At 56.4% G+C, this 461,373-nt stretch carries 383 protein-coding genes, 6 tRNA genes and 1 pseudogene (2 of these 390 only partly in view); 222 read left to right on the top strand and 168 right to left on the bottom strand.

What is annotated here, in order from left to right:
* Positions 1-1,086 carry the final stretch of an aminotransferase class I/II-fold pyridoxal phosphate-dependent enzyme gene (locus tag ABD890_RS03570; RefSeq protein WP_345085949.1) on the top strand. 2,220 nt of this gene lie to the left of the window's left edge, so only the last 1,086 of its 3,306 coding nucleotides appear in the window; its start codon lies off the left edge, out of view; it ends in the stop codon at positions 1,084-1,086.
* 206 nt (positions 1,087-1,292) lie between these two features.
* Here ABD890_RS03570 and ABD890_RS03575 read toward each other — a convergent pair whose 3' ends face one another.
* On the bottom strand, positions 1,293-2,129 hold the full coding sequence (locus tag ABD890_RS03575; RefSeq protein WP_345085951.1) for a hypothetical protein: 837 nt from the start codon (positions 2,127-2,129) through the stop codon (positions 1,293-1,295).
* Between the two features lie 292 nt (positions 2,130-2,421).
* On the opposite strand from ABD890_RS03575, the gene ABD890_RS03580 reads away from it, so the two are divergent.
* Together ABD890_RS03580 and ABD890_RS03585 are read left to right on the top strand one after the other, a co-directional pair.
* Positions 2,422-3,309 (top strand): hypothetical protein, encoded by an 888-nt coding sequence (locus ABD890_RS03580; protein ID WP_345085953.1) that lies wholly within the window; start codon positions 2,422-2,424, stop codon positions 3,307-3,309.
* Between the two features lie 262 nt (positions 3,310-3,571).
* Positions 3,572-4,381 carry a sugar phosphate isomerase/epimerase family protein gene (locus tag ABD890_RS03585; protein ID WP_345085955.1) on the top strand — a complete coding sequence of 270 codons (810 nt, stop codon included), beginning with the start codon at positions 3,572-3,574 and terminating at the stop codon, positions 4,379-4,381.
* Here the strand turns inward: ABD890_RS03585 and ABD890_RS03590 are convergent.
* Positions 4,374-5,621 carry a PQQ-binding-like beta-propeller repeat protein gene (locus ABD890_RS03590; RefSeq protein WP_345085956.1) on the bottom strand — a complete coding sequence of 416 codons (1,248 nt, stop codon included), beginning with the start codon at positions 5,619-5,621 and terminating at the stop codon, positions 4,374-4,376. The genes ABD890_RS03585 and ABD890_RS03590 overlap by 8 nt on opposite strands.
* Before the next feature lie 218 nt (positions 5,622-5,839).
* On the opposite strand from ABD890_RS03590, the gene arfB reads away from it, so the two are divergent.
* The 5 genes from arfB to ABD890_RS03615 all read left to right on the top strand — a co-directional run bounded on the left by arfB (position 5,840) and on the right by ABD890_RS03615 (position 11,546).
* On the top strand, positions 5,840-6,280 hold the full coding sequence (gene arfB, locus ABD890_RS03595) for an alternative ribosome rescue aminoacyl-tRNA hydrolase ArfB (protein ID WP_345085957.1): 441 nt from the start codon (positions 5,840-5,842) through the stop codon (positions 6,278-6,280).
* A gap of 122 nt (positions 6,281-6,402) precedes the next feature.
* On the top strand, positions 6,403-7,149 hold the full coding sequence (locus ABD890_RS03600; RefSeq protein ID WP_345085959.1) for a UvrB/UvrC motif-containing protein: 747 nt from the start codon (positions 6,403-6,405) through the stop codon (positions 7,147-7,149).
* Positions 7,150-7,354: 205 nt separating this feature from the next.
* Positions 7,355-8,656, top strand: coding sequence for a Gfo/Idh/MocA family protein (locus tag ABD890_RS03605; protein WP_345085961.1), 1,302 nt, complete (start codon positions 7,355-7,357; stop codon positions 8,654-8,656).
* A 161-nt stretch (positions 8,657-8,817) separates the two neighbouring features.
* Positions 8,818-10,350 (top strand): ABC transporter permease, encoded by a 1,533-nt coding sequence (locus ABD890_RS03610; RefSeq protein ID WP_345085963.1) that lies wholly within the window; start codon positions 8,818-8,820, stop codon positions 10,348-10,350.
* A 65-nt stretch (positions 10,351-10,415) separates the two neighbouring features.
* Positions 10,416-11,546 carry a DUF1570 domain-containing protein gene (locus ABD890_RS03615; RefSeq protein WP_345085965.1) on the top strand — a complete coding sequence of 377 codons (1,131 nt, stop codon included), beginning with the start codon at positions 10,416-10,418 and terminating at the stop codon, positions 11,544-11,546.
* A 1-nt stretch (position 11,547) separates the two neighbouring features.
* On the opposite strand, the gene ABD890_RS03620 is transcribed toward ABD890_RS03615, so the two are convergent.
* Positions 11,548-12,876: an outer membrane protein assembly factor BamB family protein gene (locus ABD890_RS03620; RefSeq protein ID WP_345085967.1), complete on the bottom strand. Its 1,329-nt coding sequence runs from the start codon at positions 12,874-12,876 to the stop codon at positions 11,548-11,550.
* A 60-nt stretch (positions 12,877-12,936) separates the two neighbouring features.
* Positions 12,937-13,167, bottom strand: coding sequence for an FmdB family zinc ribbon protein (locus ABD890_RS03625; protein ID WP_345085969.1), 231 nt, complete (start codon positions 13,165-13,167; stop codon positions 12,937-12,939).
* A 78-nt stretch (positions 13,168-13,245) separates the two neighbouring features.
* Between ABD890_RS03625 and ABD890_RS03630 the strand changes: the two genes are divergently transcribed.
* Positions 13,246-13,920, top strand: a complete 675-nt coding sequence (locus ABD890_RS03630; RefSeq protein WP_345085971.1) for an NAD(P)H-hydrate epimerase — start codon at positions 13,246-13,248, stop codon at positions 13,918-13,920.
* Here ABD890_RS03630 and ABD890_RS03635 read toward each other — a convergent pair.
* From ABD890_RS03635 to ABD890_RS03650, 4 genes are all read right to left on the bottom strand, one after another.
* A complete protein-coding gene (locus ABD890_RS03635; protein ID WP_345085973.1) occupies positions 13,917-14,414 on the bottom strand; it encodes a GNAT family N-acetyltransferase in 498 nt (165 codons plus the stop codon). The genes ABD890_RS03630 and ABD890_RS03635 overlap by 4 nt on opposite strands.
* A gap of 35 nt (positions 14,415-14,449) precedes the next feature.
* A complete protein-coding gene (locus ABD890_RS03640) occupies positions 14,450-15,388 on the bottom strand; it encodes a DNA integrity scanning protein DisA nucleotide-binding domain protein (protein WP_345085975.1) in 939 nt (312 codons plus the stop codon).
* A 143-nt stretch (positions 15,389-15,531) separates the two neighbouring features.
* Positions 15,532-17,097: a hypothetical protein gene (locus ABD890_RS03645; protein WP_345085977.1), complete on the bottom strand. Its 1,566-nt coding sequence runs from the start codon at positions 17,095-17,097 to the stop codon at positions 15,532-15,534.
* A gap of 376 nt (positions 17,098-17,473) precedes the next feature.
* The gene (locus tag ABD890_RS03650) at positions 17,474-18,175 is read right to left on the bottom strand and encodes a HEAT repeat domain-containing protein (protein WP_345085979.1); all 702 of its coding nucleotides are present in this window, start codon (positions 18,173-18,175) and stop codon (positions 17,474-17,476) included.
* A 375-nt stretch (positions 18,176-18,550) separates the two neighbouring features.
* Between ABD890_RS03650 and ABD890_RS03655 the strand changes: the two genes are divergently transcribed.
* From ABD890_RS03655 to ABD890_RS03670, 4 genes are all read left to right on the top strand, one after another.
* The gene (locus ABD890_RS03655) at positions 18,551-19,078 is read left to right on the top strand and encodes a hypothetical protein (protein ID WP_345085981.1); all 528 of its coding nucleotides are present in this window, start codon (positions 18,551-18,553) and stop codon (positions 19,076-19,078) included.
* A 71-nt stretch (positions 19,079-19,149) separates the two neighbouring features.
* Positions 19,150-20,565 carry an SPFH domain-containing protein gene (locus ABD890_RS03660; protein ID WP_345085983.1) on the top strand — a complete coding sequence of 472 codons (1,416 nt, stop codon included), beginning with the start codon at positions 19,150-19,152 and terminating at the stop codon, positions 20,563-20,565.
* Between the two features lie 172 nt (positions 20,566-20,737).
* On the top strand, positions 20,738-21,709 hold the full coding sequence (locus ABD890_RS03665) for an MOSC domain-containing protein (RefSeq protein ID WP_345085985.1): 972 nt from the start codon (positions 20,738-20,740) through the stop codon (positions 21,707-21,709).
* A 469-nt stretch (positions 21,710-22,178) separates the two neighbouring features.
* Complete coding sequence (locus ABD890_RS03670; RefSeq protein ID WP_345085987.1) at positions 22,179-22,631, top strand: hypothetical protein; 453 nt, start codon at positions 22,179-22,181, stop codon at positions 22,629-22,631.
* Between the two features lie 7 nt (positions 22,632-22,638).
* Here the strand turns inward: ABD890_RS03670 and ABD890_RS03675 are convergent, their stop codons facing one another.
* Positions 22,639-23,769: an endonuclease/exonuclease/phosphatase family protein gene (locus tag ABD890_RS03675; protein WP_345085989.1), complete on the bottom strand. Its 1,131-nt coding sequence runs from the start codon at positions 23,767-23,769 to the stop codon at positions 22,639-22,641.
* 267 nt (positions 23,770-24,036) lie between these two features.
* On the opposite strand from ABD890_RS03675, the gene ABD890_RS03680 reads away from it, so the two are divergent.
* Together ABD890_RS03680 and ABD890_RS03685 are read left to right on the top strand one after the other, a co-directional pair.
* Entirely contained in the window at positions 24,037-25,122 is a 1,086-nt protein-coding gene (locus ABD890_RS03680) for an alpha/beta hydrolase family protein (protein WP_345085991.1), read from the top strand.
* Between the two features lie 91 nt (positions 25,123-25,213).
* Entirely contained in the window at positions 25,214-26,059 is an 846-nt protein-coding gene (locus tag ABD890_RS03685; RefSeq protein WP_345085993.1) for an alpha/beta hydrolase, read from the top strand.
* On the opposite strand, the gene ABD890_RS03690 is transcribed toward ABD890_RS03685, so the two are convergent.
* The 3 genes from ABD890_RS03690 to ABD890_RS03700 form a co-directional block, all read right to left on the bottom strand.
* Positions 26,060-27,325, bottom strand: a complete 1,266-nt coding sequence (locus ABD890_RS03690) for a glycoside hydrolase family 99 protein (protein ID WP_345085995.1) — start codon at positions 27,323-27,325, stop codon at positions 26,060-26,062.
* A gap of 45 nt (positions 27,326-27,370) precedes the next feature.
* Positions 27,371-28,885: a di-heme oxidoredictase family protein gene (locus tag ABD890_RS03695; RefSeq protein ID WP_345085997.1), complete on the bottom strand. Its 1,515-nt coding sequence runs from the start codon at positions 28,883-28,885 to the stop codon at positions 27,371-27,373.
* 151 nt (positions 28,886-29,036) lie between these two features.
* Positions 29,037-30,518 (bottom strand): di-heme oxidoredictase family protein, encoded by a 1,482-nt coding sequence (locus tag ABD890_RS03700; protein ID WP_345085999.1) that lies wholly within the window; start codon positions 30,516-30,518, stop codon positions 29,037-29,039.
* Between the two features lie 218 nt (positions 30,519-30,736).
* Between ABD890_RS03700 and ABD890_RS03705 the strand changes: the two genes are divergently transcribed.
* From ABD890_RS03705 to ABD890_RS03715, 3 genes are all read left to right on the top strand, one after another.
* Positions 30,737-31,153, top strand: coding sequence for a methionine-R-sulfoxide reductase (locus ABD890_RS03705; RefSeq protein WP_345086001.1), 417 nt, complete (start codon positions 30,737-30,739; stop codon positions 31,151-31,153).
* Positions 31,154-31,173: 20 nt separating this feature from the next.
* Positions 31,174-31,800 (top strand): SGNH/GDSL hydrolase family protein, encoded by a 627-nt coding sequence (locus ABD890_RS03710; protein ID WP_345086003.1) that lies wholly within the window; start codon positions 31,174-31,176, stop codon positions 31,798-31,800.
* A gap of 120 nt (positions 31,801-31,920) precedes the next feature.
* Complete coding sequence (locus ABD890_RS03715) at positions 31,921-32,814, top strand: LysR family transcriptional regulator (RefSeq protein WP_345086005.1); 894 nt, start codon at positions 31,921-31,923, stop codon at positions 32,812-32,814.
* Here ABD890_RS03715 and ABD890_RS03720 read toward each other — a convergent pair.
* A complete protein-coding gene (locus tag ABD890_RS03720) occupies positions 32,811-33,308 on the bottom strand; it encodes an MgtC/SapB family protein (RefSeq protein WP_345086007.1) in 498 nt (165 codons plus the stop codon). The genes ABD890_RS03715 and ABD890_RS03720 overlap by 4 nt on opposite strands.
* Positions 33,309-33,476: 168 nt before the next feature.
* Positions 33,477-34,571, bottom strand: coding sequence for a PDZ domain-containing protein (locus ABD890_RS03725; protein WP_345086008.1), 1,095 nt, complete (start codon positions 34,569-34,571; stop codon positions 33,477-33,479).
* A 164-nt stretch (positions 34,572-34,735) separates the two neighbouring features.
* On the opposite strand from ABD890_RS03725, the gene ABD890_RS03730 reads away from it, so the two are divergent.
* Both ABD890_RS03730 and ABD890_RS03735 read left to right on the top strand, forming a co-directional pair.
* A complete protein-coding gene (locus ABD890_RS03730) occupies positions 34,736-35,680 on the top strand; it encodes a GNAT family N-acetyltransferase (RefSeq protein WP_345086010.1) in 945 nt (314 codons plus the stop codon).
* Positions 35,681-36,126: 446 nt separating this feature from the next.
* Positions 36,127-37,539 carry a DnaA/Hda family protein gene (locus tag ABD890_RS03735; protein WP_345086012.1) on the top strand — a complete coding sequence of 471 codons (1,413 nt, stop codon included), beginning with the start codon at positions 36,127-36,129 and terminating at the stop codon, positions 37,537-37,539.
* A gap of 256 nt (positions 37,540-37,795) precedes the next feature.
* On the opposite strand, the gene ABD890_RS03740 is transcribed toward ABD890_RS03735, so the two are convergent.
* Positions 37,796-38,560, bottom strand: a complete 765-nt coding sequence (locus ABD890_RS03740) for a DUF6690 family protein (protein ID WP_345086014.1) — start codon at positions 38,558-38,560, stop codon at positions 37,796-37,798.
* A 123-nt stretch (positions 38,561-38,683) separates the two neighbouring features.
* On the opposite strand from ABD890_RS03740, the gene ABD890_RS03745 reads away from it, so the two are divergent.
* Positions 38,684-39,886 carry a class I SAM-dependent methyltransferase gene (locus ABD890_RS03745; protein ID WP_345086016.1) on the top strand — a complete coding sequence of 401 codons (1,203 nt, stop codon included), beginning with the start codon at positions 38,684-38,686 and terminating at the stop codon, positions 39,884-39,886.
* 58 nt (positions 39,887-39,944) lie between these two features.
* Here the strand turns inward: ABD890_RS03745 and ABD890_RS03750 are convergent, their stop codons facing one another.
* From ABD890_RS03750 to xseA, 6 genes are all read right to left on the bottom strand, one after another.
* The gene (locus ABD890_RS03750) at positions 39,945-40,967 is read right to left on the bottom strand and encodes a hypothetical protein (protein ID WP_345086018.1); all 1,023 of its coding nucleotides are present in this window, start codon (positions 40,965-40,967) and stop codon (positions 39,945-39,947) included.
* A 72-nt stretch (positions 40,968-41,039) separates the two neighbouring features.
* Positions 41,040-41,924: an NAD(+)/NADH kinase gene (locus tag ABD890_RS03755; RefSeq protein ID WP_345086020.1), complete on the bottom strand. Its 885-nt coding sequence runs from the start codon at positions 41,922-41,924 to the stop codon at positions 41,040-41,042.
* Between the two features lie 142 nt (positions 41,925-42,066).
* Positions 42,067-43,971: a 1-deoxy-D-xylulose-5-phosphate synthase gene (gene dxs / locus ABD890_RS03760; protein WP_345086022.1), complete on the bottom strand. Its 1,905-nt coding sequence runs from the start codon at positions 43,969-43,971 to the stop codon at positions 42,067-42,069.
* Between the two features lie 5 nt (positions 43,972-43,976).
* The gene (locus ABD890_RS03765; RefSeq protein WP_345086024.1) at positions 43,977-44,873 is read right to left on the bottom strand and encodes a polyprenyl synthetase family protein; all 897 of its coding nucleotides are present in this window, start codon (positions 44,871-44,873) and stop codon (positions 43,977-43,979) included.
* Between the two features lie 87 nt (positions 44,874-44,960).
* The gene (gene xseB, locus ABD890_RS03770) at positions 44,961-45,323 is read right to left on the bottom strand and encodes an exodeoxyribonuclease VII small subunit (RefSeq protein ID WP_345086026.1); all 363 of its coding nucleotides are present in this window, start codon (positions 45,321-45,323) and stop codon (positions 44,961-44,963) included.
* 73 nt (positions 45,324-45,396) lie between these two features.
* Positions 45,397-46,623, bottom strand: a complete 1,227-nt coding sequence (gene xseA / locus ABD890_RS03775; RefSeq protein ID WP_345086028.1) for an exodeoxyribonuclease VII large subunit — start codon at positions 46,621-46,623, stop codon at positions 45,397-45,399.
* 187 nt (positions 46,624-46,810) lie between these two features.
* Here xseA and ABD890_RS03780 point away from each other — a divergent pair, with 187 nt between their 5' ends.
* Positions 46,811-48,610, top strand: coding sequence for an NPCBM/NEW2 domain-containing protein (locus ABD890_RS03780; protein WP_345086030.1), 1,800 nt, complete (start codon positions 46,811-46,813; stop codon positions 48,608-48,610).
* A gap of 9 nt (positions 48,611-48,619) precedes the next feature.
* Here ABD890_RS03780 and ABD890_RS03785 read toward each other — a convergent pair whose 3' ends face one another.
* Together ABD890_RS03785 and dapF are read right to left on the bottom strand one after the other, a co-directional pair.
* The gene (locus tag ABD890_RS03785; protein ID WP_345086032.1) at positions 48,620-49,480 is read right to left on the bottom strand and encodes a lysophospholipid acyltransferase family protein; all 861 of its coding nucleotides are present in this window, start codon (positions 49,478-49,480) and stop codon (positions 48,620-48,622) included.
* A 34-nt stretch (positions 49,481-49,514) separates the two neighbouring features.
* The gene (dapF, locus tag ABD890_RS03790) at positions 49,515-50,393 is read right to left on the bottom strand and encodes a diaminopimelate epimerase (RefSeq protein WP_345086034.1); all 879 of its coding nucleotides are present in this window, start codon (positions 50,391-50,393) and stop codon (positions 49,515-49,517) included.
* Positions 50,394-50,678: 285 nt separating this feature from the next.
* On the opposite strand from dapF, the gene ABD890_RS03795 reads away from it, so the two are divergent.
* Together ABD890_RS03795 and ABD890_RS03800 are read left to right on the top strand one after the other, a co-directional pair.
* Positions 50,679-51,644, top strand: coding sequence for a DUF1559 family PulG-like putative transporter (locus tag ABD890_RS03795; protein WP_345086036.1), 966 nt, complete (start codon positions 50,679-50,681; stop codon positions 51,642-51,644).
* Between the two features lie 65 nt (positions 51,645-51,709).
* Positions 51,710-52,126 carry a hypothetical protein gene (locus ABD890_RS03800; protein WP_345086038.1) on the top strand — a complete coding sequence of 139 codons (417 nt, stop codon included), beginning with the start codon at positions 51,710-51,712 and terminating at the stop codon, positions 52,124-52,126.
* Between the two features lie 16 nt (positions 52,127-52,142).
* On the opposite strand, the gene ABD890_RS03805 is transcribed toward ABD890_RS03800, so the two are convergent.
* The 3 genes from ABD890_RS03805 to ABD890_RS03815 all read right to left on the bottom strand — a co-directional run bounded on the left by ABD890_RS03805 (position 52,143) and on the right by ABD890_RS03815 (position 57,362).
* Positions 52,143-52,490 carry a hypothetical protein gene (locus tag ABD890_RS03805; protein WP_345086040.1) on the bottom strand — a complete coding sequence of 116 codons (348 nt, stop codon included), beginning with the start codon at positions 52,488-52,490 and terminating at the stop codon, positions 52,143-52,145.
* Positions 52,491-52,717: 227 nt separating this feature from the next.
* Complete coding sequence (locus ABD890_RS03810) at positions 52,718-55,903, bottom strand: AsmA-like C-terminal region-containing protein (protein WP_345086042.1); 3,186 nt, start codon at positions 55,901-55,903, stop codon at positions 52,718-52,720.
* A 151-nt stretch (positions 55,904-56,054) separates the two neighbouring features.
* Positions 56,055-57,362, bottom strand: coding sequence for an ArnT family glycosyltransferase (locus tag ABD890_RS03815; protein WP_345086044.1), 1,308 nt, complete (start codon positions 57,360-57,362; stop codon positions 56,055-56,057).
* A gap of 330 nt (positions 57,363-57,692) precedes the next feature.
* Here ABD890_RS03815 and ABD890_RS03820 point away from each other — a divergent pair, with 330 nt between their 5' ends.
* On the top strand, positions 57,693-59,294 hold the full coding sequence (locus ABD890_RS03820) for an MFS transporter (protein WP_345086046.1): 1,602 nt from the start codon (positions 57,693-57,695) through the stop codon (positions 59,292-59,294).
* Positions 59,295-59,395: 101 nt separating this feature from the next.
* Positions 59,396-59,953 (top strand): hypothetical protein, encoded by a 558-nt coding sequence (locus tag ABD890_RS03825; RefSeq protein WP_345086049.1) that lies wholly within the window; start codon positions 59,396-59,398, stop codon positions 59,951-59,953.
* 5 nt (positions 59,954-59,958) lie between these two features.
* Here ABD890_RS03825 and ABD890_RS03830 read toward each other — a convergent pair whose 3' ends face one another.
* Together ABD890_RS03830 and tilS are read right to left on the bottom strand one after the other, a co-directional pair.
* Positions 59,959-61,086 (bottom strand): glycoside hydrolase family 16 protein, encoded by a 1,128-nt coding sequence (locus ABD890_RS03830; protein ID WP_345086051.1) that lies wholly within the window; start codon positions 61,084-61,086, stop codon positions 59,959-59,961.
* A gap of 17 nt (positions 61,087-61,103) precedes the next feature.
* Positions 61,104-62,105, bottom strand: a complete 1,002-nt coding sequence (gene tilS, locus ABD890_RS03835) for a tRNA lysidine(34) synthetase TilS (RefSeq protein WP_345086053.1) — start codon at positions 62,103-62,105, stop codon at positions 61,104-61,106.
* A 729-nt stretch (positions 62,106-62,834) separates the two neighbouring features.
* On the opposite strand from tilS, the gene rny reads away from it, so the two are divergent.
* The 3 genes from rny to ABD890_RS03850 are packed head-to-tail and all read left to right on the top strand — an operon-like array spanning position 62,835 to position 66,092.
* Complete coding sequence (gene rny / locus ABD890_RS03840) at positions 62,835-64,382, top strand: ribonuclease Y (protein WP_345086055.1); 1,548 nt, start codon at positions 62,835-62,837, stop codon at positions 64,380-64,382.
* Positions 64,383-64,409: 27 nt separating this feature from the next.
* Positions 64,410-65,222 carry a TIGR00282 family metallophosphoesterase gene (locus ABD890_RS03845; RefSeq protein WP_345086057.1) on the top strand — a complete coding sequence of 271 codons (813 nt, stop codon included), beginning with the start codon at positions 64,410-64,412 and terminating at the stop codon, positions 65,220-65,222.
* Positions 65,223-65,234: 12 nt separating this feature from the next.
* The gene (locus ABD890_RS03850; RefSeq protein ID WP_345086059.1) at positions 65,235-66,092 is read left to right on the top strand and encodes a bestrophin family protein; all 858 of its coding nucleotides are present in this window, start codon (positions 65,235-65,237) and stop codon (positions 66,090-66,092) included.
* Positions 66,093-66,106: 14 nt separating this feature from the next.
* Here the strand turns inward: ABD890_RS03850 and ABD890_RS03855 are convergent, their stop codons facing one another.
* Positions 66,107-66,988: a hypothetical protein gene (locus tag ABD890_RS03855; RefSeq protein WP_345086061.1), complete on the bottom strand. Its 882-nt coding sequence runs from the start codon at positions 66,986-66,988 to the stop codon at positions 66,107-66,109.
* Positions 66,989-67,134: 146 nt separating this feature from the next.
* Between ABD890_RS03855 and ABD890_RS03860 the strand changes: the two genes are divergently transcribed.
* The 4 genes from ABD890_RS03860 (at position 67,135) to ABD890_RS03875 (ending at position 72,622) form a co-directional block, all read left to right on the top strand.
* On the top strand, positions 67,135-70,194 hold the full coding sequence (locus tag ABD890_RS03860; protein WP_345086063.1) for a PVC-type heme-binding CxxCH protein: 3,060 nt from the start codon (positions 67,135-67,137) through the stop codon (positions 70,192-70,194).
* 189 nt (positions 70,195-70,383) lie between these two features.
* Positions 70,384-70,827, top strand: coding sequence for a DUF2752 domain-containing protein (locus ABD890_RS03865; protein WP_345086065.1), 444 nt, complete (start codon positions 70,384-70,386; stop codon positions 70,825-70,827).
* A 56-nt stretch (positions 70,828-70,883) separates the two neighbouring features.
* On the top strand, positions 70,884-71,552 hold the full coding sequence (locus ABD890_RS03870; protein ID WP_345086067.1) for a hypothetical protein: 669 nt from the start codon (positions 70,884-70,886) through the stop codon (positions 71,550-71,552).
* Between the two features lie 134 nt (positions 71,553-71,686).
* Positions 71,687-72,622, top strand: a complete 936-nt coding sequence (locus tag ABD890_RS03875; protein ID WP_345086069.1) for an alpha/beta hydrolase — start codon at positions 71,687-71,689, stop codon at positions 72,620-72,622.
* A gap of 166 nt (positions 72,623-72,788) precedes the next feature.
* On the opposite strand, the gene ABD890_RS03880 is transcribed toward ABD890_RS03875, so the two are convergent.
* The 7 genes from ABD890_RS03880 to ABD890_RS03910 all read right to left on the bottom strand — a co-directional run bounded on the left by ABD890_RS03880 (position 72,789) and on the right by ABD890_RS03910 (position 83,158).
* On the bottom strand, positions 72,789-73,649 hold the full coding sequence (locus tag ABD890_RS03880) for a LysM peptidoglycan-binding domain-containing protein (RefSeq protein WP_345086071.1): 861 nt from the start codon (positions 73,647-73,649) through the stop codon (positions 72,789-72,791).
* A 581-nt stretch (positions 73,650-74,230) separates the two neighbouring features.
* Positions 74,231-78,133, bottom strand: a complete 3,903-nt coding sequence (gene secD / locus ABD890_RS03885; protein ID WP_345086073.1) for a protein translocase subunit SecD — start codon at positions 78,131-78,133, stop codon at positions 74,231-74,233.
* 110 nt (positions 78,134-78,243) lie between these two features.
* Positions 78,244-78,597, bottom strand: coding sequence for a preprotein translocase subunit YajC (gene yajC / locus ABD890_RS03890; RefSeq protein WP_345086075.1), 354 nt, complete (start codon positions 78,595-78,597; stop codon positions 78,244-78,246).
* Between the two features lie 307 nt (positions 78,598-78,904).
* A complete protein-coding gene (locus ABD890_RS03895) occupies positions 78,905-80,242 on the bottom strand; it encodes a PQQ-binding-like beta-propeller repeat protein (protein WP_345086077.1) in 1,338 nt (445 codons plus the stop codon).
* Positions 80,243-80,353: 111 nt separating this feature from the next.
* Positions 80,354-81,520, bottom strand: a complete 1,167-nt coding sequence (gene tgt / locus ABD890_RS03900) for a tRNA guanosine(34) transglycosylase Tgt (protein ID WP_345086079.1) — start codon at positions 81,518-81,520, stop codon at positions 80,354-80,356.
* Positions 81,521-81,587: 67 nt separating this feature from the next.
* On the bottom strand, positions 81,588-82,919 hold the full coding sequence (locus ABD890_RS03905; RefSeq protein WP_345086081.1) for a DNA-directed RNA polymerase subunit alpha C-terminal domain-containing protein: 1,332 nt from the start codon (positions 82,917-82,919) through the stop codon (positions 81,588-81,590).
* A 165-nt stretch (positions 82,920-83,084) separates the two neighbouring features.
* Positions 83,085-83,158, bottom strand: a tRNA-Thr gene (locus ABD890_RS03910).
* Positions 83,159-83,920: 762 nt separating this feature from the next.
* Here ABD890_RS03910 and ABD890_RS03915 point away from each other — a divergent pair.
* The 3 genes from ABD890_RS03915 (at position 83,921) to ABD890_RS03925 (ending at position 87,808) form a co-directional block, all read left to right on the top strand.
* The gene (locus ABD890_RS03915) at positions 83,921-84,871 is read left to right on the top strand and encodes a diacylglycerol/lipid kinase family protein (RefSeq protein WP_345086083.1); all 951 of its coding nucleotides are present in this window, start codon (positions 83,921-83,923) and stop codon (positions 84,869-84,871) included.
* A 176-nt stretch (positions 84,872-85,047) separates the two neighbouring features.
* Positions 85,048-85,866: a 3-deoxy-8-phosphooctulonate synthase gene (gene kdsA / locus ABD890_RS03920; protein WP_345086085.1), complete on the top strand. Its 819-nt coding sequence runs from the start codon at positions 85,048-85,050 to the stop codon at positions 85,864-85,866.
* 10 nt (positions 85,867-85,876) lie between these two features.
* Positions 85,877-87,808: a hypothetical protein gene (locus ABD890_RS03925; RefSeq protein WP_345086087.1), complete on the top strand. Its 1,932-nt coding sequence runs from the start codon at positions 85,877-85,879 to the stop codon at positions 87,806-87,808.
* 12 nt (positions 87,809-87,820) lie between these two features.
* Here the strand turns inward: ABD890_RS03925 and ABD890_RS03930 are convergent, their stop codons facing one another.
* Positions 87,821-88,681: a phosphoribosylaminoimidazolesuccinocarboxamide synthase gene (locus tag ABD890_RS03930; protein ID WP_345086089.1), complete on the bottom strand. Its 861-nt coding sequence runs from the start codon at positions 88,679-88,681 to the stop codon at positions 87,821-87,823.
* 295 nt (positions 88,682-88,976) lie between these two features.
* On the opposite strand from ABD890_RS03930, the gene ABD890_RS03935 reads away from it, so the two are divergent.
* The 3 genes from ABD890_RS03935 to ABD890_RS03945 all read left to right on the top strand — a co-directional run bounded on the left by ABD890_RS03935 (position 88,977) and on the right by ABD890_RS03945 (position 92,684).
* A complete protein-coding gene (locus ABD890_RS03935) occupies positions 88,977-90,470 on the top strand; it encodes a hypothetical protein (protein ID WP_345086091.1) in 1,494 nt (497 codons plus the stop codon).
* Between the two features lie 108 nt (positions 90,471-90,578).
* The gene (locus ABD890_RS03940; protein ID WP_345086093.1) at positions 90,579-90,788 is read left to right on the top strand and encodes a hypothetical protein; all 210 of its coding nucleotides are present in this window, start codon (positions 90,579-90,581) and stop codon (positions 90,786-90,788) included.
* 261 nt (positions 90,789-91,049) lie between these two features.
* Positions 91,050-92,684: a 3-keto-disaccharide hydrolase gene (locus tag ABD890_RS03945; protein ID WP_345086095.1), complete on the top strand. Its 1,635-nt coding sequence runs from the start codon at positions 91,050-91,052 to the stop codon at positions 92,682-92,684.
* Positions 92,685-92,722: 38 nt separating this feature from the next.
* Here ABD890_RS03945 and ABD890_RS03950 read toward each other — a convergent pair whose 3' ends face one another.
* A complete protein-coding gene (locus ABD890_RS03950) occupies positions 92,723-94,411 on the bottom strand; it encodes a SpoIIE family protein phosphatase (RefSeq protein ID WP_345086097.1) in 1,689 nt (562 codons plus the stop codon).
* A gap of 222 nt (positions 94,412-94,633) precedes the next feature.
* On the opposite strand from ABD890_RS03950, the gene ABD890_RS03955 reads away from it, so the two are divergent.
* From ABD890_RS03955 to accC, 8 genes are all read left to right on the top strand, one after another.
* Positions 94,634-94,704, top strand: a tRNA-Gln gene (locus tag ABD890_RS03955).
* Between the two features lie 164 nt (positions 94,705-94,868).
* Positions 94,869-95,999 carry a S1C family serine protease gene (locus ABD890_RS03960; protein WP_345086099.1) on the top strand — a complete coding sequence of 377 codons (1,131 nt, stop codon included), beginning with the start codon at positions 94,869-94,871 and terminating at the stop codon, positions 95,997-95,999.
* A gap of 31 nt (positions 96,000-96,030) precedes the next feature.
* The gene (locus tag ABD890_RS03965; RefSeq protein WP_345086101.1) at positions 96,031-96,711 is read left to right on the top strand and encodes an HAD family hydrolase; all 681 of its coding nucleotides are present in this window, start codon (positions 96,031-96,033) and stop codon (positions 96,709-96,711) included.
* A 191-nt stretch (positions 96,712-96,902) separates the two neighbouring features.
* Positions 96,903-97,814, top strand: coding sequence for a DUF1559 family PulG-like putative transporter (locus ABD890_RS03970; RefSeq protein WP_345086103.1), 912 nt, complete (start codon positions 96,903-96,905; stop codon positions 97,812-97,814).
* A gap of 110 nt (positions 97,815-97,924) precedes the next feature.
* On the top strand, positions 97,925-98,338 hold the full coding sequence (locus tag ABD890_RS03975; protein ID WP_345086105.1) for a hypothetical protein: 414 nt from the start codon (positions 97,925-97,927) through the stop codon (positions 98,336-98,338).
* Positions 98,339-98,467: 129 nt separating this feature from the next.
* The gene (locus ABD890_RS03980) at positions 98,468-99,574 is read left to right on the top strand and encodes a M24 family metallopeptidase (RefSeq protein ID WP_345086107.1); all 1,107 of its coding nucleotides are present in this window, start codon (positions 98,468-98,470) and stop codon (positions 99,572-99,574) included.
* Between the two features lie 208 nt (positions 99,575-99,782).
* Complete coding sequence (gene accB, locus ABD890_RS03985; RefSeq protein WP_345086109.1) at positions 99,783-100,292, top strand: acetyl-CoA carboxylase biotin carboxyl carrier protein; 510 nt, start codon at positions 99,783-99,785, stop codon at positions 100,290-100,292.
* A 48-nt stretch (positions 100,293-100,340) separates the two neighbouring features.
* Complete coding sequence (gene accC, locus ABD890_RS03990; RefSeq protein ID WP_345086111.1) at positions 100,341-101,684, top strand: acetyl-CoA carboxylase biotin carboxylase subunit; 1,344 nt, start codon at positions 100,341-100,343, stop codon at positions 101,682-101,684.
* Between the two features lie 104 nt (positions 101,685-101,788).
* Here the strand turns inward: accC and ABD890_RS03995 are convergent, their stop codons facing one another.
* Positions 101,789-104,008 (bottom strand): cation:dicarboxylate symporter family transporter, encoded by a 2,220-nt coding sequence (locus ABD890_RS03995; RefSeq protein ID WP_345086113.1) that lies wholly within the window; start codon positions 104,006-104,008, stop codon positions 101,789-101,791.
* Positions 104,009-104,571: 563 nt separating this feature from the next.
* Between ABD890_RS03995 and ABD890_RS04000 the strand changes: the two genes are divergently transcribed.
* From ABD890_RS04000 to ABD890_RS04030, 7 genes are all read left to right on the top strand, one after another.
* Complete coding sequence (locus ABD890_RS04000; protein WP_345086115.1) at positions 104,572-105,183, top strand: hypothetical protein; 612 nt, start codon at positions 104,572-104,574, stop codon at positions 105,181-105,183.
* A gap of 142 nt (positions 105,184-105,325) precedes the next feature.
* Positions 105,326-107,083 (top strand): HDOD domain-containing protein, encoded by a 1,758-nt coding sequence (locus ABD890_RS04005; RefSeq protein WP_345086117.1) that lies wholly within the window; start codon positions 105,326-105,328, stop codon positions 107,081-107,083.
* Positions 107,084-107,377: 294 nt separating this feature from the next.
* Complete coding sequence (locus ABD890_RS04010) at positions 107,378-108,673, top strand: 6-phosphofructokinase (RefSeq protein ID WP_345086118.1); 1,296 nt, start codon at positions 107,378-107,380, stop codon at positions 108,671-108,673.
* 234 nt (positions 108,674-108,907) lie between these two features.
* Positions 108,908-109,996, top strand: coding sequence for a DUF1559 domain-containing protein (locus ABD890_RS04015; RefSeq protein WP_345086119.1), 1,089 nt, complete (start codon positions 108,908-108,910; stop codon positions 109,994-109,996).
* A gap of 66 nt (positions 109,997-110,062) precedes the next feature.
* Positions 110,063-110,578, top strand: coding sequence for a hypothetical protein (locus ABD890_RS04020; protein WP_345086122.1), 516 nt, complete (start codon positions 110,063-110,065; stop codon positions 110,576-110,578).
* Between the two features lie 309 nt (positions 110,579-110,887).
* A complete protein-coding gene (locus tag ABD890_RS04025) occupies positions 110,888-111,958 on the top strand; it encodes a DUF1559 family PulG-like putative transporter (protein WP_345086123.1) in 1,071 nt (356 codons plus the stop codon).
* 91 nt (positions 111,959-112,049) lie between these two features.
* A complete protein-coding gene (locus tag ABD890_RS04030) occupies positions 112,050-112,469 on the top strand; it encodes a hypothetical protein (RefSeq protein ID WP_345086124.1) in 420 nt (139 codons plus the stop codon).
* Here the strand turns inward: ABD890_RS04030 and sigJ are convergent.
* A complete protein-coding gene (sigJ, locus tag ABD890_RS04035) occupies positions 112,466-113,335 on the bottom strand; it encodes an RNA polymerase sigma factor SigJ (RefSeq protein ID WP_345086126.1) in 870 nt (289 codons plus the stop codon). The two genes, ABD890_RS04030 and sigJ, sit on opposite strands and share 4 nt — an antisense overlap.
* 1 nt (position 113,336) lies before the next feature.
* Entirely contained in the window at positions 113,337-113,849 is a 513-nt protein-coding gene (locus ABD890_RS04040; RefSeq protein ID WP_345086128.1) for a hypothetical protein, read from the bottom strand.
* A 149-nt stretch (positions 113,850-113,998) separates the two neighbouring features.
* Between ABD890_RS04040 and ABD890_RS04045 the strand changes: the two genes are divergently transcribed.
* On the top strand, positions 113,999-115,123 hold the full coding sequence (locus ABD890_RS04045; protein WP_345086130.1) for a sialidase family protein: 1,125 nt from the start codon (positions 113,999-114,001) through the stop codon (positions 115,121-115,123).
* 9 nt (positions 115,124-115,132) lie between these two features.
* Here the strand turns inward: ABD890_RS04045 and ABD890_RS04050 are convergent, their stop codons facing one another.
* From ABD890_RS04050 to ABD890_RS04090, 9 genes are all read right to left on the bottom strand, one after another.
* Positions 115,133-115,582: a hypothetical protein gene (locus ABD890_RS04050; RefSeq protein WP_345086132.1), complete on the bottom strand. Its 450-nt coding sequence runs from the start codon at positions 115,580-115,582 to the stop codon at positions 115,133-115,135.
* A gap of 95 nt (positions 115,583-115,677) precedes the next feature.
* Entirely contained in the window at positions 115,678-116,694 is a 1,017-nt protein-coding gene (locus ABD890_RS04055; RefSeq protein WP_345086134.1) for a DUF1559 family PulG-like putative transporter, read from the bottom strand.
* A 252-nt stretch (positions 116,695-116,946) separates the two neighbouring features.
* On the bottom strand, positions 116,947-117,255 hold the full coding sequence (locus ABD890_RS04060) for a hypothetical protein (protein ID WP_345086136.1): 309 nt from the start codon (positions 117,253-117,255) through the stop codon (positions 116,947-116,949).
* Between the two features lie 117 nt (positions 117,256-117,372).
* Positions 117,373-118,380, bottom strand: coding sequence for a DUF1559 domain-containing protein (locus ABD890_RS04065; RefSeq protein ID WP_345086138.1), 1,008 nt, complete (start codon positions 118,378-118,380; stop codon positions 117,373-117,375).
* 253 nt (positions 118,381-118,633) lie between these two features.
* Positions 118,634-119,836, bottom strand: a complete 1,203-nt coding sequence (locus tag ABD890_RS04070) for an FG-GAP repeat domain-containing protein (protein WP_345086140.1) — start codon at positions 119,834-119,836, stop codon at positions 118,634-118,636.
* A gap of 124 nt (positions 119,837-119,960) precedes the next feature.
* Positions 119,961-120,383: a hypothetical protein gene (locus tag ABD890_RS04075; protein ID WP_345086142.1), complete on the bottom strand. Its 423-nt coding sequence runs from the start codon at positions 120,381-120,383 to the stop codon at positions 119,961-119,963.
* A gap of 34 nt (positions 120,384-120,417) precedes the next feature.
* Positions 120,418-121,467 carry a M28 family peptidase gene (locus ABD890_RS04080; protein WP_345086144.1) on the bottom strand — a complete coding sequence of 350 codons (1,050 nt, stop codon included), beginning with the start codon at positions 121,465-121,467 and terminating at the stop codon, positions 120,418-120,420.
* Between the two features lie 15 nt (positions 121,468-121,482).
* The gene (locus ABD890_RS04085) at positions 121,483-122,526 is read right to left on the bottom strand and encodes a glycosyltransferase family 9 protein (RefSeq protein WP_345086146.1); all 1,044 of its coding nucleotides are present in this window, start codon (positions 122,524-122,526) and stop codon (positions 121,483-121,485) included.
* A gap of 114 nt (positions 122,527-122,640) precedes the next feature.
* The gene (locus ABD890_RS04090; RefSeq protein ID WP_345086148.1) at positions 122,641-123,867 is read right to left on the bottom strand and encodes a PDZ domain-containing protein; all 1,227 of its coding nucleotides are present in this window, start codon (positions 123,865-123,867) and stop codon (positions 122,641-122,643) included.
* Positions 123,868-123,988: 121 nt separating this feature from the next.
* Here ABD890_RS04090 and ABD890_RS04095 point away from each other — a divergent pair, with 121 nt between their 5' ends.
* Positions 123,989-124,858 carry a class I SAM-dependent methyltransferase gene (locus tag ABD890_RS04095; RefSeq protein WP_345086150.1) on the top strand — a complete coding sequence of 290 codons (870 nt, stop codon included), beginning with the start codon at positions 123,989-123,991 and terminating at the stop codon, positions 124,856-124,858.
* Between the two features lie 6 nt (positions 124,859-124,864).
* The gene (locus tag ABD890_RS04100; RefSeq protein ID WP_345086152.1) at positions 124,865-125,665 is read left to right on the top strand and encodes a TrmH family RNA methyltransferase; all 801 of its coding nucleotides are present in this window, start codon (positions 124,865-124,867) and stop codon (positions 125,663-125,665) included.
* A 4-nt stretch (positions 125,666-125,669) separates the two neighbouring features.
* On the opposite strand, the gene folD is transcribed toward ABD890_RS04100, so the two are convergent.
* Entirely contained in the window at positions 125,670-126,551 is an 882-nt protein-coding gene (gene folD, locus ABD890_RS04105) for a bifunctional methylenetetrahydrofolate dehydrogenase/methenyltetrahydrofolate cyclohydrolase FolD (RefSeq protein ID WP_345086154.1), read from the bottom strand.
* 352 nt (positions 126,552-126,903) lie between these two features.
* On the opposite strand from folD, the gene ABD890_RS04110 reads away from it, so the two are divergent.
* Positions 126,904-128,616 (top strand): NADPH-dependent assimilatory sulfite reductase hemoprotein subunit, encoded by a 1,713-nt coding sequence (locus ABD890_RS04110; protein ID WP_345086156.1) that lies wholly within the window; start codon positions 126,904-126,906, stop codon positions 128,614-128,616.
* A gap of 95 nt (positions 128,617-128,711) precedes the next feature.
* On the opposite strand, the gene ABD890_RS04115 is transcribed toward ABD890_RS04110, so the two are convergent.
* Positions 128,712-130,367: a formylmethanofuran dehydrogenase subunit A gene (locus ABD890_RS04115; protein ID WP_345086158.1), complete on the bottom strand. Its 1,656-nt coding sequence runs from the start codon at positions 130,365-130,367 to the stop codon at positions 128,712-128,714.
* Between the two features lie 117 nt (positions 130,368-130,484).
* Positions 130,485-131,648, bottom strand: a complete 1,164-nt coding sequence (tatC, locus tag ABD890_RS04120; RefSeq protein WP_345086160.1) for a twin-arginine translocase subunit TatC — start codon at positions 131,646-131,648, stop codon at positions 130,485-130,487.
* Between the two features lie 422 nt (positions 131,649-132,070).
* On the opposite strand from tatC, the gene ABD890_RS04125 reads away from it, so the two are divergent.
* Entirely contained in the window at positions 132,071-133,042 is a 972-nt protein-coding gene (locus ABD890_RS04125; RefSeq protein WP_345086161.1) for a type I phosphomannose isomerase catalytic subunit, read from the top strand.
* Positions 133,043-133,045: 3 nt separating this feature from the next.
* Here the strand turns inward: ABD890_RS04125 and ABD890_RS04130 are convergent, their stop codons facing one another.
* Together ABD890_RS04130 and ABD890_RS04135 are read right to left on the bottom strand one after the other, a co-directional pair.
* On the bottom strand, positions 133,046-134,170 hold the full coding sequence (locus ABD890_RS04130; protein ID WP_345086163.1) for an HlyD family secretion protein: 1,125 nt from the start codon (positions 134,168-134,170) through the stop codon (positions 133,046-133,048).
* 25 nt (positions 134,171-134,195) lie between these two features.
* Positions 134,196-134,522, bottom strand: a complete 327-nt coding sequence (locus ABD890_RS04135) for a DUF3302 domain-containing protein (RefSeq protein ID WP_345086165.1) — start codon at positions 134,520-134,522, stop codon at positions 134,196-134,198.
* A gap of 301 nt (positions 134,523-134,823) precedes the next feature.
* Here ABD890_RS04135 and ABD890_RS04140 point away from each other — a divergent pair, with 301 nt between their 5' ends.
* The 3 genes from ABD890_RS04140 (at position 134,824) to ABD890_RS04150 (ending at position 137,065) form a co-directional block, all read left to right on the top strand.
* Positions 134,824-135,117: a hypothetical protein gene (locus ABD890_RS04140; protein ID WP_345086167.1), complete on the top strand. Its 294-nt coding sequence runs from the start codon at positions 134,824-134,826 to the stop codon at positions 135,115-135,117.
* 94 nt (positions 135,118-135,211) lie between these two features.
* On the top strand, positions 135,212-136,189 hold the full coding sequence (locus ABD890_RS04145; RefSeq protein WP_345086169.1) for a pseudouridine synthase: 978 nt from the start codon (positions 135,212-135,214) through the stop codon (positions 136,187-136,189).
* Between the two features lie 24 nt (positions 136,190-136,213).
* Entirely contained in the window at positions 136,214-137,065 is an 852-nt protein-coding gene (locus ABD890_RS04150; RefSeq protein WP_345086171.1) for a dihydroorotate dehydrogenase electron transfer subunit, read from the top strand.
* A gap of 129 nt (positions 137,066-137,194) precedes the next feature.
* Here the strand turns inward: ABD890_RS04150 and rpsT are convergent, their stop codons facing one another.
* Positions 137,195-137,473, bottom strand: a complete 279-nt coding sequence (rpsT, locus tag ABD890_RS04155) for a 30S ribosomal protein S20 (RefSeq protein ID WP_345086173.1) — start codon at positions 137,471-137,473, stop codon at positions 137,195-137,197.
* 72 nt (positions 137,474-137,545) lie between these two features.
* Positions 137,546-138,988: a tetratricopeptide repeat protein gene (locus ABD890_RS04160; protein ID WP_345086175.1), complete on the bottom strand. Its 1,443-nt coding sequence runs from the start codon at positions 138,986-138,988 to the stop codon at positions 137,546-137,548.
* Positions 138,989-139,157: 169 nt separating this feature from the next.
* Here ABD890_RS04160 and cobA point away from each other — a divergent pair, with 169 nt between their 5' ends.
* On the top strand, positions 139,158-140,705 hold the full coding sequence (gene cobA / locus ABD890_RS04165; RefSeq protein ID WP_345086177.1) for a uroporphyrinogen-III C-methyltransferase: 1,548 nt from the start codon (positions 139,158-139,160) through the stop codon (positions 140,703-140,705).
* Here cobA and ABD890_RS04170 read toward each other — a convergent pair.
* Entirely contained in the window at positions 140,702-141,760 is a 1,059-nt protein-coding gene (locus ABD890_RS04170; protein WP_345086179.1) for a prenyltransferase/squalene oxidase repeat-containing protein, read from the bottom strand. The two genes, cobA and ABD890_RS04170, sit on opposite strands and share 4 nt — an antisense overlap.
* 153 nt (positions 141,761-141,913) lie before the next feature.
* Positions 141,914-142,096, bottom strand: coding sequence for a hypothetical protein (locus ABD890_RS04175; RefSeq protein WP_345086181.1), 183 nt, complete (start codon positions 142,094-142,096; stop codon positions 141,914-141,916).
* Positions 142,097-142,382: 286 nt separating this feature from the next.
* On the opposite strand from ABD890_RS04175, the gene ABD890_RS04180 reads away from it, so the two are divergent.
* The 3 genes from ABD890_RS04180 to coaD all read left to right on the top strand — a co-directional run bounded on the left by ABD890_RS04180 (position 142,383) and on the right by coaD (position 144,806).
* Positions 142,383-143,543: an aminotransferase class V-fold PLP-dependent enzyme gene (locus ABD890_RS04180; RefSeq protein ID WP_345086183.1), complete on the top strand. Its 1,161-nt coding sequence runs from the start codon at positions 142,383-142,385 to the stop codon at positions 143,541-143,543.
* 81 nt (positions 143,544-143,624) lie between these two features.
* Entirely contained in the window at positions 143,625-144,272 is a 648-nt protein-coding gene (locus ABD890_RS04185; protein ID WP_345086185.1) for a hypothetical protein, read from the top strand.
* A 36-nt stretch (positions 144,273-144,308) separates the two neighbouring features.
* Complete coding sequence (gene coaD, locus ABD890_RS04190) at positions 144,309-144,806, top strand: pantetheine-phosphate adenylyltransferase (RefSeq protein ID WP_345086187.1); 498 nt, start codon at positions 144,309-144,311, stop codon at positions 144,804-144,806.
* Between the two features lie 33 nt (positions 144,807-144,839).
* On the opposite strand, the gene ABD890_RS04195 is transcribed toward coaD, so the two are convergent.
* From ABD890_RS04195 to ABD890_RS04205, 3 genes are all read right to left on the bottom strand, one after another.
* Positions 144,840-147,140: a TIM44-like domain-containing protein gene (locus ABD890_RS04195; protein ID WP_345086189.1), complete on the bottom strand. Its 2,301-nt coding sequence runs from the start codon at positions 147,138-147,140 to the stop codon at positions 144,840-144,842.
* A gap of 113 nt (positions 147,141-147,253) precedes the next feature.
* A complete protein-coding gene (locus ABD890_RS04200; RefSeq protein ID WP_345090823.1) occupies positions 147,254-148,294 on the bottom strand; it encodes a protein arginine kinase in 1,041 nt (346 codons plus the stop codon).
* Positions 148,295-148,399: 105 nt separating this feature from the next.
* Positions 148,400-148,909, bottom strand: a complete 510-nt coding sequence (locus ABD890_RS04205; RefSeq protein ID WP_345086191.1) for a UvrB/UvrC motif-containing protein — start codon at positions 148,907-148,909, stop codon at positions 148,400-148,402.
* Between the two features lie 290 nt (positions 148,910-149,199).
* Between ABD890_RS04205 and trpE the strand changes: the two genes are divergently transcribed.
* The 7 genes from trpE (at position 149,200) to ABD890_RS04240 (ending at position 157,088) form a co-directional block, all read left to right on the top strand.
* Positions 149,200-150,711 carry an anthranilate synthase component I gene (trpE, locus tag ABD890_RS04210; protein ID WP_345086193.1) on the top strand — a complete coding sequence of 504 codons (1,512 nt, stop codon included), beginning with the start codon at positions 149,200-149,202 and terminating at the stop codon, positions 150,709-150,711.
* A 113-nt stretch (positions 150,712-150,824) separates the two neighbouring features.
* Positions 150,825-151,133 (top strand): putative quinol monooxygenase, encoded by a 309-nt coding sequence (locus tag ABD890_RS04215; RefSeq protein WP_345086195.1) that lies wholly within the window; start codon positions 150,825-150,827, stop codon positions 151,131-151,133.
* Positions 151,134-151,142: 9 nt separating this feature from the next.
* On the top strand, positions 151,143-152,192 hold the full coding sequence (locus tag ABD890_RS04220; protein WP_345086197.1) for an XdhC family protein: 1,050 nt from the start codon (positions 151,143-151,145) through the stop codon (positions 152,190-152,192).
* The gene (locus ABD890_RS04225; RefSeq protein ID WP_345086199.1) at positions 152,192-152,797 is read left to right on the top strand and encodes a nucleotidyltransferase family protein; all 606 of its coding nucleotides are present in this window, start codon (positions 152,192-152,194) and stop codon (positions 152,795-152,797) included. The genes ABD890_RS04220 and ABD890_RS04225 overlap by 1 nt, the downstream gene beginning before the upstream one ends.
* A 137-nt stretch (positions 152,798-152,934) precedes the next feature.
* Positions 152,935-155,583 carry a hypothetical protein gene (locus tag ABD890_RS04230; protein ID WP_345086200.1) on the top strand — a complete coding sequence of 883 codons (2,649 nt, stop codon included), beginning with the start codon at positions 152,935-152,937 and terminating at the stop codon, positions 155,581-155,583.
* Between the two features lie 46 nt (positions 155,584-155,629).
* Complete coding sequence (locus tag ABD890_RS04235; RefSeq protein ID WP_345086202.1) at positions 155,630-156,556, top strand: ABC transporter ATP-binding protein; 927 nt, start codon at positions 155,630-155,632, stop codon at positions 156,554-156,556.
* A gap of 31 nt (positions 156,557-156,587) precedes the next feature.
* Positions 156,588-157,088: an LURP-one-related/scramblase family protein gene (locus ABD890_RS04240; protein ID WP_345086204.1), complete on the top strand. Its 501-nt coding sequence runs from the start codon at positions 156,588-156,590 to the stop codon at positions 157,086-157,088.
* Positions 157,089-157,100: 12 nt separating this feature from the next.
* On the opposite strand, the gene ABD890_RS04245 is transcribed toward ABD890_RS04240, so the two are convergent.
* From ABD890_RS04245 to trpB, 3 genes are all read right to left on the bottom strand, one after another.
* Entirely contained in the window at positions 157,101-157,631 is a 531-nt protein-coding gene (locus ABD890_RS04245; protein ID WP_345086206.1) for a hypothetical protein, read from the bottom strand.
* A gap of 317 nt (positions 157,632-157,948) precedes the next feature.
* Positions 157,949-158,752 carry a tryptophan synthase subunit alpha gene (gene trpA / locus ABD890_RS04250; RefSeq protein WP_345086208.1) on the bottom strand — a complete coding sequence of 268 codons (804 nt, stop codon included), beginning with the start codon at positions 158,750-158,752 and terminating at the stop codon, positions 157,949-157,951.
* 57 nt (positions 158,753-158,809) lie between these two features.
* A complete protein-coding gene (trpB, locus tag ABD890_RS04255; RefSeq protein WP_345086210.1) occupies positions 158,810-160,024 on the bottom strand; it encodes a tryptophan synthase subunit beta in 1,215 nt (404 codons plus the stop codon).
* Between the two features lie 170 nt (positions 160,025-160,194).
* Here trpB and mutM point away from each other — a divergent pair, with 170 nt between their 5' ends.
* The 3 genes from mutM (at position 160,195) to ABD890_RS04270 (ending at position 163,570) form a co-directional block, all read left to right on the top strand.
* Complete coding sequence (gene mutM, locus ABD890_RS04260) at positions 160,195-161,034, top strand: bifunctional DNA-formamidopyrimidine glycosylase/DNA-(apurinic or apyrimidinic site) lyase (RefSeq protein WP_345086212.1); 840 nt, start codon at positions 160,195-160,197, stop codon at positions 161,032-161,034.
* Between the two features lie 97 nt (positions 161,035-161,131).
* The gene (locus ABD890_RS04265; protein WP_345086214.1) at positions 161,132-162,154 is read left to right on the top strand and encodes a DUF3500 domain-containing protein; all 1,023 of its coding nucleotides are present in this window, start codon (positions 161,132-161,134) and stop codon (positions 162,152-162,154) included.
* An 18-nt stretch (positions 162,155-162,172) separates the two neighbouring features.
* On the top strand, positions 162,173-163,570 hold the full coding sequence (locus tag ABD890_RS04270; RefSeq protein WP_345086216.1) for a DUF1570 domain-containing protein: 1,398 nt from the start codon (positions 162,173-162,175) through the stop codon (positions 163,568-163,570).
* Between the two features lie 12 nt (positions 163,571-163,582).
* On the opposite strand, the gene glnD is transcribed toward ABD890_RS04270, so the two are convergent.
* From glnD to ABD890_RS04285, 3 genes are all read right to left on the bottom strand, one after another.
* Positions 163,583-166,219, bottom strand: coding sequence for a [protein-PII] uridylyltransferase (gene glnD, locus ABD890_RS04275; protein ID WP_345086218.1), 2,637 nt, complete (start codon positions 166,217-166,219; stop codon positions 163,583-163,585).
* A gap of 94 nt (positions 166,220-166,313) precedes the next feature.
* A complete protein-coding gene (locus ABD890_RS04280; RefSeq protein WP_345086220.1) occupies positions 166,314-166,652 on the bottom strand; it encodes a P-II family nitrogen regulator in 339 nt (112 codons plus the stop codon).
* Positions 166,653-166,756: 104 nt separating this feature from the next.
* Positions 166,757-168,220, bottom strand: a complete 1,464-nt coding sequence (locus ABD890_RS04285) for an ammonium transporter (RefSeq protein WP_345086222.1) — start codon at positions 168,218-168,220, stop codon at positions 166,757-166,759.
* Between the two features lie 333 nt (positions 168,221-168,553).
* Between ABD890_RS04285 and ABD890_RS04290 the strand changes: the two genes are divergently transcribed.
* The gene (locus ABD890_RS04290) at positions 168,554-169,657 is read left to right on the top strand and encodes a biopolymer transporter Tol (RefSeq protein ID WP_345086224.1); all 1,104 of its coding nucleotides are present in this window, start codon (positions 168,554-168,556) and stop codon (positions 169,655-169,657) included.
* 10 nt (positions 169,658-169,667) lie between these two features.
* Positions 169,668-170,108, top strand: coding sequence for a bis(5'-nucleosyl)-tetraphosphatase (locus tag ABD890_RS04295; protein WP_345086226.1), 441 nt, complete (start codon positions 169,668-169,670; stop codon positions 170,106-170,108).
* Between the two features lie 3 nt (positions 170,109-170,111).
* On the opposite strand, the gene ABD890_RS04300 is transcribed toward ABD890_RS04295, so the two are convergent.
* Positions 170,112-171,485 (bottom strand): transglutaminase-like domain-containing protein, encoded by a 1,374-nt coding sequence (locus ABD890_RS04300; protein ID WP_345086228.1) that lies wholly within the window; start codon positions 171,483-171,485, stop codon positions 170,112-170,114.
* A gap of 719 nt (positions 171,486-172,204) precedes the next feature.
* Here ABD890_RS04300 and ABD890_RS04305 point away from each other — a divergent pair.
* Together ABD890_RS04305 and ABD890_RS04310 are read left to right on the top strand one after the other, a co-directional pair.
* Positions 172,205-172,840 carry a hypothetical protein gene (locus ABD890_RS04305; RefSeq protein ID WP_345086230.1) on the top strand — a complete coding sequence of 212 codons (636 nt, stop codon included), beginning with the start codon at positions 172,205-172,207 and terminating at the stop codon, positions 172,838-172,840.
* 184 nt (positions 172,841-173,024) lie between these two features.
* Positions 173,025-173,657: a hypothetical protein gene (locus ABD890_RS04310; RefSeq protein WP_345086232.1), complete on the top strand. Its 633-nt coding sequence runs from the start codon at positions 173,025-173,027 to the stop codon at positions 173,655-173,657.
* A gap of 50 nt (positions 173,658-173,707) precedes the next feature.
* Here the strand turns inward: ABD890_RS04310 and ABD890_RS04315 are convergent, their stop codons facing one another.
* The 5 genes from ABD890_RS04315 to ABD890_RS04335 form a co-directional block, all read right to left on the bottom strand.
* Positions 173,708-174,820: a pyridoxal phosphate-dependent aminotransferase gene (locus ABD890_RS04315; RefSeq protein WP_345086234.1), complete on the bottom strand. Its 1,113-nt coding sequence runs from the start codon at positions 174,818-174,820 to the stop codon at positions 173,708-173,710.
* Between the two features lie 96 nt (positions 174,821-174,916).
* A complete protein-coding gene (gene rnr, locus ABD890_RS04320; RefSeq protein ID WP_345086236.1) occupies positions 174,917-177,271 on the bottom strand; it encodes a ribonuclease R in 2,355 nt (784 codons plus the stop codon).
* A gap of 175 nt (positions 177,272-177,446) precedes the next feature.
* Entirely contained in the window at positions 177,447-178,535 is a 1,089-nt protein-coding gene (locus ABD890_RS04325) for a glycosyltransferase family protein (protein WP_345086238.1), read from the bottom strand.
* A gap of 182 nt (positions 178,536-178,717) precedes the next feature.
* On the bottom strand, positions 178,718-179,623 hold the full coding sequence (locus ABD890_RS04330) for a UDP-2,3-diacylglucosamine diphosphatase (RefSeq protein ID WP_345086240.1): 906 nt from the start codon (positions 179,621-179,623) through the stop codon (positions 178,718-178,720).
* Positions 179,624-180,061: 438 nt separating this feature from the next.
* Complete coding sequence (locus ABD890_RS04335) at positions 180,062-181,030, bottom strand: 3'-5' exoribonuclease YhaM family protein (protein WP_345086242.1); 969 nt, start codon at positions 181,028-181,030, stop codon at positions 180,062-180,064.
* Positions 181,031-181,267: 237 nt separating this feature from the next.
* On the opposite strand from ABD890_RS04335, the gene proS reads away from it, so the two are divergent.
* Entirely contained in the window at positions 181,268-182,794 is a 1,527-nt protein-coding gene (gene proS, locus ABD890_RS04340; RefSeq protein WP_345086244.1) for a proline--tRNA ligase, read from the top strand.
* An 88-nt stretch (positions 182,795-182,882) separates the two neighbouring features.
* Here the strand turns inward: proS and ABD890_RS04345 are convergent, their stop codons facing one another.
* Positions 182,883-183,905 carry a DUF1559 family PulG-like putative transporter gene (locus ABD890_RS04345; protein WP_345086246.1) on the bottom strand — a complete coding sequence of 341 codons (1,023 nt, stop codon included), beginning with the start codon at positions 183,903-183,905 and terminating at the stop codon, positions 182,883-182,885.
* 566 nt (positions 183,906-184,471) lie between these two features.
* Here ABD890_RS04345 and ABD890_RS04350 point away from each other — a divergent pair.
* The 8 genes from ABD890_RS04350 (at position 184,472) to ABD890_RS04385 (ending at position 197,060) form a co-directional block, all read left to right on the top strand.
* Entirely contained in the window at positions 184,472-185,821 is a 1,350-nt protein-coding gene (locus tag ABD890_RS04350; protein WP_345086248.1) for a porin, read from the top strand.
* A gap of 130 nt (positions 185,822-185,951) precedes the next feature.
* Positions 185,952-186,488, top strand: a complete 537-nt coding sequence (locus ABD890_RS04355) for a DUF4416 family protein (RefSeq protein ID WP_345086249.1) — start codon at positions 185,952-185,954, stop codon at positions 186,486-186,488.
* A 91-nt stretch (positions 186,489-186,579) separates the two neighbouring features.
* Positions 186,580-187,746, top strand: coding sequence for an MraY family glycosyltransferase (locus tag ABD890_RS04360; RefSeq protein ID WP_345086251.1), 1,167 nt, complete (start codon positions 186,580-186,582; stop codon positions 187,744-187,746).
* Entirely contained in the window at positions 187,747-190,005 is a 2,259-nt protein-coding gene (locus tag ABD890_RS04365; RefSeq protein WP_345086253.1) for an O-antigen ligase family protein, read from the top strand. It begins immediately after the preceding gene.
* Between the two features lie 53 nt (positions 190,006-190,058).
* Positions 190,059-191,237 (top strand): DUF1573 domain-containing protein, encoded by a 1,179-nt coding sequence (locus tag ABD890_RS04370; protein WP_345086255.1) that lies wholly within the window; start codon positions 190,059-190,061, stop codon positions 191,235-191,237.
* Positions 191,238-191,407: 170 nt separating this feature from the next.
* Positions 191,408-192,997, top strand: a complete 1,590-nt coding sequence (locus ABD890_RS04375; RefSeq protein WP_345086257.1) for a multiheme c-type cytochrome — start codon at positions 191,408-191,410, stop codon at positions 192,995-192,997.
* 418 nt (positions 192,998-193,415) lie between these two features.
* Positions 193,416-196,430, top strand: a complete 3,015-nt coding sequence (gene nirB / locus ABD890_RS04380) for a nitrite reductase large subunit NirB (protein ID WP_345086259.1) — start codon at positions 193,416-193,418, stop codon at positions 196,428-196,430.
* A gap of 300 nt (positions 196,431-196,730) precedes the next feature.
* Positions 196,731-197,060, top strand: coding sequence for a hypothetical protein (locus ABD890_RS04385; RefSeq protein WP_345086261.1), 330 nt, complete (start codon positions 196,731-196,733; stop codon positions 197,058-197,060).
* Between the two features lie 40 nt (positions 197,061-197,100).
* Here the strand turns inward: ABD890_RS04385 and ABD890_RS04390 are convergent, their stop codons facing one another.
* The 5 genes from ABD890_RS04390 to ABD890_RS04410 form a co-directional block, all read right to left on the bottom strand.
* The gene (locus ABD890_RS04390) at positions 197,101-197,829 is read right to left on the bottom strand and encodes a hypothetical protein (protein WP_345086263.1); all 729 of its coding nucleotides are present in this window, start codon (positions 197,827-197,829) and stop codon (positions 197,101-197,103) included.
* A 196-nt stretch (positions 197,830-198,025) separates the two neighbouring features.
* Positions 198,026-200,050 carry a cytochrome b N-terminal domain-containing protein gene (locus tag ABD890_RS04395; protein ID WP_345086265.1) on the bottom strand — a complete coding sequence of 675 codons (2,025 nt, stop codon included), beginning with the start codon at positions 200,048-200,050 and terminating at the stop codon, positions 198,026-198,028.
* Positions 200,047-200,622, bottom strand: coding sequence for a QcrA and Rieske domain-containing protein (locus tag ABD890_RS04400; protein ID WP_345086267.1), 576 nt, complete (start codon positions 200,620-200,622; stop codon positions 200,047-200,049). Before ABD890_RS04400 ends, ABD890_RS04395 begins: the two co-directional genes overlap by 4 nt.
* A 210-nt stretch (positions 200,623-200,832) precedes the next feature.
* Positions 200,833-201,822 carry a DHH family phosphoesterase gene (locus tag ABD890_RS04405; protein WP_345086269.1) on the bottom strand — a complete coding sequence of 330 codons (990 nt, stop codon included), beginning with the start codon at positions 201,820-201,822 and terminating at the stop codon, positions 200,833-200,835.
* Between the two features lie 29 nt (positions 201,823-201,851).
* The gene (locus tag ABD890_RS04410) at positions 201,852-202,802 is read right to left on the bottom strand and encodes a bifunctional riboflavin kinase/FAD synthetase (protein WP_345086271.1); all 951 of its coding nucleotides are present in this window, start codon (positions 202,800-202,802) and stop codon (positions 201,852-201,854) included.
* 331 nt (positions 202,803-203,133) lie between these two features.
* Here ABD890_RS04410 and ABD890_RS04415 point away from each other — a divergent pair, with 331 nt between their 5' ends.
* The gene (locus ABD890_RS04415) at positions 203,134-204,336 is read left to right on the top strand and encodes a zinc ribbon domain-containing protein (RefSeq protein ID WP_345086273.1); all 1,203 of its coding nucleotides are present in this window, start codon (positions 203,134-203,136) and stop codon (positions 204,334-204,336) included.
* A gap of 93 nt (positions 204,337-204,429) precedes the next feature.
* On the opposite strand, the gene ABD890_RS04420 is transcribed toward ABD890_RS04415, so the two are convergent.
* Complete coding sequence (locus ABD890_RS04420) at positions 204,430-205,740, bottom strand: Gfo/Idh/MocA family oxidoreductase (RefSeq protein WP_345086275.1); 1,311 nt, start codon at positions 205,738-205,740, stop codon at positions 204,430-204,432.
* Positions 205,741-205,927: 187 nt separating this feature from the next.
* On the opposite strand from ABD890_RS04420, the gene larB reads away from it, so the two are divergent.
* From larB to ABD890_RS04450, 6 genes are all read left to right on the top strand, one after another.
* A complete protein-coding gene (larB, locus tag ABD890_RS04425) occupies positions 205,928-206,704 on the top strand; it encodes a nickel pincer cofactor biosynthesis protein LarB (protein WP_345086277.1) in 777 nt (258 codons plus the stop codon).
* 16 nt (positions 206,705-206,720) lie between these two features.
* A complete protein-coding gene (locus ABD890_RS04430; RefSeq protein ID WP_345086279.1) occupies positions 206,721-207,593 on the top strand; it encodes an NAD(P)H-hydrate dehydratase in 873 nt (290 codons plus the stop codon).
* Between the two features lie 302 nt (positions 207,594-207,895).
* A complete protein-coding gene (locus ABD890_RS04435) occupies positions 207,896-208,129 on the top strand; it encodes a hypothetical protein (protein WP_345086281.1) in 234 nt (77 codons plus the stop codon).
* 160 nt (positions 208,130-208,289) lie between these two features.
* Positions 208,290-209,072: an MBL fold metallo-hydrolase gene (locus tag ABD890_RS04440; RefSeq protein WP_345086283.1), complete on the top strand. Its 783-nt coding sequence runs from the start codon at positions 208,290-208,292 to the stop codon at positions 209,070-209,072.
* A 528-nt stretch (positions 209,073-209,600) separates the two neighbouring features.
* On the top strand, positions 209,601-211,094 hold the full coding sequence (locus ABD890_RS04445) for an ammonium transporter (RefSeq protein ID WP_345086285.1): 1,494 nt from the start codon (positions 209,601-209,603) through the stop codon (positions 211,092-211,094).
* A 340-nt stretch (positions 211,095-211,434) separates the two neighbouring features.
* The gene (locus ABD890_RS04450; RefSeq protein ID WP_345086286.1) at positions 211,435-211,782 is read left to right on the top strand and encodes a P-II family nitrogen regulator; all 348 of its coding nucleotides are present in this window, start codon (positions 211,435-211,437) and stop codon (positions 211,780-211,782) included.
* A 27-nt stretch (positions 211,783-211,809) separates the two neighbouring features.
* Here the strand turns inward: ABD890_RS04450 and ABD890_RS04455 are convergent, their stop codons facing one another.
* Positions 211,810-212,427, bottom strand: a complete 618-nt coding sequence (locus ABD890_RS04455; RefSeq protein WP_345086288.1) for a TlpA family protein disulfide reductase — start codon at positions 212,425-212,427, stop codon at positions 211,810-211,812.
* A gap of 309 nt (positions 212,428-212,736) precedes the next feature.
* Between ABD890_RS04455 and cyaB the strand changes: the two genes are divergently transcribed.
* Both cyaB and ABD890_RS04465 read left to right on the top strand, forming a co-directional pair.
* Positions 212,737-213,288 carry a class IV adenylate cyclase gene (cyaB, locus tag ABD890_RS04460; protein WP_345086290.1) on the top strand — a complete coding sequence of 184 codons (552 nt, stop codon included), beginning with the start codon at positions 212,737-212,739 and terminating at the stop codon, positions 213,286-213,288.
* 276 nt (positions 213,289-213,564) lie between these two features.
* Positions 213,565-214,950, top strand: a complete 1,386-nt coding sequence (locus ABD890_RS04465; RefSeq protein ID WP_345086292.1) for an MFS transporter — start codon at positions 213,565-213,567, stop codon at positions 214,948-214,950.
* 74 nt (positions 214,951-215,024) lie between these two features.
* On the opposite strand, the gene ABD890_RS04470 is transcribed toward ABD890_RS04465, so the two are convergent.
* The 5 genes from ABD890_RS04470 to ABD890_RS04490 form a co-directional block, all read right to left on the bottom strand.
* Complete coding sequence (locus tag ABD890_RS04470; RefSeq protein ID WP_345086294.1) at positions 215,025-215,489, bottom strand: hypothetical protein; 465 nt, start codon at positions 215,487-215,489, stop codon at positions 215,025-215,027.
* 110 nt (positions 215,490-215,599) lie between these two features.
* A complete protein-coding gene (locus ABD890_RS04475; protein ID WP_345086296.1) occupies positions 215,600-216,628 on the bottom strand; it encodes a DUF1559 family PulG-like putative transporter in 1,029 nt (342 codons plus the stop codon).
* A gap of 346 nt (positions 216,629-216,974) precedes the next feature.
* Positions 216,975-217,832 (bottom strand): ABC transporter permease, encoded by an 858-nt coding sequence (locus tag ABD890_RS04480; protein ID WP_345086298.1) that lies wholly within the window; start codon positions 217,830-217,832, stop codon positions 216,975-216,977.
* Positions 217,833-217,836: 4 nt separating this feature from the next.
* Complete coding sequence (locus tag ABD890_RS04485; RefSeq protein WP_345086300.1) at positions 217,837-218,682, bottom strand: ABC transporter permease; 846 nt, start codon at positions 218,680-218,682, stop codon at positions 217,837-217,839.
* An 18-nt stretch (positions 218,683-218,700) separates the two neighbouring features.
* Positions 218,701-219,726 carry an ABC transporter ATP-binding protein gene (locus ABD890_RS04490; protein ID WP_345086302.1) on the bottom strand — a complete coding sequence of 342 codons (1,026 nt, stop codon included), beginning with the start codon at positions 219,724-219,726 and terminating at the stop codon, positions 218,701-218,703.
* A gap of 168 nt (positions 219,727-219,894) precedes the next feature.
* Here ABD890_RS04490 and ispF point away from each other — a divergent pair, with 168 nt between their 5' ends.
* The 6 genes from ispF to ABD890_RS04520 all read left to right on the top strand — a co-directional run bounded on the left by ispF (position 219,895) and on the right by ABD890_RS04520 (position 225,430).
* Complete coding sequence (gene ispF / locus ABD890_RS04495) at positions 219,895-220,371, top strand: 2-C-methyl-D-erythritol 2,4-cyclodiphosphate synthase (RefSeq protein ID WP_345086304.1); 477 nt, start codon at positions 219,895-219,897, stop codon at positions 220,369-220,371.
* Positions 220,372-220,425: 54 nt separating this feature from the next.
* Positions 220,426-221,967, top strand: coding sequence for a cysteine--tRNA ligase (cysS, locus tag ABD890_RS04500; RefSeq protein WP_345086306.1), 1,542 nt, complete (start codon positions 220,426-220,428; stop codon positions 221,965-221,967).
* A 108-nt stretch (positions 221,968-222,075) separates the two neighbouring features.
* Entirely contained in the window at positions 222,076-222,570 is a 495-nt protein-coding gene (ruvC, locus tag ABD890_RS04505) for a crossover junction endodeoxyribonuclease RuvC (RefSeq protein WP_345086308.1), read from the top strand.
* A gap of 31 nt (positions 222,571-222,601) precedes the next feature.
* Complete coding sequence (gene ruvA, locus ABD890_RS04510; RefSeq protein ID WP_345086310.1) at positions 222,602-223,231, top strand: Holliday junction branch migration protein RuvA; 630 nt, start codon at positions 222,602-222,604, stop codon at positions 223,229-223,231.
* Between the two features lie 39 nt (positions 223,232-223,270).
* Positions 223,271-224,404: a zinc ribbon domain-containing protein gene (locus ABD890_RS04515; RefSeq protein ID WP_345086312.1), complete on the top strand. Its 1,134-nt coding sequence runs from the start codon at positions 223,271-223,273 to the stop codon at positions 224,402-224,404.
* 33 nt (positions 224,405-224,437) lie between these two features.
* Positions 224,438-225,430, top strand: coding sequence for a hypothetical protein (locus ABD890_RS04520; RefSeq protein ID WP_345086314.1), 993 nt, complete (start codon positions 224,438-224,440; stop codon positions 225,428-225,430).
* A gap of 11 nt (positions 225,431-225,441) precedes the next feature.
* Here ABD890_RS04520 and ABD890_RS04525 read toward each other — a convergent pair whose 3' ends face one another.
* A complete protein-coding gene (locus ABD890_RS04525) occupies positions 225,442-225,567 on the bottom strand; it encodes a hypothetical protein (protein WP_345086316.1) in 126 nt (41 codons plus the stop codon).
* A gap of 158 nt (positions 225,568-225,725) precedes the next feature.
* Positions 225,726-226,226, bottom strand: a complete 501-nt coding sequence (locus ABD890_RS04530) for a TspO/MBR family protein (RefSeq protein ID WP_345086318.1) — start codon at positions 226,224-226,226, stop codon at positions 225,726-225,728.
* Between the two features lie 140 nt (positions 226,227-226,366).
* Here ABD890_RS04530 and ruvB point away from each other — a divergent pair, with 140 nt between their 5' ends.
* From ruvB to ABD890_RS04545, 3 genes are all read left to right on the top strand, one after another.
* Complete coding sequence (gene ruvB, locus ABD890_RS04535) at positions 226,367-227,383, top strand: Holliday junction branch migration DNA helicase RuvB (RefSeq protein WP_345086319.1); 1,017 nt, start codon at positions 226,367-226,369, stop codon at positions 227,381-227,383.
* Between the two features lie 323 nt (positions 227,384-227,706).
* Entirely contained in the window at positions 227,707-228,714 is a 1,008-nt protein-coding gene (locus ABD890_RS04540) for a DUF1559 family PulG-like putative transporter (protein ID WP_345086321.1), read from the top strand.
* A gap of 48 nt (positions 228,715-228,762) precedes the next feature.
* Positions 228,763-229,077: a hypothetical protein gene (locus ABD890_RS04545; RefSeq protein WP_345086323.1), complete on the top strand. Its 315-nt coding sequence runs from the start codon at positions 228,763-228,765 to the stop codon at positions 229,075-229,077.
* Positions 229,078-229,163: 86 nt separating this feature from the next.
* Here ABD890_RS04545 and ABD890_RS04550 read toward each other — a convergent pair whose 3' ends face one another.
* Positions 229,164-230,330, bottom strand: coding sequence for a baeRF7 domain-containing protein (locus tag ABD890_RS04550; RefSeq protein ID WP_345086325.1), 1,167 nt, complete (start codon positions 230,328-230,330; stop codon positions 229,164-229,166).
* Positions 230,331-230,547: 217 nt separating this feature from the next.
* Here ABD890_RS04550 and ABD890_RS04555 point away from each other — a divergent pair, with 217 nt between their 5' ends.
* From ABD890_RS04555 to ABD890_RS04570, 4 genes are all read left to right on the top strand, one after another.
* Positions 230,548-231,261 (top strand): ZIP family metal transporter, encoded by a 714-nt coding sequence (locus tag ABD890_RS04555; protein WP_345086327.1) that lies wholly within the window; start codon positions 230,548-230,550, stop codon positions 231,259-231,261.
* Between the two features lie 292 nt (positions 231,262-231,553).
* Positions 231,554-231,629 (top strand) — tRNA-Gln (locus ABD890_RS04560).
* Positions 231,630-231,931: 302 nt separating this feature from the next.
* Positions 231,932-233,584: a TROVE domain-containing protein gene (locus tag ABD890_RS04565; RefSeq protein ID WP_345086329.1), complete on the top strand. Its 1,653-nt coding sequence runs from the start codon at positions 231,932-231,934 to the stop codon at positions 233,582-233,584.
* Between the two features lie 184 nt (positions 233,585-233,768).
* Positions 233,769-235,712 (top strand): hypothetical protein, encoded by a 1,944-nt coding sequence (locus ABD890_RS04570; RefSeq protein ID WP_345086331.1) that lies wholly within the window; start codon positions 233,769-233,771, stop codon positions 235,710-235,712.
* Between the two features lie 63 nt (positions 235,713-235,775).
* Here ABD890_RS04570 and ABD890_RS04575 read toward each other — a convergent pair whose 3' ends face one another.
* Complete coding sequence (locus ABD890_RS04575; RefSeq protein WP_345086333.1) at positions 235,776-237,152, bottom strand: sulfatase family protein; 1,377 nt, start codon at positions 237,150-237,152, stop codon at positions 235,776-235,778.
* A 433-nt stretch (positions 237,153-237,585) separates the two neighbouring features.
* On the opposite strand from ABD890_RS04575, the gene ABD890_RS04580 reads away from it, so the two are divergent.
* Genes ABD890_RS04580 through ABD890_RS04590 form a run of 3 tightly spaced genes read left to right on the top strand, consistent with a single transcriptional unit; the run spans position 237,586 to position 242,032 of the window.
* The gene (locus ABD890_RS04580) at positions 237,586-238,782 is read left to right on the top strand and encodes a DUF58 domain-containing protein (protein WP_345086335.1); all 1,197 of its coding nucleotides are present in this window, start codon (positions 237,586-237,588) and stop codon (positions 238,780-238,782) included.
* Positions 238,775-241,054 (top strand): transglutaminase-like domain-containing protein, encoded by a 2,280-nt coding sequence (locus ABD890_RS04585; protein ID WP_345086337.1) that lies wholly within the window; start codon positions 238,775-238,777, stop codon positions 241,052-241,054. Before ABD890_RS04580 ends, ABD890_RS04585 begins: the two co-directional genes overlap by 8 nt.
* Before the next feature lie 12 nt (positions 241,055-241,066).
* Positions 241,067-242,032, top strand: a complete 966-nt coding sequence (locus ABD890_RS04590; RefSeq protein WP_345086339.1) for an AAA family ATPase — start codon at positions 241,067-241,069, stop codon at positions 242,030-242,032.
* A gap of 3 nt (positions 242,033-242,035) precedes the next feature.
* On the opposite strand, the gene ABD890_RS04595 is transcribed toward ABD890_RS04590, so the two are convergent.
* The gene (locus tag ABD890_RS04595) at positions 242,036-242,641 is read right to left on the bottom strand and encodes a hypothetical protein (RefSeq protein WP_345086341.1); all 606 of its coding nucleotides are present in this window, start codon (positions 242,639-242,641) and stop codon (positions 242,036-242,038) included.
* Positions 242,642-242,972: 331 nt separating this feature from the next.
* On the opposite strand from ABD890_RS04595, the gene ABD890_RS04600 reads away from it, so the two are divergent.
* From ABD890_RS04600 to ABD890_RS04615, 4 genes are all read left to right on the top strand, one after another.
* Positions 242,973-243,383: a hypothetical protein gene (locus ABD890_RS04600; RefSeq protein ID WP_345086343.1), complete on the top strand. Its 411-nt coding sequence runs from the start codon at positions 242,973-242,975 to the stop codon at positions 243,381-243,383.
* Between the two features lie 232 nt (positions 243,384-243,615).
* Positions 243,616-245,442, top strand: coding sequence for a sodium-dependent bicarbonate transport family permease (locus ABD890_RS04605; RefSeq protein ID WP_345086345.1), 1,827 nt, complete (start codon positions 243,616-243,618; stop codon positions 245,440-245,442).
* Between the two features lie 58 nt (positions 245,443-245,500).
* Positions 245,501-245,830: a P-II family nitrogen regulator gene (locus tag ABD890_RS04610; protein WP_345086347.1), complete on the top strand. Its 330-nt coding sequence runs from the start codon at positions 245,501-245,503 to the stop codon at positions 245,828-245,830.
* Between the two features lie 385 nt (positions 245,831-246,215).
* Positions 246,216-246,716: a hypothetical protein gene (locus tag ABD890_RS04615; RefSeq protein ID WP_345086348.1), complete on the top strand. Its 501-nt coding sequence runs from the start codon at positions 246,216-246,218 to the stop codon at positions 246,714-246,716.
* 97 nt (positions 246,717-246,813) lie between these two features.
* Here the strand turns inward: ABD890_RS04615 and ABD890_RS04620 are convergent, their stop codons facing one another.
* From ABD890_RS04620 to ABD890_RS04635, 4 genes are all read right to left on the bottom strand, one after another.
* Positions 246,814-247,401, bottom strand: coding sequence for an HdeD family acid-resistance protein (locus ABD890_RS04620; protein ID WP_345086350.1), 588 nt, complete (start codon positions 247,399-247,401; stop codon positions 246,814-246,816).
* A gap of 402 nt (positions 247,402-247,803) precedes the next feature.
* On the bottom strand, positions 247,804-249,960 hold the full coding sequence (locus tag ABD890_RS04625; protein WP_345086352.1) for a methyl-accepting chemotaxis protein: 2,157 nt from the start codon (positions 249,958-249,960) through the stop codon (positions 247,804-247,806).
* A 230-nt stretch (positions 249,961-250,190) separates the two neighbouring features.
* A complete protein-coding gene (locus ABD890_RS04630; RefSeq protein WP_345086353.1) occupies positions 250,191-250,709 on the bottom strand; it encodes a 3'-5' exonuclease in 519 nt (172 codons plus the stop codon).
* Positions 250,710-250,910: 201 nt separating this feature from the next.
* Positions 250,911-252,260, bottom strand: coding sequence for a PQQ-binding-like beta-propeller repeat protein (locus tag ABD890_RS04635; protein WP_345086355.1), 1,350 nt, complete (start codon positions 252,258-252,260; stop codon positions 250,911-250,913).
* A 648-nt stretch (positions 252,261-252,908) separates the two neighbouring features.
* Here ABD890_RS04635 and ABD890_RS04640 point away from each other — a divergent pair.
* Positions 252,909-253,355, top strand: coding sequence for a ferritin-like domain-containing protein (locus tag ABD890_RS04640; protein ID WP_345086357.1), 447 nt, complete (start codon positions 252,909-252,911; stop codon positions 253,353-253,355).
* A gap of 90 nt (positions 253,356-253,445) precedes the next feature.
* Here ABD890_RS04640 and ABD890_RS04645 read toward each other — a convergent pair whose 3' ends face one another.
* On the bottom strand, positions 253,446-253,802 hold the full coding sequence (locus ABD890_RS04645) for a hypothetical protein (protein WP_345086359.1): 357 nt from the start codon (positions 253,800-253,802) through the stop codon (positions 253,446-253,448).
* Between the two features lie 316 nt (positions 253,803-254,118).
* On the opposite strand from ABD890_RS04645, the gene rpmF reads away from it, so the two are divergent.
* The 22 genes from rpmF to ABD890_RS04755 all read left to right on the top strand — a co-directional run bounded on the left by rpmF (position 254,119) and on the right by ABD890_RS04755 (position 281,505).
* A complete protein-coding gene (gene rpmF / locus ABD890_RS04650; RefSeq protein WP_345086361.1) occupies positions 254,119-254,325 on the top strand; it encodes a 50S ribosomal protein L32 in 207 nt (68 codons plus the stop codon).
* Between the two features lie 132 nt (positions 254,326-254,457).
* Positions 254,458-255,366 carry an ACP S-malonyltransferase gene (fabD, locus tag ABD890_RS04655; RefSeq protein WP_345086363.1) on the top strand — a complete coding sequence of 303 codons (909 nt, stop codon included), beginning with the start codon at positions 254,458-254,460 and terminating at the stop codon, positions 255,364-255,366.
* A gap of 57 nt (positions 255,367-255,423) precedes the next feature.
* On the top strand, positions 255,424-256,194 hold the full coding sequence (gene fabG / locus ABD890_RS04660) for a 3-oxoacyl-[acyl-carrier-protein] reductase (RefSeq protein WP_345086365.1): 771 nt from the start codon (positions 255,424-255,426) through the stop codon (positions 256,192-256,194).
* A 194-nt stretch (positions 256,195-256,388) separates the two neighbouring features.
* The gene (gene acpP / locus ABD890_RS04665) at positions 256,389-256,649 is read left to right on the top strand and encodes an acyl carrier protein (RefSeq protein WP_345086367.1); all 261 of its coding nucleotides are present in this window, start codon (positions 256,389-256,391) and stop codon (positions 256,647-256,649) included.
* A 47-nt stretch (positions 256,650-256,696) separates the two neighbouring features.
* A complete protein-coding gene (gene fabF / locus ABD890_RS04670) occupies positions 256,697-257,938 on the top strand; it encodes a beta-ketoacyl-ACP synthase II (RefSeq protein WP_345086369.1) in 1,242 nt (413 codons plus the stop codon).
* 424 nt (positions 257,939-258,362) lie between these two features.
* Positions 258,363-259,427: a DUF1559 family PulG-like putative transporter gene (locus ABD890_RS04675; protein WP_345086370.1), complete on the top strand. Its 1,065-nt coding sequence runs from the start codon at positions 258,363-258,365 to the stop codon at positions 259,425-259,427.
* A 248-nt stretch (positions 259,428-259,675) separates the two neighbouring features.
* Positions 259,676-260,098, top strand: a complete 423-nt coding sequence (locus ABD890_RS04680; RefSeq protein ID WP_345086373.1) for a hypothetical protein — start codon at positions 259,676-259,678, stop codon at positions 260,096-260,098.
* Positions 260,099-260,265: 167 nt separating this feature from the next.
* Positions 260,266-261,858 carry a DUF6896 domain-containing protein gene (locus tag ABD890_RS04685; RefSeq protein ID WP_345086375.1) on the top strand — a complete coding sequence of 531 codons (1,593 nt, stop codon included), beginning with the start codon at positions 260,266-260,268 and terminating at the stop codon, positions 261,856-261,858.
* A gap of 188 nt (positions 261,859-262,046) precedes the next feature.
* Positions 262,047-263,573 (top strand): hypothetical protein, encoded by a 1,527-nt coding sequence (locus ABD890_RS04690; protein ID WP_345086377.1) that lies wholly within the window; start codon positions 262,047-262,049, stop codon positions 263,571-263,573.
* A 207-nt stretch (positions 263,574-263,780) separates the two neighbouring features.
* Positions 263,781-264,941 carry an Lpg1974 family pore-forming outer membrane protein gene (locus ABD890_RS04695; protein WP_345086379.1) on the top strand — a complete coding sequence of 387 codons (1,161 nt, stop codon included), beginning with the start codon at positions 263,781-263,783 and terminating at the stop codon, positions 264,939-264,941.
* Positions 264,942-264,947: 6 nt separating this feature from the next.
* Positions 264,948-265,886 carry an Lpg1974 family pore-forming outer membrane protein gene (locus ABD890_RS04700; protein ID WP_345086382.1) on the top strand — a complete coding sequence of 313 codons (939 nt, stop codon included), beginning with the start codon at positions 264,948-264,950 and terminating at the stop codon, positions 265,884-265,886.
* On the top strand, positions 265,862-266,806 hold the full coding sequence (locus ABD890_RS04705) for an Lpg1974 family pore-forming outer membrane protein (RefSeq protein WP_345086384.1): 945 nt from the start codon (positions 265,862-265,864) through the stop codon (positions 266,804-266,806). Before ABD890_RS04700 ends, ABD890_RS04705 begins: the two co-directional genes overlap by 25 nt.
* 201 nt (positions 266,807-267,007) lie before the next feature.
* Positions 267,008-267,853, top strand: a complete 846-nt coding sequence (locus ABD890_RS04710) for a hypothetical protein (protein ID WP_345086386.1) — start codon at positions 267,008-267,010, stop codon at positions 267,851-267,853.
* Between the two features lie 157 nt (positions 267,854-268,010).
* Positions 268,011-269,285 (top strand): hypothetical protein, encoded by a 1,275-nt coding sequence (locus ABD890_RS04715; RefSeq protein ID WP_345086388.1) that lies wholly within the window; start codon positions 268,011-268,013, stop codon positions 269,283-269,285.
* 304 nt (positions 269,286-269,589) lie between these two features.
* On the top strand, positions 269,590-270,900 hold the full coding sequence (locus ABD890_RS04720) for a beta-ketoacyl-[acyl-carrier-protein] synthase family protein (RefSeq protein WP_345086390.1): 1,311 nt from the start codon (positions 269,590-269,592) through the stop codon (positions 270,898-270,900).
* A gap of 182 nt (positions 270,901-271,082) precedes the next feature.
* Complete coding sequence (locus tag ABD890_RS04725; RefSeq protein ID WP_345086393.1) at positions 271,083-272,288, top strand: ABC transporter ATP-binding protein; 1,206 nt, start codon at positions 271,083-271,085, stop codon at positions 272,286-272,288.
* 127 nt (positions 272,289-272,415) lie between these two features.
* Positions 272,416-273,633, top strand: coding sequence for a transcription termination factor NusA (nusA, locus tag ABD890_RS04730; protein WP_345086395.1), 1,218 nt, complete (start codon positions 272,416-272,418; stop codon positions 273,631-273,633).
* Positions 273,634-273,893: 260 nt separating this feature from the next.
* A complete protein-coding gene (gene infB / locus ABD890_RS04735; RefSeq protein WP_345086397.1) occupies positions 273,894-276,803 on the top strand; it encodes a translation initiation factor IF-2 in 2,910 nt (969 codons plus the stop codon).
* 45 nt (positions 276,804-276,848) lie between these two features.
* On the top strand, positions 276,849-277,277 hold the full coding sequence (rbfA, locus tag ABD890_RS04740) for a 30S ribosome-binding factor RbfA (protein ID WP_345086399.1): 429 nt from the start codon (positions 276,849-276,851) through the stop codon (positions 277,275-277,277).
* A 65-nt stretch (positions 277,278-277,342) separates the two neighbouring features.
* The gene (locus tag ABD890_RS04745; protein WP_345086401.1) at positions 277,343-278,254 is read left to right on the top strand and encodes a hypothetical protein; all 912 of its coding nucleotides are present in this window, start codon (positions 277,343-277,345) and stop codon (positions 278,252-278,254) included.
* Between the two features lie 183 nt (positions 278,255-278,437).
* Complete coding sequence (locus ABD890_RS04750; RefSeq protein WP_345086402.1) at positions 278,438-280,648, top strand: tetratricopeptide repeat protein; 2,211 nt, start codon at positions 278,438-278,440, stop codon at positions 280,646-280,648.
* Between the two features lie 107 nt (positions 280,649-280,755).
* A complete protein-coding gene (locus ABD890_RS04755; RefSeq protein ID WP_345086405.1) occupies positions 280,756-281,505 on the top strand; it encodes a YebC/PmpR family DNA-binding transcriptional regulator in 750 nt (249 codons plus the stop codon).
* On the opposite strand, the gene ABD890_RS04760 is transcribed toward ABD890_RS04755, so the two are convergent.
* A complete protein-coding gene (locus ABD890_RS04760) occupies positions 281,502-281,822 on the bottom strand; it encodes a Rieske (2Fe-2S) protein (protein ID WP_345086407.1) in 321 nt (106 codons plus the stop codon). The genes ABD890_RS04755 and ABD890_RS04760 overlap by 4 nt on opposite strands.
* 130 nt (positions 281,823-281,952) lie before the next feature.
* Here ABD890_RS04760 and ABD890_RS04765 point away from each other — a divergent pair, with 130 nt between their 5' ends.
* The 14 genes from ABD890_RS04765 to ABD890_RS04830 all read left to right on the top strand — a co-directional run bounded on the left by ABD890_RS04765 (position 281,953) and on the right by ABD890_RS04830 (position 301,556).
* The gene (locus ABD890_RS04765; protein WP_345086409.1) at positions 281,953-284,769 is read left to right on the top strand and encodes a tetratricopeptide repeat protein; all 2,817 of its coding nucleotides are present in this window, start codon (positions 281,953-281,955) and stop codon (positions 284,767-284,769) included.
* Between the two features lie 12 nt (positions 284,770-284,781).
* Positions 284,782-285,138, top strand: coding sequence for a MazG nucleotide pyrophosphohydrolase domain-containing protein (locus ABD890_RS04770; protein ID WP_373356063.1), 357 nt, complete (start codon positions 284,782-284,784; stop codon positions 285,136-285,138).
* A gap of 245 nt (positions 285,139-285,383) precedes the next feature.
* Entirely contained in the window at positions 285,384-287,666 is a 2,283-nt protein-coding gene (locus ABD890_RS04775; RefSeq protein ID WP_345086411.1) for a hypothetical protein, read from the top strand.
* Positions 287,663-288,622, top strand: coding sequence for an ABC transporter ATP-binding protein (locus ABD890_RS04780; RefSeq protein WP_345086413.1), 960 nt, complete (start codon positions 287,663-287,665; stop codon positions 288,620-288,622). Before ABD890_RS04775 ends, ABD890_RS04780 begins: the two co-directional genes overlap by 4 nt.
* Before the next feature lie 267 nt (positions 288,623-288,889).
* The gene (locus ABD890_RS04785) at positions 288,890-290,113 is read left to right on the top strand and encodes a protein-L-isoaspartate(D-aspartate) O-methyltransferase (protein ID WP_345086414.1); all 1,224 of its coding nucleotides are present in this window, start codon (positions 288,890-288,892) and stop codon (positions 290,111-290,113) included.
* Between the two features lie 244 nt (positions 290,114-290,357).
* A complete protein-coding gene (locus tag ABD890_RS04790; RefSeq protein WP_345086416.1) occupies positions 290,358-291,485 on the top strand; it encodes a TIGR03000 domain-containing protein in 1,128 nt (375 codons plus the stop codon).
* Positions 291,486-291,635: 150 nt separating this feature from the next.
* Entirely contained in the window at positions 291,636-292,304 is a 669-nt protein-coding gene (locus tag ABD890_RS04795; RefSeq protein ID WP_345086418.1) for a hypothetical protein, read from the top strand.
* On the top strand, positions 292,301-293,272 hold the full coding sequence (locus ABD890_RS04800) for an HTTM domain-containing protein (protein ID WP_345086420.1): 972 nt from the start codon (positions 292,301-292,303) through the stop codon (positions 293,270-293,272). Before ABD890_RS04795 ends, ABD890_RS04800 begins: the two co-directional genes overlap by 4 nt.
* A gap of 272 nt (positions 293,273-293,544) precedes the next feature.
* Positions 293,545-294,558, top strand: coding sequence for an aspartate-semialdehyde dehydrogenase (locus ABD890_RS04805; protein ID WP_345086422.1), 1,014 nt, complete (start codon positions 293,545-293,547; stop codon positions 294,556-294,558).
* Between the two features lie 12 nt (positions 294,559-294,570).
* On the top strand, positions 294,571-295,368 hold the full coding sequence (truA, locus tag ABD890_RS04810) for a tRNA pseudouridine(38-40) synthase TruA (RefSeq protein ID WP_345086424.1): 798 nt from the start codon (positions 294,571-294,573) through the stop codon (positions 295,366-295,368).
* 80 nt (positions 295,369-295,448) lie between these two features.
* Positions 295,449-296,624: a glycosyltransferase family 4 protein gene (locus ABD890_RS04815; RefSeq protein WP_345086426.1), complete on the top strand. Its 1,176-nt coding sequence runs from the start codon at positions 295,449-295,451 to the stop codon at positions 296,622-296,624.
* A gap of 145 nt (positions 296,625-296,769) precedes the next feature.
* Positions 296,770-297,708, top strand: coding sequence for a serine/threonine protein kinase (locus ABD890_RS04820; RefSeq protein WP_345086428.1), 939 nt, complete (start codon positions 296,770-296,772; stop codon positions 297,706-297,708).
* Between the two features lie 53 nt (positions 297,709-297,761).
* Complete coding sequence (locus ABD890_RS04825; RefSeq protein ID WP_345086430.1) at positions 297,762-298,754, top strand: acetyl-CoA carboxylase carboxyltransferase subunit alpha; 993 nt, start codon at positions 297,762-297,764, stop codon at positions 298,752-298,754.
* Between the two features lie 405 nt (positions 298,755-299,159).
* Entirely contained in the window at positions 299,160-301,556 is a 2,397-nt protein-coding gene (locus tag ABD890_RS04830; protein WP_345086432.1) for a methyl-accepting chemotaxis protein, read from the top strand.
* A 507-nt stretch (positions 301,557-302,063) separates the two neighbouring features.
* Here ABD890_RS04830 and ABD890_RS04835 read toward each other — a convergent pair.
* Positions 302,064-302,990 (bottom strand): CvpA family protein, encoded by a 927-nt coding sequence (locus ABD890_RS04835; RefSeq protein WP_345086434.1) that lies wholly within the window; start codon positions 302,988-302,990, stop codon positions 302,064-302,066.
* Between the two features lie 253 nt (positions 302,991-303,243).
* On the opposite strand from ABD890_RS04835, the gene ABD890_RS04840 reads away from it, so the two are divergent.
* Complete coding sequence (locus ABD890_RS04840) at positions 303,244-304,068, top strand: metal-dependent hydrolase (RefSeq protein ID WP_345086435.1); 825 nt, start codon at positions 303,244-303,246, stop codon at positions 304,066-304,068.
* A gap of 97 nt (positions 304,069-304,165) precedes the next feature.
* On the opposite strand, the gene dtd is transcribed toward ABD890_RS04840, so the two are convergent.
* Positions 304,166-304,615, bottom strand: a complete 450-nt coding sequence (gene dtd / locus ABD890_RS04845; protein WP_345086436.1) for a D-aminoacyl-tRNA deacylase — start codon at positions 304,613-304,615, stop codon at positions 304,166-304,168.
* Positions 304,615-305,319, bottom strand: coding sequence for a hypothetical protein (locus tag ABD890_RS04850; RefSeq protein ID WP_345086437.1), 705 nt, complete (start codon positions 305,317-305,319; stop codon positions 304,615-304,617). Before ABD890_RS04850 ends, dtd begins: the two co-directional genes overlap by 1 nt.
* Positions 305,320-305,776: 457 nt before the next feature.
* Between ABD890_RS04850 and ABD890_RS04855 the strand changes: the two genes are divergently transcribed.
* The 3 genes from ABD890_RS04855 (at position 305,777) to ABD890_RS04865 (ending at position 309,487) form a co-directional block, all read left to right on the top strand.
* Complete coding sequence (locus tag ABD890_RS04855) at positions 305,777-306,976, top strand: hypothetical protein (protein ID WP_345086438.1); 1,200 nt, start codon at positions 305,777-305,779, stop codon at positions 306,974-306,976.
* A 190-nt stretch (positions 306,977-307,166) separates the two neighbouring features.
* Complete coding sequence (locus ABD890_RS04860; RefSeq protein ID WP_345086440.1) at positions 307,167-308,021, top strand: hypothetical protein; 855 nt, start codon at positions 307,167-307,169, stop codon at positions 308,019-308,021.
* Between the two features lie 20 nt (positions 308,022-308,041).
* Positions 308,042-309,487 carry a hypothetical protein gene (locus ABD890_RS04865; protein ID WP_345086442.1) on the top strand — a complete coding sequence of 482 codons (1,446 nt, stop codon included), beginning with the start codon at positions 308,042-308,044 and terminating at the stop codon, positions 309,485-309,487.
* A gap of 25 nt (positions 309,488-309,512) precedes the next feature.
* On the opposite strand, the gene ABD890_RS04870 is transcribed toward ABD890_RS04865, so the two are convergent.
* From ABD890_RS04870 to ABD890_RS04880, 3 genes are all read right to left on the bottom strand, one after another.
* The gene (locus ABD890_RS04870; protein WP_345086443.1) at positions 309,513-310,268 is read right to left on the bottom strand and encodes a hypothetical protein; all 756 of its coding nucleotides are present in this window, start codon (positions 310,266-310,268) and stop codon (positions 309,513-309,515) included.
* A gap of 314 nt (positions 310,269-310,582) precedes the next feature.
* Positions 310,583-312,853 (bottom strand): ABC transporter permease, encoded by a 2,271-nt coding sequence (locus ABD890_RS04875; protein ID WP_345086445.1) that lies wholly within the window; start codon positions 312,851-312,853, stop codon positions 310,583-310,585.
* A 34-nt stretch (positions 312,854-312,887) separates the two neighbouring features.
* Complete coding sequence (locus ABD890_RS04880; protein ID WP_345086447.1) at positions 312,888-313,841, bottom strand: ABC transporter ATP-binding protein; 954 nt, start codon at positions 313,839-313,841, stop codon at positions 312,888-312,890.
* A 294-nt stretch (positions 313,842-314,135) separates the two neighbouring features.
* Between ABD890_RS04880 and ABD890_RS04885 the strand changes: the two genes are divergently transcribed.
* On the top strand, positions 314,136-314,366 hold the full coding sequence (locus ABD890_RS04885; protein WP_345086449.1) for a hypothetical protein: 231 nt from the start codon (positions 314,136-314,138) through the stop codon (positions 314,364-314,366).
* A gap of 88 nt (positions 314,367-314,454) precedes the next feature.
* Here ABD890_RS04885 and ABD890_RS04890 read toward each other — a convergent pair whose 3' ends face one another.
* The 4 genes from ABD890_RS04890 to ABD890_RS04905 form a co-directional block, all read right to left on the bottom strand.
* Positions 314,455-315,303, bottom strand: coding sequence for a hypothetical protein (locus ABD890_RS04890; RefSeq protein ID WP_345086451.1), 849 nt, complete (start codon positions 315,301-315,303; stop codon positions 314,455-314,457).
* 113 nt (positions 315,304-315,416) lie between these two features.
* On the bottom strand, positions 315,417-318,092 hold the full coding sequence (locus ABD890_RS04895) for a patatin-like phospholipase family protein (protein ID WP_345086453.1): 2,676 nt from the start codon (positions 318,090-318,092) through the stop codon (positions 315,417-315,419).
* A 303-nt stretch (positions 318,093-318,395) separates the two neighbouring features.
* The gene (locus ABD890_RS04900; protein WP_373356055.1) at positions 318,396-319,628 is read right to left on the bottom strand and encodes a cytochrome-c peroxidase; all 1,233 of its coding nucleotides are present in this window, start codon (positions 319,626-319,628) and stop codon (positions 318,396-318,398) included.
* A gap of 393 nt (positions 319,629-320,021) precedes the next feature.
* A complete protein-coding gene (locus ABD890_RS04905) occupies positions 320,022-320,615 on the bottom strand; it encodes a peroxiredoxin (RefSeq protein WP_345086455.1) in 594 nt (197 codons plus the stop codon).
* Between the two features lie 234 nt (positions 320,616-320,849).
* On the opposite strand from ABD890_RS04905, the gene ABD890_RS04910 reads away from it, so the two are divergent.
* A complete protein-coding gene (locus ABD890_RS04910) occupies positions 320,850-321,320 on the top strand; it encodes a hypothetical protein (RefSeq protein ID WP_345086457.1) in 471 nt (156 codons plus the stop codon).
* A 9-nt stretch (positions 321,321-321,329) separates the two neighbouring features.
* On the opposite strand, the gene ABD890_RS04915 is transcribed toward ABD890_RS04910, so the two are convergent.
* The gene (locus ABD890_RS04915) at positions 321,330-322,448 is read right to left on the bottom strand and encodes an ADP-ribosylation factor-directed GTPase activating protein isoform b (protein WP_345086459.1); all 1,119 of its coding nucleotides are present in this window, start codon (positions 322,446-322,448) and stop codon (positions 321,330-321,332) included.
* 296 nt (positions 322,449-322,744) lie between these two features.
* Between ABD890_RS04915 and ABD890_RS04920 the strand changes: the two genes are divergently transcribed.
* The 5 genes from ABD890_RS04920 to ABD890_RS04940 all read left to right on the top strand — a co-directional run bounded on the left by ABD890_RS04920 (position 322,745) and on the right by ABD890_RS04940 (position 327,689).
* Positions 322,745-323,419, top strand: coding sequence for a zinc metallopeptidase (locus ABD890_RS04920; protein WP_345090831.1), 675 nt, complete (start codon positions 322,745-322,747; stop codon positions 323,417-323,419).
* Positions 323,420-323,629: 210 nt separating this feature from the next.
* Positions 323,630-324,736 carry a leucine-rich repeat domain-containing protein gene (locus tag ABD890_RS04925; protein WP_345086461.1) on the top strand — a complete coding sequence of 369 codons (1,107 nt, stop codon included), beginning with the start codon at positions 323,630-323,632 and terminating at the stop codon, positions 324,734-324,736.
* Positions 324,737-324,870: 134 nt separating this feature from the next.
* The gene (locus ABD890_RS04930) at positions 324,871-325,992 is read left to right on the top strand and encodes a leucine-rich repeat domain-containing protein (protein WP_345086463.1); all 1,122 of its coding nucleotides are present in this window, start codon (positions 324,871-324,873) and stop codon (positions 325,990-325,992) included.
* A 98-nt stretch (positions 325,993-326,090) separates the two neighbouring features.
* On the top strand, positions 326,091-327,191 hold the full coding sequence (locus ABD890_RS04935) for a leucine-rich repeat domain-containing protein (RefSeq protein WP_345086465.1): 1,101 nt from the start codon (positions 326,091-326,093) through the stop codon (positions 327,189-327,191).
* A 12-nt stretch (positions 327,192-327,203) separates the two neighbouring features.
* A complete protein-coding gene (locus tag ABD890_RS04940; RefSeq protein ID WP_345086467.1) occupies positions 327,204-327,689 on the top strand; it encodes an MEKHLA domain-containing protein in 486 nt (161 codons plus the stop codon).
* Positions 327,690-327,696: 7 nt separating this feature from the next.
* Here ABD890_RS04940 and ABD890_RS04945 read toward each other — a convergent pair whose 3' ends face one another.
* Both ABD890_RS04945 and ABD890_RS04950 read right to left on the bottom strand, forming a co-directional pair.
* Positions 327,697-329,019, bottom strand: a complete 1,323-nt coding sequence (locus ABD890_RS04945) for a bactofilin family protein (protein ID WP_345086469.1) — start codon at positions 329,017-329,019, stop codon at positions 327,697-327,699.
* A gap of 127 nt (positions 329,020-329,146) precedes the next feature.
* Positions 329,147-330,703, bottom strand: coding sequence for a UxaA family hydrolase (locus tag ABD890_RS04950; protein ID WP_345086471.1), 1,557 nt, complete (start codon positions 330,701-330,703; stop codon positions 329,147-329,149).
* A gap of 163 nt (positions 330,704-330,866) precedes the next feature.
* Here ABD890_RS04950 and ABD890_RS04955 point away from each other — a divergent pair, with 163 nt between their 5' ends.
* From ABD890_RS04955 to ABD890_RS04995, 9 genes are all read left to right on the top strand, one after another.
* On the top strand, positions 330,867-331,952 hold the full coding sequence (locus ABD890_RS04955; protein WP_345086472.1) for a leucine-rich repeat domain-containing protein: 1,086 nt from the start codon (positions 330,867-330,869) through the stop codon (positions 331,950-331,952).
* A gap of 218 nt (positions 331,953-332,170) precedes the next feature.
* On the top strand, positions 332,171-333,571 hold the full coding sequence (locus ABD890_RS04960) for a leucine-rich repeat domain-containing protein (RefSeq protein WP_345086474.1): 1,401 nt from the start codon (positions 332,171-332,173) through the stop codon (positions 333,569-333,571).
* A 204-nt stretch (positions 333,572-333,775) separates the two neighbouring features.
* Complete coding sequence (locus tag ABD890_RS04965) at positions 333,776-337,666, top strand: hypothetical protein (protein WP_345086476.1); 3,891 nt, start codon at positions 333,776-333,778, stop codon at positions 337,664-337,666.
* Positions 337,667-337,776: 110 nt separating this feature from the next.
* Positions 337,777-339,414, top strand: a complete 1,638-nt coding sequence (nadB, locus tag ABD890_RS04970; RefSeq protein WP_345086478.1) for an L-aspartate oxidase — start codon at positions 337,777-337,779, stop codon at positions 339,412-339,414.
* A 168-nt stretch (positions 339,415-339,582) separates the two neighbouring features.
* Positions 339,583-340,365 carry an ABC transporter ATP-binding protein gene (locus ABD890_RS04975; RefSeq protein ID WP_345086480.1) on the top strand — a complete coding sequence of 261 codons (783 nt, stop codon included), beginning with the start codon at positions 339,583-339,585 and terminating at the stop codon, positions 340,363-340,365.
* Positions 340,366-340,432: 67 nt separating this feature from the next.
* Complete coding sequence (locus tag ABD890_RS04980) at positions 340,433-343,384, top strand: Gldg family protein (protein WP_345086482.1); 2,952 nt, start codon at positions 340,433-340,435, stop codon at positions 343,382-343,384.
* A 60-nt stretch (positions 343,385-343,444) separates the two neighbouring features.
* Positions 343,445-345,193 carry a DUF4340 domain-containing protein gene (locus ABD890_RS04985; protein ID WP_345086484.1) on the top strand — a complete coding sequence of 583 codons (1,749 nt, stop codon included), beginning with the start codon at positions 343,445-343,447 and terminating at the stop codon, positions 345,191-345,193.
* A gap of 121 nt (positions 345,194-345,314) precedes the next feature.
* Complete coding sequence (gene ahr, locus ABD890_RS04990; RefSeq protein ID WP_345086486.1) at positions 345,315-346,322, top strand: NADPH-dependent aldehyde reductase Ahr; 1,008 nt, start codon at positions 345,315-345,317, stop codon at positions 346,320-346,322.
* Between the two features lie 256 nt (positions 346,323-346,578).
* Positions 346,579-346,652 (top strand) — tRNA-Arg (locus ABD890_RS04995).
* A 241-nt stretch (positions 346,653-346,893) separates the two neighbouring features.
* On the opposite strand, the pseudogene ABD890_RS25495 reads toward ABD890_RS04995, so the two are convergent.
* From ABD890_RS25495 to ABD890_RS05015, 6 genes and pseudogenes are all read right to left on the bottom strand, one after another.
* A pseudogene (locus tag ABD890_RS25495) lies at positions 346,894-347,967 on the bottom strand (tyrosine-type recombinase/integrase); the annotation flags it as partial.
* 3 nt (positions 347,968-347,970) lie between these two features.
* Positions 347,971-348,189: a helix-turn-helix domain-containing protein gene (locus ABD890_RS25500; protein WP_425548469.1), complete on the bottom strand. Its 219-nt coding sequence runs from the start codon at positions 348,187-348,189 to the stop codon at positions 347,971-347,973.
* 2 nt (positions 348,190-348,191) lie between these two features.
* Entirely contained in the window at positions 348,192-349,718 is a 1,527-nt protein-coding gene (locus ABD890_RS05000; RefSeq protein ID WP_345086488.1) for a hypothetical protein, read from the bottom strand.
* Positions 349,719-349,834: 116 nt separating this feature from the next.
* Positions 349,835-350,902, bottom strand: coding sequence for a hypothetical protein (locus ABD890_RS05005; protein ID WP_345086490.1), 1,068 nt, complete (start codon positions 350,900-350,902; stop codon positions 349,835-349,837).
* 134 nt (positions 350,903-351,036) lie between these two features.
* Positions 351,037-351,384, bottom strand: coding sequence for a hypothetical protein (locus ABD890_RS05010; RefSeq protein WP_345086492.1), 348 nt, complete (start codon positions 351,382-351,384; stop codon positions 351,037-351,039).
* Entirely contained in the window at positions 351,365-353,389 is a 2,025-nt protein-coding gene (locus ABD890_RS05015; protein ID WP_345086494.1) for a PHP domain-containing protein, read from the bottom strand. Before ABD890_RS05015 ends, ABD890_RS05010 begins: the two co-directional genes overlap by 20 nt.
* Before the next feature lie 338 nt (positions 353,390-353,727).
* On the opposite strand from ABD890_RS05015, the gene ABD890_RS05020 reads away from it, so the two are divergent.
* The 4 genes from ABD890_RS05020 (at position 353,728) to larE (ending at position 356,708) form a co-directional block, all read left to right on the top strand.
* A tRNA-Arg gene (locus ABD890_RS05020) sits at positions 353,728-353,796 on the top strand.
* 546 nt (positions 353,797-354,342) lie between these two features.
* Complete coding sequence (locus ABD890_RS05025; RefSeq protein ID WP_345086496.1) at positions 354,343-355,275, top strand: ADP-ribosylglycohydrolase family protein; 933 nt, start codon at positions 354,343-354,345, stop codon at positions 355,273-355,275.
* Between the two features lie 11 nt (positions 355,276-355,286).
* Positions 355,287-355,751, top strand: coding sequence for a hypothetical protein (locus ABD890_RS05030; protein ID WP_345086498.1), 465 nt, complete (start codon positions 355,287-355,289; stop codon positions 355,749-355,751).
* Positions 355,752-355,874: 123 nt separating this feature from the next.
* Positions 355,875-356,708, top strand: coding sequence for an ATP-dependent sacrificial sulfur transferase LarE (gene larE / locus ABD890_RS05035; RefSeq protein ID WP_345086500.1), 834 nt, complete (start codon positions 355,875-355,877; stop codon positions 356,706-356,708).
* A 95-nt stretch (positions 356,709-356,803) separates the two neighbouring features.
* Here larE and ABD890_RS05040 read toward each other — a convergent pair whose 3' ends face one another.
* Positions 356,804-357,550 carry a sugar phosphate isomerase/epimerase family protein gene (locus tag ABD890_RS05040; RefSeq protein ID WP_345086502.1) on the bottom strand — a complete coding sequence of 249 codons (747 nt, stop codon included), beginning with the start codon at positions 357,548-357,550 and terminating at the stop codon, positions 356,804-356,806.
* On the opposite strand from ABD890_RS05040, the gene ABD890_RS05045 reads away from it, so the two are divergent.
* On the top strand, positions 357,549-357,800 hold the full coding sequence (locus tag ABD890_RS05045) for a hypothetical protein (protein WP_345086504.1): 252 nt from the start codon (positions 357,549-357,551) through the stop codon (positions 357,798-357,800). The two genes, ABD890_RS05040 and ABD890_RS05045, sit on opposite strands and share 2 nt — an antisense overlap.
* A gap of 54 nt (positions 357,801-357,854) precedes the next feature.
* Here the strand turns inward: ABD890_RS05045 and ABD890_RS05050 are convergent, their stop codons facing one another.
* A complete protein-coding gene (locus tag ABD890_RS05050; protein ID WP_345086506.1) occupies positions 357,855-359,069 on the bottom strand; it encodes a DUF4912 domain-containing protein in 1,215 nt (404 codons plus the stop codon).
* A 798-nt stretch (positions 359,070-359,867) separates the two neighbouring features.
* Here ABD890_RS05050 and ABD890_RS05055 point away from each other — a divergent pair.
* The 13 genes from ABD890_RS05055 to ABD890_RS05115 all read left to right on the top strand — a co-directional run bounded on the left by ABD890_RS05055 (position 359,868) and on the right by ABD890_RS05115 (position 371,933).
* A complete protein-coding gene (locus ABD890_RS05055; protein ID WP_345086508.1) occupies positions 359,868-360,146 on the top strand; it encodes a hypothetical protein in 279 nt (92 codons plus the stop codon).
* Positions 360,100-360,633, top strand: a complete 534-nt coding sequence (locus ABD890_RS05060; RefSeq protein ID WP_345086510.1) for a hypothetical protein — start codon at positions 360,100-360,102, stop codon at positions 360,631-360,633. The genes ABD890_RS05055 and ABD890_RS05060 overlap by 47 nt, the downstream gene beginning before the upstream one ends.
* 3 nt (positions 360,634-360,636) lie before the next feature.
* Complete coding sequence (gene atpB, locus ABD890_RS05065; RefSeq protein WP_345086512.1) at positions 360,637-361,842, top strand: F0F1 ATP synthase subunit A; 1,206 nt, start codon at positions 360,637-360,639, stop codon at positions 361,840-361,842.
* Positions 361,843-362,012: 170 nt separating this feature from the next.
* On the top strand, positions 362,013-362,243 hold the full coding sequence (gene atpE / locus ABD890_RS05070; RefSeq protein WP_345090834.1) for an ATP synthase F0 subunit C: 231 nt from the start codon (positions 362,013-362,015) through the stop codon (positions 362,241-362,243).
* A gap of 72 nt (positions 362,244-362,315) precedes the next feature.
* A complete protein-coding gene (locus tag ABD890_RS05075; protein WP_345086514.1) occupies positions 362,316-363,107 on the top strand; it encodes a F0F1 ATP synthase subunit B family protein in 792 nt (263 codons plus the stop codon).
* 63 nt (positions 363,108-363,170) lie between these two features.
* Positions 363,171-363,803: an ATP synthase F1 subunit delta gene (atpH, locus tag ABD890_RS05080; protein WP_345086516.1), complete on the top strand. Its 633-nt coding sequence runs from the start codon at positions 363,171-363,173 to the stop codon at positions 363,801-363,803.
* 20 nt (positions 363,804-363,823) lie between these two features.
* Positions 363,824-365,335 carry a F0F1 ATP synthase subunit alpha gene (gene atpA, locus ABD890_RS05085; RefSeq protein ID WP_345086518.1) on the top strand — a complete coding sequence of 504 codons (1,512 nt, stop codon included), beginning with the start codon at positions 363,824-363,826 and terminating at the stop codon, positions 365,333-365,335.
* A 50-nt stretch (positions 365,336-365,385) separates the two neighbouring features.
* The gene (gene atpG / locus ABD890_RS05090) at positions 365,386-366,282 is read left to right on the top strand and encodes an ATP synthase F1 subunit gamma (RefSeq protein WP_345086520.1); all 897 of its coding nucleotides are present in this window, start codon (positions 365,386-365,388) and stop codon (positions 366,280-366,282) included.
* A gap of 62 nt (positions 366,283-366,344) precedes the next feature.
* On the top strand, positions 366,345-367,796 hold the full coding sequence (gene atpD, locus ABD890_RS05095; protein ID WP_345086521.1) for a F0F1 ATP synthase subunit beta: 1,452 nt from the start codon (positions 366,345-366,347) through the stop codon (positions 367,794-367,796).
* A gap of 3 nt (positions 367,797-367,799) precedes the next feature.
* Entirely contained in the window at positions 367,800-368,201 is a 402-nt protein-coding gene (gene atpC, locus ABD890_RS05100; protein ID WP_345086523.1) for an ATP synthase F1 subunit epsilon, read from the top strand.
* Between the two features lie 262 nt (positions 368,202-368,463).
* A complete protein-coding gene (locus tag ABD890_RS05105) occupies positions 368,464-368,997 on the top strand; it encodes an FHA domain-containing protein (protein ID WP_345086525.1) in 534 nt (177 codons plus the stop codon).
* 36 nt (positions 368,998-369,033) lie between these two features.
* Positions 369,034-369,231 carry a hypothetical protein gene (locus tag ABD890_RS05110; protein WP_345086527.1) on the top strand — a complete coding sequence of 66 codons (198 nt, stop codon included), beginning with the start codon at positions 369,034-369,036 and terminating at the stop codon, positions 369,229-369,231.
* A gap of 50 nt (positions 369,232-369,281) precedes the next feature.
* On the top strand, positions 369,282-371,933 hold the full coding sequence (locus tag ABD890_RS05115) for a hypothetical protein (protein WP_345086529.1): 2,652 nt from the start codon (positions 369,282-369,284) through the stop codon (positions 371,931-371,933).
* On the opposite strand, the gene ABD890_RS05120 is transcribed toward ABD890_RS05115, so the two are convergent.
* The 16 genes from ABD890_RS05120 to ABD890_RS05195 form a co-directional block, all read right to left on the bottom strand.
* Complete coding sequence (locus tag ABD890_RS05120; protein ID WP_345086531.1) at positions 371,930-372,904, bottom strand: serine O-acetyltransferase; 975 nt, start codon at positions 372,902-372,904, stop codon at positions 371,930-371,932. The two genes, ABD890_RS05115 and ABD890_RS05120, sit on opposite strands and share 4 nt — an antisense overlap.
* Positions 372,905-373,329: 425 nt before the next feature.
* Entirely contained in the window at positions 373,330-375,429 is a 2,100-nt protein-coding gene (locus ABD890_RS05125; protein WP_345086534.1) for an elongation factor G, read from the bottom strand.
* Positions 375,430-375,625: 196 nt separating this feature from the next.
* Positions 375,626-376,120 carry a hypothetical protein gene (locus ABD890_RS05130; protein ID WP_345086536.1) on the bottom strand — a complete coding sequence of 165 codons (495 nt, stop codon included), beginning with the start codon at positions 376,118-376,120 and terminating at the stop codon, positions 375,626-375,628.
* 231 nt (positions 376,121-376,351) lie between these two features.
* Positions 376,352-377,074 (bottom strand): 1-(5-phosphoribosyl)-5-[(5-phosphoribosylamino)methylideneamino]imidazole-4-carboxamide isomerase, encoded by a 723-nt coding sequence (hisA, locus tag ABD890_RS05135; protein WP_345086538.1) that lies wholly within the window; start codon positions 377,072-377,074, stop codon positions 376,352-376,354.
* Positions 377,075-377,190: 116 nt separating this feature from the next.
* On the bottom strand, positions 377,191-377,799 hold the full coding sequence (gene hisH / locus ABD890_RS05140) for an imidazole glycerol phosphate synthase subunit HisH (protein ID WP_345086540.1): 609 nt from the start codon (positions 377,797-377,799) through the stop codon (positions 377,191-377,193).
* Between the two features lie 161 nt (positions 377,800-377,960).
* A complete protein-coding gene (locus ABD890_RS05145; protein WP_345086541.1) occupies positions 377,961-378,761 on the bottom strand; it encodes an OmpA/MotB family protein in 801 nt (266 codons plus the stop codon).
* Between the two features lie 96 nt (positions 378,762-378,857).
* Positions 378,858-379,412: a hypothetical protein gene (locus ABD890_RS05150; RefSeq protein ID WP_345086543.1), complete on the bottom strand. Its 555-nt coding sequence runs from the start codon at positions 379,410-379,412 to the stop codon at positions 378,858-378,860.
* Positions 379,413-379,501: 89 nt separating this feature from the next.
* Complete coding sequence (locus tag ABD890_RS05155) at positions 379,502-380,803, bottom strand: prepilin peptidase (RefSeq protein ID WP_345086544.1); 1,302 nt, start codon at positions 380,801-380,803, stop codon at positions 379,502-379,504.
* A 1-nt stretch (position 380,804) separates the two neighbouring features.
* Complete coding sequence (locus tag ABD890_RS05160) at positions 380,805-381,347, bottom strand: shikimate kinase (RefSeq protein WP_345086546.1); 543 nt, start codon at positions 381,345-381,347, stop codon at positions 380,805-380,807.
* 5 nt (positions 381,348-381,352) lie between these two features.
* Positions 381,353-382,843, bottom strand: a complete 1,491-nt coding sequence (aroE, locus tag ABD890_RS05165) for a shikimate dehydrogenase (protein WP_345086548.1) — start codon at positions 382,841-382,843, stop codon at positions 381,353-381,355.
* A 93-nt stretch (positions 382,844-382,936) separates the two neighbouring features.
* Positions 382,937-384,874, bottom strand: a complete 1,938-nt coding sequence (mutL, locus tag ABD890_RS05170) for a DNA mismatch repair endonuclease MutL (protein WP_345086550.1) — start codon at positions 384,872-384,874, stop codon at positions 382,937-382,939.
* A 37-nt stretch (positions 384,875-384,911) separates the two neighbouring features.
* Complete coding sequence (locus ABD890_RS05175; protein ID WP_345086552.1) at positions 384,912-386,360, bottom strand: sigma-54-dependent transcriptional regulator; 1,449 nt, start codon at positions 386,358-386,360, stop codon at positions 384,912-384,914.
* 82 nt (positions 386,361-386,442) lie between these two features.
* Complete coding sequence (locus ABD890_RS05180; protein WP_345086554.1) at positions 386,443-387,234, bottom strand: two-component system sensor histidine kinase NtrB; 792 nt, start codon at positions 387,232-387,234, stop codon at positions 386,443-386,445.
* A gap of 85 nt (positions 387,235-387,319) precedes the next feature.
* Positions 387,320-389,572: a polyribonucleotide nucleotidyltransferase gene (locus tag ABD890_RS05185; protein WP_345086556.1), complete on the bottom strand. Its 2,253-nt coding sequence runs from the start codon at positions 389,570-389,572 to the stop codon at positions 387,320-387,322.
* Positions 389,573-389,905: 333 nt separating this feature from the next.
* Positions 389,906-390,175, bottom strand: a complete 270-nt coding sequence (gene rpsO / locus ABD890_RS05190) for a 30S ribosomal protein S15 (protein ID WP_345086558.1) — start codon at positions 390,173-390,175, stop codon at positions 389,906-389,908.
* Positions 390,176-390,415: 240 nt separating this feature from the next.
* On the bottom strand, positions 390,416-392,932 hold the full coding sequence (locus tag ABD890_RS05195; RefSeq protein ID WP_345086560.1) for a ComEC/Rec2 family competence protein: 2,517 nt from the start codon (positions 392,930-392,932) through the stop codon (positions 390,416-390,418).
* 165 nt (positions 392,933-393,097) lie between these two features.
* Between ABD890_RS05195 and ABD890_RS05200 the strand changes: the two genes are divergently transcribed.
* On the top strand, positions 393,098-394,459 hold the full coding sequence (locus ABD890_RS05200; protein WP_345086562.1) for a sulfatase family protein: 1,362 nt from the start codon (positions 393,098-393,100) through the stop codon (positions 394,457-394,459).
* A 15-nt stretch (positions 394,460-394,474) separates the two neighbouring features.
* Here the strand turns inward: ABD890_RS05200 and ABD890_RS05205 are convergent, their stop codons facing one another.
* A complete protein-coding gene (locus tag ABD890_RS05205) occupies positions 394,475-396,085 on the bottom strand; it encodes an FMN-binding glutamate synthase family protein (RefSeq protein WP_345086564.1) in 1,611 nt (536 codons plus the stop codon).
* A gap of 219 nt (positions 396,086-396,304) precedes the next feature.
* Here ABD890_RS05205 and ABD890_RS05210 point away from each other — a divergent pair, with 219 nt between their 5' ends.
* On the top strand, positions 396,305-396,859 hold the full coding sequence (locus tag ABD890_RS05210; protein ID WP_345086566.1) for a hypothetical protein: 555 nt from the start codon (positions 396,305-396,307) through the stop codon (positions 396,857-396,859).
* Here the strand turns inward: ABD890_RS05210 and pyk are convergent.
* Positions 396,856-398,316 (bottom strand): pyruvate kinase, encoded by a 1,461-nt coding sequence (gene pyk, locus ABD890_RS05215; RefSeq protein ID WP_345086568.1) that lies wholly within the window; start codon positions 398,314-398,316, stop codon positions 396,856-396,858. The two genes, ABD890_RS05210 and pyk, sit on opposite strands and share 4 nt — an antisense overlap.
* Positions 398,317-398,780: 464 nt before the next feature.
* Between pyk and ABD890_RS05220 the strand changes: the two genes are divergently transcribed.
* The 5 genes from ABD890_RS05220 (at position 398,781) to ABD890_RS05240 (ending at position 405,666) form a co-directional block, all read left to right on the top strand.
* Complete coding sequence (locus ABD890_RS05220; protein ID WP_345086570.1) at positions 398,781-400,193, top strand: Gfo/Idh/MocA family protein; 1,413 nt, start codon at positions 398,781-398,783, stop codon at positions 400,191-400,193.
* Between the two features lie 113 nt (positions 400,194-400,306).
* Complete coding sequence (locus ABD890_RS05225) at positions 400,307-401,116, top strand: SDR family NAD(P)-dependent oxidoreductase (RefSeq protein WP_345086572.1); 810 nt, start codon at positions 400,307-400,309, stop codon at positions 401,114-401,116.
* Between the two features lie 134 nt (positions 401,117-401,250).
* A complete protein-coding gene (locus tag ABD890_RS05230) occupies positions 401,251-402,663 on the top strand; it encodes a sulfatase family protein (RefSeq protein ID WP_345086574.1) in 1,413 nt (470 codons plus the stop codon).
* Between the two features lie 37 nt (positions 402,664-402,700).
* Positions 402,701-404,011 (top strand): xylose isomerase, encoded by a 1,311-nt coding sequence (xylA, locus tag ABD890_RS05235; RefSeq protein WP_345086576.1) that lies wholly within the window; start codon positions 402,701-402,703, stop codon positions 404,009-404,011.
* A gap of 128 nt (positions 404,012-404,139) precedes the next feature.
* Entirely contained in the window at positions 404,140-405,666 is a 1,527-nt protein-coding gene (locus ABD890_RS05240; RefSeq protein ID WP_345086578.1) for a PAS domain-containing sensor histidine kinase, read from the top strand.
* A gap of 12 nt (positions 405,667-405,678) precedes the next feature.
* On the opposite strand, the gene ABD890_RS05245 is transcribed toward ABD890_RS05240, so the two are convergent.
* The 4 genes from ABD890_RS05245 to ABD890_RS05260 form a co-directional block, all read right to left on the bottom strand.
* Positions 405,679-407,877, bottom strand: a complete 2,199-nt coding sequence (locus ABD890_RS05245; RefSeq protein WP_345086580.1) for a chemotaxis protein CheA — start codon at positions 407,875-407,877, stop codon at positions 405,679-405,681.
* A 32-nt stretch (positions 407,878-407,909) separates the two neighbouring features.
* Positions 407,910-408,380 carry a response regulator gene (locus ABD890_RS05250; RefSeq protein ID WP_345086582.1) on the bottom strand — a complete coding sequence of 157 codons (471 nt, stop codon included), beginning with the start codon at positions 408,378-408,380 and terminating at the stop codon, positions 407,910-407,912.
* Positions 408,381-408,520: 140 nt separating this feature from the next.
* A complete protein-coding gene (locus ABD890_RS05255) occupies positions 408,521-409,141 on the bottom strand; it encodes an HAD family hydrolase (protein WP_345086584.1) in 621 nt (206 codons plus the stop codon).
* A 12-nt stretch (positions 409,142-409,153) separates the two neighbouring features.
* On the bottom strand, positions 409,154-409,789 hold the full coding sequence (locus ABD890_RS05260; protein ID WP_345086586.1) for a 3-keto-disaccharide hydrolase: 636 nt from the start codon (positions 409,787-409,789) through the stop codon (positions 409,154-409,156).
* Between the two features lie 235 nt (positions 409,790-410,024).
* On the opposite strand from ABD890_RS05260, the gene ilvD reads away from it, so the two are divergent.
* Positions 410,025-411,704: a dihydroxy-acid dehydratase gene (ilvD, locus tag ABD890_RS05265; RefSeq protein WP_345086587.1), complete on the top strand. Its 1,680-nt coding sequence runs from the start codon at positions 410,025-410,027 to the stop codon at positions 411,702-411,704.
* 71 nt (positions 411,705-411,775) lie between these two features.
* On the opposite strand, the gene ABD890_RS05270 is transcribed toward ilvD, so the two are convergent.
* The 6 genes from ABD890_RS05270 to ABD890_RS05295 form a co-directional block, all read right to left on the bottom strand.
* A complete protein-coding gene (locus tag ABD890_RS05270; RefSeq protein ID WP_345086589.1) occupies positions 411,776-414,130 on the bottom strand; it encodes a carboxylesterase family protein in 2,355 nt (784 codons plus the stop codon).
* A 216-nt stretch (positions 414,131-414,346) separates the two neighbouring features.
* The gene (locus ABD890_RS05275; protein ID WP_345086591.1) at positions 414,347-414,976 is read right to left on the bottom strand and encodes an HAD-IA family hydrolase; all 630 of its coding nucleotides are present in this window, start codon (positions 414,974-414,976) and stop codon (positions 414,347-414,349) included.
* Positions 414,977-415,035: 59 nt separating this feature from the next.
* Positions 415,036-415,626, bottom strand: a complete 591-nt coding sequence (locus tag ABD890_RS05280) for a hypothetical protein (protein WP_345086593.1) — start codon at positions 415,624-415,626, stop codon at positions 415,036-415,038.
* Between the two features lie 377 nt (positions 415,627-416,003).
* The gene (locus ABD890_RS05285; protein WP_345086595.1) at positions 416,004-416,204 is read right to left on the bottom strand and encodes a YjfB family protein; all 201 of its coding nucleotides are present in this window, start codon (positions 416,202-416,204) and stop codon (positions 416,004-416,006) included.
* A gap of 341 nt (positions 416,205-416,545) precedes the next feature.
* Complete coding sequence (locus ABD890_RS05290; RefSeq protein ID WP_345086597.1) at positions 416,546-418,249, bottom strand: vWA domain-containing protein; 1,704 nt, start codon at positions 418,247-418,249, stop codon at positions 416,546-416,548.
* 12 nt (positions 418,250-418,261) lie between these two features.
* Positions 418,262-419,701 carry a magnesium chelatase ATPase subunit I gene (locus tag ABD890_RS05295; RefSeq protein WP_345086599.1) on the bottom strand — a complete coding sequence of 480 codons (1,440 nt, stop codon included), beginning with the start codon at positions 419,699-419,701 and terminating at the stop codon, positions 418,262-418,264.
* A 219-nt stretch (positions 419,702-419,920) separates the two neighbouring features.
* Between ABD890_RS05295 and ABD890_RS05300 the strand changes: the two genes are divergently transcribed.
* The gene (locus ABD890_RS05300) at positions 419,921-420,799 is read left to right on the top strand and encodes an alpha/beta hydrolase (RefSeq protein WP_345086601.1); all 879 of its coding nucleotides are present in this window, start codon (positions 419,921-419,923) and stop codon (positions 420,797-420,799) included.
* A gap of 77 nt (positions 420,800-420,876) precedes the next feature.
* Positions 420,877-421,635: a hypothetical protein gene (locus ABD890_RS05305; protein WP_345086603.1), complete on the top strand. Its 759-nt coding sequence runs from the start codon at positions 420,877-420,879 to the stop codon at positions 421,633-421,635.
* Positions 421,636-421,692: 57 nt separating this feature from the next.
* Here ABD890_RS05305 and ABD890_RS05310 read toward each other — a convergent pair whose 3' ends face one another.
* Entirely contained in the window at positions 421,693-423,627 is a 1,935-nt protein-coding gene (locus ABD890_RS05310; RefSeq protein ID WP_345086605.1) for a hypothetical protein, read from the bottom strand.
* 278 nt (positions 423,628-423,905) lie between these two features.
* Here ABD890_RS05310 and ABD890_RS05315 point away from each other — a divergent pair, with 278 nt between their 5' ends.
* Positions 423,906-425,309: an HD domain-containing protein gene (locus ABD890_RS05315; protein ID WP_345086607.1), complete on the top strand. Its 1,404-nt coding sequence runs from the start codon at positions 423,906-423,908 to the stop codon at positions 425,307-425,309.
* 25 nt (positions 425,310-425,334) lie between these two features.
* On the opposite strand, the gene ABD890_RS05320 is transcribed toward ABD890_RS05315, so the two are convergent.
* Together ABD890_RS05320 and ABD890_RS05325 are read right to left on the bottom strand one after the other, a co-directional pair.
* Positions 425,335-425,670, bottom strand: coding sequence for a hypothetical protein (locus tag ABD890_RS05320; RefSeq protein ID WP_345086609.1), 336 nt, complete (start codon positions 425,668-425,670; stop codon positions 425,335-425,337).
* A gap of 83 nt (positions 425,671-425,753) precedes the next feature.
* Positions 425,754-426,473, bottom strand: coding sequence for a hypothetical protein (locus tag ABD890_RS05325; RefSeq protein WP_345086611.1), 720 nt, complete (start codon positions 426,471-426,473; stop codon positions 425,754-425,756).
* A gap of 98 nt (positions 426,474-426,571) precedes the next feature.
* On the opposite strand from ABD890_RS05325, the gene purB reads away from it, so the two are divergent.
* Together purB and ABD890_RS05335 are read left to right on the top strand one after the other, a co-directional pair.
* Positions 426,572-427,999, top strand: a complete 1,428-nt coding sequence (gene purB / locus ABD890_RS05330; protein WP_345086613.1) for an adenylosuccinate lyase — start codon at positions 426,572-426,574, stop codon at positions 427,997-427,999.
* Between the two features lie 549 nt (positions 428,000-428,548).
* A complete protein-coding gene (locus tag ABD890_RS05335; RefSeq protein ID WP_345086615.1) occupies positions 428,549-429,487 on the top strand; it encodes a DUF1559 family PulG-like putative transporter in 939 nt (312 codons plus the stop codon).
* Positions 429,488-429,557: 70 nt separating this feature from the next.
* Here ABD890_RS05335 and ABD890_RS05340 read toward each other — a convergent pair whose 3' ends face one another.
* Positions 429,558-430,064 carry a Fur family transcriptional regulator gene (locus tag ABD890_RS05340; RefSeq protein WP_345086617.1) on the bottom strand — a complete coding sequence of 169 codons (507 nt, stop codon included), beginning with the start codon at positions 430,062-430,064 and terminating at the stop codon, positions 429,558-429,560.
* Positions 430,065-430,330: 266 nt separating this feature from the next.
* The gene (locus ABD890_RS05345; protein ID WP_345086619.1) at positions 430,331-430,609 is read right to left on the bottom strand and encodes a flagellar biosynthesis anti-sigma factor FlgM; all 279 of its coding nucleotides are present in this window, start codon (positions 430,607-430,609) and stop codon (positions 430,331-430,333) included.
* Between the two features lie 1,078 nt (positions 430,610-431,687).
* Between ABD890_RS05345 and ABD890_RS05350 the strand changes: the two genes are divergently transcribed.
* The 7 genes from ABD890_RS05350 (at position 431,688) to ABD890_RS05380 (ending at position 438,598) form a co-directional block, all read left to right on the top strand.
* Entirely contained in the window at positions 431,688-431,900 is a 213-nt protein-coding gene (locus tag ABD890_RS05350; RefSeq protein ID WP_345086621.1) for a hypothetical protein, read from the top strand.
* A 137-nt stretch (positions 431,901-432,037) separates the two neighbouring features.
* Positions 432,038-432,286, top strand: coding sequence for a ribosomal protein L7/L12 (locus ABD890_RS05355; RefSeq protein WP_345086623.1), 249 nt, complete (start codon positions 432,038-432,040; stop codon positions 432,284-432,286).
* Between the two features lie 347 nt (positions 432,287-432,633).
* Positions 432,634-433,149, top strand: coding sequence for a sigma-70 family RNA polymerase sigma factor (locus tag ABD890_RS05360; RefSeq protein WP_345086625.1), 516 nt, complete (start codon positions 432,634-432,636; stop codon positions 433,147-433,149).
* A complete protein-coding gene (locus tag ABD890_RS05365) occupies positions 433,149-434,585 on the top strand; it encodes a FecR domain-containing protein (protein ID WP_345086627.1) in 1,437 nt (478 codons plus the stop codon). Before ABD890_RS05360 ends, ABD890_RS05365 begins: the two co-directional genes overlap by 1 nt.
* Positions 434,586-434,649: 64 nt before the next feature.
* Entirely contained in the window at positions 434,650-435,648 is a 999-nt protein-coding gene (locus ABD890_RS05370; protein WP_345086629.1) for a DUF1559 family PulG-like putative transporter, read from the top strand.
* A 73-nt stretch (positions 435,649-435,721) separates the two neighbouring features.
* Positions 435,722-436,135, top strand: coding sequence for a carboxypeptidase-like regulatory domain-containing protein (locus ABD890_RS05375; RefSeq protein ID WP_345086631.1), 414 nt, complete (start codon positions 435,722-435,724; stop codon positions 436,133-436,135).
* Positions 436,136-436,303: 168 nt separating this feature from the next.
* A complete protein-coding gene (locus ABD890_RS05380) occupies positions 436,304-438,598 on the top strand; it encodes a hypothetical protein (RefSeq protein ID WP_345086633.1) in 2,295 nt (764 codons plus the stop codon).
* Positions 438,599-438,681: 83 nt separating this feature from the next.
* Here ABD890_RS05380 and ABD890_RS05385 read toward each other — a convergent pair whose 3' ends face one another.
* The 3 genes from ABD890_RS05385 to ABD890_RS05395 all read right to left on the bottom strand — a co-directional run bounded on the left by ABD890_RS05385 (position 438,682) and on the right by ABD890_RS05395 (position 441,048).
* Positions 438,682-439,119 (bottom strand): hypothetical protein, encoded by a 438-nt coding sequence (locus ABD890_RS05385; RefSeq protein ID WP_345086635.1) that lies wholly within the window; start codon positions 439,117-439,119, stop codon positions 438,682-438,684.
* A complete protein-coding gene (locus ABD890_RS05390) occupies positions 439,109-439,996 on the bottom strand; it encodes a DUF1559 family PulG-like putative transporter (protein WP_345086637.1) in 888 nt (295 codons plus the stop codon). The genes ABD890_RS05385 and ABD890_RS05390 overlap by 11 nt, the downstream gene beginning before the upstream one ends.
* A gap of 266 nt (positions 439,997-440,262) precedes the next feature.
* Positions 440,263-441,048 carry an enoyl-CoA hydratase/isomerase family protein gene (locus tag ABD890_RS05395; protein ID WP_345086639.1) on the bottom strand — a complete coding sequence of 262 codons (786 nt, stop codon included), beginning with the start codon at positions 441,046-441,048 and terminating at the stop codon, positions 440,263-440,265.
* Positions 441,049-441,515: 467 nt separating this feature from the next.
* On the opposite strand from ABD890_RS05395, the gene ABD890_RS05400 reads away from it, so the two are divergent.
* Positions 441,516-443,048 carry an RNA polymerase sigma factor RpoD/SigA gene (locus tag ABD890_RS05400; RefSeq protein WP_345086641.1) on the top strand — a complete coding sequence of 511 codons (1,533 nt, stop codon included), beginning with the start codon at positions 441,516-441,518 and terminating at the stop codon, positions 443,046-443,048.
* Between the two features lie 103 nt (positions 443,049-443,151).
* Here ABD890_RS05400 and ABD890_RS05405 read toward each other — a convergent pair whose 3' ends face one another.
* The 3 genes from ABD890_RS05405 to ABD890_RS05415 form a co-directional block, all read right to left on the bottom strand.
* On the bottom strand, positions 443,152-443,457 hold the full coding sequence (locus tag ABD890_RS05405; protein ID WP_345086643.1) for a barstar family protein: 306 nt from the start codon (positions 443,455-443,457) through the stop codon (positions 443,152-443,154).
* The gene (locus ABD890_RS05410) at positions 443,454-444,017 is read right to left on the bottom strand and encodes a ribonuclease domain-containing protein (protein ID WP_345086645.1); all 564 of its coding nucleotides are present in this window, start codon (positions 444,015-444,017) and stop codon (positions 443,454-443,456) included. Before ABD890_RS05410 ends, ABD890_RS05405 begins: the two co-directional genes overlap by 4 nt.
* A 111-nt stretch (positions 444,018-444,128) precedes the next feature.
* Entirely contained in the window at positions 444,129-444,308 is a 180-nt protein-coding gene (locus tag ABD890_RS05415; protein ID WP_345086647.1) for a hypothetical protein, read from the bottom strand.
* Positions 444,309-444,634: 326 nt separating this feature from the next.
* Between ABD890_RS05415 and ABD890_RS05420 the strand changes: the two genes are divergently transcribed.
* Positions 444,635-445,591, top strand: coding sequence for a bestrophin family protein (locus tag ABD890_RS05420; RefSeq protein WP_345086649.1), 957 nt, complete (start codon positions 444,635-444,637; stop codon positions 445,589-445,591).
* A gap of 114 nt (positions 445,592-445,705) precedes the next feature.
* On the top strand, positions 445,706-446,350 hold the full coding sequence (locus tag ABD890_RS05425) for a DUF1294 domain-containing protein (RefSeq protein ID WP_345086651.1): 645 nt from the start codon (positions 445,706-445,708) through the stop codon (positions 446,348-446,350).
* Between the two features lie 28 nt (positions 446,351-446,378).
* Here the strand turns inward: ABD890_RS05425 and ABD890_RS05430 are convergent, their stop codons facing one another.
* The gene (locus ABD890_RS05430) at positions 446,379-446,942 is read right to left on the bottom strand and encodes a barstar family protein (RefSeq protein ID WP_345086653.1); all 564 of its coding nucleotides are present in this window, start codon (positions 446,940-446,942) and stop codon (positions 446,379-446,381) included.
* Between the two features lie 288 nt (positions 446,943-447,230).
* Between ABD890_RS05430 and ABD890_RS05435 the strand changes: the two genes are divergently transcribed.
* The 4 genes from ABD890_RS05435 (at position 447,231) to ABD890_RS05450 (ending at position 449,350) form a co-directional block, all read left to right on the top strand.
* A complete protein-coding gene (locus ABD890_RS05435; protein WP_345086655.1) occupies positions 447,231-447,710 on the top strand; it encodes a thioredoxin family protein in 480 nt (159 codons plus the stop codon).
* 489 nt (positions 447,711-448,199) lie between these two features.
* Complete coding sequence (locus ABD890_RS05440; protein ID WP_345086657.1) at positions 448,200-448,424, top strand: AbrB/MazE/SpoVT family DNA-binding domain-containing protein; 225 nt, start codon at positions 448,200-448,202, stop codon at positions 448,422-448,424.
* Positions 448,424-448,816: a type II toxin-antitoxin system death-on-curing family toxin gene (locus ABD890_RS05445; protein WP_345090837.1), complete on the top strand. Its 393-nt coding sequence runs from the start codon at positions 448,424-448,426 to the stop codon at positions 448,814-448,816. The genes ABD890_RS05440 and ABD890_RS05445 overlap by 1 nt, the downstream gene beginning before the upstream one ends.
* Positions 448,817-448,870: 54 nt before the next feature.
* The gene (locus tag ABD890_RS05450) at positions 448,871-449,350 is read left to right on the top strand and encodes a hypothetical protein (RefSeq protein ID WP_345086659.1); all 480 of its coding nucleotides are present in this window, start codon (positions 448,871-448,873) and stop codon (positions 449,348-449,350) included.
* 627 nt (positions 449,351-449,977) lie between these two features.
* Here ABD890_RS05450 and ABD890_RS05455 read toward each other — a convergent pair.
* The 4 genes from ABD890_RS05455 to ABD890_RS05470 form a co-directional block, all read right to left on the bottom strand.
* Positions 449,978-451,360 (bottom strand): tyrosine-type recombinase/integrase, encoded by a 1,383-nt coding sequence (locus ABD890_RS05455; protein WP_345086660.1) that lies wholly within the window; start codon positions 451,358-451,360, stop codon positions 449,978-449,980.
* A gap of 247 nt (positions 451,361-451,607) precedes the next feature.
* Positions 451,608-451,691, bottom strand: a tRNA-Leu gene (locus tag ABD890_RS05460).
* A 289-nt stretch (positions 451,692-451,980) separates the two neighbouring features.
* Positions 451,981-452,874: a methylenetetrahydrofolate reductase [NAD(P)H] gene (metF, locus tag ABD890_RS05465; protein ID WP_345086661.1), complete on the bottom strand. Its 894-nt coding sequence runs from the start codon at positions 452,872-452,874 to the stop codon at positions 451,981-451,983.
* A 9-nt stretch (positions 452,875-452,883) separates the two neighbouring features.
* Positions 452,884-454,134, bottom strand: a complete 1,251-nt coding sequence (locus tag ABD890_RS05470) for a putative sugar nucleotidyl transferase (RefSeq protein ID WP_345086663.1) — start codon at positions 454,132-454,134, stop codon at positions 452,884-452,886.
* Positions 454,135-454,495: 361 nt separating this feature from the next.
* On the opposite strand from ABD890_RS05470, the gene ABD890_RS05475 reads away from it, so the two are divergent.
* Both ABD890_RS05475 and ABD890_RS05480 read left to right on the top strand, forming a co-directional pair.
* Positions 454,496-455,614: a GGDEF domain-containing protein gene (locus tag ABD890_RS05475; RefSeq protein ID WP_345086665.1), complete on the top strand. Its 1,119-nt coding sequence runs from the start codon at positions 454,496-454,498 to the stop codon at positions 455,612-455,614.
* A gap of 29 nt (positions 455,615-455,643) precedes the next feature.
* The gene (locus ABD890_RS05480) at positions 455,644-456,630 is read left to right on the top strand and encodes a succinylglutamate desuccinylase/aspartoacylase family protein (RefSeq protein ID WP_345086667.1); all 987 of its coding nucleotides are present in this window, start codon (positions 455,644-455,646) and stop codon (positions 456,628-456,630) included.
* A 78-nt stretch (positions 456,631-456,708) separates the two neighbouring features.
* Here the strand turns inward: ABD890_RS05480 and ABD890_RS05485 are convergent, their stop codons facing one another.
* The 5 genes from ABD890_RS05485 to flhA all read right to left on the bottom strand — a co-directional run.
* On the bottom strand, positions 456,709-457,497 hold the full coding sequence (locus ABD890_RS05485; RefSeq protein WP_345086669.1) for a FliA/WhiG family RNA polymerase sigma factor: 789 nt from the start codon (positions 457,495-457,497) through the stop codon (positions 456,709-456,711).
* A 193-nt stretch (positions 457,498-457,690) separates the two neighbouring features.
* Entirely contained in the window at positions 457,691-457,951 is a 261-nt protein-coding gene (locus ABD890_RS05490; protein WP_345086671.1) for a hypothetical protein, read from the bottom strand.
* A gap of 181 nt (positions 457,952-458,132) precedes the next feature.
* Entirely contained in the window at positions 458,133-459,002 is an 870-nt protein-coding gene (locus tag ABD890_RS05495; RefSeq protein ID WP_345086673.1) for a MinD/ParA family ATP-binding protein, read from the bottom strand.
* 42 nt (positions 459,003-459,044) lie between these two features.
* Positions 459,045-460,214 (bottom strand): flagellar biosynthesis GTPase FlhF, encoded by a 1,170-nt coding sequence (flhF, locus tag ABD890_RS05500; protein WP_345086675.1) that lies wholly within the window; start codon positions 460,212-460,214, stop codon positions 459,045-459,047.
* 13 nt (positions 460,215-460,227) lie between these two features.
* Positions 460,228-461,373: the 3' portion of a flagellar biosynthesis protein FlhA gene (gene flhA / locus ABD890_RS05505; RefSeq protein ID WP_345086677.1), read on the bottom strand. 966 nt of this gene lie beyond the right edge of the window; the window shows 1,146 of its 2,112 coding nt (coding positions 967-2,112); its start codon lies off the right edge, out of view; its stop codon occupies positions 460,228-460,230.

Genomic DNA, 461,373 nt, shown 5'->3' on the forward strand with positions numbered 1-461,373 from the left:
GAAGTCATCAACTTCGCCGGCTACAACTATCTGGGCCTGGCCGAACATGAAGAAGTCAAACAAGCCGCCATCAAGGCGATCGAAGAACTCGGCGTCTCGACCAGCGGTAGCCGTTTGATCTCTGGCGAACGAGCCATCCATCGCGAACTGGAAAGCGAACTGGCCCGCTTCCTGGGCGTTCAAAGTTCGATGCTGATGTCCGGGGGCCATGCGGCCAACGAAACGACCATCGGGCATCTGCTGCGAACGGGAGACCTGATTCTGCACGATTCGATGGCGCATAGCAGCATCATCACCGGTGCTAACCTCTCGGGTGCTCGTCGGCGACCTTACCCGCACAACGATTGGCGTGAACTGGACGAGATCCTGCACGACATTCGCAAAGACTACCGCCGCGTGTTGATCGTGGCGGAAGGGGTCTACGGCATGGAAGGGGACGTTTGTCCTCTGCCGCAACTGATCGAGATCCGCAATCGTCACAAGACCTGGTTGATGGTCAACGAAGCCCACTCACTGGGAACCCTTGGCAAATCAGGCCGCGGCGTTCGCGAGCACTTCAACATCGATGCCAGTGACGTCGACATCTGGATCGGAACGCTCAGCAAGGCGTTGGGCTCGGCCGGTGGTTATGTCGCCGGTAGCCACGACCTGATCGACTACCTGAAGCATACCGCTAGCGGGTTCGTTTACAGTGCAGGGCTTTCGCCACCGGCAACCGCTGCCGCGATGGCCAGCTTGAAGTTGCTGGAAGAAAACCCGGGTTGGATCAACAAGCTGCAGCAGAACGCCGAGTTGGTTCGAGATCTGGCGAAGAAGGCTGGCCTGAACATCGGCGCCAGCGAGTTGTCTCCAATCGTTCCGATCATCGTCGGCGATTCGATGATGACCATGATCCTGGCTCAGAAGCTGCTGGCTGATGGTGTTAACGCTCGTCCGTTGACCTATCCGGCGGTGGAAGAGTCGGCGGCACGGCTCCGGCTGTTCGTCAACGCCCACCACACGAAGGATCAGATTCGCCAGACCATCAACAAGCTGGCCGCATTGTGGTCGAAGCTACAGCGAGAGAATCACGCTGGCACGTCGTAAGTAACTTGGTCGCGATTCGATCCGCTACCGAACGTTGCCAGCGGCAAGATCTTCCGACACGCAGCGTTTCCACATCTTGCTTAGGAAACGCTGCCAACTGCATCGCCGATCACGCAGTACCAACACATTGGTAACCGCGCACGAAAAAAGCCTCGCGAACAACTCGCGAGGCTTTTTCATTGGGACTTTCGTGGAAGTCGGAGGGCTTATCGGTTCAGCGTGAAGCCGAAGGCGACACCCGTCATCGTCATATCTTCGTCGTTGTTGAAGAATGGGTCGCGACCAACACCGGTTCCGATGTACATCGTTTCCCAGGCAACGTCGATCGAGATCTCGCGAGTGATGTGGTAAGCAGCACCCAGGCTGAATTCACCACCAGCCACACCGGCCGAGTACGAGTCCTGGTCGCCACGGAAGATCCAGTTCTGGCCACCGAAGGCTCGAACGGTACCTTCCAGAGTCCACTGACCTCGGTGCGAGAAGATGCGACCGCCGAGCTGGCCCAGCAGCATATTGTTCTGCACGAAGTTGATCGTGCTGGTCTTATCGTTGAACTGAGCGTATCGCAGACCCATCAGAGGTTCGATGTAGAAACCCTGGTGGAACTGTGGCAGACGCCAGGTACGGTCCAGTTCGATGCTGTTGAAGTCACCACGGTTCACGCCGTTGTAGGCGGGACCGTCCAGACGCCAACCGCTGATCAACCAGCCGTGGTTGTCTTCAGTCATGTAACCGACGTCGATACGGTTACCATAGGTGGCGTCGCCATCGTACGGGCCTGGAGCCACGTCGCTTCGGCTGACGTTCATGAACAAACGGTGGTACTCGAAGAAGATCCCCGTGTTCGGATCAATCGTGTCCTGGCCGTACTGTTCGGTGATCGGGGGCGCGAACCATTGGAAATCGTAGTTTTCCAAATTGACATCGGTGAACGGCTGGTTCGCGGCGGGGAAAACGGTCTCATACTGTGCTTGCACACCGGAAGCGGCCGCCAAATTGGCCACAATCACCAGAGCCCACAGTGTTTTACGATAACTCAACATGGTCCACTTCTACCTTGTGACTTCCACGGTAATGGTATGGACGACGCCATCTGGCTGATGACGAAAGTTCCTGCGTTGCCGTTTGTATCGGTACGTCTGCGAGTACTAATTGAACCAGTTTGGCAAACTCTGCCGAAAATTCGGTCTAATCGGTAAATCTCACCAGGAATTGGCCTTGCAGCACCAAGTTTGCTAGCAATCGCGAATTCTTTTTCCCTTACCGAAACGATCCGCATATATTGCGAGTAGACTAATTTGGAATCGTTTCGCTAGCAAGCTGCAAGGAACCAAGATGTCACGCTCTTCTCTGTTCAACTCGCTTAAACCACTTGTTGACCGCCGGCTATGGACCCTCATTCTCTCGATCCTGCTAGCATCGGGAGCCCAGGCCGAGACCGCTCCTGAAACCGACGCTCCGGAGTTCGTCCGCGTTAAGAAGAACGCCGACGACCGCCCCGTCGCTCTGCAAACGGCGATCGCCCATTACACCGCCAAAGATGGCGATCTGAAGATCGACCTGGTTGGAGCGGTCCACATTGGGGAAGACGCCTATTACCAGGACCTCAACAAGCGATTCAAGGAATACGACGCCGTCATGTACGAGCTGGTCGCCCCGGAAGGTACCCGCGTCCCGAAAGGACATAAGGGAACCGGCAGTGCGGTCAGCGGCCTGCAGAACGGGATGAAGGACATTCTGGAGCTCGAATTCCAGCTCGAGAAGGTCGACTATTCGCCGGAGAACTTCGTTCACGCCGACATGTCGCCGGAAGAGTTCGCGAAAGACATGGCCGACCGAGGCGACGGCTTCCTGCAGATGTTTGCCCGAGCCATGGGGCAAGGCCTTGTTCAGCAGTCCAAAGGTGGTGCCAACGATGCCGCAATCATGATGGCGTTGTTCTCCAACAATCGTGCCATCAAACTGCGTCGATTGTTTGCCTCGCAGATCTCGGACATGGACAACCAGATGCGTGCCATCGAAGGCAAGAACGGTTCGACGATCATCTCGCAGCGGAACGCCAAGGCTTTCGAAGTGATGGGTAAGAGCATCAAAGATGGCAAGAAGAACATCGCTGTTTTCTACGGGGCAGGGCACTTGGACGACATGCACCAGCGACTTCTGAATGACTTTGGCATGGAACTGAAGTCGGTCGAATATCTCGACGCTTGGAAACTGGAATAACATCCATTTCCAACGCAACGTGGCGGGGGGCTCTGCCGGGCAGATTCTGGACCTGAAGCGACCAAGGTCGCCCCCCTGCGGATGGCACTGCTATCACTTCTATCTGGCTTTTCTGCCGGTCGGCGAACGAACCTTCAAAACTCTTCCGTCAAGCCGTTTACAAAAGAAGTTCGCTTCCTATACTTGGCTTCACTTCGCTGCCAACCCAGGCGGATCTTCGGGTGGCAAACGACAGATATCTTTTCTTACGAGTGTCGCACGGATGGCCAAGTTCTCGATGAATCAGATGACCACCCTTCGCTGGTCGTTTGAACAAGATTGCTTCCGATACCGCGAGGCAGGCCTCTCGGCAATTCACGTCTGGCGTGACAAGATTCACGACTACGGTGAAGCCAAAGGTGCGATCCTGCTGGAAGAGCTTGGCCTGGAAGTTTCCGCACTCAGCTGGGCCGGCGGATTCACCGGTAGTGATGGCCGCAACTTCAAAGACGCCTTGGAAGATGCCAAGCATGCCGTCGATCTCGCTCAGGAACTCAACGCTGGCTGCTTGATCGTTTACAGCGGTGCCCGCGGCGGTCACATCAGTAAGCATGCCCAGCGATTGTTCTCGGGCGCGTTAGCCGACCTGATCCCGTATGCCGAAGCCCATCATGTGAAGCTGGCCATCAAACCAATCCGGCACAAATACGGCAGCGACTGGACCTTGATCCGCCGCATGACCGATGCCTTGCAATTGATCGACCTGGTCGACTCGCCTTGCTTCAAACTGGTGCTCGACTTGTACGAGTTCGGCGACCAGCCCGAAGTGCTCGACAACTTGCACCTCTTGGTCCCTTATCTGGCATTGGTTCAAGTGGGCGATCGTAGTTGCGATCCGCTCGAGGAACCAAACCGCTGCCTGCTGGGGAGCGGGCAGCTTTCGCTCGATTCGACGATCACTCGCCTGCTGCAACTTGGCTACGACGGCCCTATCGATGTAGAACTGATGGGACGCGACGTGCAGCAGTTGAACTATGAAGAGATGCTCGCCCATAGCGTCGGCTATCTGCAGTCGATGAACTCGACTACTTAGCCATCGCTTCCAGGCAGACCAGCCGATCTTCGCCCCGGACAAACAAGCGTCCATCGGAAAGGATCGGTGCGGCCCAGGCTGGGGCCCGAAGCAGTGGCCGACCGTTGGCACTTCGCAGATAAGACTGCGAGACTAGTTCGTATTTCTCGGGGTTTACTTTCAGCAGTCGCAGCACGCCATCTTCGCTCAAGCAGATCAGGTGTCCATCGGCCAGCAGTAGCGAGCTTCGCGAAAGTCCTTCTTCCGCCCACATCACTTTGCCGGTCTTCCAATCGATGCACCGCAGTTCGGCCTGGTGCGAATGCCGACCGCTGCTGGCATACAAATAGCCATCTTGATAAACGGCCGTGTTCCAGTGCGTTTCCATCGCGTGATTGCGGCTTCGTTCTTCATCCTTCCAAACGACTTCGTAACCGCCTGGCTTCACCTTTAAAAGTGTGCTGCCAACCGCATAGCATTCGGAAATGAAGACTTCATCGCCAACCACGACCGGCACGCTGGCGTTGACGCTTTCCAGCTTCTTGGCTCGCCAGGGATAGTGGAAGTCGATCTTGCCGTCACGCGGATCGAATCCCAACAGTCCACCCCGCAGGAAAGCAAAGCACCATGGTCGGCCATCAATTTCAGCCAACGTCAGGCTGGCATAGCTGGCAAGCTCGTCCGAAAGTTGATAGATCGTTTTGCCGGTCTTGGTGTCGAGTGCCACGATCGCGCTGCCGTTGCCATCAACGCGACCGATATCGTAAGGCCCCAGGCCACGAAACTGCTCGGGGCTGCCACCCACCATCACCAGCAGCTTGTCTTCGTACACTACTGGCGTGCTGCCGACCCCAAAGAAATTTGGGACCACCATGAACTCTTCCGAGAGGTTCCGCTTCCACAGCAGCTTCTTCTCAGCGATGCTCAAGCAGTGCAGTTCTCCTTCGGCACCATAGATGTAAACCCGGTCGCCATCGATCACCGGGCTACAGCGGGGACCGTTGTTGTAGCCGAGGGCATCTTCGTACTGCGTTGGATATTGATAGTCCCACAGTTTCTCGCCCGTCTTCACATCCAGCACGTCGAGCCGATTTTCGTCGCCGTAGCGATCGAACTGAAAGAACTTTCCTTGGCTGATGCTGCCGATACCATAGCCAGTACCGATCTCGCGTTCCCACAAGACTTTTGGGCCACTTTCCGGCCAAGGTGTGAGCAAGCCTTTTTCCAGCGATGTGCTGTTATGACGCGGCCCAAGAAACATGGGCCAGTCTTCCGCTGACAGCAGAGCAGGGGAGGTGATGCAAAAGGAAACGAACCAGAGGAAGAAAGGCGAGCGAACCCGAATCGGCATGCGATGGTCTTTCTGCTGACGTGGGTAGTCTTGGGAAGGAAATCAACCTATCCTGGCAGTATAGCTAACCCCGTCGGTTCGATCCAAAACAGGTCTCCCTTACTTCGTCCGCTTCTTACGTGAATCCTATGTCGACGTTTGTCATTAGTCCCTCGATCGAGATTCCGTGGAGCGAGCTGCAATTCTCGTATTCGCGCAGCAGCGGTCCCGGCGGACAGCACGTCAACAAGACGAACACGAAGGCAACGCTAAAGTGGGACATTCATCAGACGGAAGCCCTTTCGCCGGCGATTAAAATCCGCTTCGAGAAAAACTGGGGGGCACGCATCAACAAAGAAGGTGTCCTGGTCATCACCAGCGAAGATAGTCGCGAGCAACGCAGCAACATGGAAGCCTGCCTGGCGAAGCTCAAGCAGATGATCATCCTTTCGGCCAAGCGTCCCAAGGTCCGTGTGCCGACGAAACCATCGCGAAGCTCTGTCCTGAAGAACCAGGAAAAGAAGCGGCAGCATAGCCAGCGAAAGAACGATCGCCGGCAATCGAAGAACATCTCTCGGCGTCACGACTAGCATTCACGGCCGATACCCCCTCTGTCATGGGTACGACTGCGGCTGAACGCATCCTTTTCCCTGACGGGTGATGACCTATAATCTGGGTGGAACTTGTTACGTGACTTTCCCCTACGGATCCTATGGACTCCTTCGATCATTCTGAAAATATCGATCACATCGTTAACTCGTGGTCTTTCGAACCTGGCAAACTAACGGCCCGGATCGCCACCGGATCGGACGGGCGTGATGTGCTGCAGATGCGGATCGAAATGGGATTGTTGCAAATGGAGATCGCTGGCCGGCCAGATGGCGAAAAGCCTTTCAATTTCGACTCTTATCTCGAATATCTCCAGGCTCAGTTCCTGACCGATCTGGATGCCATGCTGTCGGACGACGACTGCGTGGAAATCGATCGAGAGTTCGTGCAGCTCTATCATCGCCGAATTTGCTGGCTGGCTCTTCGTGAGTACGAGAAAGCGGTTCGCGACGCCGATCACACGCTGGCGTTAATGGACCTGTGCCAGGCGCATTCAACCGACGAAGAGTGGATCGACAGCCACGAGCACTTCCGCCCGTTTGTGATGTTCCACCGGATTCAGGCCAAAGCCTTGATCGAGCTGGAAAAGCACACCCCAGAGCACGCGATCGAAGAGCTCACCTCAGGGGTCGAGGAGCTCCGAGAGCTTTACGCCTCCAACGAGTCCGAAGAAGACTTCGAAAACGACGAACTTCACGTACGACTTGTCGAACTTCGCGAAACGCTTCGCGAGCAGTTTGAAGTTGGGCAGACGCTCAACGAGCAGTTGGCCGATGCCGTCGCCAACGAACGGTACGAACAAGCAGCCAAGCTGCGAGATCGTATCCACAAGCGGGAAGATCTCCGCTAGGCTGGGGGGACCGCATCCCAATCCAGTCATTCTAAAGGGCTGTCAATCCGCCCATAGAAGCGGCCCAGCTGGTCATACGATACCCACCCAATGGCTTCTTTTTGTTGCGTTCGCCTACCGCGCTGGCTACAATTTGGGTCCAGCCCCTCGTCTTGCACAAGAACATATCCCGCTATATCCCACCTTTGAGATCGAAGGAACCGAAATGACTGACCAGTCCGCTAAGCCGGCTTCGCCTAACCAAGTCGAACGCCGCACCTTTCTGAAAGGGACCGCCGCCCTGGGTACCGCTGCTGCGGTCGGCAGCCTGACTATGGCTCGCTCGGCGCACGCTGCCGGTAACGACGAACTGAAGGTGGCCCTGATCGGGTGTGGTGGCCGTGGCAATGGTGCCGCCGTCAACGCGACCAAAGGGGACGAGAACCTGAAGATCACCGTTCTGGCCGACATTTTCCCAGACAAGGTGGAAGCTTCGAAGCGAATTCTCGGCCGCCAGCTGGGCGATCGTTTCGCCGTGAGTGACGAAAACTGTTTCAGCGGTTTCGACGCTTACAAAGAAGTGATGGCAACCGACGTCGACGTCGTGCTGCTGTGCACCACGCCTCACTTCCGTCCTGCTCATCTGGAAGCCGCCATTGCCGCCGGCAAGCACGTCTTCTGCGAAAAGCCTGTTGCAATCGACGCTCCTGGCTGCCGTAAGGTGATGGAAACGGTTGAAAAGGCGAAGCAGAAGAACTTGAGCATCGTGAGCGGTCTGTGCTGGCGATACCATCCCGCCGTCATCGCCACCGTGGAAAAGATCAAAGAAGGTGCCATCGGCGATGTCATCTCGATGCAGGAAAACTATTTGGCTGGCACGCTCTGGCATCGTGGCAACAAAGAAGAGTGGTCGGAAATGGAATACCAAATCCGCAACTGGCTCTACTTCACCTGGCTGTCGGGCGATCACATCGCCGAACAAGCGATTCACAGCATCGACAAGGCGCAGTGGATCATGGACGACGTCCCACCGGTGAGCTGCTATGGCCTGGGTGGTCGCGAAGTTCGTACCGGGGAAGAATACGGTAACATCTTTGATCATCACGCCGTCATGTACGAATACGCTGGCGGTCAGAAGATGTTCCACTACACCCGCCAGATGGCTGGCTGCTTCAACGAAACCGAAGACTTCATCATGGGCACCAAGGGGAACGCCAAGATCCTCGCCAATGTGGTCGAAGGCCAGACCAACTGGAAGTACGACGGTCCTGGCGGCAACATGTACGACCTGGAACACAAGGCCCTCTACGAAGGCATGCGTTCGGGCAACATCATCAACAATGGTGATTACATGACCAAGAGCACCATGTGTGCGATCATGGGCCGCATGGCGACCTACACCGGCAAGAAGGTGACTTGGGATGAAGCCTGGAACAGCCAGGAAGACCTGACTCCGAAGAGCTACGAATGGGGCGCGGTCACCATCCCGACTCCAATCGCCGTTCCAGGTCAAACGAAGCTGGTCTAAGCGACCAATCGTTTCTGCATGCGAAACGGATTACACTGGAGGCCAGGACAATTCCTGGCCTCCTTTCTTTTGCGCCCGTGACATCTGAATCCTTCGCATCTCGTTCACCTGGCATCACCATCGGGTCGTTAGGTCTACTGACCCTGGCGGTTGCTTCTGCCATGATGCTGTGGGGCGATCCGCTTTCAACATCGCTCGCCGGCGCCACGCTGCTGTACGCGGCTCTCGTGACCGTGGTAACACTCCCACCAGCGATTGTCACGGCGCTGCTCGTTTTCCGGACGAACCTGCTGGGACGCATTGTTCTTCAGGTACTGTTGATCGTATGGCTGTTTCTGCCGGTCTATGTCCACATCGCCGGCTGGCGTGACCTTTTTGGGCCGCAAGGCTGGCTGGAAGTTCCCAATCCGTTTCAACCTTCGACGAATCTGATCGACGGCGTGACCGGTGTGATTTGGCTGCATGCGTTGGCCGCGTTTCCGTGGGTCGTATTTCTGACCGGGGTCGCTTTTGCTCGCGGCCCAGCAAGCCTGGAAGACGACGCCCGACTCGAAGCTTCTCCCTGGTCGGTCCTGGGCAACGTGACGCTGCGTCGCAGTTGGGACGCGGTTCTGGTCGCGGTGGTTTGGATTGTCATCACGATGTTTGGCGAGATGAGCATCGCCAGCGTTTGCAACGTGCGAACCTACAGCGAAGTCGTTTTCACTGGCATCCCACTCGGACTCACGACCACTGAAACGGGACTAACGCTCGGACCGGGAGCGATCTTGATGATCGGTCTGGTGGTGCTTGCCGCGTGGCTGGCCGAGACAGTGCGACCACGCGGGCAAGACGTCGAAACCAATCGACCAGCACCGTTACCATTGCAACGAGGCAGGACGGCGTGGTCGCTGTTGATCTGGGGAATGTTTCTATTCGCGTTGGCACCACCGCTGGTCGGTTTGATTTACAAAGTCGGCATCACCATCGATCAAGTCGACGGGCAGTTCGTACGAGGCTGGTCGCTGTGGAAGGCGTTTCAGTTGACGCTCAGCAGCGTGACCGTCTATCGCCGCGAGCTGACCTGGTCGCTCCTCTTGGCAGGCACCGTTTCGCAGGTAACCACACTGTTCGCCTTACTGCTGGCCGACATCGCTAGTCGCGGCAAATGGTTGGCACGCGGCGTCGCGTTATTTTGCGGAGTCCTTTTCGCCTTGCCAGGACCGATCGTCGGTTTGGCGATCGCGTGGGGTACCAATCGACCTTGGTTGGCATGGTTGGCTCCGCTTGTCGATCGGACGATCTTTGCTCCCACGCTGGCGATCGTGACGATCACGCTGCCGCTGGTCACTTTCTTTTACTGGCATGCGATGCCTTCGCAGCGGCAACTGCGTGAGCTGGCCAGTCTGGATGGGAGTAGCTGGCTACGAACCTGGTGGAAGGTTATTCTGCCGGCGAGTTGGCCAACGATTGTCGCTGGTCTGCTGATTGGTTTCGTGCTGGCAGCCAACGACGTGGCGGCATCGGTCTTGGTCCTTCCGGCGGGGATCGATACGATCTCTCGACGGATCTTTGGCCTGCTCCATTTCGGGGGCGAAGATAACGTGGCAGGCATTTTGCTATTGAATCTGGGCGTGGTGGCGGTGCTGGCGATCGCGATCCGCCTGCTGGCCACATGGCGCAGTCGTAGCGATTTTCGCGATTCGCTGCCTTGATTCGTAGCGACGTACTATACTGCCAATGTTCGCTCTGCTTCGACTTTTGACCCGAAAGGTCACTCATGCTTCGATCGATTTCCTTGTTTGTCCTGCTTCTGGCAACCGCGTGCCCGTTGCGCGCCGACGACGTCTCGTTTGAACGGGACGGCCAGCGAATCGACCTCAAGGGAGAAGTGATCGCCACGCATGAAGCAGGCATCGTCTTGCATACGCCAGATAACAAGCTGTGGCCGATCCAGCAGGAAGAAATCGTCAATCGCCAGAAATCGACCGGCGAGTTCCAACTGCAAACCAAAGAGCAGCTGATCGAGACCGTTCTTTCCGAGATGCCGCAAGGGTCGCAGGTCATCGAGACGACGCACTACATCGTCGCTTACAACACCTCGCGCGCGTATGCCCAGTGGGTTGCCGGAATGCTCGAACGACTGCATCGTGGGTTCACCAGCTATTGGTCGCAGCGTGGCATCGATTTAAAGAACCCAGAACAGCCGATGGTCGCACTGGTGTTCGACGATCGAACTAGCTTCGCGAACTATGGCAAAGCAGAACTGGGTGAAGCCGCCAACAGTGTGATCGGCTTCTACAGCATGCACACGAATTATGTGGTGATGTTCGACCTGACCGGCGGAGCAGGGGACTCGTCGCGACGCACGCTGGGAACGCGCGACATTCAGCGATTAATGTCGCGACCTGACTTTCAATGGAGCCTGGCAACGATCGTGCACGAAGCGACGCACCAACTGGCATTCAATGCTGGTCTGCAACAACGCTTTGCCGACGTACCGCTATGGTTTTCGGAAGGTCTGGCGATCTACTTCGAGACGCCAGACGTCTCCAGTAGTCGCGGCTGGAGAGGCATTGGCCAGATCAGCGCTCCGCGACTGCAGCAATTCCAGAAGGCAGCCGGCCAGAGCGGGCAAACGTTTCTGCCTGATCTGTTGACCAACGACGATTCGCTGCGGAAGGCGGCGACGGCGATGGATCGTTACGCCCAGGCCTGGGCCGTGACGTATTACCTACAGAAACGCATGCCTGAGAAGTACGACGCGTACTTGCGCGAGCTTTCGCAGATTGAACCGCTGAACGACCCGCCCCAAGCCGAGCGGGTTCGTATGTTTCAGCGGCACTTCGGAGCGGATCTCACGCAGCTAGAAAATGAGATCCGCCAGATGATGCAAGGCTTGCGGCCTTAGCTTACTTGCCATTCTGGATGCGGAAGAGATGATCCGAGGTACGGATCACCAGGTTACCATCCAGGAAGATCGGCGACGCCATAATGCGCTCGCCCAGATCGTTCTCGGCCAGCACATCGTATTCATCACCAGGCTTGATTACCGTCGTCAGGCCTGCTTCGTTGCAGAAGTAGATGCGACCATCGGCAACCGTGGGCGAAGCACTATAGTTGCCTCCCATGCGATTGGTCCACACATCTTTGCCGGTGATCGCATCGACACACGTCGCAACACCACGATCGCTGACCATGTAGATCTTGCCGTCGACATAAACTGGCGACGGGGTCGTGGGAACTTGACGACTGAAGGTCCAGTCGATGTGCGTCTGCGTGACGTCACCTTCTCCATCGGTACGAATCGCCACGAGTTGCGGTCGCATGAAACCAGAGCAAATGTAAACGATCCCATCGTTGTAGATCGGACGTGGCACGTTCGAGAAGCCACTGCCATGATCGCACCGCCACAGTTCTTTGCCCGTTTCTGGATCGTACGAACAAACCCACTGGGCACCTGGAATGATGACTTGGGTCTTGCCATTGGTTTCTACGACCAGCGGCGTGGCGTAAGCCTTCTTCTGGTCGCCATCTTCGGTGCGATACGGAGGACGCGAAGTCTTCCAGGCGGTCTCGCCGGTCTTCTTATCGAGCGCGGTGATGTACTGCTCGTTGACGCCATCGCAGGTCAAAATCAGCTTGTCGCCAACCAACACGGGCGAACTGCCAGGACCGACGTAATACTCCAACGCGTTTTCGTTGTTCTTCCAAACGACTTCGGCGGATTGGGTGTCGATGCAGCAGGTGCCGTAGGTACCGAAGTAACAGTACAACAAGTTGCCTTCCACCACCGGCGTCGGCGACGCGTACGAGTTCGTCAGGTGAACGGCCAAGGGACGTTCGACCTCGAACAGATCAAGCGTTCGCACGACTTCGCCCGTTTTGTAGTCGACTTCGATCGCCTGCAGCTTCACATCGGAAGCGATGTTGGACGAGTTCTTCATGAATGGCTTGGCATCTTTCAGACGTTCGGCCTTTTCTTCATCGGAAAGAAACTCGACCAGCGCGGTCGTCAACCAGATCTTATCGCCGACCAGCACGGGCGAAGACCAACCCTTGCCCGGGATTGGAGTTTTCCAGGCAACGTTCTCGGTGGCACTCCAGTGGAGCGGAACATTCTTGGCATCAGAGACACCATCGCCGTTTGGGCCACGGAACTGAGGCCAGCCGTCAGGAGCGGCGGCCGAGACTTGCGAGCCGATCGCTACGAGCAATGCCAATGCGCAGGCGCGGATCATGGTTGTTAACCTGTTTGCGAAGATGGTTGGAAGGGGAAGGGCATGTAGGAGGGATTTACCTTAGTGGCAGCCGCCACCGCCGCATTGAGGCAGACCACATCCACCTCCGCTCGGCATCGGACCGCAAATCGGCAAGTCGCTCGACTTGCCCCCGGTGTGAGCAGCCGGAACACTCCATGCCTTCTCGAGCTTGGCACTGCCGCACTGAGGGCACTTCGGCTTTTCACCACCACGAACGAGCAACTCGAACTGGCTGTGGCATGCGTCACACGTGTATTCAAACAATGGCATCGGTTCACCTGGCGCGAAAATCGGATACAGTCAAAAAAGGCATTCGTATTGTAAATAATTCCCCACGGAACTGCATCCATGACTTCTCGCACACCCCTAACCCGAGAGCAGTCACGAGCGGTCGACGTTCTGGCTGCTGAAAAATACCATATTCCGGGCGTCATTCTGATGGAAAACGCCGGACGGGGCTGTGCCGAGCTGCTTCGCTCGAAATCGCCAGGCAACGTGCTCATCTGCTGCGGACCTGGAAACAACGGGGGCGATGGCTATGTCATTGCCCGGCAACTCGATCTGCACCAGGTTCCGGTGAAGGTTGCCTTGTTCTGTTCCCGGGAACGTGTCCAGGGCGATGCCGCCATCAATTTTAAAATCTTGACGGCATCTGACATTGAGATTCTGGATGTTTCTGATGAGCCTCTTTGCGAATCGTTTCGCGCAGCCTTGGCAGAGGCCGACTGGGTCGTCGATGCAATGTTGGGGACCGGAGTCACTTCGCCCCCGCGCGAGCCCATCGCCTCCGCGATTCGCGCGATCAATGCTTCACCAGCGAAAGTCCTGGCCATCGACATTCCGAGCGGCCTCGACTGCGATACCGGCGAGCCTCACGATCCGACGATCGAAGCCGATTTGACCGCAACCTTCGTCACGCCGAAGATCGGCTACGAAACTGCGGCGGCGCAGAAGTGCCTGGGCGAATTGCACGTGATCGACATCGGAACTCCGCAGAAAATGCTGCGTGAAGTCCTGGGCTAACCTTCGCTCCGAATCGGCTTCTTCCAGAAGCTCATGGCGTCGGTCGCCGGATCACCGGGGAGGAAGCCGTGGCGCAGATAAAGATTCCGTGCTCGGTTATCGGCTCGCACTTCCAGCGTGACAAACGCACAGCCTTCCTGCTCGGCCAGCCAATCGACTGCGTCCAGCAGCGCCGTGCCGACACCACAGCCTCGGGCATCGGGCGAGACCGCCAAGTCATGAATGTTAAGCAGCGGTCGGGCCTTGAAGGTCGAGAAGCCAATGAAGCAGTTGGCCAGGCCAACATACTTTCCATCGATCTCGGCCAGCAATCCGCGATAGGTATCGACCTTCTTCAGCCGCGGAATCAGATGCAGATAGACACCCTCTGGCAGAGGCGCTCCGCTCCCCATTTCATCGCGAGAGTATTGATCGAGCAGATCGAGCAACGCCTGGGCGTGGTCTTTGCTTTCCAGATCGATCGCGTGGATCGTGCCGAGGAAGGATTGCGTCACATGCGTCTCGTGGGGATCGAAGGCGGACTAGCGAACTAGTCAGAACCGCCTTGTTGAGGATTGTCGAAATCGAGATCCTTCCACTTCATCGCTCGGCGCGAAGGCTCGATTCGCAGAACGACTTCTCCTCCCTGGAACAAGCGGACCGTGCCATTCGATTCGCTGACCGCGATCGAGATAGCCTTGGTCTTCTTGCTGATGGCTGCCGCAGCCCAGTGCCGGGCACCCAGCCCCTTGCTCAGCGTCACGCTGGCCGAGGTCACGTCGAGCATTCGCCCGGCGGCTTCGACGGTTCCGTCGGCGGCTACCACGAAGGCACCATCCAGCTGAGCGATTTCTTTCAGATTTTCGCGGACACTTCGGTCGCCGATGTGCCGGTCTTTCTTGGCGTAACCCTTCAGCGGATCAAAGCCGCTAGGGGCGCTGTTGCTAAGCACCTTGCGATGGTCGCCCACCACAAAGCAAGTTCCGACCGGCTTGCCTTCGCGGCCTTCGCGACCGATCTCGACAGCCAGGTCGACGACGATCTTGAGGGTCTCGAGCGGAACGCTGGTCTCCAGCTTGCGGAGATCCCGCGAGGTGAGGCGGCCCAGACGTTCGTCGAGGCGAATAAAGCTGATCGTGTCGATCCGCTCTTCATCGAAACCGCTGTACAAAGAGACGACCCGGGCACCGGTAGAAAGTTGGTCGTTGGCGACGGCCTCGACCAGGGCATGCATCAGCTTCTCGAGAATGGGGCTTTCTTCAAGCTCGACGACCACGCCATGCAGGCCGGTCTCTTCGATGCCGACCAGGAATTCATCACGGTCGGCAGCCACGATCACTTTGTGGCCTTCAGCAATTGCCTTGAGCTTGTCCCACTCAGGCATGCCATCCACAAAAATGAGTACCGCGTCCGCTTCCGCGACTTCGAGCATTCGAATCGCGAGCTTGAAAAACTCGGTGAACTGATTCGAGAGCTTTTGATATTTCATCCCCAGCGGAGTTCATTCCCAGGTGTGAAGCCAACCATTAATGCGCGAGTGCCCGCAATCGTAGGCCAGATAGGGCCAAATGACAAGCGATGCACCCGTTTTTCAGCACGTTGGGGCTCAATTTTTGCCGAATCCACGTGCCACTAATCGTGCGACGTTTGCAGGATTTCCTGAGTCCGACTACCTGGCTTGGTTCCGAACACCATTTGGTCATACAGGACCAACGCATGCAGGGCATGGCCGCGCGGGCCGATGCTCCAGTCGTGTCGCGGATTTTGCTCCAGGATGGTCGTCACATAGTTGACCGCACGGACAACTTCAGGCGAAGTCAATTTCTCTGGCGGCAACGAGTAGATCAGGAATTCCAGGATATGACCCGAGGTCTGCAGCCGACGATCGACGTCGCGATCCATGCCGCGGCCCTCGAACCAGTTGGTGCTGAAACTGCCATCAGTATTCTGGATCTGAAAGGAATGTTTATGGTAAGCATTGATGTACTCTTCCGCCTTTTGCCAGACACCGTCCATCGGCAGGCCGGCCTTCTTGCGGGCAGCCAGGGCGAACGAGATCCCCGTCAGACGGTGGGTACCACCGCAAGCGGCTCCGACAACCTTCTGCGTGATCTCTTCTTTCAGCAGACGCTCCAGGCTCCACTCTTGGCCGTCACGCGACTTCCAGGTGGCATCGGCTGGCAGATAGTACGACAGGGCCAGCAATTTGAAGGTCAATTCCGACTTCGGAACGCAGGTCGCCTTCTCGAATTCGATCAGGTCTTCAACCGTGAAGGTGTGACCATCGACCTGAATCTCGTAGGAAGGAGCGACATAGCTTTGGGCCAACATTGCCAGGAACTGGCCATGATGCCCTTGGACGCGAGGACCCTGCTTGGCCATCAGCTGACCATTCTGCACGGCAAACAAACGATTGCCGCGGCAGGGTTTGTTCCAGCAGACCCAACCAATGGCGTTCACCGGTTGACGATAATCAGGCGTACGAATGAGGGCATCGACACCCCACGGCAAAAATCCATGCATCGTTTCCCAGACGTCATGCTTCGAGGCATCGCCCGGCTGGGTACGGTAGTAGTAATCGAGTACCCGGTGAATGCGTGGCTGCAACGCTTGAACATAACCAGGCAGCGGCGGCACGACTTCAGGCTCTTCCATCGGAACCGGTTCGACTTCCACTTCCGCCATCGGAGCCGCTTCGCCGTCTTTGATCGGCTTGGCTTGCTGATCTTGCATTAGCGGGGCAGGCTGCTCGTCGGCTGGCTTCGCATCGGCTGGCTGCTCTGCTTCCACCTTGTCGCTTTTCTCTGGTTTCGCTGGCTGCTCTGGCTTATCTTCCTTTTCCACTTCCAGCGTTGCGGCTGGCAGTTCTTTGGAAGGAGTCAGCTCGGCAGCTGGTTTGTCGGCAGGCTTTTCCGCTGGCTGGGTTTCTTCAGAGGAAACGTCGCCGGTGGCTGGCTCCAAGACCGGAGCTTCTTCCGAGGTGGTCGGGGGCTGCGGTTTGAATTGGTCTTTCTTTTCCGCTGGAACCAGCGCGACTCGAATCATCGGACTTTCGGCCGAGCTACCCGCTTCCGAACCGTCTGCAGGATTTAACACCGGAGCAACGATCACTTCTTGTGCCGATGCCGTAGTGTTGTCCAGGGTTGTCGTGCTCCAGAACGCCAACGCGCCGAGGAGGATTGCAGTCCGTCTTTGCATGCGTCTAAATCTTCAATTCCTAGGCAGCCTGATGGATGGATAAATAGGCCGCAACAGAGTCAACGGTCAACGCGTTCAGAAACGTGGGGCGAAATGCACATAGTGGCATGATTCCTCGCACGGACGAGTGGGGTAGATTTGCGTCCGCGTTGAAGTTTCGAGGCTTAAGCATTTTCGTTTCTGACATCAGTTTACACACCACGCCACGCTTATAGCAAACGGCATCCCGGCTAGAGGAACTATAGAGAAATCGAAGCCATTGGGTGTTTTTGTCTAACCGGTTTGCGATGACAAACCGGCTTAAGGAGATCATCCGTCACACGGCCAATTTGGGGTAACTTTTAGCTAACCGAATCGACCTGCAGTACCAGCGTTTCTATCGCAAGAAGCTTGGCACTAGCTGTTCAGCAATCGACGTCGTGGGGGGCTCAGGGCTACCGCCATTGGCAAACTCGCGCCACTTGGCCGTATCACCCTTGTAATCGACATTGCTGTGCTTTCGCAGCGACTGGATCGCCGCGAATCGCATGGCGGGATCGCGGGCATCAAGAGCCGGCACCAAGGCCTGCTTGGCGGCTTCCGAAGAGAAACCACCCAGCGAATTGGCTGCCGTTAAACGAACATCGTAGTCGCGATCGCGAATCAACACGTCGCCCAGCAAGGCAACCGCTTCCGGATTCTTCGACTCACCCAACGCCAGGACCGCTTCTCGGCGAACGTCAGCATCTGGGTCGAATAGCGAAGATCGCATGCCCGGCATCGCTTCTGGAACCGTCATCTGCCCCAAGGCTCGCAGCATGTGCACGCGAATCACCGAGTTCTCTTCGGTCGGTAACGCCTCGGCGATCTTCGTGGCATGTTCGATCTGTTTCTCCGCCGGTAAGCGCGACGCGCCGCTGGCCAACTGATCGAGCTCTTCGATCCGCTGGGTTGGCGTCGGTCCATATTTGGCAAAGTCGGCTGGATCGTCGTTGTCCCACCAAATGATCGGATCGACGATCGCACCGTTCGAGGCACATCCTGACAGCGTCAGTACGACAACTACCAAGATTCCGCAAAGCGTGGACTTCTGGTCCATGAAATTTGTCCAACTGGCCTAGAGATAAAGACTTTTGCGATGTAAGCGGGCGAACGCTACCAAAATCGGCGGCCCGGTTCCAGGTGAATTCATACCCGTTTTTTGTGCCTACGAGCGCCCCGACAAAAAGTTCCGGGGAATGTTTTCCATCCGTCGGAAAAACTGATATCGTAAGGGCTTAGCACGATCGGACAGGCTTCATTCTGCCAGCATGTCGAGTCAAACTCGGCAAGATCGGACGCTATCGAACGAAATACTGCTGAAGTTTATCGCGACAACAGCCAGCGACTTTTCTGAAGGTAGCGTCTGGCAGTGCTGCATAAGACCTTATCGTTCGTTTCGACCTTCGCTCTTCACCCCCTCGGGAGGCTATCGGTGATCGACCCTCAACAACACGCCAAGAATCGCGGGCTCGTCGAGTCCATCTTGCAGTACATTCCTGGCTTTTCCGGCTATCTATCGCGTGAGTATCGGCGCGAGAGTGATAGCATGACGCGCGACTTTCTTGCGGACAAACTGCAAAAGTCGAAGAAGGGGCTCGACGAGTATGGCCATACACTGGTCGCTTTGGGTGCTTTAGATCAACTGCCGATGCTAGAGCGACTTCGGAGCCGACTCGACCTGGCGATCAATCGCCTGAAGGCCCAGATGCCGGGCTACAGTGGCTTCTTCGATTTCGTTCAAGTTGACGAGGAACTGCTGACCGACATTTACGAACACGACCTGGCCCTGGTCCAACAGGTCGATGCCGTGGCTACCGAAATCCAAGGCCTGGCCACCACCCAGCTGACACCGGCCCAAGTGGTGCCTCAGATCACTGCCAAGCTGGATGGTCTGCTGCTGAAGATTGACCACCGCGAGAACATGCTGAAAGGTGTCGCCGCCGGTCCCAACGACGGCTAGTCTTTGCCAACGCCCAATAACCCAATCATCTCGTCATCGCCTTACGGCAAGAAGAAAGAGGAATACCACTGATGAGCCTTCAACTGGAAGTCATTCAGTTCTTCGACAACTCGAATCGCTCCATCGTCCATCGCATGCCGCCCGAAGGTTCGGCCGCGATCAAGTATGGCGCCCAGCTCATCGTCCAGCAGAATCAGGAAGCGGTCTTCTTTCTCGATGGCAAGGCGATGGATTCGTTCGGGCCTGGCCGCTACACGCTGCAGACCCAGAACATCCCGCTGATCACCAGCATTCTGACCATTCCATGGGAGAAGTCGCCGTTTCAGGCTTCGGTCTACTACTTCGGCAAGCAGACCTTCCTCGATCAGAAGTGGGGCACGCGTCAGCCGATCACGGTCCGTGACCGCGATTTCGGCATGATCCGCCTGCGCAGCTTCGGTAAGTTTTCGTTCCGAGTGGTCGATGCCCCGCTGATGCTCAACACGATCGTTGGCACGCAAGGCAAATACACGACGGACGATGTTTCGTCTTACTTGAAAGACCTGATCGTCTCGCGTTTGACCGATCTGCTGGGAACCTCGCAGATCAGCATGCTCGACTTGCCCAGCAAGTTCGATGAAATCGCCGCTGGCACACGCATCAAAGTTGCCGACGACTTCACCAAGTACGGCCTCGAGCTGGTCGACTTCTTCATCAACGCGATTACTCCGCCGGAAGAAGTACAGAAGGCGATCGACGCGCGGAGCAGCATGGGCGCGATCGGCGATCTCCGAGCGTTCACCATGTATCAAGCGGCCAACAGCATGAGCAAGATGGCCGAGAACGGCGGCGATGGCTCTGGCCCAGGTGCCATGCAAATGGGTATGGGTGCCGGCTTCGGTATGATGATGCCGGGCATGATGAACGCCGCGATGCAGGGCTATCAGGCTCCGGGCATGGCCCCGCAAGGTGGACCGGCTCCTCAGCCGATGGGCAACCAACCCGGTCAAGCCCCAGGTGTTGTCCCGGCGGCACCGATGGGTGGCGGCATGAGCTTCGACGACCTGCAAGGTCCCGGTGGAACCGTTCCGGCACAAACCTTGAGTGCCCGCGACATCATCAAGCATGTTGCCCAGACAAGTGGTTGGCCTTTGACCGAATCGAACGAGAACCTTTGGACGGTCAACGTTCCGGTCAATGCACTTCGCAAGCAGAACGTGAACATCATGTTCGGCCAGAAAGACGACGACGGCAACGAGTTGGTCGTTTACAACAGCCTTTGCGGACCTGCCAACGAACGCAATGCGATGGCACTGCTGCGTTACAACACGAAGATGATTCATGGTGCGTTCGCCGTCGAAAAGCTCGACTCCGGCGAAGTCATCACCGTGCGAGCCAACCAACTGGCCGATGCGGTTGATCAACTGGAAATCACCAAGACGATTACCGCGATCGCGTGGCAGGCCGACAAAGTGGAAGAGAAACTGCTGGGGACGGACAACTACTAAAACGTAGCCTTTTCCAAGACAACCATCCGCGAGGCGATACCCCCAAGGTGTCGCCTTGCTTGTTTCTTGCCCTTATCAAGCGAGTTCCACGTAGCGAACCTGAAAGGGCGAAGCGGTGTCTCGGAAGTTGTCTGAGATCTTTCACGCCGCCAACTCGCCAGGCAGGGCCTCGATGACCGACGACGAATTCCTCCATGCGTTTCTCGACTGCACGCTCAAGGCAGAAGACTGGACGCATGAAGCGCACGTTCGGGCCGCCTTTCTGATCGCCTCTAGACATCCGTGGGCGGAAGCTATGCTCGCCATTCGAGCGGCGATTCAAGCATTTAATCGCGCGACAAAGACTCCCGAATCGCTCGATCGCGGCTATCATGAAACGATCACCCAGGCCTTCATGCGTTTGATTTTTATCGCGACTCGTCAGACAGGTCCGCACGCCACCGCCCAAGAGTTCCTTCGCCGCCATCCAGAGCTATCGAACAAAGAGGCACTGCGGCAATATTACTCGCGCGAAAGATTGCGGACCTGGTTGGCCAAACGCTGCTTCCTATTACCAGACCTTCAACCACTACCCAGACTGGAAGGGGAATCGATGCCGGAACATCTCTCGACGGAACAGCTCGACGCTGGCCTGCCGCAGATCGAACAATCACCATGCGAAGAAGGTAAACTCGAAGCGATCGTCATTCGTCCCATGACCGATCAGCGTGAAAGCCTCGCCTTCTGCGAGTTGAGCCTCGCTGGCGGCGTGCATGGCGATAACTGGGCACTGGGCTGTTGGATGTCGCTGCCAGATGGCTCGCCTCATCCCGATGTTCAGGTCGCCATCATGAATTCCCGCGCCATCGACCTGATTGCCGGCGATCGTTCGCGATGGGCGTTGGCAGGCGACAACTTGTTCGTCGACATGAACCTCTCGAAAGAAAATCTTCCGGTGGGACAACGTATCGCCATCGGCGAAGCCGAGCTCGAAATCACCGAAGTCGCCCACAACGGATGTGGCAAGTTCTCGGAACGCTTCGGCCCCGATGCCACGCGTTGGGTCAACTCAAAAGTCGGCAAGCAGCTTCACCTGCGCGGCATTTACGCACGCATCGTGAAGAATGGCCTAGTCCGCGTCGGCGATACGATCACCAAGATCTAGCCGCGGACCATCTCTCCGCCTAGCGGCCAATCTTGATATCGAGTTGTTTCTCGTCGTTCGGCAAAATCTCGGCCTGCTGACAATAGGCCGAGGCCAGGATCGATGTTTTCGCCACTGAAGGCATCGACCGTAACGACATTCCAACCTTCGATGGATCTTGCTCTTGGTTTTATTGCAATTTAGACCTGTGGCGTGACGTAGCACTTTAACGTTCTAGCAGGCCAATTTTTTCGTGAGGCGATTGCGGCCGTTTTGGCAGTTATCATTCTTGATTAGCTCCCCAGGCTCATGAGTCCTGCCAAACAGCAGCCTCGCTGCCATCCAAGATACCTGCCAGAGCGAACCTTCCCACGTCATTTTGCGGTTAGTGCATAGCGTTCGATGTTAGTGCAGTTGTAGCACTCGTTTCAGAAATTCATACTGCCGAGGTCGGCAGTTCCCCCCCAGAGAAGCTTGATGTTAGAAAAAGATGAACCGTGCCACCCCGCCGATCGCAAAATACCAAACATCTTTGAAGGCTCTATTGCTGATAACGACGGTCTTGGCAACTGTCTGTGCTTGGTATCGCCATGACCCTTTTGAGCGATCTGTTGAAGCGGTTCTGAGCCATGGGGGCGGGGTTTCTTACAACGATCAGACGATTTATGTGAGCTTTGGGCCTTGTATGCCGAGCGGGGCTGCCGAGTCGTGGATAAATCGAAATCCAGGTGATGTCGCTGTTGGGGATCTCCACGAGATTCATGACGAATTGAAAATACTCGCAACTTCCTGCAAGACGTTCAAAATAGAGTTTTCAGACGTGGCTCAGGCAAATGGAGTGAAGCAATACTTCGATTCCACCCTTACCCAAGAAAGAACAGTGAACCTGGTTGAGCGACAGCCGGGTTGGCTGATCTTGGTGGTGCGGAAAGACGAACCCTGAGGCCGTTTTATTTGTTCGGATCCGCATCGATGTTTCGCTCCTGGGCGTCTTGTTCCCCTTCCTTTACGATTTCTTGAGCTTCCACTTCATCGGACGAATCGGCAGTTTCAGGCATAGCTTTCCCGGCGACATGAAATTCTGCCAGCACAGCGAAATGATCGGAGCCGGGGAGTCTTATCCGTTGAAACTGACCGACCGTTGATCCTTGAGAGAGGAACACGTGATCGATAGGGTAACGAAACGGCGGGTAGTCGGCGTGAAAGGTGGTTAGAAGCGCGCGTCCCACACGGGGATCACCCAGTCCGCTTAAGCGTTTGAAGAGAAGAGTGGTGTGGGACCAGGCAACATCGTTGAAGTCTCCGGTGACCAACCAGGCCGTATCCGGATTGGCTTGGACTTCTTTCGCGACCAGTACCAGTTCGGCATCTCGCACGCGACTGTCGCGGCGTCCCCCTGGCGTCTCATCCTTCAGCCCTGGCGGGGTCGGGTGTACGCCGGCTACTTCTATGGTTTTGCCCTCAGGCAAGACAAGAGTCGCAAAGATAGATGGCCTCCGCTCCGAGACCAAGTACTTTACTTGTTCCCCTTGAATTGGCAATTTACTCCACAACGCCAAACCGAGTCCCTCGTCGCGGATGACTTCAACACGGTGTGGATATGCCTGACGAAGCGAATCGAGTTCGGTTTGCCACTCTTGATTGAGTTCGATCAAAAGCAGAAGGTCTGGATCGTGCTGCTCGATTACCTGCGACACGTCGTCGAATTGGGTGTTGCTGAATTTGACGTTCGCGACCATCAGCCGAAGATTTTCTTGCTCCGTTGCATCTGCCAACTCTTGCGGCCAAAGGGGTGTGAAGGGGAGCACATGCGCTGCCTGCCAACATGCCACGGCCAGAATGCCAGCACCAAGCACCCAGTGTTCCCGCCGCAAACCGCTAGTCCCCCAGGCATGAGCAATGGTTGCCAATGTGGGTACCAACAGCAAAACCAGCAGTTGAACACGAGGGAAATCACATAGCCGAACCACCCAGTAACCAGTGTTTACTAAAGGTGCCAGCGACACGAGAACCAAAACGGCAAGGCTCAACCTTGCCAGCCAGGACAGTGCCGAGCTGAAAGTAGTGGGTAAATTCGACACGCAACAAATTTTGCCTATGAAAATGCAGCCGGGATGAACCGGCGGGTGTGGCACTACCGCCCTCAGCAGTGTGACGTGAAATGACGGCCGATTCACTATTCTCCTTGCAAACCATATGCCGTTGCAAGCTGGCTGGTTCGCTCCCGCGGGATGGCAACGCAAGAACTCGAATCGGATTGCATCGGGGTCAGCGGACCTCTACATTTGATGTGCACGTGACATCATGCATAAAACCAGCCTGTCCACCTCCTGCTAGTCGACATCCCCATGACTTTCTTGCTTCGCTCTGCCGCCATCTTTGTCTTTTCGCTGCTGCTCACCTCGCTGGCCCTGGCAGCCGAAGTTTCGTGGCTGGAGGACGTGACGACGCCTCCGGCTGATGTCCTTCAGGAAGCATCGAACACGCCGCCCGGAATCGAATCGCTGGCCGACTGGCAGAAGGAACGTGAAGCGATTGCTCAGCGATGGAGCGAGTTTCTCGGGGCATATCACTTCGCCGACCTTCCGCTGGAGGTCGAAACGCTGAAAGAGGAACGCCTGGAACATTGCACGCGGCGACTGATTCGGTATCAGGCGGAACCAGGTCGACGGGTACGTGCCTATTTACTGCTGCCGCACGATAGTGGCGACGCGAAGTTGCCCGCGATCGTGGCCCTGCACGGCACGAGTCCGCAGACGTTCGACAAGTTGGTCGGCCTGGCGGCGGAACCAGAGCGGCACATGGGCCTGCGTCTGGCAGAGCAGGGCTTTGTGGTGATTTGCCCTGAGAACTACCTGTGGGAGCAGAAGTCGTACGTCGCCTCCACCACCGCCGCCCTGAAGCCTCATCCTGGCAGCAAAGGGATGGCCGTGATGATGGCCGATGCCAGGCGAGCCGTCGACCTGCTTGCCACGCTGCCCAACGTCGATGCCAACAGGATCGGCGCTTACGGGCACTCGCTCGGCGCGAAGGAAGCATTTTACCTGGCAGCGTTCGACGATCGCATCGTGGCTGCGGTTGCCAGTGAAGGTGGGATCGAAATTGGTTTCAGCAATTGGAATGCGATCTGGTACCTCGGCCCTGATGTGAAGCAAGCCGACTTCGCTCTCAGCCATCACCAGTTGGTCCAGCGGATCGCCGGTCGCCCGTTCCTGATTCTCGGGGGCGAAGCTGGCAAGGGGTGTGCCGACGGCAAACGAAGCTGGCCTGCGTTGATCTCAGGACAGAAGGTTGACCAGAAGTTCTATGGCGAACCAACGCGGATTGGCATGCTGAACCACGGGCAAGGGCATTCACTGTCGTGGGAATCGGGGCAACGCGTGATCGAATGGCTCGTCGCCTACGTGAAGGAACGCCCGCAGAAATCGCCGTAAACTTGCCGCTAGGCATTGTTGGCATCCCGCCGAAGGATGGGCTACGATAATTGGCGACAAACCCACCATCCCCTCCGTCGAGACCTGACTCATGCCACGCCTGTGCCTCGCATTTACGCTGCTGTTCCTTCTTTCTGCTTCGCCGCTGTTGTCGGCCACCAAACCGGTTGGCGAGCCTACCGTCTACAAGAAAGTTGATGGCAAGTCGTTAACGCTTTACGTTACCAAGCCTGCCGATTGGAAGAAATCGGACACACGTCCTGCCGTGGTGTTCTTTCATGGTGGCGGCTGGGTCGGCGGTGCCCCTGGGCAGTTCACCGAACATAGCAAGCATCTGGCGAAAGAAGGATTGGTCTGCGTTCAGGTCCAATATCGCCTGCTCGATCGCGACAACAACGATCCACCGACCATCTGCGTTGAAGATGCTTTGGACGCGATGCGTTGGGTTCGTTCGCACGCCGGCGAGCTAGGGATCGATCCCAATCGCATCGCCAGTGCCGGTGGTTCGGCAGGGGGTCATCTGGCGGCTTACCTGGGCACCGTCACGCAGAAAGAAGAGGGCGTTTCGACCAAGCCAAACGCGATGATCTTGTTCAACCCGGTCTACAACAACGGCAAGGGTGGCTGGGGTGCTGGCCGTGTCAAAGATCGCGTCGCGGAGTTCTCGCCGGCCCACAACATCAGCAAGGACGATCCACCCCATATCGTGTTTCTCGGTTCGCAAGACAAGTTGATCCCGGTCTCGATTGCGGAAGACTTTCAGAAGAAGTCGCAGTCGGCCGGCGTCACCAGCGAACTGCGAATCTATGAGGGGCAAGGGCACGGCTTCTTCAATCATGGCCGTGACAAGAATCGCTGGTACAACGAAACCGTCAGCGAGATGGACCAGTTCCTCACCTCGCTGGGCTGGATCGACTCGAGCAAGTCGACCAAGTAGCTAACGCTGCGGCGTGATCGTGATTTGCTCCGAGATCGGCACTTCGCCGCGGAGCATCCGGCCACCCTCGCCAGCTAAACGCAGGTACCAGTCGCTCGGCAAGCCGTCGTAGGTGGCGTAGCTTCCTTGGGTCGGCGGATCGTTGGTCACCTTAAAGATCGCGGTCGCTTCATCGACTTCGTCGAACATTGCCACGTAGACCATCCCTGTCTTCAACTTCGCAGCAGCAACCCACTGTTCCCAGAAGAAGTCTCCGCGGCGCCGCTCGATGGTGTCTCGTTGGGCCACGGGACCTTTCAAATTGGTCCAGGCAAACCCAGGATAGATCACCGGCAACAACCGGGCACCTGCTTCGGTAGCAGCGACTTGATCTTCCTTCCAGATGTTGGTGTTGGCGATCTTCTCACCGCCACGCATCTCGATATTGCCCACATTCCAAGGGCTGATCACATCGAGCTTCCGATAGGCGGCGGCCCACTGCGGATCACGATCGCGTCGCCACTGCGGCGGAACGCCTCCGATGACGGTCGCTCGATAGGGACCTTCTTCGTGGAAGAAGTCGATCAAGCGGTGGGCAAGCTTCGCATCGAAACGGTCGGAATAGAGTCCCCACAGAAAGACCACCGGCAAACCGTCGTGATCGAGGTAGCGTTCGTCGCGCGTCACCTTGCGTCGATCGCACATATCTCGCCAGTCTTCGGTCAGCCGGCTGTAGATTCGCTCGGTTGGATAGCCTGACAGGTCGTAGCAAATGCCAAAGGTTCGGCCTGAGTCCTTCGCTGCGACACGAACGTTTTCGAGCACCGTCTCAAACGAGGGATCACGCAGGTTCACGAGAAAACGCTGCACGAACGCGCCATCAATCCCATACTGCTGCATCCACTGGAAATGCCGCTGAATCGTTTCTTTATTGACGCTGCTATACAGATAAGCAGGCGTTCCCCCGACATGCGAGAAACCAGGGACGGCATATTTTTCGGTCGAGCTGAACTCGGAAAGGTCTGGCCACATCTCGAACGTCAGCGACTGCGGCGTGATCGTGGAACGACGACTCCAATGGAGCCAACCACGCTCGGTGCCGTCGCCAGGACAACGAAACCAACCCTGGTAACCAGTCATCACTTTGCCATCCAGCGTGGTGGCATCGGTAACCGGTTTTGGCTGGGCGGGAAGGGGCGATTCCAGAAGAAGGCTGACGCCTGCTGCCAGCAGCAGGGTCAGCCCGACAGTTCGACGATGGGGCAGGGAGGTTGCCCGAGATTGCATAACCAGTCCTCGGCAGATTCCAACGGGGCGTTTGGGCCCCGTCTTCTATCGCGAGGCCACCGAATCCATTGTACCCTCGATGGTCGAGGAAATCTTGTCGGCATCCACGTCGGTTACGGGGCGTTCAGCGACTCGATCAGGGACCATTTCGGCGGACTCTGGAGCTTTCAGCGATTCCAGGAAGCTGATCACGCTGAACTGCTCTTCTTCATTCAACCGCATGAAGGTCGCGGTCGCTCCGCGTGCTTCGCCGTTGTGCAATTCGATGGCGGCACGAATCGACTCGGCACGTCCGTCATGGAGATAAGGCCCCGAATCGGCCACGCCCCACAGCGGCGGCGTACGGTACTCGCGGTATTCCTTGCGATCTTCTTTGATTGCCACGCTGTACTTTTCGACGATGATCCGCGGCGGGATATAGTCCGAACCGTAGTACGACGGCATCTCGTAGCGGTCTTCAATGCTGACCACTTGCACCGGAATACGCTGGGCTGGAATCGGATCTTCAAACTCGGGACCCATGTCATGCAGCAGGAAGTCGGAGAAGACACCTTTCAAGGCGCCAACATCTTCGACATGGCACGAAGCGCAGCCGATCGATTCGAACAGCAGATGTCCCTGGGTCACGCGACTGCGGGCGTTCGGATCTTCCGGAAGAACTTGAGCCGGACGGGGAAGGGCTGCGACGTAGTCGATCAACTGCTTCGTCTGATCAGCCGTCAGATCGACGCCTTCCAGTTTTTCGTTCGGTTTAGTTGGATCGGGCGACTGATACATCTGATCGACCTGCAAACCGACTTCGGCCGCGCAGGCCCCTTTGACGAACGCGCTGAGATCGTCCAATTGACCTCGCCAGCCGAAGCGGCCGACCTTTCGCCCGGATATCCCCGTTTCGTTGCTCGTAAGAAGTTGCGCCCGCGCGATCGCTTCGATGTCGGAATCGAGGACCTTGTCTGCGATCTCGCCGGCACCAAACAACTGTGGTGGATTGCGTTCGGCCAGGGCGAACTGCAGGTCCTTGGTATAGGTCACCAGTTTCAGCGGAAGAAATCCGATGTCGCTGAGATTACGTTCTCGCAGCATCCGACGCATACGCGTACGCGAATTAAACGTTTCTTCAAGCGGCTGCGTCACGTTGGCGTGAATTGCAGCGTAATCAGGATTAGTGCTGTAGCGATGCAGCAGAACGCCGGTCGAAATGTTGCCATCGTTGTTGACGAACAGCGGATGCATCGTTCGCAGACGGTTACGAATGGAATCGATGTTACGCGAGGTGAACTTGCCCGGTTCGGGGACGAAGGCGAGCATTTGGGCGTTGCTCTCGTTCGCGCCACTTCCGCCGATGCCTCCTTGGGCGTGACAGGCGACGCAACTGTTCGCGTTGTAAACCGGTCCCAAGCCATCGCCATTGGGGCTGAGGGTATCGTTCGGTTTCCATTGATGCGTGAAGAGCTCACGACCACGCTCGATCGATTCCGGGTCGGAATCAAACTGAGCCCATACCGGGCTGGCCAGGCAACCGATACCTAGCAATACGAGAATAGATGGGAGACGAGACATTTCCATTCCCCTTGTTCCACGAAGCGACTTCCACCAGCAAATGCGGGTTCCTACCCACCTGTTTAAGGCAATGTCCCTTAGCTGGCAAACAATTTGCAAACATCAGGCCGCAAATTGCGCAATGCATCTTCGCCCAAAAATCCCTTACCACCTACCGTGACTGAACAGGCATCGTCGATGGACGATTGCTGACCTGAGTTTCGGTCTCTTGTGGAGGTGCTGGCTCTGCGGATGATGGAGCCCTCAATGTTTCGAGGAACTTCAGCAGCGCGAACTGCTGATTCTCTTTCAGAAGCGAGAAGCGACGATAGGAGGAGTAAGCTTCGCCGCCATGCCATTCGATGGCAGCCCGTAACGTTGTCGCGCGACCATCGTGTAGATAAGGAGCCGAGTCGGCCACGCCCCACAGCGGCGGCGTTTTGTATTCGCGATGTTGCTCTGGCTCGATCGCCAACTCGCGGACCAACTCGGTCGTGACTTTGCGGCGGACCATGCCATGGTACGAAGAAATCACATCCATGTTCTCTTGCAGGATGGTTTCCGTTTTGGGCTCGGCAGGGATCGGGTCTTCAAACTGCTGTCCCATATCGTGCAGCAGGAAATCGGAGTAAACCTCTTTCAGCGAACCAACGTCGGTCACATGGCACTCGGCACAACCGACTGCAGTAAAGAGATTCTGTCCTTCAATCGCCAACGCCTTGGCATCGTCGTCCGCCGGCATGACTCGCTCTGGACGGGGCAGCTCGCGTACGTAGTTGACTAGTAGCGAGATCTGCTTTTCGTTCAGATCGGCTCCCTTTAGTTCATACTCAGGACGAAGCGGGTCGGCTGTCTGATGAAACTCAGGGACCTGCAAACCAATTTCGATCGCGCACGCTCCTTTCACGAAGAGATCGAGGCTCCGCATCTGCCCACGCCACCCAAACTTGCCGGCCATTCGACCGGAGACACCAGTGCGGCTGAGCTTCTGTGTTTCGACCAATTGCTTCAAATCCGCGTCGCGAATCTGCTTGTCGATGTCGTCGATACCAAACAGTTGCGGTGGATTGCGCTCGGCGGTTGCGTACTGCAAACCTTGGTCAAAGATCACAAGATTTAACGGCAACGCATCGATCCCCCGGATGTCTCGCTTACGCAGCATACGGCGGATACGCAGTCGCGTATTGAAATCGTTGGGAACTTCCGCCGTCACACGCTCGTGAATCGGAGCATAATCGGGGTTCGTACTTTTTCGATGCAGCAGCACGCCGAGCGAGAACTGGTCGTCTTTATCGACGAAGTCGGGGTGCATACCTTTCAAGTTACCGAGAAAGACCTCTAGGCCATCGTCGGAGAAGTCGCCTGTCTCTGGCAGAAACGAGAGAAACTGGGCGTTGTGCGTGTTGTCGCCGGCGCCCCCAACGCCACCTTGCGAATGGCATTCGACGCAGCTTCGACCGTTGAACAGAGGACCCAGCCCGTCACCTTTCCCGCTGAGCTCGTCGTTCGGTTCCCATTGATGAAGAAACAGGTCACGCCCATCGAACTGATCTGGCGATTTCTTTTCCAACTCGGCAGAACTGCCGGACCTGCTCCAGCTACCGATTCCAATGCAAGTAATCGCGATCGTCAGAATCAGTTTGGTTCGAAACATGGCTGTATCCTCTGCTGGGTTCAAACCGCCTATCAGAACTCCTCAAGCTATCACCTGTTTAGGGGATCACAACAGCGATGGCAAACAGAATGTCAAATTGCCGATCCAAACGGGTCTTGCGGCAGGAAAGCAGGCCGGTGGATTGTTGCCCGGCGGCGAACGCCTAGAATGAAACTGCCTGATAAGTTCGTCCCTTTCCTCAGCCCGGAGCCGCGATTATGTCGACCGAGTACAACTCGCTGAACGATGCCGAAGCGCACGTGATTCTTCGCAAAGGAACCGAACGTCCCTTCACCGGGGAATACACCGATCTGGCTGCCCCTGGCACGTTCATTTGCCGGCGCTGCAATCTGCCGCTTTATCAGTCCGACGATAAATTCCATAGCCATTGTGGCTGGCCTAGTTTCGACGACGACCTTCCTGAAGCGGTGCTTCGCGTACCAGATGCCGATGGGCGAAGAACGGAGATTGTTTGCGCAAACTGTGATGGTCACCTGGGCCATGTCTTCGAGGGGGAAGGATTCACTCCCAAAGATACGCGCCACTGTGTAAACTCTATTTCCATGCGGTTCATCCCGGAAGGTGAACCATTGCCGGAGGTGATTCGCCCCAACGGATCATCTTCCTCCTCTTAGGAAGTGGAGCGTTTGCCATCATGCCAGGTCATGTTGCTCTGTTGGGCGATTCCATCTTTGATAACGCCGCATATGTGCCTGAAGGCAAATCGGTAATCGAGCTTCTCAAAGGCAAGCTACCGGCAGACTGCGATGCAACCTTGCGAGCTGTCGACGGAGCGCGGGCGTCGGATGTCTTTCATCAGTCCAACGCGATCCCAAAAACAACGACGCACTTGGTGATGAGTATCGGAGGGAACGATGCGTTGTGGGCATCGGGCGAATTGTTCACCGACGATCCTGCTCCGCTGGCGGAATCATTGCGACGCGTCGCGACCGCGGTCGATACGTTCGCTCAGGAATATCGCGAACTGATCCTGCATCTGCTGATGAAGGAATTACCGCTGGCCGTTTGCACAATCTACGATTCCATTCCAGGGATGGGCGTTGCCGAGCGTGCCGGCCTGGGTGTCTATAACGATGTGATCACACGAACGGCCTTCCGCAACAATCTTCCGCTCATCGACCTGCGACTGATCTGTGATGACCCCGGTGATTATTCTGCCATCTCGCCGATCGAACCATCGGCCCAAGGGAGCGAGAAAATTGCCCAGGTCATCGCCGATGCCCTAATGCAAACGGGCAATTCTCGTCGAGTCTTCATCTGAATTCGGCCCGACCAACGCGATTTCAGCGATTCCGAGGGGTGGCCTTCGTAATGCATGCCATGCATAATCTACGCTCTATCTATGCATGCACTGCATCAGGCAAAGATTCAGGATCGCGGAATGGAAATCGAACAGTTGCATCAATTCCTGAAAGTGGCCGAGTTCGGCAACTTCACCCGGGCTGCGGAAGTCCTGGCCATTTCGCAGCCAGCCCTCAGCCGATCGATCGCCCGCCTGGAAGATGAACTGGGACAACCTCTGTTCGAACGGCAAACCCGCAAGGTCACGCTGACCGATGCCGGGCAACTCCTGCTTTCCCGAGCCCATCGCATTGTCGCCCTGGTCGAAGATACCAAGGCCGAGATTTCGGACGATGGCGAGAGTGGTCGAATTCGGCTGGGAGCCATTCCAACGATCGCTCCTTTCTACTTGCCAGAAATGCTGAGCCCCTTCGCCGAATCGTTCCCGAAAGCCCAACTCACCGTTCAAGAAGACACCACCGACAACTTGCTGCGTCGCTGCCAACAAGGAGAAATCGATCTGGCGATCTTGGCGTTACCGATCTCGGCCAAGCACTTGGAAATCGAATCGCTATTCGAGGAAGAGTTGCTGCTGGTCTTGCCGGTCGATCATCCGCTGGTCGAGAAGAAGCAGATCAAGCTGACCGATGTCGAACCGTTTCCGTTCGTGCTGCTGGACGAAGCCCACTGTCTGTCGGACAACATCGTGACCTTCTGTCGTCATCGATCTTTCAACCCGATCTCGGTCGAACGGACCAGCCAACTGGCGACCGTCCAGGAACTGGTCTCGCTCAAACATGGCGTCTCGATGATCCCCGCGATGGCAAAGAAACTGGACGCCAGTAACCGCCGCGTTTACCGCTCGCTCCATGGCACCAAACCGACGCGGCAGATTGCCATGATCTGGAATCCGTATCGATTCCAATGCAAATTGCTCGATCGCTTCAAGCAGCACATCCGCGATTTCTCGAAGACGATGAACGCGAATCGCTAGTCCTGCCGGGCAGGCGGTGCTTCGCGATCTTGGAACGAATACCGTTCGACGAAGCCAATTGCGATCAACGTGACCAGTCCCAGGCCAATTGCCATGACTGCCACGCCGTAGAAGCCCATGCCGCAAGCCGAACCGGTTGCTGCTGAAACCCAGATGGTTGCGGCGGTCGTCAAACCATGCACGTTCCCGCGTGATTCGATGATGGAACCCGCTCCCAGAAAACCGACCCCACCGATGATGCCTGACAAGATCCGAAATGGATCGATCCTCAGCCAATCGGGCGAAGGCTCTTGCAGCGAGTTTTGATAGTCGAGCCCGATCACCATGAAGGTGGCGGCCCCTAAAGCGACGAGCATGTTGGTTCGCAGCCCGGCCGGCTTCGCCTTTCGCTCGCGATCCCATCCCAGGACGGCCCCGCACAACGCGGCGAGCGCCAACCGTAAAAACGAATCCCAGTTCAACGTTTGATTCGCCAGTAGTATCCAGTCGTCCATTTGGTTGTTGCTCCTTCTACGGTGGTTTTATCTTGGGGTAATGCAACAGCGAAAGGCATGTCGCGAGAAACGCTTGCCGGACGACGGTCCGCTTCGAAATACCAAGAGACGGAGCCTGTCTGGCTTCGTCTCTTGTGGATGTGAGCTATCGACGCGATGCGGATCGATTTACAGATCGCGTCCTGCTTTGAGGGACTGCATCTCTTGTCGCAGGGCTCGGATCTCTTGCTCCAGTTCTCGCACGCGTCGACTCAACGAATCGACTTGTTCTTGCGAAGCGAAGTTACCACCTTGCACGTTGCCCCCTTCGACATTTCCGAGAGCCTGCTGCAACATCCGCAGGGCAGGGCGGTCGTTGTCGGCCTGAGGTTCTGGCGACTGTGGCAACTGGCGAGGATCGCCATAGTAGACCTGCGTCGTTTCCATGCGATTGCCGAAGTAGTAGTTCACCGGAATCGCGCGGTTATCAGGAGAATTGCGAACCAACTGGATCAACTCGACGGCATCGTCCACGCGACGACCATCGTAAGCGACAATCACTGCACCGGCGGGGATATTCGCTCGATCGGCCACGCCATCGCGGCTGACACTTTCGACGTAAGCGCCACGTCGCACCGAGACGCCCGTCTGCTGACGGATTTGTTCCGTCAAAGGAACCACACGAACACCAAGTACGCGAGGTGCTTCGTTGGCAGGTGGAGGCAACGTGTCGACCGGTGGAGGCATGGTGCCTTCGACACCGAGTGGATCGTAACCACCAGGACGCGCAGGTCTCGCTGGCGGATCGCTCACTTCTACCTCTTGGCCGCCCAGCACCAGATCCAGCCCGACGGTCTTCCCATCGCGACCAACCTGCATGCGAACCTTGTCGCCTGGGTTCTTCGTTTGCATCCAGGTGCCAAGACTCTGCAGGTCGCTGTAAACAGCGCCGTCGATGGTCATGATCTGGTCACCTTGCTTCAGACCAGCTTTGTCGGCGGGCCCTCCAGCATTGACTTCGGTCACGACAATTCCATCTTTCCCATTCGGGAACGAACTGGACACCGCCGTGTCGAGCATCGCGCCGATGAACGGCTTCTCGACCGTGGCCGTGGCTGGCGTGGGCTGATCCGGAGGAAGCGGCGGTGGCAATGTGTTCGATTGAACGCGATCGATCAAGTTATTGAGTCGATCGAGTGCTCCTTGAGCCATTACCCATTGGGGCGCCACGATTAGAATTGCCGCTAAAGCAATAAACATTCTTATGGAATGCAGCAGTCGCATGATTTCCTCCCTCGCCTGATTCAACCCAGGCATGCTGTTCTTCGGCGAATTTACCTTGCCGCTCTTATTGTCCCGCATCCACTGCAAGAAGGAAAGTAAATCGCGGGCATGGGTGCCTAAAATTCCCTGAAGACAAGTTTCAGGCTCGGTGCTACGCTAGAGATATGGATGCTGAACACACCAACCATCTCGAAGTTGGCCTCGCCTTGCCCGAGCATTATGGCGCTGCCCTATGGATGGCAACCGGTGGTCGGACCAGGCTCGCCAGCCGAGGTCGTGTCACCGCGTTGCTTGCGGCAGAAAAGCAAGGCAAAATCCATTTCAACGGTCTCTATACTGCAAAACGTGGGAAACGGATCGTTGCTTCTTTGTGGTGCTTGAACCAGCCAGGAAGAATCGCCACGATTTGGGGCCCTGGGCGTCTTCCCAGCGAATCGGAATGCACCGTCGATACGTTACTGCGAGAAGCAATTGAGAAGGCCACCGAGCAAGGTTGCCATTTGATTCAAAGCCTGGTTGGGGCCGACAATCCAGGCGCCGGCGAATTACTGTCGCGAGGCGGATTCCGACCGATCACGATCCTCGACACGCTTCAAGCCTACAGCGACGAGTTCTATGCGGAAGCTCCTTCGCAAGAGCTTCAGTGGACGGTATGCGAGGACCGTCGCGATCCTTCGTACGTCGATCTGGTCGCGCAAACCTACGTCGATAGCCTCGATTGCCCCGAACTGGACGGCCTGCGGGAAATCGAAGACGTACTGGACGGTTACTTCGCAACCAGCGGTCAGTCGACCGAGTACTGGTTTCAGCTTCACCATCGGGGGGTTCCGGCTGGCGTATTGATCTTGGCTCACCACCAAGATGCCAATCAACTGGAATTGATCTACTTCGGCCTGGTCCCGGCGGTTCGCGGCCGTAAGTTGGGGGGTGAGGTATTACGATTAGTTATTGACATCGCTCGTCAATTGGATTGCCAAAGCGTCGTCACCGGAGCCGATCAGAGGAACCTACCCGCACTCTCTCTCTACCGCCGCTTCGGGTTTCATCAGGTCGATTCCAAGCAGCTCTATCTGCTGTCGCTACGCCGTGGCAACATGGCGGTCGCGTGAACCATTCGAGGGGATCGGTTTACGTTCTCTTTCGCCAATCTTCACGAAGCATGACCAAACGTGTCAAACGTCAAATTCGACGGGCCCAAGTTCGCAACTCGAATGATTTCAACACGATACAACCATCGATGGCCGATGACTTGAGCGAGATTTCGCAGGATTCGACAAATTATCCACGCTCATGTTCAGATCATGTTAGAAAATGGAAAGCCGCAGCTAGCGACAAATTTCCGGGAAATCAGGGGCATTCCGCGAGGGCGATTTTCCCCCTTGGCTTTTTTTCTTCCAGGCTGCTTCTCACAGGTTTGACAGGGGTGCTAGCTTGCATACAATCGTCCTCCACGCGGCTGTTGATGCCGCCTGTTTTTGCCTCGCTCCCGTCTGGGGTTGAGGATCGACATTCCAGAAGGAATCTCGCATCTTCGACTCGCTGAAAGAGTCAGCCTGTGGTCACGGAAGACATCGAAATTCTACCTGCGTTGCGTCTCGCAATGATCGAAAGGGTAGGACAAGATCGCTTCGATCTTTGGTTCGGAACGAACAACACGCACTTTCGCTTGGGCGAAGGCTGTTTGTTGATCGAATCGACCAGTCGAGTGAATCTCGATTTCCTCCGCAAGAACTTTCACGAAGCAGTTCGCCAGGCTCTTTCCGACGTTCAACTCACTGGCCATCAGGTCATTTACCGCGAAGGTTCTGCCCCCGCCAAGAAGGCACAGAGTACTTCCACTCCGACTCCGGAGAAGAAGATGCGTGCCCAGGCCCCAGCAGCGAAACCATCTCGCACTTCCTGCGACAGTGGTCAGTCGATCATTCAACGTCGCCGCTTTGCTTCGCTGAAAGATTTTGTTGTCAGCGATTGCAACTCAATGGCCAAGACGGCTGCCACCATGGTGCTGCAGCAGCCCGGCCAGATCTCGCCTCTCTATATCCACGGCCCCTCGGGTAGCGGCAAGACGCACCTGTTGGAAGGGATCTACGGACTTGCTCAGCAAAAGAAAGAGCTGGGTCGTGTCGTCTATCTGTCGGCCGAACAATTCACGACTTACTTCCTGGAAGCCTTGCAGTCCTCAGGCGTGGCCAGTTTCCGCCGCAAGTATCGCGACGTCGGTGTGCTGATTATCGACGACGTGCAGTTCTTTGCCGGCAAACGTGCGACGAAGACGGAACTGCTCCACACGCTCGATGCGATCACGCGTCGCGGTGGCCAGGTCATTCTGGCAGGTAACCAACGCCCAACCGAACTTTCGGCCCTGGGTACGGAACTGGTGGCACGTTTCTCGAGTGGTCTGATCTGCAAGGTCGAACCACTCGACGACATTTGCAAACAAACCATGATTACTCGTCTGGCTGAAAAGCGTGGCGTTGCCTTGAGCGAACCAGTCGCTCTTTGGCTCACCCGTCAACTGCCTGGCGAAGGTCGTTTGATCTCGGGCGCGATCAACCGCTTGTGGGCCTATTGTGCCGTGCAAGGCAACGAACTTTCGATCGCCGTGCTCGAAAACTTGTTGTCGGATCTGATTCCGCAGCAGAGTAGCATGATGCGATTGGACGATGTCGAAGCGGCCGTATGTCGCGTCTTCGGCGTCGATACGAAGTTGCTCCGTTCGCAATCGAAATCACGTCGTGCGAGCAATCCTCGCATGCTGGCGATGTGGCTGGCTCGCAAGCACACCGGTGCCGCGCTGTCAGACATCTGCCAACACTTCCAGCGTCGCAGCCACAGCACCGTGATCTCGGCCGAGAAGAAGGTCAATAAGTGGTTGGCGGATGAATCGGTCGTCCAAATCGCCGATCGTTCGCTGAAAGCGAAGGAAGCGATCGAACTGGCTGAAGCAGAGCTGCGAATCGGTCGATAATTTAATTAGCAACGTAATCAAATCAAAAGGTCGAGTAATACGCTCGACCGCTTTTTAGTCATACTGGGCCGTATGCTGTCCAGTTCGCACCGTGGGCCAATTCACTTCTTTGTGAATCGCTCACACGCGGCAAGATTGCGTGTCATACCCTCGGGTCCGTCGTTCATCACGAAGTCGCGGATATGGCACTCTCGAGCCGCTTCTTAAAGAAGGCTGGGACGTCGATTCTATTCCCAGTCAGGAAGCCAGATACCGCTTACTTGAAACCCCAGCGACCAGCGTTCTTGTCGCGGGTCACCAACTGAGCCATCTCGGGACTCAGGGTGTAGTAGCGGGAAGGACGATTGATTTCGAGATCGATCTTCAATCGTGAATGAGGCATGGCCTGGTTGATTACCGCGGTCGGTTCGACACGCAGCACACTGACCGGGTCGCCATTCCATTTGACCATGTACAACGTACCGGAGATCGAAGGTTCGAGTTCGAACTTGTAGTGCTGCGTCAGCATGGCAACCAGACGACGCTCGTCCCCCGTCGTGCCATGGAAGGTGATTCGCTGCAGCGTCTTCTCTTGATCGAAGTAATAGGTCAGCGAGCCTGCAATGTCGTCGATCCGCGATCCACTGACCAGCGGCACACGCATTCCTTCCAGATGCAAATCCCCGACCGTGGTACTAACGCGCGGCCAGGTTTCCATGACCCAGCGTGGATTGGCGTTGAAGTTGATCACATGATCAAGTTGCTCGAAGACCGGCGCGGTCGGAGCTGGCCCCATTGCCTTGCCACCGATCGATGGCGAACCAGTGGCGAAAGAATTCGGCACACTTACCAGATTCTGCCCGGAAGCTTGGTTTTCTCCACCAATCGAAGCAGCCGGAGCGGCTTCACCGGTTGGCAAGACCTGAGTCGCCTTGTTCCAATAGGTCTGCACCGTTTCGCGCACGGAGGGATTGTAATAGCTATACGGCACGCCAAAGCTGGCGGCGGCTGCAGTCCAGAACATAATTGTGCGACGAAACACCTTGGACCTCCTTCCGTGCGATTGTCCTTTCCTTTCATCGAACCACCGCCGGGTGTGTCGTGAATGGGATGCCAGCACATCGCAAGACCCGAGCCGCCGCCAAGTTTTCCGCAGATCGAAGAAATGGAATCACCCGAACAGCCGGCATTTTCCGCCACATCGTCCTGGCTGGTCTCGTCCGAAGCCCGGCCTTGGTTTGACTGGCTTTCGACTGTCGACCGTCAGTCGCTGGGTACCCTGACAAAACTGCGGAACGAGCTTTCCAACGATCAGGCCAGTCAGCTCCTGCAACAGCTCGACCTGCGCGAGCGAGCGACGCGCAAGTTCTCTCAGGCATGGCAAATGTTCTTCTCCGACATCGGGCTGCAGCAATCGACCGACGAGCAAATCGCCACCTATAAAGCGGCTCGCTTTCCTGCCGGGCAGAAGGTGGCCGACCTCTGCTGTGGCATCGGCGGCGACTTGATTGCGATCGCTCAGCGGTGCGAGGTGGTCGCGGTGGATGCCTCTGACGATCATCTTTGTTTTGCCGAAGCGAACGTTCATGCCTACGGCGCAAAGCTTGCCGATCGCCATTGCGGCCTCGCGGAAGAAACTTCGCTTGCTGACTTCGCCGCGTGGCATATCGACCCGGACCGAAGACCTGAGCAGACGCGCACCATTCGCCTCGATCAGTTTCGTCCCAGCCTCGAGCATCTCGAAGCGATGCTGCAGCAGAATCCCAACGCGGCTTTGAAGCTCGCTCCGGCCAATGCAATTCCAGCCGACTGGGAAGAGGCGGGCCAATGCGAATGGATTTCAAACCATCGCGAATGCAAACAGTTGATGGTCTGGCTGGGCAACCTCACCGATCGCCCCGGCACGCGACGCGCAACTCGCATAGATGGCAACGGTCAGGCCACCTGTTTTGAAGATTCGCTGGTTGAACTCAAGCAGTCCGCGGCCGTCGACACTTATCTGTTCGATCCAGATCCAGCCCTGGTCGCTTCGGGACTGGTCGATGCCTTGGCAGCGCGGCACGATCTGGTGCGGGTCTCGGCGCAGTCGCATTACCTAACCGGCGGACAGCCTCTCGATCATCCTCTGCTGCAACGGTTCGAGGTGATCACGCAGGAAAAGATCGACAACAAGCGACTGAAGAAGGCGGTCGCGACCGAGGACTGGGGCACGCTCGAGCTGAAACAACGCGGCCTCGAATTGAAGCTCGAGACCTGGCGCAAGCAACTCAAGCCACGCGGCAAAGGGCAGGGGACCATCATCTTCACGCCGACCGTCGAAGGCAATCGAGCGATTCTTTGCCGGCGACCTGCTACGACTGGCGCATAAAAAAAGCCGCCGAAGCTTGGGCCTCGGCGGCTGATTGTTTTCAACGGATCGAATCAGCTTAGTCCAAATCAGGACCTTCGGTCGCTTCTTCTTCCTTTTCAACCGGCTTGGTCGCTGGATCGGCCAAGGTTGGGACCCCATCCAACCTGCGAGGAGCGGTTGGCTTGCTGGCGATCTTGGCGGGTTCCTGTGGCTCGGCAACCTTGGCAGGCTCGGCGGCGGGTGTCGGAGCGGCTGGCATCGCAGCCACCTTGGCCGGAGGACCAGGCAGCAGTTCTTCGGTCATGCGACCGAGGTAGTTCATCACGCTCGTTTCGCCCTGGAAACCGATGATCGTTTCGTCGAGATCCAACTGCTGCGAAATCAGACGACCAGCAGCGATGTCGAACTTCACCTTGCCCCGGGTCAACTTCTGAATCAGTTCGACCTTCAGCATCGGATCGTCAATCGGCGTCAGAATCTGAGTTTCGGTCGAAATCGTGGCGACGTTGCCGGTGACGCTTTCCAGGCGGAAGACCTGGCGCGTCTTGATGTGCTTCTGCTTGCCATTGCCGGCCCGAACGGTCAGGTCGTCTGGCGAATACCAGGCACTCCCCACGGCGATTGGTTCTTCGGGCAGGATTGGCAAAATCTGCGTTTCACCGCTGGGGGTTCCGCCAAGTTGCTTACGCTGAACCAGTCGGCCCTGCGGATCGACGGTGATGCGAGCCAATGGAATGCCAACGCTCTGCGCGGCGACGGCGTAAATCGCGGGCGGTTCTTGATCGGTTTGGCTGTTGTAGCGTTGTTCTGGACGATCGGTCACCTTCTGCCACATGTCGATCGATTCGACCGAGTGAACGAACGTGGCCAGACCTTCTTTGTCGACTCCTTCGACCTTCCACTGCTTGGTCGAGATGCTGCGTGACTGGGCGGTTTGCGTCGAACCCTTGATCTTGGTTTCGACCGTCGACAAGTGAACGATCTTCGAGCGAATCAAATCGCCTTCGTCAAACTTGTACTTGAGCAGAACCTTGGCATCGTCGGCCATGGCGACCGTAGAAGTGGCCAACAGCAGCGCGAGAGTCGCGAGTGTTTTCATCGGTTGCATCCTTGCAGTTTGGGTCATCTATCGAGGGGGTCTTCGATTCGCGTCCGGGTTGCGAAGCTTATGTTAGCGGCCGTGGTCGATTTGGCCGCCCCAACCAAGCTTCTCGCGAAGCGTGCGGTAGTAATTATGGTCGTGCATGGCAACCAGTTTGAAGCGAGGCTTCGCCTGGTCGACGCAAACGCGATGTTCGGCTGTAATCGGACTGAGCACTCTTCCGTCGACAACCACCGACATAGTTCGGGTCGCACCTCGCAAGTGCATCTCGAAACAGCGGTCACCGGTATCGACCACACTTCGCATGGTGAGCGTGTGCGGATTGATCGGGCTAATGACGAATGCCCGCAGATCGGCCCGCACAATGGGACCGCCCGCCGACAGATTATGGGCCGTCGATCCGACCGGAGTGCTGATGATCAAGCCATCGCAGCTATATGATGTCGCTAACTGATCGTCGACGTAAAGATCAATCGAGCGGATTTGGAAGGGTGGACCGCCAAGAATCGCCATTTCGTTCAAACCGATTCGTTCGGCGATCACCTCTTCATCTTTCAGAATCCGGCATCGCAGCATCATGTGCTCGATGATCTGACACTCGCCCCGGCAAATGGTGGCCAACTGATCGACAACCTGCTCGGGGGTAAACGCTGCCAGAAAGCCGAGCTTACCCATATTCACGCCAACGATCGGAATCTGCTGATTCCCCATGCTACGCGCAGCTCCGAGAATCGAGCCATCGCCACCAAGAACAATCGCGAAGTCGGCTTCGACGTGCGAGAGATCAGTCTTCCATTGCAAGTCGGTATGGACAATTTCGGCAAACTGGGGAAGCAAGTGCTCCAGGCGCTCCGCTTCTTCCTCGACATGCGCGCGATTGCCAGCTCCGAGCAGCATGACGCGCGGCTTTTCTTTCCCGGTCCAACTCGGTTTCTTCGGAGAAGCTGGTTCCACGGTGGATCTTCGCGAGGATGAGGTAGGTTGTTGGTATGGTTCGGCTATTCGTCGAATCGCCGCGGCGAACGCGAAAACCGGGATCCCCCTCATGCCAACCCTCTTCCCAAAGCGGTCGAGGGCATCGGGCCGTGAACGGGGATTAGTGCGAGGAAGAAATCTGATCGTGGGCGGCTGCCAATTGGCGGCAGACCGAGGCAATACCCAGGGCATCGAGCTGAAGTTCCGCCAGGATCTCGGCCCGATCTCCATGTTGCACGAAGACGTCCGGAATTCCAAGTCGTTTCACGTGACTGGCGTTCATGCCGGCTTCGTTGGCAGCTTCCAACAAGGCACTACCGAAGCCCGTCATCAAGGCACCTTCTTCCACAGTGACGACGAATGGCGCTTCGCTGACGATCGAAAGCATCGTCTCGGTATCGAGCGGCTTCACAAACCGGGCATTCACCAGCGTGACGTCGATTCCATCTTTGGCGAGCAGTTCGACCGCCTTCTTCGCTTCGGCCAATTGTGGACCGTAGCAGATCACGGCGCCGTCGGAACCTCGTTTGAGGACCTCCGCTTTCCCCAGTTCAACCGGCTGACGATCGCGAGCGATGTTTTCAGCGTTGGTCTTGGGGTAACGGATCGCGGTCGGGTGATCGTGCTCGACGGCGAAGTTGATCATCTCGGTCAGTTCGTCGGCGTCGCCGGGAGCCATCACAACCATGTTGGGGAACATCCGCATGTAGCCGATGTCGTACATCCCATGATGCGTCGGACCATCGGCCGCGGTGATCCCCGCGCGGTCCATCGTGAAGACAACCGGCAGATCTTGCAGCGCGACTTCCTGGAAGACGTTGTCGAAACTTCGTTGCAGGAAGGTGCTGTAAATGTTGACGATTGGACGCAGCCCCGCTTTGGCCTGACCGGCAGCGAAAGCGACCGTGTGCGATTCGCAGATGCCGGTATCGAAGAACCGGTCGCCGAATTCGTCACGCAGCGGTTCCATCTTGGTCCCTTGGCACATGGCCGCGGTCAGGACGGTAACCTTCTCGTTCTTACGCATCACGTCCGCGATCGCATCGCGGGCATAGTTGGTATAGGCCTTCGATTCGCCGGGCTTCGGTGCGTTTTCTTCGTCTTCGTCGGTCTTACACATCGCCGGTGGCGTGTGATAGTAAACCGGATCTTCGGCGGCAGGATCGTAGCCATGCCCCTTTTCGGTCACCACGTGCAGCAGGGTCGGCCCCTTCTGCGTCTTGACCATTTCCAGGTATTTCCGCAGCAGCGGAATGTTGTGACCGTCGATCGGGCCGATGTAGTTCACACCGAGTTCTTCGAACAACATGCCGCCATGCAAGCCAGCTTTAACACCTTCCTTGAGCTGAGCCAGGAAGCGTTCGGTCGGGTCGCCAAACAGCGGAACCATGTTCAGCGCTTTGACGACTTCCGTCTTGAAGCCGGTATAGAACGGATTCATGCGCAGGCGGTCGAAGTAATCGGCCACGCCACCAACGCGTGGGCAGATCGACATCTTGTTGTCGTTCAAGATGATGATCAGGTTTCCCTTCTGCGCCTTGGCATTGTTCAAGGCCTCGAACACCATGCCGCTTGGGAACGCACCATCGCCGATCACCGCGACCGAGTGACGATCGTTTTCACCGCTCAGGTAGTCGCCGCTGGAAAGGCCCATCACGGTCGAAACGCTCGCTCCGGCGTGCCCCGTCATGAAGAGGTCGTATTCGCTCTCGTTCGGGTTGGGGTAGCCCATCAGGCCACCCTTGGTGCGCATCGTATTGAACTGGTCGTAGCGGCCGGTGATCAACTTGTGCGGATAGATCTGATGGCCGGTGTCCCAGATCAGTCGATCCTGCTTGAAGTCGAATGTGCGGTGCAAGGCAATACAAAGCTCGACGACGCCCAGATTCGAGGCGAAGTGAGCCGTACGCGTCGCCACCAAATTGCATAAGACCTCGCGGATTTCGGAGGCCAACTGTTCCAGTTGGGCCGTGGTGAAATCGTTCAGGTCTTCCGGCGATTTGATTTTGGGGAGTAGTTCCGCCATGGCGATCAGTGATTCCTTTCCAGCACGTATTGGGCCAAGGAAATAAGGGAGTCGCCTCCACTAGGAAGCTTGGCCGCAGCATTACCTGCCTGCTGGATTAATTGTTCCGCCTTACGACGGCTTTCTTCAATCCCCCAAACCCCGGGAAACGTCATTTTGCCTTTGTCTGCATCTTTACCAACCCGCTTGCCCATCGACTTCTCGTCGCCTTGAACATCGAGCAGGTCGTCAGTGATCTGAAACGCCAGTCCGAGGCAATCGCCGTACTGCGTCAACAGATTCAATTTCGCTTCGTCGGCGTGGGCCATGATGCCGCCCAGTCGCAATGAAATGGTAATCATCGCGCCGGTCTTCCGGCGGTGGATGGCCGCCAGATCGTCAGCGGTTCCCTCGAGCGTCTCGAACCGAAGGTCGTCGACCTGACCACCAACCAATTGGCTGGCACCAGCCGCATAAGTTAGTTCGCGAAGACAGCGACGAGATTGTTCGGCATCGGCGATTTCGCCCGCCAGGATCTCGAAGGCTCGGGTCAGCAGGGCATCGCCCGCCAAGATCGCCGTCGCTTCGTCGAACTGACGATGGCATGTCGGTCGGCCGCGACGCAGGTCGTCGTCGTCCATTGCCGGCAAGTCGTCGTGAATCAGCGAGTAAGCATGAATCATTTCGACGGCACATGCCGGGACGATCGCCGCACATGTTGTCGAACCGCACGCTTCCGCGGCAAGCAACGTCAGGACCGGTCGCAGGCGTTTGCCAGGCGCGAGCAAGCTGTAACGGATTGCCTCGCGCAGAACCTCGGGGCAATCTTGGTCAAACTCGGTAAGACGGGTCAGTGCAGCGTCGATTTCGGGACGTAAACGTTCGGCAACTTCCCGAAAGGTGTCAGTCGACACTTCGGCCATGCTCAATCCTGGGTGATCGGGGGTATCTGGCAGTAGCGGCATGTCACATGGCGGCCTCCGAGCCGCATTCCGCTGCAACGTCCGATTTTAGAACAACTTGCGTTCGTCGTCCACGATATCCGACGCCGATTTCGTCGCGGGCTTTTTTGTGGTCCCTCGGCGTTTGGCTCGCGATTGAGCTTTCTCGTCGAGCGACATTTCCTCGTCCTCAAAGGGCTGAGTAATGGGGTTTCCTTCCGCATCCACCCCAGAAAGCAGCTCGATTTTACGTTCCGTCGATTTCAAAACGGTATGGCACTGCTTGAGAACCTCGATCCCACGCTGGTATTTTTCGAGGGCCGCATCCAGCCCCAATTGTCCACCTTCCAGCTGTTGGACAATTTGTTGCAGCTCGGCCAGACCTTCCTCGAACTTCGGAGCTGGCTGATCTTCGTTCGTCTTCTTTGCCAAAATGATATTCCTTACAGGCTACTGGCGACAGCCAGATGGGTGGTATGAATTGAGGGTTTGCCGCCCTGAATAACTACGAGATCACGCGACTTTTGATCCGGCCGTCCGGCAGAATCGTCTCGATTTCGTCCCCAGGCTGAACCTGGTCGGCGGCCCGAACGACCTCTTGCTGATCGTTGAGGGTGACCGAGTATCCACGCGATAACACCGCCAGCGGCGACATCGCCTCGAGCTGGGCAGCTCGGCGGGCCAACATTTCGTGAGCCGATTGCAGTCTCCGCTGCATGGCTCGTGTCGCGGCGGCGTCTAACTCGTCGAGTGTTCGCTGATGGTCGTGGATCAACTCGAACGGATGCGTGAACGCACGATTACGCGCTAGGAGTTCCACCTTCGCGGCCGCACGATCATAAGTCGAACGCAGCCCGGTCGATAGCCGCTGCTGAAGTCCGGTTAGGCGTTCCTCGATTTCGATCATCGAGGGCACGGCCAACTCGGCGGCTTCGCTTGGCGTGAGGGCACGAACGTCGGCTGCGAAGTCGGACAACGTCACATCGATCTCGTGACCGACGGCTGAAATGGTGGGGATCTGCGAATTGGCGATCGCCCGGACCACCACTTCTTCGTTGAAGCACCACAGGTCTTCCATGCTGCCGCCACCACGACCCACCACCAGCACATCGGGGCGTGCGGCCAGACGATTGGCTTGCTCGATGCCGGCGGCGATTTCTTCGGCGGCACCATCCCCTTGAACGCGAGCCGGGATGATCAGCACTTCGACGTTCTTCCAACGCCGGCCCATCACTTCCAGAAAGTCGCGCACCGCAGCGCCGGTCGGACTGGTGACAAACGCAATGCGTTTCGGAAAGCGAGGAATCGCTCGCTTCCGTTCAGTCTCGAACAAACCTTCCGCCATCAGCTTCTGCTGCAGTTGGCGCAGCTTCAACTGCAGGGCACCGACACCACGAGGTTCGATCTCGCGGATCACCAACTGATAACTTCCGCGCGGCGGATAGACATCGAGCTGACCATGGCAGAGAACTTCCTGACCATCTTCCAGTTGGAAAGGAAGTTTGGCGGCCGTGTTGCGCCACAGGACAGCCCGGATCTGGGCTTCGTCATCCTTCAAGGTCAGGTAAATGTGACCAGAGCGAGGCTGCGACAAATTCGAAACCTCGCCAGAAACCCAGACGGCAGGAATCGCCATCTCTAAGGTTCCCTGAATCAAGGCGGTCAACTGCGACACCGACAACACCGGTGGCTGCTGCGATGACTCTTCCCAAGGCTCGGCTCCAGCATCCATGTCGACGATAAAATCCCCTAAAAATCAACTTTTAACAGCAAGCGAAACGTGCTCGATGATAGAACAGTTTTCCGCAATTCGGAAGGTACAGCACCCCAGAGGGAACGACATTGGCGGGCTCGCATACTAGCATATAAATGTGCGCAACCCACCAACCTTCCTTCCTCCCTCCCAGGACTTCCCGCCGATGCTACGGATTCTTCTGTCGCTGTCGCTTTTCGTTTCTTTCGCCGGCGCGGCATCTGCCGATGAAACCACACTAGCCAAAGCATTGCAGGCGCGAGTCCGTGCTTTCCACGAAGGGGCTCCGAACGAAGAGATGAAACTGCGGGTGATCTACTTCTATCCCGCTGATCGTCAACCGCTGCCAAGTTACGAAGAACGCATCAATCGCATCGTCTTCGATATTAAAGACTTCTACGATACCGAGTTCGCTCGGATCGGGCTCACCGACGCCGTGCTGCCTTTGGAAATGGATGGCAAGCGTTTGAAGATCAACATGGTTCAAGGAGACGAGAACCACGATGGCTACGGGTACGACTCTGGCCGCACGATCCTTCGCGAGATCGGCCAGAAGCTGCGAGGCAACGTCGATCCAGAACGCGAGTTCCTTTTGATCTTGTGTGCCTTGTGCGACAAGCAGGAAGACGGCAGCTTCAAGATTTATTCGCCTTATTACGGACTGGGTGGTGCCAATCAGGTGCGGGGAACCTGCTTCGCAGCGGACTGCGAAATGCTCGATACGCTGAACCTGACCAAGACCAACGAACCATTTCGCTACAACGAACACAACCGCGACCAACGCCGCAGCCTGGCCGACTTCAACACAGTCTTCATCGGCGGCATGGCCCACGAACTGGGTCACGGTCTAAGCCTGCCTCACAACCGCGAACTTCCTTCCGAACAAGGGAAGGGGACCGCACTGATGGGTTCCGGCAACTATACCTACCGAGCCGAACTAGTCGGCAAGAAGGGTAGCTTCATGACACTGGCCAGCGCGACCCGAATGATGTGTCATCCCCTGGTTACCCAGTCCAACAAGCAACGATTCGATCGGGCCCATGTTCGTGTTTCGGACGTTCAGTTCAGCGGCGATGGCAAGGCAGTCACGATCTCTGGCAAGGTGGAGTCGAACGTCGAACCTTTTGCTGTGATCGCCTACAGCGACGCCGATGGCGGCAACAACTACGACGCGTACCAGTGGACCGCCGAGGTCGACCCGAGTGGCAAGTTTGAAGTCACGCTCGATGTCCACAAGCCTGGCAAGAACGCCCTGCGACTGAGCTTCTGCCACGCCAACGGTGCAACCAGCGACGTCAGCTATGTTTTTCAAGCCAATCAGAATGGCGAACCAGACGTGCAAGCGCTGAGGGATGGCATGGCGATCGCCAGCCTCGAGAAATCATTTCTTTCGGGCGAAGCTGACGAAGCTCGCAAGTTCGCTCAGCAATATCTGGCGAACAATCCCCAGACCGCAATCGAACCAATTCTCAGCTATTCACAAACGGTCGATCCGACACGACCTCAAGTGGCACTGGCGAGCGTGAGTGGCGACTCGGCGTACCTGTCCGATGTCGAACCGACCGAAGCGAAGACTGGCTACGGCCGTCCCAGCTACAACGTCTATGCCATGCCGCGTCGTGGTGCGGAAGGAAGCTTCTTCCTGCAGCCTGGCGGCCAGTTTCATGCCAAGGGCTTTTATGCCCATGCTCCGTCAAAGTACGCCTTCAACCTGGAAGGGAAATGGAAGTCTTTCGAGGCGACGGCCGGCATGCAGGATGGCGTTCGCGAAACGGCTTCGGCGGTCTTTATCGTCGTTGGCGATGGCAAAGAGCTCTATCGCTCTGGCAAACTCCGTGGCGGCGAAACGGCTCAAGTCTCGCTTGATGTGACTGGCGTGCAGTCGCTGGAACTGATCACCGAAAGTGGCGAAGACAACAACCACGGCTGCTGGAGCGTGTGGGGCTCGCCACAGGTTCGTCGCTAAGCGATTCGCTTATGAGGCATTCCGAAACGGAAGAATCCTCGGGGCTGGTGCATCGTCGCGAGCCTCGACCGGCGGCTGCTTTGCCGGCGATGGGCGGAAATCTCGCGAGGCGGCATTCAACCAGAATCGCCGCTTCGACGACGCCTCGGCCTGCTTGGTAAGGGGCGTCGCGGTCGAAAAGAACGCCACTTCGTTCTCGCCTGGCAAATGCGATTCGGCCCACTTCTCGGCCGAGTCAGTCAATTGATTCAGCACCCGCTGCACTTCCATGCGATGCCACTCGACATCTTCTCGCGACAGCTTCTTGGGCACGTTGATCGCTTCTCCCATCACCATCCGTGCTCGACTGAAGGGACGGGGCAGGGCGAACTTATCCCAAGTCCCCAATCGGACCGGGCGATCCATTCCGAAGCCCATCGGAATAATCGGCATCTGCAGCTTCGACGCCAGGTAGATCGCTCCGGGCGCCATCTCGCGCCGTGGACCTTGGGGCCCGTCTGGCGTGATGGTCAAATGCGACCTTCGCGAAACCTTGATCAGCTCTTTCAGGGCAGCGATGCTACCCCAACTAGAAGATCCACGCACGGTGCCAAAGCCCATCATCGACGCCGCGTGAGCTAACCATTCCGCATCGCGATGCCGGCTGAGCAGCATCGAAAGATTGCAGTTGCCACGCAGGCAAAACGGAATGGTGATGTACTCGTGCCAGAAGACGTAGATGCCACGGCGGGGGCAGAACGGATTCGCAGGATCGTTTTCTGCCCGAAAGTACATCGCCCGCAGATCAAGCGTCCACGTCAATGCTTTCAGCGACGCAACCAGGCCTAAACCACCGGTGCGGGCAATCCAAGGATGATGAGTTTTTCGCATGGCTTCCGTGCCTCAACGATAATCTCGACGAACCCTACGCCAGGTCCGTTATCTTCGGCAAGTCCTGGGGAATGTTCCAGGCTCCGCTGAACACTTCCTCGGCCGGTCCCGTCATATAAACGTGGTTGTCGGCTTCGTTCCAGTGCAATTCCAGATCGCCTCCCAAGAGGTGATTAAGAATCTTCCGATCCAACTTGCCAGTCAGTACACCTGCCACGCACACAGCGCTGGCGCCGGTACCACAAGCAAGTGTCTCGCCGCTACCACGTTCCCAGGTACGCTGGCGAACTTCAGTACGGCTGATGATTTCAATGAACTCGACATTCACGCGAGCAGGGAACTGCGTTGCCTTCTCGATCTGCGGACCGATCTTCAGCACGAGATCGTCGTCTGCTTTGTCGACAAAGATCACGCAGTGAGGATTGCCCATCGAAACACAAGTCACCTCGAACTCTCGGTCGCCGATGGTCAACTTTTCGTTCACCACTGGGGTCGCTCCGAAGCTGGTCGGAATCTTGGCCGCGTCGAGGATCGGTTCGCCCATGTTCACGGTGACACGCTTGGCGACGTTGCCATCGGTCTCCAAAGCGACCGAAAGAACACCGGCCCCTGTTTCGAGGTCGAGCTTGTCCTTCTTGGCGATTCCATGGTCGTAAACGTACTTCGCCACGCAGCGCAGACCGTTGCCGCACATCTCGGCTTCGGAACCGTCGGCGTTGAACATCCGCATCCGGGCATCGGCCACTTCCGACGGCGTGATCAAGATCAGACCATCGCCACCAATTCCGAAATGACGATCGGAAACCAGGGGTGCCAGACGTTCCGGGGTTGCCGGCAAGGACTGCTCGAACAAGTTCACATACACGTAGTCGTTTCCGGCTCCGTGCATCTTCGTAAAACGCATCTGCGACATCAGGTTACCAGGGGCGATTCAAGGGAGTCTTAGGGACAGAGCTCTTATCGTACTCGGTAGGGGCCTAACGAGTTAAGACCGGTCGGTCAGTCTTGGGGCAACTTAGCTACCCGCTTCGTCACAAGCCCTCAGTTTAAATCTCCGACCGAGCGAGACAGAAATTTTCTCAATTAAGCATATTTCTATTGCATTTATTCCGTGGCCACACGATCTTAACAAGTGCAATTTCTCGCTGCTTTTCTCTAGACATCTTCGCCTTGTCCCTTCGATTCGGATCGCCCCGCCATGAATAGTTATCGAGCACAAGCCCGGTCAGGATTTACCCTGGTCGAACTTCTCGTCGTAATTGCCATCATTGGAGTACTGATTGCATTGCTGCTACCGGCAGTCCAGCAAGCTCGCGAGGCGGCTCGTCGCATGCAGTGCACTAATAATCAGAAGCAGTTGGGCCTGGCGATGCACAACTACCACGATACCTACGGCAACTTCCCACCAGGGGTGATCGGCCTGGTCAACTTCGACGGAACCGATCCGTTGAACTTCGAAAACACGCCGCCGACTTGGATGCAGTCGATCTTGCCATTCATCGAACAGGCCAACTTGTACGACCAGATGAAGCCTCACTTCGATCAAGGCCGCCGGGCTGCCACCGCGCCGGGTCGTTTTACCGTGATCGATGGGCTGACATGCCCGAGTGATGCCAACACGCCGAAGATTACCAATATCGAGCCAGCCGTCTGGTCGGGCAATTTCGGGTTTGGTGGCAACTATGTCGCCTGCAGCGGTTCGGGCTATTTCACCCCTAGCTCCGATCCTTACATGCAAAACGCCGACGGGATGTTCTATGCCAAATCGAAGACCGATTTCGCTTCCGTGGTCGATGGAACCAGCAATACCGTGATGCTGGGCGAAATCTTGGTGGTCCCCGATGTCGCTCCGCGTAACTCGGTGAATCAAGATCTGCGAGGGTCTTACTACTTTGGTCGCCGTGCCAGCGGCAACTTCAGCACACGGGAACCGCCGAACACGATCGTGGGTGATCGCCTGAGCAGTTGCCGCAACTTGCCACGCACGCCATGCAACGGCCAGGGGACCGACAACATGATCATCCATTCCCGCAGTTTGCACCCCGGCGGGGCGAACGTGACGCTGGGGGATGGCTCGGTGCGGTTCATCCCTGAAACCGTCAATCGCACGGTGTTTCAGGCCTACGGAACCCGCGCCGGTGGCGAGACCCCAGGCGAAATCTAATCCGGCTCGTCCCCTCGAACATCCTTGCCTCCTGACTCAACGACCCCACGCGTAGAGCCATCGTCATGCTTTGGAAACAGCTCTCTTTTACCTGGTACGCTCTGTCCGCTGCACCACTGATCGCCCTAGCAGGTTGCGGCGATCCTGGCCCGGCGCTACCACCCACCGTCCCTGTGACTGCCACGGTGACCCTCGACGGTCAGCCACTCTCGAAGGCGTTGATCGCCTTCAGCCCGGAAGAGCCTGGCCCGAGTTCCAACGGCCGCGTTGAAGCAGGCCAGGTCCTCGATTTATGGACTAACGGGCAGAAGCAAGGAGTCATCGTCGGCAAGCACCGCGTCACGATCTACGATGACGACATCGAATCCGGCTCGATCGACAACGTTCCGGACCGCTACGGAAAGATCGACGGCGGAATCGAAGTCACGGTCAACAAAGAAGGCCCCAACGAATTTACGTTTGAGCTGAAGAAGAAAAAGTAGAAACGCCCAGCTGAGCTTAGCCGCTCAGGTCGATCTCATGACCCTTGTCGTCGATTAGGTCTTTTTGCTGCGAGGCGTCGTAGGTGGCTTCGTCGTGAAGTTCTGGCTCTTCTTCCGATTCGTCTTCCGGATGGCCGACGCGCTCCCAGGCTCGGCGGCCGTCGGCATCGCGGTCGGAAACTTTCTCGCTTTCGTCCGGGTCACCGACACCGGCGGCTTTTTCCGCCTTCTCGGTTGAGTCGACTTTTCGTGAATGGTTGCTGGTGGCCTGCTGTGCGGCAGGGACGTCCGACGAATTGCGCTGAGCCAAATCGGTTCCGGCAATCGAACTGGCGAAAGAAGCCCCCATCGGTCCTACGCTCATGACCTTGCTCCTCGTCGTGCCCTGTTTGGGCTGCTTGAATCGGGTCGCAGAAATCCCACTGTAGGGATACTGATTCACTATGAACCTTGGGACAGGTTCACCTTCAAGTCAAACGGCTACGGACGCGTGCAGGTAAGTCGGGTTGCTTTCCGTGGGAAAAAACTAGTTCTATTCGCTATCATCGTCATGTTCGCCCCCTATCTTAAGGGGAAACGAATTGCGCAATGCTAGCGAGGTATCGAACTTCCGCGTCGTACACCGGCCGGCGTATCGGACGTTGGCGGTGCACCGATAGGAAGTCGTACGGCTCTCGCGGGAAAAAGTTGTTCCAGAGTCTGATTCACCATTGGGAAGATCTCTTGCTCGGTAGTCGGATTATCGATCGATCCTCCGACATGGATCACCATCAAGCTACGACTTGCTTCCCCCAACATCTGCCGGACCACCGGCACATTGAAGGTTTGATTGCCAAACTCGGTATAGAACCGCATGCTGATCAAACCATCGAGATTGGCCTCGCCGTTACCCTTTAGCGAGAGAGCGTCGCCCGAGAGCTTCATATCGTCCAGATAGATATAGTTGCCAGCGACGCGATAATTGACGTCGGCAGAGTTGAACGCATTGGTGTTGGGGAACCTGGCACTAAGCACCTTCAGCATCGCCACGGCAATCGGCAGTTGATAGAGGTTCGCATCGCGAAGCTGCATCGAGCCTTTGCCGTCGTATGTGTGAGGACCTTCCATCGTCCCCGTCAGACTGATGTTGCCGAACAATCGACCTGAAGTCTGGGCTCGGTTCTGCTGCCCCAGGTCAATCAGCATCTGCCCGACCGTGCCATTGGCCAACGTGGCATCCAACTGAAACGGCTGAGCACCAGCCAGCTGCATTCGGCTATCAAGCGATACAACACCACCAAACGAGTTGGCCGTGACATGACGCGGCGTCTGACCTTCGCTCGGTGGAACATGTCGTCCCATGAGAAACTGCGTTTCATCAATCCAAAACGGGCCACGCACATTCGAGACCGGCATGCCGCGATAGGTAATGCTGTCGAGTTGGTATTCGCCAAACGAGCGGGCCCCCGATTCGTCCGATTGCCCCTCGAAGCGAATCGCACCATAGACGTTATCGATTAACGCTCCACGTCGAAGATGCCCGCCAGCCATCCGGGCTGTCATATCCCAATTGATTTGAATGGGGCTTCCTGGATTGGGATTGGAAAGCACTACGGTGCCATCCGCGTGGAGCAGGGGACCAATCTGCAAACGCTGCAGCGATTGCTCCAGCTTCTCGGGCACGGCTAACAGCAAGTCGCGATCGATCGCCACATTTTCAATTCGCATTCCCTCGAAACGGATCTGCCAGCGACGATCTTCCGGAAAGTAGCACGAGCCGTTGGTCGAGACCCGGACATCGCCATGCCGAGCAGTCACTTGATGCAGCGAGATCTGCCCGTTGCGGAACTCGACGCCGCCAACGACTTCGTCCAGCACGTAAGGAAACCCAACCGGCTCGACCGAGATCGCACGCCCGGAAAGATTGCGGGTTCGTTCCCACTTCTGAGCATTCACCCACAAGTCGCAAGCCCCTTCGGCATTGGGCCAGTGCAACTGGACATCCATATGGTCGATCGAGCCACGCGGTCGAAGTTGGTCCCAACCTTCCTGGGCCGAGATCGGCAACGCCGACTTCAGTTCATCATCGAGCGGAACATCTTTGCAGGCGAACGTCAGGTTCAAATTGCCACGCTTGTCGCCTGGAACTTCCTGCCAGGTTCCCTGGCAAGTGATGTGCCCACTGTCGTTGTAGCCTTGCAGTTGCTCGATCGTGACGATCCCGTCTTTCCACTCGAGATGGCCGTTGATTTTCGAGATCGGATAGGCAAACTTGTCGAACCTCACCGAGGCGTCGATGATCTCCATGCGAAGCGTTTTATCCGGCTTCACTTCAGGAGCACTATGCGTAACCAGCGTGAAGTCGACCAGGGCTCCACCTTGAAGATTAAACGACTGCGCGACCCGGCAGACATCTTCCTGCGCGACCTTCAATGCGTTCTCGAAGGTTGGATCCCAGTAGACCGGATCGAGCGATCGCACCCGAATCGGCCCGCTGCTGTTGGGGCCAGGGTCGAGCACGCTACCGACGATCGTAATTCGAGACTTGCCGGCAAACGCCGTCAAATCGATATCGAGCAGACGATCTCGAAAGTCGATCTTTCCGCGGGCCTGCGACACCGGATAAGGGAAGCCTTCGAAGACGAAGTTCGTGCCACGGCAATTCGCGTGAATCTCAGGCGTCCACTTCGCTCCGTCGTAATCAAGCTTCACCGAAGCGTCGAGCGTGCCTGAGGGACTATAGCGTTCCCAGCTCTTCTTCATCGCGGCCGGCAGCAAACCTGCCAGACCTTGGTGCAGGTTGAAGTTCTTCAGCGTCGCCGACGCATGGATCGGGCTATTCGCCGCCCAGCCATTTCGCGTGAGCGAAGCACTGACCGAGCCGTTCTCGTAGTAAGCGACCAGTTTGTCGACACGAATCCCAGGAGGCGAAGCAGTCACGCGGGCCTGGATCCGTTCAACCGAACCAGGAATGCGAGGATCGCTCCACGTTCCGTCACGCACGTCGAGCACCGCCAGGTAGTTGGTCAGTCCGGTCGCGTTTCCCGAGATCTGAAACGAAGCATCCGCATTCGCGTTCAGATGCGTAATGTCTTGAATTCGCTGCTTCCAATCGGGTGGGAATTGTTCCCACAGGTGATCGTCGATTTGCAGATCGACGATACTTCCTTGGGCGGCGAAGGTCTTGGCTTCTTCGTCGATCAGCCCCGTCAACGTTGCCGATTCCCAGTTCTGGCAAGTGAGGGTTGCTTTGATTCGTTTCTGCATCCGAACCTGGCCAGCGTGAGCTCCCATGCCTGGTCCGTTTTCGGTCTTCACCTGGAAGTCGGCATCTTCCAGCAATCGCCGGACGTTGCCACCGCGGCGATCGGCCAGCAGTAGCGAGGCATCGATCACTTCAATCTCGGGATTGTCGTCACCCCATTTCGGCAAGGGGAACAGATGCCGCAAGTTGGTTTGTCCATCGGCTTCAATCGTAGCGGTCAGTCGTGGTCGCTTGACGACGATTCGTTCCACTTTAAAGTCGCCGGTGGCGAGCGTTCGTGGATCGGTCGTGCAATAAACCATGATCTCGTCGAGCGAAACCAACTCTTGCGTTTGGTAGGCACTTGATCGCTGCGACAACGTCAGCCCGCGAATCTCGATTCCTTTGCCTTCGATAAATCGGGCCGAGCGGACCGACACCAAAAGGTTGTCGTAATGCGAAGCGAACTTCTTCTCGACGTAGCTGCGAATCTCTTGATTCAGGTTCTGATAGAGATACATCCCGACTGCGCATGCCAGAACGACAACGACCAACGTCGTCCATTTCAGACACCGATAGGATGTAGACAGAAACCGATGCACCCGAGATGGAATCCTTTCCAAAAGGGAATTAAGCGGCTAAATCTTGGCAGAATCAGCGTTTCCGGTAAACGCCGGTTTGCCATTCTACGGCTGTTTTAGCAGTTCAGTTCACCGACGCTTCCGCCTCGGAAGCAGGGTCGTCGGACGATTTCTGACCGAGCCAACTTGCCAGCAGGCCAGCACTTAGGACGACGAGTGCTAGCATTGGGGGCTGTCGGTAGCGGATCGAGCTTACGAACACGAGATGCAGGCAGCAGAAATAAACGATCGGCAACGCCAGCAGCAGATAAACACAGCCACGACGGGCAAAGCAGATCGCCCCGGCGATCCCCGTCAGAACGAGTGGCAGGTATCCAATTGCCGTGATCAACTCCATTTTACCGCTAACTTCCTGGTTGTTTCCCAGCGGGGTCCAGTACCGCCACAGCTTTACGCCCGCCAGCGAGATCACTTGCCCAGGGTTCTGCCGAGCCCATTTTATGGCAGCCTGTTTCATGCGGTCATCGAGTCGCGACTCATACGTACCTGGCAAGGGGCCATCCTCAGCAGCATCAGCATCGGCCTGGGCTTGTCGAAACTCTGGGACGTATCGCATATCGCTGGCTCCAGTCGCCATCGGGCTGATGCCATCGTATAGACTCGCCCCGACCTGCAGCGTTGTCGGCACGAACTTGCCGGTCACGCGGTAGTTTCGCACCCACCAAGGAGACATCACGACCACGGCGACCAGCCCGGCAACCACGTAGCACTTAAGCTGTTGTCGCCGATTTTCGTAGAACAGAAGGCCAATCGGTGCGGCGAAGAAGGGGAACATCATCCAGCTTGGCCGAACCAAAATTGCCAGTCCAAACGCCGCGCCGGCCAGCGCCGCTAACTTCAACAAACTGCCTGGGCGATCGGATCGCAGGGCGGCAACCATCCAGCCAAGATTCAGCAGCATGAGCGGCACGAACGGGGCTTCGCTCAGCACGAAGACGCTCATGGCGATCGCTCCTGGGTAGAAGCAAACGAGTACCGCGGCGATCAATCCGGCGAGCGGGCCAAACAGCATCCGCGTCAGCCAGGCGGTTAAGCCAATCGCAGCAACACCGCAAAAGATGCCTACCAACCGCAAAGCGATCGTCGGCGGCTGGTCGCTGAACCAGTAGAACGGTGCCAACAGCAGCGGATAGCCAGGCGTCCGGGCAATGTAGGAGTCTCCGTAGACGAAGTCATCGCCGTGCGCGATCTGCCGGGCGAGAACCTCATAGCTGAGGCTATCCCCGAAAAAGAACCGATTCGGTTCAGCGATTCGAGATTCCCACCAGAAAGCGGCCCCAAGCCGTATCCCTAAGCCCAGCAACAAGATCAGCAGCAAAAGCCACCGAAAATATCCCGTTTGGGGAATCGCTGCTGGTTGAGGATCGGTCATGAAAGGCTCTGGTTTCCGATGGGAAGGTCGTAGCGGACTGCTAGCAGTTATTCAAAACTGGCAATCTAGGGGGGCTACACGCCTTTGTGTAATATTAGCGCCCTAGGGAAAATCTTGCCGGAAATCGCCCCAGGACAATAGTTTACTTCCAGTTTGCGTTCGGTATACTCGGACTGCCTCGCACTATGCGAGGAGCAAATCCGTTGATTTCTCGTCTTATCCAGTTGCACCCCCTTCGGCTGGATTACACCGATCTCGAGCACCCGCATCCAGGGTAGCCGTCCAATATCCCCCCATTATGCACAGCACTGTGTAGGAGATTTCCTTCCGATGTCGAACGCCTCTTCTGCCGCCACTCCGAAAGAATTTCATCGGATGGCGCTCCTGATTGCTAGTTTTATGACCCTGATCGCCGCTGGCGTCGGGTTCGGCGTCCGTGCCGGTATTTTGAACGACTGGGCGGTTCGATATGGTTTCACCAAGGTCGAACTCGGAACGATCACCGGGGGTGGTCTGGTCGGCTTCGGTGTGACGATTATCTTCTTCAGCTTCCTGGCCGACAACTTGCTGGGCTACAAGAAGCTGTTGGTTCTCGCGTTCGCGCTGCACGTTTTGTCGGTGATCATCACCTTGGCCGCGACGCCCGTTTATGGCTTTGCCGGTAAAGAAGGTACCTATTGGTGTCTTTACATCGGCGTGTTCATCTTCGCCCTTGCCAACGGCGTGTGCGAAGCGGTGATTAACCCGCTGGTGGCAACCCTTTTCCCGAAAGAGAAGACGCATTACCTCAACATTCTGCATGCAGGCTGGCCGGCCGGTTTGATCATCGGCGGTATCATCGGCTTCCTTTTCTGCGGTGAAGGTGCTTTTATCACGCATCTTCCTTGGGAAGTTCCGCTGGCGTTGTACATGGTTCCAACCATCATCTACGGCATCATGGTCGTCAAAGAAGCCTTCCCACCATCGGAAGCGGCCGCAGCCGGTGTGACCACCAAAGAGATGCTGCTACAGTTCCTTTCGCCACTGCTGCTGTTTTTGTTTGTCATCCACGCGATGGTTGGTTACGTCGAACTGGGTACCGACAGCTGGATCACGAACATCATGGAAAACGTGATCTCGAAGTACGCGTTCCTGCTGTTCATCTACACTTCGTCGATCATGTTCGTCCTGCGATTCTTCGCTGGGCCGATCGTTCACAAAATCAACCCACTTGGTCTGTTGTTTGTGTGTGCCATCTTCGGCTGCACCGGTTTGTACTGGCTGGGTGCTGCCCAGACAGGCTGGGCGATTGTCGCCGCCGCAACCGTCTACGGCTTGGGTAAGACCTTCTTCTGGCCAACCATGCTCGGCGTGGTAGGCGAACGCTTCCCACGTGGTGGTGCGATCACCATGGGCGTGATGGGTGGTATCGGTATGCTTTCCGCCGGTTTGCTCGGTGGTCCTGGCATTGGTTACAAGCAGGACTATTTCGCCACGCAGAAGATGGAACAGCTCGACGATGCCTTGTTCCAGCAATACCGCTCGGCTGACAAGAAGTCGTTCCTGTTCTTCCCAGCCGTCTATGCACTCAACGGTGCCAAGGTGGGTGTGTTGAAGGATGATGGTGCGGAACTCGCACGTCGTACCGAGATCGAAACCAAAGATGACACGCTATCGCCAGAAACCAAAGAGCTGAACGCCTGGTGGGCCGCCAACAAGCCTGCCAACGAAGAGCAGTACAAGCACGAAGTGGAAGTGGTCGAAGAAGCCAACATCTATGGTGGTCGTATGGCCCTGAAATGGACGGCGATCGTTCCCGCGACGATGGGTGTCTGCTACTTGCTGCTAGTGATCTACTTTCAGATGCAGGGCGGTTACAAACAAGTCGTCCTGCACGGCGAAGAATCGGAAACCGAGCAGTACACCGGTGGTGTCGAGGGCCCAGTCGAATAGTCGACGCCTGACATCTTCTGACGTTATGCTAAAGCGAGCCTTCCCTTTGAAGGCTCGCTTTTTTATTTGCTGCTGCCACCCAACCTCATTCGGAATATGCCATGTCTTGGAACACATTCTTTCTGATTCAGAAGGGCTCCCAAGGGAAGCAACCGGCGTCGTTCTTGGAATCGCTCGGACTACCAGGGGCTCAAGAGAAGGAATCGATCTCTTTCCACGAAGCGACTTCTTCAGGACTGGCGGGGCAAGCGATTGCGGAATCGAATGGCTGGACGATTCTGACTGATCCAGTCTTCTTCTTGGATCTCTTTCCAGACGATGCCATCAGCGGAGGAGGCGTGCTGTTGCCGCTGCCACTCGAGCAGCGTCTGCTGGCGGTGTCGAACGAACACCCCAGCTACGCACTGCTTCTCAACGGCGTGTCCGATACCTACGGCTTCGCCGCCTACGAGAACGGAGAATGCACCCGGGCTATCTTGCAGGCAGAGGACACCACGTACATCGACACCGGATCGACATCATTCACCAACGACCACTGGGCCGAAGATCGCGATCCAGAAGAGATGCTATTGGAACTGCTCGCCGAAATCACCGGGATCGAGTCATTCGACGAGCTGAAGTTCACCGTTTGCGAAGTGCCTCCGTTCGGCTCGACTTAGCAAGATTATTGAAAAGGGGTGCCGTCGATACCGAAGCTATCGGCGGTGCGACCTTTCATCACACCCATCACGTCCCCTTCGTCACCAAATTGCCAAACCTTTACGCTGGCAACTTTCATGGAAGCCGTCTTCCAATCGGCCGGCCCGGCCCAATCAGGCAGCCAAACGCCCATGGTCAATTGCGCCGACATCGCCGGGACCCACTTGTCGTTTTCGGCGACCTTTTTGCCGTCGATGTAGTGCGTAGCAATCTTGCCTTCGTACAAGGCATAGCGGTTCTCGCCCAGCTTCTTCAGCGGGTTGCCCAGGTAATCGGCGAATGGGATCGATTTGTCCTGAACCCAGTAGAAGCCATCCGACTCGATGACCTGCGAATCGCGAATGGCAGGCATTTCGCGGAGATGCGTCCGCCACTCAGTGGTGAACGTGTGGTATTCGCCATCAACGGCTTGCGCGACTGAGAAGAAGCGATTGTCGTGTCGGTTCTGCAGAAAGGTGTTGTACATCGCATCGTCGAAATTCCCCGCCTTGCCGAACTCCGGAAAATCGAGCTCCGACCAATAGGCGTTCGCTGCCATGCCATAAGCCGGGATATGCGGATTGTACATCGGCGTTTCCGGCTGAAACTCATCCTTGCGAGCCTTGTCACCCTCGACCCAACGATAGGCATACGTCCACAGGGCAGGGATGCAGCCCTTCGGGCGAGTCGGATCGGCAGGGCCTCCGTCGTGGGACTCCTTTTCGCCAATCTTCATCACCACCTCAAACCGGCCTGAAGCGAAGTGCTCTTGGCTGACGATCACGCCGCCGACGCGGGTCTTATTACCCCACCAGCCTTTGACCGGTCCGTCGTAACGATCACCGTGAGCGGTGCAGATCAAGACGTTTCGCTCGGTGCCATTAACTTCGTCTTTGCCGATCACCACGTTCTCTGGCACCACGCCATGATTGCCACCACCCCATTGCTTTCGGAAGACATACCAGCATTCGGGATCGATCTCGCCAGACAACCAGTTTTCTTCCAAAACTAGTTTTGCCTGTTTAGGCAATGCGGGCACATCTTCGGCCGAGAGCTGGGAAACCAGCGGCGACAAAACCATCGCCAACAGAAGCAACATTCGAGAAAGCATCATGGGGTATCTCATGGGGGTTAACGCTGAAGAATCAAAAAGTCGCCATCGCGGAGGGCTCGAATCGCCCCAGGCAACATGTCGGTCGTCGCTTGCTGGGACGACATCGCCAATTGGGCCAGCTTTTGCCAGGCGACCTGGCTCATATCTTGCCGCGACCAGTTGCGTTCGGTCCAGATCCGGACCATCAACTCTTGCACAAGGTAAGTTCGTTGCCGGCGAATCTTTCGCAAATCGACCCTCACCGAGCCGTCCCCTTCTGGCCAGACGGCGGTCTCGTACAGGTCGTTCACCAGGTCGTCGATCACTTCCTGGCATTGCCGGGCTTGTTCCGCCAAGCGAACGAGCGAGGTATCGACCTGGCTGCCAAAGTCCTCCCGCAGGCTCGGTAACGTCTGCTGACGAATCTTATTGCGGGTGAACTCGAGCGTCTGGTTCGAGGCGTCTTCCCGCCAGTCTTGATCGCAACTTTGAAGGTAATCGATGATTTCGGTCCGCGTAAAGGGAAGCATCGGCCGAACGAGCCCCACGCCCGGCAGCCATTGCCGGGCCGAGGCAATTCCGCGAAGTCCTGCGACTCCGGTCCCACGCAATATGCGATGCAGGACGGTTTCGACCTGATCGTCTTGATGGTGGGCGGTCACCAGATACCGGGCTTCGACCTCGTGGGCCGCTTCTTCAAAGACCGCATAACGGGCCTCGCGGGCGGCCGCTTCAATTCCGAGGCCGGCCGATTGCTGTTCCAGCTGGGCAGGGTACAAGCAGAACGACCGAAAGTTGACGCCGAGCGTGCCGCTTAGCTCACGAACAAACGCCAGATCGCCGTCCGAGGCCTCGCCGCGGAGCCGATGGTTCACATGAATGGCCCACATTCGGGAGCGAGAGTTGTCGTCGACCGCTTCGGCCATTAGTCGCAGCAAGGCGACACTATCGGCACCACCGGAAACACCGATCAGAATTACCCGGCCAGCCCAGGCCGCCAAAGGCCAGTTTTCCAGGAATCTGAGGGGTAAATCGGACATGCTCGACCAAGATGGAAAGGGTTTGCCCCTCAATTGTTAAGAAGGATTCCCGCAAGAAAAAAATGAATGCTTCCCTCTGAAGGGGATGTCTGTTAATATAGCGTGAACGGGTTTTGCGCACCACGATTGTGCGCGTTCCCGCCGATTGTGTTGACCTAAGCGTTTAACGAATGGCAGCGAAGCATTTCGCTTGACGTGCGTTTGGAGAAACCCAGTCGATGTGCCGGATTGGTAAATCCTCTAGCCCCATTGGCTTTTCGGAGGGCGGATAAGCGTGCAACTACTTCTTTTCCTGATACGGCTCCTGGTGGCGCTCTGTCCAAGGAAGGTAGAAATCCTCAGTCCGGTACGCGTACGCGCTCGGTCTGACAAGCGGCACGCCTCTTCTCAACGAGAGACCGCGATGGTTCACTTACCATTGCTTGGTTGGCTGGAAATTGACGCCCATCTTCTTCCCCATAACGCCTGCCAACGCGCCCGAGAAGGGTCCGCGAAACGAGCAGGCCCAACATCCGGAACCTCTTCCGGACGTCGCAGCGACTTCTGACCCATGAGTGGGTGCTGCTGCGCCCTGGGGTAAGGTCGTTCGGGGGAACGAACTTTTCAATTTGGCTATCGACCGTTTCTGACAAACTGGCCGGTCTACCACTTCTGGTACGACCGCCTTCTCGTCCGCGCCTGCTTCACCTCGTTAATCGCTATTCCATCCAGCTGCAGGAGTAGTGGAACGTGGGATTTTATATCGTGTTGGCAGCAGTCATGTCGGCAGTTGGTGCCGCGCTGCTTGTCAAGTTCATTGATCGGCTCCGAAAAAAGGACGTGGAGACCGAGGCCCAACAGATCCTGGATAAGGCCAAACAGGACTCTGATAACCTGAAGAAGGAAGCCTTGCTCGAAGCCAAGGAAGAAGCCCTTCGTCTGAAGACCGAAGCCGAAAAGGAACTCTCGAAACAACGCGACGAAACGCGGGAACGCGAAAAATCGCTTGACCGCCGCGAAGAATCGATCGACCAACAGGCCACACATCTCCGCAAACAGGAGAATATGGTCGAAAAGACCCAGCGCCGGCTCTCTGAGAAAATCGACGAGAACGAAAAGCGGGCCACCAGCTTGGAACGCATCATCCGCGATCAGCAGGAACGTCTGCACCGCATGAGCGGTCTCAACGCGGAAGAAGCCAAGGGAGAGTTGTTGAAGCTGCTCGATCAACAGCTTCAATCGGAAACGGGTGCCATCGTGCTGAAGCACCAGCGCCGTATGGAAGAAGAAGTTCGTCCGATCGTTCAAGACATGCTGCTGACCGCCATGCAGCGATTCGCCGCCGCACACACGGCCGAATCGACTACCAGCACCGTTGATATCCCCAGTGACGAAATGAAGGGACGAATCATCGGTCGCGAAGGTCGTAACATTCGTAGCTTCGAAAAAGAAACAGGCGTCGACGTCATCATCGACGACACGCCCGGCGTGGTGATCGTCAGTGGGTTCGATCCGGTCCGCCGCGAAATTGCCCGGCAGTCGCTCAACAAGCTGATCGCCGACGGCCGCATTCACCCATCGCGGATCGAGGAAGTGGTCAAAGAAACCCAGTCCGAGATCGAGGCGACCATCCGTAAAAAGGGTGAAGAAGCCGCCACCGAAATCAACGTGATGGGGCTTCAGCCACGGCTGATCGAAATGTTGGGCCGGTTGCATTTCCGCACCAGCTACAGCCAGAATGTCTTACGGCACAGCATCGAAGTCGGCTTCATCGCTGGCTTGCTGGCCGAGATGATCGGCCTCGACGCCCAGACGGCTCGTCGTGCCGGCTTGCTCCACGACATCGGTAAGGCAGCCGACCACGAACTGGAAGGTGGCCATCCGAAAATCGGTGCCGACCTGCTGAAGCGTCACGGCGAATCGCCGGAAGTGGTTCACGCTGCTTTCGGTCACCACGACGAGATCATCACCGAGTATCCCTATACCATGCTGGTAGCCACCGCCGACGCGTGCAGTGCTTCGCGTCCTGGGGCTCGCCGAGAAACCCTCGAGCGGTACATCAAACGCATGGAAGAACTCGAATCGATTGCCACCGGTTTTCATGGCGTCGAGCAGGCCTTCGCTATTCAGGCTGGCCGCGAGTTGCGTGTGATCGCATCCGCCAAGGAAGTGAATGACGAGATGGCCGCGAAGATTTGTCGCGACATCGCCAAAGCCTTCGAGGAACAATTGACGTACCCAGGCGAAATCAAAGTCACCATGGTCCGCGAATCCCGCTTCACGGAGTTCGCGCGGTAGTTCACTAGCTTGGAAAGGCTGGCTCCCTTGAGGATTCTGCACATCGGCGACATCGTCGGTAAAGTCGGACGCGACATCGTACGCGATGTCGTGCCGGCACTCCGCGAGAAGTACAACCTTTCTCTCGTGGTTGCCAATGCTGAAAACGCATGTGGCGGTTCGGGTCTGACCCCGGCCGCCCATCGCGAACTGATCGATGCTCGCGTCGACTGCATTACCATGGGCGATCATATCTATCGCCGCAAAGAGCTCAACAAAACGCTCGAGTCGCAGCCCAACATCGTCAAACCAGCCAATTATCCTTCGTCGGCACCAGGCAAAGACTTTGCCATTGTCCAGTCGAAAGAAGGCCTGCGTGTGGCGGTGATCAGCGTGATGGGACGCGTCTTCATGCGACCGGTCGATTGTCCTTGGACAGCGATCGATCGCGTGCTCTCGCAGATCCCATCCGACGTGAAGATTCGCTGCGTCGACTTCCACGCCGAAGCAACCAGCGACAAGCAGTTGATGGGGCGTCATCTCGACGGCCGCGCCAGCTATTGCCTGGGAACGCACACCCACGTAGCGACCGCGGACGAACAGATCTTCCCGAGGGGAACTGCCTTCATGTGCGACGTCGGCATGACCGGTCCGCACGAAAGCATCATCGGTCGGCGAATTGACCGAGTGCTCGAAACGACCATCACCTTCCGCCCAACTCTCTTCGATGTGGCGAAGGACGATGTTCGCTTGAACGGTGCAATCGTCGATGTCGATTCGCAAACGGGGAAAGCAACCGCGATCCAGCGCCTTCAGGTGAGGGAAAATGAGGTCAAGGAACTGAAGAAGGGCATGGAGTAGACTTCCGGTTTCTTGTTTTCAACCTTCGAACTACGACCACCCATGTACGTCCGTCTTCTGCTATGGCTGCTGGCCGTCACCGCATACAGCGTCATCGTGATCTCAGTCTTTGAAGAGTATCACGTTCCAGAATCGACGCTGGGGGACGCCATTACCACAGTCCTGGGTTTGGCGATTGGTGTGTTGCTGGTGTTTCGCAATCGTGCCTCGTACGATCGCTGGTGGGAAGCACGCACCCTGTGGGGCTGCCTGATTAACGAGTCACGCAACCTGGCGATCAAGACCGCGGCGTTCGCCGACATTGAACTCGCCGAACAGCATCACTTCGCCGATCTTCTGATCGCCTTCCCCCACGCACTGCGAATGCACCTCCGAGGCGAACGTGATCCACTTCCCGAGATCGAAGCTGTCTATCCCGAGATCAAGCAGATTCAACACCGCCCCGGCTTCGTCGTGTTGCAAATCTTCAAGTACCTCGATCGTTGGAATCGTGACGACACGCTGCACGCCTCGATTCGCATCATTGAACGCAACGCAAACACCTTGATGGAGATCTGCGGGGCCTGCGAACGGATCCGCAACACCCCGATGGTCCCCAGCTATCGCTACATGGCCTGGGGCAGCGTCATTCTTTACACGCTGGCAGGCCCGTGGGTTGTGGGTGTCGATCAAGGATGGTTTACGATCCCGATCGTATTGCTGGCGAGCTGCTTTATGATCGGCATGGAGATGGTCGCCGAGACGATCGAAGAGCCGTTCGGCAAAGAGAAAGACGACCTGCCGCTGGATCGCTATTGTGAGACGATCGAGCGTTTCATTCGCGAGACGTTGCCCGCCCCAACGGCCACCGCCGACGCAGTGGCCGGTTGATTCTCGCTGGAAGTTTACAGCTTCAGCTTTTTGGTCAGCATGTCGGCCTGTTCTTCAGTGAGCGGGTCGAACTGGATCTCGACATTTGGCATGGCAGCCTTCAGTTTCTCGACTTCTTCCGCTGAAATATCGACCTGATTAATCTTCAGTTTCTTCAGGTTTGGCAACTGCTTGAGCTGGGCGACGGAATCGTAGCTGAGGCGTGCTTCGGTCAGCTCGATCTCTTCCAGCGAAGGCATCAGAGCCAGGATCGCCAAGGTTTCGTTATCGAAGCTGGCGGGCGTCTCCTTGCCCCAGTTCGGCAAACGTTGGCCCAAGCGAATCGACTTCAGATTCTTCAGCTTTGGCAAATGCTTCAATCCTTCGCTCGTTTCGGTGTTGTGCCATTCGCGAAAGCTTTCTAGCTGTGAGATTTGCGCGACGGCTTCGTACGCTTCGTTACCAGCCGTCGCCCCGGCGAAGGTCAACGACTTGAGCGCCGGTAGTGTCTTCAAATGAGCCAGGCCAGAACCGTTGAACGCTTCGATCTTGCGAGAAGGATGGAACAGCGACAGTCGCGTCAGCTTTGGGAACGATGCGAAGTGGCGATAGCCATCGTCGGTCAGCACCGAGCCATTGATCATGAACGATTCGAGTTCTTTCAAACCGGTCAGCATTTCCAACTGCTGATCGTTCAGTTCTTTACCACTGATCGCGATCGACTTGAGCATCGTCAACTGACCGATCAGGCGATATTCGTCATCGGTGAAGCCATCGCAGTTGATGTTCAAGCTGTGGATTTCACCGTTGCGTTGCTGAATCTTCGCCCCGATCTTTTCCAGGGCAGCCAGATCAGGCTCGGCGGCAGAAAGGACCAACGGAAAGCAAAGCATGAGCAAGAGGACGAGCGATTTCATGGGGACTCCAGAGAGCGGTGGGGCGATACTCGAGGAACAGGACTGATTGCTCGAATTATCCCTTAAAAAAACTGGAATTGCGACGAGGTTCTCGCTAGAACTGAAAACTCATCCTGCCTACCGACCTCCCACCCACCGATCCTGCCATGAAACGTTTGCGTCTGGAACGTGCTCTGTTTGCTTGTGGAATCTCGTTGGCATGCGTTGCCGCGGCCTTCGCTCAACAAGACGAAACCCAACAGCGTTCGCTTGGTGCAGCCGAAAACGAAGCGGTCCGCGAACACATTCGCAACTTCGAGGGGCGCGGGCAAACGGCGGACTTCTCCATTCCAGCCCTCGCACCGGAAGCAGCCGAAAAACAGTTCGTCACGCCGGACGGAGTGCAAATGAAACTGGTCCTTGCCGAGCCGGTCGTGCGGCAACCAGTCTGTATCAACTTCGACGAACGGGGACGGATGTGGGTCGTGCAATATCTGCAATATCCCTTTCCCGCCGGGCTGAAGATCGTCAAATACGACGAACACCTGCGAGCAGTCTTCGATAAGGTTCCGCCGGCACCACCGCATCACGATCGCGGAGCCGACAAGATCACCATCCACGAAGACACCGACGGTGACGGCACCTTCGACAAGCACAAGACATTTGTCGATGGCCTGAACATCGTGACTAGTGCGCTGCCAGGCAAGGATGGTGTGTGGGTAATGAATCCTCCTTACTTGCTGTTCTATCCCGACAAAGATCAGAACGATGTGCCGGATGGCGATCCGGAAGTCCATTTAACCGGCTTCGGCCTGGAAGACACGCACGCGGTCGCCAATAGTCTAACCTGGGGCCTCGACGGCTGGCTGTACGGAGCCCAGGGCAGCACCTGCTGGGCTACGGTCAACGTGCCGAAAGATCCCCAACATCCGCCGGTTCATTTCAAAGGCCAGGCAGTCTGGCGCTATCATCCCGACTCGCATCAGTTTGAAGTCTTCGCCGAAGGGGGAGGCAACACGTTCGCCGTCGAATTCGATGCCAAGGGTCGCATCTACTCGGGCCACAACGGAGGCAACACGCGTGGCTTTCATTACGTGCCAGGGGGCTATTATCAGAAGAGCTGGGGAAAGCATGGTCCACTAACCAATCCCCATGCGTATGGCTACTTCCCAGCGATGAAGAACCCAGCGGTCGAACGCTTCAGTCACACGCTGGTAAAGTATGAAAGCAATGCTCTTCCGGCCGCATACCAGGGACACTTGATCGCGCCGGTTCCTTTGCACAACTATGTTGCCGTCTCGCGGATCTGGCCGAATGGTTCGACTTGGCAAACCGAAGATCAATGGAACGCGATCGAGACCGACGACGTCTGGTTCCGCCCCGTCGATATTAAGGTCGGCCCCGATGGCTGCGTTTATATCGCCGATTGGTGCGATACGCGGCTGACACATGTCGATCCCCGCGATACGTGGGACCGTGCTCGGGGTCGGATCTGGCGATTGCAGCCGGACGACTACCCTGATTACGAACCGCTCGATTTGTCGAAGCTTTCGACGGAAGAGCTAGTTGAACAACTCGCCAGCCCGAACAAACTCCGTCGGCAACTCGCGCAGAGAATGCTCCGCGAACATGGCGACCAAGCCGCCGCCGAAAAGTTGGTTGCCCGACTTCCGAATGAAACCGATCAACTGGCACTGGAACTTCTGTGGGCGATCGATGCCCTGGGTGGCTACGATCAGCGTGCGGCCGAAATCGCTTTGAATCACAGCGATCCGTACGTCCGCGTCTGGGGCGTGCGGCTACTTTCGTCCGAACTGGCCGACGCGATGTCCCAGACAGTCCTATCGCTCGCTCGCCAGGAGTCGCATGTCGAAGTTTGCAGTCAATTGGCTTCCACCGCCAAGCGTTTACCAGGACCGCTGGGTCTGGCGATCGCCCAGCAATTGGCGGCCCGGGACGAACTGGCCGACGATCCCCACATTCCGCTGCTCACCTGGTGGGCGATCGAATCGCACGCCGATGAATCTTCCCTCAGCATGAACGCCGCTGCCGAACTCGCGGCCACCAAAATCGGCGGCACGATCATTCTGCCCCGTCTGGCCCAGCGACTAGCTGCCGAAGAAGACGAAGCGAGCCTCACCCGATTGGCCGAACTCTTACGTTCGATTTCCGACAACGCCTTGCAGCAAAAGCTGCTGGTCGCGATCAACTCCGCGTTTCAAGGTCGCAAGATCGAACATTTCCCTGACGCCTTACGTGACGCCATCCTTGCATCGGCCCATGGCAAATCAGACGCTCAGTTGGCCTTATTGGTCCGGGCCGGGCAAAAGGAAGCCGAACAAACCGTCCTTCAAACAATTCAAAACCCGAAGACCGCTTCGGCTCAGCGATTGAAGTGGATTCAACTGCTCGGCCAGATCGGTTCGACCTCTGCCCGCGAACCTCTGCTAAAAGTCGCCCTGGGAACCGATACTAGCGAGAACCGGGTCGCGGCGATCGCTGGCCTCGGTTCTTTCGATTCTCCTGAGGACACGCAACAACTGCTGGCACGGTATCCCCCCGAAGGCAGTGACGTCCGCCGGGCGATCATCGATCTGGCAACCGCACGGCCAAGTAACGCGTCGCTACTTCTCGATGCCATTGAGTCAGGCCAGGTTCCTCGTTCAGACGTTGCCGTCGATCTGGTCGAGAACTTGAAGCTGCATGGCGATCCGAAATTGAACGAGCGAATCAGCAAGCTTTGGGGAGCCACCCGGGCAACGCCAGCCGAGTTGACGGCTCGACTTGACCAAACGACGACGATCCTTAAGACAGGAGAAGGGCACGCCGAGGCAGGCAAGGTGCTGTTCACCAAACGCTGCGGAACATGCCACAAGCTATTCGGAGAAGGAGCAGCGATTGGTCCAGAGTTAACCGGTTACGAACGCACCAATCTCGATTTCATGCTGCTATCGGTTGTCGATCCGAGCGCGGCGATTCGCGAAGAGTACACCAACTATCGCGTGCTGACCGAAGATGGCCGGGTGCTGTCTGGCTTTCTGGTGGACCAGGACGACAAAACGATCACGCTGAAGAACGCCGAAAACCCTGCGATGGTGATCCCTCGCGAACAGATCGAAGCGGGGCCATTGGCACTGGAAAAATCACTGATGCCCGATCGGTTGCTCGACGATCTCTCGGCCGCCGAAATTCGTGATCTGTTCGCGTATCTCCAGAGCCAGCCCTAGGGCCGAAGCTTTTCCTGCCGCCCCAATTCCTGAGCCACCTAAGGTCCCACGGATGGGGCGGCCCTTGAAGAGCCCCTCATTGCTACCGACCGGCCGCTAACTTTGATAGCATCGAAGTCGATGAATCCTGCCTTGTTCTGGTTGCGGGATTTCGGTATCGTTCGCGCCCGATTGAAGAGCAATTCTGCCATGACTGAACCTAAATCACCCTCTCCGCTTCGCTGGTATCAGCGGTTGATGATGGGCGTTGGCGGGGCGGTTTTGGCCGTTTTGTTGGCAACTGCCGCCTGGCTTAGTCCTAGCGCCCAAGGCCTGGGAACGCATCAGCAACTGGGGCTTCCCCCATGCACGCTGGTGCAACTAACCGGCACGCGATGCCCTTCGTGCGGGATGACCACCAGTTGGTCGCACCTGATGAAGGGGAATGTGTGGGGCTCGCTCAAAGCGAACTCGGCTGGCTGTTTGCTGGGATTGTTGTCCCTCTTCCTGGCCCCGTGGATGCTAAGTTCCGCCATCGTTGGTCGACTTACTGTCCCGGCTCCGAGCGATGCCGTGTTGATCACCATAACCGTGTTAGTGGTGGCCGTGACGCTAGGAGATTGGCTGGTACGAATCAACTATTTTCAATTGTGAAGACGACTCGGCAGGACGCCAGGTCGCACGACATATCACCAGGGATGGACCGAACCATGAGCCACGGACGGTTTCGACTTTCGCCACAATCGTTTTCCAGCATCCTGCCATTGGGGCTGATCTGCTTGTTGCTGGTTGGCAACGGCGGCTGCGTCGGCATGTTGGCGGCTTTGCTGCATACCGATACGGTTTCGGCTCGCTACACGGGACTGGAAGGCAAGAAGGTCGCCGTTTTGTGCGTCGCTGGCCCTTCGTTCTATTCCGAGAACTCCACCTCGCGCCGGATCGCCGAACAGGTCGAGTCGCTCATCATGTCCAAGTCGGACAAGGTAAAAATCATCTCGCAGCAGAAAATCGACGACTGGAAGGATCGTAGCGGTTGGGACAACATGGACTACCGCGAAGCTGGCAAGTCGCTCGGCGCTGACATGGTGATCGCCATCGACCTGGCTCGCTTCGAGATCCAACCCAACCCTGGGATCTTCAAGGGACATGCGGAATACGCTGTTTCGGTCTACGACATCAACGATGACGGCCGCCTGGTGTTCCAGGACACCCCCAGCGCGATCGAATTTCCAATCAACGAACTGGCATACGTCTCGAGCAGCGAACGAGAGTTCCGAAGTTCGTTCCTGCGGCTGATTTCGCACCGTATCGCCCGCAACTTCTACAAGTACGATTCGCGGGAAGATCTGATGCTCGACGAATCGTTTGTCGCCCACTAAGCCCCCAAAGGGCGGCACGGAAAAGTTGACCGGTACGAAAACAGCGTCTACCATTAAGTAAAGTCAAACAACGACTTACGTTGCGTTGTTCTGGCGTTCTTATCCCCTCGAACCTCTCAACCCATCCGGCCAAGATGCGTTTGCAAACCCTATCACTGTTCGTCGCCATGTGCGCTGTGCTGGTCCTGGACCTTTCGTTTGCTCATGGGCAGAAGCCCGGAGCCAAGAAAGAGATTCCGCCACCGGAAGCGTTTAACGTTACCACCAAAGACGGCGTGATCCTTCACGGTACCTACTTCGCCAGCACCGAAGGCAAGACCGCCATCCCAGTGATCATGATCCCAGGCTGGGAACGTAGCCAGAACGACCTGATCGGCTTGGCCGATGCCATGCAGAAGCAAGGCCTGGCGGTGGTGACGGTCGACCTGCGTGGTCATGGAGCCAGCAAGACGATCCAAGGTCCCGGCGGTCAGATCACCGAGATCGACCTGGGACGCGTTCGCTCGAGCGACTTCGACACGTTCGTCACGCAAGACCTGGAAGCGATCAAGGGCTTCCTGATGGAAGAGAACAACAAAGGCAAGCTGAATATCGAGATGCTGACCATCGTCGGCTGCGATTACAGCGCGATTGCCGCTATGAACTTTGCCCTGCAAGACTGGAGCTGGCCTATTCTGCCGGCGATCAAACAGGGCCAGGACGTGAAGGGCCTTATCTTGATCTCGCCGCCGAAGACCTTCAAGGGCTTCAACGCGAACATGGCGATTCAGTCGCCGGTGATCAAGAATCAGGTTTCGATTATGATTATTGCTGGCGATCAGGATCGCACGAGCTTCAGCGACGCCAAGCGCCTGTTCAGCTCGATCGACAAGATTCGCCAGAAGTCCTTCACGGAACCCAAAGACCGTACCGTCTTCTTCGCTGCCAAGCCTTCGCCACTGGAAGGGACTGCTTTGCTGGCCGACCCACGTGCGAACTGCATTAAAGACATTTTGTTCTTCACCAAGGTCCACCTGCAGGATTTGCAGGCCAATGATCCTTGGACCGATCGCTCGTCGCCGTTGAACTAGGCCACGAAGCAAATCGTCAATTGGGCGTCTTCGGCGATCTGTAGCCGAAACGCCTGGCGGATCGTCCGCCCTCTCTTGCATACCGCGTGTTTCTACGGCTGGTGTCTTTCTTCACGCTCGGATCAACCGATCACTGCTGCGCCAACCACCAGCCACTCCAAGCAGCTTAGCTGCCTGGAGGAGCCAGAGTGGTGAACGGCTGATCGCCGCCACGCCATCCACCTTCAGTCGATACCGGACGGAGCCTCGTCATAGGCTGCACCTGGCTTGGGGCCGCTTCCGGCGCCATGGCAGTGCGTGTGTCCGGAATGTTTAACGTGACACCGATCGGCAACAGCTCAGGCGAGTCGAGCTGAGCCCGGTTCGCCCGATAGATCGCTTCCGCCAGGAGCGGATCGCCGAGATACTTCTCGGCGATCGACTCGAGACTGTCTCCATCACGTACGCGGTGCTCCCGCGTTATTGCCGAACCGCGTTGGTTGTTCGCGCCATGGTTGGGGGGCGCGATGCGGGGCAGGGGAGTGAATTGCTGCTGCACCTGGGTCTCAGGCAACTGCGGCTTCATCACTTGCTGCGTCGTGATCACGGGAGACGTGGTCGTTGGAGGCAGCGGTCTTGCCGTACCGGGGATCTCGATCGGTACGACGGCTCGGCTGGCTGTATTGGTGGCACCTACCGCTTCAATACGCGATGCCAGCGTTACGTTGCCAACCTGACTGACAGGGATGTCAGATAGAATGGGCTGAGCAGAAATCGGTGTTCCCTGCTGCATACCCATCGACAAGGAAGGAATCTGGGCCGGGTTATCCAAGCCCATACTTTGATCGCCGCGCGGGGTAAGCGTCACGACGTCTGGACGAGAGACCTGTTGGTCCCAGTACTGCTGCGCATCGACACGAGGTTCGACCGGAGCGTGTTGAGCTGCCTGTGGGGCAGCGGTTACCTCAGGCGTTGCCTGAGGTGGAGTCGTCCATGCCGACCAATACGGCATGGCTGAACCAAGGCCAATCACTCCAAGTGCAGCCATGGTCAGAAATTTGGAATCGCCACTCATATTGCGTACCGTCATCTTGGGGAGTCACGTGTACGCAGTCCTTTGCTTCAATTATCGAAGACCATCCTGGATACTTCGCTTCATCGACGCGTGCTAGCGTCGGGCTCTTCATTTTTTCGAGTTCGCTCTCACGTTTTTCGCTCGAGCAGGGTGCGAAAATAAGCACCGCGAGAGTCAGGCAAACTTTACGCTGGAAGACTTTTCGGCCTGCGGAAAACGAGGCGAAGATGCCGGTTGGTCGTAGGTGCCACTGCCGCAAGTTTCGGGCAGCCCCATCCTCGGATCGACTTCACGACCCAACCCGAAGTTCGCCAGACGATGGCACCGCCTGGCGAGTGATCTGACGATGGTACGCGGCTGACGAAACCAGCACGCAGTGGCACCTATCCCAACCAAGGGGAACATCGCTCACGCTCTTCATTACGCGATGCTGGCGCGGCGCAGTTCGTGCGATCGAAGCTTGTTTCGGCGCAAAAAAAGAAGGCGGCATCAAGAGATGCCGCCTTCGTAAACTTTAACGATTAGCGAAGCCGAGGGCTTTGAATGACCTAGGCTTAGTCTTTGGCCGGAGCCTTTTCACGATTCATCAGCCACAACAACGTTGGGCAAGCGATGAAGACCGTGCTGTAGGTACCTGCGATCACACCGACCACCAGCGAGAACGAGAAGCTGTGAATGCCTTCGCCACCGATGAAGAACAGAATGATCACCACGATCAACGTCGTGAGCGAGGTGAGCAGCGTACGACCCAGAGTCTGGTTGATGCTGATGTTGATCATCTCGCTGGTTAGCTTCGGGCTCTTGCCACGAACTTCGCGGATACGGTCGAAGATCACGATCGTATCGTTGAGCGAGTAACCAATGATCGTCAGGAACGCCGCCACAACCGGCAGGCTGATCTTGAACTCAGTAATCTGTGCAAAGCCCAGGAACGGAGCCAACCAGTAACTGATGGCAATCGCCCCCAAGGTGACCAGCACGTCGTGCACCAACGCCACCACCGCGGCAATGCCGAAGGCAAAGCTCTGGAAACGGAACCAGATGTAACCAACGATACCGATCAGGCAGAAGAAGATGGCCGAAGCCGCCATGGTCTGCATGTCGCCGGCAACTTTACTACCAATCTTGCTGGAAGAAGGCCAAACCGGGGTCGAATCGAGACCCTTGCTAACCTGCTGCAGCAACTTGTCCGACTGAGCCGGATCGGTCGACAAGCGAACGGTCCACTCTTCCTGGCTCACGCGGCTGTCGACTGGCAGCGGACGGCTTTCGACGTCCAACAGCTGAATCTCTGGACGAGCGACCGTCAGGGCGTCCGCGGCGTCGAGAATCATCGTACGAACCGTTTCGGCACTGATGCCTTCGTCGAACGAAAGCTTGGTTTCAGTCTTGAAGCGAGGACCTTCCGCCACGCCACCAGCAATGTCCTGGAACATGCTGCCGGCACCGGTCGCAGGAACTTCACCCTCAGGGGCTTCTTCCGCAGCCGGAGCTTCCGCCATTGGCGTTTCGGTCATCGGAGCCGCTTCTTCGTCCGCAGGAGCTGCGGTCGTCTCAGCTGGCATCTCTTCCTTTGGAGCTTCTTCCATCGGCTTTTCGTCTGCAGGCTTTTCGTCTGCAGGCTTTTCGTCTGCAGGCTTTTCGTCTGCAGGCTTTTGCTCGGCTGGAGTTTCTTCGGCCGGTTTCTCGTCAGCCGCTTTCTCTTCCATTGGAGGCTCTTTGTCCCCTTCGCCTTCTTCCTGCAGCAAACCGGTCGCCCAACCGTTCCATGGCATCCAGGCCAGCATACGGGTCGAGGCTGGAATCAGCAGCGACTGCTTGTCTTCCGAAGGTTTTTCTTCGGCTGGCTTGTCGTCTGCCTTTTCTTCGGTGGTTGCTTCAGGTTCCGGAGCCGATTGCGATTCTTCGGTCGTGGCCGGAGCCGCTTCCGGAGTCGTTGTGGCGGCCGGGAAAACGACGCCGGTCACTTCGGCAGGTGGCGTGAAGTCCATGCTGTGCATGACCAACTTGCTTTCGCCGTTCGGACCAGTGAAGACCTGAGCGATCTTGTCTTGAACCACGTCCACGCCAGCCGGAATCTTGCCGGTGTTGTAACGCAGAGCATCGGTGCTGAAGTTCATTCGCAGGTTCGATGCGGTCTGCGTCTTGTCGTCGACGTTCTTGACCGACATCGTGCCGGAGTCGGCACCGGTTTCGTCCTGGAACTCGATCCCGTCACCATCGGTGTTTGGCAGCACGGCGACTTTTACGTCGGCGGCATCCAACGCCAGGATGATCTGGTTCAAGGTATCGATGCCCGTCAGGTCGACCTCAGCGGTCTTGCCGCTGCGATCGGTGATCGAGACCTTACCTAGCTCGCCATATTCAGCCAGCGAGGTATCGACCTTGTAGATACGATCCTCCGAACCTTCCAGCGTCACAGCACTCACCGAAAGGTCAGGCAGAACGCCGGTCAGCTTGCTACGAACTTCCGAGATCGGCATCGCTTCGGTGAGGTAAACCTGAACCGAAGAACCGCCATTGAAGTCGATGTCGAAGATGTCTTTGCCACGACCGAACACGCCGACCAGACCAATCGCAATGACGATCAGCGAACCGATCATCGCGCCACGGGCCTTTCCGATGAAGTCGTAGCCAATGCTCGATGCCGAAGGCATGAACGAGAGCGTCTTGATAACGCGTTTCTTTTCGAGGATATCGAAGATGCCACGCGAGACGTAAATGGCGGTGAACATGCTCATCAGAATACCGACGAACAAAGTCACGGCGAAACCACGAACCTGGTCGGTACCGATACGGAACAGAACCGCGGCGGTGATCAAGGTCGTGATATTGGCATCGACGATGGTCGACATCGCTTTGCTGAAACCGTTCGAGAGTGCGACTCGCAGCGAAGCACCACCAGCCAACTCTTCACGGATACGTTCATAAATCAGCACGTTCGCATCGACCGACATACCAACGGTCAACACCAGACCGGCGATACCGGGCAGCGTCAGGTCGGCACTCAGGGCGATCATGACGGCCAAGACCAACACCAGGTTGAACAGCAGTGCGAAGCAGGCCACCAAACCGGCCACCCGGTAATAGATTGCCATGAAGATCAGAACGGCGATCAACGAGATGGTGATGGCGATCTGACCCTTGCGAATCGTATCGTCACCCAGCGTGGCGCTGATCTTCTGTTCGCTGATTGGTTCTTTACGCAGCACAACCGGCAAGCGACCGCTACGCAGCACCTGGGTCAAGTCGTCGACTTCGTCCTGGGTGAAGCTACCGGTGATGATACCGCGATCGGTGATCACCTTCTGAATGTTCGGTGCCGAGATCAGGTAGTTGTCCATCACGATGCCGAGCTTACGCGGCATGTTGGGTTCGCTCAGGTTTTCGGCCGAGAGGTGACCCATGCGGCGAGCACCGTCGATGCCGAACTCGAAAGAAACGGCTGGCTTGCCATATTCGTCTCGGGTCACAGCGGCCGACGAAAGGTGCTTACCACCAAGCCGGTACTCCGGACGTTCGACTCGCATCAGAACTTCCAGTGGCAGACCAGGACCGCCACCGCGGACCATGTGACGCTGACCGTTGACGTAAGGTTTCAGCGATGGATCGGAGATGTTGCCACCACCGACGGTACCGCGAGCATCGTCATCCACGCGAACCCAGCGGCCGATACGTTCGCCTTTGCGATCGGTCACAAACGTGGCACCGATCTGCGATTCGTCTTCGGCACGGGTCATCAGGAAGTCGTGATCCTGCTTGTTGGCGACAATCAGGAAGTCGAGAACACCTGCCTTGGTGATCAAGCGTTTGATCGAAGCCAAGTCCGATGATTCGGCTTGCGGCACGATCACTTCGATCTGGTTTTCGCCGTAAGGACGAATGACGACTTCGGACGTACCGGATGGATTGATACGCTTCTGCAACTGGGTGATCAGCTGAGCGGTCCCTTGCTCCAGACGCTTTTCAGGCGTCAGGTTGAAGGCCGATTCGTTGGGGGTGGTGTCCGATTCCAGCAGGTCGAGGCTCGCCTTTTGGTCAACTTCGTAGACCAGAATCACGCCACCCTGGAGGTCGATCCCGAATTTGGGAGGCCACAGCAGGAAGCAGATACTGATACTGCAGACCAGCGAAGCAAGGATGACACCCAGCTTCTGTCCCATTTCTGGAAGTCGAATCGACGATGCGATCCAAACACCCAGGATGTAAGGAACGATCAGGGTGAGAACAATCACCCCCAAAACGTTCAGGGCCTGCGAGCCTCCGGAGCTCTGTTCGGGGACTGGGGTGACTTCAATCGTCGGGCCAAGGACTTCCTGCGAAGGCGCCTGCGCCATCGCGGTCGAGCCCAGCCACGAACTTCCGCCAGCATCGGTCCCGATGTCGACGCCGGTCACCAGGGTGGCCATCAGCGTCAGCACGAGCATGACAGCAAAAATCGTGCAACTCTTCTGCATTGCGTGTCTCCAAGCCTCGGCAGCATCAGTGTGCCGGGCAAGTCGTATGGTTGAATTGGAAAGGGGGAATTCGTCCGTGAATCGTCCACAAAAGTTGCGAACAGCGGTAATTAGGATCCGGCGTTATCACCTGTCTTTCCCTCTTTCGAGAGAACGACACCGATCGCTCGCATACGGACCCGCATTTCCGTGCCCAACTTATCGTCCAGGCGAAGGATGACCTCTTGCTGGTCTTTCTTCACACTAACCACAGTAGCGATGATGCCTCCGATCGTCTCTACGCGGTCGTTCTTCTTCAGCCCTTCGAGCATCCGCTTGGCTTCTGCCGCTTTTTGCTGCTCGGGCCGGAAGATCATGAAGTAGCCCAACACCAGAATGACCACGATGGGAAGCCAGGTGTAAAGCGAAGAAAGATCGGGCTGCTGTGCCAGAAGATGAACTGGCAATACCGACAAATCAAACATTTCCGCCGAGCTTCCTACCGCTTGTCTGACTCACTGGTGGCATCCAAATGCCTCCAGAAGCAACGCTGGCTACGCTATAGCCATTGCGAATTCTGAAAAAGGCCAGAATCACCGAGAGATATGGACCTGAATGCACCGTCTACAGTGTGACAGCACATGGAAACCGCTCATGATAAGAGTTTCGTTCTATACCGGCAATAGTGGCCAGAGGCCCCGAAAACGGCAGTAGGCGCCCCCTTCGAGACGCCTACTTTCCTCTGCACTGGAATTCAAATTTGCCGTAACTGCCTAAACTTCCCAGGCAAAACTACTCAGCACTCAGATCGACCGCGACCAACTCTTTGTCGTTGCGGAAGAACCCAGTGCGGCCGGCATAGGCTGGGTGGGTCCACACCACGCCACGCCCGAACGCCTCGCTGGTTGGCTCAAGCACATGAAAGCGGCCGAGCGACTCGAAGCCTTCACGCGTCATCTTGGCGACCAGCAGATCGCCCACTTCGCTGAAAATCAGGTAACGATCGCTTTCGCCAAGACGTGTCACGAAACAGGTACCGTGCTTGATGAAACGCGTCACCTCGGGCCGGGTCGCCTCGAAGGTGGTCCATAGCCGATCGCCTGTCTTGGCATCGACCGCGATCAAACTGCCGATGTTGCAATCGCTGCCATAAACAACGCCATCCACGAAAACAGGGCTGGAGGTTCCACTGTAAAGCGCATTCTTCGGCTGACCTCGCCAAAGTTCCTTGGCGGCAGGCTTATCGGTTGCCAGCTCCATCATCAGTGACTCATTCTGGATCCCGCTGGCGTACATCCGATTGCCATCCACCATCGGGCGAGCGACCGACATGTCGTAGGAAGGGGTCAGTTCGAGCTGCCAGTATTCTTCGCCGGTCTTAGGGTTCAGCGAGGCGACCCCTTCCGGATGATAGAAAATCAACTGCTCGGTTCCGCCGGCCTTGATGATCGCCGGCGGTGCGTACCCCATGCGGGCATCGAGCGACTTCCACTGCACTTCGCCGGTTCGCTTATCGAGGGCCACGATTCCTTGACCTTCGCCACCGACTGGAATGTAAAGCAGGTCCCCTGAAACAAGCGGATGCCCGGCGACGCCCCAGATTGGAATTTCTGCCCCAAAATCTTTCGACAAACTTCGTCGCCAGACCAACTCGCCCGTTTCGACCTGCAAACAGACGAGGTCCCCTTCAGCTCCGGTCCAGAAGAGCAGTTCCCCATCAATGGTTGGCGTACAACGTGGCCCCACGGCATAGCTAATCGAATAAGGTCGCTCGTAAGCATATTCCCACAACGATTCGCCCGTCTCGGCGTCGAAGGCCAGAACGCGTTCCTGACCGGTTCGATCCTGACGCGCGCCTGGGTTGTTGGAAATCTCTGGTGTGGTTGCCTTGTAGTCGGTCACGAAGACGCGGCCGCCAGCCACGGCTGGTCCGGCATAACCGCCGGCGATCGGCATCCGCCATTTCACCTTCAAGCCAGACTCGGGGATCGAATCAATAACACCGGTTTCGCGATAGACGTCGTCGCGTTGCGGGCCCATCCATTGAGGCCATTCGTCCGCCCAAGCGGCTGGGGCAACGACTAGCGAGCAGAGAGTCGCCAGAGAAAAAAGACGGAAAAACGTGGACATTGGAAATGTTCCTTCGTGCAAGGCGCGCAGCATCAGACAACCGTGATACCCAGTTAGAGTCCGCCGACTGGGTAAAGGATTCAGATTCTTTGCGAAGATTTGAAGAACGACCTAGCTGGCCGATCCCCAGCCTTCCATTTTGGCCTGATAGAAGGACTCGAAGCGATCTTCTTCGATCGCAGCCTGGGCTTCACGCATTAAACGCTGGTAGTAAGCGACATTGTGCAGGGTCAGCAGGATCGGTCCGAGCATCTCTTTGGCCATGAACAGATGCCGCAGATAGGCCCGACTGAGCCCCGCTACCTGGGGCACGCTCTTCGGATCGAGCGGGGTCGAATCTCGCTGATACTTGGCGTTCCGCAGCCGCACGGTTCCTTCGTCGGTGAAGGCCAACGCGTTGCGTCCATTGCGAGTCGGCATCACGCAGTCGAACAGATCGACCCCGCGACGAATGCCTTCCAGCAGATCCTCTGGCCGCCCGACTCCCATCAAATAGCGAGGCTTCTCGGCCGGCAGGGCAGGGCAGGTCGCGTCGAGAATCCGGTACATCTCGGGCGGTGGCTCGCCGACACTCAAGCCACCGATTGCGTAGCCAGGGAAGTTCAACTCACCTAGACGCTCGGCACATTCGACGCGGAGCTTCTCGTCGAGACCGCCTTGCACGATGGCGAACTGGGCCTGATCTTTTCGTGTGGCCGCATCCTGACAACGCTTGGCCCAGCGGATCGAGCGATCCATCGCCTCGCGAATCACCTTCGGCTCGTTTGGCAACGCCACCACGTGATCGAGCACCATCGCGATGTCGCTACCGAGGTTCTCTTGGATCTCGATACTTCGCTCAGGCGAAAGATGGATCTTCCGGCCATCGATATGCGAACGAAAGACCGCCTCTTGCTCGGTGATCTTCCGCATTTGGGCAAGACTGAAAATCTGGAAGCCGCCGCTGTCGGTCAGGATCGGGCCATCCCATCCCATGAACTTATGCAGCCCGCCCAGATCGGCCACGACATCGTCGCCAGGCCTGAGCGAGAGATGATAGGTGTTGCCGAGGATCATCTGCGCGCCAGTCTGCCGCACCATCCCGATCTCGAGCCCCTTGACGGTCCCCTGCGTTCCAACCGGCATGAAGGCAGGCGTCTGCACGACGCCATGTGGCGTGACGAATTGCCCACGGCGTGCCTTCGAGGTGCCATCTTGATGCTTGAGCTGGTACTGAAACCAGTCCTTCTCGGCCGGCTTGTCAGGCGTGGAAGCTTCCAAAGTGTCTCGTCGCTCCATGAAAAAAACCCACACGGCTTGCCGTATGGGTTTGTGTGGTCTGCCAAATGGCTTCGCGAACTAAGAACTAGTCGCCGCGAAGCTTCAGGTTGTACGAGGTCAGCTTCTCACGAACTTCGTTCAAGCTGGTCACACCGAAGTTCTTGCACTCCAGCAGTTCGTCACCAGTGCGGCGAACCAATTCGCCGATGGTCGAGATACCCAAGCGGACCATGCACTTGCGGGCACGAACCGACAGGCTGAGCTCGGCGATTGGACGATCGAGCAAAGCTTGTTCGTCAGGCGACAGCCCCGAGGTGTCGTACGAAACTTCTGGCGCGGCTGCCTTTTCGTTGGACATCTGCCCAAGTTCCAGACCCTTCGAGCGAAGCATGTCGCGAATTTCGATCAGCGAGGTCTCGCCGAAGTTCTTACTGGCCAGCAGTTCCTGTTCGCTGCAGCGGCACAGATCGCCGAGGGTCATGATGCCCATCTTCTGCAAGCAGTTGCGGCTACGAACCGACAATTCGAAGTCAGTAACCGGAATGCTGAGAACCTGCGACATGCGGTCGCGTTTCTTTTGTTCTTCTTCGTCGTAGTACATGTCGCCGGATGCCTGAGCATCCTTCATGAACATACGAGCCCGCTTTTCGGTCGGGTAGGAATCGAGCACTCGCTGGTAGCAATGAGTCGCACGATCGTATTCGCCACGGTCTTCGTGCAGGATGCCGAGGTTCAGCAAAGCACCAACGTGGGTTGGGAAGACGGCGGCAGCGTTCTGGTAGAGCTGCAGAGCCTGAACGTCGTTGCCACGACGATCGTTTTCCAGAGCCAGACCGAACAAAGCACCGGCGTGGCCTGGATCGGCTTCCACGGCACGTTCGTACAAGGCAACCACTTCGTCTGGGTTGCCACCCATCGAAGCGATCGTGGCACCACGCTGATACAAGTAGTTGGCGGTTGATTCGATAGGGCCGAACATGTTGTCCAGCATCTGCAAAGCCTTTTCGGCCTCGCCACGGCTACGCAGGGCTTCGATGATGCCAAGCTGACAATCATCTTTGTTGTAACCAGCAGTTTGAGCCGACTGGAAGGCTTCGATAGCCTTGTCGTAGTTCTGCATGCAGAAGTAACTGCGGCCCAGATAGAAGTGAGCCAGAGCACCACCATCGGCAGCCGACAGGGTCTGAACGGCTCCGTTGTAGTTACCCATAATGAATTGGCAGACGCCCAAACGAACGTTCGTCGCCGGCGAGCGTTCTTCCGACTGGCCTTCCAGTTCGGAGACACTGTCGCGAAGCGTCGAATAGGCGTTGTAGTCGCGTCCTACGGTTCGCAGGATCTGACGAATTTCCTCGGGTCCGAAAGAGGAATTCGTAAGAACAACGCTCTTCAGATCGAAATCGATTCCTTGAATCATCAACGGGGCTCCAAACGTTTTCTGTCGACGCCCAAGTGCGAGAGCTCGGGGGAGATAATTTGGGTAATCCGGGTCACACGAGTGCGGACAACCCGCCGGATGTTTTTACTTGGGAAAACACCCCGAAACAGGTCGATTACCTCATCGCAATCGGGAAACAAGAAGAGCCAGCGACGAGAGTCGAACTCGTAACCCCAGCATTACGAATGCTGTGCTCTGCCAATTGAAGCTACGCTGGCTTGCTCGCAGTCTGCGAATCAAAACGCTCCAAGATACAGAAGCTCTTGGATGGCGTCAACTTACCATAGCCCAGCATTTTAGAAAGTGGTCTAGGTTTTGCGGAAGGGGACAACCGTCAACAAAGTTTGCACCGCAGCCACTTGCGACTCTGCTTTTTGAATGAGAATCGGGCTTATCTAAAGAGAACCGGCGCGACCTAAAAGATTTTGGTCGCTCAAGAAAAAATCGAGGGACCGCTGTCGTACCAACCCGCGTTGGAGAAGCTGAATCGTCAGGGGCAAGGCAAACCATCCAGCTTGAGTTCGACAGCGGCCCCACGGGCCAGCTTACCGACTCCTCCGAGGAGCCGATGCCCACACTAGATGCAAACAGTGATCCAAACACCAACTATTTTTTAACTTTTGCCACAAGTCGCATGAAAACAGCGACTTACAAGATTGGCCCGAAAGAACGCATCCAAATTCGCTTGTAGGATTTCGCCTAACGTGACGCACGATGCCACAAAGAAATAATACACCCCCCTGATCGGGCCCCGTTTGGACTCATTTTTTCCTGCCATATCGTCTGATATCGAGACCCATTCCCGTAAGGCTTTTTACGGAAGTGATTTACGGCGTCACAAATTGCGCCCATTTTGAGACAATGGCATAACATCAGCCCCAAATGCCTGAAAAGCATCTCAATATGAAACAGGTTGCAAGCCGCACTTCGCTTTCACGGCCCGGCCCGATAGGATGTCTCTAGGATTTCATGGAAATACCGTGCCTAAAGAGAGTGACGCAGACGTGACGTTCACCGAAACCCGACAAGCCACTGCGACAGAAACGGCGTGGCTCTTCATCAACCGCATCGCTGGAAGCTTTGATAAATCACAAAGCCACATGCGACTGCGTGCATTGTTGGAAGAACTCGGGATGCTGCCGGTCGAGATCAATTCGCCCGACCAGCTGAAGGGCATGTGGAACGATCCGGCCCAGGTTCGGCCCGATGTGATCGTATCGGTGGGGGGGGACGGTACGGCCGCCATGATCGCTGGAGTGACCAGCGGCGAAGTCCCCATCGCCATCTATCCAGCCGGTACGGAGAACGTTCTGGCCAAGTATCTCCAGATTCCGACCGATTTTACCGCTTTCTCGAAGATGCTCTCGAAGCGGTTCGTGCGTCAGATCGACGCCGGAAAGTGTGGTGATCGGACCTTCATGCTGATGGCCTCGGTCGGTTTCGAGGCGGAAATCGTCCACCATGTCCACGCCCGCCGCAACGGCCACCTAACAAAGTTCCATTACGTCCGACCGACCTTCCAGATGCTGGCTCAGTACGAATATCCCCGGATCCAGCTCGATATCGAACTTGCCGACGGAACACGGACCCAGACCGAAGGCTATTGGGCGTTTGCCTTCAACGTGCCTCGCTATGCCCTCGGGTTCGAGGTCGCCCCGAAGGCGACGCCTGATGATGGGCTACTCGATATCTGTGTTTTCACCCGCAAAGGCTTCTGGTCGACCGGGGCCTATATCACTTCTCTTCTTTCTGGATCGATTAGCGAGCGAAGCGACGTGCAGATCTTCCAGGCACGCTCGGCCGAGATCACCAGTCTCGATGCTCCAATCCCGCTGCAAACCGACGGCGATCCAGCCGGCTTCACCGACGTTCGCCTGGCCGTGCTGCCCAACTACCTTCCACTGGTCGTGCCGAAGCGGAAAGCCCGTTAATACGAATCCCGCCCGGACGGGGGCGGACGTATGGTGGGAATTTTCCGTAAGTCCTGGCAAAATAAGGGAAGAGCGTTCCGCGGATCTGTCTTCAAGAAGAATTAACCCGACAGACCCTGGGAGAATCTCTAGCGGGAAAATAGGATGAACGCTTCCCATTTAGAACGAGATCGATCGTGAGCCCATCGCCAATTACCGAGTTCTCTCTGAATCAGGATGGGCACCTGCTGCTCATTGCCGGCCCATGCGTATTGGAAACGCGGGAGTTGGCCTTTCATATTGCGGAGCAGCTTTGCAACATTGCCAGTCGCCATCCGGTTCAGTTGGTGTTCAAAGCCTCCTTCGACAAGGCGAACCGAACAAGCATTCATTCGTACAGAGGACTAGGGCTGGAAGATGGCCTGAAACTCCTCGATGCCGTCCGTTCGGAATTTGGCGTTCCGGTCACCACCGACCTTCACGAATCGCACCAGGCCGCGGCCGTTGGCCAGGTCTGCGATATCCTGCAGATCCCAGCGTTTCTTGCCCGGCAGACCGATCTGCTGGTCGCAGCTGCCGAAACCGGCAAAGCGGTGAACGTGAAGAAGGGCCAGTTCATGGCGCCTTGGGACATGAAGCATGTGGTCGAGAAGCTGAAAGAAGCAGGCGCCAAGCAAACTTTTCTGACCGAGCGTGGCACGTTCTTCGGTTATGGTCGGCTGGTGAACGACATGCGTGCCTTGATTGAAATGCGATCCCTGGGCGTGCCCGTCGTGTACGATGCGACCCACAGCGTGCAGGAGCCGGGCGGACTTGGCAGTCAGACCGGTGGCAATCGAGCGATGGTTCCTCCACTGGCGATGGCGGCAGCTGCCGTCGGAATCGATGGATTGTTCCTGGAAACGCATCCTGATCCTGATAAATCCCCCAGCGACGGTCCCAACATGGTTCCGTTGTCCGAGTTGGAAACGCTTGTCCAACGTGTTTTGGCCGTTCGCGCGGCGGCCCAAGGTTAAACGAAACAACATGAGCTGCACTCTTCGCCTGACGATCGTTTCGCTTCTGATGCTCTCGCTGCTCGGCTGCGAAAACAAACGGGTCATCCGCCCGGCGAACATCGACAAAACCCAAACCGGCGCGAATACCGACGCCGGCAGCTCGAAACAGTTTGTCGATCAGGCGGTCAATTACCTGGACGGGCTGGATCGCTACGAACCGGTCCGCGTGAAGTCGGAAGTGCTCGAGCAGTTGAATCGCTGGCTCAATGTTCAGAAGTTCGACAAGACCTGGCAGCCTGATCCGATGATCGCCGATCTACCTTCGGAAGTGCAGGGATTGCCACGTCTGCAAAATCTCGAAACGCGTGACTTCCTGGAGCAGCCCAACGGCTATCCAAATTTCACAATGCGTGGCAGCGAATTTGATTTCTTCGTCGGGACCTATTGGGCCAAGACCATCTCGAATTGGATCCGCGAAACGAAGCTTCCGCCAGAATCGATGCAGAAGTTTCTCGACGCTCAGGAAAACAAAACGCTCGATGAAAGCCAGGTCGCTGACCTTGGCCTGGCGTACTTGCTGTTCGACTGGACCGTTCGCCACATTCAGCCGATCAAACCGACCAAGTACGAAGAAGGCAAGTTCGCCCCCGGCACCAGCCGCGACGTCTGGGAAGCTTTGCAATTGAATGAAGGGGACGCGTTGGAGCGTGCCCGCGTCTTCATTCAGCTTTGCCGACAGCAAGGGCTGGACGCGGTGGTCGTGAAGTTTGGCAAAGACAAAGACGCCGTCACCCAGGTCGTCGGCGTCGCGATCGGCAAGGAACTTTATCTGTTCGATACCGCCTATGGCCTGCCAATTTCCACAGCCGATGGCACCGGCATCAACACCCTCTCGCGCATCGTCGAGCATCCTGAAGACCTTCAGGCGATGGCGACCAAGAACTACAAATACCCGGTCTCGGCGGACGATTTGAAAGACGTCACGCTGCTGATCGATGCTCCTTCCACTTCGCTCACGCAAGCCGCTTACCTGCTGGAAGGCGTGTTGTCTGGCGACTCGACGATGAAGCTTTACGTCAGCCCATCGTCGCTCAAAGATCGCCTGGCCGACTTCCAAGGCGTGACCGACGTCCAGTTGTGGATGGTCCCGTTTTTGGCGGAAGAAGCGATGAGCAAGCGACTTTCCGATCCAGACCTTGCGCAACTGTTCAGCGTCGAACGTTGGCTCTACGACACGCCAACACCATTCTCGATGGCTCGAATGCTTCAGTTGATGTGCCGCTTCGAAGGCGAATCGCAGCAGCCAGGGGCACGTCGATTATTCCTCGAAGCTCGCATCCTGGAACGCAAGTTCCGCATTTCGACCCCGTCGGAGCAATTGGAAATCTTGAAGGCTTCCGGCATGGACCTTCCATCCGATCCGAAGTCTCAGCAGGTCTACCTCGACCGGATTCACAAGTCGATGGTCATGTGGCGTGAACTGGCAAGCTTCAACCTGGGTGTGATCTCGCTCGGGGCAGGGCAGAACGAATCGGCGATCTTCTTCTTCCAGGATGGCACGCTGAAAGAGTTCCCCAATACGCGGCTCAAGTCGGCAGCCTATTACGGAATCGGCCGAGCCTGCGAAGCCCTGGCGATCGAAGAAGATGATCCAGCCATGGCACAGAACGCCTACGACATCTACACCGATGACGACGACGTGCTTTCCCCTTATCGCCGCGGCAACACATTGCGAGCCGAACGTCTTCCCCTGATCGAAAAGCAGGAAGAGCCTGCCAAGGAAGACGACAAGGCGGATGCCAAGCCGATGGCAGAACCGGAAGGCGACAAGCCAGAAGCGGAAGCTAAGCCGGACGGCAAAGCGGAGGAAAAGAAAGCCGAAGCAGAATCATCTGACGAGACTGCTCCGGCTCCGATGGAAGAAAAGGACTCGCCCGAAAAGGATTCGGCCGAGAGCTAATCGCGTCGCGGTTTACCAGGCAAACTTCTGCTGCGTGATCCGCTCGTACGCTTCGATGTACTTGGCACGCGTCTTCGTGACGATCTCTTCTGGCAGCATCGGTGGCTCGCTGTTCTTATCCCAGCCACTTTGTTCGAGCCAATCACGGACGAACTGCTTGTCGAAGGATGGCGGGCTGATCCCTTCCGCGTATTCGTCCTGCGGCCAGAAGCGTGAACTGTCCGGCGTCATGACTTCGTCGATCAGGATCACTTCGCCATCGACGACGCCCCATTCAAACTTGGTGTCGGCGATGATGATCCCTTGCTCGATCGCTCGCTCCGCTCCGGCGTTGTAAACGGCCAGGCTCTTCTCGCGAAGCAAATTCGCCATGTCGGCCCCGACGATCGCAGACATCTGCTCGAATGAGATATTCTCGTCATGTCCCGACTCCGCCTTGGTCGCCGGAGTGAAGATCGGTTCGGGCAGCTTCGAAGCCTGATTGAGACCGGCCGGCAACTGAATGCCACAAACGGTCTGCGTTTTTTGATATTCCTTCCAACCTGAACCAACGAGGTATCCGCGTACGACACATTCGATCGGAACCACTTCCGTCTTACGGGCCAGGGTCGAACGGCCATCGAGTTCCGCCAAGTCGACGTCACCTTCGAGATTCATCTGGTTCACATCGGTCGAAACCAGGTGATTTGGGATGCCGAGTGACTCGAACCAAAAGCGGCTCATCTGCGTCAGAACGCGTCCCTTATCCGGAATAAGCGATGGCAAAATGTAGTCGAATGCACTAATCCGGTCCGAGGCTACCAGCAGAACCTGGTTGCCCAAATCATACACGTCGCGGACTTTGCCCTGTCGGAGGGGATAGTTTAGACCCATATTTTCGCAGATCTTAGAAGAAAGGAAGGCTTAGCTACGGGTGCGATCTCTACCGTTTGCCGGTAGAGTGCAAACCTACCTCGGCATTTTGCCATAGCCGGCAACAGGACAACAGGCCCGGCAATTCGGCTCATCGGCAGAGTTGCTATAGCCCACATACACCACGAGAACCAGATTTTCGTGGTTCATCCGGCTATGCTCGACGATTAGAATTGAGCATGCGTGCGATTGCGCGGGGACAGCTACATCGATTGGCCTCCACAGAACCGCCCCAAGTTTCAAGCGAGCCCCGGTTTTGCCCAAACTCACCTTTCATATTCCCGCTGAACTGACTATCTCGGACGATGACTGTCGGATCATCCATGTCGTCGGCTGCGATCGCCTGGTACGTTTCACCGGGGTGAAACGGTCGGAAGACCGGATGGTGCTGGAAGTGCTGGAAACGGATGGCGTGAAAGTCAAAGTTCCGTTTCGCGATGCCCAGCGGAACGCCCGCATGCTTTCAACGTGTGCGTTACGGGTCGAGAACAAAACACCGTACAACCTGCTGCTCGAGCTCGCCCGTGGGACTCTCTTCCGCTTCCGCAATCTGACGAACGCCTGCCTTGATGCGCATCTCGATCTGCTCGATATCACCAAGCAGTTGCTGAAAGATGCCACCGAAAATTTCGCTCAGGCCGCCATTGGCAAAGAGACACCCGACGAAGCCAATCCTCGAGCACTCCGCAGTCTGCAGCAATCTTTGCAGGGACTTTCGCAGCTTGAGCATGTCTATGCGATGGCATCGCATCACGCGATTTCCAAGCAGCCGAAAGAACGGGCATTCTTACGCGGAATTACGCTCAACGAACCACTCTCGGCCGAAGTTCAGCCGCTATTTACCAAAGCTCTGAACACGATTGTGATCGAACCGAACTGGAAAAAGTGCGAATCAGAAATCGGCCACTACGACTGGAAAGATGTCGACCTCACCCTGGATAAGATCCGCGAGAAAGGACACGCCACGGTCCTGGGACCGATGTTCACGCTCGATAAGTTCTCGACACCGGATTGGCTGTATCTGTGGGAAAACGATTTTGAAGAAGTGCTCAGCGCAGTTGAAAAGTACACGGCCGCCCTGGTGCAGCACTATCGGAATCGTGTCGACCTGTGGTACTGCGCGGCAGGCCTGAACGATCACACCGCACTACCGATGAAAGAAGAGCAGCGTCTTCAATTGATGCTGCACATCGTTCAGTCGATGCGTTCAAGCGGGCTTCGAGCGCCGCTGCTGGTCAGTTTCGCCAGACCTTGGGGCGAATACATGACGACGCGCGATCGCGAACTGGCCCCGATTCATTTCGCGGAAGAACTCGTCCGGGCCCGTGTTGGTATTACCGGGATCGGCCTGGAATTCAACTTTGGCGAGCTCTCGCCGGCGACTTACTATCGCGGGTTCTTCGACGTGGTCGACATTCTCGACTACTGGAGCCTTTTGGGTGTGCCGCTGTTCGTCACGATTTCGGCGCCAAGTTCCTGGCGCCCCGATCCGAACGCGATCTACGATCCCAATCGCCAGGAAGAGCCTTTGGAACGTATCAGCCGCCGAACCCAACGCGAAATCGTCAGCCATGTTTTGCCGGCCTTGCTGACCCATCCGCAAGTTCAGGGGGTCTTCTGGAGTCAAGTTTCCGATTCGCAGCCACATCGCTTCCCACATGCCGGGCTACTCGACCCACGGGGAAGGCCTAAATCCGCTGTGAACAAAATGACCGATCTGATCCGCACTTACTTCCCCGAAAATATTTAGAAAAGGTTAAGTGCACGTGTGTTGCGGCGCCTTTTCTGCCCCTACAATCGGGGAAGACAGTTACCTGCCTATCAACTTTTTGAATTACGATCCGAGGAGATTCGTTCCATGTCGTTTTTGAAGTGGACTGCCACTGTAATGCTGCTGTTCGGTGCGACCGTTGTAACCGTTGGATGTGGCAAGCCAGCCGAACCACCGGTCGAAACTCCTGACGCTCCGGAAGTCACCATGCCTGGCGACGAAAAGCCAGCCGACGAAGCCAAGCCGGAAGAAAAGCCAGCTGAAGAACCAGCTGCCGAAGAAAAGCCGGCTGAATAAGCGACTTGCCAGGATCTGTCTTCGGACAGCCATCCACGAGCACGCTCAGGCACCCGAGGGAAACCTTGGGTGCTTTTTTTGTGCGCCCATGACCTGCCAGAATAACTCTTCCCTAACTTGATTCCTTTTGCCTAACTGTTCAAACTAAAGCTGCTTACCTATTTAACCAATCGATAAGAGCCTAGCGGCTGAGCCCTTCCTCGATGCGTCTCGCCTCTTGTCCCGAGACCCCAAGCAGCCCACCGCCGGAGTTTAACCATCATGATGCTTTCTCGTGCTTTGTTCGCCTTCCTTGTGACGACCTCTCTGCTTATCGGCCCCGGCGCTCATTACGTCTCGGCAGCCGACGATTCCCCCAAAGATCAACCTACGGAAGCCAAGCAAGAAGAAAAGAAAGACGAGAAGTCGTCGTCGAAAGAGCACGACAAAAAGAAAGAACATCGCGACAAGCACGACCACGATAAGAAAGATGGCGACCACAAGAAGAAGCCATCCAAGGAACAAGACAAGCCGAAGAACAACCCGAAGCAAGACAAAGAGTCGAAGAAGGATGCCCCCAAGTCCGACGACTCCAAAAAGGACGACTCCAAAAAGGACGACTCCAAAAAGGACGACTCCAAAAAGGACGAACCTAAAAAGGACGAACCTAAAAAGGACGAACCTAAAAAGGACGAACCTAAAAAGGACGAACCTAAAAAGGAAATGAAACCGGAGGTCAAGGCCGAGCCGAAGAAGGACGCCGACAAGAAAGATGAAGGGAAGCCCGAGGGTGAACCGACGCCTGCGAAGACGCCGGAACCCAAAGCCGAGATGAAATCGGAAGCTGCTCCGGATAAGCCTGCGGACAAAAAGCCAGAAGAAAAGAAACCAGAGCCCAAACCGGAAGTTAATCCACTGCCAAAGCCGGCTCCGAAACCAGATCCTCGCAAAATGGCGATTACCGAACTGAGCAAGGTCGACGGAGACTTCGCTTTCCAGGGCGAATACTACGGCAAGATTCATCTACCCGGTGGCATCTCGGAGTCGGCCGGTCTGCAGATCATTGCCCGAGGCGATGGCAACTTCGTTGGACGCCAACTTCGTGGCGGTCTGCCAGGCAATGGCTGGTACAACGATCAGAAGATCGACCTGACCGGCAAAAGGGCAGGGGATGTGTTGATTCTAACCCAGGGAGATTACCAGGTTGTCGTGACCAACCAGAAGGCAACCATCGTGAACTCGGCCGGCGACACGCTCGGCGTGCTGACCAAGGTTCAGCGTCGCAGCGAATTGCTGGGCCTCAAGCCAAGTTCCAGCGCCGTCGTCTTGTTCGATGGCAACTCGGTCGAGCAGTTCGTCAACGCCAAGATCAACGACAAGGGCGAACTGCAGATCGGCACCGAAACGAAGAACCCGGTCCAGGACTTCCGTATGCACCTGGAATTCCGGTTGCCTTACATGCCGTTTGCCACCGGCCAGGGCCGAGCCAATAGCGGGCTGTACATTCAAGGACGTTACGAAGTGCAGATCCTTGACTCATTCGGCCTGCCAGGCGAGTTCAACGAATGTGGTTCGCTCTATCGCACCAAGAGCCCAGACATCAACATGTGCTTCCCACCGCTGTCGTGGCAGACGTACGACGTCTACTTCACGGCGGCTCGCTTCGATAGCGAAGGAAACAAGATCATTCCGGCCCGCATCACCGTGCAGCACAACGGAATCCTGGTTCAGGACAACTACTTGATTCCCAACAAGACTGGTGCCGGCAAACCAGAGGGCCCAGAACCGCAGACGATCAAGCTGCAAGACCATGGCAACCCGGTCGTGTTCCGCAACATCTGGATCGAGTATCTGGGTGGTCCCGTCGTCAGCTCGACGCCAGAAGCGGAAACGCTGCCGACACCCGCCAAGAAGTAAATTAGCGGGTAGCGAATCTTTCAAGAAGCGGCACGCATCTAGTCGTGCCGCTGAATGGCGACCATGCACATGTCGTCGTACTGCGGACTGCCGGCCATGAACTCGCGGCAGCCATCGATGATCGCGCGACTGCAGATCTCGACGTCATCGCAATTTTCTGAGATACAGCCGAGCATCCGTTCCATACCGAACTGATCTCCCTGCGAGTTCATCGCTTCGTTGATCCCGTCGGTATAGATGAACAGCATGTCGCCCGGCTCCAGCGTAAACTGGGCGATGTCGTATTCCATGTCTTCCATGATCCCCAGCGGCAAGCCGATCTCTTCTTCGGCCAGCATGGTGCATTTGCCGTCTGGCTTGCGGAGGATCGGTGGATTGTGTCCGGCATTGATCAGCGTGACCAGGTTCTTCTCAGGATGCAGGATCGCAATGGCCAACGTCACGAACTTGTCGGCCGGCGTTGCCGCCGTGAAGTTGTTGTTCAGGTGATAGGCGGCTTTCTGCGGATCGGCCATCGAAGCGAGGCAGTAGCGAGCCTCCGCGGAAAGCTTGGCCATCATCAGCGAAGCCGCGATACCATGCCCGACGACGTCGCCCACCAGGATCGCCGTTCCACCATCTGGCAGCGGAATGTAGTCGTAGTAATCCCCACCAACCGAGTTGGCCGCCAGGTAATAGTGATAGAACTGGTACCGGTCGAGCTTAGGCTCTTCCGACGGCAGGAAGCCGATCTGAACCTGATTGGCGGCGTGCAGATCTCGCTGGAAAGCAATCTGACGAATCGCCGCGTCGTGTAATTGGGCACGTTCAATTGCGGCGGCTGCCTGCATGCCAACACTAACGGCAACTTCCAGGTCTTCTTTCTGAAATCGCTTTCGCTGATCGAGCGTATCGATCTGAATGACACCGAGCACTTCGTCGTCGGCATTCACCAGCGGGGCACACATGATCGAGCGAATCTTGAAGTCGGTAATACTCTGGCTCATCTCGAAACGGGAATCTGCCGCAGCATCGGCCGACAAGATCGCCTCGCGGGTCTGCATCACATGCTTGACGATCGTTCGGCTGATCCGAATTTCTTCTTCATCCGCTTCCCGTCGAGCCTTCGTCCAGCGAGGGACCATATTGCCAGATTCATCTCGCAGGATGATGAAACCTCGGTCAGCCTGCAGAAAGATCCGGAACAAGCCATCCAGCACCTTCGGCAAGACCTCGTCCAGCGAGAGCGTTCCGGTCAGACCACGCGTGATTTCAAGTAACGCGTTCAGTTTCGCTTCCGGACTGGCGGTCAGGTGAATGGCCCCAGTTTGCGAACTGACCTCGAATTTCGACATGATGGTCGAGGTCGCCCCGTCATCGTCGATCATCACGGCCCCGAAGGCACCAGGCCCATCGGCGCGGATGCCGACCGTGTCTTTGGGGGTCGGCTTGTAGCCTTCTTGCTTGTACTCGAACGAGACATCGCAAACGCGTATCGTATCGCCGTGGGTCAAGCGATGAGGCTTGGAAAGCTGCTCGTCGTTGACGTAGGTTCCGTTACGGCTTCCCAGGTCTTCTACCTGATAGCCGTCGTTCCCCTTGATGATTTTGGCGTGATAACGACTGACCGCGCCGACCTCGACGACGATGTCGCAGTCGGGATGACGACCGAGCGTGAATTCCTCTCCGACGAGGAAAATTTTCTTGCCAGAATCTGGGCCATTCAGTGCCACCAAGTAGCTGGACATGCCTTGCGCTGATCTCCCGCCGAAGACGCTGAATCCAACCGAGTTGGATCACCATCCCGGAAAACGTCGAAGAAAACGGTCTTTACGGCCGAAAAGGTAGAAAACATCGATTCGAGTGCAGGGGGTAGTCTACCAATTTCAGCAAACGTCTACTATAGTTCGATGACTGAATCCCTTGACGGCAAGCGACTTAGGCCATACCTTTAATCGCTGCAAAATTATTGGGGAATAGTGTAACGGTAGCACGACAGATTCTGACTCTGTTAGTCTAGGTTCAAATCCTAGTTCCCCAGCTTTTTGGTGGCTCGCATGATTGCGAGCCTTTTTTTCGCGCGGAATTGATTTCCACCGATTCCTCCACCTCTCTCTTCGGCGTGCTTCGATGGAGCCAACATCTTCAAGAGGCCCCCATGAGGCCCCCGATTCGCATCGCAATCAGCCTCATCCGATCGCGTTCTTGCGGCTGTTTTTGTACTGCCTGGTCGTGGCGATCTTTGGTGCCTGGGTGATCAGCTATTGGACGACCAAGGTCACCCCACCTTCGCTGAATCCGGATGCCCAGCCCCGAACCGTCACCCCACGGGGCGACCTCGCGGAAGACGAAAAGTCAACAATTGACTTGTTCCAGAAGTCAGCCGATTCGGTCGTCTTTATTACCACCTCGCAGCAGGTTCGCCGGTATGGCAGTGCCAAGATCTCGGAAATGGCAACCGGGCAGGGGAGTGGTTTCGTCTGGGATCACGAAGGGCACATCATCACCAACTATCACGTGGTGAAGTCGATCGCTAATGGCTCCGGGCTTGCCCGGGTCACATTTGCCGACGCTTCGACTTACGTGGCATCGATCGTCGGGACCTCGCCGGAACATGATTTGGCCGTGCTGGAAGTCACCGATTTCCAGGGAGGAGCCTTTCAGCCAATCGAAGTCGGCCAATCGGCCGATCTGCAAGTTGGACAAAAGGTTTTCGCGATTGGCAATCCCTTCGGTTTCGACCATACCCTGACCACCGGCGTGATCAGCGGCCTCGGACGATCGATCGAAGGGGAAGATGGCCGGCAAATCGACGACCTGATCCAGACCGACGCCGCGATCAATCCCGGCAACAGCGGTGGTCCACTGCTCGATAGTGGCGGGCGCTTGATCGGTGTGAACTCGGCAATCTACAGCCCCAGCGGTGCCTACGCCGGCATCGGCTTTGCCATTCCAGTCGACACGGTGAATTCCGTCGTGACGGAACTCATTCGCCATGGCGAAATCAAACGTCCCTACCTGGGCGTGCAAATCGCTCCCCCGACGATCAATGCCCGGTTGAACATTAAAGGGGCTCTCGTGGCGGAAGTGATCCCGGGCAGTCCGGCCGAAGCGGCGGGCATTCAGCCCACCATCATCGCTCAGCAAAACCAGATTGTGCTGGGTGACTTGATCGTGCAAATCGACGAGTCGCCGATTCAAACGCACGGCGACATCGTCAAAGAGCTGTTCAAGCACCAAGTCGGTGACGTGTTGAGGGTGAAAGTGGTTCGCGGTCTCTATACCGAGAAGCAACGCGAAGTCGATCTGAACGTCGAACTCAAAGAATCGATCTAGTTTTCTCCCTCTATCCCGGCAAAGCGGCGTCATGAAAGTCTGCCTGTTCGACATCGATGGAACCTTGGTCACAACCGGGATGGCAGGCAAAGATGCGCTGATCGACGCGTTTCTACATGTGGCCGAACTGACGCAGATGGAAAACGTCCTGACAGTCAGTGGAAAGACCGATCGAGGCATCTTCGCCGAGTTGTTTCAGCTACACGGCAAAGCAATGACCGAAGAAGCGTGGCGAGCATTCATCGAGCGTTACCTCAACGGATTGGCGACCAACTTGCCGAGCCGTGAAGGAATGGTTCTCGAAGGGGTCACGGCCCTGCTGGCTCGACTTTCGCAGCGCGACGACGTGCTGCTTGGTCTGCTGACAGGGAATGTGGAACGTGGTGCGGCACTCAAACTAACTCACTACGGAATCCACGAATACTTTGCCTTCGGCGGGTTTGGCGATCACCATCCTGATCGCGACGACGTGGCTCGGGCCGCGCTCGCTGCCGCCGAGGAATACCATGGTTCGCCATTCGCTCCGAGCGATGTCTTTGTCATTGGCGATACCCCTAACGATGTGAAGTGTGCCAGGGCGATCGGAGCGCAGGCCGTGGCGGTCGCGACCGGCGTCTTTTCTATCGCCCAGTTAGAAGCTGCCAATCCCGATCTTCTGCTCGCCAATCTCGGCGATTTGGATGCTGTTGAAGCGTTCATGTTCGGCAGCTAAAACCCCCACCAAACAACTACGCAACACGGCTCATTCTTGCTGAGTGTTGCGGGACTGCGCACTTTGCATGGATCTTCCCCCTTTTCCATGCAACAAGGGTAGTCATTCCCACAAACTGCCGATAGAATTCACGTCACCGAAAGAAATCTTCCTTTTTCTTATTTTCTTTCTACTCGCAAGGCGATTTTTGGATGAAAAACACTCGAGGTTTCACGCTGGTGGAACTGCTGGTGGTCATTGCGATCATTGGCGTTCTGATTGCACTTCTGCTGCCCGCCGTACAACAGGCTCGTGAAGCAGCCCGTCGTATGCAGTGCACCAATAACGAAAAGCAGATCGGTCTCGCTCTGCACAACTATCACGACACCTTCAACAGCTTGCCTCCCGGCTGGCTTTATCGTGGTGGTGATGGTCGCGCCAACTATGGCTGGGCCACGAACCTGCTGCCATTCATCGAACAAAACTCGCTGTACGACATCCTCGATCCCGGCAGCACCCCGCTGTACAGCCGTTACACCAGCAGCGCGACCGCGACCGACAAGCAGTTGCTGCAGACCAAGATCGATGGTTATCGCTGCCCAAGCGATATCACGGGTGACTTAAACGACAAGATCAAGTTCGGTTCGACCCGTCACTTCGACATCGCCACGTCAAACTACGTCTGCAACGAAGGCACGCTGCCTTTGGTAAAAGCGGATGAAGGGGACGGCGTGTTCTATGGCAACAGCTTCAACGGCCTGCGGGACATTGTCGATGGAACCAGCAACACGATCATGATTGCTGAACGTGACGGTGGTAACTCGACCGTTGCTGGCAAGAACTACGGTGCAGCCGTCTGGGCTGGGGTGGGAGGCAACAACAGCATCGGCCAGGAACACGTTGCCCGAACCGGTTTCCGCGCTGGCTTTCAGGTCAACTTCGACTACGCCGCAGCCGGTGGCCCGGAAAACATGGGCAAGCAGATGTCGAGCCTGCATCCTGGCGGGCTGAACATTCTGATGTGTGACGGCTCGGTTCGCTTCCTTCCAGAAACGACCGACCGCAATGGCGTGATCATCCCGATGGCACGTCGTGCAGACGGGGTTGTCTTCTCGCTGCCATAAGCGAAGAGACCTACGTATTCAAACGGTGGAGGCATCGCCCATCCGATGCCTCGGCACCGTTTCTATTCTTGTTGGATTCCCGCCAGTTCTTCACTTCCATCGGTGGTTCTATGCGCTTCTCCCATCGTTTTTCGATTTGTCATGCTTCGCTCTTCTTACTGTTGGCTGCGGCTTTCGTTGGTTGCAGCGGTGGTCAGAGCGGTATCGTCACCGGCACGATCACGGTCGATGGCAAACCGATTGATGGCCTTCAGGTCGAGTTCGTTCCCAAAAAAGTAGGAACGGCAACCGCCATCGGTTTCACCAGTAACGGCGGTCAGTACGAACTGATGTATGGTCGCGGCAAAAAGATGATTCCGGCCGGCGAATACCGCGTGACGGTCGGCGTCTTCCGCGAGTCTGGCTCCGAGGTCGATCGCGGCCTGAAGCTCGGCAAAAACTACACTTCGCTCGAAGAAACCGAGTTGAAAGCGACCGTCACCGGCGGTACCAATCCGATCGACTTCGCCTTGAAAACCAAGTAAGTCAATCGATGTACTCTCGCCAGCCGCGGTATCACAGCGCTCGCGGCTGGTTGCGTCTGCATGCGAATTGCCGAGAATTGAACGCTTCGATGTCATTCACTTCGCACACGTTCTTTTGAAGCAGACGCCATGACCACTTCGCGACCTCGCTCGAACCCTCGCATCTCGAAGCTGCGTCGGAAACTAAAGCAATGCGGGGCCGACGCGCTACTGGTCACCAACTTTAAGAACGTGACTTACCTGAGCGGATTCACGGGCGACGACAGCTATCTGCTGGTCACCGCCAAGGAAGTGATCTTATTCAGCGATCCACGGTTCACCGTTCAGATCGAGACGGAATGTCCCAACCTGGAAATGGACATCCGCGAACCAGGCACCTCGATCTTATCGCGGGTTGGCAAAGCGGTCGCGCGAACCAAGATCGGGCGATTGGGCATCGAAAGCGGTTCAATGTCGGTGCAGCTTTATCAGCAAGTTCGCAAGAAGCTTGCGACGATCGAAGTGAAACCGCTCGACGGCCTGGTCGAGGAACTGCGCGAGATCAAAGACAAAACTGAGATCGCTCAGATTCGCGAAGCGGTCTCGTTGGCGGAAAAGGCATTCGCCGTGATCCGGGCCGGTCTGCGCGGCGACAAAGTCGAAAAAGAGCTCGAAGCCCAGCTTACCTACGAAATCCAACGCAACGGCGGCCGAGGCACCAGCTTTCCTCCGATTGTTGGCGTCGGCGAACGATCCGCGTTACCGCATGTGGCCCCCACCATGAAACGGATCGAAGAAGGTGCCTTCGTATTGATCGACTGGGGGGCGGACTATCAAATGTACAAAAGCGATCTGACACGGGTCCTGTTTTACGGCAAAGTCCCGGCCAAGATGCGCAAGATGTACGAGGTCTGCCTCCAAGCCCAACTCGCCGCGATCAAGGCGATCAAGCCAGGCGTCGCGATATCGGCGGTCGATCACGCGGCCCGCAGCATCATTGCCGAAGCAGGGTGGGGGAAGCAGTTCCGACACGGGCTGGGGCATGGCATCGGCCTCGATATCCACGAAGCACCCCGCCTGGCCGGCAGCGTCGATCGCCCGCTGGAACCGGGCATGATTGTGACCGTCGAACCAGGGATCTACTTCCCCGGCTTCGGCGGCGTGCGGATCGAAGATGACATCCTGGTCACCAACGACGGGCACGAAGTGCTAACCAGCGTCCCGAAGTCGTTTGACGAAGCCCATGTCAGCATTTAGATCGCGGAAAAAAATGGGGCCGAAAAGGGGCGATTTTTGGCAAAATTCAGCCTGGATTGGGGCCTATTCCAACATCCCGCAGCGTCCAGCGGCAGGCCGCCTTACCCATCTGGACGAAACCTACCTTTATCCCTTACGCTGTAAAGCTTTGCCCAAAAAACAATTCGACCATATTCCCCTAGCGGATGACCCCGTGGGAGAGAACTGAATGTCCGATTCCAAATCGACGCCTAGTAATGTTTTCAACGTCGAGACGGTTCGCGCGCTCGTCGAAATGATGAAGCAGCATGACCTGAGCGAACTCGATCTTCGCGAAGGGGATCAGAAGATCTCGCTGAAGCGGGGCGGCCAAGCCCCCATCTATGCCGCACCGGCACCGATGGCAGCTCCGATGCAAGCCGCACCAATGGCGGCCCCTGTTGCCGCTCCGGCAGCCGGTGGCGATGCCGCTCCAGCCGCTGCCGCCGACGCCAACCTGGTCCCGATCAAAAGCCCCATGGTTGGCACGTTCTATGCCAAGCCGAAGGCAGACGCCGATCCTTACGTTCGCGTAGGCGATCACGTCTCGGAAGACACCACCGTTTGTATCGTCGAAGCGATGAAGACCTTCAACGAACTGAAAGCGGAAGTCACTGGCAAGATCGTGAAGGTCCTGGTCAAGAACGAAGACCCGGTCGAATACGGCCAGCCGATGTTCCTGGTCGATCCTAAAGGTTAATTCTCTACCCATCCGGCCTCGCACCCTTGGGGCGAGGAACATGACCTCATGTACAACCGAATTCTGATCGCCAATCGCGGCGAGATCGCTCTTCGCATCATCCGCGCTTGCAAAGAACTGGGTATCGAAACGGTCTGCATCTACAGCGAAGCCGACCGCGACGCCGAATACTTGAAGCTGGCCGACGAAGCTTATTGCGTTGGCCCTGCCAAGAGTGCTCAAAGTTATCTCAAAATCGATCGCGTCATCAGCGCGGCCGAGATTGGTAATGTCGAAGCGATTCACCCAGGCTACGGCTTCCTCGCCGAAAACGCCGAGTTCAACGACATCTGCCGCAGTTGCAATATCGACTTCATTGGGCCAACGCCCGAAGCGATGGCCAAGCTGGGCGATAAGAACACCGCCCGCAGCATGGCTCGCGAAGCCAACGTGCCGGTTGTTCCTGGCTCGGACGGCCTGATCGAAAACGAAGACGAAGCACTGCGGATCGCGCACGAAATCGGCTTCCCGGTTCTGATCAAAGCAACCGCTGGTGGTGGTGGTCGCGGCATGCGTGTCGCCGCCAACGACCTTGTGTTGAAGAACGCTTTGAATCAGGCCCAGACCGAAGCGGCTGCCGCGTTCGGCAATGCTGGCGTTTACATCGAAAAGTACGTCGAGCATCCTCGTCACGTCGAAGTCCAAGTGATCGCCGACCATTACGGCAACGCGGTTCACTTGTTCGAGCGTGAATGCAGCACGCAGCGACGTCACCAGAAGCTGATCGAAGAAAGCCCGGCTCCGAATCTCTCGGAAGAAACCCGCCAGGCAATCTGCGCGGCCGCCGTGCGAATGATCAAGGCAGCCGACTACCAGAACGCCGGTACGGTCGAGTTCATCGTCGACAAGGACGAGAACTTCTACTTCATCGAAGTGAACGCCCGTATCCAGGTCGAACATTGCGTTACCGAAATGGTGACCGGAATCGACCTGATCCAGGCTCAGATCCGCGTCGCTTCCGGCGAAGAGCTCCCTTGGAAGCAGGAAGACATCAAGTTGCAGGGTGCCGCGATCGAATGCCGCATCAATGCTGAAGACGCTGATAAGAACTTCATGCCATGCCCCGGTAAGATCACCCAGTTGATCGTCCCGGGCGGTCCTGGTGTTCGCTTCGATTCGCATGCGTACACCGGCTATACGGTGCCCCCGCATTACGACTCGATGATCGGCAAGCTGTTGGTTCATCGTGCGACCCGCACCGATGCCATCCGCTGCATGCTGCGTGCATTGGACGAACTGCGAACCGATGGCGTCATCACGACGGCCAACTTCCACAAGAAGGTGCTGAACCACTCGGCCTTCGCGGAAGGTAAGATCGACACGACCTTCGTTGAACGAACCTGGTTCTCGTAGTCGTCCGCCGCGATCTCGCGACGTTGCCGCCAACAAATCAAAAGGCTGGCCCTGAAACTCAGGGCCAGCCTTTTTTCATGGCGGCTACCGATCCAAATGGGATGCTAAGAGGGAGGTTCGCCGGCCTCGTCGGCACCTTCCTTCGCCACCGTCGCAGGCGTGCTCTCTGGTTTTCCCCAGCCCAGCAAGTCGGTCATCACATTCCAGCGAGCCCTACGATTCTTCGTCGATTGCCCTTCGATCCAGTGCGTATATAACGAGTCGATCGTCCCGTCGTTCTTCTTCAGCTCGATCCATCGACTCACCACGTCTTGCAGCCGCTTCGCTTCCAGCGGCATCGGGTAGCCGACACTTACTTTCAGGTGAGCATCGTCCGGCACCACGACGCTATAGCTAGGATAAAGCAGCGTCCAGGCACTGCCTGCCTCAGCACTCATTACCAGCGCGTCGTAGTTATCTGGCTTGTCAAAGAACTCTTGCGGCGAATCGATCAACACCACCTCTGCCTCGGGCGCGGTATTCTGAATCCAGGCCCCGAAATAAGGCCGCTCGAGAACCGCGATTCGCAGCCGATCGATGCTTCGCAAGTTGGTGAACCTCGAGAACTGATGCTTCCGATGGTCCGGCACAATGAACGATAGATTGAGATCGAGATACGCTTCCGAGAACAGCATCTTCTCGACCCGCCGCGTGGTGGCAAACAACCCGCCGATCAACATATCGTAGCGACGCTCGCCGTTGAGACCTTCGGCCATCTGCCCTTTGTCGTACGGATGATATTCGACCGATACTCCCAGCTCGTCGGCCAGGGCCTGGGTCATTTCAACATCGAAGCCGACGAGCTGGTCTTCACGATTAAAAAAACTAAAAGGCATGCCGCCAGGATCGTAGCCGACATGCAAGACACCTCGCTCGCGGATCGACTGCAGCACGGACGTATCGGCCGGAATCTCGAGCGGTTCCGGGATGTCGCGGCTGACCTTGCCGTTCAGTTCCGTCTGGATCGACTGCATGCTGGCGATGACCTGATCTTTCGAGTACGCCTGATCGACGGTCGTTTGCAGAATGCTTCGCGTCGCCCCCACGCAGGCGATCAGAACGACCACCGTCACGCCAGCGAACATGGTCAATCGTTTCGGCCGGAATCGCAGCCAACCCGCATTGCCGGCGGCAGTCAGCAACGACACGCCTGCCAAGTGCATCACCGCCAACATCGTCGCCAAACGGCCAATGTAAACGAGCGTCACGACATGCAACTGAAACATATCGGTCGGGATTCGTAATTGTTGCAGCACAAACGGGAGACCAATCTCGACACTTCCAAAGAAGCTGAAGAAGCCCAGCAGGCACAGCTTCGGGTAGTCAGCCAGTTCGACCGGATTGCCAGTAAACCAACCAGCGAACGGAATGAACAGCAGCAACAGCACCACGCCCAAGTTTGGAAAAGTGAACGCAATGGGTAGGCAGACATCGACAACCGACTCCGCACGACCACGGCTCAGTTCTTCTTGTTCCTGAAACAGTTGTTTGCAGTTCTCGGCCAGCATCGCCAACACCACCAGCAGGTTGCCGGTGGTGAAGCCGGTGACCAGCGGATCACGCGTGGCACGTAGAACATCGCGATAACGAAACGGCGTGAGCGAAGCAACCAGCATGGGCACCAACCAAAAGGTCAGCAGGGCCGCTCCTACCGAGTAAGCGATCAAGTAAACCTGAAGCCGACTCAGGTCTTCCAGCGTCATCGTCCCGGCGGCACTCGCTGCCAACGCGAAGACACCAATCGGCGTCAATCGAACGACAAAGCCGGTGATCCGTCCCAAGGCATCCGCCAGGCTGTCGAGGATCGTCAGCAGTTGCTTCTTCTGCGGAACGCCGATCAAGGCGACACCCAAGGCAATCCCAAACACGACTACGCCCGGGATGACCGCATCCGAGAGGCTACGAAACGGATTGGCAGGGATGTAAAGCTCGACGAAGTCGACCGGTTGGTTCGGTGTGACCAGATTCGCACTGAAGAAATTGGCTGACTGAATCATGGGAAACGTCAGTGGCAACAGCAACACCAACACAATTCCCAACATCCACAGCAGAAACGAGAAGCCAGCCAGGCGAACTCCCAGCAGCTTCGCTTCCTCGAAACTGAGCCGACCGAAGCCAAGTGGCAGGCTCACGATGAAATAGGGGAGGACCGCCATCTGCAGAAGTCGGATGAAGCCAGTCCCTATTGGATTTAAGACCTCGGCTCGCTCGCCGATGAATATTCCGGTGAAGATCCCCAGGCCAAGGCCTATTAAGATCCACGCCGTCAGACTGAGTCGCATCATAGCTCAGTTTTCAACCTTTCCTGATGGGTGTTCATGTACAGACATCAGGCCGCCGCGCTTCCTAACACGCAAAGACCATCCCGTGGTTGCAAGCAAGCCATTCGCAACATCTATGCCGCCATGCCGGGTGAGGGGAGGGCGATGCGCGAAAGCGTATAGCTGAAGGCGACTTAGAAGGATCTCGCCTGGGTGGTCAAAGATTAACCGTCTCGAAATCAAGCACGCGACGCTAAGAAAGTGTGCGGGACGAAGACGAACTGACAGTTCTTCGATCGCTAATATGACCGTTAAAAAAAACGAGGCTCTACTGCGAGCTGAACACGGAATATCTGCGATCTCGGTCGCCTAAGCTTTGCCACCCCCCCAACACAACGCCCCGTCTTCACCAATATTTGTCTCCGCCAAAAGTAGTAGTTAATAAAACCCATTCGACCGGAATTCCCGACAATTCACGCCGCGATATTTGTGAAATCTGCTACGTGATTCATGCAAATTGCGCCGCTTCGGTGGAAAACCGTATCCCATATTGGAGAGTTGATTGGCCGTAAACTCGGAGTAGAAACATGGATTTCTATGAGCATTGGCGTCCCTTATTAGCGTCTGGTTTTCTCATCCTTTTCACAGTCGCAGCAGAGATTATCGAACCGGGCAATGCCTTTTTAGGAGGCTTTTATGTCTTTGCGATTCTCGTCGCTGGGCTAACTCGTTCGCAGCTTTGCATGCTTTCAGTAACAACCATCAGTATTCTGACGACGATCGCCATTGGCGTCGCGAGCGATCCCGCACTTTCATTCTGGGAGGAACGTCTCGTCAGCCTGGTCTGGATAGCCATGGCAGTCCCCTTCAGTCATGTTCTTTGCGAGGCTGGGGAACCAGGATCATCCGATCCGAGGCAACAGCAAGGGTCTCAGGCCATCGAGCGTGAAGCCCGGAAACTGGCGCACCGCTTCAGCAATATCTTCCAGATTACGCTTGGGAGTGCCTTCATGGTCCAGGAAGAGCTGGACGCCAACAGCCCCCTGAGACCAGACATTCAAGCCATCATAGATAGCGCCCGAGATGGTGCAAACCTGGCCGATCAGCTCCGCAAACTTGGTCGTACGAAAAGTGCGGTAATGGATACCTACTGCGAAGAGATGCCACTTCCCGTGACGATCGCCGAACCACCTCATTAGTTGAATGGACACCACAACCAACTGTCCACTTAGGAGATTATCGCCGCAAGACGCGGGCAAGAGGCGGGTGAACCTTTCACGCACCTTCTCTTTTAAAAGAAATATTCTGTGAAGATCTTCCATAGAACCGAAGGATTTGAAGATGATGACAGAAAAACGAACCGCGTTAGTCGTCGATGATGAATTACCTGTCCGTGCTTTACTCGTTCGTGCGCTGACTGACGTCGGATTTCAATGCATCGAATCAGCCGATGGAGAAGACGCTTGGGAGCAACACCAGCGAGCTCCATTTGATGTGGTCGTAACCGACCTGAAGATGCCCAAGATGAATGGGCATAAATTGTGTGTCGAACTGCTTGGAGCAAGCACGCGTCCAATAGTTACTGTGCTGACAGCCGTCCGTCACGAACGATTGAATCAAGATCTTCAGCAACGCGGCGTCGATCTGATCCGCCATAAACCAATCAATTTCCGGACTTTGGCCCGTGAGCTTCGCGGTTTGGTCGACGAGCAATCGTCCCGCCGCACCTCGTTGCCGGACGCGGACTCCGGCGATTCCAGCGGCAAGCCTCGCTCTTCTGCGTCAAAACCTCGACAGGCCAAACATAATGTCGGGCTGCTTCTACACCAGACGCAAATGGCCGAAGAACTGGCCGCTGATATCAGCGACGAATCGACCGCTTGTTTCGCCACTTCCAGCTCGGAACAACTCTGCCACGTTCTCGATCGCCAACGGATCGATCTGCTACTGATCGAAAACAACCTAGGCGGCTTCATGACCGGACTCGAGATTGTCGAACGATTGAATCAACAGTTGATTCGGCCAAAGGTAGTTTTATTAAGCGACCTGGACGACAAAACCGTCCAGCAAGCGGATGAAATCGGGGTGGAGATTGTTGCCCCGGTAAACACCGATCGAACAGAGTTGATCGCTGAAGTTCGCCGCATCCTTCGGGATACCACGGAGCAAGACGCTTTCATTCCTCCCTTGGCGCGACATCTGGTGAAAGACTTCGGGGCAATTCCACCATTGCCCCAACTGGTAGTCAAGTTGGCCGGTTACCTCGCAATGCCGATCAACGAAATCCCACTCAACGAGTTGGCAGACGACATTTCAACCGATTCGCAGGCCACGACTGATTTGCTGCATATAACCAATTGTGGCCGATCCATGTTCGAGCAAACCACCAGCATCCTGCAAGCAGTCAATTTGCAAGGGGCCCAAAATACGATATCGCAAGTGATGTCGATGGCCACGATGCGTGCTCAATCGAAGGTTCTGAATCAATGGAACGAAGCGCATCGGCAGTGGTATCAGAAGCGAAGTGTGATCGTGGCGGCCGCAGGGTCGGTATTTGCCGATAAGTTCGAGCACTGTTCCCCTGACACGGCCTACATCCTGGGGCTTGTCCAGGACGTGGGGTGCCTGGTCATGGCGAACAAGTTCGGTAGCCGGTACGACAGGATTGTTAAACGCGTTCAAGAGGTGGGCCGATGCCAATTGCATCAATTGGAATTGGAAAGCTTCTCGATCCATCACGCGCATGTTTCCGCGGCACTACTGCAAAAATGGAACCTTCCTCAGTCACTCGTGCGAACCGTGGTCGCCCATCACGATGTCGACGGCGAAGACCATCTACCCAAGTCGGATGCCAGCTACTTAAGGGTGATACGCATGGCCGAAGCGTTCGCCAACTCGATGGAAATGCCGCATCCTTACCGCAACTTCCAGTTATCGCAGTTCCTGAGCCGCTATACCGACTTCAGTCACGATGAACGGATGGCAATCTGCGGTGAAGCGCTACAACGGGCACGCCATTTGTGCGAAGTGTTCGAGTTTCCGGTCCCCGACGAATTGGAGTTGGAGGACATTCTGCAGCGGTCGACCGTCCCGACCTAAATGGGCGTCTTTCTCCATCGCCGATCTCTCCGCATCCAGATCGGCGATGGCCTTAAGCCCCCAGGCAGCGACACGCTTTCGGCTAGTTTTCCCAGGCAAGCCATTCCGGCATTTGTTCGGAATGAGCTAAGCAATCCTGCACTCCATTAGCAGCGAAGTATCGCCCAGGATCTTTCCGCAATATTTTCCAGGTGGTGTACGATTGTTGCCGTAGGTTGAAAACCACCCCATAACGCATAAAATCATCGGTTCTCGATAACTTACTGCTTTTTGCTTCCCCTTTGGATTTTGAACATGGCCAACAGCCTCTCCCGTCCTGAACAGCCTGAACACAATTTCAAGCGTGTTGCCATCCTGTTTTCCGGTGGTCCCGCCCCGGCCGCGAACGCGGTGATCTCGACTGCAGCCGTTTCGTTTTTGCGTGCCGGCATTGAAGTGCTGGGGATCATGAATGGCTATTCGAACCTGATGCAGTTCGGTTCCGATCGTCCGATGGAAGAAGATCGCGACTACATCGTTCTGGACCACAAGGCTCTCAGCCGTAGCCGTGCCAAGCAGGGAATCATGATCGGTACGGCCCGTGCCAACCCTGGCAAGGCGATCTCGCACCCCGATCACCTGAAGGACAAGGAACGCTGCAAGGCTTTCCAGACCACCTACGATGCCTTGAACTCGATGGGCGTTGACGCGTTGATCTCGATTGGTGGCGACGACACGCTGAAGACCGCCAACAAGTTCAAGATGTTCCAAGACACGCTGCCCGAAGGTAGCAAGAAGATGCCGGTCGTCCACCTGCCAAAGACGATCGACAACGATTACAACGGCATCGACTTCACGTTCGGCTTCTTCACCGCCGTCGATTTCCTGTCGACCGAAATCCGCACGCTGCTGTACGACGGCGAAGCCTCGAAGGCTTACTTCCTGTGCGAAGCGATGGGGCGTAGCGCTGGCTGGTTGGCTTACGGTGCGGCGATCGCAGGCGAAGCTTCGCTGGTGATCAGCGTCGAAGACATCACCGGCGATTACGTCGAGAAAGAATGGGAAGAAAACGGCAAGACGCTGAAGACGATGAACGTCCCGAAGGTGGTCGATCGGATCGTCAAGACGATGCTTGCTCGCGAAGCTGAAGGCAAGGAATTCGGCGTGATCGTCCTGGCGGAAGGCCTAGCCGAAATGCTGCCGACTTCGTACCTGGAAGGCGTTGCCCGTGACGACCACGGCCACATCGCGATCACCGACATTCAGCTCGGTCGCACGTTCAGCAAGTGGGTTGCCAAGGCTTACGAAGAAAAGACCGGCCGCAGCCGCAAGGTGACCGGCATCCAGCTCGGTTACGAAGCCCGCTGCACCAAGCCGCTGGCCTACGACGTGATCCTGGGCAGCCAGTTGGGCGTCGGTGCTTATCGTGCCCTGGTCGAAAAGAAGCTGAACGGCGTGATGGTTTCGGCCAGCGGTCAGTTCGAGCTGCACTACGTGAACTTCGAGGATCTGGTCAACCAGGAAAACCTGGTCACGGTCGTCCGTCACATCCCGCAGGGCTGCGACTTCCAGAAGCTCGCTCGCTTCCTGGAAACCTACGTGAACGACTAGTCACGCCCGGTTCGCCAATACCAAGTTAAGCCAAAAAGGTCACCATCCGGTGGCCTTTTTTCGTGCGCTAACTTCTTAAACCGATACCCCATATCTGGAATTCTGCTTGCAGCCAATCGTGGGACACGCCTAAACTAGATCGCGAGCGATATTCATCAAATCGCATTTATTTTTACTTGCATGATGTCGCGGGTAATTCCTTGCGGCATCGTGCGTTCATCGGAGCTCGAGTCTATGAAAGCCACGCGAAATGTATCCATTCGGGCCGGTTTCACGCTGGTCGAACTTCTGGTGGTCATCGCCATTATTGGGGTTTTGATCGCCTTACTGCTGCCGGCCGTTCAGCAAGCACGCGAAGCTGCCCGGCGGATGCATTGCTCGAACAACCTGAAACAGCTGGGACTGGCGATTCACAACCACCACGATACCTATCTTCGTTTTCCAGGCCTGCGAGTCAACAATGGCGGCACGCGATCGACCGATCCACAAGGGAACGAAGGGCGTAACAGTGGCATGATGCATATTCTGCCGTACCTCGAGCAGTCGGCGATCTACGACATCCTTTCCGCTCCTGGTAACTACGGCGGCGTCAATGTGCTGGAATTCGGCCCGATTCGCGAACGTGTCTATCCGCCGTATCAAGCAACCATTCCTGCGTTCGTCTGCCCCTCGAATCCTTCGCCAGCCGCTCAGATCTGGAGCCGCAGTTGGGGACCTCGCAGCTATGCGGTGAGCGTCGGCGACTCGATCAACGCCAGCCACAATCTCGAGAACCCTCGCGGACCGTTCGGGCGTGTCGATTACGGCAAGCAGCACCAGCTGACAATGGCCTCGGTCACCGACGGAACGAGCAACACGATCATGATGGCGGAGCGAGCGTTCGGCACCTCCGGCAACACCCGCGACATCCGCGGCTTCTTTGCGAATAACGTCAGCGGTTTGAACACCTCGCCGATCTCTTGCCTGACGACCGCCAGCCAGGGCAAGTACAACACGTCGCAGTCGGTGCAAGAGACGCGGGCGGTTGGCGTGCAGTGGTTCGATGGCTTCCCTGCGTTTACCGGCGTGACGACCGTATTGCCTCCGAACAGCCCTTCATGTGCCAACGATAACTGGGGAGACCAATGGGGTTTGTTCAGCGCCAGCAGTTTCCATCCCGGCGGCGCGATGGTGCTGATGATCGATGCTTCGGTGCATTTCATTCCCGAAACCATCGACACCGGCGACCTGACTCAAGCCGAAGTTACCAGCGGGCCTTCGCGCTACGGCGTGTGGGGTGCCCTCGGCAGTAAGTCGGGCGGTGAAACGACCTCCCTGCCATAAGGTTCGTTAATGATCGATTCCCTCTCTTTCATTCCAATCTCTCGTTTCCCCACAAGAGACATCGTCATGAAAACTAGTCGAAGCTGTCTTAGCTTCTTCGCCACGGCATTGGTCGTGGCGTTATTAAGCGGGTGTGGCAACTCCGATTTACCGAGCACCAGTTCGGTAAAGGGGCACGTCACCTACGAAGGAAAACCGCTGGCCGATGCGATGGTCATCTTCAGCCGTGGCTCGCGCCGGATGGCCGAAGGCGAGATTGCTTTGGGACGAACCGATGCCGATGGCAACTTTGAACTGACCACGCACGTCAGTGGTCAGGCCGATGTCAAAGGCGCGGTGCCATCGAACTATGAAGTGAGTATCTCGAAGAAGGTGCCACCCAAAGGAATCTCCGAAGCCGACTATCAGGCACGCGTCGATGCGGTGAACAAAGCCTCGGAAGAGGGTTCGTCCGTCGCACCCGGCAAAGAACCGCCGCCGCTGGTCGAGCTGCTGCCTCGAGACGTCTCGGTCCCTGGCTCATCGAAACTGACGGCCGAAGTAAAGTCCAACGAAACGAACGATTTCAAGTTTGATCTCTAAAACATCGGATCTCTCACCATCCTGCAGAACCAAACCCAAGCCCGGCATCCAGGTGCCGGGCTCGCTGGGGTATCTCCTTTACCCCACGTAGTGAAATACATGTCTATCAATCGAAATGCAAATCGGGTAATTCTGGCAAATTAAACGGATTGCATATTGGGCTATCAATCTCTTAAATGCCACCCATCCCGATATCATAAAAAGTCATCTGTTTTAGAAATAAACGTTGACTAGCTAAAAATAAGCCGATAAAACCATTTAAGAGCCGACTTTTCCACTTTTCATCTTATCTCTCATTGGAGTCTGGCAATGGGCACGCGCTATCGCAATTTGGGTATTCTTCGCGGTTTCACGTTAGTAGAACTACTGGTTGTAATTGCAATTATCGGAGTATTAATTGCGCTGCTTCTGCCAGCTGTTCAGCAAGCACGCGAGGCTGCTCGCCGTATGCAGTGCAGTAACAACATGAAGCAGATGGGCATTGCTGTTCACAACTTCCACGACACCTATCTTCGTCTGCCCCCTGGTGGCGCGGCCGACAAAATTCCGTTTGGGACCAGTGCGACCGAGGCCGCCTGGGGAAGTTCGTGGATGGTTTATTTGCTGCCGTACATTGAACAGAACGTTATGTACGATCAGTTCAATCTCGGTGGTGGTTCGGGTTGGGGAACGAACGCTGCGACTAACACCAATGCCGCCAAGAACGTCTTGATTAGTGGCTATCTTTGCCCATCCTCGCCGCTGGAAAAGTGGGCCCAGAACCCTCACTCCAACGGACCGATCATGGCCCCGAGCTACGCCGGGATCTCCGGTGCGGTTAATGGCTTGATCACGGGGTACACCGAATCACGCTATAACACGCCTGCTTCGATCACCGGCTGCTGCTCTGGGGGCATTGCTGGTGGCGGTGGTGCCATCATCCCCGGCGGTCAGATTGGCCTGGCCTCGCTCACCGACGGAACGTCCAACACGGCACTCGTAGGCGAAATTAGCGATGCGTTGATCACCGCCAACGGCTCCAAGCATGACTATCGCAATGGCGTACGTCACGGCTTCATTATCGGCTGGCGTAACAGTTCGACACCTCCGAACGCGGGTAATGGTGGTGACCTCCGTACCTTCAACATGGTCACCATCCGCTATCCGGTGAATCAGCAGCGACGTCCCGGCACTGGCTGGCCCGATGCCCCAGGCAACTGCGGATCGGATGGCATCTGCGACAACGCGAGCACCAACATGCCGTTGATTTCTGCCCATCCTGGCGGAGCGATGGTGTTGATGGGGGATGGCTCGGTTCGCTTCCTCGCCGAGACCGTTCCGCTCGACTTGGTCGCTCGAATGGTGACCCGCGACGACGGTCAGGTGCTTGAGCTTCCGTAAGCACCTCGAACATTCCTCGCGGGCACGCAAGCACGGACCGCTGTCCGCGACGCTTCTTTCTTCTATCGCTCTTATCGCCACGGAACCTTTTATGAACGCCCCTACGAAGATGGCGGCGAACGCCATTTGCTTGTCGTTGCTTTCTCTTCTATTGATCGGCTGCAATTCCAAACCGCCGATTCCCAAGTCGTATCCGGTCCAAGGCGAGGTTACCCTCGACGGCAAACCGATGGCCACCGGTGAGGTCGTCTTTGTTTCGGTGAAAGATGGGATCCGAGACACGGTGAAGGTCACCGACGGAAAGTTCTCCGGAGAAGTCCTCGCTGGCGATCGGAAGGTAGAAGTGCGATCGTACGTGCCAGTCGCGGCCAACACCAACATGTATGGCCCCAACGAAGAACAGTCGATGAAGAACATCATCCCAAAGAAGTTCAACGAAGAAACCACCCTCACCGCGACGGTCGAAGAGTCCGACAAGAACGACTTCCAGTTCGAGGTAACTTCGACCTAGGATGTCGCCAGCCGCGAGAAGATCGCCAGCTTGTCAGGGTTCCGAACGACGTACAACGACTGCACCTTGCCATCCACCACTTCTACCTGGTAGGCGGCAAACAGTTCGCCATCCATGTAGCCGAGGATGCCGGGGGCACCGTTGAAACGGACCGCGCGGAATTCGACAGCGTGGTTTCGCCGCGCGTTGCGAATGACGCGAATCATGAAGGTCGTCACCTCGTCAAAGCCTATCATCGGCCGCCGAGCCGCACTGACTTTGCCACCGCCATCGGAGGTCAGCACGACGTCCTCCGACAAGATCGAACGTAGGTTATCGAGATCGCCTTCGTTAACCGCTTCGAAGAACGCATCCGAAATTCGCTTCACCACTTTGGCATCGGCAGGGGCACGCGGTTTGTCCCCCTTTAAATGCGTCCGTGCACGCTTGGCCAACTGACGGCAATTGGCCGGTTCGAGTCCCAAGATCGATGCGACTTCGTTGAACTCGTAGCCGAACAAGTCGTGCAGGATAAACGCGGCGCGTTCGGCCGGCTTCAAGCGTTCGATCGTCAGCATCAACGCCATGGAAATCGATTCGTCCAGTTCGGCCCGATCGGCATGGTCTTCTAACAGCGGCTCTGGCAGCCAAGGGCCAACGTAGTTCTCGCGCTGGTACTGGGCCGACTTGATTCGATCGAGACACAACCGAGAGCAGACCCGGAAGAACCAACTGCGGGGCGAATCCAGCTTCGGCCGACCGGCTTGCTCCCAGTTCAGGTAAGCCTCTTGCACGATGTCTTCAGCGTCCGAAACGCTTCCCAACATGCGATACGAAAACCCGATCAGTTGCTGACGAAGCGATTCAAATTCGTTGGCTGCGACCATTTTAGAAATCCAGATTCAACACTTCGCAATACGCATCCATCCCCATCGCTCGCTTGAGAGTCGGATAAATGCGACTTCCCACGATCACCACGGCTAGTTCCGCGAATGCTTCAACGCCATAGTGCTGCCGAATACGTTCCATTCGATCGGCATCTTGATCGTCGTTACGAATTACGGCGACCACGTGATCGTGGACATCTTTCAGCGGCTGGGGCAGGGCAGCCGGGTTCTGCACGATATCTTTTAGGAACTGACGATCGAGACCTTTCTCGACACCCATCTTCAGACTGAGGTTGGCACAAGGGCCACAATCCTCGGTCTTCATCACGGTGATCTTCGCCACAAAGAACGCATCCAGCGGCAATGCCTGCGAATAGTTCGGCATCGCCTGGGCGGCGGCGAAGGTTTCGTAAGCGCCCGGCGAATCGTGCATCAACTGAATAATGTACCCGGTGTCGTAGTCGTAGTGGGCGCTGAATTGCTTCAGATTCGCTTCCGCTTGTTGCAGGTCCATTTGAAACTCCTTACTTTGGAATTCGGATTGAGTCGTTCGGCACCATAAGCCACTCTCTACTGACCAGACGATTCACCTCCACGAAATGTGACACCCCTCCCGCAAGAACTTCCCGCTCCCCCTGCCAACCCCTTTGTCAAAGCCCACTTATGAACATCTCTCGCACTGGCTGGCTCGTACTGCCTTTATTGCTTTTTGCCGTCTCGGCCTTGATCGCAGAACCTCCCAAGTCGCAGGTCACGCTGCCGACGGGCCCAGGCAACCCACGGAACAGCGAAGGGGATATGGTCCGCCTGAAGAACGGCGATCTGCTGTTGATCTATACCCATTTCTTCGGCGGCTCTGGCGACCATGCCCAGGCCCACCTTGCCAGCCGCATTTCGCACGACGGAGGGGCCACCTGGTCGACGGAAGACAAGCTCGTCGTTCCGAATGAAGGGGGACTGAACGTGATGTCGGTTTCGCTTCTACGACTCGCCGACGGACGATTGGCCCTCTTCTATTTGCGAAAGAACGCCCAGGACGATTGCCGTCCGCAGATGAGAATCAGCACCGACGAAGGCCACACGTGGGGCGAACCAACCCAAGTCATTCCAGATCGCGAAATCGGCTACTACATTTTGAATAACGATCGCGTAGTTCAACTAACCAGTGGTCGCCTGATCGCTCCGGTTGCTCAGCATGTCGGCCCTGGCATGCCGAAGCGCAATAACTCAGCAGCAACGCTGGTTTACTACTCCGACGATGCCGGTCAAACCTGGACACGAAGCACCGCTGCCGCACGGCCACCGAAACGCAACAACCGCGACGTCTTGGTCCAGGAACCTGGTGTCGTCGAACTGAAAGATGGCCGACTGATGATGTGGTGCCGTACCGATGCCGGCAGCCAATTTGTGACGTTCAGCGAAGACCAAGGCGCGACCTGGTCGCAGCTTCAACCTTCGAAGATGATCTCGCCCCTTTCGCCTGCCACGATCGAACGAATTCCTTCGACAGGCGACCTGCTGCTTCTCTGGAACGATCACTCCGACATCGCGCCGGAACTGAGAGGAAAGCGAACGCCGCTCCGTTCTGCGATCTCAAAAGACGAAGGCAAAACCTGGACGCACGTGAAGACGCTGGAAGATAGTCCGACCGGCTGGTTCTGCTACATCGCAGTCGACTTTGTCGACGACCAGGTCGTTATGGCATACTGCGCCGGAGATCGTCGCGAAACGAACGGACTGGCAATCACCAACACGCAGCGATTGCCCGTCTCGTGGTTCTATGAATAGAAGGCAGGCTTACTTCAAGTCGAACGCGAAGCTATTTCCGGCCGGGTCATTCTTGACGTCCGCATTCAAACCGGACGATTTGTAGTTACCAAACTTCTCGGGCAGGTGGTGCACCGTTTTGATTTCGGCTTGAGAGGTCGGATCGTCGAGGTCGGCCTCTTTGATCACTTCGATTTCATCCTTGGCGATCTTCACGCGATGTTTGCCGAGGACGGCGCCGTCGTGCAGATCGAACGTGGTGAGCTTCGCGAGACCTGCAGCGTCGGTCGTGCCGGTGGCACTTCGCTGCTGATCGACCGAACTGAACGAAACCCGAGCCCCTTCGACTGGCTTGCCTTTGTGAGTCACGGTTACCTGGGTGGCGAACACTTCGACGCCAGGATTGTGGCTGACCGGCTTTGCGCCGCAGCCGCTGCATGCCATCAACAGCATGCCGCCTAAGATCAATACGCTACGCATTTTCAACTCTCGCGGAATAGGGATTCGCTTGGCAGACGCAGAAACTCTGCCAAGGCGGATGCAGATGGGAAACAGGAACAAGTCACGCCGTCGATTTATTCGAGCGGACGCGACTCGCCACCGTTGATGCTGCCCAACGCTCCCCAAATTCCATAAGGGCTGGCTCCGGAGGCGACTTCAGGTTGAGTCAGGTCGCCGGTGTCGATCGTTTCTGGCAGGAAGCGAACCGACGCATCGCACAGCAAACCATTCACACCGCCAGGATGATAACTGGTAGGCGAGATAATCGAATCGTCGGTGTTCTCGTTGGTTCCGGTCCAGCAGGAAGGGCTGTTCGGCGGAAGCACGGTCGAGATTGCCGAGAACGCCGGCAAGCGATCGTTCCAACGCTGGGCCGCTCGATTGCTCGCGCCACCGGCGTATTCGTTGCGGTTGGTGGTCGAAACCGAATCGCGACAAACGGTCGGATCGGTCAAGAAGGCAATGCTCGTGGCTTGCCCCTGCATCACGAGCTTGGCGGTCGTACCGGTCGAACGCTCAGCCATCATCAACGTGTTGCTCGTTCCGTCGGTGATGCTGCTGAAGTCTTTCTCGACGCGATCGTCGAACAAACCACGATGCGGATTGTCTGGCGTGTAGACATCGCGGTACGAGTCGCCGATCGAGAAACGATAGTTGTTTGGCGCGTTGCCGTTGCTGATGATCGCGTCCGAGCTACCGGCGTCCGAAGGACAGATGAACGCTTCCAGTCGAACTTTGAACGGAGCGAAGTTGTCCCACGGGGTTGGTGGCGTAGCGAGACCATGATTCTTGATCTGCTCGGCCAAGGCATTTTGTTCGAGGTAAGGCAGCAGCACCACCATCCCGCCGACACGTTCGTAGTAAGGACCAGGCAGGCGACCTTTCTTCGGGAAGTGGCCGAAGGTGTCGTGATGGTTGTGAAGCGCCAAACCCAATTGCTTGAGCTTGTTCTGGCATTCCATCCGCCGAGCGGCTTCGCGGGCCTGCTGAACGGCTGGAAGCAATAAAGCAATCAACACACCAATGATGGCGATGACGACGAGAAGCTCGACGAGCGTGAAACCACGCCGCTGCAAAGATGGGGACGTCACGGATTTAATCCTCGAGAATCGATAATAGGAGCAGGGTTTAGGAGGGAAAATAAGGGGTTGGGAAGAAGAGGAGACCGTTCGCGTAATGCGAGAGATCGCGTCGCGTAACCGCGCGTAGACGACTCTCTTCGTGCATTATGCAGGTAACCAATGCAAGTATCGTGGCTACCCTCAAAAGAACAAGATGCAAGAATTATTATTTAAATTGAGTGTTTTTATCTCAGCACATCAACATGAGATAAGCCGGGCCGATTAGAGCTTCTCGGCCATCTTCTTGGCAATGCCGCGGGCTTGACCGCCTGAGGCTTTGTCGAGCTTGTCGTAGTCCTCTTGCAGCTTGGCACCCTTTTCCGGGTCCGATTCTTTGATCAGATCGATGTTCTTTTGAATCGACATCATTTCGCTACCAACCATGCCAGTTTCGATGATGTACTGCAGATCCTTCTTGATCATTTCGGAAGGGGGTGTCGTTTCAACAGGGACCGGCGTGCTGCCAGGACCACAGCCAACAACCGCGAACAACAAGGCAACCAGAATCAGCGAACGAGTGACAATCGACATCGTGAGGATCCAATAAGCTTGGCATGAATGGGGGCAGGAAGGCAGAGCGGTCTCAAGAATCCGATGGCCAACCAGCGTGCTGGCCATCGGAGGCGAGAAAGGATAGAAGCAGGCGGCCTAAGGCAGGTTGATCACCTTGCCGTCGTTACGACCACCGAAGTTCTGCCAGGTCGCGAGATCGATTGTTTCGGCAATGAACCGATTCGAGGCGTCGCCGGCGGTCACCAGAACACCGCCAGGGTGACGGCTACGTGGGGCATACACACCGTCGCGGTCCGAAGCGTAGCCACTGCTGCTGTTCTGGCAGTTCGGATACTTCCAGTTGGGCGGGGCGATCGTGTTGACGATCGTTTGCGATGGCAAGCCGACAATCCAGTGCTGACCATTGTTGCCATTGTGGGCCGTAACCCCAGCGCAGGCCGAGCCGAACGTATCAATTTCCGTCTGGCTCGGATATTGATTCCAAGTAACAGTCGAACCTTCGCGGGCTTCGGACGAGTTCCCGTTCATCAGGCCCGTATCGTTGTCATCGCCAGTCAGATGTTCCGACAGCATCAAGGTGTTGGTCGTACCGTCGGTAATGTCTCGCATCCGGGTTTCGACACCAGCCTTGGTATGGTCGGTCTGCGGTCCGCGGAACATACCGTTCTGCTGAGTTGGATTTGCGTAGCTCTTCGTGCAGCCAACGCTAACGCCGTAGTTGCAGCCTGGACCCGCACCCGGATATTCCTGGTCAGAAGGACAGAGGAACGCACTCAGCTTCACATTCCGCTGGCTGTTGTTCCAGCAACGATTGGTGAAGTTGTTCGAGCTGCTTTGCACCAGATCGTAAACAGCGGCTTGTTCAATGTAAGGCAGAATCTGCACGAACGCCCCGTACCCGTAGTAAGGGTAAGTAGTGTTTTCACCAGAGGTGTAATTGGACGCTGGGAAGGCATTGTGGGTGTCGTGATAGTTGTGGAAGGCGAGGCCAAGCTGACGAAGCTGATTCGAACAGCTCATGCGTCGAGCCGCTTCACGCGCCATCTGCACGGCCGGGAGCAACAGAGCGATCAAGATGCCAATGATGGCAATCACGACAAGAAGTTCGACAAGGGTAAAACCCCGTCGCTGGGACTGACTCATAACACTCCTAGGGGCTGAATAATTGAAAGATAATTTCCTGCAAAAGCGAACACCCACGCCATTGCGGATAATAACTCAACGCAATCGCCGCCTTAACGGCTGATTATACGACCAACTGCTTTACCTGTCAATTATACATAAAGACTGGCAATTACCCCTTAACATCAACCAAATGTGATTTAAGGGGAATGTGCCCCCGCGATGGCCATACGCTATCCACCCGCTATACAAGCTCAAGCGTGAACTGATCGAGCTACTTCGCCAAGAAGACGAACGTGCCTTTTTTGTTGCCGGCGACGATATCGGTCGCTCCATCTTGATTGACATCGGCCAACGTGATCTGCCGCCCGGTACCACTGTCGCTGTCGACGACTACCGGCTGGAAAGTCACCTGATCGCCAGAACGATCGGTAAGAAAGACGACCAGCAGCGCCGGATCTTTGGCACCTGGGTCATGTCCATTGTGGGCCCAATAACATTTGCCGGTGACGATATCTTTCACACCATCGCCGTTCATGTCGGCTAGTTCCACCGCATGCAATTGGCTGAAAATCAAGTCGCTGACCGACTTGTCAGGCGTCCCCATGATCTCGTGCTGGGTGAAGATGATTTCGCCGGCATCGTTCTTCGATTGCTCGTGCCAGACCAGACCATACGCGTGGCCTTGCAGGCTCGTGATCACATCGTTGTCGCCGTCGCCATCGAGGTCGTAGGCATGAATGCCGGCGCCGCCAGGGGCGAAGCGGTACGCGTGCTTTTTCCAGGGAGTCGTTCCGTCCCAGTTTTGTGGCTGTTGCCACCACCCTTCCGGCATCAGGAAATCGGCGCGGCCATCGCCATCGATATCCCCAACACCGAGCCCGTGCTGGTACCGCCCCCAGCCTTGCTTCTCAGAAATCGGCGTCCATTTCCAACGTTGAGTCGGATCTTTCTCGCTTGGCTGGGCATAGCCAAGCTGGCCTTCGAAGTGGCAAACCAACTCCGGCGTGCCATCGCCGGTGATATCGAGAAAACCGGGGGCTTCGTTATCGACGGCAGGGAAGGCGAAGTGCTTTTTCCACAGTTGATCCGAGCCGCTATTCTCGTACCAATGCGCTGGCGTGCCGGGTAAGCTAACGACCAGCACATCATCTAAACCGTCGCCATTGAAGTCGTCGACGTAGGAGAAGAAGTTATCCGAATAACCACGATCGTTCGGGAACGATTTACCGTCGTAGATCGCGTGCCGCTCGGTGAACTCCGGCCCTTCAAACCAGTTCGGTCCGCAGACAATGTCTGGTTTGCCGTCGCGATTGAAGTCGCCGACCGAGGCGCCCTCGGCGAAATACTCTTCGGTCAAACGGACCTTCTCGAAGGCTGGCTTCGTCAGGTCTTCTGCTTGGCCTGGACTGGCAACGGTTGCCAACAACAGGGCAGGGGAGTACAGCATCCACGTGGCAAGCGAGACACGACGCATGGCAGAGACTTTCGAGCGGGGGAATCGATGAGGATCGAGCAAGCGAGCCTATCTTCCCAAAACCGCCATGCGTTGTCACGCTTTTTCCCTGGCGCGGCTACGGAGAGCCGATCAAGCCGCAGGGCTACTCTTCGACCGACGAACTGGCCGAACGGTTCTCTTCGCGAAGGCGTTTGACCTCTTCTTCGAGGGCCCGACGACTGGCGATCCGCTCGTCACGGAGCGAAAGAATGTATGACTTCGTCGCGAAGCCATCGATGCCGGCGAGCACCACCATCCACAGCACCAACAGCAGCACGATCGCCCAGTACGCGATGAAGGCGGCGTTGTGGGGAATGGCCGGGCTGATCAGCACGGCGATGGCGATCAGCATGAGCGTGTACGTCACCTTCTTACGACGACGGACCTGGGCCAGCAGATACTCACGTTTTCGAGGATCCCACTCGGGATGCCGTTCCACCACCTTCACCGTCTGCTGGTGATGCGTGTGCATCATCCACGAGACGAGGGTCAAAACGAATGCGAGTAGCGAGGTAGCGAAAAGCATGGACGTGAAGCGTCCCTTTCAGGACGTAGCGTGATTATTCGACTTCCTGCAACCAGGTCAGAACGACTTTCCCCACCTTGGCCAACGAATCGGCCGAGCAGTTCTCAGGGACATCTTGTTGCGTATGCCAATATTTTGGCCCATATCCCGGATTTGGATAGTCGAAATCGATGATATCGATGATCGGAATCCCGCCAATATCGTGCAGGGGAACATGGTCGTCGTTCACGGTATGGCGAGGTCGGCGGACGAACTCAGGGATGTTCAACTTGTTCGCCACACGCCAGACATCCATGACCAGCGGCCGGGTATCCTTCCAGCCCACGCTGTTGCGCTCCTGGTAGATCTGCAGTTCTTTATCACCAACCATGTCGAGCAGAATTCCCCACTTGTACTGGAAGTTGATGTCGGCACTTTTGTACTTGTTGGCCAGATAGGTCGAGCCCAGGAAGAACGGATCTCGTTCGCGATCGAAGATGAACTCTTCCGCATCGAGAAACACCAGGTCGACCCCATACTTCGTATCGATCTCGCTGATATGCCGGCCCAGCTCCATCAACAGCGCCGCACCACTCGCCCCGTCGTTCGCTCCGACGAAGGGAGCCTTCGGGTTGACCGGGTCTTCGTCGGCGTAAGGCCGAGTATCGTAATGGCAACACAGCAAGATGCGTTCGGTGCGTTCCGGATGGAAGCGGCCGAACAGGTTGGTTAGCGTGACCGGCTGTCCCGATTCGGGGTGCCGAACTTCCCACGACTGCCGCTGAACGGTTGCCCCGTGCTTGGTCAGGTGGTCTTCGATCATCTGCTGCTGACGCTGCATCGCCTCGCTGCCGCTGATGCGTGGTCCGAGGGCACAGATCTCTTTCAGATGCTGATACGCCTTGTCGCCGTCGACCGGAAGGAAGCGGCTCAGGTCGTCTTGCTCGCCTGGCTGGCTTGGCGGTGGAGCGGGCTCGCCACCGGAGTTCAGCGTGACCATCACGATGATCGCGATCACGCCAATCAAGCCAGCGAGAAGGGTGCTCCAGCGTGGGATCGTTTGTTCTTGCGGGTCGGACGGCAAAGTCAGGCTCGGTGAAGACACGAAAAATAGTCCAGATTATGCAGCTTTAGAATGCCGCATGTTGAGCAGGATGTCTACCTGGGCCAGGACATCTTCGGTCTGAATCGCCTGCATTGCTTCGTTACCCGCCTTCCGGCGTTTACGGCACGAGAGCGGATCGTAGACATTTTGGACGGTCCGATGAATCCCTTGGCTGGGACTATAGTACTCCGCCTTCGTCACCCCGAACAAGGAAATCGTCGGGGTATCCAGGGCCACTCCGAAATGCAAAGGCCCCGTATCGCCGCTGATCAGCAGGCGAGCGTGGCGAATCGTTTCTTTCATCTCGGCGATCGACAGTTTGGGAAGCACCGACACCGAACCAGGGGCCACCGAGTTCGCTGCCTGAGCGGCCTGGTGTGCGTAGTCATGCTCGGTTTCGCTACCCCACAGCAAGACGCTGCGCAGTTCGTCCCGCATGAACAGATCGGCCGCGACTTCGCCGAAGCGTTCTGGAATCCAGGTTTTGGAATACCATCCGGCCCCTACGTTTAACACGGCATACCGTCCCGAGGCAATCGCCGGCACCCGCTGAGCGATCGCCTGATGGGCGACGGCGTCGTAGGGCATCTGGAATTCAAGCTGCGGATTCTCGATCCCTAGCGGCTTGAGCAGTTCCAGGTAGCGATGGGCGACGTAGGTCGACTTGGGGGTAATATGAATCCCGGCCAACGTGGGTGCCAGTTCACGTGCTTCGCCCCGCGCGAACGATATCTGATGCTTGCGTCCCGAAAGCCAGCCGGCGGCGGCGCTCTTCGTCAGGCCTTGCGCATCGAGAACGATCTCGAACTTGTGCCGTGACAAAGCGCGTCGCAGTCGGCGAATCTCGCCTGGCTTGGTGAGCCAGCCCTTTTCGACCGTGAACAGAAAGTTGAGATCGTTCCGATCGGCCAGCACCTTCGAGGCAGCCGGTTCGGCGACCCAGCCAATCTGGGCGGAAGGGTAAGCACGTCGCAGCGCGCATAGCAACGGCAACGTCAGTACGGTATCTCCCAGAGCACTGAGACGAGTGATGAGGATGCGAGGGGCAGGTGATAGCATAGGGCCGACAACTCCTTTTGTCGTGTGCCATTCTGGTGGCACCGAGGCGGGGCGTATCGTAGAAAGAAACGCCCCCGCAGGGCAAGACCAGCCACCGCCAGATTATGCCAGCTGCTAATATTCGGGCCGGAGTGGCCATTTACCAAGCGTAACGTCCAGCTTTTTCGTTTCCGAACCGCGGACGGCTATCATTTCAACTCGGTCGCCGACCTTCTTATCCTTGAGCAATTGAATCAGGTGCGTGAAGCTGTCGACCTTTTCGCCGTCGACTTCCACCATCGTGTCACCACCCCGAAGACCGGCTTTGTAAGCACCGCTATCTTGGTTGACGTTCTGGATCACGCAGGGACCATTGCCCCCGGAACTTGAACCATGCACACCGAGAAAACCACCGCTGCGGATTTTGAAATTGTCGACCTGACGCGTGATGTCAGGCACGACTCGCATGATCCGTTCCTGCTCGGCTTCGTTCAGGAAGAGTTCTTTCCCATCGACCACCATCCCGAACAGTTCAGCTCGCTGCAGGTTGATCATCTTCGAGAACAACGGAGCCAGCGAACCCTTGATGTCCAAGTAATACAGCCGGAAGCCGATCATGCGTGGCAGCAGTGGATCGAGCTCGCGCAGCATTTCCAAATCGACCGGGCCATCTTTGATGGTCATCAGCCGGACGTTAGGCATTTTGGCAATGTGAGCAAACCAATCGGCCGTGACTTTGTCGTTGGAAATCTGCACGTCGCCGATGAAGTTGAGATGCTGCAGGTAATAAAGATCGTCAACCGTTCCCTGGTAACTGTCGTCGATCACAATCCCTGGCTCTTGCAGGCTGGCCTGGAAGCCTTGCGGCTGGCTATAAGTCGAGAACTTCACGCCCAGCCCGCTTAAGATTCGGATGGCACGTTCTCGCTGAACCGGCTGAATCTTCTTCAACACATCGGTAGCATAGGCCGAAACACGGTCGTGCTGTGTGGCCGCGATCAACGCCAGCTTGGCGGTCGCGGCTCGTTCGGTCGCGATATCGTCGCCGATGGCGAAGGCCCGCAAGACATGGATACAACGAAAGGCTTTCTCGAGACTGCCCGTTCGGACCGCATCGGTCAGCGGCTCGATGGCGGTATCTTTCGCTTCGATGAGCTTCTGAGTGGCGTTTTCGCGAAGCAGGAACTTGTCGCTGTCGAGCTGGTCGATCCAAGCCTGAATTTCGGCCGCAGTCGGTGGTGTCGTCGGGGCGGCAGCGTCGGTCGCCGGTTGGTCTCCGTCGGCAGCTTGGACCGAGGGCACCAAGAGGAACAGCCCCCAAGCCAGGCAAACGAGAAGTGGAAGGATTCGGCGAACAGTCACGAGCGATCTCGAATTGGGGGTCGACGACAGAGGAGCCATGTTCTGTTATTGTGGGAAGATATTAGGAACTATTCCAGGGCAAAACCAAATTCTCTCCCTCGCCTCGTGGCTAACCACTCTTATGCACGACGCCGATCTGGCTCCCTTTCAATATAGCTTGCTCGACTTCGGAGCTGGTCGAAAGTTAGAGCAATTCGGCTCGGTCGTTCTCGATCGCTATTCCCCTTCGGCCGAAGGGTTTCGCGCAGCTTCTCCCCAAATCTGGTCCCAGGCAGCCGCTCGTTATGTGCGGCGGACCGAAACCCAGGGAGACTGGCACGACGCCGACCAGTTGCCGGAAGATTGGCAAGTGGCCGCTGGGCAGCTACGGTTTCGTCTCAAGACAACGCAGTTTGGTCACTTAGGGCTTTTCCCCGAGCAGTTCGCCAACTGGCAATGGCTGCGTAAAACCTGCAGCGAGAGCCCTCAGCCGCTCAAGATATTAAATCTGTTCGCCTACACCGGTGGCTCGTCGCTGGCATGTGCGTTGGGTGGGGCCGAAGTGGCCCACGTCGATGCCGCCGCCAACGTGGTAAAGTGGGCTCGCCGCAATGCCGAGCTTTCAGGCCTGGCCGAGGCCCCCATTCGCTGGATCGCGGAAGATGCCCGGAAGTTCGTCAAACGCGAAGTCAAACGGGGCAATACCTACGATGGCGTGATCCTCGACCCGCCCACCTATGGCCATGGCTCGAAGGGGGAAGTCTGGCGGATCGATAAGCACCTGCCACTGCTGATGGGTTATCTGAACGAACTTCTGGCCAACAGTCCGAAAATCGTTCTGCTAACTTGCCATTCGCCAGGCTACGAAGCGGACACGTTGCATCAGATGGTGGACGATGCGTTTCCGTCGGTGGCCCCGCGTCAAATTAAATCGGGACCGCTGACCATCACCGACCAGAAAGGCCGCAAGCTTCCCAGCGGCTATTTCGCCAGCTACCAACGTGGAGCCTAGGCGGTTATGGCCGAAATCATTCGCTCGCTACAAAACGCTCAGATCAAAGCCGCGGTCAAACTTCGTGACCGCCGCGGTCGCAGTCAGCAAGGTCGCACCATCGTCGACGGCCTGCGCGAGATTCGCCGAGCCTTGTTGATGGGCTTTCCGGTCGAAACGATCTACGTCCTTCCCGATGCCTTTTCCGGCCCGGAAGCGGAGTCGTTCGACGAAGTCCTGCAGCAGCACCCGGACCTCAACATCCAGCATGTCACGCGCGATGTGATGGCCAAGCTTGCCTTTGGCGAACGAGTTGAAGGGGCCGTGGCCATCGTGCCGATTCCGTCGAACTCGCTTCAGCAAGTCACCTTGCCGGAAGCACCGCTGATCGTGGTGATCGAGCAAGTCGAAAAGCCGGGCAACGTCGGCGCTATTTTGCGAACGATGGACGCCGTCGGTGCGGACTTGTTGATCTCGGCCGATGGTCGCACCGATCTGTTCAATCCCAACGCGATTCGAGCCAGCCTCGGGACGATCTTCTCGACCCCGATCGTCGATGCCACGTCAGAAGAAACCATTGCCTGGCTGAAGGACAACGCGATCGATACCTTCGCGGCCCGCGTCGACGGTTCGGTAGCCTATACCTCGGTCGATATGCGGAGAGCGACCGCCTTGGTCCTGGGGAGCGAAGCGCACGGCCTCAGTCAGAAATGGCACCAAGACCATGTGCAGAACATTCATCTGCCGATGAACGGGATCGCCGACAGCTTGAACGTTTCGACCACCGCCGCAGTACTGTTGTACGAAGCACTGCGGCAGCGGACTTAAGCGACTAGCTGGCCTGAATCTGGGCTGCCTTCAGGGTGTTTTCCAGCAGCATCGTGACCGTCAGTCGGCCAACGCCACCCGGGACCGGCGTGACAGCTCCGGCAACTTCCAACAGCGCGTCGTAATCGACGTCGCCGCAAAGACCATCGTCGGTTCGATTGATGCCGACGTCGACGACAATCGCCCCTGGTTTGACCATATCGGCGGTGACAAACTTCGGCACGCCGATGGCGGCGACCAAAATGTCGGCCTGTTGGGTCAACTCTTTCAGATTGGGCGTACGGCTGTGGGCCACGGTCACGGTCGCATTGGCGTAGTCGGCACCGCAGGTTTCACTCGAACGCTGCATCAGCATCAGGGCCAATGGCTTGCCAACGATATCGCTACGACCAAGAATAACCACGTTCTTTCCGGCCGTCGGCAGATCGAAGTGCTTCAGAATCTGCACGACTCCATGCGGAGTGCAGGGGAGGAAGTTCGGGCGTCCCTGGGAAAGCAGACCGACGTTGCTGGGATGGAAGCAGTCGACATCCTTTCGGGGATCGATGGCATCCAAGACTTCGGACGCGTCGAGATGCTTGGGCAAGGGAAGCTGAACCAGAATGCCACTGACCGTGTCGTCCTGATTGAGCTGAGCCACCAGCTCCAGTAGTTCGGCCTGGGTGATCTCGGCAGGCTTACGAAACAACTGGCTGGTCATTCCAACCTTTTGACAGGCCCGTTCCTTGTTGCGAACGTAGACCTGGCTGGCCGGATCCTCACCCACCAATACCGCTGCCAAACAAGGCGTTTTGCCCGTTTCCTGCTGGAAGCTGGCCACGCGCGAGGCAATATCGTCTTGCAGGGCGGCAGATACCGTTTTTCCATCCAGAATCGTCGCAGTCACAGGGCACTCCCCATTCGGGTGTCGTTGGGCATGAGAGGAATGTGGGCCATTTTATCGAGCGATCCGCTCTGGGAACCACCCACCATCAAATTCTTCCGTCCCCCAGATTCGCCTTTTACCTGCCAATCGACCGCCGACGACCCGCCTCGGAAAGAATTCCGTCTGGTAAAACCACACGAGATTGACGCATTACGAAGAATTGTCCGAATGTGTATATTAAGCGCCAGTATCCCCGTAAAACGGCCAGGATTGCCGGTTTCGGGGGCCAATTTGCGTGCAAATGAATAATTTCGCGCAGGTGTTATCGTCAGAACCTCCCCATTTTTCTATTTCCCCAAAATAGCTTTGCTCCATGGCATCCTCTGATAACAAGCTGAGCCCGGTTGAGGGCATCAAAGACGAAAGCAATTACCTGCGCGGCAACCTTGCCACTGAAATGGTCGATGGAACGGACCACTTCAGCAAGGAAAGCATCCAGCTGATTAAACATTTCGGCATGTATCAGCAGGACGACCGCGACGCTCGCGCTGCCAGCCGCGCTGCCGGCGGTTCGGGCAAAGAATACATCATGATGATCCGCACTCGCCTGCCGGCCGGTCTGTTGACCAGCAAGCAGCTGCTGGAAGAGCTGGATCTGTGCGACGACATCGGCAACGGCACGCTCCGCATCACCAGTCGTCAGGCCACGCAGTTCCACGGCGTTCAGAAGAGCGACGTCCGCCAGCTGATGCAGCGGATGAAGGACGTTGGCCTCACCACGCTGGGTGCCTGCGGCGACGTCAATCGTAACGTCATGTGCTGCCCGGCTCCTTTCAAGAACAACGCACTGCACGACGAAATCCAGAAGGTTTCGTTCCAGATCGCCGATCACTTCGCACCACGTACCGGTGCCTATCGCGAGATCTTCCTGCAAGATCCTGAAACGGGCGAGAAGGTCCAGGTCGACGAGAACGGCCAAGAGATCATCGAGCCAATCTACGGCAAGCATTACTTGCCCCGTAAGTTCAAGATGGGCATTTGCCTGCCGGAAGACAACTGCATCGACGTCTACACCCAGGACCTGGGCATGATCGCCATCCACGAGGAAGGCAAGATCATCGGCTACAACATCCTGGTCGGTGGCGGCATGGGTCGGACGCCAAGTGCTGACAAGACTTACCCAGCCTTGGGCTTGAAGCTGACCTTCGTTGCACCCGAAGACCTAATCGGCGTTTGCGAAGCAGTCGTCAAGGTTCAGCGCGACTACGGCAACCGTGAAGACCGTAAGGTGGCTCGTCTGAAGTACACCGTCCGCAACATGGGCCTGCCAGAGTTCAAGAAGAAGGTCGAAGAATACTTCGGTCGTGCTCTTCCGGAACCACACGCTGCCGACGTCACCGAGTTCGACGACCACAAAGGCTGGTCGGCTCAAGGCGATGGCAACTGGTTCTATGGTTTGAATGTCGAAAACGGTCGTATCGCCGACCTGGAAGGCTGGACCTTGAAGAGTGCCATCCGCGAGATCTGCGCGACGCTGGAACCAGGCATTCACTTCACCAGCCACCAGGACATCATCTTCAGCGGCATCGCCGAAGCCGATAAGCCCAAGCTGGAAGCGATTTTGAAGAAGCACGGCATCGCCCTGACTTCCGAAATCAGCAACACCCTTCGCTGGTCGATGGCGTGTGTCGCCTGGCCGACTTGCGGTCTGTCGATCACCGAAAGCGAACGTGCATTGCCAGGCATGGTCGACGATCTGGAAAAGGAAGTCGCCAAGCTCGGTCTGGAGGACGAAAAGTTCACCATGCGTATGACCGGCTGCCCGAACGGTTGTGCTCGTCCTTATAACAGCGACATCGGCCTGGTCGGTCGTGCCAAGGAAAAGTACACGATGTTCCTCGGTGGTCGCCGCCTCGGCAATCGCTTGAGCTACATCTACAAAGACATGGTCCCTGCCGACGAAGTCGTGCCGGAACTGGTCAAGGTGATGACGGTCTTCAAAGAACAGCGTCAGGAAGGGGAAACCCTCGGCGACTTCTGCGATCGCATCGGCCAAGAGAAACTGCTCGAAGCAACCGGCGGCTAATTCCCCACAGGAATTTGAGATCCAATCAAGACGGCACGCGGGTTCATCCCGCGTGCCGTTTTTTGTTCTTGCCAAGGCTTAGTGATGCCTGCCGGCTAACTCGTCGCGACCGTTTCGACTTCGCCCAGATGTTGCCGATCGATCGCGAAGTTGCGGAAGCGAATCGTGTGGGCGTCGTCGAACCACTTCTGAATCACCGGCAACTGTCCGTCGTCCAGGCTTGGATTGACCGTGAACAGTTTGCCGAAGACCTCGCCCCCTAGCTCACCATCTTCGACAATCACGCGGCCAGCCTGAACGACATACCGCGGCCGCTGGAACATCTCGGTCCGGTTCGGACTTGGCGTATAAATCGTGACGTCGGCATCGGCGCCGTTCCCCAGATGCCCTTTGTGCTTCAGTCCCAGCATCTTGGCGGGTGCTGCCCGGGTAATGATCGCGATCTCGTTCATCGAATACTCTCGGTCGAGATCGCCCAGAATGGTTCGGTCCCCGAGCGTCTTGTGCATCCGGGCAATCGCTTCGCGGCGGAAGGCACTGTCCATCAGCAAATGAATCACTTCCGGGTAACGGAAGATCGCGCCGCCGTTGGGATGATCGCTACTCATGGCGACCCGCCACGGATCTTCCATCAGCAAATACCACTCGAGTGCGGCCGCCCACTGGATGGCATGCACCAGCACTTTCTGCGGCTGGAACTCCATCGGAATCACGCCGCAGCTTGCTTCCAGTTCGCTGTCGGCGGCATACCAGCGATTGCCAGTGAGCTTCGAGAGAAAGTAGCCAAACGGAGCATCACCGGTAATGCCCAACGTCTTACCAGGATTCACGTGACCTACGTCGATCGTAATGTTCGAGTTCGCGTTGACATACTCTGCCAAGCGAGGCACCGCCGAACGGAAGCTGGCCGGGTCGTTTTCGTCGCCGGCATAACTGTGGAACTGCGTATGGGCAAAGTGGCCTCGATGTCCTTCGAGTGCCTGCATGGTGTGCAACGTTGTCTCGCTGTTGCCAGGCACACCGAGATTATTGCAATGAATGTGGACCGAGTGTGGCAACTTCAATCGATCGACCGAAGCCGCCAGGTTCCGCACGATCGATCGTGGAGAGACCCCAAAGCCAGGGACCGGTTCTTCCAACTGCTGTACCGTTTTGCGGCTGACCTGTTTCCAGTTTTCAACACCGCCGGGGTTCACCACCTTCACCCCGTAAGCACTCGTTGAACCAAGCGACCACGCCAGGTAGGCATCCAGACAGTCGTGACGTTCTTCTCGGATCCGATCCATCACGAACTGGTTGTTGCCGAACAGCAGGTAAAACCCTTTGTCCAGCAGCGGTGTGTCCAGCAGATCTTCGTGCGCGTGCCGAGCATGCAAACCAGGAATGGCGGCATCCATCGCGGTTGTATAGCCCAGCCCGGCAAACATGTAGCCAGTGCCGACACAACTGGGCAGCAGCCCGCCGGTAGCACTTCGGCGACCTTCAGCGCGGGGGATTCCTTCGTCGCGGCGATACTCCGGCGTCATCTGCCGGCCGATGTTGACCTTGGGTCCGGCAATGTGGCAGTGCATATCGACACCACCTGGCATGATTACATAGCCGCGGCAATCGATGCGTCTGGCGATGACCGGATTGTCTTCGGTAGGCGGCGGTACCACCTTGCCGTTCTCGATCCAAAGCGTGCGAACTTCGCCATCGATTCCATTTTGGGGATCGTGAACGGTTCCGTTTTCGAGGACGAGATATCCCAAGGTTCAATCCTTCGATGCAGAGCAACCCAAGCAAAACAGGCATCGTCGCGGAAGACGATGCCTGTCATTTTAGTCCAGTTTCCGACTCTGCCCCAGAAGGCAGGCCCGATTTGCCATTTAGGCTCGAGCGGCCGGGAACGGTGTCCGTGTCGAGGGGAACCACTTACAAAGGGCGATGCCCAGGAAGTAGAGCAGCGTCAGCGGAACCGCCAACAGCAACATACTGATCGGGTCGGATGGCGTGAGCAGCATCGACAGCACGAAGATCACCAGAATCGAAACACGCCAGTTCGAGGTGTAGGCTTCGATACTGAACAGCCCGATTCGGTTGAGCAGCAACATCACCAGCGGCAACTGGAAGCTGATCCCGAAGCCCAGCGGCAGCATGATCACAAAGCCCATCCATTCGCTAATACGAGGACGCGGATCGATGCCGGTTCGCAGGTTAAACCCGAACAGGAAGTCGAGCACCGGCTCGAATGCCAGGAAGTAGGCCACGGCCGCACCACCAAAGAACAGCGTCAAGCTGAACGGCATGAAGATCCAGACGTACTTCTTCTCGTGCGGATAAAGACCGGCGGCGACGAACTGCCAGAGATGCCAGAAGATTCCCGGGCTGGCCAGAATAAAGCCGAACACGATGCCCGCCTTCAGCCAGATCATGAACACTTCTTCGACCCGCAGGGCTTCCGTCGAAGGCTGAATCTGTTGCCAGGTTCGCATCCGGACCGGATCTTCGGTCGGCAAGACGCCGGCATTTTTGAGTTCAGTCAGCATCTTTTCGCGTTCTGTCTCAGCCTCGCCATCTTCGGCAGTGTCGGCTTCAGCGGCGTCTTCTTTTTCTGCGTCTTCTTTCGCGTCAGGTTCGTTCTCTTCGGCCGGTTTGGCTTCGTCCGCTTGCGGCTCTTCTGGCTTGGCTTCCGGCGCGCCTTCCACGCCAGCAAGGCGACGGATTTCGGCCGGTTCGATCCACATGTCGACCGCCACCCAGGCCTTGGTACGCATCAAACTGTCGACTTCGCGAATCTGGGCCTCGGTCAGCTTGATCCCCAGGTTCTCTTCCAACTGGATGATCGACTTGTCTTGGTAATAGCGAATCAGCGCACTTTGAATCGGCTTCTCGATGAATTTCACAACGTCGTTGCCGAAATAAAGGCCGACCGCAACGCCAACTGCCAGCCAGATCACCGCCCGGAACAAGCAGGTACGCAGTTCCTCGAGGTGATCGCCGAAGGACATCGAGCTGCCTTCGAAGAAGTCATCGTTGATCTTGCTGTTCATTCCCAGAACCTCGGTACAGGAAGCGCATCGTCAGGGGATTGCAGGAGCATGTAAGAGTCGCGGCAAGCTTATTCCTGAACGGATCTGGGTGACCGACGATCATCATCCGAGGATGCCGACCGCTTCACTCGCATCGAAGCGAATAGGTTGTCTTGCCATGTCAGTGGATTCTTGCCGGCACCCCGAAAGAGCACTTCGCGCGACAGCAGTGGGGCGTAGATAAAGGCCGGTCTGCCACCTGACATGCGATTTATACTACCAACGCCGACTCAAAAATTCAATGCGGAGGGGCTCGACAGGGTGGTTTTCGCCCGGAACGCGACCGATTGAATCGTCTAGATGGTTGCTTCTTCTGGCCAAAGGTTCAAAACTGGTAAGGTCCATTTGCATAATCGCTACGACCGGAAGCAAGGAAACGCACCGTGCCATTGAACTACCCGCTGATCTTCAAGCCGACCTTCCGCGACTATATCTGGGGCGGCCGCCGCCTGGGAACGGTGTTGGGGAAGCCAATCCCTGAAACAGGTGACTTCGCCGAGAGCTGGGAAGTGGTCGACCATGGCGAAGATCAAAGCGTGGTGGCCAACGGCCCCCTGGCCGGCAAGACGCTCGGCGAACTGGTCGCGGAATTCCCAACCGATCTCTTCGGCAACAAGTCGGCCGGAAAAACCTTTCCACTGCTGTTCAAGTTTCTGGACGCAAATCGCGACCTTTCGATCCAGGTTCATCCCGACGATGCCCAAGGGGCGAAGCTCGATCCGCCAGATCTCGGCAAGACCGAGGCCTGGTACATTCTCGACGCCGAGCCCGGCTCGAAGGTTTATGTCGGCTTGAAAGAAGGGGTCACCCGAGAACAGCTCGCCCAAGCGGTCGAGGCGAATACGGTCGTCGACACGATGCACGTGATCGAGCCGCAGGTCGGCGATTGCCTTTTCATTCCCGCGAAGACCACACATGCCCTTGGCAAAGGCTTGCTGGTTGCTGAGATCCAGCAGGCCAGCAACACCACCTTCCGCTTGTTCGACTGGAACCGCGCTGGGGCGGATGGCAAGCCGCGGGCACTCCACATCACCGAATCGCTCGAGACCATCGACTTCGACCGAGGCCCTGTCGAACCGCAAGAGCCGCAGCCGACGTCCGATGCCGACATCAACCGCCTGGTCACGTGCGACAAGTTCATCCTCGATCGCTGGCAGTTCGAGGGGCGCAAGTCGATCGGCGGCAACCAAGGCTTTCACATCGTCGCCGTGCTGGAAGGAAAGATTCGCACCTCGCACGCCCAGTTGGATCAAGCCCTGGGGAAGGGTTCGACGTTCTTGATCCCAGCCGCGTGCGGATCGGTACAACTGAACGCGATCGAACCCACGACCTTGCTCGACATGTACTTGCCGTAGTCGCTAGAACGGCAGCAGATAATAGACCCACGCCTTGATACGCATGGTCACCGTGCTGATGACCTGAAACGGACGGCCAGAGTCGGTGTAAATGGTCGCCATGCCACCCGTTCCCATTGGCAGATCGGCAATTAGCTGTGGATCGTCGAGTAAGATCTTCACCCCAAATTTGCCGCTGGAACGAATGCTGCTGGCACTCAGCAATTGCCCACTTGCCTGAAACTGACCTTCGCCAGTCGCGGCAATGACTGAGTCGACCGTGCCGGAGTAGACTTCGCCCGGATGGTTCATCAGGGCAACTTCCACTTTCTGACCAGGGGCAACATTCATCAGCACATTCTGGCTGAAAACCGCCGCGATGCTGACCTCGGAAGTATCGACAAATGTCCCAACCGAAGCCGAGGCCATGGGGGTCACCATCGAGCCTTCGCGTACCTGCCAGTTCGTCACAAAGCCATCCGCAGGGGCATAGACCACACACTGATCGAGGTCGAACTGGGCGCTCCGCAATTCGGCTTGATGCTGCAGAAGCTGCTGCCGGGCCACTTCCAACGATGCCGCGGCCTCTTCGCGAGCGGCCGTTGCTTTGTCGACGCCCGCCAATCCCGCCGCCAGACGCTGCTTGAGTTCGGCCAGTTCCAAGGCACTCACCGCACCGGGCGATCGCCTGTTGGCATCTTCTTTCGCATTCAGATCAGCCTCGGCAGCATCGCGGTTTGCGTTCGCCTCGGCGATGGTGGCGTCAGCGACTTTCATACTGGCTTCGATTTGCGTGATCGTTTTCTCCGTCACACCCACGATCGCGGTCTTTTGTTCGACGGCGTATTGGAAAGGTTCCTTCTGAATCTCGAACAGGATGTCCTTGCCTTTGGTTAGTGGGACGTTGGGCAGCGCATGAATCTTAACGACCGGTCCTTTGACCTGCGGCACGATTGGAATCGTAAATCGTGTGACGACCAATTGCCCCGAAGTCGGAGCGGAATGCTGCCAGCCGATGACGATTCCCATCACGGCGACCAGTCCGATCACGACGCATACCGCGAGGTTGATCGGGTTCGGCTTCACCTTCAAACGAACGTAAAACAACCAAATCCCGGCGACATACAGAACGACAAACAAAGCAATCATGACGTACCGATCCTTCGCAGGAAGATCAGGAAGAAGTGTGCGTAGTCGCTGATTTCATGGTGGCAAGCTCCGCTTCGAGTGTGGCAACTTGTTGGCGAAGTTGGTCGACTTCCGATCGCTCGGAAGTCGTTGTCGAAGAGAAGGGGAGGTAGGCCCAGATCAAGGCGAAGGGCCAAAGAATCCCGCCACATGCCAGCCCAATCCAGCTGGCCACGTTGATCGCCTCGGCATGCGGATGGCATCGAGCTTTCGCGACCAGCCCCGGCAGCGAGCCTAGCCCAACAATCGCCGCGACCACGACCAGAGACAGAAGCCCCATGACGAACCAGGCGAACAGCGTAGCAAAGTCCATTCAGGTAACCCTTTTCGCAGCAGTCACTCGTTCCGCGAGACCCCATTTCCGGTCAGTTTAGCAGAGCCCGAAGGCGATAAAAGCAGTTTTGCTGGAAAGCAGCACGATCGTTTCACCGGCTGATTTTCGGCCAGATCTCAGCGCGAAAGCTGAACCAAACTTGCTTCCGACCAGTACTGACCTTCGTGCCTCCCCCCAGCGGGCCACCGATTTTTGGTTCTCCATTGCGGCAAATGGGGTAAATCGCTATGGTTCGCAACGAAGAGCACGTCGTGTGGCTCTATTTTCTCGGAGAAATCGCGTGATTTTGAAATTCTCGCCAATTCGACTCGCTCCGGCAGCTCGCCTGCTGCTGGTGACCATGGCGCTGTCGCCTCTGGTGGGCTGTGCCAGCCTGGCGAGACCAAACTGGACGAATCCAGGCACTGTCGAGCAGCAGCGGCTCCGAGCTCTCCATAGCGACCCATATCCCGACACCGATGCAGGCCCTGAAATGGTTGGCGTTCGGCCTCGAGACTACAACAAGTCGCTGCCCGAAGCGGTCAAAAATCAGCCATACAGCTTCCTCGATCCCTACGGGAACCCCGCGTTTTAGGCAGGTTGGGGGCCGCTCCCCATGGGCGATAGCGGACTCGGGGCGTATCATAGAGCCATTCGCCTAAGTCCTTTTTTCGCAGTCAATTGGCCCTATGCCTGGTTCATCGTCATCGTCTCCCCTCGTCCGTTTGCACAAAGTCCTGGCGGAAGCCGGGATCGGTTCGCGCCGAAAGTGCGAAGAGATCATCCAGGAGGGACGCGTTGAAGTCGACGGCGAGTTCGTCACCGAGCTGGGTACCAGCGTCGATCCGAGCACCCAAAAGATCACCGTCGATGGCAACCGGATCCGCACCCGCCATAAGAAATACTTCGTGCTGAATAAGCCGGTCGGTGTTGTCAGCACCAACTTCGACCAGGAAGGGCGAACCCGCGTGGTCGACCTTCTGCCGCCCGACGAACGTTTGTTCACGATCGGTCGCCTCGATCGCCAGAGCGAAGGGCTGATCATCGTTACTAACGACGGCGAACTGGCCAACGTGCTGGCTCATCCACGCTATGGTGTGCCGAAGACCTATCACGTCGAAGTGGCCGGCGTTCCGTCGGTCGAAGAAATCAAGATGATGCGCAGCGGCGTCTATATCGCCGAGGGCATGGTTCGGGCCGAAGAATGCCGCTTGAAACGCAAGCTCAAAAAAAGCGCCATCCTGGAAGTGGTGCTGCGAGAAGGCAAGAATCGTGAAATCCGCCGCATGATGGCCAAGGTTGGCCACAAGGTGCTGCGTCTGAAACGCGTTGCCATCGGGCCTTTGAAGCTGGGCGAAGTTCCTGCCGGAGCATTCCGCGAACTGACGCCGTCCGAAGTCAAATCGCTGCGAGCGAGTGCCTCGCCGGACGCGGCCACTGCCAAGCCTCCGAAACGAAAATCCACTCCCCGCAGTTCAAGCAGCGGCGGCTCGTTTCAGGCCGGCGGCAAACGTGTGACCAAAAAGGCTGCCGTTGCTCGCGGCGGGAAGAAGAAAAAGAAGAAGGCCCCCACCAAGTCGGCTCAACCGACCGAATCGCGTCGTGGCCAAGGCCGAGCCGTCAAGCAAAAGAAAGCATCCCGCGATAAGCAGATGCGTCGGAAATAAGCCAGAGAGAAGGATTGGAAGCCGATGTCCCAGTTCCAATTTCAAGCGACCGCGATCGTTGAAAACGTCCAGATGGCGGCCCGCATCTATCGGGTTCGCTTTGAAGCCCCCGAGATCGCGGCCAAGATCCTGCCGGGGCAGTTTGTCATGGTTCGTATCGCCAACGCCTTCGATCCGCTGCTCGGCCGGGCCTTCGCCCTGTACGACGTGATTGCGGACGAAGAGGGAAATCCCAAGTACGTCGACGTCGTCTATCAAGTCCATGGCAAGCTGACGACTCGTCTCCAGCAGATGGAGCCAGGCCAACAACTGGAAGTTTGGGGCCCGCTTGGCAACGGCTTCACGATCCCTGAGACCGAACACCTGATTCTGGTGGCCGGCGGTATCGGCCAAACGCCATTCCTGGCGGTCGCCAAGCAAGTGCTGGGCAAGCAGTCGTACGGGGAAGGGGAGTTCACCCAGAAGCCGCCGCAAAAGGTTACCCTTTGCTATGGTGCTCGCTCGGCAGTTGATCTGGCCGGGCTAAAAGACTTCGAGGCCACTGGGCTGGAACTCAAGATCTGCACCGACGACGGTTCGACCGGGCATCATGGCCTGGTGACCGATCTTCTCGATCAAGCGATTGCCGAGCGAATTGGCTCGCCTCAGGTTCTGTGCTGCGGACCGGAGAAGATGATGGAGGCAGTCAGCAAGCTCACCGCCGAGCGCGATGTACCTTGCCAGGTTTCGTTGGAAACGCCAATGGCCTGCGGCATTGGCATCTGCTTTACTTGCGTTGCCCCAGTGCTGCAGGAAGATGGCAGCTGGGATTACAAGCGAACATGCGTCGAAGGACCGATCTTCGATGCCTGCCAAATTGCATGGGAACACGCTTAGAAACGTCCACCAACGCAAAACGTCCAGTCAAATTCAGGACTGGACGTACGTTGACTGGGGCGAACGATTGGCACCCCAGATCATTTTTAGACATAGCTATCTGGCAACGACCTGACGGCCGGAGATAACCTAGGCCGAAGCCTTCAGCTTGGCAGTCTTGATGTGGTGCGACAGACGCGACTTCAAACGCGAAGTGGTCTTCGGGTGCAGGACTCGCTTGGCACCAGCCTTGTCCAGCTTCTTCACCGTGGCGCGGAACAGTTCTTCAGCCTTTTCGAAGTCAGCAGCCGTAACGGCTTCTCGAACCTTACGGATCGAGGATCGAAGCGAGGACTTTACCGCACGGTTGTGAGTACGGCGAACCACATTTTGGCGAAGACGTTTTTGAGCGCTCTTGGTATTAGGCATGATTGAACCGGGTAGACGGAAACGAACAGTCCTTTGTCAGACTCTTACTGGAAGCTAATCATCATGCCGGATTTACCGGAGTTTGTCTAGCCGTCGAGAGACATCTTTGTAATCCGCGTCCATTTTCTGCAGGCGTTTTAAATACGCGGTCGCTGAAGTCCACTCTTTTAGCCCCTGGGCAAGCACCCCGGCCCGATAAAGCAGAAGCTTCAATCGCTCGGAACTCAAGGTATCAGCATAGTTTAGGGCTTCTTCATAGATCTCCATCGCGGTGACATACTTCTTCCGGGCCTGCAAACACTCTCCCTTGCCCAGGTAGCAAATTGCTAAAAGTTTTTCATCCGCTTCGCAGACTTCGTCGAATAATTTCTCCGCTTCCTCGAAATTCCCGACCCGTTTGAGCCGTAACGCCAGCTCGTATTTCAGGCTGACATCTCCTGGGTGACGCTCGGAACGCTTGTTGTAGACGTCGAGTTCGAGCCGGCTGAGGTCGTTCTTGGCGGTCTCGACAAGTTCCAGCACCTGCGGCGTGGCGTTCTCGGCGGCCTGCTGTTCGGCCATGCGGTAGCGATGGCGAGCCTTGCGGATCGAGACATCCTCACGCTTCTCGATCAATTCCATCGATTCGCCGAAGTGGGCGAAGGCTTCTTTGATCACCTTGTCGGCCTCGAAGAACTTCCCCTCGTCGCACCAGAGGTCGATCAGCTTCATGTAATTTTCCTGCGAATCGGGATCGGCCTCGATCTTCGCCTTCAGCTTCTGCTTCTCGTTCAGCTCGATCTTCATCGCCGGCCGCTCTTGGATTCCGTCCGACTCTTCACCTTCCTGGGCGGCTGGTCGGCGGCGAATCTTGGCGGCATCGGCAGGATCGATCCGGTTGGTCACCGTCGCGAGCCCTTGGGCCCGACGCTCGCGGTCGATGGTCAATTGCGAGATCATCTTGTTGGCTTCGTCGTCGCCACGCTTCTTTTCTTCGATGAAGTGCCAGAGCGAGATTGCCTGGTCAAACTGGCCAACACGTCCCAGATAACGGGCACAATGACGCATCACCTCCATATCGCCAGGCGATCCATCCATGGCGTTTTTCATGTAGCGGAGGCCCACTTCGTGGTATCGCATCGCCTCGCAGGCATCGACCATCCCCCGCAGCGTGACACTGTCGTAGGGATTCGACTTCAGCAGTTCGACCCCTTCGGCGAGGACTTCCTTCCACTTTTTGGCGGACAGGGCCTTCTTGAAGCCGCTTTTGCTGCCGAATCCTGAGAACAGCGAGCCCTTCTTCTTGCCTTTGAACTTTCGGTCGAGGTTCTCCAGCATTTTCTCGACGTAGAACAGATTCGCTGGGTCACCTTTGCAGCACTCGGCCAGCAAACTGTGGGCATAGTCGAAGTCGTACTTCGGCTTGCTCATCAACTGGCTTGCGTGATCAAAAAGCTGCTGCAGACGCTTTCTTAGCGCTGGCGAGACTTCGTAGTCGGCTTCTTCCGAGATCGAAAAACTTCCACCGTCAGACATAGGGCTGGCCAAATCGTTCGGACATGCATGAGGAATTTTTATTGTGTCTGCCACGCACAATAATCCGTTAGTCCTATTGTATCAACCGCTTCCGTTAAGGCGCCAATTGGTTTTAAATTCATAGAAACGCATCGCCGACTGACGGCACACCTTCCTTTGAGGGACGATCGTGGCACCCACCCCAGAAGAATCGCCGACTCCACGACCTGGAACTGTTTACCTGGTCGGTAGTGGCCCTGGTGACCCTGGACTGATTACGCAGCGCGGCTATTTCTGCCTGCAGCGTGCCGACGTAGTGCTGTACGACTATCTTTCCAACCCGGAAATTCTGCGTTTCGCTAACCTGGTCGCGGACGAAATGCATTGCCTCGGCAGCCACGCCGAACGGAAGATCTGGACCCAAGATCGGATCAACGCCGAGATGGTCCGCCATGCCCAAGCCGGTAAAACCGTGGTTCGTCTGAAGAGTGGCGACCCGACTGTTTTTGCCAGAGCCGGGGAAGAGATCGAAGCGCTCCGCGCCAACAACATTCCCTTTCAAGTCGTGCCTGGCATCACGACCGCGCTGGCCGCGAGTGCCTACGCCGGCATTCCGTTGACCCATTCCGATTACGCCTCGGCAGTTGCGTTCGTCACCGGTCACGAGAAGCCTGGCAAAGATGACTCGGCGATCGACTTCGGTGCGCTCGCCAGCTTCCCAGGCACGTTGGTCTTTTACATGGGCGTCACTACCGCTCCGCAGTGGTCGGCCGCTTTGATCGAGCATGGCAAGTCGCCGGACACTCCGTGTGCGATCGTTCGTCGCTGTAGCTGGCCCGATCAAGAAACGTTTCGCTGTACGCTAGGCGAGATCCCTAGCCTGCTGCATTCCGGTTCGAAGATCCGACCGCCGGTGATCACGGTTGTGGGTGAGGCCGCCGCCGATCGGGGCATGCCCAACTGGTTTGAAGAACGTCCGCTGTTTGGTCAATCGTTTCTGGTGACAAGGCCTTCGTCGCAAGCAATCGACTTGCACTATCCGCTGGCGGAAGCTGGCGCCGAGGTGCTGTTGCAACCAGCGATCGAAATCAACGATCCCCACGATCCGCAACCGCTTGAAGAAGCTTTGCAGCAGTTGAAATCTTTCGATTGGATTGTCTTCTCCAGCGTGAACGGGGTAGCCTATTTCCTGTCTCGGTTACGAGCGATCGGACTCGACTATCGAGCTCTCGGGCACGTGAAATTCGGGGTGATTGGCACCGGAACGGAAGCAGCGCTGCGGTCGTTTGGGTTTCGTGCCGACGTGGTTCCAGAAGAATTTCGAGCCGAGTCGCTGGTCGATACCTTGGCCAACGAGGTCTCTGGAAAACGTGTTCTATTGCCACGAGCATCTCGTGGTCGAGATGTCTTGCCGGAAGGGCTGAAGTCGCACGGGGCGGACGTGACCGAGGTGGTCACCTATCAAAGCGACGACGTCGTAGAACTTTCGTCGGAAGTCCAGAAACGTTTCGCAACGAAGGGGATCGATTGGGTGATTGTCACCAGCAGCGCGATCGCCAAGGCAACGGTGGCCTTGCTGGGAGAAGAGCTGAAGAAGAGCAAGCTCGTGAGCATCAGCCCGATTACTTCGAACACGCTACGTGAACTCGGCTTCGAACCCGTTGTCGAAGCCAAGATCTACACGATGGAAGGAATCGTCGACGCGATCCTCGAACATGTCGCGTCGACCGCGGACTAACGCTGGTAGATCGGTAAGTAGCCCAGATCCAACTGCATCATGATCAAGTTGCAGGCCGTGACATAGATTGGCCCGATGCTGGTTTCGTCCCAGTAGCCTTCGTTGTTTTGCTCGACGGTGATCCGGTCGTACAAACGATTGCGGAACGTATCCCACAGGCTCACATCGTTGGAACCTTCGCGGTAGACGACCTGCGAGTAGTACAGGTACGAATAATGCCAGTGGCTGAAGCTCTGGGCCTGCGATTGGATCTGGTAGAGGTTCTTCTTGCAGTAGTCGAGCATCTTCTGCACGACGTCTGACTTCGATTCGCCAGCGTTCTGAAGGCAGCAGATCGAAGCCGCCGTGATCGCTGGACGCGAAGTCCCTCGGTTCTTCGAGCTGTACGAGATCCCGCCGTCCGGATTCTGACAGTCGTAGATATACTTCTTGGCGTTCTCGATCACTTCCGAAGGTACCGGGATGCCGGCGTTGCGGCAGCCGCGAAGTCCCTGGACCTGGGTGATCGTCGTAGAGCCTTCGTCGAAGTCGTTTCCGTCCTTCGCACTGACGTAGCCCCAGCCGCCAGACTTGGTCTGGGCCGAGACGCTGAACTTGACCGCGTTGGTCAGAATTTTAATGAGATCTTCACGTCGGTCCGAGTCTTCTTCTTCTCCCAGGATCTGCGAGAGAAAGAGCATCGAGAAGCCGTGACCGTAGGTATAGCGGTTGTCGGTGACCGGGTCGCCAATCAAACCATTGGGACGGGCCTTCGAGACGAGGAACTCCACCGCTCGGCGGAGGTTCTCCGAGTACGGGCCCTGCATGGTGGTCGAGCCAGAGGCACATAAAGCGGTGCCAGCCAGGGCGGTCATCGCGGTGGGATAGTTCGCCGCGGTCCAGTGACCTAAGCGAGACTGGGTTCGTTGAACCCACGCCAGACCTTTCTCAACACAGGCTTCCCATGTGCGGCGTTGTGAATCGGAAGGAGGGGCCCCCAACAACGGAGGCGTCATGGCTGCGGCGGACAAGCCACCCAGCATTCCCAACATTCTTCGACGATTCAGGTTCACCATTCGCTAACTCCTTTGATTTGCTTAGGCTTCCTACTATTTTCACAGCCAAAACGAATCGCGTAAAGGAAAGTTTCTTAATAGCGATGGGGAAGAGGCGGGAACTCGCACGATTTTTCGGAACAGATCCCGCAATTTGGGGAACGCGTAGTGGGGCTACTTCTGTTCTCGGAACGTAGTGAACGCCAGGAAACCAAGAATTCCGGCGCACACGATGAACGAGACGTCCATCATCCAGCTGACGCCACCAAAGGGAACACCGGCCAACAGGTCGAGCGCAAATATCAAGAGTAGGAGAACGGCAACACCCATTCCCACAATCGTCAGCGCTTTCGGCATTGGCAACTCCTGGAGCAAATCAGCGATACGCTACGGTTTGAAAAGACAAATTTTGACCAATTTATCCAGTCCATCCAGTATACCTCCCAGAAAGGCAATGTCACCTAGAGCGCCCAGTCCACATAAAACAGGGTAGCTGATCGTCTTGCTTTCAGGTTCCAGATGGTGTCGGGCGATCGGAAAAGTCTTTAAATTGATACTGAACCGCCCTGGTGAAAGATGGTCTAATTTAAGTCGTAACTATATTTCCTACAAGTCTTTTGGTCGATCATAAAAGAAGATTTTAATGACGTTTTCCAATGATTCCCGGTGGCAATCTTTTCGCGAAGCGATGCCTGTTACCCGGAAGTGGGCCTATTTCGATCACGCCGCAGTCGCTCCACTGCCGGGTGTCACGGCTCAAGCAATTCAGTCTTGGTGCGACCAGGCAGCCCAAGAGGGGGATGTCGTTTGGCTCGACTGGGAACGTGCCATCGAGGCTACCCGCACCGCCGGAGCCCAACTGATTGGGGCCACGACCGACGAGATCGCCTTGGTCGCCAACACGACCCATGGCATCAATCTGGTGGCGGAAGGGCTCGATTGGAAATCTGGCGACAACATGGTGGTACTGGGGAACGAATTCCCCTCGAACCTTTACCCATGGCTCCACCAGGAATCGAAGGGGGTCGAGATCCGCGTGATCCCGGTCGACGGGGTCGAGCCCGACTTCAATCGCATTGCCGAGGCTCTCGATAGCCGCACCCGCCTGCTTTCGATGAGTTGGGTCAGCTACAAGACAGGTTGGCGGATCGATCCCAAGGCGGTAGCACGAATGGCGCACGATGCCGGCGCGTTGTTCTTTCTGGACGCGATTCAAGGGATGGGCGTCTTTCCGCTGGATGTGCGTGACGCCGACATCGACTTCCTGGCGGCGGACGGACACAAGTGGATGCTCGGCCCTGAAGGTGCCGGGCTGTTCTATGTCAAGAAGGAACTGCTGGACCAACTGCATCCGGTCGGCATCGGCTGGAACAGCGTCGCCGGTCGCACCAATTTCGATAAAACCGATCTCACGTTCCGCGAGAGTGCTGCCCGATATGAAGGGGGCTCGCAGAACATGCCCGGCATGATCGGCCTCGGGGCGAGCCTGCAGTTTCTCCTCAATCAGGGCGCCGGCCCGCAGCAATCGGCCGTAGGTGACCGGGTTCTCGAGGTAACCGACGCCATCTGCGAAGCGCTGACCAAGGCAGGGGCTCATATCATTTGCAGTCGGCAAGGGGACGAACGCTCCGGGATCGTTCCGTTTCAGGTCCCTGGCAAACTTCCCCAGGCCCTGCGCGCCGCCGGACAGAAGATCGGCGTGAATTTCAGCGTTCGTGGTGACTTTGCTCGAATCAGTGCCCATGCTTATAACAATCAGGCAGATCTCGACCGTTTGCTAGAAACGCTCGACGCTGTCGATTAAGCTTCAGGCACCAAGCCGTGTACGACTCGACGGGAAGCGTGCACCTACAAACGAGCCCAACCCGACGAAATGGAATCGCAGATGGTCGACTTCTCGGATCGTGAAGAAGTATTTGCCGAAGTTATCCCGAACAAACCGATGCGTCCTGCCAAGGTGACGGTGATCGCGGTGGTTGGCATCATCCTGGCAGCCATTTTCCTGTTGGGCTGCGTGGGCAGCATACCAGGCATTTTCATTCAGGCATTCGCACCCGATGCGTTTACCGTGGATCCGAGCAACGCCGACCCACAGCTCAAAGCCCAGCTTGAAATGCAAGAAAAGATGGGCGAAGTCACGCGGAAATACCTGCCAGTGATCATCGGGCTGAGCCTGTTCTCGTTTCTGATGGGTGTTTCGCTGATGTATGGCAGTATCCAATCGCTACGCAAGGACGAAGCGGGCACCTATCGTTTCCTGGCGAATGTCTGCTTAGCCGGGATCGTCTATACGCTGATTAATGCGGTGGTCACGACGATCCTGCAGATGGCCAACTGGCATGCCATGGAGCAAGCCTTGATGACGCTCCAGCAGAACGATGCCCAGTCGCAGATGTTTCGCACGATCATGTACTATTCAATCGTCGTGGGTCTCATCTTTGGCCTCGTTTATCAACTGGGGCAACTGATTTACTTCAGCTTGGGAAAATGGATCCTGAGCTATCATGCGTCGACCCTCGCATCACAAGATTAAGCCCACGTAAGTAGTTTCCAATTCTGAAAGACTTCCATGGCGGATGGCAATCGAATCGCCGTTTATGTTGGATCGTTCGATCCGATCACTCTGGGGCACCTGAATCTGATTCAGCGAAGCAGTAAGTTGGTCGACAAGCTGATTGTTGGCATCGGTATCAATGCTGAGAAGACCGGGCTGTTCAGTCCGACCGAGCGTATTGATCTGGTCCAGCGAGTTACGGCCGACATGCCGAATGTCGAGGCCCAAACGTTCGATGGCCTGGCGGTCGAATTTGTCCGCAACGTGGGCGCCCATGTGATGATTCGCGGGATCCGCCCCCTGACCGACATCGCCGGCGAGTTCACGATGATGATGGCCAACCGCAAGCTCGACAGTGGGATCGAAACGATCTTCCTGATGGCGGATGAAGAATATGGCCACGTTTCCAGCTCGCTGCTGAAACAGATCACGCCACTGGCCAACGACGAACAACTCGAGAAGTTCGTCCCGCCGTCGATCATCCCAGACTTGCGGGCAAAGCTCACGCGCTAAATCGTCCGGCCAGACAAGGGGAGGGGACCGGCGCTACCAGTCCCGTTCGACATGCAAAGAGTCGTCGGCGGAAGCCTGATTCTGGCGTAAGGCCTGCTGCGCTTGCTGATGCAGGATTGATCGGCGACGTCGGATCATCTGCTTCATATCGAAGCTGGTCATCCCGATCGAAGCCCCAACCTTGGTCAGCACGCGTTGTTCGTTCGCGCAGATGTTGCCGTCGGCCAGTGCCATGTCGATCATCCGGACCAGCCAATATTTGCCAATGCCGAAGTCCCCAGGCTTGGGTGCTTCCAGTTCGTTTCGCTTCGCAGCGAGGCACATTTCTTTTAGCTGTTGGTTGGTGATTTTGAATTCCGCCGCCAACGACTTGAGCTGATCGACTTCGCGTGGATCGAATTTGCCGTCCGAGGCTGCGACAACCACCACCCAGGCAAACATGTCGACCGAACGCATCCCTTCGGTCCATTCTTTCAACTGCAGAGTCCGAGCCCGCATGACGGCGTCGACATCGTACTGACTAAGCCCGATCGCCATGGCCGTCGCATTGAGTAGCTTTCGCTCCCACTCTTCCAAACGGCCATCGATCAGGCAAACATCGACCATCGCCGAAAGCCAACGCTTCACCAGCATCGGATTCAAATCTCGTAGATGAGCCCGATCGAGCGGCATGCGTGATTTCATTCCTTGGATCAGCACGTCGCGAGGAACCTCGCAGGCCCGAGCCACTTCCAGGATGAAGCCCTGGGCACTCTTTCGCGAGACGTTCAGTTCGGTCGAAATCACGCCAATCAAACGGCAAAGCGTGACGTCGTCTTCGCGAACGTGAATATCTGGCGTGGCACCATCGATCTGGATCCCTTCCATCTCGCTCTTGGTGAATGCCGGCATTGCCTGATCAACGACAATCACGCGTTTGAGCTGGGTGTCTTCATCGTATTCCGAAGTCATCACGGCCACCTTCGGCTCGATCCCCTCGTACGCCTTCTTGCGCAGTGCCAACGCCGCGGTCGATGTAAACGGAAGGATGTCGGCCAAGGTCCATTCCAAGGCACCATCGTTCAGCACGGTGTGGCAGAACTCGCAGGCGTGCGAAGCGTTATTCGATTCGGGAGCACCACACTTGGGGCAATGCGAACTGGTAATGGTTCGCTCGATTCGGGTCATCGTGCCATGTTGTCGCACCAGAACCATCATCGAGCTGAATTGCACCGGATCGCGTTCCAGTTGGAAGTCACCACGCCTGTCGACCGTCCCGCGAAGTGCGGTCCAGCGAACATGCATCAGTGCCTTATCGAGCGGTGCTTCTGCGATCACGCCGGAAACGTCGGCTGCCAGAATTTTCGGCTGCAGAAAGATCATCCGCGTGCCGTTGGCATCGGGCTGCAGTTTCTGGGCATACGCTTCGCAAAAGCGATCGGTGGCGACTTTACCCAGCGGGTCGATCGTTCCGATTCGGTCGGCCAGAAATTTGCGGAAGAAGATCACGCTCGCTCGATCTTCCAGATAATGCGAACTGAAGCCTTTATCTTGCTTGATCCAGTAACGGGTTACGCTGCTCATCTTGAAAGGCTTGGTCACCTTCCAGGAAGAACCATCCGAGATTTCGGATAGCACCCAGTCGTGCTCGCCGGAACGGACCATGCTGTCGCAGGCAGGGCATTTCTCCCATTGGTTCACCGAAACATCGGCACCGCAGTTGGGGCAATTGCCATGGATCGAACCGAAGTCGCCCGAGCGGGTCTTCGCTCCGCGGCGGCGTAAGAAGGTCCAGACTTCGCTGATCGGCTCAATCTCGTCCAAGGCAATCGAGGCCTCGGCATGCATCATCTGGTATTCGCGATGCGCCTTGCCGATGATCCGCAGCGAGATCACCTCGAAGGCGTTTTCGTTGTTCTTCGCGGAACTGATCTCGACGGGAACGATCTCGGTCAGTTCGAGCTTGTCGGTCTTGCGATATCGCCCGAGGCTTTCTTCTTCTTCCAAACGAAAGACGACACGCTGGTAAATTCCATCCGACATAAAAGCTCGGATGTCGTTCAGATCGCGGCTATCGACCGCTTTTTCCAGTTCGATGAAGGCCTTGCCAGCCGCGGCACAGAAGGTCTGGAGATCGAAGTTCGGGTCGGCCTCTTGGATCGCTTCGAGAGCTTGATCCATCTGGTCCATCCGGGCCCGTTTGTTGCCCAGCCGAATCAGCGAGAGCGTCCGAAATCCGCCGTGGAGATGCTCGGTGAGGATCCCTCCCACGATCATCACGATCACCACGACGAAACCGGCAATCTCTCCTCCAACAGCGAGCGGAATGGATTGGACCGGCAGCAGTTCGTACATGGGATCGATTTCGGGGCCAAGGACAAGGTTTGCCGGGGAAAGACTCACCCGGCAATTTCGACATCTTATTCGTCGAGTCTAGAAGAACCTTGGCGAAAAATCGACCAATTCCACTAATTTCGCTCGTCGCGGTGTTCTTTTCCGCGATCTTGCAGATATCGACGCAGGTACAAGGCCCGTTCGATGTTGCGACCTGCCGTGTCCAGCTCGTTGCCCCGCAGTTTCTGCAGATGGGCCGGCTGCGTTTCGACAAACAGCTTGTTGATGTCGGAAATGGCCAAGTCGTCGATCAGCCCCAAGTTGACGCCCATTCGCACGCTCGAAAGCAAGTGCATGGTCTCTTCGCTGCTGATCGTCTGAGCGGTGCACAAGATCCCGTATGCCCGGCTGATCTTGTCGTGCAGGTCTTCGCGGTTCTGAGTGATCAGGAAGTCGCGAGCTTTGCGTTCGTAGGCGATGATCATCGGCACGACGCCGCTGACCTGACCGATCAATTCTTCTTCGGACTTGCCCAACGTGATCTGATTGCTGATCTGATAGAAGTCGCCCATGGCCTGCGAGCCTTCGCCGTACAAGCCACGCACCGCCAGGTTGATCTTCTGCAAGCTGCGGAAGACCTTCTCGATCTGGTTGGTGATCACCAGGGCCGGCAAGTGCAGCATCACGCTGACTCGCATGCCGGTGCCGACGTTGGTCGGACAAGCGGTCAAATAGCCGAGTCGTTCGTGGAAGGCGTAGGTCAGCTTGCTTTCCAGTTGATCGTCGACTTCGTTGATCTGCTGCCAGGCACTGTGCAGATCGAGACCGCTTTTCATCACTTGAATGCGAAGATGATCTTCTTCGTTGATCATCACGCTCAAGCGTTCGTCGTTGTCGATCGCCACGCTGCGGGCACCTTCGGCCTCGGCATGTTCGCGGCTAATCAACTGGCGTTCGGTCAGAAACTGGCGATCGACATGGGCCAGTTCATCGACGCGAAGATAGTACAGTGCATTGAATCCAGGGATCGCGTGGAGGCGATCGTGGACCATCTTTTCGATCGATTTGCGATCTTGCGGCGAGCAGCGGCGAATGAACGGGAACTCGGCCAGGTTGCGAGCCAGACGAATACGACTGCTTATCACGATATCGGACTCCGGTCCGCTACCGCGCATCCATTCGCCAGATCGACATGCCAATTCATTTAGTTCCACGTAAGTCTAACCTTCACTCTCCAGTTACTTGCTTGCCAACGTGAACCGCAGGGAACGGCCCCAGGGCTACGACTGCCCATCCTCAATCTTACGGATTTCATCCCGTATTTGGGAAGCACGCTCGTAATCTTCCTTTTCAACCGCCGCTTTCATGTCGTTGTGCAGTTGAATGAGCCGTGTTTGCTCTTGCGAGGTTTGCTGGTGATGCTTGGGATGCTTCCCAGCATGCTGACTGTCGCCATGAATGTTGACGATCAGCGGCTCCAGTTCGCTGCCGAAGCAGGTGTAGTCGTGCGGGCAGCCAAGGCGGCCTTGATTACGGAACTCGTAAAAACTGATCCCACAGATCGGGCAGACCTGTTCGTCCAGCTTGGCGAGCTCTTTCGCGGTGTCGGCCACCTTCAATTGATGATGCAGCATACCAGCCAGCGACGGCTGAATGGGCGTACCACCCGAAGGATTATTCGTCAGGTACGACTGCGCGCACTGCTCGCACAAGTGAAGCTCGTGCGGCTTCTCACCGGTTAACTCGGTGATGTGAAACGTGGCGGGCTTTTCGCATTGTTGACACTTCATGACGAAAAATCGCCTCCTTCCACCCCAAATGAAACTGCTGGATTGCCTGCGGGTTGACCGACTTGCCCAAGTTGGCCGAAGACGATCAACGTAAATCCAATTCGCAATTAGAGATACTGCGACGGGATTATTCTGGATTCTATCGACGCCAAGGGGGGTGTCAAGATTAGACGTCATGCCGTTCAATGTTACCGGAGCCCGAAACGACTGCCGCGTGAACTTTTACGACGCCGCACGGGTCTCCTCCAACGGATTGGTCACGTATTACTCCTTGGCAGATGAATCGACTCATGCCGTACCTCCCTGAATTGCCCGAGTTTGAGAAGCTGGCGAATAAGTTCGAAATCATTCCCGTTTATCGGCGATTGATCAGTGATTCGATGACTCCGGTCTCGGCATTCCACAAACTGGACAGTGGCGAGCCCGCTTGTTTGTTTGAAAGCGTCGTCGGGGGAGAGAAGGTCGGGCGATACAGTTTTATTGGGATTCATCCCGAATATCACCTGAGCGCGACACGCGATCAGGTCACCATCCAAAGTGACGCCGGAACCGAGACCTTCACGTCGGCCAACCCGCTGGAAGAATTGCGCAAGCGACTCGAAACCGGCAAGGTCGCCCACATCGAAGGGCTCCCCCCGTTCAACGGTGGCGCGATTGGCTACGCTGGGTACGACGTGGTGCGTTACGTCGAAAACCTGCCCAATGCCCCGCACGACGATCGCAAACTGCCTGATCTTTCGTTTGGCTTCTACAACAACTTGGTAGTCTTCGACAACGTTAGCAAGACTGCTTATGTGATCGTGATGGTGAAATGTCCTGCCGATCAGCCGAACGATCTGCCTGCCATCTACGAAAAAGCCTGCCAGCGAGCCGAAGAGATCGTTGCCAAACTGACCAAGCACGATCCGACGCTGACCCCAACCGACATCGATCTGACCGGCATCCCCACGATTCCTTATCGTTCCAACTTCACGCCGGAAGACTTTGAAGCCGCCGTCCATAAGTGTGTCGAATACATCGAGGCGGGCGATATTTTCCAGGTCGTCTTCAGTCAGCGACTGGAAGTCGACATCCAGAGCGATCCGTTCGAGATCTATCGAACGCTGCGGATTGTGAACCCAAGTCCGTTTATGTTCTTTCTTCGCACACCTGAGACGACCCTCGTCGGCAGCTCGCCCGAGATCATGGTTCGGGTCATGGATGGTGTCGTCACCGTCCGTCCCTTGGCCGGAACTCGCCCGCGCGGTCTGACGGAAGCGGAAGATCAACGGCTGGCCGAGGAACTGCTGGCCGATCCGAAAGAACGTGCCGAACACATCATGTTGGTCGACTTGGGCCGCAACGACGTTGGCCGTGTCGCCAAGTATCGCAGTGTCCAGCTCAGCGATGTGATGGCCATCGAACGGTACAGCCATGTGATGCATATCACGTCGAACGTCACCGGCGAACTTCCAGAAGGGAAGGATGCGTTCGATGCTCTGGCGGCCTGTTTGCCAGCCGGAACGGTCTCAGGCGCTCCGAAAGTTCGCGCGATGGAAATCATCGACGAAGTCGAACCTCACCGTCGCGGCCCATACGCCGGTGCGGTTGGCTACATCGATTACGGCGGCAACATGGATACCTGTATCGCTCTGCGAACGATCGTAATCCAGGATGGCACTGCTTACGTCCAAGCTGGCGCTGGCATCGTGGCCGACAGCGATCCGAAGATGGAATACCAGGAAACGCTGAATAAGGCTCGCGGTATTCTCAAGGCGATTGAAATCACCGAACGTCGTTCGGCAGCCGCGAAGGGGAGCTAGTCCGCTTCACACTGCTTTTCTCAACCCGGTCGGCGTGCCAAAATGGAACGCTGGATGAACGCGTGTTCGTCCTCGATTCCTTGCCGAGAATAAAGGCCCCGCCGTTGAGAACCATGATTCACGTTATCGCCACGATCGAACTTGCCCCAGGTACCCGCACCACGTTCCTCGAACATTTCCATAACCTGGTGCCAGAAGTTTTGGAAGAGAAGGGCTGCATCAGCTACGGCCCTACCATCGACGTCGACGCCGAACTCGACGTTCAAATCGGTCCTCGCGACAACGTCGTGACTGTGGTCGAAGCCTGGGAATCGGTCGAAGCTCTGCACGCCCATCTCGCCGCTCCCCACATGGATGCCTACCGCGAAAAGGTCAAAGACATCGTGGTCGGAATGCAAATCCAAGTCCTGAGCCCTGCTTAGGACCTCCCCATGCGAGACGTCCTGTCGGCCTTGATTGCCAGTGTGCCTCATGGAAAGTCAGCGGCTTTTTGCCAGTTGATGGACACCCGAGGTTCGACTCCGCAAAAAGCAGGAGCGGCCATGCTGGTATTTCCCGACGGCCGACAGGTCGGGACGCTTGGCGGTGGCTGCGTCGAAGCGGAAGTCAAACGTCACGCGATCGAACTTCTTCGGATCGGTACCCGTAACGTGGTCGAATTTTTGCTCGACCACGATTATGGCTGGGACGACGGCTTGATCTGCGGTGGTCGCATGGAAGTGCTGATCGAGCCCCTTCCGGCTGGCAGCGAAGTTCGCTTCTTCCGATCAATCATGGAAGTGATTGAATCGAACCACGGCGGAACGTTGGCGGTGGCACGCGATCGCGACGACAGCCAGCCCCGACAGTTCGGTCTGACTTTGCTTTCTCCCTCAGGGGCGATCGTCGCGATGCTCGGTTCGGCTTCGCTCTGTCGTCAGGCGAAAGCGGTTGCGGAAGATGCCCTCCGGCCATTGGCGACTCGGCCCCTCTCTTACCGAGCCGAAGGAATCGCCTTCGTGCCGATTCTCCCGCGGTGTGAATTGTTGATCTTCGGTGGTGGCCATGTCGGTCAGGCGGTCGCTTCGCTGGCACAGCAAGTCGATTTCGATGTCACCGTGGTCGACGATCGTCCCGACGTCGTCACCGATCAGCGATTTCCGACCGCCATGCGACGAATCGCAGGCGATTTCCGCGAAGTCTTGCCGACGCTTCCTTTGCGAGACGGCAGCTTTGGTCTGGTTGTGACACGAGGTCATAACCACGACGAGATCGGACTTTATCACCTGCTGAAGCGACCGCTGGCGTACCTCGGGATGATCGGTAGCAAGCGAAAGATTCGTCTGATTTATGACGACTTGCTAGAGAAGGGCATCACGCCAGAGCAGTTGGCGAAGGTGCATGCCCCGGTCGGGCTCGACATTGGATCGCGCACGGTCGAGGAAATCGCGGTCAGCATCGTGGCTCAGTTGATTGCCCACCGCAATGGAGCCAGCTCTTGATGCGTCGTCCTCGTAGCTTTGCGATCATCCCGGCCTGCGGTCAAAGTCGCCGGATGGGAACCGATAAGCTGACACTACGATGGCGCGACTCCACCATTCTGCAAACAGTCGTCCGAACCTGGCTGGCCTCGGAAATCGATCACGTCTGTATCGTCTTTACGCGTGCTCGATACGACCTGCAAGAGATGCTGGCCGACGTGAATATCGACAAGGTCCTGGTCCCGATTGCTCCCGCCGACATGAAGGGAACCATCCAGGTCGGGCTCGACTTCCTGCAGGCGAACTACCGACCGACGCGGTCGGATCGCTGGCTGGTCGCCCCAGCCGACATGCCCACCTTGTCGGCAACCACCATCAACCAGGTTTTGCATGCAGCGGCCGAGTACCCCCAAAGCATTGTTTTGCCGGTCCGCCAGGGCAAGCATGGCCACCCAGTAGCGATTCCGTGGAAACTTGCGGCAGAGGTCGCCGGGATTCCGGAAGATGAGGGGCTGAATTTCCTGTGGCAGCATCATAAACCCCAGGAAATTTCGGTCGAAGAGCTAGGCCAAGATGCCAACACCCCAGACGAATTAATAAAACTCCGAAAATCTCATAACGCCTGACGCCAGGTGAAGTTGTCCTTCTGCTTGCTTCTCTGTCGTAACTCGCCTACGCTACGAAGTAACTCGAAAGCCTGACGCGGGCCTAATTTAGGCCGCTGTCAGCTACTCCTCACTCGGCGGATGAAGACCTCTCCAGAATGGCATCCACACTCGAATCAGCGCGAAACGAATTCACTCCGCTGTTGGCATCTCCGATGCAGCGCAACTGGCTGACCACTTTGATGCTGCTTAGCCTGCTGGCGACCACCGGTTGCTCTGGCTGCTTCAAGCCGGCAGAGACTTTGGAAGAACGCGAAAAGCGTCTGGCCAAGGAAGAAACCAAAGACGATTTCGAGCCTGCCAAGCTGAACGTTCTGCCGTCCGACGATCGCCGCACGCAGCTTAACCGCGTGAAGCCAGGGCATTGGACCAACGTCAGCACGTTGATGAAGGCCAACAACTACGACTTCCGCGGCGAGCTCTTCGCCTCGACGGTCGATTCGGACAGCAACCCGATTCCGATCACCGACACCGACTATTACTTCACGGCGACCCGGCCGATTGCTCTTCCGAAAGGGCAAGACCGCTGGTCCGACATGCTGTTCTATCCACCACTGCTGGATAAGAACATTGCGCAGTCGCGGCTGTTCGCGTGCGACCTTCGCCCTGTATCGGGTGGCCGTCCAGTCTTGATGGACCGCCTGGCAGTGACACGCATGCACGCCCAGGAATACTACATGGTGGTCCTCGCGAGTGCTTCGGATCAGTATCAGTTCCTGGAAGCAACCGACGTGATTCGTCCGCTGCATGGCCTGGTATCGGCCGACCAGAGTGCTCCGCATTATCGGCTGGTCCTGCCGAAAACGGTCGATCGTGTTTCAATCCCCGAGAACCCCATGGCATGGACCACCATCGCCTACGTGATCTGGGACGGCATCGACCCGGAACTTCTTTCGCTCGACCAACAGCAGGCAATGATTGACTGGCTGCACTTTGGCGGGCAGTTGATCATCAGTGGGCCAGACTCGCTCGATCGCTTGAAACTCAGCTTCCTGGCCGATTACTTGCCGGCAGAAGATGGTGGCAGCATCGAACTGCCCGAAGAGCGTTTTGCCGAATGGAACAAGCAGTTCGTCACTGAAGAACACATCTACGAAAACGAAGCCTGGCAAGACGTTCGCTACGAAGTCAAACTGCAAGCAGGCAACGTGCGTGGCTCGGATCTGCAGCTTCGCCCGGAAGCCGCCTACGTCCCGCATACCGGCGACCTGGTGGCAGAACGCCGTGTTGGACGTGGTCGAATCGCGGTGACGGCATTTCAGATCCGTTCTCCGGACATCTCGCGAAACTGGAAGAACTTCGACAACTTCTTCAACTCGGTCCTGCTACGGCGGGCACCTCGCGAATTTCGCACCACGGAAGACAACCTTCCATCCAGCGGCTGGAAGGACGCCAGCATCAATTTCAACGATCCACGCTGGGTAACGTCGTTACGCTTTATGTCGCGCGACCTGGCCGATATGACCAGTACGCATCGGAAGATCGATGCCGGCGAAATCGAAGTCGGTTCGAAGGAAGCCGCCAGAGCCGAGCACCAACCCAATGAAGAGTGGGAAACCTTTGTCGATGCCAACCAGATGATGCGAGAGCGGCCGAAGCAAGTCAATTTGAAGATTGACGAGTTCGCCGGCTTCACGGTCGATGCTCAGGCCGGGATCGGTGGCTGGAGCGACAAAAGCGGTATCGCGGTCGCGGCCCGAGATTGCTTGCGAGAGGCAGCCGGCATCACGATCCCCAGCGGCAACTTCGTTCTGCGTGTCACGGCTGGCTACCTGCTGGTACTCGTTCCGCTGAACTGGTTCGTTTTCTGGCTCATGGGCCGGGTCGAATGGGCCTGGATCGCGGCGCCGATCATCGCGGTTGCCGGAGCGATCTGTGTGATTAAGCTGGCCGAACTCGACATCGGCTTTGCCCGCAGCCGGACCGAGATCGCCTTCATGGAAGCCCATGCCGGCTATCACCGAGCCCACCTCACCCGGTACACGTCGCTCTACACATCGTTGAGCACCACCTACGATCTATCGTTCACCGAATCGTCGGCGGTCGCTTTGCCGTTTGGCCGCAGCCGTGATGCACGCAGCAACCAGTCGCGTCGATTCGGCGAAGCCTACAGCGAAGTGCACTATCACCAGGATGGTGGCGACGTTCACCTGAGCGGTTTGCAAGTCGCCTCGAACTCGTCGACGATGATCCACAGCGAGTACTTCACTTCCTCGTCGAGCAAGCCGATGTTCCAGTGGAAGGAAGACACCGCCGGCGGCGGAAGCCTGATTTACTCGGCACCCGAAACGCTCACCGATGTCGGTATCATTCGGCGAAACGAAAAGACCAAGTTGATCGAAGTCGCTTGGGTCGGTGACCTGACGACCGATTCGGAACAACCAATTCAATTCCAAGTCGCCAAGTCGAACTGGGAACTCTTCCCGCAGTGGGAAGCTTCAGAAGTTTTGGGAATGCCCCCAACGCCAGGCGAAGTCAGCCTGCGACACTTGCTGAATGCCGTGAAAGACGTGCAGCAGCTCAAGCCAGGCGATACCCGTTTGATTGGCTGGACCTCGGAAGATATGCCCGGCCTGACGATCAACCCGGCATCGACACAGCGAACGATTCGAACGGTGGTCGTCGGCCACTTGAAGCAAGCTCCGCTGGGTGTCCCTGAGCGGGATGCCAACACGCGGCGTTTCCTTGGCCAGGAACCGGCTCAGCTTCAAGCGATGGAACTGGATGCCATCGAACAACTCAATTAGTCCCAAGTAAATCGACCCATCAGCGGGCACCTCGGAATACGCACCCATGATTGAACTTGTCGACTTTGGCAAAGACTACGGCGACTTCACCGCGGTGAAGTGCTTGAACCTGAAGATCGAAGCAGGCGAAATGTTCGGCTTCATCGGTCCCAACGGTGCCGGCAAAAGCACGAGCATTCGCTTTCTAGCCACGTTGCTCAAGGCATCCCGCGGCGAAGGCTTCGTCAACGGTTTTAACGTCGCCCAGCAGCCGATGGATGTGCGTCACAGCGTTGGTTACATGCCGGACAACTTCGGCGTGTACGACGGCATGAAGGTGTGGGAGTTCCTCGACTTCTTTGCGGTTGCTTACAAGATTCCTCGCACTCGTCGTAAAGCGGTGATCACCGACGTGCTGGAACTCCTCGACCTGACCCACAAACGTAACGACTTCGTCAACGGTCTGTCGCGCGGGATGAAACAGCGTCTCTGCCTGGCAAAGACATTGGTGCACGATCCTCCCGTTTTGATTCTGGACGAACCTGCCAGCGGTCTCGATCCGCGTGCCCGTCTGGAAGTGAAAGCTCTGCTGAAAGAGCTCCGCAAGATGGGAAAGACGATTTTGATCTCCAGCCACATTCTGACCGAACTGGCCGACTGCTGCACCTCGATTGGCATCATTGAACGTGGCGAACTGCTGATGAGTGGAAGCATCGAGGAAGTTTATCGACGGATTCGTAAGAACCGCATCATCAACATCAAGTTCGTCGATGGAATGGATGCCGGGCTGTCGATCATCCGCAGCATGCCCGAGTGCGTTGACGTTGATGTCGACCGTGGCCAGGTAACCTGCGAACTGCAAACCGACGACCAAGGGGTCGCTTCGCTGCTGAAGAAGCTGGTCGACAACAAGGTAAATGTCCGCACATTTGCCGAAAAGGATCCGACCCTCGAAGACGTCTTCATGATGGTGACCAAAGGCCTGGTTACTTAATCGCGACGACGGCACTTGGGAGGAACCTACAGTGCGTTATTTACTAAAGAAGAAGTTCTGGTCGCTGGGCACGAAGTTTTTCGTCTACAACGAAGAGGGCGAACCAGTGTACGAGATCCGCGGGAAGTTTCTTTCCTGGTCGGATCAATTCTCGCTGCTCGATCTTGAAGGCAACGTTCTGGCCGAGATCCACAAGCGATCGTTCCAATGGAAGCCTCGCTTCGGGATCTATCGCGACGGAGAACTGTTTGCCGAGATGGTTCAGAATTTCACCTGGACCAACAAACGCTACACGATCGAGGCTCCCGACGCCAACTATGTCGTTGAAGGGAACTTCTGGGATTACCAGTATCAAGTCGAACGCGATGACGAATCGATCGCGGAGATCGCTTCCCCATTCTGGGTTTGGGAAAATGGCTACGGCATCGAAACGGTCGACGGAGCAGACAATATCTTGGTTCTGTGTGCCTGCCTGATCATCGACCGCGTGAAGACTCGCAAACGAGAAGCGATGCGTCGCAGCTCGGACTGATCATCTCTCTGCTTACATCAGGATGATCTGCCCACGTTCGTCACGACGTTCCCATTCACGACGGACTTCGCCCAAACCATACGCGCACAACTCGAACTCGTGGCTCAGTTTGCTCAGCAGTTCCGCTTCGTCATCCGAGTGTTCTTCGGCGGAAAGCTCGCTTGCCTTGGAATAGGCCTGCTTGCCCACCGACCAATAGTTGAGCAGGTGATCTTTCTTGTCCGCCTTCTGCATACGCTCGAGGCTTTCCGGATAAACGCCGCTCCAGAAGAGCAGAAAGTCGCCCACGTGTTGGTGGACAGCCCGTTTCGCCTGGCCTATGCGGGCCTCGGCCTCGATCATCATGTCGACCACTTCAGTCAAAGGCCGGCCGGTCAGGCTACGTACCTTGAAGACCATGTCGCTACGAATGAAACGAGTTAGAAGACCGGTCAGATAGTCGATCAGATCGGTATCGGGAACGCCTAGCTGACCCTGGAAAGTCTGCTCAGTGATCCCCGCAAAGAAGCGATGCATCGGTGTGCTATCATTCTCGGCATGCATAAATGGTTCTCCTCCCGTACTTCAAAGTTCGGTCAGCAAAACCCAGCAGGCAATTGGCGTAAAGCTACCAATCGATGCCGCGATCGGGGTATCGTTCTTGCCCGCTGGTCAAGTTGAGTCCACACGCATGTTGGGGCAAATTTGCGGACGGCCAGTGGTTGGCCAGCCATTCGCAAACGCTCTAAAGCTACATTAATTTCGGCTAATAGTCGGAGTCAAGTTCAGAAATTTGACTAATAGAATTGTAGACCATGAACCACAAAAGGGTAGTTCGAGGCTACAGAATTCCGCGTGATCAGCTTTTCCAGAAAACGGGTTTAGCCGTTCAAAGCGTCCAAAAGCGAGTCGGCATATTCGCCCACGCCCTGGATCACTTCTTCGGCTGGCTTGGTTTCCGCTTCGCTCAGGCGGCGTACGATGGCTGAACCAACGATCACCCCGTCACAGGCATCCTTCAGCATGTGGACATGCTCTGGCTTGTTGATGCCGAAGCCAATGCAGATCGGCAGATCGGACTGCGACTTGAGCCACTGCACGTTCTCGACGATGTTCGAGGGCAGTTCGGTTCGCTCGCCGGTGATTCCCGCGACCGAGACGTAGTACAGAAAGCCGGTCGAGGTCTCGAGGATCTTTTTGGCTCGTTCCTTCGACGTGGTCGGCGTGACCAGTTGAATCAAACTGAAATCCCGTTCGCGGCAGATGGCGGCGAACGCTTCCGATTCTTCCACCAGCAGGTCCGGAACGATCGCCCCCGAAATGCCGGCGGCCTGGGCCATGTCCAAGTACTTTTCCGGTCCATGACGATGGATGATCGCGTAGCTGATCATCGTTACGACCGGGCAGGGAAGGGCAGGGGTGACCGAGCCGATCGTATCGAGAATCGACGACAGCTTGATCTTCTTATCCAAGGCCCGCGTGTACGAAGCTTGAATGACCGGGCCATCGGCGATCGGATCGCTGTACGGAATCCCGACTTCGCAAACCGCGGCTCCACGCTTGCCCAGTTCTTTCAAGGCGGCTGCGGTAATCTCCAGCGAAGGATCCCCGGCGGTCACAAACGGAACGAGGGCCTTCTTGTTTTGCTGACGCAGGGTTTCAAATGCTCGATCAACTGCTGACATCGAGAAATCGCCTTGGTAGTTGGTTGCTGGTGGTCTGCCGAAGAGTTGAAAACCGGTTTAGTACTGAACGCCTTTGAGTCGTGCGATCTCGGCGGCGTCTTTATCGCCACGCCCTGACAGGCAGACGAGAACGACCTGATCTTTCGGCATCTTGGCGGCCAGATCCATCGCCTTGGCGATGGCATGCGACGATTCGAGTGCTGGCAAGATACCTTCCGTCGCAGCCAGGGCGTCGAAACCCTTCATCGCGGCGTTGTCTTCGCAGCAGGTGTATTCCACGCGTCCAGTTGCCTTCCAATAGCTGTGCTCGGGACCGACGCCAGGATAGTCGAGACCGGCCGACATCGAGTGGACATCGCAGGTCTGGCCATCTTCGTCCTGCATCACGAAGCTGTAGCTACCGTGCAGCACGCCCGGTTGGCCGTAGGTCAGTGGCGAAGCATGATCGCCAGCGTTCGGACCACGTCCGCCAGCTTCCACGCCGATCAGTTCGACTTCTTTGTCTTCGACAAACGGATAGAACATCCCGGCGGCGTTGCTTCCGCCACCGACGCACGCCACCACCTTGTTCGGCAAGCGGCCGAGGCGGTCGAGGCTTTGCTGGCGAGCTTCATCACCGATCACGGCTTGGAAGTCGCGGACGATACGTGGGAATGGATGCGGCCCAACGACGCTACCCAGAATGTAATGGGTGTCTTCCACCGACGACATCCAATCGCGCATTGCTTCGTTGATCGCATCGCGAAGGGTTCGCGAGCCGGTCGTCACCGGGCGAACTTCCGCACCGAGAAGCTTCATGCTGAAGACGTTGGGTGCCTGGCGACGAATGTCTTCTTCGCCCATGTACACCACGCAAGGAATGCCGAAGTGAGCACACGCGGTGGCGGTGGCGACACCATGCTGACCGGCACCCGTTTCGGCGATGACTCGCTTCTTGCCCATTCGCATGGTCAGCAAGGCCTGGCCGAGCGTGTTGTTGATTTTGTGGGCGCCGGTGTGATTGGTATCTTCACGCTTCAGCCAGATCTGAGCACCACCACACTGTTCGCTCAAGCGGCGAGCGAAATAGAACGGCGAAGGACGGCCGACGAAATCTCGCAGCAGGCTCTTCAGTTCTTCAAAGAAAGTGGGATCCTGAACCGCCTTTTCATACTCGGCGGTCAACTGGTCGAGAGCCTGGGTCAACGTCTCGGGAACATAACGCCCCCCGAACGGACCAAAGCGGCCAGCGAGATCAGGAACATTGCGACTGGCGGTACCTAGACTTTCCATCGGCGGGTCCATGTGTCACGATTTTGGGGAATTGAGTCGCCCTGGGGTAGTTCCCATTATGGGAGGCAGGTGCCTGGAAGATAAACCATTGAGTATCCGGGCAACTCTAAAGGGGGTCAAGTGGACGCTTGCAAGGCGATTGCGTCTGTTCTACCACGGAGATTGATTCATTGCCGGAACTTCCTGAAGTTGAAACGATGCGTCGCGGGGTCTTAGGACTGGTAGGCGGGCAGATCGAAACGTTCGAAAAACTTCCCTGCGAACGACGTCCTATCGGCATAACGCCCGCTGCCGCGCCACTTCGTAAGCGAATCGTCGGCCGCACGATCGAGCGGATCGATCGCCTTGGGAAGCGGGTTTTGCTGGTGCTCGACGATCAGTCGCGACTGATGTTCGAGCCCCGGATGACCGGGCTGGTACTGATCTCGGATCCCCCGACCGTCGAGCATCTGCGGGTACGGCTCGCCATTTCTGGAACTGCCCATCCCGAGCTTCTCTATTGGGACCGACGTGGTCTCGGTTCGGTTCGGTGGTTTTCCGAGAAACAATTCGAGGCAGAATTTCACGCCGGTCGCTTGGGTCCCGATGCCCTCGACATTGATCCCGCCGCGTTTCAAGCCACCTTTGCCAGCACTCGGCAACCGGTCAAAGTGGCGCTGCTCGACCAGAAAAAGGTCGCTGGCATCGGCAACTTGTACGCGTCCGAGATCTTGCACCTGGCCAAGGTCCATCCGGCTCAGCCATGCCATCAGTTGTCGACGCAGGCCTGGAAACGAATTCATGGCTGCATGGTGGAAGTGCTGCAGTTGGCGATTCAATACGAAGGCTCGACCCTCAACGATGGCACCTATCGTAACGCGCTCAACCAGTCAGGTGGCTACCAGAATCATCACCGCGTCTATGCGAAGGAGGGGGAAGTCTGCTCGTCGTGCGGCAAAGGAGTGATCGTACGGACCGTGCAAGCACAGCGAGCGACCTTCTTCTGTCCGAAATGCCAGAAGCAGAAGTAATTCGAGGAACGCACATTTCGATTGTTTTCTGGTCTTGGGTCCGGTTAAATAAATTCATTCCACTCCTCATTCCTCGCTCCTTCACGGAGGTCCTGCCATGGCTGGTCGCATTCCTTTCGCTTCCCCCACTCGTCGCCAATTTCTGCAAACGGCAGCCGCCACCACGGCTGGCCTGGCGGTTGGTGGCCGCTCGTTGATCGCCGCCGACGAGTCGGCGAAGCAAGATTCGCCCGAGTCGCTGGTGAAAGTTCTCTACGACTCCCTTTCCGAATCACAGAAGAAATCAGTTGCCTTCGATTGGGATCACGAAGACCCACTGCTGGGCACGCTTCGTAACCATGTCGAAAACAATTGGCACATCGTCGATCAAACCATCGATGGCAACTTCTACACAAGCGATCAAAAGCATCTGATTCGCCAGATCTTCGTCGGCATGATCAACCCTGAATGGGTCGAGCGTTTCGATCGCCAGTTGAAGGACGACGCCGGCGGTTTTGGCAAGCAGCAAAACATTGCCATCTTCGGTAAGCCGGGCGAAGGCAAGTTCGAGCTGGTCATCACCGGTCGTCACATGACGATGCGTTGCGATGGCAACTCAGCTGAGCACGTTGCGTTTGGTGGTCCAATTTTTTACGGCCACGCTGCTAAGGGCTTCAACGAGAAGTCGGGGCATCCGGGCAATGTCTTCTGGTCCCAAGCCCAAGCTGCGAACAAAGTGTTCGAGGTGCTCGACGGTAAACAGCAGCAGGTTGCCTTGGTGAAAGAAAGCCCGATCGAACAACGGGTCGACTTCCAGGGAACCGGCGGCAAGTTCAGCGGCATTCATGTCGGCAGCCTGGCGGACGACCAGAAATCAGCAGTTCAGGACGTGTTGAAAGTCTTGATCGAACCATACCGTCAAAGCGATCGCGACGAAGTCGTGGCCTGCTTGAACAAGCATGGCGGGCTCGATGCGTGTCACCTGGCCTTCTATGAAGACTCGGACGTCGGCAACGACAAGGTCTGGGACAACTGGCGTTTGGAAGGGCCTTCGTTTGTCTGGTACTTCCGCGGCAAGCCACACGTCCATTGCTGGGTCAACGTGGCTGATTCGCCTGAAGTCAAATTGAACTCGGCATAGACCAAGGAAACGTTGCCCGTGGCATTTTGGGTTCGACATGGATTGATCGCGGCGGCTTTGCTAAGCATGGCATGGCCGCTGCTGGCCGACGGGCCTGGTCTGCTGCAAGATATTCCGACCGATCAAATGACGATGCGTGACGGGAGTGTCCTGCGAGGAATGCTGCTGGACGAATCGCCACGCGGGTACGAGTTCATCGAGATCAATCGTCCGCCCGGCAAACCAACCTTCGCGGTAATTCACACGATTGGCACCAACCAGGTTTTGCGTCTGGAAAAAGTAGGCGGCGACGAGCGCCGGGCACTGGACGACGCCGTGAATCGCCTGCGAAATCACACGCAGATCCGTGCCGCCGCGAGAGAGTCGCTTAAACTCACGCGAGTGCAGTCCGACGTCCTCGAGACCGATCAGGCCTGGCGATACGAAGGAGATCGCTTTATCCTGCTCAGTCCGCTCGACGAAGAACTGACGCGAAGCCTGGCCGTTCGTGCGGATCAAATCTTTCAAGCGTTCGAGCATTGGATTCCGCCGAAGCAGCAGCCTCAGAATCCAATTCAAATCATCGTCTTCCGCTCGATCGGCAGTTACTCCGCCTATTTGAAAACGATCGGTCTCCAGATCGAGAACCCGGCGGTCTACGTTCCGCATACGAATCAGGTGCTGATCGGCTCGGACCTGGGACTCTTTCAACAGCGGCTGGATGTCGTGCAGCGGAATCACGACGCAGTCCTGCAGCAGCTCGATGCCGACAACAAGAAGATCTCAGGCGAACTGAAGCTACTTGCCAAACGCTTGAAGGATGCAGGTTGGTCGCCGAATGAGATCGCTCCAGAAGTCCAGGCGATGCGGGAGGCGTGGGAACGCGATTACAAGAAGCGACACAGTCAGATCCAGGTCACCAATCGCCGCAACGCGACCGTCAAGCAGGAACTACTCGACAGCACGACTGGTTTTCTGTGCCACGAATCGTTTCACGCTTATCTCGAAAACTGCGTCTATCCCCAAGACCGCTACGACGTTCCGGTTTGGCTGAACGAAGGTTTGGCCCAGTTATTCGAGCACGCGCAGTTCGACAATGGATCGTTTCGCATCGATTTGCCTCCGGCCAAACTGCTGGGGCAATTGCAGGATCGTATCGAGCAGGACCACGGCATGAGCCTTCAGCGAATGCTACAGACCGAGGGGGGCAGCTTCCTGCTGTTCGAGAACCTGCACGGCACACGTCTCGACTACGACGTCGCGTGGGGCCTGGCGTGGTACCTGGTGTTTCAGAAACAGCTCTTCGCGCCGAATGGTCTGCAGCGTTATGTGCATGCCCGCGACCAGCCCCAGCCGACGATTGAAGAAACATTCGGCGAGTCGGTGTCGCGTGTTCAAAGCGAATGGGTTGAATTCATGTCGCAGCTTCAGCAATAGCCGCGAGATGATTTACGAGTTTTGTTCAGCCAGCGATTCTCGCAGTGCCAACTTGATCCCGTCGAGTCGCTTGTCATCAAAGATCTTCTTGTCGTCCGCATCGGTGACATAGAAGACGTCGACGACCTGATCGAGATGGGTCGTGATGCGTGCCACGTGAACACTTAGCCCCATCTCAAAAAGCAGCCGACTAATCTGATACAGCAGTCCTTGACGGTCCTGGGTGAAGACTTCGACGATCGTATAGTTCTCGGCGGTCTCGTTGTCGATCTTGATATCGGTTGGAATCGAGATCGCTTCTTCCGCCATCCGCTGGTTCCGTGATGTCCACGTCGAAGTGAACGTTGGAGCTTGATCGGCCGGATCGGTCAGGTACTTCCGAATCCGCTGACAGATATCTTCCAGACGTTCGGCCGGCGGTTCTCCTTCGTGATCTTTGTCTTGCACGAAGTAACGGTCCAACACGAGGCCATCAGCCAGCGTGTTAATTTCGGCCGCCAGAATCGTCATGCGTTGGCTGGTTACCGCACCGGTCAGGCGATGAAATACTCCCTGCATCAATGCTTCCCGCGTGCCGATCGTAATTTCAAGGACCCCGCGGTCCTCGCGATACAAACAGGTCACCATTGGCGAATCGTCGCGCATCGCCTGGAGTTGTTCCAGGTCGTTAATGATCTGCGAGGCAGGGGTCTCGCGGAGGAAACCATCTGGCAGCGAATCGATCACCCGCTTAAACCAGTCTTCGTTTTGATGACCACGAACCAGCGACGCCAGGGCATCCAGTTTTTTACGCCGCTGCTGAACGGTATCGAGCGTATCGTCACCACCCAGGTGCAACATGGAACGTCGATAAAGATCGGTAAGAACGCGAACTTTCCAGTCGTTCAACGTGCCGGGACCGACGCCGGCAAAGTCGGCACAGGTCAGGACGTATAACATTTTCAAACGTTCGGCAGGACCGTTGTCCATGGCGAATCGCAAGACGAGTTGTTCGTCCGAAGTATCGCGGCGAAATGCCAGGTGCGACATCTGCAAGTGGTACAGCACCAAGTGCACCAGGGTCTCTTTATCTTGCGGCGATAGCCAGAAACGGTCGGCCACTTCTTCCGCAATCCGAGCACCAACAATGCTGTGATCTTCCGGAAAACCTTTTCCGAGATCGTGAATCAGCAGGGCAAGATGCAACAGCCACTTCTTCTTGATCGAACGATAAACGTCACCGAGCATGTCGTCCCGGTTCAAGAATCCGCACGCACATTCCACCGTTTTGATGCAGTGGGCATCAACCGTGTATTTGTGATACTGATTGAACTGCAGCAAGCAGCGAGCATGGGCCATATCGGGAACGATCTTCTCGAGCAGGCGTAACTCATGAAGCCGACGGAGAAGTTCGCCGAGGCGGCCTGGTTCGGCCAGCAACGACAGAAACAACTTGCGTGTCGTTTCGGTCAGCTCGACATCGACGTTGCCTTGGAATTTACGACGAATGACTTCCCAGGTCGGGTGATCGATATGCCGGCCAAAGCGATTCGCGGCGATCATCAGTTCGAGCACTTCATCCAGTTGCCCGGCCCGGCGCTGCTTCCAGCGTCGCGAGGTACTGATGCGGTAAGGACCGACGTGAAAATCGCGGTCGACACGTCGCGTCATCACCGGACCAAGCACCGACAGGAAGATCGATTGCGGTCGAATCGAGGCGATAAAATGCCGAGCGGCGTCACGAACACCGCTGGTATGTTCAAAGTAGGTTTGCATGAACTGCTCGACCGGCAGCAACCCTTCGGTTCCTTCGTAGCCGTACAGTTCAGCAATGCGAATCTGCTCGGCACGATCGAGAAGATCAGATGACTTGCCAGCGTGGAAGTGCAATTCATTTCGCAGCCGCAGCAGGTATTCGCGAGCATCTCGCAGACTCTTACGGTCTTTGTCGGAGATGGCACCAACGCGGTTCAATGCGTCGAGTTCGTTTTCACCATATCGGGCGAAGCCAAGCCAGCGCACCATTTGGATTCCACGCAAGGTTCCGCTCGAACGCTTGATGTTCGGTTCGAGCATGTGGACCACTTCGCCATACTGGGCCCGTTCTTCGTCACGCGACTTCATGATCGCTTTGTACAAGCGACGGAAGTTCAAGCGAGCCTTGCGACGGAATGGCTCGGCGAAGCGACGAAACAAACTGACGCTACCAGCCAGGTAACGATTCTCTGCCAGCGACGTAAAAATCGTGGCATCCGAGAGCGCGAATGAGGTGGCTTGTGATGGCGTCCGCAAGCTATGACCCAGGATCAGCCCGACGTCGAAGACATCTTGCTGCAGACGCTTGGTGAACCGGATCGCCGGTTCACGGAAAGTTGGCTCGTGCAGAATCATCAAGTCGATATCGGAGTAGGGGGCCGTATCGCGACGACCGTAGCCACCATGTGGCACGATCGCCAGGTTGGCCAGCACCTTCTCGGGAGTGAACCCTTCGACATCATTCGCCGCGGCGTTCACCAGGTCGAGAATGATCGAATCGAAGCAGTCGGTGATCTGCGCACAAAGCTGCACACCGGGCGTTCCCGCTTCATGTTGCCGCTTCAGTTTCTCGCGATCCGTCGCCAGCTTTTGTTTGGCCGCGATAACCGATTCGCGAAGTCGCAGTGCTGCCATGAAACTTTCTTCTCGCCTCGAACTGAAAAAAAACGGCGCCGATCAAATTAGGAGCGCCGTTGTCATAGTTTTTATTTTAGTTGCCAGAACTCATTCAAATGGCGTCTTGGCCCGTCTCTCCGGTTCGAATCCGGATGCTGTCTTCTAGATTGGTGACAAAGATCTTGCCATCCCCAATCTGGCCTGTCTGAGCGGTCCGCAGAATGGTGTCGATCACCTTTTGCAGGTTTTCGTCGCTGCAGACGATTTCGATTTTCTTCTTAGGAACGAAATCGACTGCGTATTCTGTACCGCGATAGGTCTCGGTATGCCCCTTCTGGCGACCATACCCGGCCACCTCGATGACGGTCATACCGAAGACACCTTGCTCGCTCAACGCGTTTTTGACGTCATCCAATTTGAAATGGCGAATAATCGCTTCAACTTTTTTCATCCGTATATCTCCTGGTGCGTCTTGGATCTGTCCTGAGGACCGAGCCGTGTCCGTCCGGCTCGGTCTGGTGGAGTGGGGTTATGCAAAGTTCAGAGCATGTGTCTTTAGCTGAAAATGTAGCCTTCTTCTCCATGTTCGGAGATATCGAGGCCACGAATTTCGCTTTCTTGAGTCACTCGCAAGCCAATCAGCACATCGATCAGCTTCAACAAAAACGCGGTTGCGAAGACCGAAAATGCAACCGTAACCAAAACGGCCACAACTTGTCCAATCAGCAGGGAGACTCCGCCACCCTCGTAAAGGCCGATTGGTTCACCACCCATCACGTTACGCGTAGCGAATACGCCGGTCAGTACCGCGCCGAGAGTTCCGCCTACGCCATGCACGCCAAATGCGTCCAGCGAGTCATCGTAACCCATCTGCTGCTTCAGCACCGTACAGGTGTAATAACAGACGATACCAGCTGCCGCTCCCATCGCCAGGGCAGGCATCGGCAACACGAAGCCAGCTGCAGGGGTAATACAAACCAGTCCCGCAACCGCCCCCGAGGCACACCCCAGGACGCTTGGCTTGCCGCGTTGGATCCATTCCATTAGCGCCCAAGCCACCGCACCAGCGGCAGCCGAGAAGTGGGTCACGGCAAAGGCGTTCGAGGCCAATGCGTCGGCGGCACCGGCACTACCGGCGTTGAAACCGAACCAGCCAACCCACAGCATCGCAGCGCCCAGGGTGGTGTAGGTCAGGTTATGAGGACGCATGTCGTCGTGACCATAGCCCAAACGCTTGCCCACGAAGATCGCACAAACCAGGGCTGAGATGCCCGAGCTGATATGCACGACCGTGCCGCCGGCAAAGTCGAGAGCCCCACCAGCCAGCGAGGAAGGTTCGCCATAAGCCAGAATGCCGCCGTCCCAAACCCAGTGACACAGTGGGCAATAAACGAGCGTTCCCCACAAGATCGAGAACACTGCCATCGCCGAGAACTTCATCCGTTCGGCAAAGGCACCGCAGATCAGGGCAGGGGTGATGATGAAGAACATGCCTTGGAACAGCATGAACGTGTATTCGGGAATCGTCCCGTGCATCGGCGTGACCGGCTCGCCCAGTTCGGCATCGTAGGCCGGCTGCACGTTTTCCATGAACAGGAATTCCATGTTGCCGATGTAGGGGTGGTCGCCACCAAACGAAAGGGTGTAGCCCCACAGGCTCCAGACCACCGTCATCAGCCCCATCAGGAACAAGCACTGCATCATCACGCCCAAGACGTTCTTCTTGCGGACCAGACCGCTGTAGAACATTGCCAGACCGGGGGCGGTCATGAACAAGACCAACGCGCTGGATGTCAGCATCCAGGCATTGTCGCCGGAATCGAGGCCGGGCGCCTCCTCTTCTGGAACTTCCACCTCGTTCGTATTCCCAGCCTCGACAGGAACGACTTCGCGAGGTTCCGAGACCTCGGGCGAAGCTTCCGTCGTAGTTTGAGCGACTACGGAAGTAACAAGAAACTGGGTAGCAATCAGGCCAACCAGCGCGCAGGCCAGCAGCCCGCGAAGGAAATACGTGCGCATGAATCTCCACCTCGAACAAAGAAAAAACAAATTGTGTGAGTAGGGACGCGCGCCGCCTGATGATTTGCCTGGATCATCGCGCTCGTAGTGACTTGCTTCCGCCGCCAGGGCCTTAGAGAAGTCCCAGCGTTTTGCCTGATGCGGAATTTGCAATTAGTCAGTACAAAAAATAGGTGGAGCCAGCCTTCGCGTAAAGTAGATAACTCCAGTTCCTTCCACTTTTTTCGGTAGGTATGTTGCCCTCGTGCCCCGACGGGCGGTTGCCTCCTGCCTATAATGAAGTCAGTGAACTCCCAACCAGCCTGCCAACGATCTCACCCAGGAGCCGCTTCGATGACCTTAATTCCTCGAGCATTTTCGCCACTGGTACCTCTTTCCCTGGCAGTCGCCGCCGCGTTGACGATGGTCGGCACCAGCTTCGCCCAAGAGGCCCAGTCGCCTCCTTCGATCGAGTCGAAGTACCTTTCCAATGTCCGCCAGGTAACCTCGGGGATGGTCAAAGCAGGCGAAGGCTACTTCTCGCCCGATGGCAAGCAGATCGTTTATCAGGCCGTGCCTCCTCAATATCCCTTCTACCAGATCTACACCCAGCCACTCGCCGGGGGAGAACCGAAGCTGATCAGCACCGGTCGTGGCCGTACGACGTGTGCCTACTTCAGCATCGACGGTAAGAAGATCTTGTTCGCCAGCAGTCATGCCGATCCGAACATGACCAAGACCGAGAACGAAGAAATCGCCCGTCAGGAAGAAGAACGCAAGTCAGGCCAGCGTCGTCGATACTCGTGGGACTTCGATCCGTACACGGAAATCTATGTGAAAGACCTGGCCAGCGGCGAACTCACCCAATTGACCGACGCCCAAGGCTACGACGCTGAAGGAGCGTTCTCGTACGATGGCAAGAAGATCGCCTTCTGCAGCGACCGCGATGGCGATCCGGACCTGTACATCATGGATGCCGACGGCAAGAACCTGAAGCAACTTACCAACGCCAAAGGCTACGACGGAGGCCCATTCATTTCGCCCAACGGCAAATGGATTGTGTTCCGCAGCGATCGCAAAGAAGAGGGATTCCTGCAGATCTACGTGATCTCGGTCGATGGCGAAAAAGAGTTTCCGCTGACCGATAACGTCGGCGTGAATTGGGCCCCCTATTGGCACCCAACGAAGCCTTATATTATCTGGGCTGGTGCTGATCACTCGCAGCCAGGTCGTCCGAACTACGACCTTTGGTTGATGAAGTACGAAGAAACCGAAGACGCCATCAAACCGGGGCCGATCACGCGAATCACCGACAGCGCGGCTGCCGATGTTCTGCCCGTGTTTTCACCCGATGGCACCAAGTTGATGTGGACCAGTACCCGGACCGACGATCACAGCAGCCAGTTGTTCATCGCCGACTTTACGTTTCCGGAAGACCAACCCAAGGAAGAGAAGTAAGTCTAATCACATGTCTGAATCCTCGATGCCGCAAACCAGGGCTTGTGGCTTTCTGATAGTCAAAGGCGACCCGATCGAATCGTTTCTGCTAATGAAGCACCCGTCGCGTTGGGACCTGCCCAAGGGTCACGTCGACGAAGGGGAAACGGACATGCAATGTGCCCTGCGCGAGCTGGAAGAAGAAACGGGAATCACCGCCGACGATATCACCGTCGACCCCAGCTTCCGTTACGAACTGCAGTACGTCGTCAGCTACAAAAAGAAGTTTGGCGGCGCGGATGCGTTGAAGACGGTTGTTTACTTTCTGGCTCGACTCGATCGTGACGTCGAATTGAAACTGACTGAGCATGGCGATGCCAAGTGGCTGCCGTGGAATCCTCCGCATGACATCCAAGAGAAGACAATCAATCCGCTTCTCGCGTCCGTCGCGGAGTATATCGCGTCGAAGTAAGGCTTACGGGGCGACTTCGACTTTCAGTTGCCCCACGACCTGCGAGACCGGCAGGAACGCTGCGAAGGCGTCCGAACCGCTGAGGTTTGTTTGCGTGACCTTGATATAGTCGACGCCGATTCCTCCCTTGCCACGTGTCGCATCGAGCGGCAGCCAGCGATCGCCGACCCAGGCCTCGGTCCACATGTGATAGGCGAAACCATGTTTCTCGCCGTAATCAACGTAGACGAGCCCCATCGCTCCCCGTGCAGGAATCCCCTGGGCACGCAGCAAGGCGATCAATAGCACCGAATGTTCCGTACAGTCGCCAACCTTGGCCTGGGCGACTTCTGCCGCCGACAGGAAGCCTTGCGAAAAGTTCTTCTCTTGAATCGTTTGATGCACGAATTTTTCTAGGACAATTGCTCGCTCGGACGGCGTCCCTTTCAGGGAAGCAACCTGATCGCTCAGCGCCTTCACCGCGGGATCGCTTACCTGTACGAGCGGGCTCGCCTCGCGATCGGCGGCCACGGGAGCCTGCATGGCCGGCAATCCGGCCGGCAGTTTTCCTTCGGCCGGCACCCGGTAAACCGCCAATTCCGCCGCGTGGTCATCGATTGCTTTGACGGCCTGATTCCCTTCATTAGCGAACACTTTCGCCGGATCGCCCGCGGTCAACGTCACGCGATAGCCAAGCTTATCGAGTTGGTCGCGATCTTCTTTTGGCATCCCTGGAGCTGGCACAATCGTATCGAGTGCCCAGTCGAAAGAGACTTCTTTATTGGGGCTTAAGGCGAACTCCTTCGAGCAGCGAAAGAGTTCAAACTGCTGAGCCGGAGCGAAGCTTTTCACCATTTGGCCTGTTTCGTCGAGCCAATAGAACGACTCCATCTGCACGTCTTTGGAGGGCTGTTCCATCACTTTGGCTTTCAGCAGCGACTGCTTCGAGCCATCCAAAAGCGTGACTTCTTCTTTGTCGATTGCCGTGACGGTTGTCTTGCCGGCTCGATTGAGGGCCGGCATCAGCACACTTGCCTCGACGGTATCGCCCGGCTTCAGCGGAGGGTCGGTAAACAGTTGATGGAAGCGAAACCGACCGCCAGCAGAGGGTTCCCAGACAATCTTATCGCGGTTGGCGACTTCACCACTTGGTTTGTAGGTAACAATCGTCAGCGATTTGCCATCCGCCGAGACATCGCCGCTGTATCGAACCGACGAGCCAGCCTGGCTCATCTTGGTCGTGAATTTCTGCAGTTCCCCCTGGGGAGATTCGAGATAGACGTTCTCGAGAACGATTTTCAGCGGCTGCCCCGACCGCATCAGGGTCATTTGTTCGACCGTCGTGGTGCGAACCAGAGAAGTTTCGCCGAAGGTGAGATGCTCGATCTGTTGCCGCATGTGGCCAATTTTTTCTCCCTTCAGAACAACGGCTCCCCAGGTTTCCTCGCGAGATTCCACCTTCTCAGTCGTCGGTGAAGTGGGACTGGGAGCCTGGGGATCGTCACAACCGGTAAGACCGCTCCAGACGAACCCGAGCAATAACATCCATGGAAGGCATCGACGGGGGGAGTTCATGTGGCAGGTGGGGTGAAAAGGATTCCGAAAAGCGACATGCGTCCTCATGGAAAAGTATACCAAACGCAACATGCGTTGCCCCAATGATTCACCCGAGAGGGTCGGCAGGTCAAATGCAACGTGGCTGGTGAAGTCTCTGCCGGTCGTAGCGATAGAGCAGGGGTACAGGCTGCGTGTTCCCCCCGAGTCGCTGCGGTTTTGAGCGCCAGAAATTAGTGGCAACAGAATTCCAAATTTGTACCGTAAGGTCAAAAGATGACCCATTTTACGATGCTATGTTCTCGTAAGAACCGCGTGAGGAAACTCATCACCGCCCTCCTTAGTGAGCTTCCGACCGAGTGCAGCGCCTTGCCGCAAACGGATGCACAAATATCGGCACCACGCGACGAAATCCAACCTAGGATTTCATGAGACAAAAGTGAACAACTTGGAAGGGAAACTGAGGCGTCCCAACCGAGCCTGGACAACCGGAGCAGAGGTCACTCATGGGCTTCTTAAAAAGATTTTTCAAAAGCGTCTTCCACGAGAACGAACTGGGCCGAATGGGCAACAGTTTCGAGCATCTGTCGGAAGAACAATTGGAAGCACACCTGGACGTAGGCAGCTATAACGGCTTCGAACTAACCGAAGCTGTCCGCCCTTCGTTCGACCTGAAGGTTGTTCCCACGCAGGGTTTTCGCCGCGAGGTCTATCGCGACGATCAAACCGGCAGCACGGTTCCTGTGCTGATGGGGAGCGCCACCCGATCGAACTTGTTCGAAACGTTCATGGATTTGCTGGATCCACTAGGTAACGAAGTGGACGTGGTCCTCGAATCGAGCCACTTCCGCGAATCGTCCGATGGTGGCGATATGTATCGAGAACATATCGACCTACCGGTGCTGAAGAGTATTTTGTGGGACTACGAAGAACTGCTGCTGAACGACGGCTGCACGGGCATCGCGGTCCTGAATCCACACAGTCCGCTGGAAGTTCAATTCGACGAACACAAGCTGTTGATCGTCTATGGCAACGAACTGAAACCGTTTGAAGCCGCCTTCATCGGTCGCGACGTCTACCCGAATGCCGAGATGAAGTTCATCACGGAAGCGGAACACGTCCATTCATCGTGCCAGCGATACCAGCAGCAGTTTGAAGAACTGCGCATGCGACTGGGCATGGACGAAAACTACGGGTAAGCGTTTCCCGCCCAAAAACCACCAGAAAACGCGAATCAGGCCGTGACGTTTGTTGCGGCCTTTTTCTATGCGCGAAGGCTTTGCTAGCACGGCTGGTTTTTGACCTTGCTGCCAAGCGTGCGATTCGTCAAACTCCGCCACCCCCAATGTTTTAAGGAAATGGAGTTCCGACTTGGCGCGGTGGATGCCACTAATCTGTTCGCTGCTGATTAGCAGTTTCGGGTGCAGCAGCTTTGTGCCGCTGATGCATCACGCTGGAAGTGCGCCCGCGGCTCCGGTCGAGAATCCTCACTTCGTTCAGATCCGTGATCACGATCTGATGTGGGATCAGGTCGTTGACGCCGTCGACAACCACTTCAAGATCCGCCGCGAGCAACGCGTTCGCATGGTCGCCGGTCAGCTTACTGAAGGCCGCTTGGAAACATACCCGCGAATCGGCAGCACTATATTCGAGCCATGGCACACCGATTCAACGCGTGGCTACGAGAAACTCGAAAGCACCCTGCAGGTGATCCGCCGACGTTGTATCGTTCGCGTGATGCCGGAAGGTGGCGGCTATTTCATCGGAGTGGAAGTCCACAAAGAGCTGGAAGATGTCAACGGACCATCGAATACCCAGTCGACACTGAACGATATTCGCTTCGACGGCACGCTCCGTAGCGGCAACAGCACCGAGGAAGAAGGGCCACAGACCGACGGCTGGATTCCTCTTTGCCGCGACGTTTTGCTGGAACAGCGCATCCTGCAAGACATTCTCGCCCGTCTCAACGGCATCGAATCCGAACAACCTTCGATGCCATTCCTGTCGCATCCCTAAGCCGGCCTGAGAATTGAGGCCGACTTCTTTCCGTTGAATGCCGCGTTTAACTAACCTTGCTTGGCAAGTTTGCGCAAAACTTCGATCCCGCGATCAATCGTTTCGTCCGATGCGGCATACGAAATCCGGAAGTGGGTGTTCTGTCCGCTGAAGATATTGCCAGGAATGATCAGCAGGTTGTTCTCGATCGCCTTGGCAACGAACTCGGAACCGGTTCCCCAGGGAGCCTTCGGGAAGACATAGAAGGCGCCTTCAGGCCGGGCAATCTCGTACAAATCGGACAATCCGTCAATCAGCTTGTCACGCTTCACGCGATAAGCGTCGACGTGAGCCGACATGTCGACTTCCATCGCCGCCGCACCTGCCCACTGCACTGGCTGCGGAGCACACACGAAGGTGTACTGCTGCAGTTTGATCATCGTGTCGATGATCGCTGCCGGTCCGTGGACGAAGCCCAAACGCCAACCGGTCATGCCGTAGCTCTTCGAGAAACCATCGATGACGATCGTGTTCTCGTTGTACGAAGCAGGCGAGCAGAAGCTGTCGTCGTAGGTGAAGACACGGTAGATTTCGTCGGAAATCACCGCGATGTTCTTCTCCGCCGCCAGCTTGGCCAGGGCTTCGACTTCTTCCTTCTTGGCGACAATGCCGGTCGGATTGGCCGGGCTGTTCAGCAAGATCAGCTTCGTTTTGGGGGTGATCGCATCGGCCACTTTCTGGACGTCGATTTTGAAGTCCGGGTAAGTGTTCAACACGACCGGAATCCCACCAACCAGCTTGACCAACGAGGCGTACATGACGAAGTAAGGATCGAAAATGATCACTTCGTCGCCTGGGTTGACCATCGCCAGCATCGTCAGCACGAGGCCGCCGCTGGTTCCCGACGAAACAAAAACCTTGCGATCCGAATGGCCATATTCGGCATCGACCTGGCTCTGCAGCTTATCCCGCAGGATCGGCATCCCCTGGGTCAATGCATAGCCATTACGACCACCTTCAATCGCATCGATCGCGGCCTGCTTGACCTCTTCAGGTACATCGAAATCAGGCTGTCCGATCGAAAGGTTGATCGGGTCGGTCATGTTGGCCGCCAGGTCGAAAACCTTGCGGATACCACTCGAGTCGAAAGAAGCCGTGCGTTCGGCGATCCAAGGGTGCGTCATGGATAGGGCGATTGTCTGGGGGATTTAAACGAAATACCGACTGGCAAGTATTACCGAGAAGCCGAAGAGCCACAAGAACCGCCACGCCGGGCCGTATTAACGGCCACGACGTTTCGAGCGTTTCTCTTTCTTCGGTCGCGAAGGGGGCGTCCCTTTCTGCGACTTGGTTTGACCTCGACTGCCCCCCTTTTTCGGGCGGCTCGATTGAGTCGAGAGCTTCACGCCAGAGCCTTGCACCTTCGGACGGAACTTGCCGCCCCCCGATTTCCCGCCCAGTGACTTGGCTGGCTGCTTGGTGCTTTGCTGACCAGTTTTCTCGATGAACTGGTAGTCGAGCTCACGTCGATCAAGGTCGACCCGGGCAATCCGCACCGTGATAACATCGCCCAAGCGGAACGAGTTCCCCTCGTGATGCCCCACCAGACTGTGGGTCGTTTGGTCGTAGCGATAGAAGTCGTCGCTCAACGAGTCGATCCGCACCAGGCCATCGGCCGGCACTTCCAGGGACTGGACAAACAGCCCGAACGACTCGACCCCAGTGATCACGGCGTCGACTTCTTCGCCGATTCGTGTGCTCATGTAGGTCAGCAGCTTGATCTTCACCAATTCTCGTTCGGCCTCGGCGGCTCGCTGTTCCCGCTCGCTGCAGTGCTCGCCTTCGATCTGCATCTGACCGAAGTCTTGTGGAGGACGAACCCCTTCTTCAATCAGGTCGAACATCCGGTGAATCGTCAGGTCAGGATACCGGCGAATCGGAGAGGTGAAGTGGCAATAGTTTTCACTTGCCAAGGCGTAGTGCCCGATCTCTTCGGGGCTGTAAATCGCCTTCTGCATGCTGCGCAACACGGCGTAGTTGACGGCGGCCTGTTCGGGCTTGCCCTTCACTTGTTCCAGCACGCGAATAATCTCGAACCGGCTTTCGAGGCTTTCGCACTCGATTCCCAGATCGCGAACGAACTCGGTCAGGTCGGCCAGTTTCTTCGGGTCTGGCGAAGCATGCACACGTCGCAGGAAGAACAGTTCGCGATCGGCCAGGGCCTCGGCGACTGCTTCATTCGCGGCGAGCATGAACTCTTCGATGATCTGATGGCTCTCGGTGTTTTCGACCGTATGGGCACCAGTGACTTGACCATCGCTATTGATGTCGAGCTTCACTTCCGGCATGCTCAATTCCATCGATCCCCGCGTGAATCGACGTTTGCGGAGCATCATGGCCAGTTCGTGCATCCGGCCGACCAGCGAGAAGACTTCCGGCGTGAGCTTTTCTTTCCAAGGCTCGCGATCGGCGAGATACTCGTCGACTTCTTCATACGCGAAGCGGCGTTTGCTGCGGATTGCTCCTTTACAAACGTCCGTCGCGACACGGGCCCCGTCGGGTGTGAACTCGATGATCGCCGTGCGGGTATAACGAACCTTATCCGGCTGCAAACTTGCCAGATTGTTGCTGATCGTTTCCGGCAACATCGGGATCACTTTGTCCGGTAGGTAGACGCTGGTTGCCCGGTTACGAGCTTCCGCATCCAAGGCACTTCCTTCGGGCACAAAGTGCGAGACGTCGGCAATGTGCACGCCGAGAATCCAATGGCCGTTCTCAAGCCGTTCAAGGCTGATCGCGTCGTCGAAGTCGCGGGCATCGATCGGGTCGATGGTGATCACGGTATCGGCCGTAAAGTCACGGCGCCCTTCCGGGATCGATTCGTCGAACAGATCGCCTTGCTGTCGTGCGACCTCCAAGGCATCTTCGGGGAATTCGCGAGGCAAGTCGTACTCGACGATGATCGACAACAGGTCGACGCCTGGCTCGCCGCGTTTGCCCAGCACTTCCACGATGACCGCTTCGCCATCATGGGCGTGGGACGGAAAGCGGACCATTTCGATCACAACTTTGTCTTCCGGCTGGGCGTTCTTTGCCCCGGGATCGCCTACCGAGATTGGCTCGGCGAAAACGCGACCGTCGACCTGAACCAGGGCGAGGCCATGCGTTTCGTAGTAGGTGCCGACGAAACGATGTGTTTCGCGTTCGACGACTTCGACGACTTCACCGCACAGGCGTTGATCGCCCCCAAGTCCGCGTCCCATGTAGGTCCGAATGGCCACCAGGTCACCGGTGGCGGCGTCTTTACCACGACGTGGCGGGATGAAGATGTCGTTATCTCGCCCCTTCGAGGCGGCCGTGAATTGCGGGCGAACGAATCCGAATCCCTTAGCGTTTCGCTGATAGCGTCCCAGGATTCGTTTCTCGCCATCTTCAGCCGATGGCTTTTTGACCAGATGATTGGATCCGTAACGAACCAACCCTTTGCGAATGAGCCGCTTCAGGGCTCGCTTGAATGGCTTTCGATCGTCTTCCGTGATCCCCAGCTTCTTGGCGATAACTTTTGGTTTTACCGGCTGGTAATTCGGTTGATTAACGTGCCCCAGTAACTTTGCTTCGATTTCTTCTATTTCCATATTCCAAATTTACAGCCCGCATCTGTGGCGAGCAATTAGCCGAAACGCCTTCGGGGCGATTTCGATAAAAGTAAAGGTCCCCTCTTTAAGCCCATTTAGGGGCTTTTCGGGTTTCGCCCCGACATCCCAGGCCATGCTTGGGCCCAGGGCGGTCGACGTCCGATGGGGGTGTCTGTTAGACCAACGAGTTCGTCGGCAGATGCTGCCGAATGGCCGCCAAAGCAGGCGGGTTCCCGTTAGTTCGGCCTCGATACTGGGCCAGGTTCTCGCGGAATTTCGAGAGTCCGTCGAGAAACGAAATCAGGTGGGATTTGGCGAACGATTCGATCGCCGTCCACGATCCCACTCCCATTTGCTTCAGGAAGTGAGAGTTGATCATTTGCTCGTGATGCGAAGATTCGGGCAGGGCCAACACCGGCTTGCCCAGATAGATCGCTTCGCCGAGCGATTGGTTGCCTGCGGCGCCGATCAACGCGTCGCAGTTTGTAAAGTCCTCAGTAAATCGTTGTTCGTCAATTTCATGGAAGGTCAAAGGACCATCCGCCGGGCGTTTGCCCAAACCATACACTTTCACCGGTCGATCGCACAGCTTCAGTAGCTCCAGCGTGTCGTCGGTGGTCGCCTTGCGAACGTAAGACAGGATGAAACCAGCTTCCGATGGCTGGGCCCGACAGACGTCAGGGCGGAGCAAGGGGCCAACTTGAACCACATCGTGGAAGCCTGGTCGAAGGTTCGGCGTGAAGAACGACGAGACGACCGTTTGCTGCTTGTCGACATGGTGGGCCCGAACGACCATTCCCATTGCCCAAGCATACCACTGCAAGCTTGGTGGAAGGGAGGTTAAATCGTAAGACACCAAAAAATCTTGATGGTTCAGGCTGACCACCGGAATCCCGCACTTGCGGGCCGCCTTCGGCAGAATCGGCTCGAAGTCCGAAACCACCAGGTCAGGCTGCTCACTCTTTAAGATGGCCGCTGTCTCGCGAACGTTACGCCCCATCCCGCCCAAAAAGTTCAAACCGCGGAAAATCGACTTCGTCAGATCGAGTCGACGCTGCGTGTAATAAAACTTGAGCCCTGGCAAACGACGTACTTCGACCCCCGTCATCTCCGGCGTGTTGTAGATCGGAGCCAGGAAGTCATACGCTTCGTTCGGCGCGAACAATACCAGCTCATGTTCGTGACGAAGATGCTCGGTCATCGTACGAACACGGGCTGCGTGCCCTCGACCTTCACCCGACATGCTGTAGAAAATTTTCGCCATGATTGTTGCGGGACGAATCCCCGTGCGCAAAGGTTTTTCGGCGTGCTCCTCACACCACGCGGCCCTGCGGTGATGGGCCCTGGCAGTGGCGGACCTTGCTAACGATTGGAAGGCTGTCCCTCGTTTTCAGAGACGATGCCTAGCAGGGTCTGCTTCAGTCATCCCGTGACGAAAGCAGACCGTTAATTGTTCTTTTGGCTTGCCAGAGGGACCGCCAATACTGGGGCATCGTCGATACCCCGCAGGTCAACTCCTAAAGCAGCCGCCATCAATTCTTGCCGGCGTCGTTCGACTTCGGCGGGATCTAACGGGATTACCTGGGCTACGTCCCGATTGGTTTCAGGCGGAGCTTCGATAATCTCGTATCGTCCATCTTCGTACTCGAGCAGAGCGGTCGCATTCTCGATCCAGTCGCCGGTGTTGTAGTAGGTCACACCATGCTTCTCGACGACGACCGGCGTGTGAATATGCCCGCAAATCACTCCTTGGCAACCGAGCGACTTGGCGTGCAGCATCAACGTGTCTTCAAAGTCGCTGACAAACTGCACCGCCGATTTCACTTTGCGTTTGATCGAAGCAGCCAGTGGCCAACGGCTCTGGTTGTAGTGCCGTCGCCACCGATTGACTTTCTCGTCGGCCCAGCAGATCGAGTCGTAGAGAAACGATCCGAGCACCGAGACCCACTTGGCTTTCTTTTCGACCTGATCGAACTTGTCGCCATGGGTCACCAGAATGCGGCGACCGCTGGGGCAGTGGTGGATGAACTGATCGGCGATCTCGACGAAATCGAACTTGAAGCGAAAGCTCCGCAGAAAGTCGTCGTGATTGCCAGGCGTGTAGAAGATCTTCGTGCCCGACTGCGACATCTCGAACAGTCGGCTCAGAACCGCGTTGTAAACGGGTTCCCAGTGCCAGCGCTTTCGCAAACGCCAGCCATCGATGAAGTCTCCCACAATGTAGATGTATTGTGGTTCGTGCTGATTCAGCATATCCAAAAAAGGTTCGACCCGAGCATAAGGACAGCCCAGATGCAGATCGCTGAAAAATAGTGTTCTAACCCGATCTCGATTGCGCGACATGGCACCCATGGTGTAACAGGCTCCATCCTGATCGAAGGTCTGATGACTCAGAAGGGCCAACTGTGGGGCCGCGAGACCTGAGGCGATCCTGCCGAAGTCTGCACGGAAGCTTAAGGCAACCTTCTGGAACGTTAGCTGTTATGACACGCACACGTTGAGATGGAGTGAATGAGCCATAAAGGTCTGATAAATCTGGCTCTGGTAATTGAGTGTAGTTCCCGCTTAACGACGCAGAGCAAAAGTTCCGCGGCGTTTCTCGCAAAGACTATGACTGCAAGCACTTAAAACTTGCCATATTTCAACTATGTATTCCGTTTGAGGCCGTCAGGAGGTCAAACCGGGCCTGACAGCCTAAGAAAATGGGCTCAACGAGCCGCCTGGAATCTGCAGAACATCTCAGGTGGAAAACATGTCGTCCGATGCAATCGTAGGCCGGATTGGCCTCGATTAGGCTTCGCCACCCTTGAACAACTTGCGCCCGAACAGCGGGCTGTACGAAGTCCAACGGCTGTCGCTGTTCACGTCGTCTGCCAGCAGGCGATCGAACCCATGCATGTGGGCATCGAGGCTGTCGATGTAGTGCAGGGCCAAGGCTTCGGCCGTCATCGGCACCTTGGGGCTGCCGTATTCCAGCTTGCCATGATGGCTGACCACCATGTGCTTGATACGCAGGGCCAGTTCGTTCGGGAAAGGTTCGCCGCTTAGTTTTTCCGAAGCGCGAACGAGCTGATCGACAATGCTCACACCACTGACCAGGTGACCAATCAGTTGCCCTTCGTCGCTGTAGGCCAGTCCCTTGTCGCTGCTCAATTCGTCGACCTTGCCGATGTCGTGCAGCAGCACGCCGATCACCAACAGGTCTTCGTCGACCTGAGGATAGAACGGCACGATTGCCTTGGCCACCTTGGTCAAGCTGACGACGTGTTCGAGCAGACCACCTTCGTAGGCGTGATGATTCTTGACCGCCGCGGGCGAGGTGCGGAATCGGGCGATTAGGGCTTCATCGATCAGGAAGCATTCCGCCAGATTTCGGAGGTGAATGTTCCGGATGGATCGCAACTGTTCCGACAGCTCTTGCAACAATTCGTCACGTCGCTGCGGGCCGATCTGCATGAAGTCCGACTCGTCGACATCCTTTGCTTCGATTTTTTCGATATGCGAAACGATGACCTGCATCGAGCCGTTGTAATACTGTGAGGTTCCCTGGATTCGGACGTAGTCGCCATCCTCGAACCGCTTATAGACCGAATCGTTGGCGTTCCACATCATCGCATTGACGATGCCGGTCTTGTCGGAGAGTTGCACCTGAAGATAGAGATTGCCTTGGCGGTTAGGCCGCAACTGCTTGCTGGAGGCGATGTAAACTTCGTTGATGCTTTCGTTTTCGCCGAGTTGCGTGACGCTTCGTCGTGCCATCCTCGTTCCTGTCTTCTCTAGTCTTCGCTCTGATTTCTGTTTCGATCACTCCCCCGGAGAGGGATGATGGAGGCGATTCTAGGTTCACCCTGCATTCCCAACAAGGTCCCGCCAAACAGGTTGCACGCAGCCACATCGGGACCTCGGCTGTCCCCACCTTCGAGAATTTTTTAGAATGCGTCTCCTCCTAACCGGAGGATGCGCGCCCTTTTAACGTTTCCGAATATAGGCAGACTCATGGCCAAAGCGCCCCAGAACGCAATCAGCCCGTCCCGAGAGGTCGATTATCCCGAATGGTATCAACAGGTCATCAAGGCCGCTGACCTGGCGGAAGTCTCGCCGGTTCGTGGCTGCATGGTGATTAAGCCGTGGGGCTGGGGTATCTGGGAAAATATGCAGAAAGTCCTCGATGGCATGTTCAAGGACACCGGCCACGAGAACGCCTATTTCCCGCTATTTATTCCTATGAGCTTCCTGGAAAAGGAAGCCGAGCATGTCGAAGGCTTTGCCAAGGAATGTGCCGTCGTCACGCATCACCGCCTGGAACCAGGCCCGGACGGCGGTCTGGTCCCGGCCGGCAAGTTGGACGAACCGCTGATCGTCCGACCTACCAGCGAAACGATCATTGGTGCCATGTACGCCAAATGGGTCCAGTCGTATCGCGATCTGCCGATCCTGATCAATCAGTGGGCGAACGTGGTCCGCTGGGAACTTCGTACGCGGATGTTTCTGCGAACGGCCGAGTTTCTCTGGCAGGAAGGGCACACCGCCCATGCCACCAAGGAAGAGGCCCTGGAAGAGACCCGCAAGATGCTCGAGGTCTACGCCGACTTCGCTGAAAACTACATGGCAATGCCGGTGATCAAGGGCGAAAAGCCGACCTGGGAACGTTTCCCAGGGGCGGACTTGACCGTCAGCATTGAAGCCATGATGCAGGACCGGAAAGCATTGCAGGCCGGCACTTCACATTTCCTGGGTCAGAACTTCTCGAAGGCTCAGGAAATCAAATTCCAATCGGCTGAAGGCACCGAAGAATTCGCCTGGACGACCTCGTGGGGCGTCTCGACTCGTTTGGTGGGCGGCTTGATCATGACCCACAGCGACGACGACGGGCTGGTCATTCCGCCGCGTCTGGCACCGAAGCATATCGTGATCCTGCCAATCTATCGCAACGACGAAGAGAAGGCCGCGGTCCTCGAATACTGTAAGACGCTGGAAGCCAACCTGAAGGCTCAGACGTACGACCAATCGCCGATTCGCGTCATGATCGACGACCGCGATCTGCGGGGTGGTGAGAAGACCTGGTACCACATCAAGCGTGGCGTTCCGGTCCGAGTCGAAGTTGGCCCGCGCGACGTTGCCTCAGGCAGCGTATTTGTCGGCCGCCGCGATCAGACTCCGAAGGAAAAGCAGGGCATCCCGGTCGACAAGTTCGTCGCCGAGATCGCTTCGATGCTGACCGAAATGCAAGACAACTTATTCGAGAAGGCCAAGAAGCTGCGCGAGGACAACACGCGCACGATCGACAGCGTCGACGAGTTGAAGAAGTGGTTCACGCCGAAGAGCAAGAACGCCGAGAAGCCAGAGATCCACGGCGGCTTTGCCATGGTGCACTGTGCCGATGTGCCGGAGGTGGAAGAAGAGCTGAAGAAGCTGAAGCTGACGGCTCGCTGCATCCCGGTCGATGCCCCGGAAGAGCCAGGCAAGTGCCTCTTCACCGGTCAGGACGTAACGCGTCGCATGGTGATCGCCAAAGCCTACTAAGGGCTTTGGTTCTCGACTGACAAGAAACAAAAACGGGTGCGATAAGTCGCACCCGTTTTTTTGTTGGTTATGTGTTGTTGATCGGCGACTAGAAGGCCGATTCGTCCAGGACGGTGCCGTCCGACATAGCGGAAAGCTGCATCCAGACGTTGTTGTCGATGGTCAGGGTCAGCGACTTCACCGAGCCGTCGCCCATAACAACCTGTTCGACGTTGTGAGGCGTGCAGGCACTACGTTCCAGGCTGTTGATTGGCTGGCCCGAGATGTAGGTCGGAGCAAACAGCTTGGAAGGAGGAATCGTGCCGCCAGGCTTGTAGCCGTCATCGTCTGTGGTAGTGGTCGTGGTGTAGCTGCTGGTTGGGTAGACGCCAATCAGAGCCGAACGAGCGTTGCCCGAAGTGATGAACGCAGGCTCACCCGAGTTGGTGTTCGTTAAATTACCACCAGTGAAACCAGCAGCGGTGACTTCACCAACCAAAACCGTGTTGGACAAACCGTCCTTCACCTTGGCCAGGTTTGTGGCGAAGTCTGGACGGAAGATGCCGCCCAGATCAACCTTCTGGTCGTGATAGTTTGGGCTGGAAGTGGTGTCGAAGAATGCAGGGCGAGCGGTGCCACCGGAAACCGACGTCGATACACCGCTGTTCCATTGCTGCTGGGCCAAACCCGACAGGTAACCTTCCGAACCGGCGTAGTTGGAAATCCCGATGTTGCCGGTTGCGGCAGCGTTGCCCGTTTCTGGATCGGATGGGCAAACCAGGATATCGAGCTGCGTGGTCAAAAACGTTTGGCCAGCGGCGGATGTCGTGAAGTCGAGATTCTCGTACAGGTTACCCTGTTCCAGCTCTGGGAGAATCTTCGAGACCCAGGTGAAATAGTTGGGATCGACAGCGACTGGCAAGGTTTGCTTCTGCGTCGAGAAGTTTGCCAGGGCGAGACCGATGTTCTTCAGGTTGTTCTGGCACTGGGCACGACGGGCAGCTTCACGAGCGGCCTGGACTGCTGGCAGGGTCAATCCGACCAAGATGCCAATGATGGCAATCACCACTAACAATTCAACAAGCGTAAAACCGCGACGCGCAACACGAGCGCGAGAAACATAACTGTTCATTTCGAATAGACCTTCCGGGCGAGTCGTGAGCCGGCACAAGACAAGGAGAGGCTAGAAAGCTGGCTGCATTCCATTTGTTATTGGATTGTTACCCAATCATTCCCAAAACTCAAGTGATTTGTCGACTTAGGATCCCCTCCGTTGACTTTTCGGCGAAATCGAACCTCCTTACCCCACCATTGACGTGGCATTTAGGCCCAAAAACGAGCCAGTAGCGTGCCAGATGGCAAACCAGTGAATCTAGGTTGACTTTTTGGATATCGCAAAGATGTCGGGGCAAATATAGCGAACTCAATTTCCGCGCCGGCTGTATCGATAAACCAACTAAACCTGGACTAGCTGCGAGACGCTACGCAAGCCGTTTCGTGCCTCTTGGCGGCGATAGATCCTTCGGTTTTGCCCTGACCGGCAAGCGACCGCTGGGATCAAAAAAGAGGAACGAAGGGGGAAGCGTAAGTTTTTTACCCGCCCCGAATGGACACGGGCGTTTAGGCAACCGAGCGGCGGGTTGGGTAATTCGCGTTTTGGACGCTCACGAATTCCTGGGAATTGGAGGGAGTTTTACGATGAAAATGGATTGGAAGGCCGCCATGTTGGCAGCCGCAATGATGGTCGGCGGTTCGACCGTCGCTTCGGCTCAGGAAGCTGGTTACTACGGTGCCAGCCAAGTGAGCTATAACGCAATCGCATCGGATTGCGGATGTGCAGCCGATTCCACCGTCTGCGGTGACGCTCTGACGTGTGGCTCGGATGTTGGTGGTTGCTACAGCGATTGCTGCTGTGGTGGCATGGACTGGTTCGGTTGCTGTGAACACGGCGATCCCTGGACTCTGTTCGGTGAAAACGATTGTGGCGTGACGATTGGTGGTTGGATTTCGGGTGGTTACTACGGTAACTTCCGCGGCGTCAACACCAACAACGGTAACGCTCCTGTCGCTTTCCGTCAGATCTCGAACGCTCCAACCGTCAATCAAGTTTGGTTGTACGCTGAAAAGACCGCTGACGCTGAAACCTACTGCTTCGACCTCGGTTACCGAGTCGACGCTGTTTGGGGTGCTGACGGTCCTGACACCCAGGCTTTCGGTTACGGCGATCGTTACCGCTGGGACAACCGTTGGAACACTGCTGAAACCGGTGCTGGCGAAGCCCTCTACGGTTCGGCTATTCCACAGGCTTACCTGACCGCTGCTTGGGGCGACTGGGAAGTTAAGGTCGGTCACTTCTACACCATCATTGGTTACGAAGTCGTTACCGCTCCGGACAACTTCTTCACCTCGTACGCCTACACGATGAACTACGGCGAACCGTTCACCCACGGCGGTGTGCTCGCTACCTACAGTGGTATCGAAAACACCACGGTCTGGGGCGGTTACGTTCAAGGCTGGGACACGGCATTCGACAACTGGGAAGGTCAAGCGACGTTCCTGGGTGGTATCAGCCGTGACATCTCGGACAGCACCACCATCACTTGGGCGGTCAACGCCGGTGACTGGGGCAAGACCAACGGTGGCAACATCTACATGAACAGCTTCGTGCTGACTCATGACATTGGTTGTGGCTACAGCTACGTCTTCCAGCACGACTTGGGTGTTCAGTCCAACTTGGGTGCTGCTGAAAACGCTTACTGGTACGGTGTCAATCAGTACCTGTTCAAGGAAATCAACGACTGCTGGTCGGCTGGTATCCGTGCTGAATGGTTCTGTGACGAAGACGGTACCCGTGTCGGTTACGGCCCAGGTAGCTACTACGCCACGACCGTTGGTTTGAACTGGAAGCCAACCGCAAACATCACCGTTCGTCCTGAAGTTCGCTTCGAGAAGTTCGACGGCATCTATGGCAACGCTCAGACGCCATACGCCGAAGGCACTCACGACGACTGTGTGTTCTACGGTTTCGACGCCATCTTCACCTTCTAAGAAGGTGTAGACCAGTCGAAAGACGCATAAGAGAGGCCGCGGGTGGCAACATCCGCGGCCTCTTTTTTTCTTGTACACTGATCCGAATCTCGCCCCTCAGATCGCGCCGCCCCCTCGGAAGGAAACTATTTTGGGAGACATCTCGGAGCCTCGCCTGGTCTTGCCGATCGTCGCCGCCTTCAGCCGCTATCCCGAAGCACTCGCTTGGGGTCGCCAGGAAGCCGAAGCGATGTGGGGCCCGATCGCCTTGGAAAGCGATCCCTTTCTGCTGACCGAGACCACCTACTACGACGAAGAAATGGGACCTGGCCAGCGGAAACAGTTCTGGGCCTTCGCCCCGATTCGCTCTCCGGAAGAATTGCCCGCCTGGAAACACCAGTCCAACGCGTGTGAAGCGCGTTACGCGGATCTGCAGCAGTGGCCAGAGGCAAGGCCGCTGAATCTCGATCCCGGTTACATTTCCGAAGCAAAGCTCGTGCTGGCCACGACCAAAGATCGTGATCACCGCATTTATCTTCGCGATGGCATCTACGCCGAGGTCACTTTGCATTACCGGCGAAAGGCCTGGACTTCGTGGCCATGGACTTATCCCGACTATCAGCGAGCCGAGTATCACGCCTTCCTTGACCGTTGCCGTCAGTACCTTCGAGAGCAACTGGCTCGATAGAACCGAATTGCGGGACTACGATTTGCCTTCCTTTGGAATAGAATGGACGTTTCCCTATTCCGTCAGCTTCTCGATTCCGTAGGAAACATTCGTGGTGTGGAGCCCCAGCGTTGCGTTGGCATTTGTGGTCGCGGCTATCTTGCCGGGACTCATTATTTCGCTGATCACCACCTCTCTCGTTCGCCGCTGGGCCCCGCGACTTGGCCTGGTCGATCTTCCGAATGAACGGAAAGTTCACATTACGCCCACACCTTTGGGTGGCGGCATTGGTATCTGGACCGGCCTCGTCGTTCCGTTCGCCATCGCTCAACTGATCGTCTGGTATGCGACTCAGCACCCTGATGTCACCTTCAGCACACCGATTCTGCAGAAGGCTTGGGACTTTGCTCAGCCTCATTTGGCCGGCTATCAAGCCAAAGCGATGTCGCTTTGGACGCTACTGACGCTGGCCACGGTGTTGGCAGTCGTTGGACTTTTGGACGATTTGACCGGACTTGGCTGGAAAATTCGCCTCGCGGTGCAGTTTGCTGTCGCTTCGATCGTGGTCTGGTTTCTCGATTGGAAGCTCAGCTTCTTTCTCGATATTCCTCTGCTGCCCGATATTGTCACGCTGTTTTGGATTGTCGCGTTGATCAATTCGTTCAACATGCTCGACAACATGGATGGCCTCTCGGCCGGGATCGCCGGCATCGGTTCGTTCATGCTTGCTTCGGTTTTGCTGCTCGCTCCAGATCCAGCTACCGCCGGTCCTCAACTTTTTGTGGGAGGATTTTTGCTGGTGCTGACCGGGTCGATTCTTGGCTTTCTCTATCACAACCGGCCACCAGCCAAGATTTTTATGGGGGACGCGGGCAGTTATTTGATCGGATTTTGCATGGCCGTCATGACAATCCTGGCGACCTTTGGCAGTTATGAGGACAACCGGCAACATGCCATCCTCGCGCCGCTTTGCATTCTGGCGGTTCCGCTCTACGACTTGATCACGGTCCTTTACATTCGCCTGCGAGAAGGTCGTAGTCCGTTCCAGGCCGACAAATGCCATTTCTCGCACCGTCTGGTCGAGATGGGCTTTTCCAAAACCAGCGCTGTTTTGGTGATCTATTTGTTGACGATGACCTGCGGCCTGGGTGCGATGCTGCTGCATCAAGTCGATCGTGTAGGTGCCGTGCTGGTGCTGATGTTAGTGTTTTGCGTGCTGTGCCTGATCGCGCTGATCGAGCGAGCCGCCCGCCGCAAAGATCGGAATCGAGCCGAGTAAATGGCCAGCAAGAACAAACGAGACCGACGTTCCCAACCGGAAGAGCAAAGTTCGACGCTGTTGCGTGACCTGGTCGGCGGCGGGATCGCGTTGTTGGCGGTCGTGACACCGCTGGTTTCCAGCGAAGGCTCTCCGGAACGAGGCGCCGAACTTTGGTTGGCGGTTGCCTGGTGCTTGTTGCTGCTGCTGTGGGGTGTGACCGCGCTGGCGAAACCGAAGCTGGAAATCCGTTGGGGTCTGCCGGAATGGTGCCTGGCCGGGTTTCTCACCTGGCTCGCTCTTTCGACCTGGTTCGTGGCCGGAGAAGGGAACCTGCGGGCAGCGTTCAACAACTTCTGGGATTACGCCCATCTGCTGATCGCGTACTTCTTGATCCGCCAATGGGTCGTTACCGATGCCCAGCGTCACGCGTTGCTGACCGTCATGATCTGCCTCGCTGCGTTTGTTTCGGCGTACGCCCTCTATCAGTATCAGGTCTTGCTGCCGGCCCAACAGGCCGCCTATCGCGCCAACCCCAAACAAATCTTGCTCGACAACGGCATCGATCCGACGCCAGGCAATCCGGTTCGACAGTTGTTTGAGAACCGCGTGCTCAACAGTTCCGAGCCAACCGCCACCTTCACGCTGACCAACTCGTTGGCCGGTTTTCTCGTGCCATGGCTGTTGCTTTCGATCGGTTGGCTGAAGAACGCCTTCGGCGACGGCCCCGACTGGAAACGGATTGGCGGACTGACGCTGGTCGTTGTGCTGGCAGGGATCTGCTTACTCCTCACGAAAAGTCGAACCGCCTGGCTGGCGACGATTTTCGGTCTGATGCTGATCGGGTTCTATGGATCGGGAATCGGCAAACGGGTTTCGTGGATGGTTCCTACGATTGGCCTGACCGCCTTCCTCGGACTGTTCATGGTTGGCTTCGTTACCGGCGTGCTGGATGTCGAAGTGCTGAGCGAAGCCCCGAAGTCAGTTCTGTATCGACTGCAATACTGGCAGGGTGCCGCCGCGATCATCGCTCACAATCCGATCTTTGGTTGTGGTCTGGGGAACTTCCAGGGCTACTATCCGCAGTTCATGCTGCCGATGGCCAGCGAGACGGTCGCCGATCCGCACAACTTCGTCTTTGAAATCTGGGCGATGGCCGGCACGCCTGCGATTGCGTTGCTGCTGGCTGCGATGGTTTGCTGGTCGATGCGGTTGGCGAAGAACGTCGAACCCACTGAAGCAGAACCAGCCAAGCCCGCCGAAGACACGCCTTCTGCGAAACCCATCTGGATCGGTGCCGCGATTGCACCATTCATCGCGCCGCTGTTGCAGATGATCATGCAAGAGATGACGCCTGATTTCACGATGGTGCTGGTCGGCATTGTTCCGGCAGCGATCGTCGGCCTGGCGCTGCAAGGCGCACCGATCATTCGCGATCAACGACTCTGGCTGACAATCGCTTTAGCGGCACTGCTAATCGATTTGTTGGCCGCCGGTGGAATCGGCTTCCCGAGCGTGGCGGGCTCGCTGTTTCTGTTGGCCGCGGTCGCCTCTCCTTCGCAACAAACGGTGGAAGTCGAAGACTGGCGTTTCAAATTGCTGCCAATGGGCTGCGGGCTCGTCGGCTTGATGATCGTTATCCTGTGGGGGATTCAACCATCGACCGGTCGCAAGACGCAGATTTCGCTGGCGAACATGGCTTCGCGCCGCGGCGACTGGCGCGAGATGGAACAACGGGCCAAGTTGGCATCGGCCGCTGACCTGTGGAGCAAAGAAGGCCCGGCCATGGAGGCCAATATTTACTTCGAGGGCTGGGCGAACAATGTCGATGCTCCGCTACCGGTTCGGCAGCCGCTACTCGATGCGTTTGAATTGTCGCTCGACGAAACGTTCCGAAGAGCAGGGCGCTACTTCCCGCTCCATTTCTCGGCCGGCAACTGGTATCTCGATATCTATCGCCAGTCAAACGATCCGAATCACCTGCTCAAAGGGATCGATCACTATCGGGAAGCAGTCCGGCTGTACCCCAACCGCGCGATTCATCATGCCCAACTCGCTTGGGCGTTGCATCTAGCTGGTTTGAGGGAGGAAAGTGTCGCCGAGGCGGAGGAAGCCCTTCGTCTGGATGATTTGAATCCCCATGCCGAACGAAGATTGGAAGATCGCCTGAAAATCCACGACCCAGGACCGTTTTCCGGCATCGAAAACCAGCCGGCGGCCCCTGATGCTGAAATTTACGCCAAACAAGTCATGGAAAATTTGCGTACAATGGGAGGGTAGCGATTCGCCTCTCATTTCCCCCCCTCGCTTCAATTCTTATCGACGAATACGCCATGAAACCAATTGCCGTCCTTCTGGTTTGTCTCCTGGTGGGCTCGATGGCAGGCTTTGCCGTCGCCTATCGCGATGCCAACATGCCCAATCACTTCGGACCGGTTACCGATCCGGAACTGGCCTGGAAATCGATTCCCATCACGCAAGATGCCCCAAAGGTTTCTGTCGAAGGTGGCACGATCCACAAGTTCGGTCGTATGGAACTGAACTCGGTCGGCGAGCACACCTTTGTGGTGAAGAACGAAGGCAATGCTCCTTTGGAACTGACCATGGAGGGCACGACCTGCAAGTGCACCATGGCCGATATGAAAGAAGGGGACACGCTGGTGGTGAAGCCCGGCGATACCACCGAGATCAAACTGGAATGGCGTCCGAAGGCGTACCAGGAAGACTTCGCCCAGACCGCCCGTATCGGCACGAACGATCCTCGCCAGTCGCTGTTAGAACTGCGGATCACCGGCGATGTGGTTCAGGCCATCGTCCTCGATCCTCAGGAAATTCGCTTCACCAATCTGTCGGCCGGCGAATCGCGAACCGCTTCGACCAAGGTCCTGAGCTTCAAAGAACCTAAGTTCGAGATGACCAACCTGCGAGTGACCGGCGACAAGTCGGAACTGCTCACCGTGACCAGCCGCCCACTCTCGAAAGAAGAGCTGCAAGAAACCGACGGCGCGATGGCTGGCTATATGATCGATGTCGAAGTGAAGCCAGGCCTGCCGCTGGGCAACAACCATCACACGATCATCGCCGACACCACCAGCGAGTTCGCCCCGGTGCTCGAGCTGAGCGTCAACACGTACATCGTTGGTGACATTTCGGTAATCGCCGTTAAGAAATACGACCGCGAGAAAGCGGTGCTCTACCTCAACAAGCTGAAGCAGCACGACGGCCTGAAGACCAAGCTGTTTCTGATTGTGAAAGGGTCGCATCGCAACGATGTGAAGATCGCCCTCAAAGAAACTTCTCCTTCCTACCTGAAGGTGGATGTGGGTGAGCCAGAATCGATCAACGACGGAAGTGTGCAGAAATTTCCGGTCTCGATCGAAGTCCCGGCCGACGCACCTCCCGGCAATTACCTGGGGCCAGATCGCGAGAATCTTGGAAAAATCGAGCTATCCGTGGAAGGTCATCCCGAGATCGAAGAGGTCAATATTGGTGTTTACTTCTCTGTCGAGTAGATTCACCGTTGCCTTGAGAGCACTCAATTGCTGACCTCCTGCAGACTGGGGGTTAGCTATCGTTTGACATTCCCCTCACCCCCAACGGTCGCATGCGTATCCATTCTCGCCGCTTCGCTTTCTGCCCGATGATTGCCACCCTCTCGCTAGCAGCCTGGGTGGGATGTGGAATGGAACCGGCGAAAACCACGCAGGCCCCGCCAGCGACTTCACCATCTGCGCAGTCGCCAGCGGTCGAGGTCGCCGACAGTAGCCCCGCGACCGTCAACTTCGCTGACGCAAAGCCGATTCCGTCCGATTCGACCGACAAGCCCGTCGGCCAAATCCAACAAGTCGCCATGCATGCCGAGTTGGAAGAGAAGGAGGAGGGAGGAGCCAACGTTCCTCGCCGAGAACTGTTCGAGGGCTGGCCCAAGCCAGAACTGGCACTCTTTCTGACCGGCCAGCAGCACGGTTACATCGAACCTTGTGGATGCACCGGCCTGACCAATCAAAAAGGGGGACTGATGCGTCGGCAGACGTTCCTCAATCAATTGCGGAAAGACAAAGGATGGGACGTTGTTGCTTTGGACGTCGGTAACCAGGTCCGCCGCTTCGGTCGCCAGGCAGAAATCAAATTCCAAACGACCGCCAACGGTTTGAACCAGATGGACTACGAAGCCATCAGCTTCGGTCCTGATGACTTACGTTTGTCGGTCGACGAAGTCTTCGCCGCCGTTGCCTCCGACGACCCAGACAACATCAAGTACGTTTCGAGCAACGCCAGCCTGCTCGGCTTCACGCCGAAGTATCGCATCGTCGAAGCTGGCGGCGTGAAGATCGGCATCACCGGGGTCTTGGGCTCCAAAGAACAGCAACGCGTCTCGAACGCCGAAGTTGAAATGGGTGACCCCATGGAAGAACTGAAGGCGAGCTGGGAAGCGTTGAAGGCGGAGAACTGCCAGCTTTACGTGCTATTGGCTGAAGCTTCGCTCGATGAAAGCCGCAAGTTTGCCCAGGCATTCCCAGGCTTCCAGATCGTCGTTACCGCCGGCGGAGCAGGGGAGCCTACTCTGCGTCCCGAAGTTGTCGCCGGAACCAATACCCAGATGATTCAAGTCGGCACCAAAGGCATGTATGTCGGTGTGGTCGGCTTCTTCAACGATCCCCAGAACCCGATCCGCTACGAACGCGTCGCCCTCGATTCGCGTTTTGCTGACTCGGACGAAATGCTTCGTTTGTTGGCCGCTTATCAAAAGCAGTTGGAAACCCTTGGCTTCGATGGCCTAGGCATCCGCGCTCAGCCCCATCCATCTGGTCACACCTATGTCGGCTCAGATACGTGCGCTGACTGCCATAGCGAAGCCTACGAAGTCTGGAAGAACTCGCGTCATAGCCACGCGACCGACTCGCTCGTTCATCCGCCCGAACGTTTCCAGGTTTCGCGTCACTTCGATCCCGAATGCCTGGCGTGTCACGTAGTTGGTTGGAACCAAGAGCTCTATCAGCCTTATCAGTCTGGCTACCTCAGCATCCAGGAAACTCCTTTGATGCAGAACGTCGGCTGCGAGAACTGCCACGGTCCAGGTTCGGCCCACGTTGCCTCACAGAATGGCGAAGGGGGCTTCACCGCCCAGCAAGCAGCCGAACTGGTCGAGCAAATGAAGCTGCCGCTGAGCAAGGCTCGTGATACCTGCTTGAAATGTCACGACCTCGACAACAGTCCCGACTTCCACGTAAACGGTGCGTTCGATAAGTACTGGGAAGAGATCAAGCACTAAGCTCCCCGATCTCGGTCCATACTGCATCGCATATCTATTCATTTCAGTCGATCGACCAGGGAATTGTCTTAGCCCTGGCTGGGGCAGGGCATACCAATCGCCAGGGATTAACCCTGGGCGAAATGTCGACATAGGCATGGGCTCAGAGCGCCCTCGAATCGCCTGGAAGCTGCGAACAGGCCTCGCATTTATCTGCCTGCCTGCGCAGCACACTCCGATTCTCCCACCGATCATTTCGTCGCCATTCGCGGTCTAATTCGGCTCACATTTCTGATAGGTTCGCGCAACTCGTTGTTCACTGCGAAGTTGCGCATACCCCAAAATTGACAAAAGATTCCCCTTCTTCTCTGGGCACGGTGCTTGCGAAGAGCTTGTTGGCGAACTGCGCAAGTCCACTCAACAGAGGAATCGGAAGCTCATGGTGACAGACGACCCACAAACCATCGTGGTAATTGGCAACGGCATGGTTGGGCATCGCTTTGTCGAGAAGCTGGTCGAGTTCGATCAGGCCCGGCAGTACAAGATTGTCACGTTTTGTGAAGAGCCTCGCGCTGCGTACGATCGCGTCGGACTGACATCCTTCTTCGCCCATCGCGACGCCGAGAAGCTGATGATCGCGCGGCTGGAGTGGTACCAAGAGCATGGCGTCGAGATTCACCTCGGCGATCGCGCCGGCAAGATCGACCGCGAGAACCAAATCGTCACGTCCGACAAAGGGGTGCAAATTCATTACGACTACGTCGTGATCGCGACCGGTTCGTACCCGTTCGTTCCGCCGGTTGAAGGGATCAATAAGCATGGTGTTTATGTCTATCGCACCATCGAAGACCTCGAGAAGATCATCAACCACGGCAAGACCGCCCAGAACTGCGCGGTGATCGGCGGCGGTCTGCTCGGTCTGGAAGCCGCCAAGGCTGCCTTCGACTTGGGGATGAAGACCCACGTAATCGAGTTCGCTCCCCGTTTGATGCCTCGCCAGGTCGACGATCGCGGCTCGAAGCTGTTGATTCAGAAGATTGAAGACCTGGGCGTCGACGTGCACTTGAACAAAGGAACCAAAGAAGTCCAAGGCGATGGCAAAGTCGAACGGATGGTCTTCACCGATGACTCGACCCTCGACGTCGACATGATCATCGTCTCGGCTGGTATTCGTCCGCGTGACGAAGTGGCCCGGGATGCTGGGATCGATGTCGGCCCGCGTGGCGGGATCTCGGTCGACGATCATCTTCGCACGTCCGATCCCAAGGTGTTCGCGATTGGCGAGGTCGCGCTGCACTCCGGCATGATCTACGGACTGGTGGCTCCTGGCTACGAGATGGCCGAGATCGTTGCCGCCAATCTCTGTGGAGAAGATCGCCAGTTCGCCGGAACCGATCTTTCGACCAAGCTGAAGCTGATGGGGGTCGATGTCGCCAGCTTCGGCAACTACGAAGCGAGCGACGACATCAGCACCTCGATGGTGATCGAAGACCCATTCCAGGGATCGTACAAAAAGCTGCTCTTCAGCAAGGATGGCAAGACTTTGCTCGGCGGCATTCTGGTGGGTGATGCGTCCGAGTACGGCACGCTTTCGATCTTCGCCAAAAGTGGTGATCCGTTGCCTTGCTCGCCGAGTGAATTGATGGGCACCAGCGGCGATGGCGGCGGAGCGGCAGCCCTGGGTGGGGCAGCTTCGATGCCGGATAGCGCCCAGATTTGCTCGTGCAATAATGTCACCAAGGGGCAAATCTGTGCGGCCATTCGCGACAACGACCTGATGACCCCAGCCGAAGTCAAGAAGTGTACTTCAGCCGGGGGCGGTTGTGGTGGCTGCATGCCGCTGGTGACCGACATCCTTTCGGCCGAACTGGCAGCCGCAGGCAAATCGCTCAGCAAAGACCTGTGCGAACACTTCGCCTATTCGCGTCAGGAATTGTTCGAGATCGTCAAAATCAAAGAGATCAAATCGTTCGAAGAATTGCTCGCTTCGCACGGTAAAGGGGATGGCTGCGAAACCTGCAAACCAGCGGTTGCTTCGATCCTGGCTTCGCTCTGGAACGACCATATCCTGGAGACATCCCACAAGACGCTGCAAGACACGAACGACCGCTTTCTGGCGAACATCCAGCGCGACGCCACCTACAGCGTCGTTCCGCGTGTTGCCGGTGGCGAGATCACTCCGGACAAGCTAATTGTCCTGGGCGAAGTCGCTAAGAAGTACAATTTGTACACGAAGATCACCGGCGGCCAGCGTGTCGACTTGTTCGGGGCCAAAGTGCAAGACTTGCCCGACATCTGGTCTGAACTGATCGACGCCGGGTTTGAAAGCGGCCATGCCTATGGCAAAGCGGTCCGTACCGTGAAGAGCTGCGTCGGCAGTACCTGGTGCCGCTACGGCGTGGGCGATTCGGTTGGCTTCGCCATTCGGATCGAAAACCGTTACCGCGGGATCCGGGCCCCGCACAAACTAAAATTCGCCGTCAGTGGCTGCGTCCGGGAATGTGCCGAGGCCCAAGGCAAAGACGTCGGTCTGATCGCGACCGAGAACGGATACAACTTGTATGTCTGCGGCAATGGCGGTGCCAATCCACGGCATGCCGACTTGCTGGTCGCCGATATCGACGAAGAAACGGCCGTCAAATACATGGACCGTTTTTTGATGTACTACATTATGACCGCCGACAAGCTGACGCGAACGAGCGTCTGGCTCGAGAAGATGGAAGGGGGCCTCCATCATATTCGCGACGTGGTGATCAACGACTCGCTCGGCATCTGCGACGAACTGGAATCGCGGATGCAGATGCTGGTCGATACCTACCAATGTGAATGGAAGTCGGTCGTTGAAGATCCGGAAAAGCGAGCCTTCTTCAAACAGTTCGTCAACACCGACGAATCGGAACCAGGTATCGAGATTATCACCGAACGTGACCAGCAGCGACCTGCCGATTGGCCGGAAGGGAATGTCTCGTTGGTCGAATTGAAGGGACTCGACGGTCAGGTCATCTCGCACGAACCAGCTCCCGAAGAGACGCTCAGTTGGGTTCCGATGGGGATGGAGACCGACTTCCCGGTCAATGGTGGCGCGGCAGTGAAATATGGCGACGTTCAGATTGCCATTTTCCGAGCGACCACGCACAGCGACTGGTATGCCTGCCAGAACATGTGCCCGCATAAGAACGCGTTTGTCTTGTCGCGCGGCATCATTGGCGACGCCGCAGGGGTGCCGAAGGTGGCCTGTCCGCTGCACAAGAAGTCGTTCTCGCTGGAAACGGGCGAGTGTCTGACCGGCGAAGAATTCAAGCTACAGGTCTTCCCAGTGAAGCTCGACAACGGGCAAGTCTTCGTGCAGTTGCCACCGCAAGAAACCTTGAACGCCACCCTGGCTACGAAGCTCCACTGCATTTCAGCGTGCGATGCACCAAAGAGCCGCCAGATGGCATTTGTCGCGAGTTGAGGGGAGCTTTAGCGACAATCGCAAGAGACAGATGGGAACATCGCAGCGATCGTGAGCGTTGCGACTCGATTCGTACCGTACCCCATCTGTCTCTTGCCTTTTCGCGTCGATCAAACGTGATCCCGGATCCACTACCGTCAAACGATTTTCATTGCGAGCCACCATCGCTGACGCTACGCTGGGGCAACCAGTTTGCTTTTTCTCGGTTCGCAAGGGAACGTGATGGCAACCTCTCCATGCCGCAACTGCGGAGCGCTCGTCAGGCGTTCGGATCACTTCTGCCAAGAGTGCGGAGTGACGATGCCTTATCGTCGCCGCACCAGAATGACTTTTGGCTACGAATACAAATCGAAGGCCACACTGTTCGGGCTGCCGCTGGTACACATTTCATTCAAGTACCGCGCGAACCGCACGCCGGTGGTCGCGAACGGTGTGATCGCGATCGGGCAGTTTGGCTTCGGAGTGATTACCATCGCCCAATTTGGCGTCGGCATTGTAACGATCGGGCAGGCCACACTGGCGACCTTTACCATCGCCCAAGCAACCCTCGCCGCGTATGCGATCTGCCAGTTCGGAATCGTGTTCCAAGGGTACGGGCAGAGACTTCTGAAGCTCGACACGTTTCTTTAGCCGTCCGTAATCTTGCGAGCGTGAAGCGTGAAGCTTCGTTCTAAGAGAGTCGTCGCGTTTCGTTCAGACGGCGACGCAGTTGGTTCAAACGCTCTTCCGACTGAACTAGTCGCTCGTTCGTGGCCGGGGCAGGGGAGCTCGGCAGTTCGGGAATCGAACCGAGCGAGTGCCGACTGTTGTTGGCGATCTCGCGAATGCCGCCTAACTGATTCTGCACGTCTGCCAGCCACTTCTGCGTTTCGGCCTGACGACCGGAAGCTTCCTGGAAGAACAAACATGCCGCCAAGGCCATGCAGCCCAGCGAAACCACGGCGATCGGGAAGCCAATATTAAAGAGTTCCGGGCGACGCGTGACGACGCTCCAGACAATCAGAAAACAGCCACAGACCAGCAGCATGACGCCGCCTGCCAGGCTGATCGATGCTAACCAGGGAAAGCCATTGTCCGGCTTCACTTCCGGCAACTCGTCTCGCAGGGCTGGTTCGGGTCGTGGACGTGACGCCGAACGCAGCTCTGGCAAATCATCGAAATGGGCTGGCTCTTCAAACCGCTGCACAAGACGGTCAATCCGTCCCAGCGTGGTTTGCATGCGATGCGTATCGAGGCGAAGTCCCGGTAATGGTTCCGCCGACGCTGCAGCAGGACGCTTGACGTGAGACGTCTCTGCCGAAGAATCGAGCCGCGTCTGGCACTTCGCGCAGACAAGCACCGAATGCTCGCGAGGCGAGGCAATTCCAGCGACCTGAGTCTGACAACGAGGGCACCACATCTGCTAGCTACTTTCGAACAAGATCGAGTTATGTTTCTTTCCTTATCGGCTGCGGGATGCCTTCGGATTGAACCGATCTGGCGAAATAGGGAAAATATCAGGGGGTGCCTCGCTCGTTCCGCGCACAAAGAGAGGCGAGCCCCAAGGAAGAAACTCGCCTCGTAAGTGCTGTATCAAACGCGTCTTAGAACGAATCTTACGAAGTCGGCGCCGCGACATCCGCCTCGGGCGATGGCTCTTCGTATTCGGCACCTGCCGGGGCCGGCTGCGGTTCGTACCAGTCGGTACGCAGCCAGTCGACGATGATCTCGAGGTCTCGTCTTGCGATGCGATTCGAGACTTCGTTGTGCGGATCTTCGTTGAATGCCGGCATCCGGTCGTTGTTGTCGCCGTAGAACCGTGCCGCCGACGGATTACTGATGAAGTCCATCAACCACTGCCGCGAACCAAATCCATTCAGATCGACCGCGTCGCCATAATCACTCTCGGCGTCGTAGTTGTGACACATCGCACAGTGGTCTTCGCTGGCCAGCAGTTCGTTACCTCGGGCAATCTTGTCGGGGCCAAGTTCCGCTTCCGATTCGATCCCGCTTTGAGCCGCCAATGCCGCGACGATCGCCGCCAGGTCTTCGTCCGACCATTCGTCCTTGTCCGACATCGTTTCGGTCACGTAGCCTGCCATCTCGCCTTCCAGGTGCGACGTTCCGCCGAAGAAGTGGAAGCTGTTGATCGGCACCACTTCGATTTCCTTCGGATCGTTCGACTGCTGCGGGCCAAGTTTGCCGGCTCGCTCTTCATCTTTGCGAACGATCTCGGCTTCCATGCGAACGGGGTTCGGCGTGAGGAATGCCTTCACCCACTTCGACGTGCCGAAGCCATACAGGTTGGGTCCTGAGACCGGAGCCGGCGGCACCAGCCCTTCGCCACGCAGTGAATCAAACGGCAACAACTCGGCCACTGGATTGTAGGCATGACAGCTATTGCAATTGGCGGCAAACAACACCGGGCCTTGCGTCTTCGGATCGTTTCGCATCAACGATACGGCTCCCGTTTCCGGAATGCCCGACGGAGCTTGGACCAACTGGATCGCGCGGATCGCGTTCCGTTCTGCTTCTTCGGTCGCGAGGTGATACGACTCGTTGGCTCGGTCTTCCTGGATCGCGACGAAGCTCAAGAAGCCAGCGCCGCCCAATAGGGCCACGATCAAGGCGATGTTGAAACCATGCCCGATCTTCCAGTTGCCAACGAGCGGCATCAGAAACAACGAGATCATGATGACGACCGGAATCACGATTGCGCCATAGATTTCCGCTTCGCCGGGGAAGTACTTCAGAAACTGAAACAGGAACAAGAAGTACCACTCGGGTCGAGCCGCCGAGAAGGGTGTCGACGGGTCGGCAGGGGCACCAAGCTCTGCGCCGAGGTGGGCTTCGATCGGCAAGCCAGAGTGATCTTCGCCGGCGAAGAAGTAGCCTCGTAACACGAAGAACATTACCACGACCATCACCGCCAGACACGCGACCGCGTCCTTCAAGACCTGGTCAGGCCAAAAGTAAGCAGCGGGACGTTTATCGGCACCAACGGCGGTCACACCATGCCGACGAAACAGCACCATATGCAGGAACAGAACGCCGATCAGGGCCGCTGGTAACACGCCGGCATGCAAGGCGAAGAACCTGGTTAGGGTGGCGTGACCATAGTCGGTTCCTCCGACCACGATCTTCTGCACATCGTCCCCGATCCAAGGTAGCAAGCCGGCTAGGTTTGTTGCGACACGGGTCGCCCAGAAACCTTTCTGGTCCCACGGCAACAAGTAACCGGTCAGCGAGAGCCCAAGCACAATCTGCATCAAGATCAGCCCGGTCCAGAAGTTGAATTCACGCGGCGCGCGATACGCTCCGTCGATCACCACTTGCAGAAAATGCAGAGCCAGCAGCACGATCATCATCTGGGCCATGAAGTGATGGATCCCGCGCAGCATCCAGCCTCCCTGCATCTCGTACTGAATGAAGTAGACGCTCTCCCACGCTCCCTTCGCATTCGGACTGTACGAAGCCCATAGGAAGATGCCGGTAATCAGCTGCACCATGAAGGCGAACACCAGCGTGCTGCCCCAAACATAGCGCCAGCGCGAACCGCCAGGGATGTTCTCGTAGAGTGCTTCGTTGACGGCGTGACGAATGCCAGTTCGGTTGTCGATCCAATCGATCAGCGTTTTCATTGAATCGGCTCTTTCTCTGGATGTCCCGCTTTGAAGTTCTTGAACTCAACCCACACTTCTCCCTTGGCCAGTTTCTGCTGGTCGACCTCGAGCGTGTCGAGGTTCCTGGGACTCGGGCAGGTCTCTGGTTCCAACCGTTCGCCATCCGGCTTAAAGTCGCTGCGGTGGCAAGGGCACTGGAACAAGCCTCCGTCGCCAGCTTCGCGATTGAAGTCGACAAAGCAACCGGCATGGGGACAAACGGCGTTGATCGCCTCGACGGTCGACTCGCCAGGCAGACGTCGCAGATAGATCGCGCCGATCGGCTGGTTGGGATAGACATTCCAGGCATCCCGCTGCGTAGCTATCACGGGATATCTTCTTGGAAAACCATCGTCGGGAATGGCATCGAGAGCCGCGATCTTGCGGAACTCTCCCTTGTCACCTTTCCGAAAGATCGGGTCGAGCAGCGTCGCCAGACCGGCACCAAAGGGGATTACACCGACCAGACCACCAATGACCACAGCGGCCGCTTTCGAGAAGAAGCCGCGTCGATCCTCTTGAGGTGGAATCGATTCCATATTCTTCGCCATAGATTGTGAAACTCCGTGAGCGATCTTCGCCCGCGTGGTGACTTAACAGAACGTTCTGTTCCGTAAGACAATCAGCAAGCCGGACCTATGCATGATGAGGTCCGGTCGTTGCCCAATATTATGAAGAGGCTAGAAGGAGGTCCCAAGCGATCACGCACCTGGCTCCGCCTCGGGTAGAAGGGATCAACCCGCGATCGTTCAACCTTCGATTTAGCCCATGGCCTTCTCGGTCGCTTCGAGCAACATCGAGACGACTTCGTCCAGAGGTTTCTTGATCAACGCCCCCGCTGCCGCCACGTGACCGCCACCACCAAATTGGTGAGCGAGCTTCGCGACATCGAGCGAAGAACGGCTACGGAAACTGGCCTTCACACCCTCGCCGCCAGGCAATTCGATGAAGAGAATCGCAGCCTCAACTCCGGAGACGGCCATAGTCTTATTGATCGCGTCTTCCGTGTCACTGGGGGTAGCCCCTGTTTCTTCGAAGTCTTGCTGAGTTGCCAAACTATAAGCGAGACGTCCTTCAAGAATTACCTTGGCGCTGGCCAGAATACGGCCCCGCAAGTTGACCCGCTGCAGACGTTCTTTCTCGAACAATTGCCCGTAAACGTCGCTCGGCACGGCGCCAGCATCGATCAGATCGCCGATCGCACGATAGGTATCGCCGCTGACCGATGGAAATCGAAACCACCCTGTGTCGGTCGCAATGGCGGTGAACATCGCGAAAGCCATTTCCTGGGTGATCGGAATGTCCCAAGCTTTGGCTGCTTCGTACACGAGTCGGCCGGTCGCTTCACACTTGGGATCCTTGAACATCTCGCCTCCCAGGTCGTCCTGACTGACGTGATGATCGAGTACCAGCTTCACGCCCTCGAACTGTTGCATCAGTTCGGCCATTGCCCCGAGTTGAACCCAGGCACTGGTATCGACCACCAGAACAGCGTCGAAACCGGAAAGCACCTCTTCAGGAGAGATGTCTTTCCCCAACTGCTTGATCTGATTGTCCGGGTCGATGAACTGCAGATGGTTTGGTGTTTCGGAGTCGTTGACGATGGCGACCTCTTTACCGAGCTGCCGTAGGATCGCCGCCATCGCCAATTCACTTCCCAGGGCATCGCAGTCGGGACGCACGTGGCTGGTGATCACGAATCGCTGTGGTTCTTCCAACGCCCCTCGCAGGGCTTTCCAGTCAATGCTCATCCGGTTATCCAAATTGCTGAGGACCTGCCTCACAGGTCGCGGGTTGCCTGGTATTCGTCAAAGGTTTTGATCGTGGTCTGGACGTCGATGTCTAACTGCTTCTTTAGTGCTTCCACATCCGAGAAACTGATCACGTCGCGAAGCCGATTCAGGAACGAGACCTCGAGTGGTTCGCCATAAATCGAGCCTTGAAAACCGATCATGTGGACTTCGATCTTACGGGCCTTCTCGCCGAAGGTTGGATTCGGTCCGATGTTGATCGCGGCGGCGAACATCTCTTCGCCGCGATAGCCGATGCCTGCGTAGACACCAATCGCCGGAACCAACGTATCGACCGCTTCCAGATTTGCGGTCGGGAACCCAAGCTGCGAACCGCGTGCGGCACCATGGGTGACCATACCACGGATTCGGTAGGGCTCGGTCAGCATCTCGCCGGCCAGCTTCACATCGCCGGCAGCGACCAGCTTCCGAATGCGGCTGCTGGAAACGAACTCGGTTTCGCCAGGCCGGGTGAAGGGCTGCAAGATATCGAGCTGCATGCCATGCTTCTGGCACAGCTCGGCTAAGGTATTCGTATCGCCGGCGCGGTCTTTGCCGAAGTTGAAGTTCGGGCCTTCAACCATCGCCTTGGCAGACATCTTCTGCACGACAATCTGTTCGAAGAACGCTTCCGGCGAAAGATTCAACAGATCACGCGTGGTCGGGTAAGCGATGACGGCATCGATGCCGAGATTGCCCAGTAGTTCGACCTTACGGCGTGTCCAGGTCAGCGGAGGTGGTTCGAGTTCCGGCCGAAGCAATCGAACCGGATGCGGATCGAAGGTGAAGACGACCGCGGGTCCCCCCACTTCGTCGGCACGTTGGCGAATTAACTGCGCAATCCGAGCGTGCCCCAGGTGGACGCCATCGAAGTTGCCGATCGTTAGCGCGCCGCCTCGAAAGTCTGCGGAAAGCGAATCCAGGTCACGATAAAGTTGCACAGCTCGCCTTTGCCCAAGGGCAATGCGGATGGCATATTTTGCCCAACCGCGCGGGTGAAAAAGACGTATTTTGATTCGTCATGCCAGGAATGACAACCAAACCTTCATCCGTTTTGTGGCCAAGTCGCTTCACGAAGTGGTTTCCAATCGAGACAATCGGTACAGATATGCCTGGCACCAGCGATCCCCCGATGGGAGAACAAATCGCAAATTGCCTCCAATTTAAGCCAGGAAATCGCCAACGACTTTAAAAAAATACTTTTCGGCCGCCACACGGTAGAATTTCCTTATCGACTGCCCATCCCTGTTAATTTGCTAGAAGGTCCGATCTGTGACTGAGCGCTCCTCGTCGTCCTCGAAAACGCATGATGTGACCTGTCCCGTATGTTCGACGCGGCTGACCGTACTGACCGCAGACACCGGTCGGAAGATGGAATGCCCCGACTGCGGTCATATCCTCACCATCACCAAGCCGGAAAAGAAATTGGAGTTGCCGAGCGAGGAAGAGGACATCGAGGACATTTACGGCCTGAAAGATGTCGACGACAGCCATGATGAAGCCCGGAAGAAGTTGGGGCAGAACCTCATGTCGCAGGCCGAGAAAGAAATCCGCGAACAAGCGGAACGGCCTGAGCTACATAAACGAACCCAAGGTGCCTTCGAAGAACGCCGCCGCGCCGAACCGCTCGACGACGATGTACCTTCCAAGCCGCGCGAACCACTCACACCAATCGATTACGATCCGAGAGCGAAGCTGGTCGAGTTTCCGATTCGCTTTTCTCCGCAAGAGCTATCGCGCGATGTCGGCTTGTTCACCGACGTTGGCCTGTTGATGCGATGGGTGTTTCTGTCGCTGTTCACGGCGATGGTGCTTTATCTGGCGATCAACGCGGTCTTTTACTCGAACGTGACACCGCCAACCTTCATGTCCTACATGGCGAGCCTGACTTGTACGTTTCTTTCGGTCTGCCTTGGTGCCGTCGCGGTCGTGTTTCTGGGGAGCTACTTTTTGTTCCTGACCATGTCGATCTCCAGTGGCATGGATGACTTCGATTGGCCGGAGCTCGGGATTTTCGATCGGGTGATGGAAGCACTGTTTTTCGTGGCGGGGCTCTTCTTCGCGCTGATTCCGTTTGCAATCGTTGCCACCATCGACCTGACGCTGGCGTTACCTTTGCTGGCACTGGGCTTCCTGGCATTCCCGGTCGCGTTTCTATCGCTGCTCGATCAAAACTCGATCATCACGCCATGGAGCAATACGATTGTGTTTTCGCTCTTCAAGCTGACCAGCAAATGGTTGATGTTCTACGTGGCCACCTTCTTCCTGGCGATCGCAGTCGGCGGGTTTGGCTACATGCTTTACTTCTTTGCCGGCATCGAACGACTCGCGTACATCGCGTTGCCCTGCGGTGTGCTGGTCGTGGGTGGCCTGATGATCTATTCGATCTGGCTGGGACGCATGAGCTGGGAGATCTCGGCACTGCATGGCGAAGAACGCGAAGCCGAACGGGAAGCAAAAGAAGCCGCCAAGTAGGTCACGTTCATAGGAATTGAATCCAACAAGAAAGCCTCGGCCGAAGATTCTCGGCCGAGGCTTTTTTAATTGCATACTCTTAAATGCAGAGCGTTAGACGTTCCAATTTCGATCCGCCCGGGAGATCAATCCATTGGCGTCGGCATCGTTGACGAACGTTTCTTTTTGCGGATCAATCGCCAGCTTGCGATCGAAGATCCAAGCCGCGGCCGCCGCGTGACAGGCGATGTGCGACTTCCGCATCACATTTTGATTCGCCGCGGTCAGCTCTCGCGAACGAATGCAATCGAGGAAGTTTCGCGAATGCGAGGCGACATCGAGCCCACGCACACGCGAGGTATCTTCGGTGATCTCTTTCTGCAGGGCAGGAGAGGAGCAAACGATCTCGCCGCTGTCACCTGTTTCGACCCAGCCTTCCGTTCCGATAAATCGAACCGGGCACGTTCCGAGCCGCGTGATGTACTGCGGCGAACGATCACCGAACGGATTGTCGAGAAAATCGATCTCCAGCTTCACGCCATTTTCGTAACGGCAGTGGATCCCGTTCTCGTACGGATCGAACTCGATCGGCATTGTCCCGTCCGCCTTGTTCGCCCATTGGCAAAGGTCGACCGTGTGAGCGCCCCAGTCCAGCAGTCGTGCCCCGGAATCGAAGTCCCACTGACCTCGCCACTTGCCTTGCACGTAAGCGAGGTTGAACGGACGCCAGGCCGCTGGGCCGAGCCACAGGTTCCAATCGACGTCTTCCTGCGATGGCTGCGGCTGGGCAGGCAGCCAACTGTTGTCGAGCACCGGTCGATAAACCGAGGCGTGCATCGTTTGCAGTTCACCGAGTTTACCGGAGTGAAGCAGTTCGACCGCTTTCTGAAAATTCGGAACGCTGCGGCGTTGAGTTCCAGCCTGAAAGACTTTCTTCTCGGCAGTGATCGTGTCGGCAAGCTGCTGACAATCTTCAATCGTGATCCCGCACGGCTTTTCGCTATAGACATCTTTGCCTGCCTTGGCCGCCAGAATCGAAGCGGCCGCATGCCATCGATCGCCCGTCGCGATGAGTACGGCGTCGATATCTTTTCGATCGAGCAGTTCGCGGAAGTCGCGGAGCGTTTCGCAATCGGAGTTGCCATAGTGCTTGTCGACCATCGCTTTGCCATCGGCACGATGCTTCGACCAAACGTCAGCAATGGCGACGCAGCGAACGTCTTCATGCGGAAGCGTTCCCCCCATCACGTATTTGCAACGATTGCCGAAACCAATCACGCCGAGGTTCACCTTGTCATTCGCGGCCGGCGCGCCCTCGGCACCCAGCACATGACGAGGCACATATGTGGCAACACCTGCCACAACCGCGGCCGTTCCGGCGGTCTTTAGAAAGTTACGACGAGAGGAAGTCTCGGGACGATTCATGGGGCAGTCCTCAAACAAGGCAGGTAGGGAAGGGGGGAGGAAGACGGTGAGGCCGAATCCTTGCGGTTATTAAACCATGCCGGAATACGGTCTGTCCAAAAAGAAATCGGACCCCGCCCCAAAGGCGGGCCGTTTCGTATAATGCAGCGTTTGTCCCTTCGATTCAAGCCAACCAATACTGTCTCGCATGTCCATGAAACGCCACGAACTGGAACGTCTCGCTAAGCAATATCGCGCAGGCAAGGTCACCCTGGCCGACTTTTGTTTGCAAGTGTTACAGCCCAAATCAGAACAACTCGCCGACACCACGCTCGATGTCGATCGAGCTCGACGCTGCGGGTTTCCTGAAGTGGTTTATGGTGAAGGCAAGTCCCCGGAAACAATTGCCCGCATCTTCGAGGCTCAGAAGCAGCGTGGCGACAAGTCACTGGCCACGCGCATCGACGCCGAGAAGGGCGCCGCCCTCAAAGCGGCAATTCCGGATGGGTTGTACAACGAAGTCGCCCGAACGTTCCGTACGTTGTCGGACGAATCTTCTTGGGCCAATGTCGGACTGGTGACTGCCGGTACCAGCGATCTGCCGGTCGCGGAAGAAGCCCGCGAAACGCTACGCTGGATGGGCATCGAACCGGTCTTCATTCAAGATGTCGGTGTCGCTGGACCGCATCGTTTCACCGAGCAGGCTCACAAGCTTAGCGAGTGCGATGCAGTGATCGTGGTGGCTGGCATGGAAGGCGCTTTGCCGAGCGTGGTGGGTGGCCATCTCGCTTGTCCCGTCATCGCCGTTCCGACCAGCGTCGGTTATGGCGCCAGCTTCCAAGGGGTTGCCGCGCTGCTGGGTATGTTGAACAGTTGTGCGTCGAACGTCACCGTCGTTAACATCGACGCCGGCTTCAAAGGGGCCTACCTCGCAGGCCTGATTTCGCTGCGAGTTCAACAGGCCAAACCTCAGACGGAAACCTAACCCCAAAGTTCACGCAATGACTCCAGCACCGCTGCCGGAAGGCCTCCCCATTATCCCGCCGCGTGATTCGGACTCGCATAAGGGAACCTTCGGTCGAGCGTTGCTGGTGGGCGGGTCGCTCGGCATGCCTGGCTCGATCAGTCTTTCTGGTCGAGCATGTCTGAAAGGTGGAGCAGGTCTGGTAACGCTGGCCGTTCCTGACGCGATCATCAACACGGTTGCCAACTTCGAGGCAGCCTACATGACGTTGAGCCTGGCGACCGATCGCGACGGACGCATTCCTTTTCATGCCAAGGCGTGCCTGCAAGAGAAACTCGATCAGGCCACGTGTCTAGGTATCGGACCTGGGCTGGGACAATCGCGTGGTTTGACACTTTTGCTCAGCGAATTGTACGAGACCTTTCCGCGCGCAATGTTGATCGACGCGGATGGATTGAACTTGCTCGCTCAGTCTACGTGTCCACTCGCAAATGCTGCGGGAGAGCGCATCGTCACACCGCATTTAGGCGAGTTCCGAAGACTCGTCGGCAAGCCGCATTTAGAAATTTCAGCAGCAAAAGAGGCGGCAATTCAACTTGCGGCAGAGCAGAAAGTGGTGGTCGTTTTGAAAGGACCGCAAACGCTAGTCACCGACGGAGAGCGTCAGTGGCACAATCCAACCGGCAATCCAGGACTGGCTACGGGCGGCTCGGGTGATGTACTGACAGGATTGATCACAGCGCTGCTCGCTCAGTCACTTTCCGCCTATGACGCAGCGGTTCTAGGCGTTTTTCTCCATGGTTTGGCGGCTGATATTGCCGTGAAGCAAACATCACAGCCTGGTCTTACCGCGACCGATCTACTCGACTTTCTGGAAGACGCATGGTGCGACTACTCGTCGCGTCTATAACTCGCGAGGATGCGGTTGCAACCTCCTTTTATGGAGGCATTTTTCTTTTTGCGGTCGCACAGCAATTGAGCGTTACGAACGTTAAGTCAAAAGGCAAGCAGAACTTGCGTACGGCAACCCACACGAATTTTGCAATTGGTTCGCAGCCGTGCAACGAGTATTCTTTGACAAGGTTTAACGGAACTCTGATCAGATCTTTTTCGTCGGAGTTCAACACCGAGGTTTCGTTCAACAATCACTTCAACATCGCGGTTCTGCAGGAACAGAGGCCAACAGAGGCAGGACGCGAAGGAGGGCGACCTATGGTAACGATGAACGCAGTGGTTTATGAAAAGAACGGTCAGACTTATGTCTGGGCTTTTCGCGAAGGTGACGAACAACGCGCCCTCGATGCGATTTGCCAAGCCGCGAATAACAGTGAACTCAACTTAGATTGGGATGACGCGAACGTAATCTGGCAACGCATGGGCGACGCTCCAGATCGTGTCGACATTCGCGAGATGGGAACTTACCTCTCGCCTCGCACCAGTCGCTAAGTCATCTCAATACCCATCAGCACCCAGGCATCGGTTCCTTCGACCTGGGTGCTTCTTCTTGTTGGGAGCCCCCTAGGCCACTGGTTGTGACTTGTGCGGGGGGGCGGTTAAGATGGGACGGTCCTGAAATCCCATTTCTGCCGAAGGTAATCTGCCTGTCATGCTGGCCCGCAAAGAAATCTTCCCCAACGTTATCGAACTCAATTTTCAAGCCGGCGAATTGCTCGGCTGCAATGTCTACCTGGTCTACGAAGGTAACGAGTGGATCCTCATCGATATCGGCTTCGACGAGACAGTCGAAGACTACATCGAAGTGATCCGCAACATGGACTTCCCTCTGGCCAATTGCAAAACGCTGGTTGCCACCCATGCCGACGTCGACCACATTCAAGGTCTGGCTAAGGCGAAGCAACTGCTCGGCACTACGGTTACTTCCCACCCGCTGGCGGTCAAAGCCCTGGAAGCGGGGGACAAGCTGCAGACATTCGCCGAAATCGAACTGCAAGACATCCACCTCGAAATGCCCCCGGTAAAGATCGAACACCAGGTCAAAGAGGGGGACATCCTGACGGTTGGTAAGCTGGAACTTGAAGTCTGGCATACGCCTGGGCACACCAACAGCCAGCTCAGCTTCCGCATGGGGGACCTGCTGTTCTCGGGCGACAATATCTACCGCGACGGCTGCGTCGGTGCGATAGATGCCCATCATGGCAGCGATATCGTGGCATTCATTAAGTCGCTGGAACGGATTCGCGACAGCGATGTGAAATGGCTTTTGCCAAGCCATGGCCCGATCTTCCGTAAAGACAACGCCCAGATCGAACAGACTCTCGACCGCCTGAAGTCGTATCTTCATATGGCCGACTTCGGCACGTGCGCCATCGACTGGCCCCTGATGGACGAGTGGGAAGAAGAGATCCTGAAGGGTCAATTGCCGCAGTAAGTCGCCCGTTTGAAGTGACGAACTCGCTGAAAAAGCCTAATTTCTACCGGGGACCTCGATGAGGTCCCTTTTTTATGCGCATTTTTTTATGGGGCAATAAAGCTAGCAATCGCCCCTCTCTTTCGTCTTGCGCCGTTTCGTAAGCCTTTAGATGTGCTCTAGAGCATCTCAAGGGCGTCGCAAACGGGCTGCCCCGCGCCAAGCAAAACTGCTGAGAATCGTAGCAAGCTTCATGCGCGCATTCTTTGCATACACGCGACGGCCCGAAAACGTCCACCGAAAACCCTAAATTCGAGCGTTCTCTTAAGTCCTGCGGTGGGAAAGACATAGGACGTCGTTGATTCTTCAGCCGGGCTTTTCATCCTCACAGTCGGAACTAATGGCACAACGCTTGCAAACAGGGGGTCTTCGTGCACACGACCCTGCGTGGGAAGGCGCACTCAAACATATCCCACGTTGGATCGATTCCTGGCCCTGGCATATAGCTGGCTGATGTTTGTTTCATCTTCTGTAAAAGGTACGAATCACATGGTAAGTTCCCTCTCCCTCCCCAACCGAGCGTGGTTTGCGATGATCGCAATCGCTCTCGGCCTCATGATCTCTTACCCGCTTTCAGCGCAAGACTCTGGAACCCCGGCCTCGGAAGATGCTCCGGTAGTCGAAGCCGAAGCTGGCGAAGAGCGAGCTGAAGAAGCCGCTGAAGCTGAAGGTGCTGAAGAAGAAGAAGTTCCTGTTACCGCCGAATCTGTCCTCGGCGACGTCGATACGCTGTGGACCTGTCTCGCAGCATTCCTCGTGTTCTTCATGCAGGCTGGTTTCGCGTTGGTCGAAGCTGGTTTCACCCGTGCGAAGAACGCTTGTAACATCATTATGAAGAACCTGATGGACTTCTCCATCGGCTCGCTTTCATTCTGGCTGGTTGGTTTCGGCCTGATGTTCGGCACGACCAACGGCTTCTGTGGAACGGACCTGTTCTACTTCGATGGCGACAGCGATGCTGCTCTGGCCGTCAACTCGAATGCCGGTTTCAACTGGGCGTTTTTGATCTTCCAAACCGTGTTCTGTGCCACCGCCGCGACCATCGTTTCCGGTGCCATGGCGGAACGCACCAAGTTCTCGGCCTACCTGGTTTACTCCGTCCTGATCACCGTGATCGTTTACCCGATCTTCGGTAGCTGGGCTTGGGGTGGTCTGTACGCTGGTGGCGGCTGGCTGGAAGGCCAGGGCTTCCTGGACTTCGCTGGTTCGACGGTCGTTCACTCGATCGGTGGTTGGTGTGCCTTGGCGGGTGCCATCACGATCGGTCCACGTATCGGTAAGTACACTGCAGACGGTAAGGTTAAGCCAATCGCTGGTCACAGCATCCCGCTGGGTGCTCTGGGTGTGTTCATCCTGTGGTTGGGTTGGTTCGGTTTTAACCCAGGTTCGACCACCGCTGTCGGTGGCGGCTCGTTCGCTTACATCGCCGTGACCACCAACCTGGCTGCTGCCGCTGGTGTCGTCGGTGCCATGATCACCTCGTGGGCCATGTTCGGTAAGCCTGACACCTCGTTCACGTTGAACGGTGCCCTGGCCGGTCTGGTTTCGATCACCGCTGGTTGTGACTGCCTGAGCCCACTGTGGGCTGCGATTGCCGGTCTGATCGGTGGCGTCCTGGTTGTCCTCTCCTGCGTCTTCTTCGACAAGCTGAAGATCGACGATCCTGTCGGTGCTGTCTCGGTCCACGGTGTCTGTGGTGCTTGGGGTACGCTGGCTGTCGGTCTCTTCATGAAGGAATCGGGTCTGGTCAACGGCGGTGGTATCGATCAAACCATCACCCAGGTCATCGGTATCGCAGTCGGCTTCGTCTGGGCCTTCGGTGTGAGCTTTGTGATCTTTAACCTGATCAAGTTCACCATGGGTCTGCGAGTCACCGCTGAAGAAGAAATGCAGGGTCTCGATATCCACGAGCACGGCATGTACGCCTACCCAGCACACCTGGTCACGGAAGGCACCAGCCAGGCTGGCCACATCGCCTCCTAGGCCTTACTTGAAAGCCAACCTCGCGGGCTCTACCTCGTGTAAAGCCCGCGAAGTTCACGAAGATACTTCGGCCTTTGCCTGGGCCAGAAGTTCTACCCCAATGACTTGGAAGGGTGTTCCGCCTCGCTCTTCCAAGTCGGGGTTTTTTTATGCGCTCTGCGATTACCAGAATCCTGGTTCTTCTCGCATCCGATCTTGCTGGTCATCCCCCTGAATTTGGTGCCATGCACCCCGATGATCACAAGAAGTCCTTGGGAGGCTGCCACTTGCCCCCGGTGGGGCATCGGTTTAAATTCGACGGTTTGGAAGCCTCTCGAACGTTCCATCTTGGACGCCACTCATGAAACTTGTGATCGCGATCATTCAGCCCAGCCGACTGGAAGCCGTTAAGGAAGCCCTGACCGAGGTGGAAGTGTTCCGCCTGACGGTGATGGACTGCCAAGGTTTCGGCCGCCAGAAGGGGCAGACCGAGGTCTATCGCGGGCACGAGTTCACCGTCAACCTGCTCCGTAAGGTGCAGTTGCAGATTGCCGTGAATGAAGACTTCGTCGAGCCGACGATCGATGCGATCGTGAAGGGGGCCCGAACCGGCGATAAGGGCGAAATCGGCGACGGCAAGATCTTTGTCGTGCCGATGGACGACTGTATCCGTATCCGTACCGGGGAACGGGGTCCCGAAGCGATCTAGCCCCTGGAAAAGCCTCCAGAGGGGCGACTAGCCTGCTTCAAGCAGCTCTCGAATCTTCTTCGAGATATCCGACAAGTCGCCGCCATAGCCGATCCAAACGGCCTGAATCTTTCCCTGCTGATCGACCAGCAGGGTCGTCGGATAGCCCTGGTATTGCTTCACCTGGCTCAAACCGATCCGCAAGTCCGCGTGCTGGTCGACATAGACTGGCAGCGTTGTATTGAACTTCGCCAAAACCAGTTGTGACTGCGGCACCAGCGTCTCCAGGTCTTCGTTGAAGCTGGTCGGCTGTCCCGGCATCCAGCCCCCATCTGCCGCGACGGAAACGAACGCGAAGTCAGGCTGGTCGCGGAATTCCTCGCGAATCTGTAGCAGGTCTGGGAATTCCAGCAGGCAGGGCGGGCACCAGGGGCCCCAGAAATTGATCAGCGTCACCTTTCCGGCCAGATCGGCCGTTTCCAGAGGCTGCTCGACATTCAGCATCGGTTCGAGGGTGGTCGCCGGCAATGGCTGGCCGACCCAAGGGTGCGATTCCGCCATCTGAGCAGCGCCAGGTCCCAGCATGGTGATTACCAGCATCACCATCAGACCAGCCATGATGGCCAGCAGGACGTAAAGCATCGTTTTCCCCCGACGAGCGATCATCGGTTTCCGGGAAGTTGGCAGGGAAGGGCAGAGCATGGCGGGTTCGTATAAAGGTCGTGTGAAAAATGAAGCCACGGGGGCAACTTGCCCTATTCTATCTCTAACGGATCCCGGGCGGAGAAGCATTCCGATGCGAAATCGCAGGGAGAGCGGGCCAGTTTCCGGAATTTGGCAGAACGATCGCTCTGGCAACAATTGCCCCGTAAGGAAATAATAGGTCATTGTGTTCCCGTCAGCCTCAGGTAAAACATCGGCTGACAGCTTCCCTAACTTGGAAGCCTTACGCTGCTTGAAGGATTCACTTGCGCGATGAAATTCGAGGTTGAACTGAAGTTTCCGGTCGACGATCTTTCCACCGTCGAATCGCAGTTGGAAGACCTGGGCGGGATTATTGAGGTCCCTAAACGCCAGGCCGACCGATACTACAGTCACCCGTCGCGTAACTTCGCCGAAACGGACGAGGCCCTTCGTATCCGCCGTGTGGGGGATCAGAACTTCATCACCTACAAAGGCCCCAAGGTCGACGATTCGACCAAGACTCGTCGTGAAATCGAAGTTCCCCTGATCTCAGGTGCCACCGGAGCGACCAACATCGTCCATATGTTCGAGTCGCTGGGCTTCACTCCGGTAGCCGAAGTGACCAAAGATCGCCGGAAATCGCATATCCAGTACGAAGGCTACGAAGTCCTGGTCGCGATGGACGAAGTACTGAACCTGGGCACTTTCGTCGAACTCGAGATCACTGCCGACGAAGAAGACGTCGAATCGGCCAAAGCCGCTATCGCCAAATTGGCCGATCAACTCGGTCTTTCTGGCAGCGAACGCCGCAGCTACCTGGAACTGATTCTGGGCTCTGAATAACGCGGATCATTTCCCCGCTAAGACTTTCTGGGAAATTTTCTGATTCCGCCAAAACCTTAGGCGACCCTCGGGGTTTTTACACTCACCGCGACAATTTACTGTGCGATGCCTCTATTTCGCACAGCGATTGTTTGAGGCAGCCCTGGGTCGTTAAGTAACCGCGCACTCGGCCTGGGGCTTCCTCTTTTTCTTGGCTTATCTCTTTCGGTTTGCTCACTTCCGGCCCCCAATACGTACCGGTCGTACGTTTTCGCGCTTGGCCTTATAATCGGGGTAATGAGCGTGCACCCCCATTCTTCCACCACGGCGGAGCCCAAAACCGAGCAGCCTCAACCGCCGGCATCGCCTGCCGCTACCCTGGATGGCATTCAACGCAATGAAGGGGTCTCGCGAAATTTCGTGCTGCTGACGCTCTATCAAGTCGTGCTGCGTTGCGGCTGGATTTTCAAGACTGAGAGCATCATCATTCCGGCCGTGCTCGATTTGATCGCAGGCTCTGGCTGGATTCGCGGATTCCTCCCCATTCTGGGGCGAATTGGACAAAGCTGCCCGCCGCTTCTATATGCCGACCGGCTGCGCCAATTGCCGCTGAAAAAGTGGTCGCTCGCCGGAACTTCGCTCGCCATGTCGGTTGCCTTCGCTGCCCTGGCTGCGATGTTTATCCCCGGGGTCGAGTCCGCCATCGGAAAGTCGGCGATGGTGGTCGGCTTTCTGGGATTTTACTTCCTGTTCTTCTGTGCAACGGGACTCAATCAACTCGGCTTCGGTACAACGCAGGGGAAGCTGATTCCGCCTCATTTGCGAGGGCGGCTAATGCTGGCCTCGAATGTGATTGGTGCGGTCATCGCCATTTCACTGGCGGCCTGGTTGCTGCCGAAATGGCTTCAGGGAAACAACATTCAGGTTCACTGGATCTTTGGGTTCGCGGCGTTTTCGTTTATCGGCAGTGCCATCTCGGTGATGGGCCTGAAAGAGCGACGCGACCAGGTCGAGCGGAAAGCGTTTTCGCCGAAGCAGTTGATCCAGGAATCGATTAACGTCGTCAAAGATGACCATCGGTTTCGTTATGTCTGCCTGATCGCGGCGACGTTCGGCTTTTCGCTGATGCTGTTCCCGCACTACCAGGCCCTGGCCCGCGAGCGGCTGGACGTCGATCTTTCACGGATGATCTTTTGGGTGATCGTTCAGAATGCCGGAACGGCGATTTTCAGCTTGCTCGGCGGTCCGCTGGCCGACTGGAAAGGAAACCGGCTGGTCCTACGCACGATGATGTTCGGCGTGATGATCTTGCCGCTGGGTTCGATTGCCCTGGTTCATTCCGGCAGCGTCGGCATCTATTTGTTCGACTGGCTGTTTTTGTTTGTTGGTGTGACGCCGATCACTTTCCGCGCGTTCACCAACTATACGCTCGAGTTGGTTCCAGAGCCGATGCACCCGCGTTACCTGGCGACGCAGTCTTTGTGCATCGCCGTCCCGATGGTGATCTCGCCGTTCGTGGGCCTGTTGATCGACATGACCAGCTTCGAGCTCGTCTTCAGCGGGATCGCCTTGATCTTGTTTGGCGGCTGGACGATGACCTGGTTCCTGGACGAACCACGCCACGAGGTAGGCCACCATGTTATGTACGGCGAGATGGACGTCGATCCGGAAGACGAAGTGTAGCTCGCGCAAAAAACAAGGCAGGCCGTCGAGGCAGCCTGCCTTGTCAGTAAATCTCGTCCGGGACTCCCGACTCGTTATTTGCTGGTGAGTTCCAACTGAAGTTCATTGGATTGATCTGCGACGATCGTGGCACTGAACCCCGAGGAAGCTGGATCTTCGTATCGCTTGGGCGTGTGATAAATCATCACCAACTCCGGAAATTTCCCGTGCTTTCGGTGGTAGGCATCGACGTCGTGGACGATGTGCTCAGGATCGGGCTCGGACTTGGAGACACCGACCTGGTATTCACCAGGAAAGACGCCATCACCAGGATTCGAGGTTCCCATGATCGCCATCCCTTGGGCATCGGTTCGTCCGTAAGCCGACCGGCCGTTCCCAACGGGAGCAAATGTGATATTCGCATTTTCAACGGGCTGTCCATCCATCGTCACCATGACAGTTGAATAGCTGGCACCCGGTTGCACTGAGCCTGGGCCAAAGCATCCCGAAGTGGAAAGCAATGCCAGGAACAAAAAGAATGGTATCGACGATCGACTCATGAAGTCAAACTCCAGCATCTGTAACGAGTGGTTTAGGCGGCGAAAGAAGAAAAGCGTTCCGTCAGCTTCCGAGCGTTGAAAAACAGGCTCGGAAGCTATCATCGTGACGCTTATTGGCGACTCGCCACGTCACCGCCACTTCGCGTTCCCATCGCTCCCCAAACGCCGTAAGGCGAGGCACCACTATATTCCCAATTCGCCGCCAGATTTCCCGTGTCGATCGTTTCCGAAATGAACGTGACCGAACCGTCGCCAAACAGCGTGTTCGCTCCACCTGGATGATAACTATTGGCTGTCGCGTAGATCTTGTCTTTCTCATTTCCCCAGCGAGTACAGCTTGGGGCATTCGGAGGAAGAACCGTGTTCAGACCCACATAAGCAGGGGCACCGTCCGACCAGCGGGTTCCGGAGTACGTGTGGTACGAGGTCGCTCCATCGACGTACATGCCGCCCAACCCACGCATATCCATGCAGCGGTTGGCCTTTCCACCGTCGACAAATGCATTGTCGACACGCACGATACCGCCTCGCATCTTCTTGCCATCGACACCGATACAACGTTCGCCCATGGCAACGGTATTGCTCAAACCATCGGTGATGTCACGAAATCCCTTGTAGTGATATCGCGAAAACATTCCTCGCCCCTCGAACTCATTGGTCCGATCGTTCGACGCCGAGGCATCTTCGAAGCGATTCAGAGGCTGGTCGCCTGCCGAGAAGCAATAGTTTGTCTTGCCGAGATGCCCAGTCGCTGGAGTACTATCGGATGGGCAGAGCAAGCCGGCGACCTGCGTGTTGTTCGGAGCCCAGTCCGCCCAGGGATCTTGCGTGAAGTTGTCTTGTGCGTACTGCTCCCACAGTGCCCGTTGCTCCAGGAAGGGAAGCATCCCAATAAAACCGCTCAATCGACCATGATTCCCAAGGGGCGTACTACCACCCGACATCGCGGGCAGTTTGCCATAGGTATCATGATAGTTATGCAGAGCGAGTCCCAACTGCTTCAGATTGTTGGTGCAGTTCATCCGGCGTGCTGCTTCACGAGCCTGTTGGACGGCAGGCAACAGAAGTGCGATCAGTACTCCGATAATGGCAATGACGACCAAGAGTTCAACGAGCGTAAAGCCACGTGAGTTTCTCATAAACAGTCCCGAATTAGTGCGACAGAATGTGGATGATCTTCACAGTGTGAATGAGTGTTAAATATTAGCAAAGACTCAAATTAACGAACACCTTTTTTGCGACGACGCTTCGATTCATCCCGCTGGAATTTGCAACAAAAAACGCCTTTTTTCGGTTACCACCCCACCACAGAAACGACAAATACACGATCAACACCGTTAGTTGTTGTTAACAGGGCCGAGACGCTTCTTAGAGATCTTTTTGCCGTCGCTTCGCTGGCAAGAGTCCGTGAGATTAGCGGAGGGAAATCATCCGGAAAAACTGGCGAGAAAACTAGTTTTTCGTTCGCACGATGGTAGAGGGACCTTAGCTACTCGCGCTGCGGTAACTTCGCAGCGACATCTTGAAGACCCATCGCGAGAACCACAGGCTCATCCCGGTCGCTACGAGCATGTAGATTGGCAATGCCCACATCTGCGTCTCACTGACGCCAAATGGCTGAGCCATGATCCGGGCCGGCACGTTCACCACGATCAAGATCGGGATCGCAAAGGTGAAGATCAACTGCAGCGACATCCCCAGCGTGCCGGCGTTATAAATCTCCATCGGGTAACGCGAGAAACTGGTGATGTAAAACCAGAAGTCGTACAACGAGGTATTGCGACCGAGCCAGATGCTGGAAGCGGCCAGCACGATCATCAAGCTGTAAAGGATCGCTACGCCGCACAGCAGGAAGATGACGAATGTCACCACCATGGTCGCGGTCAACTCGATGGGCCGCTCAGGGCGATGCGTTAACTGAAAAAGGCTGATTCCCATCAGCAGCAAACCGAACAAGAAGTTGGCGGTCGAAGGCCAGTTCACTTTCTCGAAGCTGACGAGGAACTGCGTATCGATCGGCTTCAGCAGGGCGAAGTCGAGTTTGCCGGTACGGATCAATTCCGAGAACTCTTGAATGTTCGGCATGAAGAACATCTGCACTAAGCTGTTCACCAGCAGAGTCGTCGCCAGGAAGACGAAGAACTCCCACTTTCCCCAACCGGTGTTTGGTCCGATCGAAGTGGTGTAGCTGAAGATGAGCAGATAGAACCCAAGGTTCATAATCACCCACGACAGGCTCGAAACGCATTCGATCCAGAAGTTCGAGCGAAAGCTCAGATCGCGAACCAGGCTGTTTCGCAGAAACATGTAAAACACGGCTGCATACGAAGGTCGATCTTCCATACGTTTAACCTCCGTAAGCGCTATACTGCTTCACGCCGTAATGAAACGACAGACGCGAGGCAATGATAAAGAAGACAACCCAGCCAACCTGAACGACCAGTCCCCAGAACAATTCCGGACCGGTGATCTTTTCCAGAAACACGGCTGCCGGGAAGTACGCCAGGTACATCAGTGGCAACGACTTCACAATCAGTGCCCAAGGACCACCCAACTCGTTCAGCATATCCAGCGGAAACATGTGTCCCGACAGGAAGAACGTGAACAGCATGTAAACGAACAGCAGCGAGCGAACTTCCAAAAACCAGAAACCGATCATGCCGATGGTGGCTTCCATGAAGAACCCCAGCATGAACGACAGCACCAGCGAGGTGAAGTAAGCCGCCAACACGTGTCCTGGCGGCCAGCCGGCGAAGTATCCGCGGCACAGAAAGAACACGATCGCAAACGGCACCGCCGCCACGATGTAGTAAGTCAGCTTGTGGGCGATTCGATTCAGCAGGAAGAACGAAATCAAATCGAGCGGCTGAATCAGGTACTTCTTGATTTCCCCTTCACGGATCTGCAAGGCAATGCCAGAGGCCAAGCCTGGCATGCTGGAGAATGCTCGCGAGATCGTCGACAGCAAGTAATACGCGACAATGTTGTAATACGTATAGCCGACGATTTCGGCGTTTCCGCTGCTCTCGCCTTTGGCCGAAAAGATGGCCGACCAAAGAAAGATTTGCGTCAGGATCGGCAGGAACCGCATTAAGGTTCCCAGCATGAAGTCGCCGCGATAGACGAGCTTCTCGTGGAAATTGATTTGAAAGATGGCCCACCAGGTGGAGGCCCGAGCGGCAAGGTCTGCCATGATCGATTCTCCAGGGGCTTAGGACGAAGCTTCCGCCAGTTTTTCATTCGCCGATTTGTCGCCAGGATGCGCCAGCGAGAAGACATCGGCGATCACTTCTTCCAGCGGAGGATCTTCCACCCCGACGTCGGCCAGTTCGTATTGATCGAGCACCGACGCCAGGACTTCGCCAACTCGAGAACGGTCGACCCGAAGTTTGACCTTCGGGTAGTCCTCGGAGATGACATCGCCGAATCGAGCCAGGCTTCCCTGGGCGTTGTCGTCGGCGAAGGTCAGTGTGACGATCTTGTAGCCACCAAACCGATCGATAATCCCGCTCAACGAACCGTCGTAGATGATCACGCCATGGGCGATCACCACCACGCGTTGGCACAACGCGGCGATGTCTTTCATGTAGTGGCTGGTCAGCAGGACGGTGATTTTGCGTTCCTGCTGATAATGCTTCAAAAACTGCTGAATGTTGTGCTGGGCGACCACGTCGAGCCCGATTGTCGGTTCGTCGAGGAACAGCACGTCGGGCGAATGGAGCAGGGCGGCGATCAGTTCCATCTTCATCCGCTCGCCGAGCGACAAAGCACGAACCGGCTGCGAAAGGAGCTCTTTTACCCCCAGCAGATCGACCAGTTCGTCTTGCGAACGCTGGAATTTGTCGGCGTCGATCCGATAGATCTTCTGGTGGAGCCGGAAGCTATCTTGGGCCGGCAAGTCCCACCACAGCTGGTTTTTCTGCCCCATCACCAGGGCAAACCGGCGGCGATAGGCGTTATCGCGGTGCCAAGGGACGTGCCCCATGACCGTGGCCGAGCCGGAAGTTGGATTGATCACCCCCGAGAGCAGCTTGAGGGTGGTTGTCTTCCCCGCTCCATTGGGGCCGAGAAAGGCGACGAATTCTCCCTGATCGACGGTCAAATCGATACCCTTGACCGCTTCCACCGTCTTGTATTGACGGTGAAACAGGCCGCGAATCGAGGAGAGCAGGCCTTCCTGCTTCTGATAGACCTCGTAGGTCTTGGTCAATTTTTCTATCTGGATGATTGGTGGCATGTGCAGATTATAAACCAGGGGGCTAAAAGCGGACAGTTGCCGGGCCCCCCTCGCGTTGTGGCAATATGGGGTATTCGCTATAATCGCCGCGCTTTCGGGCGTGTTTTCCGGTCAGGGAGATCGGATCAGCCCTTCTGCGAGGATCGATCGCTTCGGGAATTATTACGGATGATACGAATTGGTCTCGGACACGACACCCATCGGCTTGCCGACGGTGGTCCACTGATTTTAGGTGGCCTCGAGATTCCGCACGACAAACATCTGGTTGGACACAGTGATGCCGACGCTTTGATGCACGCCATCACCGATGCGTTACTGGGTGCGGCCAATCTTCCTGACATTGGGCAGCTTTTTCCCAATACAGACGAGGAAAATCGCGGACGATCGTCCAGCGAATTCCTGAAACTGGCCTATCAGAAGGTGCTCGACGAGGGGTGGACGCTCATCAACCTCGACGCGGTCATCCATGCCCAGCGGCCCAAGCTGGCCGATCTGAAGTCGTTGATGCAGATCCGAATTGCGGAACTTCTGCATGTCTCGCCGGAAGATATCGGCATCAAAGCCAAGACCGGCGAAAGCGTCGGCAGCATCGGCCGCGAAGAGTCGATCGAAGTCCAGTGCGTTTGCCTGTTGCGAAGAGTCTAGTTTCGTTCCTATCCACACATACCCAGCCCCTTAGCGGTCCTTAAAGGCAAGAACATGAGTAACCTCCGGGTCTACAACACACTGAGCCGTACCAAGGAAGAGTTCAAAACGGTCGAACCCGGCAAAGTCGGCATCTACCTTTGCGGACCAACGGTCTACGCCGAAGCCCACATCGGGCACATGGTGGGGCCGGTTATCTTCGATACCGTCAAGCGTTACCTCGCCCACAGCGGTTACGACGTCCGCCTGGTGGTCAACATCACCGACGTCGACGACAAACTGATCCACAAGGCGAACGAGCGCAAGATGACCATGCTCGAAGTCGCCGAAGAGAACATCAAAGATTACCTGAGCAACCTCGCCGCGCTGAACGTGACGACGATCGACGACATGCCACGGGCCACCGCGTGCATGGACGACATCATCAAGTTCGTCGAAGACCTGATCGCCAAGGGCTTTGCTTACGATGTCGATGGCGACGTCTTCTTTGAAGTCAGCAAAGACCCGCAGTACGGCAAGCTGACCAACCGCAGTGTCGACGCCATGCAGGGGGAAGGGGGCGGTGCCGCCGCCAGCAAGCGTTCGCCAGGCGACTTCGCACTGTGGAAGAAAGCCAAGCCGGGCGAACCTTCGTGGGACAGCCCCTGGGGCAAGGGTCGCCCTGGCTGGCACATCGAATGCTCGGCCATGAGCAAAGGAATCCTGGGCGAAACGTTCGATATCCATGGCGGTGGTTTGGACCTTACCTTCCCGCACCATGAAAACGAAATCGCTCAAAGCGAATGCTGCCACGGCAAGCCGATGGTCAACTATTGGATGCACAACGGTCTGCTCCGCAGCGACCCAAGTGCCGGCAAGATCGGTGGCAAAGCGGAACGCGAAAAGGAAGCCGCACCTGCCGACAACAACCCCGGCGGCAAGATGAGCCGTAGTGGTGGCGCTGGCGGCTTGCACTCGCTGATCGAGCGACAAAGCGGCGAGCGAATTCGCTTCTTCCTGTTGCGAACCCATTACCGCAGCACCATTCTGTTCAGCGAGCCAGCGATCGAAGAGGCCGGCACCGGACTGGAAACGTTCTATCGCTTGTTCGAGCGATACGAACGCATCACCGGGAAGTCGTACTACGACATCACCCCAGCCAAGACTCGCAAAGAAGGCGAAATCACCTCCGGCGACGACGCCTTGCTCGGCCTGCTGAAGAAGCATCGGGACGCCTATCTCGAAAAGATGGACGACGACTTCAACACCGGTGGCGGCGTGAGCGAACTGTTCGAGATCGTCCGCGCGGTCAACAAGTCGATCGATCAGGAAAAGCTGGAAGAGAACAAGGGTGCCGATACCAGTGCCCTCGATCAGGCGATGGCCACGCTGCGGGAACTGACTTCGATTCTGGGTCTGTTCTCGGAAAAGCCCGAAGCCGATTCGAGCGAAGACTCCGGTCTGGTCGACCAACTGATGAGCCTGGTCATCGAGATCCGTGCGAACTCGCGCAAGAAGAAAGACTTTGAAACGAGCGACCTCATTCGCGATCGTTTGACCGAATGCGGGATCACGCTCGAAGACCGCAAAGATGGCACGCTCTGGCGAAAAGGCTAGGCCATACTGGTCGGCTGCCTCGCCACTCATTTCACGCGAGGCAGCCACGTCGCTTGGTTCGTACTTCCGTGCCATGCTGTTTCCGCGGTTTCATCCTGTGAAAGTCTCATGCAGAAACGAATTCTCGGTATCGATCCAGGCTTGAACATTACCGGCTACGGGGTGATCGACGTCGGCCCTAGTGGAATTTCGCTCGTGGAAGCCGGGGTCGTCCGAGGAAAGACTCGCGGCGAGATCCCGGCCCGCGTTCGCGAGATCCACGAGGGCATCACCGAAGTCATCACCGCGCTCAAGCCGAACGTGATGGCGATGGAAGAACTGTACTCCCATTACGAACGCCCCAAGACCGCCATCATCATGGGGCATGCACGGGGCGTGTTGTGCCTGGCCGCGGCCCAGCATGACATGACCTTTTATAGCTACGCGGCAACGCAAATTAAACGCATCCTGACTGGCAGTGGGCGAGCCCCGAAAAGCCAGATGCAAGACTCGATCCGCCGCGAACTGAAGCTTTCCGCCGTACCGGAACCGCCGGACGTGGCCGACGCGTTGGCCGTGGCGTTGTGCCATCATTACCTCAGCAAAGTTGCGACCGCGATCTAAGCGGTATTCTTCCCAGAAACGGACTTCACTCTTGATCACTAAAATCACCGGCAAGCTTGTTTCGGTTGAACTCACAAGCGTCACGCTGGGCATCGACGCCTTCGAATACGAAGTGCTGGTCCCTGAGTTTGTCCGCCGTCAGGTCCAAGGCCAGATTGGCCAGAAGGTTTCGTTCTTCACGATTAATTACCTCGATGGCGATCCATCCCGAGGCCGGATGACCCCGCGTCTGGTTGGTTTCTCGAACCATATCGAACGAGAGTTTTTCGAGCTGTTTTGCTCGGTGGACGGCGTCGGTGTGAAAAAAGCTTTGCGAGCAATGGTCCGTCCGGTCCAAGAAGTTGCCAACCAGATCGAACAACAGGACGCCAAGGGTTTGTCTGCCCTCCCAGGCATCGGTCCGGCGACCGCCGACCGGATTGTGGCCAAACTGCGCCGGAAGGTTCCGAAGTTCGCCCTGTTGATTACCGGGGCCGACGGAGAATCGGCCGAAGCCTCGCGCGATGTGGTTACCGAAACGTTCGAGGTGCTGCTGCAACTGGGGCACAGCGAGACCCAGGCCCGCAAGCTGTTGGACAAGGCAATCGCCGAGAAAAAGAGCTACAAGGACGTGGATTCCCTCGTGCAGGCAGTGTACAAAATTGCTCATCAAGAGGGATAAACCCGCAAATCATCTCCATTTACCCCCAATCACGCTGCTATGCCGGAAGTCGCTGACCACGAAGACTCGTTGATCGCCTCCGAGGTTGTTTCGCACGATGAATTGGTTGCGGCGGAAATCGCCCAGCCGCATGGCGAACCTTGTTCCAGCTGTGGTTGCCCGATCGAACCGGGCGACAAGTTTTGCCCTGCCTGTGGTGCCCCGCACCAGGTCACCGTCGCCGAAGAAAAGAAGACGCCGGACGACGTCGCGTTGAAGAAGTACTTCCACTGCCAGACCTGCGGTGCGAACGTCTCGATCGATCCGCAGGAACTGAGCTACGTCTGTCCATTTTGCGATTCGACTTACGTGGTGGAATACTCGCCCGACGTCAGCGGTCGGCAGTTGCCGGAGTTCGTCATCCCATTTCGGGTCACGCAAGAGATGGCGATGGAGAAGTTCCGCGCGTGGATCAAGGGCAACGCCTGGTATCGGCCAGGCGACTTGCACATGGCGGAAATCGAAGACAAGCTGCGCGGCGTTTACCTACCGTTCTGGAGCTTCTCGATGCTCGCTCAAAGTATCTGGAACGCTTCGATTGGTGAGTATTGGTACGAGACCGAAACTTACACCACGATGGAAAACGGCAAGATGGTCACCAAGACCCGCCGCGTCCAGCGAACCGAGTGGTGGCCGCTCAGCGGTAAGCATCATCAGTACTACAGCGGCTACATGATTTCGGCCAGCAAAGGCCTTAGCCAGGCCGATGCCGATCGCATCAAGCCGTTCTCGCCCTTGGCGGCCAAGCGTTACCAGCCTTACTTCCTGGCTGGCTGGGCGGCGGAAGAGTACCAGATGGAAATCGAAGACGCGAAGAAGATTTGCTACGAGGAATTCTATCGTCGCGAGCGAGGCAACATCACGCGTTTCCTGCCTGGGGATACCAGCCGCGAGGTGAACGTTCATACCGAATTCTCTTTCGAGCACTCCGACCTTTATCTGCTGCCGATCTATCTGCTGACCTACCGCTACAAAGATCAGGTCTATCGATTTCTGGTCAACGGCCAGACCGGATTGATCAATGGCGACAAGCCGGTCTCTTGGACTCGCATCGGAGCGGCGATCGGGGCAGGGGTCTTTGCGGTGGTGGCCATCATCATTCTCGTCATGCTGCTTTCGGCTGTGATGCGGTAACGAAGTTCAGACCAGCAAACGAAGCAAAACACCATGAGCGACCTACTGGAAAAGTGCCATGTCTGCGGCGGGCTGATTGACGAAGAAGATCTCTTCTGCGGGAACTGCGGCACCGAAGCACCCCATCGCCAGCAAGACAACACGCCGACCTCCACACTTTCGACCCACAGCTTCAGTTGTACCGGCTGTGGTGCGGCGATGAGCTATTCGGCCGAAGCGGAAGCACTACGGTGTCCCTTCTGTGGATCGACGCGGCTGGAAAAGGGAGTCGATCACAAAGTGATCGCGCCGAGCAAGGTGCTGCCATTCAAGATCACCGAAGCCGAGTCGCAACAGATCTTGCGTGAGGCAATCGGGAAAGGTTTTTGGCGACCGCCAGATCTATCGGAGAAAGCGGTCATCAAGAATATGGTGCCGGTCTATGTGCCGTACTGGGTTTTCTCGGCAGACGTGGCAACCAATTGGACGGCCGATACAAGCCAGACGCCGTTTGGAGCGAGCGGCGATTGGTATCCATTGGCCGGTGAGCACTCGAATCAGTACTCGGGCGTGTTGGTGGGTGCCAGTGGCGTACTGACGCCGAATGAAACGTCACAGCTATGTCCGTTCGACATGAGCCAGACGGTGACGCCTGATCAGGTTGATCTCGATCGATACACGGTCGAGCAGTTCAACGTCGCACGGAAGTATGCTCGTCCAATGGCTCGCTCGGCTCTGGAATCGTTAGAACGCAGTTCCGTAGATGCTGCCTACGTTCCTCCGCGAAGCCGCAACGTACAAGTGAACTTGCGGATTCAAAATATGGCCAGCGAGCCAATGCTGTTGCCGATTTGGATCATGGCTTATCAGTACAAAGACGTGGTGTATCGATTCCTCGTCAATGGACAGAACGGCCGATCGACTGGTCACGGCCCCGTTTCCTATCACCGATTGTATGTGATTCTGGGAACGGTCGCCGCGGTAGGCCTGGGCCTGGTGGCGCTCGCAGCCCTGTGCGGTGGACTGGGATCGCTGCTTTCGCGGTGATACGAGTCGACTTATTCGTACTCTTCCATCACTTCGTCGTAGAGGATACCCTCGAGCACGACTTCAGCTTCGAGCTTGTCCATATGCAATTCGTCAGAGACGTCGTTAACCAGATCATGAATCACGATTTCAGTCATCACCAGGGTTCCTTTGTGCAGGAATGGGGAGAAGTTTAAGTGCTTTCCCCAATTGCAAAGGTAGTGCCAATGACGAAATTTTGTGGATAGAGACTGGTTTGGTTCACTCGGCTGATCTTCCGGAAGGCAAGTCGCCTCTTCGAAGACCAATGCTGGCATCAATTCAGTGCAACGATCGTGAAATTCAAGATCGATGCGAAGCTGACCCACGCGAAGTAAGGGACCAGCAGCAAGGTCGCCACTCGGCTATGGGGCCAGAAAGCGATCATCGTGGCCAGAATGGCACCCCACAGCAAAACAATGTCGACCGCGGCCGCCACCGGGTTCCGCAGGCCAAAGAACAACACGCTCCACGCCGTATTCAGCAGCAATTGGACACAGAAGAGGATCAAGGCAAACGGCGCCGACGACCAGCCACTTTTTCGCCACGTCAGCCAGGCGGCGATCGCCATCATCAGGTAAAGCGTCGACCAGACCGGGCCAAAGATCCAATTCGGTGGATTGAACGATGGCTTGTTCAGTTCGGCATACCACGTCCCGATCTGGGGCAGGGTAAACGAAGAACCCACGCCAGCCGCGGCGAAACAAAGAACCAGCCAGCCGGCCAAAGCCACAACTTGCTGCCAAACGGGGGTCGTGCGCGGGGTATTCGCATCCATGGGGCTTGCTCCGAAGGGTATTACGATCCGAACTTTTCGAGCCAGTCGTTTATTTGTTATAGTGATGGCACATAGTCAACACTTGTTCAGTTAGCAGTGGGTTGCTGGCTTTCGGGGTAATGCGGTAAAAGGTTTCATTCATGGGCAGGGAAGCGATATTACAAGGGGATAACGGCCCCAACGAAGAAGACAAGAGTCTTCGCCCGCAATCCCTTTCCGAAATGGTCGGCCAACTCGAAGTCCGCGAGCGTCTGAAGGTGGTGGTCGATGCCGCCGTGAAACGGGACGAGCCTCTGGGGCATATCCTGTTTGATGGCCCGCCAGGACTCGGCAAGACCACCTTCGCGACCTGCATTCCCAAAGACCTGGGAGTCAATTATCAGCTAACCTCGGGGCCGGCACTACAGGCCCCCAAAGATCTCGTTCCTTACCTGACCAACGCCGACGAGAAGTCGATTCTCTTCATCGATGAAATCCATCGCTTGCCCAAGGCGGTCGAAGAGTACCTCTACACGGCAATGGAAGACTTCCGGATCGATATCGTGCTAGGGGAGGGGACCAACGCCCGGACGATCAATCTGCAGATCAAGCCATTCACCCTGATCGGGGCGACCACTCGTAGCGGGATGCTGACGGCACCTTTGCGCGATCGTTTTCCTCTTCGCGAACACCTCGACTTTTACACCAAAGAAGAACTGGCAGAAATCATCAGTCGTAACGCCCGGAAGTTGGACGTCACGATTGAAGAGGACGCGGCCCTCGAGATCTCGCGACGAAGCCGAGGCACCCCGCGCGTGGCCAACAATCGACTGCGTTGGATTCGTGACTATGTCACCAGCAAAGCAGACGGGCACATCAACATGGCCCTGGCCCAGGACGCCATGAAGATGCAACAGATCGACGGTCTTGGATTGGACAATCAGGACCGCAAATACCTGCTGACGATTCTCCGCGTCTTCGCCGGAGGGCCAGCCGGGATCGAAGCGATCGCGCACACCATGAACGCCGCTACGGAAACACTGGCCGACGAAGTCGAACCGTTCTTGCTGCGGACCGGACTGCTGGTTCGTACGCCTCGCGGACGCATGGTCACCAATAAAGCGACCGAACACATCACAAAAATCTTGGGCGAAGAAGGCAAATCGCTCCTTGATTGATCACCCCGCAACCAAGCCACCCCTTCGATTGAGCTATCCGTATTACGCTCTCAATCATCTTTGGCAGAGTTTTGGCGCTATTTCTGAATAACTCCCCCAGTTCTAGCGGGTCGTCGCTCCCTATAAGTGCAGCAGACTTTTATTCATCGCAAGATAATAATTCACTAAGCACACCCCAATGACCGGTTACTAAACGGTCCTACCTCGCGACTTTTTGCTTGCCGCGAACCTTCCCAGCGACCCCAATTCTTCCCATGCATTTTCTGCCATGCGCGTCTCCGCGCAGTGGCTTTTATTCTGTTCGTTATGTAGAGGCACCTCCCATGTCGTTGAATCCTGCGCGGAGGATTCACGGGTTTACGCTCGTGGAACTTCTGGTCGTGATCGCCATCATCGGCGTTCTTATTGCGTTGCTTTTGCCTGCTGTTCAACAGGCACGCGAAGCCGCTCGTCGTATTCAGTGCTCGAACAACCTGAAGCAACTTGGTTTGTCGCTGCACAACTACCACGATACCTACGGTTCGTTTCCCTCCGGCGTCATTCGACCGACCAACCCGCCATCGCAGCCAGGTTGGGCTTCCGCAGGTCCCGCGGGTTGGGTTTGGTCTTCGCTGCTGTTGCCTTTTATTGAACAGCCGGCGCTACACGATCAACTCGGCGTGACCAGCGGCGGAAGTGCGTTCACGCAGTACCAGGCCGCCCAAGTTTCGCTCGATGCGTATCGCTGTCCATCGGACATCGGTCCGATTCTGAACGATCGTTCGTGGTGGGATGCCAAGTCAGACGACAGCCACCAGATCGCCTATGCCAGCTACAAAGCGGTGAACTCACATGGTTACCCACAGACGCACAACTCCGGCACGGTGACCTACAACAAGGCAACCGGCGGGTTCTATACCAATTCGGGTACCAAGTTCCGAGACATCACTGACGGAACCAGCAACACGCTGGCGATTACCGAGTCTTCGTACCGTCCGATCTACGGACGTATCGGTGGCGTTTGGGCCGCGAGCATCGACTCGGACTCGAACAACCCACGCGACTCGATGATGGACAACCTGATCGCTGGTCCGGTGAAGATCAACCAGGTTTCGTTTGCCGACAACACCTACAACATCCCCGGTTGGGCCAAGGGTTACATGGTGATGATGGCTCCGAATAGCTATCACCCAGGCGGCGTCATGTCGGTGAAGTTCGACGGTTCAGTCGAGTTCCTCAGCGAAACGATCGACCACTCGCCAGAGAACTTCGAAACCGTTTCGGCCACGCCGAACAGCGTGCTCGAATACATGATGAACATCCAGGACGGCGTCCCCATCAACAAGAACTAAGCACGCCTGACCAAGTCGTCAGATTGCCTATCGCTAAGGAAAAGTACCGTGAATTTATTCGCACGCTTGTCGCTCGTTTGCTGCCTGATCGCCGTACCGCTGATGGTGGGCTGCGGGAGCGAAGAAGTCTACGATAGCTCGAAGGACGACGTGATTTCGTCGATCCAAAGCATTCTGGTCGACGTCGAGAAGACCGGCCAGAAGGGAAGCGCCTACGAGGCATTGAGTGGCGAAATCGAACGCCTCCGCGAGTTCGATGCCTCGCTGGCCGATACCTTGAAGGCTGACCTCGAAAAGATGGAAGCCGCCACGAAGCCAGCGGAATTGAAGACGTTGGCTTCGGAAGCGAAAGCCAAGCTATAACTTGCTGACAGCTTTGATTCGAAATAGAAAGAGGCCTGGGTTAATCGCCCAGGCCTCTTTCTCGTTCTTGAACAGGTTCGATCGATTTATGAGGTCATCGCCGTGACTTCAAATCGGAGTTGAGCCGCGGCCGAACCATTCTCTACCGGGAAGTCTTCCCCACGCACGACGAAGACTTCGCCACCGTGGTTAAGCGTTGCGACGGCAGCGTCGTCCAACAGATCCTGGCTGACTTCGTTAGGCGTGCCATCTTCCTGGATATGCCCCTGATCGTCGATGTGCCCCCAGAAGGTTGCATCTTCGCGGATCAGTAGCGTATCGACCGCTCCCATTTCAGCCGCTTTCAAAATGGTCTCCAAGTCATCCGTAGCTCGGTTCTGACCATGGGCACTGTGATACCGCTGTACCGCTTCCATCGTGTTTTTCTGGAAGAATGGTTGCACGACTTCCTGGGCTTTCTCATAGATCATCTCAGGCTTGGCATTGTCGAAGTTGCCCGTCACTGGATCTGCCAGCAGGTGCGAATACGAGATCGCTTCCTTAAAGATTGGGAACAGGTACTCGACGCCGGCGAAGATCAGTGGATCGTTGCGATCTTGCAAATACTCCGACAGTGGATTGTCGAGACGATGGAAGAACTGCAGGATCGTTTGTTTGTGATCGTCCTCGCCGCCACCATGCCCGTGATACATCGTGTCGACATGGCCACCTTCGGTGTAGCTAAAGTGCTGTAGAGCTGTGGTGAACTCGTCGATATTCAACGCATCTTTTAGGTTCTCTGGCAGATCGTCGGGCGAACGTTCCTCCAAACCTTCCTGACTTCCTTCGAACAAGCGAACGTGATTCTGACTGACGGCTACCAGCACGAAGCGTCCATCGCCATGCATCGCCGGGAGGAGGGGCCGCAAATAGAAGCGTTCGCCCACGTGAACCTGCTCAGTGACACGTTTGCCCATCGGCAAGACTTCCAACGAGTCCGGCGTCGCAAACAAAGCCAAGCCGGCCGAAGGGTGTCGCCAGGCGTCGTGGGTTCCTTCGGCACGGAACAATTCCAGCCGCTTCACAATCGCATCACGTGTCGAGGCAGTACAGACTTCATCATTACCGAGCAGTTCCGATGCATCTCGCAGAAGGTTCTTATAGCGGATCTCATTCTGCTGTTTTTCGCGTCCCCACCGGAACATGGGCATGTAGATCGAAACGCAAATTTCGCTCGATTCTTCTAGCAACGACTGAATAACATGGGGTTCCATAACGGCAAGTCTCCTGTCTCTGACACGGATTGTGAAAAGGTGTATGTTGGTTGGATGGCCCCCAAGCTGGTCGCGAAGCAATCCTCGATGACCGCTGAAGTCCACCTAAAATCCGTGTACGGGGTAATTTAGGGTCGTTTCTTTACAAAACGCAAACAGCGGGCCGCTGGCGACAATTCGCCTGCATGCCGCCCGAATTCTGTCGGACACCATGAATATGCCTACTTGGTTGACGGTTACCTTACTGACCCTGATGGCCGGGATGGCTATGCCACTGGGCGCTATTTTTGCTCGCCTGGAACATATCCACCCCGACTGGCTCGAGAAGGAATTTCGCCACTCTGTGATGGCATTTGGTGGTGGGGCGTTGTTCTCGGCAGTAGCCTTGGTTTTGGTGCCTGAAGGTATCGAAGAACTGCCTGCACATTACTCGGTGTTTTGGTTTGTTTTTGGCGGCTTTATTTTCTGCGGACTCGACATTTTGTTGGCCCGTCATAAAAGCCCGACGACGCAGCTCGTGGCGATGTTGTCCGACTTCATTCCCGAAGCGATGGCCTTGGGCGCGGCGTTCAGCACCGGTGGCAATACAGGGCTTCTTCTCGCCATATTGATCGGGCTGCAAAATCTTCCGGAAGGCTTCAACGCTTATCGCGAGATGAATCAGCGGCCCAACATTCCGAGCCTGCACATCGTGCTGGTGTTTGGCTTGTTGGCACTTCTTGGTCCGGTCGCTGGCCTAGGAGGCTATTTCTTTCTGGCCCAATTTCCAGCGGTCGTCGCGGCGATCAAGCTTATCGCAGGGGGTGGCATTTTGTTTCTCGTCTTTCAAGACATCGCACCTCAAGCCAGACTGGCGAATACCTGGGCTCCAGCACTGGGCGCCGTGCTCGGCTTCGCGCTGGGTGTGCTGGGACACGAGTTGCTCCCTTAGTTTGGAAAATTATCGATCGCCATGGTGAACCCTCGTCCGTGGTGCTGGTCTATCCTGGCAGAATCTTATTTACACATTGCCTGAGCGACCTTAGGCCAGGCATTAACCAGGAGTGATCTGGTGTTTTTCTCGGTGACAACTCGGCCAACCTTCAGCCCCCTCGGGACCAAACCACAACCGGTGGAACCGCAACCGAGGACGAGGCCCATAGGCTTTTGACGCGCCGATTTCTCAACTAATCCAACGAGAAAGGCTCTTCGTCGAAAGCGGCGAAGAGCCTTTTTTCATGCCTTGCGGGATAGTCGCTGTTGGTATGCGATCTTCGATTTTGAATCGAAGTGCCGTTGGTTCAATTCCAACTCCCGCAGCCTTTGAGCCAGGGTCATGCCTGGTTTAAACGCGAGGAACGACTGCCGATCCGGAGTACATGATTCACGATCCGTAGGTTGTGGGTTCGAGTCCCACCGTCCCGACTTGTCAGTAAACGGGGCGTAGCTCAATTGGCAGAGCGACGTAAGGACTCTGGTCAACACTTCGTCGTTTCTCGTTTTTCAACTCACTCCCGGCATCACTTCTGATGCCGGCCAAGACCGATATGCCCCGCAGTGGGCTGTGCTCGGTGATCCATTCTTTCCCATCCCATTTCACGTTGCCAACAGGAACTGATTCCATGGCGAACAAGCAGCTATTCGGAAACAAGAAGTCGAAGCGACCACGAGCCAACGCCCAGAACAATGCCGGCGGGATCGCCTACCATCTGCCGCCCAAGCAAGCCTTGGCACAGTTGGCAACGACTGGCTGTTTGTCGAGCACGTTCTACGTGTCGGCGCAGCAGCAGCTTGACGACATGGTGAAGCTGGCCGAACGCATTAACGACAACGTCTTCCTGGCGAAGCTGGCGATCTATGCTCGTCAGCGGGGAATGATGAAGGATATGCCGGCGGCGCTATTGGTAATCTTGTCGACCCGCGACAACGAACTTACGCATCAGGTCTTCGATCGCATCGTCGATAACGGCCGCATGCTACGGAGCGTTTTCCAGATGGTTCGTAGTGGGCAGTTTGGTCGCACGGGGTTGTCTTCCAGCTTGAAGCGTGCGTTTCAGCGTTGGTTGAACGAGGCTTCGACGCAGAAGCTCTTGTCCGCTTCGATCGGCAACGATCCTTCGCTGCGCGACGTGCTGCGAATGGCTCGTCCGAAGCCGAAGGATAACCGGCGTCGTGCGCTGTTTGGTTGGTTGACCAACAAGCCGGTCGCCCAGTGGGCTCCGGCTACGCTGGCCGACTTGCCGGAAGAAGTGCAGCGACTGGAGGAATACCGCCAGGCGAAGTACGCCGACTATCAGGTTCGCCTGTTGGAAGGCCTGAAGGTTCGTTGGGACTTGCTGGCCGATAAGGCACTGGATGACAAGGTCTGGAAGGAAATCTCCAAGCAGATGGGACCGCAGGCACTGCGGATGAATCTGAACACGCTACTGCGTCACGGTGTGCTGCGTGGTTTCCGAGGTAAGCCGGACGCCGAAATGGTTTCGATGATTGCGAAGCGATTCGCAGACGAGAACGAAATCAAGCGTTCCAAGCAGTTGCCTTATCAGTTCCTGGCGGCGTACAAGTTTGCCGACGACAAGATGCCGCAAGCGATCAAGGGTGCGCTGCATCGCGCCGCGGAAATCGCGTGTCAGAACGTTCCGCAGTTGCCGGGTCCGGTGCTGATCGGGCTCGATGTCTCGGGTTCGATGCATTGGCCAGTGACCGGTTACCAAGGCATCGGCGCAACTTCCGCGATGAAGTGTGTCGACGTTGCGGCTTTGTTCGCGGCAGCCATTTTGCGTCGCAACCCAGACAGCGTCGTTGTGCCGTTCGATACGGCCGCTTACGAAGCTCGCATCGATCCGAATGATTCGATCCTAAGCTTGTCCGAGCGGTTGGCTCGCTACGGTGGTGGTGGAACCAATTGCTCGAAGGCATTGGAAGCCGCCAACACGCGTTACGCCGATCGTCCGTTCGTGGGTGCGGTGCTGCTTAGCGATAACGAAAGCTGGGTGACGACTCGACCTTCGTACGGAACGAGTCAGACGGAAGTAATGCAGCAGTGGCAGAAGTTCGTCGGAAACCAGATGAAGCTGCGTGGACACGAGATCGCGTCTCCGAAGCTGATCTGTATCGACTTGCAGCCGAACAAGACGACCCAGGCACCTGACCGGAAGGATATCTTGAACGTGGGAGGCTTCAGCGATGCGGTTTTCCAGGTCGTAGCTGCCTTCCTGGAAGAGGATGCCGGCCGGTTTGTTGGCCAGATCGAAGCGACGAACCTTTATCGCTGAAAACCTGAAAGCTCTAGAAACGCCTCGGTTCCCAGCGAACCCAGGCGTTTTTTTAGGTTCGCCATGCCGATTCCCCCCACGAATCGGGCTGGATGGGACATAATATGGTTGTGACGCTGTTTTGTTGGACCAAAATAGAATCGTTTACAATCCCTGCCATTTCCCTTCTCCCCCAGAAACGAACATGAAGCTTTCTCGACGTATCTGGCTGAAGCTATCTTCCGCTTTTGCCTGGACCGGTCCGGCAGCTTTGGCCCAAGCCGAAGATGCCACCGCCACGACCGCAGCCCCCATCGATCCTGCCAAACCTTTCGGCGATGAATTCAAGCAACTCGACTCCCTGGCCGTCGGCAACTGGTGGGAGAAGAAGCCGAAGGGCAAGAACATTCCTCCTTCGCTTATCGTTCCTCGCAACGAGGTGGTCGCCTTCGCGGTCTACACGCAAGCCAACGGCGTGTTGAAGATGACCGCCCAGCTCTTTCCTTTGAAACCAGACGAAGCACGCCTCGCGCGTCTGGAAGTGCAGAAGGATGGCGAGTGGACCGAGATCGCTCGTGAAGAAGTGCTGTTCCCAGGCTGGAGTGCTCACTTCCGCGTGGAAGATTGGGATGGCTCGAAAACAGTTCCTTACCGCGTGCGTCATGGCAACGACGCGATGTTCGAGGGAACGATCCGCAAAGATCCTGTCGACAAGAACGAGATCGTCGTCGCCAATATGTCGTGCAACTCTTCCCGCACGACCGGCGAACGTCACGAAATCGTCGAGAACCTGCTGCATCAAGATCCCGACCTGCTGTTCTTCGCCGGCGACCAGACCTATCGCCATACCGAACACACCGCTGGCTGGATCGAATTTGGTTTGCAATTCCGCGACGTCTTGAAAGACCGTCCATCGATTTGCACGCCAGACGATCACGACGTCGGCCAGCCCAACCTCTGGGGAGAGAACGGTCGGCTCTCGACCTTGGCGGGCAACGCCGATGGCGGTTTCATGTATCCTGCCGAGTACGTCAACATGGTGCAGCGACAGCAGTCGTGGCATCTGCCAGACTCGCCTGACCCGGCGACCATCGAGCGCGGCATCACGGTCTACTTCACCAGCATGAAAGTGGGTGGCGTCGACTTTTGTATTCTGGAAGATCGCAAATTCAAAAGCGGCCCTGCTGGTAAGATTCCGCAGATGGGACCTCGCCCGGATCACATCAACGATCCGACGTACGATCCCGCCTCGATCGACCTGCCAGGCCTCGTCCTGCTGGGCGAACGTCAGCTCAAGTTCCTGAAAGATTGGGGACAAGATTGGAGCGACGTCGACATGAAGTGTGTTCTGTCGCAAACCGCTTTCTGCGGTGCCGTGCACATGCATGGTAGCGAAACAGGTCGGTTGCTGGCCGATCTCGACTGCAATGGGTGGCCGCAAACGGGTCGCCGAAAAGCGCTCGAAGAAATTCGTCGTGCCAAGGCAATCCACCTTTGCGGTGACCAGCATCTGTCGGTCGTCGTGAAGCATGGCATCGATGATTTCGGTGATGGCCCGTTCGGATTCACCAGTCCAGCGCTCGTCAACACGATCTACGGTCGCTGGTGGCATCCAGAAGATGAAAAGCCAGGCCCGAACCCAGTTCCCGATAGCCCGCTTCCGTGGACCGGCGATTTCAAAGATGGCCTAGGCAATAAGATCTCGATGATGGCGTACGCCAATCCGCCAAACATCAAGGACGAGAAGCAGCGTGCCGATGGGTATGGCCTGGTTCGCTTCAACAAGCAAACCCAGCAAGTCACCCTCGAATGCTGGCCACGTTTCTCCGACGCGAAGAAGGGGAACAGCGAGCAGTTCCCAGGCTGGCCAATTACCGTGGCGGTCGCCGATTACGACGGCCGCAAGCCGGTGGGCTTCCTACCGGAGCTGCGTTTCCCGGAAGGCACCAACCCGGTCGTTCAGGTCGTTCACGACAGCACCGGCGATGTCCTTTACACGCAGCGGATTCACGGCACCTCGTTCCGTCCGCCGGTCTATGCAGAAGGAACGCACACCGTTCATCTAGGTCAGATTCAGATCAACGAAACGAAACTCGCTTCGCTGGCCATCGCAGAAGATGCCCAGCCGATCGAAGTTACTTTTGCTTAGTCGGCAATTCCGCAAGAAACAAAAAGAGCCTGGCGAGTATTTCGCCAGGCTCTTGGCATGCGCCTAGTTTCCCAATTTTTGCCGCAACTGTTTCTGCTTCGGATCGGCCTGCTTGGTGATCGCTTCGTGCCGAGCCAGTGCCTTTCGCAGCTCGGCGATCCGTTCGGCTGACTCGCTTCCGGCAAGCGACGGTGTCAGGTCGTTCTCTTCCAGCGGATCCTTGAGAACATCGTACGCTTTTCCATCGGCGTACACTTTGTAGCGAGCATCCCGTACGTGCTGCGAAGCCTTGCCACGCTGACCATCGCGTTGATACCAGCAGTAAATGAAATCTTTCTCGCGTGGTTTTCCCTCGAATACCGGCTTCAAGCTAATGCCATCGAGAGCATCCTTCGGCTGCGTTTCGACACCGGCGACTTCTTGAACCGTCGGATAGACATCGCTGAAATCGACCAGGTCCGACACGACCGAGCCCGCCTCGATCTGGCCTGGCCAACTCGCAATGAAACCGACATGTGTGCCATTGTCCTTCGTACTTGCCTTGCCGCCACGGTAGTCACGACCATGGAAGGGAGTCACGATGCTGGTGTAGGTGCCGTTGTCTCCGGTCCACAGCACGAGGGTGTCCTCGCGAAGCTTCAACTCGTCGAGCTTGTTGATCACCTTGCCGACCATCTTGTCGGTGTACCGCACCATCGCATCCCAATACTTGGGACCTTTGAATCCGCCTGGCTCGTTCTTTTCGTCACGCCACATCGCAGGGTCCCAATCGGGATGATCAGGCGTCGGTAGAAATGGCCAATGCGGAGCGATCATCGGATAGTAAACCAGAAACGGCTTCTCCTTGTTCGCTTCCATGAAGTCACAGATGTAGTCGCTGACCACATCTGGACCAAACTCGCCATTCTTGAAATCGACTTCTTTACCATCGATTTCCAAACCGGGATTCGGATAACGACTTGGCCGCCGCGTTAGTTGCCAAAGGCAGTAGTGATCGAACCCAAATTTGCCCGGGCCTTCCAAGCCGCCACCCAGTTGCCACTTGCCAGCGACGCAGGTTTCATAGCCAGCATCTCGCAGCACGTTTGCAAACGTCTTCGCGGAAGGATCGAGCAGGCCAAAACGAATGTAGTTTCGGTTGTTGTAGATGCCGGTCATGATCTGCACCCGGGAAGGCGTACAGAGTGGCTGCGAATGGGCGTTCTCGAATCGCATCCCTTCCTTCGCGAGTCGATCGATGTTGGGCGTTGGGTATGCCTGGCTGCCGTAACAACCAAGGCACTCGTAACCGATATCATCCGCCATGATGACCACAATATTCGGCTTATCCCGCGGGGCGGCCTCAGCGATCGTGATCGGCGTGAAGAGTCCCAGCAGTAGCAAAAGCGTCGTCGGGATTCGGAAAGCAAGGCAACGAGCCAGAGCAGGGCAGGGGGACATGGCAGACCTTAGGAGGAAGACAACCCCACCACATGCTTTCGCCGGCGATGCCATCAACCAGGGGAATAGGTGAGACCGAACCGATTGGTTCAGGGAAATACGGTCAGGCAAAGACCGCGTGAAATTCCGTTCGTATTCTGCTCTCTGGAAACCTCGGCGTCAAATTTCGCCAACGAGAGAATCAGGCAATCGATCGCCAATTCGAGACCGCTCCGAAGAAGGGCAGGCGAACCGCGCGAATCCAGCGTACAATCGAATCCACTGAAGCTTCGTGTGACTTCGCACTTTGCGACGCTTTCCGTCGCGATGTAGCAAATGGCGAATTCTCGATGAAGTTTCCTCGGAGCATCTTCCCTCGCGTCCATTTCACGAAACAATGGCACGCAACCCACTGCTACTTCCACCTGCACGCTTGCCTTGAGGAAGGGAGAGAATGATCTCACTCCCGCGCCGCAAACGATCCTTAGCGAAACGTCCAATGCACAACGCCTATCCGATGGGATGGGTTCTGTTTTGCGTGATGGCGGCTTCGGTGATGTGCGGCGTCGTTTGGCATGGTCGAGCCTTCGTGATGACCGGCACGTTGCTTTTAGTGGTGGTGGTCGGTCTGATCTTGCCGCATCTATCCTTACGGAAGATCTCGGCCCGCCTGATTCCGCTTCAACCGCGCGGTCAGGTAGGCAAACCGAGTTCGCTTCGTATCGAACTGACGAACACGAATCCATGGCCGTGGGGAACTACGATCACGCAGCTCAGCGAACGTTCTTCGGTCGCTCATCCCGAAGGCAAACTGCATCCCGTGATGATCAGCCGCATACCGCGTCATGGCAGCAGCTCGACGGTCGTCGAGCTAGAACCTGCCGCACGCGGGCTCTTCCCTGGCGAAACCGGCACACTGCTGACACGCTTTCCTTTTGGATTGAAGACATCCCAATCAACGTTCTCGATTCCGCGACGAATGATCGTCTGGCCAGAACTCGTCTCGATCTGGAAACGCTCCAGCGATTCTCGTTTCGCAGGGTACGATCGTTCGACTGCCAGTCAGCAGCGATTCGGTGACGAAGGGGACATCGCCGGTCCAAGGCCTTATCGACCAGGCGAGTCGCTGCGTCGGGTTCACTGGCGACACACGGCCCGTCGTGGCGAGCTAATCGTTTGCGAACGCGAGTCCCGTTCTTCCCGCCGGCTGCGTGTCCGGCTCGAACTTCAGGCGGCAAAAGATACGTCCGCGGAACGGGAAGCGTACGAAGCTGCCATTACGATCGCGGCGAGCCTGGTATCGGACGCGGTCGCCTCGGGCTGGCATGTCGATTTAGAACTGCCTGGCTATCCGGCCTGGGACGGAATCGACGCAGTCGGCCTCAACGCGGTGCTCGACTTCCTGGCGACCTTCGATGCCCAAGGTCTGCGTGAAGAAGGCTCGACTCCGGAACCAAAGCGACGCGATTCGATTCGCTCGGTTTTGATCACGCAGCGTGACATCGATGCTTCGACTTCGCTGGCACTGTTCGACGAAGTGATCACGACCAGCGTGAGTCAGCCGCCGCCATCGATCCGCTGCGACTGGTTTCCGCCTGGGAGTCCTTGGCGTGAGCAAATCGCCCAAACAGGAGAACGGATTCATGGCTAACCGAATTCCTGTTTCACGAATCGAAGTGTTGACGATTCTGGCAGCGCTGGGTGGGATCACCGCGGCGAATGCTTCGATTTACTCGGGTCGCTCTGCAGCGATTGGCCTGGGCATCAGCCTGGCCTGGGGGGCAGCCGTGGCGATCGTCTTCCTGTTGATCGGACAACTGGAACGAAACGCGGCGACTCGTCAACGACGCAACTTTCCGCCGCTGCTTCAGGCCACCGTCATGTGTACGGCATTGTCGATCCCGGTATTGAGATCGCTGGCCTTTGACGAGTACGAACGCATTGACTCGCTGCTGATGGAATCGATGCGGAACCTATGTGCGACGTCGGCGATCTTCACCTTCGATTCCGTTCGGCGACGGGCAACGCTCTTCGTTGGTATGCTGCTCGTCTTGTTTGCATTCACGTTAGAAAGCTCGCTGGTTGTCACGCTTTGCCTGTTGTTCGAGTTGATCGTCGTCACCATGTGGCTGACGGCGAACGATCAGCACAACTGGCAGTCGGAGAAGCACGTCGCCCAGGCCATTCCCTGGAAGTGGGACTTCGTTTCCGGCTGCGTTGTACTCGTCGCGGTCGGGTTCATCGGCACGACACTGTTGTACTCGGACGAGCAGCGAAAAGTGGACGAGCGTTTCGATCCGATTGCCCGGCAGCAGCGATCGGACGAACTGAAACCGGACTACTCGTTTCAAAAGGATGAGGACGAAGAAGCGGTCGTGGAACAAGCCACCGAGAAAGCGCTCGGCGCCGATGCCTCGAAATCCAAACAGACCGGAGCAGGGGAGGGGGCCCAGAAAAAAGAAGCCCAGAAGGACCTCTATCGCCAGTTTTCGACGATCCGCAGCGGAGCCGATAGTGATCAGGAATTCAAACGCTTGTTCAGCCTGGCGACCGATCAGATTCGCCATATCCCTTCGACCAACTACGATCAATTCAACGGTAAACAGTGGCTAGCCGATAAGAAGTCGCAGCTTCCGGCGATGACGGCTCAGATCGCGGATAACCAAGGCCTGACGAAACTGCTCAAGGCGGAAGATCTCGACTACTCGAAGATTACCAACCTGCCTGACATCAACGATAAAGACTTCCTAGAGCAGACCCGGACGATGCTGATGCGTTCGATGAGCGAAGACGGGGCCGGGACACTCACTCCGGAACTGAATGAGATCTCGCCAGATCGCTTGCGACAGCTGCTCGAGAGCTCCCCGGACTGGTCAGGCGAAGCATCGTTGGTGGTCACCCACTACGAACTGCAAGCCTTAGCCGAGCGAATGCGAAGCGATCCCGAACTGCTTTGGAAGTTCCTGGCAAGTTCTCGCGGCAACGAATACAGCCACACCAGTGTCCTTCGTACGCTTCAGCGATGGCGTGAGCGGCAAGACAAGCCGCTGCTTCCCGAGGAAATGGCGAAGCTCCTCGAAGCATGGACTGCCGGCAGACGAGAAGGCTGGGACGAAGTGATGGGGGTTGTCGATGGCTTGCGGAACCATGCCGAGTACGATCCGCAAGCAACGGTTCCTCCCGAAGAAACCGATTCCGTTTTCTACTTCCTAGTCAAGTCGAAGCGTGGGCCGGACTATCTCTTCGCATCGTCAGCAGTGATCTTACTCCGTTCGCTGGGCTACCCGTCGCGACTCGTCGGTGGTTACTACGCAAAGGAAGAAAAACGTTCGTGGCTCAACGGTCAACTGCCGATCGAAGAGGATGACGTTCACTACTGGGCTCAGGTCAAACTCGATAATCGCGTTTGGGTCGACATCGAACCGACGCCTGGTTTCGAGATCCCCAGCCCCAATGGCGGCGGACGCCCCATGTCGCTTTTAGCATTCTGGGATTTCCTGGCGGACCATGGAATCCGGATCCTGATTGGCCTGATCTGCGTGTGGGCTTTGGTTCGTGTCTTGCAGAAGCCAATCCGTCGCGGATGGATCTATTGGTCGTGGCGACTGGGACTTAATCGATCGCCGCGACAGATCGTTTATCTAACGCAACGACTGCTGGACGCTCGATTGCAGTCAGCGGGACTGGCAACTTCCAAGGGACATTCGTTTGCCCGAGCGATCTTGCCGCTAGGGCCGAACGAGGCCTGTTTGCGTCAGTATTACGATCTCGGCCAGCAAGCGATCTACCACGATGGCCGCGATACGGACGAGGCGTTGAAAACAGATCTTCGCGCGGCTTCGTTGGCCGTGGTCGCCTGGCTTTCGCCGCGACGTTTGAAAGATGCTCGCCAGGCACAATCAACTTTGACGACACCTACTTAGAAGGACCGAAGCGTGGCTTCATCCAGCGATCAGGCAACCACCTCCATGGAACTCGACTTCGATGCCGCCGGCGTTCTCGATCGACTGCGTAGTCGGCTGAACGATCACTTGCGAGGCAAGCCAGAAACGGTCGAACTGGTGCTGGCCTGTTTGCTGGCTCGCGGCAACATCTTGATTGAAGACCTGCCAGGGCTCGGCAAAACGACGCTCGCCAAAGCACTGGCCGAAGCGATCGGCGGGAGCTTTTCACGAGTGCAATGCACCCCAGATCTTCTGCCTGGGGACGTGACCGGCTTCAACATCTACAACCAGCAGATCTCGCAGTTCGAGTTCCATCAAGGTCCGGTCTTCGCCGATGTGGTCCTGGCCGACGAAATCAATCGCGCGACGCCACGCACCCAAAGTGCGTTACTGGAAGCGATGGCCGAACACCAGGTCACCATCGATAACCATACCTATCGCTTGTCCGACACCTTTTTCGTGATCGCCACGCAAAACCCAGAGGAACTGCATGGCACGTTTCCACTGCCGGAAGCGCAGATGGATCGATTTTCGATGAAGATCAGCATTGGCAATCCCGATCGCGAAAGTCTGATCGGATTGATGAAATCGCGAGGCGGCGTGCTGGAAGGTTTCCAGGAATCGAGCGACGCCGTACTCGATCGGGCTCAGTTGTTGCAACTGCAACAGTGTGCGGCGGCAATCGAAACGGGCGAGATGCTGTTGAGCTATATGGCCGACCTGGCCGAAGCGTTGTCGAGCGATGCCACATTCACAGGGCATGTCAGCCCGCGAGGTGTTCTGCAGTGGCTTCGTTGTTCGCAGGCCTGGGCGTTCCTAAAAGGAAGATCGTTTGTGACGGCCGACGATGTGCAGCATGTCGCCATGCCAGTTCTCTCGGCCCGCTCGACCAGCAACATGAACCAGAACCGCGAAACGATCACGGACCTGGTCGCTCAAGTCGCGGTGCCGTTCTAACGCTTATTCGCCGTCATCAAGGCGAACGCCTTCGCCAACCATTTTGACGACTTGCTCTTCGCCTCGATAAACCCACGCTTCCAGATCGTTGCCATACTTCGACTCAATCTGGTCGCCGATCTCGTTCACCGATGCCAGCGCGGCCTCGAAGGCTTCTTCCGTCTGGGCGTCGGCGGGCTGGAAGCACTTCGCTTGACGATCTTCTTCGTCGAACTGAGCGGTCCAAGGCTCGAACACGAGGTTGACCTGATGGTTCGGTGCGTCGGGATCGTACGCTTCTTTTTCTTCCTTCATCGCAGTGCGGCCACCAAAGTCTGGCACCGGACTTCGAATGGCAGTCCACGCCATCTCTCCGTTGGGCGAGAAGCGAATGACAATCATCCCAGGCGTCCACTCGACGCACCAATAGACGTCTTTGTCGACCAGGACATAGCTGTAGCGAGCGAGCATGTGCAAGATGGCCGCCGGACCTTGCATGTAGTCTTCGGCCGACAGCGGCAGCATGGTGTCAATCGCACGACGCAGATAGTCGGCGTCGTCCTCTGCGACCGGGGCGGTGAACATGGCCGGAGCCTTCTTTTTCTGCTCGACCAGAATGATGTACCGCATGGGAAACTCTCGATTAGCGAACGAAGGTGTCTGGAAGCCCCGCATTTTATGAAAACGTCGTTCGATCCGCGAGAACCCGCACTGCCGCGGCGGTGGTCGCCGGTTGGAAACACCTTAGGGCAAACTCGATACCATCGCTTTGGGCTATCAGGCGAATGGGTTTCCGCTAATGGCCAACGCTGCGAACTCTCTGAAAAACATGTATTTTCTTACCAAAGCTTCCGTCTGGATTTACCGATTATCAAAACCAAGAGAGCTTGCATTTCGCAATCTGGCAAGGTAATATTTGCTTCAACTTGACTCTGTTTTCGTTCGCAAGGAACGGTCTTCGATGTCCTCCCAGCACACTCAGGACGATTCGGCTCAGCCAAGCCCAGCACGGGTTTTGGCGGGTGCTTCGCGTCGCTGGCGAGAGTTTGAAGCAAATCTCTCGAACAACATTACGCCGTTTCGGGCGTTTCTCGTTGTGTTTTATGCTCTGTGGGTTGTGGGCGGTTTGTTGCAAACCGACTTTGGCCGCACGGGCAAACCGACCAGTCCACATGCTCAAGACAGTGGACAGGCCGAGGTGTCGGAGTTTGAAGCCGAAGGTAAGGTCGAACTCCAGCTGTTTGCATTGTCCCCGACGTGGGTCGTGCCAAGCTTCGAAGTAGCGGCAATTCCGGTCCTCGATGACCGTCAGCCTGTTAATTCGATCCAGCTCCACACCGTTTCTCTCCTACGTGGGCCGCCGGCTGTCTAATTACACCGGTTCTCTGCACCCATCTTGCCCATCAATTGTTTGAAGCCGCGCGGTTTACACGCCTAGCTCGCTCGAACGCATAACGTAGCCTCCACCTACTGTCTGCATTCCTGCGTTGTGGGTCACCGCTTACACCCTCCCACTGCTGTACAGGACTTCACGAGTGTTCCTACGGGAGTGCCCTGCATGAAGCGCCAAAGTCCAACCCATTTATCAACTTAACAGGTGTAGCATGCGCAAGCTTTTTCAAGCAGACGCATCCGGTGCGCCCCGACTGTTTTCGATGCGAAACATGGTCGGCGCGGCGCTGATTGGTGCGGTGGTCATGATGACCACGGCAGCGACGGATTATGCGTTTGGTCAGCACGAAAACAATGGACCGAGCCCGGTTATTATCGGCCAGTCGTTGCAGCCGAAAGACTCCAAAGTGGAAGTCGCGGCTCCGAAGGCAGACAAGCAGGAAAAGTCCGACGACCTGAAGACGCGTCCCATTGGCAGTCGTGTATTCAAGGCAATAGTCGAAGTGGCTCATCCCGACGAACTGAAGCCTGGTGAAGCGGTTGACGTTTCGCTGGCGACCCTCCATGGCGGCGGTGCTCATTCGGAAACGATCCTGAAACACGTCTTCGTTCATTCGGTCGAGCGTGTCCCAGGCAGCGAGAACCAGACGCCCCCACCTGAAGAAGCGGAAGACGCTCCGGTGGTGGTCGAGCATGGACACGAACAACCAGAAGTTTTTCCGACTCGCGTCGTCGGACTGCTCGTCAACGGCGGGCAGTTGGAAAAGATTCGCTTGGCTGAAGCGCACGGCATTTTGCGGCTTTCGATTCATCACGAAGCAGCCCACGCCGGCATGCTGGCCTCGGTGATGAACAACTTCGTTACGAACTTGTTCCAGCCTTTGTTGCTGTTCTTCTTCATGGGTTTCGCGATTCCACTGCTTCGCGTTCCCTTCGAGTTTCCTAAGGCTCTGTACCAGAGCTTAACCATATACCTGCTGGTCGCAATCGGCTGGCATGGTGGCGAACTGATGGCTGAATTGCCATCATCGGAACTGGCGGTCGCCGGCGGGTTGGCCGCAGTGGGGTTCATCGTGAATGGTATCATCGGGTTGTGCGCGACGTGGATGTTGCGGACTTTCACCCCGATGCGCCGGATCGATGCGGTGACCGTCGGTTCCTATTATGGATCAGACTCAGCAGGCACCTTTGTGACCTGCTTGGGCATCCTGGCAACATTGAATTTGTTGCACGACAGCTATATGCCGGTCATGTTGGCCGTCATGGAAATTCCAGGCTGTCTGGTTGGTTTGTTCCTCGTTTCGCGTCTGCGTCGAAGCGGTATGGACAAACTCGGTAACATGCCGGACGAGCCGGGCTACATGGGCGACGCTCATGCCATGACCGTGACTTCGCCGGCTGCTCAAGACGTTTCGGAAAACGCCGAAACGCACGAGCATCATGGCGAACTAGTCGCCAAGAGCGTCGGTGCTGCCGTCGCTCCAGCTCATAAGAGCGCCTTGAACTTGAAGCTTCTGCATGAAGTCTTCCTCAACCCAGGCTTGTACATGTTGTTTGGCGGTATCATCGTCGGCTTCATCAGCGGTCGCCAGGCGATCGTTGACCCGCATGTGGTCGAAGGCCCGAACAACTTGTTCCTGGTGCTATTCAAAGGTGCCTTGTGCTTGTTCCTGTTGGAAATGGGCATTACCGCTTGTCAGCGTCTGAGCGATCTCAAGACGGCCGGCTTCGGTTTCATCCTGTTCGGCGTGCTGGCCCCAGTGCTGTTCGCCACGTTCGGGATGGTTGCCCTGCATGGTTACAGCATGGTTCTGGGTCACGCGTTTGAACCTGGTACGTATGCTTTGTTTGCGGTGCTGTGTGGTGCTGCTTCGTATATCGCGGTTCCCGCGGTTCAACGAATTGCGATTCCAGAAGCCAGCCCGACGTTGCCACTTGCGGCTTCGCTCGGTCTGACCTTCACCTGGAACGTGACGCTTGGCATTCCGATCTACATCGAAATCGCCCAGCACATCATCCAGTGGTTCCCGATCGCTTAGTTCAGCCCACGGAAGATTCGCAACGACTTAACTGCAAACATAACAAGGAACCATATCCATGATTACTACCAAAGTCGCGCGGCGCATTACGATTGTGCACGACGCCGCGCTGAAAGACTTAATCTTCGATCAGATCGAAGTGTTGGGCGCTGCCTGCTACCACTATCTGGAAGTCGAAGGCAAAGGCCGACATGCCGTGACAGGCGATCCGTACAACGGCGAAGGTTTGCTCCGCGTCGAGATCGTGACCACGCAGGCCATCGGTGCCAAGATTCTGGACTGGATCCACGCGGCTCAATTCGCCCAGTTGAATCAATACGCGTTGTTCGCTTTTGCCGACAACGTGGAAGTCGATGAACGTGATCAAGCAATCACGCAGACAATTTAAGGGGCTACCCAACGCCCTATCATGCGTCCTCCCCCAAAGCCTGCGTAGAAGCTCGCTTTTACGCAGGCTTTTCCCTTCGATATGCCGTTGGCCTGAATAGGTCTCATTTCTAAGCACGCCCTCGAGTCAACGTCATGTTTTCAGGCTCCCCATACAATTCCCTCAATTAATCCTCGATCAAACTGCCTCCGTCGCGCCTCGACACTTCGGCTGAATCGCCATAAAGGGCTGTGGCTCCTGGCAGCTTGATCACCGAATGTGGTGGCCGAACTATGGCCACGAGTACAAACTTTGACCAGCCCGGAATTCGCGAAACTATACCGATCTGTCTGTCATCCAACCCGATAACCATTAAGCAACGTCCCTTACTTAAGGAAATCGGAAAATGACAACGCTCACATTGTCTCATGTGATCATCAGCTTGGTAGCCATCGCGGCCGGACTGGTCGCTTTTTATGGAATGACGGTGAATCGGCCGTATCCTCGCTGGACGGCCGTTTTCCTGGTCACGACGATCTTAACCAGCCTGTCCGGTTTCCTGTTTCCCATTACCAAGGTCACGCCAGGCATCGTGTTTGGTGTGCTCAGCCTGATCGCCTTATCCTTGGCGACGGTGGCGTTGTATGCGAAGCACCTGCGAGGCGGCTGGCGAGCCACTTACATCGTGACGGCGATCTTCTCGCTGTACTTGAATGTGGTCGTCTTGATCGTGCAGTCATTTCAGAAGATCCCGGTTTTGCATGCCTTGGCTCCGACGCAAAGCGAACCGGTTTTCCTGGCAGTTCAATTGATCACCCTGGTGGCATTCCTGGGGTTTGGTTACCGGGCGATGGTCCACTTCGCCCAAGAGGCGGCACCAACGAGATTGAACGATCATGCAGCTTGATCGCTCGATTGTCCTAGGTGTCCACAAAAAAACAGCCGCTGCCCCGGGTTCGGGTAGCGGCTGTTTTTCTTTGTCAGTCTTGAAGCCATGAAGCGGCTTAGGCGTGGGCAGCCTTGTCGGAAGAAGCGGCTTCGCTGATCTTGTCTTCGACTTTGTCCAGAATCTGACCGACCGTGGCGGCAACGCTGATCAAAGCAAAGCCGGTGAAGATCAAGTTCACGCCCACCAGCACGCCGATGGCCCATAGGCCCGAGTAAGGCCACTGGGTCAGAATCATCGCGCCCAGAACCCAGGTGATCACACCGCTGAGCAGCATGGCCAACCAACCGGTTGCCGGACGATAGCTGAAGGCGGCGATAATCTTCCAGACACCTTCGGCCAGGAAGTAAGCAGCCAGGAAGAACGTCAGGATGGTCAGGCCCAGAATTGGATGCAGCAGGGCCGAGATACCACCCAGCACCGTCACGATGCCGAGGACCAGTGGCATTAGCTTGTGCGAGAGACCTTCGGCCTGCATGCCGCTGGCGATCTGAGCGATACCGGCGATCAGCATCACCGCGCCCACGATGTAAACGACTGCCGTGCCGGCGATCAATGGCGAACTGACCGAAATCATTCCCATCAGGACCGTCAAAATGCCCATGATGTAGAGCCAGGTTACGTTTGGATGCTTCTTTTCAGCCATGATGTTCTTCCCCCAATTTGTAACTGTTTATTGTGTCGATTGTATCGATCGCAACATTGCGAACACAACGAAAGTTTCGACAGATTCATCCCCGCGACGACCTGCCTGCTTTATCACCGCCCCCATTTGAATGCGGGCGAGCGACCACGCCAGGCGAGTTTTTTCGGGTATCCACGGAAGCTTAGCACCTAAAGCGTGACACCGGGGGGAACCTAACCACGAAGCAGCATTCCGGGTTAAGAATTGGCGATGCTGAGCCTTTTGCGCAAAGATGACCGGCCGCCAACATACGCTAGTGTTTAAATGGCTGAAAAGAAAAGCGGTTCCGATCTGCCTGCTGCGCAAAGCGAGAAAGGAACCGCCTGTTGCCGTCGAGTAAATTAGAGACGCGATACTGGTCACTTAGACCAGCACCGGCTCTTGCGATGGATGCTCTTCCTCGGCCGAATCGTTCGCTTGTCGCGGCTCGTCGGTCGAGTGCTCTTCCCTATGATTCATCTCTTCACGGAGATGCTCGAAATCAGGCTTGACCGCCAGCGGCACCGCATCGGCGAACAACATGCCGTCCATCTTCTCTTTCATGTTGCATGCCAACTCGCTGAGCGCAAGACTCGCATCGTAAGTGTTCATGATGCCATGGACCGAGTCTTCCAACAGACTGTCGATCGATGCCAACTCGCGATTGATAGCGTCGGTTTCTTCCACAGAGCTATCCATGCTCGCTCGGGCTTCTGTCGAGCGACGCACGACACCTTCCACCTCACTGCAAAGCGAGGCGGCACTTCTTCCTTGCTGCGCGGTCAACTCGGCCAGTTCGTTGGTCGTGCCCAGCAGGTTTTCGAACAGTGAAACGACTTGCTTGGTCGACTCGGTCGAAATTCGTGTCGTCTGTTGGATCGCGGCAATTCGCTGCTCGACGGTTTGAATGGCCGACGCGGTCTGGTTGGCCAGGTCTTTCACTTCGGTCGCTACCACCGCAAAGCCTTTGCCTGCCTCGCCGGCCCGGCTCGCTTCAATCGTGGCATTCAAGCTAAGCAGATTGGTTTGCTCTGCGATCTGCTTGATGAGTCCCACCACATCACCAATTTCGGACGCGGCGGTCACCAACCGATCGAAGTTATTCGAATTGTCCGACACGATCTTCGATGCGGACTGGGTCGCCGACGATACCTCGTTGGCATGCTGTGTCGCGTTCTCCATCACGTTGACCAGGTTTTGAATCGACGAGGAAGCGTCGGTCAGCGAATTGGTTACGGAACGAATCGACGACGACGCCTCTTGGATCTTCTCGAACATCCGCGCGACGTCCTTCGTGATCACTTCGCTGCGGTCCCGCGACTTGGTCAGGTCTCGTTTGATCGACTCCGCTTCGGCGGTCAACTGTTCGCCCGAAGCAGCCAATGTTGTCGCACTGCCGGCGCAGATCTTGCCTGCTTCGGTCAGACGTTCGAGCACCTGATTGAAGCTCGTCGCGATCTGCCCCAGTTCATGGTCACCCTCCGGCAATCGCGTATCGAACGATGCCTTTCCGGTCGCAATATCACGAATGGCGTGAACGAGTTTCTTCGTGCCCGATGTGATCGAATGTGTCGAGTAGAGCCCCAGACCGATACCTGCCAGCAGCACAGAACCAGAAATCAGGAGCATCGAGAGAAACTTGAAGAATGCTGAATTAGCGATCTCGGAAGCACGCGTCTTGATTTGGTTGCCTTGCTCCATCTGAATCGCACGATAGTCACCGAGTCGGGCCGTTTGAACTCTCCACCATTCGGACGGATTAATGTGGAATTGATCACTGTCGTTCGAGGCGACTACGATGCCGGAGATCTCGGCGGCTCGCTGGGCATGTTCCGCTTGGGCGGCGTTAGCCAACATCTCGCGTAGCTCGGAAGAGACCAGCGAATCGAAGTGACGCAAGTGCTCTTCCTGGGCACGCTTGAGTTCAGCGATGGTATGCCGCAACTTCTTATCGGCCTTCTTACTTCCCAGTGCCTGAGAGACACGGGCACGTTCGAGGCCGGCGAATTCTTTGGCAAATGCCAGTGACTGGGCAGCGATCAGGATCCGAACTAGTTCGCCATCGGTGACCGATTCAGAACACCGAATCGCCTGGTTCAGGTTCTGATTGATGCAGCCGGTGTACGTCGCCAGGATTGGCGGTGCAGGGGACATGGCATTCACATCAAGCCGAGCCTTCTTCACGTCGTCGACGGCCTGATTGATCCTCGTCGCATCTTCCGCGGTAATTAGTCTATGCCGCTCACCTAACGCCAAGACGTTGGGCAACTCCGCGATTACCTTGTCGGTTAGCAGTCGCTGATCTTTCAGTTCGCTTGAGAACGCCGAGCCCTTGCTGGCCAGGAAGCCAGCGCTCATCCCACGTTCCTTTTGCAGTTCGTGAGTCAGGTCGCCCAAGTAATTGGTGACGTCGACGATCTCTGGCGTGCGACTCGCGCTGACATAGGTATCCCAGTTCCCTTTGACCTGCCACCAGGCGAAGAGAAACAGCGGGAAAATCGTCACGATCAGCAACAATTGCAACTGTCGTCGAATCGTCATGTTCCACCTCATTGAACCGCCCTTTGATGCTCTAGCAAGAGAAAACCTGCCCAAAGGTAGTTCAACCGGAACCGCCCAACCCCTCCTTCAAGGGCATTTACGCCTTGCCGCATGCCGAACATCGGGTCGTTCGGGCTGGGTGGATCGTGTCGTTTTCAAGTGGTCACGATCTGTTCGCTTTCGTGCTACAACCGTCGAGTCTGGCCGTCTGATGACCATCCACTCCGGGTTTATAGACGAATCTTCAATCCCATGTCTGCCTTCATCGCTAACAATGCTTCCGCATTTCCTTTGGCATCGTCAACCGGATGGTGCGTGTGCCGCGTGCGGCGGAGATGTTTGAAGTTCTTAAAGGTATCGTTGACCAACCCCTTGTAGAGCGAACCGAGATTGCTGGAGCTAAATCCAAACGGGTTCTTCTGCAGAAAGTGATGAAAATACCAATTGATAAATTGCCAGTCGAAGCCGTTGTTATCGGAGATGAACATCACGCGGCCGTCGCTCTCTGCCTTGAGCCAGTCGGCGAATTGTTGCATTACTACGGCTGGTTTATCGAAGGCTAATGTTTGCTCGCGTGTGAAGCCAGATACGGCTAGTGCGTCGGGGATCCACCGGTCAGAGATCGGTTTCAGTTGCCCGTAGAAGGTTCGCTTCAGACCTGGCTCGACCAGCACGGCCCCGAAGCAAACCATGGAGTAATCTCCTGGAATCGGCCCATCCGATTCGACGTCTACCATGACGTAACTCATTGCATTCCTCTTTCATGCTTTCTCATATTTCTTTCAAATCATCGTAATGAACGCCGATGCCAAAGGAAATAGCCGCCGGAATGCAATCGCGAACATGGGGCAGGGGAGGGCGCAAAAAAAGATCGACGACGGAATCTCCCGTCGTCGATCTTCGTGGACAATCTCAGGCGTTTGCCGGATGCTAGTTTCGACTTCGAGGCCTTAGTTGGCCGAGATGTCGTAGCACAGCAGTAAGTCGTGATCGCGTATGTATAGCTTGCCATTGGCGATCACGGGGTGAGCCCAAGCAGGCTTGTCGGTGCGATCAGGCTGCTCGAAGCGGCCGAGTTCGACGTACTCTTCTTTGTTCGGCTGAATCAGCACCACGGTACCTTCTTCACTTCGCAGGTAAAGCAGACCATCTGCCATCGCGAGGGCTCCCTTCGGAGCGCGACGTTCACGCCACAGGACATCGCCAGTCTTGAAGTCGAGGCACGACAGAAAACCGCCCCCGTTGCCACCGTTGGCACCATATAAGCAGTCGTCGACGACGATCATGCCGCCGTGATGGTTCTGCATGTTCGAGGTGAAGTAGACTTCTTCGGCGTCGAATGTGCCGTCCGACTTCTTGTTCAACTTCACGGCGCCACCACCATTGCCATAAGCGGAAGCAGCGAAAACGAGACCATCGTGATAGATCGGCGTCGAGCAGTTAATCCCCATGCGGTTAGCTGGTCGATCGTAGGTCCACAAAACGTCACCATCCTCGGCATCGACACCCACCAAAGCCTTGGAGGTAAACTGCACATACTGACGCTTGCCATCGACGTCGAGAGCAATTGCCGATGAGTATGCCGCATCGGGACGCGGGCCACCAGGACCACGGCGACGACCTTCGCGTGGGCCATTTTCTTCACGAAGACGTTCTTCCGCGGCTGGCTGTGGCTCTTCCTCGCTGGTCTTCGATTCCCAGATCGTTTCACCGGTCATCTTATTCAACGCGACGATCGTGGCTCCCTTTCCGCCTGGCGTGAAGATCACCTTGTTGCCATCAACCAGCGGCGACTCGCGATAGCTCCACGGCGGAATCGCACCGTCGTATTCGGTCTTCAGATCGCGTTGCCATACGATCTCGCCATCGGCAACCTTCAAGCAAGCGACGTTACCAGCCATGCCCATGACATACATCAGGTCGCCATCGACGGTTGGCGTGCCGCCGGGACCTTCTTTCGACTGTGGCATCCCTTGCTGATAGGCTGCGCCCAGCTTCGAGATCCACAGTTCTTTGCCAGTCTCTTCCGACAGAGCCCACACAATTTCATCCGAGCCGCGGTTGCTCATGCCGAAGATTCTTCCATCGGCGATCGATGGAGTACTGTCGCCACCACCAAGCTCGGTTACTCGCCAGGCTAGTTTCGGTCCATCGGCCGGCCAGGCCTTCAGCAGCCCCTTTTCCTGAGAGATGGCATCCCGGTGGTTACCTTGCCACTGAGGCCAGTCGTTTGCTTCTACAGTCTTCCAAGAGAGGCCGGCAACCAGCGTGGCACCAACCAGCAACGCAAAACAACGCATCTAAATATCTCGCTTTATTTCGTAACCGTTCGTGGAGGAAAGAACCCCTTCATCCAGGAAACGACATCTGCCGCGCTGCTCGCTTCCTAAAAATCGGATGAATTTTAGGCCACCTGCCCAGGGCGGCGATAGAACGATCCTCCCGATTCCTACCCTATTCCTCTAAATTCGGCCAATCCGAATCGAAGGTCCTGGGAACCCAACCCTGCCTCCCGGCAAGTGTTTCGGACGAAATGAGATCAGGCCGCCGATTGGCCATAAATCCTTGGGGAGGCCTAGGCGTCACCCCAGGTTGTTTCGGCTTGCCGGAGGTCTGCCAGTGGGCACTGTTGAGACCCAATTGCCATAACTGCTGTCTCAACAAGATCGCTTCTTGAGAGTGACTATCTTTTGGCACAAAATGCAAGTAACAGCCACGTATAGGGTTAGTACCCGGTAGATTTTCCCGATACCGGTGGTACCATTCGGAGACAAGTTGAGACTGCACACGATGATGTAGCTACCGCCAACCAGTCGTTCAGGCTCGCGATTTGCACCGTTAATCTCCCCGCAACATACCGTTGCCTATCGGTGATAACGCACCCATCCAAAGAGCAAACAAGACGCTCTTTTTGCCAGAATGAAAAGGACAAGACAATGGATCAGGCAGTGATTGATAAGTTGAACGAAATTCTGAAGCACGAGTGGACCGGCGTGGCTCAGTACTCGCAGGCCGCCTTCGTGGTGACCGGACTTTGGCGAGAAGTCTACAACGAGATCTTCCTGGAAAGCGCCAAGGAATCGTTCGGCCACGCCCGCACCATTGGCCAGAAGATCGCTGCCCTGGGCGGCGTTCCAACGATCGAACGTAATCAGGTCAAGCAAACGGACGACCTCTACGAAATGCTGCAGAACGCCCTGGAATTCGAATCGAAAGCAGTTCAGCTGTACCAAGAAGTGCTGTCGATGGCTGACGGCAAGAATCGCCCGCTGGTGGTTCTGCTGGAAGAAATCTTGCTGGAAGAGCAAGACGGCGTCGACCAGTTCACGATGATCCTGAAGGACCCCGCTGTCGCAGCCCAGGCCAAGGGTGGCAGCGCCACGAAGGCCGGCTAGAAGCCGCTGACCGCACAAGAGAAACGCGCAGGTATTGTTCCGGTGATACCCAGGTAATCCCCAGGCACTTACCGGAACAATACCCGTCTCTTACGCCGATTCCGCATGCCATACACGCAGAGCTGGCGGAGTTGAATTGGTGATGCGGCCCGAAACATACGAGTTTTCTTCCGTACGGGTTACCTTCAGGGTGACCCGTTCGCGTTTTGCGGAAATGATTTCAGGCAAAGCACTTGCGATACCTAGTGCGGTACGCAGGGCAGCGAGCGATTCAGGGGCAACTTGAACGCTGGACTGGGTAAACCAGCCAACGCGTGCACCGCCATAGCTTTGCTGACGAATTTCCACGAATGCCTGACCCTCTCGGTCGGAACAGTTCACGACGAGGGTCCGGTCGCGTTCTCCGGTCGAAATCGTTTCGACCACTTGCTCGGTGGGGTAGGCCATAGATGGTGAGAGTGCTATCGACAAAGTTCAAATTGATATCAAGTCTCAGTTCGCTACCATTTTGCGGAGTTAGGTGTTCGTCGTCAATAAGAAAAATTGTAAATCGCTCAAAGGGCGGGGCTTATTGACGGTTCTAGCGAATGCCAGTATCATTTCGCGTTTCCCCCGGCATATTGTGCCTCCACTAGTGAGGCTTTCCTCGGACTTCTGCTCCTTGGGCCCCAGGATCAACGTTATCCTCTATGGCCTGCGGGGGCACTAAAATGAGGCCAGCAATCGGCTTACGTCGTTGCTATCACCTCTTGGAACCACGGTCATGGCAGTACCTAAGAGAAAACAGTCGAATTCCCGCACCGGCATGCGTCGTGCTCACGATGGCCTGAAGGGCAAGCAGCTCACGCTCTGCCCGAACTGCTTGCACGAACGCCGTGTTCGCGTGGCCCTTCCGACCCATGTTGTGTGCCCAGAATGTGGTCACTACATGGGCCGCAATGTGATTCCTTCGAACGAAGCCGCCGAGTAACACAACCCGGCCTTCCAAACGCTGTAGACCGCTGGGACAATGCGCGAACGGAGTGCAGTAGCTCCGTACGGGCAGACCTCGACCAGCGGTCTGTCGTCTTCGAAGCCGGATCGATAGAAGGACACGCACGCGATGAGCAAGATCGCATTCCTATTTCCTGGACAAGGCGCACAGACCGTCGGAATGGGGAAGTCCCTCTACGACACGTTGCCGGCCGCGAAGGAATACTTCGATCGAGCGAACGAAATCCTTGGCTACGACCTGGCTGCGGTTTGCTTTGAAGGTCCGGCTGAAAAGCTCGATTCGACCGTTCATAGCCAGCCCGCGCTGTTTGTCACCAGCATTGCTGCATTAGCACAACTGCGCGACCAGACGCCAGACGTTCTACTATCGGCCGAAGCGACCGCAGGCCTCAGCCTGGGTGAATACACCGCCATGGTGTTCGCTGGCGTGATGGAATTCGAGGACGCCCTGAAGGTTGTTCAGGTACGTGGCGAAGCGATGCAGGCCGCTTCCGATGCCGTTCCAAGCGGCATGGTGAGCATTCTTGGCCTGGAACAAGATGCCGTCGAAAAGATCTGCGACGAAGCTCGCGAAGATGGCATTCTGCAAATCGCCAACTTGCTTTGCCCAGGCAACATCGTCGTCTCTGGCACCAACGCTGCGTGCGAGCGAGCTGCCGAGATCGCCGAAAAGAGCGGTGCCATGAAGGTCATCCCTTTGGCCGTCGCCGGCGCTTTCCACACCGAGATCATGCGTCCCGCCGTCGAAAAGCTGACCGCCGCTCTGGCGAACGTCACGCTGAGTGCCCCGAAGATCCCGGTCATCTCCAATGTCGACGCCCAGCCGCACGACGATCCAGAAGAGATCCGATCGCTGCTCCAGCAACAGGTCTGCTCGCAGGTCCGCTGGGAACACTCGATGCGATACCTGCTCGATCAAGGCTTCGACGAATTTTACGAAATCGGTGCCGGCAAGGTGCTGCGTGGCCTGATGAAGCGAATCAATCGCAAAGTGGCTTTCACCGGCGTGGAAGCCTAAAGCTCTCTCACCAACTAACCACCCCTCACTGAACCAACTTAGTTAGGCTAGATTCCCATGAGCGACACTGTCTGGAACGCACTCCCTGTTGATTTGAGCGGCAAAGTGGCCGTCGTCACCGGCGCTTCGCAGGGCATTGGTCAGCAGATCGCCATTGGCCTAGGTCTGCGTGGTGCCAAGGTCGCCTGTGTCGCCCGTAGTGTCGACAAGCTGGCCCAGACCGTCGCCACCATCAAGGAAGCAGGCGGTGAAGCCGAAGCCTTCCCTTGCGACGTCACCTCGCGTGAAAGCGTTGAACAGCTGATCGACAAGATCGCGGACGACTGGGGCAAGGTCGACATCCTGGTGAACAACGCTGGCGTGACCCGCGACAACTTGCTTCCTCGCATGACCGACGAAGAATGGGATACGGTCATCAACACGAACCTGCGTGGCATGTTCCTGTTCTCGCGAGCCGCTTCGAAATACATGATGCGAGCTCGCTTCGGCCGTATCATCAACATCAGCAGCGTCTCGGGCATCATGGGCAACCCGGGCCAGACGAACTACTCCGCATCCAAAGCTGGCATGATCGGCTTCACCCGCAGCCTGAGCCGTGAACTGGCAGGCCGTAAGGTGACTATCAACGCCATCTGCCCCGGCTTCATTGAATCGGACATGACCAAGGCCCTGGGCCCGGCAGTCGAAGACGAAGTCAAGAAACGCATTCCAGCCAAACGCATGGGCCAACCAACCGAGATCGCCGATGCGGTCCTGTTCCTGGCCAGCGACCATGCTGCCTACGTCACCGGTCAGGTTCTGACTGTCGACGGCGGTATGACGGGCTAGCAAACCGTGGAAACGCCTTTAGTGACATTGACTTAGACAATGTATTTTCACTAAGAGCGTCTTTCCGGAAATTTAAGATGGATCGGGTGGTGTCCACCTTGACCCGTTTTACTTGGGTCATCTATCTTGTTGAGCTTGAAACTTCATAAAAAATCAACTTAGGTCACCATAGAGGACCGAGCTTATCGGTCTCTTTGCCCCAAAACGGAGGACACGTCGTGTCGGTTGAAGAGCGTGTAATCGAAATTGTTGCGAGCCAGCTTGGTGTCGATAAGGAAAAGGTTTCCCGTGAAAGTTCCTTCGTGAACGACCTGGGTGCCGACTCCTTGGACATGGTCGAACTGGTCATGGAATTGGAAGAAGAATTTGATATCGACATCCCGGAAGATTCCGCGGATAAGATTGAAACCGTCGGCCAGGCGATTGACTACCTGGAAGAAGCCAAGAATTCCTAATTGGCTCATCAAATCCTTCCCGCCAGTACTCTAGCGTTCATAGAATCATGAAGCGTCGTGTTGTCGTTACCGGAATGGGAGTTGTCTCCTCGCTAAGCTGCCAACTGGATCAGTTCTGGTCCAAGTTGATTGCGGGAGAGAGCGGTATCCATGAAATTACTATCCTGGATTCTTCCCGATTCAAGGTAAAATTCGCCGCCGATATTGGTGACTGGGCGCCAGACGAGTACATCGACTCGAAGGAGCAGAAGCGTCTCGATCGCTTCTCGCAATTTGCAATGGTCGCTGGAATCGACGCCGTGAAAAACTCCGGCCTCGATTTCTCACAGGAAGACTCTTACCGCTGCGGCGTGATTCTCGGCTCGGGCGTGGGCGGCATCGCCACCATTGAAGAGCAGACCGAAAAGCTGCTGACCAAGGGTGCCGATCGCGTCTCCCCGATGACGATTCCGCGCCTCATGCTCAATGCCGCCGGTGGTAACCTCTCGATCCGCTATGGACTGCGTGGACCGAACTTCACGGTCGCCACTGCTTGTGCCAGTGCCACCAACGCCTTGGGCGACGCCATCAAAGCAATTCAATACGACGAAGCGGACGTCGTCATCTCGGGCGGTACCGAAGCAGGTATCACGCCGATGGGCATCAGCGCCTTCTCGAACATGAAGGCACTCTCGATGCGTAACGACGATCCAACCCGTGCCAGCCGGCCATTCGATATCGATCGCGATGGTTTTGTGATGGCCGAAGGTGCCGGTGTTGTCGTGCTCGAAGAACTCGAACATGCCAAGGCTCGCGGTGCGAACATTCTGGCCGAAATGGTCGGCTTCGGTTGCAGCGGCGATGGTGGTCATATCACTTCGCCAGATCCTGAAGGCCGCGGTGCTGCTCGTGCGATGCAAAACGCGCTGAACGACGCCAAGCTGGCCCCGGAAATGATCGACTACATCAATGCTCACGGCACCAGCACGCCTCCTGGCGACAAGGCCGAGACCATCGCCGTGAAGACCGTCTTCGGCGACCATGCTTACAAGCTGGCCGTCTCGAGCACCAAGAGCTCGCTCGGCCACTCGCTGGGTGCCAGTGGTGGTATCGAACTGATTGCCTGCGTTAAGGCGATCAACGAAGGCATTATTCCGCCGACCATCAACCTGAAGAACCCAGACCCTGCTTGCGATCTCGACTACACGCCGAACGAAGCGAAGAACCGCAAGGTCTGCTACACGATGAGCAACAGCTTTGGCTTCGGTGGTCACAACGCATGCGTGATCGCCAAGGAATACGCTGAGTAATATTCAGCGTCCTCACAAACCAAACAATTGAAAAGAGGCAGGCCAGTTGGTCTGCCTTTTTTCGTCGACGCCTGGCGGCAATGCTTCTTATCGATCGCTCACCCGCCACTCTCAAAGGCGATTTACCGCTGGCCAACGGCGGATATTCGGTGACGTTTCCCGCTCATGGGCTACGGAAACTACCACCATTCTTAATAGAGCGGTTTTCACGTGAGTCTTCGCAAGCAAACTAAATTTCCCTGTTTATTTTTATCACAGGCCCAGGTGGTGATTTGCATTTTGCACCAGCCAAATTTCTGCTTTCTTGCAAATCATTAGCAGGGCTCTGCTATCCGTTGAGCGGTTAGCAACAGCCATCACAAAATAAGGAGATTGTCGTTTTAATTTGTTCGTTTTACGACTCTGAAGACTAGGATTCCCCATCATGTCCCGTGCGCGACGTTCCGGTTTTACATTAGTTGAACTTCTAGTGGTCATTGCGATCATTGGCGTTCTGATCGCATTGCTGCTGCCAGCTGTGCAACAGGCTCGCGAGGCAGCTCGACGCATGAGTTGCTCCAACAACCTGAAGCAGCTTGGTCTGGCCATGCACAACTTCCACGACACTTATAACGCCTTCCCGGTCGGCACCACCGATGACGACATGAATAACTGGGGCTGGGCCGTTTATCTGCTCCCTTACATCGAGCAGGACAACCTCTACCAGATGATGACGACCCGCGTGGCCGCCAACTCGCCACCGGCATACCTGGTCTACAAGTCGGGCTCGCACATCAATGTCGATACCTACGACAGCACGACCAGCACCACCAATCCAACCGCCGTGGTCAACGCTAACACGGGCGGCACCGTCGCTGGCCAAGGTGGCGCGACGCAGCTGATCCAGGCGTTTGTCTGCCCAAGCGACGTCTTGCCCGAGAAGGAAGACAACGGTTACGCCAAGAGCAACTACCTCGGCTGCATGGGCTCCAACTATGGTGGCACCGCGCCTAACATGCCAAGTGCCTACCCATGGAACACCGGCGTGGAAGGTGGCCAGTCGCCAGGCTCGCTCGGTCGCAACTACTGGGGCGTGTCGCAGAATGGTGTGTTTGGTGCCGACGGCAACAACACCGAAACCTGGATGCGTCGCTTCTCGGACATCACCGACGGTACCAGCAACACGATCGCGATCGGCGAAGTCAGCGTTTCGGAACACGTCACTACCAGCAACGTCACCGACACTCGCTTCCCAATTTGGGCCGGTGCTAACGGTTTCTGCTGTGCGATGCGTCGGCTGGGCGGTGTGCTCCGTATGGCCAACAGCCAGTTCTACATCAACCGTCGATTGGGCGACGCTTCCGACCAAAGCTTCGGAAGCCAACACCCAGGCGGTGCTCAGTTCGTGTTCTGCGATGGCTCGGTCAAGTTCGTTAGCGAAAACATCAACACCGACATCTACAGCTACATGGCTGGTCGTAACGACGGTCAGATTATCGGCGGCTACTAATTGCCGCTGCGGAATCAGGCGCCTGACCGCAACTTCTTTTAAGTCCATTTGGCCGTGGCAAGCTTCGCAAGATCTTGTCACGGCCTATCGCCGACCATCTTCGCCGAAGACCGTCAGCGAACGTTCCCTTCATCGAGCGGTCGTACGCCGCTCGAGCAGGTTTTGTTGCCCTTGGCCGATGCCGCCTCTGCATTAGCCTTGGTCAATTCGTGGTTATTCCTGTTCATCCCGTTGAGAATGTTTGCAAGATGAATCGCATACTTTTATTCCATCTGATTCTGTTCAGTACTATCTCGCTCGTGGGCTGCGGCCCTAGCGGCGCTTTCGATACCGCACCGGTGCATGGCACCGTTACCTTTGACGGCCAACCGGTCACAGAAGGCACCATCGACTTCACTCCGATCGCCGGCGGCGACAGCCAGATGACTGGCAAGCCTGCCGCGGCTCGGATCAACGAAGACGGCACGTTCAGCGCCGGCACCTACGGCGATTCCGACGGCGTCGTTCCGGGCAAGAAGCGGGTTCGCTACAGCGCTCCACTGCCGGAAGATACCCGCGAGAACGCCAACAAAGCTCCGAGCCCATTCACCGGTTTGCAAATCGAACCTAGTGAAATCGACGTTCAAGCTGGCGACAACAAAATCGAATTCTTCTTGAAGAAGTCGAAGTAACTCGATCCGTCGCGTCTCGTCCACCCAAGTCGCCGAGAGCTTCGCACCCAGGTGCGAGGCTCTTGGTGCTTCTTGCCGAACCTTTCCCTGGCAATCGTCACCTTTAATAGTCCGCCTCCGATGCGCTTCGCGGCAAATCCGGTAGCATTCATCATCTGGCCAGCAGTATGCTACAAGCTACCCATGGCAAAGATGTCTTTCCCGTTTGCCCTTACCCCACCATGCACAAGAAGATCCAACGTCTGCTTGCCGCCATCGATCAGGCCAATCAGTCTGAATCGGACGGGGTCGATCTACCGGAACTCCTGACGCGTCTGCCTGATCCTGGGACCTTGCCTTCGCCCTGGGAAGCTTGGGGGCTGATTGTCTTGCTGCGTCATCGTCGCCGGCAGCAGTGGGTGCAAACGATGGTCGAAACCCGCTTGGATGGCAACATCGCGGCAATCGGCCAAATGGGTTCGCTCGGGCACCCGAAAGATCATCCACGACGAGGTAGCCTGCCAGGGATGCCGGAATGGGAATACTTCTTCCATGGCCGTGGCTGCTGTTTGAATCACAAGGTGAACGGCGATGCCATCGACGTCGACTTCCACGATGGCTCGGCGAACTACTTCGACACCTACTTCTTTGAGCACTACCTGAATTCACTCCGCCACGCCGAGCCACCTGAACAACGGCTCCAGCAGTTACATCCTTCACCGGAAGCCGTTTCGTTGTTCTTCGAGAATCTGCGTCGGCTGGGCGTCTTGGTGCCACTGCGGGATGAAAGCACCCATCCGCTGCGTTTGGCCGACGAAGTAGTCGAGTACGAAGACTCGATCGACCAGTTCTGTCAGAAGTGGGCTCGCGACGATCGTTTGATGCTGGCCGCAATCATCGGCGACTGGCTCTCGGCCGATGCGATGGCGGAAGGTGAACCAGCCTTACAAGCGATCACCGGTCCGAAGGCTAAAGCGTGTGTGGATCTACGCCGAAGCGAACTTCGCGCGATGACTAACTTTCGGTCGTCTGATGTCCTGCGAGGCCTGGCCGATCTTGGCGACGCGCAACAGGACATCTCAGCGGCACTCGAAAGAGAACCATCGGGACTCACGTCCGCCGCGATCGATATCATCGCGCAGCAAGACGATCCGCAGTGGTGCCCGGCCGTCTTTGCCCTGACATGTCGTATTCGCCCCGACGGACAGGTCCCGCAGCCTTATATCTGGACGCGAGCTCAGACGTTTTTGCTCCGGCATCAACATAAGATCGACCAGGTCGTTCAGTCGCTGCCTGACTGCGGCGGGACCCAGATCGGAGAAGGGGTGCTGCTCGCGCTCGAGTACGCTCCAGAGCACGCGTTGCCGCTGATTCGCAAAGCACTTCGTTCTTCGATTCCATGCAATCGCACCGATGTCGCCGCGCTGTTGGCGGTGATCAACAAGCCATGGAGCCGGCGAGAACTGCTTGCCTCGCTAGAACACTCGAACGATCAGGCAGTGACCGCCGATGCCCGGGCCGCGTTGCTGGAAACCTGCAACGAAGAAGCAGAGCAGGCCGTCGTCGCTTGGGAGAAACGCAACCCACACGAAAACGAACCGGGCACCTACCTGGAGGTAGAAGGCCGCACCGTTGGGCCCTTCTTTTCAGTCAACGAAGTCATGCTCAAGCAGCGGGGAGAATATGTCCGCCATGCAATGCAAGAGATTCACGATCGCGTGATGAAGGTACGGCACGTGGTTCCCCCAGAACCGAAGTCCTGGTGGAAATTCTGGGGCTGAAACAAACGCGAATGGGCGCAGCGCGCGTTCCTCAGAGGGGTTCGGTTATCCGCCACGCTTCTAGATTCTATTCGCCACGCCGATTTCATTCCGTGTAAGATAGAAGCCCAAGTGTGGCCCGCGCAGAATCTCGTTCTGCGGTCCACATCGATCCTTGCATCCTCATCTGTCCTTCGGGGCCTCAACTTATGATCGTACGTACGACACACCTCACTGCCTGGACGATGGTCTTCGGGTTGCTCGCTTCCCAACCCACGTTCGCGGCCGAACTGGCGCTGCCAGGGCTCAAGCTGACCGAGCCTCAAATCCCCGCGGAAGTGGAAGGGGCGACGCGGAAACTGAACGAACAGATGGGACGCAATGTCGAACCAGCCCAGAACGCCGCCGTGCACCTGGTGCAGTTGTTCGGAGCGGAAGTACTGAAGGACGAACTGCGAGATACCACGCTGCAGATGCTGGGGATCGAATCGTTCGATAAAGATGCGCCGCGGATGATCTACCTCGAGCCGTTCTCGCGAATGAAGCATCGCGAGAACCCAGAGAAGCGTCAGGCCTTTCTCGAGCAACTTGAAACCGACTTCCATATGACCGCCGGCGATCCGTGGAAGTCCGAGGACTTTCCCGCATTGGCTGCCTACTTTGATGCCAATCAGCAGCAGCTCGATCGCCTGGTCGCCATCGCCGACTTGCCGCACTATTACGCGCCAATCCTTTCGGCGGAAAATCCTCCGAGCTTGATGGGTGCTTCTTTCTCGCTCGAATATCGTTTGCCCTACATGTCCCATTGCCTGGCCAAGCGTGCCATGCGATCTCTGGCGACCGGTGACTTTGACTCTGCGGCAAACGACTTGATGGCCGCCCACAAACTGGCCAATCTTCTGGCGAATGGTTCGCCGCTGGATGTTTCGCTGGCGAAGGCTCACTGGGCCGATTCGTTTGCCTTTCGAAGCGAACAATCGATGCTGCGGAGTGGACTGCTTTCGGCCGATCAGGCCAAGCAGTACCTCGCCAGGTTGCAAGAGATGCCACGTCTCCCCAGCGATACCCGGGCCGCCGACATCGGTGAACGCTTAACGATGCATCGCGAGATTGAAATGCTGCGCGACAGCGACGAAGCGTTGTTCGCCTTCTTCGACTGGGATCCGATGGAGCACCAGGCCGATCTCGCCAAGCTGCGTGGTGCCAACATCGATTGGAAGCTCGCCTTCGAACGCACCAATGCGATGCAAGACAAGGTCGTCGTCGTGCTAGGCATGACCGACCCGAAAGCTCAACTGGAAGAAATCCGTCGGCTCGATGCGGAGGCGACCGAGTGGCAAAAAGTGACCGATGCCGATAAGACTTCGCTCTACGATAGCCTGATGGCAAATCGCGAAGCCGCCAGTCGCTGGATTGGGGAAGCAGTCGCGATGGGCTGCCGGGCGAATCTGTGGCAACGCGTCCATACCGACAACCGCGGCTCGGTTCGTCGCGACTTCACGCTGGTAGGTTTCGCCTTGGTGGCCTACCGCCAAGAGCATGGTTCCTATCCAAAGCAGCTTAGCGAACTGACACCGAACCTACTCAAGGAACTGCCCGTCGATCCTCACTCCAACGAGTTGTGGGGCTACAAGCATTTGCCCAATGGCAAGGTGCGACTGATCTCTTGGGGTGCGAACATGGTTCCCAATGTTGGTGACTGGCGAGACGACGACGTTTCGCTGGAACTCGATTAAGCCATCACCGCTAGCAGGGCAGGGCGGTTCGACATGCAAAATAAACCGCCCTCGATCTTTCACTGCAGTCGCAGCACATGACGCGCCGACTTTAACGATTAAAGAGACTTTGCCGGCGGCATTGCCGATCGGAAGTCTCCTGCGAGATCGGTTCTGAACGCCCTCTCGCCGTTGGGTCGAGTCTTGCCGGCCACTGGCTGGTACGTCATGCAGCACACTTCCTCCAAGATGCCTTGGCATCCTGAGATCGCGAACCACCATGCCCAGCTATTTGGCTGCGGACGCTGGTCGCTGCTGCTTGCAATGTTGATCCTGCTGCTCGGTGGCAATCCCGTGCTGGCTCAGACGGACGACGAGATCTTGTGGGACGCGCACGAGTCGCTGGCCTGGCAGGAAGTTGCCTCGATCGCCGACACTGCGCCCGCTCGCACATGGACACCCTTCGCCGAACTGTTGGCATGGAAGCTCACCGAAGGGAGCGCCGAGAACTGGGCCCAAGAGATCACTCCGGTTGGTTCCGGCAGCCTCTTTGGCACAGCGTCGCTCGTCGAAGCCCCCTTCAGTTGGAATGCCGGCCTACGGGTTGGCCTCGAGATCGAACATCCGGCGGAAGAAGTTCAGGCCTCCCTCAGCTACACCTATTTCGGCACGACCGCCAACGCGCAAGCAGCCGGCGTGGTTTACTCCGCGTTCCTGGGGAACTTCTACGCCGACAATCCCGACGGCGCCGCCTTTGGCCCCAACTACCGCAGCGCCGATCTCGACTGGGACGTTCAGTTCCATACGCTTGATCTGGAATTCGGGAAGACCCTCGCCATCAGTCCCGCCTTGGCATTGCGTCCTTACGTAGGGATCAAAGGGGCCGTGATCAGGCAGAATATCGACTCGACCTGGCACGATCCGATCGACTCGTCTTCGCATACCTACCTCTACAGCAGCGCGACCGAAAAACTGAAGCAAGACTTCTGGGGTCTCGGTCCCACGCTGGGGATTCACGCCATCGCTCCGATTTCGATCACACCGTCGCACAGCGTAACCGCCTACTTCAATCCGTCGGCGACGTTAATGTATGGCAACTGGACCTTCAGCGATGTCTTTCAAACCGATGGGCTGACGTCGACGACGATCCTCACTCCCTCAACGATTGCGATCAACTCGGAAGACATCCACGGTGCCGCTACGATGCTGCGGCTCGCTTGTGGTCTGCAGTGGGAACAGCCAGGGCGTCGTGTGACGACTCGCTTGCGACTGGGTTACGAAGCCCAGGTCTGGCTGAATCAAATGCAGTTCTATTCGTACAACATGGGCCGCCTTAACAACCTGATGTCGGTTCAAGGTGGCCTTTTGGAAATTGGCTTGAGCTTTTAATCGCTGATGAACCGTTGTATTGCATCCCTGATCCTCCTGCTTGCCAGTTGCCTGCCGGCTGCTGCCGAGGGAGTTACGCCTTTTGCCGAGGCGTTGATCTGGCATGCCTCGGCGGAGACGTCCTCGATCTGGGCAAGCAATTTGAACCTAGCCGACACCTTTGGCGCCACGAACGTCGAGTTCGGCTGGTCGCCAGGCATTCGGGCCGGCATCGATCTGGCTCCGCCGGAGTGGCAATGGGATGTCGAGGTTTCCGCCACGCACTTTTCCACGTCGCAAGAGTCCTCGATCCCGTCTGGTTTCAACCTGGTGATTCCGGAGTTCTTCAGTGGTTTCGTCAGTGGCTATTCAACCGACTTCTTTGGCGCGGACGTCGACTGGTCGATCAAATACACGAGCTTCGATTTCGAGGCCGGCCACGATATCGAAATGGGATGCAACTGGCTCGTTCGTCCTCAGTTCGGTCTGAAGGCAGCCGTGATCAATCAAGATGTCACCTCCCATTGGACCGGGCTTCTTTCGTTGATCACCGCCACGGAACGTGTTCGTCACGAGTTCTTTGGTATCGGTCCTACTGCCGGCGTGGCCGTGCGTTGGAATCCTGGTGGTGGGTCGCTGGGCCTGGTTGGCGAAGTCAACGGAGCGATGTTGTACGGAACGTGGAACGTGACCGACGATTTCCAACGAACCGATGGCGGCACGCCTGGCAGCGGCTACGAGGCCTTTACGACCAGCATGAAAGATTCGCAGCTGGGCACTGTCATGCTGCAGTCGTTCTTTGGGATGCAGTGGAAGCTTCCGTGCCAACTCGATGTCGTGGCCGAGGTGGGATATGAAACGCAGTGGTGGGCCAATCAACAGCGGATGCTGACTTTCCAGCAACTGCCGATGCATGGCGATTTGACTTTCCAAGGTGGTGTATGCGGTATTGCAGTTTCGTACTGATCTGCTTGCTGGGGATGGTCTCCCCAGTACACGCCGCCGAAACCTTCGGTGAGTTGCTGTACTGGAAAGTGACCGAGCCGGTCGATTGGGTGCTCGACACCAACAATCTGCCGGTCTACCAGTACGTCAATTACAACTCGACCACGTACGACTTCTCGCCCGGCTTTCGCGTGGGAGGTTCGCTTGGTGGTGACTGGTCGCCGACACTGGCCTGGACGCACTTCCAGACCGATACGCAAGATTCCGTGACCGGCGATCTGACGTCCGCATTTCTCGGCGGGAAAGATTCGCAGCCGCCAGCCCCCAAAACCTACTTCGATACCGGGCAGATCGACGCCCAGATCAACTACGACGTGATCGACCTCGACGGAGGCGTTCCCATGGAAATCGCTTCGTGGCTGACCATTCGACCGGTGATCGGTGTACGAGCTGGCATCATTCGGCAATCGTTCCACACGCAGTTTCAAGCCAGTTATAGCGATGGCGGCACGCCGACCGACCTGCACGTGATCGAAACGGCGGAAAGCAACTTCTGGGGAATTGGCCCGAAGGTTGGGATCGAGAACCACTACGCCTTACTGCAAACCGATCAGTGCCAGGTTGACCTGATGGCGAAGTTCTATGCGTCGTACCTGCTGGGGCATTGGGACGTACCCGATCTGGCCACGACGCATAAAACGCAAGGCGGATCGACGATGACCACCACCCAGCGAATCCAGGTCGACGAGCGCGACTTCAGTTCGCTGGCGTTTCAAGCGATCGTCGGCGTTCACTGGAAGTATTCTGCCTGGAGCGGCAGCATCGGGTACGAACTGAACGACTGGCTCGACCAATGCCAGATTTTCACCGATGCCACCGGACCGCAAAACAACGACTTGCTGCTACAAGGCCTGACGGTGAACATTGCCCTGGAGTTCTAACTACAGGGCAGGGGAGTGGCTGCCCGGCCACAGGTCAATCGAAATCCAGCCAGCCGAGGGACGCGGCTTTCGCAGGCTCGTCGGTCTCATCAGCCAACAAGCCACAAGAGGGGGGGGCGTGGTAAATCCTTGCGTTTTCGAGCAGATTGGGAAAAGATCATACGTAGGCATTCCCTTTTCCTTTGAGAGTTCCTGACGAGCATGATTCGCATTTCTTGTCCTTGTTGTGGTGCAGGCATCCGGGCTGAAGAACGGCTGATCGGTCAAACGATCCGCTGCCCGAAGTGCCTGAGCCAAACTAAAGTGCAGCGTCCAAAGTTCGACGATCTGGCGAAGCCCGTCGAGCCGAGCTATGCCCCGCAAGCGCAGGACGACGACAAGCCGCGCGATCAAGACTGTCCGAAATGTGGTGGCCATCTGCCGGCCGGCGAGTACTTGTGCAAGCGATGCGGCTATCACGTGAAGCTCGAGGCGTACTTCAAAGACCTGACAACCGAGGCTCTGGAAGCCGGCAAGGAACCGAAGACTCGCATGGAGCGGATCTTCGAGAGCCAGCTGCACGAGCTCGCCACTCCTCGGGAAGTCGTCTACGCCTCGGCGGCATGCTTGGCGATGATGGGGCTGATCGATGTGATCGCGGCCCGATTCTTCTTTGGCGTGATTGCTGGCACAGTGATTGGCTTGATCGTTGCCGGCCTGATGGCCTTTGGCTGGTATGTGCTGATGCAACGCATCGGCGCGTTCAAAGATCCCAAACGGGAAGAACGACTTCAGAAAGAGCAACTCACCAAATCGGCCAAGGTCACGCGTGACCCTGGCAAAGCGCAGGGCGTCAGCGAAAAGATCGCCAAGCCGGTAACGGAATCTCGCCCACAATCCAAGTCGCCGGTCGCCGAACCACAGCGTTTGAACCTCGACGACGAAGCGGATGTCGATTTGTTCGCTGAGACGAAACCTGCAAGCCGAAAACCTGCTAGCACTTCTTCCCCCAGCACGGCCGCGTCTTCTCCGAAAAAAGAGGACGATTGGCTCAACGAACTGCTCTAAATTGCCGGCCTGCTGCGAACGATGCCGTAGCAATCTTCGATTCGTCTTGCTGTCGTTGGTACGCCTTCCTATACTCCGGCGACTTTCGACGAATTGTCTCAGCCAACGAAGGGAATCGGCGAGGCTTATTTCACGTCGAATCAAGGAGGATTGAACCATGGCACGGCGTTGCCTTTTCAGCATTTTGTTGGTCGCTTTGACCTCGACCATTGCGTTTGCTCAGGCCGAACCGCAACCGATGCCCATCGGCGGGTCGCCCAGTGGTGCCTCCGATTCCTCTTTGCAGTGGCGAAATCCCGGGGCTTCGGTTCCGAGCCGAGTCGACACTTCCGTCCAGCCAGCCAACTTCGCCTCAGCACCTTCTGCCCCTGCGGCAACGACTCCGCCGGCTGAAAATGTCTCGAAAAGCGGCACTTTGCTGAAGGTCACATCGGGCCTGAAAGAACTTCCAAACGACGCCGGCCAGGTCTGGCGCGATTACGACCTGACCCCTTACACCAGTCGCGTGACCACCACGGCCAAGCCGGAACAAGCGATCATCGACTGGATCTTGCGCGAGACCGGAACCGACGTCTGGTTCGGCGAACCACTCGGCATGCTGCACGCCAACAAGAACACGCTGCGAGTCTATCACACGCCTCAGATGCAGGAAGTCGTGACCGACGTCGTCACCAAGTTTGTCGACAGCCAGGCCGAAGTCAAAAAGCTGGGCGTTCGCCTGGTGACGGTGAAAAGCCCCAACTGGCGTCGCCTCGCGTATCGCATGATGCAGCCAGTTTCGGTGAAGACTCCCGGCATCGAAGCCTGGTTGATGAGCAAAGAAAACGCCGCGATTTTGCTGAGCGAACTTCGACAGCGAAGCGACTTCCGTGAACACCACGCCGCGGACCTGCTGATCCACAACGGCCAATCGAGCACGATTGCGATGCTTCAGCCACGTGTCTTCGTCCGAGGCGTTCGTGCTACGCAGACATTCCCGGGATATGAACTGCAATCGGACCAGATTGAAGAAGGCTTCTCGATGGAAGTCAGCCCACTGCTGACGCCAGACGATCGCATGATCGACGCGGTGCTGAAGTGCAGTGTCGACCAGGTCGAGAAATTCGTGAACGTTGATGTCGATGTCCCGACGGCGGGCACCGGTCGCCAGGCAGTCGATATCCAGATTCCGCAAATGGTGAGCTGGCGTTTGCACGAACGCTTCCGCTGGCCATCAGAACAGGTCCTGCTGATCAGCTGCGGAGTGGTGGCTCGGCCTCAGTCTGGCATTGCCACCTCGCCCCAACTGCCGTCGATTCCGCTCCTTCCACAATCGCCACCACGAGCCGACGGCTTGATGTTTGTCGAATTCAAAGGGGACGCCAAAACCGGGGCCGGCACCCCTGTACCAACAGCCCAGCCAGCCGCCATCGACAGCCGCGGCCGCTATTAATCGACGCTCCCGAACAAATAACAGCTACCAACTGGCTTATTGTCTGTGCGAGGGGCCGATCCCTGGGCGTCTCGCGAGATTCTCTTGAAATCCAACGTCACCCACCTTGGTTGACCTCAATTTGGGGCTCAAAGTCGACCGATCGAGCCTAAATTAGGGCAGTTGCTGGCACCTCTACCGTTCGGGTAACTGCGGGTGGCTCCCATCGACAGTCCCGCTCTGGTGTCCTAAAATTTTGGGTCACCATTAAGAATTCCCAGCACCAAGGGCAGCTCAATACTGCCAGGTGTCGATAGGCGTACGAATGCAATCGCGACGAGTAGTCATTACCGGCATGGGCCAGATCAGTCCTCTTGGGATGGACCTGGAATCCTTTACCAATGCTTTCGACTCAGGCACTTCTGGCATCCGCAAGATTGAGAGCCTGCCTGGTGATGCGTTGCCGTCTCCATATGCCGGAGAAGCACGTGAATTCACCGGCAACATTGCCGACTTCGGCGATGTGGACAAGAACGCCATGCGTTCAATCCGCAAGAACCTGAAGGTCATGTGTCGCGAAATCCAGATGGGTGTGGCCGCCGCTCAGCGCGCCCTCCAGCATGGCGGCCTGGGCAGCGGCAGCTTCGATCCAGAACGTTGTGGCGTGATTTACGGCTCGGACTACATGATGACCCTGCCGGAAGAGTTCGACAAAGCCACCGCCGCATGTGTGAACGGATCGGGTGAATTCGACTTTGAAGTCTGGGCCGAAAAGGGCCTGCCGGAAGTCAATCCGCTGTGGTTGCTCAAATACCTGCCGAACATGCCTGCCAGCCATATCGCGATTTTCAACGATATGCGCGGCCCCAATAACTCGATCACGCTTCGCGAGGCCTCGGCCGGCGCTGCCCTGGGCGAAGCGATGATGACCATCGCTCGCGGCCATGCCGACGTGATTGTCGCTGGATCGACCGGTACACGGGTGCACGAAACCCGCACCTGCCACTCGTACCTGCAAGACCCGATTGCCAAGGGAACGGACGAATCGTGCGGCAAATGCCTGCCATTCGACCTGAATCGTAAGGGCATGATCATTGGCGAAGGAGCAGGGGCCTTGCTGCTGGAATCGCTGGAGCACGCCGAAGCTCGTGGCGCCAAGATCCTGGGGGAAGTCATCGGCCAATCGATTTGCACGGGTTGGAATTCCGATCGCAGCCCGAATCGCCCAGCCGCCATCGTCAATGCGATGAACATGGTCTGCCGCGACGCGGGGATCAGTGCCAGCGATATTGGCCACATCAACGCCCATGGCCTGGGAAGTCAGCAGTCAGACTGGGACGAAGCGGAAGGCCTGACGAAATTTCTCGGCGATTCTGTAAAAACCATGCCCGTGGTCGCGATGAAGAGCTATTTTGGTAACCTCGGGGCAGGTAGTGGCGTCATAGAAGTAATTGGCAGCCTGCTGGCAATGCAGAAGAAGCAATTGCCTGGAACCCTTGGCTACAGCACTCCAGACCCGAAATGCGAGCTGAACGTTCAGGCCGATTCGCAAGAAATCGCATCGGACGGGGTGTTCGTTAGTTTGAACTTTAGCCCGCAAGGTCAGGCCTCGGCAATCGCGATTCGCGGCGTCTAAGTCGAGTGCCACCCCAGTTTTCAGGGGCCTGGCTAGCATTAGTGTTGGTTGACACTGACGGGTTCAGCCGATATCTTAGCGGGATTGTGACTGCCACTAAGTTCAGCGTGTAGGACGGCTTTCATTGCGAGAGCCGTTTTCCGTTTGGTAAACGAGCGTAGCGAAAGCGGCAGCAGGCAACCATGGCGAGAGTCGTTCTAAATCAAGTTAGCAAACGATTTTCCGACACGGTCGCTGCTGTTTCCGAGCTGAATTTAGAGGTCGCCGATCGAGAGTTTCTCGTCCTGGTAGGTCCTAGTGGTTGTGGAAAAACGACCACCTTACGGATGATTGCCGGGCTAGAGGAAGTTTCGAGTGGTGAAATCACGATCGGAGACCGCGACGTAACCCACGTCTCGCCGAAAGATCGGGATATCGCGATGGTTTTTCAAAACTACGCGTTGTATCCGCATATGACGGTCAGACGGAATATGTCGTTCGGTCTGCGGCTTCGCTACGGAGGAAATTTTATTTTCCGTATGTGGCGACGCTGGAACGATGCCGAAAGCGCCGCCCGGCGTGAGGAGCAGTTTCGACAGATCCCACAACGAGTGGACCAGGTTGCTGGAACACTGGGAATTGGGAAGCTGCTGGACCGTTATCCACGGGAGCTTTCGGGTGGGGAACGCCAACGGGTAGCCCTGGGTCGTGCAATTGTACGAGAACCGGCTGCCTTTTTGTTTGACGAACCCCTGTCAAATCTCGACGCCAAACTGCGGGTCGAGATGCGAAGAGAACTCAAAGAACTACACCGTCGCCTGGGTGCGACGATGATATATGTCACTCACGATCAGGTCGAAGCGATGACGCTCGGAGACCGGATCGCGGTGATGGACCAGGGAGTTCTACAACAAGTTGGGCCACCAAGCGAGGTTTATCACAAACCCGCGAATCGGTTTGTGGCCGGCTTTTTGGGAACGCCTGGCATGAACTTGCTCGAGGGCAAGCTGGTAGAGGAGAATGGCCGACTCCAATTTCGCTCCGGCGGAATCGCATTGGAAATGTCGGCCAACCAGCGTCCCGAGTGGGAACCAAGCAGTTCGAGGACAATTGTCCTTGGCGTTCGACCGGAAGCAATCCTTTTAACCGAGGAACCTTCCCCCGGCTGCCTCCCTGCGGGACGTGGCCAGGTCGAACTGGTCGAATCGCTGGGAGATGTGGCTTATGTCCATATTCGACTCCCAGGCCTGCCAGACGCAGGAGACCAGGCACCGCGAATCACGGCGAAAGCCACGATTTCAGCAGATGGCCTGACCGATCGACTAACTCCGCTTGCCTTCCGCGAGGAAGGGCTGCATTGGTTCGATGGACAAACAGGTCTGCGTTTAGCGTCGGTTGGACGCAACTAAGATCGACTTACAATTTGGAAAACCGCGGTGCCCGGGACCGCAAGTAAGCCTGCCCAAGTGTCATCGAGATTCGGTTCACGCCGACGAAGACGCCCAGGCAGCACCCATCGTTGAAAGTGAAGGACTCATGAACCCGTCTGAAGTCTTGCGAATCGTTGACGCGATTCATCGGGACAAAAAGATCGACAAGGAAATCGTCTTCCAGGCGATCGAATCGGCATTGGTTTCTGCTTCGCGGAAGTACCATTCCGAGGACGCCGAGGTCGTGATCAATATCGATCGAAAAGACGGCACCATCAGCGGACACATCGACGGTGTACCGATGGACCCGGAAGAAACCGTGGGCCGAATCGGTGCGCAGACTGCCAAGCAAGTTATTATTCAGAAAATCCGTGAAGCGGAACGCGATGCGCTGCACGAAGAGTACGACGACCTGATCGGCCAAATGGTCAACGGCGTTGTGCACCGAGCCGAAGGGGGCGCGACGATCGTCACCCTCGACAACGTGGAAGCAATCCTCCCACGCAGCGAGCAAATCCCGGGCGAATCGTTCCATGCGAACGATCGTGTCCGAGCCGTGGTGTTCGAAGTGCGCAAACAGGGCAGCCGCGTGAAAGTGGTCCTGAGCCGTACCAACAAGCGATTCGTGGAACGTTTGTTCGAACAAGAAATCCCGGAAATCGCTGAAAACGTGATCGAAATCCGCAACATCAGTCGTGAGCCCGGCTACCGCAGCAAGGTAGCTGTCGACAGTTCCGACCAGCGCGTCGACTGCGTCGGTGCGTGCGTGGGTGTCCGCGGTAATCGCATCAAAAACATCGTGGATGAACTGGCCGGCGAACGCATTGATATCGTCCGCTGGAGTGAAAATCCGCAAGAACTGATCACTAACGCCCTGCAACCGGCGGAAGTCGAGGAAGTGATTCTGTGCCAGATGATGGGTCGTGCCATCGTCCTGGTGCGTGAAGATCAACTCTCGTTGGCCATCGGTCGTCGTGGGCAAAACGTTCGCCTGGCAAGCAAGCTATGCGGATGGGATATCGAGATCATGCTCCGCGAAGAACTCGAAGAGCAGATCGACCGCGCCGTGACTGGCTTCAGCTCGATTGAAGGCATTACGGACGAAGTGGCCGAACAATTGGTCGGGGAAGGGTTCCTTTCTTACGACGACTTGTCGGTCATTGAAACCGACGCCCTCATGGAAATGGGGACTTACACGGAAGAACAATGCGAACAGATCCGCGATCTGGCTGAGCAAAAAGCTGAACAGGCCGAAAAGGCCATGGAAGCTGAACGCCGGCGAATCCGCGATGAAAAACCTAAAGATGGTGGCTCCGCCCAATGATCGAGCGGAGCCCTAATATCGTATCCCCTCGGCAGCGAGGCCTTTCCCGATGAGTTCCAACTAGCGAATCGAATCGGGCAAAAAGGCCGCACTGAAGTGCGTGCTGCCGGATTCGCCAGATCGCGATCTTAACGATTAGCGAAATGGCTCGTGGTTGGCAAGATAATTGGCGGGACGTAGGATGATAGGTCCCGGTAACAGGTGTCTTCAGCGGTAAACACGCCGCCGACGCCCCAAGAAAACTCAGCAGGAAGGCCAAAGTGCCCATACGAATTTACGCGTTAGCTAAAGAACTCCAGGTAGATAGCAAGCAACTCGTCGACATCTGCAACCGCGCAGGCGTTACTGGGAAGGGGTCTGCACTTGCCAGCCTGGACGATGACGAACTGGTCAAAGTAAAGGCCTTTCTCAACAAAGACTCCGGGGGCGACGGCGGAAGCCGTGGCTCGCAAAGCCGTTCGTCGACTACTGACGAACCGATTCGACCGGAGCGTCCCAGCCAGCCGGCCAAGCCTAGCAGAATTCGTACTCTGGGCGGCCCCGCCAAGCCTCGTTCACGCGAAGACGAGGAACAACCTGCCGACGAAGTCGAAGCTACCGATATGCCGGTTGCCACTGAAACCGAAGCTCCCTCGATCGATTCTTCCGACGAGGCCGCACCTGAAATCATCTCGGCCGAAGCGCCTTCGGCGCCGGGCGACAGCCAGGATACTGCCGACGACACCGAGCAGCCTTCCGCAGAGTCGGCCGAATCCGATCCCCCCGCGGAACAGCCGGTTCACAAGGACGCACCTATCCGCGGCATTCGTCGTGGCGACTATATCGCCATCGGATCGCAGCGTAAGGTTCGCACCTTAGGTGGTGGCGGTGCTAAGAAGCAGGACGACGACCGCGAAAAGCCCAAGCCAAAGCCGAAGAAGGTTGGCCCGAGCGTAAAGATCGCCAAGCTTCCGACCGCACCTGCTCCGAAGCCTCAGGCCGAAACCAAAGAGCCTGCTGCTCAAAAGCCGATCATGCAGCTTCCCAAGGAAGCGATCAAAGGTGCCAAGAAGGGGCAGAAGGCTCCTCTCGAAGAATTCACCAAGCTTCACGAGAAGAAACGCAAATCGAAGGATCGCAAGTCGGTTGCTGAAATCGACGAACCAACCGAATTGCGAGAAGACGACGATGCGGCCACCAAGGTTGCCCGCAAGAAGGGCAAGTCGACCGGGATGGCCGGAATGGCTGGTAGCCGTGATGCCCGTACCCAGGGCCGCAAACGCACCAAGTCGATTTCGACCGATGGCGATAGCGATGACTTGCGACGCGGTCGCCGTCCGCGTCCACGTCGCGACAAGTCGAGCAGCAAGGTTTCGACCGCCGCTCCACGTAAGACCGACGTCGCCCTCGAGTTGCCTTGTTCGTTGCGAGAATTCTCTGAAGCCTCCGGTCTGCCAGTTCAAGCGGTGCAGCGTACGCTGATGAGCTACGGCCAGATGGTCACCATCAATGCCATGCTCGACGCCGAAACGGCCGAACTTTTGGCCGCAGAACATGGCATCGATCTCAATATCAAGACACCAGAGTCGATCGAAGACACGCTGATCGCCGAGATCGAAGACATGGTCGACGATCCGGATCAACTTAGCGAACGTCCGCCGGTGGTTACCTTCCTGGGCCACGTCGACCATGGTAAGACCTCGTTGCTGGATAAGATCATCGGCTTGGACGTCGTTAGCGGCGAAGCCGGCGGTATCACCCAGCACATCCGAGCCTACATTGTCGACAAGGGCGAAAAGCAAATCGCCTTCGTCGATACTCCGGGCCACGAAGCATTTACCGAAATGCGTGCCCGTGGTGCCAACGTGACCGATATCGCAGTGCTGATCGTGGCCGCCGACGACGGTATCATGCCGCAGACGGAAGAAGCCATCAGCCACGCTAAAGCCGCGAATGTGCCCATCATTGTTGCTCTCAACAAGATGGACGTTCCTGGTGCCAACCCAGAAAAAGCCTTGCAACAGCTTTCGCAGCATGGCCTGTTGCCGGCCGAATGGGGTGGCGACGTTGAAGTGGTCAAAACCAGCGCCATCACCGGCGAAGGGGTCGATACCCTGCTGGAAACGATCCTGCTGACATCGGAAATCCACGAGTACACGGCCAACCCGAGCCGCAACGCCGTGGGTGTCTGTCTGGAAGCCGAACAGGAATCGGACCGCGGTGTGTTGGCCAAGTTGATCGTCAACAATGGCTCGCTCAAAGTGGGCGACGTCGTGGTCTGCGGTTCGACCTATGGCCGCGTCAAAGCGATGTACGACACGCTCAACCCACGGAAGCGTCTGGACGTGGCTCCACCTTCCACTCCGGTCAACGTCACGGGCTTCGACGAAGCACCGGCCGCCGGCGAAAAGTTCTATGTGCTGGAAGATATCGCCGATGCTCGCGAGATCGCAGAAATGCGAGCCAGCCGCAGCCGCGAACAGCACCTCGGCGGTCATACCGTCAAGGTTTCGTTCGAGGACTTCCAGGCTCGTCTGCAGTCGGGCAACCTGGCTGGCGACGACGCTGGTATCGTTTACCTCAACATCATTCTGCGAGCCGACACGCGTGGTTCGATCGAAGCCATCCAGAAAGAACTGGACAAGCTCGATCACCCTGAAGTCAAGGTCCGCGTGATGCAGGCCACTGTTGGTGGTGTGACCGTTGCCGACGTGACGCTGGCTTCCGCTTCGGACGCCGTGATCGTCGCGTTCAACGTCATCCCAGACGAAGCCGCACGTAGCCTGGCCGATGATCGTGGCGTCGAAGTTCGTCGCTACAACATCATCTATAAGGTGACCGAAGACATCAAATTGCTGTTGGAAGGCCAACTGCGACCCGAGTCGCGTATCACCGAACTGGGTCGTGCCCTGGTGCAGCGTACGTTCTCGATCAGCCGCATCGGTACCATCGCTGGTTGCCGTGTGCTGGGTGGGATCATCGAACGCAACTGCCGTATCCGGGTTAACCGAGATGGTCGTGGCATCGGCGAATACGGCTTGGACTCGCTCAAGCGTGAAAAGGACGATGTCAAGGAAGTCCGCGAAGGGTACGAGTGCGGTATCAAGCTCGTCGGCTTCAACGATATCAAGGATGGGGACATCCTCGAGGCATTCAAGGTCGAGGAATTCGCTCGAACCCTGGATAGCTAATCACCCCGTAACCTTGAACTGCCCCAGCAACGGGGAAAGGACCCTATGGCGTCTCGTCGAACTCTAAAAGCCGCATCTGCGATTCGGGAAGTTGTCAGCATGGCAATCCTGACGCAGTTGCGCGATCCCCGTGTTAAAGACGTAACCGTGACCAAGGTCGAAGTGTCCGGCGATATGCGTTCGGGCAAGGTCTACGTCTCGATCATGGGCGATGAAAAGAAGCAGCAGCAATGCCTGAACGGCCTTCGCCGTTCGGCAGGCTTCCTGCAGTCCTGCATTAAGGATCGTATCGATACCCGCTACATTCCCAAGCTCGAGTTTGAAATCGACAAGGGTGTGAAGCAAGCACTGGAAGTGAGTCGCATCCTGAAGGAAGTTCTGCCTCCCACGGACGATGAGGACGAATCGGAAGAGGTGCTGGCCGACGAAAATTGGGAACCGGAAGACGAGGACGATCAACCGTCCGCAGAGTAATCCCAACGATCGAAACGCCGCTTAATACCCCGCCAACTACAACCAAAGAGACCTCATACATCGCCATGGCCGCCGCAAACCGAGCAAATGTCTTCACTGCTTGCCAGAAGATCGTCAAAAAGCATTACGAATCGGCAGGTCCCGACAAACGCTCGATCCTGGAACAATTAGTGTTTTCCGCCATCCTGGAAAACGCTCCGCGAAAGGTAGCCGACGAGGCCTTTGAAACGCTGCAGAAAGAGTACTTCGATTGGAACGAAGTACGCGTGACCAGCGCCGCGGAACTGATGGAGTTGTTCCCCAAGCATCCTTCCGGCGATGCTGCGGCGGCTCGCGTGCGACTGGTACTGCAAAATATCTTCGAGTCGATCTACGGCTATGACCTGGAAAGCCTCAAGAAAGGCAACCAGGGCAAGGCTGTCACTACGATTGAAAAGTATGGCGCAACGCCATTTATGCTCGGCTACATCACGCAGCATGCTCTCGGTGGGCATTCCATCCCGATCGACCGCAGTCTGCTGAACCTGATGTTTGTGCTGGGCGGCATCACCGATAAAGACCTGGAAAAGCAAACGATCCCTGGCATGGAACGGGCCATCCCAAAGACCAAGGGGGTCGAATTCTCGGACATGATTCACGAACTGGCAGTCGACTTCCAGATGGCTCCGTTCTCGAAGAAGATTCGGGACCTGCTGCTGGAAATTTCGCCGGATGCGAAGACGCGTTTCCCGAAGCGTGTCAGCGAAGAACCGGCCGCCGAAGCGGCTGATGATTCAGCCTCGAAGAAGGGTGCTCTGAAAAAGGGGGCAACCAAAAAGGAAGCTCCAGCGACAAAGCCTGCCAAGAGCGCCGCTCCGAAGAAAACCGCCAAGCCAGAGCCAGTCAAGAAGAAGACCACCACCAAGGCGACGCCTAAGAAAACCACCACCGCCCCGAAGAAGTCGTCGACCAAGATCACCAAGAAGAAGCCGAAGTAGTTTCTTTCTCCAGCCCTCGCGGCCAGATGTGGTACGATTCATCTTGGACCTCCTTTCCGGTCCAGGATAAAATTCAACGCGTTCCATTAGGCGACTTCAGCCTGATCGGAACGCTTTGATTCACCCATCACTCGTCGCCCAGTTGAGGGTCCTATGATCGTTCGGACGCACCTTGGAATCGTCTTGGCTTCGGCCATCGCTTTGCTCGGGTCGTTTCTGCCCGGCCTGCTGTTCGCTGCCGACAGTGCCTCGACCGAGACCAAGGAAAAGCCTCGTCGGAAAGACGAACTTCCGTTCTCGCAGTTGCCCGAAACCTTCGTTGAAGAACGCCCCCGCAACGAATCGGCGGAGAACCGTCTGCAACTTACCACGCTGCTGACCAAAGCCCGTCTGCAAGATCATCGTGGCGACGTGGCCGGCGCACTGCAAACCTATCAGCGTGCCTATCGCCTCAGTCCTGGCTCGGCGAACATTCTGCAAGAGATCGTCCGGCTGGGCTTTCTGCTCCAGCGTAATGAAGTCGCATCACGCTACGCGGTACTACTCGCCCAAAATCAAACCGCCATGTCAGCCGACGCGCTCCAGCGTGTGGCTCAGTACTGCATCGAAGATGGCCAGGTCGAACAAGCGATCGAACTCTACGAACGAGCTCTGGCATTGCTGATCAAAGAAAACGCTCATCCGCAAGCGATGGGAATTCATTTCCGCCTGATGACCATCTACGAAGCGCATGGCGAACCGAAGATGGCTGCGCGACATGCGAACGACATTGCCCGCATGATCGAAGATCCAAAGAAGTTCGACTTGGACGAAGTGATCGAGCAGTTCACGCCTGGCGGCCTGCGTTCCACCTACGAACAACTCGGAACCGTCTACCTGGAAGCGGAGCAACCTGACAAAGCAGCCAAGATGTTCGCCGCTGCGGAGAAAATGGAATCGAATCCAGCACGCCACCTGATTCACACCGCAGCGGTCGACGTAGCTCGCAAAGACTGGAAGGGTGCCCGGAAGGCGATCGATAAGTTCCTGGAAGATGACGATCAAACCGACACCCAGCCTTATGAACTGCTGCGAAAGATCGCTGAGAATCAGGCCGAATCACCCGAAGCGGCCCGCGATCAGGTGATCGAGCGTCTTCAGAAGCTCCACGAAGCTTCGCCAGACTTCGCTCCACTGGCCTATTACCTGGCCGGCCTCTATGCCGAAAAGCAAGCCTGGGATCAAGTCATTCAAACTGCCAGCCCGCTGGTCGAAGACGAACCCGATGCCAGCATACTGCCGGCCCTCTGTCAGGCCTACATCGAGAAGACCGACTGGTCGGCGTTCGTAACGCTGCTTGCCACTTCGCTCGATCAGACCTACGAACTCGACGTCATTCAAGAGCCACTTGATAAGCTTCTAATAAACGAAGCCAAATGGTCGCAGCTGCAGGAAGCCATCGAAAAACTCGATCCAGCCAAGCTCTCATTGAACGAGCGAATTGGTGTGGCTCGGCTGTATCAACTGGATGGCCAAGGGGAAGCGGCATGGCCCTGGATTGAAGCGGCGCTGCCCGATCTCGACTCGCAAGAGAAGGCTCGCCTGCTGATGCAATTTGGTTTACAGGCCTTCCGCGACGATCAGGAACCGGTCGCCGAGAAGGCGTTCCGCGCGGCGATCAAACTGGGCCTGCCGAAGTCGCAGACGTCGCTCTTCTACTTCTACCTGGCGACGACGCTGGAGCTGCAAGGCAAGACGAGCGATGCCCTGCGAACGGCGAAGCGTGCCGCGCTGCTCGACGAACAGTCAGCCTTACTACGCAGCCGCATACCCTGGACGCTGAATCACGCCGGTCGTACCGACGAAGCCGTTGAAGAGTATCGCACTCTGCTCAGCAAGTTCTCCGACGATTACGAGAACCGCCAGACTCGCCAGGTGATTCGCGACGCCAAGCGATTGCTTTCCAGCATTGCCAGCCAGAAGAAAGAGATCCCCGAAGCAACAACCTGGCTGGAAGAAGTGCTCGACGAATTCCCCGGCGATACCGGAGCGATGAACGATCTCGGTTATCTCTGGATCGACAACGATCTGAACCTCGGACGGGGCTTCGATATGATTCAGAAGGCAGTCGCCGAGGAGCCGGACAACTACGCCTACCTCGACAGCCTTGGCTGGGCTTACTATCGTTTGGGCCGCTTCGAGCCTGCGATCGCTCAGCTCCAAAAGGCCGCCGAACTTTCCGAAGGGGAAGATGGCACCGTGCTCGATCATCTCGGCGATGTCTACCTGGCTGCCGGCCAGAAGGACAAGGCAATCGAGCAGTGGCAAAAGGCGGTCACGTCCTTGAAAGCGGCGGAAGAAGAAGACACCGCCACGCTGACAGCGGTGGAAGCGAAACTGAAGGAACATCAGTAGTAACGCTACACCGATTGGCCGCTCGACTTGCCAACGAGCTTTCCCACTTTGGATTCACCCCGTTGCCCAACCCAGGGCACCTCAGCGATTGACGAGAGACCGAGACGATGGCCGGACATTCCCACTGGGCAAACATCAAACGCAAAAAAGAAGCGGTCGATGCCAAGCGAGGCAAGATCTGGACCAAGTGTTCGAAAGCAATCACCGTGGCAGCTCAGCTAGGGGGCGGCGATCCTGCGGCGAATCCTCGCTTGCGTTTGGCGATTACTGACGCGAAGAGTGCCCGGATGCCGAACGACACCATCGATCGCGCAATCAAAAAGGGAACCGGGGAAGGAAAGGGGGATGCCTTCGAAGAGATCGTCTATGAAGGCTATGGCCCGGCCGGCGTTGCCGTGATGGTGGATGTACTGACCGACAACCGCAATCGAACCGCTCCCGAGTTACGCAAACTATTCGATACCCATGGCGGCAACCTCGGTGCTGCCGGCTGCGTGGCCTGGAACTTCGATCGCAAAGGGGTCTTTCATCTTCCGGCCGACAACACCACCGAAGAGCAGCTGCTGGAAGTCGCCCTCGAAGCAGGCGCTGAAGATATCCAGCGCGAAGAAGAAAGCTTCCGTGTGACGTGTGAACCGGAAGTCTATTCCGACGTGCAAGAAGCATTAGAAGCGGCCGGAATCGAAGTCGAAAATTCCAGTGTTTCCCGGGTGCCGAAAGATGTGATCGAAGTCACCGGCGACGATGCCCGGAAGCTGATGCATCTGCTCAGTGCCCTCGACGACCACGACGACGTCCAAGGTGTCTCAGCAAATTTCAGTATTCCTGATGCCGAGATGGCCGAGATCGATGGCTAGTTGGTCTTCTCGTTGACGCGGACCTGGATCTCGTCTTCTACCACGCGAACCTCGAAACAATCGACTTTGATCTTCGGGTTATCGAGCCAGGCACCATCGCACAGTTGGAAGCCCCAAGCATGCCAGGGGCATACCACCACGCCATCTTCCAGCGGGCCAGAAGCAAGCGAAGCCCCCATATGCGGGCAAAAATCGTCGATGGCCTGGTACCCCTCGCCTGTGTTAAAGACGGCAACCGTGCGTCCTCCGACGTTAAAGGCCTGACCTTCTCCCTCGGGGATATCTCCAACTTTGGCGACGGTATGGAACTCGGACATGCGATCGACCTCTTGAGCCGGGCGAAAACCTTCGCTCTGATGGCTCCGTATAGCTAGAATAGGGACTGCACTGCATTCTAGATTTTTCCCTCTCGGCCGGACAGGGCAGAGCAGGGGAGGAGCCCTTCGCTTGACGATTCGCCAAATCACCATCCCGCTGCTGACGTTCTGCCTGGTTCTGCCTGCATGGGCGTCGTTCGCCGCTGACATCAGCGAACTGCAAACCAACCTTCAGCGCGGCCGATATGCCGAACTGGTCGAACAAATCGGCGAGAAGCCGGCGTCGGCCGAAGAGGCCATCCTGCTTGCCCGTGGCCTCGATGCGTTAGGCAAACGAGACGAAGCCCTCGCCGCCATCCAAGCCTTCTCCCATGAAGCTGCTCACCTTCTGGCAGAAGAAGCGCGTTTGCAGTTCGAGCGAGGCGAGCTTGATCTGGCCGAGGCTGCCACCAAGAAGGCCATCGCTCTCGACGAGCAGCAAACACTCGCTCGCTGGTTGTTGGCCGAGTTAGCCCGAACGCGTGGCGACTTCGATGCGGCCCAAAGCGGGTACGAGTGGTTCGTCGACTACTACAACGACACCGACCAATTCGATTCCGCCGAGGACCTCTTTTACATCGGTCAGGCCGCGGCTCAGTATGCCCGCTGGACAAGGAACAGCGGACAGTTCCAGTTTCTAGTCAACGATCTTTATCCCGAGGTGCTGGCCAAAGATCCGAACTACTGGCAGGCCGAGTTGGCCATGTCGCAGCTATTCGCCGAAAAGTACAACCGAGGCGAAGCCGCCAAGCACTTGAACAAAGCGATCGCCATCAATGCGACCAGCGCCGACATACTGGCCCACAAAGGTGCGATCGAACTGGAGGGCTACCAGGTCGACGCCGCACTGCGGACTGCCAAGCTGGCGTTGGAACTTCAGCCGCAGCATACCCGGGCCATGCAAATCGAAGGCAAAGCAAAGCTGACCGACTTTCGCCCGGAGGAAGCGATCCTCTTGTTCGATGAAGTCGTCAAACGGAATCCGACCAATCAGAAGTCGCAAGGCTACCTCGCCGCGGCAATGCTGGCCGCCGATGGAAGTGAGCTGATCGATGCCGACTCCGGCGAACCAACACGGTTCGGTAAGCTGCTGAAAGAGGTCGAAGCACAGCACAAAAATCTGGGCGAGTTTTATGCTGCCCTGGGGGAAGGCTGCGATATCGTTCGCAAGTATCCCGACGCGGCTCGTTACATGCAGAAGGCCCGGGAAGCGATGCCGCAGTTGATTGGCGTTCACGGCGACCTTGGCATGGTGCTGATGCGGATGGGAGAAGAAGCGACCGCGAAGCAAGTGCTGGACGAAGCGTTCGCTGCCGATCCCTTCAACGTTCGCGTAAAGAACACCTTGGAAGTGCTCGATGTGCTGGCCAGTTACGAGACGATCGAGACCGATCACTTCATCATCCGCTTCGATCCTTCCAAAGATCGATTGCTGGCGGTCTATATGTCGCGGTTCCTGGAAGAAAACGTCTTTCCGAAGGTTTGCCAGGGACTGGGCTACACACCGAAGGACAAGTCTTTGATTGAACTGTTCAACCAGGCCAAGAACACCAGCGGGCATGGCTGGTTCAGTGCTCGCATGGTTGGCCTGCCGTACATCGGAACGGTGGGGGCATGTGCCGGCAAGATGATTGCAATGGCTTCGCCTGATTCGGTGCCGGAGCCTTATAACTGGGCCCATGTCATTCGCCACGAGTTCGTTCACGTGGTGAACCTTCAGCAAACCGACTTCAACATTCCGCACTGGTTCACCGAGGCTCTCGCCGTCAGCTACGAGAGCGAACAGCGACCGCCGGAATGGAAAACCTTGCTCGCGCGGCGTTTGGCCGAGGACCGCACCTTCAACCTCGACACGATCAACTATGGCTTCATTCGTCCCAGCGATCAGGACGACTGGACGATGGCGTACTGCCAGGCCTACTACTACTCGCGATTCATTCAGCAACAATTCGGCGACGACGCCTTAGCCCGAATGCTGACCGCTTACCGTAACTACCAGACCACCGATGAGATCCTCAGCGATCTGTTCAAGGTCGACAAAGCGGAGTTCGAGCAGCAGTACCTCGACTTTTTGAAACAGGAAGTCGAAGGGGTCAAACTGAATGTCAGCGTCGAGAAAACCTTCGCCGAACTTTATCAGGCGGCGCAGGATCATCCGGAAGATGCTCAAACTCAGGCCGAGTTGGCTCACATCTATCTGAAGCGGAAGGCACTCCCCGATGCTCGCAAGTTTGCCCGTGCCGCGCTGGAAGCCGATCCCGACAATCCTTTAGCCCACTACGTCGAAGGTCGATTGTTTCTGACGATCGGCGATACGGAGAAAGCGATCGAGAAGTTTGAACTCGCCGCCGGCAGTTCTCAGTTCGAGCGGAACTCGGTGGCACTTCTGGCCGGCCTTCGCTTGAAGCAGAAGCGTTTTGACGATGCCTTGAAGCTGTACGAGCGCGGCGTGGCAGAGGAGCCCGGCGATCTCGATTGGCAGGAATCGATCTTGCGGATCCGCTTGATCCAGAAAGACAACGATGCCTTGAGCGAGTTGATTCCAAAGATCGCTCTTCAGAAACATCACGACCCGCTGCTGCGGAAAAAGATGGCCGAGATCATGATCCAACGCGAGTCGTGGGAAGAAGCGATCCGCTGGTCGTACGAAGCGATCGGGATTCGAGTGACCGACGCCGATGCCCACGCGTTATTGGCCCAGGCCTATCGCGGTCAGAAGAAGTGGGACCTGGCGGCTCGCGAGTTCGAGGTTGCTGGTCAGCTCCGACCAAAAACGGTATCGTGGTCGGTCGAAGCGGCCGAGCTTTACGCCAAGGCCGGAGACCAGGAGAAAGCCCAAGCGGTGGCCAAGAAGATCCTGGAACTTCACCCCGAAAACCAAGCCGCCCAGGCCATCCTCAACGACTAATCGAGAAACGCTATGACCTCGTCGGAAGAGAACTCGCAGGAAGCATCGTCCCAGAAGATGGAAGGAGACGTCGGCTTCCGCCAGCTGCAGAAGCTGATCCACGACATGTACTACGAGAAGGACGAAGCTCGTGGCATTGAAGGGACCTTCATGTGGCTGATGGAAGAGGTGGGGGAACTCTCGTCCGCACTTCGTGGGGGAACCCAGCAGGAGCGAAAAGAAGAGTTTGCCGACGTGATTGCCTGGCTGGCAACCATCGCCAATGTCGCCGGAATCGACTTGGCCGAAGCATTGAACGAAAAATACGGCAGCGGCTGTCCTGGCTGCGGAAAATTCGTTTGTACCTGCGATGACGCGGAAAAACCGTAACTTCAGGTATTAACTTCCGGCAAAATTCGGCCATCCGTCGCCCCGTTTGACTCCCCCTGGGCTCGGGTCCCGATTATCCTAAAAGGTTTCCTGCTGGACGGATACGCCGACAGGAAGCCGAGTCTCTGGCAACTTTTCGATCGATTGGCTCGATCCATCGCCGGCAGACACACCGGGGCCTGACAAGCCTGACCCTTATTTTCGCACCGCGTAGTAAACAGCCTCAGGCTTGTTTGGGAATCAAGATGCGGAGTTCCTCTCCAAACTATTCTCCTATCTGGCGAGTCGCCGCTTTGGCGCTGTGTTGTCTGTTGGTGGCCTATTCACCAGCCCAAGCCGACGACGCAGATAAGCCTGCATCCGCAGCTCCCGTGGAAACGGGCTACTGGGTCGCCAACGAACATGAACTGGCCGACCTGAACGTCGAGCTCGGCATCGCCGGCCACTTCAAACTTGGTAGCTGGACCGAAGTCCGACTTTCGGTTGCCGCAGAGCCATTCGCCGAAGATCCAACGCTGGCGGTTATCGCCCTCGATAGCGATGGCGTCCCGACCGAAGTGATCGCCCCGGCTCCCCAGCGAACCGGCGACCAGTTGAATTACCGGATTCCAGTGAAGATCGGTCGACGCAGCTCGAACTTGCAGATCGAGTTCATCTCGGGCGAAGGAAGTAGCCAAAAAACCACGATCCGCGAAGTTCCCATTTCGCAGTTGGCGACCCCGATCCTAGCGTCCGACAATATCTTTCTGCAGTTCGGCCCCGACTTTGGACTGCGCGATGCGGTCCAGCGTTACGCCTCGCAACTTTCAGGAGCGACTACCATCGTCCCGGTGACTCGGTTTGAAGAGCTGCCAGATCAGTGGTACATGCTGGAAGGGATCGACCAGATCTTTTGGATCGCCAACGATCCGAACATTACGACCGCCATTACCCCAAGTCAGTTTGCGGCGATCGATATGTGGCTGAAGCAGGGGGGCAATATGACCCTGTCCGTTGGCACCGGTGCCGAAGAACTGATCGCCGCCGATAAGCCCCTGGCAGCATTTGTTCCTGGTACGTTCCGCAGCCGGTACGACCTTCGCAGTTCGACTGAAATGGAAGCGATGGTCAACGGTGTTTCGCGCGTTGATCGTCCCGTCGAAAAGCCACTGCCGATTTCAATCATTGAAAACCCACGCGGCAAGGTTCGCATTCAGGAAGGCTCGCGTCAGTTGAGCTATCCGCTGTGGATCCAGAACGCCAATGGGTTTGGCATGGTCAACTTCTTTGCGTTTGATCTGTCCGCCGAGCCGATGGCCAAGTGGCCAGGCCGCGAGCCGCTGCTGAAACTGCTGCTCGACAGCGTCAGCGATCGCCTGGAAGAGTCGAAGGTCAACATGCAAGGCGGCACCAGCGTGGCCCATTACGGCTACACCGATATCGCCGGGCAACTCCGGCTGGCACTCGATCAGTTCCCTGGGGTCCGCAACGTTTCGTTCTTCCTGGTCGGGGCGATCATCGTGGTCTACCTCGCGTTGATCGGTCCTGGCGACTACTTCTTCCTGCGGCGTTTTGGCTTGCGGATGGAGTGGACCTGGGTCACGTTCCCGGCATTGATTCTGCTGGCCTGTGTTGGCATTTGGAGCATGGCGACCTGGTCGAAAGGGACCAGCTTGAAGCTGAACCAGGTCAACATTCTGGACATCGACCTGGAAAGCAAGCTCGTCCGCTCGACGACCTGGTTCCATTTATTTAGCCCGGCATCGAAGCGGTACGAACTGAACCTCGCGCCAACGTCGGTTCCTTCCAGCGACTGGAATCAACTGGTGAGTTGGCAAGGCCTGGCCGGCTCTGGCCTCGGCGGCATGAGTGCCCGTCGCTCGATTTCGACCGTGCCAACACCGTATGACATCGACTTCCAAACGGACGCCGGCAATACGCAGGTTTCGCTGGACGGCCTTCCGATTCAAGTCTGGTCGTCCAAGACTTTGGCCGCACGCGGCTGGGGAAAATTGAATCCGGTTGAATACGAACCACTGCAGGAACGCGAAAGTCAGTTGGTCGAAGGGGTAATCACCAATCCGACCGATATGGACCTGACCGACTGCTACTTGTTTCATGGCCGATGGGCATTCTTTATTGCCCGTCTGCCGGCCGGCGGAACGGCTCGGATTGTTCCTGGTCAGGCCGTGCAGAACACCGAGAAAGTCCTGAAGCGTCGTCGCGTTCAGGAATCGACCGATGGCGGCGAGAACTGGGACCGGCAAAGCACCGATGTGCCTCGGATCATGGAACTGATCATGTTTCACAGTGCTGCCGGCGGTCGCAGCTACACCAACCTCAGCAACCGGGTCCAAGGCTATGTCGACCTCTCGTCGCACATAGAAGGAGACCGGGCCGTGCTGGTGGGCAAAGTCGAGACCCCGCCAATCGACGTCCAGATCGATGGCCAGACCGTCGACCCGAGCGAATCGCAATCGTGGTCGTACGTCCGGATCGTCGTCCCCGTTCAAAAACGTAGTTCGAGTGAAAAGATAGCGCAGCAATGATCAAGACCGTCGATCTGACTAAGAAGTACGGCGATTTCTTCGCGATCAAGGGAATCGAGCTCGATCTCGCCCAGGGAGACGTGTTTGGCTTCATCGGCCCTAACGGCGCCGGTAAGACAACCACCATGCGAATTATCGCCACGCTGCTCAATCCCACCTGGGGCGAAGCTTACGTCTGCGGCAATTCGATCTACACCAAGCCGAAAGAAATTCGCCGGCTGGTCGGTTACATGCCTGACTTCTTCGGTGTGTACGACGACATGAAGGTGATCGAGTACCTCGAGTTCTTCGCCGCCGCCTATCGCATCAACGGGGCGGAGCGGACGAAGGTCTGCAACGAGATGCTCGAACTGGTCGACCTCGAATTCAAACGCAACGCCTTCGCCAATACGCTTTCGCGAGGGCAGACGCAGCGTCTGGGTCTGGCCCGTGTGATGCTGCATAACCCACAAGTTTTGCTGCTGGACGAACCTGCGAGTGGTCTCGATCCGCGTGCCCGTATTCAGATGCGGAACTTGCTGAAGCGACTTCGCGACATGGGCAAGACGATCATCGTTTCCAGCCACATCCTGCCGGAACTGGCCGACGTTTGTAACAAGATCGGCATCATCGATCGTGGTGTGCTGGAAGTGAACGCTTCGGTCGCCGAGGTGATGAAGCAGGTCAAACAGAAGACGACCCTGCTGGTCTCGGTCCGTGGCGACAACGATGCCGCCGGCCAAGTGCTGGAGCAAGCCGAGATCGTCGAATCAATCGAATCGCGTGTCGACCATCTGTTGGTCACGCTCAAGAAGGACGAGGAAGACTACAGTGATCTTCCGACCATGCTGGTGCAGCAGGGACACAAGATCACGATGTTCCGTGAAGAAGAAATCAATCTCGAGTCGGCCTTCATGGCACTGACCAAGGGGATGGGACAGCAGATCTCGACCGAACCGAAGAAGGACGCAAGCTAAGCAGCTCGCTTCTCACGTTAAAGAACAAAGGCACGGCTTTCCAACTGGTGAAGCCGTGCCTTTGTTCATTCTTGCCTGCCGTTTTAAACCAGGCGGACTGGCGCAATCGGAAGGGATGTACTAGTTAGGCAGGATTTGCCTGCGAGGCCCCGCGCAGTCCGAATGGTAAAAAACTGCGGAAAACATCGGTTCCGAAGGGGAGAGGATCTATAATGGGGAAACATTGGAACCACCACAGCCTCCTGCATCGAACCCCCTCAAAGCGCGATGAAACGACTGTCGTCCCCACTTGCCGTATTGCTGACTGCTTTCTTTCTTTCGACCAGCCTCACCTCGATGGCGCTGGCTCGCGATCCTTATGAAGCGGCTCGCAATCACCTGGTGGATACGGCGATCGTGGCGAACGGCGTGAAGAATCCACGCGTGATCGCAGCAATGCGAAACACGATGCGGCACGAGTTCGTTTCCAACAATCAGCGCAACCAGGCCTATTACGACATGGCCTTGCCGATCGGCGAAGACCAGACCATTTCGTCGCCGTTCATCGTGGCGTACATGACCGAATCGCTCAATCCACAGCCTACTGACAAGGTGCTGGAAATTGGCACCGGCAGTGGCTACCAGGCTGCCGTGCTCGCTCCGCTGGTTCAAGATGTCTTCAGCATCGAAATCAAAGAACCACTCGGCCGAAAAGCGGCTCGCGTGCTGCAAAAGCTGGGCTACGACAACGTTCATACCAAGGTTGGCGATGGCTACCTGGGTTGGCCGCAGTATGCTCCGTTCGACAAGATCATCGTGACCTGCTCGCCTGAAAACGTCCCCAAGCCGCTGGTCGACCAGTTGAAAGAAGGGGGCCTGATGGTGATTCCCGTCGGCGAACGTTATCAGCAAACGCTCGTGCTGTTCACGAAGAAGGACGGCCAGCTCGAAGCCCAGCCGCTGCGGCCAACGCTGTTTGTTCCGATGACAGGCGAAGCGGAAGATCGCCGCCAGGTGAAGCCTGACCCCGCCAATCCTCGCCTCGAAAACGGCGACTTCGAGAAGCCCTTAGCTGAAGATGGCTCGGTCCCTGGTTGGTATTACCAGCGTCAGTTGGAATTGGTGGAAGACAGCAGTGCCCCCGGCGGATCGAAATCGCTGAAGCTTTCCAACGAAGATCCAGGTCGCGTTGCACTGGCCCTGCAAGGCCTGGGCTTGGACGGCCGCGAAGTGCATCGCCTGCGGATGAAGGCCTGGGTGAAGACGGAAGGGATGGGCCTAGGCCCAGACCGCACCTTGGCACCGATGATCTTGATCTCGTTTTACGACGAACAGCGCCGTGACCTGGGCAAAGCGGCCATCGGCCCATTTGTGGGGTCCATCGACTGGCACGAGGTCGAAAAAGTGGTCAATGTGCCAGCCGCGACCCGGGAAGCACTCTTCCGCGTGAGTACGTTTGGCGCGGTCGGAACGATGTACGTCGACAATCTCAGCGTCGAGGCTGCCCGCTAAATCAGGGGGAAACTAACATCCCCGAACTTCTCTCGCCGGGTGGCTTTACGCAAGTCGAGTCAGGGACTTGACTTGTCTACCCCCGGCACGCCGGGTACGCAATTCTATCTATTCGGCAAATTTTGCCCATTCTCCTTGAATTGAAACCTACACTTGCTAAGTTCTAGTTGGGTAGCGATGGTGCTAGCCTCGCAACGATTGCAAATCACGTGTTTGGAAAACGGTAGTTGGAGTGAATCCGGATATGAAAAGCAGCATTGGCCGAAAGTTCGCATTGGCCGGAGCATTGGCATGTGCCGTGATGGTAGCGGGAACGAGCCAGGCTCAGGCCGGTTGGGGTTCGTGGGGATCGAGTGGCGGTTCCAGCGGGGGCTCGAGCGGTGGATCCAGCGGTGGCTCCAGCAGCTCGTATTGGAGCGGCAGCAGCGGTTCCAGTGGTTCGAGCGGCTCCAGCAGTGGTTACTGGTCCGTTGGACCAATTCAGCGTTGGTGGGTTAGCCACCGTGCTGACAAAGCTTACGGCAGCTCGGGCGGTTCGAGCAGCAGCAGCTGGGGTTCCAGCGGCGGCTCGAGCGGTGGCGGTCTGTTTAGTCACCACAAGGTGAAGCGTTCGTGGGGTTCCAGCGGCGGCTCGAGCAGCAGCAGTTGGAGTTCGAGCGGCGGTAGCAGCAGTTCCAGCTATAGCTACGGCAGCAGTGGCGGTTCGAGCGGTGGCAGCAGCGGCACTTACTACTCGGCTCCAGTCGAAGTTGCCCCATCGATGGATGCTCCTTCGATTCCATCCGAAGCTCAGCCATCGGCTCCGATGATTCCAGCTCAGCCAACCGGTTACCGCAGTAACGACGCTGTCATCAACGTCACCGTTCCTGCTGGTGCCAAGATCTATGTCAACGACAAGGTCACCTCCAGCACCGGTACCGTCCGTCGTTTCGTCTCGCGTGACCTGGAACCAGGTTTCAAGTTCGAGTACGAAGTCCGCGCTGAAATGCGTGTCGATGGTCGCTTGGTTCGCGAAGTCAAGACCATCGAAATGACCGCTGGCGACAGCCAGGAAGTCGAGTTCAACCTCGACCCATCGGCCATGCCAGAAACGCAGGTCGTTGGTGCTCCGGTTGAAACCAAGGTCACCCTGAACGTTCCTAACAACGCTTCGGTTACCCTGGCCGGCAACGAAATGCGTACCCTTGGCCCACAGCGTGTGTTCAGCACCGTTGCTTTGGCTGAAGGTGAAACCTGGAAGGATTACGACATCGTCGTGACCATCCTGCGTAACGGCAAGCCAGTGACCCAGCGTAAGACGATCGACCTGACCGGCGGCGACGTCCGCGAAATCAGCTTCGATTTCAACGCCGAATCGGTTGCCTCGCTGTAAGGCTTCCGGTCTCCGGACAAATTGACTAAACCGAAAAGCCCTCGCATTGGATAAACTCCAGGCGAGGGTTTTTTCTTTGCATTTCCGCTGATCCGCACAGCTTCTTTTTCCACGAACCTGTCGGGCGATTTGGCCGATACGATGAGTATCATGAACGATCGCCCTACAACACCAGATCCTTCCACCCAAGCTGCGCCCCCGAAAATCACCTGGAGCGTTGGCTTTCGCCAGTTTGTCAGCCTGCTGTTGCTGCTGCACCTGGCGGCCCTTTTCGTAGGGCCATGTTCTTCGCCCCCCCCAAGCAGTGTCTGGGCTCAACAGGCCGAAGGCTTCATGGCTCCGTACCTGCACGCGACCTTCTTGCGTGGGCATGGTTATCGCTTCTTTGCACCCAACCCAGGACCAAGTCACCTGGTTCGTTACGAACTGCTGGACGAGAACGACCAGGAGATCGGCGAGGGGACTTTCCCAAACCTCGATGAGCATTGGCCACGTCTGTTGTACCATCGCCACTTCATGATCAGCGAATCGATGTACAACACGTCGAACGTTCCGGACCAGGCCCCTCCTGAAGACGCGCCGCCGTTCGTCCACGCTGATTTCCAAACCGCGATCGGGCTGCGAAACGCGTACCTCGATTCGATCGCCAAATACATTGCCCGGCAGCACCCCGAGGCCGCCAAGATTCGGATCGTGATGGTGCAACATGCCATCCCGCTGCCGATCGACGTCGCCAATGGTCGTCCGCTGAACGACCCTGGTCTGTATGAAGAAGTGGTGCTAGGTGTCTACACCGTGCAGCCGGAGGATCACGAATGATTACTGCTTACCTCCGCGAGCTTTATACCGGCGTCCGCGATGGCTGGAATCGTTTCTGGTTTACGCCGACCGATCCTGCCACGTTGGGTCTGGTACGGATCTTTGGCGGCAGCATGATTCTGTATACCCACCTCGTTTGGTCGATCGACCTGAACGGGTTCATGGGCGAGAACGGTCGCTTCTCGAACGAATTGGTCAGCCGCATGCACCAGGGAAGTTCGTTCGCGTGGAGCTATCTGCCGCTGTTCGATGGCAACCCCGGAATGTTGTGGCTGGTCCACATCGTGGCGCTAATTGTTCTGCTGATGTTCACGCTCGGTTGGTATACCCGCGTCACGTCGGTGCTGGCCTTCATCATTACGGTCAGTTATGCCCATCGCGCCCCGGGGGCGTTGTTTGGCCTCGATCAGGTGAACGTCATGCTGGCGATGTACCTGATGCTGGGCGGGGCAGGGGAGGCCTTCAGTCTCGACCGGCTGCTATTGAAGAGACGCTTTCCCAATCGCAAACTTCCCACGACTAGCACGGCAGCGAACGTTTCGATTCGCTTGATCCAGCTTCATATGTGCGTGATCTACTTATTCGCCGGCACCGGAAAGCTGCTGGGGGAAACCTGGTGGGAAGGGACTGCCATCTGGGGAGCGGTCGCCAACAGCGAGTACCAATCGCTCGACATGACCTGGCTGGCGCATTACCCACTTTTCATCGCCGTTCTGACGCAGGTCTCGCTGGCCTGGGAACTGAGCTACTGCGCTTTGGTGTGGCCACGATTAACTCGCCCACTGGTCATTACGATGGCAATCCCGTTGCACTTGGGAATCGCTGTCTGCATGGGGATGATTACCTTTGGTCTTGCCATGTTGATTGGCAACTTGGCGTTTGTCAGCCCGTGGGTGATTCGGGAAGTTGAGGCCGGCATCCGGAACCGTCTGGCCAAGCCAACCGAGGAACAAGCGGCTGCGGCTTAAGATCACCCGATGGATGGTAATGGCCTGGTTTACGGGTGAAATGACTCGAAATTCTGAAAGAATTCTTCTCGACCAGCCTCGAAGCTAATACCATCAGGCGTCGGCGTTTACACCGATTTGCCCCGCAGTGGGTAGGGCACCATCGCCAGCCTACCGCCCGAACGAACCCCATTACGCGTTGATGTGTCCTGGGGCGAGAATCTATAATGCGGGTTTACCGTGGATGCCCGCATCCCCACATGTAGTTTGTCTAACCCCATAGGTACTTTCCCGTGTACGAGAATCTGGCCATTGTTGGAGCCACCGGAGCCGTAGGACGACTGATCCGTCAACTGTTGGAAGAACGCAAGTTCCCCTACAAAACGATCAAATTCCTGGCCACGAAACGCTCTGCCGGCACAGAAATCACGTTCAACGGTGAGACGCACATCGTCGAAGAAATGACTCCCGAGTCGTTCAAGGGGATCGATATCGCGATCGGTAGCACCCCCGACGAAGCCGCCGCCGAATTCGCCCCATGGGCGGTCGCCGCTGGCTGTATCGTCGTCGACGAAAGTGGTTACTGGCGCATGAAGGAAGACGTGCCGCTGGTCGTGCCGGAAGTGAACCCGGAAGCGATCCAGAACCACAAAGGCATCATCAGCAGCCCGAACTGCTCGACCACGCAGATGGTCGTCGCTATGAAGCCGCTGCACGACGCCGCCAAGATCAAACGCGTCGTTGTCTCGACCTATCAGGCCACCAGCGGTGCCGGCGTCGTCGGTGAAGAAGACCTGGTCGAAGGTGCCAAGGCGGTTCTCAATGGCAGCGACTACGAATACAAAGCCTTCAAGCACCAGATCGCCTTCAATCTGATTCCTCAGATCGGCGGACCCAAGTACGAAGGTTACACCTCCGAAGAAATGAAGATGGTGTACGAAACGCGGAAGATCTTTGGCGACGAATCGATCCAGGTCTGCCCAACGTGCGTTCGCGTCCCAGTGACCAACTGCCACAGCGAAAGCATCCTGGTCGAAACCGAACGTCCGATCTCCGCAGAAGAGGCTCGTGAACTGTTCGAGAAGGCTGATGGCATCACCGTGGTCGACGACCTCGGGGCAGGGGAGTACCCAATGCCAAAGACCTGCACCGGCAAGAACGAAGTCTTCATCGGTCGTATCCGTAAAGACATCTCGTGCGAGAACGGTCTGACCTTCTGGTGCGTGAGCGACAACCTGCGAAAGGGTGCCGCCACCAACGCTGTTCAAATTGCGGAACTTCTGGTTCGCAGTTCGGCCGCCGTCTAGTCAGGGCGAGCCATGGAACAGTCGGATCATGCAGCGGCCCACGCGACTGGCCGCTGCATCAAGCTGACGGTCGCTTACGACGGGACCCACTATCACGGATGGCAACGTCAACCGACCGGTCCCACGATCCAAGCGGCACTCGAAGCCGCCATCAACAGCATCTCCGGCGAACAAGTTCATATCGTCGGTAGTGGTCGCACCGATGCCGGCGTGCATGCCTGGGGACAAGTCGCCAGCTTTCATACGCACTCAAATCTGCCGGCCGATGTCTTTCGTAAAGCCTTGAATGCGAAACTGCCGGAAGACATTGTCGTTCGTCACGCGTGCGATGTTCCGACCAGCTTTCGGCCGATCAACGATGCCGTCTCGAAGCGCTACCGCTATGTGCTGCAGCCAGGTCGCATTAACGATCCGTTCGCGCTGAAGCATGCCTGGTTCGTCAAAAGGGTGCTGGACGTTGCCTCGATGCAGTCGGCCGCGAAGGCTCTCATCGGTGAACATGATTTCGCCGCGTTCCAGGCAACCGGTTCGCCACGCCAGTCGACCATTCGCAACATGCTGGATGCAACCGTCACCATGCACGACGCCGACGAACGAATGAAGATCTTCATCGAAGTCGAGGCGACCGGCTTTCTGTACAACATGGTTCGGATTATCGCTGGCACGTTGGTCGAGATCGGGCAGGGGAAACGACCTGCCGAAAGTATGGCTGAGATTGTCGCTTCATGTGATCGATTGAAGGCCGGCATGACCGCGCCGGCGCATGGACTATACTTGCTGAAAGTGCATTACCCACCGCACATCGGCTGAGATCGGGCAGGGCAGAGCAGGGGAGCGCGACCCGATCGCTACCCACGATTCACGAACTTTTCGCAAGGCCAGAAACCAACATGCGTGTTGCTCATGTGATTACCCGAATGATTATCGGCGGCGCGCAAGAGAACACGCTCTATAACTGCCTCGATCTGATTCGCGACTTTGGCGACGATGTCTTGCTGATCACCGGCCCGAGCGAAGGCCCCGAAGGAAACCTCCTCGAACAAGCGCATGCGCAAGGTTTGCCGGTACAGACCTTGCCGAACCTTCGCCGCAACATTCATCCGTGGACCGACTGGAAAGGGTACCACGAGGTGAAGCAGGCGATCCGCGACTTTCAACCTGATGTCGTGCATACGCATAGCGCCAAAGCAGGCATGCTGGGGAGAAGGGGGGCGATGGCCCTCAAGGTTCCCGCGGTGATCCATACCGTGCACGGGGCACCGTTTCATCCTTATCAGTCCGACGCCGCTCGTCGCTTCTTCATCGCGTGTGAACGGTACGCCTCGAGCCAGTGCCATCAACTGGTCAGTGTGGCCGATGCGATGTCCGACTTGCTGGTCGAAGCCAAGGTCGCCCCACGCGAAAAGTTCCTGACGGTTTACAGCGGCATGGAAGTTGAACCCTTCCTGGAAAGTGGATCGCTACGCGAGGCCGCTCGGGCAGAGCTTGGCATTCGGCCGGACGACGTCGTGATCGGTAAAATCGCGCGGCTGTTTCATTTGAAAGGGCACGAGTACGTCATCGAAGCGGCCCGCGATGTCGTCGCCCAATGCCCTCAGGCCAAGTTTCTTTTCGTCGGAGATGGCATCCTGCGCGAGAAGTACGAAGAGAACATTCGCGAGGCAGGGCTGACCGATCACTTCATCCTGGTGGGGCTCGTTCCGCCGAAAGAGATTCCGAAGTACATCTCGGCGATGGATGTGCTCGTGCATACCAGCCTTCGCGAAGGTCTGGCTCGGGCACTCCCTCAGGCATTGCTTTCGGGCAAGCCAGCTGTCAGTTTCGATATCGACGGAGCCCGCGAGGTGGTGTCCACCATGGAGACCGGTTTCTTGATTCCGCCGGGCAATGTTCCTCAATTGAAGTCGGCCCTGGTGCAGCTTTGTAGCGACGCTGAACTTCGCGATAAGCTGGGCAAAGAAGGGCAACGGCGTTGTAGTCAGGTGTTTCCGCACCAGGTTATGACCCGTCGATTGCGTGAAATCTACGCCGAAGTGCTTCTCAGAAATGGGCGTGAAATCGCCTAACCCTGGGTGCTGGCGACGGTTACGACGCCTGGGCGCCTGGTTCACTCTTTTGAAGATCGATCGATTAGGGTAAGATTAAGAAGCCTGTCGATTCGACCGGCGCCGGAACAGTAGGGGCAAATCCTCGTCACGGATAATCTCATCGGTGTCTACCGCAGGAAGAAACTATATCGGTCCATACCGCCTGGTTCGCATGCTACGCACGAGCCAGACTTGCCAGGTATGGGAAGCGATCCACGACCTTGATAATCGCAAGGTGGTGATCAAGACGCTTCGCGAAAACTACATCAAAGACAAAAGCGAAATTGCCGCGCTCCGGCACGAGCATACCGTCGCGGCGAAGTTCGATAATCCGTTCGTGATTCACGTTTACGAATTCGACAGCTTCCGCGGTCTCGCTTACCTGGTTCTTGAGTTCTGCTACTCGCGAAATATGAAGATGGCCATCCGCGATGGCGTCGAAGAACTCGCCTACTGGGCTCCCAAGATTGTCGAAGCAGGGGCCAAGGGTCTCGGCTATATGCACGGCCAGGGCTGGATTCATTGCGACGTGAAGCCAGACAACTTCCTGCTGGACAACGAAGGCAACGTCAAGCTGATCGACTTCTCGATCGCCCAGAAAAAGAAGTCAGGTCTGTCGAAGCTGTTTGGTGGCGGGTCTAAGGTGAATGGCAGTGTCCAAGGCACGCGCAGCTACATGTCGCCGGAACAGATCCGCGGCGTGGCGCTCGACGATCGAGCCGACGTTTACTGCTATGGCTGCACGATCTTCGAATTGATCAGCGGCAAGTTGCCTTACACTGCCACCAGTCCCGATCACCTGTTGGACAAGCATTTGCGTGCGGCGGTTCCGTCGCTGCAGGCTGCCAACAACAATGTTACTCCGGAGTTCTCTGGCCTTGTCGAACGGATGATGGCCAAAGACCCCAAGCAGCGTCCGGACACGATGGACGATGTGATTCGCTTACTGAAGAACACTAAGATCTATCGCATTCCACCGCGCAGGCCGGCCTCGTTGGCCGATCGTGAAGAAGCCGCGGCGGCAAGCGGAGACGATTCCAGCTCGACCTCTGGCGGAAATTGATTTTCGCCCGGCGTCGAACTCCCCACCTATTGCCTGGAGCACTGAAAGCTTTCATGAGCACTTCGATTTATCTCGACTTCGAACAACCGATTGAAACGCTCGAGAACAAACTGAAGGAACTGGAGTCGGTCAAAAACGACTCGCCTGAACATCACGACGAGATCCGAAACGTCCGCAAACAGCTGACCGATACGATCCGCGAGATCTACAGCGATCTTTCGCCATGGCAAACCGTGGAAGTCGCTCGGCACCAGAAGCGTCCCCAGTCGGCGGACTACTTGAATCTGGTCTTCGACGAGTTCGTGGAACTGCACGGCGATCGCAAGTTCGGCGACGACCGCGCTCTGCGAACCGGCTTCGCCAAGCTCGACAAGCACAAGGTCATGTTCATCGGCCATTTCAAAGGCCGCGACCTTAAAGAACGTAGCGAGTGCTTCTTCGGCTGTGCTCATCCAGAAGGTTATCGCAAGGCGATCGAAAAGATGCAGTTGGCTGAAAAGTACAACTTGCCGGTGATCACCTTCATCGACACGCCCGGTGCTTACCCAGGTGTGGGCGCCGAAGAACGTGGCCAGGCGATGGCAATCGCCGACGCCATGTTCGTGATGGCCCGCCTCAAGACGCCGATTATTTCAGTTGTGATCGGGGAAGGGGGGTCCGGCGGGGCTTTGGGTATTGGTGTCGCGAATCGCACCGCCATGCTACAGCACGCCTATTACTCGGTGATCAGCCCTGAAGGCTGTGCCGGTATTCTGTGGAAGAGCCACGAGTTCAAAGCCAAGGCGGCCGAAGCCCTGAAGTTCACCTCGAAGTACCTGCCCAAGTTCGGCATCGTCGACGACGTGATCGAAGAGCCGCTGGGAGGTGCCCATCGCGACCATCACCAAATGGCTGCTCGCTTGAAGATGTACCTGACCAAGACGGTCAACGAACTGTCGGCACAGAGCACCGACCAACTGGTGGACGGGCGATACGACAAGTTCCGCCAGATGGGCGTCTTCCTCGAACGCGAAATGGAAGCCTCGGAAGGGCAGCCAACCGGCTAACTCCGCCCCCTCCAAACATCAGTTCATCGCCTAGAAAGGGCACCGCGAGTGATCTCGCAGTGCCCTTTTTTCGTTTCTGGAACTAAGCCAAACCCCCTCTATGGGACTGATTTTCCTCGGGAAAACAAGGCCCAAAAGCCCCTCTGGCCGCAGGCTGGTGGGGGGTGATCACAAACGAGCCATGCGCAGGCTGCACAAACTCTACAGATAGTGCAAAGGGGACATTAACTTTCCAGGAGTGGTCTGTCCCCCTCAGAAGCGTCAGGCAACCGCGTTCTATCCTTCCGTGAATTGTTACTGGAAATAACTTTTGATTTACCCCCCCCACGATGACGCCTGCCAGCCGCCAACACGGTCAGCGGCAGATAAGTCTTTTCAAGTCATTCAATGAGACCGGAGACCTCGATGAAGTCCTCTCTGAACCTGCGATCGCAACTGACGATCGCCTTCCTTGCTTGCGGCCTGTTGCCGCTGGTCGTGATGTCGACCATCAGCTACTTCCGCGCGGCGAGTGGTTTCGCAACCGTGAATCATCACGCCACGGAAGGGTTCGAGCAAACTGCCACCGACTCGTTGGTTGCCCAGCGCGAGCTGAAGAAGAAGCAGTTGATGGACTACTTCGGAACCATCGAGAGCCAGGTCAAAACGTTCTCGGAAAACCAGATGGTCGTCGATGCCATGCGTGACATGGGGCAGGCCTTTCGGGATTTCAATACGGCCAACCAGCTGACCGAAGAGCAGATCGCCAAAATGCGGACCGACCTGAGCAGCTATTACGCTGGAACGTTCTCGGAGGAGTACGCCCGCCAGAACGACAACCGTACGCCAGATGCGTTGAACTATTTGAAGCAGCTCGACAACACGACGGTCGCGCTGCAACATGCCTACATCTTGAAGAACGAGAACCCGGTGGGGGAAAAGCACCGTCTTGATGCGGCGACCGATGCCTCGAAGTACACCCAGCTTCACAAGAAGCTGCATCCGGTCGTTCGCAACTACCTGGAAGCGTTTGGCTACTACGATATTTTTCTGGTCGATCCTGACTCAGGAAAGATCATCTACTCGGTCTTCAAGGAACTCGACTTCGGCACTTCGCTGAAGGATGGACCGTACGCCAACAGCAACTTTGCTGACGCGTTTCGCCGAGCAGCTCAGGCCACCGAAAAGAACTCAGTCGCGCTGGTCGACTTCGCTCGCTATACACCATCCTATGAGGCACCTGCAAGTTTTATTGCATCTCCTATTTATGATGGCGATAAGCGTATAGGCATCGCTATGTTTCAGATGCCCGTAGATCGCATTCTACATATATTGGCTGTTCGCGAAGGTATGGGCGAGACCGGCGAAACGATCCTGGTCGGGCCTGATTACCTGATGCGGTCGAACTCACACCTCGATCCTGAAGGGCACAGCCTGCTCGCTTCATGGAAATACCCAGAGAACGGCAAGGTCGATACCGACGTGACGCGAGCCGTCTTTGAGAAGGGAGAAACAGGGACGCTGCGTGCCGCCGACTACCGCGAAAACGACTCATTGAACGCCTATTGCCCGATTGAATTAAACGGTTTGACCTATTGCCTGGTCGCCAAGATGGACGCTTCCGAAGCGTTCGCGGCCAGCAACAAGATGGCCGGAACCGTTGAAAACGTGAAAGGCTCGCTGCTGACCTGGTCGATGGGAATCGGCCTCGCTTCGGCCGCCGCTCTGGCGATCTTCGCCTTCGTTCTCTCCCGAAAGATCGCTTCGCCGATCCAAGATGCCGCTCAATTTGCTCAACGGATTGCGGCTGGTGACCTGCGATCGCGCTGCGATACCAAGGCAACCGCCGAGGTCGGATATTTAATCCAGGCCATGAACAAGATGCGGGATAATTTATCCGCTCTGCTGGGCGAAGTGATTTCGACCTCAGATATCCTGCAAGGATCGTCGAACGAACTAACCGGCACTGCAGAACACCTCTCGCTAGGTGCTTACGAGACAACAGAACGCGCCGCGAATGTCGCTGCCGCCGCCGACCAGATGTCGACCAACATGAACGGCATGGCTGCGGCCACCGAACAGATGTCAGGCAACATCGGAAGCGTCGCAACCGCCATGGAAGAGATGTCGACCACTATCAACGAAATCGCTCGCAATGCGGAACGCGCGGCGGCTTCGGTTTCGTCGGTCTCGAACCTCTCGGAGACTAGCAATGAACGAATTGCTTCGCTGGGCACAGCTGCCGCCGAAATCGGCGCGGTCATCCAGGTGATCCAAGAGATTGCCGAGCAGACTAACTTGCTCGCCCTGAACGCCACGATCGAAGCTGCGCGAGCCGGCGAAGCCGGCAAGGGCTTCTCGGTGGTGGCGACCGAAGTGAAGGAACTCGCACGCCAGACAGCGACCGCCACGGAAGACATCCGAAAGCGAGTCGATGCAATCCAGAAGTCGTCGTACGACGCCGTCGAATCGATCGCGCGGATCACGACTGAAATCAAAGACGTGAACGAGATCGCTCACACAATTGCTTCGTCAGTGGAAGAACAAGGAATCACCGCCAAGGAGATCGCCGGCAACGTCGCCCAGGCCGCCACGGCAGCCCGGACCGTCAGCACCGGAATCCACGAATCGGCCACGGCCAGCCAAGAGATCTCGAAGAACATCTCGCAGGTCAACAACTCCGCCAACGCGTCGAAGACTCATGCCGAGAAGACCAAGGCAGCCGGCAACTCGCTTCACGTGCGAGCCGATGGCCTGCTATCGACCCTGAGTCGATTCCAGCTTTCCGGAGACCCAGGGCAAGAATCAACCCTGAGCGTCTAACCAGGCCACCCAAGGCCCAGCCAACCTAAAAGAGCAGAGCGGAATCGATCAAATTCCGTTCTGCTTTTTTATGCGCCGAACGAGTCCAAATTGACGCCGAAATATGGCTGGCAATGAAGTTCATTTTTGAACCCAATCGAGCACATCGGCGAACCCTCGGAATTCATGAACTTCATCAACGTCAGCCAGCCAACAAACGAGCTCGCAGCGAACCCGAAATCAGTTCAAGAGTGGCCACAGATCTCGCGCCGCATTGGCTTCGAAGTTCATGCATCTCCATCGCGAACAACGGGCAACGAACGTCGCCTTAAGAGCACGGCAACCGACAGCCACCCACGGGGCCAGGGGACCGAGAAACGGGATCCAGGCCGAAAACCCTCGCCCAGAAAGAACCCCCACTGCAACGTCCGATAATGTTTGTTATGTGCGGTTCGAGGCCTATTTTTACCGGGAAATAGCCAATTCCCGATTTCCGGGCACTTCAACCCTGACGTTGCCAGGATGCACTTAATACCGCGGCTGCTGTGGATAGTACGGCTGGCCGTTCTGCATCGGATACGGAGTCGCCGGCTGCTGCTGGTTGTACTGCGGGATGTAGCTTCCGCCCTGCTGCTGCGGCGACGGGATGTTCATCTGCGGCGGATAATAAGCTGGCTGCGGTTGCTGCTGATACTGACCCGAATACTGCTGCCAGTTCTGCTGCATGTTTTGCGGATTCTCGATCGTCTGATTCACGAAATTCTGGAACTGACCTGCCTGATTCTGAACCTCGTTTTGAACACGATTCTGAACCTGCTGCTGGACGTTATTTTGAAAGTCTTGCAAGCCTTGCTGGAGATTGAATTTTGCAGGATCAAATGGCGTCGTCGAATTGCCCCCCGAGACCCCATTACCGGTCTCGGCAAACCAATCTGGGTTCTCGCCATTGATTCGCTGGTTGTAGCGCTGAATGAACGGACCAACGACTTCGTTCACTTCGGCCGGCATCACGCCGTCCAGATTGTGGATCAATTTGGTGATGTAGAAACCAGACTTCGACTGAACGATTTGCTGGCGGCTTTCATCCTTGGTCAATGCGACGGCGAACATGGTCACAATCACACACAGAAGCACACCTTTGACGAAACCAAGGCCGGCGCCGACCTGGCGATCCCAGTCCTTCAGCGCGAAGCTATGGAGCGTCTTGTTGATCATCGAGAAGACAACCCAGATGATCAGCGAGCTGGTCATGTACAGACCCAACATCGCAACAGTGTTTCCCCAAGGCGGCTGAAGCCCCAAGGCATTGGCGACTGGTTCACGAAGCTGAACCGAAACGAAATAGCTGGCGACCAACGAAGCAAACGAAGCGACTTGCCATGCCATGCCTTTGTACAAACCCCACAGGATCGCACCTGCCAGGACCGCGAGCATGAGGAAATCGTAAGCAACCATTTTTCTTCGTCCGTCCCTGAATAAAACTTCGCCCCAGAAGTCGCACGAGTATACGGACCGAAGACGGAAACCCGAAGGTCAGTTTTTCGTTTGCTAGCAGGCTTCCAGAAACCTGATCTGGATACGAAACGGCACATTTCGGTACAAGATCCTGAACTCACCAAACGCAATCATGCGTACTAAGACCCTGACGCCATTTCCAAATGCGCACTGGCAGGGGGGCTCACCGGAACATTTTTGAGGCAGGGGATCGATGGCCGACTTCAATACCCATATTTCGACAAGCACCGTCGTTGGCGTAGGTGTTGGCGTTGTTGGCTCGGTGTTTCTCGATTTGCCGATGACCAGTTGCATGCTGGGCGCTGGCCTCTGCAGCCTGGCCGGCATTTTGCCCGACCTCGATTCTGGTTCTGGCCGCCCTCTTCGTGAAACGAGCAGCTTGCTCGCCGCCGTTGTCCCGATGTTGATGGTCGATCGTTTCCAACACATGAAGATGGATGCCGAATCCATCGCGCTGGCAGGCGCGCTGGTTTACATCGTCATTCGATTCGGCGTGGCCGAAGTCTTCAAACGTTACACGGTCCATCGCGGCATGTGGCACAGTATTCCCGCCGCGGTCTCGTGTGCATTGTTAGCGTTTCTGGTGGTCTCGGGCGAGAACATTGAAGTCCGCATCTTTAAGAGTGCGTGCGTCTTCATTGGCTTCATGGTGCATTTGATTCTGGATGAAATCTGGAGCGTGCAATGGAAGGGGGCGCGGCTCCACTTCAAGAGCTCGTTCGGAACCGCCATCAAGTTCTGGTATGGCAAAAGCCTCTGGTCGAACATCTCAACCTACAGCAAATTGATCGTCCTGGTCGTCGCCGCCGTTGGCGATCCGTTGATGATGCAGCATTACCGGTTCCATCCCTCGCACGATCATGAAGCTCAGCAAATTGCTGCTGACCCAACTCAGATACCAGCCCAGTATGTAACGCAGCCAGGTCAGCCTTCGCCTTACGACAATCAGCCGATTCGCATTCCTGGCGAACAGCCACCCCACATCGCTACGCAACCTTATCAGAATGTCGAACGTTAATACGCAGAGACATCTCTCTTAGAGATCTACTGTCGCGATTCGAGTAGAGGCATTCGCAAGTCAACATTGGCTTGCGATCGCCAATCGATATGAGCGATTAAAGAATCTTGCTGCTATCCAACAACAGCGTGACCGGGCCATCATTCACCAGGCTCACTTTCATATCGGCTTGAAAGATTCCGGTCTCGACCGGCACGCCCTGATCGCGGATTCGCCGGACGTAATCTTGATACATCTGATTGGCCTCTTCCGGCCGTGCCGCAGTGATGAAGCTTGGGCGACGACCTTTGCGAGCATCCCCCAGCAGCGTGAACTGGCTGATCGCCAGAATGCTTCCGCCGATATCGATCACGCTTCGATTCATCTTTCCTTCGTCATCTTCAAAGATGCGCAGATGAATCGTCTTCTCGACCAGATACTTCAGGTCGGCTTCGGTGTCACCTTCGGCGACGCCCAGCAGGACCATCAAGCCACGTTCGATCTGACCGACGATGTTGCCGTCGACTTTGACGTGGGCTTCGGAAACTCGTTGAACGACCCCGCGCATCAGTAGTGCCCCCCTGCCCCAGACAGCACTGCCATACGATACGATTCGGTCTGGTCAACCGCGTCGGGAACAATTGTCTTCGGAGCGAGAAGATCTTCGTTGCTGGAAACGCCGGCACGAACATTCACCAGTTCGACATTCACCAAAGTCTCGCGGCCTTTGCTGGTGACGGCTTCCCATTGAATGCGATGTGGAAAACCAGATGCAGCATCCAACAACAAAGTGGCACCATTGGCACCGCGATCGAGGAACGGCAACGCACAGGCTTCGTGCGTTTCGCCCCCCTGCTTCGTTCCGCGGATTAACAGGAACTGGCGATCGCCTTGGACGACTCGGTCGACGGTATCGAAGTGATAGCACTGGGTCATCCGCCACATCAGGTGGGCAATCCCGGCTCGAGGCATGGTCTGTTCCGAAGAAACGACCTGGTTGAGCCGGACCATCGAGGCGGACTCGTCGATTTTGGTTCGCCACTGCGTCCATAACAACGGTTCGCTAGCGAGGATTGCTTGCTGAAAGTAAATCGGTGCGACGGGATCGGTTCCCTGCAAAATGATTCCGTGACGCTGCATAGCGCCAACACCGGTTTGCGTGTATTGACCGTTTCCTCCCCAAGACTGCCCAAACAGCTTCACCTGCCAATTGACATCCGCGGTGATCCCATCGGTGCGATACCAACGGTCGACCACATTCTGCAGAAGCAAATCAATATCGCCTTCAAGGCGGCTGGAGCGCAACGCCCCCCCTGCCCTCGAGACCTCTCGATTGCTTTGCTTCAGGCTCTGTGAAGCGGCTCCGACAGCGACTCCGGCGGCTAGCAGTGCTACCGCGAGGAAGGCTGTTAATTTGAAACGATTATCTTTCATGGCTGGGATTTGCCGGTTTTCCCAAAGAATCCTGTCCTGCCACGCCGAACATTAATGGCAACAGGGATAGTCTTGCGCCGCTGGCGTTATTGGCACGGATGTCAATTTCAACTCGGCGATTGTACGGATTTCCCTGAGGCCGGGTCCACGTCAGTCGTGCAGTTCTTTGGAACCTCATGCAGACGTAGCCCTAAACCGCTCGCAACCATTCGTATGAATACCTGAGAGGATCTCCGCTCTTGCCATGGAGAATGCCGCTATGGAGTGGCAGCAAGGGTTTAGTGAGGGGGAAATCATGAAACAAACTTTGTGGATGTGGACCTTGATGCTCCTGACGGCTGCGGCCGGTGCTGGTTGTCAGCACGTTGGGCAGCAAGCGACAGGTGGCTATAACTTGCCTCCGGCACAGCAGCTGGCTCACCCCGGCCCTGGCGTCGGCGGTCCTGGCCCGGGTGTACTTGCACCTCCGCCAATTCAACCCGTGTCGGCCATGATGCCGGTCGGCCCTGGTGGCATTCCACCAATGCCGGCTCCTAGCTTCACCAGCCAGGTGCTGTTCGTCTCGCCAGACGGCATGCAAGTTAGCTGGGACATCGGCGGCATCGGCTTGTACGATTCGGAACCACGAATCGTGCCGTTCTCGAAGAACTTCCCACAGGGCGGTATCTATCGCCTGAAGATCACGAACATTGAAGGCCAACCAGGCGTCGAACTTTATCCGACTCTGGAAGTTGGTTTCGCCACGCCGCGAACCGAAGCCTTCCTGGCACACAATGCTGTTCCAGTTCAGTTCACCGAAGACGACTTCGCTCAAGTTCGTAGCGGCACTTACGTGACCAAGGTCATCTACCTGCCAGATCCGAACTACCAAGAGCTGGCCCTGGCCAACGTCGAAACGCTGGTCTCGACTCGCCTCGACCCAGGTGTCGATCCGATCGTCGAAGCTGATCGTCGCGGTACGATCATGGCCATCGTTCGCCTCGGTAACAAGGACCTCGAAGTTCCTGGCGAAGAGCTGGAAGGCATGATGGCTGGTGGTATGCCTATGGGTATGCCGGCTGCTGGTGCCGCTTACTGTGGACCTGGTCCAGGTACGCCTCCACCTCCAGGAATGTCGGCTGCCATGCCGAATCCTTACGCCGTTCCTTACGTCGCTGGCGTGACCGTCCCGAGCTATGGTATGCCGATCACCGGTACGCCAATCGGACTGCCTGGCCCGCCACACATTCCGCTGGGTGGCCCAGCTGGCCTGCAGAAGCATGTGATCAAGAATCACACGCACACGCACATTCCAGGTCCGACCGACAAGGTCGCCCTGCATGTCAAGCAGCGTCCGGGTATCAGCTACCCACAGCCGCCAAACCGTGCCTGGATCACCGAAGAGAATATTCATCCTTCGCCGAACCTGGCTCAGCCTTATGGCGACATGCATCAGCAGGTTCCACCAGCCGGTGGATACTACGACGCCGCCGGTCAGTGGTGCCCCACTCCGTAGGCTGACAACTGCCCAAACTCCATGGCAATGGAACAGGGTCGCGGAGAAACTTCCGCGACCCTACTTCCATGCCGGCAGAGACTTGGTTCAGTCCCTTTCAACTTGATCTGGAAGCAGCCGGAAGGCCTTCCTGGTCCCCAAAAGTTTTCCGTCCCCCGCATCACGCAGAGCTTCAGGGAAGAAGATCGCCGTGAAACGAGAAACACTGCCCAGCCTCTGGCTGCTGACTGTCATCCTGGTCCTGGTCGCCTCGAACATGGCGAAGGCTCAATCAGGTTCGGTCCCTCTATATACCGAACGACTCATGCCAGGTGCCATCGGTCAGATGCAACTGATGAAGGGACGCGGTATCCCGGGCCACATTCAGCCCGTCAAACTGATTCCACCCGCTGGCACCAAGATCGCCCCGGTTATTGAAGGCAGCTTCGCCGACGATCTTCCTTCGCCGCAAACGTTTGGCTGCGTGATCGGAGCCGTCTATCGCTTCCGGTTGTCCGAGATTCCTTTGCACCCAGGTGCTGAGTTGTTTCCGACCGTCGAAGTAATCGACCGCACCTACCCACCGGCCGGCATGGAACTTCAGTTCCCAATTCCAATTCAAATCACCCAAGACGAACTGCAATACGCCTTAGAAGGCAAGTTTGTCACTCGGGTGATCTATCTCGAAAACCCACGGACGGCCGTCCCCAACACCTACGAACCAAGCTTCCAGCCATGGTTTGAAGTCGAAGCGGGTCAGGATCCTGTGGTGACCGCCGACTTGTTGGGCCGACCTGTCGCCATCTTGCGACTTGGTTCACGTCGCCCGACGCAAGAAGACATGCCTGGCGAGTTCACTTACCAGTCGCCTCCGATTCAGTTGTTCGGCAATCCCCCCCCTGCCCCGGCCAACGGTGTTGAAGTTCCGATGGAGCAGCCGGTGCCCGCGACGGCAGTCCCTATGCAGGCCCAGCGTCCGATGATGCCGCCTTACGGCGTGCCACCTCAAATGGCTCCGCCTTATCAAGGCGCCCCGCAACAGCCATGGTACCCTTCGCAGCGATAGACCGACGGAAACCACGACCGATGAAAACGATGATTGCACTGCGAAAGTTCGTCACGCTCGCCCTGGTGGTGGGATGCGGTTCCACGTTCACGGCCTGCTCGCTCAATCGGCAGGCAAAGAAGGAAGAAGCGGCTCCGCTCAAGCCGGAAGCAGGCATGACGTTCAACGAACGCTACCCTGCCTACGACTACGCGGCGGCCCCCTCCCCTGCTCAAGTTCAGTCGGCCAATGACACCGGCTTGAATGGTGTACCAGCCTATCAGCCACGCTTCCAAGGCGAGACGTTCCAAGCTCCGACCAACACGGCAACCGCGCCGCAGTATTCGCAACCTGCCGGTGCCATTCAGCGGACTTCGGCAGAAATGCCAATCCAAGGGCAACCGGTGTCGGCTCAAGTTCCGGTTCGACCAGTGAGCTATGCCTTCCCTCGCGGCCAGGTCATGCCACCTTGTGGCCCTGGCTGCAGTCACCCTAGCTCGATCTGCCATCATGGTTCGACGGCTGGTTCCTGCCAGGCTTGTCAGGCCGCCGGCATTCCTTACCAAGCTGGTCCGTGCTGGCCTGAAGACGAATACTTGTACGACGGTGGTGACCGCTTGGTCCGCACCGAAATCGACGGCGAGTTCGGTGTGCATGGTCTTGATATTGAAGACACCGTCGGCCACTATGACACGCTGGAAGGTCAGCGCATCGTCACGCCGAGTAATCGCGTTTGCGTCTATGCTCCTCGCTTCGCGGCCGTGCGGAAGGTGACTGGCTTGAACCAGGAAATCCTCGGCACGCAGATCTCAGGCCTGGACGCCAACCTCCAACTCAACAATCAACAGCACAATGGTACGCCAGCCGGTGTCGTTCAGCCGCTGGCACTGCGAGGTCAGATCGGCGGCAAGATGGCCAACGCTCTCACCGAAGACCTGCCCGGCGTTCAAATCCAGAATGGTGTTCGCCTGGCTCAGTTCGTCGAAGAGTTCAAGGCTTACGAAAACCTGAGCATCATTCGCTACGGCGTCTTCGATCAGGGCGAAAAGGCTCGCCTCGCATCCAGTCTGCTCAATGCAGTTACCTGGACGCAGAACCAGCAGGTTCAAGTGACGGTCGAAGGTCGCAAGGCTTCCGAAGTCGCTTCTGGCAAAACGCCGCAGGAATTCGTCTGGTCGGAATTGGCCGGCGAACCTCGTCTGCGTGTCGTGAAGCTGGCCGACAAGGGTGCTGCCGAACCGGGTGACATCGTCGAGTTCACGCTTCGCTTCGACAACGTCGGTACCCAGGTCATGGGCAACGTGACGCTGCTCGACAATCTGACGCCACGTCTGGAATATGTCGAAGGTTCGGCTCAGTGCGATCTGGAAGCAACCTTCCTGACGCAGCCAAACGAAGCAGGCTCGCAGCTTCTCCGCTGGGAAATCACCAACCCACTGGAAGCTGGCCAAGGCGGTATCATCCGCTTCCAGTGCCGCGTGCGATAAGCTCGGCCGCGGCTTCCTGGCGAATTTAATCCTCGGCAGGAACGTTTTCGCGAAGCCATCGCTGGTGATCGGCTTCGCACGAGGGACAGAACAGCGCGGCGACCCCGTGCTCTGTCTTGGCGACGTCTCCCCATAGCTTGGCGTTGGGAAACAGTTCCGATGACCACCGCGCCGGGGCATCGATAAAGAAGATATCTTGCGGCGAGCGATATGGCAGCATCCGTTCGTGATGGCGGCCGCAGAACTCTCGACCACGCGTCAGGTACGCGGTCGGCAAGGCGCCGCACAACGGACAATAACCATCTTCGATCGCATCGGTGACGATCTCGCTACCGCATTGGCATTGCCCGACAACGGCCCCTGGGCTGGAAGCACTTCGCAGATTCCCCAGCACGAATTGACGAGGTCGCTGCTGGCACTGGGGACAACTGGAATGCTCGGAGTCGTTCCAGTCGTATTTGTTGCCACAGTCCGGTCCACAGATAGCTCGCACTCTCACCTGGTGAATGGTCAACGAATGATTCAGGCAGCCTGAGCAATCCAGTACTTCGCTCACCCGCAGATCAAACAAATACTCGCCGGATGTCTCCCAACGTTCCTGCAAAATGGCTCGTTCGACGCGGATGAATGCTTCCTCGAACGCCTCCTGCTGTTCTTCCAGTGCCTCTCGTGCGGCAGTTCGATCAAGCGGTTTCTCGTCGCTTTGCTGTGCTACTTCCGACGAAAGCTGACTGTAAAGCTCTCGATCATCCGCCGAGAACTTCACAACGACGTCGCTCAAAACCGCTTGCTCTGACGACAAGAGAGGAAACCACCATTGCTGCTGATGGTATCCGGAACGAACCCGCCGAGTGCGAGCCCCACAATCACAAACCCCGTGAATAAGAATCATGCACGCTCTCCAGAGATGTGGCGGCAACGAGATCATCGGGCGAAATCGGTCCAATGACTCTCGTTATAGACCATCTATGGCGAGAGCGCAAACATCTTTTTGGAAAGCGTGGCCTTTATGTCGGCGGCTCTTTGAAAACGTACCGGAGTGACAAAGCCCCTTTTCCAAAGCAATCCAGGGGCGTAGGGTCTCCTCGAAACGAACTATAAATCGAGCCGACTGACATAGATGCAGGTCAGTCCCAACATCACGCAGATAAAGATGAAGTTGTGCACGACCGGCATCACGATGTTGTCGGCCTGGCGGACTTCGCGAAGGTCGCCCGTCGATTGCGGGCCCTGGAATGAGGTGGTCGATTCCTCCGTTACCAGGTACTTCAGCAGATTGTTCAGCTCGCCTGGCTTCGGAAAGACATAATAGATCGGCTGCACGATCCAGTCGTACGTGAATCGATACCAGTCGGAATCTGGCCAGAACGTTTCCACAATCTCGCGGCTGGCCAGGTCGTAGGCTCGTACCCGATTCTTATTGTCGGCCACGAGCATTTGATCCTCGTGGAAGGTAATTGCCGAGGCGTCATTGTCGATGGTGGTCCCCTCCCCTGCCTCGATGTCGTACAGCCAAAGCGTGCCGTTGTGGAACAGCACTGCCACATGCTTTCCGTCGGAGCTCGTTTCAATCGCGGAAGGTGGCGTATCGCCGGCGGGCCGTAAGGTTTGCTGCAGTTCCAACGTATCGGCTTCGCGGAACTCGATGCGTCCATTCTCGTCGGCAACAATCGCCACTTCGCTTGTCAGCCCGACCACGACATCCACCTCTTCCTCGCGGCTGACCTGCTTCGTGACTTTGTAGCCCTTGCCGCCGTCCCGATTCAGGATCATCAGGCTTCCCTGGTTGTCGATCAGCAGGCGATTCGAGGCGGGATCGATCGCAGCGGCAAAAGGTGGAAAGTACGGAACGCCTCCGTCCGGACCAATCCGTTCAAACGACTTGGCTCCGCCCAATTGGATATCGAAGCCGAGGATCTTGGTCTTCTTTTCTTCCCCTTTGCCCTGATACAGAAAGACGCCGGCCGAGCCGACCACCAGGACGTTGTCGTCCGAGTCTTGCAAGATCCACGAACCACCGGTCGGCGGACTAGCCCCTGTCTCGGCAACCCAGTTTCCAGACCACTTCGCCGTCATGAACTTGCCACCGCTCAATCCCATGCGGCGTGGCCCCATTCCCCCGCCCTGCTGCAGGTACATCATCGTTTTCGTTGGTGCATGATAGATCGGTCCGACCATGATCGACTGCATGGCGATGTTTTCAGGACCGCGACGATCCGACTGCAGCACCACTTCCCACGAACGGAGATTCGGATTCCACTGCACGAACTGACCAATCTGTGTCACCCCGACCAGGCCTTCATCGGTATCGACCAGACGGACCAGCTTGGTCGGATTGATGATGAACGGCTCGAAGATCGAAGTCTTCACCAGGCCAATTCCAAAGCAGGCGTAAAAGAACAAGACGGTGATCACGATCGAGACAATCGAATTTCGCCACAGCACCCCTGCGAGTGACGAGACCGAATAATAGATCGCGAACTGGAACAGAAAAACCGGAATACAGTACAGAAGTGCCGGGCTCCAGACATCGAACTGGATCCCCATGATCAGCCATAAGCCGACCAGGAAGTAGGTCACACTAAGAAAGACAAACGCGCACCCGCCGATGTACTTGGCGATCACCAGAAGCGATCGCGAGATTGGTTTACTTAGCAACAGATCGATTGCCCCAGGCTCGAACGTACGCGGCATGATCGGCGCGGTCACCAGGATTGCGACAAAGATCGCAAACATCCCGACAAACACGTCGATGAATCCGGTCAGCACGTACTTCACCGTGATCGGCAGCAGCTCGCGCGTGATCGGCAGCGGGACCGGAGCCCACATCAGCGGATAGGTTAAGTAGAGTTCTTCTGCTGGCACATTGCCGAGGTGAACCGGAAATGCATCGCGAAGCAGAAGGCGATTTACATACGCCAGGTCATCTCCGGAAAGCCCTTCGGTTCCTTTGTCGAGCAGTACCTTCGTCTCCTGACCGAGCGTTACGTCTTTCCAGGTTGCTTCGTCGTAAAAATCATTCTTGGGCAAAACGGCATTCAAGCTGTCGATCACATCGTTGACCTGGGCCGCGGTGAACTTGCCCGGATCGCTTTGCACCAACTGTTTGAGCGGATCGTTGCCCATCGCAACCAGGCGTTTGCCCGGACTGGCTTCGTCGGCGTTGGCCGCTTCGCGCAGGTCTTGCACAAATGCGGGCACGTCGCGAATGCTCATCCGGTTAAATTTCACCATTCGCTTCACGTCGTAACTCAGTGGTGCCAACGCGATCAGCACCAGGGTCAACGCCAACAGCAGAATGTAGAGGACGCGCGAAACGATCGCTTCGTGGAACGAGTCGTAGATGACAGTCAAATAGGGTCGCATCAATCGTTGCTTGTTCTAGGAGTTGCGCGGGTGGCTACTGCGGCGTTTCGCTGGTCACGATATTGAGGAAGGCTTCTTCCAGGCTCGTTCGCAAACGACGGATTTCAACGATGTCGATCTGATGCTGCCGCAGTTGATCGATGCATTGATTGAGCATGGCCTGGTCTTCGGCCGAGACGACAACGCGGGCCAGATGGTCGCCGTCGGTTTGCCAAGGTTCCGTTTCGACTGCTGACAGGGCGTACCGCATCTGGTCGATCGAACCTCGCATGACGAATTCGACCCGAGCATTGGGATGCGTGGTGATCTCTTCAATCGTGCCTACCTTCTGCACACGTCCACCCAGCAAGATGGCAGCCTGGTCGCAGACCATTTCGATCTCTTGCAGCTGGTGACTATTCAAAAAGATGGTCGTCCCTTCCTGCTGCAGTTCTTTCAGCAAGCGACGAATATCGGCTCGGCCAACGGGGTCGACCCCGTCGGTTGGTTCGTCGAGGATGACCAGCTCGGGATTGTGCAGCAGCGACTGGGCGATCCCCAAACGCTGTTGCATCCCTTTCGAGTATTTATGAACCGGCGTGTTGCCCCACTTCGAAAGTCCGACCCGCTCCAGCAAGGCTGGTCGTTTGGCCAGTACTTCCGAGCGACTCAATCCGCTTAGTCCGCCGTAATAGATCATCGCGGCGTTGCCGGTCAGATGTCGCGGAAAGCGATGGTGCTCTGGCAGATACCCAACCATCTTGCGACCCAAACGATCGCCCAGCGGTCGTCCCAGCAAGGCTCCATTGCCGGAAGATCGCTTAACGAGCCCCAACAGAATCTTGATGAGGGTCGTCTTGCCGGCTCCATTGGGACCGAGCAAACCGAAGATCGTTCCGCGCGGAACCGTCAACGAGACTCCACGTAGCGCATTGACCTGCTTCGACGTGAAAAGCCCCTCACGATACGACTTGTGCAGGTCCTGCACGTCGATAATTGCTTCCGCCATGAGCCCGATTCAGAGATGAGAAAAGCGTCGGTGCGTGCCTGGTCCATCCAAGACAACAACGCACCAATGGTACCGTCTTCGCTTGGTGTTACCAATGATCAGGCGGATTGGCTTCCGAATTCTCAAGAAAGGGGGAAAAGAATCACGGAAAAGTCATAATGGCCATCAATCGCCCCGGCTCACTTAGTCAGATACCACGAAAGAACAATCTGGCACACTGTTTGCTCTCCTCGCATTCAAACAAACTCGCTGGTGCTGCCAGGCGCCGCTTCATTCGTAAACAGGAGATTCGAGATGACCCTGATGGTAATCATTCTGGTCGTGGTGATGTTTTTGGCCCTCAGCGGAGCAAGCTACGGCTACGCTTCCCGCCCAGTCGATGGACCTTATCCGGCCTACATGGCGCCACTAGGTGGTTTGGCCAGCCTGCTGCTGCTTGCCCTGGTCGTTGTGCTGATAATGGGCATGCTGAATGGTTTCGAGGGCTTCACGCTCGACCTTCCACGAATCACGGTCGATCCGTAACCGCTCACCCCCCTGAGTGCGAAAAGGCCTGGACGATTTTTGATCGTCCAGGCCTTTTTCTTTTCTTGCGTCAACCAATGTCGATTGGTTACTTCGCCGCGTTCGGAAAGACTGACTTCCAATCGACCTCTTCACCCGGCTTGAGTGGTCCTTGGACGACCCACTTGGCCGCATCGACGATCAGCGGCGGATTGCCAAGCTTCCATTTGAATTCAGGATGGGCACTGAACAGAACAAACCGCCCTTCTCCGTACGATCCGCCCAGGATCGCAGGCGTCCCTGGCATCACGCCTCCTTTGTCGTCCCCTTTTTTGACGTCGGTACGGAAGGTGGCCAGCGCCTTGGTCACTCCGAAACCAGGTTCGTCCGTGATCTCCCACAGCGGACCATTGGCGTAATACATCTCGAGCTTCGGCTTCGCACTGTCGCCCGTCTCCAGCTCGACCACACCTTTGCCGCGTGCCCAGCGACCATCCTGGTAGTCGATGCAGCGAGCGTTGGCGACTTCCACGTATTTCAAGGCATCGTTGTGCCCACGCACAAACGAATAGCCACCTGCGCAACTGGCCATCACGCCGCCGCCGCGACGCACGAATGCTTCGACCAGCTTGCCCCCTTCTTCGCCGAGCGATTTGTTGAACTTCGTTCCGCTGCCGCCGCCAATAATGAAGATGTCGAGGTCATCGAGCGCACCGCTGCGGACCTGTTCGCCAGAGACCGCCTTGGCTTCCATCCCGGCTTCGCGAAGAATGCGAATGTAAAGACCTTGGCTCGTGTTGCTACCTGGCTCGGTGGCCGAACTTAACACGCCAACGCGAATCGGCTTGGCTTCGGTCGCCGCTGTCGATTCCGCTCCGAAAACCGGGACGGCCGTCAACGTGCTCAACCACAAGACGATCAACAACAGATACGAACCGAACGATCGGGGACTGGCCATAGCATGTTCCAGGCGAGAAATGGGGAGAGTGGAATCCCTCCCATTTTAGTTCCGACTCTCGGAATCATTATCCCCAGAACGACGGCATTTGGCCTAAGCGTGCCATCGCTACCTTAATGGTTACGAGTCGAATTGCCACGATGGCTACGATTAGCCATCGACCATTGCCGCGGCTTGCCGGCCGGTGGCCCGAGCCAGTCTTCGATCACGCGAAGTGGCGGGACGCCATGCTGTTCCTCGATGTCTTGCTGCGAAGTCATTACCCATTCTTCCGCTTGCTGGTCGAGTTGGTTCCAGGCCCGTTCGTAGGTCTTCATCTGCTCGCTGCTCAGCTTCCATGACAAAGGAGGATCGCTGCTACCAAAGTAGGGAATCGAGACGACTTTGAACTGAATCGGGTAGAGCCCTGGGCCAGCCGTACGGTTCTGTCCGAATGAAGGGCGACCTTGCGAAGAAACCTGGCGAGCTGGAATGCCTCGGTATGGAGGCGCTTTGTCGGAGGAGACTTCCGAGGAAGAGATGCCAAAGCGTTCGAGTCGGTTTCTCGCTTTACGTTGGGCCTGCAAACTGAACTGCGAATCACCAGCGAACTGCGATTCGGACGGACCACCGTCCGGCGAACTTCGATCTGGGCGATGCGACAGATGATGCAACACCCACATCACCTCTTGTTCGGTGACGGTGCGATCTTCCAGGAAACCGACTTCCAACTGACCGCGTTCGGCCTGCGATGCGCCACGAACGTTGCTCAGCCCCAGCAGAGGACCAATTGTGGCGTAACTCAACGCCTCGAACTGACCGCCTGATTCTTCGAAACTGGCGTGTGGTGAACTGTCGCCATAGTTGTTGATATTGATCAGCAAGATTCGGTCGAACGGACGCTCTTCCGGTGTCTTCTTACAGAACTTGTCGATCAACTGGCTCACACTTTCCAAAGCGGTCATGATTCCGTCGTTATCGGCGTAGGCACCATCGCCCATGCGCACGGCGGGCATCACCTGCTCGCCATTTTCGTCGGGTGCCGGCTTGCTGATTGGCGTGACGTACGGGAACGAAGCGGACAAACGGACCGCCGTGGCGACCTTCATGTCGAGGTCGTTGCTCCGCAGATCGAAAGCAGAACAGTGCGGATCGATATCGTGCCCTTCTTCTTCCGAGTTATGCTGATGTTCATGCAATGCCGCTGAACCGAGGATCACGCGGCGTCCCGATTTCACATCGGTCGCGTTGAAGACCACCACTGGCAGTTGGCCTTGCTTCGACAAGTCACCCCAGGCCCCCAGCTTGGGTGAAGGTCGGCCAGAACTTCGCATGGTGAAGTCCCAGAAATGCTCAGCGGCTGTACCACGATCGAAAGGCGTGAGCGGCAACACATCGTGGAACGTCGCGGCAAAGAAGATGGGTTCGAGATTCGACTGCTGGGCACGTTTACGAACTTCTTCCAGGGGAACCGGTGCGTCGGCGTCGCTGATCGCATCGACGTAATACATCGACCCGACACTTCCACCCGAGACGGCGCTGATCATGCCGAGCGAATTGCGGAAGGTGCCAGGCCAGCGTTCGTCGAGTCGCGTCAGAACTTCCGCCGACCAGGCTGCCGCATGGATACCGCCCCCTGGGGCCGTGACCACGATCAGCGTTCGCTGGTTGGCCTGGCGAGGATCGCGCGAGCCGCTGCGAGGGATGTCGCGGGCCTCGATTGCTTCGACCAGGCTGGTGGAAGCAATCTCGCTTCGTTCAACTTTGAAGTCGTAGTCACGCATCAGAAATAAGGCGAGTGCCAATACCGATGCCGTCAGTAACGTCGAAATGCGGAAGCGATCGAGCCAGAAGGCCATACCAGAGGCGATCGTTGTCAGAATGGCCACCACCAAGGCGAAGTGACCGATTGTTGGAATCACTTTGGTCAGATTGCTGCCAGGGAAAAGGATATGCTCTGCGATACCCAGCACAAACGTGGTCGACAGAAGCAGGCCCAACAACAAGGCCAATTCCAAGTGCCCTGCCAATGGACGCTCGATGCCATCGGTGTCTTTCATCGAATAGCCTGGGCCCCGCACCAAGCCGATCCGGGCCAACATCACCGCGACGCCGCGCGGCAGCTTGGCAACTTCTTCCGGGCGATCGAGCAGATGGTCGTGCTGATGATGCAGCGATTCAAATGGAAAGATCCCTCGCAGAGGAATCACACCGGGCAGAAAGTATTTTCGAAGGAAGCTTAGCATCACCAGCGACAACGTCGCCAGCAAACCGCCCAGCAGAAATCCGCCGTACAAGCTTTCGACGGTGATGAACTCGCGATTGACGCGCAGGTTCAAGTCTGCGACCAGCGTTAGACCAGGCATCGGCAACAAGACCCAGGCCATATAAAGCCAGGCCGGCCAGCCCATCCCACGTCGATGCGAGTCTTCTATCATCGTGGCCAGATCACGGGTCTCGCGATGCGAAACCTTGCCAGATAGTTCGTTCCAGTGGGCGAAGCGTTCGGCACCATGCACCCACGCGGCACGGATTTGCAGCAGCAATAGTGCGGCGGTCACGTACCACGAGAACGAGGCCAGAATCGCCTGCGAGAAGTTGTCGAGCAACAATGCGTTTTCCATCAACAGTGGAAGCGCAAAGCGGGAGACCGGGACGATGGTAACCAGCAGCAACAAACCAAAGATCGAGAACCGACAGGTACTCGAGACATTGAAGAACTCGCCAATCTGCTGCCAATTGCCAGAAGGCGTTTTCGATTCAGCTTGCGATCGCGTTAACTCACCACCGGTAGTCATACGTCGGTCCATCCTTGGATTGTTTCCAGGGCTCCTATTCTTCATCCCTGTTCGCGGCGCAGTCGGCGCATGCGAAACTTGCACGTATCTTCCTTATCGGCAAGCTGGTGAAAGTTTGACGATTATGTTCTTGAATCGATGATAACTTTCCTCGGATTTCCGCTGGGTAGGGCCGGCCTGAGAGCCTTTCGCGAAGCATCTGCTGGCATGACGGCAGCTAGCGGCCCCCCTGCCCTGCTACGGTTGGCGCATGAAAAAAGCCTCGAACACGCTGGATGCTCGAGGCTTCGTTGTTTCTGGCTGGATACAGAAAGCTTACTGAGGCAGACGACCTGGTTCGATGACTGGGAAGTCGCCGGTACAGGCCTTCATGAAGTTGACCAGATCGGTCTTTTCCTGCTCGGTCAGATTCAGCTTCTTCATCTTGTCGCTCAGGTACGGATTCGGGTGACCACCCTTGTCGTACCATTCGACCACTTCTTCCAGGGTCTTCAGGCTACCGTCGTGCATATAAGGCGCCGTCTGGGTCACGTTACGGACGGTCGGGGTCTTGAATGCCCCGCGATCCTTCTCTTCTTTGGTCACCTCGAAGCGACCGAAGTCTGGCTTCTCGACATCCATCCCGATGCCCAGGTTGTGATAGAGTTCGTCACTGAAGTTGGCGCCGGCATGGCAAGCGGTGCAGTTCCCCTTCTCGCTGAAGAAGATCTCGCGACCACGACGGGCGCTTTCCGACATCCCCTTCGCTTTCTCTTGGGCGTCGGCGTACTTCTTGTAAAGTTCTGGATCGTCTTCTTCCAGGAATTCGAGCTCGTCGGCTGGGAACTGCTGCTCGAAACTGCGGACCACTTCGTAATAGTCGTAAGGTGCCGGACCGGTGACGATGGCTCGTTCGAAGGTGGCGATCGCTTTGCCGACGTTGTCGATGTTCACACCGTCGCCAAAAATCTTTTCAAACTGAACCTTGTAGCCGGGGATCTTCTTTAAGGTCTCGACGCAGACGTCATGCGTGTTGGCCATTTCGATCGGGTTGGCGATCGGACCGACGGCCTGCTCTTCGAGCGTTGCCGCGCGACCATCCCAGAACTGAGCACCGCTCAAGATGCGATTGAACGAAACCGGAGAGTTGCGATTGCCCTGTTGGCCATCGACACCAATACCGAACTGCGACTGAAACGCCCAACCAAATTCAGGCGCATGGCAACTGGCACAACTGATGGTACTGTCCGACGAAAGACGTGGATCGAAGTAGAGCTGGCGCCCCAGTTCGATCTTGGCACGCGTCATCGGAGTCGCATCGAGCCCGGTGATCTGTCCTGCGGCCGCATTGAGGCCATAAGGAAGTTCGACCTTCAACGTTTCGTGATTCGCCGGATCGGCCAGCCACTTGTTGAGTTCTTCCAACTTCAAAGGACCTTCGCCTGGGATACCAGCGGTCAGGTCAGGATCGCCCAGAACAACGGTGTCCGAGCTCTCGGCGGCATGGATGCCACTAGCCAGGGTAAGCGAAGCGGCGGCAATCGCCATTGCCAGGCACATGGATTTCATAGTGTGTGTTTCTCCTCGACTCTTGCAGGCAGACCGCCAAGGCCATGGTGACTTTGCGTGGGAATTGCTTGGCGAACCTGAAGATCCCCGGAATCGATTCCGGGAGGTGTGGTTAGGTGGGTGCGTCGCTGACTTTGGCCGATGTGTGGGAGGCGAATCAACGCATAATGTTATTATGGCAGAAACCATTTGCGACGCGAAATCGGTTCCGCGATTTTCGCCTGAATTTCCGGGGAAACCGGCTGTTCCAGACAGCACCTATGAGGGGACACAAGCGATTTGCTGGTTGAGCCTGGGTCTCAACTCCCGAGGCATCTCCCCTCCCCCTTCGCGCACAAAAAAGCCCCGAGACGATGCCCGGGGCTTTTCGGCGAGTGAGTCGCAAGCGTTCGCTTAGCTGGAGTATTCCGCTTCGAAGAATTCCTTCGAGGCATCTGGCGAGGCCTTGATGCTGCGGGCGCCTTCTTTCCAGTTGGCTGGGCAAACTTCGCCATTGGCTTCAAAGAACTGCAGAGCCTGAACCATGCGGAGGGCTTCCTCAACGCTACGGCCCAGTGGCAGATCGTTGACGACCTGGTGACGAACGACGCCGTCCTTGTCGATCAGGAACAAGCCACGCAGAGCGATACCGCCTGGCAGCAGCACGTCGTAATTCTTGGCAATGGTCTTGTCGAGGTCGGCGATCAGAGGATACTTGATTTCGCCGATACCACCTTGGCTACGAGGCGTTTGACGCCATGCCAGGTGCGAGAAGTGGCTGTCGATCGAGCAGCCCAGGACCTGGACGTTCAGTTGCTTGAAGCTTTCGATTGCTTCCGAGAAGGCGATGATCTCGGTTGGGCAAACGAAGGTGAAGTCCAGCGGGTAGAAAAACAGCAGGACGTACTGACCGCGGTAGTCCGTCAGGTTAACCTTCTTGAACGAACCATCTTCCATTACCGCTTCCGCGGCAAAATCCGGAGCTGGCTGGGTAACTAAAACGCTCATCAAACTCTCCCTGGTGTTGGGGTACTGCTAAATTGTTGGTAGCTGGAGAACCGGATTCGATCGGGACCGAGGTTCATAGTGACACGTTCGCCACAGCGTCGCAAGGGGCCGTTGACGACCGATCAAATCCGTAGTCGGTGTGGGAGATCGACGCTGACTACGCTCCATTCCTTCGCAGCAACATCGGGTAACTTGGACCACATTATCGCCATCCTCGACCAATAGGCAACACCCATGGCTAATTATTTTTCAATAGGCATCTTGATTGCCGGTATCGTCACCATAACGGGCTGTTTTTCCGCAGACGGCGACCTCGAGGGGAAATGGAGCGGTCCTCTCCTGATTTCGGGGCCTGTTTTGCAAACCAAATCAGGCTCGAGCCAACCGGTCATCCAAAACGCCAAAGATGCTCAGCCAAGCAAGATTGGGACACTGACAATCGATTTCCAGGGCAACAACCAACTGCAACTCGCCATCGAGCCAACTGGCTTGGAAAGCATCCGCGTACCGACGAAAGAAACGGTCGCTTACGAGATCGTTGAAGTGATTTCCGACCTGACCGTGATTCGGATGCAGCGTAAAGATGGCTGGTACGAATTGGAACTTCGTCGTACCGGTCCGGATTCAATCACCCTGCACCAGATCGATGCCGACCCACGCCTTCAGCCGGTCAAACTGAAACGTGACCGGCCGGCGAAGTCGTAGTCGAGTCGACTATTCGACCGAATACTCACGCGAGCCGTAGACGCGTTCGCGATAGAGAACCAGCCCGTGGGCAGCGTGATACAGGGCACCACATTCCAGCGAAACCCCTTCGGTACGCTCGAACACTTCGCATTGATACGATGCGGCTCGTCGAACCCATTCTTCTTGCAGTTCTTCGTCGGTCAGCGCGATCGACAGAAACTCGAGCGTATGCCCGGTCGTTCCCAGGTTCTCGGCCAGATCGGGCGAGCTGCCAGGACGCTGGAAGTAATTCACGCTCAATGCACCATTCGGGTTCTGATACTGCCGAGCATTCACGATACTCTGCTGAATCAGTTGCTCGGCATCGGCCCAGGGGCCTTCAATCGGCAAGCCGGCTTCCTTGCGGCGTTTGAGTGCCATCGACAGGCCAATCAAACGATGCGTCCCGCCACAGGCCCCATTTTCAAGTCCTTGCTCGACTTCGGTTTGAACCAGATCGGTGATGCTCCACTGTTTGCCGGACGAGTCGGTCCAAGAATGGTCGGTCGGAAAATACTTGGTCAGTCCGATCAGCGTCCAACTGAACTCTCGCAAGTGATTGCGTGAAGAATCTAACTGAACCTGCTGAACGAAGTTGGTCATCGTAAATGTGTCGGGGCCGACCACAAACTTGGTGTCGGCCGGCAAGTCGCACTGTGAAAGAATGGCCAGCCACTGGTCGTAGTGCCCCTGACCGGAGCGTGTCCCGGGCTCGGTCACGGCACGCATGCCGTAGACCTCTTCCGATTCGTCTTGGGTCAGCAGCTTGTTGCCACGTTCGATCGTCCAGCCATTCATCACCCCGCCCTTGCAGAGGTAGTCGACCACCGAGATCGACTCCCCTTCGTGCGTGACCGGAAAGACGCGACCGTAAGCCAGGCTACCGTGCAAGATCTGCCATGCGGCGTGGTCCTGCGTGTTGAGGTGTCGATGCTGCAACGTAAAGTCGAGCACTTGATCGATACGGTCGCGAAGTTGTTCCGGCTCGATCTTGTCTCCGGCTGAGATTGGCAGCGCATTTTGCGACAACTCAGGAGGCATCGGCCGGCAACTGGCCAACGAAATCAAGCAAAGCAGAACGAACAAACGGGAAGCAACGGACGTCATGGAAGCAAGTCTGGCAAGACAGAGAGTGGAATACCGAATAACAGTCAAAATCGATCAACTCCCACTACTTTAACTCAGAACGTGCTGGGATGGACTTGGTTTTGCCCCGTTTGAGCAAGAAACTCGCCCCCGCAACCGCAGAAATAGCCGCGCACCGGAAGGGCGCTATAATTACGAGATGGTCCGCTGTTTGCATCCTTACAGGGTGCATTTGCGTTTCCTGCCATTTCAGCAGGAAACTGCCAGATCCAACGTGCAGAATTTGATCCAAGCTTTTGGAGACATAAACCGTGTTAATGTTTGATTTTCGCTACTTCCTGTTCATCGCGCCTGCCTTAATCCTGGCGATGATTGCCCAGGCTTGGCTGCGAAGTGCTTATGCCAAGGCGATGAAACAGGCCGCTCCCCTTTCGGGGGCTGCCGCCGCTCGACATATCCTCGATTCGGCGGGTTTGTACAACGTGGAAGTCCAACAAATTGGCGGGCAACTGTCCGACCACTACGACCCACGTGACAAGGTGCTGCGTTTAAGTACCGATGTTTATTCGTCGCGAACCGCGGCCGCCGTGGGTATCGCAGCCCACGAAGCAGGTCACGCAATCCAGGACGCCCGTAACTACGCGCCGCTGATTATTCGCAACCTGGCCGTGCCAGCCGCCAACTTCGGTTCGAGCTTCAGTTGGATTCTGCTGATTGCAGGGTTTGTAATGACGAACCAATACCTGCTTTGGGCTGGGATTGGTCTGTTCGCTTGCGTGGTGTTCTTTCAGTTGATCAACTTGCCAGTCGAGTTCGACGCCAGTAGCCGGGCTCGCGGGATTTTGATCGAGCTGAATATCGTTCCACGCGAAGAAATGCCGGCAGTTCGCAGCGTTTTAAACGCCGCCGCGCTGACCTATGTGGCCGCCACGCTGCAGTCGGTTTTGACGCTGCTGTACTACATCATGCTCGCCTCGAACCGGCGTGACTAACGGGATTCCGCGGGCATACCCCTCAATTTGTGCCTTGAGCATCGCTTCCGCTCGAAGCACACTAGAGAGATGCCAGACGCGGGATACAACTCGGGCGACCCACCTCCGATGTGGCTCTACATCGGAGGTTTGCTCTTATTCATCGCGTTGATCTTTGCCCTCCGCGGTTGTTAAGTGTCGCCTTCGAGATTGCTGACAGAGAGAGATTGAATGCTGATTCGCTGGGTCTTTTTCCTTGTGGTGTCGACCACTCTCGTTGCGCCACTACAGGCGGAAGTTGTTTCGGAAGATTCGTACGAGCTAGACGCTGCGATCGAACACCTGCAGCAGTCAGGTGCCCGCGTCCATCGCAATGGATCGTACCGCGTGACGATCATGGTGGCCGGCAACGAAGAAGTCCAAGACGAGATCCCGGCCAGCTATTCGCTGAACCTGATGGGGACGCCTTCGACTCCAGAAACGCTCGAAGCGATCCTGGTGCTTCCCCAGGTCGAAAGTCTGTATGTCGGCTCCGAATTTGAACGGACCGCCGAGGCCTGGGATGCGTTGACGCAACTGGGCGAGCTGAAGCATCTCTACCTGATCGACGATTTGTGCGATGCCGACTTTCCTCGGCTGGCTCAATTTGAAAACCTCGACGTCCTCTCGTTGCGTCTGGGTGGCTTTGCCCCGGATCAGATGTGGTACCTCGAAACCCTTTCGCAGCTGGAAACCTTGTCGTTGACGGTCGATCGCAAGCTCTTTCGCAATTACCTAAGTGGCCTGCCAGAGATCCCGAATCTGAACCACTTGGAAGTCACCATCCAGAACGATTCGCCGATTTCGTTTCGAGGCGTCGAGCATCTCCGCAGTTTGAAGTCGCTGGAAATTAACGCCAAGAATCAGCCCGCCAGCGAGCTGCGTTCGATCGGACAGTTGCCGAATCTTCAGAGGCTTCAGTTGGCACATGTTCGTTTCGATCCGGAAGATCTCTCGCTGCTGCACGAACTGAAGCACCTGGAACATATGGTGCTGTATTCGTGCGATCTCCCCGACATCGATGGGGCCGACCTGGCCCGTCTGCATGAGTTGCAGCGATTCGACGCGACGCGCACTCGCTTGACCGACGACGCCATTCGCCGGCTGGCGATGTTGCCTAAGCTGACCCATCTGTCGATTCGTAACGCCCCGATCACCGATGGTTGCCTGCGGGCAATCGCCGCTTCTCCGCATTTGCAGTCGGTCCGGCTGCACGCCACAAGCGTCTCCCCAGAAGGGGCACAGTGGCTTCAAGAGGCTCGACCCGATCTAAGTTTCAGCTATGGCGAGACGCGATAGCACGGCGAAAAGGGCCGGCAAATCGGGCCTGGGATTCGAAAAGCTGGCGGATCTTGTCGCATCGTTGGACGGGATTCTATAGGATGATCTGAGCCAGGCTCTTATCCCATTCCGGTCGATCCCAAGGCTTCGCCATGAAATTCTGTCTGCCCGCACTTCGCCGCAGCCTTGTTGGTATTGGGCTGCTTTGCCTCCTCATCCCTTCGATGAATGCCACAGCGGACGATCGTCGCTACGAGTCTCCAGAGATTCGGGAAGCGATTCTTCATTTGCAGCAGAACGGCGCCCGGGTTCATTTCAACATCGCCCGTCAGCCCATCCGCGGCCAGCAGGACGATACCCCGAAACCGATTCCCTATACGGTGAATCTTTTCGCAATGAAGGCGACCGACGAGAACCTTTCCGCCCTGATGGTGCTGCCTCAGGTCGAACGCCTTTACCTGGCTAACCAGTTCGAGCGAAACGAGAAGTCGTGGAAGACGTTGTCGCAGTTTGGCGAGCTTCAGCATCTGTACATCATGGATAACCTCAAGAATGAGGACATGGAATACATCGCCGAGTTTTCCAACCTTCAGTCGCTGGAAGTTCGGCTTGGTTCGGTCGATGCGGAGTACCTTTGGTACCTGGAAACGCTGGTCAACCTGGAACGCCTGGCAGTGCATGTCGATGGCGAGGACGAAATCTCGTTCGATTCGTTTCCGAACATGCCGAAGCTCTCGCAGCTGATTCTGAATCTGCGTGGCAAGAAGGAGGTCAAACTGGCCGGCATCGAGAGCCTCACTCAGCTTCGGACGTTGACGGTTAGTGCTCGCGAAGTGAAAGGGGCCGAACTGCAAGGGATCGCCAAGATTCCGCACCTTCGGGTGATGACCATTTCCAACGCCAACTTTCAGGAAGGCGAACTGGAAATGTTCCGCGAACTGAAAGACCTTCAGTCGCTGAACCTGACCAACTGCAAACTCGCCTCGGACGACCTTTCGTCGCTGGAAGATCTCAAAAACCTGGAACGACTGCAGATCTATAACTCACCCGTTACAGACCAGTCACTGGCAGGGCTGAGCGGTCTTCCCAAGCTCAACTATCTCTACATTCGAGGTGCCGCGATCACGGACGAAGGGCTGAAACATCTGGCGAAAATCCCCAAGTTAGAGCGAGTTTACCTCTACAGCACCGACATCACCGAAGCAGGGGTCAAATGGCTATCGGAGAACCGCCCCGACATGAGCGTCTCGGCTCCAATCCCGAAAAAGATGTAATTGCCGGCAGGTTTTCTCGCACGGCGTCGCGGAATTTCGTACGATAGATCATCTTTACCTCGCCCCGGTTTGAACTTGGAACCTTCGAGGATTCGGAGATGATTGGTCTTCGCACCGCTTTTCTTAGCTTGCTGGTTATCGCCATCTATTCCGCCGATCTGGTTCGCGCGGATGGTCCGAAGTACGAGTCTCGCGAAATCGGCGAGGCGATCGAGCACCTTCGCAAGAATGGAGCTCACGTCAATTTCTACTCCGGCCAGATCTTCATGCTGATGAATCAGGCGACCAAGCCTCGGCCGGTCACCTACAACATCAGCATCCACTCGATGAAGCCAACCCCTGAGAATCTCTCGGCGCTGCTGGTCATTCCACGCGTCGATCGCTTGACCCTCAGCACCGGTTTCGAACGAGACCAGGCCGTCTGGGAAACGCTGATTCAAATGAGTGAGCTCGAATCGCTGACGATCACCGGCGACTTGCAGCAATACGATCTCGAAAACCTCGCCCACTTCACCAACCTTCGCAATCTGACGATCCGCTCGAGCAATATCAAAGTCGCCGACCTTTGGTACCTGGAAGAGCTGACCGAATTGAAGCATCTGTGGCTGCTCGTTCCCGGCGACTGCCAACCTTACTTCGACTACCTCGCGCGATTGCCAAACCTCGATAATCTCAGCTTGTACCTGCAAGGAAAGCAGCCGGTGTCGCTCGATGGCATCGAGAAGCTCTCGCAGCTTCAGACACTGACGGTCGACACGCAAGAGTCGGAAGAATCGAACGTGCAGGCAATCGGCAAGCTAAAAGAGCTGAAGTCGCTGAGTATCTTGCGTGCAAAGTTCAAAGCAGAAGAACTCGAACTGTTTCGCGAGCTCGATCAGGTCAGCTACCTGCAGCTTCATAGCTGCAATCTGAAAGGGATGCCGGTTGAAGTCTTCGGCGAGATGGAAGCCCTGGAACGGGTCCAGTTCTCGAACAACGAATTCAGCGACGAGATCCTTAAGGCCCTGGGGCAACTGCCGCAACTGCGCTATCTTTACATTCGCAACAGTCCGATCACGGACGAAGGGCTCAAGTATCTGTACAAGGCCCCTTCCCTGCAAACCGTTCAATTAAGCACCACCGAGATCACGGCGGAAGGAGTCGCTGCCTTGCAGAAAGCACGCCCCACCACGCACGTGATCGCACCGATCAAGCAGTGAGTTCCCTTTCGCGTGAATCCCTCTCTCGATACGCCATGGCTGGAACATGGCTGGCCGGCCCACCTTCAGATTCTGCTCGATTCGTACCGCAAGTTACTCGGTGAAGACCTCGTTCCCCGAAGTGGCGACCCCAACGAAGATGCGAAGCGTGTTTACGACGCTCCACGCGTGATCGTCTCGCATACAGCGGCCGACGATCCGGTCTTAAACTTCGGTAACCGCAAGGTGCTGGAACTGTGGGAGATCGATGTCGAGACGCTGCTGAAAACGCCTTCTCGCCACACGGCCGAGCCGATGCATCGCGACGAACGGGCTCGCCTTCTCGAGCGAACTACGCGAGATGGCTACGTCGATGACTACCAAGGGATTCGCATCTCGACCACCGGCCGTCGCTTTCAAATCGAACAGGCCATCGTCTGGAATCTAACCGACGCCGCCGGCAACCATGTCGGGCAAGCGGCGACGTTCGATCACTGGACGTTTCTCGAAGCGAAGTAGCTCGCAACTACGAGTCGGTCTTCAAGATCGGTTCGTTTTTCGACGATCCGCCCGAGAACATTCCGCGAAGCAGCCACATCAGCATGCCGCCGAAACCAAATAGCAAGGCAGCAACAAAAACGCCCACGCTCAAGTACGGCACGCAGGTCAGCACCACATAGAAGACCATGCCGAACGCCAAGGCCAGCGTCAGGCGGCTTCGCGATGCGATCGGATGATCGGAGAAGACAATCCGCCCGATCGTGATGCACGTAAGGGTCGCGGCACCAAAGACAAAGAAGTACAGCAGACTTCCCACATACAGCACCATACCAAACGCGGCAATCGCGGCCCCTGCCCCGGCCAGACCATCGAGCGTCAGCCAACCGAACAGCATCGGTACCGCCACAATCAGTGCGGCTGCCAGGCCCAATCCAATCACCGATAACGGCACCGCCAGGAAGCCTGCCAGAAAGCTGATGATCGGTCGCTGCACGATTTGATCGACCGTCTGGCCCGTCGTTTTCGGACAACAGACAATCATCAAGATGCCCATCAGCAGCATCGTGATGTAACGTTTGATTTGATCCCAGAAATAGTTCGTATTGTCGCTGGCCGCCGGCGCCGTCGGACTCTGCGGCTTCATCCATTCGATCGGCCCGGTGACTTTCGCCCCCCCTTCGATATCGGCTTCGTTCGGCGACCGATACGTCAGCTTTCCACCGATCGACGCCCCATCGCGGATCGTCAAACCTGGATCGACCAGCGGCAGATCGATCGTCCGCAGTTGCTGCCACATCGTCGCTGGCGGCGGCATCTTCTTCCCGTTGCGAAGCCCTGTCGTAATGCTCAGTTCGCGACCGATCGAGCCACTCACTTCGGCCCGGCTGACCGCAGCCCAAACGTCGTCTTCAATCTTTCCGCCTAGCGCCGCTTGAAACCCTGCGAAAACCACATCGCCGTCGACCGTGGCACCTTCGGCCACCTCCAGCGAATAGCCAGCCGCCACAAGGTCTCCCTTCAAGGTTGCCCCTTCATCGATCAAGATGGCCTGGCCAGCAAGGCGGCTCGTTCTTCCGACCTTTCCTTTCACCAGGATCTCTTGCCCGGCGACGATCAGCCCGCCTTGAATGTCGCCGTCCGCTTTCACGCGCTGAGCATAAACGACCAGGTCGCCGGTGACGGTTCCTTCGACCACGACCGATTGGGCCAGAATATAGAGGTCGCCTTCCCAGGTATCATCCGCTGCGATGGTAACGGTTTCGCCATGCAGAAACTCCGCAGCCGAAGCGGGGGAAACGAAGGCAAGTAATGCGAAACCGACCAGGCAGGACAAGAGGGTTGTACGCACAGATCGACACTCCCAGAAGCAATGAAGGGGATTCCAAGGTGAGATAATCGAGAGCAGTCTCAACGCATCGTAGATGACGCATCGGTCGATTGCAAAAAGTTCGACCGATCGCTTCGCAGGCAAACGATTACAAAGTCGGACCAACCAGCCAGGGAACGAACTCTTCGTCTCCAATACCTTGTTGCTCGCTTTTCGTTTTCTTTCCACTGGCAACGGCCAAGATCTCTTCGAAGATCCGCTCGCCTGCTTCAGTGATCGACTCCCCTTCCAGGACGGTGCCGGCGTTGATGTCCATGTCGGAAATCATCCGGTCGTACATCGGCGTGTTCGTCGCGATCTTGATCGAAGGAGTCGGCTTGCAGCCGAAGCAGCTTCCCCGTCCGGTCGTGAAGCAAATGACATTCGCTCCGCCGGCCACCATGCCGGTGACGCTGGCCGGGTCGTAGCCTGGGGTGTCCATCAATACCAGGCCCTTGGCCTCGACTGGTTCGGCGTAGTGATAAACATCGACCAGAGCCGTGCTACCCGCCTTGGCGACGGCTCCCAGCGACTTCTCCGCGATCGTCGTGAGTCCGCCCGCTTTGTTGCCCGGTGAAGGATTGTTGTCCAATTCGACACCGAACATCGCAACGTACTTCTTCCACCACTCGATCCGTTCGATCAACTTGTCGGCGATTTCAGGCGTGACCGCGCGACGCGTGAGCAGGTGCTCGGCTCCATAAACTTCCGAGGTCTCGCTGAGGATGGCCGTTCCGCCGCAAGCCACAATTCGATCGCTGGCGATTCCTAAGGCAGGGTTCGCTGTCACGCCAGAGTTTCCGTCGCTTCCGCCACACTCAAGACCGACACACAGATGGCTTGCCGAAACGGTCTGTCGCTGGATGTCGTTGACTTGGGGCAGCATCGTTCGGATCTGGGCGATCCCAGCTTCGATCGTCTGCATGGTTCCCCCCATGTCTTGCATCGAAAGCACCAACGGACCAGGGCGATCGGCTCCACCCACGCCATCGATCTGTACCAGGTTATGCTGCTGCAGCAAGTAACCCATCGCCCCCGTTTCGCAGCCGAGGCCCACCAGCAGGAACCCGCCTACGTTGGGATGCTGAGCCATACCGGCCATCAGGCGATTCAGTGTCTGGTGCGCTTCGCCACCAAACTGCATACCGCAACCGGCACCATGTTTCATGGCGATGATCCCGTCGACGTTGGGATACTTGGCCAGTTCTTCCTGCGGAAAGCGTTCGGCGATGAACCGGGCGACGCTGGCCGAGCAGTTCACCGTGCTGATCACCGCCAGGTAGTTTCGCGTGCCTACTTTTCCGTTGGTTCGGACATAGCCCTCGAACGTCCGACCTTCGATGGGCTCAGGTGCTGGAGGCACGGCCGAGCTTGGCGCATAGTCGGCGTGGACATCGATCATTGCGAGATTATGCGAGTGGACATGCTCGCCGGCGGCAATGTCGCAGGTCGCCTGACCAATGATCTGGCCGTACTTAACGACGGTCTCTCCCTGGGCAATCGCCTGAATGGCCACCTTATGCCCGGCAGGAATCGCATTGAGGGCTACGACCTCCCCCTCCAGGCTGTGGAGTACTGCCTTGGCAGGAATAACGGTCCTGGCGACCGCAACGTTGTCGAAATTGTCCAGTCTGACGAGTTGCGAGGAAAAATTCTCGTCAAGCATTCCAAGTGCCCTATAATTGAGATCCGAGTTGCGAGATTTCGTACTCGCGGTCAGATTTCGCTGTGTTTCCTAAGTTTCTCACTAACACACGAATCGTACCGGATTCGGCACGTGACGAGAATCCGCCGCATGCCATTCCGCTTACGTCGTTAAGGAACCCTCGATGCGTTCACCGTCGATTGCTGCCCGATGCTTCGTCCTGGGTTTGTCGCTGATGGTTCTTGGTCTGGTCTCTACGATCAGCAGCGCCGACGATCGCGAATACGAATCGGTGGAGATCCGCAAAGCAATACAAACGCTGCAGAAGAATGGTGCTCACGTCGATTTCTATCAGAACTACGACGAGCAAACCTCTTACTACGTCAACCTTTACGCCACCAAAGCCAACGCCGACAACCTGCAGGCCCTGCTGGTACTGCCGAAGGTCGAACGCCTTTGGCTGGGAGCGAACTTCGACCTTTCGCCCGCGACCTGGGCGACGTTGACCCAAATGGGCGAGCTCCAGCACTTACATCTTTTCGGCAATCCCACGGATGCCGACCTGATGCAGATCGCTCAGTTCTCGAACCTGATTTCCCTGCACCTCAATGGAAATAACTTCACGCCAGGTGGTCTTTGGTACCTGGAAGAACTGACGCAACTCGAACAGCTCTCGCTGAAGATCGATGGCGACTGCGAGCCCTATTTCACTTACCTGTCACGTCTGCCGAAGCTAAATCAGCTTTCGGTCTACGATCCAAGTGCCAAACAAGTCTCGCTGAAAGGGATCGAGAACTTCCAGAGTCTGCGAACGCTGTCGATTAATTTCGGCCACGTTTCCGGGTCATCGCTGCAAACGCTTTCTGATTTGCCGAACCTGAAAGCCCTCACCATCACGAATGTCTCGTTCACTTCGGGCGATATGGAAGTTTTTCGTAAGCTCAAAGGGCTAGAGCACTTGAACCTGCACAACTGCGAGTTTCCTTCGGACAACTTCGATACGCTGGAAGGTCTCGAAAAGGTGCAGCACATGACCATTTCGCACTCGAACCTGATCGATGATGCGATGACGACGCTCGGTAAATTGCCATCGCTCAATTATCTGTATCTGAACCTGACGCCAATCACCGATGCTGGCCTGAAAAACCTCCGCGGTGCCCAGGGACTCGAAACGCTTCATCTCCGCAGCACAGATGTGACCCAAGAGGGGGTCGACTGGTTAGCTAAAGAGCTGCCAAGCCTGCGCGTGATTGCCCCGCTCAACAACTGAGTGATTATTCTGTCGACAGCCGAGTTCGAGAGCCGTAACCAGCGCATCAAGACGTAGGGGTGCGTGCGGCTTCTGCGAATTCTGCCGATTAAACGGCTTCCGATATTGAAACTTGCCGGCAAGTGGCGTTCAATGAGCAGAATGTCGGGGGCAAGGACACGGACGGATTAATCGGGAGACGCCTTCGCGGTATTTCCCGGCTGTCAGGAGGGTATTCAATGCGACATGGGGCAACATCTATTATCGCGCTAGCGATATTACTGACGGCGTTGAATTACGCTCCGGCTCAAGCTCCGGTCGGGTTTCCTCCGGTTCCGATCGACATCGGTGGTCCGATGGATCCGGAACTCGAACGCATTGTTGCCACGCTGGAACAAAGCGGCTGCCTGTTTGGCTATGGCGCCTCGCTTTCCGACGAAATCGTCAATTGGCCCGAGTATGGATGCATTCGCATCGACGGGGCCAAGATGAAAGATTCGCACTGGGACCTGCTGCTGCAGCTTCCTTCGATCAAGCTTCTTTCGCTGCACAACACGCCGTCAGAAGGCAAAGTCCGCAACTGCCTTCGGCAGATGTCGCAACTGGCTGAATTGCAGCTCGACAATAGCCTGGACGACAGCGGCATGTCGACCGTCGCCGAACTGCCAGGGTTGAAGGCGATTCGCATCGCGGAAACCAAGGTCTCGGATCATGGCATCTGGTACCTGGAAGAACTTCAGAACCTGAAGCACATCGAACTGGAAGAGCTGCCGGTCAGCAATCAAAGCTTCCACTACTTGAAGCGACTGCCGCGGCTCAACACGCTGACCGTTGCCGATGCCGACCTGACTGGGCCATGGTATCTGCAAAAAGGCGATTTCCCTGCCCTCGGCAAGCTTTCGCTGCAAGGCGAGAAGGTCGACGACGCGGTCGCCACCCAGGTTTGTCAGCTGAAGAGCCTCGTCGAAGTTCGCTTCGAACGAACGAAACTAACGATGACAGGACTGACCACTTTGGCCGGCCTACCAAATGTCGAGCAACTGTCGTGTGCGAAGTCTTCCCTGGAAGACGCCCCCTGCTCGCTGACTCGGCCAGCCACGAAGCTTTTGTTGCTCGACCTCAGTAACACGGGTGCCGGCGATCAGTTTCTTTCGACCGTAAGTCAGTTCCCTGGGCTGGAAGATTTGGACCTTTCGGACTCGCCAGTCACCGATCTGGGGATAGCTCGACTGAAGTGCCTTTCATCACTTCAAACCTTGCGGCTGAATAACACCAAAGTCACCAGCGAAGGCCTGGCCTCGATCGGTGAACTCCCAGCGTTGCGAGAGATCCACCTGCATGGCACCAAGTTGACTGGGGACGCCATCGATCACCTGGCCCAGGCCAAATCGCTGGAGTGGATCGATCTGAGTAACACCAATGTCAGTGGCGAAAAACTTTCGCAACTGGCGACCCTCCCAAATCTGCGGGGGGTGGCTTTGTTCAACACGCCGATCAGTTCGGCCGATCTGCCTTACCTGCGAAAGCTGTCGCATGTCGACGAAGTTTATGTCGATGGAAGCCAACTGACGCTGGCCGAACAGCAGGAACTTCGCGAATTCTATGCCACGGCCAAGTCGTCGCGATTTACGCCGCGTTAGGCAAGCAAGTATCGGAACAACCGATTCAAACGGGCCACAGGCTTTTTCTGATGCTCCTGTCGCCCGACACCCCCAACATGGGGAAATCCACCGTTTGGTTTTCGCACCAAAACCCCGACGGGCAATGAATCGTCTCTTATAATAGGAAGTCTCTACTTATCCCCCCTGCGCGCCAGCGCGACCGGCGATCGCCGAGAGAAGCCCATGTCGACCGATGCTCAATCGAGTTTGAACAACGCGGAACCAATCGCGTCGAAAACCACGTCGCAAGATTTCATCCGTCGCAAGATTAACAGTACGCGACGCAGTGTGAAGTTGGCGGAGTTGGCTGCCGGTCTGCTTTTGTTCATTGCCGGCTCGCTGCTATTCGTGCTGACGCTGGCCATCATCGACCACTGGATCGTCGGTCTGAACTTCACGGCGCGACTGCTCGCGTTCCTGGTTTACATCCTGGCAGCGGCAGGGTTTCTGTGGATTTACGTCGCTCCCCTGCTCTTCCATTCCATCAATCCGCTGTACGCGGCGAAGATGATCGAGCAAGGTCAGCCGACGCTGAAGAACAGTTTGCTGAACTTCCTGTTCCTGACTCAAAACCAGCAAGGCACTCGGAAGGCGGTTCTCGACGCGGTCGAATCCCAGGCCGCGACCGATATCTCGTCGCTGTCGCTGGAACACCTGGTCGATTACTCGAAAGCGATTCGGGTCGGCTACGTTCTAGCGGCCCTGGCCGTGCTGTTTGGTTTGTACAAAGTTCTTTCGCCCAAAGATCCACTGCAAACCGCCGCGCGCGTCGCGATGCCTTGGAACGACATCGCTCGTCCTTCGCGTGTGAAGATCATCGATGTTCAACCCGGCGACACGACCGTTTATCAAGGTGAACAGTTGCCTGTCTCGGTGAAGCTGCACGACGTCGGCAGCGGTGACCGTCTCGAACTGATTTATTCCACGAAAGATGGTCAGCTTGTCGACAAAGTGATTCCGCTGGAAGTGAGCGAAGATGGCTTCAGCTTTCAGGCAATCATCAACCCGACCGATACCGGCATCCAGGATGATCTGACCTATCGTATCGAAGCTGGCGACGCGGTCTCGCGCGACTTCGAGGTCAGCACGCTCGAAGCACCATCGATCGACGTCGCATCGGTTCGCTACGACCTGCCGGGCTACACCGGCGAGTCTGGCTGGGATCAAGAAGGAGATGGCCACATCCGCGCGCTCGAAGGGACGATGGTCACCATCCGCGCGGTGAGCAATCGCCCGATTCAAAAGGCGTATATCGAATTCGATCCGGTCGCGAACTCGCCAATCGTTTCGCTCAACACGCTTCCGATGCAGATTGCTTCGGAAGAACCAACACGTGCCTCGATTCGCTTCCCGCTCGAGATGAACGACGCCGGTTCGGCAGGCAAGTTTCGTTCGTACCAGATTCGCTTCCGAACCGAAGATGGCGTGCTGAACCCTCATCCGGTTCTTTACGACATCGAAGTGACACGCGACTTGCCACCAGAAATCGAGTTCCTGGAGCCGACCGCCAACGAGGTGGAACTGCCTGTGAACATGCCGCTGGACGTTCGCTTGCGGGCAATCGATCCGGACTATGGCATTCGTCAGCTTCGCGTGAACGGGGCGGTAACCAAAGGTCCTGGTCAGCCAGCTCAACCGCTGATCAACGCTTCGCTGCTGCAGCAACCGAAGTCAGGGCAAGTGCTCGCCGACTGGAAGCTCACGCCGAAAGAGCATGGCCTGAAGTCAGGCGACATCGTTCGCTTGACCGGCATCGCCGAAGATACCCGGACTGACTACTCCGGCAACTTGAAACCGAACATCTCGCAAACGCAGTCGCGCATCATCCTGATTACCGATCCGGTTACCCGTCCGCCTGGCGAAAACCAGCAGCCTGGCAACCAGGACGAGAACCAACCCAAGCAAGAGAAGCCAGGCGACGAGAACCAGCCTGGCGACTCGCCCGAAGAAAACCAGAAGGGTGAATCGGGCGAAGAAGGCGAGAACGGCGAAAAGTCGGCGGGGGGCTCGAAGGAAGGTGAAAACGGCGAGCAGTCCGAAGAAAACAAGGGCGAAAGCGGCGACGAAGGGAAGAAGGGCTCGGAAGACGGTTCCGGCGAGAACGGCATGCGTGGCCCTTCCGACAGTCCGCAAGACGGCGAGAACTCGGGCGAGTCGGACGACAAACAGCAAGGTAAGGGAGGCGGCTCCGGCGATCCTTCAGGCGATCAAGAGCAACAAGATCAGCAGCAAGGCAAAGGCAACCAATCGGAAGATGGCAACGAGCAAGGCGATCCGCAAAAGGGAGACGCCCAGCCAGAGCAAGGTGGCCAAGGCGAACGCAACGAAACGGGTGGCGACGAGCAATCCGAATCGAAGCAATCAGGCGGAACCGGCGGCGAAGCTTCGACCGGATCCGATCAGCAGCAGCGTCAACAAAACAAAGCTGATCAACAAGGGTCGCCTAACGGGAAAGGAACCGGCAAGGCAGGCGATCCCAACAAAGGTGGCCAGCTCCAAAATGGTGACGCTTCGACTCAGCCGAACGAAAGCTCGACCGTTGAAAAGCGTGACGAGCCGATCGCTTCCGACGGTACCCAGGACGGCGATGCCTTCGATACGATTCAAGATTACCTGAAGAAGAAGCAAGAGCAACAAGCCAAGGGCGACCAGCCTAAGCCGGATGGCCTGAACCAAAAGAACCCTCAACAACAAGGCGAAGGCGAGTCGTCCGGCGAACCGCAAGCCGCTCCGGGCGAAAACCAGAACGGCGCCGGCGGCAATTCGCAAAAGCCTGAGGGAGGCGATCCCAACAAGGCTCAGAATCAGGGCCAAGGAACAAAAGGTGGCGAGAAGCCCGGCGAAGGTGAAAAGCCCGAGCAGCAGCCAGGTGAAAACGGCGTCGACAACGGCACCCAGCCAGAGAACTCGGCCGCCGGCGAAGATGCTGCCGGCCAAGAGCAGAAGGGACAACCTGGGACGCAAGACAATAACCAGGGCGAAGGAATGCAGCGCGATACCCAAAACAACGAGCAAGGTGGCTCCGAGAACAAGGGTGGCGCCAAGCAGAAAGATGCCGAAGGTAATCCTTCGGAAGACTCGGAACGTGCCAACGATAACGGCCAGGGCGATACCACCAACTCAGGCGCCGGCAAAGAAGCTGGCGAAGAAAACACCGGCAGTCCTCAGTCAGGCGAGAAAGCCAACAAGCAAAGCGAAAACAAAATGAAGCCGGACGATCAAGCGTCCGATCAACAAGGCGATCAGCCCAAGAGCCCTTCGAACAGCGACAAGCAGTCCAACAGCAAAGGGGACAACGCCGGCGATCAAAGTGGCGGTGGCGGCGCTGGCGGCGGTCAGGCAGCCAAGCAGGCCGGCAACGACAGCCCCGGCAGCACCAGTTCGGCCGATGAAGGTGCCGGCACGTCCAATCAGCAAGGCAAGGGCGAAGTGGGCAACGAAGGTGGCGAAGGCCCTAAAGCCAACGAACAGACCGGTTCGCAGAGCAACGAAAAGGGAGAAGGCTCGAACATGACTAACTCTCCCGAAGGTCAGCAGTCAGGTGCTCAAGGCTCTCCTTCGGAAGATGGCAGTCCTCAGCAATCCCCTTCGCAGAAAAACGATCCGCAAAACAGCGGCCAGGGCCCCGGCAACACGTCGGTGCCTCAGGGTGGCAGCCGTACCGGCAATAACGAACCGCAGCCCTACGATGGTCCGCTGGTCGAACCAGGCGAAGATGCCGCGAACCTCGAATATGCTGAGAAAGCCACCAACATGGTACTGGACGAACTGCAGCATCAAGACAACCCAGACCCCGAACTGCTGAAGAAGCTGGGCTGGAACAAAGATGAATTCCAGAGGTTCGTCCAGCGTTGGCAACAGATGAAACAAGCAGCCAACAGTGAAGACGTTCAGGCTAAACAAGAACTGAACGATGCCCTTCGCAGCCTCGGACTTTCACGTGGCAAAGACGCAACCCGTCGGGTCGAGGCCCGTCAGGCAACCTCCGGTGGTTCCAGCGACACGCAGCGAAGTGCTCCGCCGGCTGCGTTCATGGAGCAATATCGGGCCTATCTTAAGGGGGCTTCTCAATAAAGCCTTGGTTAAGGCAAAATAGGGAATTCCCTGAAAATTCACCTAGCCGGGCATAACCTCCAGGAAATCGCTGCCTGTCACCCTCTTGGTTGCACAAAGCAATTCCTGACATGCACGATGCAACCATCGTTGGACGCATGGCACCCCACGTTCCCCGATACCTTGTTCCGTTCCATCCCAAAAGCGTTTCCCATTACTTCACCGATGTGCTGATTATCGGTGGTGGTATCGCAGGTCTGCGTGCCGCTTTGGAAGTGGATCCGAATCTTTCGGCATTGATCCTCTCGAAAGAGCAAATCCAGGAATCGAACAGCAACTATGCCCAAGGGGGCATCGCCGGTGTGCTGGACGAAGACGATCGCTACGAAGATCACGTCTCCGATACCATCATCGCTGGGGGAAGCCTATGCGATCGTGAAGTGGTCGACCTGGTGGTACACGAAGGGCCGCAGTGCATTCGTGAACTGATTGAATGGGGTACCAATTTCGATCGCATCGACGGTCGACTCGCACTCACGCGGGAAGGTGGTCATGGCCGTGATCGAATCGTGCATGCCCTCGGTGACTCGACCGGCAAAGAAGTGATTCGCTCGGTCGTCGAGATGGTCCGCTCGCTGCCGAATATTCAGATCTGGCAGAACGAATTCACCCAAGACCTAATCACGCACGATGGCGTCTGCCGCGGAGCGCTCGCTTCCGACGAGAAGCATGGCCGTACGCTGATCTGGGCCAAGCAAACGATCCTCGCTTCAGGTGGCGTCGGCCAAATCTACCGAGAGTCGACCAACCCTGGTGTTGCCACTGGCGACGGGATCGCCATGGCGCTTCGGGCCGGTGCCGAGACCCGCGACATGGAATTCATGCAGTTTCACCCGACCGTGCTGTATATCGCCGGTAGTAGCCGAAGCCTGATTTCTGAAGCGGTCCGTGGCGAAGGCGGTCACCTCGTCGACCGCAACGGCTATCGCTTCATGACCGACTACGACCCTCGGGGCGAACTGGCACCGCGTGACATCGTCTCGCAGGCGATCGTCTCGCAGATGGAAAAGACGCGTCATCCCAACGTTTATCTGACGCTCAAGCATCTCGACGCCGACTTCGTCAAACGCCGCTTCCCGGGCATCTACGCCAGTTGCATGAAGTTTGGCATCGACATCACCACCGAACGCATTCCGGTCCGGCCCGGGGCTCACTACATGATCGGTGGCATCTCGGTCGATACCGACGGGCAGACTTCGATCCCGCACCTTTGGGCCGCTGGCGAGGTCACCAGTACGGGGCTACATGGTGCCAACCGATTAGCATCGAACAGTTTGCTGGAAGGACTCGTATACGGTAAGAGGACCGGTCGAAATGCGTCGGAGAAGGCGCTGGCGATGCCGGACCGCTTCGAAGCGATCAACCTGCAACATCCGGTGGCTGGGCCTTCCGAACCGCTCGACCTGGATGACATCCGCAATTCTTTGAAAAGCCTGATGTGGCGAAACGTCGGGGTTCGGCGTGATTCGCATGGGCTCGAAGACGCAGTCGACACGATCGAAGCGTGGTGCCGCTACGTCCTCCCTCATCAATTCGACCATCCCCGCGGCTGGGAACTGCAAAACATGCTGCTTGTCGCCCAGGTAATGGCTCGTGCCGCTTACCTGCGAGAAGAATCGCGTGGCGTTCACCTGCGAATGGATTTCCCACAAACCGACGATGCGCATTGGAATCATCATCTTCCGATGCGGCTTTCAGACTTGCCTTAACAAGCCGTCAAACCAACGCTTGATTTCGGCAAGTCTTAATCAGTCCAGTGTTTGTGTCGCCGGGGCATTTGGTTACACTACGTGTTTTACCCTTGGTTAGTGGGGCGGCTCATCCGCTATGCGCCCCCTGCCCTGCTCTAATCAGATCGCCCAAGAAAACGAACTGCTATGGTTGATCAGAATTCCGATCTGCCGATGATCGAGGCCGACCGGCTTTCCAAGTTTTATGGAATCTTTGCGGCATCGCGAGAGATTAGTTTCAAAATCTATCGTGGCGAGGTGGTTGCCTTCCTTGGCCCCAATGGCGCCGGCAAAAGCACCACGATGAAGCTACTGACTGGCTATCTTTCCCCCAGCGAAGGGGTCGCTCGGATCGCCGGATTCAACATGGCGACGCAGCGAATTCAGGGATCGTCGCTGCTGGGCTACTTGCCTGAAAATGGACCGCTCTACCCCGACTCGACCCCGCACAGTTTGCTGTGGTTCATGGGGGAAGCCCGCGGGATGAGCCCGGCCGAACGTACCGAGCGAATTAACGCGGTCGTCGATCTTTGCAATCTGCACACTGTGCTGCACAAGCCGATCTCGAAACTCTCGAAGGGTTACAAGCAACGCGTCGGGATGGCTCAGGCCATTCTGCACGAACCTGAAGTGTTGATCCTCGACGAACCAACTTCGGGTCTCGATCCCAACCAGATCCGTGGTGTGCGTGACATGATCCGCCGCCTCGGACAGGAAAAGACGATCCTTCTTTCCACCCATATCTTCCAAGAGGTCGACGCCCTGGCGACCCGTGCCATCGTGATCAACGAAGGCCGTCTGATTTACGACGGTAGTATCGATGGCATGAAGCAGCCTGGCGAATCGCTCGACGATGCGTTCTATCGCATGACCAAGGGCGTGAATGCGTTGACCCAATCGGAAGGCGAAGAGCCTGCCGAGGCAAGCTAGTCCTGGCTGCCGGTTCTTTCCTTCCCAACCAATACAACTACCTTCGCAGATAACACGGTAACACGACATGTCCGCCGAGTTCTATTTCAAACTCCTGTCGCTGACTTTGTTCGACTTGATGTTCGCCTTGGCGTTCTTCATTTTGCTGATTCCGCTATCGGTGGTGAAGAAGGCCTCGTACGCGGTGATGAAGCGAAACTTCAAGTCGTACTTCAGCAATCCGACCGGGTACGTCTTCCTCGCAATCTTCGTGTTGCTGACCTCGATGGCCGCATTCTGGCCGCACGAATTCTTCAACGCGAACCTGGCGAACCTGAACCAGCTCAACTCACAGATCACGTTGATCATGTTGATCTTCATTCCGACGATCACCATGAGCTTGTGGGCGGACGAAAAGCGTCTGGGTACCGACGAACTGCTGCTGACCTTGCCGGCGACCGACTTCGATATCGTGATCGGTAAGTACCTGGCCGCGGTGAGCGTGTTCAGTGTTTCGTTGATGTTCTCGCAAATCTGTAACTTCCTGGTACTCGACGCCCTTTCGCTCGGCTCGCTCGACTCTGGTTTGTTCATCACCACCTACCTTGGCTATTGGTTCATCGGGTTAACGATGATTGCCCTCGGGATGGTGGCTTCGTTCATGACCAACAACCTGACCCTTGGCTTCGTGCTGGGGATCATGGTGAACGCACCATTCGTCCTGCTGCAGTACTCCGATGCCTTCGTCACCCAAAACGAATGGGTCGGCTTCCTCAGCGAAGCGAGTATCGGTAAACAGTTCGCCGACTTCGGGCGCGGGGTGATCTCGATCAGTTCGCTTTCTTACTTCCTGCTGATGACGATCGTCGGTATCTATCTGGCGATGGTTTTGATTGGCCGACGTCACTGGCTGGGTGGTAAAGATGGCGAGTCGCTGCTGATGCATTACATTATTCGCGCGACCTGCTTGCTGGTGATCGCCTTCGCCGGAACGCTGGTCTTCGTGATGAATGACGCTCGTTGGGACTATACCGAAAACGGTACCAGCAGCCTGCTGCCGCAAACCAAGGAACTGGTCCGCAACTTGTCGACCGACCAGCCGGTGCGAATCGAGGCCTTCATTAGTGCGAGCGTTCCGAAGACCTACGCCCAAACCAAGCTCGATTTGCTGAACTACCTAAGCGAGTTTCGGGCACTCGGCGGTTCGAACGTGAATGTAGTGATCCACGATGGGTTGGAACCCTTCAGCGAAACGGCCGATATCGCTCGTGAAACGTACGGGATTGAACCGCGAGCACTCGTCTCGGAAGAACGTGGCGCGTTGGCTCAAGAAGAAGTCATTCTCGGTGCGGCCGTTCAGCGCGGTCTCGAAAAGGTGGTAATCCCCTTCTTCGACAACGGTGTTCCGGTCGAATACGAATTGGTTCGCTCGATGGGAACGGTTTCCGAAAAGCAGCGTAAGCGTTTAGGGATTCTGTCGACCGATGCCCAGTTGTTCGGTGGCATTCAGCAGAACCCACTGGGCGGCTTCCAGAATATTCCACCTCAGGCAATCATTGGCGAGTTGGAAAAGCAGTACGAAGTGGTCGAGATCGATCCGAGCGTCACCATCGATCCAAGTTCGGTCGACGTGCTGATGGCCGTTCAACCGTCCGCCTTGGCACCCACCGAACTTCAGAACCTAATGGACGCCATCCAAGCGGGCGTACCAACGGCGATCTTCGACGATCCGACGCCGGTCCTGATTGGTCAGGCCACCGCGATCGGCCAGGAGAAACGCAACCCGTTCCCTGGTCGTCGTCCACCGGCTGCCAAGGGAGACATTCGCAAGCTGTGGGACATGCTGCACATTGTCATGCCTGGCAAGCAGCTTCAGACCGACCGTTACTATCAGCCTTTTGTGATTTGGCAAGATTACAACCCGGAAGTTCGCTTGAGCAAGCTGGGAGCGATTACAAAGGAATTCGTCTTCGCCGACCAGGCCACGCCAGGGGCCCCTGAGTACGGCGCGCTCAACAATACCATCGACGTTACCAGCGACTTGCGTCAGCTTCTGTTCCTCTACCCAGGGGCCATCAAAAAGCAGCCAGGCTTCCCGAAGTCGATGACCTTCACTCCGCTGGTGAGCACCGGCACCAAGATCGGTACCGTCACCTTCCAGGACCTGATGGCATCGCGACAAGATCCACGTCGCGTGGAAGCCAAGCGACAGCCAGCCATCGGACCAACCGGTGGTGCGCCCGATCCGTTTGTGTTGGCTGCAATGATCGAAGGGAAGCCTCCGACCGTTGGCCAAAATGCCGCGGCTGCAGAGAAGCCAGCCGAAGAGAAGACCGAAGAAGATGCCAAGCCTGAAGAGCCCAAGTCGGATGGCAACATCCGCGTGGCGATGGTCAGCGATATCGACTTGCTGAGCACGGTCTTCGTGCAACTGCGTGCTCAAAGCGCTGACACTTCCGAGTTGCAAGTCGACAACACCAACTTCCTGTTGAACTTGATCGACAAGCTGGCCGGCGAAGACGTCTACATTCCGATTCGCAGCCGTAAGCCTCCGATTGCTCGTCTTAGCCTGATGGAAGGTTTGACGAAGACGGCTCGCGAACAAAGCGACAACGCATTGCGTCAAGCCGCTTTGAGTGCGGAAGCCCAACGCGAGGCGCTCCAGAAAGAACTGCAGCAACCGCTGGAAGAGTTGAACATGAAGATCAACACGCTCAATGCCCGGGCCAACCAGGGTGGCGAGATTCGTGCTGAAGATCTTCGCGAAGTGCAGGCTCTGCAACTGGAACTGTCGCAGCGAAACCAGGACGTTCAAAACAAGCAGCGTGCCGCCGATCAGAAGATTCAAGCCAACCAGGAACGCGAACAGCAACGCATCACGCGGGAGCTGAACCGTGAAGTGTTGGCCTATCAAAACCAGGTCAAGACGCTGGCGGTGGCATTGCCGCCGATTCCTCCGATTGTGATCGGGATCGTGGTGTTCGTCCTCCGCCGTTTGAAAGAACGCGAAGGTCTCTCGAAGGACCGCATTATCAAGTAGGCAAGGTCCTGAAATCGTTTCATCCGAAACCTAACGCACTTGTTGCAAAGCAATATCGTCATGAGTGAATCGCTGAAGACCATTATCTTTGTGGCCATCGCCGCAATCATTGGGGGCGTCGCCTACGTTTCGCGTCCGGCTCCTGTCACCAGTACTCCGGAAGAAGAAGTCAATCAGGCCCTCTTCCCTGAGTTCACCGATCCGTTGCAGGCCGAGTCGATGAAGATCACACGCTTCGACTCCGACCGCGGGCAGCTTCGCCAATTCGAAGTTTCCGACACGCGAGACGGTTGGCAAATCGCGACCAAGAGCGGCTACCCTGCCAACGCGACCGAGCACATGTCGTTGGCAGCCAACAGCCTGGTCGACTTGAACGTGCTGCGAGTCGTCGGCGATCTGCCCGGTCAGCATGCCGAATTTGGTGTGATTGAACCGAACGCTAATGCCTTGTCTGCTGACTCGGAAGGGGTTGGCGAACTGATCACGATCAAAGGCAAGTCCGACAAAACGCTGGCCAACCTGATCGTGGGTGCCGCCGACAAAGAAGATCCGAAACTGCGTTATGTTCGCATCCCAGGTCGTGATCGCATTTACCTCGTCCGCCTTGATCCATCGGTCTTCTCGACCGAGTTCTCGGACTGGATCGACAAAGACCTGCTGAAGCTCAACCCGTTCGACGTCGGTTCGCTTCGCTTCCGCAACTACACCATGCAGGCCAATAATAACGGCATCAGCGTGCTGCCCCAGATGGACGCAACGGTTGGCTTCAACCAGGATGCCAACGCCTGGCAATTATTCCGTCTGCAAGACACCTCGCCCGACGATCCTTCCAAGCTGATCGGCGTGCAATTGCCAGCCGATCAGAAATTGAATCGCGAGAAGCTCGACGAAATCCGCAATGCATTGAACGACATCACGATCGTCGACGTCTTCCGCAAGCCAGATGCCCTGGCCGATGCCTTGAAGAACAACTCGCCACTGGAGCAAGTTCCGCAAGACGATCTGCGTACGCTGATCGCCAACGGCTTCTTCCCGTTCACCCTGCCTGGCGAAACCAAGGCAGCCATGGTCGGCGTCAATGGCGAGTTGGTGATCGAAACGGTCGATGCGATTCGCTATCGATTGCTATTTGGTATCGACAAACTGGGTGGTGACAACAAAGACCAGAAGCAGCAATACTTGTTCGTTCAGACCGAGTTCATCGACGAGATGCTGCCCCCACCAACCCTGCAGGAAGTTCCCGAAATCAAAGAAGGGGAAGACCAGGACGTCGAAGCCCAGGCCGTGGCCCGCGAAAAGATCCTGCAAGAGAACGAAGCATTAATGACCGCCTATCGCGAACAGAAGAATGAAGCGATGCGGAAGATCTTCGAGCTTAATGCCCGCTTCGCCGATTGGTACTATGTGGTGAAGGCCGAAGATGTCGATAAGATCCTTCTCAAACGCGATCAACTGAGTGTTCCACTGGTTCAAGCAACCACGCAGCCAAGTGGCACGCCGGGTCGAGAGTTTCCTGGCATCATGTCCGGCAACGGGATGATGCGGCCATCGGCCCAGCCAGCGACTCCGCCAGCTTCCACCGCGAAGCCGATGGAAACGAAGCCGGCAACTGAGGAGCCAGCCAAGGAAGAACCTTCGACCGAGAAGCCAGCTGACGAAAAGCCAGCGGAAGAACCGGAGGAAGAGGCTCCGACGAAGCCTGAACCGATGACGGAAGAGAGCGAAGACAAACTGGCCGAGCCGGAAGCTTCGACCGAAAAGGAATCGACAGAAGCGGAAGTAACCGAAGAAAAAGCGGATTCCGAATAACGCCGGCCGGGTACGTTTGCCCTGCCCCGATTCCCCGCGATAATAAGCCGTAAGAGATTCAACCCTGCTGCCTTGTTTCTATAGCGAGGCAGCCTTACGCTATCGCAGGAAGGATGATTCCATGAGCTTTCGAGGCTTCGCTGCAACCGCCCCTGGCAAACCCCTGGAATCTTTTGAATACGATCCTGGCGACCTCTTGCCGGACGAAGTCGAAATCGATGTCGACTATTGCGGCCTCTGCCATAGCGACTTGAGTATGGCCGACAACGAATGGGGCATCAGCAGCTACCCCTTCGTGCCCGGTCACGAAGTTGTGGGGCGCGTTGCGGCCTGCGGCGATCAGGTCAAGCATTTGAAAGCTGGTCAGAAGGTCGGTCTCGGTTGGAAGGCTCGGTCCTGCATGGTCTGCCCGCAGTGCATGACCGGCAACCATCACCGCTGCCCGAACAGCTCCGACACGATCGTTGGTCGTAACGGCGGCTTCGCCAACAAAGTCCGCTGCCAAGGAGCCTGGGCGATTCCGATTCCGGAAACGCTTGATGCCGCCAAAGTCGGACCGATGTTCTGCGGCGGCGTGACCGTCTTTAATCCCTTGATCGTTAGCAACACCAGCCCGATGGATCACGTCGCGGTAGTCGGCATCGGCGGACTCGGCCATATGGCCCTGCAGTTTGCCAAGGCTTGGGGCTGCGAGGTGACCGCGTTCTCGACTTCGCCTGATAAAGAGGCGGAAGCGAAGGAAATGGGCGCTCACCATTTTCTGAACTCAAAGGATGCCGATGCCCTGGCTGCGGCGGCCGGGAAGTTCGACATGGTGCTGGTCACCGTCAACGTCATGCTCGACTGGGACGCTTACGTCAATCTGCTGAAACCAGGCGGGCGCCTCCACATAGTCGGAGCAATTCCCAAGATCGAAGCAACCTGGTTTCCGGTCATTGCTGGCGAACGAACGATCGGCGGCTCTCCGATCGGCAGCCCTGCCCTGGCCGGCCAGATGCTCGACTTCAGCGGACGGCATGCCATCGCCCCGATCGTCGAAGAGATGCCGATGTCGAAAGTCAACGACGCCCTCGAGCACCTGAAATCAGGCAAAGCTCGCTATCGCATCGTCCTGAAAAACGACCTCTAAGCCAAGCTCGGCGCCAAACCTCAGCGATCGGTCGTTCATCGATTAGCACATACGACCGATTGCTCGATGTACCTGCCTGATTCCAGCAAACGCAACAATTCCCCCGCCTCACGCGATCCTTCCCCGCCCTGTCTGTGTCGTAGATGCAAATGGCCCCCGAACGATTGGCAAATTCCCTCGTTTCCCTGGGCCAACTGCCTTGGCGTTCTGCCGCCATCGGCTAGAATCAGTAAAACTTGTGTCCCCACAAGCCCTTGCGCCCATAGCTCAGCTGGATAGAGCAGCGGTCTTCTAAACCGCAGGTCGGAGGTTCGAGTCCTCCTGGGCGTGCTTGGCCACTCATGGTCACAACCGGCCAACCAATGTCGTAAGTACCGCAACCATAAACACTTGGAAAGACGGTCGATTCGACAATCTCATTTTCTGGCTGGACCGTCGCGGACACCTCCGGACACGAAATGTCAGCATCTTGTACAAGCTCTAGTGCAAGAAAATTGTTCTGCAGAGGGGCTTTGCTGACTGGCGACTGCCGGTCTAGCTCTTTAGTCAGTTCCTCCAACTCAACGTGGGTGTAGGTGTTCATCGTCAGGTTAATATCGCTGTGCCTGGCCAGCTTCTGAGCCATCTTGGGATGCACGCCACCACGCGAGAGGTTCGACACGAAGTAATGCCGCAGGGCGTGGAAATCAAACACCCCCGCACCCGTTTCGTATTCCAAGCCTGCTTCTTTGAGATCGCCCCGGAGCATCTTGGCCGCCTTCTCATTCCAACTACCTGGCCAGACGACAGAACCGGGACGCTTGCCGCCTAGATAATGCCGCAGTTCCGCAACGAGTCGTGTTGGGATCGGCTGTTCATCCCGACGACGCCGCTTGGAATAGGCTGCTTCGACAACTACCAAGTTACGCCCTTCCGCCAATTCAAAGCTTGACGTTTTCAGGCTGGCAAGTTCAGAAGCCCGAAGTCCTGTATTGCTGGCAACCAGGTAAAGGAACGCCCGGTCTTCCCCGGTCAGGCCTCGATAAACGGCCTGGCTTTGCATGGTGGATTGAATCAGGCTTTCTAGCTCATCGCTCGATATCACCCGCCGAGAGCGTCGAGGGGTGTTTACACGGTGCGTCGCAGACAGCGGAGATAGTGGGTCTTCCTGATTCCTCCGGAACTTCACCAGCCAACGCGTGAAATGCTTGATCGCTCGTGCATAGAAATTTCGCGTTCGCTCACTGAGCCCATTTAACTCTTGCTCGGAAAGGTAGGTTTCAATCACATCGACGCGAATATCCGGGATCTTCTGGACCTTGCATCCCTTGATGATCTTCCGAATTCGCGTAAGAGTCAGTTTTACCTGCTTGGGTGAAGTCCCTTTGTTCGCCAGGTGGCGTTCAAAGTCTTCCAGATGCCCTTCGATCGGGCGTTTGCGGTGTTGATCGTAGGGACTGGTAAGCCCTGCCTCACCACGTTCTACCCGTTTCACGATTTCATTCAGCATTGCCTGAGCAGCTGCCTTATCGGTGCAGAGTGGCACACGACGTGTCACCCCGTTTTCATCCCGATACTGGCCGTACCACTTTTTGGTCTTCCGCTGAATCGTTTTGCCGGTCTTCGGATCTTTCGCCGAATAGGTTGGTTTGAAGATACTCGCCATGATTTAGTTTCCTTTCCTCAACCTTCCGGGAACCGGACAGCCTTGTTCAATCCACTTCGATATTTCAACCAGCGGCCAACGAAGTTGGCGACCGATGCGAGTAGGTGACATAATTTTGCCGGATGAAATCAGCCGGCGTAAGGTTCTCTCGGAAACTTGCAGCACTTTCGCGAGCTGCTCGGCCGTTAACATTTGCGGCACTGCATTATTTTCACTGGTCATGGTTACGCTGCCGCCTTTCCTGAGGTGTCGTGGTCGTCGTCCTCGAATTTATTGAAAGCATCTGGCACCAGCTCAGCTAACCAGGTAGCCCAGTCTTGCCGAAGAGATCGATCAGGCATCTCCAAGTCTTCACTTGGTGGAAGCTTTGCCAGAAAAGCACTCTGGCGAAGTTGGAATTCCCGCTCTACTTCTTCAGGTGTCTTTTTGGCAATCCAGCGCCTCAATTGTTCAAGGACCTGGCGTTCGAAGTTATCGAGGCCATCCCATTCTCTTTCTTGCCTGGCGACGAGCGACAAGGCACAGCCTCCTAACATATCGCGAATGCGTTGCGGGGATGCGTCTTGTTTTGATCGTCTTCGTTCAACCGTTTGAATCGGCGAATTCGACCAATTCAAAAACACCTCGTGGGCCATCTTCCATAGCTCAAGCGTTGGATAGCGATCGGAGTTTTGCGGATCGAACTTGCGCCCTTCAGTATCCAATATCCGAAGCCATTCGAACAGATAGTTGAAGACTCCGCTACGCTTCTCGATCCAGTCCTCTACCGAGTTGATTCCGAATTGTTTGATTGTCTTTCGACGAATCTGCCATTCAATACGCGTTGCGGTTTCCGGAAATTCACCATTCCAGCGAGCATTCAGAATCGCCTGAAGCTTGGGTACATCGGTACGTGCATGGAGTTCGGCTACCTTATCGTAGATGCGGCACTTAGGCTCCTTCCCAATCGAAACCGAGGTCATATCGGCCCCATCGAGAAAGTGTTGAGCGAGCTTGGCCCGACAAATGTAGTGCCGCTGAGACATTGCCTTGGCAAAGCGATCCATTGGAACGCCAGGCAGATCGATGCAGCTATCAACTCGACTCAGTTTGTTTTCAAGGAGAAGACCGCCGAACAGATCTAGGAAAGCATGGATATCGGCCAGGCACCTTTCCAGCCCTTGAGTCATCAGCGCTACGCTACCAATTCGGACGCTTACGTTTGGCGTATCACCATTAGGACTGTGCCCGGTCGTGATCCGAAACTGCATGCCTGCCACATTGAGCAGGTACTTGGCAACCATGCCCGATCGCCCCCCTGCCCCGCTGGGCAACATTTCGAAATTCCATCCGCCGATTTCAAACAGACCGCGATCCCCTTTGGTCGACTGGGCATCCCGCTTTCGTTCGTCGAAGAATTCTTGCAGGAACGACCAATACGGATTCCATGCGACATAGAGGGAAATCTCTACGGTATCTTCGCCTCCTGTGAAGGGGTGAGCATTTGCGACGCCCTTGCTAATAGATTCCGGGGGTCGCGGGCCGTCTGCCGACGGCGTCGTCCGCTCCTCGCTCGTCAGCCTCGCTCGATCGCGGCCCGCCGCCTTACGGCTTCCTTCCGCACCAGGTTGTTTAGCAGTGGATTCGCCCGAGCACTCCAAACCGCATTCTGGGGAACCCCCCGCCGTTTCCCCAGACCCCTTTCCCACCACCTCTTCTCTGCTCCTTTGGCTGCTTGCAGCTGCATCCCGCATTGATCGAATGAAAACCATTTCTGCTTCTCCTTACTTGGCAACGAAAAAAGCCACAGTGGCTGTCTGTGGCTGTTAACGGCAGAATTGGATGTTCATCATCCGGACACTATTTGTGCGTCTTCTGTCCGGCTTCCCTATGCGGCTCTTTTCCTCTTCGCCTTTCGCTGCTTATGAGAGTTCTGCTTTCTCAATCGCCCCATAGCCCTTTTAAGCTCTTCCGGTAACTGAGGTGTGTACCGACTCCATTTTTCCCGATGTCGCCGGATTATTCTTCCAAAGGTGTCATCATGCCTAGTTAGCTCCTTATCGATCTCTCCCTGGCCGATAATTTGTGCGTGCAGATCAAAAAGTTCACGCAACTTCTTATGTGCTATCGGTGTGCCGACAGCAACAGCCAGATAGCTAATAAACGACGCCATGGTGAGCTTAAGTTCCGCGATTTCCAATTTCGGACGCTCTCGTGTAATAGCTGTTGCAAGCAGGCCGAGAAAGTCGCGATCTCGGGAATGGTCCCCGCTGTGTGTCTTTGCAGCCCAGTCCGGAAACATCGAAACCCACTGGTCTAACTCCAGAAGTTTTTCCAGTGCGTCCAAATCGCCCTCTTGGGCACGCTGAAACAATGTCGACGGAAGTTCCTGGTACAGTGCCATGCATGGCACAAGCACTTCCAGAATGAATCGCAGTGATGCCGACTCGACCCATTGAAGCCCCTCTTCATCCTCGACTTCAGCTCGAAAAAACCGATCGATAACGATCAACGCAATATTTGTCAGCCTATCGTCGCTGATGTAGACCACCTTCGCGAACTCATCACACAACTCGTTAATGGATTGGTCTCGTGTTACAGGATCGGCATAAAGTGAACCGAGGCGTTCAACGATCCTCCCCTGCCATTGGGCGTAGTCTTCTTGAAACTCTTCGTTCGACTTGAATACGAACTCTTCAAATTTCTCTTCGCCAATCGGCCAGAGCGTCAGAAGGACTTGCTTAATGTCTGCCGTGTGATCGAGGTAGAGTGCTCGCCATGCTTCGACAGAGAAGTTTCGCGGAAGTGCAAGGGAACCCTCTTCCTTCCGAACTGCTCTCGTGATTTCAAAGATCGAGTCAACCGATTTAACAGTGATATAGCTCACTGAAGTCAGCCACACCGGCAAACCCCTTCCCCATTCGGAGATCAACTGCCTGTCATATCGATTCGACATCCGTGCGAACCCCAGCCCTGCCATTTCCCATACACACCACCACCATCAATCGTCGCTGCTTCCATCGCACATGCACGCGACATGATGAGTCCGCCCATAACTCATTAAACCTCTCAGCCTTCCGACGCTATCAACTATGGTTCCCCAGTCGAGTTCGCTTCGTCCTCCACTTCGCCTGCACCCTGAGAAGTGTCATCCATGTATCTTTCGTAGTGCTCGAGATATAATCGCGCCGACTTATCGACAAACTCGTCTTTTCTCGCGCCAAGGCTGCTTAGGTTGTCATAAAGACTTTTGTAAATTACTTGGTGGGCCTGATTCGCCAGCTTGCTTTCATCGTATTCCTCAATTTCGGCCGTACCATCGAGCACCCTCTCAACTATCCACATCAGATTTCCTTTGGTCAGCTTGTCGATTGAATGAAATGCATTCTTTTCATCCAAGAATTTCCCGTTATTGTTCTCAATCTTTAATACCTTCATATACACTTCTCCTGTCTTCGTACGCCTCTACACCTGCCTCAAGTGTATCTAGCAATACTTCGTGATTTGCAATATCCGTCCCATCAACACACACCAAACGTCGATCCGTGGGATACCCCGTGAAGACTCGATAACTCACCTCGCCTTCTTCCAGTGTCTTTCTCGCGTACAAGACGTAGTCCGGACGAATTGACGCACCAACGTTGTTATTATGGGTAACGACGACAACGGGCATTTCATCGGCGATGGAGCGAATTATTCCATTTACATCACTGTTCAAAAACTTATTGTCGAACGACGACTCTGGTTCATCGAGCAGAAGTACGTCGAAACGCTGCGAATCTTTTATTGCCTGTAAAAGCCGGAACTCTGATCGTTCGCCCCCTGAAACTTCTGCTCCATCCTTGTTCAAAATTCTATAAGATATTTTCACGAAGAACCTATGCATATCTGCTTCATCGATTCTGTCGTTTCCCTTTAGCATCTGAAGACATGCATATGGGTCACGATATACCCTGAATGCATCGCTCAATGCTGCTCTGGTCTTGATCGCTTTCCCCATTTCCGTCGCATTTCTGAACGCGCCTTTAGTTGCAACTATCCGAAACCCCTGAACAGTTTCGCTAAATATTTCCTTTTCCTTTCGCAACTCCTGCACTATCTCTCGAAATCGACTTACCTTCCTCTTGTTCATTGCAATGTCAAAAAGGTTCACGTGATCGACATGCGTGGCCGATGTGCGTCGACGAAGCAACTCTTTCACATCGGTGACTAAACGATTGACGAAACTTCTCTTTTGATTTTGCAGCGACTTGTCCCAAAGCGTTTCGATCAGCTCGATTGCCAAAGCCTTCAAGCTATCTCGATTCACGTGCCGTTCAATATTTGGTCGGAACTCTAAGTTTTCAATGACATGAATAACTGACCCAATGAGCTGTTCGAGTCCTTCGTTATCTCCAATTACATACTCTGCTTCATCAAACAGTTTGACTTTGGAAAATGAATCACGCCGGTCTGCTTCGTCAGCTGCTTTCATCAGCGTGGCTACAAACTTCTCGATATCTTTGTCATCCTTCTCGATATCAACCTTTGCGACGTCCTCGACTATCTCTCGAAGTCCAGCTAGATACTTGTCTACAAATAGGCTCCTCGTTCGTTGAACATCCGTATTGAACCCCTTTTCGTCTTCTTCGTCGCTTGATTGCACCAACGCAAATTGCTCGATGTATTTGACTTTATCGAAGCGTTCGTGCAAACGCTCGAGGGTGTAGGTTTTCCCAGATGACCTTTCTCCCAAGAGTACATTAAGACCGGTGGAGATGTGCATTCCATTGTCAAGTACTTGGAATAGCCGATTGCCTTCCTCTCTCGACAGAAACACCTTATTCTTGTCGCCAAGGCATGCCTTTATAGCTGCCAATGAAATTTCACCGCAGTCAATAAAGGTCTGGCGAGTCGGCCAGCCCCCGATGTCGACTTTCATTCGCGAGTCACTAAAGAGCACTGGACACAGCTTGTCACTGTCCTTCATAAGCCGCATGAACTTCTTTGCACTATTAACCTCGCCTGCGAGAAAGTATTGCTCTAAGTCCGTGAAATCGTTCCCTCGTACGGCTGGTGCCTTTTCGTAGTGGGGAATAAGAAGATATTCGGACAAGTCTCCAAAGATTGCTCTCAAGTCCGCAGTCGTGATTGAGTCATTTGCAGTCGTGATTCGCTGAGACACACTTAAGCACTTTGCCTCAAACCCGGCTAAGTCGCTATCATCAGAAATAAGGAGCAAGTGTCCCGAAGGTAAATCGATCTCGATCCCAGGAAACACTTTGGCTGAAAGTGCATCTTGGATTTCCCTAAATTGACTTAAATCAAAATGATTATGATTAGTGATTGCAACTGCATCGATCTGAGATTGACTAACATAGTTCTTGAATACTTCCAATGAGAATTCAAAGGCGCTATCACTAACTGTTGCAACAGTATGAATATGCAGATCAATCTTTTTCATTTCGCCTCCTAATGGCGCATATCAACATCCACTACCCATTTGTGGATTGGCATTCGGATTGTGGCGCAACTAATACCCCAAGTCAAGAAGATGCATGACGTAAAAAGGGTTGCTCACACAATTCCGACCTCTCTGCTTACCGATATCGCCTTTGTTACATTGAGTCCAGAATTCCGTGTCTCATTCTGCTTCTAACACCCTCAACACTTTTAAGGCGAAGTCGCGTTTGGCACTGCTCAGCTTCTCCCAGATGGCAAGAAAAGTGGAATTCACTTGGCAGTTAGTGCAAGCTCCAGTACAAGATCGTTCCTTCGCCTCTCGCAACTCATTGCGCATTAACGTGTTATCAATTGATGTTCCACGGTCTTCTAAACCGCAGGTCGGAGGTTCGAGTCCTCCTGGGCGTGCTTGGCCACTCATGGTCACAACCGGCCAACCAATGTCGTAAGTACCGCACCCATAGACATTTGGAAAGACGGTCGATTCGACAATCTCATTTTCTGGCGGGACAGTCGCGGTTGCTCGTTGCCGGAACCTTGTTGAAGCGTTTGTTCAAGCGCGTGGTCGCCTCCGCCAATCAAATGTTTCCATCTCACTGGCGTTTACGTACGTCCGCTGCGTTGACGTGGTCCTTTTGTGGCAACTTCGTGTTTTATGTCATGCCCCGCGTCATCAGCACTGGTGGTATCGAGGGGAAGAAAACGTCTGCGATCTCGAGTTCAAATCGTCGACCCGAACATCGCATCGCAAGCGAATACGAATGAAGTCGCCTCTCATGGTCGCTCTATTCAACCCATCGCGACAGTCGCCGGACATCAGCCACTTGGTGCGGCTTTGTTTCTTGCCTTTCTGCTAGATCCTCCCTTTCGCAGTCGGTACAAATGGGGCGAAGCGAATCCCTCTCAGCGAATCGCCTGTCAGCTTACTCTTGTCTGCTAGAAAGTTAATGGAAGATGTCTCTCGCGACGCTCGATCGTCAACGTGGCTGCTTGATGGGCCTCGCGGTTGGGGATGCCTTGGGTGCGGCTGTCGAGTTCCAGCCGCCCGGCTCGTTTAAGCTGGTCGAAGACTATCGCGATGGTGGTCCGCATCGCTTGGCCCCAGGCGAATGGACCGATGACACCAGCATGGCGTTGGCCTTGGCGGATAGCATCGGCGAGGCCGGCTGGGATCTGAACGATCAGGCAACACGTTACCTGCAATGGTTCCGAGAGGGGAAGTACTCAGTCACCGGTAGCTGCTTCGACATCGGCATTGCAACGCGTGAAGCACTCGCACGCTTCGAGAGCAGCTACGATGCCCAATCGAGTGGTAGCCGCGAGATTCGTTCCAGCGGCAACGGTTCGATCATGCGACTGGCCCCGGTGCCGATTCATTTCCTCAACCTCTTTCCCGACAACATCGCAAAGCTCGCCGATCGTGCTGCCGAGTCGAGCTTGCCAACGCATGGCAGCCCTCTTTGCGTCGATGCATGTCGCTATATGGCTTTGATTCTTGCTGGACTGATGCAGGGAATCGATCGCGATGTCGTCTTGTCGCCCGACTGGAAGCCATTGGCCGAGCTTCGCTCTCAACAAGAGTTGGCTCCAGAAATTGCCGAGATCGCCGAGGGAAGCTTTCGCCAACTCAGCCCACCGCAGATTGTTGGCAGTGGTTACGTGGTGAAGAGCATGGAAGCTGCACTGTGGGCCTTCCACGACGCAGGCGATTTCCGCGAAGCAGTGCTCAAGGCGGTCAACCTTGGCAATGACTCCGATACGACCGGAGCGATCTGCAGTCAGTTCGCCGGCGCGTTTTGGGGAGAAAGTGGGATCCCCCATTCCTGGCGAACCGGTTTGGCCAAACCAGAAATGCTGGAAGAAGCCCTTAGCTCGATCCTTTCCTGAAGAGCCTTCTGATGACTGAAGCGACGGATCAACCATCGAAAACCAAACAAGGCCTCGGAACGATTCTTGGCCTGTTGATCTTGGTGTTCTTTGTCGCCGGCGTGACGCCGTCCGCGTTGAGGCTCTTCGGTCAAATTCAGTTCAAGCAACGTTACGACGAGATCATTGCGATTCTCGAGTCTTGGGAAACGCCACCTCCCGGGGCCGATCCAGAGGAATGGAAGAACTGTTGGGGCGCTACGACCACGGCCACTGCCAATGTCTGCTTCTCGAAAAATCTCGTAACCCAGGCCGAAATGGATCGCCTGCTTCTAGACATGCAAGCTCGCCAAGATGCCCCTAACAGTTGGAAGCGTCTGGAGTGGTACTGGCACCGCCTGGCGGAAACCGGTCCCCACGGAAAGAAGTACATCACGAACTTCGAGTATCTGTGGAACGATGGTGCGTCGCCGGAACATCAACTGACGCCCCCGTAACGGTGTTGCTCAAGTAACCGGCATGCGGTTGGGATCGTTGTCGTTGGAGGGGTTCCGGCTTAAAATCAGGGGAATCCTTCGTGGACTTCATCCCTCTTATGCATAGCGGCAATTTCCCAATCCATGACTGCCAACGATCATCTTGCGGCCAGCGAACGCCTTGTGGCCTGGTTTCGCGATCTAGATACTTGTCTGGTGGCTTTCTCAGGCGGTGTCGACAGCAGCGTCGTGGCCAAAGCCGCCGTGTTGGCATTGGGTGAGAACGCCTTCGCCGTGACCGCCAAGAGTCCGAGCGTTGCCGCGCGAGATCTGCAGATCGCCAACGAAGTTGCGGCGGCGATTGGTATCCGGCATGAGGTGATCGAGACTTCGGAATTGAGCCGACCTGGCTACGTGGCCAACGCCCCAGATCGCTGCTTCCACTGCAAATCAGAACTGTACGATCACCTCACCGAGATACGCAGCCAGTTCGCAACCGAAGCGATCGTTAACGGTGCGAACCTCGACGACCGCGGCGACCACCGACCTGGGATGATCGCGGCATCGAACGCCGGCGTTCGCTCGCCCCTCTTGGAATGCGAGATCGACAAGGCGACGCTGCGTGGCATTGCCCGGTTGTGGAACATCCCGGTGTGGGATCGCCCTGCTTCCCCCTGCCTGGCAAGCCGCATCGCTTATGGCGTCGAAGTCACGCCGGAACGCCTGAAGATGGTGGAAGAAGGCGAGGCTTACCTGCGTGGTCTCGGCTTGAACGACATGCGTGTGCGCTATCACGAAGGCGACCTGGCACGTTTGGAAGTGCCTGTCGAATCGATTTCACAACTGGCGGAACCGAACGTGCGAGAGCCGCTTGAGAAAGCGTTCCGCGAGATCGGCTTCAAGTTCGTTGCACTCGACCTGGGTGGCATCAAGTCCGGCAGCTTGAATCAACTGATTCAATTGAACCTGAGTGGTTAAGACGCGTTCTCGCCTTCGTCCGATTCCTCTAACAAAACAGCCACGCTCGATATCGAACGTGGCTGTTGTTTTTTAGTGCTCGTGATTCGCAGGCACTAACTGGCGAAGATGCGATCCATTCGATCCGCGATTTCCGTCAGGCGATCGCGCGGGCCGCCAGAGATTTCAGCCGTTGCCCAGCCTTGGTAATCGATCTCGCGAAGTTCGGCCATCACCTTTGGCCAATCGACATCCCCTTCCAGTAGCTTCGCTCCGAAGCCCTTGCCTTTGCCGTAGTCTTTGATGTCGAGCTTCTTGATTCGCTTGCCGAGAATTGGAACCCATTCGTGTGGCGGCGAGAACTTCACCGTGTTACCAACATCGAAGTAGGCACCCACCATGTCGCTGTCGAGTTCGTCGATGAAGCGAGCTGTTTCCTTTGGATCGGTCAGGAACCCGTTCCAAACGTTTTCCATCAAGATCTGAATGTTTGCTTCCTTGGCGATGGGAATCGCCTTCTTAATCTGTTCGATCGAACGCTCCCAGCACTGCTCATAGGTCACGTCGTTGTTGACGACGCCAGGAACCAACAGCACGCTCGTTCCGCCGTACGACTTGCTGGCGTGAATGGCGGTGATCAAACCTTCGAGCCCCTTTTGACGCACTTCTTCGTCGGGATCGGACAAACGAATGTTCCAGTGAATCGAGTCGACAACGCCATGCACTGGTAAACCAGAGACTTCGATTGCCTTCTTCACTTCTTCAGCGTCGGGACCGCCTGGGGAGTTGAGCTCGATGCCATCGAAGCCCAACTCCTTGAGGACCGTCATCTTGTCGGCCAGTGAACCGGGCACGCCAACCATGCCGACCTTCACTGCTTTTTTGATTCGTTTTTCACCGCTGGCAGTCGTATTATCGGCGGCCAACAAAGAAGCTGGCGATGCCATCGAGAGACCGCACGCAGCAGCGGCGGAGCAATTAGCGAGAAACAAGCGGCGGGAGGATTTCATGGCGGGAGCCTCGGATGGCGGGACAAGAATGGAAAAAGGGTTGATACGAAACTATCGTACCAACCCTTCTGATTCAATAAGCAATGAAGACCAGGAGAATTAAGAAGGAAATCTTAGCAAATTCCTACCAACGTCTCCCCTGCTCTCCCTCGGCCAACTAGCCGTTGCTCGACTCGCGTGGATCGTGCGAGATCGGGTCCATCGCTTTTGTATTCCGTTCGACTGCCAAGGCAATCGTGCGTTGCTCCAAACCATCCTTCGATCGCGAAACGATCGGGAAGATCTGACGCTTGTCAGGGAAATCCATCTTTACCAGGAAAGTGCCGTCTTCCCGCACTTTTACAGGCTCGCCCGAAAGAGTCACAAACGAACCTGCCTTGGTGGAACCATAGACAATCATTTCAACTTCAATGTTGAGATCGAAGTCTTGGTTTGGCTTGCCATTGCAGAACTGATCGCCCACCAGGCCCAAGCGAGCGGCCATCGGCACGCCCACAGGACGACGGAAACGCTGTTCAAGCATTTCACGCAGTTCGCCATCGGCACGTTCTTCATCGGCACCGCCACTCAAGGCATAGATCTTTTCGACGTTCTCGGCGACGTCATCCCAGTTACCGTCGATTTCTTCGCACGAACCTGGGCGAGGCGTGGTGACCACGTTGCTTCGCGAGATCGTGTGGAAGCGACCGTTAGTGGCGAGATAACCGAGGTGGCAACGATAACTCTTTGGTGGATCGACGACGTCGATATACCAGTTCTTAACGCCACCGTGGATTTCGATTTGCTTGACCAGACGTTCCGATCCGCTGGTCATCACTTCACCGTCGACTTCCGTCAGACGAATGACTGGGATCGACGTATGCCAGTCTTGAGCCAAAGCGGCTTTGGCACGTTCGATCGCTTTGCGCGAGACGTCCCAGCTGACATGGAGCCAGTAAGAATCGCGGACCATCAAGACCAAACGGTCTGGCCCGGTCTGCTCAGGCGAGCTGGTGGCCAGGTTCTTGGCAGCTTGACGCTGTTCGTGCAAGTTGCGGATTGATTCCACAACCTTGGGATCGGACTTCTTAACCGGCTTTGCCTTGGTGGCTCGCTTCTTGGCGACCGGGGCGGCTGGTTTTGGTTTTTCGACCGGAGCCTTTTTGGCCTTGGCAACAGCCGGAGCTGGCTTGGCTTTTTTCGGCTTGGCCGCAGTTGATTTAGCCACAGGTGATTTGCTCTTGGCGGTTGGCGTGCTGGCTTTCGCGGCTTTAATGAGGGCTTTCACGAGCTCGTCCTTGCGCATCGCATGCCATCCGGTCACGCCGCGACGCTTCGCCATCTGAGCTAAATCCTTTGCTGTGTACTCTTTGAGAGAAGCGGCGGTGATCAAGACAAGTCCTCCTGGCTCAAAGGATGTGGGCGTCTACGTCGACTTGGGGGGAACGCTGGAATTCACCCCGAGGCAAACTGGTAAGGGGTCGTCGTCCATGACCAGTGTCACTCGACTGCCCCGCTCGATCCTTGAGCAGAAGCTTCACCTGGAACGCAAGTGATAAGGGGAAGTGAATTGCGTAACCGAAAAGCCCAATCGCCGGGCGGCCATTGGTATTGGTTCGTGGGTGGGTGCGTTCTGCCTGCCGTTAGGCGGCAAGCGGAAGGTCCGTCAGTCGCCAAATCTCAACCACTAAGTCGTTGATAACGACTTTAATGGCAGGAACCCTTGCACTACCTTCGAGGAGACCCGAAGCAGCCCTGCAGGGTGGCATTCTTAGGACGCTGACTGGTCCTGATTGTAGCTAATCAGAGGTGGAAATGCAACGCACTGCCCCCCAGTGTTACGGCTAGAAAGTGAAACCAGTTTTGCTGTTTTCCAGAAGTTATGCCGTTTGGGAGGAATTTCACCCCAGTTTTCGGCCCATGCCGCTAGCACAATCCCTTAGGTTTTCCTTCCCAGCTCTTTCGGGGAAAGCTCGCCCTGGCCATTGGATCGGTAATTTTCGATATCAAAGGGCTCTGAGTGGGGACTTTGTGAAAAATTCCACGAATTCCCTCGCTGCGGCGGTTTCACCTGATTGACCATGCTTTGGGGATGACATAGATTGACCGCCATGAGTTCCCGGCAGGTCTTTTCCAAGACCAGTAATATAGAGCAAGGCCGGAAGTCACCTTTTTCGCAAAGGCAAATGCCTTGGCACCGCCGCTCCAACCGGAAATGAATCCGATTGCGAGAGCTTACCTCTGGGTGAGCCGGATCTTCACGATCTGCGGTGAAATGATCCTGCCAGGCATATTAGGTTATTGGCTCGACCAATACCTCGGCTTCCAGTTCTCTCTGTTCGCCCTCTTGGGTTTCCTGTTTGGACTTGTGTTTGGCATGACACACCTGGTGCTCATGGCAACCTCGCTGCAAAACAGCGGACGTGTGGAAGAAGCTCATCCAGAGCACCAACGAGACGACCTCGATTGATTCTTCCGCAAACCCCAACGCCCCGCACGACGAAGCGATGAAGACCCCCGAAGCCAACACTTCTGTTCCGCAGCCCGCGCCGAAGCTGGCATGGCAAGACTTTCTGCCATGCTTATGGATGCTGCTCGGAGTCGTCGGAGTCTTTCCACTCTTCGCCGCATACGGCTACACAAAATACCAACTCGACGGCGTCTTCGCCGCGGTCACGGCCGCATCGGTTGTACTGCTGGCGATGGAAGCCGCACTGCTGTTGACGATCCTGTTTCGCTCTTCAGAAATGAAGATCCAGTCGGTCCTTTTGGGCATGTTTTTCCGAGCGGGAATTCCGCTAGTTTTCGGAATGTTGATGCACAAAGCTGGTGGCCCGCTTGCTGAGGCAGGATTGTTTGGCATGATATTGGTCTACTATCTTTTGACCCTCGCGGTCGAAACTATATTGGCAGTTCAGCTCGTATCTCAGACGTCCACTTATAAGAAAGCCGTTTAGCCGATGGCCGCCGACGAGATCCTGCTCCACATTAAAGACAGTTACTACTTCGAGGTTCCGGGGTGGTTGTGGAGACATGATCATAAGACACATGCCGACTTCCCTGATGTCTGGGTCCGACTCGACCCTGACTTCCAGATGTGGCAAGCCAAACAGGTTTACCACGAACTGGAAACCAGTGGCGAAACCGGCATGCCGAGCGAGCATGACTTTCTGCACGACTACGAACATTGGACCCACTTGCCAGGCAATCATGGCAAGCCTGTCAAACGCTATTTCGCACACCTGGTTGAAGCTGCCCCCGAAGGCAACCTCGCCTGGGCCAAGGCTGGCGAAGAAATGACGACGCTGCATAGTGTCGCCGAATACCGCGCCGCCAAAGACATTGAATGGACGCCGACCAAGATCCAAGGCTACAACAATGCCTTGAGCGGCAAGATCCTGATCCCACAACTTCCAGGCACCAAGTTGCGAAACCTTTACCAAAAGGAATCGGGCTTCGCGATCTCGAAGTTCATGGTGATTGAAGTGTTCGTCGCCATTATCATGGCAATCATCTTCATCGCCTATGCACGCCGCGTCTCGAAGGGTCAGCTCCCTAAGGGCTGGTTCTGGAACTTGATCGACGTTTTCATCGTCTATCTCCGTCAAGACGTCGCCAAAGCCAATATCCATCACGGTGCCGACAAGTTCGTTCCGATCTTGTGGACGCTGTTCTTCTTCATCCTCGGTTGCAACCTGTTTGGTCTCATTCCCTGGATGGGATCGCCAACCGGTTCGATCAGTGTCACCGTTACCTTAGCTGTCGCCGTGTTATTTATAGGCATGGGCGCAGGGGCCAAGGAATTTGGTGCCCTTGGTGTGTGGATGAATCTGGTCCCTGGCATGGAACTGCCCACGGCCATTTCGATCGTAATTAAGCCGATGATGTTCGTCATCGAGTTGTTGGGGCTTTTGATCAAACACGCGGTGCTTGGCGTTCGTCTTCTGGCGAACATGGTTGCCGGTCACGTGGTGTTGCTGGCGATCATGGGCCTGGCTATTGAAATTCAGTCCCTGTCGGGTGTCATTGCATGGCCGGTAGGACTTGTGATTCTGATTGGATGTGTGATGCTTAGCTGCCTCGAATTGTTCGTGGCATTCCTGCAGGCATACATCTTTGCACTGTTGTCCGCCTTGTTCATCAACTCCGAAACGCACAGCCACTAAGGTGCGGCAAGGAGCGATCAAGCCAGACTTCGGTTTGCTTCCTTTCGACGTTAACTTTTGTTTCATCGAGATACGCGTAAACGCCTTTCGCTACGGTTGAGGAGACCTGTTCCGTGATCAAGTTCGCCAAATTGAGCATCTTGAGTGTTGTTGCCCTGTTGGCTTGTGCCATGCCTGCGATGGCTGCTGACACCGACTCGTTCGTCATGACCAACTACTTCGGTATCGGCCTGGTCGTTATCGGTGCTGCTTACGGTATCGGTAAGTTGGCCAGCAGTGCCCTGGAAAGCATGGCTCGCCAGCCAGAAGTCGCTGGTAACATCCAGACGGCCATGATTATCGCCGCGGCTCTGATCGAAGGTTTTACCTTCTTCGCCCTGGTCATTTGCTGGTTCGGCTAAATCGTTCCGGCACGTAACTGCTGGTTCCCACCCCCAATCCGCATTCGGTTCGTTTCCTGGGATTGATTGACGATGCGCAGCGCACTGCTAACCCGTAACATGTGGAGCCCTTTGGCTGCTCTCCTTCTGTTTGCCTTGCTGGTTGCCCCAAGTTGGGCACAGGAAGATAAGAACGAAGGAGATGCCGCGCAAAACGAGGCGGCTCCCATGGCTGCTGCCGACGAAGAGGCCCCGGAAATTACCGAAGAGGAAATGGAGCGTCAGCACGCGAAAGCGGACCCTGAGCTTCCATCCGACGGAGCTCATGCTCCCGAAGATATGGAGCACAACCCGCACGATCTTTCGCACAACGATGGCTCGGCTATGATCGCGGCTCCTCATGAAGCCAACCTCGATCTGGCTGCCTTCACGCTGATCGTTTTCATTGTCCTGGTGGTGGTGCTGGGACTCTTTGCCTGGACACCGATCCTCGCCGGACTTAAAGCCCGCGAGAGCTCGATGGAAGGCAAGATGAAGAAGGCCGAAGAGATGTACGAACAGGCCAACGCCAAGTTGGCTGAGTACACCCGGAAGCTTTCCGAATCTCAGCAAGAGATCAAGCAGATGCGGGACGATATGGTCAAGGCGGCCGACGAAAAGGCAAAGCAGATCGTGGAAGCGGCCGAAAAGTCCGCCTCTGCGACTCTCGATCGAGCGACTCGCGAAATCGACGCTGCCAAGGGTGCCGCCATCAACGAACTGGCCCAGGCATCGGTCAACCTGGCTGTCGACCTCGCGGGACAAATCACCCGCAAGGAACTCAAGGCCGAAGACCACGCCAACCTGATCCAGGACTCGATTTCCAAGCTGCCTAGCAACAACTAAGCACGCTTCAAGAAATCGGTAACCACGCACGACTTCCCCTTCGTCAGGATATCCTTCAGCACCATGGCTGGAACATCTTCCGACAAACAGACATTCGATCTTGGCCGGCAGCGGATCGGCACCGTGTATGCCAAGGCGCTGCTGGCGGCCGCTGATGAGGCAGGCCAAACGGATGCTGTGCTGGAAGATTTCGGCTCGCTGATCCACGACGTGATCAACCAACGTGAAGATCTTCGTCACGCGATCTGTGGTGGCATCATGTCGGAAGAGCAGCGTATCGAGGTGCTGGACAAGGCGTTCGGCGGCAAGATGACCCCTGTGCTGCTCACCTTCTTGAAGGTGGTCACCCAGCACGAGCGACAAGATTGTCTTCGCGAGATTTACAACGCCACCGTGAAGCTGAACAACGAGCGACGCGGCATTGTTGAAATCACCGCGACAACCGCTACCGAGCTTCCTGAAGAGATGGCCGCCAACCTGACGGCCACCTTGCAGTCGAAGCTGGGACGCGAGGTTGTTCTTAAATCGGAAGTCGATCCAGACGTTATCGGCGGTTTGATCCTGCATATCGGAGATACGGTCTTCGATGGCAGCGTCGCCAACCGGCTGAAGCAGCTTCGACAGAAGGCCCTCGAAACCACGGCTCAAGAGGCGAAAGCGTCGCTCGAGCGATTCACCAATTCAACGCAGAGTTAAAGCAGTAGACGGTAAGTTCCATGAAATTCAACGCGGACGAAATCGCTTCTGTCATCAAACAGGAAATCCAACAGTTCGACACGCAAGTCGACGTGCGAGAAGTTGGACGTGTCCTGGAAGTGGGTGACGGTATCGCTCGGGTCTACGGCCTTTCCGGCATCATGGCCGGTGAAATGGTCGAGTTCCCTAACGGCACGATCGGCCTGGCCTTCAATCTCGAAGAAAACAGCGTCGGTGTGATCATTCTGGGCGACTACCTCACCATCAAAGAAGGTGACGAAGTCAAAGCCCTCGGTACCCTGCTCTCGGTTCCCGTCGGTGACGCGGTGCTGGGTCGCGTGGTCGATCCGCTCGGCAACCCGCTCGACGGCATGGGTCCGATCCAGGCCACCGAAACTCGCCCAGTCGAATTCCTCGCTCCTGGCGTGTCGGAACGTAAGCCGGTTCACGAACCAATGCAGACCGGTATCAAGGCTGTCGACGCCATGACCCCGGTTGGTCGTGGTCAACGTCAGTTGATCATTGGTGACCGTAAGACGGGCAAGACGGCGATCGCCCTCGACGCCATCCTGAACCAGAAAAACACCGGCGTGAAGTGCTTCTACGTCGCTGTCGGTCAGAAGGACTCGTCGGTCGCTGGTGTGGTCGAAGTGCTTCGCCGCAACGGTGCCATGGATTACACCACGGTGATCGTCGCTGGTGCGAGTACTCCTGCTCCTTTGCAGTACGTGGCTCCTTACGCCGGTACCGCGATGGCCGAATACTTCATGTTCAACGGCCAGGCCGCTTTGATCGTCTACGACGACTTGTCGAAGCAAGCTTCCGCCTACCGCGAACTGTCGCTGCTGATGCGACGTCCGCCAGGTCGTGAAGCCTATCCTGGCGACGTGTTCTATTGCCATAGCCGCCTGTTGGAACGTTCGGCCAAGCTGAGCGACGCCCTGGGTGCTGGCTCGCTGACTTCGCTGCCGATCATCGAAACGCTCGAAGGCGAAGTTTCCGCATACATTCCGACCAACGTGATTTCGATTACCGACGGTCAGATTTATCTCCAGCCCGACTTGTTCTTCGCTGGTATCCGTCCGGCTATGAACGTCGGTATCTCGGTCTCCCGCGTGGGTGGTAACGCCCAGATCAAGGCGATGAAGAAGGTCGCCGGTGGTCTGCGTCTCGACCTGGCAGCCTTCCGCGAATTGGAAGCGTTTGCCCAGCTCGGTACCGAACTCGACGAAGCGACCCAGCGTCGTCTCGATCGCGGTTACCGCATGGTCGAACTGCTGAAGCAGGGCCAGTACAAGCCGCTGGACGTTTACGATCAAATCCTCAGCATCTACGCTGGTACCCGTGGTCACTTGGACGAAGTGCCTGTGGTCGACGTACTGCGTTGGGAAGCTGAATACCTCGAATTTGCGAAGGCCAAGTACCCGCAGATTCGAGAACAACTGGAAGCGACTAAGGACCTGACCGACGAAGTCCGCGATCTGATGGAAAAGGCAATCGCCGAATTCCAGAAGACGTTCGTTACTTCCTAGTCCGCCCAAGTCCCATCGCTCCGCCGCGATCCTATTAGCCAGTAAATACCATGGCCAATCCCAGAACCCTCGACAAACGCCGCAAGTCGGTTCGCAACATCAAGAAGATTACGCGAACGATGGAGCTTATCGCCACGGCCCGCTTCAAGCAGGCCATGGATCGAGCTTCGGCTGCCACGGCGTTCACTTCGCGGATCACGCAGTTGGTGAAAGACCTGACCGCGGCCGACCTGCAGTTCGAGCATCCACTGCTGGAAAAGCGGGATTCGAAGAAGAAGGCTGTGTTGCTGGTGCTGACCTCGAATCGCGGTCTGTGCGGTGGTTTCAACGGTAACATCTGCCGAGCGGCCTTCCCTCGCCTGGCAGAACTGCAAGCCGAGTACGACGAAGTCGAGCTGCGAATCTCCGGTAAGAAGGGGATCGCCATCTTCCGCATCCAGCGGAAGCGTACCGCCGACGTCTCGTACCTCCAATTTGAAGACAAGCCGAAGTACGAAGAAGTGGAACCGATCGCTGTCGAATTGCTCGACGCGTTCCAGTCCCACGAAATCGATCGCCTCGACGTTGCCTACATGAAGTTTGTTTCCAGCTCGCGGCAAGAGCCATGCCTGGAAACGCTGCTTCCACTCGGTTCCCTCGAAGGGGCCGACGCTGAAGGTTCGGCTCCTAGCGAGTCGAAGGGCTCGATGTACGAGTTCATCCCTTCGGCCGAAAGCATCCTGGAAGAGGTCGTTCCGACCAGCTTCAAGGTGAAACTGTTCAAGTGCTTCCTCGACGCCGCCGTGTGCGAACAAATTGCCCGAATGGTGGCAATGAAGGCTGCGACCGAGAACGCCAACGATTTGATCAAGTTCCTGTCACGCGAATACAACCGTGCCCGTCAGGGACGTATTACCAACGAAATTATGGAGATCATCGGCGGCGTCGAAGCTCTGGCAAGTTCCTAACGAGCATCCGCGTAGCCCCGATCCCAAACCTTTTGGTCTGAATTTCCATCGAGAAAAGAAATATGGCGACTGCGACCGACCAGAAAATCGGAAAGATCACCCAGGTCATCGGTTCGACCTTCGATGCCGAGTTCGGCGAAGGTCAATTGCCGGCGATCTATAACGCTGTGAAGGTTCAAGGCGACTATAAGGGCGTCTCGATTAAACTGACCGGCGAAGTTCAACAGCACCTGGGCGGTAACCGCGTTCGCTGTATTGCTCTGGGTAGCACCGACGGTCTGATCCGCGGCCTGGACTGCGTCGACCAAGGTGTGCCGATTTCGGTTCCTGTTGGTAAGGCGACCCTGGGCCGCGTGTTCAACGTGACCGGCGATCCGATCGACGGTCGCGGTCCGGTTGATGCCGAAACCTACATGCCCATTCACCGCTCGGCTCCGGCAGTTGACGAACTGTCGACCAGCACGGAAGTGTTCGAGACCGGTATTAAGGTGATCGACCTTCTGACGCCGTTTGTGCGTGGTGGTAAAGCGGGTCTGTTCGGTGGTGCCGGTCTGGGTAAGACCGTTATTCTCACCGAGCTCATCGCTCGTATCGCTTCGGCCCACGGTGGTTTCTCGGTGTTCGCCGGTGTCGGTGAACGTACCCGTGAAGGAACCGACCTTTGGCTCGAAATGCAGGAAACGGAAATCGGTACGACCGGCCGTTACGTTATCGAACAAACCTGCATGGTGTTCGGTCAGATGAACGAACCACCAGGTGCTCGTCTGCGTGTCGCCATGAGCGCCCTGACGATGGCCGAACATTTCCGTGATGCGACCGGAACCGATACCCTGTTGTTCGTCGACAACATCTTCCGCTTCTCGCAAGCGGGTTCGGAAGTGTCCGCTCTGCTGGGTCGTATGCCTTCGGCCGTGGGTTACCAGCCAACCCTGGCAACCGAAATGGGTGCCCTGCAGGAGCGTATCGCTTCGACCAAGAAGGGTGCTATTACTTCGGTGCAGGCCGTTTACGTTCCTGCGGACGACCCGACTGACCCGGCTCCTGCCACGGCGTTCGGTCAGCTCGACGCGTTCATCTACCTCGAACGATCGATTTCGGAAAAGGGTATTTACCCGGCCGTGGATCCGCTGGCATCGTCCAGCCGTATTCTCGATCCGCAGTACGTGGGTGAACGCCACTACGCGATCGCTCGCCGCGTTCAGACCACCTTGCAGCGTTACCGCGAACTGCAGGACATCATCGCGATTCTCGGTATCGACGAATTGAGCGAATCGGACAAGACGATCGTGCATCGTGCTCGTCGTATTGAACGCTTCCTGTCGCAGCCGTTCCTCGTGGCTGAAAAGTTCATCGGCAAGCCGGGCGAAATCACGCCGTTGGCCGACACCATCCGCAGCTTTGAAGAAATCTGCGATGGCAAGTGGGACCACCTGCCAGAATCGGCCTTCATGTATGTTGGTTCGATCGAACAGGCAGAAGAACAAGCCAAGAAGATGGCCAAAGAGAAGGGTTAATCCGTGCCTTCCATCCAATGCATTGTGGTCACGCCGGAAAAGACCGCACTCGAAACGACTGCTGACTTCATCGCCCTCCCCCTCGCGGACGGCGAGATGGGTATCGGTGAAAACCACGCCCCAGTGATCGGTCGACTCGGTTACGGCGAAATGCGAATCGTCTCTGGCAGCCAGACCCAGCGTCTGTATGTCGACGGCGGCTTCGTTCAGATCTCGAATAATGAAGTCAATATCCTGACCGGCAAGGCGATCCCTTCCGCTCAGATTGATGTGGCACAGGCCGAAGTCCAATTGGCGGAAGCCTCGAAAGCGGCTGCCCCTACCGACGAACTGGCAGCGATCAAAACGCGCAACATCGAACAAGCCCGCAACCAGATCCGGGCCGCCAAGCGAGCTGGCAAGTAAGCATCGCTTCGCACTGATTGATTCTACTGATAGCACCGGCCTCATAGGCCGGTGCTATCTTTCTTGATGCGTTCGGCTGGCAATCGAAGTTGTCTATCTTACCGAAACGCCACGGCTGGTAATCTGCGTCCGAATTCCGAACGCTTGCTGGCATTTCCTCGCGAAAACCTTCCCCCTCTCGGTCGATCAATCAAAACAAGTGGGGAAGGAGCACAGGCAGGCAGTTCCCCACCATGGCATCGTAGGTGAAGGTAAAGTCGGAATGGAACGAGATCTCCCAAACGCCCCGGCCAATGTCCAGCAATCCCATGACCGCTCTGGCAAAGAAGCGGCCTTGTTTATTTCGCGCGGACAAGCCAACCAACGTGAACGCCGAATCGATTCGGCCATGTTCACCATTGGATCGGGGTCAGACTGCGACCTGGTTCTGGGAGATGACCAGTTTCCCGAACTGTTCGCCTACGTGCTGCGTACCCACGATGGTTACCGAATCCGTTGCCTGACTCCGGAACCGGTCCTGACGGTCAATGCTGAAGATGCGATCGCCACCCGATTGGAAGAAGGCGATCGAATCCGTTGCGGTCCGTACGAATTTCGATTTCACCAGCTTGCCGCCTCGCCATCGCGTCCGGCGGACGGCAGCTCGACCAAACTTTCATCCGCAGCGATGTCTTGGATCGCGACGGATGGCCAGACCCAGGACGGCATCGCGGCCGCGCACCGGCTGATCCGCGACATTCGTTTGCGGATCGATGGTATCGGCCAATCCACTCAATCGCACCGCCGGTCGGCATGACTCGGCATAACCCCGAATTTCGGAAGAGTAGGTTTGATGCAACCGATTGCCCCAATCCTCGGTAACGAGCCATTGTCGCTGTTGCCGTACGATGACGATGTCCTCGAGTCGCTACGTCAGGCTCGCACGGCCATTCAACTGGACGAGCAGCCATCGGTCGTTATTTCGGCCCGTTGCGATCTGCTGAAGGACGAACTGCGCGAGCTTTACGAGCAACTGCTGGCCACCAACTAAACATGGCCACCAAGTTGCCTGCGCAATAGGGTTCAACTACGATCGAGAGCGTGAACGATAACGCTCTGCCCATTGTCAGTCATCTCCATCCTCTGCGACGTATTCTGACGTGTTGTGCAGTTGCGTTGCCGTTTCTTGTGCTTGCCGTGTTCTTCTTTGGCAAGTGTTTCGTCTACCAGGAACAATTCTTGTTCCGCGATGCAGCCCACTTCTATTACCCCTTGTTCCATGAAGTCGCTCGGCAATGGAAGAGTGGTGAGGTTCCGCTTTGGTCTCCGATGGATGGCATCGGGATGCCCCTGGCCGCTGATGCAACATCCAGCGTGTTCTACCCTGGCAAACTTCTGCTGATCACGCCGCTCGGCTTCGGGTTCGGCATGCGGCTTTATGCCCTCGTCCATTTCGCGTTGGCTTACTTCGGTATGCTCTGGGCCGCGAGAACCTGGCGTTGCTCGCTTCCCGCTGCCGTGATGGCCGCCGTCACTTATGCCTTCAGCGGACCGGTGCTGGGCTACCATGCGAATATCATTTTCCTGGTCGGTGCCGCATGGCTTCCGATCGCATTGGCTTGCGGTTGGATCCTTGCTCGCCGCCCTGCCCTTCCCGCTGCACTAGGCCTTGCCTTCGCTCTGTCCATGATGGTCCTCGGCGGGGACGCCCAACTGGCGTATCACACGATGATGATGCTGACGCTCGCGGCGATCTTTTTCGTGCTGCCGTGGCGAAGACTTCCCAACTGGAAGATCTGGCTAGGTGGACGCACCTTGCGTCTTGCCACACTGGTCGCGGCCGCTGGCCTGGCGATCGGGCTATCCGCGATTCAAATCTTGCCCACGAGCCAATGGGTTAGCCGAAGTTTACGAGCCACCAGCGAAGAGCCTCGCAGCCTTTACGAAGCGGCCCTACTGGTCGCCACCGGAAAAGAGGTCGACTTTGACTCGCTACGCGGGAAGCCTCATCCCGATTCGCATGCCCGGCATAGCTACGACTTCAGCATCCCTCCCTGGCACTGGCCCGAGGCATTCGTCGCCAACTTCAGCGGGCAGATGTATCCTCGCAATCAACGCTGGACGCGAGCCATCCCTGCTGAAGGTCGCATCTGGCTTCAGACCTTGTTCATGGGAACGTTGGCCTGTTTGCTGGCCGGAATCGCAGTGTGGCATTGCCCGAACCGGCGAGTCGATCGCTGGCTGGTCGCTATCGGTTTATTTGGCGTGAGCGCCAGTCTGGGATGGTATGGCCTTGGCTGGCTGTTGAATGAAGTCGGCTACGGGCTAGGTTGGGACGATGAAACGCTGCCGATCGGTTCGCCGTTTGGTGGGCTCTATTGGCTGCTGAATATGACCCTGCCGAAGTACGCCGGCTTCCGCTATCCGGCGAAGTGGTGGATCTTCGTCGTGTTCGCCATTGCCGTTCTCGCCGGCCGAGGCCTTGACCAGGTCAAGCTTTCCCGGCGTTTCATCCTGGTTGCCATCAGCTTGGCAGGCACGTTTGCTTTGGCTGCTGTAATCGTGTGGCTCGCTTCCGCCACGCTCGGAGCGATGATGCCAGTCTCGCCCGACGATACGTTGTTCGGCCCGCTCGACGGCACCACCGGATTAATCCAACTGGCAACCGGCTTACTCTGCGGATCGCTGGCGATTGCCGCGTCAATCGTGGCGCTGCGGTTCGCTCCTCGGTCATTCGCCGTCGCGATGATCGTGAGTATCGCGACGGTGGAAGTGATGTTGGCCAACCACTGGGTCGCCCCTTCCGCGCCGCAGCAGCTTTGGAATCCGATTGCCTCCGATCAAACGACCGTGCAGTTCGAGAACAAGCGGTTCTTCAAAACGGTTTACTTCGATCGCTCGAAGAACCATTACCCAGATTCATTCGCGACAACCGGCTCGGACGAGCGGATGGTGGAAGGATTGAAGATCGACCAGAAGACCAACTTCCCACGCTACCCTCTGTTGAAATTGATGCGGGGCATACCTTCCGTCGTCAGCATTCGCCCTCGCGATATGGAAACAGTCTGGAGCTACCCAGACAAGCCGCTGGTCGTCACGATGCAGGGAGCCTATCACGAACGCGAGAAGCGTTGGCCGGTGGCGTGGTGGCAAGCGAACGTGCAGTGGCACGATCCGATCGATGAGAGTTCGCCATCGGCCGTCACTCAGGGAACGTATGAGATCCTGGACATGGTGAAGAATACGACGTTGCCTGATCCGATCTATCCGCGATCAAACATCCGCCCTTCCCGCTTCCATTGGGCGAATAGCGCGACCATCTGGCAGCCCACCGTGCTTGAAGCAGATGCGGCCAATCGACTGAGCTTTCCGACGCTTCCTGCGAGCGTGTATGTCTTCTCGAAACCGAATCGTATTCGTGGCGGACAGTTCGAGGTCGAACTGGTGAACTGCCAGCCAGGCTGGGTCGTGCTGCAAGACTATTACGACGAAGGGTGGCAGTGCGAGGTCATCGATGCCAACGGCGACCCTCGCGCAGATGTCCCTATTTACCGGGCAAACCGCGTCATGATGGCGGTTCCGGTGCAGAAAGGGGATAAGCTCGTGCGGTTGACCTATTGGCCGACGTCGTTCGTCGTCGGTGCTTGGATCACCGCCGGCAGCGTGCTGTTACTGCTCGTGCTGACCGGCATCGCGACGTGGCAGGCCCTTCCTCCACGGACGCCCCAGGGACGAACGTTTCGCACTTCTTAGATCTGGAAGTTGAGTTCTTCTTCCAGTTGCCCCACCGCTTCCGAGCGAAGTCGGAGGCGTGGCTTTTCCAGCAGTACCGTCGTGTTCGGATCGACGCTTCGGGTCAGCCAGACGCTGGAACCAATCACGCTGTGATTGCCCACGACCGTTCGCCCACCCAGGACCGTGGCATTCGCATAGATCACCACGCTGTCTTCAATCGTGGGATGACGCTTGATTCCGCGAACGAGGTTGCCCTCGTTGTCGGTATCGAACGACAAGGCACCCAGCGTCACGCCCTGATACAGCTTCACGTGCTTGCCGATCTCGCAGGTCTGACCAATCACCACACCGGTGCCGTGGTCGATGAAGAAGTAACTGCCGATCGTTGCCCCAGGATGAATATCGATCCCGGTTTGCTTGTGGGCCCATTCGGTCATCATCCGCGGAATGAACGGCACGCCGAGCCGGTAAAGCGTATTCGCCACGCGGTAAACGGTGATCGCTTCCAGGCCGGGATAGCAGAAGATGACTTCATCGAGGTTCGTGCACGCAGGGTCACCATCGTAAGCGGCCTGAACGTCGGTGGCGAGAATCTCGCGGAGGTTTGGGATGCGATTGAGAAACTCGATCGCCATGGCCTGACCTTTGGCCTCGAAGTCGGTTTCTTGCTGCGGATCGCAGGTGTCTGGCTTGCCGTTGACGCGTTCGTCGTGGCGTAAGGCCCGAGCGATCTGGACGGTCAGCTTGTCGTGCAGACCATCGATGATGTCACCCACGTGATAGGTGATGTTGCCCATGTGCAGGCCCTCACGGCGCTGGTAACCGGGATAGAGGATTTCCTTGACGTCTTCCAGGATCGAAATCACCACTTCGTAATTGGGCAGTGGGCAGTGCCCCAGATGGTTGATCTTACCGATCTGCTGGTAGGTGCTGACGATGCGGTCGGTCAGCGTAGGAAGATCTTCTTTCAAGCGTGCATCGGAAGCCATCGCGTGTGTCCTTTGATTTTGAACCGTTGAGAGAGGTGGGCCGTGGTACCAGGGTCGATCGCAGGCCAGAGCTAGCAGCAGGCCTGAGTTGCTTCTAAGAGCAACAACAGAGGCAGGTTCGACAGTAGCAGGTAGCCAGCCGTTGCATGGTTCGGTTCAAGTTTGCCGGTTGCATGGACTTTTCCACAGGGTTCATTCAGGGGTTGGATGCCCGGCCTGACAAATGGTCACCAATGTTTTCGTCGTCAGAGACGTTAAAAATGAACCCTAACGGGGCAATCAATAAAAAAGCCCTCGCTTTCGTATTTTCGCAAACTTGAAAGCAAGGGCAAGCACACAGAAGGTACGGGAAATATTTCCTGGGTGCGATAAGCCACCGACTCCCTCTCCCTCTGCAGGGAGAGGAAGCAGAATCGGGGATCGCCTTAGGTTGCCATCTCCTCTTCTTCTTGCATGTGGTAGCGATGCTTCTCTTGCAGATGTGTCGGCATCGGGGCGTAGTGCGAGAAGTTCATGCTGTAACTTCCCTGGCCGCCGGTCAGACTCGACAGGCTACGTGCGTACGAGCCGGTCTCTGCTAAAGGAGCGACACAAACGACTGTTTGCATGTTCGGGCCTGCATCTTCGGTTCCCGAAATCTGGCCACGCCGGGTCGCCATGTCGCTGTAAACATCTCCCACACATTCCACTGGAACGGTCACGTGCATCTCGACCATCGGTTCCAGCAATTGCGGGCCAGCCAGCTTGCACACCTCTCGCATCGCTGCCGATGCCGCAATTCGGAACGCCGTTTCCGAGCTGTCGACCGGATGATGCTTTCCGTAATGGACTTCCACGCAGACGTCCTGCATCGGATAGCCAGCCAGAACGCCTTTGTGAACACGATCGAGCAAACCCTTTTCGACTGCCGGCATGAAGTTGCCAGGGATCGAAGCCCCCACGATCGAATCGATCCACAGGAAGTTCATCGAATCGAAGTAGTGGACATGCTTCATGCTGGGGAAGTTTGCCTTCGTCGCGAACGTGGCGATATCAGTTCCCTGAGGTAGTGGCTGCACGCGGATGTGCACTTCGCCAAACTGACCTCGCCCACCCGACTGCTTTTTGTGGCGATACGAACCATGCGCCGGATAGGTGATCGATTCGCGGAACGGAATCCGAGGTTCATACGTTTCGATCTCGAGATGGTCGCGTCGAGCCAGGCGTTCCTGGATCAGCGACAGATGCAGCTCGCTCATGCCTCGCAGCACCAGTTCGTGCGTCTCTTCATCATGCTCGACGCGGATCGTCGGATCCTCTTCGACCAGCTTATGAAGGGCGACGCTGAGCTTCGCTTCATCGTTCCGACTCTTGGGACGGATCGCCACGCCGACCATCGGTTGTGGAAACTCGATTTCAGGAAGTTCCAACTCCCCTTCATTCGTCCCGGTATGCAGTTGATCCATCTTGGCCACCGCCACGATATCGCCAGGGCCGGCATGATCGACCGGAACCAGGTGATTCGCTTGCACGTCCAGCAGTTGACCAATTCGCAAACCCTTGCGGCCGTTGCTACCGGGCAAGGTCATATCTTTTCGCAGCGTTCCATTGAACACGCGGATGTAACTAAGCTTCTGCACGAACGGATCGATCCGGGTCTGGATGACCTGGGCGGCGAGAGGGCCGTCAGGATCGCCCGATAGTTCGATCTCGCTGCCGTCCATCCTCCGCGCGGTGCGATGCACCATCGATGGCGGCAACGAACAGAGGGCCATCGCATCGAGCAGTTCGGCAATGCCCACCCCCTTCTTGATGCTGCAGCAGACGATCGGAATTAACGTTCCTTTTGCGACCGCTTGGGGGATGAGCTGTTTCAAATCTTCGGTGGATGGCACTTCGCCTTCGAAGTAGCGTTCCATCCACGCTTCGTCCGCTTCGATCGAAGCTTCAACGAGCGACTCTTTGTAAATGGCTGGGTCGATCGGGGCGTTCCGGGTGTCGGCACGTTCATCAAAGATGCTCAGCACACCTTCGATACTTCCGTGCACCAGTTCCGGAAAATTGATCGGCACACAGGCCTGGCCAAACGTATCACGGATCGATTGCATCAACGCGGCGAAGTCGAGATGATCGGCATCGATCTTGTTGAGCACGATCATGCGACCAATCCCAGCTTTCTCCGCTTCCGTAAATACACGTCGCGTGTTCACGGCGATACCGGCATGGGCATCAATCACAATCATGGCCGTATCAGCACCCCGCATGGCCGAGATCGTTTGGCCAATGAAGTCGGGATAGCCAGGGGCGTCGATTACATTGAATCGCAGCCCCTCATGTTGAAAATGGGCGAGCGTCGCCTCAATAGAAAGGTGATGAGCCTTTTCCTCGGGCTCGAAATCACAAACACTTGTTCCGTCGTCCACACTGTGGAATCCATCCACCGCGTGCGTGGTCTCGAGGAGGCGGTCAATCAGGCTCGTCTTCCCGGTCGAACCGTGACCGCATAGAACAATATCGCGGACGGTCTCTGAAACACAAGTAGCCATAATAAACTCCTTCCGTGTGTGGAAATAACACGAGAAAAGGATGCGTCCCCATGGGGAATCCACGGGAAACCTCTTCTCCGTGGGGTGGCTGTTTATGGCAGCTGAAAACTGGTTTTCAGTGTCAGTCTGTGGTGTTCAGGTCGGGGTAATTGCTCCGAGATGAATCAAGTTACATGTGTCATATTCTATTATAGTATTATCGACCTAATGCGGGAGAATTACCGGTCTGAGTTATTCCAAATGGTGGAAATTTCTCGACCGCTTGCACCCGAACAATCAATACATGATGTTCCTTTTCATTGAACTGCGACGCGACCAAAAGGTAAGCTTCTGGTGCGTTGCCTTCGTATAAGAATCGCTCCTCAATCTGATCGGAACGCGAGACCTGTTCGGTCGCCCAGGCTTCGCGATCATCCTTCTGATGGCGCAGGTTTAACTGCATCCGAAACTGCAGTTGTCCACCTGATTTTCTCACACCGAAGAAGCCTGCAATTTGTCCGGTGTCTAATAAATAGCGAGGCGAGGTATCGGAGGGAAACAGCTCAGGACCGATGAAGGAACTGGCATGGGCGACCGCCGGCCAATCTCCGACAAGCACCTCGTTCTCGAGCAAAGGTCTGCTAGAACCATTGAGAAGCGAGGCGCGTTGTTGCTCGGTGATCACGGCCCAGCAAGAGGTCGAGTTCGCCATAAGGTTCCACGTCGTGTCGATCGCTTTGACATCGGCAGTCGGCAGATCGTAGATCTCATAAAGAACGACTGCCTCGGCAGGTCGATGGTATCCCCAGATTCCCAAGCCGATCGCCAACAGAGTGACGATCAGCATCATGGTTCCCAGACTGAATCGAAGTGAACTTCGACGTGCCAAGCGTTGGGGTTGGGATTCAGAAGGTTCCGAACGCTCGGGTTTCATGGCCGGCAGTTACCTCACGCCGCCGGCAGCTTCCACTGCCTGACTGACGGTTAAACGTCCTTCGTAAAGTGAACGACCAACGATCGCACCATCGAGGCCTGCTTGAGCCAGGTTCGTGACATCCTCCACGGTGGTCACGCCGCCCGAAGCGACGACCGGCAGACGCACGGCCTGCTTCATGGCTTGCATCGCTTCGACATTCGGACCGGCCAGCATGCCGTCGGTCGCGATGTCTGTGTAAATGAGGGCAGCGATGGGCAGGTGCTCGTAGGTCTTCGCCAGATCGATAGCCGACGTGCTGCTCACTTCCAACCAACCATCGGTAGCGACCATGCCTTCTTTGGCATCGATCCCCAGCACGAGCTTCTCGGGGAACTTCTCGCACATCGCGGCGAACCAGTCTGGTTCTCGCAGGGCCTTGGTACCGATCACCAAACGAGCCAGGCCCAGATCGAGCAGCTGTTTGATAGTCTCTTCGTCGCGGATGCCTCCACCCACTTCGCAAGGAATATCGACCGCCGAGACAATGGCGGAGATCGCGGCACGATTTTTCAGGCTGCCATCTTTGGCACCATCCAGATCGACCAGATGCAGACAGTCGGCACCTTCGCCAACCCAACGCTTGGCCATCTCGGCTGGGTCGTCGCCATAGACCGTTTCGCGGTTGTAATCCCCTTGCTGGAGTCGGACACACTTGCCGCCGAGGAGATCGATCGCGGGCCAAATCTGCATGGTGGGTTCCTTTCTGCACCACACGATCGAAACCGGTGGCGTTCTGGCAATATCTCAAATAGGGAGAAACACGGCAAGAAAATTCCTGCCGCCGGGAAGTTAGACCGCCGTCGGCGTTACGCCAATTCGGCGAAGTTCTGCAGCACCTTCAAACCAGCATGCTGGCTCTTTTCAGGGTGGAACTGCGTCGCGTAGAGATTGTCTTTCCAGACAGCCGCACAAAAACGACCGCCGTAATCCGCCTCGATCGCAACGACGTCCGAGTCTTTAGGAACGACATAATAAGAGTGGACGAAATAGAAATTCGTCCCTTCGTCGATCCCCTCGAAAATCGGCGGCTTGTGGAGGAAGCAGGCCTGATTCCAGCCCATGTGGGGGACTTTGTAGCCGTGTGGCAGGTCGAACTTGACCACTTCGCCCGGCAAGATCCCCAGGCCTTCGTGCTCGCCACCTTCGTAGCTGACGTCGAACAGCATCTGCAGACCGAGGCAAATCCCCAGAAACGGCGTGCCTGCTTCGATCTGATCTTTGATGGGTCCTACCAGGTCACGGCGACGTAGCTCGTCGACGGCGTCGCCACACGCCCCGACGCCTGGCAAGACAAGCTTGCTGGCCGAGGCGATTTCCTTCGGATCGCTGGTGATATGGGCCTCGTGCCCGGTTCGCTCGAAAGCTTTTTGGACACTGCGGAGGTTTCCCATCTGGTAGTCGACGATCGTAATCATCAGCGAACGAATTCTCTTCACGGGACAGTACGAACAGGCCAGCAGCCGGAGATGCAAGGATCCCCCTGGCGGACACAAACCACGAACATAAGTTCGCCTAGGCCACCCATTGTAATTCGTCCGCCCCCATTCTGGCAGACGTGCCCGGGCAGAGATCGCCGCTAGTTCGACGATTCGGCGTAGATAACCAGGTCGACACGGCGATTTCGCTGCTGCCCGGCGGGGGTCGCGTTGGAGACAACCGGGTGATTCGAGCCATGCCCGACGACCACAATCCGTGACGGATCAAGCCGATAACGGCCGGTCAACTGGTCGAAGATCGACTGGGCCATGCTGGCGGAAAGCTGATGATTCGACGTATAGGGCGGGTTTACCGGCTGATTGTCGGTGTGCCCTTCGACCCCAATCTTATTGGTGGGGAAGTCACGCTGCAGAATACTGCTGACCTGAGACAACACGTTGTCGGCGTTGGGGCTCAGCGAGTTTGTTCCAGGATGGAAGAGCATGTCGGCTGGAATCTCGATGCGAATGACATCGCCATCTTGCCGGGCCGTTACCCCAGGGATTTGAATTTTGCTGAGATCCGCGGTCAGGCTGTTGTTCGGGCGAATGACGGCTCCCCCTCGATACTGCGTCGAAGCGAGGAGCGTTTGCACCTTTTCATCTTTCTCTTTCGCCATCTGCTGCGACTGGGCGAGCTGATTAGCGGTGTCTCCGAGCTGCCGACGAACCAACGTGAGTTCGTCTTGCAGGATCTTCGATTGCTGCTGGGCTTGGGCCAACTGCGAATGGAGATCCTGGTTCGAGGCATCCAGTCCCGACGCCCGGCGTTCAAATTCAGCGATTTGAGCCTGGGTTTGCTGCTGCGCAAGCACCTGCTGCTGACGCCAGGCTGCATTCTGATTGCAACCGAGGCCAGCAACTGCTAGCGAAACGAGTGTCAGACAGCAAAGGCGAAACATGGCAGGCCGTGTCGACAAAGGGCCGAGGAAACTTGAGGGAAAAATCTGATTTGCGGCGGGATATTAACAACCCACCCAATCGTCGACAAGGCCGATTTAAGAAAGCGAAGTGTCGAAAGTCTCGTCGCAGCCAAGAGATTCGTGGCGAAAGTGCCCCGGTAGGCTTCCGACTGCTGGCAGCCATGCATGCTGAGGGTATTCGCCGTAATAGCGTTTGATGAAGTGCCGGCCGGCCAGATGCTCGCAGTGGGTTTCCCATCCAATCCGCTGCATCAATCGTGTGCTGATTCGTTCGTTCGATAGCTCGCAGACCGTCGCATGAACGCGGCGATGGGCGGCGACCCAATCCAAGACTTCCGCACTACGACGGAGCGTCTTCCAACTGGTCTGCCGCGTCGATTCGATGTAGGCCAAGGTCAGAAAGCCGGGCGAACTGAGCGGCAAGTTGTAATAGAGTCGGCAGTGATCGCCCCCTTGAGCATGCTTGCGGCGTCCCAGCGTGACGATCTCGAGCCGCGAGATCAGCTTCGGCCAGGGTCGAAACGACAGCCCGCGGAAATCTCCACCCTCAACGCAGATCACGCCATAGCGTCGCTGGCGAACCAGCGCGCCGGCGTCGTTCAGATTGTCGATCGTTTCAAACCAAAGCATCGGTGAGTTCCTTGGAAAAAGGATAGCTCACCAATTGGGGTCAGGTCGCAACGATTTTTCGGCTGAATGCCTTCGATCCAAGCTGCCCGTTACTTCGCTTCTTTCGGGTAGATGAACGTGAATTTGATCCAGACCCATACCGTGAGCATGACGCCAAGCACGATGGGCAAAGCCAGGAACAACGCCGGTAGCCAGATTCCCAGTCCCAGGAGCGGACCATACTGCTGCCAGATCTTCGCCCAGAAAACCATCGTGACCAGCGTCCCGATGCACAGGTACGGACCATACGCCAAGTAAGCGTCACCCGTCAGCAGATAGTTGATGATGGCAAACACGCACGCAATGAACGGCGCCAGGAAGAAGATCACCATCACCGGTTGCCAGCCGATGTAGGCACCGATCATGCACATCAGCGTAACGTCGCCGAAGCCCATCGCTTCTTGGCCCATAGCAAAGCTGGCGAAGAAACGAACCATCCAGATCAGCATCCCTGCGAATGCCATCCCCAGCAGCGAGGTGAACACCATCTGCCACGTCGCCGGACCGCCCCAAAGCCAGGCCGCCGCCACGAACAACACCAGAAACGCGAGCAGCGTCAGGTAGAACCAACGGAAGGCGTAGCGAACAAAGCTCGCGATCAAGTAACGAAAGAACTTGGCCATGCCCCATTTGGTCCAAACGATCTTCGGAGAAAGGGCAATCCACCATCCGACAACCAGGAACAAACCGATCGCCAGTCCCCACGGTCCGTTGAACCATGCGGGCCAGGCATCCAGCGTGGCGGCATTCAGCGGCACCGCTTCGATCGAACGCCCTGCCGGTGCGAGACCAAAGTATGGAGGCCCGCCGGGGATCGGCAATCCCACGAAGGGAAGCAGCCAGCAAAGCACCAGGCCGATCACAAATCCAGGGATGGTTACCAAATCAGGGATCGTACGCGAGTCGAAGTCGACAAACGTGGCAATCACCATCAACGAGATCAGCACGATGTGCTGCACGAAGAGCGAGTGGATCGCTCCTTGGCTCATGGCGGTGTTGATTGTGATCGAGGCGAGCTCGCCATCAACAAGCCAGTGGTAATACCAGGCGAAGAAGAAGCCGCAGCCCAGTTCGACGAAAAACGGCTGCACCCAGTGGGCGGTGCCATGCAACTTGCTTTCGCGAGCCAAACCAAGCCAGCCAAAGACCGGGACCTTATCGAAGATACTGCGAGATGGTGCCCCAGGAAGTGGCTTCGACCATGGATCGTAATTCTTGGGGACCCAGGTCCAGCGATAGACGGCCCGGTTCAACTGTCCCCCGACCACCGTTCCGAGCAGAAACAGCAGGATCAAGCGAACCGACATCGAGAGGCTCACCCACAAATCAACGAGGTTCTCCCACCAATTCACGTTACGGCTCTTTCTGCGTTAAAGACGACGGGAGTTGGTCGAGAATCGACTGAGCCACGTCTTCGGGCGTCTTGCCCTCGGTTTCGATCACCAGATCAGCACATTGTTGATAAAGGGGAAGTCGCGCCGCGAGGACTTCTGCAATCTCTTCCAGCGGTGACTTGCCGGTCAGACTGGGGCGCTGCGTTTGGGTCACTTGATCGAGTGAGAGCCTTCGGGCAATCTCTTCCGGCGAAGCGGTCAGCCAGACGGTGAAACAACGATCGGCGATGCGTGCCCGATTCGATTCGCGAAGGATGACGCCGCCACCCAGCGAAAGGACATGCTCGCTATGTTCGGTCAATGTTTGCAGCGAACTCGATTCCAGGTCACGAAAAGCAACTTCGCCCTGATCGGCAAAGATCTGAGCGATCGTTCGGCCGGCGGCTTGCTCGACATGGATATCGGCATCGACCATTGGCCAGCCCAACGACGTTGCCAACAGGCGAGCCACATGCGACTTGCCCGTTCCACGATAACCAATCAGTGCCAGGTTCATTGCCATGCTGTTTAGTTGGTTCGCACGGCCCCGGTCATTCGCTTGAGCGTGCTACGCATCAGCTCGCGCGAGGTGTCGACCCCGGTGAAGTGCTTAAACTGCAAGGCAGCCTGACGTACGAACATTTCGACGCCAGTCACCACGCGGGCCCCGGCTCCCTTGGCCTCTTTGATCAGCAAGGTTTGCTCTGGGTTGTAGACCGTATCGAAGACCACCATGCTCGGCTTGATCCACTTCTTGTCGAACGGCGATTCGTTGACATTCGGATGCATGCCGACCGGGGTGCCATTGATCAGGATGTCTGGCTGAACCGAACCGCGGTCGTCCCAGTGGATGGAACGGCAACCGAAGTGCTTGGCTAGTTCTTCGGCGTTCTCGAGGGTGCGACCTGTGATCGTGACGGCGGCCTTGCGTTGCAAAAGCGACCAGACAATGCCACGTGCCACGCCGCCGGTCCCCAGCACCAGCACTTTCATGCCTTCCAGCGAGCCATCACGATTCTCAGCTGGAAGCATCGTGTCGATGCTTTCCATGGCGGCGGCACAGTCGGTGTTGTAACCGAACGGACCACCTTCGCCGAAGATCACGGTGTTGGTTGCTCCGACGCCTTGGACGGCGTGGTCGGCGACTTTAACGAACTTTGCGGCGACTTCCTTGTGCGGAATCGTCACGCTAAGTCCCTTCACGCCAAGCTGCGGGCAGACTTCGTTCAAGAAGACCGAAAGGTGTTCGCGAGGCACACGGAACGGCAGGTAACGCCGGTCCATCCCTTGTTCGCTGAACGCGGCATTGTGCAGATGCGGACTGAGGCTATGTCCGACCGGATCGGCCACCACGCCGAACAACTCGGTGTTGTCGGTGATCTCTTCGTAGCGATAGAGATCGACCATCTGCCGGAAACCGATTTGGCCCGGGGCGAGGGTTCGCTCGTTGGAGCTGGTCGCGTAGGTGAACGGGCAACCGAATCGCCCACCCAGAATTCGCGACGGCATTCCCATGTCCCCCATGCAAAGACCGATCGTGGGGATCTCGCTGTTGCGGGCCAGTTCCAAGATACGAACGTTGTCTTGCGGCGAGTTGGCCATCGTGGCGATCTTGATGATATCGGGATCGCACTGCTGCATCTTCTTGTGCAGCCCTTCCAGGTCGGCCGGAGTCTCGCGGAAGTTGTGGTAGCTGATGATTCGCTTCGTCTTGCCATAGCGTGGCACGGCCGCTGCAATATCTTCTTCGAGATCGATGTAGTCGGCCCCTTCGGCGATCGCCGTTCGCAAGACCATCTGCCGTTCAGCTTCGTCCCCGTTGTAACGTCCCCCGTCACGTTCGCGACGGTAGGTCACCACGACCGGGCTGGGGCGATTCTCAAGCAGACGGCGAAGCTTGATCGTGCCGTTGATGTAGTCGAGGCGCAATTCGCACAGTTCGGCACCTTGTTCGACTAGGTGCTTGTGCTCGGCGATAACGTGTTTGTGTCGGCCGCGGCCAATACTGACGCAGATCATAGGTCTATCTCAAGTCGCCTGGCTGGGAGTAGGGCCAATGGGGTGGATAACAGAATAGAACGACACTCCCCTGGCCAGGGGAAACTCTCTATTTTAAGTCCGTTGGAATCTCCGGTCGAGTTCCTCTTTGGTAAAGACCAAAGCGGTGGGTCGCCCGTGCGGACAGTGGTGGGCGTCCTGACAAAGGTGCCGAAGTTCCAATAAAGCGTCGATTTCCTCGGTCGAAAGGCGATCTCCCGCCTTGATTGCCGCCTTGCACGACATCATATGGAGCAGTTCGTCAAGCAAATCTCGCTTTTCGAGGTTTTTGCCGTCGGTCATCAGGTGATCGATCATATCGCGGACGATTTCGGCCGGTTTCCGGCGTCCGAGGATCGCAGGATAGCTGCGAATGAGGATCGTATCGCCGCCAAACGCTTCCACTTCCAGGCCGATCTGGGCCAAGGTATCGGTGGCGGCTTCAACCGCGGCGAACTCTTGGGCGGCCAGGTTCAACGTTTCTGGAACCAACAACCGCTGCACTTCCAAGCGGCGAGCCAATGCCTTTTCGCGTAGCTCTTCATACAGAATACGCTCGTGCAAGGCATGCTGGTCAATGACCGCCATTCCTTCGTCCGTTTCCGCAATCAGATAACGGTTGTGCAGTTGGATGGCTCGTTGCTGAGAGCCAATCCCCGTGCCGCGAACTTCCATCTCGCCGAACGAGTCAGGCTCGACTTCGGCGGTCGCGTCGGCTTCGGCTTCTTCTTGGTCTCGAAGATGAGCAGGCGTGATCCCGCTGGGGATTGGTGGCAAAGGCAAGCTGCCAGCGCCAACCGCCGAACGCTGAATCGGATTGAGCTGCAGTGGCGTTCGTCGATCCGATCGGAAGTCGAGATCGAAGTCGGTCTGCCGGCGAGCGTTCGGATCGCTCTCGCCGCTGTTGCTTTCGACCGCCCCCTTGGCCCAGGCCACCAACTCTTCTCGCAAGTTCTCGGCCGATTGGCCATTGCCTGCCGAACTATCGCTGTCGACATCGGCCGGGCGATAAGTCGCGTCGAGGTTCGAGGCGAGGAACTTCGTCCGCAGCGTGCCCAGCAGTTGGCTGTAGATCCGTCCGCTATCTTGAAAACGAACTTCCAGCTTCGTTGGATGGACGTTCACGTCGACCATCTCGGGCGGCATGTTCATCCGCAGGAAGGACATCGGATAACGACCATGCAGCAGCAAGCCGCGATACGCTTCCCCCAGGGCATGTTGCAGGGCCCGGTCTTTGATGAAACGCCCATTCAAAAACAGATACTGCATCCGGTTATTGCTACGGCTGAAACGTGGATTGCCCACGTAACCTCGCAGCGTGACCTGATCGTTTTCGCTATCGACTTCGATCAACTGGTCGGCAACTTCCGCCCCGAAGAACACCCGCACGCGATCACGAAGATCGCTGCAGGGAGGCAAGTCGTGCACCATCCGCTGACCATGCTTCAGCGTGAAGTGAACCTGCGGATGCGCAAGCGCGATGCGGGTGAACGCTTCGCTGATGTGACCGAACTCGGTCTGGGTTGTCTTTAAGAACTTCTTCCGGACCGGCGTGTTGTAGAACAGGTTGCGGATCTCGAGGATCGTCCCCGGTGGGCAACCGCACGGCTGAGCTTCCTGCACGTTCCCGCCGTGCACCAGCATCTCGCTGCCGCAGTCTTGATCGTGAGGACGACTTCGCAACAGGAAGTGGCTTACTTCCGAAATCGACGCGAGTGCTTCGCCGCGGAAACCGAGCGTTCGCACATGGAACAATTCTTCGGCACTGCCAATCTTGCTGGTCGCGTGTGAAGCGATCGCCAGCGGCATATCTTCCGGCGAGATCCCGCAACCATCGTCGGCAATGCGAATCAGTTCAGTGCCGCCATGCTCGATGGTAACGTCGACGCGGCGGGCTCCGGCGTCGAGCGAGTTTTCCATCAACTCTTTTACGGCGCTGGCTGGGCGTTCGATCACCTCGCCGGCCGCGATCTTGTTGACGACACTTGCAGATAGCTGTTGAATCTTCGGCATCCGCTGCCTACTCCCCTTCGGTTCGGCCCTGGCGACACTAGTCGCCGCGTAGTCCGTATTCTTTGATTTTCCGGTATAAGGTCCGCTCGCCGATGCCCAGCATCTTGGCGGCCTCTTCGCGATTTCCACCGGTCGACTTCAAGGTCTCGCCGATGAGCCACTTTTCGACTTCACTGATCGGCTGACCTACCATGCTTGGCATTTCGCCATTGCCAGCCACCGCTGGTTTGGGATCGACCGGCGGGACCAGGTCGTCCCCTTCCTGGATCAGTTCCGGAGGCAGATCGTCCAGACCGATCGTGCCATCCAAGTCGAGTACGACCATGCTCTCGGCGAAATTTCGCAGTTGGCGAACGTTACCAGGCCAATCATATTCCAGGCATCGCTGAAACACGGTGCGATCGATCCCGCGAACCTTCTTATCGTGCTTCTTCGAGAACACTTTCAGGAAGTGATCGAACAGCGGCAAGATGTCGTCAGGGCGTTCTCGCAGGGCTGGTAGCTGAACGGTGACAATTCGCAGACGATGGTACAAGTCGGCCCGGAAGGTACCAGCGGCGATGGCCGCTTCCAGGTCGCAGTTGGTTGCCGAAAGCAAACGAACATTAATCCGGATCGGCTTGTTTTCACCAACGCGGGTGATCTCGCTCGATTCAAGGACGCGAAGTAGCTTGACCTGGGTGGGCATCGGCATGTCGCCGATTTCGTCGAGGAACAACGTCCCGCCATTGGCATACTCGAGACGGCCAATGCGTTCGCTGGCTGCGTCGGTGTAAGCCCCCTTCGCGTGACCGAACAGTTCGCTCTCGAGCAAGTGTTCGCTCAGCTCGGCACAGTTCAGCGGCACGAACGGCTTCTTCTTGCGGGGACTGTTTTGATGGATGGCCTGGGCGACGACTTCTTTACCGGTTCCCGTTTCGCCTAGGATCAGCACACTGGCGTCGGTCGGAGCGATACGTTGCAATCGCTGCACCACCTGCCGCATCTTGTTGCTGGAATAGATGAGCCCCTCGAAGCCAAACTTCTCGTCCAGCCGCCGCATCAGTTCCGAGTTCTGACGTTTTAGCTGAATGGTTTCGGCCGCCTTCAGGGCCGCGGCTCGGAGCTTGTCAGGCGTGAGTGGCTTTTCGAGGAAGTTGAGCGCCTCGTTCTGCATGGCAGCCACCGCGGTCGAGACGGTCGCGTGCCCGGTCACCACAATCACTTCGCAGTTGGGGCGGCTCTCTTTGGCAAGCTGCAGAATGCCCATACCATCGATGTCGTTCATCACCAGGTCGGTGACGACGATCTCGAACGGTTCCGCGACGATCTTCTCGGCCCCTTCGGGACCGCTGGTGGCGACGGTGCAGACAAACCCAATCCGCTCAAGGCTTTCAGCCATGGTCATGGCGTGGGCCTTGTCGTTGTCGACTACCAGCACGCGGAACTGGTCCGGCTGAACTGGAGCGGCATCGGTTTGAACTTCATCCTGTGGCGTCGTTGTCATGCAGACCATCCTACCGAAGATGGGGCGAATCCTCTAGAACCGAATGCCGCTCCCCTCCCCTTCTCCATTGGGGGGAATCGCATTATCCGGCGGCCTCTTCCGAAGCATCGGCCGGCTTTTGTCCGATTCGGGGGGGAAGCGGAAATTCGAGCGTGAACTGCGTCCCTCGGCCTAGTTCGCTTTGGACATCGATGATCGCGTGATGCGCTTCGATGATCTTCTTCGCCAACGGCAAGCCCAACCCTGATCCCGCTTCTTTCGTCGAATAAAAGGGATCGAACATCCGAATGGCGGTCGTGTCGCTCATGCCGCAGCCGGTGTCGACCAATCGCAGCAGCACACCACTGCGAAACTCGCGGGTCTGCACCATCAGCGAGCCACCATCCGGCATGGCTTGAATGGCGTTAACTACCAGGTTCAACAAGGCCGAATAGAGCAGTTCGGCATCGAGGTCGATGCTGGGCAGTTCGGAATCGAGATAACGTATGATCTCGACACCTTGCTGATTCGCTTGCGGCTCGACAAAGTTGAGGACACGTTCGATCTGCTCGTTCAAGTTGCCAGGCAACAGGTTCAGATCGCGAATCCGAGCAAAACGCAGGAAGTCGTCCAACAAGCCTTGCAGCCGCTGACATTGTTCTTGAACCGTCGCGATCTTTTGCTTCGCGCGGCGCTGCTGTGGGGTTTGAGGATCTTCCATATCCTCGGCCAGCAGTTCCATGTTCATCCGAATGACCGAGAGTGGCGTCTTGATTTCGTGTGCCAACGAACCTGCCAGCCGGGCGATCTCGTTGTATTGATCGACCAGGTACTGATCACGCGACTTCTCACGAACCGGTTCGGAGTGTTCACGCGAGGAAGAATGCGGATCCATGGATAGGCCTCACGAAAAAAGCCCGGAGTGATGAACACTCCGGGCAGATCTATTCTCGATGGAAATCAGAATCGCTGCTGATTTCTTAGTCTTCGCGACGAGGACGACGAGGACGACCGCCACGGTCACCACCACGTCCACCGCGATCGCCACCACCACGGCGGTCACCGCCGCGATCACCACGGTCGCCACCGCGACCGCCACGCGAACCGGCAGCTTCGAGCTCATCGCCTTCTTCGCCGGCTGGAGCTTCACCACCTGGCAACGTGGCCTTGTGGCTCAGCTTGACGCGATCGTGTTCGTCGACCAACAGGACCTTCACGGCCAGGATATCGCCGACCTTGACGACCGAGTTGACGTCCGAGACGTATTCGGTCGACAGTTCCGAGATGTGGCACAAGCCGTCACGACCTGGCAGGATTTCGACGAATGCACCGAAGTCCTTGACGCTGGTGACACGACCTTCGTAGATCTTGCCGACTTCGACTTCGCCGGTGATCGCCTGGACGCGAGCCATGGCAGCTTCGGCCCATTCCTGGTTGCCACTGGCAACGATGACGGTACCGTCGTCTTCGACGTCGATGGTCGCACCGGTTTCTTCCTGGATGGCACGAATCGTCTTGCCGCCAGGACCGATCAGCAGACCGATCTTGTCTGGGTTGATCTTGGTTCGCAGCATGCGTGGAGCCCATGGCGATGGTTCGTCCTTCGGCTGGCTGATTGTGGTCAGCATCTTGCGAAGGATTTCGATACGGGCTTCGCGAGCCTGAACAAGGGTCTTACGAATGATGTCTTCGTTGATACCCTTGATCTTCAGGTCGAGCTGGATACCGGTGATACCGTTCTGGGTACCGGCAACCTTGAAGTCCATGTCGCCATGGTGATCTTCTTCACCCAGGATGTCGGTCAGCAGGACGTAGTCGTCCCCTTCCTTCACCAGGCCGATCGAGATACCAGCCACGGGGTTGCTGATTGGCACACCAGCAGCCATCAGGCCGAGGGTCGCACCACAGACCGAAGCCATCGAGCTGGAACCGTTCGATTCCAGAATGTCCGAGATGACACGGATCGTGTAAGGGAAGTCTTCTGGACCTGGCAGCACTGGGTTCACGCTACGTTCGGCCAGAGCACCGTGACCGATTTCACGTCGGCCTGGGCCACGAATTGGACGACACTCACCGACCGAGAAGCTCGGGAAGTTGTAGTCCAGCATGAACTTCTTCGAGTACTCGTCGATCAGACCGTCGACACGCTGTTCGTCGCGAGGCGTACCCAGGGTCACCGTGATCAGCGACTGGGTTTCACCACGTTGGAATACGGCCGAACCGTGAACACGTGGCAACACGTCGACGCGGCAAACGATCGGACGCAGGGTCTTGGTGTCACGACCATCGGTACGCGTACCGCTGAGGATCAGATCGCGAATAACGCGTTCTTCCATGTCGTGCCAGGCGGTGCCGAAAGCACCTTCGTCGATCGCACCTTCGGCGGATGGATCTGGGATCAGCTCTTCTTTGACCTTGGTCTTCAGTTCGCGAACCTTTTCGGCGCGGTCCTGCTTGCCAGCGGTCTGCTTGGCCGATTTCAGGTCGGCGTAGTAGCTGTCCATCAGACGCTGGTACAAACCACCGTCGTCTGGTTCGGCGTATTCCATCTTGGTTGGAGCGACCTTTTCGGCCAATTCGATCTGCAGATCGCAGATGTCCTTGACGATGCTATGAGCCTTCATGATCGCTTCGGCCATCTCGTCTTCGGGCATTTCCCGCGAGAAGCCTTCGATCATCAGGACCGATTCCTTGTTACCCGAAATAATCAGGTCGAGATCGCTGTTTTCCAGCTGCTCGAAGGATGGGAAGGCAACCAGCTCGCCGTCGACGCGTCCCATGCGAACCGCACCCAGTGGGCCCTGGAACGGCAGGTGCGAAATGCACAAAGCAGCCGAGGCACCGATCATGGCCAGAACGTCACCGTCGTGTTGACGATCGCTCGCAACGACGTTGGCTTGGATCTGAACTTCGTCGTGGTACCCCTTTGGGAACATGGGACGAATTGGGCGGTCCATCAAACGGGACGACAAAATTTCTTTGGTGGTCGGGCGACCTTCTCGCTTGATGAAACCACCTGGGAACTTACCAGCCGCAGCGGTACGTTCGCGATAGTCACAGGTCAGCGGGAAGAAGTCGGTACCAGGTCGAGAAGGACCAGAGACGGTGGCGACAAAAACAACCGTTTCGCCATATTTAACGAGCACTGCCCCGTGGGCTTGCTTGGCTAGAAAGCCAGTTTCGAGGGATAAGGTTTCACTTCCAACTTGCTTCTCTACACGAAATTCTTCCACTTTTTCCGTCCTACACAGCGCACCGGAAGCTTTCCGAGAGGGCTTGCGCCAAGAGGGTCAGGGCCTGAAGGAGAGAGGGGCCCGCCAGTTGGAACATCCGATGCTTGGTTCAATATAAGGGTGGGGGCAGCTGTATTGATCTCTGAAATTTAGAGCAGCACCCCGTAAGGTTGCCCCGCCAGCCTAGTCAATCCACTACCGGCGAGGCGTGGTAAAGACGCGTCCAGCCCAGAGGCGCGCGTCTTCAGGCTAAATCCATTGCCACAGTAACTTAAGAGGCTCGTTCTGAAGAAGAAACGAGCCTCGTGCGACCAGACCGAAGCAGCTACAGAGCTACTTACGAATACCAAGCCGTGCCAGCATGTCCAAGTACTTCTGCGGATCGTGCCGCTTCAAGTAGTCCAGCAAGCGACGACGACGGCTAACCATGGCCAGCAGACCACGACGCGTCGCATAGTCCTTAGTGTGCTTCTTCATGTGCTCCGTCAAGTTGTTGATGCGATTGGTCAAAATCGCGATCTGAACTTCCGGGGAACCCGTGTCCTCGCCACCACGCTGGAAATCTTGGATGGCATCGTTCTTCTTATCTTTGGTAATCGACATGGGTAACTTTACTTACGTCCGCAAGTAGGGTGACTTCTTCTTAACCACAATAACGACAAGGACTTGTGAAACCAGCAGGTTTGTCGCGACTACCAAAACCGCGGCCACCCATGCATCAAACTCATCCTCAATGTCTTGATAAGTCCGTTAATTTAGCAGTGAAAGCAACTTTTGCAACGCCTAATAGCCCATCCGCCCCCAGAATGGCACCAGCTTTGCCGTCAAAATCGCCCACACCTCCTATTTCACCAAAATAAACGAGGCTTCTTGCCAAGGTGTGACCACGATCGGCCCACCATTGCCGGCCAATCGGACTTCAATCATTCCAGCTCCCGCCGTATTCAGCCAGCGGACTGACTCCATCGGGTCGGCAAGACCTTCCAAGTGCCGATCACCACTGCTGACGACGATGCACCGAGGCTGGCACCACTGATAAAACGCCTCGGGCTTGCTGTGCCGGCTCCCATGATGCGGGGCCATCACCACGTCGCAGGCAATCGGCCGTTCGAGAATTACCGCCTCGGTCCCGGGCGACTCGAGATCGCCAGGCAACAACACCCGCTTCTTCTGATATTCCAACAGCAACACCAGACTATTGGCGTTATCGCGTCCCAGCACCCCTTTGCGTGTCGGATGCAGCACGGTCACGTCAAGATCGGGATGCGTCGCCAATCGCTGGCCAGCCGAGAGTGTCTTGCGGGGGATTCCTCGAGCGTCGATTTCGTCGAGCAGCGTTTTCACGAGATCGCTGGGAATCTTATCCATTAAGTCCGAGCAGAAGACCGCCCCGACCGAGAATCGCTGCAGGATCAGCGGCAAGCCATTGAAATGATCGACGTCGTCGTGCGAGATCACGATGGCGTCGAGATGACTGATCCCTTTACTCCAGAGCACGGCCGACAGCGATTGGGCAGCCCTTTTGGGCGAGCCGAGTCTTCCGCAGTCGTACAGCAAGTTCTGTCCGCCTGGCAGTTCCACCAGAACACACGTTCCATGGCCAACACTGACGAACGTACACACCAGGTCGTCGCGGGCCACCGACTGGTTCGCCTGAAAGAGCGCCACGCCGAAGCCGACGGCGATCCAAACCCCGACGACACCCACTCCCCAGCGAAGCGGGATCTGCCGAGCCAGGATCGACCAGCCGCTGAAGATCACCAGGCCATAAAACCCAATCAGCCACCACCAGGCCGGCCCAGCCGACCAGATGGTAAGCGGGGCGTTGGCTTGGGTTGTTTCGACGATTGTCTGAATCACTGCCAAGGGCATGTCGACCAAGGCACCCATCCAATCGGTCGCCGGCGGCACGACAATCGACACGCCCACGAGTAACAACAGGCCGACCAGGGCTAACGTCATCGGCAGCATCAATAGCGGCGAAAGTACCACCGTCCACGGAGAAATCGCGTGGAAGTGATATACGACCAATGGCAACGTCACCAGCCAGACCACCAGGGAAACGAGGAACGCGTCGACCACGATCCTTCGAATCGTATGCCACCACTTCACCGGCCAGGGACGTGTTTGGGCAATCAGGGTTTTCAGCGGGTCGTACACTTTCCATTGCGACTGACAAGATGCGAGCCAAGCCAGAACCGCAACCGCGAGAAACGACAATTGTGTACCTACCTGAAAGATCTCGCTCGGATTAAGAGCCACGATGCCGATCCAGGCCATTGCCAGGCTGTTGCCGAACTGCGATTTCCGAAACAACATCTCTCCCAAACAGATCATCGCTACCAATCCCGATGCTCGCAGGATCGGCGGCCTGGCGTCGACCAGCAGGACATACGCGATAGTGAGCAGCAGCAACCCCGCCCCTGGCAGCCACGCCGGGCCGGGCAAGTATCGCAAGACTCCGTAGACAGCCATCGCCAAGATTCCGAGGTGCAATCCCGACAATGCCAACAGATGCACCGTGCCGGTCTGGCGAAACGCATCGTCCGTGTTGTCGTCGAGCCGTTCGCGTCGCCCGAGAAAGATGGTTTCCGCCAGGCCTTCATACTGCGGAGAAATCGAAGCAACCAGTTGATCGGCCACGTATCGCCGAGCAAGCTGCAGCGGCGAAAGTATTGAAAACGAAGGAGCCGTTCCAATGGGCTGGATGCACTCGACGAAGTTGCTTCGCAGAAAGATCCTCGATCGTTTTCCACGCGACCACCGTGCCAGATCGAACTCGCCAGGGTTCAGCGGTGGCTCGGCCATCGTCGCTTGGGCAAAGACAGCAACCGGTTGCCCTGGCTCAAAATCGCAGGTGGCACCAGTGACATACACTTCGGTCTCGCCAGAAACCTCGATCCACTGATCTCGATTGCGAATCTGCTCGAGCCGTAGCGGCAACTTCCATTGATCTGACTGCTGAAACTCGAACGCCGTCCGAGGCGGCTGGGCGGGAACGAAGCGAGGATAGTCGGTCACTACCCCGCGCAAGGCCACCGGCTGTTTCTCGGTGGAAAGAGTCAGGCTGAGTTCGCTCGTCCGGTAGAAGTTCCAGTGGACGTGATGCAGCACTCCGCCGAAGATCGCCACCGCGCCAAGCAGCACGCCACAAGCCCAGCTGTCGTGCCGTTTTCTCCATAAGATCGCCCAGGCCAACAACGTCAGGAAGAAGCCAACTCCCCAGGTCAACATTGGCAGATCGAAAGCCCAGTCCAGCAGCACACCCAAGGTCAACGCAGCGGCCAATAAGACCAGCGGCAGATAAATCGTCCGCGAGACCTCAGGCAGACTCGTTCGATTTGCGGCAGACTGAGACAACGAAACTCTCGAACGGTAGTCGATGGCGCAAGGGAAGACCAACCTGTCAGTATCGCAGCCGGAACGCTTCGGCTCAATTTTTTCGTGAACCGAAATAAAAACTTTGGTACCCTAGCCAGTTCAGCCCTGCTACTTCTTTTCCCCTCCCACCAAGACCAAACACCCATGCCCTACCGAATTGCCCTCTTGCTGCTTGCCGTTTTCGGCACCTTCGTTTCGTCGGCGACTTCGTTCGCGGTGGAGCGTCCGAACCTGATTTTCCTGCTGACCGATGATCAGCGTTTCGACGCCCTCGGCTGCATGGGCAATCCGGTCATCAAGACACCGAACATCGATCGTCTGGCCCAGGAAGGAGTTGTTTTCGATAACGCTTTCGCGACGACCGCCATCTGCGCGACCAGCCGAGCATCGTTCCTGACCGGTCAGTATGCCCGCCGGCATGGTGTGGTCGACTTCAAGACCGTTCTGACGCCGGAAGCATTTTCTGAGACCTTCCCTGCCCTGCTCCGCAAGGCGGGCTATCGAACGGCATTCATCGGCAAATGGGGCGTCGGCAATAACCTGCCGGCCGATCAATACGACTATTGGAAAGGGTTCGCCGGGCAAGGCAAGTACTTCGTCGACGGACAGCCCCATATGACCCGTAGGCTCGAGAATCAAACGCTCGAGTTCCTCGACACCTGCCAGCCGGATGAACCTTTCTGCCTGCAGGTCAGCTTCAAGGCGGCCCACTGCCAGGACGGGCCAGGCTGGCAGTTCCAGCATGCCCCGGAGTATGCCGATTACTACGCAGAAGATGGCATCACGCCTGCTTCAACCGCCAACGATGCTGGCTACCAGAAACTTCCTTCGCAACTGCAAGGTGGCGAATCACGCGTTCGCTGGGGACGTCGTTTCGATGGTGACGAAATGTATCAGAAGAACGTGAAGGACTATTACCGATTGCTCACCGGCGTCGATGATTTCGTCGGAGCGATGACCAAGAAGCTGGCCGAAAAGGAGCTCGCCGACAACACGGTGATCATCTATACGTCGGACCATGGCTTCTTTCTGGGTGAACATGGCCTGGCCGGTAAGTGGCTGATGTACGAACCGTCGATTCGCATTCCGATGATCATCTATGATCCGCGTCTGCCAAAAGCGGACCGAGGACAACGCTGTGACGATATCGTGCTGAGTATCGACGTCGCTCCAACCTTGTTGACCTTGGCCCATGTGCCGGTTCCATCATCGATGCAGGGCAGCAGCCTGACACCATTTCTGACCGGCCAACATCCGGCCGACTGGCGTACCGAATTCCTTTACGAGCATCTTTTCCCACACGCGACCATTCCGCAAAGCGAAGGGGTGCGATCGGAAGATTGGAAGTACATCTCGTACGAAAAGACCCAGCCCAAACTGGAGCAGCTTTTCGATCTGAAGAACGATCCTCAGGAAGAGAATAACTTGATCGACGATCCAAAGTTCGCCAAGCAGCGAGACGCAATGCGAGCTCGGCTCGATCAAATGCGAACCGAACTGCAGTAGCGACTCGGCTTTCGCCTAGTTCATTGAGATCAAGTCCGACCCCAGCGAGGTCTGCTTGATGCTCTTGGCATCCATCAGCGGACCTCGTTCTTTGTAAGGGGTCTGCATGATGGTTCGGATCACCTGCTGGTCGGCTGGCGACGGAAGTCCCCAGTCGGCTCGCTGATCGAACACTTCGGTTGCCGGCTTCGAGGGCGAACCGACATTCAGCAGCTCGAAGTGATCGAGCGTCACCAAGGCAGGATGCCACACGCCGCACGAGTGACTCAGACGCATCAAATCTTTTCGCAGCGTCGCGATATAGTTTGCCGCCCGAACCCCCTTCGAGGTCGGATCGAGCCCGCGCATCAGCCAGGCATTTTGAGTCGCAACCCCTGCCGGGCAATGACCGGTGTGGCAGCGTTGGGCCTGGATGCAGCCGATCGACAGCATCGCTTCGCGAGCCACGCTGATCATGTCGCAGCCGAGGGCCAGGGCAAACAACGAGTTCTCAGGGAAGCCAAGCTTTCCGGAACCGTTGAACACCACGTGATGGTGCACGCCGGCATCGATGAATTCGTGATAGACTCGGGCAAAGCCAATCTTGAATGGCAACGCCACGTGATCCGCGAAGACGAGCGGCGCCGCCCCGGTCCCTCCTTCGCCACCATCGACTGTCACGAAGTCGACACCACGGGCCGTGTTCGCCATTTGCAGTGCCAGTTCCGTCCAGAATCGCGTTTCCCCCACCGCCGACTTGATACCGACCGGTAAACCGGTAGCGTCTGCAATGCGTTCCACAAAGTCGAGCATGCTGTCGACGTCGTGAAACTCTTGATGCCCGCTCGGGCTGGCACAATCCTTGCCCATCGGAATGCCACGAATCGCGGCGATCTCTTTGGTGATCTTGCTGGCCGGCAGAAGACCACCGACACCTGGCTTGGCTCCCTGGCTCAACTTGATTTCGATCGCTCGAATCGGATAGGCAGCGCAAATGTCTTTCAGCTTGGATAGCTCGAACCGACCATGGGCATCGCGGCAACCGAAGTAAGCCGTCCCCAGTTGCAGCATCAAGTCGCCGCCTGCCAAGTGATAGGGACTGACGCCCCCTTCCCCGGTGTTTTGCAGGCAACCAGCAAGGGCCGCACCGCGATTCAATGCTTCGACCGCGCGACCGCTCAGCGAGCCGTAGCTCATCCCGGAGATGTTGATCAAACTGGTCGGTCGAAATGCATGCCGCCGCTGACGATAGCCGCCCAGGATCTTGGCGCACGGCAGCTGGAATTCGGAGTCGTACAGCGGATCGGTCGGGTTGGGCGTATTCACTGGAAAGGCCGAATGCTTCACGATCAAGTGATTCGAGGCCAGTTCCAGATCGTTATCGGTTCCGAAGCCGAAGTAGTTGTTCTCTCGCTTCGACGAGGCATACACCCAGCGGCGCTGAGCTCGGCTGAAGGGGCGTTCTTCGTTATCGCTGGTGACGATGTATTGCCGCAGTTCTGGCCCTATCGCCTCTAGCCAGTATCGGAAGTGCCCCACGATCGGAAAATTCCGCAGGATCGCGTGCTTTCGCTGCGTCAGGTCGTAGATCACCATCCAGACTAACCCCAGGCCCACGACCAGCAAAGTTCCCGTTAACCACGTCATCTCGAACGATCCTTCCACCGATTCCAAAAACACTAAAGGCATACATCGAAATCTTATGCCAACTCTAAGACTGAAGATGCCCACATTAAGAGGCATTTTGCGGATACCCGATAGCTGTTTGCACAGTTTACTTGGACGGAACCTTTGGCGTCGAGAAGGCAACCTCGATACGATAATAAGCAGTTGCGATACTTCCCCCGACTTCCTTGAGAAAACCGCATGTCAGGCGATTCTCACGAGCATTTCGAGTTCCGGCTTACCTTCTCGTTGTGGGCCTTAGCAATTGTGATCGCCATGTGGGGAATCGTATTCGCCATCTTGCGGCTGCTGGGCCCTTTTGCCGCGACGATGACCTGCTTGTTTCTGCTGATCTCGTTGGTCCATTTGGGCGCCTCGTACTTGAGCCGGCGGATGGGCTTAGAAAAGAAGCGCTTACCTCGGCCTCCGGTCCCACCACCATCGGATGAAACAAAACCGAAAGGGAAGCCACGCTGGAAAGCGCCGAACCTCGCCGAGAGAACGCGAGTATCGCTGTGGCAGATGGGCTTAACCGGACAATCGATTGCCCTGGGAGCCGTGGCCGGGGGAATTGGTAGCAGTTGGGTCCCGGCCCATCAATTCAATTACGGCGTGCTTGCCGTTTGCATGCTCAGCGGAGCAGCCCTGAGTGGAATGGGCTGCTTCGTCACGACAAATCTTGTCGAGCATTTGTGGCGTTCGATGCACTCGGCCTGGCAAGGCGAGTTCACCAAGGCCACCGACCAGGCAACCTAGTCCTGCGGCTTTTCGACGCGGTGAACCACGACGATGTATTCCGCCGACTGCATGATGCCACCGCCGGTGACAAACACGACGCGGTCCCCTTCTTCCAGGTAACCGTTCGAGATGCCCCACTGGTCGATGAAGCGGCGAAGCTGAATGCCGTTATGAACCGGAGCGTTCGAGATCGGCGTCACGCCCCAGTACAAGCACATCCGTCGCAGGGCCGCATCGGAGTCGCTCACGCTGATCGTGGGAATCGCATCGCGAAGCTTGGCCTTGGTCAGGGCGGTTCCACCGGTACGTGTCGCGGTCACCACCAACTTGGCTTCCAAATGCTCGGCTGTGATGGTGGCACCAGACACAACAGCTTGCGTCACAGGATGCACCTGGGCCACACGGTTGTCGATTCGGTTCGAGCGACCACGTTCCTGCATCCACATCTTTTCAGTGGCGAGCATGATGCGGTTCATCATCTTCACCACGGCGACTGGATGCACGCCCACGGCCGTTTCGCCGGAAAGCATACACGCATCGGCACCGTCGAGGATCGCGTTGGCAACGTCGGTTGCTTCGGCCCGCGTCGGACGATTCGAGGTCGTCATGCTGTCGAGCATCTGCGTGGCGACGATCACCGGTCGACCGATTCGCGAGCAGGTCGTCACGATCAACTTCTGAGCGGCAGCAACTTCGGCAACGTCGATTTCGACACCCAAGTCACCACGGGCAACCATCACACCATTCGATTCGCGAACGATGTCTTCGAGGTTGTCGAGAGCTTCACGCTTTTCGATCTTGGCGATGATGAACGCACGTGATTCGTGCTGCATCAGCAGATCTCGCAGATGGCGCAGATCGTCGGCCGAACGAACGAAGCTGAGACTGACATAGTCCAGGTCGTTTTCGGCGGCCCATTTCACATGTTCGATATCTTGCGGCGTCAAAGCTTCGACGCTCAGCTTGGTGCCCGGCAGGTTGATCCCCTGACGGCTACGGATGGGACCGGCCTGGACCACTTTGCACACGGCGGTGTCTTCGGTCTTTTCCAGCACCGTCATCATCACGGTACCGTCGGCCAGCATCACGTCGTTGCCAACTTCCAACTCGTCGACCAGCGGCTTGTAGTTACAAGTCAGCTTGTTTGGTTCGTGGCATTCGTCACCACGGACGAAGGTGAAGATTTCGTCCTCGTGGCAATGAATGATGTCGTCCTTCAGCACGCCCAAACGAATCTTCGGGCCCGAAAGGTCGGCCAAAGCGGCGATCGGCCGATCGACCTTGGCGCTGATCTCGCGGATGGAACGCACGACTTCCGAGTGATCTTTCAGATCGCCGTGTGCCAGGTTCACGCGAAACACGTCGACACCGGCCATGACCAGCTCTTCCAGCATTTCCGGCGAGCGACATGCCGGACCAACAGTGGCCACGATTTTCGTGCGAGCACGGTTCGGGAATATTCGAGCGGCGGACATAGTTCGTAGCCAAGGGTTAAAACAACTGGTCGGAAAAAGGTAACACGCATAAATCTAGCCCATCACTTAGCACATGACGATGGGGTTTTGAGAATCCTTAACTACATGGAATCCCCAATCAGCGTGGATTTTTCTCACTTTGGCGAATGTTCCATGAAGTTTGCCGCCCCCAATTGGGCTTTAACGGCAACTGCAGCAACCTTGTAGTTTCTTTACGGTGCTTCATTTAGCTAAACCCTCTGGGGAGTCCCCTGCCCCATTCATGACGATGTCATCAATTTTTCGAAATAGAAGCTTCCTCGGGGCACGAATGACCACTATAAAGATCCCTGCACCATAAACCTCCCCTTAATCTGATCTCAATTTCCCTTCGTTTCTTTTCGCGGAAAGCCGAGATCAACTCACCGCCGGCTCCCCTTACGGCTCAATCTGTTTCATCTACTTGAGGTCTGGAGAATTCTGCCATGAGCCAACGCTTCACCGAGCGCCGATCCTTCCTGAAAACAACCGCTGCCGCAGCAGCCGTCGGAGCGGTTCCTTATTTTGTCACTGGGAGCAATGTTCGTGCGGACGAGCAGAAGGCGACCGAATCCAACGATCGTCCCCTGGTCGGTTGCATCGGAACCGGCAGTCGCTGGAATTCCGTGGGGCCCAACGCGATGCACCTGGGCGATGTGGTCGCCGTGTGCGATGTCGACGCCAACCATGCCGCTGCGGCGCATAAGAAAGTGACCGACATTCAGTCGAAGAAAGGAGTCGAGCGGAAGGTCGATATCTATGAGGACTATCAGAAGATCCTCGAACGCAACGACATCGAGATCGTCACGATCGTGACCACCGACCATTGGCACTCGAAGATCGCCATCGAAGCGATGAAGGCTGGCAAAGATGTCTACTGCGAAAAGCCTTTGACGCTGACGATCGACGAAGGCAAGAAGATCTGCCAGGTCGCCAAAGAGACCGGGCGAGTCTTCCAGGTCGGTACCCAGCAGCGAAGCGAGATGGGGCTGCGTTTCCTTCAGGCTGTCGCCCTGGTTCGCAGTGGCCGCATCGGGGATGTGCAGAACGTTGCCGTCGCGATTGGTGGAGCTCCGACGAGTGGTACAATCCCGGTCGCCGACATTCCGAACGGTTTGAACTGGGAAAAATGGCTCGGCCAGGCCCCGATGGTCGACTATCGCTGGCGGCTGGATGGCAAGTTCGCCAAGACACGTTGCCACTATGAGTTCCGCTGGTGGTACGAATACTCCGGCGGCAAGCTGACCGACTGGGGTGCCCATCATGTCGATATCGCCCAGTGGGCCATCGGCCAGAGTGGTGAAGGGATGGGAGCAACTTCCATCGAGCCAATCTACGCCAAGCATCCAGTCGAACTGAAAGATGGCATGCCAGTCCAAGACGACCAGTACAACTGCGCGACCGAATTCCATGTCAAAGCGACGTTCGACAACGGCGTGGTCATGGATATCAAGAATTCGCACCAGCAAGAGCTCGGCTTCGACAACGGCATTATGTTTACCGGGACCGAAGGCCGTTTTCTGGTCAATCGCGGCAAGCTGGTTGGTGCCCCGATCGATGCCTTGAAGGACAATCCGCTGCCCGAAAATGCGATCGCCGAGATTTATGGCGGTAAGGATCCAGCGGCCAACAATGCCCACATGACGAACTTCTTCGAGTGTGTGAAAACGCGGAGTCTGCCAATTTCCGATGTTTATACGCATCACCGAGCCCTGACGACATGCCACCTGTCGAACATCGCGATTCGCTTGAATCGCTCGCTCAAGTGGGACCCCAAGAGCCAGCAGATCGTAGGGGACGACCAGGCCAACGCCATGCAATCGCGAGAAGCTCGCAAAGGATACGAGGTCACCGTATAATCTGAACTCCCATCATGCCTTTCCCTTCCCCTGGTTCGATTTGATCGGATCAGGGGTTTTTACTTGTTCAAGGGAACGCTTCGCGACTTCAGATAAGACATAGAACGACAACGGTGACGTACTGGCAGGAAAAAGTGGCCGTCGTGACCGGAGCCTCGCAAGGCTTCGGCAAAGTGCTGGCCGCTCGACTTATCCAAAATGGCTGTCATGTTGTGATGGTGGCTCGTGATCCCGAGAAACTGGAGCGAGCAGCAGCCGAAATCGATCCCGAAGGTAAGCTCTCGACGGCGATCCCGACCGATGTGACGAACGACGACTCGGTCGTTGCGTTGTTTGAAGAAGTGCGTCGTCAGCTAGGTCGGCTGGATGCCTTGTTCAACATCGCCGGCATGAGCTCACGGGGAATGGTCTGCGAGACATCCATCGACGACTTTCTGATGTCGTTCGATTTGAATGTTCTCTCGACGGTGCGCTGCGTTCAGGCGGCTCGGCCTTTGCTGGAACAATCGCGCGGGCACATCGTGAACATGGGCTCGCTCGCGTCGAAGAGTGCCTCGAAGTTTATCGGCCCCTACGCGACTTCCAAATTTGCTCTGGCAGGGCTCAATCATCAGCTTCGCCTCGAACTGGGCGAGAGCGGCGTGCATGTCATGCTCGTCTGCCCAGGGCCCATTACCCGCGAAGATGCCGGGCAGCGTTACGCCGAACAAACCGACGGGCTCCCCGATTCCGCGCGGAAACCAGGCGCCGGGGTGAAGGTGAAATCGATCGATCCGGCCACGCTCGCGGATACGATTCTTAAGGGCTGTGAAAAACGTCAGACCGAAATCGTCTGGCCCGGCAAGGCGAGGCTTCTGTTTGCCATCGCACAACTATCCGGAGCCTGGGGAGACTGGGTTTTACGGCGTTTCACCTCGTCGTGATACGGCCAGTCTGGTGTTGCAAAATTTCTCAGATCCCTGAGAGTTCCGTTAGTTGAATCACGGCTGGGTAGCCCTTATGATGACGATCACCTACCCTCCTTCCAACGCTGATCTCTCATCCCCTGAAAAGCCCCATGCACACCACCTCTCGCAAACATTGGTGCCGGTTGACGCTGCTCGCAGTGATAACCCTTTGCTACGTTGCTCCCCTGCACGCTGCCGACGAAAGCACGGCTGATAAGCCTAACTTCGTAGTCATCTTCTGCGATGATCTGGGATATGGCGACCTGGGCTGCTTCGGTAATCCGACGATCCGTACGAAGTACCTCGACCAGATGGCTTCCGAGGGAATGAAGTTCACGCAGTTCTATGTGGGTGCTTCCGTTTGCACGCCGAGCCGCGCGGCCCTGATGACTGGACGTCTCCCTTGCCGCTCAGGCATGTGCAGCGACAAGCGTCGCGTGCTGTTTCCCGACTCGAAAGGTGGACTGCCCGCCGAAGAAATCACGCTGGCCGAAGCCCTCAAGCCAGGCGGCTATGCGACGGCCTGCATCGGCAAATGGCACCTGGGGCATCACAAACAGTTCCTGCCAACCAACAACGGTTTCGACTATTACTTCGGCATTCCTTACTCCAACGATATGGACCGCCTGGCAAGTGCCCCGAAGGGACGCGAGTCGTTCTGGGAACCGAAGAGCGAGTACTTCAACGTGCCGCTGATGCGAAACGAAGAGATCATCGAACGTCCGGCCGAACAAACCACGATCACGCGGCGTTACACCGAAGAGACACTCAAGTTCATCGACGAGCATCAGGACGAACCATTCTTCGTCTACCTGGCGCACTCGATGCCACATATCCCGCTGTTTCGTTCGCCTGAATTCACGGGCGTCAGTCGCCGTGGCTACTATGGCGACGTGATCGAAGAGATCGACTGGAGCGTTGGCCAGGTGCTGCAAAAGCTTCGCGATACGGGCCTCGACGAGAAGACGCTCGTTGTGTTCTGCAGCGATAATGGCCCTTGGTTGATCTTCAATGACCATGGTGGTTCGGCCGGCCCACTGCGCGATGGGAAGGGAAGCACCTGGGATGGCGGAATGCGAGAGCCGACGATTTTCTGGTGGCCGAAAACGATCCCTTCGGCTGAAGTGGCTGCCGACGTCGGAAGCACGATGGACCTGATGGCCACGTTCACTTCGCTGGCCGGGTTGCCCCTGCCGGAAGGCCGAAAACTTGACAGCTACGACCTGACGCCGGTGCTGAAACAAACCGGGAAGAGTAACCGCAATGCTTTATTCTATTATCGCGGTTACGATTTGATGGCGGTTCGCCATGGTCCGTGGAAGCTTCACTTGAAGACGCAGACCGGTTATGGCGGTGCCAAACGCGAAGTGCACAACCCGCCACTGCTGTTCAATCTGGAAGAAGATCCTGGCGAATCTCGCAATCTCGCCAAGCAAAACCCTGCCGTGATCGAATCGATCCAGAAAGTGATTGAAGCCCACCAGAAGGAAATGGTGTTCGCTGATTCGCAACTGGAACTGTAACGACCCAATATTCACACCCCCATTTTTGGAAAGAATCATGACTGCGTTCCCTGAAGTAGGAAAGATCGAATACGAAGGCCCCGACTCACGCAATCCGCTGGCGTTCCGCTGGTACAACCCGGATGAAGTGATCGAAGGTAAGACGATGAAGGACCACTTCCGCTTCAGCGTCGTCTATTGGCACACCTTCCGCGGGACCGGTTCCGATCCATTCGGTCCCGGCACGGCCATCCGTCCTTGGGACGATGGCAGCGACACCGTCGAAAACGCGGTCAAGCGCGTGAAGGTCGCTTTCGAGTTCATCGAAAAGCTGGGGGCTCCTTACTACGCGTTCCACGATCGCGACGTCGCTCCGGAAGGCTCGAACCTGAAGGAAACCTACAAGAACTTCGACACCGTCGTCGCTGCCTTGCAGGAAGAACAGGAACGCACCGGCATCAAGCTGCTGTGGGGCACGGCCAACATGTTCAGCCACCCACGCTTCATGCATGGTGCCGCCACGAGCTGCAACGCCGATACCTTTGCCTACGCCGCTTGCAGTGTCAAAAAGGCCTTGGAAGTGACCAAGCAGTTGGGTGGCGAGAACTACGTGTTCTGGGGCGGTCGAGAAGGTTACCAGAACCTGCTGAACACCGACCTGAAGCGTGAGCTGGATCACCTGGCGAACTTCTTCCACATGGCGGTCGACTACGCCAAGGAAATTGGCTTCACCGGTCAGTTCCTGATCGAACCTAAGCCGAAAGAGCCTACCAAGCATCAATACGATTTCGATACCGCCAACTGCCTGGCATTTTTGAAGTCGTACGACTTGGACAAGCATTTCAAGATGAACCTCGAGACCAACCACGCAACACTGGCGGGTCACACCATGCAGCACGAGCTCGAATACGCAGGTGCCAACGGCATCCTCGGTTCGATCGACGCCAACACGGGCGACCTGCTGTTGGGCTGGGATACCGACCAATTCCCAACCAACTATTACCTGACGACCGAATGCATGCTGTCGATCTTGAAGTACGGCGGTCTCGGCTCAGGTGGCGTGAACTTCGACGCGAAGGTTCGCCGCGAAAGCTTCGAGCCGATCGACCTGTTCTATGCCCACATCGGTGGGATGGATGCGTTCGCCAAGGGGCTGAAAGTAGCCGCTGCGATCCGCGCTGATGGCAAGCTCGAGTCGTTCGTCCGAGAACGTTACCAGAGCTGGGACGAAGGTGTGGGTGCCGACATCGAAGCTGGCAAGCACAACTTCAAGACGCTGGAAGCGTACATGCTCGAGAAGGGTGAAGTCAGCCCGAACAAGAGTGGTCGCCAGGAATTGCTGGAACACATCTTCAACATGTACCTGTAAAGCCCGTTTCGAGCGAGCAACAGGCTCGCCTGAATCGCAGGAACGACTAGAATGGATTGTCGACAGTAATGTTGGCAATCCATTTTTTATTGCCATGCCTCGACTCTTCCGCAGGAGGGACCTCGGACGTGACGCTTGACGATAACCAATCTTGCTATCGCGGGGACACCGCGGAAACCCTCGCCTGGCGTGTCGCTGATCTCGAACAAGAGAATGCCCGTCTCCGCCAAGAGAACGCCCAACTGCATGCGATCCTCAAGTCGGTTCCGGTCCACATTTTCACACTGTCGAAAGAGTATCAGATCACCTATCTGAATCACTTTCGCGACGACTGCACCGATCACCCGGTCGGGATGCATGTGCGAGACTTCGTCTCGGATGCGGAAGCGCCGCTGCTTGAAGCCGCGATCGACAAGACCTACCAAGAGCAAAAAGAACAAATTGTCTGCGTCCGTAGCGAAACCACCGGTCGTATCGAACAGGTCCGCTATGCTCCGCTGAAAAACGGCATCGATCCCCACGACTCAATCGTGGTCGGCGTCACGCTCGATGTGACCGAAGAGCGGGACGAAGTTAACGAACTGCTTAAACGCAAAACGGAAGTCGAAGCCGCTTTGCTGGAAAGTGACGAACGATTCCGGATCATGGTAGAGTCGACCCCGATTCCCGTGGTGATCTCGGATCTGGAAACTGGCGGCGTGCTATACGGTAACCGCGGCCTGGCTCAAATCTTTGGTACGCCGTACGAAACCCTGCAGGAACAATTCACCAGTAACTTCTACGCGAACCCGGCGCAGCGCAAAGCCTTGCTTGAACGCGTTGCCAGTAGTCAGCCGATTCGCGGCATGACCATGAAGCTGAAAGATGGCACCGGCAAATCGGTGTGGGCCGCGGTCTATCTGGATCGGATTGTTTATGCCGGCCAGCCTGCCCTGCTGGGCTTTTTCCTCGACGTGAGTGCCCGTAAACAGCGAGAAGAAGAGATCCTGCGAGATCGTCGTGCCCTACGACGGCTGCTAGACACCAACGAGCGTGACCGCCGCCTGATTGCCTACGAAATCCACGACGGTGTCGTGCAAGACATGACTGGGGCACTTATGTTCCTGCAGACGGGGCTCAGCTTTGTATCGGACGAAGTGGACGGTCGTCACGAACTGAGTCGCGGGACGACATTGCTTTCCAATGCGATCGGCGAGATTCGTCGTCTCCTCAATGGCTTGCGACCTTTGAGCCTGGAAGAAGGTGGTGTGGTCGCCGCGATTAACGACCTGGTCACCCGAATGCTGGACGAAGATTTCCAGATCGACTTCCAGCACGAAATCTTCTTTCGCCGCATCGCGCCTTCGCTTGAAATGGCCATCTATCGCACCGTCCAGGAAGGGGTCAACAACGCACGGCGTCATAGCGGCACCAACGCGGCGTCGGTCGATATTCAGCAAAGCGAGAAAACGATCCATATCAAGATTGAAGATGATGGATGCGGCTTCGATATCCAAAAGATCGATCCCCGACGTTGTGGCTTGTCAGGGATTCACGAACGGGCCACGTTGCTCGGTGGTCAGGCAGACATCGCCAGTTCGCCCGGCAAGGGAACAACGATTGAAGTCGTGCTCCCTCTGGGTGATTACCTGGAATCAGACGACAAACTCGCCTGATTCCGGGTTGCTCTAAACAGTCAACGTTGGTGCCATGCCTTTGACTAACTCTGGCACGCTGACCACGAGCGACAAACGTCCCCCTCCCAGTTGAGCGACGCCACCAATACGGTTGCAGTTTTCGATGATGTTCTGCAAATCGTTCACCACGACTTTGCGTTTGCCAAGCACGCTGTCGACCAGCAGGCAGGCAGCCCCTTGCTTGCTGGCGACCAGCACGGCATGGTGCTTCAACTTGTCGGTCCACGTTAAGTTACTGGCGAGTTCCATCTGTTCTGCCAGCGACATCACCGAGACCGTTTTGCCCCGCACCACGGTCATTGGCAATCCGTGACAGGTCTTGATGTCCTTGCTATCCAGTTCCATCACTTCGCGGATGTTCTCGAATGGCAGGACAAACTGTTCGTTGTCGGCTGCGACCAGCAAACCTTCGATCACAAGCACGGCCTGACGGATCGGAATCTCGATGGTGAATGTCGTACCTTGGCCAACCACCGATTCGACATGCACGTCGCCGTCGTGATCGCGAATCGTCGTTCGGACCACGTCCATCCCGACACCACGACCCGACACATCGGTGATCTGTTCGGCCGTCGAGAAGCCCGGGTGAAAGATCAGGTCGATCACATCGCCATCAGACATGGCCTGTAATTGTTCAGGGGGCATCAACTGCTTGTCGATGGCTTTCTGGCGAATCCGTGTCGGATCGATACCGCGGCCATCGTCACGAATTGTCAGCACGACATGAGTGCGAGTCGTTTCGGCACGTATCCACAGGTTGCCGGTTTCCGCGACACCTCGAGCCAAACGATCTTGTGGCGTTTCGATCGCATGATCGGCCACGTTACGGATCATGTGGGTCAGCGGCGAGTCGAGATCTTCGATCAACGACTTGTCGACTTCGACTTCTTCCCCTTCGATATGCACGTCGATCGACTTGCCTAAGTCGATGGCCAGCTTACGAGCCATCGGCGGGAACTTCGACAGCAAGGCACGGATCGGCACCTTGCGCAGGGCCACGACACTCTTCTGTAGCTCGTTGGCCTGGGTCGAAAAAGTCACGTTGATCTGACGAAGTTCTTCGACCAGTTCTCCAACCGCTTCCGAGGCAGCCATCCGACTTTGAACGTCTTTCAAACGTTCGCAGGTAATGAACAGCGCCGAAACGTCGTCGAGGAATCGGTCGAGATGGTTTTCATTCACGCGAATCGAACGCGATCGTTTCGCATGATTGGCAACCGGGTTGGATTGTGCTTCCGAGGCGGGAGCAGCGACCGTCATCGCAGCCGCTTCCGTGGCAGCCTTCGGTTCCAAAACTTCCGGAGGCAGGTTGAAGCTTTGAATCACGCTGGCAACCTGATCCCAGATCACCGAAAGCAACCCTTGGTCGACACCGATCGGGCTTTCGTAAAGGACCTTGAAGTCCTTCAGCGCAGCTTCAATCTTTTCGTGGCCACCACCTTCTCCCTTAAGGCGACAAACCATGACCATGTCGGCCAGGCGATCGAGAACGAACGTCGACTGCTCGTCGGTCCACTTCGAATCGGACGGCCAGATGAATACTTCTGCCACACTATGAATCATCGACGAAACATCTTCGCCGTCGACCAGGAATGTCGCTGCCAACACTTCTTCTGGTGTTGGAACTGGAACATCTTCTGCTTGTTTTGTTTCTCCCGAGCTTCCGACAAGGCCCGAAATTTTGTCGGCCCAACGCAGCGATTCCGGAAACCCAGCGGCACTCATTTCGAGGGCGAGTTCTTGCAGTTCGCGGAGCAGCGCGTATTCATCACCAGAGGCTCCATTCGCCTCGACCGAAAGCTCTGAGATCCGTTCCAGCAGAGAAATTTCTTCTGGGGACAGCGTGTCTTCGTACCGGTTTTCCTCGACGCGTTGCAACAGTGAGTTCAGTCGATCGAAGGCATCAATCAGCGCACGAGTCAGGTCTTCGGTTAGCGAAAGCTTCTGATTGCGAACATCGTCGAGCGTATTTTCGACCGCGTGGGCGAATCGTTTGATCGCCGATAGACCAAAGAAGCCAGCGTTACCCTTAATCGAGTGGACGGTTCGAAAGACGCCATTGATTGCATCCGCATTGCTGGGACTCTTCAAATAAGCTGTGATTTGATCCGCCAATCCATGAATCGAATGTAGCGATTCATCGATGAAGGCTAACAGCAGTTCGTCGTTGGCTTCCGTGTTACTGGTCATATGCCTGTGACTTCATAGAGGTCGTTGAACGCTTAGACGGTGATACTACTCTTCGCTTCACCCAGTTCGTGCTGACGACGGTTCTTCAACTCGTGGAGGCATTGCCACCAGCGTGCTGCTTTAAGGAAGACCGCGTCCAGCGCTTCGTATAGTGGCGTGAAGTCGTTCATCGGTTTGAAGAAGCACGCTTCGGCTCCACCGCGAAGAGACTCCAGTACCGTCATCTGCGAAACCAGGCCGGTCAGCATGATGACTTGAATGCCACCATCGTACGCCTTGATTTCCTGTAGCAAGTCCAAGCCGTTGATGCGTGGCATGTCGATGTCGAGGATGCACACACGGCAGTTGGAATTGAGAAGTTGTTTGAGGGCCTGGTCAGGCCGATCGAGCGACGTCACTTCGTACCCGCGCTGCGTCAATCGATGATTCGCAAGCTTCAGGAACGTCGAGTCGTCGTCGACGTGAAGAATGAGTTTTTCGTTCGTTGGCGATATCGATCCCATTTTTACGGTGCCCCAAATAAGATCCTGGAGTTGCCATAACAATCTGGGCAAAGTTAGGTCGGTATCAGAGGTAGGCAACCCGGCGGTGGCACCGTAGACGGAGACAAATCGGGGGGTGACCGTAGAATCGTTACCACCTTCTACAGGTGGACGCCCCGGACATGCAACTCGGCGCGCAATTGAGCCGCATCTTGGAACAAGATGGCGTCATAACCGGCAGAAACGGCACCCTCGACGTTTTCGCTGCGGTCATCCACAAAAAAGACGTTTTTAGGGTCTGCTTCGCACAGTTGTGCGGCTTTTTCGTAAATTGCCGACTCCGGTTTGGCACATCCCAGCCGAAAGCTGAGTGCATGAACCGAGAACAGTTCGTCGAGGAACGAGTAAGGGCGATCGAGGCAATACTGCCAGTGCGCATCGCAGGTATTCGACAAGATCCCCATGCGATGCCCAGCCTCGTTCAATCGTTGGGCAATCTCGATCACTTCAGGCATCGGCTGAAAGATCGCCGAGGCCGCATAGACAACATCTTCGATCGACGGCTCGATTTCGTACCGCTCGCAGAGCCACTGATGAAACTGTGGGGTATCGATCTCGCCACGTTCGTACTTCCATTGCTGCCCCGACACGAAGACGTCGCGTTGGATAACGTCTTCGGTGGTCACCAACAACTCTGCCAGTTGTCGGCAGGCGATCCCATGGTCGAAGTCGAGCAGGACTTTGCCGAGATCGAAATAGAAGAACTCTGGAGGGGAACTCATTTCCGCAACGATTTAGAGCTTCTTAAGACGGATGTTGCGATACCAGGCTTCACACTTCGGCCCAGAATGAATCTGCAGTCCGATGATGCCCGACTGCGGGATGTTGTCGTCCGCTTCGTGGTAATCGACCGTCTTCAGACTACCGACCCAGATCTGGATATGCTTGCCTTGGGCCCGGATTTTCAGGGGAATAAACTCTTTGCCCGAGATTTCTTTCCGTAGCTTTTCGTGGTCCCCTTCCGCCAGGAATGTGCGACGACGCGATTCGTCGTACAGAGATCCCCAGATCGGTTTATCGCCCTGCCAGCCCATGTCGCACTGGTAACCGATCACTTCGTGATGGTCTGGAATCCGCTTGCTGCGGAACTGGATTCCGGCGTTCTTTCCATCGCCCACGAGCTTCGCTTCCAGCGTCAATTCAAAGTCCGCAAACTCTTGCTCGGTACATAGGAACTCATTGCGGGGGATATCTTGATCAAGGCGTCCGGCAACGACCGAGTCTTTCTCGATACGGAACCAATCGAGGTTTCCTTCCCAGCCAGCGAAGGAAGTCTTGTCGAAAAGCAAATCGTCGTTCTGGGCCGAAACAATCGACGGTACTCCGACCGCCAAAAGGCAGCCGAGTAGCAGGAGGGGCGTAATTCTCATGTTCGCGGTGGGCTCCCAGGCAGGGTCGCTACGGAAGAGTTTGGAAAGGTTGGCTCTCTAACCATTTTACCTCAAGCAAGTCCCCCGAGTCAGATCAGAAATGCCGGTATTTAAGTGGTTAAGGCAGTTTTCCCGCAATTCAGGCCGATCCTGGCGAGATTTCCCTTGTCTGGCTAGAATATCGGGTTCCTTACGTCCTAACCCCGCCCCTAAGTAAGCAGCAGGAAACTTTCGCGTGTCCCAGCCCCTGAATAAGTACAGCTCGCGTGTGACCCAACCCAAAAGCCAAGGTGCATCCCAGGCCATGTTGTATGGAACGGGGCTCACCGACGCCGACATGCAAAAGGCCCAAGTTGGTATCTGCAGCGTCTGGTACGAAGGTAATACCTGCAACATGCACCTCAACAAGCTGGGCGAAGAGGTCAAGCAGGGCGTGGTTGGGGCCGACATGGTCGGCATGCGATTCAATACCATCGGCGTGAGCGATGGTATCTCGATGGGTACCGACGGGATGAGCTTCTCGCTGCAGTCCCGCGACCTGATCGCCGACTCGATCGAAACGATCATGGGTGGTCAGTGGTACGACGCCCTGGTCGCGATCCCAGGCTGCGATAAGAACATGCCTGGCTGTTTGATCGCCATGGGTCGTTTGAATCGTCCGGCTCTGATGGTTTACGGCGGGACCATCAAGCCAGGCTTCCGCAACGGCGAGAAGCTGGACGTCGTTTCGGCATTCCAGTGCTATGGTCAGTTCCTGGCCGGCACCATCACCGAAGACGAACGTAAGGAAATCGTTCGCAAGTCGTGCCCAGGTGCCGGTGCTTGCGGCGGTATGTACACGGCCAACACCATGGCTTCGGCGATCGAAGCGTTGGGCATGTCCCTCCCCTTCTCCGCCAGCATCCCAGCCGAAGACGAAGGCAAGATCGACGAATGCCACCGCGCTGGTGCCGCCATTCGCAACCTGCTGGAAAAAGATATCAAGCCACGCGACATCATGACCCGCGAAGCGTTCGAGAACGCGATGGTGGTCGTCATGGCATTGGGAGGTTCGACCAACGCCGTGCTGCACTTGATCGCCATGGCTCGTAGCGTCGACATCGACCTCGGCCTGGCCGACTGGCAAGCGGTCAGCGATCGCGTTCCAATGCTGGCCGACTTCAAGCCAAGCGGTAAGTACGTGCAAGAAGACCTGCACAAGATCGGCGGCACGCCAGCCGTAATGAAGTACCTGCTGCAGGAAGGTCTGATGAACGGCGACTGCTTGACGGTCACCGGCAAGACACTGGCCGAAAACTGTGCTGAGGTTCCTGGCTTCCCAGAAGGCCAAGACATCGTTCGTCCGCTGTCGAACCCAATCAAGAAGACGGGTCACTTGCAGATGCTGTTTGGTTCGCTCGCACCGGAAGGTGCCGTGGCGAAGATCACCGGTAAGGAAGGCTTGCAGTTCAGCGGCCCAGCCAAGGTGTTCGACTCGGAAGAAGACATGCTGCACGCCCTGGAAGACAAGAAGATCGTCAAGGGTGACGTCGTCGTGATTCGCTACGAAGGTCCGAAGGGTGGCCCTGGCATGCCAGAAATGCTGACCCCGACTTCGGCGATCATGGGTGCCGGTCTCGGTTCCGACGTCGCCTTGTTGACCGACGGTCGCTTCTCAGGCGGTTCGCACGGCTTCATCGTGGGTCACGTCACTCCAGAAGCCCAGGTCGGTGGCCCGATCGCGTTGGCGAAGGATGGCGACATCATCACCATCGACGCAGAGAAGCGTTCGATCGACCTGGAAGTCTCGGAAGAAGAACTCGCCAAACGTAAGGAAGCCTGGGTGGCTCCACCTTACAAGGTGACGCGAGGCACGCTCTACAAGTACATCAAGAACGTGAAGAGTGCCTCGGAAGGCTGCGTGACCGACGAATAAGGTCCCGCCAAGAAACAGCGAAGCGAGCATCCACGCAGTGTGTGGGTGCTCGCTTTTTTATGCGCGAGGAACTAGCGTTCGCTCGTATCGACCTTCGCCCAGAAGGGATGAATCCGATCGGCTCGCGTGCGGGCATCTTCCAACATCACTTCGGTCGACGGAACAACGTTGCCGCCATAGTTCCGCCCGCCGTAAGTTACCGTCATCCGCTCGTCGAAGTTCACCAGATCCGGCGTCAGATAGATAATCGCCTTCCCGGTTCCGCTGGTGACCAGGACACCATTCGTCGCGAGTACCTTGCCGGCAATCTTGACTGGCGATTTCTTCGGTTCTGGATAGTTTGCCGGCAGCACGAGGCTTCGCTCGGGGAAGTCACTTACCTCCAGCCAGAAGAAGAAGTTATCCCAAGGACGCATCGAGACTACCTCGAATTCCTTCGGGAAGAATTGCCGCTTGTGGAGCGACATCCACTCGAAGATATCAGGGATCTCGTCCTGAAAATGCTCGTGCCCGCGACCACGATATTCGACAATCATCGTGTCGAAATTAGTCTTCGTCAGGTAACGATCGAAGTCACGCGAGTTGATCTCGCGTTTGCTACCATCCAGTTCGCCGCAGACGAAATACATCGGCACATCGCGGGCATTCTCCCAATAGCGTGCCACGTACTTGTCGGCCTGGGCAACGATCGGAATCACCCCAGCCCACAGGTCAGGATGGGCTAAACCAATGTCCCAAGCGGCGTCGCCACCCATCGAGTGCCCGGTCAGGTAAACGCGATCGGTATCGACCGAAAAGTGCCGCAGTGCATGTCGCAAACTGAACAGCACCGAGGCATGTTCGTAGGCGGAATAGTTGTATTCAAACTGATGCTCTTCGGCCCACATCGGAGCAATCACGATGTAGCCGTTTCGAGCGGCCTGACCGGTTCGGATCTTGGCCTTCTCGCTATGCGTTCCAGCCCACCAATCGATTTGCTGTTCGGCGGTCGTACCAGCACCATGCAGCGTGACGATCGTTGGATACTTGCGATATGGATCGTAGCCTTGCGGAAGCTGCACGTAGTAGAAGAAGTCTGACCGTCCCGGCACGCCAGGGACACGCATCAGGTAATAGCCGGCGATCTCGGAAGCGGTTTCCGGAGCGGCATTGCCCAGCGGCGGCTTCATGTTCAATAGAATCTTGGCGACGTAGGCCGGAGCACCACCTTCCATCCCCTTCAGCTTGTCGAGGATCGCTTGGCGATTGACGCCAGGATTATTCGTGATGTACTCGCTAACCAGGTCGCGGGCTTCATACACGCTTAAAGCGACCGCCAGGTTCTCGGTCGAATCGTTCGCTCCCAAAATCCAGCCACTGATCGCCAGCGAGAGCTTCTCGCCCACTTTCAATTTCTGATCGTCCGACAATCGCTGGTAAGGTCCGAGGCGCTCCATGTTGTTGATGTTCAGTTCTGCTTCGATCTCGGCAACCGCCTTCTCGACCATTGGCTTGAGCGTCGGATCTTCAAACGCTGCCAGGTGATCCTTCAACAGCGTGAACATCTTGTCTCGACGTTCGTACGCGGTCTGATACTCGGTCAGCATCTGCTTGACCCGCAGGAGCGTCGAACTGGCGACCTTATCTTCAGGGAACTTGTTCAGCATACCATAGGCAAGATTGTGCTGCCCTGTCTCTTTTCGCAGTTCCACTTCGTCGATCAGTGTCGTGGCACTCAACTGATACAGTTCATCAAGCTGCTTGCCGAACTGAGCTTTCAAATCCGCGAAGTCGTTCATCAATGCGCTGAGTTCCGCCGCCGCATCGCGATACCGTTCCGCTTGCAGATAAAGTCGCACGATCTGCAGACGCTGCGAAGCGTTGCTTGGATCGATTCGGCGCATCAAAATCGCGCTGAGCTTTTCGCGCGGGATGTTACTGGTGCGGATTCGCATGTCCCAGACGTAAGGATCATCGGCCATCAGGCCTTCGACGCGCGTCCACTGTGGGGTGATTTCAGTGATGCCCTGGATCACATCGATTTGCCCGCGGGCCGTCTGCATGGAATAGATGCGTCGACCGAACTCGTCCCAGGGAGTGATGCGGATTCCTTCCCCGACCGCGTGAACCGTTCGCCCTGAACTTGCCACACGCTGGTCGATCTTGACCCGTTCGACGGGCGTTGATGCGGCCTCTTGCACGTCTTGCACCTGGTAGGTCGAGACGAACGTGCGTTTCAAATCGTTATCGACGAAGACGATCAACTGGTTGTCGACCGCGCCGGCGGTGGGTGTCTTCAGCGGATCGTCGCTCATGCTGGCGATCTTGCCGACCGAGCCTTCCAGCCGCATGCCGTTTTTCAGTTCCACGATCGTAGCCATGGCAACCACCGGAAGGCAGAGCCAAACCACGCCGAGCGTCAGAAGTGAGCCGATCTGTCGTTTCATAAAATCGCAGAGGAGGGGTAAATGATCGAAGCGAATCCATAGCTATATAACGTAGATCACACGTCGAGGGTTCCCAAACGAACCCCCAGTGTTGCCTCTTCCATTATTCAGGAACCTGCCAGAGGGGCAATAAAATCGTTACAGATTGAACGAAACGCCCCTCGAATGACCTAAGAAGAAGGGGGAGGAGCTGCCGATCGCTGGATCGATCCGCGATTAGAACTCTGCGATCAGCGGTAGAAGCTTGGCCATCTGATCGAAGCACTGCACCACTTCGGACGACTCGTACTTGCCGATTGGGTCGTATCGCAACACAGGGATGCCAGCCGCTACACCGGCCGCGACGCCGACGTCGCTGTCTTCGACCACCACGCACTGCTGCGGGGCGAAGCCCATTGCCTGACTGGCATGCAAAAAGATCTTGGGATCTGGCTTCCAGGCTCCGACCGTATAGCAACTGAACATCCGTTCGCCGAAGTAGTCACTCAGGCCACCGATCCGCAGCGCCAAGGCGATCTTCTCTGGCGGAGCGTTCGAGGCGACACAACTCGGGAGCGTCAATTGATCGAGCATCTCGCGAACGCCTGGCATCGGGCGGAGCCCTTCTTCCAGACGGACAGCCGCCAACTCGCGGTAATCGTGCTCGAAGCTTTCCGGAAGCTTTCGTTTCAAACGCTGTTCAATATCGGCCAGAATGTTCGCCATCCGCCAACCGCGGTAACGTTCCGAGATCGAATCGAGCGTGTCGTCGAGATCAGGAAACAATTCCAGCAAGACCTGGGAACCGACGGTCTCGCTATCGACCAGCGTACCGTCCAAGTCAAAGATGACACATTGAACAGGCATGAAATCGAGAACCTTCCGGCGAGCGACAGTGCCTGAAGCACGCAGAGAAACGCAGTGTGTTAAACGCGACGTGGCGAGCAGGCAGCCAGGCGTTTCGAGGCCAAACGTGGATGAGCGGCCGAGATGCGGACCGGATGACGATCGTTGAGCTGCGTATCGGCCATCGTGTCACCCAGCAGGAAGCAGATTTGCTCACCTGTCGTGGCGGTGACGACATCCATCATGCCTTGCGGCGAACGTACCAGATGCTGCTTTTCGCAGGTCAGGCTGAAATAGGCCAGCAAATCCTGACGATCGGACAGGTAGGTGATCTGGTAAGGATGATCGAGCGAACCGTCTCCTGTTTCCAGCAGACCTTCGAGCATCGTTTCGCACAGGAAACGCTCGAGCTCGGCATCGTCGGGGCAGCCCATCTGCTGGGCGGCGATCGATGCATACAGATGTGCCGAAGGAGACCCAACCCAGGCAAACGGCATCAACTCGGTCAGGTCGAACATCTGTTCGTACCTTCCTCCCTGGCAGAGGTCTGCCAGTTGATCGACAAAGCCACCTGCCGCACAAAAGTCGGCTTCCGATTGCACTTCCTCTTGAAGTTTGAGGAAGCCCTCTCGGCTAGGTGCTTCGAGAAATGCCTGGTAGTGATCGATCATTCAAAGCCTTCAGAACGTGTTCGCCAGGGAGCAAATTCGCAAGCGATCTTTCGTTGCCAACGATTTGCTTTTGCGACTTGCGTGACGTGCAAGCATGTCACTCTTCTTTAGACTAACGACGGCGTTTTAAAAACGCAATAACTTACGCGTTGTTTGTCGTCTCATTTTTGTGTTGAACATTGATCGTTCGACGACCACAACATCGCACGTCGTTCGTGCAATACGAACCATAGCTCTTCCACGAGCGAAGGCAACTAACTAGTCGCGCGCGCCAATGAATCAAACGCATGTTGATATGAAACGAAACAAGAAACGAAAACGCCGCATGGCGATGAACCATGCGGCGTGATTTGTTTTTCGATGTTGCTTCAAGCGGACTAGCCGCTGGTGTTGATCAAGTTGCCGGTACCAGGTGCTTTGCTGATACGGGCGGCGCTTTCAATCAACTGCACCGCTGCGTCGCCAATTTGTTTTTGGGCGTCCAAGGTCTTCTTGGCCACGGCGACATCGACTTGATTTTTGACCTGCGACTGCTGAATCGCGGAAGCTTGCCCCGCAATACCTTCTACACTCGTCATAATCTGCTCCCGTGGGTGTTCCTGAGTCGTCAGCGCCATCACCGATAGCCATGAAAGTGATCACGCCGTATCCACTTCATCGGCAAAGTACCTTGTTTCTCTTGGCGAAAACCGTTTCTCGGGGAAGTTGTGCCCGTTTTTTCGTTTAGTTGAGGGAAACCACACGCACTGTGAGCAAAGTAGTGCCTGATTCCGGCAATCTCAGGCGATGATTGGCAGCGCAGCGACCAATCATTGTCTCAATCTGATCCCGTTCGTGTTTGATAAAGCGAGGAATTCGGATCCGAGATCTAATGAAAGCTCGCAGCGATCGCACTTCACGTGCTGCAATCGCAAAGAAATTAGCCCAAGACTTCTCGTTTTCGCTTGATGTAATCCCACACGACGTAGCGATCGAGATCGTTGCCCGCGGTAAAGAAAACGCGGCCATGCGTCGATTCCGCCAGGCGATATGCGAAGCGAATATCTTCTTCACTTTGCGACCAGCTTGGCACCAGAAACATGTTGATCGTGATTCCTTGCTGCTGACAAAGTTTCCCTTCACGCATCGTGGCCGCTTCGGTCCGGGCATCGGGAGGATACAGCAAAAAGAGCTCGTGCCCCTCGAAATGGGCCGTCGGCAGTCCATCGGTTATCAAAATAATTTGCCGATTGGGCGTGTCCTGGCTGCTAAGGAACAAACGAGCTTGCTGCAACGCATGCTGAATGTTGGTGAAGTGAGGCGGAATCCGATATTCGCTCACCTCTGGCTTGCTCATATCGGCTCGTAGCCGCACGACCGGGTCGTGAATGGTCACCGGCTTAGGCAACAAACCAATCACATCCCCCGGGGCAACCGGCTTGGCGAACGAGTACATCTCGATCATTTGCAGGAAATCGCCCGGGAATTCGCTCCGAATAAGTCCCTGCATCGCCAGAGCCATCCGCTTGACGTTGGCGTACTGGGCGTCGTAACGCATGCTCCCGCTCATATCCATGATGACGCAGGTCGCACACTTCGGATTGTTTTTCGTCTTATGAATGACGATATCTTCGCTGCGCATCCGCAGCGGGCGTTCGGTTCCCTGCCGTAGCATGACGTTGATCAACGTCTGGGGGATATCCATGTTGGTGAGGGAGTCCCCGAACTCGTAATCTTTGGTCGATTGCAGCTCGACCGCGCCTTCCCCCACGATCGGACCCGAATGGCGGCCTGAACGCGAGGCCTCCATGTTGCTGAAGATCCGTTCCAGGAGCTTGCCTTGAAAGATCTTGAAGGCCTGGGGGGTCAGATGGATGTGCCCCGATTGGCTGGTCAGGCCTTGCTGCTCGGCTTGTTCGCGGAGGTATTGCTCGATCTGACGCTGAAGCTGCATCAACTGCTCCATTTCGCCTGGATCGGCATACTCCGAGAGCTGCTCCATATCGATAATGCCGATTTGAGCGTTCTCGCGGGCCTGTTTCAGTTGCTCAAGCAGTTCGTCGATCTTTTCCAGCTCTTCCTTCACCTCGATCGCCTGATCGATGGTCATTGGCGTGCGGCCGGTGAAGTGATACTTGGCGGCTAACTGATCGACTTCGTATTTCCGGCTGAGGTGCTCCATCAGCTGAATTAGGTCGAGCGCAAAGGGAGAACGCTCGTCGTCGAGGTTGTACCAGATGCGTTCCAGATCGTAGAGCTGCTCTTGCTCGAAGCCCAACTGATACCGCTCACGCATCCGCTGAGGGGGATCCATTGGCTCGCCATGCTGGCGATAGACCTTCTTGGCGGAATCACGAGCCTGATCGGTCTCGTAGGTCTCCAGGATCTTTCGCTTCCGCTCTTCCAGCATCTTGATCAGCGAGTCGATGCTCGGGCCCAAGCCGGAAATCTGGCTCGGGTCGATCTTCACCGCATTGGCCAACTGTTCTGGCGTCAGCTCGAAGCGATCGCCATACATCAGCCAATGTTCCATCGCCGGCGACACCATGTCAGGCGGAGGCGTCTTGGGACTGGGGAACTTGGCGGGATCGTACTTCTGGTACGTATGGATGATTCCGCCAGGCATCTTCTTGCGTTGAGGCATAAGACGAGGTTCCTATTCGAACTCGTAAGTAATCTTACCGTGCTGCTGAGCCCGGCTGATCCGATCCACGGCATACAGACCTGCCAACACGAACTCGACGCACGAGGCTCGCATGGCAGGATTCTCGGAGGCATTCACCTCAAACGCTCGATCCCAAACCGGCGGAACACGCTTCAAGCGTTCGCCGTAATAGTCAGAAGGCAACAAGTCCCCCACTTCGATCTTCACACCCTTCTGGAAGATCTCCGCGATCTGCTCGAGGCCATGTTCCTGGATATATTCCTGAAACACGGTACCGACCGCCTCGGCAATCAAGGCGTCGAGCACCTGGCTTTCCGACATCTGATGGCTTCCCATCATGTCCAGCTCTAACTTGCCAAGGCTGGAGCTATAGATATGCCCGAAGTCACTCAGCCGCACTACGGCTGGCCTTTCGTTCAGCAGAATCCCGCGATGCCGAGCCGACGCGATGACCGTGCTGTAGTTCGCGATGCTGAAACGAGCGCTGACGCCTGATTGCTGATCGACGAACTTGCTCCGACGGGCCGCCTCGGTGATTTGTTCGAGGACTTCCTTCATGAAGTAAGGCATCACGACCGGGTACTCGCCATCCAGCGTGACGTCGGCCTCTTGTTCGATAATCTGAATTCCCAGGTCACGTTGCCGCGGATAGTGGGTATGGATCACCGTCCCGATTCGGTCTTTCAATTGCGGAATCACTTTACCACTTCGGTTGAACGTGGAAGGATTCGCCGAGAAGAGCAGCACCAGGTCGATATCGAAGTTGACGGGATAGCCGCGGATCTGAACATCACGCTCTTCAAGCATGTTGAACAGACCGACCTGAACCAATTCGTCGAGCTCTGGCAGTTCGTTCATCGCAAAAATGCCACGATGCATGCGCGGGATCAAACCGAAGTGCAATGCTTCTTCGGTGCTCATGCTAACACCGCTGGCCAGTTTGGCCGGGTCGATTTCGCCGATCACGTCGGCAAACTTGGTTCCCGGTGCCAAACGCTCGGCGTAGCGTTCTTGACGGGGCCACCAGGCAATCGGAATCTCTTCGTCCCCATGCTCGGCCACAAACTTCTTGCCGACCGCGGTGATCGGGTGATAAGGATCTTCGTGAACGGGGCAGCCCTCAATGTTTAGATAGGGGACCGCTTCATCGAGAAAGCGAACCATCATCCGCATCATGCGGCTCTTCCCCTGCCCTTTTTCGCCCATGAAGAGCATGTCGTGCCCGGCGATCAAAGCGAGGTGAATTTCCGGCAGCACGGTATCTTCGTAACCGACCATGCCCGGAAAAGTTTCTTCGCCGGCAGCGAGCATGTGGATAAAGTTCTCTTGAATTTCCTGCTTGACTGAGCGCGACTTCCAACCGCTTTCCTTCAATTCCTTCAAGTTGACAGGGCGTGAAGTGGCCGGGGTGGGTTCGTTCGGATTTGTCACTAGCGAATCTTCCGTGTGGATGTCGTTTTTTGGAAACTTCCGGAATTATAGCGCAGTAAGCCTAATCGCCAAGCTTTGGGACTTCTACGGAGCTTTATCCGCCAAAAAGCCCCTGCTTGGAAGCCAAGTCAGGTGGTTCCCCCTGATGCCGAGCCTACTCGGCTGAGATTTCCCGCGACGCATTTCCCTGCCCCTGGGACTCTGTAAGGCATTGATACCATGAGATCGATCCTGCTTCTGCTCCTCTTCAGTTCCGTGGCGACTTCTGCTGAACCGGTCGTTTCGCGGAATATCAACTATGCCGGGACCAACAACATACGGCAAACCCTCGATGTTTACGCGGCGAAAGACGGCAAACAACAACCGGTGGTCATCTGGTTGCATGGAGGTGGCTGGCGTCGGGGTAACAAGATTCTGGTCCAGCAGAAACCTCAAGCGTTCGTTGATCAGGGCTACGTCTTTGTTTCGATCAACTATCGCTTTACGCCGGAGTTCACCATGAGCGACCTGGCGACCGACGTTGCCACGGCGGTGAAATGGGTGACCGAAAATATCGACAAACATGGCGGCTCACCGGAGATCATTTTTATTGGTGGCCACTCGGCAGGTGCCCATCTGTCCGCCTTGGTTTCGACGGACGAACGCTACCTGAAAGCCCAAGGTTTGAGTCTTGTTACGCTGAAGGGCTGCTTTCCGGTCGATACGGCCACGTACGACTGCGGCAAACTGGTTTCCGGGCTGAAGTTGCTGCGGAGCAACCGCGTTTCCTTGTATACCAACGCCTTTGGCGAAGAGACCGCCAGCCAGCAAAAGTACTCGCCCATCACCCATTTGCAGAAAGGAACCGACTACCCCGATTTCCTGCTGCTGTTTTGTGAGTCGCGGCGAGATGCCACCTTGGCTGCCAACTACTTTGTCAAAGCGATCCAGCAGGTTGGCGGCACGGCCGAGACCTATGCGGCCCCTGGCAAAGATCACGCCAGTATCAACAACGATCTGGGAATCGAAGGGGACGAAACGACGAAGGTCCTCTTCGCGTTTCTGAACAAACGGATCGAAGCGGCCAAACAGACTGGCAATGTGAACTCGCCCAAGTAATGTACTTTGGCAGGCGGGTGAGGTAGCCTGATGGCTATGGAAAAGCCCCCCATAGCCTTGGCCTCGCTGGGACCTATATGAACACGCCGCCTAACAATTCTGAACCGGAACTGGAAGTGGTTGACGAACCGATGGCTCAATTCGGTTTGTCACATATCATGGGTTTGCTGACAGGTTTGGCCTTTCTGTTCGCGCTGGCCGCCCCCTTTTTGCGTACCTACAAACAAAACGAGCTGCTGATATTCGTGGCGATTGTCACCATTCAAACGGGCGTGATGGGCATCACGGTCTTTTATTTCATGATTCGTCGCAAGTCGCTCGTTCAACGCTCTGGCAAACGGATCGGCATTGGATATCCAGGCACGATCCCTGGCAAGCACACCCCGGCCCTCATTAGCAGTCTCGCGCTGCTAATGATCGGATTGGCCCAATTGTGTCTCGCGATCTTGTTTACCTCGATGCCTTTGGCAACCGGCATTCCGTTCTATCTTGTGCAACAGATTCAACTGGGAAGCTTTGCAGGCGCTTTTCTGATGCAGTTGTCTTGGGGACGTCCGATAGGAACGGTCGAATTTTTTGAAAATGGGGCCGTTCAATCTTCGTTTCATATGATTCCCTGGCAAGACGTGGTGCTGCGTCCCAGTGCCTTTCAAGAGGACCGCGTCGTGATGGTTTACAAGGTCCGTACGCAGCTCAAGACCATCGACGCCAAAGGCCTACCCCACTTCCACGGCCAAATCACCAAGTTCACTTCCACTCTGCAAATCCTGGAACCCATCCGCAGCTACCTGCTGGATCACTATGGCGAGAAGCCAGCTACTGAAGCCACGGCATAAAAAAAGCCCCGGCACTGGGCCGAGGCTTTTTGTTTTAGCTTGCTAGTCAGAAGCGACTTACTTCTTCAGCATCGCACCCGCGACGAACCAGCCATCTTTGACCGTCCGGGCATACGAACCAGCCGGTCCGAGGTAGCCTTCGACCTGGGCGAATGGTGGCAACTTACCAGCATCGATCTGCTGTTCGCGAGTTGCGGTTTCGTCGTCCTGACCCATGCTCCACAGTTCGTTGATCACCTTACCGAGGGCCGATTCCGACTCTGGCATCTTGCCCTGCTGCATCAGTTCGTAAGTGATACGAGCCGATTCATCGGTGCGGGCAAAGTGACGGAAGCTGTCTTCGCCGCTGCCGAGGACCGTCAGGGCTTCTTCCACTCGCAGGTAATCAGGAGCAGCCGACAGGCGTTCGATGTTGGCTCCGCCCGTCTTCGTCAGGATGACCTTCTTGATCAGATCTTTGTTGTTGGCAAAGAAGACCCAGTCGCCCACAACCGAAACGGCTGCGTTCGGAATGGCTGGCTTGCCAGCGCCACCTTGGGCGAACTGGTTGTTGGCTGCCATGGCGTCGGGGAAACCAGGACCGCTGATGACCAGCGTCGGGATCTCTTCTTCTTCCTCGTGAATTTCCCAGATCTCTTCGGCACCCACTTCATGCTTTTCAGCATTCGGGTCTTGCTGCATGATCTGCGTGATCGCCGCTTTGACAGGGGCAGCGTTCAGCAGGTGCACGGCAACCAGGCGTTCTTCCGACTGCGGAGTGATCGGCTGCTTGACGTCGACCAGCATGCAAACCTTGCTGTCGAGATGCTTCACGATCTGGTTGACCACGTCGACCTTCGGGCCGGCTGGGTCCTTTTCCAGGCTTTCGATCAGTTCGTCGAAGATCTCGTCGTCGGCGTATTCGTTGACAATCGTTTCGCTGAACTTGAAGGCGTCCTGAACGTCCCAGCGGAAGTCGAGGAACGAAGCCAATTGGGCCGGAACCCAATCGTATGGCTGGAAGTTCTTATCGTTCGGGAAAGCCAGAACACGAGCACCCAGATGGAACCGTTCGCCGTTCTCAGCTTTCGGATCTTGCGGAGCGTAGACAAACGAGCTGTGAACCATTTCCAACTGCTTGTCGTTCGGACCGCCATCGGCGACCGAGAACGTGACGTAACCGCCCAAGCCCTTGATCGCGTCGAAACCTTGGTTTCGCAGCAGGTTCAGCATGTCGGTACCACGCTTCTTACGACCACCTTGCTGCGAACGGATCACCTCGGCGTAGCCAAACGGCTCGACGAACCATTCGAAGTCGTAACCGCGGGCACCACGACCAGCTTCGGCTCGCTTCAGGACTTCCTGGAAAGCGACCAGCGAAGCCAGGTTGTCTTTCTTAGGAGCCGCGATGGCTTCCAGAATGTACGACAGGGTTGCCTTGGAATCGGTCGCGATCAGCAGATCGGACTGCATCACATAGAAGGCTTCGCCGGCTGGCTTACCGCCTTGAGCTGGCAAATCGAACTTGGTAACCGCAACACCAGCGATCTGGGTTTGCGATTGGGTAGCGCCGTTCTTCTTCTGGTTGGCCGAAATCTTGGCCAACAGGGCATCGACCTGAGCTTTCTTGCCGGTGACGTCGACGGTCAGCACAACGCCGTCCGACTTGTCGCCATTGGGCTGATCGTTGGCGAAACAGATTTCGCCAGCGTAGACCCCCTTCAGGTCGTCCAGGGTCAAAGCCAGCTTCACGCCACCGGCGACCAGCTTCTGCTTGACCTGTTCCTTAAGGTCTTCGGTAAATGGCTTCATCACCGGATCGGCCATCAGCTTGCCGATCTGGGTCGCATCGAAGTTGGCCGAAGCCTGATCGTAATCAGGAATCGACACGTAGCTCTTCGTGGTCTGCGGAAGTACGGTGGCCGCCTTGGGGGCCGCTACCACATTTTGCTGAGCAAGAAATAGAAACCCTACGATAAGTAGGCCGGTCTGGGCCCAGCGATATGCATGCATCACAATCAAAACTCCTCCGCCTGAGTATGCGGATTTCCCCAATCGGCTGCCTGGCGTACATTCGGGAAAATCCGAGGTGCTATTTCTATCGGCAAATGCGTTTAAAATTCCAGCTCGGAACTGCCTCGGTTCCTGGCATCTACCGGTATTACGACGCTCGACTTCATTAAGATGTAGCGATTACAACAATTAACGAAACTCCCTGATTCTGCGAAACTAGCGAATCTGGTGCAAGCTCTGCTAGCCCAGCTTGCCCGCCAAACCCCAAAGGAGTAAGGGTGAACCTCGATAAATTTGCGGCCGAAAGTCTCTGCTACGACCCCGTCCATGGATATGTTCCCTTCGTATCGGAAGGCACGTCGGTCGACGAGCTGACAGAACGGGACATTATCGACCACCCCTGGCTGCAGCGTATGCGTCAGATTCACCAGTTGCAAACTGCCTGGTGGGTCTATCCAACCGCTGAACACACCCGATTTCAACACATTCTCGGGGTGATGCATCTCGCAAGTCGTTTGGTCAACCAGCTTTATCCCAGCCTGAAGGAAACCTGCCCCGACGCGCCTTCACGTGGGTATGTCGAATCTCTCATGCGAATGGCGGGCCTATTACATGACGTGGGGCATGGTCCTTTCGGTCATTTCTTTGACAGTCATTTCCTCCAACACTATGGCCTGACACACGAATCGCTCGGCGCTCATATTATTCGCACCGAACTGGGGGACATGCTTTCCCGGCTTCGCCGAAATCCATTTTCGCAAATGGAAGAAAATGAACGAATCGATCCGGAGCAAATTGCCTGGATGATCCAGCGGCCCCAAGCTGGCGACGCGACCGACCGCCCGAAATGGCTCGTTTTCCTCCGCAGCCTGCTCAGCGGCATCTATACCGTCGACAATATGGACTTCGTCCTTCGCGACGCGTACATGACCGGCTACAGCCAGCAGTCGTACGACCTGGAACGCTTGCTGCGGTACAGCTTCTTTACGGAAAAGGGGCTGACGATTCACGAACGTGGCATGGCGGCACTGATCCGCTTCATGAACGTTCGGGCCGAGCTCTTCCAGACCGTCTATTTCCATCGCGAAGTGATGGCGATCGACAAGACGCTGGAAGATTTGTTCGCCGATAGCCGGCCGTGGATGTTCCCTGGCAATCCGATTGAGCACTTGGCCGACTACCAAGGCTTTACCGAGTTCAGCCTGCTGGTCGATGCCGCCCGCTGGCATAAGTCGGAGAATCCACAGCAAGCCGATGTGGGCAAGCGTTGGCAGCAACTGCTCAGCCGCAACATTCCGTGGCGATTTGTTTGCGAGCGTTCGCTTCGCTTTGACGAAGGGGAAAGTCAGGAAATGACCATCTTCCGCAGTGAAAGCTTTGCCTTGGCAGCACTGCGAGACGTTCTGCCGGCCGAGTTGAAAGAAACTCCCGTGAAGATCGCCTTGAACCGGACCGTGTTCCGCCCGAACACGCGTGGCCCGAGCGATCACCAGAACTTCCTTTACGATTCGGCCCAGAAGAAGATCAAAGAGCTGACCACCGATCGGCTCTTTCGTTCGCTGCCGGTCAGCCGTCTGGTTTGTCGGATCTATGCCCAGGACTCGTCGCTGGCACCGCAATTGGCGGCCGCCCTCGACCGGTTGGTGGGCAATCATGCGGTCGACGATTTGACCAACATGTAAGTCGAAGCGATCACTAGGCGATGAATCAGTCATGGCGTCCGCGAAGATGGCGGACGCCGCGATAGAACATCAGGAAAATCCCGCTGGTAAATACGCCGAGAACCAACCCGACGAACGCTCCGATCAACGCGCCGCCATACCACGGTAACTTCCAGCTTGGATTCAACACTGCGAGAATCGCCACCACCGCTGCTGACAACAGAGCCACGCTTAAGGTGAACGCTGCCTGAAGAAGGTTGTCTCGCCAACGGACGTTCACGCCGGTGTAGGTATCCGAGACAATATTGTAGGCAGCCTGACCAGAAGAAATTTCGCGTGGCTCAGGCTTCTGCCGGGCTTCTTTGTCGTGTGGCTGCGTCATAGAAACATCTCTCGGCCGAACAAATGCTTAGGTGGATCTCCTATCGTAAATGAGGAGGGAAACACGCGGCATCTCCTTTTTGCTCAATCGTTTCCACTCTTTTTACGCGAACGCTGCTCTTCCAGCTCTCGCAGCCGATTGGCCCTCGCGCGACTTCCCCGGCCGAAGAAGAGGGTGTCGAAACCAAGAATGATGGCGTATCCAATTGCGGCAATCAGCCCCAGGCCAACCATCACCGCCACGATGGCGATCAAACGTTTGGCCATTTCTACATCGGTGCTGACCAATCGCAGATATCCCAGGACCAGCGAGATCACCAAGATTCCGGCCAGAAGATGCCGCAGCGTGAACTGGTTTTCCTGGCCTTCTCTTCGCTGCTGAATCGCATCGCCAACGTTCTTCGCGGAAAGCTGCTGACTGAAATACCACGCCAGGCTAATTACCGCGAAGACGGCACCGACGACCACCGCGGCAACAACCAATGCCCCTGGCAGTTCGCTCCAATCGTTGATCCCGAAAAAGATCACCCACAAGACCACCGCCCCGATCAGTACTCCCAGGAACACGATCGTCGAGATCCGCACTTGAAACAGCTTGACCAGGCGCGTTCGGCCGAAATAGCTATCCTTTGTGATTTCACGGATCTTCCACCACGGGAACGTGAGCAATAACAGTCCCGCCACCATCGCCAGCCAGAAGTAATACTGAGCGTACCCGCCCCAGCCCCACATCATCGTTCTCCGCTGCGTTTCGACACCAGAATCAGCACGGACTTCGTCTCTTTGCGACGGGGATTGGGTCAAATCGGAAGATTCCCGTCCAGCCCTGCCGAAACCGCCCATTCTACGCTAAAATCAACCGATTCCGTCGTCCTTTTCGATTCGAACCAGGGAACCTTCACGTGTCGCACGAACAATACGAAAACCCGTTGATCTCTCGATATGCCTCGCGGGACATGAGCTTTTTGTGGAGTCCCCAGAAGAAGCATTCGACCTGGCGCCGGCTATGGTTGGCTTTGGCCGAGTCGGAACAGGAACTGGGTCTCTCGATCACCGACGAGCAGTTGGAAGCGATGCGAGCCAACCTCGACAACATCGACTTCGATCTCGCCGCCAAGCATGAAAAGCGTCGCCGCCACGACGTGATGGCCCACGTCGAAACTTTCGGCGAAGCCGCCCCGGTCGCCAAGCCAATCATTCACCTGGGCGCCACCAGCTGCTTTGTCACCGACAACACCGACCTGATCTTGCTTCGCGAATCGCTGGAACTGGTCCGCGATCGCCTGGTTCGTTGCATCTACCTGCTGGCGAACTTCGCCAAGCAGTACCGCGATGTCGCCTGCCTTGGCTTCACCCACCTGCAGTCGGCCCAGCCAACGACGATTGGCAAGCGAGCGACCTTGTGGTGCTACGACCTGGTACTCGACCTGGAAGAAGTCGAACATCGGCTGGAACTGCTTCGCTTCCGCAGCACCAAAGGCACGACCGGCACCCAGGCCAGCTTTCTGGAACTGTTCGAGGGTGACCACACCAAGGTGAAAGCCCTGGAAAAGCGTGTCGCCGAGAAGATGGGCTTCGATCAACTGTATGCCGTCACCGGACAGACCTACTCGCGTAAGGTCGACAGCCAGGTTCTCGACTGCTTGAGTGGCATCGCCCAGTCGACCCACAAGATCGCCACCGACATCCGTATTCTGGCTCATCGCCGCGAAGTGGAAGAACCGATCGAAAAGGATCAGATTGGTTCGTCCGCCATGCCTTACAAACGCAATCCAATGCGAAGCGAACGCATTTGTGGTCTGGCTCGCTACGTGATCAGCAATCAGGCCAACGGTGCCAACACGCTGGCGACGCAATGGATGGAACGGACCCTGGACGACAGCGCCAATCGCCGCTTGAGTCTGCCTCTTTCGTTCCTGGGTATCGACGCGATTCTGATCATCCTGGCAAACGTTTGCGACGGCATGGTGGTTTACCCTGCCCTGATCAAGCGACACCTGCAGGAAGAACTGCCATTCATGGCGACTGAAAACCTGATGATGGCCGCGGTTAAAGCTGGTGGTGATCGCCAAGACCTGCATGAAAAGATCCGCATTCACTCGCGCAACGCAGGGGCTCGGATCAAGAACGAAGGCCTGACCAACGACATGCTCGACCGTATCAAAGAAGATCCGGCGTTCCCAGAATTCGATGCCGAAGCGATTCTCGAACCGCTGCAATATGTCGGTCGCGCACCGGAACAAGTCGACGACTTCCTGGCCGACATCATTCAGCCAATTCGCGATCGTTATCCGCACGTGACGCTCGATAACGAAGAGCTAAAAGTTTAATCGCTTCCACCGCGATCCAACTTGCCAATCTGATTTGGAAGGCCTGAGGAAACTCAGGCCTTTTTTCGTCGATACGGGGCTTGAGAAGGTTTACTGGCAATCAACCTGAGGGCACAGCATTCCGTGGCACGCCCCGACCCTTCTCTGCCCACTTCTCTGCCACGTTTGAGGGTTTTGGTTTCGGAGTAACTACTACCGTCACCGACCTTCGAGGCAAAGAGTCATGAACTTAACCTTGACTTAACTTCACGTTTGTTGACCTGTAGGACACCCGCATGAAAATGGAGCCCATTAGTTCCTCGATCGCTATCCATTGATTCTGTGAGCCACGTTTCATGAAGAAGGTTCTGGTCGCGCTGCCCCTGTTTGTCGCCTTGATTTCTCCGGGATGTTCCAATTCCCTTCCAGACCCCAAACCATCTGACCCAGCTGCCTGGACGAACCCATCCGACGGCAGCGAACCTGAACTGGTCGAAGAAGGCCCCTAAACGGCAACCTTCCTGACGACTACTTCCATCCAACTTGCCTTTGAATCTGACAGGTCCACTCATGAACGTTACTTTGACTGCCCGGCGTCGCGGCTTTACCCTGGTCGAACTTCTGGTGGTAATCGCCATCATTGGTATTTTGATCGCCCTGCTGCTGCCGGCCGTGCAACAAGCTCGTGAAGCGGCTCGCCGTTCGCAGTGCAAGAATAACTTGAAGCAGTTGGGGCTCGCGATGCACATGTATCACGACACCTACCAAAGCTTCCCGATTGGCATCCAAGCCGCGTGGGGTGGTTCGTGGAGCTGGAGCATTCTCCCCTTCATCGAACAGCAAGCCTTGTTCGACGTGATGCCTAATCCAGTGAACGACTCCGGTTCGTTCGGTGGCTCCGATGCCCGTAGCGAACAACTTCGCCAGCTGGTTCGCACCCCGATCGCGACCTACTTCTGCCCATCCCAGGTCGATGGTCCGATTGAAGGAACCGACGTCAATGGCCTGACGCTGCGTGCCAAGACGAATTACCTGGCCAACGCCGGCGGCAACGCCACCAACGACAACCTTGGCAGCGGCGGGATGGATGTCTCGAATGGCTTGTTCCATGCCGTGCGGATGAATACCAGTTCGCCAACCGGCAAAGTCTTTGCATTCCGCGACGTCAAAGATGGTTTATCGTCGACGCTGCTAATCGGCGAAGCATATTACAAGCTGGACGACGACTGCAACGTTTGCGATCACTTCCTCTTCTTCCACTCGAACGCCGACAGCGGGAACGGCTCGGACTTCTCGGAGACGCTTGGCTCGACCTACGATTCGATCAACTCGAAGTCGACCGATGGCGATGTGCTGGAACGATCGTACGGCAGCTTCCACCCAGGCGGAGCGAACATCGTTCTGGCCGACGGCAGCACGCAGTTCGTGGCTGAAACCATCGACGTCGAAATCTGGCGTGGTGCTGGCTCGCGAAAGGGAAAAGAAGTCATCTCGCTGACCAGCAACTAAGCTGGCTCGCCCAGGCATTCCATAAAAAAAGCCCCCGAATCGTCGGGGGCTTTTTTGCTTGATGGGGCTCTTAGATCAAGTCGATCCGCCGCTTCTTTCGACGCGTCTGCTTCTGGCACTCTTCGCAGACACCATTCACGATAAAACGGTGACCGGTGGCGCGGAACTGATACATCCGAGCCACGTTGTCTCGCAGCTCTCGCAGTTCCGGGCTTTGGAACTCGATCAGGTTCTGGCACTTCGTGCAGTAAAGATGATCGTGGTCTGGGTAGCCATAGTCATGTTCGTAGACGGCGCGACCACCGATTTCCATCTTTCGCAGCAGGCCCGACTCGACCAGTTCGTTCAACGTGCGATAGACAGTCGGCCGACTCACCCGGTCGGCACCCTTGCTCTGGTGCGACAGCTCGTCGATCAAACCATCGGCATCGAAATGCTCGTGATGGCTGAAGACATGTTCAATCAGAATCCGACGAGGTTGCGTGATCCGCTTACCCTTACTTTTGAGGTATTCCTCGAATCGCTCCATCGGAGTAAGAGCGACATCTACGGCTTCCAACGCAAACGGATCGGACATTCGAATCTCAACAGGAACAATAAGGACTTCCGCTTTATTGAGACTGAGTTGCTATTTCTATCTAATTGCGGAGTAACGAGATACGCAACCACTGTGGCTATCAGTCTCAACACCGAATTCTAGGCCAAAGTTATCGAGGTACAAGCCCCAGTTGGTGCGATTCTAGCGAGATCCGGGGCGCCGATCGGCGCATAAAAAACGGGCCGCGTTCCCGAGAGAACCGACCCGAAGTACGTCGTTTTACTAAGTTGTTCTGGCGTGGGCGTTTAGCCGATTTCGTCCAACAGACGTTCCAGCGCCAGGTCGAGCTTATCGTCGGTCAGATACGAGCCATCGGCGATCTGAGCCTTGATCTGCGCGACACGGTCGGCACGAATGTCCGGAATGTCCTTCACCTGACTGGCGAAGTCGGCTTCGTGCGAAATGTCGAGTTCATCCACAGTATCGAATTGCGTTCGTGTATCGACGGCCGGGGCCTGCGCGGTGTGATGCGGACCTCGGATGGACTGTGCCGGGTGAACTGCGGTTGGGCCATTAATATGCATGGTGAATCCTAACTCCCTTTGAACGTCGTCTTGAAACGAGCTTGTTTGGATTGGGTCCGCTCGATCGCGACGTCCCTAAAATCATGACCGGAATTGGAGGTCTGGGTTTTCCCTAGGTAATTGGCCTGGCTTCTACAGGCCACCGGAGGGAGGCAGTTACCCTACCTCGCAAATATAGTTCATTGGCGTCTTCCATGGTGCCGTATTCCGTGTCAGGTTTAGCCATCCGTGTGAAGCAAGTGACTCACGGCGAAGAGTTTGTCAGGAAGTACCCTTCTTATCGACTTGCTAGCACTCGACATTCAGCGATAACCAACACGGTCTTATTATGCAGTCCCTGGCAACGTCGCCGACCAGGTAGCCTCTGCGAGTTTGGCAAAACAATCTGGATAATCGTTTTGTGTGGCTCATCAAAGGTTGGCTTCGACGGCGAACACCTGCCTTGCGTGTCGCACAATCGTTACGACTGGTCCACGCAAATGGTTTGCCAAAAATACGGCATTCACCTGCTAGAGCACCATTATTTGGCTTTCCCAGGCAAACGTGCCCGAGAGTACGTAATTTGGCAGAGTGACTCAATCGCAATTGCGACCGTCGTAGCCTGAATCTTGAGAAATTCCGATTCATTCCCAACCATTTCCTGGGAATAATTCAGACGTTGTTCAAATCAACCTGCAGAGGAGTACATTACTCTTCATACAGGGAATCTAGTCAACTTCTCCTCTGAATGACCAGATAATCCCCCAGACCGCAGCACGCCCGGCGAATGACTTAACGGGCCCTGGATCCGCAAGACGTGCGGTTGATCAGGCAGCACAAACCACCCTATTTGGGTGAATGCCACAGACCTCGAATAGCCTTTTCGCAAACATCACCCCCGCTAGAATAATTCTAATGTGATTTCATCCCACATTAGTCCTATTGCATCGCGGAGCCTTTTTTACTAAATCTAAGAATCACGTGAACACGCCACGGCTTTATCACGTCTAAAAATGTAGAAATTACCAGCATGTGCAACGCAGGATTCGTTGCCGTCAGCTACAGGGACCGTAGTGAACTTTCCCCCGGGAGTTCGCTAATGAACGACTCGCTTTTCGATACCATGCAAATCAAGCTGGAAGACGCCCGCGATCGGGAAGAAGCCTCGATCATGGTAGGCTTAGCCCCCTACATGGAGCTATCCGAATGGATGGATAAAGAGTTGGTCAAACTCCGACTCGAATTCCACGACTTCGAGACAGCCAAGTCGCATCGTTTGAGTGATTGGGCCAAAGTAGTACCGAACTCCTAATTAAAGGTCGGTGCGCGTCATTATCCCATCCTCATCCACTTATCCAGGTTTTGGCGTCGTCCCATCTCTGAATTTTGATCTAAACTAAGAGTGCCCTTCGCTGGGGCACTCTTTTTTCTTGTCAGGAGAGCAAACGCATGGCAGAAGAACCATCGTCCCTCGAAGCAATCAAGCAGAAGCTGCGTGAAGGCAAAAAGATCGAAGCCATCAAGCTGCTGCGAGAAGATTCGGGCATCGGCCTGAAAGAAGCCAAAGACCAGGTTGAAGCGATTCAGGCCAAGATGGCAGCGGATGGTGAAGTTCTTCCGACATCGAGTGGCTGCGCTGGCGTTCTGATCTTGCTGGCGGCCGGACTGGGCATGGTAGGCGCTTGGATGGTGACCTAGCCGCCCCCCTCTGCAAAAGTACTCCTTGCGGTGCGACGCCTTTCGGGATGTACAAAATAGCGAATTCTTAACGTCAATTTATGACTAACGGCTTTCGGGCCGATCTGCCCCGCTGAATGGCCATTATTTGACCTTTTCGGCCACCAATCTTCCCTCAGAGGCAGAGATTCGGGTAGCGATTCCCGCAATCTCCCCAGGTCATCGAAAAAACGTCCGTTTTTTTTGGCCAAACTAAGGCCATAGGCGGCGAGTGCTTGCAGAGATCGAAAATGATTTCGGCTCGATGATTTTTCGGAGGTGGCGCGGTCCTCATTTTCCCAATGGTGACATCCTCAGACGAAGACGCGATGAAACAGTCGCGTTTTGCGGAAGTTTATATTTCGAACCAGGAACGGCTCAAAGGGTACGTGTACTCGTTGGTTGCCAACTGGAATGACGCGGAAGAAGTCTTCCAGCGCACCAGTCTGTTGCTGTGGCGGAAGTGGGAACAGTTTGATCAGGATCGCGAATTCCTACCGTGGGCGTTTGGTATCGCCCGCATCGAGGTGAAACGTTTCCTCTCGGAACGAAACCGACAGCAGAAGATGCTGAGCGATTCGGCCATGGAAACCCTCGATACCGTCATCGTGCAAAATGCCGATGGCCTTCAGGACCGCCTGGCCGCCCTCGAACATTGCGTCCGGAAACTTCCGGCACGGCAACGATCAATCCTATGGGCCTCGTATCGCAAATCGGCCTCGATTGAAGAGGTTGGGCAACTGTTCGGCCTTTCCGCAAACGCCGTCTATAAGCGGCTGCGCAAGATTCGAGAACAACTGCATCGCTGTATCGACATACGGCTGTCCGCCTGGGGTGAAGGATAATGAGCCAATCGCAAGAGCCACGACCGATTGTCGGCAAGATGATCGACGACCTCGCGATCCGCGATCTGGTCGACCTCTGCCTCACGGACCGAGCGACGCCAGAGCAATGGAAGACGCTCAGCGACTTGATCGTCGATCGCCCTGACGTCAGCGAATATTACGCCGCCCAGGCGATTGTCGGTGCACGCCTGGCCATGGTCAGCCGCCTGGACGAAGCCCAGGAACGCGAAGTCCTGGATCACCTGGAAAGTCAAGAAGAGTTTAAAGAGCTGGCCGCTCCGGCAGATTCGCAGATGTTCTCGCTGCGACGGGTCGTTGTGGCAACGCTGGCCCTGGCAGCCTCGACGATGATCTTTCTGGGAAGTCCTCTAGTTGTCCAGATGTTTCAAGAGGCTTCGCAGTCGGGACCGATCGCTGGGAAAGACAGCGGTCCGGTGCCCCCTGCGTTGGTCATTAATGGTGTCCCTGGCGAAACGACGCCTACACCTTACTTCGGCCGCCAGATGATCGAACTTCCTGAGGGAACGTTTGACGGGGTAACCTCGTCCGGCGTGAAAGTTCAGATTGCCGGTCCGGCACGGATACGCGTGGAAGACCCCATGCTATGGCGAATGTTCCATGGCAAAGTTCTGGCAAAGGTTTCACCGCTTGGGCATGGCTTCACGATTCGGACGCATCAAGCCGATGTGGTCGACCTGGGTACCGAGTTTGGTGTCGCCATTAGCGGTGAAAACCTGACGGAAGTGGTCGTCTACGAGGGAAGCGTTTCGGTGTCGTCTGGCTCGATGACGCACAAGATGTCCAAGGGTGAAGCGATCACGATTCCGATCTATGGTCAGAGCCAAGAGCTCGCCATGGTCGATCGAGACGCGTTCCTGCAGCCCGCCGATGTGCCGGCTTCGGTGATCAGCGAAGTTCGCTTCAACAATGGTAGCGAGATGAAGGACTACAAGATCGTCAAAGGCGGTTTCACCGAAGGTGCGCTCGCCTATGTCGACCGTATCCATCGCTGGACGGGCCATGATGCGGGCGGTTTGCCAAGCTATATGGTCGACCTTGACTACGTGCAGATGCCCAACGACTTGAAGTTCACCGAAGACTGGAAGCGACGCAATAACGTCAAAGCAACATTCGTTTTCAACAGTCCTGCAGTCGTTTACCTGCTTTACGACGAACGACTCTCGATTCCGAGTTGGCTTCCTCAGAAATTTACCGACACCGGCGTGCTGGTCGGGCTCGACAAGGGCTCGCACGAGGATGCTCGTACGTCCACCAAGTATCAACTGGATCAGGAAGAAGGCCCAGGCAAATCAGTCGACGTCTCACTACGCGTTTGGCGAGCCATTCTGCGAGACGGCGGCGAACTAGAGATCGGCCCACTGGGAAGCTCCCACAAAGATTGGGTTGTCCCAACCGTTGTGGCTCGTCCCATCTGACCATCTTTTTCTCGTTTCCTTTTCATTCCCATTTATTCCCCACAATAGAGGTCTCAGTATTCTCATGAAGATGAAACTGAACAAAGGGTTCACGCTCGTCGAATTGCTGGTGGTCATCGCGATCATCGGCGTTTTGATCGCCCTTCTGCTACCAGCAGTTCAGCAAGCTCGTGAAGCGGCTCGCCGCATGCAGTGTACCAACCACCTGAAGCAAATCGCGTTGGCATTGCACAACTATCACGACACCTTCGGTGCCTTCCCTGCCATCAGCTACGACCACGAAGTCAACGGCGGCGACGAAACCCGGCATGCAAGCTGGAGTTGGGGCACGCTAATTCTTCCTCAAATGGAACAAGGTGCCGCCTACGATATCCTTGCACCAAGCAGCCCGGATCGTCTTCATGAAGCGGTTAACAAGCCAGAGAAGCTGGCCGTCGTTCAGAACCCGATCACGACCTGGCGTTGTCCTTCGGACACCGGTCCTGACTTGAATAGCCACCTGACCATCAACAACGGCTCGGGCAACCAGTCGCAAGACGTCCAGATCGCCACGGCCAACTACCTGGGTGTGAACTCGCAGGGAAACATCGATCGCGCACGTTTCCACAACGGCGTCTTCTGCCCCGGCACCAACGTGCAAAGCAACACCCGGATGCAGGTTTCGATCCATCACATTCTGGATGGTACCAGCAACACGGCCATGGTCGGCGAACGTGCTTGGATGTTGCAGGGTGTCGAACTGGGTGCCGGCTTGATCTATGGTCATACCGGGAACGAAGACATCACCAACAGCCATAACTATCTCGATGGTTTCATTGCCGTGGTTGGTGGTGGCAAGACCCACATCAACACAACCGACACCTGCGGTTCTTCGTGCAACGACGTGGATGGCCGCCAAGGCTTTTCCAGCAACCATCCTGGTGGATCACAATTCGCCTTCGTGGATGGTTCGGTTCACTTCATCAGCGAAAACATCGACGACAACTTCGGTGGTCCAACCGATTCGACCTACGAACGTCTGCTGAATAGCATCGATGGCCAACCGCTGGACCTGTCGTTCTAGTTTTCAAGTTTGCTCAACAAGCCACGTCATCAACAACTCGACGTGGCTTGCATCCCCTGGAGAGATAACAGAGATGAAACATATCGTTGCCCTGCTCGCGGTTTTTGTCCTTTCGATGGGCGTTGGTTGCGGTTCCAACACACCACCGGTCGGCGAAGTTCATGGCCAGGTCACGTTGAATGGTCAACCAGTGCCGAACTGTCACGTCATGTTTGAACCGTTGGCAGGTGGTCGCAGCTCGGGTGCGATGACCGACGACAACGGCAATTACAAGCTGATGTACAAAGGCGATGCCGAAGGTGCCCTGCTCGGCAAGCATCGCGTTCGCCTGATCACGGCTCGTGACGCAACGCGTGACGACAACGGTCGCGTGACTGAACCGGGCGTCAAAGAAAAGTTGCCCAAAGAATACAACTCGAACACGACTCAAGAAGTCGAAGTCACCAACGGTGACAACCCGATCGACTTCAAGATTCAGACCAGCTAAGGAACCCGGTTCATCCCCTTGAACCGAAAAGCGTGTCAGGGCAACCTGGTACGCTTTTTTTATGCGCCGCGACAGCCGCAACTGAAAAACGTTGACGAAGCGATCTCAAACAAGGAAGATGAGCGTCCCTCCATCGCTCTGCCTTCCCACTCTTTGAGACCTGCCGACATGTCGTCACTTCGTTTCTCCATCGCCTGGACGATGGTTCTTTGGGCTGCCACATTCTCGCTGGGCAGCGAACTTCCGACACCTTCCAAGCCACCGGTTCCCGTCGACCATTTTCCCGATACGCTGCATGCCGTCATCTGGCGAAACTGGGGTCTGGTTCCTACCGAGCGATTAGCAACCATCCTGGAAACGACGCCTGAGAACGTCGCGCAAATCGCGACCTCGATGGGCTTGTCTGCCTCGGTCAACGTTCCGCCAGAGATGGAAACACGCGGCTACATCACGCTGGTGCGACGCAACTGGCACTTGCTGCCGTACGAACAACTTCTTCCGCTGCTCTCGCTCACCGAAGAAGAATTCGCCCATCGGCTACGTGAAGATGACTTCCTGCTGATCAAACTGGGCAACCTGAAACCAGACTGCCCCAAGGTTGTTTATCAAACACCCTCCGCCTCGGCCAAAACTCGCGCTGCGGAAATCAAGTCGCTGGTCGAAGCGAACTTTGGTGAAGCAATGCAGCAGCCAGCCGAACCACGCTTTTCGTTTATCGAAGAACTGAGTCAGGTCGATCGCAGCAGCGAACCGGCCACTCCCCTGCCCCGCGACGATCAGCATCCACGGTTCATCTATTCCTACTTTGCGATGTTCGGCGATCCGCTCAGCGATCCTTCGCTCGATCCTTTTCCCGATGGCCTATTGGCACGGCTGCAACAGCGCGGTGTGAATGGCGTTTGGCTGCATGTCGTCTTGCGTGATCTGGCTCCTCCTTCCCCTGCATTTCCAGAGTTCGGGGCCGGGCACCGCGAGCGACTTAAGAACCTCACCAAGCTGGTCGAACGTGCCCGCAAGTACAACATCGATGTCTATCTCTACATGAACGAACCTCGGGCCATGCCGGCCGACTTCTTCACGCAGCGTGAGTCCCTGCGAGGCGTACCCGATCCTGGTTCGCCGGTTCCCTACTTCGCTATGTGCACCAGCACGCCGGAAGTGCGAGGTTGGGTCAGCGATAGCCTGGCGTATGTCTTTGAGCGTGTTCCGAATCTTGGCGGCGTGTTCACGATTACCGCGTCGGAGAACTTGACCAATTGCTCGTCGAAATTCACCCAGGCCCAATGCCCTCGCTGCAAAGATCGCACGCCGAGTGACATCCTCGTCGAAATCAACACGGCGATTGCTGAAGGAGTCCATCGCTCGGCACCGGATGCCAAGGTGATTGCGTGGGACTGGGGTTGGGCCCGTCACGGAGATGCCAGCGAAACGGTTGCTCGTTTGCCGAAAGATATCTGGTTGATGTCGGTCAGCGAGTGGTCGCTGCCGATTGAACGAGGCGGCGTGAAAGCAACGATCGGCGAGTACGCTATCTCGGCAGTTGGCCCTGGACCACGCGCCACCAAGCATTGGCAAGTCGCGCAAGACCATGGCTTGCGAACGCTGGCCAAGGTTCAGTTCAACGTGACCTGGGAAATCGCTGCGGTTCCTTACGTACCAGTGATGAACTTGATCGCTCAGCACAATGCCAACCTCGCCGAGGCCAAGCTCGATGGCCAGATGTTGAGTTGGTCGCTCGGTGGCTATCCTTCGCCAAACTTGGAACTGGCTCGACTCTTCGCCGAGAACCCCAGCCAAACGATCGACCAGGCTCTCGATCAGTTAGCGGTTAGCACCTACGGCGAAGCGGCCGCGGCGGATGTTCGTTTGGCATGGCAGAAATTCAGCGATGGCTACTCCGAGTTTCCTTACGCTGGCATGTACACCGGTCCGCAGCATATCGGTCCGGCCAACCTGCTGTATCTTCAACCAACCGGCTATGCCCCCGGCATGGTTTGCTATCCGTACGACGCGCTGAACCGCTGGTCGGCTCCTTTCCCAGCCGACGTTTACGCGAGCCAGTTTACGAAGATGGCCGATGGTTTCGCTTCAGGGCTACAGCATCTGGAAGCCGCCGCCAAGAAAGCCCCGGCCGAGAAGCAGGCTTTTGTTACTGATGACTTGAATGTTGCCAGAGCGGCCCAGATGCACTTCGCGACCGTGAGTCAACAAGCACGGTTCATCGCCGCGCGCGATCGCTGGCAGGTCGCGAAAGATCCCGCCGAGAAAGAAGCCGCTAAAGCTGCTGCCATGGAAGCTCTCGAGCAAGAGCTGCAAACGGCGGTGCGTTTCTATCCGGTGGTGGCGGCGGACTCGCGCATCGGTTACGAGGCCTCGAATCATTACTTTTATGTGCCGCAAGATGTGATCGAGAAAGTGATCAATTGCGACGATCTGAAACGGAAGCTGGCGGCGAGTAACTAACGCTACGCTGGCCATCCCAACAAAAAAAGAGCGGCCCCATTCTGATGCGGCCGCTCTTTTCGGTAGTTGAATGGGAAGGGAACTTACTTCTTGATCTCGAAATCAATTTCCGAGGCGGCTTCGTTCGGCAGCATGACGGAAGTCGAATAGTCGGAGAAGATCCGCTCGCCCAGAGGCATTTCTTTGCCGGGCTGTGGAATCCCATCGAAACCGTGGATGGTCACCTTATAGGCACCACCGCGATGGTAGTTCTGTTCGATGCTGGTCGTTTCGTATTTCCCTTGCACCACATCGAACATGATGGCCGGTCCAGAGTTGCCTCGCGAGGAATCGGGACGCATCTGCAAGATGCCGCGGGGCAGCGGACGACCTTTGAACAAGACCGTGCCTGAGACCGGATAGGCGTCGGACGGCTTCTGCGAACATCCCGTCAAGGCTGTAACCGTCGCCGCGACCAGCAGCGAGAAAACAAACCCGCGCGTGCAGAGCTGTCGCAGACCAAACGAAGAGCTAGTTTGCATTGAACGAATAGACCTCGCCGCCATTCATGCTGGCAGCCGAAAGATAAGAGTCGAAGTCAACCGTTTCCGGCAGGAATCGCACCGACGCGTCCCCCAAGGCAAATAGACATCCGCCGGGATGGTTACTACCAAAGCTCATGTCGTTGAAGATACTCGTTTGATCCGAGTTGATTGCGAAGGCAACATTCTTACACGGTGCCATCCAGTTTCCTTCACGACCACCACGCGACCAAACTCGGTAACGGGTATCTTTCCCGTTCCGGTCAGACCACGAGATTTCACCAACGAAGAGCGTGTTACTAGTGCCGTCGGTCACGTCTCGCATCCGACGAACTTCTTCATGGTACCACATACCGGCCTGAGAAAAGCCGCCATAAACGCTCGAAGAATAGCCTTCTGGATAGTTTGTGCTGCTCGTCCCAGGCTTGGTTCCGGTTGGTCCCATCACCCCGTAGTAGTGGGTCGTGACTTGGGTCGGGCTATCGTCGGCAAACTTTTCGGTCCCGCTGGGGCACTGATACCCGTCGATGGTTACGGTCAGCAACGCATTGTTCACCCCCGACCCGTAGCTGAGGGTGGTATCAGCACTATCAAACAGGGCAGTTTGCTCGATGAATGGCAGCAGCGAAACATGCCATCCCATCAGATCGGTCGTGCCACGCGAACCGTACGGAAACGCCTTGTAGGTATCGTGATAGTTGTGCAGTGCCAGCCCCAATTGCTTGAGGTTGTTGGTGCACGTGCTGCGACGAGCCGCCTCGCGGGCCTGTTGCACGGCCGGCAGCAGCAAAGCGATTAACACGCCAATAATGGCAATAACGACCAGTAGCTCGACGAGGGTAAACCCACGTCGAGAACGACAGACAGGATGGTGCATGACAAGACCTATGTTCCGGCGTAGATGCGAAAAGGGGCAAGGGCGCCTCTCAAATGCCCTTGTGGCAGCGGCCTAAGTTCCATCGGCCGCTGCGAATCTATCGGAGTTGAACCCCGAGAATGGCCCAGTAGACCAACCGGCTCGGAATTATTCCAGGAATTTGCCAGAATTGAAATTCCTTTTTCCGCTACTTTCCAGAAACACCCCCAATGCTACGCCTCTAGTGGTACAGAATCCGACCTACCACTGTCTCTACGCAGCGGAAGCTACGGCCATTCAGGCTCACGTTTCTCGATATAGGCCTGCAATCCTTCCTTCGCTGCTTCGGTCGTACGACTGGTAGCGCTGGCGGCGGCCCCCAGCGAGATCAACATCTCGAGTTGCTCGCCCACCGTGTCGTTCAAGTGCCGCTTGGTCTGCTGAATTGCCTGGGGAGCCGATTGAGCGATTTGCTTGGTAAGCTCTGCCCCGTAAGCCCACAGATTCTTGGCCGGCACAATCTCGTCGTACGCTCCGATCTCAGCAGCTCGCTGCGCCGAGATCGTTTCGCCGGTCAGCAGCAATCGGGCCGCGTGTCTTCCGCCAACACGGAAGAACAGCAGCGGAGCACAGAGCCCCGAAATGATTCCCCGTTTCGGTTCAGGAAAACCGAGGGTAGCTTCCGGCCCGGCGATGGCCAGGTCCGATGCCAACACGAGCCCTGCCCCGAACCCGATGGCTGGTCCGTTGACCGCCGCGATGATCGGCTTGGGGAAATGCAGCATCAATTGCAGCAGTTCGGCCAGGGTCGAAGTGTCTTGATGCCAACGCTCCAGGTTGTCGTCTTCCTGAATGATCTGGTGCATTTCGTCCAGGCAAAGTCCCGAGCAGAACGCCGAGCCGCCGCCGGTCAAAATCACGGCACGCACTTTCTTTTCACCATGCAGGTCTCGAAAGGCCTGGATGAGATCGAAGATCATTGTTCGCGTCAACGCGTTTCGTTTCTCGTCGCGGTGAATCGAAATCGTACCAACCGCTTGATGAACTTTTACCTGAATGGTGGGCTCGGTCATTTTGATCACGACAATGTACGGGGGCTGGAGTCAACAAACAGAGAAGACTCGTATGGTAACAAGTTCCACCAAAAATCGCCTACCGCTCTAGCCCACTGGGGGATGTTTCCCAAACGCAACATGGGGGCCTGGAAAGGTGCCGGAATCGAGCATCGCGATAATCTGATGGAACGTTTCTCCTGGTTTTACCGTCCAAAAGCCTTGCCAGAGCCTCGGTGCTGAGCAGCGAGTGAGAGCGGATTGATGGCTTTTCACCACCAATTTTGAGACCCAATTGTTGCAAATCGACAACATTGGCATTTTCACTTAGGCAAACCGAGTCCTTCACAACATGTTACCCAATAACAAGTTAGGGAAATACCTTGGCGCGGGAATTAGCTTTCGGCATAGGTGCTGCGATTAACGGTGGCGTCGCCCGATCGTGCTCAACACGGTCGAACCCAGAACCACCGATGGAGAACGCACCCATGAATCGCTCGCACGAAGCTTTCCACGAAGACGACGACTTCAATAACCTCTCGATTAACAGCCTTCCGAACGCCAGTGACAGCAGCGACGAAGAAGAGACGTTCGAGGAAGTCAGCCAGGTCGACGATCCTGTTCGGATGTACCTGATGCAGATGGGTGAGATTCCGATGCTGTCCCGCACCGAGGAAGTGGAAGCCGCCACCCAAATCGACAAGTGGCGAGCTCGTTTCCGTCACGCGGTGATCACGAACGATTTGATTCTCCGCAACGCGTTCGACCTGCTCTCGAAGGTCCGTGATGGCCAGCTTCGCTTGGATCGCACCGTGGAAGTCTCGGTGACCAATGCTAAAGAGAAGAAGCTGATCATGAAGCGGATTGTTCCGAACCTGATCACCATGCAGGGCATGCTCGACGCCAACGCCGCCGACTGGCGAACGGCCATCTCGAAAAGTGCTACTCCGACCGCTCGCCAGAATGCCTGGAAGCGTCTGACGCGTCGCCGCTCGAAGGCAGTCCAGCTTGTCGAAGAATTGAATCTGCGTACCAACAAAATCATGCCTCAGTTATCCAAGCTTCGCGAAATCTCGCAGCGGATGGACACTCTGGTCGAAAACATCGAACTGGCCAAAGAGTATGGTGGTAACCTCAACGGCCAATCGCTGGAAGAGATGCAACGCGAACTGCACGGCCTGATGCGTGTCACCCTGGAAAGCCCAGCCACGCTTCGACGTCGTATCCAGAAGATCGCCGAGTACCAGGAAGAATACGATGCCGCCAAGCGTCGTCTTTCGGCTGGCAACCTGCGTCTGGTCGTTTCGATCGCCAAGAAGTATCGCAACCGTGGTTTGAGCTTCCTGGACCTGATCCAGGAAGGCAACACCGGCTTGATGCGTGCTGTCGACAAGTTCGAGCACGAGCGTGGCTACAAGTTCTCGACCTACGCCACGTGGTGGATTCGTCAGGCCATTACCCGAGCGATTGCCGATCAGAGCCGAACCATCCGCGTTCCCGTTCACATGATCGACACCATGGGCAAGGTCCGTGCGGTCACTCGCGAACTGGTTCAAGAACTGGGACGCGAACCTTCGCCTGAAGAAGTCGCTCAGCGGATGGGAATTTCGCTGGACGATGCGAAGGTCATCACCAAGATGAATCGCAATCCGCTCTCGCTCGATCAGCCTGTTGGCGATCACGACGACAGCTTCTTCGGCGAGTTCCTGGAAGATCACCGCAACGATGACCCGTTGTACGAAACTCACCAGGAAGCTTTGAAGCAGCGTCTGGGCGAAGTGATGCAGCACCTCAATCATCGCGAACGTGAAATCATTCGCCTGCGTTATGGCCTGACCGATGGTTATGCCTATACGCTGGAAGAAGTCGGTAAGATCTTCAGCGTCACTCGCGAACGCGTTCGCCAGATCGAATCGAAGGCCGTCCGTAAGTTGCAGCAGCCTTACCGCTCGCGTGGTCTGGCCAGCTTCCTGGAAGGTGCCGAAGAAATTCTCGCTGCCGATACCGCGGAAACCGCGTAAGCAGCGAACCCGCTCTCCAAATTGGGTGTGTGAAAGGACGGAAGGCTCGGCGACAAAGCCCCCGTCCTTTCGCTATTTCTTGGGGATGCCCTGCCTTGCGAATCTACTCCGACGAGAGATTTTCACCAGCGATTTCCAGATGAACGTTATGGAACTCTTCGGCCGCTTCCATCAGTACACCTAACAGTTTGTACGATCGCCGCACAAACCAAATGTTTTCGGTCTGCCACTGGCGCGGCCAGACGATACAAACCGGCTGATCGAGATCGCCCAGGCAATCCCACAGTCCGTCGAGCGTTCCGCCGTAGAAATCCGGAAAGCCCAATGCCTCTTTCAGAAACGTGTGGATCGCGTCGACCGAGTTCAACGTGTCAGGCACGATCACGCGTGGAAGGTTCGTGTCGCTCATGGCTTGGTCTTCACTTCCTGGAAGCTCTTGTAGTGATCGCGCGTGACGAAGATCAAACCGTCATTCGAATAAACCAGGCGTTCGGCACCGCGATGCCCACCGTCGTAACCAAGGTCTGCCTCGAAGTACTTTCGTCCAGGGGCGTCAGGCAGTTCTTTCTCGCGGTTCATGAACCGATCGCCGCCGATGCTTTTGCCTGGGGCTACCTCGCGAAGATTGCCATCCGAGGCATTCCACCCCAAGTCACGAGCCTGGTTTTTCGTAACGAACGAATTGGGAAGCGTTCCCTCTTGGACGATGTGCCGCACGATCGCAACCTCGTCCGGACCACGTAAGACTCCGCGGTTCCACTCGGCCAGTGAATCTTCCGCGGAAGGAGCCACCTCGCTGGTCGGCTTGGCATCCGGTAGATCGACGACGACACCCGACGGTGAATTAACATTATCGCCAGCCGGCCGGGCCCCTTGCTTCTCTCCGTTGATCCACTCGATCAGAGAACCGATCCCGGTCACCGCCAGGACCACGATCAACAAGACAATACGCAACTGAATCCGAGACATCGAAAGCCCTTTGTGCGGGAAGAGGTGGTTTGCTGTATGAAACCATGCACGCGCGGGTGGCTCAAGGGTAGAAGCCAACTCGGTTCGAGGGGCAGTTACGTTGCCGGCAGATTAGTAGCCGGAATTGCCGTACGAGCTGATCTGCTGGTTGTAGTGATACTCCCTTTCGGCCCGTGTCTCTCCGCCGCCGGAATAGTGGCTGCCGAACGCGCCAAACAGCATGTCCGACACGGCACAGCCAGTGCTCGTCATCAATAAGGCTAGACCGGCAACGATCAATAATCGTTTCATCTTGGTTTCCTTTCGCTCAAATGGCCGAACGCAATTCGTTTGTCATTCCGAATGGTTAGCCGTGTTACGATTCTTATCGACACCAGATGGGGGATCTGTACATGGGATCTAGGAGCGCCGCAAGGGAATTTCAACCTGTGGCAGAGCTAGCAAGGCAGAAAGCCTGGAAATGCTCATGAAAGTGCAGCATTCCTCGCCGAAGGTGATAGCAGGCGGCACTCCGATTGCACTATAGGCAGTCGCATTGCTCGGCTCTCATTCACGGTCATGGTTGGCCTGAAACGAGCCCTCGGTTCCTCTGACAACAACCACGGCAACTAACCTTTATGATCGTAAGTCGAAGCCTCAACTGGCGGCAGGTCTTGTTCTACAGCTGGAAGAGCATGCTTTATTTCTTCGCGCTGTCGGTGCTGGTATACGTGCTGCATCACGAATTCGATATGTCGTCCCTCTCGGTTCCTTTCAACGCGGTGGCCGTGTTGGGCACGGCGTTGGCCATCTTTCTCGGTTTTAAGAACAACAGTGCGTACGACCGTTGGTGGGAAGCGCGTAAAATCTGGGGCTTGCTGGTGAACTACAGCAGAGCATGGGGACGTGAAGTGCTTACCCTCAGCCTCGACGAAAACCAGTCCGATAATCCGGAACTTCAGACCTGGCAGCGGCAGCTCGTCTATCGGCATATCGCTTTTGTACATGCCCTGCGTGTCTTTCTACGGAAGCGGCACGACTACAACGAGATTGGCGAACAGTGGATTCAAACCACCAACGACTACGACGACATTCGCCCGTTTCTGTCACGTGAAGAAGCGAATGACGTGCTCGACAAGAGCAATCCGCCCAACTACCTGCTGATGATCCAGGGGCGCGAACTGCAAGAGGCCTATCAACGTGGGTGGCTTTCCGACTATCGCTTCGTTCGGCTGAACAACACGCTGACCGAGTTCAATAACCATCAAGGGATGAGCGAACGCATCAAGAACACCCCCTTCCCCCGTGCCTATAGCTATTACTCGCGGATCTTCGTCTACCTGCATGGTACGCTCGTCCCATTCGCGTTTATCGAAGACCTTGGCATGTTCAACATTCCACTGGCAATGGTCATCAATTTCATTTTCCTCAGCCTCGACCAGATCGGTGAACGAACGGAAGATCCTTTCGAGAACCGCCCAGGCGATACACCACTAACCTCAATCAGCGTCACCATTGAAGGCAACCTGAAAGAGATGCTCGACGAGAAGAACCTACCGGCGAAGCAGCTGCCCATTGGCGGCGTGGTGCTGTAGCAAACCGGCGGGCGGTCTCGCTCATCAACCGAATCAGCGTTACGCTGATCACCCTATCGAACACCGAACGATCGCAGCCGCGATCTGACAAAGCTCTTTTTGAAAAGCCATTGCATGCGAACCGAGGGAAAAATAACACGCTGGGACGATATACGTGGTTTTGGGTTTATCTCTTGGCAAGGCGAAGAAGACTCGGTCTTCGTCCATATCAAAGAGTTCTCAGGATCGTCGCGACGGCCAGCAGTGGGGGACATGGTTTCTTACGAGCTTGCCAATGGCGACAACGGAAAATCGCGGGCCGAGAACGTTCGCTTCACCGATGAACCGGATCCGGTTCGACAATCCTCCTCCTCCAGCCGAAGCAAGCTGGGCGGAACTTCGGTCGCCGCGGCGCTGCTGTTCGTCGGCTTCCTGGTCGGGGCGGCCTTCTTCCATCGCATCTCGTGGCTGGTCGTCGCCGCGTGCGGTGTGATGAGCATCGCGACGTTTCTCGTTTACAGCTTCGATAAGCTTTCAGCCAAGCTCGACAAACGACGCATTCCGGAAGCGACGCTGCACCTGATGGGCCTTCTCGGCGGTTGGCCAGGCGCGTTGTACGCCCAACGCCTGGTGCGGCACAAATCGAGTAAGAAGAAATTCCTCTTCACGTTCTGGATCACGGTCTTTCTGAACATCGCCGTGGTCGGCTATCTCGTCTGGAGCGGTGAGTCCGGCATCGTTAATCAAATGCTCGCGAAGCTGTGGCCGACCACTGTTTGATGCCCTCAGTCCGTTGCTGCTTTAAACCTTAGACCATCACCACGTTCACGCCGTGCCGCTGCAACAGCGCGACAAGGCTTTCCCAGAACGAAACCCGTTTCAGATCGAAGCGTTCGGCCCAGGCATCGGTGATCGGTTCGCCGGCTGCGACTCGGCGAAGAATTTGAAAGGCTTCTTCCGGATCGATCTCCGGGAGCCGGCCCGCTTCCACCAGGTCCGAAATTTCAGGCGATCCTTCGGCAAAGTCTGTCACCGCCGAATATCGAAACCAGGCCTGCCAATTGAGCGAATTGGCAAGCGTCTGCCCATCGGTCACCGTTAGCTGGAACGGGGCACAGACTCCCCCGATCCCGCCTGAAAGACAATCGTCCAGCGAATCGAGGCACGCCCCGTAGTAGCCGAAGGTTGGCTCCAGCCGCTGCCCCAACTCAAGATAGACCGCTGCGACATCGACCAGCCGCGAACCGTCAAGCCGGAACACTTGCCCCTCCCCAGGCACACTTGCCAGTGGCCCTGCGGCCGAAGCTCTCGCGGCGCGTCGCTGCCGAAGTTCTTGCACGCGGTGCTGGAGTGTTGTTGCTTCGATGTTCATCGCAATGGTTCGCTGGTAAACGGGCTCTCACGCATCAATCGTAGCAATGCCGCAGCCTGGCGGCATCGTCGTGCCCGGAAGACACGTAGGCGAGAACAGGGTTCCCGTTTTTGTAGTAAGGCGTGCGGGATGATGTTGAGGCGGCGACGTTTCCGAGATTGGCCGCTGTTTCCGGCTCAGGGCGGATTGAATCGTCAGACGAAACCACTTAGGGTGTGGCACTGATCGAACGTGGTTGATCTTAGACCGCGTCTCTTATCCGCTGCTCCTTTTGGCTTGTCTGGATTCATGAACGAAGCTTCTTCTTCGGCCGATACCGAAACGCCCCGTCCACCCAAGCGAGTTTTTCATTTCTGGCGATGCTTCTGGCTGGCCTTTCTGGTCGTGTCGCTGGCATTTGCTTGGTACAGCTTTTATGTGCCGCCGAATGACATTGTCTGGGCGAAAGATCACGACGCGGCCCAGCAACAAGCGGCCGAGAGCGGTAAGCCCATGATCCTCTACTTCACCGGCACCTGGTGCGTTCCCTGTCGCATCATGAAACGCCAGGTCTGGGCCGATAAAGAAGTCGCCGCCCTGGTCAACGCGAACTTCATCCCCGTCGCGATCGACGTCGACGCCCCCGACAACGCCGCCATCATGGCCCAATACCAGGTAACCGGCCCGCCCGTAACAATCGTCACCGACCCGGCAGGCAAAGCCCTAAATTGGAAAGCAGGCGGGGTTGGGAAGGCTGAGTTCTTGGAACTGCTGGACGGGGCGAAGTAGGGAGTTGTTGTACGTCCTTTCAAGAGCTTCATTCCAACCTCTTTGAGAGCTTCGCGTTAATGCGATTTTCCGCGTATTCTCAGACGAAGGCCTTACCCCATTCTCCCCCTCGGCCAACACCTAGCAAGCAAAGCATCGCGGTGACAGTCCGACAAATGGGAATTTCTGGCTACTGTGGAGATCATTAGGACGACTGGGTACGCACGACAACTCACACAGGAGATGCTTCGTGTACGCTTGGATTACCCGAGATGGGAGTGGATTTCGCAAAATGATTTCGTGTTGGTAGGGCTAATTCAGAGAAACCCTGAGCAATACCCAGTTTGACGATTGCCTTTCTAAATAAACGTTTCTACTCCACTTTTGAGGGATTTTCCCCTCTGGAAACCCGCTGAAACCCTTTATTTGCTCGCTTCCCCCGCCGATCCTCAGTGCATACTATTGTGTCAACGCAAGTTATTACGGCAGTAGCTACACAGGAGCGTCCCGATGACGACAATCAAAATTCGAGAGATCGGCAATTCCTTGGGCGTGGTTCTTCCCAAGGAACTGATTGCGCGCTTACGGGTCTCGAAAGGGGATCAGCTCTTTGTTCAGGAAACGGCCGATGGCATTCGCTTAACGGCTTACGATCCTGAGTTCCAAAAGCAGATGGAAATTGCCGAAAGGGTAATGCGCGAAGATCGCGACGCCCTTAGGGCACTGTCGAAGTGATGGAACCGAAGTGGATCCGACTCGACGTGGTTATATCAATCCATGATGCACAGCTTGCAGAACATGGAGGGCTAGATGGTCTGCGGGATCGCAACGGACTGGAGTCCGCACTTGCCAGTCCCAAAAATCTCTTGGCATATGGAGATCCGAAACCTGATCTTGCCGGGTTAGCGGCTCAGTACGCATTTGCCATCGCCCGCAATCAGGTATTCGTTGACGGCAACAAGAGAACCGCTCTGGTCGTTTACAGAACCTTTCTTCTATTAAACGGTCAGAACCTGATCGCAACCAATGAAGAAAAATACCACACGATCATGCAACTCTCCGAAGGCCAGCTTACTGTCGAACAAATGGCGGATTGGATCCGCTCGCATCTAGCAGATCCGGCCTGACCACAAATTCCAATCAAGAACAACTCTGTTCAACACCAAATTGCCGGCTAACAGATGCCTCGTCTCTCACATCAAAATTGCGTTCAACTGCTGGCAACTGTCGCGGAAGAGATGCGGAGTGCCATTGCATCTTTTGCGGACTCGGCAACGTTGTCTGAAATCGATCGCTCAATCCGAGAAGCGAAAACTGCGTCTCACGGTGAGTTGCCCAACTACGACCTGCAAGAATTGGCAGATGCCGCGACTCGATTGACAGGCAGAGCAGAGCTATATTCGCGAGGGTTTTTCGTGCATGAATCGGATCGAGAAACGGCACTTGGTCAACTTTCTTCGGACCAACTGAAATTGATTCGTCATGTTGCCGACGTTGCCGCGAGATCACTTCGTGCTGCTACTGCTGAAATCAAACAAGCAACGATTGAATGCCAAGACGGAATCTCTTGGGCGTATGAGCTTACGGAGCTAACGGAAGACAACAATATGCGTGCTCGAATCGACGCTCTAATTGCCTCGCCGCACTCTGATCGTGTGTAAGAAACGGACGACAATCTGAAACAGCAGGTGAACACGTTAAGCAACGTTGGCTCGCCAGAACCAGAAAGAATCACTTCTAACAACGTTAAATAAATCGCCGTAAGTGATTGCCACGAAGAGAAAAGCACCAGAGGGGGGGATCGAACCCCCACTCCCTTGCGGGAACTGGATTTTGAAGCAATAGTGCCCCTTCGCAGAGACTCATTGCAACCTCTTTGAGAGCAATACTTTAAAGCGATTTCTGCTCATCTTCAGGCGTAGTCTTTACCCCTTTTCTACCCCCGCTCTACCCCTTTTGTACCCTGTGAGGATCGCGGCCACAACCGTTTGGACGTATGGCCCATACCGCACTTCTTAATAAGTTTGGAGAACTTAGTGACATTTTGCTATAATTGGGGTAGAGGCATTAAATGGATTTGATGCCATCACTTTGGCCCATCAACGTAAGGAAACCTGAATGATGGTCCGACTCTTCTGGGGCGCGCTTATCGCCCTGGCTCTCATTACCGCAAACCACGTAATGTGCCGTGGCTATGCGGTAGGGTTCGATTTCCAGGATGGCAAATTCTATTGCCATCCAAGCCGAAGCAACGAAGAAAAGTAGCTCTGGCACAAGAATCAGTTCGGCTATGGGAACAACCCAGGCAGGACTCTTCTTTTTTTAGCGGTCACATCAATGATCTCGTCAGTCAGCGTGAACAGTCGATCAAAGTGCTGACGGACATAGTAGGCCTTAGTACCCTGCGTCGCATGTGAGAGGTAAAACGAGGTTAGCTCCGACTGACGTTCTTCGATGAAGTCAGCCCCCGTCTTACGGAATGCCTTGAAAGGCGAAGACACGCCAACCTTGATTCGCAGCTTGTTGAATCGGCCCCCGATGGTATCCGTACGGCTTACGGCGCCATCTACTTCGCGATCAACGACAAGGGGCTGACCGCTGGCAGTTACAAGTAGCGGCGAACCGGACGCGGTGCGTTGCTCCTTCAACTTGTTCAAAGTAACTGGCCAAAGTCTAGCCCTGGTCAGTTCGCCTGTTTTGTTTCGGGGACGTTCCAGCACGCCTGTTTCCCAGTTGATCATGCCCGCATCCAGCGTCGCGATTTCACGTTGGGTAAGGCCCGCATTCAGGCCCAGCAGAATCCAAAGCTTCATCCTTTCGTTTGCAACTGAATACAAACGCTTGACCTGATCGACTGTAAAGAACTCCTTCGGCCCTCCTCCTAGTGTCTTAACTTTGGCGTAGCGGGTGAGATCCTTTGGCAATGTTTCAAGGAAGTTCTCATCAGCCAACCAGTGCATCCACTTGGCCAACGTCGCTAACCGCTTCTTGAGCGTACGCCCAGACTTCGCTTCATTCTGGGCGTGGGCTCGGTAGTGACTGAGTACCGACGCGGTGACCTGATCAACGTGGATGCAGTCAAGGTAGTGACCGATGAGGAAGTCCTGGAAGTACGGCAGATAACGCTTATCCTCACCGTACATCTGCATGGAAAGTTCGCTTGCGTGGACCTCACGCAAACGCCGATCAAGGTACTCCTCGATCAATGCCGAAATCTTAGTTTCGGTTGGCGCCCCCTGCCCTGGTTCTGCGTGGTCAAGCATCGGGGCGAAACCGTAGCCGAGAACCCAGGGCGGCTGGTCGTCTGGTTGAACGATTGGAGTTGGTTTTCTCCTGGGCGGGTCCACAGTCGCAACCGATGAAGGTTTACGAACCGACGCAACCGACGCCATCATGAGTGGCGGCTTGGCGTAGCCGAAGTCCTCGTGCATTCGCTCGGCAGGAATAAGAACGCGCCCACGTCCGGTTTCACCATTGAGATAGGGGCATGGCTCTAGGCCATCCAGCCAGGGCTTTACGCGGTTCCATTCAGCTAGCGCGGACTGGTAGCCAGCATTGTCCTTCTTGCCTCCACACTCCACGTCAGACGGGAAGTACCAATCGGTTCCCAGGTATCGTTTTCGCCACTTTCTGGCGTGCTTCACCCATCTCAATTCGTAACGTCGCGGCATCGTGATCTCCTCGTGGTACTGACTCAATCGAGTGCAGAATCGGGGCTGACCACTCGCCTGAGCCCGTAACCTACGGGAGGAGCGCTTAACCGTCAAAAACGCAGAAACGGCGTTTCGGCGCCTACCCTCTTGGGAACCCTTCGGGAGCCGTTCGGGAACCTTTCGGGGGCCGGCGCATAAAAAAACCACTTCTAGCGAGACCAGGTCAAATCGCCGTAAGTGGTTACTATCAAAGAAGTCAAGAAGGTACCAGAGGGGGGAATCGAACCCCCACTCCCTTGCGGGAACTGGATTTTGAATCCAGCGCGTCTGCCAATTCCGCCACTCTGGCACAATGGGATGGCCGCTTAAGAAAATCAGGCTTTGGGGCCTGTCAGCGGACATCGGGTGACCTGGTTTCAGGCCACTTTGCTGTGGAAACCGAGGATTTTAAACCGAAATCTTCATCCCGGCAATGACCGGTGCTAACTTTTGTTGCTGCGGTCACTTAAATCGGGTCGTTCCCGCCGGAAAGCTGCCGGTCGCATGGTCGTTTGCCTTTTGGCCAAGCCTCTCGTTCCGTGGGAAGAGAGGCGGCTGTTGGCTGGGCCCCAGGCTACCTTGCCTGACTTCCGGTCGCCTTACTTGGCTTCCGCTTTGTTGCTTTTGCGGTGCTCGGCCAGGTTCTCGAGGATCTTGCCGGTCGCTTCGGCCTGGTTCAGCACGTAGAAGTGGAACCCAGGCACGCCGTTGTCGACCAGGTCGTTGACCTGTTGGCTGGCGTACGCGGTCCCGACGGACGAGTGCCACTGGGCATCTTCCGGCTTCTGGCTGAGCTTCTCCAGCAGCTTCTTCGGAATGCCGGCGCCGCACAAGTTGGCGATCTTCGAGATTTGAGCGAGGCTGTTGATCGGGAAGATCCCTGGCACGATCGGCACGGTGATCCCGGCCTTCTCGCACTTCTCTCGCCAGGCGTAGAAGTCGCTGTTGTTGAAGAAGAGCTGCGAGACGACGACCTGGGCACCGGCGTCAACTTTCCGCTTGAGGTTGTCGAGGTCGGCCTGCGGGCTAGGTGCTTCGCGGTGGACTTCCGGATAACCGGCGACCAGCACGCCCAGCTCGCTGAACTCGTCGTTGATCAGTTCGACCAGCTCGTTGGCATACTTCAGGCCGTTGGGGTTGGGCTTGAAGGTCGTTTCGCCTTGAGGCGGGTCACCACGCAGCGCGACGATGTAATCGACGCCGCGGCGTTCGGCTTCCGCCAGAAAGCTGCGCAGGTCCGCCACGCTGGAACCGACCACCGTCAGGTGAGCGGCCACGGGGACCTGGAAGATCGTTTTGACCTTCTCGACGATCTCGAGCGTTTTACCACGCGTCGATCCGCCTGCTCCGTACGTGCAGGTGATGTACGCGGGTTTGTACTTCATGAGTCGCTCGACCTGCAGCATGAGCGACCGCAATCCCTTGTCGGTCTTGGGAGGATACAGTTCAAACGAGACCGGCAGTTCGCCCGGTTTGTAAAAGTCGGAAAGCATGGGGCAGTTCTAAAAAACGAGGGGCTCACCCGTCAGTTGACGTTCTTCCTGAGTGAGCAGGTACATATCGTGAATGAGTTGAATATCGGCGGGGGTCTGTTCGACGCTTCGCCGCTGGAACATTCGTTGCTGGGTGGAAATCATGACCTCGGGGGGAAGTTCGGTCACCTGGCCAAACAACCGGGCATAGTTGACGAAGCTTGCGACGTTGGTGGTCACAAACCCGTACAGCATGCTGCACACGCCAATGGTCTTGCCCGTAAATATACCGGTATTGATCGCCGTCTTTGAGTAGTCTCCGAAAATCGATCCCACGAATTGCATGTTCGTGGCGACGCGACCGCTGGGATACTCCATGTTAACGGTGCCATAAGTGTTCTTCAGGTCACTGTTGGAAGTGCCTGCCCCCAGGTTAATCCAGCTTCCCAAATAGCTGTGCCCCAGGAAACCATGGTGCTGCTTATTGGAATAAGGCTCGATGATGGTGGCTTCGACTTCGCCGCCGATCTTGGTGGTGTGCCCGAGCGAAACGGCATCCTTAATCGCGGAATGCTCGATCACTTTGACGTTTCGGCCAAGATAGGCAGGACCTCGGAGGAAACAAAACGGCCCGATCGAGGCCCCCTCCTCTACCAGGATTGGCCCGTGCGAGGCATCGATAACGACGTTCTCGCCCAGGCTGATTTCGCCGGCGGCAAACAGCCCGTCGCGGATCTCGCGATAGGCTCCCTGCTTCAGGCGGAATTCTAAGTTTTCGTGAATGATTTCTTCGTTAAACCGGACGACGTCGTGGGCATATTGAAAGACCTCGAACGCTTCGTCCCGGGCCGGCAGCTTTGCCGTTGGCTGCAACGCCTCGGCAAAGGCCAGGAATTCGTCGTAAGTTACTCTCGCGGAAGGAACTCGATGTCCGGCCGGCAACAACGCGGCGACTAGTTGGCCTGCATGCTGCACGATTCCTGGCTGACCGGAAGCGATCCAGCTTTGTAACGCGGCCAGAGTTTGTACACGCGGCACGAGCCGGGCATTGAGCAACAGCGTCGGCTGATCGTCGGCCAGCGGCGTTTCGTGCAGTTGCGGCTGGTTTTGAGCCTGCAATGCCCCCAAGTGATGCCGGACAACACCTCGACAAGCCTTGAAGGCTTGCGAAACGAGTTCGGCCAGCCGGAAACCTCCGCACGTGATTCCATAGGCTGGGCGTGCCAACACGATGGGATACATCTGCGAGACGGCTCGGTCTTCAAATAGGATGCAGTTCATGCCACAGGTCTTCCTCGGCCCCCCGCCACATGACTGTTGGGGTTCCGGTGGTAGCGAATCTGCTACCGCAAAAGGGCTATTTCGGGAAGTCGGTGGTAACCCGCCTACGCATTCGAAGACATAAGGCAGTTTTACGACCGATATTTTTGTAATCTTTGCTTACAATTCCCTGCTAGATGGTTGTACCCGAACATTTCGCAGAGCGATTCCCCCTCAAATACTGTTGCCCTGTCGCATTCCTCAAGCTGTAACCTAAGGTTTCCCAACAGTTTTGCCCCGGAACGAGGCCCAACGGGTGCGGGCGATCTTGGCGATCCGAGGCCCGAACACACGATCCAGCTTCATCACGATTGACCGAACTATGGCTGAGTTACTGACTTTTGTTCTAGGGGACGTCTTTGGCGTCATTACCCTGGTTGCAGGCATTTTCATTGGCTTCTGGCTCGGACGGCTTTGGGCGAAGTTCATAACGCCTACGCCGGCCCCGGCTCCAGAAGTGACTGCCAATGCCGAATCGGACGCGTATCGCGAGCAGTTGGCTGGCATGATCCAGTTCACTACGCACTTCTCGGGCGACATCACGAAGCATATTGAACTGCTGCAAAATCTGGAACAGAATCTGGCCACCCCATCTGGCGAGAAATCGGCGGATGAAAGTGGCGGGATCTCGTCGAAGGCGGTCGAATTGATCGCCCAGATCACCTCGGCAAATCAGAGGCTCAAGCAGCGTCTGGAATCGGCCGAAGCTACTTTGAAGACCCAAGCCCGCGATCTAGAAGACTCGCTGTCGGAAGCTCGTACCGACGCATTGACCGGTTTGCTCAATCGCCGAGCGTTCGATGAAGAAAGCAATCGCCGCTGGGCTCACTGGCAACGCAAGGAACAACCTTACAGCTTGATGCTGATGGACATCGATCACTTCAAGCAAGTCAACGATCGCTACGGCCACGATGCCGGCGACAAAGTGCTGCAGGAAGTGGCGGCTCGCCTGAATAGCGTGATGCGTCAGACCGACTACCTGGCACGGATTGGCGGCGAAGAACTGGCGATCCTGATTCCGGAAGCCGATTGGCACTCGATCGTGTCGGTCGCCCACAAGGTGCTGCAGGCAGTTCGCTCGACACCGATTGTCTATGGCAGCCTTGAAATCGATATCACGATGAGTTGTGGGCTGATGCCAGCCATCCATGCCCAGTCGCCCGAAGAACTTCTGAAGGGTGCCGACGAAGCACTGTACGCGGCCAAGACCAACGGTCGCAACTGTGGCTTTGTGAACAACGGCGATTCGCTGTTGCCAATCGAAGGCACGCAAACTGATGCGGTTTCGATCCTTCGGCCGAACTCAGATCAGAACGGCGCGCAAACCGCGGGCGGTTCGGTCGGCCCCATCGAAATGTCATCGGTTCCCGCAGGCAGCCCACTCGACTCGGCTGCCAGTGAATTGCGAAACCGATTCATGCAGATCTCTCAAGGAATTTAATCTCGCGATAAGCGTAGGAGCCTGCTCGTATGGACGCGAGTTCCCGGAAAGAAAAGCTTCCTCCCACCAGTCGCACCTTTTTGATTGGTGGCCAAACCATTGCCGCTGGCAATCGGCTTCGCTTCGACATCCCGGTGGCTCGTCTGCCAACCGGCACGCACATCAACTTGCCGATCGAAGTGCTACATGGTGCATTCGAAGGACCAACCGTCTGGGTATCCGCTGCGGTCCATGGCGACGAACTGAACGGTGTCGAGATCGCACGTCTTCTGGCCGAGAAGCTGAAGCCGAATAAGCTGTTCGGCACCTTGATCATCGCTCCGATGGTAAACGGCTTCGGCGTGATTAATCAAAGTCGTTACTTGCCGGATCGGCGCGATTTGAACCGCTCGTTTCCAGGCTCGAAAACAGGCTCGCTCGCCTCGCGACTGGCACGACTGCTGATGACGGAAGTGGTTCAGCGATGTCAATACGGAATCGATCTGCATACCGGAGCGAACCACCGCACGAACCTACCTCAGATACGTGGCGATATGGACGACGACGAAACGTACGAGTGTGCATTAGCGTTCGGGCCCCCGGTCGTCGTGCATTCCGACATGCGTGACGGTTCGCTTCGCGCGGCAGCCTCGGCCGAAGGGATCAAGGTGTTGCTGTACGAAGCAGGCGAGCCGATGCGTTTCAATGATGATGCCATCAAGCTGGGCGTCAGTGGCATCATGCGCGTGCTTTCGTACTTGAAGATGCTGAAGAGCCCCGTCAAACCACCAAAACGACTCGCGGCGTTGATCCGCGAATCGAAATGGGTCCGAGCCAAACGCAGCGGAATCGTGCGTTTAAGTCATGGCCTGGGCGACGTCGTCACTGCTGGCGAACAGATCGGCCTGATCACCGATGTCTTTGGCGATGGTCCGCAGAAGCTGAAGGCGCCGTTCGATGGCATCGTGATTGGTCACTCGCACAATCCGATTGCCCATCAAGGAGATGGGATTGTTCACATCGGCCGGATGCCTTAGTTCGGTCAGCGCACAAAAAAACGGCGACCTGTGAACAGGTCGCCGTGTCTTGTTGTCGCTTCTGTTTCCAGAACGAAGTTAGACCGTACCGAACTCTGGCTTACGACGGCCGAGTTGGCTTTGCAGCCGCTGCACAATGCTGCTGTGCATCTGGCTGACTCGGCTTTCGCTCAGATCGAGCGTGGCGCCGATTTCTTTCATGGTCAGTTCTTCGTAGTAATACAGAATGATGATCAGACGCTCGTTGCGATTGAGCCCCTTGGTCACCAGACGCATCAGATCATTCTTCTGAATGCGACGCGTAGGGTCTTCACCCTTCTTGTCTTCGAGAATGTCGATTTCACGGACATCTTTGTAGCTGTCCGTTTCGTACCATTTCTTGTTCAAACTGACGAGCCCGACGGCGTTGGCGTCGGAGACCATCTTTTCGAGCTCTTTGAGCGGCATGCCCATGTGGTCAGCCAGCTCGGCGTGTGTCGGTTGGCGACCGAACTTGGCTTCCAATTGCTTGGTTGCTTCGTTCAGCTTGCTCGCCTTCGAACGAACCAGACGGGGTACCCAGTCCATGGTTCGCAGTTCGTCCAGCATTGCCCCGCGAATACGCGGTACGCAATACGTTTCGAACTTCACGCCTCGGCTCATGTCGAACGCATCGATAGCGTCCATCAAGCCGAAGACCCCTGCCGAGATCAGGTCGTCAAGTTCGACCCCTTCTGGCAGGCGAGCCCAAATGCGTTCGCCGTTGTATTTAACAAGCGGCAAGTAGCGTTCAACTAGTCGGTTTCGTAGTTCTTTCCGCGACGGGTCTTCCTTGTAGCTTTGCCACAATTCTGACACGTCATCCCTGGTCGCGGTCGTCGTTGCCATGCGTTCCTCCGTGAATGCCCGTCTTGAGCTACCACGTATTTCTTATGAAATCGACGGACCTGAATCCTTCAGGTCACTTCCCCGTTGTTGGCAAAATGCCACTTCGGAAAGGGAATCGATCAGGTTATCCAATCTCGCGTTAGGGACTCAGAGATTCCCGGGGAGGAATTTCGTTGTCTGCCTTTCTCGCGGGTTACGCAGTTCTGGCTGATGAAGCCACGAGTTTCTCGTTTTGCTCCATCGCATCCAGTTCCGCGTTGATGCGCTGCCGCACCGATTCGTCCACAATACGGGCTGCAGCATTTCCTATCAGCCAACCGATGGCCGCGAACAGGAACATTGCCCCGATCGCAGTTGGAAGGATGGATTCGATCCCGCCCGACGTAATCAGTCCCCGCATCACTACGGTGACGAATGCCGTCGAAGCCAAGATTCCCGCGTAGTCGCGTCCCATCGATTCCAGGTTGGTTGAATTCTATCGATCCGCAAACCTCATTCGTCACGTGCGCACGTGACGTTATCTCGTTGAATCGACGCTCTAAAGACGAGAATTGAGGTAATTTTACGGATATCATTTGTTTTGCTTGAAAAACTTGTCGCCAGTTCTGAAGTGATTGCAGCGATAGCATGACTTGTTAAGCAGCCCGTTTCGAAGATGGCGATTGGGAAAGGCTTAACGATAGTCGCACCAGACGATCCGCAATGCGTTGGATCGACTTGCTGGCGGCATGTTCGGCGTAACGTTGGACAAACGGCTGCGAGGCCCGCGCCGCGGCTCCGATCTCGGAGGCGACTTCGACATGGCCGATCGATTCGATCGCCAGGTCCAGGAACTTGCGAGACGTCGTATCCATTCCAGCAACCAGGTCGACATGGCCTGTCTCGCTGGCTGCTCGGTTCATGACAACGTGCGCCACTTTTCGAGGTGATCCGTTTTGGAGTGACCGAATCCGTTCGTAGCCGGCGGTGATCGCATCGGCGGTTGGATTCAGCACCACAACAAAGAGCTGGGCCATCCGCCACAGTTCTTTGGTAAGAGACGTCAGGTCGCTGCCAGCATCGATCAGCACGATGTCGGCATGGCGGCCCAGTCCCATGATTTGTTCGATGAGCCGGTCCACCGATGCCACTGGCCAGCTGCCGTTTCCATCGCTTGCATCCGTGGGAAGCAGCAGCGAGGCAGCCAGACCCGGCACCAGGTACTCGTGAAGATCGAGTCGGCCGGTAAGAAGTTCGTCGATCGCGACTGCAGGCGTTCTGCCTGCGATCAACGCGAGACCTTGATTGTTCGGGTTCAAATCGATCGTCGCCACACGCTGCCCGGCTAGCCCTAAAGCACATGCCAGGTTATGGCAGACGGTTGTCGTTCCTAGCTGCGCATTGCCACCATAGACCACGAAGGTCTTGGCTTTCGCAAACGCAGGTGTACCGCCGATCATCGCACGCTTTGCCAGCATTCGCAGCAGCGTAGCTTGATCGCGGGGAAAGGAAGGTTCAAACGACATAACGATTTCAGAAACGCGGTGATTTGGTGAGTTGGGTGAGGGCTATACGATCCGAGCGACCAGGTCGTCCGCTTCGGCCGCGGCAATGGCCTGAGGGACATCCTGTCCGTTGGTCACATAAGCGAGCGGAAGCTGCGGATCTTGTAGAAATCTCAATGTATTACCCAACGATCCAACCTCATCAATCTTGGTAAGTACCCAACTAGTTGGTGCAACCGGAGCGAACTTTTCAACAGCGTCCGCCAGGCTCTTACAACTGCTGGGGGCGGAAAGTACCAAATAGGTCTCATCAGGGGAAGCGGCTTTTATCAAAGAACGAAGCTGCTGTACTTGCACCTCGTCGCGCGGGCTGCGGCCGGCCGTATCGATGAAAATCTGCTGGCAATCCGATAGTTCATTGATAGCATTGCGGACTTCCATCGGCGTCGACACGATCTTCATCGGAAGATCCATGATCTCGGCATAGGTCTGCAATTGATCGACCGCGGCAATCCGATAGGTATCGACCGTTACCAGACCGACGCGACGTTTGTGATCGAACTTGGCCCGGGCCGCCATCTTGGCGATCGTCGTTGTCTTACCCACACCGGTCGGCCCAATCGCAGCGACAACTCGTGGGAAGAGACGCGGATCGTCGATATCGCGGCCGATGTTGATCGAGCTGGCAATCTGCCGCCGCAGTTGTTCCAGCAAAGTCGTCTCGTCGAAGTTGGTCTGCCCTTCGTACGTCGCCAGCAACTTCTCGCACAACGTCGTTGCCAGGGTCGGCGGGACTTCCGCATCGATCAATCGTTGTCGCAGTTGCTGAATCTCAGGCGGCAATGCCGGTGTGTTGCTGAAGAAGTTCTGACTGAACTCAAGCGATTCGAGATCGATACCCAGGTTATCGGCCAGCGACATTTCAATGGCAGGTTCGATCTGTTCGAGAATGTCTTCGACCGAAGAGAACGTCTGCTCGACATCGTTCGGTTCTTCGAGAAGGTCACCCTCTTCAAATTCGGGCTCCGGTTCTGGCTCTTCGATTTCGAAGCGGCTCTTCAAGTTGGAATCAGGCGCGGCGGCCAGTTCGATTTCCTTGCCACCGAGCAGACCCCAGATACCTCGCTGGGGAACTTCTCGCGTATGCAGCAGTGCGGCATCAGGCCCCAGTTCCTGGCGAACCAGTTCCAGGGCTTCGTGCATCGATTTGGCGCGAAATGATTTGATATTCATGGCGGTCACTTAACTACTGCGGCTTGGGCCCCTTCCCAGGCGGCGGATTGTTTGGCATCGCGTCGCTGATGATGCCCATCGATTCAATCATGGTGTCGTTGGTGATCTCGTTGTGGCTCAGCACAATCAGATCGGGAATGAAGTTCGTGGTCAGTTGTTTCACAGCGGGTCGAATCTGTGGATTCACCAACACGATCGGTGGCTTACCAATCTCGCGAAGCTTCTCGACCCCCAAAGCGATCGACTTGCAAGTCATCTCGATTGCCTGAGGGCTCATGCGAGCGAAGGCTCCTCGTTCCATATCAATGCCCGAGGCAATTCGGTCCTGCATCGCCGGGTCGAGAGGCACCACGTAGATGCGGCCTTCTTTGTCGCGGTACTTGGTGCAGATCGTCCGGGCCAGCTTGTGACGGACGAACTCGGTCAGCCATACAGGGTCCTTCGTGCGGCCGATATGGTCACCCAAGGTTTCCAGAATACGGGCCAGCTGACGGACCGAGACTTCTTCGCGAAGCAGAAGTTGCAGGACGGCCTGCACGTCGCCAACCTTCATCGCGCCCGGAATCAGTTCGTCGACCACGGCCGGCGAAGTTTCGCGAAGCTCGTCGATCAAGTGTTTCGCCGCGTCGCGGGTCAGCAGTTCGTCGGCATGCTTCTTGGCGACTCGCTGCAGATGCGTTGCCAAGACCGAAGTTGGTTCGACGATGGTGTAGCCCATCATTTCGGCTTGAGGCCGCATGCCAGGTTCGATCCAGACGGCTGGCTGATTGAACGCAGGGTCACGAGTCCTTTCGCCTGGCAGTTCTCCCTTGGCACCGCCCATGGCAATCGCCAACAGGCCATCGGGATAGACGGTATTCTCGGCGACGACGTTGTTGCTGATTTTGATTCGGTATTGGTTCTCGTGCAGCCGCATGTTGTCGCGGATACGAACCTTCGGCAGGATCAAGCCGATTTCGCTCGCCACGTTCTGCCGCACGCCCGTAATGCGAGGCAGCAAGTCGCCACCGCGTGCCGGCGCTGCCAGACGCACCAGGCCGACGCCTAGCTCCATCTCCATTGGATCGACGGTCAAGTAATCCTCGATACGGTCGTCCTTCTTGGCAGCCTCTTGTTCTTCCTTCTGTTTCTTCTCGACCGCTTCGGTCTCGGCTTTGGT

The organism is Bremerella cremea, from assembly GCF_039541315.1.
GTDB lineage: Bacteria > Planctomycetota > Planctomycetia > Pirellulales > Pirellulaceae > Bremerella > Bremerella cremea.

Coding starts and splice junctions, on each gene's coding strand:
- ABD890_RS03575 (WP_345085951.1), bottom strand. CDS start 2,129: ATGTTGAGTTATCGTAAAACACTGTGGGCTCTGGTGATTGTGGCCAAT.
- ABD890_RS03580 (WP_345085953.1), top strand. CDS start 2,422: ATGTCACGCTCTTCTCTGTTCAACTCGCTTAAACCACTTGTTGACCGC.
- ABD890_RS03585 (WP_345085955.1), top strand. CDS start 3,572: ATGGCCAAGTTCTCGATGAATCAGATGACCACCCTTCGCTGGTCGTTT.
- ABD890_RS03590 (WP_345085956.1), bottom strand. CDS start 5,621: ATGTTTCTTGGGCCGCGTCATAACAGCACATCGCTGGAAAAAGGCTTG.
- arfB (WP_345085957.1), top strand. CDS start 5,840: ATGTCGACGTTTGTCATTAGTCCCTCGATCGAGATTCCGTGGAGCGAG.
- ABD890_RS03600 (WP_345085959.1), top strand. CDS start 6,403: ATGGACTCCTTCGATCATTCTGAAAATATCGATCACATCGTTAACTCG.
- ABD890_RS03605 (WP_345085961.1), top strand. CDS start 7,355: ATGACTGACCAGTCCGCTAAGCCGGCTTCGCCTAACCAAGTCGAACGC.
- ABD890_RS03610 (WP_345085963.1), top strand. CDS start 8,818: ATGATGCTGTGGGGCGATCCGCTTTCAACATCGCTCGCCGGCGCCACG.
- ABD890_RS03615 (WP_345085965.1), top strand. CDS start 10,416: ATGCTTCGATCGATTTCCTTGTTTGTCCTGCTTCTGGCAACCGCGTGC.
- ABD890_RS03620 (WP_345085967.1), bottom strand. CDS start 12,876: ATGATCCGCGCCTGCGCATTGGCATTGCTCGTAGCGATCGGCTCGCAA.
- ABD890_RS03625 (WP_345085969.1), bottom strand. CDS start 13,167: ATGCCATTGTTTGAATACACGTGTGACGCATGCCACAGCCAGTTCGAG.
- ABD890_RS03630 (WP_345085971.1), top strand. CDS start 13,246: ATGACTTCTCGCACACCCCTAACCCGAGAGCAGTCACGAGCGGTCGAC.
- ABD890_RS03640 (WP_345085975.1), bottom strand. CDS start 15,388: ATGAAATATCAAAAGCTCTCGAATCAGTTCACCGAGTTTTTCAAGCTC.
- ABD890_RS03645 (WP_345085977.1), bottom strand. CDS start 17,097: ATGCAAAGACGGACTGCAATCCTCCTCGGCGCGTTGGCGTTCTGGAGC.
- ABD890_RS03650 (WP_345085979.1), bottom strand. CDS start 18,175: ATGGACCAGAAGTCCACGCTTTGCGGAATCTTGGTAGTTGTCGTACTG.
- ABD890_RS03660 (WP_345085983.1), top strand. CDS start 19,150: ATGAGCCTTCAACTGGAAGTCATTCAGTTCTTCGACAACTCGAATCGC.
- ABD890_RS03665 (WP_345085985.1), top strand. CDS start 20,738: ATGACCGACGACGAATTCCTCCATGCGTTTCTCGACTGCACGCTCAAG.
- ABD890_RS03670 (WP_345085987.1), top strand. CDS start 22,179: ATGAACCGTGCCACCCCGCCGATCGCAAAATACCAAACATCTTTGAAG.
- ABD890_RS03680 (WP_345085991.1), top strand. CDS start 24,037: ATGACTTTCTTGCTTCGCTCTGCCGCCATCTTTGTCTTTTCGCTGCTG.
- ABD890_RS03685 (WP_345085993.1), top strand. CDS start 25,214: ATGCCACGCCTGTGCCTCGCATTTACGCTGCTGTTCCTTCTTTCTGCT.
- ABD890_RS03690 (WP_345085995.1), bottom strand. CDS start 27,325: ATGCAATCTCGGGCAACCTCCCTGCCCCATCGTCGAACTGTCGGGCTG.
- ABD890_RS03695 (WP_345085997.1), bottom strand. CDS start 28,885: ATGTCTCGTCTCCCATCTATTCTCGTATTGCTAGGTATCGGTTGCCTG.
- ABD890_RS03700 (WP_345085999.1), bottom strand. CDS start 30,518: ATGTTTCGAACCAAACTGATTCTGACGATCGCGATTACTTGCATTGGA.
- ABD890_RS03705 (WP_345086001.1), top strand. CDS start 30,737: ATGTCGACCGAGTACAACTCGCTGAACGATGCCGAAGCGCACGTGATT.
- ABD890_RS03710 (WP_345086003.1), top strand. CDS start 31,174: ATGCCAGGTCATGTTGCTCTGTTGGGCGATTCCATCTTTGATAACGCC.
- ABD890_RS03715 (WP_345086005.1), top strand. CDS start 31,921: ATGGAAATCGAACAGTTGCATCAATTCCTGAAAGTGGCCGAGTTCGGC.
- ABD890_RS03720 (WP_345086007.1), bottom strand. CDS start 33,308: ATGGACGACTGGATACTACTGGCGAATCAAACGTTGAACTGGGATTCG.
- ABD890_RS03725 (WP_345086008.1), bottom strand. CDS start 34,571: ATGCGACTGCTGCATTCCATAAGAATGTTTATTGCTTTAGCGGCAATT.
- ABD890_RS03730 (WP_345086010.1), top strand. CDS start 34,736: ATGGATGCTGAACACACCAACCATCTCGAAGTTGGCCTCGCCTTGCCC.
- ABD890_RS03745 (WP_345086016.1), top strand. CDS start 38,684: ATGGAATCACCCGAACAGCCGGCATTTTCCGCCACATCGTCCTGGCTG.
- ABD890_RS03750 (WP_345086018.1), bottom strand. CDS start 40,967: ATGAAAACACTCGCGACTCTCGCGCTGCTGTTGGCCACTTCTACGGTC.
- dxs (WP_345086022.1), bottom strand. CDS start 43,971: ATGGCGGAACTACTCCCCAAAATCAAATCGCCGGAAGACCTGAACGAT.
- ABD890_RS03765 (WP_345086024.1), bottom strand. CDS start 44,873: ATGGCCGAAGTGTCGACTGACACCTTTCGGGAAGTTGCCGAACGTTTA.
- xseA (WP_345086028.1), bottom strand. CDS start 46,623: ATGGATGCTGGAGCCGAGCCTTGGGAAGAGTCATCGCAGCAGCCACCG.
- ABD890_RS03780 (WP_345086030.1), top strand. CDS start 46,811: ATGCTACGGATTCTTCTGTCGCTGTCGCTTTTCGTTTCTTTCGCCGGC.
- ABD890_RS03785 (WP_345086032.1), bottom strand. CDS start 49,480: ATGCGAAAAACTCATCATCCTTGGATTGCCCGCACCGGTGGTTTAGGC.
- dapF (WP_345086034.1), bottom strand. CDS start 50,393: ATGTCGCAGATGCGTTTTACGAAGATGCACGGAGCCGGAAACGACTAC.
- ABD890_RS03795 (WP_345086036.1), top strand. CDS start 50,679: ATGAATAGTTATCGAGCACAAGCCCGGTCAGGATTTACCCTGGTCGAA.
- ABD890_RS03800 (WP_345086038.1), top strand. CDS start 51,710: ATGCTTTGGAAACAGCTCTCTTTTACCTGGTACGCTCTGTCCGCTGCA.
- ABD890_RS03805 (WP_345086040.1), bottom strand. CDS start 52,490: ATGAGCGTAGGACCGATGGGGGCTTCTTTCGCCAGTTCGATTGCCGGA.
- ABD890_RS03815 (WP_345086044.1), bottom strand. CDS start 57,362: ATGACCGATCCTCAACCAGCAGCGATTCCCCAAACGGGATATTTTCGG.
- ABD890_RS03820 (WP_345086046.1), top strand. CDS start 57,693: ATGTCGAACGCCTCTTCTGCCGCCACTCCGAAAGAATTTCATCGGATG.
- ABD890_RS03825 (WP_345086049.1), top strand. CDS start 59,396: ATGTCTTGGAACACATTCTTTCTGATTCAGAAGGGCTCCCAAGGGAAG.
- ABD890_RS03830 (WP_345086051.1), bottom strand. CDS start 61,086: ATGATGCTTTCTCGAATGTTGCTTCTGTTGGCGATGGTTTTGTCGCCG.
- tilS (WP_345086053.1), bottom strand. CDS start 62,105: ATGTCCGATTTACCCCTCAGATTCCTGGAAAACTGGCCTTTGGCGGCC.
- ABD890_RS03855 (WP_345086061.1), bottom strand. CDS start 66,988: ATGAAATCGCTCGTCCTCTTGCTCATGCTTTGCTTTCCGTTGGTCCTT.
- ABD890_RS03860 (WP_345086063.1), top strand. CDS start 67,135: ATGAAACGTTTGCGTCTGGAACGTGCTCTGTTTGCTTGTGGAATCTCG.
- ABD890_RS03865 (WP_345086065.1), top strand. CDS start 70,384: ATGACTGAACCTAAATCACCCTCTCCGCTTCGCTGGTATCAGCGGTTG.
- ABD890_RS03870 (WP_345086067.1), top strand. CDS start 70,884: ATGAGCCACGGACGGTTTCGACTTTCGCCACAATCGTTTTCCAGCATC.
- ABD890_RS03875 (WP_345086069.1), top strand. CDS start 71,687: ATGCGTTTGCAAACCCTATCACTGTTCGTCGCCATGTGCGCTGTGCTG.
- ABD890_RS03880 (WP_345086071.1), bottom strand. CDS start 73,649: ATGGCTGCACTTGGAGTGATTGGCCTTGGTTCAGCCATGCCGTATTGG.
- secD (WP_345086073.1), bottom strand. CDS start 78,133: ATGCAGAAGAGTTGCACGATTTTTGCTGTCATGCTCGTGCTGACGCTG.
- yajC (WP_345086075.1), bottom strand. CDS start 78,597: ATGTTTGATTTGTCGGTATTGCCAGTTCATCTTCTGGCACAGCAGCCC.
- ABD890_RS03895 (WP_345086077.1), bottom strand. CDS start 80,242: ATGTCCACGTTTTTCCGTCTTTTTTCTCTGGCGACTCTCTGCTCGCTA.
- tgt (WP_345086079.1), bottom strand. CDS start 81,520: ATGGAGCGACGAGACACTTTGGAAGCTTCCACGCCTGACAAGCCGGCC.
- ABD890_RS03905 (WP_345086081.1), bottom strand. CDS start 82,919: ATGATTCAAGGAATCGATTTCGATCTGAAGAGCGTTGTTCTTACGAAT.
- ABD890_RS03925 (WP_345086087.1), top strand. CDS start 85,877: ATGAGCTGCACTCTTCGCCTGACGATCGTTTCGCTTCTGATGCTCTCG.
- ABD890_RS03930 (WP_345086089.1), bottom strand. CDS start 88,681: ATGGGTCTAAACTATCCCCTCCGACAGGGCAAAGTCCGCGACGTGTAT.
- ABD890_RS03940 (WP_345086093.1), top strand. CDS start 90,579: ATGTCGTTTTTGAAGTGGACTGCCACTGTAATGCTGCTGTTCGGTGCG.
- ABD890_RS03945 (WP_345086095.1), top strand. CDS start 91,050: ATGATGCTTTCTCGTGCTTTGTTCGCCTTCCTTGTGACGACCTCTCTG.
- ABD890_RS03950 (WP_345086097.1), bottom strand. CDS start 94,411: ATGTCCAGCTACTTGGTGGCACTGAATGGCCCAGATTCTGGCAAGAAA.
- ABD890_RS03965 (WP_345086101.1), top strand. CDS start 96,031: ATGAAAGTCTGCCTGTTCGACATCGATGGAACCTTGGTCACAACCGGG.
- ABD890_RS03970 (WP_345086103.1), top strand. CDS start 96,903: ATGAAAAACACTCGAGGTTTCACGCTGGTGGAACTGCTGGTGGTCATT.
- ABD890_RS03975 (WP_345086105.1), top strand. CDS start 97,925: ATGCGCTTCTCCCATCGTTTTTCGATTTGTCATGCTTCGCTCTTCTTA.
- ABD890_RS03980 (WP_345086107.1), top strand. CDS start 98,468: ATGACCACTTCGCGACCTCGCTCGAACCCTCGCATCTCGAAGCTGCGT.
- accB (WP_345086109.1), top strand. CDS start 99,783: ATGTCCGATTCCAAATCGACGCCTAGTAATGTTTTCAACGTCGAGACG.
- accC (WP_345086111.1), top strand. CDS start 100,341: ATGTACAACCGAATTCTGATCGCCAATCGCGGCGAGATCGCTCTTCGC.
- ABD890_RS03995 (WP_345086113.1), bottom strand. CDS start 104,008: ATGATGCGACTCAGTCTGACGGCGTGGATCTTAATAGGCCTTGGCCTG.
- ABD890_RS04000 (WP_345086115.1), top strand. CDS start 104,572: ATGGATTTCTATGAGCATTGGCGTCCCTTATTAGCGTCTGGTTTTCTC.
- ABD890_RS04005 (WP_345086117.1), top strand. CDS start 105,326: ATGATGACAGAAAAACGAACCGCGTTAGTCGTCGATGATGAATTACCT.
- ABD890_RS04010 (WP_345086118.1), top strand. CDS start 107,378: ATGGCCAACAGCCTCTCCCGTCCTGAACAGCCTGAACACAATTTCAAG.
- ABD890_RS04015 (WP_345086119.1), top strand. CDS start 108,908: ATGAAAGCCACGCGAAATGTATCCATTCGGGCCGGTTTCACGCTGGTC.
- ABD890_RS04020 (WP_345086122.1), top strand. CDS start 110,063: ATGAAAACTAGTCGAAGCTGTCTTAGCTTCTTCGCCACGGCATTGGTC.
- ABD890_RS04025 (WP_345086123.1), top strand. CDS start 110,888: ATGGGCACGCGCTATCGCAATTTGGGTATTCTTCGCGGTTTCACGTTA.
- ABD890_RS04030 (WP_345086124.1), top strand. CDS start 112,050: ATGAACGCCCCTACGAAGATGGCGGCGAACGCCATTTGCTTGTCGTTG.
- sigJ (WP_345086126.1), bottom strand. CDS start 113,335: ATGGTCGCAGCCAACGAATTTGAATCGCTTCGTCAGCAACTGATCGGG.
- ABD890_RS04040 (WP_345086128.1), bottom strand. CDS start 113,849: ATGGACCTGCAACAAGCGGAAGCGAATCTGAAGCAATTCAGCGCCCAC.
- ABD890_RS04045 (WP_345086130.1), top strand. CDS start 113,999: ATGAACATCTCTCGCACTGGCTGGCTCGTACTGCCTTTATTGCTTTTT.
- ABD890_RS04050 (WP_345086132.1), bottom strand. CDS start 115,582: ATGCGTAGCGTATTGATCTTAGGCGGCATGCTGTTGATGGCATGCAGC.
- ABD890_RS04060 (WP_345086136.1), bottom strand. CDS start 117,255: ATGTCGATTGTCACTCGTTCGCTGATTCTGGTTGCCTTGTTGTTCGCG.
- ABD890_RS04065 (WP_345086138.1), bottom strand. CDS start 118,380: ATGAGTCAGTCCCAGCGACGGGGTTTTACCCTTGTCGAACTTCTTGTC.
- ABD890_RS04070 (WP_345086140.1), bottom strand. CDS start 119,836: ATGCGTCGTGTCTCGCTTGCCACGTGGATGCTGTACTCCCCTGCCCTG.
- ABD890_RS04075 (WP_345086142.1), bottom strand. CDS start 120,383: ATGCTTTTCGCTACCTCGCTACTCGCATTCGTTTTGACCCTCGTCTCG.
- ABD890_RS04085 (WP_345086146.1), bottom strand. CDS start 122,526: ATGCTATCACCTGCCCCTCGCATCCTCATCACTCGTCTCAGTGCTCTG.
- ABD890_RS04095 (WP_345086150.1), top strand. CDS start 123,989: ATGCACGACGCCGATCTGGCTCCCTTTCAATATAGCTTGCTCGACTTC.
- ABD890_RS04100 (WP_345086152.1), top strand. CDS start 124,865: ATGGCCGAAATCATTCGCTCGCTACAAAACGCTCAGATCAAAGCCGCG.
- ABD890_RS04110 (WP_345086156.1), top strand. CDS start 126,904: ATGGCATCCTCTGATAACAAGCTGAGCCCGGTTGAGGGCATCAAAGAC.
- tatC (WP_345086160.1), bottom strand. CDS start 131,648: ATGAACAGCAAGATCAACGATGACTTCTTCGAAGGCAGCTCGATGTCC.
- ABD890_RS04130 (WP_345086163.1), bottom strand. CDS start 134,170: ATGATTGCTTTGTTTGTCGTTCTGTATGTCGCCGGGATTTGGTTGTTT.
- ABD890_RS04135 (WP_345086165.1), bottom strand. CDS start 134,522: ATGGACTTTGCTACGCTGTTCGCCTGGTTCGTCATGGGGCTTCTGTCT.
- ABD890_RS04145 (WP_345086169.1), top strand. CDS start 135,212: ATGCCTGGTTCATCGTCATCGTCTCCCCTCGTCCGTTTGCACAAAGTC.
- ABD890_RS04150 (WP_345086171.1), top strand. CDS start 136,214: ATGTCCCAGTTCCAATTTCAAGCGACCGCGATCGTTGAAAACGTCCAG.
- rpsT (WP_345086173.1), bottom strand. CDS start 137,473: ATGCCTAATACCAAGAGCGCTCAAAAACGTCTTCGCCAAAATGTGGTT.
- ABD890_RS04160 (WP_345086175.1), bottom strand. CDS start 138,988: ATGTCTGACGGTGGAAGTTTTTCGATCTCGGAAGAAGCCGACTACGAA.
- ABD890_RS04170 (WP_345086179.1), bottom strand. CDS start 141,760: ATGGTGAACCTGAATCGTCGAAGAATGTTGGGAATGCTGGGTGGCTTG.
- ABD890_RS04175 (WP_345086181.1), bottom strand. CDS start 142,096: ATGCCGAAAGCGCTGACGATTGTGGGAATGGGTGTTGCCGTTCTCCTA.
- ABD890_RS04180 (WP_345086183.1), top strand. CDS start 142,383: ATGACGTTTTCCAATGATTCCCGGTGGCAATCTTTTCGCGAAGCGATG.
- ABD890_RS04185 (WP_345086185.1), top strand. CDS start 143,625: ATGGTCGACTTCTCGGATCGTGAAGAAGTATTTGCCGAAGTTATCCCG.
- coaD (WP_345086187.1), top strand. CDS start 144,309: ATGGCGGATGGCAATCGAATCGCCGTTTATGTTGGATCGTTCGATCCG.
- ABD890_RS04195 (WP_345086189.1), bottom strand. CDS start 147,140: ATGTACGAACTGCTGCCGGTCCAATCCATTCCGCTCGCTGTTGGAGGA.
- ABD890_RS04200 (WP_345090823.1), bottom strand. CDS start 148,294: ATGCGCGGTAGCGGACCGGAGTCCGATATCGTGATAAGCAGTCGTATT.
- ABD890_RS04205 (WP_345086191.1), bottom strand. CDS start 148,909: ATGAAGTGTCAACAATGCGAAAAGCCCGCCACGTTTCACATCACCGAG.
- trpE (WP_345086193.1), top strand. CDS start 149,200: ATGCCGTACCTCCCTGAATTGCCCGAGTTTGAGAAGCTGGCGAATAAG.
- ABD890_RS04215 (WP_345086195.1), top strand. CDS start 150,825: ATGATTCACGTTATCGCCACGATCGAACTTGCCCCAGGTACCCGCACC.
- ABD890_RS04220 (WP_345086197.1), top strand. CDS start 151,143: ATGCGAGACGTCCTGTCGGCCTTGATTGCCAGTGTGCCTCATGGAAAG.
- ABD890_RS04225 (WP_345086199.1), top strand. CDS start 152,192: ATGCGTCGTCCTCGTAGCTTTGCGATCATCCCGGCCTGCGGTCAAAGT.
- ABD890_RS04230 (WP_345086200.1), top strand. CDS start 152,935: ATGGCATCCACACTCGAATCAGCGCGAAACGAATTCACTCCGCTGTTG.
- ABD890_RS04235 (WP_345086202.1), top strand. CDS start 155,630: ATGATTGAACTTGTCGACTTTGGCAAAGACTACGGCGACTTCACCGCG.
- ABD890_RS04245 (WP_345086206.1), bottom strand. CDS start 157,631: ATGCATGCCGAGAATGATAGCACACCGATGCATCGCTTCTTTGCGGGG.
- trpA (WP_345086208.1), bottom strand. CDS start 158,752: ATGTCAGCAGTTGATCGAGCATTTGAAACCCTGCGTCAGCAAAACAAG.
- trpB (WP_345086210.1), bottom strand. CDS start 160,024: ATGGAAAGTCTAGGTACCGCCAGTCGCAATGTTCCTGATCTCGCTGGC.
- ABD890_RS04265 (WP_345086214.1), top strand. CDS start 161,132: ATGGCTGGTCGCATTCCTTTCGCTTCCCCCACTCGTCGCCAATTTCTG.
- glnD (WP_345086218.1), bottom strand. CDS start 166,219: ATGGCAGCACTGCGACTTCGCGAATCGGTTATCGCGGCCAAACAAAAG.
- ABD890_RS04280 (WP_345086220.1), bottom strand. CDS start 166,652: ATGAAAAAAGTTGAAGCGATTATTCGCCATTTCAAATTGGATGACGTC.
- ABD890_RS04285 (WP_345086222.1), bottom strand. CDS start 168,220: ATGCGCACGTATTTCCTTCGCGGGCTGCTGGCCTGCGCGCTGGTTGGC.
- ABD890_RS04290 (WP_345086224.1), top strand. CDS start 168,554: ATGACCTTAATTCCTCGAGCATTTTCGCCACTGGTACCTCTTTCCCTG.
- ABD890_RS04295 (WP_345086226.1), top strand. CDS start 169,668: ATGTCTGAATCCTCGATGCCGCAAACCAGGGCTTGTGGCTTTCTGATA.
- ABD890_RS04300 (WP_345086228.1), bottom strand. CDS start 171,485: ATGCGGCAACAGATCGAGCATCTCACCTTCGGCGAAACTTCTCTGGTT.
- ABD890_RS04305 (WP_345086230.1), top strand. CDS start 172,205: ATGGGCAACAGTTTCGAGCATCTGTCGGAAGAACAATTGGAAGCACAC.
- ABD890_RS04310 (WP_345086232.1), top strand. CDS start 173,025: ATGCCACTAATCTGTTCGCTGCTGATTAGCAGTTTCGGGTGCAGCAGC.
- ABD890_RS04315 (WP_345086234.1), bottom strand. CDS start 174,820: ATGACGCACCCTTGGATCGCCGAACGCACGGCTTCTTTCGACTCGAGT.
- rnr (WP_345086236.1), bottom strand. CDS start 177,271: ATGGAAATAGAAGAAATCGAAGCAAAGTTACTGGGGCACGTTAATCAA.
- ABD890_RS04325 (WP_345086238.1), bottom strand. CDS start 178,535: ATGGCGAAAATTTTCTACAGCATGTCGGGTGAAGGTCGAGGGCACGCA.
- ABD890_RS04330 (WP_345086240.1), bottom strand. CDS start 179,623: ATGGGTGCCATGTCGCGCAATCGAGATCGGGTTAGAACACTATTTTTC.
- ABD890_RS04335 (WP_345086242.1), bottom strand. CDS start 181,030: ATGGCACGACGAAGCGTCACGCAACTCGGCGAAAACGAAAGCATCAAC.
- proS (WP_345086244.1), top strand. CDS start 181,268: ATGGCCAAAGCGCCCCAGAACGCAATCAGCCCGTCCCGAGAGGTCGAT.
- ABD890_RS04345 (WP_345086246.1), bottom strand. CDS start 183,905: ATGAACAGTTATGTTTCTCGCGCTCGTGTTGCGCGTCGCGGTTTTACG.
- ABD890_RS04350 (WP_345086248.1), top strand. CDS start 184,472: ATGAAAATGGATTGGAAGGCCGCCATGTTGGCAGCCGCAATGATGGTC.
- ABD890_RS04365 (WP_345086253.1), top strand. CDS start 187,747: ATGGCCAGCAAGAACAAACGAGACCGACGTTCCCAACCGGAAGAGCAA.
- ABD890_RS04370 (WP_345086255.1), top strand. CDS start 190,059: ATGAAACCAATTGCCGTCCTTCTGGTTTGTCTCCTGGTGGGCTCGATG.
- ABD890_RS04375 (WP_345086257.1), top strand. CDS start 191,408: ATGGAACCGGCGAAAACCACGCAGGCCCCGCCAGCGACTTCACCATCT.
- nirB (WP_345086259.1), top strand. CDS start 193,416: ATGGTGACAGACGACCCACAAACCATCGTGGTAATTGGCAACGGCATG.
- ABD890_RS04385 (WP_345086261.1), top strand. CDS start 196,731: ATGCCTTATCGTCGCCGCACCAGAATGACTTTTGGCTACGAATACAAA.
- ABD890_RS04390 (WP_345086263.1), bottom strand. CDS start 197,829: ATGTGGTGCCCTCGTTGTCAGACTCAGGTCGCTGGAATTGCCTCGCCT.
- ABD890_RS04395 (WP_345086265.1), bottom strand. CDS start 200,050: ATGAAAACGCTGATCGATTGGATCGACAACCGAACTGGCATTCGTCAC.
- ABD890_RS04400 (WP_345086267.1), bottom strand. CDS start 200,622: ATGGCGAAGAATATGGAATCGATTCCACCTCAAGAGGATCGACGCGGC.
- ABD890_RS04405 (WP_345086269.1), bottom strand. CDS start 201,822: ATGAGCATTGACTGGAAAGCCCTGCGAGGGGCGTTGGAAGAACCACAG.
- ABD890_RS04420 (WP_345086275.1), bottom strand. CDS start 205,740: ATGAATCGTCCCGAGACTTCCTCTCGTCGTAACTTTCTAAAGACCGCC.
- larB (WP_345086277.1), top strand. CDS start 205,928: ATGTCCATGAAACGCCACGAACTGGAACGTCTCGCTAAGCAATATCGC.
- ABD890_RS04430 (WP_345086279.1), top strand. CDS start 206,721: ATGACTCCAGCACCGCTGCCGGAAGGCCTCCCCATTATCCCGCCGCGT.
- ABD890_RS04435 (WP_345086281.1), top strand. CDS start 207,896: ATGGTAACGATGAACGCAGTGGTTTATGAAAAGAACGGTCAGACTTAT.
- ABD890_RS04440 (WP_345086283.1), top strand. CDS start 208,290: ATGCTGGCCCGCAAAGAAATCTTCCCCAACGTTATCGAACTCAATTTT.
- ABD890_RS04445 (WP_345086285.1), top strand. CDS start 209,601: ATGGTAAGTTCCCTCTCCCTCCCCAACCGAGCGTGGTTTGCGATGATC.
- ABD890_RS04450 (WP_345086286.1), top strand. CDS start 211,435: ATGAAACTTGTGATCGCGATCATTCAGCCCAGCCGACTGGAAGCCGTT.
- ABD890_RS04455 (WP_345086288.1), bottom strand. CDS start 212,427: ATGATCGCTCGTCGGGGGAAAACGATGCTTTACGTCCTGCTGGCCATC.
- cyaB (WP_345086290.1), top strand. CDS start 212,737: ATGAAATTCGAGGTTGAACTGAAGTTTCCGGTCGACGATCTTTCCACC.
- ABD890_RS04465 (WP_345086292.1), top strand. CDS start 213,565: ATGAGCGTGCACCCCCATTCTTCCACCACGGCGGAGCCCAAAACCGAG.
- ABD890_RS04470 (WP_345086294.1), bottom strand. CDS start 215,489: ATGAGTCGATCGTCGATACCATTCTTTTTGTTCCTGGCATTGCTTTCC.
- ABD890_RS04475 (WP_345086296.1), bottom strand. CDS start 216,628: ATGAGAAACTCACGTGGCTTTACGCTCGTTGAACTCTTGGTCGTCATT.
- ABD890_RS04480 (WP_345086298.1), bottom strand. CDS start 217,832: ATGGAAGATCGACCTTCGTATGCAGCCGTGTTTTACATGTTTCTGCGA.
- ABD890_RS04485 (WP_345086300.1), bottom strand. CDS start 218,682: ATGGCAGACCTTGCCGCTCGGGCCTCCACCTGGTGGGCCATCTTTCAA.
- ABD890_RS04490 (WP_345086302.1), bottom strand. CDS start 219,726: ATGCCACCAATCATCCAGATAGAAAAATTGACCAAGACCTACGAGGTC.
- ispF (WP_345086304.1), top strand. CDS start 219,895: ATGATACGAATTGGTCTCGGACACGACACCCATCGGCTTGCCGACGGT.
- cysS (WP_345086306.1), top strand. CDS start 220,426: ATGAGTAACCTCCGGGTCTACAACACACTGAGCCGTACCAAGGAAGAG.
- ruvC (WP_345086308.1), top strand. CDS start 222,076: ATGCAGAAACGAATTCTCGGTATCGATCCAGGCTTGAACATTACCGGC.
- ABD890_RS04515 (WP_345086312.1), top strand. CDS start 223,271: ATGCCGGAAGTCGCTGACCACGAAGACTCGTTGATCGCCTCCGAGGTT.
- ABD890_RS04520 (WP_345086314.1), top strand. CDS start 224,438: ATGAGCGACCTACTGGAAAAGTGCCATGTCTGCGGCGGGCTGATTGAC.
- ABD890_RS04525 (WP_345086316.1), bottom strand. CDS start 225,567: ATGACTGAAATCGTGATTCATGATCTGGTTAACGACGTCTCTGACGAA.
- ABD890_RS04530 (WP_345086318.1), bottom strand. CDS start 226,226: ATGGATGCGAATACCCCGCGCACGACCCCCGTTTGGCAGCAAGTTGTG.
- ruvB (WP_345086319.1), top strand. CDS start 226,367: ATGGGCAGGGAAGCGATATTACAAGGGGATAACGGCCCCAACGAAGAA.
- ABD890_RS04540 (WP_345086321.1), top strand. CDS start 227,707: ATGTCGTTGAATCCTGCGCGGAGGATTCACGGGTTTACGCTCGTGGAA.
- ABD890_RS04550 (WP_345086325.1), bottom strand. CDS start 230,330: ATGGAACCCCATGTTATTCAGTCGTTGCTAGAAGAATCGAGCGAAATT.
- ABD890_RS04555 (WP_345086327.1), top strand. CDS start 230,548: ATGCCTACTTGGTTGACGGTTACCTTACTGACCCTGATGGCCGGGATG.
- ABD890_RS04565 (WP_345086329.1), top strand. CDS start 231,932: ATGGCGAACAAGCAGCTATTCGGAAACAAGAAGTCGAAGCGACCACGA.
- ABD890_RS04570 (WP_345086331.1), top strand. CDS start 233,769: ATGAAGCTTTCTCGACGTATCTGGCTGAAGCTATCTTCCGCTTTTGCC.
- ABD890_RS04575 (WP_345086333.1), bottom strand. CDS start 237,152: ATGTCCCCCTGCCCTGCTCTGGCTCGTTGCCTTGCTTTCCGAATCCCG.
- ABD890_RS04580 (WP_345086335.1), top strand. CDS start 237,586: ATGATCTCACTCCCGCGCCGCAAACGATCCTTAGCGAAACGTCCAATG.
- ABD890_RS04585 (WP_345086337.1), top strand. CDS start 238,775: ATGGCTAACCGAATTCCTGTTTCACGAATCGAAGTGTTGACGATTCTG.
- ABD890_RS04595 (WP_345086341.1), bottom strand. CDS start 242,641: ATGCGGTACATCATTCTGGTCGAGCAGAAAAAGAAGGCTCCGGCCATG.
- ABD890_RS04600 (WP_345086343.1), top strand. CDS start 242,973: ATGTCCTCCCAGCACACTCAGGACGATTCGGCTCAGCCAAGCCCAGCA.
- ABD890_RS04605 (WP_345086345.1), top strand. CDS start 243,616: ATGCGCAAGCTTTTTCAAGCAGACGCATCCGGTGCGCCCCGACTGTTT.
- ABD890_RS04610 (WP_345086347.1), top strand. CDS start 245,501: ATGATTACTACCAAAGTCGCGCGGCGCATTACGATTGTGCACGACGCC.
- ABD890_RS04615 (WP_345086348.1), top strand. CDS start 246,216: ATGACAACGCTCACATTGTCTCATGTGATCATCAGCTTGGTAGCCATC.
- ABD890_RS04620 (WP_345086350.1), bottom strand. CDS start 247,401: ATGGCTGAAAAGAAGCATCCAAACGTAACCTGGCTCTACATCATGGGC.
- ABD890_RS04625 (WP_345086352.1), bottom strand. CDS start 249,960: ATGACGATTCGACGACAGTTGCAATTGTTGCTGATCGTGACGATTTTC.
- ABD890_RS04630 (WP_345086353.1), bottom strand. CDS start 250,709: ATGAGTTACGTCATGGTAGACGTCGAATCGGATGGGCCGATTCCAGGA.
- ABD890_RS04635 (WP_345086355.1), bottom strand. CDS start 252,260: ATGCGTTGTTTTGCGTTGCTGGTTGGTGCCACGCTGGTTGCCGGCCTC.
- ABD890_RS04645 (WP_345086359.1), bottom strand. CDS start 253,802: ATGGCCTACCCCACCGAGCAAGTGGTCGAAACGATTTCGACCGGAGAA.
- rpmF (WP_345086361.1), top strand. CDS start 254,119: ATGGCAGTACCTAAGAGAAAACAGTCGAATTCCCGCACCGGCATGCGT.
- fabD (WP_345086363.1), top strand. CDS start 254,458: ATGAGCAAGATCGCATTCCTATTTCCTGGACAAGGCGCACAGACCGTC.
- fabG (WP_345086365.1), top strand. CDS start 255,424: ATGAGCGACACTGTCTGGAACGCACTCCCTGTTGATTTGAGCGGCAAA.
- fabF (WP_345086369.1), top strand. CDS start 256,697: ATGAAGCGTCGTGTTGTCGTTACCGGAATGGGAGTTGTCTCCTCGCTA.
- ABD890_RS04675 (WP_345086370.1), top strand. CDS start 258,363: ATGTCCCGTGCGCGACGTTCCGGTTTTACATTAGTTGAACTTCTAGTG.
- ABD890_RS04680 (WP_345086373.1), top strand. CDS start 259,676: ATGAATCGCATACTTTTATTCCATCTGATTCTGTTCAGTACTATCTCG.
- ABD890_RS04685 (WP_345086375.1), top strand. CDS start 260,266: ATGCTACAAGCTACCCATGGCAAAGATGTCTTTCCCGTTTGCCCTTAC.
- ABD890_RS04690 (WP_345086377.1), top strand. CDS start 262,047: ATGATCGTACGTACGACACACCTCACTGCCTGGACGATGGTCTTCGGG.
- ABD890_RS04695 (WP_345086379.1), top strand. CDS start 263,781: ATGCAGCACACTTCCTCCAAGATGCCTTGGCATCCTGAGATCGCGAAC.
- ABD890_RS04700 (WP_345086382.1), top strand. CDS start 264,948: ATGAACCGTTGTATTGCATCCCTGATCCTCCTGCTTGCCAGTTGCCTG.
- ABD890_RS04705 (WP_345086384.1), top strand. CDS start 265,862: ATGCGGTATTGCAGTTTCGTACTGATCTGCTTGCTGGGGATGGTCTCC.
- ABD890_RS04710 (WP_345086386.1), top strand. CDS start 267,008: ATGATTCGCATTTCTTGTCCTTGTTGTGGTGCAGGCATCCGGGCTGAA.
- ABD890_RS04715 (WP_345086388.1), top strand. CDS start 268,011: ATGGCACGGCGTTGCCTTTTCAGCATTTTGTTGGTCGCTTTGACCTCG.
- ABD890_RS04720 (WP_345086390.1), top strand. CDS start 269,590: ATGCAATCGCGACGAGTAGTCATTACCGGCATGGGCCAGATCAGTCCT.
- ABD890_RS04725 (WP_345086393.1), top strand. CDS start 271,083: ATGGCGAGAGTCGTTCTAAATCAAGTTAGCAAACGATTTTCCGACACG.
- nusA (WP_345086395.1), top strand. CDS start 272,416: ATGAACCCGTCTGAAGTCTTGCGAATCGTTGACGCGATTCATCGGGAC.
- rbfA (WP_345086399.1), top strand. CDS start 276,849: ATGGCGTCTCGTCGAACTCTAAAAGCCGCATCTGCGATTCGGGAAGTT.
- ABD890_RS04745 (WP_345086401.1), top strand. CDS start 277,343: ATGGCCGCCGCAAACCGAGCAAATGTCTTCACTGCTTGCCAGAAGATC.
- ABD890_RS04755 (WP_345086405.1), top strand. CDS start 280,756: ATGGCCGGACATTCCCACTGGGCAAACATCAAACGCAAAAAAGAAGCG.
- ABD890_RS04760 (WP_345086407.1), bottom strand. CDS start 281,822: ATGTCCGAGTTCCATACCGTCGCCAAAGTTGGAGATATCCCCGAGGGA.
- ABD890_RS04770 (WP_373356063.1), top strand. CDS start 284,782: ATGACCTCGTCGGAAGAGAACTCGCAGGAAGCATCGTCCCAGAAGATG.
- ABD890_RS04775 (WP_345086411.1), top strand. CDS start 285,384: ATGCGGAGTTCCTCTCCAAACTATTCTCCTATCTGGCGAGTCGCCGCT.
- ABD890_RS04780 (WP_345086413.1), top strand. CDS start 287,663: ATGATCAAGACCGTCGATCTGACTAAGAAGTACGGCGATTTCTTCGCG.
- ABD890_RS04785 (WP_345086414.1), top strand. CDS start 288,890: ATGAAACGACTGTCGTCCCCACTTGCCGTATTGCTGACTGCTTTCTTT.
- ABD890_RS04790 (WP_345086416.1), top strand. CDS start 290,358: ATGAAAAGCAGCATTGGCCGAAAGTTCGCATTGGCCGGAGCATTGGCA.
- ABD890_RS04795 (WP_345086418.1), top strand. CDS start 291,636: ATGAACGATCGCCCTACAACACCAGATCCTTCCACCCAAGCTGCGCCC.
- ABD890_RS04800 (WP_345086420.1), top strand. CDS start 292,301: ATGATTACTGCTTACCTCCGCGAGCTTTATACCGGCGTCCGCGATGGC.
- truA (WP_345086424.1), top strand. CDS start 294,571: ATGGAACAGTCGGATCATGCAGCGGCCCACGCGACTGGCCGCTGCATC.
- ABD890_RS04815 (WP_345086426.1), top strand. CDS start 295,449: ATGCGTGTTGCTCATGTGATTACCCGAATGATTATCGGCGGCGCGCAA.
- ABD890_RS04825 (WP_345086430.1), top strand. CDS start 297,762: ATGAGCACTTCGATTTATCTCGACTTCGAACAACCGATTGAAACGCTC.
- ABD890_RS04830 (WP_345086432.1), top strand. CDS start 299,160: ATGAAGTCCTCTCTGAACCTGCGATCGCAACTGACGATCGCCTTCCTT.
- ABD890_RS04835 (WP_345086434.1), bottom strand. CDS start 302,990: ATGGTTGCTTACGATTTCCTCATGCTCGCGGTCCTGGCAGGTGCGATC.
- ABD890_RS04840 (WP_345086435.1), top strand. CDS start 303,244: ATGGCCGACTTCAATACCCATATTTCGACAAGCACCGTCGTTGGCGTA.
- dtd (WP_345086436.1), bottom strand. CDS start 304,615: ATGCGCGGGGTCGTTCAACGAGTTTCCGAAGCCCACGTCAAAGTCGAC.
- ABD890_RS04855 (WP_345086438.1), top strand. CDS start 305,777: ATGAAACAAACTTTGTGGATGTGGACCTTGATGCTCCTGACGGCTGCG.
- ABD890_RS04865 (WP_345086442.1), top strand. CDS start 308,042: ATGAAAACGATGATTGCACTGCGAAAGTTCGTCACGCTCGCCCTGGTG.
- ABD890_RS04875 (WP_345086445.1), bottom strand. CDS start 312,853: ATGCGACCCTATTTGACTGTCATCTACGACTCGTTCCACGAAGCGATC.
- ABD890_RS04880 (WP_345086447.1), bottom strand. CDS start 313,841: ATGGCGGAAGCAATTATCGACGTGCAGGACCTGCACAAGTCGTATCGT.
- ABD890_RS04885 (WP_345086449.1), top strand. CDS start 314,136: ATGACCCTGATGGTAATCATTCTGGTCGTGGTGATGTTTTTGGCCCTC.
- ABD890_RS04890 (WP_345086451.1), bottom strand. CDS start 315,303: ATGGCCAGTCCCCGATCGTTCGGTTCGTATCTGTTGTTGATCGTCTTG.
- ABD890_RS04895 (WP_345086453.1), bottom strand. CDS start 318,092: ATGGACCGACGTATGACTACCGGTGGTGAGTTAACGCGATCGCAAGCT.
- ABD890_RS04900 (WP_373356055.1), bottom strand. CDS start 319,628: ATGAAATCCATGTGCCTGGCAATGGCGATTGCCGCCGCTTCGCTTACC.
- ABD890_RS04905 (WP_345086455.1), bottom strand. CDS start 320,615: ATGAGCGTTTTAGTTACCCAGCCAGCTCCGGATTTTGCCGCGGAAGCG.
- ABD890_RS04910 (WP_345086457.1), top strand. CDS start 320,850: ATGGCTAATTATTTTTCAATAGGCATCTTGATTGCCGGTATCGTCACC.
- ABD890_RS04915 (WP_345086459.1), bottom strand. CDS start 322,448: ATGACGTCCGTTGCTTCCCGTTTGTTCGTTCTGCTTTGCTTGATTTCG.
- ABD890_RS04920 (WP_345090831.1), top strand. CDS start 322,745: ATGTTTGATTTTCGCTACTTCCTGTTCATCGCGCCTGCCTTAATCCTG.
- ABD890_RS04925 (WP_345086461.1), top strand. CDS start 323,630: ATGCTGATTCGCTGGGTCTTTTTCCTTGTGGTGTCGACCACTCTCGTT.
- ABD890_RS04930 (WP_345086463.1), top strand. CDS start 324,871: ATGAAATTCTGTCTGCCCGCACTTCGCCGCAGCCTTGTTGGTATTGGG.
- ABD890_RS04935 (WP_345086465.1), top strand. CDS start 326,091: ATGATTGGTCTTCGCACCGCTTTTCTTAGCTTGCTGGTTATCGCCATC.
- ABD890_RS04950 (WP_345086471.1), bottom strand. CDS start 330,703: ATGCTTGACGAGAATTTTTCCTCGCAACTCGTCAGACTGGACAATTTC.
- ABD890_RS04955 (WP_345086472.1), top strand. CDS start 330,867: ATGCGTTCACCGTCGATTGCTGCCCGATGCTTCGTCCTGGGTTTGTCG.
- ABD890_RS04960 (WP_345086474.1), top strand. CDS start 332,171: ATGCGACATGGGGCAACATCTATTATCGCGCTAGCGATATTACTGACG.
- ABD890_RS04965 (WP_345086476.1), top strand. CDS start 333,776: ATGTCGACCGATGCTCAATCGAGTTTGAACAACGCGGAACCAATCGCG.
- nadB (WP_345086478.1), top strand. CDS start 337,777: ATGCACGATGCAACCATCGTTGGACGCATGGCACCCCACGTTCCCCGA.
- ABD890_RS04975 (WP_345086480.1), top strand. CDS start 339,583: ATGGTTGATCAGAATTCCGATCTGCCGATGATCGAGGCCGACCGGCTT.
- ABD890_RS04980 (WP_345086482.1), top strand. CDS start 340,433: ATGTCCGCCGAGTTCTATTTCAAACTCCTGTCGCTGACTTTGTTCGAC.
- ABD890_RS04985 (WP_345086484.1), top strand. CDS start 343,445: ATGAGTGAATCGCTGAAGACCATTATCTTTGTGGCCATCGCCGCAATC.
- ahr (WP_345086486.1), top strand. CDS start 345,315: ATGAGCTTTCGAGGCTTCGCTGCAACCGCCCCTGGCAAACCCCTGGAA.
- ABD890_RS25500 (WP_425548469.1), bottom strand. CDS start 348,189: ATGACCAGTGAAAATAATGCAGTGCCGCAAATGTTAACGGCCGAGCAG.
- ABD890_RS05000 (WP_345086488.1), bottom strand. CDS start 349,718: ATGGTTTTCATTCGATCAATGCGGGATGCAGCTGCAAGCAGCCAAAGG.
- ABD890_RS05005 (WP_345086490.1), bottom strand. CDS start 350,902: ATGTCGAATCGATATGACAGGCAGTTGATCTCCGAATGGGGAAGGGGT.
- ABD890_RS05010 (WP_345086492.1), bottom strand. CDS start 351,384: ATGAAGGTATTAAAGATTGAGAACAATAACGGGAAATTCTTGGATGAA.
- ABD890_RS05015 (WP_345086494.1), bottom strand. CDS start 353,389: ATGAAAAAGATTGATCTGCATATTCATACTGTTGCAACAGTTAGTGAT.
- ABD890_RS05025 (WP_345086496.1), top strand. CDS start 354,343: ATGTCTCTCGCGACGCTCGATCGTCAACGTGGCTGCTTGATGGGCCTC.
- ABD890_RS05030 (WP_345086498.1), top strand. CDS start 355,287: ATGACTGAAGCGACGGATCAACCATCGAAAACCAAACAAGGCCTCGGA.
- larE (WP_345086500.1), top strand. CDS start 355,875: ATGACTGCCAACGATCATCTTGCGGCCAGCGAACGCCTTGTGGCCTGG.
- ABD890_RS05045 (WP_345086504.1), top strand. CDS start 357,549: ATGCCGACCTTCACTGCTTTTTTGATTCGTTTTTCACCGCTGGCAGTC.
- ABD890_RS05040 (WP_345086502.1), bottom strand. CDS start 357,550: ATGGTTGGCGTGCCCGGTTCACTGGCCGACAAGATGACGGTCCTCAAG.
- atpB (WP_345086512.1), top strand. CDS start 360,637: ATGGCCGCCGACGAGATCCTGCTCCACATTAAAGACAGTTACTACTTC.
- atpE (WP_345090834.1), top strand. CDS start 362,013: ATGCCTGCGATGGCTGCTGACACCGACTCGTTCGTCATGACCAACTAC.
- ABD890_RS05075 (WP_345086514.1), top strand. CDS start 362,316: ATGCGCAGCGCACTGCTAACCCGTAACATGTGGAGCCCTTTGGCTGCT.
- atpH (WP_345086516.1), top strand. CDS start 363,171: ATGGCTGGAACATCTTCCGACAAACAGACATTCGATCTTGGCCGGCAG.
- atpA (WP_345086518.1), top strand. CDS start 363,824: ATGAAATTCAACGCGGACGAAATCGCTTCTGTCATCAAACAGGAAATC.
- atpG (WP_345086520.1), top strand. CDS start 365,386: ATGGCCAATCCCAGAACCCTCGACAAACGCCGCAAGTCGGTTCGCAAC.
- atpD (WP_345086521.1), top strand. CDS start 366,345: ATGGCGACTGCGACCGACCAGAAAATCGGAAAGATCACCCAGGTCATC.
- ABD890_RS05105 (WP_345086525.1), top strand. CDS start 368,464: ATGGAACGAGATCTCCCAAACGCCCCGGCCAATGTCCAGCAATCCCAT.
- ABD890_RS05110 (WP_345086527.1), top strand. CDS start 369,034: ATGCAACCGATTGCCCCAATCCTCGGTAACGAGCCATTGTCGCTGTTG.
- ABD890_RS05120 (WP_345086531.1), bottom strand. CDS start 372,904: ATGGCTTCCGATGCACGCTTGAAAGAAGATCTTCCTACGCTGACCGAC.
- ABD890_RS05125 (WP_345086534.1), bottom strand. CDS start 375,429: ATGGCTACTTGTGTTTCAGAGACCGTCCGCGATATTGTTCTATGCGGT.
- ABD890_RS05130 (WP_345086536.1), bottom strand. CDS start 376,120: ATGGCGAACTCGACCTCTTGCTGGGCCGTGATCACCGAGCAACAACGC.
- hisA (WP_345086538.1), bottom strand. CDS start 377,074: ATGCAGATTTGGCCCGCGATCGATCTCCTCGGCGGCAAGTGTGTCCGA.
- hisH (WP_345086540.1), bottom strand. CDS start 377,799: ATGATTACGATCGTCGACTACCAGATGGGAAACCTCCGCAGTGTCCAA.
- ABD890_RS05145 (WP_345086541.1), bottom strand. CDS start 378,761: ATGTTTCGCCTTTGCTGTCTGACACTCGTTTCGCTAGCAGTTGCTGGC.
- ABD890_RS05150 (WP_345086543.1), bottom strand. CDS start 379,412: ATGCTTTGGTTTGAAACGATCGACAATCTGAACGACGCCGGCGCGCTG.
- ABD890_RS05160 (WP_345086546.1), bottom strand. CDS start 381,347: ATGGCAATGAACCTGGCACTGATTGGTTATCGTGGAACGGGCAAGTCG.
- aroE (WP_345086548.1), bottom strand. CDS start 382,843: ATGATCTGCGTCAGTATTGGCCGCGGCCGACACAAACACGTTATCGCC.
- mutL (WP_345086550.1), bottom strand. CDS start 384,874: ATGCCGAAGATTCAACAGCTATCTGCAAGTGTCGTCAACAAGATCGCG.
- ABD890_RS05175 (WP_345086552.1), bottom strand. CDS start 386,360: ATGACAACGACGCCACAGGATGAAGTTCAAACCGATGCCGCTCCAGTT.
- ABD890_RS05180 (WP_345086554.1), bottom strand. CDS start 387,234: ATGGATCCGCATTCTTCCTCGCGTGAACACTCCGAACCGGTTCGTGAG.
- rpsO (WP_345086558.1), bottom strand. CDS start 390,175: ATGTCGATTACCAAAGATAAGAAGAACGATGCCATCCAAGATTTCCAG.
- ABD890_RS05200 (WP_345086562.1), top strand. CDS start 393,098: ATGCCCTACCGAATTGCCCTCTTGCTGCTTGCCGTTTTCGGCACCTTC.
- ABD890_RS05205 (WP_345086564.1), bottom strand. CDS start 396,085: ATGACGTGGTTAACGGGAACTTTGCTGGTCGTGGGCCTGGGGTTAGTC.
- ABD890_RS05210 (WP_345086566.1), top strand. CDS start 396,305: ATGTCAGGCGATTCTCACGAGCATTTCGAGTTCCGGCTTACCTTCTCG.
- pyk (WP_345086568.1), bottom strand. CDS start 398,316: ATGTCCGCCGCTCGAATATTCCCGAACCGTGCTCGCACGAAAATCGTG.
- ABD890_RS05220 (WP_345086570.1), top strand. CDS start 398,781: ATGAGCCAACGCTTCACCGAGCGCCGATCCTTCCTGAAAACAACCGCT.
- ABD890_RS05230 (WP_345086574.1), top strand. CDS start 401,251: ATGCACACCACCTCTCGCAAACATTGGTGCCGGTTGACGCTGCTCGCA.
- xylA (WP_345086576.1), top strand. CDS start 402,701: ATGACTGCGTTCCCTGAAGTAGGAAAGATCGAATACGAAGGCCCCGAC.
- ABD890_RS05245 (WP_345086580.1), bottom strand. CDS start 407,877: ATGACCAGTAACACGGAAGCCAACGACGAACTGCTGTTAGCCTTCATC.
- ABD890_RS05250 (WP_345086582.1), bottom strand. CDS start 408,380: ATGGGATCGATATCGCCAACGAACGAAAAACTCATTCTTCACGTCGAC.
- ABD890_RS05255 (WP_345086584.1), bottom strand. CDS start 409,141: ATGAGTTCCCCTCCAGAGTTCTTCTATTTCGATCTCGGCAAAGTCCTG.
- ABD890_RS05260 (WP_345086586.1), bottom strand. CDS start 409,789: ATGAGAATTACGCCCCTCCTGCTACTCGGCTGCCTTTTGGCGGTCGGA.
- ABD890_RS05270 (WP_345086589.1), bottom strand. CDS start 414,130: ATGAAACGACAGATCGGCTCACTTCTGACGCTCGGCGTGGTTTGGCTC.
- ABD890_RS05275 (WP_345086591.1), bottom strand. CDS start 414,976: ATGCCTGTTCAATGTGTCATCTTTGACTTGGACGGTACGCTGGTCGAT.
- ABD890_RS05280 (WP_345086593.1), bottom strand. CDS start 415,626: ATGATCGATCACTACCAGGCATTTCTCGAAGCACCTAGCCGAGAGGGC.
- ABD890_RS05285 (WP_345086595.1), bottom strand. CDS start 416,204: ATGACGAGTGTAGAAGGTATTGCGGGGCAAGCTTCCGCGATTCAGCAG.
- ABD890_RS05290 (WP_345086597.1), bottom strand. CDS start 418,249: ATGCCTCAACGCAAGAAGATGCCTGGCGGAATCATCCATACGTACCAG.
- ABD890_RS05300 (WP_345086601.1), top strand. CDS start 419,921: ATGAGATCGATCCTGCTTCTGCTCCTCTTCAGTTCCGTGGCGACTTCT.
- ABD890_RS05305 (WP_345086603.1), top strand. CDS start 420,877: ATGAACACGCCGCCTAACAATTCTGAACCGGAACTGGAAGTGGTTGAC.
- ABD890_RS05310 (WP_345086605.1), bottom strand. CDS start 423,627: ATGCATGCATATCGCTGGGCCCAGACCGGCCTACTTATCGTAGGGTTT.
- ABD890_RS05320 (WP_345086609.1), bottom strand. CDS start 425,670: ATGACGCAGCCACACGACAAAGAAGCCCGGCAGAAGCCTGAGCCACGC.
- ABD890_RS05335 (WP_345086615.1), top strand. CDS start 428,549: ATGAACGTTACTTTGACTGCCCGGCGTCGCGGCTTTACCCTGGTCGAA.
- ABD890_RS05340 (WP_345086617.1), bottom strand. CDS start 430,064: ATGTCCGATCCGTTTGCGTTGGAAGCCGTAGATGTCGCTCTTACTCCG.
- ABD890_RS05345 (WP_345086619.1), bottom strand. CDS start 430,609: ATGCATATTAATGGCCCAACCGCAGTTCACCCGGCACAGTCCATCCGA.
- ABD890_RS05350 (WP_345086621.1), top strand. CDS start 431,688: ATGAACGACTCGCTTTTCGATACCATGCAAATCAAGCTGGAAGACGCC.
- ABD890_RS05355 (WP_345086623.1), top strand. CDS start 432,038: ATGGCAGAAGAACCATCGTCCCTCGAAGCAATCAAGCAGAAGCTGCGT.
- ABD890_RS05360 (WP_345086625.1), top strand. CDS start 432,634: ATGAAACAGTCGCGTTTTGCGGAAGTTTATATTTCGAACCAGGAACGG.
- ABD890_RS05365 (WP_345086627.1), top strand. CDS start 433,149: ATGAGCCAATCGCAAGAGCCACGACCGATTGTCGGCAAGATGATCGAC.
- ABD890_RS05370 (WP_345086629.1), top strand. CDS start 434,650: ATGAAGATGAAACTGAACAAAGGGTTCACGCTCGTCGAATTGCTGGTG.
- ABD890_RS05375 (WP_345086631.1), top strand. CDS start 435,722: ATGAAACATATCGTTGCCCTGCTCGCGGTTTTTGTCCTTTCGATGGGC.
- ABD890_RS05380 (WP_345086633.1), top strand. CDS start 436,304: ATGTCGTCACTTCGTTTCTCCATCGCCTGGACGATGGTTCTTTGGGCT.
- ABD890_RS05385 (WP_345086635.1), bottom strand. CDS start 439,119: ATGCAAACTAGCTCTTCGTTTGGTCTGCGACAGCTCTGCACGCGCGGG.
- ABD890_RS05390 (WP_345086637.1), bottom strand. CDS start 439,996: ATGCACCATCCTGTCTGTCGTTCTCGACGTGGGTTTACCCTCGTCGAG.
- ABD890_RS05395 (WP_345086639.1), bottom strand. CDS start 441,048: ATGACCGAGCCCACCATTCAGGTAAAAGTTCATCAAGCGGTTGGTACG.
- ABD890_RS05400 (WP_345086641.1), top strand. CDS start 441,516: ATGAATCGCTCGCACGAAGCTTTCCACGAAGACGACGACTTCAATAAC.
- ABD890_RS05405 (WP_345086643.1), bottom strand. CDS start 443,457: ATGAGCGACACGAACCTTCCACGCGTGATCGTGCCTGACACGTTGAAC.
- ABD890_RS05410 (WP_345086645.1), bottom strand. CDS start 444,017: ATGTCTCGGATTCAGTTGCGTATTGTCTTGTTGATCGTGGTCCTGGCG.
- ABD890_RS05415 (WP_345086647.1), bottom strand. CDS start 444,308: ATGAAACGATTATTGATCGTTGCCGGTCTAGCCTTATTGATGACGAGC.
- ABD890_RS05420 (WP_345086649.1), top strand. CDS start 444,635: ATGATCGTAAGTCGAAGCCTCAACTGGCGGCAGGTCTTGTTCTACAGC.
- ABD890_RS05425 (WP_345086651.1), top strand. CDS start 445,706: ATGCGAACCGAGGGAAAAATAACACGCTGGGACGATATACGTGGTTTT.
- ABD890_RS05430 (WP_345086653.1), bottom strand. CDS start 446,942: ATGAACATCGAAGCAACAACACTCCAGCACCGCGTGCAAGAACTTCGG.
- ABD890_RS05435 (WP_345086655.1), top strand. CDS start 447,231: ATGAACGAAGCTTCTTCTTCGGCCGATACCGAAACGCCCCGTCCACCC.
- ABD890_RS05440 (WP_345086657.1), top strand. CDS start 448,200: ATGACGACAATCAAAATTCGAGAGATCGGCAATTCCTTGGGCGTGGTT.
- ABD890_RS05445 (WP_345090837.1), top strand. CDS start 448,424: ATGGAACCGAAGTGGATCCGACTCGACGTGGTTATATCAATCCATGAT.
- ABD890_RS05450 (WP_345086659.1), top strand. CDS start 448,871: ATGCCTCGTCTCTCACATCAAAATTGCGTTCAACTGCTGGCAACTGTC.
- ABD890_RS05455 (WP_345086660.1), bottom strand. CDS start 451,360: ATGCCGCGACGTTACGAATTGAGATGGGTGAAGCACGCCAGAAAGTGG.
- metF (WP_345086661.1), bottom strand. CDS start 452,874: ATGCTTTCCGACTTTTACAAACCGGGCGAACTGCCGGTCTCGTTTGAA.
- ABD890_RS05470 (WP_345086663.1), bottom strand. CDS start 454,134: ATGAACTGCATCCTATTTGAAGACCGAGCCGTCTCGCAGATGTATCCC.
- ABD890_RS05475 (WP_345086665.1), top strand. CDS start 454,496: ATGGCTGAGTTACTGACTTTTGTTCTAGGGGACGTCTTTGGCGTCATT.
- ABD890_RS05480 (WP_345086667.1), top strand. CDS start 455,644: ATGGACGCGAGTTCCCGGAAAGAAAAGCTTCCTCCCACCAGTCGCACC.
- ABD890_RS05485 (WP_345086669.1), bottom strand. CDS start 457,497: ATGGCAACGACGACCGCGACCAGGGATGACGTGTCAGAATTGTGGCAA.
- ABD890_RS05490 (WP_345086671.1), bottom strand. CDS start 457,951: ATGGGACGCGACTACGCGGGAATCTTGGCTTCGACGGCATTCGTCACC.
- ABD890_RS05495 (WP_345086673.1), bottom strand. CDS start 459,002: ATGTCGTTTGAACCTTCCTTTCCCCGCGATCAAGCTACGCTGCTGCGA.
- flhF (WP_345086675.1), bottom strand. CDS start 460,214: ATGAATATCAAATCATTTCGCGCCAAATCGATGCACGAAGCCCTGGAA.